The organism is Streptococcus equi subsp. zooepidemicus (assembly GCF_015689395.1).
Classification (GTDB): domain Bacteria; phylum Bacillota; class Bacilli; order Lactobacillales; family Streptococcaceae; genus Streptococcus; species Streptococcus equi.
In genome coordinates, this window is the sequence record NZ_CP065054.1 from 1,151,215 (window position 1) to 1,612,587 (window position 461,373).

The following is a 461,373-nucleotide window of genomic DNA, read 5'->3' on the forward strand; positions in this document are numbered from 1 at the left end:
GCCCGATTTGATAGCTTATGTTCATATTCTTTGTCGACATAGTCTAAAAATGCCATCGTCTCATCGCCTAAAAAAAGCTTTTGTTTAATATTTTCAGCCCTGGCTGCTAAGGTTTCTCTTTTCTTTTTGGTTGCCACCTTTTTCATGACATTTCGATAAAAATAAGGCTCTCCATGCTCATTTTCAATCTCCTCGGTAAGGTATTTATACAAGCTGGATAGTGCAGAAAGGGTACGATTAATGGTGGTTTGCGATACCCCTTTTTTAGTTGAATAGGTGTTCAAGGAAGGACGCTCACGAAGATAAAGAATAAAAGCTTCCATATCCTTTTTACTCAAATGCTCCAGAGTAGTCAAGTCAACATCAGCAATCTTAGCAGCCTTTGATAGATCAGAATCGATTAACCAATCTAAAAAGCGTTTGTATTCTTTCAAGTATTCGTACAAGGTCGTAAAGCTATAAGGAACAGAAAGCTTAGATTGATAATAATCAAGGACATACCAAGGCATGATGTTTTTGTATTCTTCAATTTTAGCAAGCAGCAAGTCACGTTTCATAATAAATTCTCACAATGTTTCGTTAACAAATGAAATACCCATTGGATATCAGACTGATAGTAGTATATCACAGTTTGAGATGTTTTTCAAGAAAATTATAGTTTTTCGGAAAGATATGTGATAGTTATTTTACTAGAGCTGTTTTTTATCTGCTGCGATGTCGTTTAAAAATATAGTATTTACTAATAGCAAAATTCAAGCTAATCATTAGGGCTTGGCTCAAAATGCTTTCAACAGAATTAATGCGTTCAGAATCATGCTCAACAAGGCTTCCAATGACCTCTGGGTATTTCTCAACCAATAAATAGGCTAATAGCATGTCTAAGCCTAAGGTCACTACTCTAGCTAGGAAAAACATGGCAAATCTAAACAAGCGTTTGTCAGAAGTCTGCTTAAAAACATAGCTATCATTCATCAAGAAGGCAGCTATGATCGCTATAACATTGGCAAAGCCTGCTGATATGGTGGCCTGATGTAGCCATGAATAGATGACATACCGCAAAACAAAATAAAGAATGGTTGTTAGAAGACCGGATATCAGGTAATGAATGATTTCAAGTGACAATTTTTGTTTGCTAAGCATTTTTCTTTCCCATTGTTTGTGTTATTATATTTTGATGGCTCTATATAAGTATAACATGTTTGCCATTAAACCTAAGACAGCTACTGTCTTTTCGATATAAGCATAAAAAGCTTGAATATTCTTATAAGCTATGCTATACTTTAGTAAAGCATTAACTTTACTAAAGTATACTAACAAAGGAGATTCATGCTGATGTTTTCTGGTATTCAATTAAAAACAGCGCGTTTATCAAGGCATATTAGCCAAGAACAGCTAGGAGAGCTTTTAGGAGTTAATAAAATGACCATTTCTAATTGGGAAAAGGAGAAAAATAAGCCAAATCAAAAGCATTTTGAAGAGCTTATGAAGATTTTTCAATTACCTGCTGAGTACTTTTATCAGGAAAATCGTCTTTTACTTCCCTATAGTCAGTTAAGCGCCTTTAATAAAGAAAAGGTTATCAGCTATTCTGAGAGCCTGCTTGAGCAACAAGGAAAAATGATTGCTTTACCAGCTAAGCAAAAGACACTTTACCCTTATCGTGTTTACGAGAGGTTATCTGCAGGGACTGGCTATTCTTACTTTGGTGATGGGAATTTTGATGTTGTGTTTTACGATGAGCAGTTAGATTATGATTTTGCTTCATGGGTTTTTGGTGACTCCATGGAGCCAACCTATTTGAATGGCGAGGTTGTTCTCATCAAACAGGATAGCTTTGATTATGACGGTGCTATCTATGCTGTTGAGTGGGAAGAACAAACCTATATCAAAAAAGTATATCGTGAAGAAAATGGTCTGCGTTTGGTTTCATTGAACAAAAAATACCCTGATAAATTCGCTTCCTTTGATGACAATCCGCGTATTATTGGAAAAATCATTGCCAACTTTATGCCCTTAGATGTATAAGCCTTTGTATTAGCTTAAAAGCATGACTGTTGTACAACCAAACTCATTGCATGACTTTGGTGCATTTTTTTGAGGTGCCTCTACTTCTTTGATTTACTTTTCTGCATTAAGAAACCCGTTAAAGGTTTTTAAAGCTTATTACTTAGCTACAAAGGCTCTTTTAACAATCATGATCACCGGTGGTTTATTTGTCATGTACCTTACGGAGCGTGACGGACTTCACGCAACGAAAAAAGCACATAGCTAAAAGATTTTGCAATCTTAAAGTTATGAGTTTTTTGTATAAAAACTTATCTATATGCTTGATTAACCAACTGAGATAAATAGATTATTATTTCATAGAGAAGTTTGTTATCTAATCCAAATAATCGTATTATCCTCATTACACGAAAAACCGTTAAAACGCAATATTTCTTTTTCATTTTCAATATATGCACACTTTAGAGTTTCATAATCGTTATTGCATATTTTCTTATAATAATCAAACCCTTCTCTACAAAATCCATATGAAAGTCCCTTTGACAAGTTTACATTAATATCGACTGAACAGTTATCTTCCCATCTAATCCAACTTTCTCCATTTTTAGGATAAAATATTCTTATTGTATCCGTTCCATTTTTCTCTTCAAATAATTTAAAATAATTGCGGTATAATTCCTCACGGTCACTTATTATCCTTTTAAGTTCCTCAACATTATAACCATCACAATCTGTTGGCAGTTTATTTTTTTCAAGCCACTTATCAACCACTGCTATTCCCAAAGAAATTGAAAAATCTTTTTCTTTATCAAACTTACACAATTCCACTGCCAAAGTCAATACAAAATTCCTGTGAATATTATCGTAATTTTCATCAAATAATTGCCTTTCCAAACCCACAATAGATAGCCGACTAAATATGTATCTCCCTATTTCTTCGTCAATACCTTCAGTAGCCTTAATAGCTTCTTGGACAACATTATTCCAGAAAGCATTTTTATTACGCTCTTCTATAAAAGTTTTAAGTTTCATTTTGAAAATATCAGTAATTTGACCAACTGCTTTATCAATAACCTGTGAAACAATATTCTTCATCATTATGATTTTCTCCTCGTATACATAAATAATTGTATCTTTGCTATATAATTGTGGTATCTCTTCAATCAACCAATATTGTTCTTAAACTATTCCCTCAAAAGCCTTCCACCAAAACGATGGAAGGCTTTTAAACCATTCACCTAAATTCAACAACTCCCTTTTGAACTTGCTATTTTAGCTTTTTAGTATCAAAGCAGTATCACTCAAGATTTTTTTGTTTCCACAAACCGCAAAAACCCACTGTTTTCAACACTTTCATGGCAGTAATATATTTGCTTCTGTCACTCCCACTCAACAGTTGCTGGTGGTTTGCTGGTGATGTCGTACACAATGCGGTTAACGTGGTCGACTTCATTGACGATTCGGACTGAGATCTTCTTTAGGACTTCCCAAGGCAATTGGGCAAAGTCTGCTGTCATGCCGTCAATTGAGGTGATAGCACGAATAGCGATGGTATAGTCATAGGTGCGACCATCTCCCATAACTCCGACGGAACGAACACCTGTATTAACTGTAAAATATTGCCATACATCACGATCAAGTCCTGCTTTAGCAATTTCTTCTCGAAGGATGGCATCTGACTCGCGGACTGTTTCAAGCTTTTCTGCTGTGATCTCTCCCATGACACGAATGGCAAGGCCTGGGCCCGGGAAAGGCTGACGCCAGACGACTTCATCTGGCATACCAAGGGCTGTACCAAGAGCACGAACCTCATCTTTGAAGAGTGTATTGAGGGGTTCGATTAATTCAAACTGCATATCCTCTGGCAGACCACCAACATTGTGATGAGATTTTATCGTTTGAGCAGTTTCTGTTCCAGATTCAATGATGTCTGTGTAAAGCGTTCCTTGTGCAAGGAAGTCAACCCCCTCAAGCTTGCTAGCTTCGTCATCAAAAACGTAAACAAACTCATTACCAATAATTTTACGTTTTTTCTCAGGATCCTCAACACCTGCAAGGAGATCTAAAAAGCGCTTTGAGGCATCAACACGAATAATATTGAGACCAAATCTTCCACCAAGCATTTCCATAACTTGGTCACCTTCATTTTTACGAAGAAGCCCATGATCAACAAAGATACAGGTTAATTGATCTCCGATAGCTTTTTGTAAAAGGACACCAACAACTGAAGAATCAACACCACCAGATAAACCTAGCAGAACCTTACGATCTCCGACTGTTTTGCGAATTTTAGCAATTTCCATGTCAATGAAATTATCCATTGACCAATCACCACGTGCACCACAGATAGAGATAGCAAAGTTCTTCAAAATATCATTACCATAGACAGAGTGTCTTACCTCTGGGTGGAATTGGATACCGTAGAGCCTCTTTTTTGTATTTTCCATAGCAGCGTAAGGGCAGTCGTTAGAATCTCCTACAAGGTGAAAGCCCTCTGGGATTTCTGTAACAGCATCACCATGACTCATCAAAACAAGCTGCTCATCTGGAGTGCCCGCAAATAATGCTGATGCAGAGCGTAAACGTAATGATGATTGACCATATTCTCGGTGACCTGCTTGACCAGCTGGGACTACCTTGCCTCCTAAGGTATGTGTGATTAGCTGCATGCCATAGCAAATCCCTAAAATTGGAATCCCTAATTCAAAGATTTCAGGATCAATACCAAAGGCATCGTCTGCGTAAACAGAATTTGGCCCACCAGACAGAACAATCCCGATTGGATTGATGTCACGAAGCTCTTGCGCAGTGATGTTATGGCTTTTGAGTTCAGAAAAAACACCAAACTCTCGAATACGTCTTGCAATCAGTTGATTGTACTGACTACCGTAATCAAGAACGATAATTTTTTGAACATCATTCAACATTGAAATTTCAGTCATTATAACCCTTTCATTATATACCAGCACCTTGTTAGCTGATAGTTTTCAATTAATTGTAGCATATTTTCACTAAAAAGGCATTAGCTTTTCAGGTGATGTGATCAAAAATAATCTTTTTGCAGAAACATATCACTCAACTATCTTATGTGTAACTACTATTGCCGGTCTTAGCATGAAAAAGCTGATTGATGAATGCTTTTGATAATAATTGGGCTGCAATTTAGGCTGAAAATATGATAAAATAAAACCATCATCACCCCCAAGGAGTAAAGCATGCTGCCAGCCTATATCAAAATTCATGACGCTATTAAAAAAGACATCGAAAAAGAAGTCTGGACTATTGGTAGTCGCCTGCCAAGCGAACGAGATTTAGCAGAACATTTTGAAGTCAGTCGCATGACATTGCGTCAGGCAATAACACTGCTTGTAGAGGAGGGAATTCTAGAGAGGCGTGTTGGCAGTGGTACTTATATTGCCAGTCATCGCGTACAAGAGAGAATGCGTGGGACCACTAGCTTTACAGAGATTGTGAATTCTCAGGGACGTAAGCCATCTTCAAAGCTGATTTCCTATCAACGTCAGCTAGCAAGTGATACAGAAATAAATCAGTTGCACCTAGAAGAATCAGATTACGTTATTCGAATGGAGCGCATTCGTTATGCAGATAAGGTTCCTTTAGTTTACGAGGTAGCCTCAATCCCTGAGAAATTTATTAAAAATGTCAAAAAAACTGATATTACAGAGCACTTTTTCCAAACCCTAACCTCAAACGGTTATGAAATCGGCAAAAGTCAACAAACCATCTACGCGAAAATAGCCAGTGAACGTGTCGCCTCTTATCTAGAGGTAGCTAAGGGGCATGCTATTTTAGCATTAACTCAGGTTTCCTTTTTTACAGACGGTAGGCCCTTTGAATATGTGCGTAGCCAGTATGTAGGTGATCGCTTTGAATTTTATTTAGAAAATAATTAATCATAAGCGATAATGCTTGAATAACATTGATAGGAAGTGGTTCACCACTTCTTTTTTCTATTGTTTGTCAAAGTGTATCAACACATTTCAAAAAATATTTTTAATAATTTTTAGGACAGCTATCAAAACAAGCTACTATCCTCATTTTTGCTTTAAGAAAGCTTCTTGATAAAAGGCTAATCCTATCATTTACCACTGTTAAAAATGCTCATGATATGATAAAATGGGGATTATGGAAATTGAAAAAACAAACCGAATGAATGCTCTTTTTGAATTTTATGCTGCCTTATTGACTGATAAACAGATGAACTATACCGAGCTCTATTATGCTGATGATTATAGTCTGGCTGAAATTGCTGAAGAATTCGGCGTTAGCCGTCAAGCAGTTTATGATAATATTAAGCGCACTGAAAAAATTCTGGAAGCCTATGAAATGAAGCTTCATATGTATTCTGATTATATCGTGCGTAGTGAAATATTTGATGACATTCTTGCAAAATATCCTAGTGACCATTATTTACGTGACAAAATTTCCATTTTAACTAGTATTGACAATAGAGATTAAGAGGAGTTATAGCTATGGCATTTGAAAGCCTAACCCAACGTTTACAGGACGTTTTTAAGCACATTCGTGGTAAAAAAACCTTATCTGAAGCCGATGTTCAGGAAGTGACCAAGGAGATTCGTCTAGCCTTATTAGAGGCAGATGTTGCACTTCCAGTTGTTAAGACCTTTATCAAGCGTATACGTGAGCGAGCTGTTGGCCACGAAATTATTGATACCCTTGATCCAACGCAACAAATACTTAAAATTGTTAATGAGGAATTAACTGGTATCTTAGGATCAGAAACCGCGGAGCTTGATAAATCACCTAAAATCCCTACTGTCATCATGATGGTGGGCTTGCAGGGAGCTGGTAAAACGACCTTTGCAGGAAAATTAGCCAATAAGCTCATCAAGGAAGAAAATGCTCGTCCATTGATGATTGCAGCAGACATCTATCGTCCGGCTGCTATTGACCAGTTGAAAACCTTGGGACAGCAAATAAATGTTCCTGTTTTTGATATGGGGACAAATCATTCAGCAGTTGATATTGTTGCCAATGGTTTGGCACAGGCAAAAGAGAACCGTCATGACTATGTTTTGATTGATACGGCAGGACGGTTACAAATTGATGAGAAACTAATGGGCGAGCTTCGTGAGGTTAAAGCACTAGCTAAACCAAACGAAATCCTTCTTGTTGTTGACAGCATGATCGGACAAGAAGCTGCCAACGTTGCCTATGAATTTAACAATCAGCTCGATATCACTGGAGTAGTGTTAACAAAGATTGACGGTGATACTCGTGGTGGTGCGGCCCTTTCTATACGTGAAATAACTGGTAAGCCAATCAAATTTACCGGAACTGGTGAAAAAATCACCGATATTGAAACCTTCCATCCAGACCGTATGTCAAGTCGTATCTTGGGAATGGGAGACCTTCTTACCTTGATCGAAAAGGCAAGTCAGGAATATGATGAGAAAAAATCATTAGAGCTTGCCGCAAAAATGCGTGAGAATACCTTTGATTTTAATGACTTTATCGAGCAATTAGACCAAGTGCAAAACATGGGGCCAATGGAAGATCTGTTAAAAATGATTCCAGGTATGGCAACTAATCCTGCTCTAGCCAATATTAAGGTTGACGACAAGCAAATTGCTCGCAAGCGTGCTATCGTTTCTTCTATGACACCTGAGGAGCGTGAGCAGCCAGAGCTTTTAACACCAAGTCGCCGCCGTCGCATTGCAGCTGGATCAGGTAATAGTTTCGTTGAAGTCAACAAATTTATTAAAGATTTTAACCAAGCCAAAGCCATGATGCAGGGTGTCATGTCAGGTGATATGACTAAAATGATGAAACAAATGGGAATCAACCCTAATAACCTCCCTAAAAACATGCCAAATATGCCAGGAGGCATGCCTGATATGTCTGCCCTTGAAGGAATGATGGGGCAAGGTGGTTTACCTGACATGTCTGCATTGGGTGGTGATATGGATATGAGCCAGCTCTTTGGAGGTGGTCTAAAGGGTAAGATTGGTCAATTTGCCATGAAGCAGGCCATGAAGCGTCAAGCTAATAAGATTAAAAAGGCCAAGAAAAAACGAAAATAGACTAAAAGAATGGTTGCCTTGTATTCTGCCTCTAATCGTTAGATGCTATTCTAATTTGGAGTGCAGGTCAGTAGCGACCATCTTTTTTATAAATACAATCACTAGATCTTTGGTTCTAACCATTAAACATGATATCATTTCACTATTAGCTGTTAGTGCCTGTGCTTTAATTGCTTTCTGATCTTATATAGCAAATTAGCCAAGTGATAAAAAGGACTGACTGCTAGGTTGAATTCTCCAATAAACTCTTCGATAGTTGGACTGAAATTGGACTTAAATGCTGTCAAGCCGTCCTTGAAGGAGCCATCAATGCCGCCCATATTCGCCCAAGCTATATCATCATGATAGGCATCCATAAAGACTTTAGGATAAAGCAGGTACTGAGGATAAAACTTTTTAAAGTCATCATTCATGCCAGCATAGAGCATTTCCATCGTGTTGCCATATGAAATCGATAAAATGCCCGCAATGACAACCTCATCTGGATATTTATCCAAGAAGCCCTTGAATTCTGATAGATAACGCTGAAGCGATTGCTTTTGATCTGTTAATCTAGCCAGTCGCTTTTTTTGATGCGCTTGCGTTTGAGCAAGCTCTTGTTTAACAGCTTTCAGCTGAAGCTCATAATTCTTGAGCTTTTCTGGAAGGTTAACCTTTGCTAGGTGCAAATAAGCATTGTCGCCATAAATCGTCATCAGCTGTCTAAAATAAGCTTCATTTCTTAGAGCAACTCCTTTTCGCTTTTCAGTTAAAGAGATAAGGCCAGCAAATGTATGGAGGTCAGACTGATTACCGCGATAAGCTATCACGCCACGTTGCCTAGCATCCCTCATCAATCGCTTGGTATGCTTAGGAAAGGACGCTTCAATATCAGCATTGGTGTAACAATTTGCTTGAAAACGTGGCTGAATAGTATCAGATAGCTTGGTTGTTGGACCTATCCAATGAGCACCAGATTGCTTTAAATGCTTAATAATGGCCAAAGCCTTGGGATTATCAGGTGCTTTCTCACCAAGCTGATGCTGCTTTAGCAGGATCGCAGGATCAAATTTAATCAAAAGGGCTCTTTTTTTCTTACCATATGCCTTCAAGGTTTTAATCGTAAATGCTACCAGTTCAGCATTGGTATAGTCCATCACTGGACCTCTTGGAATATAAATCATCGTCATACCAAGCGGTAAAGGCTTGATCAGCAAGGACATAGAAGCTACCTGATTATCTCCCTGAAAAATACCGATGCGTTCATTTTGCCACTGATTTTTAACAGCTGCCCATGAGCTGCTCTGCAAGAGGTTAACCTGCTGGTGCTGTTTGACAAATTGGTCATGCTCCTGCGCTGAAATACCAATTTTTGAATAAAAAGCTACGTTTGTCATCATATTTCCTCGTCTTTACGTGTTTGAATATCTGATCTTGAAATAGATCTGCTTCTACTTAATTTATTCGAAAAACAATTTGAAAAATAGTAACTTTTTTTGATTTTCAATCTGAATATTTTTAGCAGCTAAAATAAATAATCGATTTCTGCTTAAAAAATAGGACTAATTCCTAATGAAATTAGGAATTAGTCCTACTACTTTTATCTATTTATCAGCCACCCATTAAGCCGTCAATCAATCCTCTAAAGAAATCAATAATTTGCTGAAGGATTCCTTGTCCAGTCTTTAACGCCTCAGTAGCATCAAAGTTCACGTTGATATTTTTAAAGGTAGATCCGGCCTTTTCAACAATACTATCCTTTAAAGCGTTCAGCGTTTTAGTGAAGTTTTCATTGGAAATCACACCACTATTTGAGAGGTTAAGCGCGAAATTGATGATAAGGTTAATCTGATCAGGTGTTACTGCCTTGGTTAACCCATAATGATCTAAGGTTTCTGTTACAATTTGGCGAACCTTTTCCTCATTAACCCCTTCTCCAGCCTTTGCGACAGCAGCTTTAATATCAGTAAGCGCAACATTTAGCTTATCTGCATCATAGCCTGTTTTACCTGCATTTTCGGTATTAATATTAGATAGGGTTGATAGCTCCTCTTGTGCCAGCTTTTTGCTTTCTTCTGGGACCTTGGCACCATTTTTTTCAAGCGAATAATAAATACCGGCCAAAGCCGATTCTCCAGTAACTGGTATTGGCGCAGCTACAGTAATATTGGCATGCTCAATGCCCAAGGTTACAGCAGCGTTACGATACATATCTTGCGTCACCTTAGTGATATTTTCAGGTGTCACAATAGTTACCTTAAGCGTTTCTTTAGCTCCCAGCTTTTGAATCCTAACTGAGGAATAAAGCTGTAGGCTCGGATCATCTGCTACATTCATGATACTAGCATAGGCAGTTGTATTTAGGGTGCTTAATTTGTTATCAGAAGCACTATTGTAGTGAAGCAAGGCCAAGGTTTGCTCTCTTTGCTCAGCAGACAATGAATAGCCTAAAACGTAATCAGGCTGAACATAGGTTTCATCAATTACCTGTTGAACATTATTAGCTGCAGCGTGTACTGTTGTTTGAAGCATAAATACCGAAGCCAAAGCCATGCCAGCTGCTATTAATTTCTTTTGATAAGTCATTTTTCTACCTCTTTTGTATGATAAATTTCCCTTTATGAGAGCCTCTCAAGCTAAAGTATCCAGGTATCTAGTAAGCCTGTTTTACTCAGCTCTGCAAAGGGTGATCTTCCTAGTCTTTTTCAAAATCTAATGCCTCTATTGTAGCATTTTTACCCCAATAAGACGATTAAAAAGCTGAAACAAAGCATAGCTAGAATAGCCAAGCACTCTTTTTAAAGCAAAAAAACTAGTGCATAATGGCAGCTTAGATGTAGCTACTATCACTAGTCCAATGATTATCTTATACGGTAATCAGTCTTTATGACCTGACGTTTTCTTGATGGTTGTTGTCCTTTAAATAGAAATAATAACGGTCATCAGTTTTGATGACATAGCCATTTTTGACCTCATTAATCACGTCCTTTTGATCAAATTGGTAATCCTTAGGCGGTAATAGCTCTGAGGAGAAAAGGCTATCATAAGGCACCTCACCATTGTAAAAGTGGTAATGGTCACCATGAGAGGTAACAAAGCCATCATCTGAGATGGACACAACAATTTGTTCTGCTGCAATCCCTTCTTCTTTGCTAACTTCATTGGGACTTTTGTCAGTTTCTTTCTTTAAAGCCTTGCACCTTTTTTCCAGTTGATGAGATGATTTTAGTTTTTTGCCTGTGCTATCTTGGGCTTTAAAGCCACAAGCAGATAAAGGAAATAATAGTAAGATGGTCAATAATGATAAATAAGCTTTTTTTGTCATGTTTCACTCTCCAATACACGATACAGTGTTTCTAAATTTATTTCTAAATGCTCTAGATAAGCTTTTTGATCAGCTGGAACCACCTCAAGCGGACTTAGGGTATCAATTGCTACACTGTTACTCTGAGCCAAGGTTTTGGCTAGCTTATCTGAAGCATTTTCCTCGACGAAAATCGTCTTCACATCATATTTTTTGATAAAGCGGTCAATTTGAGCTAATTGGCGAGGACTGGGCTCTTGCTCAGGAGATATCCCTGCGATTCCCAATTGCTTTAGACCAAATCTCTTAGCTAGATAGGAAAAGGCTGTGTGCTGCGTCACAAAGGTTTTCCTATCTAGAGATTCAAACTTTTCCTTATAGGTCTTCACTAACTTTTGAGCCTTAGCCTTAAAACGCTTAGCGTTTTGTAAATAGACTGCCTTGTGAGCAGGATCCTTTTTGCTTAATAAAGCTGCAATCTGCTCTGCCTCTTGACTAGCTAAGATAGGATCAGTCCAAGTGTGAGGGTCATACAAGGCATCAGTATTCATTCCTTTTTTTATGGTGAGGTGTTCCAAACCTTGAACCTTGTCTAATGTTAGATGTGATGTTCCCTCCATGACTGCTAGTCCCTTTTTTTCTAGCTGTGGCGCTAAATCCGCAGCCCAGGCTTCTAATATCTTGGAATGGTAAATAAAGACATCTCCATCGTAAATCCTAGCAACAACTGTCGGACTTGGCTCATACGAGTGTATGCTAGTGTTTTTGGCAATGACCTGAACATCATTTAAATCCCCGCAAATCTCCTTAGTCATAGCATAAATAGGGTAGAAGCTTGTTTTTATGACCAAACCGGCCTTCCTACTGCTAGAGCTCTGATGACAGGCTGATAGACCCAAAAGCACTACTAGCAGCCCTACTGCGACAATTGTTTTCTTGAATCCTCTAATCATATCTACTCTCTTAACTAGTTAATGACCTAAAAAGGATACCATGATTTAACTGAAATGTCAATATTTTATCATTTTAGCGCACGACGTACACGCATGAAGAAAATGCATGTAAGCCTTTTTTAGCCCCATGCATTTTTTAATCTATTTCTAGCGTTTTGACATTGCAATATCATCAGTTTGTCAATTTCAATGTGATGATTTCATCACATTTTGCTAAAAAGGCCATAGTGATGATGAAAAAACGCTACCAGAAAGCGTAAATGTCTTCTTGCTTTTGTTGTGATTTTAGTGAATCGCCTACCAACTGAACTGAGGCTGGCTTAACCATTTCCTAGCCGCCATCAAAAGCCTGCCTCTCAATTAACAAGCTTACTCAAGGAAGGTGTGACTCCTTTTTTGAGGTGACTGAGCCATGCAGCCGTCTTAGTTATGATTAACAGCTTATCTTGGCATTTCATTCATGTAATTCCAGTGGCAGGCCATCAGGATCAAAAAAGAAGGTCATCTTCTTACCAGTATAATCATCATACCTAAGAGGCTCGACAGCAATGCCCTTAGCCATTAATTGTTCAATATAAGCTTCAATAGGCTTAACATGAAAAGCTAAATGACGAAGCCCACAGGCCTCTTTGTCATATTCGGGCCTACCGATACGCTTAGGCGGTGCCTGATAAGCTGGATCAGTCTTTTTATTGCCAAAAATCTCTAATTCAATGGCTCCACATTTTAAATCCAATTTGTAATCATGTCTATCAGGCCGGTGATTTTCACGAATAATCTCAAAGCCAAGCTTATTGGCATAAAAATCCTTAGAGACCTCATAATCCGAAACAATGATAGCAATATGATGAATAGCCTTAAGCTCCATATGATTTAACTCCTTTATTAAATAAAAAAAGTGAAACAAAGCAATGCCAAGATTACTTTGTTTCACCCCTCGTAGCGACCCCTTGCCTAGATTAGGCTTAGGTTGACATCTGGTTGTAAGAGTGATTAAAGGCCTTCAAAACATCGTCAGGTGCTTTGTTAAACTCATACTCGTTTTTGATTGCTCCTTTGACAATGATTCGCTCTGTTGCCTCATAATCCGTACAGGTGACCAAGGTTACCTCCTTTAGCCCTGGTGTGTCATTGATAACATCTATCCTTTCAGGTGTGACCGTAAAGACGGCATTAATCTCATACTCGTAAATACGCTCCTTATCTGTAAGGTAAATAGACATTCCTTCTTTTGCTCTTTCAAGCGGTGAGAATAACATTTCAGAAGAGCCTGTTAGTCCAAAAATATGATGACTGGCTAAGGAGTAATTGTTTTCTCCTCCCATAACCTGGTCCTCTTTCATGGTACCAGCACCGTATATAAGCTCTGTGTTGCCAAGCCCCTTAAAGATTGGTAGGTTAATACCAAGTTCTGGTATGGCAATACCTCCTATTACTGGAAGCTGTTGGGCGTCCATTTGAGCCTGTAAGACACTTTCGGTGCTAACTGGCTGAACTGCTTGAAAATCAAAGCTTGACTTTGCTTCCTTATTCTTTTTAATCGTCTTTTTTGAAACCTTTGTGACTTGATATTTATTAGAATTCCAAGCAATCAGGGTGTTTCTAATGGGCTTGTTAAATAACAAGGCTAAGCCTATGATTAACAATAAGACGACTAGAATACCTCTAGCAAAGGACATCTTTCTTCGTTTTTGTCTTCTCCTGTGGGTTCTTTTTGCCATTCATTTACTCCTTGCTAGAATTTATTGGTGCTTCTGTTAAAGCTGTATCAGTCTGAGCGATTGCTGTTGGATCGTTGTCTTCAGCCTGTACCAAGGTAAAGGTAACAATCTTAGAATCTGTATCTAGCCTCATAACCTTAACACCAAGTGTTGAACGGCCAGTCTGAGAAATACTTGAAACATTGGTACGAATAATCACACCCTTCGTTGTGATCACCATAATATCCTCACTGCCATCAACAGTCATCAGACCAGCCAACTGGCCATTTTTTGCGGTAATATTAGCTGTTTTGATTCCTTTTCCACCTCGACCCTTAGTTGGGTATTCGGCTGCACTGGTACGCTTACCATAGCCATTTTCGGTAATGACTAAGACCTCTTGCTTGTCATTGATACGAGAAGCTCCGACAACCCAATCTTCCTCACGAAGCTTGACACCACGAACACCCGTAGCGCTACGCCCCATACCTCGAATGGTAGCTTCATTAAAGCGAACAGAATAACCTGATCTTGTTCCAATGATAATATCTTCCTGACCATTTGTCAAGAGAACATTAATCAGTTCATCTCCTTCCTTGAGATTGAGGGCTCGTAGACCATTCTGACGAATATTGCTAAACTCTGATACCTCAGTTCGCTTGACAATCCCTTGCTTTGTTGTAAAGAAGAAATATTTATCAAGAATGTCTTCTTTTTTGGCATTGATAATGGTTTGAATGGTTTCACCATCATCTAGCTTTAGTAGATTGATGACAGGAAGTCCCTTTGCAGCACGTCCATATTCTGGAATCTCATAGGCCTTTAAGCGGTAGACGCGCCCAAAATTGGTAAAGAAGAGCAATGTGTCGTGTGTGCTTGTTGAGACAAGCTCACGAACAAAGTCATCATCATTGACACCTGTTCCTTGTACACCACGACCACCACGCTTTTGAGATCGAAACTCGCCTTGAGCAAGGCGCTTAATGTAGCCATTGTTTGATAGGGTGATCAAAACATCTTCTTCTTCGATCAGATCCTCATCTTCTAATGATAATACCTCACCAATCATCAATTCTGTGCGGCGAGGATTAGCGTACTTACGCTTGATCTCTTCCATTTCTTCCTTGATGATGGCTTCGATACGCCCTGGCTTTGCCAAAATATCTGCCAAATCTGCAATCAAAGCCAATAGGTCATCGTATTCTGATTGAATTTTATCACGTTCCAAGCCGGTCAAACGACGGAGACGCATGTCTAAAATAGCTTGACTTTGGCGTTCAGACAAGTCAAAACGAGACATCAATTCTGCTTGTGCGATAATATCTGTCTCGCTATTGCGGATAATGGCAATAACCTCATCTAGATGGTCAAGAGCAATGAGTAAGCCCTCTAAAATATGTGCCCTAGCCTCTGCCTTATCCTTATCAAATTGAGTCCTGCGTGTAATGACGTCCTTTTGATGTAGAATATAGTTATCAATAATCTGTCTCAATGACAAGATTTTAGGAATACCGCCTTCAATGGCCAGCATATTGAAGCTAAAGTTTGTCTGGAGACTTGTCAATTTGAACAGGTTATTTAAAATCACATTAGCAGATGCATCGCGACGGACTTCAATGACAAATCGTACCCCTTGTCGGCTTGATTCGTCACGAACAGCTGTAATGCCCTCAATACGCTTTTCTTGGGCTAAGCGAACAATATGCTCATGGACCTTTGTTTTATTAATGCCATAAGGGAATTCTGTGACGACAATCCGCTCCCGTCCTGTACTAGTGGTTTCAATCTCGGTGCGTGAACGCAAAACGATTGATCCCTTACCAGTCTCATAAGCCTTATGAATTCCTGAACGTCCCATCACCAAGGCACCTGTAGGAAAATCCGGCCCTGGAAGAACCTCCATTAAATCTCTGGTAGTGCAGTCAGGATTTTCCATGACCATCTTAACAGCGTCTATGGCCTCAGCTAAATTATGAGGTGGAATATTGGTAGCCATACCAACTGCGATTCCGGTGGCACCATTGACCAATAAATTGGGGAAGCGAGCCGGTAAGACTAAGGGCTCTCTTTCATTACCATCGTAGTTATCCTGAAAGTCAACAGTATTTTTATTAATATCCTTTAAAAGCTCTAGCGCGATTTTGCTCATACGAGCCTCAGTATAACGCTGAGCCGCAGCACCGTCACCGTCCATAGAACCAAAGTTTCCATGACCATCGACAAGCATGTGACGATAGCTCCACCACTGGGCCATACGGACCATCGCTTCATAGATGGACGAATCCCCATGTGGGTGGTACTTACCCATGACATCACCGGTAATACGAGCAGATTTTTTATGTGGCTTATCAGGTGTGACGCCTAGCTCATTCATGCCATAAAGGATACGACGATGAACAGGCTTTAAGCCATCTCGTACATCTGGAAGTGCTCTTGCTACAATAACGCTCATAGCATAATCAATGAAACTCGTTTTCATCTCACTTGTCAGATTGACGTCAACTAAATGTTTATCTTGCATTTAAGGAATGCTCCTTTTCTAGTCAATACTCTTTTAATTATACCATAAAATCCTTATTTTTTCTGGTTGGAAACGCTATCCGAAAACAATTTTCATAATTTGGTCGAATATCATGACAAAGACATTACAATGTGTTAAAATAAGATCGTATGAGCAATTTGCTCTAACTAAAATGAAGGAGATGTTTAGAAATGACTGCAACTAAACAACATAAAAAAGTCATCTTGGTTGGCGATGGTGCTGTAGGCTCTTCTTATGCCTTTGCACTAGTAACCCAAAATATTGCCCAAGAGCTTGGTATTATTGATATTTTTAAAGAAAAAACTCAAGGAGATGCTGAGGATTTAAGCCATGCGCTTGCCTTTACCTCTCCTAAAAAGATCTATGCTGCTGATTATGCTGACTGTCACGATGCTGACCTAGTTGTTTTAACAGCTGGCGCTCCTCAAAAGCCAGGTGAGACTCGTCTTGACCTTGTTGAGAAAAATCTACGTATTAATAAAGAAGTAGTTACTCAAATTGTGGCCTCAGGCTTTAAGGGAATTTTCCTTGTTGCTGCTAATCCGGTGGATATTTTGACCTATTCAACCTGGAAATTCTCAGGTTTCCCTAAGGAACGCGTCATCGGTTCTGGAACATCACTTGACTCAGCACGCTTCCGTCAGGCGCTTGCTGCTAAAATTGGTGTAGACGCACGTTCTGTTCATGCCTACATCATGGGTGAGCATGGAGATTCAGAATTTGCTGTTTGGTCACATGCTAATGTTGCAGGGGTTGGATTGTACGACTGGCTTCAAGCTAATCGTGACGTTGATGAACAAGGCTTGGTAGACCTCTTTATCTCTGTACGTGACGCAGCTTACTCTATTATCAATAAAAAGGGTGCTACCTTCTATGGTATTGCAGTCGCCCTAGCACGTATTACAAAAGCTATCCTTGATGATGAAAATGCAGTTCTTCCACTTTCTGTTTTCCAAGAAGGCCAATACGAAGGCGTTGAGGATTGCTATATCGGTCAGCCTGCTATTGTTGGTGCCTATGGTATTGTTCGTCCAGTCAATATCCCATTGAATGATGCTGAGCTTCAAAAAATGCAAGCTTCAGCAAACCAATTGAAGGCTATTATCGACGAAGCCTTCTCTAAAGAAGAATTTGCTTCTGCTGCTAAAAACTAACTTTAAAATGTGCTGACCTCTAAGCGTTGGATTTTTGAGGTTATTGCAAAAAAGCCTATCCAATTGGATTAGGCTTTTTGTTATGCCATTTTCCTTTGTTCTAGCAGCCAGGTATGAGACAAAACAGTCTTTTCGTTAAATTAAACGAAGCTGCCATGCTTTTAGTTTTAAGACATAATCATAACCACCCGTCAAACGGGTGGTTTGAACAAGGGCTATAAGCCCCTATCACCAGCCAGCGCCTAAAGACGCTGGCTTTCACTTTGTTCAAGCCTCACTGCTCTTGACTCGTCACATGCCTCTCAAAGAGGCGTTTGTACTACTTGCCATTATCCCTAAAGGGATCTTCATATTCTTTGACACTTTATTTATCCAGTGCGATATCATGTTTTTATTGTTCTTGTATGTATTTCTTTATAGTGGCTTCATTTTATCCCACCGTACTCACGTAATATCCTTCTGACCAGAAATGGCGATTGCCAAATTTGTATTTGAGATTGGCGTGTTTATCAAACATCATCAAAGCGCTCTTTCCTTTCAAATATCCCATGAAACTTGACACACTGATTCGTGGTGGAATGCTCACTAAAATGTGAACACGATCTGGCATCAAATGTCCTTCAATTATTTCTACTCCTTTATAGCTACATAATCTATGAAAAATATCACCTAGACTACTTCTATATGGATTAGAGATAATTTTTCGTCTATACTTAGGTGTAAAGATAATGTGGTACTTACACAACCACTTTGTATGTGATAAACTATGTGCCTTTTGTGCCGTACTTTTCTTCTTTCGCTATACAATAGGCTTGAACACCTTTATTTTATCGCGTTTGGAGTTTTTTTGGGTATAACCTTCGTCGCGCACCCGCATAGCGGGTGGTTTATTGTTTCACACCTGCGGTGTGAAACGGACTAAAAGTCACATAAAAAAAGGCAACCAGCTTTATGAGCTGGCTGCTTATTAGCTTGTTATTCAGCACCAAGTGCTGCCATTGTAATGTAGTTATATGGCTTGTTAAAGTGCGGTAAGAAGAAAATATCAGTCAAGGCTAATTTTTCAATGGTCACTCCTTCTTGGATAGCAAGTGAGAACATATGAATTCCCATTGAAATATCTTCATGTGAGGCCATTTGAGCACCTAGAATACGACGTGATTCCTTATCGTAGACAATCTTAATGGTTACTTGAAAGTTACCATGCTCAATAAATTCTGGTTTTTGGTTGTCAGTGTATTCTGTTACTGCTGCATCAAAGCCAAGACATTTTGCTTTTTCAAGGGTTAAGCCGGTTGATACCATGTGCAAGCCGTAAATTGAGATACCATTTGATCCTTGCACACCAATGCCTTCAAGAGCTGTGCCACAAGCGTTATGAGCTGCGACAATCCCTGTACGAACAGCATTTGAAGCAAGGGCAATGTAATTAGTATCACGTGTTGCATTGTCATAGATGGTTGCACAGTCACCGATTGCATAAATTCCTGGAATAGATGTTTCTTGGTGTTTGTTAACAAGGAAAGCACCATTACGGAAAAGCTCAATCTTGCCAGCACCAAGGGCTGTATTTGGACAAAAGCCAACTGCAAGGATAACCATATCAACATCGTAGACATTCTTATCGGTGATAAGCTTTTCAACCTTACCATCACCAGCAACCTCTTGCACAGTTTCACCAAAGGCTAATTGAATGCCATGCTCTTCAAGATTTTTAGACATGACATCTGTCAAATCACGATCATAGTAGCCTGCTAGGCAGGTATCAGCAACATCAATCAGAACAACCTCTTTACCCTTACGCTGGAAGGCCTCTGCAAGCTCTACACCAATATAGCCAGCCCCAACGACTGCTACACGCTTGATGTCTTTATTTTCTAATTTTGAAATAACGTCTGCTGAATTTTGGTATAGTTTAACGAATTGAAGATTTTCAAGTGTTGCTTCAAACTCTAATGAGCCCTCTTTGATTTCTGCGCCTTTAATTGGTGGCAAGATTGGCTGTGAACCAGTTGCAAAAATTAATTTGTCATATGACTCAACATGCTCTTTGCCATCAACAAGGGCTGTCACTGTTTTAGCATCGTAGTCAATAGATTGAACTGGTGATTCCATGTAAACCTTAGCGCCAAGAGATTCTAGCTCTTCCTTATTTGAATAGAATAAGCCTTCTGGACCTGAAATTTGCTCACCAATCCAAAGTGCCATACCACAGCCCAAGAATGAAATATTCGAGTTTTGGTCAAACACAACAATCTCATTAGCATCACCATAGTTTGTTAACATAGTCTTGATACATGCTGTACCTGCGTGGTTTGCACCGATCACAACGATTTTACTCATATGATTATGTTCCTCATTTCACAATTTATATTAGGTCTCTATTATAACATAGGGGAAAAGCGCTTCCAACTAAAATGCTCATGTTTCTTGCTTTTTTCTACTGTTTTTTAGTCAATAAATAAGACAGCTTATCATTTGTTGAAGGGTAATATAAAAACCTGTTTACTTCAGTCAAGTCTTGACGAGGTTTTTGCTCAACTATTTTCCCAGATTTATGACATGACCGAGCTCATTTTTTTGTCATTACTCTCTAAAAAAGACTCATGAGCTCAATCAAGTAGAGATTGACATGTACCTCTTGAGCATAATAAATATTACCACCGTTGCAATAAAGCTTTCCACCAGAGAGGAGGGCTAAGGGGTGGTAATAAAAATAGGTCTGTCCGGTAGTATTTCCTAGACTGGGTGCAACAACAGTTCTAGAATAGGTAGTGGCTAGCTCAACTGTATGCTGGCCGCCATTTTTAGCAATATAATCAATATAGGCAGTTCCAAAGTTGTAGGCTTGAATAGCTGTCCAAGAGTCTACACCGGCTTTTTCTGCTAGGGTGAGATTGTGAGACAGCAGTCTGACACCATGCTCAATGCTAGCTTGACTATCAGTGATCGAATTTTTAATGCCTGAGCTGCTTTCGCTTGACTGCATAACGTCAGCTTCTCCTCCCTTAGTTTCCGTGTATATCATGGCTAGTACCAGATCGACGTCTGCTTTGTTACCGTTTTCTGCTAAAATACGCTCTACTGTTGGCTTGTATTGTAGGACTCTGTGCACATTCTTATGAATGGTAACTGCTTCGTACAGGCAAAAAATGAGGAAGACTAATCCTAAGACACGCTTTAACACTCTAAACATTTAGTTATTTTTGATATCCTCTATATTTTTGATCAATATGGAATAGGTTCCGTTGTCATTCAAGATAAACTCTACTGACTCGGCATCTTGATAAACCGCATTAGGAACAAGAAGCTCAATTCCATTTGAAAGCGAAAGCTTTTGCGTCTCTAGCTTTTTAAGCTGTCTAGAGTGATCAATATCACTGACCTGAATAGGTTCTGGAATCATTTCCTTGACCTGATCCACAAAGGTTAACCTTGCAGTCAGGTTCTGGTCAAATAATTGATCTGCTAGCTTTTCTGGAGATAGGGCTGTTTCTTCTTCCAGATTTTTAGCCAGTGCTACTTTCATCTTTGATTGAAAAGCAAAGTCATCTTGGTTAAAATTCTCGGCAACCTTTTGAGCGGTCTGCTCAAGCATTTGAATAGATTTTTTGACAGATTGCTCTGGTGTTACCTTTAGCAGCTTCTCAGAAAAATAATGAGCAAAGCTCCCATTATGCTTCATGCGTTTTTCGATTAAATAGTAATAGCCTGTTTGACGGTTAATGACCAAGGCTTCATCAGGTGCCTGGGTAGGGCTTGGCAAATTATTTTGCGTGATCGTAATAGGATTTTCATGATCGTCTGATAGATGGGCAAAATGCTCTTTTAGGGCAATGCGTAAAAAGGCCAGATAAGGCACTCCTTCCTTATCAAACTGAATAAAAACCAAATCGTTTGTCTTTTGATGTTCAGAAGCGACAAATTCTTCTTTCCAAAGCTTGGCAATTGCTACAGATGTTTCCAAAAGGTCTGTACTAATTGTGGTAAAAAAAGCATTATCAGCTTCCAATTTCCCACGTTTAGCATTATCAGAAAAAACCTTGGCTAATTTTTTGCGAAAATACTCATCAATTCTTGGTGTTATGGCTACTAAAGCATCTGATAAGATCAGCTCGGTATCGTTTGGTGTGAATTGGTGGATCACAATTCCTTTTATATAAATATCTAGCATTGTTAGTTCTTCTTGTATAATGGGAAGGCGTCAGTCAATCGGCGAACCTCATAACGAACCTCTTCAAGGATTTCAGGTTGCTGGTGATTAACCAAGGCCTTGATAATCAAATGAGCAATAGTCCTACTTTCGTCTACTCCCATTCCACGACTGGTAATGGCAGCGCAGCCTATGCGAATGCCTGATGTTTTAAAGGGAGATAGGGTTTCAAAGGGAATAGCATTTTTGTTAAGGGTAATATTAACCTCATCAAGCAAGGCTTGAGCAAGCTTGCCATTTTCAATCACCTTAGTCACATCAACAAGGAAAAGGTGGTTGTCTGTACCGCCTGAGATCAGACGAAAACGATCATCCTTGGCAAAAACCTCTGCCATTGCTGCTGTATTTGCTATAACAGCCCTTGCATAGTCTGTAAAGGCAGGATCAAGCGCCTCCTTAAACGCAACAGCCTTAGCTGCTATCACATGCTCTAAAGGACCACCCTGTAGACCAGGGAAAATAGCTGCATTCATTTTCCTTGCAATCGCTTCATCATTTGTCAAAAGCAGGCCACCACGAGGACCACGAAGGGTTTTATGAGTGGTTGAGGTCACAATATGAGCATAAGGCACTGGATTTTGATGCAGACCTGCTGCAACCAAGCCTGCAATATGCGCCATATCTACCATCAAATAGGCTCCCACCTGATCTGCAATAAAACGAAATTGCTCAAAATCAATCTGCCGAGAATAGGCTGAGGCACCTGCAACAATCAGCTTAGGCTGAACAGCCTTGGCTTGCTTTAGGATAGCTGCGTAGTCCAGCCTTTCAGTTTCCTTATCAACAGTGTAGCCGACAAATTGATAGGTCTTTCCAGAAAAATTCACAGGCGAGCCATGTGTCAAGTGGCCTCCGGCAGCCAAATCCATGCCAAGCACAGTGTCACCAGCATTAATCAGCGCCATATAAGCAGCAGCATTTGCCTGACTACCAGAATGAGGCTGAACGTTTGCATAGGCTGCACCAAAGAGCTTTTTGGCACGCTCGATAGCAAGACTTTCAACAACATCAACATACTCTGTGCCGCCATAATAACGCTTGCTTGGATAGCCCTCAGCGTATTTGTTGGTCAAGACAGAGCCTTGTGCTTGCATAACAGCCTTTGACACCATATTTTCAGAAGCAATTAGCTCAATATTATGCTCTTGCCTGTCCTCCTCAGTCTGAATAGCCTCCCAAAGCTCCTGATCATAGTCCTTATAATTCTCATTGTTAAACATCATTATTGTCTCCTCTATAACAGCTTCATAAATCGTAATTGTGTCTTATCATCTACATAGCTCAGCTTACGGTAAAAGGCATGTGCTTCGGTCCTGTGACTAGCAGAATTAAGTCGAATAAAGCTTGCTTTCTCCTGCTTAGCCTTCTCCTCTAAAGCAGCTAGTAAACGACGACCGATACCTCTACCTTGATGGTCCGGCTTCACTGCTAAAGCCAAAATATTAAAGCCTTTTTCCGAGTAAAGCGATTCGTAGCACTCGGCATGCAGATAGCCTAAGAGTAGATTGGTCTTAGCATCAGCATAGCCCAGCAAATAATGATGCTTATCGAATCTTAGTTTTTCTAATTGGCTTTTTGTCAATTCAAGAGAGACCTTGTATCCTAAGGCTTGATCATTAATGTCACAAATAGCTTGACAATCTGTTTGATGTAGTGGTCTTAGCATAGCCTTACCTCCTCTAAAATGGCAGCTCTGGAACCTTAGCTAATAATTGCTCCTTAGTAATAGCACCTTGTCGTAAAATACTAACCCTAGGTGATGATAAATCCAAAATAGTAGAATCCTTCCCTGTCAAATAGGCATCATCAGCATAACCATCAACCTTTCCATCAAATGCCTTGACAATGTCGTTAAAACATTTTCCACTCTTTGAGCCTGATAGGTTAGCAGATGGGCCAATCAAGGGGCCCGTTGCTCTGATAATTTCAGCTGTGAGAGGGTGACTAGGTAGTCGAAAGCCAACTGTTTTTAGCCCAGAATTAATCCAATATGGCGTCTTGGCATTGGCTTTTAGGATAATCGTAAGCGGACCAGGTAAAAAAGCCTCGTACAGCTTGCTAAGATAGGCAGGCTGCTGCTTAGAAAAAGCCAAAATACTCTCAAAATCAGCAACATTAAGGTTCATAGCCTTGTCACGAGGCCTTTTTTTGAAACGATAAACAGCATTAACAGCCTCTTCATTTAAGGCCTGAGCAAAAAGACCATAAACCGTTTCAGTTGGTAAAATAAGAGCTCCACCAGCCTTAATTGTCTCTATCAAATGTGTTATCATCAACAACCACCATTCTTTCTTTACCCAGCATATCCTTAAGCACTCTGATACGCTTTTGAGGGAAACGCTTGGATAAGAGCCTTTTTAAGCCTTCTCCCTGCTTGTAGCCCATTTCAAAATAGAGCTTGCCACTTGTCGTCAAATAAGCACTAGCATGTTCGATAATGCGCCGGTAAATAGCAAATCCATTTTCAGCAGCAAATAAGGCTAAATGTGGCTCAGATTGATAAACATTCAAGCCAACCTCGTCCTTATCCTCATAGGCAATATAGGGAGGGTTGGAAACAATGATGTCAAACTGACCTGATAGCTTGCTAAAAAGGTCTGACTGCTCAAAGGCTATCTCTACATGATGATCTAAAGCGTTTGAGTAAGCAAGGCTCAAGGCATCAGCTGAAATATCAGAGGCTGTGACCTGCCAGTTAGGTCTTGCTTTTTTTAAAGCAATCGCAATAGCACCACTGCCTGTTCCAATGTCTAAAACAGATTTGCTAGCAGAGTCATTTTCTCTCAGGATAAGCTCAACTAATTCTTCTGTCTCTGGTCTTGGGATTAGCACGCGCGAATCCACTGCAAGCACCAGATCTCTAAAATAAGCCCTGCCTGTGATATATTGTGGCGATACATGCTGGCTAAGCGCTAAAAAAATCCGCTCTAATAAGGCTTGATCCTCTGAAGTGACCTCTTGATTTTGATGAAGCAAAAAATCAAGGCTTGTCCACTGCTTTAATTCTTTAAAAACATAGGCGAGGTTTTCACGATCCTCACCTATGTTTTCTAACCTGTCTTCGTAGGCTCTTAGTTGCTTAGCATAGTTCATTGGTTATTTAGCGATTCTAATTTCTGAGTTTGATCATATAGCACTAAAGCGTCAACAATCTCGTCTAACTTTCCAGATAAAATGGTGTCTAATTTTTGCAGCGTTAGACCGATCCGATGGTCTGTCACACGATTTTGTGGGAAATTATAGGTCCGAATCCGTTCAGAACGATCACCCGTACCGATAGTTGATTTACGCTCTGCGTCCTGCTCGTCCTGTGCGATCTGTGCAAAATGATCTGCTACACGTGCTCGAATAATCTTCATAGCCTTGTCACGATTCTTTTGCTGCGTTCTTTCCTCTTGCATCTCAACCTTGATGTTTGTTGGGAGATGGACGATACGAACAGCGGTTGCCACCTTGTTGACGTTTTGTCCGCCAGCACCAGAAGCATGATAAATATCAATACGAAGATCCTTTGGATCAATGTCGTACTCAACTTCTTCTACCTCTGGCATAACTAAGACGGTTGCAGTTGAGGTATGCACGCGCCCCTGGCTTTCAGTCACCGGGACACGCTGCACACGATGAGCACCTGATTCGTATTTTAGCTTAGAATAAACAGATTGGCCTGAAACCATAGCAACAACCTCTTTAATCCCTCCAACACCATTATAGGAAGCCTCCATTACCTCAAAGCGCCAGCCTTGGCTTTCGGCAAATTTTTGGTACATGGCTAAGAGATCACCGGCAAATAGGGCAGCCTCATCACCACCTGCGGCACCACGAATTTCCAAGATAATATTTTTATCATCATTTGGATCTTTGGGAAGCAGCAAAAGCTTTAACTTGTCCTCATAGGCTTCCTTGGCAGCCTTGGCCTCTTTTAGCTCCTCCTTGGCCATCTCTTCAATGTCAGGATCGCCGCCGGCTTCCTTAATCATCTCCTCAGCGTCATCAATGGATTGGATAATAGCCTTATACTGACGATAAGCTGCTACTGTTTCTCGTGTGCTAGCCTCTTCCTTTGACAGAGCCATAAAACGTTTGGTGTCAGAAACAACCTCCGGATCACTTAATAATTCGCCTAATTCTTCATAACGGTCCTCAACGGCCTGTAATTGATCATAAATATTCATTAGGGGTTATTCTCTCCTCTTTTTACTTGTTTTAGTTATGATTAGATTGGTGGGTGAAAATAATGCTTACGACAAACTGGAATATAGGTCTCATTGCCACCAATTTGAATCTGTGCTCCCTCATAAACGGGCTTACCATGTTCTGTTCGTAACACCATAGTTGCTTTTTTGCTGCAATATTGACAAATGGTTTTTATCTCATCAATCTTATCAGCTAATAGCAACAGGTATTTGGAGCCTTCAAACAATTCATTTTGAAAATCATTTTTCAAACCAAAGGCCATCACTGGAACACTGAGCTCATCAACCACACGTGCCAAATCATAGACATTTTGCTTGCTTAAAAATTGACATTCGTCAATCAACACGCAGTAGGGCTTCTCCTGCAATTCAGCAATAAATGCAAAAATATCCATATCACTCGAAATTGGTACAGCCTCACGACGCATGCCAATCCGACTAGAAACAATGCCAAAGCCACCACGTGTGTCTAGCGCACTTGTCATAATCACAACAGGTTTCCCCTGTTCTTCATAATTGTGTGCTACCTTCAAGATTTCAATGGTCTTTCCTGAATTCATTGTTCCATATTTGTAATATAATTGAGCCAAAATGGAGATTCCTACCTTCTTCTTTTGTCCTACTTATTCTATCATATTTGTCCTTATTTGGCGATTGCCTTATCTGAAAATCTTATCTTCGCAACAGCTAAATCCTGCATACTGTTGAGCTAAGGTTAGGCTTTTTGGAGCTGACATGCTACAATAGAGGTATCATAAAAAAAAGGAGATTGACTATTATGCCATTTGTAACGATTGACCTGTTTGAGGGGCGCAGCCAAGAACAAAAAATTGCCCTAGCGCGTGAGGTGACAGAGGTTGTTTCTCGTATCGCACAGGCTCCAAAAGAAGCGATTCATGTTGTGATCAATGACATGCCTGAGGGGACCTATTTCCCGCATGGTGAGATGAAAACCAAAGCCTAATGCCTAAGTCCCACTTATCCAGGTGTGCTTTTCCTATTTGAAAAGGAGGGCCTGATGATAGCTACTGATCAGATTAAGATGATGGGAACAATCATTGATATTTACATTGACTCATCAAAAGCAAAGCAGCAAGCAGCTACTATCCGAGAGCTACTAACCCTTTACAATCACCGTTTTTCGGCCAATGACGACAGCTCTGAATTAATGGCAATCAACCATATGGCAGGTATTCAGCCTGTGCGTGTGCATTCAGATTTGTTTGACTTAATCTCAATCGGAAAAGAGCACAGCTTGGCTTATCCAAGCAACCTTAATATCACACTTGGTCCTTTAGTGCAAAGCTGGCGCATCGGCTTTTCAGACGCTAAGCTTCCAGATGAAGCAACTATTGATCGCAGACTAAGACTAACCAATCCTAATCATATCATCTTAGATCAAAGCCTTGGAAGTATTTTTTTGAAAGAAAAGGGCATGTCTATCGACTTAGGTGCCCTAGCAAAGGGCTATATTGCTGATAAGCTCATGGCATTTCTTATCAAAGACGGTATCACTGCTGCTCTTATCAATCTAGGTGGAAATGTCCTTGTGCATGGCACCAACAAGCAACGACATAATGGCTTGTTTTACGTTGGGATCCAGCAGACCAATCAAAAAAGAGGACAGCATGTCGGCGTGATTAAGGTTAACAATAAATCTGTAGTAACCTCAGGAATCGGCGAGAGACAATTACAAATCAAAGACAAAACTTATCATCACCTTCTTGATCCTCACAACGGCTATCCTATCAAGACCAATATGGCTAGCCTAACTATTGTCAGCCCATCCTCACTTGATGGTGAGCTATGGAGTAGTCGTCTTTTTGGCTTAGAGCATTCCTTTGTCCTAAGTCAGCTAAATAAGCTGCCTGAGGTGGAAGGCATTATCATTACCAAAGATGGTCAGGTTACTATCTCAGACGGGTTAAAGGGAGCCTTTCGGCTACATTATAAGCACTAAAAATCAGCTAAGTGACACTACCTAGCTGATTTTTTAGATACAAGGTTTACTCCAAGAGACCTTCAATGCCAAGTCATAATTGCCTGTCTAACGACTCATCTCAATAAGAAGAAAGCAGTCAAATCTTGATAGTCTCTACTAATATCGTAAAGCTACAAAGGCGATTTACCCATGACTCACCATAATGCAAAGACTGCAATACCAATGTCCTTTATCACAAGCCAATAGCTACTGAAACAAAGCTGGTGTAGCTATACAAACAAAAAGCTTAATGCAGTTATCAGGCATCGGCCTCTAAAAAGCTTACTGTTCCATTGTCAAAATGCTTAATACGAGCCAATGAGGTGACCTCTACTCCCAAATCCTCAAGCAATTGCCGTCCAGTCTGAAAGGATTTTTCAATGACAATGCCTATGCCAACAGCCTTGGCCCCTACTTGCTGAATAATATCAATCAAGCCCTTTGCCGCTTGACCATTAGCCAAAAAGTCATCAATAATCAAAACCCTGTCTTCTTTTGATAGCAGCCCTCCTGCAATAGAAACAGTGCTTGTCACTTGTTTGGTGAAGGAATAAACCTCTGCTGTTAAAATTCCCTCTGTCATCGTGATATTTTTGTGCTTTTTGGCAAAAATCATCGGAACCTCAAGAGCTTCTGCGGTATAAACTGCTGGTGCGATACCAGAGGCTTCAATGGTGACAACCTTGGTAATGCCCAAATCAGCATATTGATCAGCAAATACTCTACCGATTTCCTTCATCAAGCGATAGTCAACCTGATGTGTTAAAAATTGATCCACCTTCAAAATCGTCTCACCTAAAACAGTTCCATCAGCTAGGATACGCTCCTCCAGTAACCTCATCATGTCTCCTTTTTATCTAAGTCCCTAGAGCCCTGCTGCACATAGGCACAATGACCTATCCAATCAGCAAGCCTAAAAGCTTTACTGGCTACTAGACATTCAGGCGTCCTGTAGACACGCTGTGCTTATTCTCAGTATCAATCAACTTGCTTATCCTTATTTAGACTAGGTCTTTAGCCAAGACTTTAAATAGAGTCACCATTCCAAATAGAATTTTTCACGATAACATAATTCACACGACGCAGGCTCTCCAAATCTCTGCCTCCAGCATATGAGATTGATGACTGTAAATCCTGCTTCATTTCGGTTAAAGTATCAGCTAGATGACCCTTGGTCGGAAGCAAAATCTTCTTACCCTCAACATTTTTATGCTCCCCTTTTTGGTATTCAGAGGCAGAGCCATAATATTCCTTGAAGGACTGTCCGTCGATTTCTACCATCTTTCCTGGGCTTTCAATATGGCCTGCAAAGAGTGAACCGATCATCACCATTGTTGCCCCAAATCGAATCGACTTAGCAATATCACCATGAGTACGGATACCGCCATCAGCAATAATGGGCTTGCGAGCAGCCTTAGCACACCAACGCACAGCAGCCAATTGCCAGCCCCCTGTTCCAAAGCCTGTCTTCACCTTTGTGATACACACCTTGCCAGGCCCAATCCCGACCTTTGTTGCGTCAGCACCAGCATTTTCAAGCTCTCGAACAGCCTCTGGCGTTCCGACATTTCCAGCTATGACAAAGGTCTCAGGCAGTTCAGCCTTAATGTGCTTAATCATTTTGATCACACTATCAGCATGGCCATGAGCAATGTCAATCGTGATAAACTCAGGTGCGTCTTCCTTTAAGGAAGAGACAAAATCGTATTCATAATCCTTTACACCAACCGAAATAGAGGCGATGAGCTGTTGCTCATGCATGCGCTGGATAAAGGGCTTGCGACCCTCCTCATCAAAGCGGTGCATAATATAGAAATAACCATCTCTTGCCAACTGCTCTGCAATTGTTTCGTCAATAATGGTTTGCATGTTGGCGGGAATAACAGGTAGCTTAAAGGTATAATTACCAAGTCTTACACTTGTATCTGCTTCTGAACGACTATTGATGATACATTTGTTAGGAATTAATTGAATATCCTCATAATCAAATACAGGCATGTCATTAAACATCATTTCTCTCCTTTTTCAACATTCAGCTACTAATCCAGCAAGGACTTCCCTGATCTGCAGCTGACATAAGCTTCTATATAAAATGACCTTCCTATGACCTCAAGCTTGTCCGAGGCATCGCTAGGTAAAATGTTACCTTTCCTTAATTTATTTTATCTTTTTGTTTATGTTTCGTCAATTTTTAAAGATTTTTTTAGATGAATGTTCGGTTTTTATTTATTTTAAGATTCCAGTCCTTAGCTACTAAACCAATAACCACACATCAAACGAGCGGTTATTTGGCACACACCTTGCAGAGCCAGACAGACTAAAAATCACATAAATAAAGCATGCCAGTCCAGAATAAGACTAGCATGCCTGCTTATTTGGTTCTTGCAATAAGACCGGCCTTGACAAGGTAGTCATGTGCCACAAGGCTAGCTGCTCTGCCCTTTACGGACACCTCATAGTTCATTGCTTGCATCTCCTCTTCAGTAATCTTTCCTGATAACTGATTGAGAATCGTTTTGAGATGTGGGTGCTTTCTTAGTAAGGAAGCCTTCATCAATGGCGCTCCTTGATAAGGTGGAAAGAGCTGCTTATCGTCCTTTAAGACTCGAAGCTGATATTTCACGATCTCAGCATCAGTTGAATAAGCGTCTGTCAGCTGAATGTTTTCTGACCGAATGGCTTGGTACCTAAGAGCTGGCTCCATCGTTGCAACTGATAAATGTAGACCATACTTATCCTGTATGCCCTTATAGCCGTCCTCTCTATCCTTAAATTCTAGTGTAAAACCAGCCTTTAGCTGTTTTTCATATTTCTTCACATCTGAAATACTTTGAATGTTAAATTCGTCAGCTATTTTTTCAGGCATCGCCACTGCATAGGTATTTTGATAGGCAAAGGGCTTTAAAAGCGTCAACTGATCCTGCTCAGCAATCCCCTCCTTAGCAGCTAAGTAAACCTGATTAGGATCATTAGAAAGCTTGGGCTTTTTCTTTAATAGGCTAGAGGTGATGGTTCCTGTAAATTCTGGATAAATATCAATATCTCCTGATTTAACCGCTTCGTATAAAAAGCTTGTCTTGCCAAAATTAGGCTTCAACTCAACCTTAAGCTTGGACTGATCTTCAATCAGCTCTTTATAGATATTGATCAAAATATCCGGCTCTACTCCTAGCTTGCCAGCAATCACCAGAGTATTTGACTGATTAACAAACCGCTTGACAAACATAGGAGTATAAGAGATTAAGAGCAGCAACAAGGTCGCAACAAAGCTTATCGTAATACGCCTCAGCGAGGCCTTCTCAAGGTATCTTAAAAGACTGTTAAACACTATCGCAAGCAAGGCTGACGACACAGCACCGATCACAATCAGCTGAGCATTATTACGATCAATCCCTAGTAGGATAAAGGTCCCTAAGCCGCCAGCTCCAATCAAAGAAGCTAGGGTGGCTGTTCCAATGATCATCACCGCTGAGGTCCGAACACCTGACATAATAACTGGCATAGCAATAGGAATTTCAAATATTTTCAATCGTTCCCACTTGGTCATTCCAAAGGCTGTTCCGGCCTCTACAAGACTTGGATCAATAGCATTTAAGCCTGTAATCGTATTTTGTAAAAAAGGAAATATGGCATAAATAACCAAAGCTGTCACAGCTGGAGCAGTTCCGATTCCCATTAGAGGGATAAATAGTCCCAACAAGGCTAAGGAAGGAATGGTTTGAAAAACGCCTGTCAGCTGCAAGATGATATTTGACCAGCGCTTGCTTTTACTCAGCAGAGCCGCAAGCGGAATACCTATCAGCAAGGCAACTAACAAAGAAAGAAGAGAAATCTGCAAATGCTCTCCTAAAGCCCTTGTCCAATCGCCAAAACGATCCCAAAAGGTCATCAGTAAACTAGGCATAATCACGACCTCCAAATAGACTGGCTACAAAGTCATTAGCAGGAGCAGCTATGATCGCATCTGGTCGATCCAGCTGAACAATTTGGCCCTCATTTAAGACAGCCACACGATCTCCAAGCTTGATGGCCTCATCAATATCATGAGTAACAAAGACAATTGTCATATCAAACTCCTTATGGAGGCTTAGCATCAAGTCCTGTAATTGCTTGCGTGAAATGGGATCCAAGGCTGAAAATGGCTCGTCCATTAACAGCACCTTGGGGTGAGAAATGATGGCACGAACAATGCCAATCCTCTGCTGCTCTCCACCAGATAAATCACTTGGATAGCGATTTAGATAATCCTTTGCAGGCAATCCAACCTTATCTAACAATTCCTCTGTTTTAGTTCTAATCTCTTTTTCTGACCACTTTTTCATCTCTGGAATGATAGCGATATTTTCAGCAACTGTGAGATTTGGAAATAGAGCAATTTGCTGAAGGACATAGCCAATAGACAAGCGCATGTCTCGCAAATCTAGCTCTTTTTGCGGTCTTCCATTTAATAGAATTTCACCAGAGCTTGGTTCAGTAAGGCAATTGATCATTTTTAAGAGTGTTGTTTTGCCAGAGCCACTTGGACCGACCAGCACAAAAAATTCGCGATTCTGTATTTGAAAGCTTTGCTCCTGTAGCACCTTGGTGTGACCAAAGGTTTTGGAAACATTATTAAAACGTATCATAGATTCTCCAATTGATTGATAGAGGGGGTTATCTCAGTGCTAAGAAGAGTGATTACCTAATAGGCACAGCAGCCTAGTCTAAGCCTCATATTATCTTCTTATTTGATTTATTATAAAAAGTTTAAACTAACAAGTCAACTAGTTTGCTTTAATCATTTTTTCATATTGCTTTCTTTTATTAAACTATCAGCTAAGCCTGTAGACTGAAAGACTGTTTCATTGCTATTTAAGCAAAATAAAGCTATGATAGCCTTATGACTAAAATGATTTATACCCTGGCTTTAGTTGATGATAAAAATAGTCTGCAAAATACTTTTTTTACCACCTTATCACAAAGGTTTAGCTATCTGTTTCATATCACCATTGTCCGTCAGCTGACTGCTGAGCAGCTCAAAAAGGCTCAGGCTATTTTCACCTTTCAGGATCTTGAAGCCTCGCTGCCTGTGCTTTATTTTAATCAGGCAGACAAAGAGCAAGGCTTTACCGTTAGTGATCATACCTTTACTGACGGGCAGCAGGCTTTAGAACTCGCTAAATACCTCACGCAATTTTACCAAGCCTTAGCCCCACATTTTTTAACCTATCTTCCACTTCAGGCTAGAATTGCTGATCATCAGGGGCAGATTGTCTTTGATAATCATCGCTTCAATGGCAGCTTTTTTGCTTCTGATGAGCATGATGTCATTGAGGATTGGATCTTGACTGATTTACACAAGGCGGCAACTGGCAGTAAGCTGTATCTTATTCCGACTGCTTCACAGGACCATATTTATATGCAGCAATATCAGGCCTTGTACGATGATAGCAAGCAATTTGTCGGGGTCTATGACACGATTTTGGACTTCAAGCCTATGCTTCAGCACTATTTGGAAGAAACAGGGCAGGCCATTGTTGGGTGGTCAGATGTCACATCTGGACCTTCTCTTTCAGATCATTTCTAAGAAAAGCTAGAAAAAAGACTTAAAGCCAAGCTCCTTCATAGCCTGACTTTAAGTCTTTTTGGGCTACACTTCGACAGTACTTTTACAGCTGCACTTGCAGTTCTTAGTCATGACGACTAACAGGCTGAGGGCCATAGCTTTGTGAGACAGGCATCATTTCCACGCGGTTAATGTTAACATGCTCTGGCTGATTAATAATCCATGAGACGGTGTTTGCGATATCTCTTGGCTGGATAGCATGTGCACCTGCATAAAGTGCTTCAACACGCGCTTGGTCACCATTAAAGCGAACATGAGAGAACTCTGTTCCCTCACAAAGGCCAGGCTCAATATTGGTCACCCTGATCTTTGTTCCTACTAAATCTGCCCTTAAATTAAGCGAAAACTGCTTAACAAAGGCTTTTGAAGCCCCATAAACATTAGCTCCCGGATAGGGAATAGTCCCAGCAGTTGAGCCGATATTGATGATCATGCCATTGTTGGTGCTTACCATCTGCGGTAATACCTGACGTGTTAAATAGATAAGCCCGATGATATTGGTGTTAACCATGGTTAGCCAGTTGGCTACATCAGCCTCATAGGCCTTGCCAAGTCCTAAGGCTAGTCCTGCATTATTGACTAAAATATCAATGGCCTGCCATTCTTTAGGTAATGCTGCAAGTGCTCTATCAATAGCAGCGGGCTTTGAGACGTCCATTTGAAGCGGGTAAAACCTCTCAGAACCAAAAATATCTTCTAGCTCTCTTAGCTTTTCTATGCGACGAGCTGCTCCGATCACCTTGATGTTTTGGGCTATTAACTGCTCTGCAATGGCTTTACCAAAGCCAGCAGAGGCGCCTGTTACTAATGCAATCTTTGTCATTTCCTTCCTCACTTTCTGAAAAAACGAGCTGGCTTATCCAACTCGTTTTAAGCAACATCTACTATAGCTAAGCCTTGTGAACTTAATGGCTATTAGCAGTTAATTGATAGACTCATTTTCAAGCGCTTGCGCTGCTGTAATAATAGCTAGCTTGTAAATATCCTCTGCACTAGAGCCACGTGATAAATCATTAACAGGCTTGTTCAATCCTTGCAGGATTGGTCCGATAGCATCAAACATGCCTAAGCGCTGAGCAATCTTATAGCCAATATTTCCAGACTGTAAATCCGGGAAGACAAAAACATTCGCATGGCCTGCCACTGATGAATCAGGGGCTTTGATCGCTGCTGTACTTGGTACAAAGGCTGCGTCAAATTGAAGCTCACCGTCTAAAGCAAGCTCTGGCCTCAATTCCTTAGCAATACGGACGGCCTCTTGAACCTTTTCAACCTGTGGGGCTTTAGCAGAGCCCATTGTTGAAAAGCTAAGCATGGCAACCTTAGGATCAATATCAAAAATTTTCGCAGTATCTGCTGTGTTTACCGCAATTTCTGCGAGTTCTTGAGCAGTTGGGTCAATATTAATGGCACAATCAGCAAACACTAAACGCTGCTCTGTATTTTCACGATTCATCAAAAAGACACCTGATGTTCTAGAAATGCCCGGCTTTGTTTTGATGATCTGAAGCGCTGGACGCACCGTATCCGCTGTTGAATGAATAGCCCCTGAAACCATACCATCTGCTAAGCCCAGCTTAACTAACATCACACCAAAATAGTTAACATCTCTAAGCAGTCTATCAGCATCTTCAAGCGTTGCCTTGCCCTTACGAAGCTCTACAAAGGCTGCTTTCATTTTCTCAAAATCAGCATAATCATTTGGATTGATGATGGTGTAATGCTGATCAGCAAAGCCCAGCTGTGTCAGAAGGCTGCGAATGTCATCTGCCTGACCAAGGATAATTGGCTCAACAAGTCCTTCAAACTTTAGACGTGCTGCCGCACGTACAACACGCTCATCATTTCCCTCAGGGAAAACAATTTTCATGTTTTTACCGACAATTTTTTCCCTTAAACCACCAAATAAATTACGAATACTCATTAATCAACCTCTATCTTTTTTTCTGTAAATCTATGATAACGCTCTCAAAGTCATCTGTCAAGCATATTGTATGATCGCTTCTACTTTCTGTAAATGGGTGCGTAAAGCTAAGATGGTGACAATGCAGCGCCTGTCTAGTCATGCCAAGGTCCAATCGACCACCATACAGATCATCTCCCAAAAGTGGAAAACCAAGATGAGCAAAATGTACCCTAATTTGATGGGTCCGACCAGTGTGCAGCCTAATATCCACTAGAGAGACATTTTCAGGGTAACGGGCAATGACCTTGTAGCTTGTCTTAGCATACTTTCCCTTTGGCGTGACAGTTCTTGTGATAATGCTGTCGTCCGTACGTCCAATAGGAGCTATAATCTCGCCTTGATCTGGAAGCCTCTCCTGACCACAAACAAGAGCATAATAGCGTTTATTGATAGCTCTTTGCTGTAGCTGCTTATCTAATCTGGCATGGGCATAGCCATGCTTGGCAAAGAGCATTAAGCCACTGGTATCCCGATCTAAGCGCGTCACAATATGAACCTGTTTATTGGGATAGTCCTGCTTGATATAATAAGCCTTGATAAAATTAGCTATAGTATTAGAATGGATAGCACTTGGAATGCTAGCGTAGCCAGCAGGCTTGTTGAGAATGAGAAAATGCTCGTCCTCATACACAATATCAAGGTCATGCGAAATCGCTGTCAATTGCTCAAAGGACTCCTCATTGGGAATATCAATAGCCACCACATCACCAATATCCAATAAATAAATGGCATTTTGCGCAACGCCATTTACCCATATATTGCCACCCTTGTATTTAATCTTAGCGAGCAATCCCTTTGACACATCGTGCTCTTTTAAAAGGGTCTTTACCTTTGTTTTTTTGGTTGCAACAAATTCAAACCTCATGATTCACTATCCCCAATAAAAGCGTCCTTAACCCTTTCCCAAAAGCTAGTGTGGCTAGGTGAGGACACAAAATGAATCTTTTCATTGCCGATAAAATATTCCACCTTAACCACATTTTTTAAATGGTAGGTTTTATTGTCAACAGAGACAGTATAAACGCCTAGTCTTTTTGGAACAAGCTCAATTTTATCTTTTTTAGGAATAATCACTGAGGACCCCAAGGTTCTAAATACACGATTGTTCAGGCTCGAGATTTCTGTTAGCTGAAGGGCTTCAATCGTTGGGTGCAATACAGCTCCACCTAAGGATTTGTTATAGGCTGTGCTTCCAGTTGGTGTGGATACAGAGATGCCATCACCACGAAAGCTTTCAAACTTGACATTGTTAATGATAATATCTGCAACCATCGTTTTCTCGATACGCTTAATAGTCGCTTCATTGAGAGCCCTAGCCTTAAACAGGCGACCGTCATCAAGCGTAATAACTACCTTTAAAATAGGGTAAGAAATTTGCTCACCGGTGTCTCTTCTAAGATTAGCTATCAATTGATCAACCTCAAAATCACGATAATCAGTGTAAAAACCAAGGTGTCCAGTGTGAATGCCTACAAATCGCACCCTGTCTAATTCTTTTTCGTACATATGAAAGGCTGATAGAAGCATGCCATCTCCGCCAATTGAAATCACAATATCCGGATTTTTTTTGGATAGGTAAAAACTCGGATCGTCCTTAAAGACGCCAAAAAGCTTTGAGGCAAGGCGTTTACTCTGGTATTTGCCGTTTGCAATGATAGCAACGCGCTTTACTTTATCTGTATAATTCATCTGTGTCATCACTATTTCCTACACCATCACTCAAATGACGTGTTACAGGATCAAATAACAATTGTGCTTCACGAATGTCTTCACGAATTTTTCGCATTTCTTCATCAAGCTCCAAAGCAATTTTTGCTGTAACCTCTAATCGTTTTTTTATTTCTTCTGGAAAATCACCACCGTACTTGTAGTTCAAGGAATGCTCAATGGTTGCCCAAAAATTCATTGCTAAAGTACGGATTTGAATTTCTGCTAGTACTTTTTTTTGACCCTCAATGGTATCAACAGGATACTCAACGACAACATGATACGAGCGATAACCACTAGATTTCATGTTTCTAATGTAGTCTCGCTCATAAACAATCGTCATGTCCTGTCTTTGTCTAAGCAAGGACAAAACGTCCTCAATATCGTCCACAAACTGCACCATAATCCTAAGCCCGGCGATGTCTTGAATATCTTGAGCAATATTTTCTTCCAAGACACCACGCAAGGCCATTTTTTCCTTGATGCTCTCAACCGACTTGACACGTCCAGTCACAAACTCGATAGGAGAATAACGGTTTTGCTTGCGAAACTGCTTTCGGATACCGCGTAGCTTAATTTTTAATTCGCCAACCGTTTGTATATAGGGATCCAAAAATTCTTCCCAATCTAAAGCCATCCTTTCTCTCCTTTCTTGTCAAACCTCGGATATTAATATAAAATTAAGATAACAATTTATTATAGCACAAAATATAGTTAAAAGGAACGTTCGCATGACTAACCTAGAAATCGAATACAAGACCTTGCTGACAAAGGACGAATACAATCGCCTCCTCTCTCAAATGACTCATGTCCCACCAGTTACCCAGACGAACTATTACATTGATACTGATCATTTTGATCTCAAGGCTCATAAAATGTCCCTTCGCATTCGCACCTTTGTTGCTGCTCCTGCGGAATTAACCTTAAAAGTCCCTGAAAAGGTTGGTAATCGCGAGTACAATTTAGAGCTTGATGACACCCAAGCAAAAGCTATCATTCAGACAGGACAGCTACCAAAATCAGCTATCCTTGATATTATCAGCACTCTTGACGTTGACCTATCTGCTATAAAAACCTTCGGAAACCTGACTACCATTCGTCGAGAGGCAGATACTCCTATCGGCAAGCTAGCGCTGGATTATAATCAATACGCTGGTATCAAAGACTATGAGCTTGAGCTAGAGGTGACTGATCCTGTAAGAGGAAAGGTTGATTTTGACCACTTTTTAGCCCAACATCAGATCACCTTTAAATATGCCAAAAGCAAGGTCGCTCGCTTCAGCAAGACCCTTAAAAAATCCTAGGAGAGGACAGAAAATCAACAGAAAGACTGAAATTTTTCTGTTTTTTTGTTAAAATAATACTGTCTATTTGTAATCTTGAATAACTGTTAACCTGTTATTCTATCGTTAATGTAATGTAAGGAGCTAATTTTATCATGACTGAACGATATGCTGACAAGCAAATCAAGCTGTTTTCACTCACTTCAAATCTCGCAATCGCTGAAAAAATTTCTAAGGCTGCTGGTATTCCGCTTGGAAAGGTCTCATCTCGTCAATTTTCTGATGGTGAGATCATGATTAACATTGAAGAAACAGTTCGTGGTGATGATATTTATATCATTCAATCAACAAGCTTTCCTGTCAACGATAACCTATGGGAACTGCTCATCATGATTGATGCTTGTAAGCGCGCAAGTGCTAATACAGTCAATATTGTTTTGCCATATTTTGGTTATTCGCGTCAGGATCGTGTTGCAAAATCTCGCGAGCCTATTACAGCAAAGCTGGTCGCAAACATGCTGACCAAAGCAGGGATTGATCGCGTTGTAACCCTTGATTTGCATGCGGTTCAGGTCCAAGGCTTTTTTGACATTCCAGTTGATAATTTATTTACAGTGCCTTTGTTTGCTAAGCACTACTACCCGCTTGGTTTATCAGGATCTGATACGGTTATTGTCAGCCCTAAAAATTCTGGTATCAAGCGTGCTAGAAGCTTAGCAGAGTATCTTAACTCTCCAATTGCCATTATCGATTATGCACAAGACGATGCTGAGCGCGAAGAAGGCTATGTGATTGGTGATGTTGCTGGCAAAAAGGCTATCTTGATTGATGATATTCTAAACACAGGAAAAACCTTTGCAGAGGCGGCTAAAATCCTAGAACGTGCAGGAGCAACTGACATTTATGCAGTGGCTAGTCATGGGCTTTTTGCAGGAGGTGCAGCTGATATTTTAGAGACTGCTCCAATTAAAGAGATCATTGTCACAGACTCTGTCAAGACTAAAAATCGTGTCCCTAAAACAGTAACTTATCTTAGTGCCAGTGATTTAATTGCAGAGGCTATCATTCGCATTCACGAAAGAAAACCACTAAGCCCACTGTTTTCTTACAAACCTGAAAGCAATAACTAATCATGATTTATTTTGATAATGCTGCTACAACACCGCTCAGTCAGGCCGCTATCAAGGCGATGACTGAGGCTATGGCTGATGATTTTGGTAACCCATCTAGTATTCATGCTTATGGGCGGCAGGCAAATAAACAGTTAAGAGAGTGCCGAAAAGCTATTGCCAACTGCCTAGGAGCTGCAGAGAGCCACATTATCTTTACCTCAGGTGGTACTGAAAGTAACAATACGGCTATCAAGGGCTATGCCCTAGCTAATCAGGAAAAAGGCAAGCACCTGATTACAACTGCTATTGAGCATCATTCAGTCTTAAGCACAATGGCCTACCTGGAAGACCGATTTGGCTTTGAGGTAACCTACCTTGAGGCTAAAAATGGAATCATTGATCTAAATCAGCTCCAAGCTGCCTTAAGAGAGGATACAATCTTAGTCAGCATGATGTTTGCTAACAACGAAACGGGAGATTTGTTGCCTATTCAGGCTGTTGGCAGCATGCTTGAGCAGCATCAGGCTGTCTTTCATGTCGACGCTGTCCAAGTTATTGGCAAGATTCCAATACAGCCGGCAGATTTGGGAATTGATTTACTCTCTGCCTCTGCCCATAAGTTTCATGGACCAAAGGGGACTGGTTTTTTATACAATAAAGGCTTAAAGCTTGACCCCCTCTTACATGGCGGCAATCAAGAAAACAAACGAAGGGCCGGTACTGAAAGCCTGATTAATATCATCGGCATGACCCAAGCATTAGATGAGGCTGTCTCAAGGCTACCACAGCATTACCAGCATGCTAAAGAGCTATCACAGCTCTTGCTCAGTGAATTGGAAGGTATTCCTTATCAGCTCAATCATAATGAGTGTCATCTTCCCTATATCATTAATATCGGCTTTCCTGGTTACCAAAATCATATATTACTGACTCAGCTTGATTTAGCAGGCTTTGCTGTGTCGTCAGGCTCTGCCTGTACAGCTGGTGCTGTTGAGCCAAGTCACGTTTTGGCAGCTTATTTCGGCAAGCAGTCCCATCGTCTCACAGAAGCTATTCGAATTAGCTTTTCAGAGCAGAATACTCAAAAAGACGTTATCGCACTAGCAACCCAGCTCAAATATATTTTAGGAGGATCATATGGCATTTGAAAAAGAAATTGCCCTGAAAGACTGTAAATACAGCTACAGAATTAGCCCAAAGATTAAAAAATACACTCTAAGAGACACCACCTTTAGTCAGACCAAGATTGGTCACTATCAGCTGACACGACTACTGGAAAAAGTCCCTAATTCGGGTGAGGGCTTCCCTTTAAAAATTACGATTAATAAAGATTTAGATGGCTTTAAGCTAGCTATAACAGACCAATCCGGTCTAAGACTGGTGAACATTTTTAAATCTGAAGAGCATAGCATACTACAGGACAAGTTTTACTTTTTAATGGATAGCCTTGTTGAGCGTGATATTTTCATTAAAAAAGAATGCTAAGCACACAAGAGCTCTTCTAATCTCAGAGAAATATCAGACAATGACAGTACATTTGCCTTTAACAAGACAAGCCCAGCCATCGCAGCTGACCTAAAGTGCAAGTGCTTCATTGTCTGCTTTTTTATAGTCGGGGTGACTAGCCTTGAAAATACCGATGCTTGTGCTGTCAAGTCATTTTATAACGAAAAACACAAAAAGAATGGTCAAATAGTTGCATATTTCACAATCTATCTGCTACAATGGTGATAGATAACATTAAAATAATAATAGAAGGAGCTACAAAAGTGGTTATTGATAAATCTATTCCAAAAGCGACTGCAAAACGCTTATCACTCTATTATCGTATTTTTAAACGCTTTTATGCTGACCAGGTTGAAAAGGCAAGCTCAAAACAGATTGCTGATGCTATGGGGATTGATTCTGCAACTGTCCGACGTGATTTCTCTTACTTTGGTGAATTAGGTCGACGTGGATTTGGCTATGATGTCACAAAATTAATGAATTTTTTTGCAGATTTGCTAAATGATCACTCAACAACGCATGTGATTTTAGTCGGCTGTGGCAATATTGGTCGTGCACTTCTTCACTACCGCTTCCACGATCGAAACAAAATGCAGATTGTTATGGGATTTGACACTGATGATAATCCTATGGTTGGCACCAAAACACCTGATGATATTCCCATTTATGGCATTTCAACCATTAAGGAGCACCTGGATAATTCAGGCATTGAAACGGCTATTCTAACGGTCCCAAGCATTTATGCTCAAGAGGTTGCAGATCAACTGATTGAAGCTGGCATTCGCGGTATTTTAAGCTTTGCTCCACTTCACTTACAGGTTCCAAAAGGCGTGATCGTCCAATCTGTTGATTTGACCAGCGAGTTGCAAACCTTGCTATACTTTATGAACCAAAATCATCTTGATTAATGGAGAAGGTCGTGTCTAAAACAATTATTGGGATAACTGCCAACCAAAGGGTGACCAAGGCTCTAGATAACCTGCCCTGGTCCTATGCTCCAACAGGCTTCATCGAGGCTGTGACAAGGTCTGGTGGCCTACCCTTACTTCTTCCGATTGGGGATGAGGCAGCTGCCAAATCCTATGTCGCAATGGTTGATAAAATCATTCTTATTGGTGGTCAGCATGTTGATCCTAAATATTATCATGAAAAAAGAGCTGCACTTGATGGTGATTTTTCACCCCAGCGTGACATTTTTGAGCTAGCCATCATTAAAGAAGCCCTAGCGCAGAAAAAACCGATTTTAGGTATTTGCCGCGGTATGCAGTTAATGAATGTTGCTCTAGGTGGCAGTCTAAACCAGCACATTGATGGCCATTGGCAAAAGACTGCTTCTGATTGTTTATCACAGGAGATAGTGGTCGAAAAAGCTTCACCTTTATACCCTATCTATGGTCCAAGAGCATTGATTAATTCATTTCACCACCAGAGCCTAAAGCGGGTCGCAAAGGACTTAAGAGTGATTGCAAGGGATCCTAACGATGGCACTATCGAGGCTGTTGTCTCCTGCAATCCTGACATTCCCTTTCTTGGTGTCCAGTGGCACCCAGAGCTGCTTCAGGCTATTAGAGAAGAAGACCTAAAGCTTTTTGATTGGTTTATCCATAGCCTCTAGCTCAAAATAAATCTGATTTTTCTCGGAAGCTATAGTAGCCATGCTTACTAACGATGATGTGATCTAGGCAGATAAGTCCTAGATAATCACATGATCGTTTTATTTTTTCTGTGAAATGATAATCATTTGCGCTTGGCTTGGTCAGGCCTGAGGGATGATTGTGAACAACAATAAGGCTAGTCGCCATATTTTTACATGCATAATAGAGAATTTCTCTAGGCTCTGCAATTGATTTTCTGACAGTTCCTATGAATATCGTCTTTTCTTCAATAATTTTATTTTGACTATCGAGATAAATAGCGACTAAATGCTCCTGCTGCTTGTCTCCTAATTCAATCATCATTTTTTCAGCTACCTGAGCACTGGATAGGACAGGTGCTGCCACTGCTTGCCCTGCTATCTGAATACGGTCTGCCAGCTCTAGCATGGCCTTAATTTCAATAGCCTTGACCTTTCCTATCCCAGATAAACGCTGTAGTTCTTGTAAAGAAAATTTCTTCAAGTCAGCTAGACTATCTAAGCTTGACAATAAATAAGCAGACAACTCTAAGACATGCTTTTCCTTGTTACCTGTCCTAAGTAGGATCGCTAGTAGCTCTTGATTGCTTAGCTTTTCTGGACCCAGTCGAATCAAACGCTCTCTAGGCATTAATTCATGATCAGTTTTGATGGAATACATCTTATTACCTCCATTAATGATATTCGATAAATAAGACGGCTTTTTTCCTTACTACAGCATAAAAATAAGGCCATACACAATAAATCAGACAAAATGATGACAGGGTAATAAAAAAGCCAAGGAATCGGTCTTGTGATAGACGTTTTCCTTGGTTTAATGCTGTTGATTAGTTGGACTGACGATCTTGTAAGGCCTGCTTTTTATGGATATGATCCTTTACCACTTGATAAAGCGTTGCCGCTAATGGCACTGCAACGATCATACCAACAATGCCTTTGAGGGCTGCACCAATGGTGATTGCCATTAAGACCCACATAGCTGGTAACCCGATAGACCCACCAACAACTCTGGGATAAATAAAATTTCCTTCGATTTGCTGTAGTATAACGAGAAAGACAATAAAGACTACTGCCTGCGACATTGACTGAGTCATAATCAAAACAAAGCCTATCGCAGCACCTATTGAGGCACCAACAACAGGGATCAAGGCAGTAAAAGCAACCAAGACTCCAATAGTTCCTGCAAAGGGTAATTGTAGGATAAACATGCCAATGGCAGTCAAGGAGCCTAAAATCATTGCTTCAAGCGTCTGACTCACAAAGAAGCCACGAAAACGACTATGCAACAAGCTCACTAAATAATGAATGGTCTTTGCGTATTTACCAGTATAGGTGTCAATTAAGGTGGTTGCCTGCTGACAGAGCTCTTCCTTGCTAGCAAGCACATACAGGGAAAAGACAAAGCTGATAAATACATTGATAATAGCTGAGGCAACTGCTGTCACCGATGTTAAAATACCAGTTAGAACACCTATAAATTGCTTGAGCAGCTGCTGGCTATAGTTGGTAATTGTTTCTGTCAGCTTAGCGTCTCCACCAATGTAATTAATGGCACGCGCAATCAGCTTATTGTGACCTAAATCACTGATGACCTCCTTGATAGCTCTTGTATCAAATTGCGTTAGCGAGCTAATGCTTGCAATCAAATCGGGGATTACAATAGAAATAATCCACACAATCAAGCTGATAAAGGTAAAATATGCCAAAAGCATACAGAGCCCTCTTCTAGCCTTCATGGCAAAAGGAAAGGGCTTTAGGGTATAAGTATACGCTCTTTCATAGGCACTCATGACAATATTAACAATATAGGCGACTGCTGCTCCATAAAGAAAGGGCAGGCTTGTCTTATAAACGGTTGTGACAATATTAGCCCCATTATCCCAATTAGCTTGAATAGCATAGCAAAGAACAAAGGCAAGCACAACATAAAAGACTTGTTTTTTTTCAAATTTCATTTTAACTCCTTCCTGTTTATTATACACTAAATCGTTTAATATAGGATAAAAAGTCTAACATTATCTGAGCTTAAAGGCTCAGCCCTTCCTTACGATGCTACTTGATCAGCACAAGCTAACAGTAGCTCGCACCCAATTACTACAGCTAAGCTTTGAGACTTCTAGCCCAATGGCTGATTTTCTCGCAGTATAAACCTAATGCTTCTTTTATTGTGCAGCCTATCGGCACTCTGAAGGGATTCAATGAGGATTCATCAGCGCTTGGTTTTTAAAGATCCCTTACAAATTAGCAGCTCCAGCCTTTACCTTTCATAGATAGGGACTAATAGCTTGAGCTAAGTGCTCATAGCCAAGGGCATTAAGATGAATGCCATCTACCGTATAAGCAGCTGCTAAGCCACCAGTCTCGTCCTTTAAGCAGGCATTAAGATCAATAAATTCAATCGCTGGTATCATTGCTAATGCTTGATTAATCTCATCAATAGCCCTATTTGTCCTTAGCTTGACAGTCGCCTGATAGGCAGGATTTTCAGAAACCGGCAATATAGACAGAAGGCTAATCCTAGTATAAATAGACTGACTGCGAATACGACTAATAAGATCAACAATGGTCGATACGATATGCGATTGATCAAAGCCAAGCCCAATATCATTACAGCCAATCAGGATAAACACATGACTGGGCTCCAGATCATTCACATGACTGTCAATATGCTCTAGCAACCACTGACTGTCTATCCCTGCAATTCCGCGATTATAAATGGTTGAAACCTGTTTGAAGTATTTTTTTAGCGGGAAAAATTCGATTAACGAATCACCAGCAAAAACAATTCCACCAGCCTCTACGCCTTGGTTCTTTTTTTGATAGGCAGCAAGCTTATTCTTTTGGTAATGGCGCAGCTCTTTTGAAATAACTTCTAGCATATAAAGCTCCTTTGATTGATACTTAAGTATAACAAAAAGACAGCAGGTATTCATCAGATACGACTGCTAAGGCTATGTCTCTTGCTACAACAGGCTCAATGACACAAAAAAAGCAAATCAAGCTTTCATCAGACGAGAAAAAGCACTGATCTGCTTCTTTGATCGGTAGCACAGCTACTGCTGACTGCTTAACCGTCCTTGCTCTACATCAAGACCTCTCGAACAAAGCCTGTATCAGCTTCATTGACCACCAAAAAGATCGTAGCACCTGAAATCAATAGCGTATCACCTGAGACGACTTGTGATTTCTTATGATGGATCTGCGTTGTAATTAAAACATTTTTAGGCAGCCTTAAGTCTCGGACGTATCTACCTGCAATTTTCTCACTCACAGGTAATTCAATCAGAGTGGGCTCCACCAGATCTGTTGGGTGTTTGATGGCCATCTTTTCTAGCATTGCTTCATAGATAGGCTGACCATTTAACAAATCCATCACCAAGTAAGCCACGAAGGTCACAACAGCAATGGCCATTAAAGGCTTCAAGTCCCCTACCATTTCAGTCACTAAGATCATTCCTGTCAAAGGGGCCTTTGATACAGCAGCAAAGTAGCCTGCCATTCCCAATACTAAAAAGAGAGGAATCAACTGGTGATCTAACAGTCCTATTTGCTGAAAGGTCAATCCAAAAATAGTTCCGGACAAGGCACCTAAGGTTAGAATAGGCAAAAAAATTCCTCCAGGCAGGCCACTGCCATAGCTAAACATACTCCCTAAAAATCGAATAAAGAAGTAAGCAAGAACAGTCAACAGTGGTAGCTTTTGCTCTGACAAGGACATAATCAAGCCATGACCTCCGCCCAATAGCTGTGGCAAATAATAGCCAATCGGCAGGATAATAGCAACAACAATCAGCCCATAAAAATGTGGCGCTAGGTGCAAGCTCTTTCCAAGAAAATCATAAATCCTATGAAAATGTAAAATGACCTTTTCATAAAGAAAGCCCAGGCAGCCAAGTACAAGACCTAAGATTAAGAGCAGCCAATATTGATTTAAAGCAAGAAAGGGCATTGCCTTAGGCATAGCCAAAACAGGTCTAAGGCCAAAAATATTCAACGAAATAAAGTTCGCAACAAGGCTTGCAACCAAGGCAGTGATCCACACTAATCTTGAAAAATGATGGTAAATCTCCTCAACAACAAAAAGCAGTCCTGCAATAGGCGCATTAAAAGCAGCTGATAAGCCAGCAGCTGCTCCACTAGCGATCAAGACGCGTTTTTCTAGACGACTAGATTTCAGGTACTTAGCTAAGCCTTTAGCTGACATAGCCCCTAATTGTATAGAAGGGCCTTCTCTTCCCAGCATTAAACCCATAGAAATGGCAATTGTTCCACCAAGGTATTTTTTCCAAAGCACACTCCACCAATTGGGTGACATCAAGCCCTTTAGCTCCCCTTCGACGTGTGGAATACCAGAGCCTTTAATGTTGGCGTCAGACTTGACCAAAAGACCAACTAAAAAAACAGCTAATAAGCTAAAGCCTGCTATCAGAACAAGGAGCATGAGATTGCTGTGAGCTTGGTGATAATAGCCAACAACAGCCTCACTAACCATCTCAATCAATAAGCGAAACAAACTGACAATAGCTCCAGCAATTATTCCGACTAAAATGCCCCGCCAAACGTAAGCTATGATTGAGTGTTTGGAAAAGGTAAACTCGTTTTTATGATTTTCCATTTTGTCATCTCTTTCATTTTGATAAACCACTACTATTGTATCAAAGACAGAAGCAAGATTCTAGTTCTTTTTAATCTCATGAGATGATTGAGACCAGACCAAGCTAAAAAAAGACTGAGGAAGCCTTCAAATGAATAGCTCCTTCAGTCTTACATGACTTATTTTCGATACATTTTAAATTGTAGGTAAAGGTCGTTGTAAATACCCAGCCATTTAGAGCCTAAATTATCATAAACCTCTAATTTTTTAACGGTCTCATCAGTTGGGTAAAAGGCTGGGTCATTTTTAATATCATCTGGCAATAAAGCCTTCGCTTTTGTATTGGGTGTGGCATAGCCGATATATTCAGCATTTTGTGCTGCATTTTCCGGCTTCATGATAAAGTTGATGAAGGCATAGGCTTCCTTTTCATGCTTCATTGTTTTGGGAAGCACCAGATTATCAAACCAAAGGTTTGAGCCCTCTGATGGTACAACATAGTGTAAGTGGTCGTTATTGTCCAGCATTTCGCTAGCCTCTCCTGAGAAGGTAACACCAATAGCAGCGTCACCCTGAATCATATACCCCTTCATCTCGTCAGCGACGATTGCTTTTACATTAGGGGTTAAGGCCTGTAGTTTTTTTTCAGCTACTTCAAGCTGCTTTAGATGCTTTGAGTTAACGCTATAGCCAAATGTGGTCAATCCAACACCTAAAATCTCACGAGCACCATCAACTAGCATGATACTATTTTGGTATTCTGGCCGCCATAAATCCTCCCAATGCATAGGAGCCTTATCCACCAGCTGGTCATTATAGACAATGCCTACCGTTCCCCAAAAATAAGGAATGGAATAATCATTGTGCGGATCAAAGCTTTTTCCTAAAAACTCCTGACCAATGTTATCTAGACCAACAAGCTTGGACTTATCTAGCTTAACAAGAAGCTTTTCCTTAATCATCTTGTCAATCGTGTAATCACTCGGAACAGCAATGTCATAGGTCGTTCCACCCTGTTTGATCTTGGTGTACATGGCTTCATTGGAATCAAAGGTCTCATACTGAACCTCGATACCGGTTTCCTTAGTGAATTTTTTCAGCAAAGCGGGATCAATGTAATCACCCCAGTTATAAATCACCAGCTTATCAGATTGACTAGCAGAGCTCGTTTTTTTCTGCAAAATAAAGGACAGGGTCGCAAGCAGCAAGATAACCCCGATAATTCCCGCTAAAAAAGAGTATAGCTTACGCATGCTTTTCCTCCTTGTCCTGTGAAATGTAATAATAGCCAATGACTAATAGAATTGAGAACAAAAAGACAATCGTTGATAAGGCATTGATATCTAATGAAATACCCCTTCGAGCACGCGAATAGATCTCAACAGACAGGGTTGTAAAGCCATTTCCTGTTAGAAAAAAGGTCACCGCAAAATCATCTAAGGAATAAGTAAAGGCCATAAAGTAGCCTGCGATAATGCCCGGTGTCAGATAAGGAAGCATAACCTCCTTTAGCATTTGAAAGTGATTTGCTCCTAGATCATAAGCTGCATTAATCATATCTTGATTCATTTCCTTCAACCGAGGAAGCACCATTAAGACCACAATCGGAATGGAAAAAGCAATATGACTCATCAAAACCGAGAGGATTCCTAATTGAAATTTCAAGGACGTAAAGAGAATCAAGAAAGAGGCACCTATCATCACATCAGGGGAAACCATCAACACATTATTTGCAGACAGTATCGCATTTTGGTACTTCTTTTTACTCTGATGAATAAAAATCGCCCCAAAGGTCCCGATAATGGTTGCAAGCAAGGCACTTGTAAAGGCTAACACAAAGGTCTGCAATAAAATCGCCATCAAGCGACTATCATCAAACATGGTCTTATAATGCCCTAGTGTAAAGCCAGAAAAGCCATTCATGTCCCCACTCTTGTTAAAAGAATAAACAATCAAGTAAAAGATTGGAATATAGAGCAAAATAAAGACACACGCTAAGTAAAGATTGGCAAATTTTTTCATTTACTTTTCTCCTTTGTTAGCCACATAATTGCAATCATTGCGATTATGAGGACAACACCTATGGTTGAGCCCATTCCCCAGTTTTCTGTTGTTAGGAAATGCTGTTCAATAGCTGTTCCCAGCGTAATCACGCGGTTTCCACCAATGAGACGCGTAAGCATAAAAAGACTCAGGCTGGGAATAAAAACCGACTGAACCCCTGCTCTAACACCGTTTAGCGACAAAGGAAAGATAACCCTTGAAAAGGTCTGGTAGTCATTGGCACCCAGGTCTTTACTAGCATTGATAATATTGTCATCAATATCATCTAAAGCATTAAAAATAGGCAAAATCATAAAGGGTAGCTCAATATAAGAGGCCACAAAAATAAAGGAAAAATCAGTAAACAGAATTTGCTGTGGTCCTAAGCCCATAAAGGCTAAAAAGCTATTGATACCACCCTGCTGCCCAAAAATACCCATAAAAGCATAAGCCTTGAGGAGCAGATTGACCCAGGTTGGTAAAATAATAAGCATTAACCACAGCTGCTTGTGCTTTAAACGCGTTAACAATAAAGCTGTGGGATATGAAATCAAAAAGGTCACCAAGGTAACGATACCAGCATATAAGATAGAGTTTAAGCCCATTCTCAGGTAAGTCCATGAGCTAAAAAAAGTCTCGTAATTGGCTAGTGTCAATCGTCCTTCGATGTCAAAAAAGGATTGATAAAGCAAAAGGGCAACCGGTGCCATAACAAAGAGGACAATCCATAAAAAATAGGGAACTGCAAAGAGGCTAGAGGTTTTCTTCATTGCGCTCCTCCTCAATAGCATTGATTAAGCCATCCGCATGCTCATCGATTTCAACGTATTCTTCGATACGAGCATCAAATTCTTCTTCTGTTTCATTGAGGCGCATAATATGAATATCCTCTGGTGTGAAATCTAAACCAATCACTTCTCCTTCAATGGCCTTGCGGGTTGAGTGAATCATCCATTCGTTGCCTAAATCATCATAGGCAATGATTTCATAGTGAACACCACGAAAGAGCTGTGTATCTACCTTTACCTGAAGCTTTCCTTCCTCTGGCAGGGTGATTTGTAAATCCTCCGGTCGAATAACCACCTCAACTGACTCATTGGGTCGCATACCACCATCAACTGACTCAAATTCTTTCCCGTTAAAGGAAACCAGATAGTCTTTAATCATCGTACCATTGATGATGTTTGATTCACCAATAAAGCTAGCTACAAAATGATTAATCGGCTCATCGTAAATATCTACAGGTGTGCCTGATTGCACAATTTCACCATCATTCATGACAAAAATCCAATCACTCATCGCTAGTGCTTCTTCCTGATCATGGGTAACAAAAACAAAGGTAATGCCCAGTCGCTGCTGCAGCTCACGCAGCTCATACTGCATTTCTGTTCTCAATTTCAAATCAAGGGCAGAAAGTGGCTCATCTAATAGGACAAGACGAGGCTGATTGATAATCGCACGAGCAATTGCCACGCGCTGACGCTGACCGCCAGAAAGCTTCTGAATGGATCGCTTTTCGTAGCCTTCTAATTGAACCATTTTTAAGGTTTCCTTGACACGTCTTGCTATTTCCTGTTTGTCAACCTTTTTCAGCTTTAAAGCAAAGGCAACGTTCTCAAAAACCGTCATATGAGGAAACAAAGCATAATTCTGAAAAACAGTGTGAATATCACGCTTATTGGTCGGCAAATCATTGATACGCTCACCATCTAAATAAATATCGCCACTGGTCGCATCAAGCAGCCCAGCCATAATATTTAAAATGGTTGATTTCCCAGATCCTGAGGCACCAAGCAGGGTGTAAAATTTCCCCTCCTCAAGCTCAAAATTAATGTTCTTTAGAACCTGTGTTCCGCTATCCTCAAATGTCTTTGAGACATTGTCAAATGTGATAATTGGCTTAGTCAATTGTCATAAATCCTCCACAATTTTTCTTTTTTGATAACACAATCATTAAAGGCTTTCACCAATAATACGAACCTCCGGCTCAAGCCTAACGCCAGATGCCTGCTCAACTGTCCTAATGACATGAGCAATTAAGTCCTCATAATCCTTGGCAGAGCCATCAGCAACATTAATCATAAAGCCTGCATGCTTTTTAGAGACCTCAACACCGCCAACACGATGCCCTTTTAGGTTAGCGTCCATAATCAACTGCCCTGCAAAATGCCCAGGAGGACGCTTAAAAACGGATCCACAAGAGGGAAACTCTAAGGGCTGCTTGAGCTGTCGAAGGTGGTTGAGGCGATTCATCTCCTGGCAAATACTGTCATGATTACCTGGTTTTAAAGCAAACTTAGCTGAAATCACGATGTCACCAGTTTCTTGAATGACAGAGTGACGATAGCCAAAGGCCATCTCTCTTGCTGAGATCTTTTTTATTTTCCCTTCTGGTGTCAAGACCTTGGCTGACAAAAAAATATGAGCAATCTCTCCACCATAAGCACCTGCATTCATAAAAACAGCACCCCCAATACTTCCAGGAATGCCACAAGCAAATTCAAAGCCTGTTAAGCTATGAAATTTGGCAACTTTTGTTGTTTCAATTAGGTTAGCACCTGCCTCTGCCTCTAAGGTATAGCCATTAAGGCGGACAGCGTTGAGCTTATCAAACATGATAACAAAGCCACGAATACCACCGTCTCGGACAATGAGATTACTAGCATTTCCAAGGACCATCCAAGGAATATGATTGCGATTGGCATAATCAACAATACGGGATAGTTCGTAATGATTTCTGGGAAAAGCCAAGAAATCTGCTGGACCGCCTACCTGGGTATAGGTGTAATGTTTTAAAGCTTCATTCTCTCGAATATCAATGCCTTCAAGTTCAGCTATCATAATCTTCTTCTTTCTTCAATCATTTCTTAATATAAGACAAAAAATCAGCAAAGAGTAGCACTATTATATCAAATTTTAGTAAAAATAACGACAGTTTAAGAAAACTTATTTGAATACTCATGTGACCACAAGGCTACATCTGATTGCTCTAAAGCATCAAGGTAAGACCTCAAGCTTTTCTGGCTACCAGGTAAGGTCACATCAGGTGCAATCTCTAATAAAGGAATCAAAACAAAGGCTCTTTGCGTCATATAGGGGTGAGGAATAACCAAGGTCTCTGATTGATACAACTCATCACCAAACAGCAAGAGGTCAATATCAATTGTCCTTGGGCCCCATTTTTCATGACGAACTCGTCCCAGAGCCTGCTCGATAGCCTGCGTAGCTGCCAAAAGAGCTTCTGATGTCAGCCTAGTATCTAGCTGGCAAGCCATATTCAAAAAGGCATTTTGATCTGTTTTTCCCCAGGCTGCAGTTTCGTAGATAGAGGATTGTCTCAGTAACTCAGTATCTGGTAGCTTAGATAGGGCAGCAACTGCTGCCTTTAGGTAGCCTGCTCTATCTCCCATATTCGTTCCCAAGCCTAAATAAACAAGTGTCATCTCTTTCTCTCCAATTCAATACCGACAGCTTGATAATGGCCTGCAATCGGTGGATTTTCTTTTTTAATAGCGATTTTAATCGCTTTAATAGGCAAAAACTGGGCAAATAGCTCTTGACAAATGGCACCAGCCAAACGTTCGATAAGCGTAAAGGTCTTTTCCTCAACGATTTGACGTACCGTTTCAAAAACTAAACCATAATGAACAGTATCCTCTAGGCAGTCTGAAAGAGAGGCAGCCATCAAGTCAACTGATAATTCTAAATCCACTACAAAAATTTGGCCTAAGACCTGCTCCTCCTCAAAGGCACCATGATAACCGTAAAAGCGACAGGCCTCTAATCTGATTTTATCCATCATTCCTCACCTTAATTGACTCAATACAGAGACAATATCCCTGTTAGCACCGACATTATGCACGCGCACCATTTGACAGCCCTTATTAATAGCGTAGGCTGATAGGGCGGCAGTAGCCCCGTCACGATCCTTGGCTTTAGTGCCGCCACCAAGTAGGGCGTCTACAACGCGCTTTCTGGAAATCCCAAAAAGAACAGGGTAGCCTAGCTGACAAACCTCACTCAGCCCCTTTAATAAGGCTATATTTTGCTCAACATTTTTAGCAAAGCCAAATCCTGGATCAAGCCAGATATGTTCTTTTTTGACACCTGCTTTGAGGGCTGCAGCTGCTCTAGCCTGTAAAAAGCTGCAAACCTCTTTTGTAACATCAGCATAAGCCTCTTTGGTTTGATTATGCATTAATATAATGGGAACGTCGTATTCGGCGGCTAGACTTAGCATTTGACCGTCATATAGTCCTGCCCAGACATCATTGAGCATATCTGCTCCTGCTTCAAGGGCCGCTCTAGCAGTTTCTGTCTTGTAGGTATCAATGCTGATAAGAACATCATACTGTTTTTTGATGGCCTTTATGACTGGAACAACACGTGCAATCTCTTCTTCTGCCGGCACAAATTGGAAGCCCGGTCGTGTTGACTCGCCTCCAATATCAATGACAGTCGCTCCTTCTGACAGCATTTTTTCGACCTGTGCCAATGCCTGATCGACACTAGTATAGGAGCCGCCATCTGAAAACGAATCCGGAGTCACATTTAAAATCCCCATAATAGCTGCCTTACCAGTAGCTGAATAATGTTCAATAGTCATAAATCCCCTAGCCCTCCATGATTAATTGCATAACCTCACGCCTGTCGTCTCTACTGTCCTTGTAAATCCCTCTGGCAGTTGTCGTAATGGTCTTACTGCCTGGCTTTTTGACACCTCGCATGGTCATGCACATATGCTCTGCTTCTACCATAACAAAAACCCCTTTGGGCTGCAAGGCGTCAACAAGAGCATTAGCAATCTGAGCTGTCAAGCGCTCTTGTAGCTGAGGTCTTTTGCTAGCCACCTCAACCGCCCTTGCCAGCTTACTCAAGCCTGTCACACGCCCATCACTAGGTAAATAAGCAATATGCGCCCTGCCATAAAATGGCACCAGATGGTGCTCACACATGGAATAAAAGCTAATATCCTTGACAATCACCAAATCGTCGTGATGCTCTGTAAAAACAGCTGTAAATTCATCCTTAGCGTCCTTTTCCAGCCCTGAGAGCATCTCTAGATACATCTTGGCAACACGCTTTGGGGTATCTCGTAGCCCTTCTCGGTTTGGATCCTCACCGATAGCCTCTAATAATTGATAGATAGCTGCCTCTGCTTTTTTTTGATTGATTGGCAATGGTTTTCCCCTTTTTAGTTGATTAATCTTGTTTGATGAGTTGATGTGAGAAAGCATTACTTGCTTAATACCTTTTTCCAATATTGTCTTACCTCTGAGATGAAGTAAAGAGAACCTGTAATCAAGAAAAAATCATCAGCTGCTGCTTGCTCAAGTCGGTCTAAGAATGCTCTAAAATCTGCTACTTTTTTGAGCCGATCCGGATAAGCTTCCAAGGGATAGGCATTGGGATAGTTAAAGCTTGTTACCTGCACATCTCCAAGACGCTCCAGACTCTGTAGCATATCTAAGACAGGCTTGGTATCAATGGCACCAAAAAGAATATGAACCTGCTTATCCTGATAGTCTGATGACATCACATCAATCAAAGCAGCAATGCTTTCATTATTATGAGCACCATCAATCATCAGGTTGGGCGCCAACAATTCTGTCCGTCCCAACCAAAAGCTGCTTGCTAAAGCCTCTCTAATAACAGATTCAGTTACCTTTGGGTACCGATCCTGTAATATCAAGCTTGTCATAATGGCCAAGCCTGCATTGGCTACCTGATGCTGACCAGGCATTGCAAGCACTAGATTAGAAAGCTGACCAAGCTGACTGTCAAATTGATAACTGCCTTCACCCTGTAGCATGTTGAACTGCCGGCGCCATTCCCAAACAGGCAGGCCAAGCTGCTCTGCTTTTTTTAGAAAAACCTGTCTAGCCTCTTTGTTATCAATAGCAAAAATAAGGTCTTCACTACCCTTTAGCACACCAGCTTTTTGATAGGCAATATCAGCATAGGTATCACCTAAAATATCTTGATGGTCAAGACCAATAGACGGACAAACCACAGCCATAGCTTGAAACACATTGGTGGAGTCATAAAGCCCTCCTAATCCTGCCTCGATAATAGCAATATCAACCGGATGATTCTCACCAAAATAAAGAAACATGATCAGAGTGATCAGCTCAAAGACCGTTGCAGAACCCAGGCTTGTCTCACTGACAAGGCGATCCGTTAGTGGACGAATACGATTAGCAGCCCTAACAAGGTCAGCCTCTGAGATCATCTCACCATTGAGACAGATACGCTCCTTAAAATCCATGATATAAGGCGAGGTAAAGGTCCCAACCTCATAGCCTGCTCTAGTAAAAATATGCTGTAGGTCATTTACTGTCGATCCTTTACCATTTGTGCCGACAACATGGATTCCTTTAATCCTATCCTGAGGATTGCCTAGCTGCTCAAGCACCCAACGCATGCGCTTTACACCTGGCTTGATCCCAAATCTTTCCTGACCATGAATCCAGTCTAATGTTTCTTGATAATTCATCACACACCTCACAAAGTCTATTCTAGTATAACATATCAAGAAAAAAGTGAAAGCCGATAAAACGATCAAGCCTCACTTTTTTGATGTATTTTATGACTAAGATTTAAGTCCATTTAGTGTAAAAAATAAGCCTACTAGCCTTTATAGCTGTGGTCAGCCTACCACACCAGTAACTTGCCAGTCTAGACAAGACATAGCCCTTGACGATCCAGCTCTAAAGACACTAACTGACCGGTTAGACCTAGCTGATCGATCGCGTCATAGATTGCCATTTTTCTCTCATTGGGGCACATAACCATAATAGCAGGCCCTGCACCGGATAAGTAGGTTGCATAAGCACCATTAGCTGCTGCAGCTCGCTTAATCGGCTGAAACTCTCTGACTAATCTCTGCCGGTAAATTTCGTGGAATTGGTCATTTTCAATCGCCCGACCGGCCTTTTTCAAATTACCGGTCAATAGCGCAGCTATAGCAAGATTAGCAACTGAGGAAGCAGCCACTGCCTGCTTATACGATAGCTGCTTGGGCAAGACATCTCTGGAATCAGAGGTTTTCAGCTCATAATCAGGAATAAAACAAACCAAAGAAAGGTCAGGAAAAGGCGCAATGATATAATCCACGTCCTTACCAATCTGTGAAGCAATCACCAATTGACCAAAAATCGCTGGAGCTACATTATCAGGGTGCCCCTCAATACGAGTTGCTATAGCTAATTTACGATCAGCTGTTAGGTTTAAATGCCCCAGCTGGTTGGCTAATTCAATACCAGCGACAATAACTGAGGAGGACGATCCCAAGCCACGTGCCAATGGAATATCAGAGGTCATCTTTAGACGATGCGCTGGAATATTTGGCGCTAACCTCAAGGCTGTTTGGATAAGTAAGTTGCTATCATCATTTGGAATATCACCCAAATCATGCTCAATAAACCATTGATCGCTTTCTTCTAAAATGTCAACTTCTAGGTATTTTGAAACAGCAATCCCCATTGAGTCAAATCCAGGCCCTAAATTAGCTGAGGTTGCAGGTACGCGTATTTTCATGTCAATCTCCTAAAATCTTAAATGTACTTAACATACGGAAATCCTGATGATCCTGTAATAGCGTTGTAAAACAAGCAAGCTCCTTTTTGCTCATCTCATGAGTAATCATCACAAAATCTAATCTGTCACTATCTATCTCATCTAATAACAGCTGCTCAACTCTAATGCCACAAACATCACATAGCCTTGTTAGCTCTAGTAGCTGACCAGCCTTATTAGCAGCCTGAATAGCAAAGTAATAGGGACTCACAATATCCTCAGGCTTAGCTAGTCTAGCTTCTGTAGCAAAACGATTAAAGACTGGGGCTGTATGATCACGTAAGGTGCAGGTAGCCTGAATCATATCTGCCACAACAGCTGTAGCTGTAGGCATTTGACCGGCACCAGGACCATAAAACATAGCCTGTCCAACCCCAATTGACTCGACATAAACAGCATTCATCACACCATCTACAGCAGCCAACGGGTGTGTCTTTGGTAAAAAGACTGGGGATACCTCTGCGTTAAGCCCAGAAGCCGTTTCTTCAAGCAGACCAACTAATTTGATTACATAACCCAGCTTCTGTGCTACTGTCACATCCTCAGGTCTAATCTTATCAATCCCTGAATAGCTAATAGCCTCAAAATCAATGGTCATTCCAAAAGCAAACTGACTTAGAATAGCAACCTTGTAAGCTGCGTCGATCCCTTTTACATCATTAGTCGGATCACTCTCAGCATAGCCCAGCTCCTGCGCTTTTTGCAGGGCCATTTCATAGGTCCAGCCCTCATCAATCATCTTGGTTAACATGAAATTAGTTGTTCCATTGAGCACACCGAGCACGCGCGTCAGCTTATCTGAGGTAAAGGAATCAGCCAAAGCTCTTAGTATTGGAATACCACCAGCAACAGCAGCCTCGTAGTACAAAGCCACCTGATGCTCAGCTGCCAAGGTCAAGAGATCTCCTCCGTACAAGGCTATCAAATCCTTATTAGCAGTCACAACAGGCTTTCCGGCTGATAGAGCGCGCGAAATAAAGGTCTTTGCAGGCTCGATACGACCCATTAATTCGACTACCATATCAATGCTCTCATCGTCAACAATATCATCAATGGAGGTCACAAATTGGTAGGAATAGCCTTGATCCAACAAACGCTTCTTAGCAGTCTCATCTCTAACCAGAACCTTTGCAATCACCAAATCATCACCTACCACTGAACAAATCTTGCTACTATTGTTCTCTAATAGCAAGGGAATGCCACTAGCAACAGTCCCAAAGCCTAATAATGCAATCTTAACTGACATTCTATCCTCCTTTTTTGACTGCCTTAAATACTCTGTCTTATTATAGCAAATCTTGGTCTTATTTTACAAAGCATAACACTAGTAGAATGTTAGCAAAAAATTAAGTTAACAAAAGACAGCTTGCTTAAAAAAATGTTACAATAGACTAATCAATAAACAAGGAGCAAGTGATGAACAACAGAAACAAACGGCGTAAAAAAAGAAAAATTTTCAAAATGATTAATCTCATGCTACTACTCGCCTGTATCATAGGCTTATCAGCTATTGTCTACCTTTACAAGAGCCATTCAAAGATAAGCATCTCTCAATTATCGCAGGCAATCCCCAAAATAAGCCTATTTTCAAAAACTGATAAAAAGCCAGCTCCTAAGCCCAGCAAAAAAGCAAATAATAAGAAAGCTAGCCATACAGATAGTCAGCAGCAAAAAGGAGCTGTCAGCTGGACCAAGCAGCAAGCCCCTGTTAAGCTTCCTATTTTAATGTATCATGCTATTCACGTTATGGCACCAGAAGAGGCAGCAAGTGCTAATCTCATCGTTGCTCCAGATCTTTTTGAAAGCCAGCTAAAGGCAATGAAGGAGGCCGGCTACTACTTTTTATCTCCTGAAGAAGCCTACCGGGTCTTATCAACTAACGAACTTCCTGCTGAAAAGGTTGTCTGGCTAACCTTTGATGATAGCATGGTTGATTTTTACAACGTTGCTTTTCCAATCCTGAAAAAGCATGGCATCAAGGCCACCAATAACGTCATCACTGGCTTTACAGAGGCAGGTAATGCAGCCAATCTTACATTAGACCAGATGAAGGAAATGAAGCAGGCAGGCATGTCTTTCCAAGATCATACGGTTAACCACCCTGATCTATCTCAGGCAAGCGCTGCTAGTCAAACCGCTGAAATGAAGGATTCTAAAGAATACCTAGATAGAGAGCTGCACCAAGATACGATTGCAATTGCCTATCCAGCAGGTCGCTATACTGATACCACATTAAAGATTGCTGAGGACCTGCATTACAAGTTAGGGGTCACAACAAATGAAGGACTAGCAAGTGCTGCTAATGGCCTGCTATCGCTTAATCGTATTCGAATACTACCAACTACAACAGCTGACATTCTAATGAACACTATAAGCCAATAGCCTGTATTAGCCTAGATGAGAAATTGGCTCAACTGCAGGCATTATCTTATCTAGCAGTCCCATACCTCTGACTAAAAGGCACCCAGCTAGCTTTACCAACTAGCTATCCTTAACTCTTCTTTGGAGCAATGCTTGTAGTTAGTTGAGTGATCATTTTAAGACAACATGAAAAGCTGACAAGACTAAAAAGACATGACAAGGCATTTAAAACAGCTGCTGTCATGTCTTTTTATATATCAATTGCTGATGCACTTGTCTTAGTCAGACCTTGATCAGCTACAGCTTAGTACAAAAGCCTAACCTAATTACTTTGAAATGCTCCAGTAGCATAATTGATGGTGTAGCCATTGGCGGTATTATAGACCATAACCTTTTCGTCAAGACCTCCGTCTGATGACAATGCTGAAACAACAACAGCTCTTGGAACCAGCTCATTTGCCTGATAAATTGGCAGTGCTTCGTAGTAGACAACTGCGCTTGTGTGCTGCTCAATCCACTGCTGCACCTTTTGCTCAATATAGCGCATACCGCCTCTCTGGTTTCTGCCGCCAACATTTTGTGTTCTTGTGCCAGTAATAGCATTGACACGTAAGGCTGCTCCACCAAGGCTATCTGCAATCAAATGACTACGATTCCAAAAATCTCCCTGATAGAATAAGCCATCTAGCCACTCAATAGTGTAGCGAACATTTCTAGGATTACCAATCCAGCCAGAAGGGTTCTGATTTTTAGCAAAGCGTTGCCGAACATTGTAATTCATCACGATATTATGATAAGTTATTGTTCCTCTTGCGACCTGTGTGCGGCCCAGCTCATCTAAAGGACTATATGACATCTTGCTAGGCTCTGGAAAGACAGCAGGATTAAGACGACTAGCTCCTAAAATACTGTAGTAATCAGGATAAGCATCAAATCTCCAAGCGTTAGCTACTGGTAAATAGTCACTGGCTCGATTTCCAGATCCAAAATCATTGGCATAAACAGCTTTTTCGGATTGGTTAAGAGTCGGAGTATCTACCACCGATACCAAGCTTAATGGCAATGCCAAACCTAAAAGGGCTAGCTTCATCAGCTTCTTAGAAAAATGGGTCATGCTTTGTTTGTTCATCTTATCCTCCTTTGATAAACTCTCTACAAGTCATAGTGTACAAGACACAGGGGGTATAACAACTTTATTAACTATATCATAACCTTTTTTGTATATTTTCTCAACTAAAACGACTTTTCGTTAAAAATATGCCATATTATTAAAAATGACATAAAAAATGGCCTTTTCCAATACTTGCCCTGAGCAGCTGCTTGAGAACTACAGCTTGTATCAAAAGACCTGACTAGCTTGTCAGTCTTAGCTTTTTCAAGGCTTTCAAATAGCTGATGTTACAGCTAGAGCTACAATTAATCACTGCCGCAGCAAAGGATTGTTAAGCTTATACTGCTTTGTCTACCTACTCATCAGGATAAGCATATAAACCCTAGGCAGGCAAAAAAATAGCCCAACATCAAGACTATTGACCTTCTAATGCTGAGCTGCTATTGATGATGGGCTTTACTAGCCCCTTTATGCAATTGCTTTATCAGTTCTTAAATGACCAAGGCAAATGCTAGCTATTTCCAAACCAGATCGCAATTTCTCGCTTGGCTGAATCTCTCGAATCCGAACCATGCACCACGTTGAAAATGCCGCCATCATTACCAGGGGCTTGAGCAAAATCACCACGAATAGTCCCTGGTAAAGCGTCCTTAGGATTGGTTACCCCCATCATGGTTCGCCAGGAAGAGACCACACGATTACCGGAGATAATGCCGATTAAAACAGGTCCGCTTGTCATATAAGCCTCTAGCTCTGGATAAAAGGGCTTATTGATTAAGGCGTCATAATGCTTGGCTAGCAATTCTGGAGTTGCTTGTCGCAATTCAAGCCTATCAAAGGTAAAGCCGCGACGTTCAATCCGACGCAAAATCTCTCCAACCAAGCCACGCTTGACACCATCAGGCTTAACCATAAAAAATGTTTGTTCCATAATTGACCTCTGTGCTTTTCTTTTATTATATCATGAAAGTATTTAGAACAAAAAGCAAAACCATGTTTGACAACAATCTCTTCCTTAGAAATAGCCTTGCTAGCAAGAAAAATACCAGTAGCTTATGGCATAGTCAGCTGATATATCAAGAGCTATAAGTCCCTGATTGTAGTGGTCAATCATTCGTACTTTTTGTTTGACCTTTACTGACCTTTTGGATATAATATTATCAGAAGGTGGGGGACAAGCCTGAGCAATAGACTCTATAAGACCTCTCTAAGATCTCCGTATGAGCCAACATCTATCACCTTCTACCTATACCAGTAGCTCATAATGACTGGTAAATATAATACAAGTGAGGTAATTGTATATGACAACTTATTATGGAAAAGACCCCTTTGGAAATATGGACGATATTTTTAATCAATTAATGGGAAACATTGGTGGCTATCGCAGTGAAAATCGGCGCTATCTTGTCAATGGACGTGAGATGACACCAGAGGAATTTCAGGAATACCGGAAAACCGGTAAGCTAGCTGCAGCTGAAGGACAAGACAAACAGGCTGGCAGCCTTAAAAAAGATGGCATTCTAACCAAGCTCGGAACAAACCTGACCGAAGAAGCTCGGCAAGGCAGGTTAGATCCTGTGATCGGACGAAACGATGAGATTCAAGCGACCGCAGAAATTCTAGCAAGACGAACCAAGAATAACCCTGTTCTTGTCGGTGACGCTGGTGTTGGTAAAACTGCTGTTGTCGAAGGCCTAGCCCAGGCTATTGTCAACGGTGATGTGCCAGCTGCCATCAAAAATAAAGAGATTATCTCAATTGATATTTCTGGCCTTGAGGCTGGCACACAGTATCGTGGCTCTTTTGAAGAAAACATTCAAAACATGGTTAAAGAGGTTAAGGAGGCTGGCAATATCATTCTCTTCTTTGACGAAATTCATCAAATTCTTGGTGCAGGGTCAGCTGGTTCAGATTCAGGCTCTAAGGGCTTGGCTGATATTCTAAAGCCAGCCCTCTCACGCGGTGAGTTGACCTTGATTGGTGCCACAACTCAAGATGAGTATCGCAATACTATTTTAAAAAATGCTGCCCTTGCTCGTCGTTTCAACGAGGTTAAGGTTAATGCTCCTTCAGCAGAGGATACCTTCCACATTTTGATGGGCATTCGCAACCTCTACGAGCAGCACCACAATGTGATCCTGCCAGATTCTGTCTTAAAAGCAGCTATTGATTATGCTATCCAATATATTCCACAACGAAGCCTGCCTGATAAAGCCATTGACCTTGTTGATATGACGGCTGCCCACCTAGCAGCTCAGCACCCTGTCACTGATCTAAAGTCACTTGAAGCAGAAATCGCTAAGCAAAAGGAGCTACAGGAAAAGGCTGTTGCAGCAGAAGACTTTGAAAAGGCCTTGACTGCTAAGACACGCATTGAGGAGCTCCAAAAGCAAATCAATCATCACAGTGAAGGGCAAAAGGTCACTGCCACCGTCAATGACATTGCAGAATCTGTTGAACGACTAACTGGTGTCCCAGTCTCAAATATGGGGGCTAATGATTTAGAAAGGCTCAAAGAAATCAGTAATCGTCTTAAAGGCCATGTTATCGGACAAGATGGTGCAGTTGAGGCTGTTGCTCGTGCGATTCGACGCAATAGAGCAGGCTTTGATGATGGCAATCGTCCAATTGGCTCCTTCCTTTTTGTTGGTCCGACTGGTGTCGGCAAGACCGAGCTGGCTAAGCAGTTAGCCCTTGATATGTTCGGCTCAAAGGACGCTATCATTCGCTTAGACATGTCTGAATATAGTGACCGCACAGCTGTTTCCAAATTAATCGGAACAACAGCTGGCTATGTTGGCTATGATGATAATCAAAATACCCTTACAGAACGTGTCCGTCGCAGTCCTTACTCTATCATCTTGCTTGATGAAATCGAAAAAGCAGACCCACAGGTCATTACACTGCTTCTTCAAGTGCTTGATGATGGGCGATTGACAGATGGACAAGGCAACACGATCAATTTCAAAAATACGGTTATCATCGCAACCTCTAATGCTGGTTTTGGCCATCAAGCAGGAGATAGTGCTGATCAAGAGCCTGCTATCATGGAGCGTATTGCACCTTACTTTAGACCAGAATTCTTGAATCGCTTCAACGGTGTCATCGAATTCAACCATTTAGCGAAAAAGGATCTACAAGAAATCGTTGCTTTAATGCTAGCAGAGGTGAACCAAACCCTTGCTAAAAAAGGGATTAGCCTTGAGGTGACTGATGATGTTAAAGAGCGTTTGATTGATCTGGGCTATGATCATGCGATGGGAGTTCGTCCACTTAGACGTGTCATCGAACAAGAAATTCGTGACCGTATTACTGACTACTACCTGGATCACCCGACTGCTAAGCACCTATTAGCAAGTCTTGATCAAGATACTATTACGATAAGTGAGAAGTAAGCCTCACACAAAAAAGAATCACAAGCTAAAAAGAGCCTGAAATGCTAGTAAAAGTCATTTCAGGCTCTTTTGTTTTTTTGAAGCTCAGGCACCAGCTCACACTGGCAATATACTATTGCTAGATTAAATAGGCTTTGTAAGCCCCTCAAGCCTTACTGGTGCTAGAGTGTGCTTGCTAAGCAAGCCTATTTACTTCTTTTTGTAGCGACTATCGCCTTTAAGTAGGGCAGCCGCCAAAAGAACAAGCATTCCGATCATTGTCACCCAAGCCTCTTTGAAGGCTCCTGTTTTTGGTAGCAGCTTAGTCTTATTGGTTGATAGCGTCACAGAAGGCTCAAGCCTTGAGTCAGCTGCTTTTGAGACAGTCGATTTGCCTGCTGGTTCTGATAAGGCTTTGCTCTGCTTTTCTAGTAGAAGCTGAGCTTCCCTTGCCGCGTCTCTGATTGCCATAAAAAGACCAACACGATGCTCTCTTGCCTGCTTGACATCACGAATAGGCAACCGACTTAGCGCCTTGGTCAATATATCCTTAATCGTAAGGCCTTCGTAATCTGCTAAGGACTCAATGGCCAAAGCATGGTAGCCCTCATTATCCTCATCAACATTTAAAATAGGGTTGCCATAATCATCAAGTTGCCCCTGACCAATCGTCTCACTCATGTCAAGCGCAAATAAAATATTCCCCTGGTCATCAGTATAAAGATTAACCCCAATATAATACTCTGGAATAGGTAGGGTTGTCTGAAGCTTGTAGACGCCTTGAGTCATTATTGCTTTAGAGATAGCACCTACTCCTTGGACAAGATCAATTAACAGGCTGAGCTCTTTTTCCAAGCGACTTACTTTTGGAGCAGTCATTGCGCTATTATTGTAATGCAGCTTGGCCTTGTCCAGCTTAGCCATCAACAGCTTAGCATTAGGTGTGTCTTGATGGTTAGACAGGGCTATGTCAGCAGATTTAATCAGCTGATCCAGTCTCACGCGCCCTAAGAAAAATCGTGACTCTGCAAGGAACCTAAGCTGATAACCTAACCGTACAGCGGATTCTTTTAGTAGCTGCTTACCTCTTGTGATGAGTGTTGTAAAATGAGCTGCTGCATCAGCACGTAGACTAGCTAGATCTAAGCGCTGCAGGTCCTCTAAAACTACTTGAACAGATGATTGATCCGCACTTAATAGGTCTGGATCCACAATAAAGCCATCCCCGTCAGCTAGCAGGTTTTTATTGTGGTTGGTGGTCCTTAGGATCACCTTGTCATCACTATTATGATCAAAGGCATTAAAGCTAATGCTAATGACAGTGTCTGGAACAGTCACTCCTTGAAGCCTATTAGCTTTAAAGGCTTCTGCTTCAATACGAATCAGATTATCTGGCAGCTTAAGCTCTCTCAAGTGATTGTCTGCAAAGGCTTGAACAGCGATGGTCTTAAGCCCTGCTAAGCTGCTCAAATCCACCTCCTCTAGAGTATTGCTTAAAAAAGCCATTTCTCCAATACTTGTTAGCTTATCTCCCATAAATACCACATGTTTAGCACCATTTTGCCTAAAGGCAGAAATGCCAATCACTTCGACCGATTCAGGGATAACAATAGCATAAATTCGATTGATATGAAAGGCCGCATCTCCAATGACCTTCAGCTTATCATTCAAGGCCAGAATCTCAATGCGATTATTCATAAAGGCTCCTTGACCAATCTCAACCAAGTCCTCGCTGGCCTCAAAGCTTTCTAGATTATTTGACTGAAAGGCAAAGGCACCAATCTTTTGAATGGTAGATGGTAACGTCACGCTTTCTAGATCGTATTTACGCAAGGTTTTATCATGAAAATTGACATTTCTAAAGGCATTATCTGCAATGGCTGTCAAGGGCTGACCCTGATAATTCTTAGGCAGAACCAAATGCTTATTGCGTTTGACCTTGCGCAACCCACTAGCTGAAAAACCGGTTATCGTCTGTCCAGTATAGGTAAAATCCTCTGCGAGCCACCTGCTGTAATCAATTGGTGGTTGTGGTGTTCTAGTCTGATCACTTGGATTGACAAGAACATTGGCACTGTGAAGTCTGTAAGGATTCTGACCACTTTTGGTTCGTAAAACAACATGATTACCGTATTCTTCATCGCCAGGGTTTCCTGTAAAAACGTCCTCTTCTAAGGCTTGAATGCTATCTGGGATAACAAGACTAATGAAAGCATTGTCTTGAAAGGCTGCTTCTTTTAGAACAGACAAGCCTTCTCCCTCAAAGACAAGTCCAGTGAGGCGATTGGACTTAAAGGCGCGTTCTCCCAGCTGCTTTAGAGCTTTTGGCAATACCAAAGTGCCTGCAATCCGATTATCAAAAAAGGCTTGATCTCCAATAGACTCTAGGCTTTTTGGCAGCTTAAGCTTAGATAAACTCATGTGAGCAAAGGCATAGTCTGAAATACTGAGTAAGCTATCAGGTAGACTGATTTCTTCTAGCTGTTTATTGTCATTAAAGGCATCTTGGCCGATAAAAAGATAGCCTTCAGGAATCACAAGCTTTTTAATCGCATAGGCACCAAAATCCTCTCCTTCAGTAAGGATATTCCTGCCTTCGACGTCCAGATGATTGATCTCGCCATGTTCACCTGCTCTGCCTGTATAATCAGCAATAGCTACTGATTTATTTGGAGTAAAGGCAAAGCTAGCAATCCTTGTCAACACTGTCTTGTCAGCACCTATCCTTGGTAGTATCAGGACAGGTGTCTTTGATAACTTAGCAAGGCCTGTCTTAGACAGCCCAACCAAGGTATCTCCCTTAGTAACAAAATCATCTGCTAGCCAAGGATTATCTAATCCCTGCTCAGGCTGTGCCTCTTCTACTTGTGCTGTCGCATGGTCAGTCGGTTTGGCAGATGTCTCCTTTTCTTTTTGAGGCTCTGCTGGCAGTGCTTCTTGCTTAGAGCTTGATGCTTTTGGCTCTTCTTTTTCAGCCTTAGTCTTAGACTCAGCATCACCAAATAACTCTGTCACTGTTGAGTCTATCTCTGTAGAGGCATTAGACTTGATATCGCTGACACCTTCTTCCTCATGAAACCAATCGCTCGATTCCTGAGCCTGCTTAACCGATATCTCCTGCTGCTCTAGAGCATGGACGGCTTGCGCCTGACTAGCTAGCGCTGCAAGAGCAAGGGATAGGGCAAGTATTTGAGGGCATTTTTTTATTGTCATAAAAAAACCTTTCTAAATATATTATAATACTCCTAGCGCTAGTGCTTGTAACCTAAAAAGCGACGCTATAGGTTAGGTACTGCTACTAATTGCTAGCACCATGAGTATTATAATAATGTTGGTCATCATAGTTATAATCAGGGGTAGCAAATAAGCTGTCTCTGACCTTTTTCTCATGTCTCCATATTATCCTGCTAAGCATTATATCATAAAAAACTCGTGTGTTATCATCATTTTTTAACAAACTGACATTTTTGAGCACAAGCGCATCATCAACAAATTGTTTTTTGTCATTTTTGTCAATAGAAAAAGCACCTCTCAGACCAGACACAAGTGCCTATCTAAAAGATACTTAAGTTTTTTATCATATGCTTATAAATACCCTAAAATGGTATCCCAAGACTCATCAATACCGATACGCTCAACAGATGAAAAAATAATAAATGCATCTGTTTGATCAAAGTTTAAGGACTTTTTAACCATAGACTCATGCTTATTCCAGCGACCACGAGGAACCTTGTCTGCCTTTGTAGCCACAATAATCACCGGAATCTCATAATACTTCAAAAACTCATACATCTGAATATCGTCCTGTGACGGCTCATGGCGAAAATCAACTAGACTAACAACTGCTCTGAGATTTTGTCGTGTGGTCAGGTACTCTTCGATCATCTTTCCCCATCTAGCCCGCTCTGCCTTAGATACCTTAGCATAGCCATAGCCAGGAACGTCAACAAGCCTCAGCTTATCATCGACGTTAAAAAAATTAAGCAGCTGAGTTTTACCAGGCTTGCTTGAGGTTCTAGCAAGGCTTTTACGTCCTAGTATAGTATTGATAAAGCTTGATTTTCCAACATTTGACCGACCTGCCAAAGCAATCTCAGGAAGGTCGTCTTGTGGGTAATGAGACTTATTTGCCGCACTAAGCAATATCGAAGCATTATGCGTGTTAAGGATTTGCTCTTCAGACATCATACCTCCTTAGGCTATCTCTAAAATAGGCTTTGATTGGCCCTCGACAGCTTCCTTAGTAATGCGTACCTTGGTTACTTCCTCTTGGCTTGGCACCTCAAACATGATATCCAGCATGGTTTCTTCGATAATAGACCTCAGACCACGCGCACCAGTCTTGCGCTCAATAGCCCTGCCTGCAATAGCTTCCAGAGCCCCCTTTTCAAACTCAAGCTCTACGCCATCATATGACAGCAAGGCTTGATATTGCTTCACAAGGGCATTTCTAGGCTCTGTTAAAATACGAATCAAATCCTCGGTATTAAGCTGCTCAAGCGCTGCCACAACAGGCAAGCGTCCAATAAATTCGGGAATCAGACCAAATTTTTGAATATCCTCAGCAATGATCTCCTGCATATAGGAGGCATTGTCATCAATCTTTCGACTATTTTGCCCAAAGCCAATGATCTTTTCCCCCAAGCGCTGCTTGACAATCTCTTCGATACCATCAAAGGCACCTCCGACAATAAACAAGATATTTTTGGTATCAATCTGTATCATCTCTTGGTTTGGGTGCTTACGACCACCTTGCGGTGGAACACTAGCAACCGTTCCCTCAATAATTTTTAGCAAGGCTTGTTGGACACCTTCTCCTGATACATCACGAGTAATGGAGACATTCTCACCTTTTTTAGCGATTTTATCAATTTCGTCAACATAAATAATGCCGCGCTCTGCACGCTCAACATTGTAATCAGCTGCTTGAATTAATTTCAGGAGGATATTTTCCACATCCTCTCCGACATAGCCTGCTTCAGTCAAAGAGGTTGCATCAGCAATAGCAAATGGAACATTAAGGCTCTTAGCCAGAGTCTGGGCTAAAAAGGTCTTACCTGAGCCTGTTGGTCCAATCATCAGAATGTTTGACTTTTGCAAATCCACATCATCATCGTCACGACTCTCAGTAAATGAAATCCTCTTGTAATGATTATAAACTGCAACTGATAAGGCTCTCTTAGCACGCTCCTGACCAATGACGTATTGGTTTAAAATATCAAGGAGCTCTTTTGGCTTTGGTACCTCAGTCAGATCAGCGAGAACCTCCTCTGCCAATTCTTCCTTGATGATTTCTTGTGATAAGGCAACACATTCGTTACAAATAAAGACGTTATTGCCTGCAATAATTTTTTTCACTTCGTCTTGGCTCTTGCCGCAAAACGAGCAATGAACCTTAATATCGTTACTACGATTTCCTGCCATGATTCCTCTATCTTTCTCTTTTCATTCTCTTAAGCTTAAAACAGTGTTCCATAAAAGGCATGTATGGTATTCACTAGGTTAGTAAAGGCATTTAATAAAAAAAGCAATCCTAAGCCATAGCGATTTTTTCTAAAGGCCGGTATGGCACATAAAACACAAATCGCACACAAAAAGGCCGTAAATACCCCAAAAATACTACGCTGCATAGACTATCATCTCCCTATATTAGCGATGTCTCAATACTGTAACAGTGAAATCGTAAGAATTGTTATCGTCCCTCGGGTACAACACAGAGGTCTCCTCTACAAAATCACTCAGCTCTAACCTAGGGCTGTAGGTATCACCCTCAAACCGGTGATGTACTACTGTTTTGATGATCGCATCAAAATGACCATCAAAGGCCTCTAAAACCTTGCTGCCACCAATCACATATAGGGTCTTATCCTGCGCATGATACCAATCCAAAGCCTCCTGCACACTGGTTATGGTCAAAGCGCCCTCCACATGGTAATGGCTGTTTTTGGTCATAACAAGCGTTTGACGATTTGGCAACAAGCGGCCCTTCATGCCCTCAAAGGTTACTCGTCCCATCAGGATAGCTTGATGCAGTGTCGTTTCCTTGAAATGCTGCAGCTCTTTTGGTAGGTACCAAGGAAGCTTGCCACACGTTCCGATAAGTCCTGCTTCATCCTCTGCCCAAATGGCAATAATCTTCTTTGTCATCACTAGCTTTCCTCAATATGAACTTCTTTTATTCTATCAAATTTCTTGGCAAAATGCTCAGAAAAAATCGTCTTTTTCGCTTAAATCGCTAAGTCAAAGGTAAGCTGAGGCTTCACTGGGTGATAATCCTGTAGCTCAAAATCCTCTGGTCTTATATCAAAAAAGGCTGTCCCATCAGGCACATGCAGCAAAAGCTTGGGTTGACAGGCTGCTGGCTGCCGCTCTAATAGCTCCTTAGCTTGCGCAAATTGGTTATCATAGATGTGCAAATTATTGACAAAATAAAAGAACTTACCAGCCTTCCAGCCAAAATGCTTGGCAATCATTAGCTGCAGGGCAACATATTGCATGGCATTGATATGATGAGCCACTAGCATATCATTTGAGCGCTGGGTCAGCGTGGCATCTAAATACAGCTCACCATCTACTCGCCTAACATCAAACATCACCTGAAAGGCACATGGCAGCAGTCCTTCTGATTCTTCAAAGGCTTCGTAATCCCACAGAGAAATCACATTTCGGCGGTTCCAAGGATTGTCCTCTAGCTGCTTGAGGATTTTTGAGATGATATCATGCTTTTTAACGATTGCACCGTAGCGCTGACCGATGGTTCTTGTCTGACCGACCTCCCACTCATTCCAATAGTGAACGTTGTATTTGTTTTCTAAAACATCAAGGCTGTTTGATTGGTCCTGATAAATCCAAAATAGCTCTTTAATAGCTGACTTGATAGGGATTGGTCTTAGGGTTGTAATAGGAAACTCTCCCTTAGACAAATCATACTCTGCAAAAGCACCTGTAATGTACTTGGAATTGGCTGTTTGACCATTTTTGTACCTTGGGCGAGCCTGCTCGCTAAAGACTCCCTCCTCCATAATTTTTTTGATATTAGCTTTAAAAATCTGATCTGCTTTTGTCATGGAAACCCCTTTCTGTAAGCACAGTTCATATTATTTTATCTAATTTCCTTCAAAAATACCAGAAGAAAGCGATATGCTGCTGTTTTTGGTTTGACAGGTAAAACTATCGTATTAAATCAGCTAATTTTCTAAGAAAATATGATAAAATGGATAGGACTATAAAATGGATAAAAGAAGGATATTTATGAACATCGGAATTGATAAAATTGGCTTTGCGACCAGTCAATACGTCTTAAAAATGGAAGACCTGGCGCTTGCCCGCAGCACTGACCCAGCAAAATTCAGCCAAGGCCTATTACTTGACGCTTTAAGCATTACACCTGTTACAGAGGATATTGTAACGCTTGCTGCCTCAGCTGCTGAGCCAATCCTTACCAAAGACGATAAAGCAAGCATTGACATGGTCATTTTAGCAACCGAATCCAGCGTTGATCAATCAAAGGCAGCCAGTGTTTACGTTCATCAGCTGCTTGATATTCAGCCCTTTGCACGCTCCTTTGAGATAAAGGAAGCCTGCTACAGCGCTACTGCTGCTTTAGATTATGCCAAATTACATGTTACTGCACACCCAGCCTCCAAGGTCTTGGTCATTGCTAGTGACATCGCCAAATACGGCATTGGATCAGCCGGAGAGCCAACACAAGGTGCTGGAAGTATTGCTATGCTAGTCACTGCTGATCCTCGTATTCTCCAGTTAAATCATGACAATGTCGCACAGACACGTGATGTGATGGATTTTTGGCGTCCAAATTACAGCTCAACACCATTTGTCAATGGTATTTATTCGACCAAGCAATACCTTGATTCCCTAAAAACAACCTGGGACAAATACCAAGAAAAAGAAGGTATTGAGCTATCAGACCTTGCTGCTGTTTGTTTTCATATCCCCTTTCCAAAGCTTGCTCTAAAGGGGCTTCATAAGATCATGACAAAATCACTAGCAGATGATCACAAAGAAAGGCTTTATGAAAACTTTCAAGCTTCTATTGCCTACAGCAAGCAAATCGGCAACATTTACACAGGCTCACTCTACCTCGGCTTATTATCACTTTTAGAGAATAGTCAGGTGCTAAGGGCTGGGGATAGGATTGGATTGTTTAGCTATGGCTCAGGAGCTGTTAGTGAGCTGTTTTCAGGGCAGCTTGTTGACGGTTACAAGGACATGCTACTGACTAATCGACAAGCCCTATTAGACCAACGTCAGGTGATTTCAGTGGCTGATTATGAAGCACTTTTTTATGAAGAGCCTAGACTAGACCAAGATGGCAATGCCAGCTTTTCACCATATCTAACTGGCAGGTTTGCCCTCAAAGAAATTAAGGAACACCAACGAATTTATCAAGATGATGACAAAAACTAAACCAAATTGGGCCGGCTTTTATAAAAAAAGCCTTGCAGAACGCATTCAACAGCTCGCAGATGACCAGCTGCTTGACCCGCAGCAGCAAAAGCTGTTAGAGACAGACCAACTCTTACCCATTGCTATTGCCAATCAAATGACCGAAAATGTCATCGGTCGACTGGCTCTGCCTTTTAGTCTAGCCCCTGATTTTCTGATCAATGGGCATACCTATCAGGTCCCCTTTGTGACTGAAGAGCCTTCTGTTGTTGCTGCTGCTTCCTTTGCTGCCAAAATCATCAAGCGATCAGGTGGCTTTCAGACTGAGGTACTCAGTCGTCAAATGCTTGGGCAGGTAGCTCTTTATGATGTTAAAGATGACGAGCAGGCTAGGCTGGCTATTCTAGCTAACGCAGATACATTGATTGATATTGCAAACAATGCCTACCCTTCTATTGTTAAGCGTGGTGGTGGTGCAAAGAGTCTTACTGTTGAGCGTAAGGAGGATTTTTTCATTGTCTATCTGAGCGTTGATACCCAAGAGGCTATGGGAGCCAACATCGTTAATACGATGATGGAGGCTTTAGTACCTGATTTGGAGGCCCTAAGCGGTGGTCAATGCTTAATGGCTATCCTCTCAAACTATGCAACAAAAGCTTTAGTTAGTGCTAAGTGTCAGGTTGACCTCAGATACCTAAGTCGACATAAGGAAGAAGCCCAGCAATTAGCCAAAAAAATAGAACTGGCAAGCAAACTAGCGCAGGTTGACCCTTACCGAGCAGCAACGCATAATAAGGGAATCTTTAATGGAATCGATGCGGTAGCTATAGCTACCGGAAATGACTGGAGAGCTATTGAGGCTGGAGCACATGCCTATGCCGCAAGGACTGGCTCTTATGGAGGGCTAAGTAGCTGGCACGTTGATTTATCTAAAAATAGCTTATGCGGAGAGCTAACACTGCCAATGCCCATTGCTAGTAAAGGAGGGTCGATCGGTCTCAACCCAACCGTCAGTGTTGCTCATAGCCTTTTAGAGCAACCAAATGCTAAGGTTCTCGCCCAAATCATCACTGCAGTTGGGCTGGCGCAAAATTTTGCGGCTCTAAAGGCTTTGACCTCAACTGGTATCCAGGCTGGTCACATGAAGCTGCAGGCCAAGTCTCTAGCTCTATTAGCAGGTGCTAGTGAGCAGGAGGTGCCTCAACTAGTTAAGGCTCTACTAAAGAATAAGCCAATGAACCTAGAAAAGGCAGGACAGCTCTTAACAGCCATACGATTAAGCCAATCATAGACTAAAAACACTTGGTAACAGCTTCAGTGGCAGCTACCAAGTGTTTTCATATCCTTTAAGTGTTAGTGTAAACATAAACTTAACCTCAGTCTCAGTAACCTGACCAAGGACTGATTTTCACTAGAAATTAGCGCTATACTATGTCATCTGTCCTATCATTTCATTCAGACATCTAAAAATCTTACGAGCCATAATCAGCTGAATTAGCTTGCAGCACCAAGCAGGCAGCTTCTTAACTCCTGTGATGATTTTCTAAGGAAAGTTAGCTCAGGGCTAAAAAGTCTTTAGCGGTTTGCCTGATAAAGCCTACCATATAATAAATAATCCACCTGACGCAAATCGCTCAAGGTTCGACAATCTAAAGCACACATGATGAGCTTAAGCTCCTTCTTCCAGCTATTGATCGTAGCGATGACCTGCTCAACTGGATAGGTCTCAACTAACTCCAATGCCACTCGCGATAGGCCCACAGCACGTGCCCCCAGCACCAAGCATTTAACCATATCTAAGGGGTGTCTGACACCACCTGAGGCTAAGATCTCCACTTCATCAACCAGACCTTTGGCGTTTAATAGACATTGCACTGTTGTCTGTCCCCAATCGTCTAGGTAAGAGCGATTACTTCCTCTTTGATTTTCGATGTAGGCAAAGGAGGTTCCTCCTCTTCCTGAAATATCAAAGGTTTTTACTCCCATATCACGTGCTATAGTGATGGTCTTAATATCCATACCAAAGCCAACCTCTTTTAAAATCAAAGGGACTGGAAGCTGCTTGGCATAGGCCGCTAAATGATCCTTCCAATACTTAAAGCTGCGCTCTCCCTCTGGCATTAACAGCTCCTGCATGGCATTCACATGTACCTGTAAAAACAAGGGCTTCATTTCCTCGACAGCTCTAATCCCTAGGTCAACAGCCTTATCAAGACCAATGTTGGTGGCCAACTGTAAATCTGGTGCTACACCTCGCAATTGAAAGGAAGTGTCCTCAGGATTTTTCAAGGCTGCACTGTAAGAGCCTGTCACCATTAAAATACCTGTAGCCGCAGCCACTTTGGCCAGCTTTTCATTGACTGCTTGGGCTTTCTTGCTGCCACCTGTCATCGCATTGATATAAAAAGGAAACTCAAAATCACAGCCAGCAAAATGGGTTGAGAGGTCAATATCAGCTAAATCATAGCTTGGCAGTGAACAATGAATCAGCTCCATGTCATCAAATGCATTGTAAGGAGAATGATAGCTCAAAGCATGTGTGATATGATCATCCTTACGATTAGTCATGTTTATCCCCATTCCTCCTGATATAGTAATACGATCCCTGCTTGCTGCCATCTGGCAAGGATAGGCTCAATGTCCTTAGCCTCAAAAACGAGTGCAATACCACAATCCCCACCTCCCGAGCCTGATGATTTAGCAGCAGCATCAAGCCCTTGACAAGCCTTGACAAGCTGCATAAGCTTAGGGTGATAAATAACTGAAGCCAACCCTTGCAGCAGCTGACCCGCTTTTTCAATGCTAGCCTTGAGCCTTTTTCTTTGACCAAGTTGCAGGGCAGTCATCGCCTCCTGTGTGACCCTCTGGCTTTGCTCTAAAAACTGACAGCTAATACTCTTGTTAACCAGCTGAATCATCTCTCTTGAGATAGAAGGGACTTGGGTCCAGCCAACAAGAAACCAACAGGGCAGAGCAGGCTCAATAGTCTCAATCGTATACCCCCAATGTGCTGCCATTAGCTCTTTTAGGGTCATCTCGATCAACCATTGACCAACCTTACGCCTATCAAAGGAGGTATAAGCAACCAAGCTCTCATAGGCAATGCAGGCAATATCCCCCATGGAGCCATTATCTCCTGATTTAAGCAGGGTGTAAGCAGCCAGCTTAAAGAGCTGCTCTGGTAGCAGATGAACCTGATAAAAGGCTGCCAAAGCTCTTAGCGTTAGTACAACAACACTACCGCTAGAGCCAATCCCAAACTTTTTACCGTCACGCTCAAGCTTACCAGTAATAGACAAAGAAAAGGCTGGCAGCTCCCTAATATCCTTATCTATATATAAACTAAAGGCTTCAATAGAGGCTTGAATCAGCCTATAATCCTTATCCGGTGACAAATCAGCAGCATGGTCAAACATATCTGAGCTGATACTAACAGCCTCTGCTGCTTCAATGACAGCTGTCAGCATTATGGGAATATAGCAAATTAACGCCGTTTGCCCCGGCCTTAGAATCGCATATTCGCCTGTCAGATACAGCTTTCCTCCTGCTTGAACATGGTATTTAGACATCTGGTAATTCCTTTGTTTTTGAGGCAATGATACGATACTCCCTTTCAAAAAGGCGCGACAACCGCTCTAAGTCCTCTTCTAAACAAAGCACCTTGACATTTGGGCCAGCGTCCATCGTAAAATAGCAAGAATAGCCCTCTTGACGAAGCTCTTTGACCCTTAGCATGGCCTGATAGGAGGCCTCTGTTAAGTAAGAAAAGGAAGGACTAGCTGTTTTGGTCGTTGCATGCATGGCTAGAGCATTTGCTTCTGCCAGCTGACCAACTGCTGCAAAATCATTGTCACTAAGGGCACGTAGCATGGCCTGATAATCGCTTTCTGACTGGGACAGCCACTGGTCAAAGCTTGTTGAGGTTGTGCTGCAGCGCTTCATTCCTTCTCGACTCGAAATGGGCTTTCTAGCATCGTTCAAGACCAGCATAATCATCGCCAGCTTTAAATCTGTTTTGACCCTATAAATAGAGCCTGTATCCTTATCCCAAGCAGCAACAGGACCAAAAAAAGAGCGCGACGCAGATCCAGAGGCAAACTTGGCCTTTTGGGCAAGCTCTTCTTGACTTAGCTTAGCTTGAAAAAGCTGATTACAAGCCTTTACCAGGGCAGATAAGCCACTAGAGCTTGAGGATAAGCCTGCCGCAGTTGGCATGCTGTTGCTTGCCTCAACCTTGACAAAAGCCTGATCCTTCTGACGGAACTGATCCAAAATCGCAGTAATCTTAGCATGCTCCTTGGCGTCCTGCAAGACACCATTGATATAGAACTGATCTCCCTTTGCTGAGGGAGGTAAAAAAGAAAGACTTGTTGTTGTGTACATGCCTTCCAAGGTCAAAGAGATACTAGAGGTTGATGGGATCATCTTAACCTCATCTTTTTTCCCCCAGTATTTGACAATAGCAATATTAGCGTAGGAAGTTACCGTTACAGTATTTGAATCCACGTATTTACAGCTCCCTCTTCTTTTAGTTTCTTACTGATTTGCTGAGCGTCTGTTACCCTTTCAGCTAATGCGATCATACACCCTCCTAAGCCGCCACCAGTCATTTTAGCTCCTAAAGCGCCAGCCTCAAGAGCTGCTGCAACCAGCTGATCAGCCTTTGCCACACTGACACCAATAGCCTTTAATGATTCATGTGCCTGTGTCATGAATCGTCCAATAGCTAGGCAATCGTTTGTCTTAATTGCTTGCTCAACAGCCTCTGTTAAACAGCCAAGCTTGGCTAAATGAGGAAGATTTTCCTCCTCAAATTGCGCCACCTTATTGACAGCCTCACGCGTATGCCCTTGAATCCCCGTGTCAGCAATAACCAAATAGGCATTCAAGTGAATATCAATGGTATCAAAACCAACATTTCTAATAAATTTGATGGCCTTATCACTGAGGCAGGTCTTAGCATCTAGGCCACTGGGATTGGTGTGAGCAATGATTTCCGCCTTATTCACCAGGATTTCCAAGAGCTCATCTGACAAGGGCTGCTGAAAATAAGAAAAAACAGCTCGAACAGCTGCAATCGAAACAGCTGCTGAGGAGCCCATGCCCCGCTTTTGTGGTACCTGAGAAATAATATCATAATGAATGAGCTCTGCCAAGCACCCCAAATGCTCCAAGGCTGCATAAACTGCCGTTGATAAGGGATCATAAAAATCAAAGGCTAAAGGTTTTGCTGCAGGGAAAATCCGGCAGGTCACTTCAATGTCTTTTAAGGGCAAGGCCAGCGCAGGGTAACCATAAACCACAGAATGCTCCCCCATTAAAATGATTTTGCTGTGTGCCTTGCCATATCCAATTGTCTTATTCATATCCTAAATCTTTTCGTCTACTTCATCAAAACATTCACCTTACTATTTTACACTAAATTGTTAAAAATTGCGATTATCTATCCCCTTTTAGACCGTTCTTATCTCATCTGGGAAATGGCTTTTTAAGGTGATTCCTCATCAATTAAAGTGTCCTTTAGCCCTGCTTCATCTACAAGCTGCTAAAGGTCAGACACAAAGCATAGATTGCTGACAGGCTGATCTCAAAACAAGCTTCGGTTAACAAGGAGCAAGTGCTGTACCTCAGATATCGTATCAATTACCTAACTCCGGTGAAGGAGTCAGACAAGTGCTGACTGTGAGGGCCTTCTCCTCAGCAGGACGACGCAAAAAACACTTCATCACAGCATGCTGTGATAAAGTGACATGTGATTTTGTTGACGCTGAGCCCTGATCCAGCCTCTTAAAAGCCTTAGAGGCTTAGACACAAAGCCTAAACGTTGTTCCTACTTCACAGACTACCACTCTTAGCATAATCTGGAAAAGGAGCTGTTTAGATAACTATCACTAGAAGGCATTACTGTACAGCCACCTTTTCTTGCAGCTTGGACATTTCAGCATAAATGCCTTGCTTATCCAGCAATTCTTGATGTGTTCCTCTTTCGACAATCCTTCCCTTATCCAATACTAGAATTTGATTGGCAGATTGAATGGTAGACAAGCGATGGGCGATGATAAAGGTTGTTCGTCCCTCCTTTAACACCTCCATAGCTTGTTGAATGATGTCCTCTGTCTCAGTATCAATGTGTGAGGTCGCTTCATCTAGAATCAAAATTTTAGGATCGGCAATCAATGTTCTAGCAAAAGCAATTAGCTGCCGCTCGCCACTTGAATAAGAGGAGCCTTTTTCATAGACAGGCTCATGAATGCCCTTTTCCAGACGAGCAATCATGGAAGAGGCTCCGACCTTTTCCAAAGCATCTAAAATATCCTGATCCGAATAGGCTGGATTTCCCATCGTGATATTAGAAGCAATCGTTCCTGTAAACAAATAAGGATCCTGTAAGACGATACCCATCTGTGAGCGCAGACTTTCTCTAGAATACTCCTGAATATTTTGCCCATCAACTGTAATGAGGCCTGATTGTACATCATAAAAGCGATACAGCAAATTCATGATAGATGACTTTCCAGAGCCAGTATGCCCTACTAGAGCAACCGTCTCCCCCTTATCAGCATGAATGGTAATATCAGATAAAACTGTCTTGCCATTTTCGTAAGCAAAATACACCTTGGTAAAATCCACAGTGCCATCTGTTAGCTCAATTGCTCGTGCTTTATCCGGCTCTGTCTGCGCCTCAAGCAGCTTCATTAGGCGCGTTCCTGTCGCTGTTGAGCGCTGAATATTAGGCAGCTGCCTAACCAGCATACTTAATAAATCAAACAAGCGCATCAAATAATTGATGTAAATAAAGAGCTTACCAACTGTGATACCTGATCTCCCTTGCAAGAACTGATAACCAATAATAGCTAAGATAGCAGCAATCATGCCATACTTTACCAATTCCGTCAGCGTCCATGAAGCAACTGACTCTGCAAAAATAATCCTATCATCAGCTGTTTTCATCTGGTGGATCTGCTCTTCAAATTCCTCTAAGATCGTATCCTCTTGATGATAAAGCTGAATAATAGAAACACCATTCATGGTTTCGTTGACTTGTGTATTGACAGCGCTCCTAGCCTGATAAAAATCCTTCATTGGCTGGTCAGTTAAGCTTTTATACAGCCATTGCATGCCATAAAAGAGTGGCATAATAAGTAGCAACAGCAAGCCTGACTTCACATCAAGGTAAATCATCACCACATAAATAAAAATAATTTGTGAAAGACTGACAATAATTTGAGACAAAAGGTTATCATAAAATTGATTCTTCAGGGTTTCAGTATCATTAACAATCCTAGTTGCAATCTTTCCTGCAGGCTGATGATCAAAATAAGCTATCGGCAGTCTCTGCATGACATCAAAGGCTCGATTACGCAGATTAGCAACGATCCTATTAGAGGAATAAACCAGCATTCGATAAGAGATATAACGCAAAACTGCTGTGATCACAATTAACAGCAAATACAGCAAGAGCAAGCGCTGAAGGCCTTCAATCGGTACCTCTTTTCCTCTAGCTATAGGGGTCAAGTAGCGGTCAATCGTTTGTTGCAACAATAAGGGAGCCATCTGACCTCCAGCTGTTGCCACTAGCAAAAAGCCTATTGCCAGGGAAAAAGCCAAGGTCACAGCTTTAATTTCTTTTATTAATTTTATAAATAGGGTCATCTTAAACCTCCTGAGCCTGCTGACGCTGGTACTGTTCATAATACCAGCCCTTCTGAGCTAAAAGTTGTTGGGGCTGACCTTCCTCTACTATCTGCCCCTGATCCAGAACAATAACCCAATCGGCATGCTGAATCGCAGACAAGCGATGGCTAACAATAAGTGTTGTCTTTCCCTTTCTTTCATCTTGAATGTGTCGAATAATATCGGTCTCTGTTCTAGCGTCAACTGCCGACAGGGAATCGTCTAAAATCAGCAAATCTGGCTGGGACAAAAAGGCTCTGGCAATCGAAATACGCTGCTTTTGACCTCCTGAAATAGACAGACCACGCTCTCCAATCTCAGTATCCAAGCCCTTTACCATTCCTTGAATATCACGCGTAAAGGCCGCAGTTTCAATCGCTTCCAAGATCTCCTCAGTCGTAGCCGCCTTTTTCCCCATAGCAATGTTTTGAGCGACCGTTTTTGAAAATAAGATATGCTCCTGTGGCACATAGCCAATCTGACGTTCAAGTGATTGACGCTTATAATCCAAGACACTACGATGATTAATCATCAGCTGCCCCTGCCCAAGAGGGTATTGTCTCAAAAATTGCCTGACAAGGGTTGTTTTACCAGAGCCTGTTTTACCAACAATCCCTAAGGTTTGTCCCTTTTTCAGGGTTAAATTGATCTTTTCTAAGCTAGGCCTAGAACTATTGGCATAGGTAAAGCTATAGTCTATAAAAGCAATCTGATCAAAGCTCTCTAACTCAAGCTGGCCATCAGGCTCCATATCATCACTTGTTTCGATGAGCTCATTAATCTTACCAAAAGAGGTCTTTCCTGTCTGATAAACCAAAATAAAGTCTGACAGCATGCCAAAGGGCTCCACCAAAGACACCAGATAAAGCTGCAGCGCAATGACTTGACCAAGTGTTACCTCTGAGCTTGCTATGAGCTGTAGGCCTACCATTAAAATGATTACTGTACTAATGGCAATCATGACGCTGTAAAGAGGAAAGTACAAGGCACGATACTTGGCCACCTGATTCCATTTATCTGCCAAATCCTGAGTCTTTTGAGCAAAATGAAGCGCCAAATAATCTTTTTTACTGTAAGCACGCATCACTCTAATGCCCTCAACGGTTTCTAGTACCTCATCACTAAGGCTTGAAATCGCCTCACGCGCCTCTTCAACCAAATGCTCTTGCTTTTTCGTCACACCATAGATCATCACCATCATAAGCAAAATAGGTACTATTCCTATCAAGGTCACCTTCCAAGAGATCAAAAACATGGTCGGAATAATAAAAGCAATCATACCACCAGCATATAGGACAATCATCAAGCCATAGCCGATAAGATCCATAAGTGCTTCGACGTCTGTTGAAAAACGCGTGATCATATCACCTGAGCGAAATTTCTCATAAAAAGGCGTTCTCATAAAAACAAGCTTTCGAAAGGCACGCTGCTGAATATCAAACTTAAAATGAACTGCCTCCTGAAATAAATGAAGATGCCACAAATAAGCAACTCCATAAGACACCACTGCCGTAGCTAAAAGAATGACAACATGCCTCACCAATGCCGCTGAGCTTAGCTGATGCCTTGACATCAAATCAACCAAGCCTTGAATAATCCTTGTTGGTATCACAAGCGAGGCATCATAGATCACCAAGGTAATTGCAATAAGGATATAAATCCATTTCTTTTGCCTAATATGTTGAACAATTAAGGTCAGCATCATATCCTCCATTTCTGAACTAACCTATTTCAAACTGTCTTAAAATAGGATTTTTGCACACAAAAAGCCCGCAATAAGATATCCTTCCTACCGCGGGCTTTATTATTTCTATTTAGTGAAACTAAAAGAAACTAACTGTTTTGGTTAGAAAGGAGACTATCGTAATAATGGTTAAATAGTTGAATGAAACGGTTCATTATTAATTTCTCCTTTCTTTTAATCTGCCTAACATCTTATCATAGAATACTGGGCTTGTAAAGCCTTTTTTGGATAGTTCTTCTATTTTTTTGCAAAAAACGCTTCCAATGTTTGCATTTTAAACGTTTTCAGTGATTAGCAAACGCTATCGTTGAATTTTTGTTAGCTTTTTTATTAATTTTTGTTGAATTCTCATTTAAATAATAGTACACTTAACTTGTGACAATACTTTAAACTATTTAGGAGCGTTTATGAAAAAGCATTTTGTTTTAAAAAGTAGTGTTCTTGGTGTCTTTGCCGGAGTTTCTATGCTAGTAACCGGCGTGCAGGCCGATCAGGTAGACGTGCAATTTATTGGTGTCAATGACTTTCATGGTGCCTTAGACACAACCGGCTCTGCCTACATGCCAGAAGGAAAGGTATCTAACGCTGGTACCGCAGCACAATTAGCTGCTTATCTGGACGATGCAGAGGCTGACTTTAAGCAAACAAGCCCAGATGGGACAAGCATTCGTGTTCAAGCAGGAGATATGGTCGGAGCTAGTCCTGCTAATTCTGGACTATTACAGGACGAGCCAACGGTTAAGGTATTCAACCAGATGGGCTTTGAATACGGAACCCTTGGGAATCACGAATTCGATGAGGGCTTAGCTGAATTCAACCGTATCATGACAGGCACTGCACCTGCTGAAGACTCAGCTATCAACGACATTACTAAGCAATACGAGCATGAAGCTTCAAATCAAACCCTTGTCATTGCAAATGTCGTTGACAAGGAGACCAACACGATTCCTTTTGGCTGGAAGCCTTATGCTGTCAAAGAAGTCCCAGTTAATGATAAGTCAGTCAAGGTGGGCTTTATCGGTGTTGTGACAACAGAAATTCCAAACCTTGTCCTAAAACAAAATTATGAACAATATGATTACCTAGACTCTGCAGAAACCATCGTTAAATATGCTAAAGAGCTCCAAGAGCAGCAGGTCAATGCGATTGTTGTCCTAGCTCATATCCCAGCAACAAGTGATAACGGGGTAGTTCATGATGAGATGGCAGCAGTTATGGAAAAGGTTAACCAGCTTTATCCTGAGCATAGTGTGGATATTGTCTTTGCTGGTCACAACCACCAATACACCAACGGTACCATTGGCACAACACGTGTCGTTCAGGCTGTTTCACAGGGGAAAGCCTATGCAGATGTTCGTGGAACACTAGACACTGACCTTAATGATTTTGTAGCCACTCCTGAAGCAAAGGTCATTGCCGTTGCTCCTGGCATAAAAACAGGCAATGCCGACATTCAAGCCATTGTTGATCAAGCCAATGACATTGTCAAAACCGTTACCGAGCTAAAGATCGGTACAGCAGCTACCTCTTCAACGATTTCTAAAACAGAAAACGAAGACAAGGAATCTCCTGTTGGCAATTTGATAACAACTGCCCAATTAACCATTGGCAGAAAAACCTTCCCTCATGTTGATTTTGCCATGACAAATAATGGCGGTATTCGCGCTGACTTGGTGGTCAAAGAGGATCAAACCATTACCTGGGGAGCTGCACAGGCTGTTCAACCATTTGGCAATATTCTTCAGGTCGTTCAAATGACTGGCCAACAAATCTATGATGTCTTGAACCAACAATACGATGAAGACCAAAAATACTTCCTTCAAATGTCTGGACTCAAATACACTTATACAGCTAATGAGGCTAACGATCCTTCAACACCGTTTAAGGTAGTAAAGGCTTATAAAGATAATGGTGAAGAAATTGATCCAGCAGCTCAATACACCCTAATCATCAACGACTTCCTATATGGCGGTGGTGATGGCTTCTCCGTCTTTAAGGATGCTAAGCTACTAGGAGCCATTAATCCTGATACTGAGGTCTTTATCGAATACATCAAGGACCTTGAAGTAGCTGGAAAGACTGTAAGTGCTGGTATTAACGGTGTGAAAACCTATGTCACTGCCAGTCTTGAAGGCTCTACTCAAAGTGATCATACCGGCAAGCACGAGATCATCAACCGCATCTTTAAGAATCGTGAGGGCAAGGTGCTTTCTACTGAGCTCGTCTCTGACCTATTTACGCCTGCTCAAAATGCTAATCCTGCCACAAGCATCAAGCCTCTAGCAGCTAAAAAGCAAGCTAATACGGCCTTACCAGCAACAGGAACAAGCCAGCATTCTGCTGCTGCCATGACAATCCTAGGACTACTAACCTTAACTGGTACTAGCCTTTTCAAGAAAAAGGAAGGCCAATAAAACCGGCTTAGCTATAACAGCAAAAACCGACTGTATCTTAAGCATACAGCCGGTTTTTTGATTATGTGACTTTTAGTTCGCCTCGCACCTGTGGAACAAGACAAATAAACCACCCATCTATGGACTGCCCTTCCAAAAGTTAGATAGAAACTCTAACGAATGGGGGGCACTTCAGTAACGGGTGGTCATGATTTAAATTAATATGCCCTCCAGATGATCCAGCTCATGCTGGCAGATCTGTGCCGGTAAGCCTGTCAATCTCAGGGATTTCTTGTGCCAATGTGTATCAAGATAATCAACCTTGATCTCCTGATAACGCGTTGTCCTACGTTGGCCTGTTAGTGATAGGCAGGATTCCTCTGCTTCAAAGGCTTCACGCTTAGCAGTTAATACGGGATTAAACATCACCAAATCCACAAAGCCCATACTAACAATAATAACCCTCTTGTTTTCCCCTATCATATTAGCAGCCAGCCCCAGGCAGCTATCACGATAATAAGCTAAGGTATCCTGCAGGTCTTGACCAATCCAAAGATCCTTTTTCGTTGCTGGCTGTGCCTTTTGCTGCAAGAAAAAGGTGTCCTTCACGATTTTTTTGATCATCAGCTTCTCCTTGATTTATTGCTCTAATCGGCATGCATTGTCTAGATGACCGATCATGTATCCTAACGTCATTGAGCTAAGACTAATGTGCTAACCCTACTGATATATGCAGCATATACCAGCCACAACTCTTAAACGATTCCCTGTGCTGACATGGCCTGAGCAACCTTGAGAAAGCCTGCAATATTAGCTCCCACCACTAGGTTGCCTTCTTGACCACATTCCTTGGCGGCAGCGGCTGCTTTTTGATAAATAGCCTTCATGATGTCATACAATCGATGATCCACCTCTTCAAAGGTCCATGCGGTACGTCCGCTATTTTGTGCCATTTCCAGCGCAGAAACTGCTACACCGCCAGCATTTGCTGCTTTAGCAGGTCCAAAAAGAACCCCAGCCTGCTGAAATTGCTCAATAGCCTCTAAGGTTGAGGGCATGTTAGCCCCTTCGACAACAGCTGTAACCCCATGCTCAATCAAGGCTTTAGCATCTGCCTCTTGTAGCTCATTTTGAGTCGCACATGGAAAGGCAAGGTCTGCCTTAATAGTCCAGATGGATCCCTCACCAGCCGGTGTAAACACAGCAGCCGGGTGATTCTCTAGATAGGTCTTGATACGCTCACGCTTCACTTCCTTGATTTGCTTTAGGGTCTCAAGATCAATGCCCTTATCATCATAAACGTAACCAGAGGAATCCGACACTGCTAATACCTTAACACCTAAGGCCTGCAATTTTTCCGTTGCGTAAATGGCAACATTTCCTGAGCCAGATACAATAGCTGTTTTACCAGCCAAGTCCTGCCCCTTAGCCGCCAGCATTTGCTGAGCAAAATAAACCACACCATAGCCTGTAGCCTCTGTGCGAGCCAAAGAACCACCATAAGCTAAGCCTTTTCCTGTCAACACACCATTCTTAAAGCCATTAAGACGCTTATATTGCCCAAACAAATAACCAATTTCACGACTTCCCACACCAATATCACCGGCAGGGACGTCAGTATCAGGGCCGATATGCCTTTGTAGCTCTGTCATAAAGCTTTGGGTGAAGCGCATGATTTCTAGGTCTGATTTGCCTTTAGGATCAAAATTCGACCCTCCTTTTCCTCCTCCGATAGGCTGACCAGCCAGGGCATTTTTAAAAATCTGCTCAAAGCCTAGAAATTTAACTATAGACTGGTTGACAGAAGGGTGAAAGCGAAGCCCTCCCTTATATGGGCCAATAGCTGATGAAAATTGCACGCGGTAGCCACGATTAACTTGAACCTTGCCCTGATCATCAACCCAAGGCACCCTAAAAGAAATCACACGCTCAGGCTCAACCAAGCGCTCTAATAGGTTTTCCTCGATATAATTAGGGTATTTCTCAAAAACAGGAATCAAGGAATCAAATACCTCCTTGACAGCCTGAAGAAATTCAGTCTCATGTGGATTATCCCTTTTGACCTTATCAAAAACACTGGCTACATAGTCTTTTGCTGATACCATTATATATCCTCTCGCTTCTTCATTCTATTTTAAGTATAGTCAATATTATAAATTTTCTGAATTTTGATGTCAAGCTTTTACTATGATCTAAAACAAATTAAAAGAGCCTTGGAACGATTCATTCCAAGACCCTAAGCTTTTTAAGACTGACTGTTCTTAAATTGACTATGATAAAGCTCATAATAGAAGCCCTTAGCAGCTAATAGGCTGTCATGATTCCCCTGCTCGATAATCTGACCATCCTTTAGAACTAAAATCTTATCAGCCTCTTGAATGGTCGATAAGCGGTGAGCAATAACAAAGCTTGTCCTGCCAACCATTAATCGCTTCATCGCCTTTTGAATCAAAAGCTCTAAACGTGTATCAACAGACGAGGTGGCCTCATCTAGGATTAGCAGCTTTGGATCTGCTAAGAGAGCCCGAGCAATGGTCAGCAGCTGCTTTTGCCCCAGGGAAATATTGCTAGATTCCTGATTCATCACCATGTGATAGCCACCTGGCAATGTCCTAATAAAGTGGTCAACATTGGCAGCCTTAGCAGCCTCGATAATTTGCTCATCAGTCGCCTCTAAATTACCAAAGCGCAAGTTTTCCTGAATGCTGCCCTCAAATAGCCAAGCGTCCTGCAGCACCATACCAAACTGGCGCCGATAGGCCTGACGTGACAGCTGACGAATGTCCTGACCATCAACTGTGATAGAGCCCTTATTCACATCATAAAACCGCATTAACAAATTAATAAGAGTGGTTTTGCCAGCTCCTGTCGGACCAACGATGGCGATCATCTCACCAGGCTTGACCTCTAAATTGAAATTTCTAATCAGAGGATTGTCTGCTGTATAGCTAAAATCAACCTGATTAAAGGACACCTGACCTGTTAAATCATGTTCTAAATGCTCTTTGGCAACAGCCATCTCATCAGTCTCATCAAGCACTGCAAAGATACGTTCCAAGGACGACTTGGCACTTTGCAGTGGACCTGCCAGCTGCGTTATGGTCTGAATGGGCTGACTGATTTGCCAAATGTACTGAACAAAGGCCTGCATGTTCCCGATTGTCAGGCGGCCTGCTATTACCTGTAGGCCGGCGATTAAGGCCACAATCATGTAAACAGAGTCTGAAATAAAATGCAAAACCGGCATCATGATCCCAGAAATAAAGCTGGCCTTAAAGCCTACTTCTTGTAATCGCTCAGTAATCTGATGAAACTCTTCTTTTGAGGTTTCTTCACGACCATACAGCTTTAAAATATTAAAGCCGGTCAAATTTTCCTGCACAAAGCCATTCATTTCTCCCAAAATATTAGCCTGCGCTTTAAAATAAGGCTGTGATTTTTTTAAAACAAATCGAGAAGCAGCATATATCAACGGGATAGCGATAATCACAACAGAGGCTAGGGGTGCATTAATATACAAGACCATGCCAACCACCAAAATAAGGGTAAAAAAGGCGTTAACAATCTGTAAAAAGGACTGCTGTAAGGCATTAGAGACTGTCTCAACATCAGAGGTAAACCGGCCTAGCATATCGCCGAACTGATGCTTATCAAAATAAGACACAGGGATACGATTAATTTTTTGACTGAGGTCTCGACGAAGATCACGAATGCCTGATTGCACAGCCCTTGTCATAAAATAGTTTGAACCATAAGAGCCTAACTCGTAAACAAGGGCCCTAATGATATAGAGAGCTAAGAGAAAGGCGATATAGGTTTTATTAACGCCTGCACCAGAGACTCCCTTTGCTATGTCTAGTAGGTTTGCAGACAGCTCTGTTATCACCAAGCCAAGAACAAAGGGCTCTAAGACACTCATCACAGCACTCACTATTTTTAAGGTAATGGCAGTTATCAGTGAGAGCCTATAAGCACTAAGGTAGGTCCAAATTCTTCTAAACACATGCTTTTCAGTCATTAATCCCCCTCCTCTTTTGTCATGTCTTCTTTGTTTAGCTGAGAATTAGCGATTTCACGATAGATGGCATTGCTTGCGAGCAATTCCTCATGCGTGCCTCGGCCGACAATTTCTCCCTGATCCAGGACAATGATTTGATCAGCGTCCATAATCGTGCCCACCCTTTGAGCCACAATTAAGACCGTTGCATCTTGCGTCACCTCTTTCAGTCGTCTGCGCAATTCAGCATCTGTCTTGTAATCTAGGGCAGAAAAGGAATCGTCAAAGATATAGATGTCTGGCTGCTTGACCACTGCTCTGGCAATAGACAGGCGCTGCTTTTGCCCTCCTGATAGATTACTGCCGGCCTCAGCTAGATGGGTTTGATAGCCCTTTTCACGACTGGCAATAAAATCCTTCGCTTGGGAAACCTCTGTTGCCTGCTCAAGCTCACTATGGCTGGCATCTGACTTACCATATTTTAGGTTTTCCTCAATGGTTCCTGTAAATAGCAGGGCTTTTTGAGGAATAAAGCCGATTTTAGAACGCAACGCTTTTAATTGATAATCCCTGACATCAATGCCATCAACCAAGATTCTCCCTAAGGTCACGTCATAAAATCGTGGGATCAGATTAACCAGAGATGATTTTCCTGAGCCTGTCGAGCCGATAAAAGCAATGGTCTCTCCTGGCTTAGTCTTAAATGAGATGTTATGTAAAACTGGACTTTCCGTTTCACCCGGATAGGCAAAGGTCACATTATCAAATTCTAGGTAACCACGTGTTTTAGACGCTGTTATACCGTCTTCATTTTTAGAAATCGAAATCGGCATATCCAGCACTTCCTTGATACGCTTGCTTGACACTGCTGTTTTAGGGTACATGGTAAAGAGGTTGGCAAACATTAAAAATGAAAAAAGAGCATGAAAGCTATATTCGATAAAGGCCACCAAATCACCAATCTTAAACTGCCCCCTTGCCAGGGGATCCAAGGCAAACCAGACAATCCCCACAATCATCGCAATGATAATTTGTACAAATAAGGGCTCTGTTAAGCCTGTCAAGGTAAACAGTCTCTTTGAGATACCAGAATAATGATCATTGCGCTTATTGAAACGCTCCTCCTGAAAGCCTTCTCTTGCAAAGGCTCGAATAACTCTCAGACCTGTCAGGTTTTCACGCACCAATTGGTTGATGCGATCAAGGCTCTCCTGCTGCTTTTCTGATAGGGGTCTTGTCTTTACCGCAACATAAAGCACCACAATAACCAAAAAAGGCATGGCAACAGCCACAATCCAAGCCAATGATGGACTGGTTAAAAAGATCATCACCACTGAAAAGATCATCATCAAAGGAGTTACGACACCCAGCCTCAAGGACATTTCAGCAAATTGCATCAAGACAAAGGCATCATTTGTTATCCGAGTAACCAGGGAGGCTATGCCAATTTTTTCATATTCCGAATGCGAATAATCCTGCAAGCAGCTATACATGTCATTACGTAAATCCTTGATCATGTTGGTGGTTAGCTTACCCGAAGCATAGGATAAAATCACCCGTCCAATGACACCTAAAAGTACGATAATAAACATCATCAGAGCCCAAAAATAAAGAGCTCTTCGATCCTGCTGCATAACGCCTTGATCAATCATACGAGCCAATATTGTTGGTAGCCCCAGGTTGACCAGAACAAATAACAAGCCGCCCACAATATCCAAACAAATCCACTTAGGTCTTGTTTTTAAATAGGACCAAATTAAAGACATTCATTTCCTCCCAAATAATAGTGATATGAAAAGAAGCGCAAGCTAGCACTTCTTTTTGTCTATAACTAGTTTAACACAAAAATATGAAATTGACACATAATTAATTATTCTTCTAATTCGCTTAGGTAATCAAAGCGCTCATAGGCTTCAAGCAGCTCAAGATTCCGCTGATCCAGCTCCTTTTGATATTGTGCCAATTGGTCGTAATCACTTGCCGCTCTGAGCATTTGCTCCTCAATAGTAGCTATTTGTTGCTCGATAGCAGCTAGCTTTTCTTCAATAGCTGCCCATTCCTTTTTCTCAAGATAGGACATTCTCTTTTTAGAGGTGACCTGATGGTCAGTGCCAGCTTTTTGCTCACTGACAGCAGGCTCTATGACCTCTGCTTCAAAAGCCTTTTCATCTAAATAGTCGCTATAGTTACCATAGTATTCTCTGATAGCTCCATGCTCAAAAGCCAATACCTTTGTTGCAACCTTATCCAAGAAATACCGATCATGACTCACTGTAATGACCGGCCCAGCAAATTGAGCTAAAAAATGCTCCAACACTGTCAAGGTTGCAATATCCAAATCATTGGTCGGCTCATCCAGCAGCAGGACGTTGGGCTTTTCGATCAAGAGCTTTAGCAAATACAGTCTTTTTTTCTCCCCGCCTGATAGCTTAGCGATTAAGGAGCCATGACTAGAACGCGGAAAAAGAAATTGCTCCAAAAGCTCACTGATGCTAGTGGTGCCAACACTGGTCTTGACCTCATCTGCCACCTCCTGCAAATAGCTAATCACGCGCTTGCTGCCGTCCATATCCTTGATTTGCTGTGAAAAATAACCGATACGGATCGTCTCGCCAATCTCTAGCTGACCAGCTGTTGGTTTTAAGTCACCAGTCATCAAGCTAAGCAGGGTGGTCTTTCCAGCACCGTTAGCTCCAACAATTCCGATACGGTCCTTATTTTGAATAATCAGGTTAAAATGCTCCATAATGGTCTGATCACCATAAGCAAAGGAAACCTCTTTGAAATTAATGACCTTCTTGCCAATACGACTGGCTTCAAAGGCCATATCTAATTGATCTATAGGCCTTTCCTGATGAAGGTCCTTTTTTAACTGTTCAAAGCGGTTAATTCTGGCCTGCTGCTTGGTCGCACGCGCCTGTGGCTGTGTCCTCATCCAAGCCAGCTCCTGTTTATAGAGCTGCTTTTTCTTATGCAAATGAGCTGCTTCGCGCTCGTCTTGCTCAGCCTTCAGACGCACATAATCCTGGTAATTGCCCTGATATTCAGTCACATGAGCCTTATCCAATTCAAAGATACGTGTGGCTATACTATCCAAAAAATAGCGATCATGTGTAATAAACAGAACGGTTCTTTTAGAGGTCCTTAAATAATGGCTTAACCAAGCGATGGTATCAATATCCAAATGATTGGTCGGCTCATCTAGCAGTAACAAATCACTGGCCCCAAGTAAGACCTGAGCCAGCTGTACCCGGCGTCTCATACCACCGGACAGATCACCCACTCTCTGATCCAGATTAACAATACCAAGCTTTGATAAGACCGTCTTAACCTCACTTTCGATCGACCAAACATCTAATCGATCCATCTCAGTCATCACCTCTGCCAGCTTTTCCTGATTGCTGTCTGAATAGTCTGCCATTAACAGCTCATATTGGCGAATCAGCTGCATTTCCTTTAATTCTAAGGAAAGAACAGTATCTAAAACAGACTGATCATCATCAAAGTCCGGCTCCTGCGTTAAATAAGATATACGATAGTCATTTGCCTTTGAAAAAGGTGAGCGGTCACCATCAAAGCCTACCTTTTCAGAAATAACATCAAGCAGCGTTGTTTTTCCTGTCCCATTGACACCAATAATGCCAATGCGATCACCAGCATGAATAATAAAGGAAATATCCTGAAAAACGGTCTTATCTCCAACAGACTTCGTCAGATGTTCAACGATAAAATCACTCATTTAGTAGTTCCCTTCTAACAAAAGCCTCAATATGATCTCTTTGATTGGCTAAACGCCCTTCTACAATGGCCTGCTCAATCTGATTTAAGAGCATTCCCAACTGTGGTCCTGGCTTCATTCCAAGCTCACGAATCAGATAAGAGCCATTGACCACAATATCATGCTTATCATGGATCGTCAGCTCCTGATACAAGCTCTCAACACGCTTGGCCTCACTGACCAAGCCCTGTGCCTGTCGTAAATCGTCAACGAGTAAAGCCAAGTCCTTGCCAAACGAGTAAATATCCCATTTTTCTAGCTGTCTTTCTTGGCGAATCTGATAAAGAGAGGCCATCATCGTAACCCTACGCTGAAAATCATTAGAGGTTTTCCAAGCCTTTAAAAAGGCTTTAGGCTGATCAAGCTCCAGCATAACCAGCAAATAAGCCCAAGCCTGATGATTGTCCTGAAACACATAATCCGCTGCTAAGGTTTTCAGGTACTTTTGCAGGGCTTCTTCCTTGCCCACTAATCCTGGCAGGTAGTTAAAGGCCTGACACGCTATCATAGCTAAGATACCTTTACGCCATTTGGGAGCCATTAAAAGCTTATCAAGCTCAATAAAAGAGCGCTCAATAGAAATCTTCTCCAGCAAGGGAGCATGGCTTTTCATTGCTTCAAAGGTCTCAGCCTCAATATCAAAATCTAAGCTGGCAGCAAACCGAAAACCTCGCATAATCCGCAGGGCATCCTCCTCAAAGCGCTCCTGAGGCCTGCCAACAGCTCTTAGAAGCTTATGCTTTAGATCCTCTAAGCCATTAAAGATATCAATAATCTGTCCGTCCTCATCTAAGGCAAGAGCATTGACAGTAAAATCCCTTCGTTTTAAATCCTCTTCCAAGGACCGAACAAAGGATACCTGACTAGGGCGTCTATAATCCACATAAACGTCCTCAGTTCGAAACGTTGTGATCTCATATTCACTGCCATTTTCTAAAACAAGCACTGTGCCATGCTCAATCCCAACATCAATCGTTCTTGGGAAAATAGCCTTTGTCTCCTCGGGATAGCAGCTGGCAGCTATATCAACATCATGAATCGGCCTGTTTAATAAGCTATCCCTCACACTTCCACCAACAAAATAGGCCTCAAAGCCAGCCTGCTTTATTTTTTTCACTATTGGTAAAGCCTTCTGAAATTCAGAAGGCATTGTCATTAATGTTATCATGTTCTAATCTACCACCTAAAGGCTCCTAGAGCCTTGTCATATGCTTCTCGTTAAGGGCTGTCATATCAAGCTCAGCTTGGTAATTGGCAAGTCGCTCCCTTTAGACAAGAGGCGTTATTCCAAAAGCAACTGCTCCTTCTCCAAGATGGGCTGCAATCACTGCACCAAAATGAACCTCCTCAACAGGGCAGGTATAGCCATTATCTAGCAAGAGCTGCTTTAAGGTATCAGCCTTATCCTGCGCTCTGGAATGGATAATTGATACCTCGTACTGACCACTATCTGTCAATTCCTTTAAGATGTCAACCAAGCGCTTCATGGCCTTTTTTTCCGTTCTGACCTTTTCATAGACGACAATCTTTCCTTCACTGTCAAAGCGAAGAATTGGCTTGATGCTGAGCAAATTCCCCAGCAAGGCAGAACCGTTTGATAAGCGTCCTCCCTTGACCAAATGATTCAAATCATCAACCATGATAAAGGCTGTGGTTCCAGCGATTTGCTCTTCTAGCTTATCCATAATCTCTGCAAAGCTCAAGCCTTGCTGAGACCACTCTAAAGCATTTCTAACCATGCTTCCTAAGGGCGCTGAAGTGATTTTACTATCTGGAAAAGCAATGGTCAACTCAGGGTGCTCTTCGATAAGAAATTGAATATTTTGCCAAAATCCTGAAATACCACTAGCTAAGAACAAGCCAATCACATGAGTATAGTGCTCAGCAGACAGACGACCTAGTAGATCATCTAATTCAGAAAGACTGGGCTGACTGGTTTTAGGTAGCTCTTGAGATTCTCTCATGCTTTGGTAAAAGGCTTCAATGGTCAGGTTCTGCCCTTCGACATAGCTTTTGCCATCAATGATTACAGGTATGTCTAATACAAAAATATCGGCACGCTTCGCTAACTGCTCTGGAAGATGAGCTGTATTATCAGTTATTATTGCTAACTTCATTAACTTTTAAACTCCAAATTAATACCAGGACGATCCAAGGCAATTTCTGTTACTTCGTAGGTCAAGCGCTTCACCATGTCTAATAATGGAGCAGCCAAGGATTCGACCTCCTCTTGTGTAAATTCACTAGGCTTATCCACCAAGCGTCCTAAAATACGAACCATCTGTGAAATCACACCACTAATCACAAACTCTTCCTTGACAATGACAAATTGTAAAACAGAAACAATAGTTGTCTCTTTATTTTCCACATCTTTATTAATCAACTGAAAGGTTACTTCAAAGTTCGTTTCCGGTGTTCCGTTTTCTTTTTCCCATTCTAAATTTCTGGCGTCATAATGGTACTGATTGACAAATTCTTTTTCACGTACTAATTGCATGATTTCGTTCTCCTTAATGGCGATATGACCCATTATAGCATAGATTTGACGAATATTAAAGTAGACTTAAACCAGTATTTTGGATAATTTTTTCCAGACCTTGTTACTTCAATAAATAAGCCTGCTTTTTGTCACCCAACCAATCTCCTAGAGCAAAAAAACACTCCAAGGCCAGATGGTTACCCATGCTTTGGAGTGCTAAGTGAGCTAAGTCATTTTTCTATTGTTTAGTAGCCCATTCGTTGTGCCCATGCCTTATCAACAGCAAGAGTTTCAGTATCTGTGTAGCTCTTGCGGTAAGGATTCCAGACAGAGGTCAAAGAAGAAGCCGCAGCAAGTGCTTCTTGTGCCTGATTATTCACAGTATCATAGGCTGTTAGGCCGTAGGTCTCAATGATGTTGTTTAATTTCCAGTTATAGCTAGTATCTGTAGCATACAAGCCTGTTAGGGCTGCTGTAGCGTCCTGATAGGACAAGGTATTTGACCTTCTAGCGCCTGCATAAATATCTGAGCTAAGCAAATTAGCGTAATCATATAAGGAATCAGCAATTGTCGGATAAGCTCTAAAGGCTTGGTCAATGTAGTAAGTATTACCAGCCCCATCATCTTCCCATGTTGTCATCGTCACTGATGACCCATTATAAGCGCCTTTAATACCAAAAAAATTATAATAAGGTGCCTGACTTAAAGCTGATTTACCGTTAGCTGATTCTAAAATAGCTTGAGCAATCATAACCGAAGCATACAAGTCTCTTTCCTGAGCAATGACACTAGCAGTTGCTCCAATCTCTTCAATAAAGGCTTGCGTTGACGACGTTGAAACAGTCTCTGCTGAGACATCTGATGTATTTTCTGACTGTCTAATTGAACTATAAGCACCTAAGCAGGCTACTAGAACAAAAAGACTGATAAGTGTAAGCTTACCTTTCTTTTTTGCCATTTATCATCATTCCCTCTTTTTTTGATAAACAAATTATAGCATAGAATGCTCATAAAAAGACTTATCCACAAACAATTTAATCATATTGATAACTTTTGTCTTTAAATCGAAATATTTTAATGTCAAAAAGACTTGGCAAGTCCATAAAGCGAATGCTTTTAATGATCTTTTACGTCTTATTTGCTATATCGCCTTGTAATAGCTTCAATACCTTTGAAGAGTTGCTACATCTGCTATTGTTCTTTAGCTTCTGTCTGTTAGTATTTTCCATTTAACCGCCTTTATTTTTCAGGTAAAGAAAAAACAGTAAACCATTTTAATTTACTGTTTCTTGAACTGTTATGTTATAGCTTGTATTTAATTGTTTTACTTCGATAAACTGGAATTTATATATCTATATTAAAGGAATTCATAAGTTCCCCAAAACACTCAACTTTTCCAGAAGAAAAGTATTTATACCATGCTTCAATAGTTTGATGAGAATATAGTTTTAAGTTTTCAAAGATATATCTTGCCCAAAGTAAAGAACCTGCTGAGCTTGCAGTAATTAGATTTTTATCCATAACCGCAAGTGTATCTTTATAATATTTCTCTCCTTGGTATTTATCACTTCCTTGTAAGAAAAACAATGCATTACTTGTATGATAATACGAATTTAAAATTCCATTATTTGCTAAACCTAAAGTAGCACCACAAATAGCAGCTACTAATATATTCTTTTTAAGAAACGAATTAGCAACTTCAAGTATCGGTTGATTTGACTTTTCCTGCCAAGTATCTCCTCCAATCAATAATAATGCTCCAGCTTGTGTTTCATCAATTTCCTCTAAAGTAATATCTGGAACAATGGTAATTCCTCCAGCAGTTTTAATTGCTCTCTTAGATACTGAAACAGTTTGTAATTCATATTTTAACGCTCCCGCCATTTTTTGTAAGGTCAAGCCTTGTAAGAAATATCCATTCTCCCAATCTGCCATTGTATCTAATACATATATATTTTTTTCATAATGCTCCTCTAATTAATAATTTACAACTTCTAATTTGGTTAATATCTTTTCCCATATAAACTTTTTGCTAAATTTGTATATTTTCTTATAAAATCTGTTTTTGCCTCAGTATATCCATCTCTATCATGTTCAAATTCTTTCCAAAGCGATAGTTTTAAGATTTCATATTCTTTTCCTATTTCCTTATGCTCATTCAAATAATCTCTAAAATACAGCTCATCATTATCTCCAACAATTCTAATATGAAGATGGAATACTTTTTCTGCAAATCCATGTTCTGTGTATCCCTTATTTAATATAATGCGGGTTTCAGTCATATTCATACAAAGCCAACCATTATTTATGAGAATATTTTTAACAATATCTAAATCCGCCTTGTCATTTACTTCAACCAATATATCCACAATATTTTTTGCCCATACTTCTAATATAGCTGTACTGCCGATATGAGATATTCTTTTTATAATTTTACTCGGCACTGCTGATAATATTGATTTCTTTTCTTCTTCATACCATTGTATCCACCCTTTATTATGTTCGACTAAAAAGATTGGAAACAGTTTCCAAAGCTCTTTTAAGCTCATTTCCTCCAATTTTTTATTCATTCACAACCTCTACAATTATCAATATATTTAATATTATACCATTTTTAAGCCCTTTTTCTATATCAGCTTTCTGTGGCACTTGACGGTTACCTATAAAGTTAAAATACACATCTACTTGTTGTTTTCTGTCTATGCCTTTTCTTCCTCCTGTTGCTTCATTGACGACAACTTTTTCTATATACTCATTTATCATAGGTACTGTCAGTTCTTCAATATCGGTATATTTTTCTATCATTTCTAGGAATTTATTGGTGTCAACTTTTCTCTGATGATAGCTTTCTATTTCTTGTTCAAAATACTGTATCTGCTTTTCTAAGTCTTGTTGCTCCGTACCATAGGTATTAAACAATCTATCAAAGTGTTTTACAGGAATTTTCCCAAGTGCGTGGTCTTCATACAGCTTTGTAATGAGGATTGTTAATTCTTCATTTCTTGATGATAATTTTTCTAATTTTGATTTATCCTCTTGATACTTTTCTTCTCTTTTTTCATCGGATAGCTTATTCATCACTTTTAGAAATTCTTGCTTTTCTTCCTTTGCCTTTCTTCGTTTCTTGGTTTTGTAATCAAGGCATATTGTTTTACCAAGTGAGATTAATTCCTTTAGATCAGTCATGCTGGAGGTAGCTACCGTATGGGAGCGTCAAAATAAGTCAGCTGATAATCCCCTATAATACGATTGAGCTTTTCGCCATAGCTAGTATCTGTGGCATATGTACCTGTTAAACTAGCGGTGGCCTGCTGATAGCTTGTATGAATGCCTCGGTGAGTAGGGCGATAAAGCGGGTCACTCAAAACCCTAGCATAATCCTCAAAGCAGGCTGTTAAGCTGCCATAGGACCGAAAAGGAGCGTCAATTTGATAAAGGTTGCCTTGGCCATCATCTTCCAAGGTAGGTAAAATAACTGATTTTCCTTTATAGCTTCCTTTGATACCAAAAAAATTATAATAGGGCTCTTGACTTAGCTTAGATTGACCATTTGCTGACTCCAAAATAGCCTGTGCCATCATGACTGAGGCATAGAGCTTGTTTCGCTGCGCAACCGCCTGAGCGGAATGACTAATCCTACTCACAAATAGCATGGTTGAGCTATTGGCATGAGGCTTAAGGTGATCCTTAGCTGACGCTAAGGTCCAAAAGCTAAGCAACATGCTACCTAAAACAATACCAGCAGCCAGCCAAGAGCTAGCCTCCCTGTGGCTTCTTCTAGCTTTCCTCCTCTTCAACAGAAATATCCTCACTTCCTTGCTTTTAAACCTAGTATAGCAAAAATTAAAAGCAAAATGTAGCCAGACCACATGCTCACCTCAAAAACAGGCCTTATGACTTCTAAAAAGACCTAGCAGCCACAACAGGCGCATAAAAAGTTTTTAACAAGAAAAGAAGGCTTTGCTGTATTTCAATCCACGCTTCCGCAAAGGGAGCGATACAAAAAATAAATGGAATATCTACAATCAAATGATTTCAATGTTTAGCTATTTCAAGAATATGTCTTATTTTTGATAGATGTTACTATAGGAAAAACGTTGATAGTATCTACTTTAATTGATACTATAATTCGGAAATAACTGTTTCGCACGTTTGGTGTGGCTTAGTAGGGCTATTGGGTCACTGCTTAGCTATTCTAGATCAGGTTGATTCTCTCTAAATATTAGCTTTTCGCCAGTCATCACTACTAGCAACAAACAAAACGCACGACATCATGTAAAAACAGGCTGATGTCATGCGTCTGATGTTTTATTAAGACTAGGGAAAAACTGTTCTAATTCAGAAGCTTTCCCTAGTACTTGTGGCTTTATAGCCAGTAACTAAGCTTTTTTACGAAGTGCGCCAAAGAGAATACCAGAAACCACTGCTCCAATAGCGACAAACAATAGGTATAAGAAAGGATTGCTTGTCAAAGCGATAACGAAGATACCACCATGCGGTGCGATTAGTTTGACACCTGCCAGACCAACAAGAGCACCTGTTAGGGCAGAGCCCGCAATAAAGCTTGGGATAGCGCGTGCTGGGTCTGCTGCACCAAACGGAATAGCTCCTTCTGTAATGAAAGAAAGTCCCATAACAATATTGGTCAAGCCAGATTCACGCTCTTCCTTGGTAAATTTGTCCTTAAATAAGAGTGTTGCCACAAAAACAGCTAGAGGAGGCACCATACCACCTGCCATGACAGCAGCCATAACAACTGATCCACCGCTTGCAACGGTTGCAGCAAGTGTTCCTGTACCAAAGACATAGGCTGCCTTATTCACTGGACCACCCATATCAACAGCCATCATGCCGCCAACAAGAAGTCCCATAAGAACTGCAGAGCTGCCTGACAGACTTTCTAAGAAGTGGTTCAATGCTGTATTGATAGCTGCCATAGGAATATTGATCAGCAGCATCAAAAGACCTGTCACAAGAACACCAAGTAATGGGTAAAGAAGGATTGACTTGACCCCTTCAAGCGAACGCGGAAGCCCTGCAAGCACTTGACGAAGAGCAAGAATTACACCCCCTGCAAGAAAGCCACCTACAAGCGCACCAAGAAATCCAGACGGTACTCCCGCTAATGATAGGCTAGCCTCACCGCCAGCAGCAAATGGAACCTTTCCAAAAGCAAGACCGCTAGAAGCAATGGCACCTGCCACAAAGCCTGCCACAAGACCTGGCTTTTCAGCGATAGAATAAGCAATATAGCCTGCTAGCACTGGCAACATGAATGAAAAGGCCGCACCACCAATATTTTTAAAGATAGCTGCTATTTCATGGTAGGATCCCAAATTAGACAGCTGATCCTTTGGTACCCCAAGCATGTTGTCAAGCAAGAAGGCAAGAGCAATTAGGATTCCACCACCAATTACAAATGGCAGCATTTGTGATACACCACTCATCAGGTGCTTGTAGAAGGCTCCGCCTAGGCTTGTCTTTTGAGCTGCTTTTGCTTGTTCAGCAGCGCCATTCTTGGCATGATAAACACTACCAGCATTGTTTAAAATCAGTGAAATCAATTCCTCGCTTTTCTTAATACCATCTGCTACAGGACGAGCAATCAATTGCTTACCATCAAAGCGATCCATCTCAACCGCCTTATCAGCAGCGATAATCACTCCCTTGGCCTGTTTGATGTCATCAGCTGTCAGGCGATTGCCAACCCCTGAAGCACCGTTGGTTTCAACCTTGATGCCAACACCCATCTGTGCAGCCTGCTTTTTCAAGGCCTCTTCTGCCATATAGGTATGAGCAATACCTGTCGTACAAGCTGTCACAGCAACGATAAACTCCTGAGCATTTGTAGGAACAAAAGCTACCTCTTTCTGATCAGAAGCCGCATCAAAGACAGCAATCACTTCGTCTGGACTTGTTGCCTTTCGCAATTGATCTGCAAAGCCATCCTTTAATAGGTACTGGGATAATTCGGCTAAGGCCGCTAAGTGAGTATCATTTGCCCCTTGAGGTGCTGCAATCATAAAGAACAGATCAGTTGGCTGACCGTCTAAGGATTTGTAATCAACGCCCTTGTTAGATTTTGCAAAGAGCACTGCTGGCTGGTCAACGACAACATTTTTTGAATGCGGCATAGCAATGCCATCACCAAGACCTGTTGAGGTTTGCTCCTCGCGAGCTAAGATACTCTTTTTAAACACATCAAAGTCATGTACAATCCCATGCTCTACTAGTTCTGTAATCATTTCATCAATTGCAGCCTCCTTTGAAATAGCCTGCAAATCAAGAATCATGATGTCTTTTCTTAATAAATCCTGTATTTTCATCGAACCTCTACCTCAACCTCATTATATGTTTTTTTAATATCATCAATTACTGCTAAATCATCTGAAAAAGCAGTTGCTGTTCCGCAGGCCACTCCCCATTTTAGAGCCTCTAGTGGACTGTGGCTTTTGACAAAGGCACTTGTAAAGCCTGCCACCATCGAATCACCAGCTCCAACAGAATTCTTCACCTGCCCTTTAATAGGCTTAGCAAAATAAGCGGCTTCCTGAGTGACCAGCAAGGCGCCATCACCAGCCATCGAAACGATAACATGCTGGGCTCCCATGTCAAGGACCTTACGAGCATATGTCTCGACGTCGTCTAGCCCATTTAAGCTGACGTTAAAAATGGCTTCTAGCTCATGGTTATTAGGCTTTACGAGCAATGGGTGATACGCTAATGAATCTAGCAAGGTCTGTCCTTCAAAATCACAGACCACCTGTGCACCAGCTTGTCTGACCAATGGAATCAATTCCTTATAGACATCATTGCCTAGGCTTGAAGGCGCTGAGCCTGCAAAAACAACGATATCCTCTGCTGACACATTTGCTAATATAGCCTTTAAATGATCCAGTTGCTGCCTTGAAATCACTGGTCCAAGGCCATTAATCTCCGTCTCCTCTGCTGATTTGATCTTAACATTGATCCGCGTATCCTGATCAACCGTCACAAAGTCAGTATTGATGCTCTCAGCAGCTAGACTTTCCTTGATAAAACGCCCAGTGAAGCCGCCTAAAAAGCCAGTCGCTGTATTATCAATGCCTAATCGCTGTAGAATGCGACTAACATTAATCCCCTTTCCTCCTGCAAATGTATCGTCACTGACCATGCGGTTAACCGCTCCAATATCTAATTGGTCTATTCTGACAATAAAATCTATAGAAGGATTTAAGGTTACTGTGTAAATCATAGTGCAATTACCTTCGCTTTTTCCTTGATTTTCTTCAGCATTACTGTCGAAGATTTCTCTGTAATGATTTCAACCCTATCAATTGGAGCTACCTTAACAAAAGAAACATGACCAAGCTTCGTTGCATCAGCTAATACATAGGTGATTTTAGCATTGGCAATGACAGCTTTTTTAATAACAGCCTCCTCCATATCTGGAGTGGTTAAAAATGCCTCATCAATGCCATTAATACCTAGAAAAGCCTTATCAAAATTCATTTGCTTAATTTGCTCCAAAGCAACATGACCAATGCTTGCGTCTGTTGTCTGCTTGACATAGCCACCAATAATAATGGTCTTAATCGCCATATCTACCAGTCTAGTCGCATGGTGAATAGAATTAGTCACTACTGTTACTTTTTTTGATTGTAAAAAAGGAAGGAGAAATTCGGTTGTTGTCCCAGCATCAATAAAGATGACATCGTTATCAAAAATCAGCTCTGCTGCCTTTTGAGCAATCCTCTCTTTAATTTGACTGTTTTTGACAGATTTTTCCTGATTGGATAATTCCTCCTGTAAGGAATGAAAAAGCTCTGCTCCTCCATGCACCCGATGAAGCTTCCCCTCACGCTCCAGCTCATCTAAATCTCTACGAACAGTGGATTCTGACGAGCTTAACAGCTGCATTAAATCCTCTAGCGCAACGTAATTTTCAGCTGTGATTTTTGCCATAATGAGCTGTTTTCGTTTTGATTTTAAGATAAAACCACCCCTTTGTCTGAAATCGTTTACAGTTCTATTATACTACACTTTATTCCAAAGTCAAGCACTATCTTCCAAAAACATTCAAAATCAATCTTGTACCCACATTGCCTTGACGATAACTGCCGATTGATCAGTCATTGCCCGCATCAATAGCTGTAGGCTAATGGTTAACCTCCTCTTTCTTGATTAGAGCCTCAAAAAGCGCTCACCAGTCTCTTACAACGTCAAAAAGCAACGGATTTGCTGCCGTTGCCTCATACTAAGATTCTAAAACAAAGTCTTTTTAGCCAACAAGACAAAACGAGAGATTCACCTATTGTGAGCCTCTCGTTTTACTGTACTGAGAAATTGTTTTGTCCCAGATTCCTTATGTCTAAACCTATTTGATCTTCAAAATATCCTCTTTGGCATGGACTAGCTGTGTAATCAAGCGGCAATAAGGGGTATCGATACCAAGCTTTTCACCCTTGGTATTTACCGCACCGTTGATAAAGTCAATTTCAGTCAAGCGGTGATTTTGAACAAGATCCTGATGCATTGATGGGTAGTGGTGAGCAGCCTTCACTGAGGTTTCCATCACATAAGCTCTGATTTCCTCTTCGTTAAGCTCCACGCCTTCAGCACGACCAACAATAACAAACTCATGAATGATTTCTTTGACCATGTTTAAACCATCTTCGCTGGCAAACAACTCACCAATCGTGCAATCAAGTAAGGCACAGGTTGAATTCATTGTACCATTGACACAGGCTTTTCTCCAAATATTTGGGACAACATTATCATCATAAGTTGCATTCAATTGAGCGTCATTTAGCAAGTCAGCAATCTGATGTCCTGCCTCTTGGTTTGCTGGATCCATACTTTGTAGATTAAGCGCACCAACTCCTTGTAAGTGTACCTGACCAGGCCCTTCAAGACCCGCTGTCCAAACGGTAACACCCATCAAAATATTATGCTCTGGAATATAGTGACGAATCACATCTTCGTGTCCAAGACCATTTAATAGGCAAAGCACCTTGGTTTCAGGGCCAATAATGCCTTTAATATCAGTCAGCATTTGTGGCAGCTGCATGGCTTTGGTGAACAAGATAATGAGATCAGCCTGCTCAGTTGCCTGCGTTGGCTTCATGATAGGAAGCTTTACGGTTTCCTCTACATCACCTGAAATCTTCAAGCCATTCTCTTTAATCGCTTGAATATGTGCTTCCCAATTATCCAGTAAAATAACGTCATTGTTTGTTTTTGAGATTTGGTAACCAAATCGACAGCCCATAGCTCCTGAGCCTGCAATATAAACTAACATGCTTTTTCCTCTTATCCTTCAAATACAAAAATATCTTCTTTGTAAAGCTTTAAGATATCCTTACAAAGTTTATGTACCACAAAAGCAACTCCAAATGGAATGACCAACCAAGCAATGATAATGATCACAATATTGCTGCCACCTGCAAGTGAAGCAATAGGACCAACTGCACCAACAAGACCAAAGCCAGATGAGGCTGGTGTTCCAATCAGATTAAACATTGGAACGGTTAAAGAGCTAACAATAGCTGTCATTATCATTGGAATAGCCATAACTGGGTGTTTTAAGAAGTTTGGCATCATCATTTTCATAGCACCAAGGGCAATGGCAATTGGAACACCTGATTTATTCACCTTAAGAGTTGCCCACACAAGAACAGCAGTTGTTGAAGCAATACCCATTGAGGCCGCACCAGCTGCCATACCATTTAAGCCGATAGCTAAACCAATTGCAACCGTTGAGATAGGACTCACAATCAAAAGAGCAAAGGCAATGGCAATCAAAATAGACATCAGAATTGGCTGAAGCGTTGTGAATGAATTAATGCCTTGGCCAATCAGGGTCGTCACATAAGAAACGTAAGGAAGCAGCTTCCAGCCAAGGTAGCCCACACCTGTTCCAATAATAATTGGCAATAAAATAATGGTTAGAGACCCAAATTTATCACCAAACCACTTCACTGCTAAAACTGCAAGCGCAGCTGTGATCATCATGTTAATCAGATCACCAATCCCTTTTAATTGGAAGGTCCCAGTGGCAACACCTTTTTGGATAACCTCTGTATAAGCCCAGGCTCCAGAACCGATATAAGCTGCCCCTCCGACAGCTAGCTGCTGCATTGGGTTAAATTTAAACTGCTGCCCAATCAAAAAACCGGCCATAACTGGCGTAAAGAATTGGAAAACCTGTACGATATGTAAAAATTCAGCTGCTACAGTATTTGGCAAAAGCGGCTTTAAAAACGTTGCTAAAATAGCATTCGGAATAAGTGCAACTACAATCGCAATTGCTGTACCAGCTAAGACCTTATTCATAAATGAACTAAAGGTCTCTTTATTTGTTGTCGTCATTTCATGACCTCTCTTAATATTATAGTGTGAAAAGCATCACGAAAATATTCTAACATAAAAAGAACATTTTGTCACAGCTATTTTAATTTTTATCAATGTATCCAGAATATTCAACCAAATATCATATAAAACTAATCAATCAATGCTGTTGAATGAACAGGTCTATTATCCCTATCAGGGTAAATATACTTAATCGCTTGATTGACAGCAATTGGTGCCTCACCAAAGCCAGTGGCAATCAAATCAACCCTACCATCATAGGCTGCTGCGTCACCAATTGCAAAAATCCCTTCCTGACTTGTTTCAAAGAGGGGAGAAACAAGAAGACTTGAGCGCTTATAATCCAGATTCCAATGCTTTAGGTTTTTATTGGACGTTGAAAAGCCAAAGCTAACAATCAGACTATCTAGCTCAAGCGTCATCACCTCTTCTGACTTTACCTTTTGAATAGTCATTTTGTTGACAAAGCTATTTTCTCCTTCGAGGGCAAGGGGAACAAAGGGGGTAAGAGTAGTAACATGAGAGTTTTTTAACAATTCTACGCTATGCTCATGGGCCCTAAAGGCGTCTCGCCGGTGCACAAGGGTAACACTCTTAGCTAGGCCATCTAAGGCTAAAGCCCAGTCCACAGCAGAATCTCCACCACCGCAGATCACAACCCTCTTACCAGCAAACTGATTCAAGCTGTGAACATTATAAAAGAGATTATGATCAGCAAACAACTGCTCATTGTCTAAGCCCAAGGTCCTAGGCGCAAAGGCTCCATTGCCACAAGCAACAATAATGGCCTTAGAATAATGTCTGGCCTTGCTTGTTTGAATAACAAAGTTCCCATCAGCCTTCTCAAAAGACAGGACCTCTTCTTTCAGGCACACTGCTATGCGATCGTCAAATCTGCTTAGCTGCTCAATAAGCTTTTGTGTTAGTTCTGCTCCAGTCAGGGCTGGATAGGCTGGAATATCATAGATAACCTTTTCAGGATAAAGAACAGCCGGCTGTCCTCCTAGCTCTGACAGGCTTTCAATAATCTTAACAGTCATACCACGCAGGCCTGCGTAAAAGGCTGCAAACAAGCCTACCGGACCTCCGCCAATGATGGTGATATCATATATTCTTTCTTGCACTAGTTCTCTCCTTCACTTAGCTCCGATTTGATTTTATCAAAAATCCTTTTTTCCTCATCAGAAAAATCATAAGTCTCTAATAAATCTGGCCTTCTCAAATAGGTCTTCTTTAGGCTTTGCTCCATACGCCAGAGACGAATATGCTCATGATGGCCGCTCATTAGGACATCAGGCACCTTCATGCCACGATAATCATATGGCCTTGTATACTGCGGATACTCCAAGAGCCCAGATGAGAAGGAATCCTCCTGATGACTGGCTTGCTTTCCAAGCACATTAGGAATCAGTCTCACTGTTGCATCAATCATTGTCATAGCAGCCAGCTCACCTCCAGTCAAGACAAAATCTCCCAGAGATATTTCATCAGTAATGAGCGTCTTAATGCGTTCGTCATAGCCTTCATAGTGCCCACAAATAAAAATTAACTCTTCCTCAAGAGCTAATTCTTCAGCATAAGACTGATGAAAGGGTTTACCAGCAGGATCTAGTAAAATCACTCGAGGCTTTGTAGCCTTAATACTATCCATGGTATCAAAAATGGGCTGCGCTCTCAGCAACATGCCCTGCCCACCACCATATGGCTCATCATCAACATGCCTAGCTTTCTCCGCATAATCACGAAAATTGTGGTAATGAATATCTAAAAGTCCCTTTTCCTTAGCCTTTCCAACAATGGAGCACTCCAAGGGAGCAAACATTTCTGGAAAAAGGGTTAAAATATCAATCCTCATCATCTAAGCCTTCCATAATCTCAACGTCTACCCGACCCTTTTCAATATCAACACCAAGAACAACCGATGGGATATAAGGAAGCAACAGGTCGCGCTTGCCTTGCCGTTTGACCACCCAAACATCATTTGCACCAGGCTGTAAAATCTCCTTAATCTGTCCTACTAGCTGATCCTTTTCATATACCTCCAAACCAATAATCTGGTGATAGTAAAATTCTCCCTCAGCTAGCTTGCCTTGGTGCTCTTTAGCAATCTTAAGACTGCAGCCCTTAAACTGCTCAATAGCATTGATGTGGTACATTCCCTTAAACTTGATAATGTCAAACTGCTTGTGCTTGCGATGGCTAGCAATCTCAACCTCCTGCACAAAACGATCCTTATCGTCAAACAGAGCTAATCTAGCTCCTTTTTGAAATCGTTCCTCAGTAAAGTCACTCACAGACAGCACTCGCATCTCTCCTTGCAAACCTTGAGTATTGACAATCTTCCCAACGTTAAAATATTCCATCCTTACTCCTAATCATCTTAGACTCTATAGCTTGATAGACCTCTATTTTTTCATGACAACACGACATAAATATCATCATCCTAAGCGCTCTAGCCTATCTTTGAAGCTCCCCTTATTGTAACATGTTCTGCCTTATTTTGCACTTCTCTTTCAAAAAATTAATCTCCCAGCTATAGCAGCTAAGCCTAGCAAGCAAAGCCCTTGATACTAAAGAATCCTGATCCCCCTATATCAACAAATCATCATGACCTGCCTTGCCCAAGCTCAGTCAAGTGAATGAAAAATCTGCTAAACAACAGCCTTGCGCCTCGCTGACAAGCATCCAAAAAACACTCCTGCTGGCATCTAATAAACTAGAATCAGGAGTGTTTCATTATAGCCCAACAAGCAAAAGGGATACTTGGTAGAACCAAAGCTGACTTGCATTGAGAAGATTAAAACCGTTCAATCTGTCACAATAATTATGGAAACATTGAGAATTTAAAAACAAGTATCAGCTTCTATCAACCTATGGGGAAATAGTCTCCCTATGCCTATCGGGCCATCATAGGCCCTCTCAAGAAGAGGTGAGAGGCTCATCGACCAGCAAGAACAGCTATCATCGCCTTAAAGGAAAACGACAATGTTATCACAGGTGTCCCAAGAAAATGCTACAAGAGAGCCTCATCACAGCATGAGTAACCTTTTTTATTGTGTCGTTTTTATATCATTTTGATCCTTATTATCTAAAGGGATTAGACCTTGCGTCAGCTGTTAAAATTTATCTCACAGCATCATTCTACTTTGCAACTTTTCTATACCTCATATCCAATAAAAGACATAAGCTTGCTGATAAGAACATTAGCCCAGCATAGAAGAACAGATTGGTCTCATCGCCAGTCTTTGGTAAGATGGTATTTTGATGCTTCATCGGTTTGGTAGCTGTTGAAGCATGTGGACGCTTGGTTTCATTTGTAGTCGGTGGTACTATCGGACGATTTGGCTTAGTGCTATTAGGCTTATGATTGCCTTCACTACTGCTTGCCTTTTTCTTCCACTGTGCAAACAATTCATTAGGAAGCGGCAGGTCATTATCTACCCTAATATCATCGCCTACCTTGTATGATAACCCTGTGCCATCTGCCTTGGTGTTCCAGCCTATAAAGTCATAGCCTTCCCTTTCAAAATGCAGATCCTTAATACCTAAGATTTTGACATCACTGTTATTGATATAGTCTTCTTCAACAGTCTTATGATCACCAAAATTTGAATGGTAAATAAGCTTTGTTTTTTCTGCTGCATCACTATAGACTGCACGTAACGTAACCTTATAAGTACCGTTTGGCTGCTTCTTAGCAAGCTGTGAGTTTAATAACATAAATTGTCCTGGATAATACACCACTCCATCAAGCTCCCAGCCTCTAAAGAACTTATCCTTTGGTAATGTTTTTGGTGCTTCCAATACTCTGGCGTTGGAAATATCCATGTATCTATTGCTATCAACTGGTGCTTTTGCTCCAGTTCCTGGATCATATTCAACGGTAATGGCGCTCTTATCCAGCCATCTTGCAATTAACCTTGTATCCTCAGTCAATCGCGTATTAACGTTAAATGGTGAGCCGTTTGGCAAGACCCAACCTGCAAATTTAAAGTTATCTCGTGTTGGGGCTTTCGGCATTGGTACAGCCTCTCCTGCATTTATGGTTTGAGGAGCAACTGGCGTCCCACCATTACTGTCAAAGGTTACAGTTACCTGTTTAATGCCCCATTTGGCATAAAGAACTAGATTTCCTGCCGGCATTTTCTTATACTTAGTCAAATCATAAACGTCACCTTTTTTATTTGCCCAGCCTTTAAAGGTGTATAATTCACTTAAATCAAGTGGCTTTTTGGGTGTGTAAAGCTTATCGTGAATATTAGTTCCATAAAGAATAGCCTGATCACCCTTATATGATTTTTCAACCACATCCTTATTAAAGAATGTCAGCTCGTAAGAGTTTCTATTATAAATATTGTGGAAAGTTTGACGATCAACCTGTTCTTTTTTGTCAGGAATAGTCACTTCTTCGGTACGACCATCAGGTCTTTTAACCTTTATTTTGGCAGAATATGATTGATCTGATGGTACTCTTGTAAAGCCAGTTTGATTTCCAAAAGAAAAGGCAGCGGTAATAGAACTCTCTTCTTCCTCACGACGTTCTTCATAAATCCCTTTTTCCAATGTTTCAAAGTAGTCAAACCTTACAATTTTTATCATTTTTCCAGTAGAAAACAGAGGATAAAAGTTCAACATGTCAAAACCAGGTTCAGTTTCCCTTACTAACAATTGTGGCGGAACACCATGTGCCTTATTTTCCCAATCAGACTTGAACAAATAATAGTGGTGATTGCTACCATGATCTGCCTCCCAGCCAATGCGGACCCTTTCTTCTACCTTTTCATCTTTACGTTTAACAATAATATCTGGTCTCCTGTCATCTATCACTTCACCCAAATGAACATTGTTAACGATATAAAAATCATCTTTAGAATATGGCTCACCATTAACCGTCAATTGCAGGTCATAGTTATTGATATCTAGTTTATCATTTTTACTATTCAAGTAGTATTTAAACGTATAAGGGTGTAAATCATAATAAACATTGACAATAGAGCTTCCATCACCTCTTACCTTGTCATGTTCTATTGTTGTTTTAGCAGCATTAAAATCATAATGATAGTAGTCATACCAGTTTCTTCTATCACCTTTTTTCGCTAATTCTTCAACATAATTGGTTGCTAATTTTTCAGCAGCAGCCTTTATGATAGAGCTATCTGATATACCATCTACCGTTTTGACATGATTCAAGACATAATGATCTGGCACAAACTGACCATTAACACATCGTTGTTGCCAAATTCGTATCGTATAGCTTGATGCCTTTGGCGTCCATTTTGCAAAGATTTCTTTGTTTTCAGAAAGGGTTTTATTAAAATCGAGTGCTTTTGTACAGTCCTTATCCTCATACCAGCCGGCAAAGTCATAGCCCTTTCTTTCCGGGATAACCTTACTAGGCTTAGCTCCTTCCTTTACAAACTGTGGCTCTAGGGGCTTCGTTATAAGATTGCCACCATTTTCATTTCCATTAAAGAAAAGCCAATGGCCACCTGTAATCAATGGGTATAAATCAATATCCTGATCACCTACCGTTATTTCCTTTCCGACAGGCTCTGTCCCATCAGGTGTTTTAGACCACCCGTTAATATAGTTGCCAACGGACACTTCAAAGAAAACATCGTCTGTTTTGACCTTTTTGCCCTCTTCGCCCACCTTCACGATTATATTTTTTTCAACGGTATTATGAAATCTGATGGCTAGCTTTTTTGTATAATTAGCATATAAGGCTACAGTTTCTTTTTTGCTAATATCATTGATGGTACCAAAGCCATTAAACTCACTACCATCTTTATTACTCCAGTTAACAAAAACATTGTCCATTAGGCTTGGAATTGATGGCTCAAGTAATTTTTCACCGTTTTTAAGGATTTGAGTATTAACGACCTTACCCTGACTGTAAAACTCATACCTTCTGGTTGGTTTTTCTATCGGCTTACCTGTTTCTGGTTGTTCACTAGGCTTATCTGTTCCAACGATGACATAGATTGAAAAGCTGTCAGCCTTAAAGCTTGCATTAGTCGAGCTTGATGTGCTAATCTCTTCAACTTCCTTGTTATCCTTGATATGAACAACCTTATGCTCCTCACCTGCTACCTCCTTTTGAGTAGCAAGCTTGACATCTACCTTACCCTTTGGTTCAATTTCTTGTCCATTGTGGTAAAAAGTAATATCGACTGCAGCCACATCCTTAACATGCTTCGCCTTATTTGAAATAATAGCCTTAACATCTTCTTTTGCTACATCTGTCACCTTAACCGTTGTGCCTTTTGGAAAAACACCCTTAGCAGCATTTATGGTTACCGTTACACCATTGGCTGTCCTTTGCATGCCATCGAATGCTTCTTCGTCAGAGATATTAGCTTCAACAGCATTGCCCTTATCCTCATGTGATATCTCTGCATGAGGTTCAGTTGATGGTTCACTACTACTTACCGTCGTTTCATTTTTCTGCGTGTTTACTTCATCAGTATTATCATTGGTCTCTAGCTTAGCTTGTTCTGCTGGCTCAGCTGTTAATGTGTCTATTGGTTCAGCAAAGACCTTAACAGCCGGTGCTACTGTTCCAAATACAAGCAAAGAAACTAAAAACAATGACAATATGTTATGAAGTTTTCTTTTTCGTCTCATTTAACAACTCCATTTCACATATTTTAATGACAATTGTAAACAATAGTAGACTTTACATGACACTTTCTGGTATAATAAAAAAAGCAATTTTATGATGTAAATTGCTTTGGTATTAATGACTTTTAAGCAATGTGTCACAGACTTTAGTTTACAACTTTTAATTGTAAATTAAAGTCTACCTTTTTTTACTAATTTATACCTTTTTTATCACTTATGAGCCTTTATTTTATCAAGGTTCTTTTTCTTTTCTCTCATATATCCCTTTTCTTGAATCCATTTGGAAAATGTCGTATGGCTGACATCAAGAAGCTTTGCTCCTTCCCTTAGACTGATTTTTTTATCGACCCACATCGTGACGACATCATCAAACTGTTTAGGCACTTCTTTTTTGCTTCGTCCAAATTTAACCCCTCTTTTCCTTGCTTCTTTGATGCCTTCCATTTGTCTTTGATGAGTGTTTTCTCTTTCGATCTGAGCCACATAAGACAAGATTTGTAACACGATGTCCGATAAAAATTTTCCCGTCAAATTATTGATTTGATGTTTGGTATTCAGTAAGGGAAAATCTAAAACGATGATGTCAACGTTTTTCACTTTGGTGATGAGATGCCATTCTTTGATGATGTCATCATAGCTTCTACCCAGTCTGTCGATGGATTTTATATAGAGCTCATCACCCTCCTTTAGTGTTCTGATCAGTCTTTTGTATTTCTTGCGCTCAAAGTCCCTTCCGCTAGCCTTATCAATGTAGATTTGTTTCATGTCACCGACTTCTTTTAAAATAGCACTTAGCTGTCTGTCTATGTTTTGTTCTTTCGTTGATACGCGTATATACCCATATTTCATCTTTTAACCTCCTGCTTGATCTATTGTTATACATAAGATGTTATACAGATACCTCTGTCAGATAGAGTTCTTGCTTTTGTGTCTTGACCTGACGATTCAAGATACAAAAAAAGCCTGCTAGACAGAACTAGCAAGGCTTTAAGATTAGTCTTGTTCAAAATAGAGCTTATTTTTCATCAATAACTAATCGAACCTTTTTTCCTAAAGTTGGAACCGAATAGACAATCGATCTTATCGCTGTGATGGTACGACCTTTCTTTCCGATAACACGACCGATGTCTTGAGCATCCAAGTCAAGATGGTACTCTAAAAAATCCGGAGTATCTTCAATTTTAATAGTAAGCTTATCTGGTTGTGAAATCAAGGGCTTCACAATAGCGATAATGAGATTTTCAATGGTATCCATAGGCTTTTATTACTTAGAAAACTTTTGATTGTGGAATTTAGCCATAACCCCAGCTTTAGACAGAAGGCTACGAACTGTATCAGAAGGCTGTGCACCCTTTCCTAGCCAATCAAGAACGCGATCTTCTTTAAGAGTTACTTGATTTTCAGCTACAAGTGGGTTGTAAGTTCCAACTGTTTCGATGAAACGACCATCACGTGGTGCACGTGAATCTGCAACGTTGATACGGTAAAAAGGTTTTTTCTTAGAACCCATACGAGTTAAACGGATTTTTACTGCCATTTTAATATGTCTCTTTTCTTTAAATGATAATAGTCAAGAAATGTAGTCTTGCTCATTTCTTACCTAACCAGTATACTTTACTTTTGATTGTGTGTCAAGTTTTTTTCTTGACACTTTTTAGGATTATGATGACTAAGCTGGCTACTGCTCAAAGCCTTCAATCAGCTTAGCTGCTTAGCTGACGTCAAATAGTAGGCAGCTGCTTTTATGAAAGCATACAGTTCCAAGCTAGCCTACTCTAGTGACCCTTACTTAATCATCAATAATTTGATCAAGCAAGCATAACCACTCGTCAAAGGAGCAATTTGTTTCACATCAAAAAGGCAAGACAGACTGATAATCATATCAAAAAGGACTGTCCCTGCACATGCAGGCACTCGTCCTTTTTTTACCAATATGACTTAGCCACCTTGCTTTTAAAGCTGAGGTATTGGCTAAGCGTCACACTAATAATGCATCAGGATATGCTTGAGGAACTCCCCACCATAAATCCAAAAATAACTGAAGGTCAAAATTGAAATGGGCCTACAAATTAGGATAATCAGTAAAAAGCGCTTGTAGGTCATCTGACTCAATCCAGTGATCATGATGAGAGCATCAGCAGGAGCTAGAGGAGAAATCATATTGAGAATAAAGAAGCGCTCAAACAATTTCGTTGATAGCTTCTCTTCATAAAAGTGTAGCTGCTCCTTACTTAAAAACAGTAAGATAAAAGGCTTTCCGTATGTCCTCACCAGCTTAAACAGAATAAAGGACCCAATGCAGATACCAAACACATTTAACATAAAGCCTAATATAGGACCAAAGGCTAGAAAGCCAACGACTGTTGTCACACCACCAGGAATAATAGGAACAACTACCTGCACAATTTGCAAGATAAAAAAGCAAATGGCACCGATAAGGAGATGATCCTTGATTAAATGGGCTAAAGCCTTTGGATTATTAATAATATCTAACTGCCTAATAAGGTAGACAACAAGCATGACGGAGAACAGAATTGATAGGCCACCAAGAATCTTAAACAGCTTCTTTAACAACGAATGTGAAACACCAAAGCTACTCATAGCGCAAAGCCTCTATCGGATCAAGCTTGCTTGCTTTGTTTGCTGGCAGCAATCCAAAAATAATACCAATTGATGCCGAAAAGATAATAGCTACAGCCGCAACATCTAAGGAAACAGCTGCTCCCTTTAATTGCATCGCATTTCCTAGCACACCTACACACATCTGTGCTAGCAGCAGCCCTAAAAGACCGCCAATTAACGTCAACACCACTGATTCAATCAAAAATTGGCTAAGTATCTTCAAGCGCGTTGCTCCCAAGGCTTTTCGCAAGCCAATTTCACGTGTACGCTCTGTTACAGATACCAGCATGATGTTCATAACACCAATACCACCCACAAGAAGGGAAATTCCTGCAATGGACCCAACAACTGTGGTCATGATACTAAATTGTGCGTTAATGTCATTAATAATTTGGCTATTGTCAGGAACAGCGTACTCGCCCTCCTTAACATGAGACAATGTGGTCAGCATAGCAGCTGCTTGATTTCCTAATTCAAGGCTTCGCTTAACGTCGCCAATATAAAGATAGACAGAGCCAATTTCCTTAACATGAAATTCTGAGGCCACCTGGGTATTGGCCATAATGGCTCCTCCAGAAATCCCACCAGCAAACGAAACAACCTCCTGATCAGTCTTGTAAACACCTACTACAAGGTAGTCCTTACTATCTAGACTAACCACCTTATTTAGAGCCTGTTCATAATTACCTTTGCCAAATAATTCGTCAGCCAAGACAGTATCTAATAGGATAATGCGAGAAAAGTTTTTATAATCCTTACTATTTAGCGTCCTACCTGCAACGATATCATATTTTTTGACTTTAAAATAATCCTGACTAACCCCAGTGATGGCCACACTGTCCATCTTCTTTTTTTCAAAAGAAATGGTAGAGGTTGAATTATTGGTATAGTAATAAGAATCTACCCCATCAATTGCTTTGACAATCTGCTCTAGCCATTCAGGCTTGACCTCTTGCTCATTTTCATGCACTGCAAAGGCTGCGTAGGGATTGTCCTCATCTCCTTTTGCCTTGAAATAAAGCTGAACCTCTTTTTGGTCATTTGAAAAGGAATCGGTAACCCTCTTTGTCATGGCAGCACCAAGCCCCATGATAATGACAACAGCAGCTACACCGATAATAATTCCCAGCATGGTAAGAATCGAACGCAGCTTGTGCCCCCAGATCGAACTAAGAGCAAATTTCCAATTTTCCATCACTTTTCCTCCTAGTCAATTCTGACACTTTCTGTTGTATCAGCTGTGATTTCACCATCACGAATAACAATTTTTCGAGTGGCAAAGTCCGCAATCTCCGGCTCATGAGTAACCATAATAATGGTTTTTCCTTCCTTATTCAGCTCCGTCAAAAGCCTCATAATCTGCTCACCAGTCTTTGTATCTAAGGCACCAGTTGGCTCATCAGCTAAGATAATAGACGGGCTATTAACCAAAGCTCTTGCAATCGCAACCCGCTGCTTTTGACCACCTGATAACTCCGATGGCAAATGCTTCATTCGCATACCAAGCTCAACCTTTTCTAAAAATTGCTTAGCCAATTCACGACGCTTTGATACCCCAACTCCCGCATAAATCAAAGGAAGCTCAACATTTTGTAGGGCATTTAGCTTTGCTAGTAAAAAGAACTGCTGAAAGACAAAGCCGATCTCTTCGTTTCTCACCTTAGCTAGCTTTCGATCATTTAAGAGCTCAACCTGAGTCCCATTGAGACGATAATCACCTGAGGTTGGTCTATCTAATAAGCCAATAATATTCATCAGGGTTGATTTTCCTGATCCAGAAGGCCCCATAATAGCGACAAATTCACCTTCATATACAGTCAAATCCACACCTTTTAGGACCTGTAGCTCCTGATCACCATTTTGATAGCTTTTAACAATATTTTTTAATTGTATTAATTCTTTTTTCTCATCTGGCACTACTTAATCACCTCGGATTCTTTGCTGCTTTTTTTAGAATCTTTTGATGCCTTTGTGTCCGCTGAAATAACGTCTCCTAGCTTTTCACCCTCTTTGATTTTCTTATCTGGGTTAGCAATGACAATATCTCCCACCTTTAGACCTGCACTTACCTCTTGTCTTTCAGCATCGGCATTGCCTAGGGTTACTTCAACCTTTTTAGCCTTTGCAGTTGAGTCATCATAGACCCAGACAAAATGCTTCTTGCCTTTGTTAACGATAGCAGTAACTGGTACTAAGGCATGCTTTGCTTCATTGATAACCTCAACAGACACTGTAAAGCCTTGCTTTAGCTGGTTAAGCGGACTCGTGATATCAATTTTGTAGTCATAGGTCGCACCAGTTGAGCTTGATGAGCCTGAGCCTCCTGCAGCTGAACCACCTGCATTGGCATCGGTTGGGTAGTTTGACACATAAGAAATCTTTCCGGTCCACTCTTGATCAGCATAGACCTTTGATTTAATCTTCACAGCTTGTCCAACCTTAATATTGGCTAAATCATACTCTGTTAGGGTCCCTTTGACCTGTAACTTGCCTTCGGTTGCGACATGAACCAAGGTTTGACTGTTTTTTGAAGACGGGTCAATATCATTATTGACCTCCACAACTGTCCCTGAAACACCACTGACAACTACTGTTTCATTTAAGGCCTGCTGTGCTTTATTAACCTCTGCCTGAGCATCAGCATAGGAATCATTTAAATCCTGCAATTGTTGGGCATAGCTAGCATTTTGCTGGGCTGAGGGCTGAATAGTTGTGGTGGTTTCTTGTCCTGTCTCCTCGTCCTTGCTTGTCTCAGTGGTTGCAGCTGGAACACCATACGTTTTTAAATGATTAATCTGACGACCGATTTTATTGAGATTGCGAACAGCGGTATCATAAGCTGCCTGTGGTACAGTTGTGTTGTATTGTACTAGCTGCTGTCCCTGTGTAACCTGATCTCCTACCTTAACCGTAACGGTAGCGTCTGAGCCTTTGCTAGCATCAAAATAAACGTATTCTTCTGAAAGAGCTTTAACAGTACCAGAGAGTAAGGTTGAAGAGGCTATTGTCCCTTCTGTTACATTTACCGCAGAATAAGGCAGCTTGATATTTTGGTCAGAGATGGTATCTTGCTGTTGCTTCCATAATACTCCACCGATAACGACCACAGTTAGTGCAACTGCACCTGCGATAATGCCTTTGGTTTTCGTTGATAACTTAATCTTTCCTCTTTTAGACATTTCTGTCCTCCCCTTTTGTACTATTTTTGTAAGACAAGTATATGATGTTTTTAAAAACTTGTCAAGAATTTCTTGGATAAGCTTAATAAAACAGCCTCTCCATCATGTAGATGACAACTCTATTATAATGGTTTTTCAAGCTGTACTAGCTTACACTTTTGTAATATTAAAGAGAGGCAAAGACAAAAAGAGTTGTCCTTTAACTTTATCACCTAGTCTCATTCATTAAAAAGAGAACAAGCCTAGTTTTCGAAATCTCAGAAAACTAGACTTGTTCGTTTGTTTAGACTTTTCTCTCAGTCTCTTCATCAGGTTTAAATAGCTTCTATGCTAAAGGTACGGCTTTCAAGAACCCTAAGCATTGCTGCTGCTGTATCTAACGCGGTAAATAGAGGAACTCCCTGTTCGATTGCTGAGCTTCTGATCACTTGCCCATCCTGATCAGCCACCCGCTTTGCTCCTACAGTATTAATAATAGCTTGAATCTGTCCTTTTCTAAGTAAGGCTGGGATATCATGAGCATTGTCGCCGATCTTTCCGACTAGCTGTGAGTCTAGCCCTTGGTCAGCAAAGAAAGCAGCTGTGCCTTCGGTTGCCATGATCTGGTAGCCAATAGCACTAAAGCGTCTAGCTAAGGCAAGAGCCTCCAGCTTATGGTCATCAGCAATGGTAAAAACTATTGTTCCATATTCCGGCATGTGCAGATAGCTGGCTTCAAAGGCCTTATACAGAGCTTTTTCAAGTGTTAGGTCAGAACCCATGACTTCACCTGTTGATTTCATTTCAGGCCCTAAAAGGCTATCCACCTTAGCAAGCTTTGCAAATGAGAAAACCGGCGCCTTGATATGGACAAGCGAGCTTTCAGGATAAAGGCCATCTTGATAGCCTAAGTCTTTTAAGGTCTGACCCAAAATAAGCTTCGTAGCAACTTGTGCCATTGGAATATTGGTTACTTTTGATAAAAATGGCACTGTCCGACTAGCACGAGGATTGACCTCAATGACATAGACCTGCTCGTTTTGGATCACAAATTGGATATTCATCATGCCAAGGCAGTTTAGTCCTATAGCAAGACGCTTGGTGTAATCAACAATCTTGTCTTGAACCTGTTTAGACAGGTGCTGCGGCGGGTATACAGCCATTGAATCTCCTGAATGCACTCCTGCTCTTTCGATATGCTCCATGATCCCTGGGATTAAAACTGATTGACCGTCAGAGATCGCATCTACCTCGCATTCCTTACCAACAATATAGGAATCTATTAAAACAGGGTGCTCAGAACTAGCCTTGATAGCTGTTTTCATGTAAGAAAGCAAATCATCTTCGTTTTCAACAATTTCCATTGCTCGGCCACCAAGAACATAAGAGGGTCTGACCAACACCGGAAAGCCAATAGCACGCGCTGCCTCCAAGGCCTCTGCCTCATTAGTGGCTGTTTGCCCAGGAGGCTGAGGAATTCCCAATTCCTTTAAGGCTTTTTCAAAGAGCTTCCTATCCTCAGCCCGATCTAAGTCCTCTAGCTGTGTGCCTAAAATAGGAACTCCGGCCTTTGTTAGCTGCTCTGCTAGATTAATAGCGGTTTGTCCGCCAAACTGTAGGATCACTCCCTTTGGCTGCTCTAATTCAATAACGTTCATGACCTCTTCAAAGGTTAAGGGTTCAAAATAAAGCTTGTCTGATATCGAAAAATCTGTTGACACTGTCTCAGGATTGGAATTCATGATAATGGCTTCATAGCCTGCAGCCTGAATGGCCTTGACAGAGTGTACGGTTGCATAATCAAACTCAACTCCCTGACCGATGCGGATAGGACCGGAGCCAAGGACGATAACAGATTCTTTCTCGGATTTGATTGACTCATTTTCCCACTCATAGGTCGAGTAAAAATAAGGCGTTTGTGAGTCAAATTCAGCTGCACAGGTATCAACCATCTTATAAACTGGCAAGACACGATAAGCCCGCCTTAACCGTCTAATACTTGCAGCATCAGTCTGCCAAAGCTCTGCGATTTTTTGGTCTGAAAAACCATATCGCTTGGCTTCTGTCAACAAGTCAATGTCAACTGGCTTTTTAACAAGCTCTTGCTCCAATTCTACGATATGACGTAATTTATCCAAAAAGAATAAATCAATCTTAGTTAAGCCAGCTAGCTCTTCAATACTATAGCCACGACGGAGGGCCTCAGAAAGATAGAATAGACGATCGTCCTGCGCCCTTACAATATGAGCAACCAGCTCATGATCACTGATAGTATCTAGGCCCTTCAATTCATTATGATCTACTCCAATTTCTAGCGAGCGACAAGCCTTTAAGAGGCATTCCTCAATGCGACGACCAATAGCCATAACCTCTCCAGTTGCTTTCATCTGGGTTCCCAGACGACGCTCCCCCTGCTCAAACTTGTCAAATGGAAAGCGGGGCAGTTTGGCAACCACATAGTCAAGAGCTGGTTCAAACATGGCATAGGTAGTCCCTGTGACCGGATTAAGCATGTCATCAAGCCTTAAGCCAACTGCAATTTTAGCAGCTATTTTAGCAATTGGATAACCAGTTGCTTTTGAAGCCAGTGCTGATGAGCGAGACACCCGCGGATTAACCTCAATGACATAATAGCTAAAGCTATTTGGATCAAGTGCCAGCTGAACATTACAGCCTCCTTCAATCTTAAGAGCACGAATAATCCTCAAGCTAGCATCACGAAGCAGTTGATTCTCAACATCTGATAAGGTTTGTGTCGGGGCAAAAACGATTGAATCTCCAGTGTGTATCCCTACTGGGTCAAAATTTTCCATGCTGCAAACAACCAGTGCATTATCAGCAGCATCACGCATGACCTCATATTCAATCTCTTTAAAGCCGGCAATGGAGCGCTCGATCAGACACTGGGTGACAGGAGATAGCTTCAGGCCATTTTCCACAATATCTCGCAAGGCCTCTTCGTTGGTGCAAATACCACCTCCAGTACCTCCCAAAGTAAAGGCCGGTCGGACAATGACAGGATAGCCAATGGTATTTGCAAAGCTGATGGCTTCCTCTACTGTCGTCACGATCTCTGATTCTGGAATAGGCTCTCCCAGCTCTTTCATTAATTGCTTAAATAAATCACGATCCTCTGCCTGGTCAATAGCAGATAAGGGTGTCCCAAGCAGCTCGACTCCTAATTCTTGTAAAATGCCAGCCTTAGACAGCTCCATCGCCAGATTAAGACCGGTCTGCCCACCTAAGGTCGGCAGCAAGGCATCTGGTCTTTCCTTTCTTAAGATACGACTAACAAATGCCAACGTCAGGGGCTCAATATAAACCTTATCTGCAACCTCTTTGTCTGTCATAATTGTCGCAGGGTTAGAATTAACCAGAACAACCTGATAGCCCTCTTCCTTTAAGGCTAGACAAGCCTGTGTTCCTGCGTAATCAAATTCAGCTGCCTGCCCAATAACAATAGGACCAGACCCTATCACCATGATTTTTTTAATATCTGTACGTTTTGCCATAATATCTGGTACAAAAGGCCTTAACAATCCGAATAAAATAAGTATAAGAGCCCAATATAAAGCTTCAAAATCTATTTGTTACTAGGATTTGTGCCTGTATTCGACTGCAGCGAGCCCCTTGTACCTACTCCTTTCATTATTTGCCGTCTCACAGGGCGGCATTAAATAAAACACTTAACAGTCTGTCACATGAGACGATGAGTACAAGATCAAGTAACCCTTAGCTCAGCAAGTATAGATGACTTAATTGATATAGTCCTTTTACTTCTAAAGAGGGCGATCTTGCCAGCAAATACTAGCCATAACCCGCGGCAGAGCGATCATTTCCCACTAGTCTATCTGCTGCCTGACTCAAGCTGTTTCATGACAGCAGATCAAGCTTTTGGTGCTTGCTTTTTGATCTGCTAGCACACTTGATTAACATTTACCTTGCTGCTCTAGCTGCCAGGCGTCAATCATATCTAAAAATTCATCAAATAGATAGCTAGCATCATGAGGGCCTGGTGCAGCGTCTGGGTGAAACTGCACAGAAAAGGCGGGAACATGTCGATGTCTCACCCCTTCAACAGTTTTGTCATTAATCTCCTCGTGCGTAACCATCAAGCAGTCTGGCAAGCTGTCGCGCTCAACAGCATAACCATGATTTTGACTAGTAAAATCAATACGTCCGGTCGCTATTTCTCTGACGGCATGATTAAAGCCACGATGTCCAAAAGGCATTTTAAAGGTCTTAGCGCCATTAGCTAAGCTAAGTAGCTGATGGCCCATACAAATGCCAAAAATCGGAATTTTTCCTTGAACACCACGAATCATCTCCAAGGCCTCCGGCAAATCCTCTGGATTACCCGGACCATTTGATAGCATTAGACCATCTGGGTTGAGCTGTAGAATCTCTTCTGCTGTGATATTAAAGGGGACTATTGTCATCTGACATTGCCTTTTGGACAATTCTCTTAAAATGGAATGCTTCAAGCCAAAGTCCACCAAGACAATATTTTTCCCAACACCCGGAGCGGGATAGGCAGTCTTGGTTGACACCTGCTCAATACCATTAGTTGGAAGCACAGTTGCACGCAGCTGATCCTTTAGGTGTTCAAGCGTATCACCATCATCTGCCATTGTTGCCTTCATCGTACCATGCTGACGAATGATTTTGGTCAACGCTCTGGTATCAATTCCTGAAATGCCTGGAATCCCCTTATGCTTTAAAAACTCGTCCAAGGTCATTTGCTGACGCCAATTGCTAGCTATCCTGCTTACTTCAGAGACAATGACCCCTTTGCAAGTTGGGGCAATGGACTCATAATCATCACGATTAATACCATAATTACCAACAAGGGGATAGGTAAATACTAAGAGCTGCCCGTTATAGGACTGGTCTGTGATTGACTCCTGGTAGCCTGTCATTCCTGTATTAAAGACAATCTCGCCAGTGACATCAATATCTGCACCAAAGGGCTTTCCTTCAAAAATGGTGCCCTCCTCTAAGATAAGTAACCGTTTTGCCATTTTAACCCCCTCTAACATACCTTTAGACATTTTCGTTTCTGCCATTAAGGATCGCTTCGATAATGGCCATACGGACAAAGACACCATTAGCCATTTGAGCTACTATTCTTGCCTTTGGAGCCTCTACTAAATGGTCTGCAATCTCTACATCACGATTAACTGGTGCCGGGTGCATAATAATCGCAGAGTCCTTTAATTGCCTGTAGCGCTCCTCAGTTAAACCAAACTGTCTATGATAATCTTCCTTTGAAAAGCTTTGACTACCATCATGGCGCTCATGCTGCACTCTAAGTAGCATCAACACATCTAATTGATCAATAATATGATCAATCGCCATGTACCTTCCATAGCTGTCAAATTCAGACGAATACCATTGCTCAGGTCCATAGAAATAAAGCTCTGCTCCAAGCCGCTTTAGAATCTGCATGTTTGATTTAGCCACACGAGAATGTGTCAAATCTCCTGCAATAGCAATCTTTAGGCCATCAAAATGACCAAATTCTTCATAAATGGTTAGCAAATCAAGCAAGCATTGACTAGGGTGCTGACCTGATCCATCACCTCCGTTAACGATAGAGGCAGTAATCGTTGGACTGTCAATAAGCTGCTGATAGTAATCATCTTCTGGGTGACGAATCACGCAGATTTCTGTTCCTAGAGCACTCATGGTAAGAACAGTATCATATAAGGTTTCCCCTTTATTGACAGCACTTGTATCAGCGTTAAAATCAAGGACTCTAAGACCAAGCTTGTTCTCAGCAACCTCAAAGGATTTATGGGTTCTTGTTGAATTTTCGAAGAATAAATTAGCTGCAAAGTGCCTACTGTTATCTTTAATAGCTACCTTACCTGCCTTGTATTCAGAGCCACGACTAATAAGTCCTAAAACCTCTTCATTTGTTAAATGCTCCATTGACACCAAATGCTTAAGCGCAACACGATTATTTACAACTGACATGATTTATCCCCTTTTACCAATAATGAAATGATGATAACAATTGACAACAGCTACACACTAGTTTTCTGGAAGAAGCTGATACAATATAATGCCAAGAAGCGTTGAAAAAGCAACACCCGAAATCTGAAGGCCATTGATTTGAAGCATGAGGCCTCCAATACCAGAAACCAGAATAACACTAGCAATCAATAGGTTTTTCTTGTTGTCCATATCAACCTTAGCTTCAATCAGGATTTTCAAGCCACTAGAGGCTATAACCCCAAACAGAGCAATCGAAATCCCTCCAATCACTGGAGTAGGAATAGACTGAATAAGTGCTGATACCTTACCAACAAAGCTTAACAAACCAGCAATCACAGCGGCACCTGCAATAACATAGACTGAGAAGATTTTATTGAGGGCCATCACACCAATATTTTCACCATAAGATGTTACCGGAGGCGCTCCTAAAAATCCAGCAATCACCTGTGCAAGGCCATCACCCGTCAAGGTTTTTTCCAAGCCAGGATCCTTGAAATAATCTCTTTTAGTCAGGCTATTAAGCACCATGATATGACCGAAATGCTCTGTCATGGTGACAAAGGCAATCGGGGCCATCGTTAAAATAGCACTAGGATACAAGGTAATGTCATAGGTTAAAAAGGGGATAGCCACAGCTGGAACACTGAGCCATTGGGCCTTAGCAACCTGTGTAAAGTCAACAATAGACTGACCCGTCACCATACCAACAAGGATCGCAAACAAATAGCCAACCAATAAGCCCAACAAAATAGGAATGATGGCGACAATCCCTTTACCATAAATGTTAAAGAAAATAATCGCTAATAAGGTGACAAGACCAATCAAAAGGTATAACAGGTTATACTTTCCATCCTTTAGCATGACATCACTAACTGCTGTTGAGGCCAAGCTAAGACCGATCACCATAACAATGGGACCAACCACAACTGGAGGTAAGATCTTATCGATCCATTCATTGCCAATCGCCTTCACCACCAGTGCTACAACCAGATAAACCAGGCCACCTGTAATCGCTCCCTGTGCAACTGCACCAATACCATCTGTTTTCATTAGCATTTGCATGGCTGCAATATAAGCAAAGCTTGAGCCCATATAAGCGGGAATTTTAAATGTTGTTACTGACAAATGCGCCAGAGTCCCAAGTCCACTTGATAAGAGGGCAACTGACGGATCAATCCCAACCAAAATTGGAACCAAAACAGTTGCTCCAAACATAGCAAATAAATGCTGGAAGGACAGGCCAAGCAAAATCCCTGCCTTTGGCACTTCTTCTACATCATAAATGACATCTTTCACACAATCACCTCTTTCTTATCCCGGATCAACAATACTAATACGGTCTTGACCGTCAACCTCAACCACCTCAACGACAATCTCTTCTGTCTTGCTTGTTGGAATATTCTTTCCAACATAATCAGCCCGAATTGGTAATTCACGATGACCTCGATCCACCAAAACAGCCAAGCTAACACGTCCAGGACGCCCTAAGCTAACCAAATTGTCAATAGCTGCCCGAATAGTTCTGCCAGTATAAAGCACGTCATCTACTAGGATAATATCCTTGCCGGTAATATCTACCGGCATGCTGGTGGTATCCTCCTCTACTCTCATGTCATCTCTGAAGGGCTTGGTATCTAACTCTCCAACTGCCAGGTGCAGGCTCTCTAGCTGCTCTAACCTTTCTTGAATACGACGAGCAAGGTAAACACCTCTTGTTTTAATCCCTACAAGCACCACATTGTCCAGCTGCTTGTTGCGCTCAATAATCTCGTACGTAATCCGCGTGATCGCACGCTTCATGGTTAGCTCATCAACAATTACCTTTGATTTCATTCAAGGCCTCCTCAAAAAATTCAACTAAAAAAATCTCCCTGTTAACAAGGAGATTCAGCAAATAGGCACACAACTAGACATAACTGTGTACTTTTTATTCAGAACATGCTCCTTGCCAGCCTCACAGGACTGTTTTAAAGGAATATTTTATTTTCATTAGTATAGCAAAATCACAAGCCAAAAACAAGGATTTTCTAAAAAATAATTCAAAATATATAGAGCTATCACAGCACCAAGGAAAATGCTACTAAGGTCATCAGCAATCCTCCAACACAATTCCAAAAATAGGTCTTAAGACCTATTGCATTTGTATCAAAACAATAGTACAATAATATCAAACACAAAGGAGAGCGTTTATGATGAATGATATAACTAGAAAGATTAACCATAAGCAACTGATTCAAATCACTACCATTCTAGGCATTATTGTTACCATCGTTATTTTGTTCTATCTGCAGCAGCACCCTAATCTTTTTGCAGTTGGCGGTCCTTTTCAGACCTATCTTATGGAACTTGGTATCCTAGCACCCTGTTTGTTTATACTGCTTCAAATCATTCAGGTGGTTTACCCTGTCATCCCTGGAGGCTTGACCTGTGTTTTAGGGCATGTAGTCTTTGGGCCATTTTGGGGATTTCTTTATAATACTCTAGGTATTTTTATTGGTTCGCTGCTTAGCTTTATACTCGCTAGAAAATATGGTGAACAGTTTGCTAAAGCCTTTGTATCAGATGATACCTATAACAAATACATTCCTTACCTCAATAAAGGCAAGTATTTTGAACGATTTCTCATAACAGCCTTTATTCTCCCTGGCTTTCCAGATGATTTTCTCTGTATGGTAGCTGGACTAAGCAGCATGTCTGTCAAAACATTTACCAGTATTTTTCTCATATCAAAGCCAATCACTCTTTATATCTACACCCTTCTTGCTTACCAAGGAATACAAATCGTTGGACAGGTATTGCAATCCTAAAAAAAAGCTAGTATTAAGCTATCAAGCCTGATTGGAATACAGTATTCCAATCAAAAAGGCGCTCAGCTTAGTACCAGCTTTTTATTCTTGTCTTAGTTGCTCCAAAGTCCTTTGGAAGATTTCTGGTGGCTCAACAGTAAAGACCAGCTCCTCTCCTGTCACAGGGTGGGTTAGTCCTAATGTTTGCGCATGAAGAAACTGCCCATTGCCAGCCAAGGTCTTACGAGGACCGTAGAGCGGATCTCCTGCAAGAGGGTGACCAATATAAGCCATGTGAACACGAATTTGATGAGTTCGACCTGTTTCCAATTGCAATTCTACTAAGCTGTAACGGCCAAAGCGCTCCAAGACCTTAAAGCGAGTCAAGGCTTCCTTGCCCTTAGCAGTTACAGTCTGTTTTTTACGATCCTTGTCACTACGGCCAATCGGAGCTTCAATAACACCTCGATCCTTTGGTAAATTACCATGAACAATGGCCACATACTTTCGTAAGGATTTCTTAGCCTTAAGCTCATCAGCTAGTAGCTGATGGGCCTTATCAGTCTTGGCAACCATTAAAAGGCCAGAGGTATCCTTATCAATTCTATGCACAATTCCTGGACGGATAACACCATTAATAGAGGACAAGTCTTTTACGTGATAGAGCAAAGCATTGACCAGCGTCCCTGTAGAATGCCCTGCAGAAGGGTGAACAACCATTCCCTGAGGCTTATTAATAATGGCCAATACATCATCTTGGTAGACAATATCTAGTGGTATATCCTGAGCCTGATAGTCCAAGCTGCTTTCCTCTGGAATATGATAGCTAATGCAATCACCGACCTGCACAATATACTTGGCCTTCTTAGGTGAGCCATTGACCAATACCCTTTTTTGCTTGATCTGATCATTAGCCTGACTTCTTGATAATGGGGTCAAATCAGCCAAGGCCTTATCCAGGCGATGACCTGATTCTGTCATCTTAATTTCCATAGTCCTCTTCTTTCCATAGACAAATGACTAATAGCAAAACACCTACCGTCAAATAAGAATCTGCCACATTAAAAATGGCAAAATTGATCACATCTAAATGAATCATATCAACCACATAGGATAACCTCATACGGTCAATAAAATTCCCAAGACCTCCAGATATAATCAGCAATAAAGAGAGCTGCAGCCAAAAGCTAGCCTTGGGGTGCTTCAGTACATAATAAATGGCATAGCCAACCACCAAAATAGTTATGATTGTAAAGAACCACTGTTGATTCTGTAAGATTGAAAAAGCTGCTCCTCGATTTTGAAGATAGGTTAAGCTCACCAAGCCTGGTATAAAGGGCTTCACCTGCCCTAGCTCAATATGTGTAACAGTCCACCATTTACTTAGCTGATCCAGTATCATTAAGACAATGGCAGCTATAACAAAACTAATTCTTTTCAACTAATCCTATTCCTTTCAGCTTAAAAACAAGAGATTACCTTGATGACTTCAAAAGAGCAACAACAGCTAGCAGCCTCTATAGCGTACTTAACCTCAAAGCCTCCAAAGAGCTGGTGTACTAATAGCCTTTTAGCATCATTTATAGTCAACCACACAGTAGCTCTAGACTTGACCTTATACCAATAAGTCTCGTCACAGCAGCTTGCTTAAGTCGTATCCAGGCCAGAGCTAAGTCCTGTTATCCATAGTTTAGTTTCTTTTTCTATGCTCAAAATAATCCTGTAAAATGGTAACAAAATGTAAAGCCGCAGCAGATAGGTTCTTATCCCTACGTTTGACATAGATCATTTTATGCTCCATATGATCATGCAAAGGAATAACCTTGATGCCATTAACACTTTGCTGATCTAAAAATCCAGATCCTGTTGCAAAGGCAGCTGTCCTTTCTAAAATGCCATTTAAGGTTGCCCTATCTGACACAGTGTATATATGAGAGCTCTTGCTTGTATCAATAAAATTCTCTGAATAATAAAGATACTCTTCCTTTTCTTGAGTAAAGCGTACTGCTGGTAACCCTTGCAAATCCTCTAAGAAAAGGGCTTTCCTTTGGGCCAATGGGTGGCTTTTTGATAGGTAAATGTGGGTTGTAAAGGACAGCAATTCAACATAATCCAAAGCCAGCTTATCCATTCGCTGAAAAAGCCCCTGACGGTTTTGTGCATTAAGGTAGATAATCCCAAGCTCACTATTTCCCTGAGCCACCTCATCTAAAATTTGCATCGTCGTTGACTCAAAAACTCTAAAAACCTTATGCCCATCATGCTCCCCAGCAAATGCCGTTATTAAGGCTGGTAAAAAATCATAATGCTGGCTCGCAACTGAAAATTCATTTGGCTCTAAAGCCGATTGAGAAAACTCCTTTTCCAGTGAATCAAAGCACTTAACAACCTCTAAGGCTTTTTCATAGAATAAAAGCCCCTGGCTGGTTAACACAGTTCCTGTTGTTGTCCTACGAAAGATCTGAAAGCCAAGCTCTGTCTCTAAATCCTTGACTGAAACAGATAAACTGGGCTGACTAACAAATAGCTTTGAAGCAGCCTCACGAAAGGTACCATTATTTGCAATAGCAACCACATATCGTAATTGTTGAATATTCATTAATCCACTTCCTAAATCTAGTACCCTTCATTATACCATAAAGCTAGCTAATAAAAAACAAAGGCTTCCGTCCTAACCATGACAAACGTATGTACAAATAATCAGGAAACATCATTGACTTTTTCAATAGTGTTCTATCATATTTAGCTATAGAAAACAGCCTTACTATAAGTTATACTTTTGAAAGAAGTAAGCCTTAAATCACAGAAAATCACACCGAGATTTTTATGGGCTTATCCTATCTCTCCAAGGACTGAGAATTGGCTACATCTAGCTAATAAGCCATTTCAGGATTTTACTGTCTAGGAGTTATTTATAGGCAACTATTACAGTAAAGTAGCGTCACAATACAAAAAAGGCTATCCCAAAGTATAGAACAGCCTTATATCATGCCTTTTTAGCACATTATTTTGCGATTGGGTATACAGAAACTTGTTTCTTATCGCGTCCTTTACGCTCAAAGCGTACAACACCTTCAACCTTAGCAAAAAGAGTATCGTCTCCGCCACGACCAACATTAACACCAGGATAGATATGTGTGCCACGTTGACGGTAAAGGATTGAGCCGCCTGAAACTGTTTGTCCATCAGCTGCTTTAGCACCAAGACGTTTTGCTTGTGAATCACGTCCGTTAGAAGTTGAACCTCCACCTTTTTTGTGGGCGAAGTGCTGCAAGTTAGAAAGATTAAGTTTAACCATTTGAATTTCCTCTCGTTGAATTTAATTCATCACAGGCTTTTGAACATATTCTGATGAATGCTCTGCTAAATTCTCTAAGCCAATCACAACAGACTCAAAGAGAATTTGCCATACCTGCTCTTGTTGCTCAGTAAATCCCTCAGGCTTTGTCACCCTTAGGAATCCACCATCATCGACGATTTCTAGTGCTGGCTCAAGACCTGTCATCTGTTCAACCGAATTAACAAGATTGAAGGCCAAAACTGAAACCGAAGCACAAACTACATCAAAGCCGTACTCACCGCTTCCAGCATGTCCTGTGATAAGCATCTCAGTCCAGCCAGCTGCGTCTTTTGTTAACCGTACTTTAATCATGTCAAACTAGAATTATGCCTTGATAGCGTTAATCACAACTTTAGTGTAAGGCTGACGATGACCTTGCTTACGGTGGCTACCTTTTTTAGGCTTGTATTTAAAAGTGACAACCTTCTTTTGTTTTCCTTGCTTTTCAACAGTTCCAACTACAGTAGCTCCCTCAACAACTGGAGTACCAACGACAGTCTTATCACCACCTACGAGAACAACCTCGTTAAAAGTGATTTCTGCGCCAGCTTCAGCGTCAATTTTCTCAACGTAGATTGCTTGACCTACTTCAACTTTAACCTGTTTTCCACCAGTTTTGATGATTGCATATGTGCTCATGATGCACCTCCTATAAGATTTTTGATGAGGTTTCCCTCTGTGAAGACTCGCCTAGAATCGTGAGAGCCAATCTACTTGAAAACGATTTTCGTGCGGTTGCACAGGACGTGCACTTAGTCAACATTACAATTTTAACATCAAATTTGTTTTTTATCAAGGAAAATATGCTTTTATCTTCCTAAAATCTTAAGCTATACATAGTCACAGCTATGTAAAGGCTAGCAATGCTTTACCATTTTAGGTTAACCAGGGCATTCATTTCTTTATAAGCAATGGCTGCTTTTTCTTGCGTTTCGGGATCAATCTTATCATAATACCTGCCGCCTTTGATAAAGTCCTCCAAAACCATGGTACGATAGCTATATAACTCATAGCCTTCACTACCATAGAGGCCCTTAGGCTTAGCTAAAACCATTGTCGGGTGAGCCTTTACTGTTTTTATTTTTGTTTTTTGCCCCTTCTTCTCAAAGGTAAGATCCATTAGCACGCCGCGCTCTGTCCAAATATCATCAACAGTCTCTAGGCGCTGATTGGAAATGAAATTACCCATTGAATAGATAATAAATTTCTTTTCCTTATCCTTAACAATCGTCTCTGCCGGCTCTACGACGTGGGGGTGACCTCCTAAGACAACATCAGCACCCCAGTCAATCATTTTTCGATAAAGAGTTTTTTGCTCAGCTGTTGGCTCTAAAGCATACTCTGTGCCCATCTGAGGCATAACAATGGTAATGTCTGCCTCTTTTTCAGCACGTATGAGGTCTTTTTGGATTCTGTCCTCATTAAGGTCAGACAGGTGCTTATCATACTCCTCCTGACTGAGTGTAGCCTCCATTCCGTTATAGCCATATGAATAGCCCAATATTGCAATCTTAATCCCATTAACCTTTTTAATGAGAATGTTCTCCTTAGAGCGATCCTGCTCATAAATACCAACGCTGTCTATCCCCATATCAGCAAAAACACGCTTGGTATTGAGAGCTCCCTCTAATCTTGAGTCCAAAATATGGTTATGGGCCAAATCAACCACATCATAGCCAGTATGCTTAAGCGCAGCTGCAATAGCCTCCGGCGCATTAAACAAAGGATAGCCAGCTAGAGGATAGTCTGGGCTGATCGTTCCTTCATAGTCTCCAATGGCCAAATCAGCCTGACTAATCCAATCCTTCACATACTCAAAATAGGGATTAAAATCATAGCTACCATCAGCCTTTTTAGCACTCATATAGAGAATATCATGAATCAAAATATCACCATTTGCGACAACACGCGCTGTTTGTGTCTTTTGAGGTATCTTGCTTTTCGTTTGTGTGCCTTTTTTTGGCATGCCCAAAAAATCAAAAGCTAAAGCAAAAACAAGTGCCGCAACAATCAAGGTAAGCACTGAAAGCATGGTCTTTTTATACTGAAAATCTTTTAGCAAGTGTCAAACCTCCTTTTTGTCTATTATACCATGTTAACACGACTTTTTAGTAACAAATCCCAAAGAAAAGGCTATGCCCATTTGAGAAGAATGCCTTAGACATCAGTATAGACTCGTATTAGCTAGTTAAAAAACTGGATTGCTCCTCTTTGGTTGATGTCATATACTTTTAGCCTAAATAGCTTTCAACAAAGTCTAATAGTTGAATAATGATCATGCAAAATATGGTATAATGAAACAAAATCAAACTAGTCAGGATAGTCACATGAAGCATAATTCTTTCAGTCGCTCACTATTACTTCCCCTTCTCATCTGTTCCTTGTCTGCTTGCTCTTCTCATACAGAGAAAAAAGACCATACAAAAGACGCTACTGCTATCACCGATACCCGAAAAGCAGAGCATCAGGACATCAGGGCAAATATGGAAAAGGTCAAGCTCGCTACTGCTAGCACCGACTTCAAAGGTGGCTCAAGCCTTGAGGAGCTAATTGCTATTTTTGGACAGCCTAGTCAGCACGAAGATAAAGCAGCTGGTAGCGTTACTCTTGACTCCTACACATGGCAGTTTGACCATGTTACGGTCAATATTAACCTCTATGAAAACAGCAGCATTGTCAAAACCATTGCTAACTTTGCTTTTATCAGAGACCTAGCCTTATCCTTAAAGGACTACAACAGCTTGAAAAAGGGCATGACCTATGATGAGGTCAAGCAGCTATTGACTGAGCCAGATAATTATAGCCAAGCTAATTCCAGCGAAAAAGAAACCATTCAAGCCATTTGGATAAGTGGCTTAAAAGCTCAGACACAGGGTGCCAATATAGCACTGACCTTTGAAAATAACCAGTTGACAGAAATGTCACAGGTTGGTCTTGAAGAATAGTCTTGAAAAGCACAATAATCACATTACTGATAAGAAAAAGAGCTTGATTATTAATAAGATCAAGCTCAAACGATAGACCCAGCAGCTGCTGACCTTGACAGTAATATGTAACAAGCTGAGCTACTACTCACTAGGCAGTATTTACTAGCAGCCACTGAATTTCCTTTATGATGGCAGACAACCACCTTTTTTGTGGTGACCTATCAATAGCACCATAAGATCTCGTTTTACCAGATACCTTTGCTTAACTCTAAGCGTATGATGAGCTTTTTTATTCTGCAGATATTATAGCTATTTGGCGTGGATAAAAGCAAGAGCTGCTAAGGAGAACACTATAAACGAGATCCAACATAGGATCATGCTATGTAGCGCCAAGAACGAAAAGATAAAGACACCTACAGGGAGTGATAAGGAGAACAGAAGACCTAAAAAGCTATTGCTTTGGGCTAGCATATCTGATGGGAGATTTTCCATTAAAAGGGCGTCCAGCTTGGGTGTGGCTTTTCCCATAATATAAGCTGCAAAGGCTAAGCATAAAACCCCTATGATGGCAGGTAATTGCATAGCATTAGAAGCTCCTACCAGCAAAAATGCTATACCCTGGGTCTGTGCTAGCTTTGATATTGAAAGCCTTGAAAAGTAATCCTTTGGTGTTAGATTTCCCAACATCGCTCCGATAATCGTAACGGCATCAACAATAACTATAGACTGCCCATAATGAAAATGAAATAGCTGATGATCCATCAAATAAAAATGATAAATGCTATTAATTGCTCCTCCAATAGCGTTTAAGGTCAAAATGGATAAGAGTAGCTTTACAAAAGAGACATGATCAGTCTTTTTAAAGGTCTCTGTCATGCTTGTATACATTACCCTAAATTGCTTCATTAATGAAACACCTGCTTCAGAAGCTTCAACGACATCATGCCTTAGCTTTTGCCGATTTTTAAGAAGCACAACAGATGACAACAAAAAGGAAATAGCATTTATCAAAGCAACAAAGGCATAATTGTTGCCTGATGTCGTTAGCAGCCAAACTCCTAAAGCTTGTCCTGCAATACTAGAGAGGTAGCCGATAAATTGAGCAAAAGAATAGGCCTCATAGAGCTTTTCTGATTCAATATTTTTCTGCATTATCGGGAGACGTAAGCCATTTTTGTAATCACTTAGAATATCAGAAACCACATTCAAAAAGCCCACAAAGGCAAATACCAAGAACGTCTGATTTGTCATCAACAAGGCTACAAGCGTAAATAAAAGAGATTGTATAAAACCAATAACAATAAGATTTCTTGTTTTCCTTTTTGTCTTATCTGCTTTGACGCCAATCCAAAAGGTAAACACCATAGGAATGATGGTGATGATATTGGCTATAAAAACAGCAATATGAGAATAAGGCAGCGTGGTTGCATAAATAATAAAAACAATATTGTAAATATAAGAGCCTAAAGCACTTAAAAAGTTTGAAACTGTCAGCGTTCTAAAAACGACATTTTTAATCAATACCCTCATTTGGTTACCTGTTGACGTCCTTTCTTAGTTGATTGTTGCCTGCTTAGCTAGTAAATACACTCTCTACATATTCAAAGCTTGTCAGAGTCATATGCTTCACCATGTACCAGCTGAATAAATGGGTACTTCTCTGGATGCTCTATGATTGTCTTAACTTTCTTTTCCACGTAGGCTTCAAAGCTTTTTTCAAAGCTACTTGAACGCTCACGAGAATCTTCTTTATAGATACATTTTTTAGTAATCCTTGGTTTTCTCATAACAATACATCTCCTCAGTCTTTTTAGTAGGACTAGTTACTAAATTATGGTTTGTAGATTGTACATTTCCAAGTCACAACAAAGCCTTTCACTGGCGCAAAGCATCTACTAGCCTCGTATACAAATGGAGTCATGTTTGTGATCTCCTTTCATTTTTGATGAGTCTAGTGTATCATCAAAAACCGCACCAAAGCTAAACTGTTCATAAGTTCAAATCATGGTTTTGACATTAATCAAAAAACAGTAGCTCAAAAAGCCACTGTTTGCTGCTAGTTAAGCATCTAAACATTTTTTGCTTATCAATGCTTTAGATTGTATTTATTCAACTTCCTTTAACCATTTCTCTAAGCTATCTGAATAATAGGCTGCACTTTCATCACAATTTAATGTCTTTAAGATGTGTATGGCGTCATTTATTTGCTTTAAGCCTAGTTCCTTTTCCCCTTTACAATATAGGTGCTGACCATCAGCAATCATATAAACAATTCTTAAGTAGGTGTCATTTTCCTCAAAAAAATGATTGTTAATCATGTTATCAAAATATGCAGCTATACCTAGCTTTTTTTCCTGAGTAGCTTTAAACAGCCCATTTAATAAAATGCTGTGCACTAAATTTCGATGCTGCCAAAGCTCCTCAAAAAAGTCTACTCTTCCTAGCATTTCTCGAGTATACCGCAAATACACATCCAAGGATAATAAGGGAGAAATATCTGAAAATAATTGTAATTCGTATATTCCCCAAATCTCCACTGAAAACAAATAATCATATAAAAAGCTTTGCTCATCTGGAGTCATTTTGATATTCTCATCTAAAAAGAGCATTTGACTTTTAATCATCAAAGCATTTAAAAAATAGATATCCTTTTTGTATAAATGATACTGCTCCAGCTCTTTTGTATACAATTGATGTAAGCTGGACAGGTCTTTTTTTGATATGGCCTCCCAGATCTCTTGCTTTAGGACAGCATATGGGGAAGGCTTAAAGCCATTTGCTAGATAAACAAATTCATTCAGCTCTGTCCGAATATTGCTGAGTCCAACCAATAGCTTTGAGATTGTTATATCGGATTCGCCATTTTCAAATCTGCTTAACATCGAATGAGAAAATGCATCTCCTGTCGCTTCCTTTAAAGATATGTGTCGCGATGTCCGCAGTAATTTAAACATTTCTCCCATATATTGCATGTCAATACCTCTCTAATCTTTCATTTTAGTATAGTATATAACCTCAAAAATGTAAATCTAGTCCTGATTGCATAAGCCTTTAATTCAACGTTTGGTGCTACTAAATATCTTATTTTTCCGAGGTAAAGCCTCAGCTTTATGCTATAAGCACTTGCTGCGTTTTAGAAAATGGGCTAAATCAGCTATATTCCTTTTTAATAACAAAAAAGCCTTATTTATGACCCGCACCCCAAAAGTTAGACAGAAAATCTACCAATGGGGTGCTTTTTATATGAAATTAAGTTACGATGATAAATTAAGAATATATGAACTAAGAAAAAATGGGATGTCTTGTTCCCGCATTGGTCAACAGTATGATATTCAGGTTTCTAATCTCAAATACATGGTAAAGCTTATGGACAGATATGGAGTTGAGATTGTTAGAAAGGGTAAAAATAAGTATTATCCTCCAGAATTAAAACAAGAAATAATTGATAAAGTTCTTCTTGAAGGTCAGTCTCAACTGTCTGTCTCTCTTGAGTATGCTCTCCCAAATGCTGGTATGCTTCTCAATTGGATAGCGCAATACAAGAAAAACGGGTATACTATTCTTGAGAAACAAAGAGGGAGACCAACGAAGATGGGCCGTAAACCAAAGAAAACTTGGGAAGAAATGACAGAGCTAGAGCGCCTTCAGGAAGAGCTAGAATACCTTAGAACGGAGAATGCTTATCTAAAAAAGTTGAGGGAGCTTCGTTTACAGGACGAAGCCAGAGAGTGAGAAAGGCAGAAACAATTAGAGAGATGGTCCAAGAAGGATTCCGATTAAACCTCCTACTTGAGATCGCTAAGATGGCTCGTTCAACCTATTATTATCAAGTCAAGCAATTGGATAAGTCAGATAAAGATGAAGCAATCAACTCTGAAATCAAAGCGATTTATGAGGAGCATAAGGGAAACTATGGTTACCGTCGCATCCATTTAGAACTCAAGAATCGTGGGTTTGTCGTCAATCACAAGAAAGTGCAACGCTTGATGAAAGAGATGAGATTAGCTGCTCGAATTCGTCGTAAACGCAGGTATTCCTCTTACAAAGGCGAGACTGGTAAGAAGGCTGATAATCTGATTCAACGCCAGTTTGAAGCTGCTAAGCCATATGAAAAATGTTATACCGATGTGACAGAGTTTGCTTTACCAAACAACGATGAAAAACTTTATTTAGCGCCTGTTCTTGATGGTTACAACAGTGAGATTATTGATTTCACACTCTAGGTCTCCAGACTTAAAACAGGTTCAAACCATGCTTGAGAAGGCTTTTCCAGATCAATCCTATCACGGAACGATTCTTCACAGTGACCAAGGGTGGCAATACCAGCATCAGTCCTATCATCATTTTTTAGAATCAAAGGGCATTCGTCCATCAATGTCTCGCAAGGGTAACAGCCCTGATAATGGGATGATGGAATCCTTCTTTGGCATTTTAAAGTCAGAGATGTTCTATGGCTTTGAGAAAGCCTACCACTCACTGGATGAGCTCGAACAAGCAATCACTGAATACATCTTTTACTACAACAATAAACGAATCAAAACTAAACTAAAAGGACTTAGTCCTGTTCAATACAGAACTAAATCCTTTCAATAATTATTCGTCCAACTTTTTGGGGGCAGTACAAACAGAGGCTTTTTTATATCGTTTCTATCCACCTTGAGGGAATCGAACCCCCATCTCAAGAACCGGAATCTTGCGTGATATCCATTACACTAAAGGTGGCACCTTTAACCATACCACTACAGTATAGCATAAAAGTGGGTATTTTAAAATCCTTTTTTTAAAAAGATCACACCATACACATGACGAAAATGCATGTCATTATTTTCTAGTCATCTGTATTTTATCACTATATTTTTAATATTTTGATATTTTGACATCATCAATGGTTCAAATACAGTTTAGTTATACCATAAATGTTCTTGAAAAAGCACATTGATTACGAAAATGCTATCAGAAAACGTCAGTTTCTCCATGCATTGGTGTGCTAAAAAAATACTATAAAAAAGCTGAGCAATTACCCAGCTTCTCTTAGTATTATAATTCAATATCACCAAAAAGGTCAGCCATTGAAAATCCAGTTTGTGTTTCTGGAAGTTCGTAATCACGCTTAGCTTCACGTTTTTGACGACGTGGACGTGATTGACGTTTTTCTTCTTTTTCACCCTCTGCTTGTGCTGGACGCTCTTCAAGCGCCTTGATTGACAACGATACACGCTCATCAGCAGCGTTAACGTCAAGAACCTTAACAGTTACCTCTTGACCTACAGTAAGCACGTCCTTTGGATTTTCAACACGCTTGTGTGAGATTTGTGAAATGTGCACCAAGCCATCAATGCCAGGTAATACCTCAACAAAAGCACCAAAGTCAGTCAAGCGCTTAACCTTACCTTCGATAACATCACCTTGTGCAAGCTTTTGCTCAACGCCATCCCAAGGTCCAGGTGTTGTTGCTTTAAGTGATAGTGATACGCGACCTGCTTCCTCATCAAGAGCAAGTACCTTCACCTCAACCTCTTCACCAACAGAAACAACAGATTTAGGTGACACATTACGCTCATGTGAGAGCTCAGTTACGTGAACAAGACCGTCAACACCACCAAGATCAATAAAAGCACCAAAGCTTGTCAAACGCGCAACAGTACCAGTTACCACTGAACCTTCTGAAAGTGTTGAAAAGACTTTGTCACGTGCTTGCTTAGCTGCTTCTTCAACAACCTCACGACGTGATAAGATAAAGCGGTTTTCTGCTGCATCAACTTCTTTGATTTTAGCGTCAAATTCTTGACCGACAAACTTTTCTGTATTGCGAACAAAACGAGTGTCAATCATTGAAGCAGGGATAAATCCGCGAAGCCCTTCAAATTCAACTGAAAGTCCACCTTTAACAGCACGAGTCCCCTTAACAGTAACGACTTCACCTTCACGACCAATAAGCTTGTCCCATGCCTTACGAGCTTCCAAACGTTTTTTAGATACTAGGAAAGTAACTGTATCAGTATCTTTACCTACAACTTGACGAAGAACAAGCACTTCAACGGTGTCGCCAGCCTTAACATAGTCATTAATATCAGCTTCACGATCGTTAGTCAATTCACGAAGTGTCAAAACGCCTTCAACACCTGTGCCTTCAATAACAACGTTTGCTTGACCGTTATCAACTGTCAAAACCTCCGCAGTGACTACATCACCAGGATTGACTTCGCTAACACTGTTTAGCAAATCTTCAAATTCATTCATTCTAAAAAATCCTCCAACAAAAGCTAGCTTATGCTAGCTTTTGATAACAATATATTTTCTCAAGGTAACCCGCAATGACAACAACTTTTATCCTTGACGGTCTCAGACGCTAATCTGATACCTCTGACTGGGGTAGCTGGATTCGAACCAACGCATGAGGGAGTCAAAGTCCCTTGCCTTACCGCTTGGCTATACCCCAATATCATCATTAAAACAATGAACCTAATAGCTTAGGCATGGAAAGAGAGGGATTCGAACCCCCGAACCCAAAGGAGCGGATTTACAGTCCGCCGCGTTTAGCCTCTTCGCTATCTTTCCGTAATAACAAAAACTATTCTACCATAGTTTTTGTAAGCTGACAAGTCTTTTTAAGCATTTTTAATGGTTCAAATTATAGTTTTCAATAATATTTTCAACTGCTTGCTCTAATGTTTTAAAAAAAGCATCTACTGTGCTGTCTTTTAAAACAGCAAACTTGCCATCAAGCTCTGCAATCTCACCAACAACGCGCTTGCCAATCTGTAACTGATAACCATCTATCTTGGTATTATTGACTGTTACTTGTTGATCGCATAATTGCATTTCAATTTTTTTTTCTTTTTTACTCATCACTTCACCTCGCCTTGTCTATTTTACACAAAATCAAAAGAGCTTGCAATAGCAAGCTTCACTTATTTTAATCAATAGCTACAATCCAGCCTTCTGGCGCTTCGATATCACCAAATTGGATACCGACCAACTCATCGTATAATCGACATGTCACTGGACCAACCTCAGTCTCGCTGTAAAAGACATGTAGCTTATCCTGATACTGAATGCCTCCAATTGGTGAGATTACAGCAGCTGTACCACAAGCTCCTGCCTCAACAAATCGATCCAAATCGTTAATCGGCACATCACCCTCAATGGCAGTCATGCCAAGCCTTTCTTCGGCTAATTGGAGCAAGGAGTATTTGGTGATTGAAGGCAAGATTGATGGGCTAAGCGGTGTAATAAATTCGTTGTTGGCAGTGATACCAAAGAAATTAGCGGCTCCGACCTCTTCAATCTTAGTGTGAGTTGCTGGATCTAGGTAAATCACATCTGAATACCCTGCTGTCTTAGCTGCCTTTCCTGGCAATAAGCTACCTGCATAGTTCCCACCAACCTTGGCAGCTCCAGTACCATAAGGAGCTGCTCTATCATAATCCTCAGATACAATAAAGTTGGTTGGCGCAAGCCCGCCTTTAAAGTAATTGCCAACAGGCATGGCAAAAACTGTAAATATATATTCGTTAGCAGGCTTAACACCGATAATATCGCCAACACCAATTAACAAGGGTCTAAGGTAAAGGGTAGCACCGGTTCCATATGGCGGTACAAAATCCTCATTTGCCTTTACCACTTGCTTAACAGCATCAATAAATTGCTCGGTAGATACCTGTGGCATCAGCAAACGGTCAGCTGTTGCCTGCAAGCGAGCTGCATTGCGGTCTGGGCGAAATAGCTGAATAGAACCGTTCTTAGTGCGATAGGCCTTTAAGCCTTCAAAGGCTTGTTGCCCATAATGCAGAGCTGGTGCACTTTCTGAGATGTGCAGGGTAGCATCTTCTGTTAAGCGACCTGCGTCCCATTTGCCGTCCTTGTAGTATGATATATAGCGAAATGGCAGTTTGCGGTATTCAAAGCCTAAGTTTTCCCAATCAATAGCTGTTGTCATTATCCTACCTCTTTTCTTTTTGTATTCTTTTCATCATTGTTTTGCGTCTTTTTTCGACGAAAGACTCAGAGCCTTCACTGGTACAGCTAAAAGACCTTGGCTAGATGAGCCTTGCAGCAGCGACCTCCTGATCTGAAATGCTCTCTGAAATAAAGGAGCCATTACTTGTCCTATCTGATAGAGACAGGCTATTGAGAGCAAGCTGGTATTGCTGACCGGTCTTACTAATAATCTCTAATTGCTGGTCATTAGCTGTGTCCTCTGAATCATGTGTAAATAGGTCAATGGTACCTATTGTAGTATCTCCTTTTACCATTCCTGCCAAGAAAACTCTGTGTGGCTTGGTCTTTAATTCTCGTAACACCAGCAGACCTCTGTTAGCTCGGCTGGTCTGTGGAATATCAGCAATCGCCACTCGCTTTAGTGCTCCTCTTTGCGTCAGCACAAAGAAGGAATCAGCATTGACTGGGCAGGCAGAAACCAAGTAATCCTGAGCCTTTAGGTTAATTCCTTTAACTCCGGCAGCCTTTAGGCCCTGAATCGGTATTTCTTGGCTAGAAAACCGCAAGGCGTAGCCCTGCTGCGTCACCAAAAGAAGATCTTCCATGATAATTGGTGCTATCGCAATAATACGGTCGTCAGCAGCCTTTAGCTTAGCGTATTTGATTGATTTTGATTTGTAGCTTCGCCAAGGCATCATCTCCTTGCGCTCAAATCGTTTAATCAGTCCATGCTGTGTCACTGAAGCATAGAGTCCTTGTTCAAAGGACTGGATCAACTCAGCATATATCACCATTTCATCTGCAGCAAAATTAGTAATAGCCTGTGATAAATGCTCCCCGATGTCTTTCCAGCGCAAGTCAGTCAGCTCATAGACTGGGCGATAAATAACATTACCTAGATTGGTAAAGAGTAACAGGTGGTCTGTTGTCTTAGCCTGCTTAACAAAGATCAGATGATCATCATCGCGCTTACCAATTTCCTCAAGGCTTGAGGCATGAAATGACCTAGGGCTTGTTCGCTTGATATAGCCTCCCTGAGTCACACTGACAAAGGTTTCTTCCTCCAAAATAAGACTAGCAGAATCAATTTCAATCGCTTGGCTTTCAGCCTGCAACTCTGATAAACGTGGCCCTGCAAACTTTTTCTTGACCTCTCTTAGCTCACGCTTCATCACGTTATACATGGTTGCTTCGTTACCAATAATAGCCGAGAGAGTTGTGATGAGCTCTCTTAGGTCATGCTCTTCCTGCTGAAGGGTAACAATATCTGTATTGGTCAGTCGATAAAGCTGTAAGGTGACAATAGCCTCTGCTTGTTCCTCTGAAAAGTCATAGCTGACCTTTAGGTTTTCTTTGGCGTCAGCCTTATTGTCAGAAGCTCGGATCAGCGCGATAATCTCATCTAAAATAGATAAGACACGTATCAAGCCCTCAACAATATGCAATCTCTTTTCAGCCTTTTCCTTGTCGAACTGAGAGCGCTTGATAATAATACTTTTGCGGTGAGCGATATAGCTTGATAAGATTTTTTGCAATCCAACCTGACGAGGCGTAAAATGATCAATCGCAACCATATTAAAATTATAATTGACTTGAAGCTCGGTATACTTCAACAAATAATTCAAGATGGTTTGGCTGTCAGCGTCTTTTTTGAGCTCAATAGCAATGCGTAGCCCTGTACGGTCTGACTCATCACGCACCTCTGCTATGCCTGGAACCTTGTTATTAACCCGAACATCATCAATTTTTTTAACTAGGACAGCTTTATTGACCTCATAAGGAAGCTCGGTCACAATGATCTGCTGCTTGCCTCCCTTTAGATCCTCAATTTCAGTTCTGGAGCGAACAACAACGCGGCCCTTACCTGTTTCGTAGGCTTTTTTAATTTCGGCTGCTCCTTGGATAATACCACCTGTTGGAAAATCAGGTCCCGGTAACAGCTCCATTAGCTTATCTAGCTTAGCCTTTGGGTGATCAATCATGTAAATAACAGCATCGATCACCTCTGACAAATTATGTGGTGGAATATCTGTGGCATAGCCTGCTGAGATCCCTGATGAGCCATTGACCAATAGATTTGGAAAGGCAGCTGGCAATACCGTTGGCTCTTTTTCGGTATCGTCAAAATTCCAAGCAAATGGCACTGTTTTTTTATCGATGTCCTGTAGCAGGTAACCAGCAATTTCAGATAATCTTGCCTCAGTGTACCGCATAGCTGCCGGTGGATCACCGTCCATCGAGCCGTTATTGCCATGCATTTCCACAAGAATTTCACGATTCTTCCAATCCTGACTCATGCGTACCATAGCGTCATAGATCGAAGAGTCCCCATGCGGGTGGAAATTACCCATGATATTACCAACAGATTTGGCTGATTTGCGGTAACCCTTTTCAAAGGTATTACCGTCCTTATTCATCGAATAAAGAATGCGGCGCTGAACAGGCTTTAAACCATCTCGAATATCAGGAAGCGCCCGCTCCTGTATAATGTACTTTGAGTAGCGCCCAAAGCGCTCCCCCATGATGTCCTCAAGGGACATGTTTTGAATATTACTCATAAGATACAAAGGGACGTTTCGCTTGCGAAATTTTTCCGTAAAAAATGCTGGAACTGACGACGTGTCCTTGGACACTAGGAGGTTACCGATTTTTCTAGGAAAAATAGTCCCGTGTTCAGTTAGTAAACTAGCTGAACATTCCTTTCTTTGTTTCTTTCAGAAAGATATCTCTTTCTTTAATTAGTTTTTTTTTGAAAGTTCCTTTAGGTAGTGGGGACAGAAGCGAACCTACGGTTCCATTCCTAAATTTCGAGACTTCGGCTCGAAATTTCCCTCGAAGATAATCGTAAGCGATTATCTTCTTTTCACTACGGCAGGAGCTTTCAGAATGGGCTCGCTACGCTCCCCTATCGCTAGGATTAGCAGTTTCTAGGAAATCCACCCCACACCCAGCAAGAGACCTCTCACTGAGCTTTCCTTTCTGTTAGATTGTCTATTATATTCAAAAAATAGTATAAAGCTAGCCTATTTACAGCTAGCTGTCACTGATCACTCTTAACAGCTGATAAACCCTATCAGACCACTCAACTAATCCTTCACCTCTATAGTCTAGGTAATGAATCTTTGAGCGCAAGGCCTTTGGAATAACTGCTTCAAAGCGCTGCTGCCAGCTTTTAGGAATAATGCAAGCCTGCAATTCCTCCAAACTAAGCTCGTCTTTGATCTTGGCAGGGTGATAGCCATCAAAAACATAGCCTTTCATCTGACAAATATCAGAATAGCTATAGTGAAAGCTAACTCCGGGTACAAAATGCTCTCTTAAGTCCTTTTCATTTGGCATACGATTAAGCAATCTCTCCATAGCCAAGCGATAGCCTGAGGTCGTATTGGACCAGCCAAGCATCACATAATGAAAATAATCAGCAGGATCACCAGCAGCATTTCGATCACTCCTAGCCAACTCCTGTGCCGTTACCCCAAAAGCTCTTACAGCAGACAATAGCCTTCCTGTCTTAAAAATGCTTAGAGCAGCCGCTACAGTGCAGGTATGACTTAAATAAGGACAACAGACTGCCTCTCCATTGATGTTAAATGTTGAAGCCACCAATTTACAGCTAGGCCTAAAGGGATAGGCACAAGCATGTGCTTCAAGAAATTGATGAACCTCTTCAAGAAGCTTGCTGTCCTGACAGCTAATGTCTGTTTGACGATGATTCCATTTTTCGTAGGCACAAAAGGCTGCTAGCTTTTCCAGTTCCCAAGCCTTGATATTGGGATAATCTGTCAATGCAAAATAATAGGTGCCTCCCCACTGAAGACTGTAGCTTTGTTGACAAATATCTAGCTTCATCACTGTTACCTCGATGGTTACAATCCTTGATAAATGAATACTGAGCACACGAATAGCAATTTGATATAAGATATGTTAGGACCTTCCTTAGGAAAAATGCCTTAAAAAACCATATTTTCCTCCAAGGTAAAGATGACATTGTCCTCAATCCATTGGCGACGTGGGGCAGCCTTGTCTCCCATGAGGACTGAAACGCGTCGCTCTGCCCTAGCCAGGTCATCAATCGTCACTCGGATAAGGGTTCGTGTGTCAGGGTCCATCGTGGTTTCCCATAGCTGATCGGCATTCATCTCCCCAAGTCCCTTATAGCGTTGGAGACTTGCACCTTTACCAAATTCCTTGCGAAGATCCTCCAGCTCACCATCTGTCCAAGCATAGGAAACCTTCTCCGATTTGCCTTTACCCTTTGACATTTTATAAAGAGGAGGCAAGGCAATATAGACATGTCCTGCTTCAACCAGCGGCCGCATATAACGGTAGAAAAAGGTCAGCAGCAGGGTCTGAATATGAGCCCCATCCGTATCAGCATCGGTCATGATAATAATCTTGTCGTAATTAATATCATCAAGATTGAAATCAGCACCAACACCTGCACCAATGGTATAAACCATTGTATTGATTTCCTCATTTTTGAGAATGTCAGCCATCTTGGCCTTTTCTGTGTTCAAAACCTTACCACGTAAGGGGAGAATTGCCTGAAATTTACGATCCCTGCCCTGCTTAGCTGAACCTCCAGCTGAGTCCCCCTCGACTAGGTACAGCTCGTTTTTCTTAGGATTTTTGGACTGGGCTGGAGTTAATTTTCCAGAAAGAAGCCCCTTGTCCTTTTTGTTTTTCTTACCATTTCGAGACTCATCACGCGCTCTTCTGGCTGCCTCACGCGCATCTCTTGCCTTGATAGCCTTACGAATCAAATGACCTGCTAGCTCACCATTTTCAAGTAAAAAGAAGGTCAGCTTCTCTGATACAATGCTCTCAACGATTGGCCTTGCCAGTGGACTTCCTAGCTTGTCCTTTGTTTGCCCTTCAAATTGCAAATGCTGCTCTGGTACAAGGATCGATAACACCGCAGACAAGCCCTCACGATAATCTGAGCCCTCCAAGTTTTTATCCTTTTCCTTTAGCAGACTGGTTTTGCGGGCATAGTCATTCATGGCCTTTGTAATAGCTGATTTTAAGCCAGTTTCATGGCTGCCACCGTCCTTTGTCCTAACATTGTTAACAAAGGACAAAATGTTATCTGAAAACCCATCATTGTATTGCAAAGCGACCTCAACCTGAAAATCCTGCTCCTGCCCTTCCATGTAAATCACAGGAGTCAAGGTTTCCTTGTCCTCATTGAGATAGGCAACAAAATCCTGAACACCATTTTCATAATGAAATTCCTCAACGACCAGATCGTCACCTCGTAGATCAGTCAGGGTCATTTTAACCGTCTTTAGCAGAAAAGCAGATTCCTTTAGACGCTCTGCGATAGTATTCCACTTGAACTCAGTTGTCGAAAAAATCTTGTCATCAGGCATGAAGGTAACCCTTGTCCCTGATTTGCTTTTTGGAGCTGAAGCTATTTTTTCCAAGCCTGTCACTGGCCTACCACCATTTTCAAAGCGCTGCTTGTAAACCGCTCCGTCTCTCGTGATTTCTACCTCTAGCCATGACGATAGGGCATTTACAACTGAAGAGCCCACACCATGCAAGCCTCCTGAGGTTTTATAGCCCCCTTGACCAAATTTACCACCTGCATGCAAGATGGTAAAGATGACCTGAACAGTTGGTATGCCAAGAGCGTGCTGTCCGGTCGGCATGCCTCGTCCGCTGTCAGAGATGGTGGCAGAACCGTCCTTGTTTAGCGTCACATCGATCTCATTTCCAAAGCCAGATAAGGCCTCATCGACAGCATTGTCGACAATTTCCCAAATCAAATGGTGAAGTCCGGTTGCATCGGTTGAGCCGATATACATCCCCGGTCTTTTACGAACTGCCTCTAAGCCCTCTAGGACCTGAATGGCATCATCATTATAATTTGTTATGCTTATTTCTTTCTTAGCCAAGTTGACCTCCAGACGTTTTCATCTTTTTTATCTTACAGGTTTTTTGAGAATTTTGCAAAATAATTTAGGATTTTTTCGTAATTCTTTGTAACTGCTTCCGCTTAAATCAATCATTATGATATAATGTATGTTATGAAATTGATCCTATTAATTCTTACAGCATATTTACTTGGCTCCATTCCAACAGGCTTATGGATTGGCCAGTATTTCTATAACATCAACCTGCGTGAGCATGGCTCAGGTAATACCGGTACGACCAATACGTTTCGGATTCTTGGGCTAAAGGCTGGTGCTGCAACCTTATTGATTGATATTTTTAAGGGCACGCTTGCCACGCTTCTTCCGGTTTTGGTTGGCGCTAGCAATGTCTCACCAATTGCTATTGGTTTTTTTGCTGTCCTAGGGCATACCTTTCCTATTTTCGCTGGCTTCAAGGGAGGAAAGGCAGTCGCAACCAGTGCTGGTGTCTTGCTAGGCTTTGCCCCACTCTATCTCCTTTTTTTAGCGGCTGTGTTTGTGCTAACGCTTTATTTGTTTAGCATGATTTCACTGGCTAGTCTAACAGCGTCTGTAGTAGCTGTGATTAGTGTTCTGACTTTTCCTGCCGCCCACTTTTTATTGCCTGGCTACGATTGGCTATTAACCATTACCATCGTTGTGCTAGCAGCAATCATTATCCTAAGGCATCAGGATAATATGAAGCGAATCAAGCAGCAATCTGAAAATCTCATTCCTTGGGGCTTGAACTTAAGCAAGCAGCAGCCCGCAAGCCATCACTAAATCAAAAAGCTGAGCATCAGTTACTATCAGATGCTCAGCTTTTTAAGTGTTGATTAGTTGTCTGCCTGATAAACAATTTGTCCCTTAGCAATGGTGTATTTCACAACTCCCTTTAGGGTTTCCCCAATAAAAGGTGAATTACTAGCCTTTGAAGCAAAGGCTTCTGTTACCAAACGCTCCTCCTTGTCAGCAAAAATAACAAGATCAGCAGGGCCAGACTCAGCCAAATAACCAGCATCAAAGTTATATAGTGAGGCTGGATTAATGGTCATTTTCTCTAATAATCCCATCAATGAAAGATGGCCCGGCTCCACAAGATTTGTCAGGCCTAATGACAATGAGGTTTCTAAGCCGGTCATTCCAGATGGTGCCTTGGTCAGATCAGCAACGGCCTTTTCATCACGATGATGTGGTGCATGATCCGTTGCAATAATAGCTATGACACCTGATTTGAGCCCCTCAATAACTGCTAATCTATCTTGTTCTGTTCTTAGAGGCGGATTCATCTTGGCATTTGCCCCTGCAAGCCGTAAAAGGTCTTCTGTTTTAGAAAAATGCTGCGGTGTTGCCTCGGCTGTGACCTTGGCACCTAACTGCTGAGCAAAGGCAACTACCTTAACAGACTCAGCCTTAGATAAATGTTGAATATGAACATGAGCTTGTCGATCATAGGCAATCATCACATCTCTGGCAATCATACTATATTCTGCCACACCAGTAGCGCCACAAAAATGAAAATGATCCTTAGCGATATGCTCATTGAAGCCAAGGACACCGTTTAATTGGGGATCCTCCTCATGCAGGGCAATGAAGGTCTTGTTGGCCTTAGCCAAATCCAATGCTTCCTTTAAGACCTTGGAGCTCTCTAAAGGAATGCCATCATCAGAAAAACTGACCGCACCAGCTGCTAAGAGCGCTTTAAAGTCTGTTAGCTCTTGGCCATTGAACCGCTTGGTCACACTAGCATTGGTATAAATGTTAATTTTTTCTTTAGCAGCACTTGCTAGAACAACCTGTAAGGTTTCCGTATCTGATATAACAGGATTGGTGTTTGCCATCATGACTACTGTTGTCACCCCACCAGCAGCTGCTGCCAGAGCACCTGTATGAATGTCCTCCTTGTGCGTTTGCCCCGGCTCTCTAAAATGAACATGAATATCCACTAAACCAGGAGCAACAACAAGTCCACTGGCATCGATCTGCTCTGCCTCATCATGCACAATGTCTGGAGCAATCTGTAAAATCCTTCCATTATCAACTAAGACATCTGCCACCTGATCTAGCTGTGATTTTGGATCCATCACACGCCCATTTTTAATTAATAACATGACCCCTCCCTATGTCAAATCTACTTATCTGCTTATCAGGATAATCAAGCATAACCCTAGCAATTTCTGATTTATCTAGGCAGTGATTATTTGTTTTGCTTGACATATCGGACGTAACTGTCTTGATCCCTGATATCATCAATCTCTATTTAGCTAGGTATACCCAAGTCTCCAAAGCCAGATACTTTATTGGTAAATCGTCCTGCTTAGCCATAATAGCCTGCCTCAATGCCTAGCGCAGCCAGTCAATCTGTCCTAGGCCTTCTTTTTCTAAAATGGCGTTAGCTCTTGAAAAGGGCTTGCTGCCAAAAAAGCCACGATAGGCTGACAGAGGGCTAGGGTGAGGGCTTTCGATAACATGGTGAATCGGATTAGTAATCAAGGCCTTCTTTCTTCTCGCATAGGCTCCCCAGAGGACAAACACAACAGGCCTATCCTTAGCATTCAAGACCTTTATGACCGCATCGGTAAAGGGCTCCCAGATAAGACCTGCATGCCCATTGGCACGTCCTTCTGGAACGGTCAAGCAAGCATTCAAAAGCAACACTCCCTGCTCAGCCCAGCTACTGAGATCGTGATGACTCCTTACCCCAATATCTGCTGCTAATTCCTCCAAAATATTTTGCAAAGACGGCGGAGCAGGAATGGAGTCAGGCACTGAAAAGGAAAGTCCCTGAGCTTGAAGAGGGCCATGATAAGGATCCTGCCCTAAAATAAGCACTCTTGTCTCTTCTAATGGCGTTACCTGTAAGGCCTTAAACACATTATCTCTGGGCGGGTAAACCACTCCAGTCGCATAGACCTCATCTAAAAAGCGATTGATACGCCGATAATAATCCTTAGGTAACACTTGTTTAATCTCATCATGCCAAGCTGAATGTGTCATTAGATACCTCTCTAAAACGGTTTTCGTGGAATAATGAAAGCCTTGTCTGATTGTTCAAAGCCAAGCTTAGGGTAATAGGACATCGCCGAAGGTGCTGACAGCAATACAAGAGCAACAGCATCTCCAAGATCCTCTGAGATAAAAGACAGCAATTGCTTGCCTATCCCTTGACCCTGGTATGCCTGATCAACTGCCAGGTCTGAAATATAGCAGACATAAGCATAGTCAGTAAGAGCTCTAGCAACACCAACCAGCTTGTCACCTTCCCATGCTGTCCATAGATAGTTGGAATGCCTTAGCATTTGTGATAATCTAGCCTCGTCCTTAGTCGGTCTTTTAATCCCTGAGGCTTCCAGCACTCGAGCAAAGGCCTGAGTTGAAATCATATGATTTTTCCGAAATACAATAGAGTCTGCCATATCCTACCTCCAACACTCTAGCCAGTCAGTTCTTGACAAAGCTAGCTAACTGATTAGGCTACTTTAGTCTATCATATTTTTATCATAAAAACCCCAGAAATACAATATTTCTAGGGTAAATATTCGGTTTTTAAGAGACTAAGCGCAGCCTCTTTTCTAAAAAGCCCTGACACCGCTCCAACAAGAAGGCAATCACCCAATAAATAAAAGCAACTAAGACATACATAGACATGTAATCCCACTCCCTGCCACCAATAATTTTAGCCTTTTGAAAAATATCAGGAACGGTAATAATAGCTGCCAAGGATGAGCTTTTGACCATATCAATGATGACATTTCCTAAAGGCGGAATAGCAATACGAAAGGCCTGAGGCAAAATCACATGCTTGACAATGCTGATATAAGGCAGCCCCAAAGCCCTTGCTGCCTCCCACTGCCCCTGATCAATAGCATCAATCGAGGCACGAAAGACCTCAGAGATATAGGCTGCACTAACCAGTGAAAAGCCCAAATAGGCACATAGCAAGGCAGACAGCTCTAAGCCATAATAGGGAAGCCCAAAATAAAGAACAAAGAGTACCACAATCATAGGAACCCCACGCATTATGGACACATAACCTCTAACCAGATAATGGCTAAAGTGGCTAGTAGAACGCCTTAAAAAGGCTAAAAGCAAGCCCAGCAAAAGACCTGTTAGAAAGCTTAAAAAAGAAATGCCTAAGGTATAGGGCAAGCCTGATAAAACAAAATCCAAGCTCTCTAGTATCAATCTAAGATCAATCATTGCTTTAGAGCTCCTTTATCTAAGGCACTAGTCCACATCACTGGTATCAATGACTGGAATTTTCTTGTCCTTGCCAAAAGGAACGGTCAAATCCTGACCAGCATAATATGTCTTTGAAATGGTTTTCAAGCTGCCATCTTGTTTCATGTCTTTGATGACCGCATCAATCTTTTTCTTAAGGGTGTCATCTTTTTTACTCATGATAATGCCCTGTGCTGTCGGATTATACAGCACATCACTCATTTTGACATTGAGGTTAGGATTTTGAGACTTCATGTAATCCACAAAAAGCTTTTGTGCAGGATAATCATTGGGAATAAAGTCTGTTCTGCCATTAGCAACATCGTTCAGGTAAACATCACCCGTCACATTATCATAAGTGACTAATTCAGCACCTTGCTTCTTGGCAACCTTCATGTATTCTGTACCAGAGGCGCCAGCTGCTTTTTTCCCTTTCCAATCGCTTAGGTCAGCCTTGCTTATGCCTGAGCTGCCATCAGCACGAACAATCATTCCCCCAACACCATACTTATAAGGCGTTGAGATGTTGTATTTTTTTTGCCGCTTGGCTGTAATGTCAAAATTATTGAGAGAAACATCAACACGACCACTATCAACCGAAGTAAAAGCCTGATCATAGCCTGTTTCAATGAACTTCACCTTAAGATCAAGGCGTTTCCCAATTTCCTTCATCAGGTCAACCTCATAGCCGACCAATTCATTAGCATCATTATAGTACGATGTTGGCTGGTAGGTCGCAGGCGTAGCAACCTTTAAAACACCTTTATCTTTAATCTTTTCCCAGCTTGTTTTTTGAGCTGATGGCTGTGACCCACAGGCGGCTAACAGCAAGCTCGCCAAGCTAACAGAAAGTAAAGCAACTCCTTTTTTCATCAAGAACTCCTTTTTCATTATTAATGACAGTATAGCATTGACTAATCTTATAAGAGACTAGATATGCTCGATTTAACAAAAAAGCTAACCTATAATAGATTAGCTCTGTTTTATAATATTTAACTAGGTAGCTTTAGCAATCCAGCCTGTTCAAACTGTCTAGCTACTCCCAGCAATAAGTCTTCTCGCCCCTTGGCAGCTATCAATTGAATGCCCATCGGCAATCCAGCAGACGTTTCATAGGTTGGCAAGCTAAGGGCTGGCTGGCCTGTCAGATTTGCCAAAGCTGTGTAAGGGGTTATGGATAGGCTCTGCTCAAACATGGCTTCTACTAGCGCTAGGCGCTGACTGGAGGGGTAGCATTCCGTCTTAGCCAGCTTATCTATTAGCTCCTTGCTTGGCTGAAGCTGTCCATGCTTTGGAGCAGGCGTATTGGCGGTAAAGGTCAGCAAAAGATCATACTGCTTATGAAAGCTTGCCATTTCAGCACTATAATGGTCCCAGCGCTGCAGCGCCTGAGAATAGACCGAAGCAAGAATATCCTTACCCGCTTGGTAGATAGCCCAGGTCATGACCTCCATATCTGCTTTGGTCACCTGACGACCAAGGGCTTCTTGGCTATCAGCAAACATAGCAGCTGTCTCAACACTAGTCATCAGGTAGTAATCCCTCATAACCTTTGGTATATCTAGAGGAAGCTTATCTAATCGCACAACCTCATGCCCCATCTCTTTTAGAAAATGACAGGCCTCGACTAAAGCTGTCTGAGCATCTATAGAGGCGGTAGTTCCATCTATCATGTGATCATAAAGAGCAATCCTTAAGGGTCTGTCTAAGGGGTGAAAAAGCTCTTCTTTAGTTAATGGCATTAATGGAAAAGGGCTTTCCACCTGATAAGCCTGCAAGTGATAAAGAAGACGACTTGTGTCTCGAATAGACCTCGTTAAGGCAAAATGAACAGACGCCCCCTGCCAGCCACGATAAGAGCTTGGCCCTACAGGCACTCTTCCTCTGCTTGGCTTTAAACCAATCAAGCCATTAAAGGAGGCAGGAATCCGAATGGACCCTCCTCCGTCACTAGCAGGAGCCAGCAAGGTGATTCCTGAGGACACAAGAGCTGCTGCTCCACCTGATGAGCCACCGGCATTACGACTCTTATCCTGTGGCAAATTTACCGGACCATGTAAGCGGCTATCACTAATATTTTTAAAGCCAAATTCAGGCGTATTGCTTCTTCCTAAAATAATAAAGCCCAGCTCCTCTAGTCGCTGCACAACATAATCCGTTTTTGAGGCACGATAATCCTTAAATAACACTGATCCTGCAGTGGCCAATTGGCCCTCCTGCTCCTGCCCTAAATCCTTTAGAAAAATAGGCACACCAGCAAATGGCTTTCCAGAAAAATCCCTTGCTGCTGCCTCAGCAAGAGCTTCTGAAAAACGCTCTGAGGTAATAGCATTCAACTCAGGATTGAATGCTTGAGCCTTTTTAATTGTGTCTCTCACTAAGGCTGAGGGGCTCACCCTACCTTCTCGAACAGCCTGCGCCATTTCTGTTGCATCTTTAAAAATCGTCAATTCCCTATCCTATCCATCAGCCTTGCTAGACCAACAAGCATGCCCTAACAATAGCTTTTTCTCTATATTTAATCATAAAACAGAGCAAGACGCCATTAAAATGAGCCATTAGACAGGCTACGACTTATTCATCAGGTATGATTAGCAAATGCGCTCAGAAAAAAAGGATTGAAGAGTCATACTCATAAGAGCCCACACCTTCAATCCTATAATCTGTTTCTTTATCACTTATCTAGTCGATGTTTTTAGCGCTGTCCAGTAGTAAGCAACCTCCTGATAGCCTTGGTGCTCATACATGGCGCGATTAGCTTCTTCTGAGATGAGAATGACCTTCTTATAGCCTTGACTGGCCTTACGCTGTAAGGCTGTACCAATACCACGACCACGATAGGCCTCATCTACACTGAAATCGTCCATTTCAATATAGTCGCCACATTCCCAAGCCGTAATATCTCCGATAATCTTCCCTTCCTTGATGGCTAAATAAATGGTTGAGCCGTTTGTCAATAGATTGGCTTCATTATCAGCCTTGCATTGATTGGCATAGGTTTCACCATAAGCCAAATTAGCCTGATATTTGTAAGCCAGATAGGCAGAAAAGCTTGTTTCTGAGAGCTGTTCAATAGTGACTGGTGATATATCACGCTCCTTTAGGTGAAGCTTTGCCAGCTCATTGGTAAAGATCAGGTGCTTTTCAAGGCTAAAGTGATGATCTGTCAAATAAGCTCGCATGTCTGTACTTAGCTCCTCATTTTCAGCAAAAAAGAGAAAGGCGTAGTGACTAGGATAATCCTGCTGCTCTTTTGCCACATAGGCCAAGTCCTTTTTCAAATCAGCCAAAGAAGGCATGCTACGATAGCTAAGGTAATTATCAAAATAGCGCTCAGATACCACAGGATTTTTGTAGTAAGTCAAGCGATCCGTCTGATAATAAATGGTCTCACCCATCTCAAGTAAGTCTTTGTAAGTCATTTTTTCTCTCCTTAAGACATGATCAGCATGTCAGCAGCTTTTCAGTACTGTTTAACTCTCATGCTGCCAATGCTTTTGATCCTCTTTAAATCTTTTTAATAAGGCTAAGCCATCAGCATCAATATAGCCCTTAGCCTTAGCAACCTTAATGAGGTCTGAATAATTAGACAAGGTCACCAAAGAAAGCCCAGCCTTTTCAAAATTGATGCTTGCTACTGGCAATTCATAGGTAAAAATTGCCACCACTCCTAGTACATCAGCACCTTCGCGACTAGCTGCCGCTGCCGCCTCCAGAACTGATCCACCTGTTGAAATCAAATCCTCGATAATCACCATTTTTTGCCCGCAGCGCACATGCCCTTCTATTTGGTTGCCTGCTCCATGATCCTTTGGCTTGCTGCGGATATAGGCAAAAGGCAGGTCCATCTTATCTGCAACGATAGCACCATGTGGAATACCAGCAGTTGCTGTGCCAGCAATCACCTCAACCTCTGGAAATACTGCCTTAATCGTCTCCACAAAGCCATTTTCAATCAAGCTTCTGGTTTTTGGATAAGAAAGGGTGATCCGATTGTCCGTATAAATCGGTGATGTAATGCCTGACGCCCAAGTAAAGGGCTCCTTTGGTCTTAGGTAAACGGCCTTAATCTCAAGTAAATCTGTTGCAATTTGTGCTGCTAGTGTCATTTTTCTCCTCTTTTCCTTGGTGTCATAGTCCAGCTATATGTGTCATGATGATCCTGCTGCTAACGGTTCCACTCTGCCTTAATCTGGTGATAAGCCTTGACAGGGTCTGTAGCCCGAGTGATTGGACGACCAAGAACAATATAGTCACTTCCGATAGCTCTAGCTTGATGAGGGGTCATCACTCGCTTTTGATCTCCGATATCAGCACCTGTTGGGCGAATCCCAGGTGTCAAACACACAAAGCCTACTGGCACTTCTGCCTTAATGGCCTTGACCTCATGGGCTGAGCAAACCACACCATCTAGCTTAGCCTGAGCGGTACGCTTGGCATAGTGAAGCACAGATGCTATCAGTGTGGATTGAATGTTTTGATCCTCACGCATTTGCTCTTCGCTAGTTGATGTTAGCTGTGTCACCGCAATGAGAATCGGGCCCTCCCCCAAGCCCTCACGCGCTGCTCTAAGCATCTCTACACCTCCAGCAGCCTGCACAGTCGTCATGTCTATACCAAGCCTTGATAGGACTGCCATCGTTGATCTGACTGTATTTGGAATATCATGCAGCTTCAAATCCAGAAAAACACTGTGGCCTAAGGACTTGATATAACGGACAATGTCTGGTCCTTCAGCATAATACAGTTCCATACCAATCTTAACGTATAGCCTCTCATCAGCTGGAAACAGCGACAAAAATGACTTGACCTCCTCAAAGGAAGGAAAATCTAAGGCAATAATAGGGCGTTCTTCTCGCATAACCTATCCTTTCTATGCAGTTTGGGAATACTCCCAAATAAATCATGCCCACCCGTCTAACGAGCGGTTTACTGGTCTTATGGATCCTTGCTACAAGACCAACTGAAAGTCACATCATAAAAGCCTCACTTCCAAAGAAGCGAGGCTACACGAAAATCAAGAGAGCAAGCCCTCTCGCCTTATCCTGTGTACCTTGCTCGCCTCTCTGGACTCACTTAAAGGTAACTTATCTTAACCATTATAGCTTTTTTTACAGCCCCTGTCAAAGGGTTTTGACGTCACTTACAGCTAACCTAACAAGGCTAAGTCTGAAAACAGCCAACATGTAATACACCCTTGGCACACTGCTCACCCTAAAGCTAGACTTGTCATGAGAGAGGCGTCCTACAAGACTTAACCAGTCACTACCCAAGCCTAGTCCAGCCTAATCTAATGGCAAAGAGCAGCCGGAGCAGCAAATTCCTTCAATGACATGGTGCTAATTTTTAGAGAGGAAAAAACATCAATTAAAACACCAAAAACACGCGTTCTTTTATCACCAACAATGGCCTGAAAGACCTCCTTGGACTGGCAGAGCTTAATCAAGCCATCTATCCCTTTTATCCAATTATCAACAATATCTAAGGCCTTGTTCATGAGCTTAAAGGCTGACTCCTCATACCAAAAGGTCGACTCAATCAAACGCTGCTGCTTATTTAAGGTATCCACCAAGGTGATAATATCACCTAATTCCATTTGGACAAGAGAGACAGGAAACTCACTTCCCAAAATAGATGGTGTCCTCTCAACTAGCTTCAGCTCATCTCTAAATAATGTCAAATAGTGAGTGCTGACCAACAGCTTTTGAATTAATACCTGATGACTACTTTGTCCCGTCATATTTACACCATCACCACCCTTTATCTCAAAACATTAAATATATCAATATTATTAATATAACACAAGAAAATTAAAAGAGCAATGGAAAAATAGGTATTATCTGACATTATCACGATTACTTTTTACCGATCAAGACCAGCCGTTTATCAAAACACAGGCATGCCAAAAATAAGCGGCAAAAAGCGATAAAACTGCCTATTTGCCAGCTCTTTTTTACCTGGGTACAACACTAGCATCAAGCTAGCTTCACCGCACAAGCTAGGCTACCGCTTGTGAAGCCTTGTCTTAAGCTCTAATAAAGGCACTTGATTCTTTGTACTATTTAAGATAGACTGTCAGTATGAGAATCCAACAACTACAATACATTATAAAGATTGTTGAATGCGGTTCCATGAACGAAGCCGCTAAGCAATTATTTATCACGCAGCCCAGTCTGTCTAATGCTGTCAAGGAATTAGAGCAGGAGATGGGCATTACTATTTTCATTCGTAATCCCAAGGGCATTACCTTAACCAAGGACGGGGTTGAGTTTCTATCTTATGCCAGACAAATTATTGAACAAACAGCACTGCTAGAGGATCGCTATAAAAATCACAATACTAGTCGTGAGCTTTTTAGTGTTTCCTCTCAGCATTACGCCTTTGTTGTCAATGCTTTTGTGTCTTTATTAAAGCGGGCTGATATGACCCAGTACGAGCTTTTCTTGCGAGAAACAAGAACCTGGGAAATCATTGACGATGTGAAAAATTTTCGCTCAGAAATCGGCGTTTTGTTTATCAATGACTACAACCGAGACGTCCTTACCAAGCTGTTTGAGGAACATCATTTGACCGTTTCCACCCTATTTAAAACCACACCGCATATCTTTATCAGCAAGTCCAATCCTCTGGCAAATAAAACCAGCTTAACCATTGATGATCTCCTTGATTTTCCTTATCTAAGCTATGACCAAGGGATTCACAATTCCTTTTATTTCTCAGAGGAGATGATGGCACATATCCCTCATAGCAAATCTATTGTGGTGAGCGACCGAGCCACCCTATTTAATCTCATGATTGGTTTAAATGGCTACACCGTTGCCAGCGGTATTTTAAACACAAATCTAAATGGAGATCAGATTGTCGCTATTCCCTTAGATGTTCCTGATGTGATTGAGATTGTCTTTATCAAGCACGAAAAAGCTAACCTCTCAAAAATGGGAGAGCGATTTATTGACTACCTGCTAGAAGAAATTAACTTCAATCATTAATTGACTACTAGCTAAACACAAAAAACCTGAAAGACCTGTTCTAAGGCTCTAAGCTGACTAGTCACAGCTAGCTTAGAGAAGCCTAGTTCAGATCGTTCAGGTTTTTTATTATTGCTAATCTTTCAAGTAGCTAAGGCTTGGCGCTGTCTAACAGCTCCTTTGCGATGACAGCATTAACGACATCAAAATAGAAGGGCTCTTTGATATAGTTAACACCAGAAAAAACTGCTAAGCTAATCAAACCATCTAGAAAGGCTTGAGAAGAAAAATGAGTTGTCCGATATAGCTCCTCCTCATCAAAGGGTTTGATCAAATGTGCTAGGGGGTTGCGGACTGATTTTTCAAACTGCCTTAAGACTACCACTAACTTCTTAATATCAGCTGGAAGCTCCGATAAAACAAGTAAATCAGCCAGGCTACGTGTCGTCACATGACGCGGCTGTCTTTGTGCCAGATAGCTCCTAAAGAGGGCATTATCGGCTTTTTCCATTGCTTTAAAATTCCAAGTGTCATATTGATCATTCTTGGTATCAATAATATAGCTTTGAACATCTGGGATAGCCTGCTCAAGCAGCCGCAAAAAGAGACGATATAAGACAGGGGACACTGACCTCACAAAATCAATAATCTCACCGTTTTTGACCTTAGCTGCCAAATCAAGCAGGTAATTTGCAATCTGCTCCTCCTCTTGGGCTTCATTTAACAAAAGCTTAACCTGATGTCTATCCTCAATAAGCCTATTTTCCGCCCTATGTTGAAAGGCATAAGCAACGTTAAGCTCTCTTCTTTCCTTTAAAAGCTCAAGCAAATAAAGTACCTTGGGTGAAAAATCAGGCAGAGTTCTTGCAATTTTGTAGGCATGACTATAAGCATAAACTTCTAAAAGAATACTTATCGTATGTTCCATATCAGTCATCACTCTAATGTCCCAATCCTTATTTTTCCTCATCTTATCGATCAAAGGACTAGCAGCGACCCAGCGTTACCGCTAACCTAAGAGCAAGCCTTAAAGCTCTGCCAAAATAGCCTTAACCAAGCCTTTAAAGTTTTCCTTGATACGCTCAGTTACCTCTACAACCTCTTCATGGTTAAGCTCTGATTGGAAGCCTGCTGCAAAGTTCGTAATCGCTGAAATTCCAAGCACCTTCAAGCCTGAGTGGGCAGCGATAATAACCTCCGGCACAGTTGACATACCAACAGCATCTGCCCCCATAACCTTAAAGGCACGAATCTCAGCTGGAGTTTCATAGGTTGGTCCTGAACAGCCAAGGTAAACTCCCTCTTGCAGGTCTAGGCCTAGCTTTTCTGCTACCAAACGAGCTGTATCACGATAAGCTGCTGTATAAGCATCAGACATATCTGGGAAGCGTGGACCAAATTCATCTAGGTTTTCACCAATAAGAGGGTTTGTCCCTGTCATATTGATATGGTCATTAATCAGCATCAGTGTTCCAGGGCTATATCCGATACCACCTGCTGCATTTGTCACAAGCAGGCTATGGCAGCCAAGAGCCTTCATCACACGTACTGGGAAGGTCACAACCTCCATTGGATTGCCTTCGTAGAAATGGAAGCGCCCTTGAAGTGCCAATACCTTACGGCCGGCTAACTTACCATAAACTAATTTTCCGGCATGACCAACAACTGTTGATTTGCCCCAGTTTGGAATATCAGCATAATCAATCACAATCGCCTGCTCAACCTCATTGGCTAGCTCACCTAGACCAGAGCCTAGAATGAGACCAAATTCAGGCTTGTCAATGCCCTTGCTTTCTAGGAAAGCCTGTGTTTCACGAATTTTTTCAAGTAATGTCATCTTATTTCTCCTTTTATCTTATTTTATTTTTTACTATAAAACATGCTTCTCTTGAGCTTTTTGCTGTAGCAAAGTCCAATAAATCAACTAATATCATACCGATCATCAGAACTAGACAACCTGCCACAAGCCTATTAATAGACCTAACCACAGCGCTGGTTTTCAATTTGATACGCCAAGCTCCTTTGCCTATCAAATGGTATTTGCTTACTCCTATACCAAGTCAGCTAAGAATGATGTTCCAATCATAGCAGTGTCCACACCGAAGTTTTCGGCAATAGTCGCTGAAATATCAGCAAAATGTCCCTGTGGAATCACACCTGCTCCAGTGCAGGAGGCTGAGTAAGCAAGCAATGGAATATACTCACGTGTGTGGTCAGTTCCAGCATAGGTTGGGTCATTACCATGATCAGCTGTAATCAAGAGCAGATCATCGTCCTTCATATTAGCAATGATCTCTGGCAAGCGACGATCAAATTCATGCAAGCAGTCACGATAGCCCTCTGGATCACGACGGTGACCAAAGCTGGCATCAAAATCAACTAAGTTAGTAAAAGAAAGACCTTTTGTAAATGCTGGCAGCTGCAAGGTTTTGATCAAGGTATCAATCCCATGACTGTTAGACTTATTGTGCCCCATATCGTTGGTAATTCCTGAGCCATTAAAGATATCATTGATTTTCCCAACAGCGTAAGTAGAAATCCCAGCGTCAGCCAGCTTATTCAAGACAGTGTCTTGGAACGGTGAAACTGCATAATCATGACGATTAGCTGTACGGGTGAAGCTGCCTGGCTCTCCTACATACGGACGTGCGATAATACGACCTAACAGAGCAGGACGCTCAAGGGTAATGGAACGCGCATACTCACAAATCCGGTAAAGCTCCTCAACAGGAATCACCTCCTCATGTGCTGCAATTTGCAATACAGGGTCAGCAGAGGTATAAACAATCAGCTCACCGGTTTCCATTTGACGGGGACCAAAATCATCAATCACCTTTGTTCCTGAGTAAGGCTTATTGGCTTCACGAATAACCTTACGACCTGAAAAAGCTTCGATTTTTTGGATAATCTCCTCTGGAAAGCCGTCCCAGAAAGTATCAAATGGCTCAGTAATGTTCAAGCCCATGATTTCCCAGTGACCTGTCATGGTGTCCTTACCAAGAGATACCTCTTCCAATTTGGTGACATAGCCAGTAGGATCAGCCTCGGCTGGAACTGTCTTTAGGGGTACAGGACGAGGAATATGACCAAGTCCAATTTTTGCCATATTTGGAACAGCCAGACCAGCTGTCTCTGAAATATGACCGAGGGTGTCAGAATCTGTATCAGCTACACCAGCATTAAAGAATTTGTCGGCATCTGGTGCTGCACCAATACCAACAGAATCTAGAACGACTAAGTGAATACGATTAAATTTTGACATAAGTCTCCAATCTAGGGGAGGTTACGGTTGGCTCCCCAAAACCTATAAAATAATGTAAAACATGATTGAGCTAGGAATTAGGTTGACTGATTAGCTTCAAGGACCGTTACACCAGCCTGACCAGCAACAATGACCTTATCAACCATACCATTGAAAAGGCCATGCTCGACGACACCAACAGTTTGATCCAGCAGACGCCCAAACTCAAAAGGATTTTCGATACAGCCAAGGTCAAGATCAATGATAAAGTTCTGCATATCCGTTATGAGACGCTTATCCCCCTTCATGCGAAAAGAGGGCTTATAGCCAGCCCTTTCAAAGACTCGAAATAGCCTATCAGCACCGTATTGAACGACCTCAACAGGGAGCTTGAAAGCACCTAAATGATCCACTAGCTTTGATTCATCAACAACCCAGATGTATTCCTTGGTTGGTGTTGCAACGATTTTCTCCATCAATAGAGCCGCTCCACCACCCTTGATACCGTTAAAGGCCTTATCCACCTCATCAGCACCATCAACAGTCAGGTCAATGCAGTCAATATCATCAATTGATGTTAAGGGAATACCTAGGCCCTCTGCCTGCTTGGTTGTCACACTTGAGGTCGTCACACCAACAACCTGTAGTCCTTCTTCCTTGATGCGACGTCCAATTTCTTCAACAAAGTAATAAGCTGTTGATCCTGTTCCTAATCCAATGGTCATTCCATCTGTTACATATTGCGCAGCAGTCACACCGGCAAGCTTTTTCAGTGCTTCCATGATTCCCCCCTTATTAATAAAATGCTTCCTAGCACCTTATTATACCATGAAAGCGCAAACTTGTTAATGAAAATCTCACACTGTTTGCGCCAATTTTCCTTCTCCATTGTGAATTAACATTAGACATGCCGCTCTTAAGCTTGCCTTCACGGCTGTCATTAAAGCCTTAATCAAATCTGGATCAGACAACACAAGCTGACCAGAAGCTATAATCAAGAGCATTAAGGCCATCAGAGCAAATGCTCTTGATTGTCGAACCTTTATACCTCAAAAAGTAAGATTTTTATAGCTTTGAACATACAAAAAAAAGAGGAGCAGACCGATCCTCTCAAAATATTGGCCATACACCATTAGCCTGCTGGTCCGACGACCCCAGATACATGTCAATACTCATTGGCTCTCTCCTTTTTTCAGATAATCTTCGGATTCTTGTTCTATTGATGGTGATCTAAGCTTAATTTGCGATAACCTGATGTTTTCACCAAATCATCGTAGGCTTCTGCAAAAAGCTGTTCATTGGAATTGACATACCCAAAATAGATGACATCAGCAATATCCTCATGATTGAAGAAAAGATACTCATTATCATTTCCTATACCTTCTGGATAAGGGACTGCGGCATAATCAAAATAGCCGATTTCTCCATTATCATCAAAAAGAGAGGCACGACTCACAATCATCAAAGGAATTTCTCCTGTCTCAGTCAATACTATAGTACCAATCGGTAAAATGTGTTCTGGTTTGTTCATAATGTTTTATTGTCCTTTCGTTTTGCGAATAAGTTTGATGTAAATAATATGTTTAATAATAAGATTCCATAGAAATTGTGGAATTAGCGAGATTAACAAACTTGTTACAGATAATGCAGCGAGATAATCTCCAAACGAACGCGGATGGAAGTAAGCATAATAGGCAATAGGAATTGCTAAAAAAGCTATCAGGAAAGCCCCATAAGTCCCCACAAATGGCTTACTACCTTGGGGCATGACATCATTTTCACGAATAGTGATATCATACATTGTTTTAAAATAGTAGTGCTGTTGTTCCAAACTAGGGTTCTTTTTTGCTAGAGGATATAAATTTCTAAGTCCTAACATAAGTAACTCAAAAGACAGGAAACTGAGTAGTCCCACCATTAGCGGTGCATATTTGAAAATCATTGAATTAGTGTCACTGTTGAAAACGCCCAGACGTCTAACAACAATAACAAATAAAAATATGGCTAACGGAGATAAGCTACCAGCTATGATACTCAGTATTGAAGCTATCTTTTGCTGAGTTCTAATCTTATCATCACTGGGCTGACGCCACGTGACCTTTCCAGTCCATAAGTCATACTCAGCTGCTAGTCCGTTTCCAGTCAAGCCCGTTCCCATACCATTATCTACGGGAAATAACAACGTTCTCATTAACATTACCATGCTAAACTCCTTCCTGATTGTTTAGGTTTCATCTTTTAAGATTCTTTCCTTCGTTTTACGAATTAGTTTGATGTAGATAATGTGCTTTAATAGAACATTCCATAAAAAGTTGGGAACTAGGGAAATAAGAATACTTGTTACAAGCAGGATTGATAAATGACCATAATCCAAATTAGGGAATTGCTCCGGATTCAGATAAACATAATAGCTAAATGGAATACAGAGTAAAGAAATACCAAAGGCAAAATAAGTAGCTATATAAGGAGTTTTTAGATTATCTGACGACAAATTTCTACGAATAGCAAAATCAAACATCTTTTCAAAATAGTCATGCTGCCGCTTCAAATCTGGTTCCTCCTGTGCCAACGGGTCACGAACTCTGATCGCAAGCATTAAAGCCTCAAACGCAAGAAATAAAACGATTCCAAGAATAATTGGAGCATAGATATCAATTTTCTCTGATAAGTCTTCCTCGAAAATAGGGAAACTTCTACTCAACAGTATCATTCCTGCAACAGTAACTGGTGATAAGCATGAGGCAATAATCAAAAGGTTAGACGTTAGTGCTTGTTGCTTTTCAATTGTTTGTTTGGTGGCTTGTCGCCACGTGACCTTTCCAGTCCATAGGTCATACTCAGCTGCATAACCATCACCAGTCAATCCTGAATCAAGTCCGTTATCAACTGGAAATAACAGTGTTCTCATTAACATTACCATGCTAAACTCCTTCTTGATTGTTTATCTTTCACTCTCTAAAATTCTTTCTTTTGTTTTGCGAATAAGTTTGACGTAGATAATATGCTTCAAAATACCATTCCATATAAAATTGGGAAATAGAGAAATCAGTACACTTGTTACAGATAATGCAGCAAGATAATCCCCAAATGAAGATGGGTGCAAGTAAAAATGATAACAAAGTGGAATGATTAAAAAAATTAGAAAGAAAGTGATGTACAGACCTACATAAGGTACTGATAAATTATTAAAAACACCTGAATTGTCATGTATAGTATTATCATACATTGTACGATAATAGTATAGTTGACGATCTAAATCGGGCTCTTCCTCTAATATCGTATATCTACTTCTAAGCGCCAACATCAATAATTCAAACGATATAAAAAGGATAAATCCAACTATTAGCGGTGCCCACTTGAAAATCATTGAATTAGTGTCACTGTTGAAAACGCCCAGACGTCTAACAACAATAACAAATAAAAATATAGCCAATGGAGATAAGCTACCAGCTATGAGATTAAGTACAAATGCTACCTTTTGTTGGGTTCTAATCTTATCATCACTGGGCTGACGCCACGTGACCTTTCCAGTCCACAAATCATACTCAGCTGATAAGCCGTCTCCAATTAAGTTATTATCCATACCATTATCTATGGGAAATAACAAGGTTCTCATTAACATTACCATACTAAACTCCTTCCTGATTGTTTAGGTTTTACAGTTTTATCTAATTGAGCATTCACTGCATTACCAACTTTACTACCGAACCATCCTACAGCAATACTACCCACGACTGAACCAAGGGCAGCGCCTACTCCCGGAATCGGAATAAGCATTTGCCCAACAGCTGCTCCAGCTACACGACCGATATTGCTTCCGACAACAGTTGTTGCAGTATCGACAGCTACCTTACGGGCTGTTAAAGCAGCAGTTTGTTCATTGCTATAGCCTTTTTTCTTGTAAGTTTCAACCGAGTCCTTAACATTGATAGCGGCACCTACCCAACCCGCAACTTTGAGACCTTTTCCTGCAAACTTGAGCACCTTGCTTGCAGCTTTTCCAACGTTCCCAAACTTACCGAGACTTTTACCCAGGTTATTCTCCTTCATCATTTTCAAGTCTCTATTTAGGCGTCCATGCTCATATGACTTGAGTTTTGACGATATGCTGCTTAGCCCTTTATCAACTTTCTTTAACCCTTTACCAACTTTGGTTAGGTCATCACCATCTTTGGAGATTCTAGAAACAAGCGATTGGACTTTCTTACTCTTCTTCAATTGCTTGATACCAGGTAAGTCTGTGTAACGGGCGCCTTTTTTAGAGAAGACTTTATCTTTGATCCCTCCCTTATCAAAATTGGGATCGTTTTTAGACGCTTTCCAAATATTCCATTTTTTGTTTGGTGTATTTTTCCAATAATGTTTACCTGAATGTTTCCAATAATATCTTCCTGAGGAAACGATATACAGCCCACCCTTTGTATACTTGACTAGCTTCTTTACACTCTTTATTTTGTTCCTATTTTCATCTGACAGAACACCGTCCATCACAAAACGATAGGCATCTTCGTACTTAATCCCAGTTTCTCTTGAGAGTTTTTCTGCTGCCTGCTTTAACTTAAGCTTCGAGGCTTTTTCCTCCCTTTGCGTCCACCTCTTTTCTACTACCTTGGTCCACTCTAGATCAAGAGCCCTAGGAAGGGTGAACGTCTGACTTGTCCCATTCCAAGAGGTCTTGGTTTGTCTGATACCTGTATTGACTGCCTCGGCTAAGGCTGCAATAGATGAAAAAAGGTGACGAGAATTGCTATCAAACTCTCGCAGCTTAAGGAGCTTCTCTTCTAATTTTCTCTTGACTTGACGCTGGTTACTCTCCCCACTTTTGAGATTAGTAATATAAGAGTAATTCGGCACCTCCTGCCGATACTCCAGATCAATCAACTCAACGTAACGACCTATGATGCGGTCTGAGCGGCTGATCTGATCCACCAGCTCACTCTCCTTCAAATCCACACTATCAACCTGACGACGGTAGTCATTGGGAAATGCTGCACAGGCTTCCTTGATGGCTTCATCTAGCAGGATACAGCCCCTCATCAAAGGGATCAATACCTGCTCGCTGTACCTTTTAGCAGAAGCATAGGTATGCCCTGATAAGTCAGGACTAGAGGACACCAATTGCTCCAAGGCTCTTTGCAAAGACCTATAAGCTGTTATCCGCTGCTGCAAGACCTTACCAACGCTACTAGCCTGCTGGTCCGACGACCCCAGATACATGTCAATACTCATTGGCTCTCTCCTTTTCTTTGACTAGCTTTAATTTTCGGGTAAGGGCTTCTTCCTCCTGATACAAACGACGCTGTTCTCCTAAGAGCTCCTCATGACTTTGTTCCAAGGACACTTGTGTTTTTCTTTCCAAATAACGCCCCTCTTCCAAAGCCCCTTCAAAGAGATGACTATCTGGTGATGAACGAAAGGTGGTTGCAGCTTCTGTTAACAGCTGTGCCGCTAGGTTAGATAGCTCCTCATAGTCTTCAAAGCGCTGTTCATTACGCTTGAGCTCTTGGGCTATGGTTTCCAAGCGTTTATCCAATCTCTCCTTCTGGTACATGAGCTCATTTTGGGTCATTGAGACTAAACCTCCGCCTGTTTTCTAAACGCCCTAACTCTTTTCCAAGCTGAAGATCCATCGCTTGAAAAGAGGCAGAGACACTCTGAATGTGTTGCGACATAGAAGCGATGATCCCAACTACCTGCGCTGAAACGTTGTGCGATAAATCAATGGCAGAGCTGGCATCACTACGATTTCCAGTAACGGTCGTCTTCATATCTTTGCTCACCGCACCAGCACTAGAGAGGGATTGGACTCCTCTTGCCAAAGCTGTCGCTCGCTCACTAGCTGTGCTACTGTTATTTTGTAATACTACCATATAACCCTTTCTAACTCTCTAATAATTGTATATATTTTATTATAACAAAATAATCTACCTTATTGCTAGTGTATAATGAACTAATCTAACCATAATCATAACGTTATATACTTAAATTAATGCTATTTAGTGCTATTATCTATACTAAGTTTAGGATATTTAATATGGTCTGCCTCCTTTTTAAAAAAGTCTTGAGCTTCTCTTTCACTATCATCAATATAGCCTTCAAGCCAGACTTTTTTAATGTTTTCGTGGTTGAAAAAGAAGCCCTAATTGTCAGTCAGTCCACTAGGATACAAGCACCCAGCATAGTCAAAATAACCAATATTGCCATTATCATTATAAAAGGGCAAATCTGGTTGTAATCATTAATTTTGCAGTACCATTTTCTAATTGAACAATACTGCCGATAAGTAAATAAGTCATGTCATTCTCCCTAATGTTCTCTATTAAACAGTTTCTTTGAAGCTTTTCTCCCATAAAGACTTGAAACGTTTATACAAAATAATAAGGCAGATGAACAAATTAACAACAATAAACTATTCATCAATAGAAAAAATAAGCAAAAATTGTTAACGATACTAAAAATATCGTCAGCATTAGTATTATTTGGTTAATATCATATTTCCAGTATCTTTTCCCTTTCTAATGAATGCCATTTAAAACAGACTTCTTCATTTTCTTTATCAATCTTCTTTTCTTTAGTGGCGAATAGTCCAATATCAGCATCGTTAATATTGCTATGAAAATGCCAATCATCAGAATAGTTGTGCTTTTTCCTTTATACAGATAAAGAAAACTCATACAGACTGAGCTCATTAACAAGATTACTAGACAAATTTGTATCACCCAATTTTGTAAATTTGCTGATTTTACAACTTTTGCTAAATGGTTATCAGATAAATGATATGGAGTAAAATTTGCTTTAGAACGTACAAATAAAATAGTCCCAGCTCCAAATATAATAGATAATGCCATTAGTAAGCCTAAACTGATCACTCTAAAAACAAAATCGTCAATAATACCAATATATGTACCTATTACTTGGAAAAATGTATAGCTTATACTTGACATGACTGGTCCTAAAAGCATTATTCCATTACTGTTTTTCTTAATATCTGTCAAATAAACTTCCTTAGTAGTAGTATCAATATAAATCGCTCTATCCGAAAGCCAACCAAAATTGATATAATTTTTCTTAAATGCACTCATCCAAAAGCACTCCCTAGTTTTCCAAAAAAGCCTGAAACAACATCACCTACATCATTGACAAAATCATTTGTATCCGATACAATACTGTCTTTATTATCATAGGTTGCATCAAAAAGCATTGATAAGCCGACCCCTAACACAAACCCAAAAAGGCCACCAACGGCTGTACCAACACCTATAGCTATTCCCATATGTGCTGCTGTTATTTTGTAATACTACCATATAACCCTTTCTAACTCTCTAATAATTGTATATATTTTATTATAACAAAATAATCTACCTTATTACTAGTGTATAATTAATCAATATAACCATAATTATGACATTGTATACTCTAATCGATTGCTATTTACTAGTATTATCTATGCTAAGTTTAGGATATTTAATATGGCCTGCTTTCTTTGTCATTATAAAAACAGCCAGAAATGACATCAGGTAGTTAAGTCAACTATACTGTGTGAGAATTGTTGCTGTCGGTTTAATAGGGCTTTTCGAGCCTGTATGTTTATCTAAAACTCATCAGCTTTTTGGCTTTATCCTATACTTACCATACAAGGCTTTTTAATCATAGCTTTAGCTGTTTACAACTGCTTTTAAGGCTTTACCACTAGCCAAGAATGACGACAACGAGCAGCTAATGCAATACCTTGCTTTCTATGCTGACTTGTTCTACAATAGAAGGCATGAGTATAACTAAAGAATTTGATACAATTGCAGCCATTTCAACTCCATTAGGTGAAGGAGCTATTGGCATTGTTCGCTTGTCTGGTACTAAGGCTCTGGACATTGCTAAATCGATCTTTAAAGGAAAGGATCTAACAACGGTCGCCTCACATACCCTTAACTATGGTCATATTATCAGGCCAAGCACAGGTGAGGTGATTGATGAGGTCATGGTTTCGGTGATGCTAGCGCCAAAAACCTTTACCAGAGAGGACGTGATTGAAATCAATACCCATGGTGGTATTGCAGTGACAAATGACATTTTACAGCTCCTCATTAAACAGGGAGCTCGAATGGCAGAGCCCGGCGAATTTACAAAGCGTGCTTTTTTAAATGGCCGTATTGATCTGACACAAGCCGAAGCGGTTATGGATCTGATCCGTGCAAAGACTGATAAGGCCATGTCTATTGCTATCAAGCAGCTAGATGGCTCCTTATCACAGCTCATCACCAACACACGTCAAGAAATCCTAAATACCTTAGCCCAGGTTGAGGTCAATATTGACTACCCCGAATATGATGATGTTGAAGAAATGACCACTGCTCTTTTGCGTGACAAAACACAAGAATTTCAGGCACTTTTAGAGCAGCTTCTACGCACTGCCAAGCGCGGAAAGATCCTGCGTGAGGGCTTGTCAACAGCTATTATCGGCCGACCAAATGTAGGAAAGTCTAGTCTGCTCAATACCTTGTTGCGTGAGGACAAGGCCATTGTCACTGATATTGCAGGAACAACTCGTGATGTCATTGAAGAATATGTCAATATCAAGGGAATTCCACTAAAGCTAGTTGATACTGCCGGAATTAGAGAAACAGATGATTTAGTAGAGCAAATTGGTGTTGAGCGCTCTAAAAAAGCCCTACAGGAGGCTGATCTGGTCCTTTTGGTTCTCAATGCTTCGGAAAAGCTGACCGAACAGGACAAGGCTCTGCTAGCCCTTAGTCAGGATAGCAATCGCATTATTCTCCTCAATAAAACCGATCTGGAGCAGGTCATTGAAAAAGACCAGCTTCCAGAAGAGGCGATCCCAATATCAGTTTTGCAAAACCAAAATATTGACCTGATTGAAGACCGGATCAACCAGCTTTTCTTTGATCATACTGGACTAATAGAGCAAGATGCGACTTACCTATCCAATGCTCGTCATATTTCCTTGATTGAGCAGGCAGTACAAAGCTTAGAGGCTGTCAATGAAGGACTTGCTTTAGGAATGCCGGTTGATCTCTTACAGATTGATTTGACCAGAGCTTGGGAAATTCTAGGAGAAATCACAGGCGATGCCGCACCTGATGAATTAATTACTCAATTGTTCAGCCAATTTTGCCTTGGAAAGTAAAAGCTTACTGATCTTTTTGTCATAATTGCTAGATAAGACCTTGATAAGCATGACTGCCTATCAATGTCTCCTCTAAAGCTAGTTTTACGTCTGTTCTTACAGGGACTTTTCAAACGATGATCCACTGTGGCATTTCTCTTAGCAAATAATGGCTTGACGCCAAACAAAAAGCCTTATGAAGTCTCATTAAACGACTGACTTCATAAGGCTTTTATTCGTTAATATTAGCAAGGCTCATCTTAGACAGAGACCTTGTTCAATCTCTTATTTGATCAATTCATAAATAGCTTCAGCGTAGATCGCGGCAGAGCGGTAAATGTTATCTAGTGGCATGTATTCATTGGCTTGGTGCATTGTGTTTTCATCACCTGGGAACATCGCACCAAAGGCAACACCACGCTCAAGCAAGCGTCCAAAGGTGCCACCACCGATAACCTGCTCGTAGCCCTTGAGTCCTGTTTGCTTTTCATAGACTGACAAGAGGGTTGAAACCAGCTCATCGTCCATTGGCACATAGTGAGGCGTGTGCTCATGCTCAGATAAGGTAACCTTAGTCAAGCCTGGTAATTGCTCAAGCCCTGCCTTTAGCACTGCCGCATTGGTTCCCTTTGGATAACGGAAATTCAAGGCAATGGTATTGTCATCTGAATCCTTAGCAAAGCTAAAGACGCCTGCATTCATGCTAAGGGCACCCATTTTGTCATCTGTATAAGCCAAGCCAAGCTTTTCTGCTGCGAAATCCTCATGAAGCACCTCACCTGCAATATGCAAATAAGCCTTGGCTGCGCCATCAAAGCTAAATTGATTTAAGAATTTAGCAAGCAGGGTTGCACCGTTAACACCAGCTTCCGGTGTAGAGCCATGAGCAGATTTTCCAATAATGGTTACTTCTAATAGCCCATCAGCCTCTTTGACGGAGCCTGTCACTGCATGCTCAGATAAGAATTGCTCCAAAGAAGCTTCGATAACATTAAGCTCGTGCGGTGAGCTGATAAGAGCTGTCGCTGATTCAGGAACCATATTTTCACGTAAACCGCCTTGGAAGCGATGAAGGACAAAAGATCCAGCATTTTGACCAGCAAAATGAAGGTATTCTGTAATGTTTCCTTTTTCACCATTGATAATGGGAAATTCAGCATCTGGTGAAAAACCAAAATCAGGGTTCTTCAAGCCATTGTGGGCAAAATAATAGTCCATATCACCCCAGCCTGACTCCTCATCAGTCCCAACAATGAAGCGAACCCTTTTAGAAACTGGCAAGCCTAATTCCTTGATGATTTTCAGGGCATAATAGCAAGCCATGGTTGGCCCCTTATCATCAGATGAACCACGCGCATAGATACGATTATCCTTAATCACTGGCTTATAAGGGTCTGTCTCCCAGCCACTACCAGCAGGTACCACATCTAGATGGGCAAAAATCCCTAACACCTCATCTCCCTGACCAAATTCAAAATCACCAGCATAGTTATCAATATTACGCGTTTGGTAACCATCACGCTCTGCTAGGGCAAGAAAGAACTCCAAAGCCTCAACTGGTCCAGGGCCAAATGGGTGCTTGGCATCTGCCTTAGAATCGTCTCGCTCGGAATTAATGCTTAACAGGTTTGATAGGTCCTCTAGCATAGCTTCCTTGCGCTTATCAACCTCTGCTTTAAAATCAATTGTTGTCATCTTTTTCTCCTTTATCTGTTTGCCTAGCTATTCTCCTAAATCCAAGGACTTATAGGCTAGCTGGACGTAATTGTGTATCCTAGCGTCTTTCAATGATTTCGTCTACTGGTAGGCGATAGCTAGGCTCTGGCTTATCATCGCTATAACCCACAGTTATCAATAATTCAGGACGAAAGCGTGGATCAATATCTAAAATCTCATTAGTTAGCTTTTTATTAAAGCCTAAAATAATATTTGATGCCATTTTCTGGTCCGTTAAGGCAAGCACCAAATTCATCGCCACCAAGCCAGCATTAATGGCTAGGTATTCGCCTTTTTGGGTCTCAGTAAAGGTAGCAAAGCGTGGCGGCAGGGTCTCCATGTAATAGCCAATCAAGTCATCAGGCAAGGACTTGACCCCAATGCGGGCAATCTTACGAGAGCGCTGAATGAGGTCGGTATCAGAAAACAGGGCAATAACATACTGAGCCTGCTCTACTTGAATCTTATTAGCCAGCGGCAAATCCTTTGCCAGCTCTGCCTTTTTTTCCTCAACAATGACAAATTTCCAAGGCTGAATATTATTAGCGCTTGGTGCCAAAGTGGCAACCTCAATAGCTGTTCGCAAGTCATTATAGTCAACTGGCTTGTCATTAAACCGTTTAATAGCATGGCGTTTTTTATTTAATTCGAGAAATTTCACTGCAAATGCTTCCTATCTAATTCTTTTATGTTGTAGTATCATTCTATCATTTTTTGAAACTGGTTTCAGCTATTTTTTCACTTTTGTCAAGAAAATTCAGACTGTTAGGGCTCCTGATAAGGCAAATTCAGGTGTCACTTTTTGAGGTAAGGTGATCAATCAGCGCTTCAGCGACCGTTTTTGGAATCCCTAGCTGCTGAATCTCTTCAAGGCTAGCCTGTTCAAGAGCAGTCATGCTTTTAAACCGCTTGAGCAGTAGCTGCTTGCGCTTTGGCCCCAAGCCTGCAATGTGATCTAGCTTTGATGAAAAGGCATTTTTACTCCTGACCTGCCGATGAAAGGTAATGGCAAAACGATGAACCTCGTCTTGTATACGATGCAGCAGAAAAAACTCTTCTGAATTTCTCGGCAGCTCAACAACTGCCAAGGGGTTCCCAAAAAGCAATTCATGGGTCTGGTGCTTGTCATTTTTTTGCAGGCCAGCTACTGGAATGCTAAGGCCTAGCTGGTGCTCAATGACATCGCGAGCAGCCTTGACCTGCCCCTGCCCACCATCAACAATAATCAAATCAGGTACCTGTAGCCCTTCATGCTTCACGCGGCTATAACGACGATAAATCACCTCTCTCATGCTCGCATAATCATCTGGACCAATCACTGTTTTGATTTTAAATTTGCGATAGTCCTTCTTGCTGGGCTTCCCATCGACAAAAACCACCATCGCAGCTACCGGACTTGTGCCCTGAATGTTTGAATTGTCAAAGGCCTCAATACGAACAGGCTTTTCAATACCTAACAGCTGACCAAGATGCTCAATAGCACCACTTGTTTTTCTTAAATCCTTTTCCAGCAAATCAAATTTTTGCTGAAGGCTAACCCGAGCATTCTTAGTTGCTAAGGCGACCAGCTGCTTTTTTTCCCCTCGCTGCGACTTGACAATCCTTGCTGGAACAATGGCTGCAACCAAGGTCTCATCAATCGTCTCTGGAATAAAGACCTCCTTAGGGATCAAATGCCGTTGGTCACTGTAAAATTGCCCGACATAGGTCAGAAAATCCTCTTCGGCTTCATTATAATAGGGAAACATATTCACATCTCGCTGAATTAACTTACCCTGACGGACAAAAAAGACCTGCACACACATCCAGCCCTTATCAACAAAATAGCCAAAAATATCCCTATCCTGCAAGTCCTTACTCATCACCCTTTGCTTGGTCCGCATGGTGGCAATACCTGAAATCAAATCACGATATTCAGCTGCTCGTTCAAATTCTTGCTTGTTAGAGGCTTCAAGCATCTTGGAGCGCAAGCCATCAATGATATTGTCGTCCTTGCCAGTTAAAAACTGCTTGACATCAGCAACCAAGCTATCCCAATAGGCCTTGTCCGTATGGCAAATCGTATGAGCCTGACATTGCCCTAAATGATAGTAAAAGCAGACCTTGTTAACAGGGTTTTTGCATTTTTTAAAAGGAAAAATACGGTCTAGCAGCTTTTTAACCTCAGTGGCAGTGTAAGCATCTGGATAGGGGCCAAAATACAGACCGTCATTTTTTTTAATCTGACGTGTGATTAATAATCTTGGAAATGGCTCGTTAGTGATCTTGATAAAGGGATAAGACTTGTCGTCCTTTAGCTTGATATTGTACTTGGGCATGTTCTCTTGAATCAAGTTGATTTCCAATAAGAGTGCCTCTGTATTTGATCCTGTGACAATAAACTCAAAATCAGCTATTTCAGAAACTAACAGCTCTGTCTTGGTATCATGGCTTCCTCGAAAATAAGAGCGTACGCGATTTCTCAGATTTTTGGCCTTGCCAACATAAATAATAGTGCCAGCCTTGTCCTTATGCAAATAACAGCCCGGACTATCTGGCAAAAGCTCTAGCTTGTGTTTTATCAGTTCATTCATGCTATCATTTTACCAAAAATTCAGCCATTTGACTTCAAAACAGATCTTCTTGCCACCTCAAGCAAGCTCAGACTCCCTCTCAAAGACCTATTATAACTGGCTATTAAGATCTCGCTTGACTTTCTGAACAAATACGGTGGGTTATGGTAACATAAAAAACAGCCCAAGCAGAGATTGACCTCAAAAAGCTAGACAAAGCAGCTAACGATTCAGGTGCAGCACAGCATGAACTGTTTCATATAACAAAGCCATTTAGTCAGTGGTCTTTCTCAATTGATTGTATCGTTCTAAAATATCCTTTTTATGTCCTGTGATGTAATCATAGTCTTCCTTTAGCGTGACAATGTCATCTAAAGGCTTCATGTCTTGACTGGCCTTAGCGTCCTTTCGAATTGGCCTATTACTAGTTGATTGACCAAAGGCCCGCTGCACATCTAAAGACAACATATAATTAATAAACAATTTGGCATCAGCCTTGGCCTTAGATTGCTTAACAATGGCAACTGCTGAGGGTAAAAAAACCGTTCCCTCCTTTGGATACACAATAGAAACGTTGGCACCACTCTTTAAAAGGGTGACACAGGGGTCCTCATAGGTAAGACCGACAGTCATCTTTCCTTCTGCTACTGACTGATAAACATCTGATGAGCTAGCAGATTTGATCGAATTAATACTATGGATCAATTGCTTGATGTAGCTCCAAGCCTTGGGGTTAGTGTAGCCTCCCTTGGCTAAGAGAATATTGGTCAGCTGAGAAAAGGCACTAGAGGAGGTGTTGGGGTCTGCAAAAGCAATCTTTCCCTTTAGCTCTGGCTTTAGCAAATCCTCATAGCTGGTAATGACCATATCCTTTGCCAATTCATTATTCACAATAAGAACACTTCCATTAAGCGTATAAGGGGTTGCGACCTCGCTTTGCAGCAGGTAATCAGGCAATACAAAGCCAATATGCTTTGAAAGGTATGGCTCAAATAGCTCCTTATGACTCTCAAATTGTGTGTAATTCCCCCCAAAAAAGATGTCTGCATGGAGCTGATCCTTGCCTTTTTGCAAGCGATCAATGAGCTGACCTGTGCTTCCTTGGATCAGACGGATTTTAATACCATATTTTTCTTCAAATGCTGGAATCGTACCTGTTAAGATATTTTGACTGTTGGGTGTCAAAACAACCAATTCTCTTGGTTTGCTGGGAGCTGATCCTGCTTGATGTCTCCAGATAGCATACAGGCCAGAGCCAATCAAGCCCAGTATCACTATTGCCATTGCTAATAGCAGTTTTTTTCTTGTCACAATGAACTCCTATCTGATCTCTGGTGTAATACCGTTTCTCTGAAATCCTTGACCGTTTGCCCCAAATATTTTTTAAACACACGATCAAAATAGCGGTAATCATAAATGCCAACAGCCTCTGCAAGCTGATAGACCATCACATCCGGCTCCGCAATCAGCAATTGAATTGCTCGATTCAGGCGGTATTGGTTGATATAGTCACTAAAAGTCATTTTCAGGTATTTTTTAGCTAAATGATAGAGGTGACTTTCGCTATAGCCCAGATCGTGAGCCAACTGACCAATCATGATTTTATCCTGGTAATGCTCATGGATCCAGCTGAGCATTTCTTGGACAACATCAGGCAATTGGTCATTAGGCTGTGGCAGTTTGAGGTAATCCTGCTGCTGGCTTAGCTCCTGCTCTTGAGACTGCTGTTGCAGCTTTTGGATAATAGTTAGCAAGCAATCATGTAAGGCCTGTCTTTCTAGAGGCTTTGTCAAAAACTCAAGAACTCCATAGTGGATAGCAGACCTTGCATTAGCAAAATCAGCATAGCCAGACAAGATGATTTTAGCATAGGACTGCTCTTTTGTGGCCTCAAACATCTCAAAGGCAGTCATAATCGGCATGTTAATGTCTGTCAAAACAATATCCGGCTTAGCCTCTGCAATCAGCCTAGCCCCCTGCTGACCGTCCTTAGCTTCCCCGATAACAAGGATATTTAGCGCATGATAATCGATCGCATAACGAAGCCATTTGCGAATAATATGCTCATCTTCAACGATTAGTAGCTTATACATCTGTTACTCCTTAACCACATAGGTTAGCAAAAAGCGCTCGTCTCTTTGACAAAAGATCAATTCAACTTTTGTAAATTGATGCTTGAGTCGACGATAAGAATTGACCAAGCCATGATGTGAATCCTCTGAATGCAAGAGCTCTTTAATATCGGCCTGCCTTTTTTGACTAATTCCAGGACCATTATCTGCAACGGTAAAGTAAATCGCATCGGCAATCCGCCTCACACTGATCTCAATCACAAGGTCATGGCGATAGCGCAGACCATATTTGATCGCATTTTCAACTAATGGCAATAAAAATAATTTGGGAACCCTTAGGGTCTCTAGGGCTGGTTCAACAGCTATCGTGTAGCGTAACTCCTCAAACCTGATCTGGCTAATCAACAGGTAGGATTCTAAGACAGCCAAATCCTCCCCTAAACACACAGCCTCCTGCGATTCATCTAAGCTATAGCGAAGCAGCTTGGTTAGCTGAAGGACAATTTTTTCTGTGAGGTCACTGTCATAATGACTCGTAATCAAAATTGTTTCAAGCGTATTGTAGAGAAAATGAGGGTTAAATTGGGCTTCCAGCATGCGTTTTTCAAAACTCACATTTTGCTTTTCTAAGGCTAGGGTCTTCTGATGAAGTGCCTGCAATCGGCTAATCATCTGATTGATCTGAACCGACAGGTATTGAAATTCATCTTGACTTTGCAGGTCAATGGCATTTTTTTCCTGCCTTGAGATGGCCTGCATATCAAGAACCATCTGATTGATCGCTGTTGAATTGCTAGAAGCAATCTGTGTCGCCAGAGCCTTGGACTTCCAATACAAAATAGCATAAATCATGACAGAGGACATCAATGAAAACAAGAGCGCAATAGAAACTGGAATCAAAGGGCGGTAGCTGTAAAGAGTGATAGAAGGACTAAGAGCGACCTTTCTTAGGATAAAGGCATGATGCTCATGAAAGATAAAATAGCCCTTAAGAAAATGACTGTCAAGCTTATTCAGACTTGAGGTCATAAAGGTCCGATTGGTAAAGGCAAAGCTATTGTCAAGCTGATCTGCAATCACAAAATCTGAAGCAATCTGATGTGAGAGCTGAAGAAAATCCTTACCATTCATCACAAGAAGCGAATAGCCCTTAACCTGATGTTCTACCTTAATAGGCTTTATCAGCAGTAAATGATGCCCCTCCTCATTATCCATACTGATCCTCAAGAGGCTACTCCTTTGCCTTGCTTTTTTTAAGACTTCTGTCATATAGACAGCATTGCGAAAAAAATTTCCCAGATGCTGATTACTAGCAAACAGCATGTGACTGTTAGCATCAAAAACCAGCAGCTCTGATTGGCTTTGTGAGCGGTTTCTTAGGTGATAATATTGCTTGCTAAGGTCAGAAGAGCTCAGCTGATGATTCACAAATTTGGTCAGAATATGCTGATTGAGCTCCGTTAAAAATGCCTTATTTTGCCGAATCAGCTGGTGATAGCTATGTTCAACAGCCTTCAAATCTTGATATAGCCCAATTTGCTGAGGTGCCAAGGAAAAAACAAGAAAGAGTCCGATCAGTAAAATGGACAAAATCAATGATTGGTGTGAAAAATGATGTGAAATATCATCCTGCAATCGCTTTTTAAATCTTTCTTCCATAGGCAGCCTTTTCCCCTTATTTCCTTCTATTATACCAAATCATTTCTTAAAGCTAAGAAAATCTTAATCTATCTAACAAATTCATAAGCTATTTCAGCAGCCCTCACTACAAAAAAGGATAAGCAAAGCAAGAAGTCCCTGCCTTACCTATCCTTGATGCTAGGAGATTATTAGCAAATACCTAAAAGACCAAGAACAATACCCAATAGCATAATGCCAAACATAATCCAGTTAATGTTCACCTTCTTACGCAAAAGCCAAAAGGCGGTCATGGTTACCAAAAGAGGGACAATTCCAATAAAGAGCTGATCCAAATAATTTTGGATAGAGGCTGCTTCCTTGGCTCCCTTTGCAGCTACTGTTAAAATGGTCTTAAACTTCACATTTGAAGCTGTCATGGAGCCAACCATCATTAACCCAAGCATGCTTGAGGTCTTGGTCACAATCTTAATACCACCAGACTCATAAAGCTTTTTAATAAAGCCAGCACCAACAGAATAGCCACCATAAAGGCTATAATAATGAATGATAAAAGCAGGAATATTATAGAGAAGTAAAAAGACTACTGCTCCCATCGCTGAGCCTGTGCTAGCAAGTGAAATCCCAATACCTGCTGCAATGACCCTCAAAATACCCCAGAAAAAGGAATCTCCGACACCAGAAATAGGTCCCATCAGAGAAGCCTTGACCGCTGTAATCGCACTGGCATCAAAGGTCGGATCCTCACTGTTTTTCTTTTCCATTGAGGCAACCAAGCCCATGATAAAGTTATTGATATGCATGGTCGCATTAAACCAAGTGGTATGACGAACAAGGGCGTCTGCCTTATCCTTGTCTGTCTTATAAAAGAGATTGATAACAGGCAACAAGGTATAGATGACCCCAACAGCGTGGTATTGCGTAGCTCCTGTACGACTAGCATTCATGGTCCATGAACGCCAGAAAACAGAGCGTAGCATTTTTCTTTCTTCTTTAGTTAAATTGTCTTGAGATCTCATGCAAAGAAATCCTCCTCTTCTGATTCTTTAGAGTCAAAGCTGCTTTGGTTACTGATAGCTCCCTTAGTAATGGCATCTAACTCTAAATCACGCTGCGAGCTGATCACACAGATAACCGCACCAAGTGCTGCCACAGCTACTGCTGGTAGCTTCAAATAAGCTGTCAACACAAAGCCTAATAGGAAGAAAACTGCTAGCTTATTTGTCCATAAGAGCTTCATTAGCATGGCAAATCCGACTGCTGGAAGAAGGCCACCAGCTGCACTTAGCCCATTCATCAGATTTTGTGGAATATGCTCAACAAAGGCGTTAACAGGTCCGCTTCCAACCAGGATACCGATAAAGGAAATAGAGGCAATAATCAAATAATAGACAATCCATGTGCCATAGTGCAGCATGACAAGCTTACCCTGATGGTTTGCCGCTGCTGCCTTATCAACCATTGGCGCAAAGATATTCATAAAGACATTTTTCAAAAACATGACCACAAAGGCTGCTAACATGCCAATCGGAACAGCTAGCGTCATAGCTGCTTTTTGATCAATATGTGAAATGATGGTAAAGGTCGTTGCCATAGCTGTTGCTGTTACAGGCTCTGCTGCAATGACACCACCAATGTTAACATTTCCTAGGAAAAGTGCCTCTAGTGATGCTCCCATCAAGATACCGACCTTCATATCTCCTAAAAGCAGGCCTGTCACCAAACCAACCACGAGAGGTCTTTCCATCATGCTTTGGCCGGTTAAATAATTTCCCCCGAAACAAATCAATACAGCTAGGGCTGCCATTGTTGCTGGTACTAACATAGTTATTACACCTTTCTTTATTTGATGAGCTGGCTCAGGCTAACCTTGCTATTAGATGGCAGTACCTGATTGAAAACATCTAGGTTAGGCAGGCTAACCAGCTCTTTTGCTGCTTCTAATTCAGCCGGATTTAACAATAGGCTTGAAGCCAATTTGACCTTAGTTGCTGGGTCTGACTTGTCAAAGCGCCCTACATTTGCAACGTTAACAGCCTCTAAGTCCTTCACCTGCTTTGCAATCTGGCAAGCATCCTTAATCGAGCTGACAATGACAAAAATACGCTTATCCACTGCGCGTGGATCATTGAAAACCTTGATAGAGTCCTCAACAGAGCGAATCAATAATTTCATGCCATTAGGGACTGCCATTTTTAGGGTCATTTGTGTAATCTCATTTTTAGCAGCCTCATCGTTAGCCACCACAAGCAAAGGGGCATTAAGCTCCTTGGTCCAAACAACAGCAACCTGTCCATGAATCAATCTGTCGTCAACACGAATTTGTGTAATCATTTCATTTTTCCTCCTCAATTAAAAAAGTCATCTTCTGCGGCTGTCGCTGGAGCTAGATCCACCAGCTGCACCTGAGAATCGTTAATCGTTGCTACAATCTCGTCTTTTGTCAGCTCTTCTTCTGGCTTTAAAAACATCAACGATAGCAAGGCTGCAAGATTACTATTTGAAATCAAAAAGATATTTTCCTTGCCACTGTCCATTAGGGCAGTTACTATTTTTTGATTAACACTGCCACCTAATAAATCTGTAAAAATCAGTGCCTGCTCGTCAGCTGCTACATCTTCGATAAAGGTCAATACCTGCTCAGTATAATCACTATCATCAATATAAGCGTCAATGACTTGTAATTCCTGACCTCTACCAGCCAAAATGTCAATAGAGCTTTTCAGACCGCTAGCCATTTTCCCATGACTACCTATTAAAAATTTACGTTTCATGCTTCCTCCAACTGCTCTTTTACTTAAGCTAAACCAGATAAGAAGTTCAATCTCGTTTACCCTAATAACCAAGCTATAATTGTATTCTATCAAATGAAAACGTTTTTAAAATGGATTATCCTATTCAATATGTAGACAATTCTGCATAACGTAAAAGCCAGGTTTCCCCGGCTTCAGCTTAATGATAGCGTTTGTTCTGATGGCTTTTCTAACTGATAGAGCCTACTTACACCCCACCAAGCCACACTTAACAGCTAAGTGAACTGCTCTAACAAGCTTTTTTAGGAGCAGCAAGGGCTTTACTTTTCCTATAAAGCAGCGTATCACCAGCTATTCTCATCAGTTACCAGCTCCCCAAAGCTGCCTGCATTGCTAAGCTAACTGATGTGATCGCTAGCCAGCAAATCCCACCCAGCAAAATGGCCTTACCACCAGTTTTGACTAAGGTCACTAGATTGGTATTGAGTCCAATCGCTGCCATGGCCATAACGATAAAGAATTTTGAGAGTAGCTTAAGCTGATGAAAGATTGCCATTGGCAGACCTAAGCTAGCAGCAAAGGTGGTTATCAAGGAAGCTAGCAAGAAAAAGACAATAAAGGTCGGAAAAGCCTTTCTGAGGCTAAAGGAACCCTCTGTCGTATGTGCCTGCCTGCTCTTGGTTTGGTAAATAGATAATCCAAGTGTTATGGGAATAATAGCCAGCGTTCTGGTTAATTTGACAATGGTTGCCCCATCTAGCGTATTAGACTGGTGAATAGCGTCCCAGGCTGTCGCTGTAGCTGTTACAGATGAGGTATCATTGACTGCTGTTCCAGCAAAAATAGCAAAGCCATGATTTGATAAGCCAAGCATCTGACCCAAAGCTGGAAATAGCAAGGCCGCCAAGATATTAAACAAAAAAATAACCGAAATGGCCTTGGCAATGTCATCGTCCTGCGCATCAATGACAGGAGCTGTGGCTGCAATAGCAGAGCCACCACAAATAGACGAGCCCACACCAACTAAGATAGCTGTCTTGGCTGGTAGCCTTAACCATCTTTTGAACAAATAGCTTATGCCCAAGGCAGTCACAATCGTTACTACAATAATTGGCAGGGATTGCAGACCAACCGCTAAAACCTGCGTCACGTTTAAGCCAAAGCCCAAGAAAACCACAGCCAGCTGCAAAATATATTTGGACGTAAAAGCAATTCCTGCCTTAGTATAGGCACGATTCTGATAAATAAGAGCCAATAGCATTCCCAATAAAATAGCAAAAACTGGCGCTCCAATAATAGGAAATAAGCTTCCCAAATACCAGGCAGGCAGTGCTAACAGCAAGCACAGTAAAACGCCCGGTAATTTTTCTAAAGATGTTAGCATATGAATCTCCTTTTCCATTAGCTATTATAGTCCTTTTAGAGAAGCTTGTAAAACCGAACTGAAAAAACTTAAGCTAACCACCGATACGCACTCGCATAGTAGGTTGTTTAGGGGTTTCACACTCTTTAGCGCAAAGGAAGCTGCAAGTCTCCTTACAAAAAGCAGATTGACCACCTGCCAATCTGCTTGTCTCTTTTCTCTATGTATCTAGCTGCATTTTTATTTCTTTGATTTAGCCACTAGCATTGGCTAAAAGCTCTACCTTTTCATTGGCCGCTAGCAACTCCTAGCTCTTATCAAAAATCCCTAACCATTCGGCGTAGCCCTCTTGCTCCATTTGATCATAGGGGATAAATTTCAGCGCGGCTGAGTTAATGCAATAGCGTAAGCCCCCTGCCTCCCTGGGACCATCATTGAACACATGCCCCAGATGGGAACCAGCCTCACGACTTTTGACCTCAACACGTCGCATACCATGTGATGAGTCATGATGATTGGTTACCATACGGTGGTGAATTGGCCTTGAAAAGGCAGGCCAACCGCAGCCAGAATTGAATTTATCCAAAGAGGAAAAGAGCACCTCTCCACTCACCACATCAACATAAATCCCCTTCTCAAAAAAATCATCATACTGACCTGTAAAGGCTCTTTCGGTCGCTGCATGCTGAGTGACCTCAAAAGCCAAATCTCCAATACGCTGGCGAAGCTCTTCCTTAGATTCCATAGCTGCCTCCTTATAAAAATAACTGATTAACTCTATTGTAACAAAAAGACCGAGCATTTGTGAGCCATAAGCTTAGATTTCTCTAAATCAAGCTGACAGCCAGTATGGCTTAAGCCTTCAAGCCTAACAGCAGTCTGATTAAGCCTCCTGCATTAAGGCTTGACGTCAAAGCTCCAGATCATAACGATTATTCTGGCTCTATCATCTCTGTAGAGGGAACGCCACTGTGGAGATTGTAGGCTTTTTCAGTATACCCCAAAACCCCATATGACTTATCCCAAACCATCATTAAAAAAGCTCATATGAAAGACCTTAAGAGTAGCATAGAATGGCTCGGAATGAACTATCCAAATACCAATATTTACAGCTATTTGTCAATCCCCCACAGAGATGATAGGAGCATTATACTCCAAACCATCTCAAACATACAAGCCTGTCATGACACAATCCCTGATCTCTAGCCTATCAAGACATCAAGCATAAGAGCCAGATCACATGATCTAGCTCCTCATTTGGCATATCACTATTTCTTACTCTCATCGTCCATCGACAAGACGCTTAAGAAGGCCTCTTGCGGCACCTCAACAGAGCCAATCGCCTTCATGCGCTTCTTACCAGCCTTTTGCTTTTCAAGCAATTTGCGCTTACGCGAAACATCTCCACCATAGCATTTTGCAAGAACATTTTTACGTAAGGCCTTGATGTCAGAGCGGGCCACAATCTTTTGACCAATAGCCGCCTGAATCGGCACCTCAAATTGCTGGCGAGGAATGATTTTCTTCAATTTTTCAACAATAAGCTTGCCACGCTCATAGGCAAATGCTCTATGAACAATAAAGCTAAGGGCATCGACCTTATCGCCATTCAACAAAATATCCATTTTCACCAGCTGCGAGCGACGGTATTCAGCAATTTCATAGTCAAAACTAGCATAGCCCCGCGTTGATGATTTCAGCTTATCAAAGAAGTCAAATACAATTTCAGCTAAGGGAATATGGTAAATCACATTGACACGATTGTCATCAATATAATCCATCGTTACAAAATCCCCACGCTTACGCTGGGCCAACTCCATAACCGCACCAACAAACTCCTGCGGTACCATGATCTGGGCTTTGACATAAGGCTCCTCAATACTATCTACCTTAGTTGGATCAGGAAATTCTGACGGGTTAGAGACCTCAAGCATGTCACCATCAGTTGTATTAACATGATAGACAACAGACGGTGCCGTCATGATCAAATCAATGTTAAATTCACGCTCCAAGCGCTCTTGAATGACGTCCATGTGCAATAGCCCAAGAAAGCCACAACGAAAGCCAAAGCCTAGTGCTTGCGAGGTTTCAGGCTCAAACTGTAGGCTAGCGTCGTTAAGCTGAAGCTTTTCTAAGGCCTCACGAAGATCATTGTATTTGTTAGACTCAATCGGGTAAATCCCTGCAAACACCATTGGATTCATCTGCTTGTAGCCATGCAAGGGCTCTGCTGCAGGATTTGTAGCCAGAGTGACCGTATCACCGACACGCGTATCAGCAACTGTCTTGATTGAGGCCGCAATATAGCCAACATCACCAGTAGCAAGAAAATCCCTACCAATAGCCTTAGGGGTAAAAATCCCCACCTCAGTCACATCAAAGGTTTTTCCATTTGACATCATTTGGATCGTATCACCTGGCTTGACCATACCATTGACAACACGCACCTGCAGGATAACCCCACGATAAGCATCATAAACCGAATCAAAAATCAAGGCCTGCAGCGGTTGTTCAACATCACCAGACGGTGCTGGAACCTTTTCAACAATTTGCTCCAAAATAGCTTCAATACCAATTCCAGACTTTGCAGAGGCAAGCACAGCCTCTGAAGCATCTAAACCGATAACGTCCTCTATTTCCTGACGGACCCTTTCAGGATCAGCTGCTGGTAAATCAATCTTGTTGATCACTGGAAGAATTTCCAGATCATTATCAAGCGCCAAATACACATTTGCTAAGGTCTGTGCCTCAATCCCCTGAGCAGCGTCAACCACTAAAATAGCCCCCTCACAGGCAGCCAAAGACCGAGAGACCTCATAAGTAAAGTCCACATGCCCTGGCGTATCAATCAAGTGAAAAATATAATCTTGGCCATCTTTCGCAGTATAGCTCAACTCAATAGCATTCAGCTTGATGGTAATCCCACGCTCACGCTCCAGATCCATAGAATCAAGGAGCTGTGCCTGCATTTCACGACTTGAAACCGTTTCTGTTTTTTCCAAAATCCGGTCGGCAAGAGTCGACTTACCATGATCAATGTGGGCAATAATAGAGAAATTACGAATGTTCTCCTGACGTTTTTTAAATTCTTGACTGTTCATTCTATTTTCCTATACATTTAGTCTTTTACCTATTATTGTACCAAAATAATGACAATGGCGCTACAGCAACCTTTTAAGCAGGCAATAATCGCAGTACCGCCACTTGCTTGTTTCAATAAATCATTTATTTGTTGCCCTAGCATTTTAGGAACTTGAATAGAAACCAGAAAATAAACAAATAGAATAGCAGCTACTGTTAGGTTTACGATAATTCCTACAATGATTGACTCAGCACCTGCTGACACAAGCTAACAAGAAGTAAAGCCATAAGACTTATGTCACCCAGCCCTTATCATTGGCCTTGATTTTTTAAACAAATCATACCAGCTATAGCCTGCTGTAAAACATGTCATCTATCTTTGATCATATTCTGAAAAAATATCCACTCATTCCAGAGCGGACCACTATGAAACGTGAAAAAGTCAAACGCTTACAGCCACCGATAAATGTCATAAGTCACCAATTCCAATAAGACCTACCTGCCACCAAAAGTGACATAGACAGCTTCAACAATATGTCTCCTGCTATATCATAATCTGCATTAAATGACAAAGCCACTCCTAAATATCTCTTAGTAAAATAAAAATCCTGCCAAAGATTTTTTGGCAGGATTTTTAGCAGAAAACCAAACACATTTATCAGTTTCTTCAAGTCGCTCTTCGCTCTAAAAGACTGGTAAATTGGGATTCGGCAATCTCTTGGGATACTCTATTATTTAATTTTATATTTTTAATTTTATTGAATATAGAGTGCTTGGGTGAAATCACATAACCTAACGATAAAATCATTCCAATAGCGTAGCACATGACAACAACATTAAGGTAAAAATAAATCATTATTTCTAATGTACTTGACAAAATCTCCTTTACAAGAATGATTGTAACTAAAATTGGAATCAAAATTGTACTTTTAAAATATAGCCAAAATTGTTTTGCAATTTGAGAGATTGAAAGAACTTCCTTTGACTGTTTATAGACTAATGTAAAAGTTAGGAGTTCAAGCAAAAAACTCCAAAAAATGTGTCTTATTTTATGAGTGCATTGCCAATCTACAACTCCTTCTAAATCCTGATCTGAAAATATTTTTTAACGAAATATATTACTTAACCAGAATGGTATAGAAATTAAACCTCTATGTTTAGCCGGGGCTGATGCGATAGATTGAGCAAGAACTATAATCGCTTTTGGTGCCTCATAATGATTTGTCATTAGATAGGTTGAAATATGTCCTGCTAACCTGGTACTAACTAAATACACAGGCTTTTTGAGTGATAATTGCTGGAGACTTTCTTCCAAAAGATTCCTATAAGTGACATTATTTTGCACCTCTTCATCTTTTAGAGTCTGTTCTATCAGCTGTACTAAATCTCTTTCATTCATGATTTCACACCTCTCTATATAAATTAAAATTATGGACGACTTGCCCAAGGTCCATGGTTAACCCAACCATTGACAATTATCTTACCAACATATGGTCCTGCCACACTCCAGTCCATACCACATTTTGCACTATTTTTTCCTGTATTCCAACAATATACACCGGTCCCTCCAGGTAATTTTACAACTCCATTTTTTCCACCCTCAACTGATTTCAATTACTCTTCAGTCAACGCTATAAATTTTGTATCCATGACGAATATCTCCTTTATATGTGTTTTTATTTTGTCCGGTTGCAACCTTGACAGACTTAGTATAACACTTTCTATTAAAATTTGTTCTCCATTTCCTAAACAGTCATCGAAACGTCCTAAATGGGAAAAATTTACCGCTTAAGACTTAAATTCAACCGTTTGAGATAATTTGATAGATTTGTCAGATTACCATTTAGGACGTTTCGATAACCAATATCTGCCTCAACAAGCTTATATTTTTAGTGGATCAATTTTAGAAAATCTTACTCTCGGTGCAAACCAAGCGATTGCTCAAGAGGGTATTATCAATGCCTGTGATATGGCAGAAATTAGAGAAGATATTGAACAAATGCCTATGGGCTATCTGATGGGGCAGGATTGTCTGGTGGACAAAAACAGAGAATCTCATTAGCTAGAGCATTATTAACCAAGTCTCCTATTCTAATTCTCGATGAGGCGACAAGCGGACTAGATGTCTTAACGGAGAAAAAAGTGATTGATAACCTAATGTCAATGACCGAGAAAACGATTATTTTCGTTGCCCATCGTCTTAGTACTGCTGAACATACTAACCAAATTGTTGTACTTGATAAAGGAAAAATAATCGAGATAGGTTCGCATAACGAATTAATGACGCACCAAAGGCTTCTATCATCATTTATTTAGTAAGTAAGGAGATATTCATGAATCCAAATCTGTTTAGAAGTGCTGAATTTTATCAGCGACGCTATCATAATTTTACGATAATTCTTATTATACAACTAACATTACTCGTCATATTTTTACTTTCATTTTCTTTTCTTGGTCAAAAAGAAGTAACGGTATCGTCACGAGGTGAAATTATGCCTACAAAAGTCATTGCATCAATACAGTCAACTAGCAACAATGCTATCGTTAAAAATAATCTTAAAGAAAACCAACTCGTTAAAAAAGGAAAACGTTTAATCAAATATAAAGAAACCATTGAGAGTTCTCAAAAGAATTCTCTAGAATCACAATTAAATACGTTGAATAAACAAAAAGTTGGTTTAGAGACATTGAAAGAAAGTCTCAAACAAGGAACGAACCTCTTACCACAAAATGATGAATTTGGTCTTGCTGACACCTTCAACAACTTTATAAATCAGTCTCAAGAGATTAAACTTGGTATCGCTAAAATAAATACAGAAGTATCCAATCAATCCACACTTGCAAATAACACCCTTGCTGCAATTGATACTCAAATCAATACTATAAACCAGCAGATTTCAGAATATGAAGATCTTCGTCAAGCTATCTCAAATCATAACACAATCTTACCAACTGGTAATCCTCATCAAGATATTCTCAATAATTACCTGTCTCAATCACAAGAAGAACAAACTTCCACGTCTAACCAGTTTATCTCTCAGATTAACCAGACTATTTCAGGTTTAGAATCATCCCTCTCTGGGCTTAGCATTCAAAGAGCAGGTACTGGTAGTAGTGCAACATACGATAACAGTTCAGAAACCAAAGTTGAAGTCTTGAGGACTCAATTTCTACAGAATGCTTCACAACAGCTGTCAACCATCGACAGTCAAATCACTGAACTTAAAGCTCAGCTAGAACAAGCAAGTGTATAGTTAGACACTAATGTTGTTTTAGCACCAGAAACCAGGATTATTCATCTAAATAATGAATACGAGGGGAAAAGTCTTATCCCAAATGGTAGTGATATTGCCAAAATCTATCCTAATATTACTCAAACTAGAAAAGCTCTGATTACATACTTTGTAACTTCTGATTATGTTTCTCTCCTTAAAAAAGGTCAAACTGTTCGTCTAAATCTTCAAAAAGTGAGAAAACAGTCCATCACTGTTAATGGAAAAATTTCTACTATTGATAAAACAGCAACAAAAACAGAACAAGGTAATCTTTTCAAGATTACAACTCTTGCCAAACTCCCTTCCAAGGATAGCTACTTGATAAAATATGGTGCACAGGGTCGTGTTACAAGTGTTATCGCTAAAAAATCCTACTTCGACTTTTATAAGAATAAACTGTTGTCAAATCATGATTAAACCATTCCGGACGTTTCGATGACCATTTAGGATTTAGAGAAATAATATATTGATCTTAAATTATAATATTAGAAAAAAGAAGGAGGTCCACAAATGGAAAAACAAAATTCACTCACTCAATTTCAAGAACTAAATTCATCCGAACTCAATCAAATAACAGGTGGAGATTGGTGGTCAGAGATATTAAATTTTAATCGCTCTCAAAAATATAAACATACCTCCGTGGGTTCTAATAATATTATTGTCTAACATATACTTAGTATTGTAATAATAGTTTTTTTAGTAGAAATCATAACCACCCGTCCAACAGGTGGTTTGAATAGGGACTATAAGCCCATATAACTAGCCAGCGCCTAAAGACGCTGGCTTTCACTTTGTTCAAACCACATTGCTATTGACTCGTCACTTGCCTCTCAAAGAAGTATTTGTATCACTTACCCTTATCTCTAAAGGGATCTTCATATTCTTTTACACTCAGTTTATCTAGTGCTATGTCATGTTTTTCTTGTTCTTGAATATATTTTTTTATTGTAGCTTCATTTAATCCAACCGTACTAATATAATAGCCTTCTGCCCAAAAGTGTCGATTACCAAATTTGTATTTCAGATTGGCGTGCTTGTCAAACATCATAAGCGTACTCTTACCTTTTAAATATCCTATAAAACTTGAAACACTTATTCTGGGTGGAATGCTTACTAACACGTGTACGTGATCTGGCATCAGATGTCCTTCTATATATTTCTATACCTTTATAGCTACATAATCTTTGAAAAATTTCTCCCAAACTGCCTCGATATTGATTATAGATTACTTTTCGTCTATACTTAGGGGTGAACACAATGTGATATTTACAATGCTACTTTGTGTGCAATAAACTGTGGGGCTTTTGTGCCATATTTTTACTCCTTTCGCTTTACAATTGGCTTGAACACCTATATTGTAGCGCGTTTGGAGTTTTTTTGTAGTATAACGTTCGATGCGCACCCGCATAGCGGGGGATTTTTGTTTCGCACCTACGGAGCGAAACGGACTAAAGTCACTAAGTCATAACCACGCGTAAAAACGGGTGGCTTGTACACCGGCTATAAGCCGTTTCTCTCCAGCGACGTCTAAAGACGTTCGCTGAACTTCGTTCAGGTTAGTGCTATGATTACTTGACTAATGCCCGTAAAAACGGGCTTTTATCTTGTTTTAAAACTGCCATCTGAAAATGGATCTTCATATTCTTTAACACTCAACTTATCAAGTGCAATGTCATTTTTCTCCTACTCGCGAATATATTTCGCTACCGTCTTTTCGTTCAGTCCAACGGTACTAACATAGTAGCCTCTAGCCCAAAACTTTCGATTTCCATACTTATATTTTAAATTAGCGTGTTTATCAAATATCATGAGAGCACTTTTACTTTTCAAATACCCCATGAAATCGGAAATCGAAAGTTTTGGAGGTATCAAGACGAGCATATGAACATGATCTGGCATCATATGTCCCTCAATGATTTCCACGCCCTTGTATTGACATAGGTGACGGAAAATATCAATTAAGTCCTGTCTAATTTTGTAGTAAATGGATTTTCTGCGGTACTTTGGTGTGAAAACTATGTGATATTTGCACATCCATTTGGTATGTGATAAACTGTAACTGGTTTTAGCCATCTCTTTTTCCTCCTTGATCTAACCTGAACAATTAGATTATAACAGGAAAAAGAAATGGAAGCTCAAAGCCTTGTCAGCCACCAGCATAGCTGGTGGTTTTCTTGTTTTTCTCTACGAGAAAAACTGGCTCGAAGCCATAATAAAAATAAAAACCCTGCCAAAAAATCTTTGGTAGGGTTTTTAGCAGGAAACCAAATCAATTTATCAGTTTCTTCAAATCGCTCTTCGCTTTAAAAGGCTAGTAAATTGGGCTTCCGCAATCTCTTGCGATACTCTATTATTTAAGAGTGATAGTTGCTCCAGCTTCTTCAAGCTTAGCTTTGATTTCTTCTGCTTCTGCTGCTGCAACACCTTCTTTGATGTTAGCAGGTGCGCCGTCAACAAGACCTTTAGCTTCTTTAAGTCCAAGACCTGTGATTTCACGAACTGCCTTGATAACACCAACTTTTTTGTCACCAGCAGATGTCAACTCAACGTCAAATGAATCCTTAGTAGCTTCTTCAGCACCACCAGCAGCAGCTACAGCTACAGGAGCAGCTGCAGTCACACCGAATTCTTCTTCGATAGCTTTTACAAGATCGTTAAGCTCAAGGATTGAAGCTTCTTTAATTTCAGCAATAATGTTTTCAATGTTTAATGCCATTGTCATTTCCTCCAAATAGTTATATTAAATAATGATTTGTAGCTCTAGGCTACCTCTAAAGGCCTTACGCAGCGCCTTCTTTGCTTTCTGCAACAGCCTTGACAGCGTATGCAACGTTGCGGACTGGGGCTTGAAGTACAGAAAGAAGCATAGAAAGCATTCCTTCGCGGTTTGGCAATGCTGCAAGTGCTTGAATTTCCTCTTTTGAAGAAACAACACCTTCGATAGCACCACCTTTAATCTCAAGTGCTTCAGCAGTTTTAGCAAAGTCGTTGATGACTTTAGCTGGTGCGATAACATCTTCATTTGAAAATGCTACTGCAGATGGTCCTACGAATATGTCCTTTAATTCGTCGAGACCTGCTTTTTCAGCTGCACGAGTCAAGATTGAGTTTTTGATAACCTTGAACTCAACGCCACTTTCACGAAGTGAACGACGAAGAACAGTATCTTGATCAACTGTAAGACCACGTGAATCTACAACAACGATACTTACAGCTGCTTTCATTTTCTCAGCGATAAGCTCAACTTGTTCAGCTTTTTTAGCGATAATTGCTTCACTCATTAGTTTTACCTCCGTTTTTATTTTTGGGCTAGGCACAAAAAAATCGCACCTAAACCTAGACACGAAAGTACAAATACGTTATCTTCAATAATGACGTTTTGTGCCTCGGCAGGAATATTATGAGCACACTCCCCTGCTGTCTTAGGTCAGTTTTATTCAAAACCATAGTTAGTATAGCCTTTTTAAATGACTTTGTCAACCTATTTTTTAGAAAATCTTAAATAAAAAAGGAAAGCTCTTGGCTTTCCGCTAAATAGATCTGATTAGTGGCTCAAAAGCGCCTCCTAACTTAAGCCTAATGATAAGCAACTTGTGACGATTGATTGCTATAACTTAGCCCGATCAAGCTCCACAGTATCATCTCATAAATAAAGAAGAACAAGGCAAAGCAATGCCCAAAAAAGGCCTCTGGCAAAATCCAAATGACAGGATCTGTCAGCGGATCAAACAACCAGCTTGAATCTCCTACAAAGAGAATTTGATGAAAAAGGGTAAAGAACTGATCAAAGCCAATCATTAAAGCAAAGCAAGCAATCACAATTGGCAATAAGGCTGCTGCTATTAGCCCTCTTCGAAGCAGCATAACCCTTCCTTTTTTGATGCTCTGATAAAAATAGATAATGGTTGGCAACATAAGCAGGCTAAAGATCAGCTGTGTTATATGAAACAGCATTTTCACATCTGTAAAATGCTTTAGACCAGCTCTTGATGCTGAAAAGCTGGCTAGCTTTAGCTCACGAACAAAAGGATTGGTTAAGTAAGTCAGCAATATATTATAGTTGTGGAGAATAGACTTTTTGCACATCAAAACTGCCTGCTCTAGTTGCAAATAATCAACCTCAATCGGATAAAGCAGCCAAGATAAATAGATAGTTATCAAAACTGCCAGTGCTAGTAGCCAAAGCCAACTGGCAATGAACTTGCCTTTTTCAATCATAATAGCTCCCACTCATCTAAGCTAGCCAAGACATGATCAGGCTTAATTGGAAGGCTTGGAACCTCTTTTGCCTTTGTAAAGCCGGTTGTTACTAGAATAGTTGCCATATCATTTTGAATTCCTGCCATGATATCTGTCAGGTAATTGTCTCCAACCATAGCCACCTCAGAACGTGGTACCTTTAAGATCTCTAGGGCTTTATTCATGATAATCGCATTTGGCTTTCCTATAAATACTGGCTTCACTCTAGTTGCTGCCTCAAGGAGCGCATTTAAAGCGCCAGCACCTGGCATTAGCCCACGCTCTGTTGGAATATTTAAGTCAGGATTGGTCCCAATAAACAAGGCTCCTTTTTGAATGGCAAGTGTTGCAATTGATAACATTTCATAGGTAACCTCAGTATCTAAGCCAACAACAACATAGGCTGGATTTTCTGTATCCTCGGTATAGCCTGCCTCTGCAATGGCAGACTTTAAGCCAGTCTCGCCAATCACATAGGCTGTTTTGCCTCGATTCATATCATTCATGTAATCAACGGTTGCCATTGTAGCGGTGTAAATGGTTTCAAGACCTGTATGAACGTTAAATTGATTGGCTAGCATTTCCTGAACCATTTCAGGTGTTCTTGTGGTATTGTTGGTAACTAAGAGATAAGGAATACCTTTTTCCTGTAAACGCTTGATAAAGCGCTCACCAGCTGGAATACGATTTTTCCCTTGATAGATGGTTCCATCTAAATCAATTAAATAAGCTTTATAGGGCACTAATTTGTCTCACTTTCTTTAGTCGTTATAGGCTGCCATTTGATAACAGCCTGCGCATTAAGCTGGCCTAATGACCTAATCTCATGGTAGGAGGTCAGCTGCTCTAGATGATAGCCTGAGGTTATTTGAGTGCTGGGCTTCACCTCTTTGATATAGGTCAAGGTAAGGTGGCAAGGCCTGTGGTGTAATAAAAATTCATGTCCCAAAACGTCATACATCCAATCCAAATACTTACTATTATTGGCATGACCATTCATATCAATGTCAAAATAACGAACCTGATAAGCTTGAACCATAGGATCCTGAAGCTCATCTATTTTGATAGGACGCTTGATTTTCTTAACAAAGTCAGCCTGATAAGGCGCCACTAAATCATCTGGTATCATAGCTACCTTACGTGTTTTAGGATTTAGCAGGGCAAAATGAGATAAAATGGTCATGATGGCATGACCTGCCTGATCATAAATGTGAAATTGCCGGTAACAAAATAATTTATTGTAAGAAATAGCTTGCGTTTCAATGGTTACTGTTTCCCCAAACCTTGGCATACGATCAATCGTTACATCATAATCCGTAACAACCCAAATCAAGCCATATTGCTGAAGTAACACCTCATTGCCTCGTCCAATTTCAGCTGATTGTCTTGCTGATACCGTTAAGCAATGTGCTAATAAAAGGGGCAGCTTGACATCAGCCTTAACATCACAAAAATCAAAAGACAGCTTAAGGCTTTCACTATACCTTAATCCCATAACACACCTCCTAATCTAAGATAAATTTTTCAGCGACAGAATCACCTAAAAAGAGCCCTTTTTTAGTCATTCTGACAAAGTCCTTATCCTTTACCAGAAGCCCCTGAGCCTGAAGCTCTCTCACAACAGGGCCATAGCGTGACTCAAATGATAGGCCAAATTTTTCTTGAAACCGACTGACTGATACTCCTGATTTTTTTCGCAGACCAAGAAAAAGCTCCTCCTCCATCATCTCCTCCTTGGTGAGCACTTCCTCACTTAACCTAGCATTTCCATCTGCTACTGCCTTTAGGTAATGCTGAATAGGAACCCGGTTGCGGTAACGAATCCCATCAAGATAGCCAGAAGCTCCTGCACCACAGCCAAAGTATTCATCATTATTCCAATACATCAGATTGTGTCTGCTTTCAAAGCCAGGCTTGGTAAAATTGGAGATTTCGTAATGCTCAAAGCCACTGGCTTCCATCTCAGAAATAATATACTCAAACATCTCTGCTTCCAAATCCTCAGTCGGCAACTGGAGCTTGCCACGACGCATTTTGTTCATAAAAACAGTGTGATGCTCTAGGATAAGGCTATACAGGCTAAGGTGAGGAATATCTAAAGCAAGTGCCTTAGCCACATTTTCCTTGACCTGCTGTATGGTCTGTCCAGGCAAAGCATAAATGAGATCGATAGACATATTTTGAAAGCCTGCCTCCTTAAGGCTAGCAATGGTCGTATAAATCTGAGCCTCAGTATGACTGCGTCCAATCTGCTTTAATTGCTTGTCATTAAAGGTCTGAACACCTAGGGAAATCCGATTGACAGCCGATTGCCTTAATACTGCAATCTTATCCTCAGTCAAATCTCCTGGATTGGCCTCGATGGTAAATTCTTCAAGCTGGTCTAGCTGTAGGTGCTGCTGCAAATGGCTCAGCAAATAATCAAGCTGCTTGGCTGTTATGGCTGTTGGTGTTCCACCGCCAATATAAAGTGTCTTCAAGGAGTTGATCTGATAGGATTCAAATTCCTTGATCAATGCCTCTAGGTAGGCATCGACAGGCTGATTTTTGATAAATACCTTAGAAAAATCACAATAATAGCAAATTTGTGTGCAAAAAGGAATATGCACGTAGGCTGAGGTTGGTTTTTTTGACATGGTAATATTATATCATTTTAGCTCAGAAATTCATGCCAAGTGATTAGCTTTTTGACATGCGCTAGCCTAGGATTGCTTCTTTTTCACCATTCTCACAAAGGCGTGATTGCTCCCATTAGTATACTGCTCAAAGGTTGAGATTGGCTGATAGCCCATTTTTTGGCAGAGACTTTGTGCGCCTTTATTAAAGCTAGCGATATTTAGAACATAGATTTTTTGCGGATAAGTGGTGCTAGCAAAGGCTTCAATGCTGCCCAAAAAAGAAACACCATCTTCCTGACCAGTAGTATCAGGGGCCATACCAAGACCAATCTCAAGCTCTGATTCCTGTTCAAAAAAGCTGGCAAAGCCAAAAAGAACACCATTGCGAAGCACTTGAAAGTAATGCTCTCCACGCGCCTTGGGTGACAATATTGACTGATAGTCCTCAGGATCAGCAGTCATGCTATAGCACTCATAAGCTGGGCTATAGATCCAGTCATGCGCAATGATTTCAGCACTATGCTGTGTCATCGGCATCAGGTAAAAAGAAGACTCAGACAATAAGCGATGAAAGGTCTTGTTGATATGCTTTATGCGACGCCGCTGCACATCAGGCTGATCTGTTTGATAAATGTAATTAGCATAGCCCTCCTGATATTCTGGAATCATTGTCAAATACAGCTTTTGGGTCAACTCATCAAGCTGACTAGCAATCCTATCCACTCTATGCTTTATCATATTACCTCCAATTCTAATACTGCTTGATAGCATAAAAAGTGCCGAAGCAACGACACTTTTTCTAGATTAATCAAGGCCAATTTCCGCACGAACAACCGCTGCAATGGTATCAACATAATAGTCAACCTCTTCATTGCTTGGTGCCTCTGCCATCACACGCAACAATGGCTCTGTGCCGCTAGGTCTTACCAAAATGCGACCATTACCAGCCATTTCTCCTTCCATCTGAGCAATGACCTCAGCAATGGCAGGCACCTCCATAGCACGCTCCTTCATGCTGTTGTCAACACGAATATTAACAAGCTTTTGTGGGTAAATAGTGACCTCACTGGCCAATTCGGAGAGAGTTTTACCTGTCTCCTTCATGATTTTGGTGAGCTGAACAGCTGTCAGTTGACCATCACCAGTTGTATTGTAATCCATGATAATGACATGCCCTGATTGCTCACCACCAAGATTGTAGCCGAACTGACGCATCTCCTCAACAACGTAACGATCACCAACAGCTGTTACCTTCTTATGAATGCCACAGCTATCTAATGCCTTGTGAAAACCAAGGTTAGACATCACTGTTGTCACAATCGTATTTTTAGCTAGCAAGCCCTTCTCAGAAAGATACTTGCCTATGATAAACATGATCTTGTCGCCATCAACAATAGCACCATTTTCATCAACAGCAATTAAGCGATCACTATCGCCATCAAAAGCCAATCCAATATCAGAGGCTGTTTCTGTCACCAAGTCCTGAAGCTTTTCAGGGTGTGTAGAGCCGATACCATCATTAATGTTTAGTCCATTTGGATTTTCACCAATAACTGTAATGTCTGCATTTAAATCTAAAAAGACATTACGAGCTGAAACAGAAGCTGCACCGTTAGCAGTATCAAGAGCTATCTTTAAACCGTCTAAATCTGCTCCAGTAGTAACCAAGAATCTCTCGTACTTGCGCAAGCCTTTTGGATAATCAACCAAGGCTCCTAAGCCCTCCGCACTTGGACGTGGTAGGAGGTCCTCTTTGGCATCTAAGAGCGCTTCGATTTCTAGCTCTTGCTCATCAGCCAATTTAAAGCCATCACTCCCAAAAAACTTAATGCCATTGTCAAGAGCAGGATTGTGACTAGCTGAAATCATGACACCAGCACTAGCCTTTTCTGTACGGACCAAATAGGACACACCAGGAGTTGCAAGAACACCAAGCTTATAGACCTCTATCCCAACAGAAAGCAAGCCAGCAATCAGGGCTGCCTCTAGCATTTCACCAGAGATACGGGTGTCACGAGCGACAAAAACTCTAGGCCTTTCAGTCTCATGCTGACTTAGCACATAACCACCGAACCGACCAAGCTTAAAAGCAAGCTCTGGGGTCAACTCTACATTAGCCTCGCCTCGAACACCATCCGTTCCAAAATATTTTCCCATAATTTATATCAGCTAAACGCTTCCTCCATTCCATTTTCCTAGCTATTATGCTTTATTTTTTAATTGTTGTCAACTGAACGGTTACTACCGAAGGCTCTATAGAAACCTGATTTGAAACCAAGCTGACCGTTTTGCTCGTGTTTTTGGTGACGTCAGAAATATTGACCTCTGCCACCACCTCATCAATAGTTTCAAGGACCTCCCGACTACCAGAAATAACAGCGGTCTGCTTGGAGAGCTTATACTGGATATCTGACAGACTGTCATCCATTAGTCCAACTGCCTCGACTCGAATAGGAACTGATTTGGTGATTTTTTTGACAGAAACTGACAAATTAGCCTTGGCTGGATCGATCGCACTAGCTAAGATGGTACCATCGGCAGCTACTGCCTGCAGGGTTACTCGGCTGCTATAATTAGCATCTAGCACCTGATCATCAGGTAATTTAGCGACAACATGATCTATCAAAGCAATAGTAGACTCATCACTTGTGACCTCAACCTTGTCAATACCTGTTTCAATTTTGCTAATCTCATAGCCCTTAGCCAGCTGCTTACTATCGACGCTGCCACGCACCGGAAAGGTCTTTGTTTTCTTATTTCCAATCGTTACCGAAATCTTATCAGGAGAAACAGTTGCTGTCACACCAGTAGGTAGATTGATAACCTTTAGGGTCACCGTTGCAGTACCTGGCTTACTCTTTGTTAGATCAGCTACGATCTTAAAGCTTCTAGTGTCACTGTTTACCTCTGAATCCAGCTTTATGCGGTTGGTAGAGGTCAGATAAACCTCTGCACCGTAAGAATAGCCGCTGATGAAGTACTGATCACTATCATACTTGATATCAATAGGAACGTCCTTTAAGCTATGGGTGTAGGTTTCAATAGGGCTATAAATTTGAGAATTAGAATGGTTATGACTGCTAGAAGCAGCGGTCAAAAAAAGAATGATCGCAAAAAAGATTGATACTAAGCCCAGTCCAAGGCGACTATTTAAAAACCTCTTCATTTAGCTTTGCCTCCTAAGATTTTTTTATACCAAGGTAATGTCGCACTAGGCTCATTCATCAAATGAGTTTTGAGGACTGTCTCAAGCTCTTCTGTTGAAAGATCATGTAAAAATTGACCCTTACGAGCGATAGAGACAGCTCCTGTCTCCTCAGAAACAATTATCGTTACAGCATCAGAATTTTCTGAAAGTCCAATTGCTGCTCTGTGACGTGTTCCAAATTCTTTGGAAATCGACATTGATTCAGACAAGGGGAGATAAGCACAGGCTGCAACGATTTTATTGTTAGCTACAATGACCGCACCATCATGCAGCGGTGTGTTTGGGATAAAGATATTGATCAATAACTGACTGGAAATATCAGCATTTAGGGGAATACCTGTTGCGATATATTCTTGCAGGGTCTGCGTTTGCTCAATTGCAATCAGAGCACCAATCTTTCGTGGTCCCATATAAGCAACTGATTTTAAGAGCGCATCAACCAGCATTTCCTCATCACTCAGGCTTTGCTTTTGCAAAAATACCTGTGTTGATCGGCCAAATTTTTCAAGACCCGCTCGAATTTCCGGAGCAAAGATCACCACACCTGCAATCACACCATAGGTGATGACCTGATTCATCAGATAGGTGATGGTGGTAAACCCTATCCACTCGGCAATCACACGAATGATGATAAAAAATATAACCCCCTGTACCAAGGACATGATTTTAGTTCCTGCCAAGGATTTAATAAAACGGTAAATCAAATAGGCTACTATTAAGATATCCAGCAAATGAACCACCAGCATCAAGGGGTCATCAATTAGGCTTAGTAAAAATTTTGTGTCAATACTTGATAAATTACTCATACAATTCTCATTTCTATGTCAGATAGATACCTCTAACATTATATCACGTTTCAAGATGTTTTCCCTATCTAAAATTTAAGAACTTATGTTAAAATATTAACATGAAACTAAAGACACTACTCGCTATAGCAGCCGGAAGGACTGCGCAGCTCATTTTAAATAAAATCGGAAGAGGCTCAACCTACCCCGGACGATTGGCCTTGATGTGGGATAAGGACATCTTAGCCACACTTGCCAAGGACTATGAGATTGTTGTTGTGACAGGAACAAATGGGAAAACCTTAACTACAGCTCTAACTGTTGGTATCTTAAAAGAGGCTTTTGGTGAGGTTTTGACCAATCCAAGCGGTGCCAATATGATAACAGGGATTACCTCTACCTTTTTGTCTGCGAAAAAGAACAAATCAGGCAAGAACATTGCTGTCCTAGAGATTGATGAGGCAAGCCTGTCAAGGGTAACAGCATACATTAAGCCAAGTCTTTTTGTTTACACTAATATCTTTCGAGACCAGATGGATCGCTATGGTGAGATTTACACCACCTATCAGATGATTGTTGATGGTGCTAGTCAAGCGCCGAAGGCAACCATTCTAGCTAACGGTGACAGTCCTATCTTTGCCTCAAAAAAATTGGTTAATCCTGTTAAATATTATGGCTTTGACACACCTAAGCATGAGCCACGCCTAGCTCACTACAACACTGAAGGCATTTTGTGCCCAAAATGTGAACAGATTCTCCGTTACCGTCTCAACACCTATGCTAACCTAGGAGATTACACCTGCTTAAGCTGTGATTTCCAAAGGCCTAAGTTGGATTACAAGCTAACGCAATTAACCAGCATTACCCATCACAGCTCAGCCTTTGTGATTGACAATCAGACTTATCGCATAAATGTCGGAGGGCTCTATAACATCTATAATGCCCTCGCAGCTGTTGCTGTTGCTGAGTTTTTTGGCATTTCTGCTGATCAGATTAAGGCTGGCTTCAATAAAAGCAAGGCTGTTTTTGGTCGTCAGGAAACCTTCTCCATCAACGGTAAAGCCTGTACGCTGGTTCTCATTAAAAACCCTGTGGGTGCCAGTCAGGCACTAGAAATGCTGCGCCTAGCCGATTACCCCTTTAGCCTATCTGTGCTTTTAAATGCAGATTATGCTGACGGTATTGACACTAGCTGGATTTGGGATGCTGATTTTGAATTGATTAACCAAATGGACATTACCGAAATCAACGCCGGTGGGGTTCGACATTCTGAAATTGCAAGACGCCTACGAGTGACAGGCTTTGATGAGGCTAAAATCACATCATTCGATAAGCTTGAAGGTATCATGCAAGCCATTGAAAACCAAGAGGCTGAGCATGCCTATATCCTAGCGACCTATACTGCTATGCTAGCATTTCGTGAGCTGCTTGCCAGCCGCCACATTGTCGAAAAGGAGATGATCTAATGACCTATACCTCACTACAATCTCCGGAAAATCGCGATTATCAATACGACCTTCGTATTGCTCACCTTTATGGTAATTTGATGAATACCTATGGCGATAACGGCAATGTCTTGATGTTGAAGTATGTCGCTGAAAAGCTAGGCGCTAGGGTTAGAGTTGATATTGTATCCATTGGGGATACCTTTGACCAAGATGATTATGACATTGTTTTCTTTGGTGGTGGTCAAGATTATGAGCAAGCCATTGTTGCTAGAGATTTGCCATCAAAAAAAGAGGCCTTAGCAGCCTATATTCACCAAAATAAGGTACTCCTTGCCATTTGCGGTGGCTTTCAGCTACTGGGACAGTACTATATTCAAGCCAATGGCCTTAAAATCAATGGCATTGGGGTTATGGGACATTATACCTTAAACCAAGATAATAACCGCTTTATCGGAGACATTAAAATTCACAATGATGACTTTGACGAAACCTACTATGGCTTTGAAAATCATCAAGGACGGACCTTTTTATCTGACGATGAAAAGCCTCTTGGACGTGTCATTTATGGAAATGGTAATAATAAAGAGGACCAAACTGAGGGTGTTCACTATAAAAACGTTTACGGCAGCTACTTTCATGGACCAATCCTTTCGCGTAATGTCAGCCTGGCCTATCGCCTAGTCACAACTGCTCTCAAAGAAAAATATGGCTCGATTGTTTCCTTAGCGGCCTATGATAAGATCTTACAGCATGAGACCTCAGAGGAATACGCTGATGTTAAAAGCAAGGCTAGCTTTGACAGTTAAGTCCTTCTCATAGCCTGATCAAGCAAAATAACCCTCAAAAAAGTGTCAGGACAACAATAAAATGGCTATGCCCATATACCAATGTAGCCCTCCTTCTCTCACTGCACAGACAGGCTAGAGGAGGTTTAGGCCCTATCTGGTTCAGCGATCTAGGGGTAGGTCTAGCTTGTTTGCGGTGAGCCTGTTTCGGTAGCAAAGATTGAATCCTGCTATAAGATACTCTCAAAAAGATTAACCCAAAAGCCTTGCAGCACATTTAACGTTTTTAGGGATAAGTACCGATATGCAGACACATAGCAGGAGATCTATGTGTCTGACACCAAAGGACACAAAAAACTAAAGTGACCACACTAAAAGCCACATGATACCCTTTTGATAAGGGGGCGTCATGCGGCTTTTTTCTATCTCACTGTTCATTACAAAAAGCCAAACCAGCTTCTTTTTGCATTAGGCAACAATGGCCTTTGCCACCTCTTCTACTGTCATACGTGAGAAATATTGTGTTGTGTCAATGGTTTGAAGACGCTCTAGCACATCAGCATACTCGTATTTGCAACCAATGAGCAGGTTTTCGATATCCTGCACGTCCTTAATACCAAAGAAATCACCATAGATCTTAAGATTCTTAATAACAGAATTGTCAACATTGGCAAAGGTTGAGATTTTACCGGCAGGATAGCGAACATTACGTTCAATCGTGTATTCCGGTGCCTTTCCATAGGTCCAATCCCAGCTCCCAAATTGATCCTCAGCCGATTGTTGAATCTTAGTCAGCTCATCCTCTGACAAGACGTATTCTGTCATGTCTGGATAGGTCTCTTTCATTTTCGCTAAAATCTTATCTGAAAATGCTTCCACGCTGATTTTTTCTGGCAGCTCATTTAAAATATTGGTCACGCGGGCTCGTACAGATTTGACTCCTTTGGACTCAATCTTATCCTTACTGACCTTGAGCGCATCACCAAGAACAGTCATATCCACATCAAACAAGAGACAGCCATGATGCATCATACGTCCCTTGTAATAGGCTTGAGCATTGCCACAGATTTTCTTGCCATCAATTTCAATGTCATTGCGACCTGTAAAATTAGCCTTAACTCCCAAGTCAGCCAAGGTTTCAATCACTGGCTGTGAAAAGGTTTTAAAATCAAAGGCTCCTTCTGCTGTTTTATTGGAAATAATGGTATAGTTCAAGTTATTTAAATCATGGTAAACTGCACCACCGCCAGACAAGCGACGAACCACATGAATACCATGCTGTTCGATGTACTCCTTGTTGATTTCCTGAATGGTATTTTGATGCTTACCAATAATAATAGCCGGCTCATTGATCCAGAGGATAAACAATTCATCCTCATCAACCAATTCTCTAAAAGCATAAGCCTCTAGAGCAATGTTAAAGGCAGGGTTGTGGCTCTTATTAACAATGTATTTCATTTCTATCTCCTATAGCGATAATCGTTATCATATTCTATTCTTTATTCTAATGGAAACTCTTACAAAAGACAAGCTAGAAGAGGCTAGCAAAAGCAAGGGAACTAGTCAATGCTTCCTCAATCAAGAACCATCTGCAAGCTAGCAGTAAAGCTTGATCTAACTTAAAGAGCCTTCCTTGTACCAACGAAAGAGCTGAGAAATCTTTTTCCCAGCCCTTTTTTATCGCAGCTATATAGCTAGCTTATTTTTTACGTTTTGGTGGGTTATGAATGGCTTCGCCAAGCACATCTGCAAAGGCTTCGTACATCACCTCTGAGAAGGTTGGGTGTCCATGAATTGACAATAGCAATTCATCAACTGTTAGCTCAGCCTCCATGATTGTGGCTGCTTCATTGATCATTTCAGCGGCTGCTGGACCAATGATGTGAACACCAAGTATTTCATGGTATTTAGCATCTGCAATAACCTTTACAAAGCCATGAGCCTCGTTTGACGCAATAGCACGACCATTTCCTGTAAAGCTATTTTTACCAATAAGAAGATCGCCATATTGCTCACGAGCCTGCTCTTCAGTTAAACCAACCATAGCGACCTCAGGGTGAGTATAGACCGCCGCTGGAGTGTATTTAAGGTTTGCCTTACGTGTCTTGCTGCCATGCATGGCATTCTCAGCAGCTACCTCACCCATACGGTAAGCAGCGTGGGCAAGCATTTTAGTGCCGTTAACATCACCCGGTGCATAAATGCCTGGGATTGACGTTTCTTGGTAGTCATTAACCTTGATACGATTGCGATCCATCTCAAGATTCAGCTTTTCAAGGCCATTCATCTGTGGCACACGTCCGATTGAAAGTAAGGCTTTTTCAGCAACAACCTCTTCGCCATTATTAAGCTTCAAGGTCAACTGGTTGTTGGCTTCAACAATCTCAGAGACACCAACTGAGGTCTTTATTGTCATGCCTTTCTTAGCAAGGATTTTTTGAAGCTCAAGTGAAACCTCCTTGTCCATGGCAGGAATAATGCGGTCTGCCATTTCAATAACCGTAACCTCTACACCATATGATGCCCAGACCAGACCAAGCTCAATACCAACAACACCACCGCCCATGACAGCCAATGATTTTGGCATTTCACGCAAATCAAGAATATCATCAGATGTCAAGACAAGCTTAGAATCAATCCCTGGAATATTGATGCGTGAGACCTTAGAGCCTGTCGCAAGAATAATATTGCGCCCTTTAATGGTTTGCGCACCAATGGTAACCGTTTTATCAGGATTTACCTGACCAAGGCCATTAAAGATGGTTACCTTGTTGGCTTTAAGAAGCCCTTGAACCCCACCTGTTAGCGTCTTAACAACCGTATTTTTAAAGTCAACTGTCTTATCCATGTCAATAGTATAGTTGGTTGAAGCAAGGTTAATACCGCGTCCTGCTGCAATCTTGATGCCTTCAAGGATTTCAGCATTTTTGAGGTAGGTTTTTGTTGGGATACAGCCAACGTTCAAGCAGGTACCGCCAAATTCAGATTTTTCAACGATAGCAATCTTGCCGCCCAGCTGAGCACCACGAATAGCAGCGTAGTAACCCGCAGGACCACCACCGACAACAATAATGTCATATTCATCAGCAGCAAGCTCTGCCTTTGGTGCTGATGGCGCTGCTCCTTGATCCGGTGCCTTTGGCACCTCAAGACCAGCCGCCTGTAAATCCTCGGTTGTACGCGCAACATTGACATCAGCCGCTGCTGGGCTTGATACATCGATAGCTTCACCTGCAGCTCCAATGTAGCCGATAACTTCGGTTACAGGGACTGTCTCACCTGCCTGGCGAGTGATTTTTAGAAGCACACCTGAGTCTTCTGCTTCTAATTCCATATTGGTCTTGTCTGACATGATTTCAAGAAGAATGTCACCTTCATTAACAGGATCACCCTCCTGCTTTTTCCACTCGATGATCTCGCCTTCTTGCATGTCAACACCGAGCTTTGGCATAATAATTTCAACAGCCATAATGATATTGTAAGGAACGTTCAAATGCAATCAGATGCCTTAACAATCAGCACTGGCTAACATAAGCCTGCTAAAAGCCCTGCATTTAGCTCATAGCTAGTGACTACGAGCTCGTTCCAGATCCTTTCTATAGTTTTAAAGAATTATCTTTTCGTTACTTTGTTTCTGAAATATGCTCTCTTTGCATCGCAGGCCATAAGGCCTGTCATCAGATTAGCAGTTCAAATGGATTTTCCATCAATTTTTTGAGATCAACCATGAATTTAGCACCATTCATGCCGTCCACCAGACGGTGGTCAATTGTCAGACACATTGCCATGATTGGACGTGCAACAATCTCACCATCGACCACTGTTGGGGTTGGAATGGTTGCCCCAATACCTAGAATAGCTGAATTAGGCTGATTGATAATTGGATTGAAGGTTTTGGTGCCAAACATACCCAGATTTGTGATGGAGAAGGTTGAGCCTGACATTTCGGCAGCCTTTAGCTTGCCTCCTTGAGCCTTTTTGATAACGTCCTTAGAAGCAAGGACAAACTCTGAGAGACTCATCTTATCTGCACCATGAACAACCGGCACAACTAGCCCATCATCAAGTCCTACAGCAATACCAAGGTTGACAAAGCGATGAAGCTCAATATCATTAGCATCATTAATCAATGACGCATTCATGTATTCGTGCTCTGGCTTCATCAAGGTCTTAACAACGGCTAAACCAATCAAATCAGTAAAGCTAACCTTTAGCCCTGTTTTAGCCATGATTGGGTCAATCAGCTTCTTACGCAAGGCAATCATTTCGGTCATGTCAATGTCATAATTAAGCGTAAAGGTTGGTGCTGTAAGGTAGGAATGTGTCATCCCCTTTGAAATAGCCTTACGCATAGCAGACATCTTCTTAATTTCAACACCCTCTGGAAGCTCCTTAGCAGGCTTTTCTTCAGCAATAGATGCTTTTTCCACAGCAGGTGCTGCTGCGCCAAGCACAGCCAAAATGTCCTCCTTAGTAATCTTGCCACCAATACCTGTTCCGACCACCGCTGCAAGGTCAACTCCCTTGTCGGCAGCTATCTTACGAGCAAGTGGCGTTGCCTTAGGCTGAGCTCCTTTGAAGCCTTCAACATCTTCTTTGTGGATACGGCCCTTTGGTCCTGTTCCTGGCACTTGGTTAAGCGTAATTCCCATGTCTAAGGCAGCCTTACGAGCAGCTGGCGTTGCGCGTACCTTTTCTCCGAAGGCTGGAGCGTTGGCAACTGATGCTACCTGAGGCGCTGTTGAGGCTGCTTCTTTCGGTACAGTTGTTGTATTAGCTTCTGCTGATGTTGGTACTGGAATTTCAGTTGTTTTTTTACTTGAAGCAGAGCCATCAACAGATTCACCCGCAGCACCAATATAGCCGATAACCTCAGTGACAGGGACTGTTTCACCTGCCTGGCGAGTGATTTTTAGAAGCACACCTGAGTCCTCTGCTTCAAGCTCCATATTTGTCTTGTCTGACATGATTTCCAGAAGAATGTCACCCTCGCTGACAGTGTCACCCTCCTGCTTTTTCCACTCGATGATCTCGCCTTCTTGCATGTCAACACCGAGCTTTGGCATTATAATTTCGACAGCCATATATTTCCTTTCGTTTAATCTCGCAGCTCATGATCTTAAGACCAGATACAGCTGCTGAAAAAAGGGATACTGTTTTATCAGCCTGATGAAGAAAGCCTCTAAGCTAAGACTTCCTTTACCATGCTAATTTCCCTTATTAACCATTTTTACAATAGCAGCCTTGATTTTAGCAACATCTGGTAAGATAGCTTGCTCAAGAACACGTGCATAAGGCACTGGTACGTCCTCACTAGCAAGACGCACAATTGGGTGATCAAGGTAATCAAAGGCTTCACTTTCAGTGACCATTGCTGCAATCTCACCGATAAAGCCACCAGTCTTATAGGCATCATTAACAAGCATAAGCTTCCCTGTCTTCTTAACAGAATTAATAATTAATTCCTTATCCAGCGGGATAAGAGTACGTGGATCAACAACCTCCACATTAATGCCGTCAGCTGCAAGCTCCTCAGCTGCCTGAAGGACACGCTCTAGCATACGTCCATAGGAAACAATAGTTACATCAGTCCCTTCACGCTTTATATCCCCCTTGCCAAGTGGGATATAAAAATCTGGATCCTGATTGACCTCTTCTTTTTTACCGTACAAGGCCTTAGGCTCCATGAAAATAACAATATTGTTATCACGAATAGCTGACTTTAAAAGTCCTTTTGCTTCGTTAGCATTTCCAGGTGCAACCACCTTGATCCCAGGAATATGCGTCAACCAAGCCTCAAGAGATTGCGAATGCTGAGCTGCAGATCCAATTCCTGAGCCAGAAGCAACACGAAAGGTTGCTGGTGTGATCAAGCCACCACCAAACATGTAGTTGTTTTTTGCCCCATTATTAACAATCGCATCAAGTGCAATGGTAATAAAGTCCATAAAAGTAAGGTCAACAATCGGACGAAGCCCTGTAATTGCTGAACCAATCGCTGCACCTGCAATAGCAGCCTCTGAAATCGGTGTATCCTTGACACGTTTGGCACCAAATTCCTCAATCATGCCAACAGAGGTACCAAAGTCTCCTCCGTAAACACCTACGTCCTCACCCATAAGGTAAATCGTGTCATCTTTGCGCATCTCCTCTGTCATGGCAAGATTGATAGCCTCACGCAAAGCCATTAATTTTGTTTCTGTCATTATTATCTCCTAATGTTTACAAAATAGAATTGTCACTGTTACTGTGAATAGATTTTTGCTCGATGTGCTAGCGAATCAGCTAGTCCACCCAAACGTCCTCAAAGGCTACTGAAATGTCTGGATCTGGACTATTTTGTGCAAACTCATAAGCAGCATCAATTTCTTGCTTGACCTGTGCTTGAATCGCATCTAATTCTTCATCTGTGACAATCCCTTCACCTGTTAGGTAGGCACGATACTTAAGCATTGGGTCCTTTTCCTTCCACTCATCAACCTCTTCTTTGGTGCGGTATTTACCGGCATCAGCAGTTGAATGACCAAACCAACGGTAAGACTCAACCTCAACAACAGCAGGACCATTGCCACCGCGAACATGCTCAACAGCCTTGCTCATGGTTTCATAAACTGCCATCACATCGTTGCCGTCCTCACAATAAAAGCCTGGAATACCATAAGCCTCAGCACGCGTGTAGAGGTGAGGTGTATTTGTGGCATTGTTAATGCTCATGGAAATCCCATAGCGGTTGTTAATGATAAAGAAAATCACAGGAAGCTTCCAAGTTGCTGCCATATTGACAGACTCATGGAAGGAGCCCTCATTTGTTGCGCCATCTCCAGAAAAGGCCACAACGATATTGTTGGTCCCCTTATATTGCTGTGTCAAGGCAGCACCTACCGCAAGGGCATAGCCACCTCCAACGATACCATTTGTTCCATAGTTTCCTTTTTCAAAATCAGCCAAGTGCATTGAGCCGCCGCGTCCCTTTGACACACCTGTTACCTTACCGGCTAGCTCAGCCATCATTTTATTGAGATCCATATCTTTAGCGATAGATTGCCCATGTCCGCGGTGGTTTGAAAAAATAATATCATCATAGGTCAAATGTGCCACAGCGCCAACGTTTGCTGCCTCCTCACCAACTGAGAAGTGTGTCATGCCCTGCACAAATCCACGACGGACAAGCTTATTAATACGTGAATCAAATTCACGAATACGCTCCATTTTAAGGAACATATCTAAATGTTGTTCTTTAGAAACTGTTACCATTTCGGCCTCCATATTATCATATTACCCCCTAATCATAAAACTTTTCTTCACAATTTGCAAGGATTTTAATCGCTTTCTTTGTGAGTATAAAAGCTTTTTTAATGCGTTTTAGTTTGTGATTTCACAAACTATATTGTTATAGCATCTGTTACATTTATATATAACAGATTGAAAAATGAATCAATTAATTGTCAGGGCTGCCGAGCACATATTAGCTTTGATAATCAGAAGTTAACACCACTTTTTAAGAGGAAAGCAGGCTCTAAAGGTTTTTGCTTCCGGCATAATCATAATCACCTGTCAAACAGGTGGTTTATCTGTTTGACTCCGATAGGGGCAAAACAAACTAAAAATGCCTGATTTCACCTGACAATCAGACATTTAAAAGCTTTAAAACACTAGGCTCAAGTCCTAAGTATAATCCTCTAAAAAGCCCACTATTTGGCATTATTCAAGAATAGCAAGGCAATTTCATTATCTCATCAGGCTACTCCAGCTGTCCTGCAATGTCCTCCCACTCCAGCAGCAAGGTCTCCTGTTTCTGATTAAGCTGATCCAGCTCTTTTTGCCAGTCTATCAGCTGAGTCGTATCATTTGACACTAACATTTGAGCTTCTATAGCCTTAGCCTTTGCTTCCAGCTCTTCTAAGGTCTGCTCAATCTCCTCAAAGCGTCTTGTTAAGCGACGGTATTCCTTTTGGCTGGCCTTTTGAAGCTGATAATCAGTTACAGCAGCTTCTGCTACATCAGTCTCTACTACGTGATCTGCAGCAGCTAGACGGGCTAATTCCTCCTGCTCTGCCTTTTTTTCTACATAATAGTCGTAGTCCCCCAGATAGAGTGTTGAGCCTGCTTCAGTTATTTCTAAAACCTTAGTGGCCACTCGGTTGATAAAATACCTGTCATGACTAACAAACAACAAGGTCCCATCAAAGTCAATCAAGGCATTTTCTAGAACCTCTTTGCTATCAATATCCAGGTGGTTGGTTGGCTCATCTAGAATCAGAAAATTGTCCTTTTTCATAGATAATTTTGCTAAGAGCAGCCGAGCCTTTTCGCCCCCCGATAGCATGGTCACAGACTTTTTGACGTCCTCACCAGAAAAGAGAAAGGCACCTAAGCGGCTGCGGATCTCAAGCTCAGCTGTCGTTGGGAAATCACGCCAAAGCTCCTCCAATACAGAATTACTACCAGTCAGATGAGATTGCGTTTGGTCATAATAGCCTGTTTCAACATTAGTCCCATAATGGCATGTCCCTTTAATCAAAGGAATCTCTCCAATAATGGATTTGAGTAGGGTTGACTTGCCAATACCATTTGGCCCAACAATAGCGATTGCATCTAACCTACGGACATCTAGATGAATTGGCTCAGCTAAAATGTGGTCATTGTAGCCAATAGCTGCGTCTGTCACCTGCAAAACAACATTTCCTGAGGGCTTATCAATCTGAAAAGTCATACTAGCTGATTTGCGAGAGCTGCTTGGCTTGTCTAAGCGTTCTAGCTTTTCTAGCTGCTTGCGTCTTGCCTGAGCACGCTTGGTCGTTGACGCTCGAACAATGTTTTTTTGGACAAAATCCTCTAGCTTAGCAATCTCTTTTTGCTGCTTGTCATAATGCTTCTCTTCTGCTGCAAGCTTTTCAGCCTTTAAATCAATAAAGCGTGAGTAATTACCAACATAGCGGTCTAAGCTATTTTTAGTCAGATCAAGTGTGATGGTTGCGACCTTATCCAAGAAATAGCGGTCATGACTGACAATGATCAAGGCTCCCTGATAATTTGCCAGATAATGCTCCAGCCAGGCAATGGTTTCAATATCTAAATGGTTGGTCGGCTCATCAAGCACCAATAGCTCTGGCTTTTCTAGTAGCATTTTTGCCAGGGCCAAACGGGTATTTTGCCCACCAGAAAGCTCTGAGATTTTCATTTCCCACATGCTTTCGTCAAACTTAAAGCCATTTAAAATAGCTCGAATATCTGACTCATAGGTGAAGCCATTTCGCAAGCGAAAGCTTTCTGACAGCCGGTCATAGTCTGACATGAGCTGGTCCAGAGCTTGCCCTGATCGACTGGCCATATCAGCCTCCATTTGCCTTAGTCGCTGCTCATCAGCTCTCAGATCAGCAAATACCCTTAGCATTTCCTGATAAATGGTCTTGTCAGACTCAAATCGGCTATTTTGTGCCAAATAAGATAGGGTTAAGTCCCTTTTTCGATTAACCTCACCGCTAGTTGGCTCTTCTTCTCCAACTAAAATCTTAAGAAGGGTTGATTTGCCAGCACCATTTGGCCCAACCAAGGCAATGCGATCACGTTCACCAACCTGCAGCGATAGGTTTTGAAAAAGCACCTCTCCTGAAAAAGAGCGCTCAATGTTATTTCCTTGTAATATAATCATACCCTTATTGTAGCAAAAAAATGCCCTTTTTGGGGGCACTTTTAGTTATTTTTACAGCTCTTTACAGGTAAGATAGGACTCATCAACAGGCTAAAGACATAGGCCTTAGGCTAACACTGCTGATCACCCTTAGTGGTACTTATCTGATGAGACAAACTGCTGCTTGAAAAACCAGTGGGTTGACCTGTTAGCCTATCTAGCAATCGCACCACCTGCTCAGTTATGCTTGAAATGCTATTAGCCAGTGAGGAATCACTATGGTTTGAATAATAAATCAAGCCAAAAATAAGTAATACACATACTATTAGGGTCTGCAAACAGCCTCTGACAAGCTGCCAAACAAGCTTCAGCAGAAGTCTTGGCAGCCATAAGAGGATAGTCAGTAGTTTTTTCATCATAATAAGTCTAAATTCTTTTGTTTAGGATAGCCTTTCTTCCTTGTGGTAAGCAATCGGCAGCCAATCTAATAGGGCCTCTAGCTGCTGATTCCAATAATACCATTCGTGCCTGCCATGATCCTTACGATAATCAATAGTCAAGCCAAGCCTTCTCAACTCAGCAACTGCCTTTTCATTGGCTTCAAACAAAAAGTCCTCATAGCCACACCAAGCGTATAGCTGGGTTTGACCGTCACTTTCTGCTGCTATGCTTGTCAAATAATGCTTTTCAATATCAGGAGCATTCAAATCTCCAAAAACACCCTGCCAATAAGGCAGCTCACCTATACCTTGCTGTAATAGCATTTCCGGCGAAAAATGCAAGGCTCCCGAAAAAGAAGCAGCATAGGAAAACCGATTGCTTTTTAAAGCCCATTTAAAGGCACCATAGCCTCCCATTGACAGCCCAGCAACAAATGTTTTTTCACGCTTAGTGGTCATATTAGGAAAGAAAGAAGCTAATAGCCGAGGAAGTTCCTCTGCAATAGCTTGGTAATAATTCATACCGTAGGTGGTATCGGTATACCAGCCTAAATCAGTCGATGGCATCACTACGATTAAATTGGTATGGCGAAGCAGCCTTTCAATATTAGTCCGCTTTTGCCAAGAATTTTCATTTCCTCCCATACCATGTAACAGATAAAGAACTGGAATATCTTGGTCGCCTTGCTCTTCTGGGCTAAGCTCAGACTGATCAGGGTAGATTACCTTGACATGCCTTTCCATAGCCAAGACCTCTGAATGATACTCAATGCTAATACTTGCCATCAGCTCACCTCCTTTTTAATATCACCAAAGCATAAGGAAAGCCCACTCTTAGGACCTAAAGGCCAGATTCTATTTGACCAGCTTTTAGGCAGGGCTGTATCTGTATTAACGGACCTCCATGACGACCGGAAGAATAGCTGGCCGACGCTTGGTCTGCTCAAATAAAAATCTTGAGAGCTCCTCTCTAACAGAGCCTTTCAATTCACTCCAATCAAAATGATCCCCTTGCAGATAATTGCCAACTGTTGTGTTGACCAATTCAGCACTTTCTCGTAAAATATCTCTGCTCTTTTTCACATAGACAAATCCGCGAGTGTTGACCTTAGCCTTAGAGATAATACGTTTTTCTTTTTTAGATACTGTGATCGCAACAATAAAAATACCATCCTCTGATAAGACCTTACGGTCTCTCAAAACAATATTGCCAACATCACCAATGGCATTTCCATCAATCATCACATCACTAGCAGGAACCGCACCCTCGTGTAAGAAGCCTTCCTCATCAAGCACCATGATGTCACCACGCTTCATAATATGAATATTCTCAGGTAGCATACCAGCCTCCTCAGCTAAATGAGCATGAGCAGCTAGATCGCGGTATTCACCTTGAATCGGGAACAGGTATTTTGGTTTGACGAGATTAATCATCAGCTGCAGGTCACGCGCATTGGCATGTCCAGAAACACGTAAATGCTGCGTGATGAGCTTAACAGATCCACCTGCTTTATAGATAAGGTTTTCAACACGAGCAACCATTGCTTCCTTGGCAGCGCTTGGCGTTGTGACAATGTAAACCAGATCTCCGTCCTTGATTTGCACGTGGCGATGACGCCCTATTGCCATTTTCTGTAGGCTATTAATCGGCTCACCCATACGTCCAGCCTCCAGAACAATCAATTCGTGATCCTCAAACTTAGACATATCCTTTGGCTTGATTAATAGCTTTTCATCAGCAATCACTAGCTTTTTAAGACGAAGTGCTGTTCTGACAATATTTTCAGCGTCAGTACCTGTCAGTACCACTCGCCTGCTATAGGCTGCTGCAGAATCAAAGACCTGCTGGATACGAACAAGATTTGAAGCGACAGCTGCAATGATAATCCGCCCGTCGGCATGAGCAATCACCTTATCCATCTCCTCGCCAACCTCAGCTTCGCTGGCAGTCTGCTCATTGCTTGTGGCATTGGCCGAGTCAGCTAATAGAGCTAACACCCCTTCTTTTCCAATGTCTGCCAAGCGAGCTAGGTCTGTCTGATAGCCCTCACGCGAAGCCTGGTCAAACTTGAAATCACCTGTATAGACAATATTCCCCTTATCGGTTCCAATAACCACGCCTAAACTTTCAGGAATAGAATGTGTTGTCTTAAAGAAGGAAACCAAGCCATCTTTAAATTCAATTTCTGTGTCACTGTCAACCACATGGAAATTTTTAAATCTCTTGGTGCTATTATTGGCCTTGACAAACAATTTTGCTAGCTCAATGGTCAATTCTGAACCAAATACTGGCACTGGAACCTCCGCCAACAGGTAAGGCAAGGCTCCGATAGCATCAGCATGCCCATGACTTAAAAAGACCCCCTGAACCTTGTCCTTGTTTTCAATTACATAATCAAGACTTGGAATTACCAAATCTACACCTAGCTGTTCTGTTTCAGGGTATTTCAAGCCAGCATCTAAAATGAACATGGAATCGTTAATTTCTACTAGATAGAAGTTTTTCCCGTACTCACGTACGCCTCCTAATGCAATAATGTTTATATCAGTCATGATACTCCTTTTTTTATATTAGTTATTACAAACGGTCCTTACTGGGTAAGTCGAATTACTGTCTTGCAGCTAAGCTGCACTCTTTTACAGTATATCATATTTTAGGGCTTATTACCTCAAATTGCCTTGAGACTTTCTCAATCTTTTCAATAGATTATCAAAAAAGCCAAGGGAAGGCTTTCATTCCAATGGCTTTTAGAGTATTTATTTTAGTCAAAAAGTTGGTAATAGTCAGCAATGGTCATTTGAGATTTTCTCTTCTGATCAAGGTCTTGAATGATTTTACCATTTTTCATCACAATCAGGCGATTACCATAGTTAAGAGCGTCCTCCATGTGATGCGTTATCATCAAGGCTGTCAAGCGATCCTTAGCTACAAAATCATCAGTCAAGGCCATTAAGGCTTGGCTGGTCTTAGGGTCTAGCGCTGCAGTATGCTCATCTAATAGTAAAAGCTCTGGTCTTTTTAGGGTTGCCATGAGTAAGCTAAGGGCCTGTCTTTGACCGCCTGATAAGAGACCAGTCGGAGTCTCCAGATGATTTTCCAAGCCATTTCCAACTCGCTTGACCAAGTCAGCAAAGTCTGCCATATAATGGCTAATTCTGCGTGATGACAAGCCTCGCCTTTCCCCTCTTTGCCTTGCAATCAAAAGGTTTTCAGCTACTGTCATTCGAGGTGCTGTTCCCATTTTAGGATCCTGAAAAACACGTGATAGGTAGCTAGCTCTTTTTTCTGCTGGCAGGTGCGTCACATCATGTCCTAAAAGCTTAATTTGACCCTTGCTTAACAATAGCGTCCCAGCAATCACATTAAAAAGGGTTGATTTACCAGCACCATTCCCACCAAGAATCGTTAAAAAATCATGCTCATAAATGGTCAAGGAAACATCATCTAAAATAGCCTTAGTCTCATCAAAGCCATTATTGACTTCGACAGTAGCGTGAATTAATTCAATAATTTTTCTCATCGTGATAAGCTAGCCTCCTTAATAATTGCTTTTTTTAGCACAGGCACCATCAGGCAAAGCGCTAATATAATGGCACTAAATAGCTTAAGATAATTCGTATTAAAGCCAAGGGCAATAACTACTGAGATTAAAAATTGATACAGGATAGAACCAACCACAATGGCTATCAAGCGCTCAAGCAGGGTTAGGCCTGTAGAATATAAAACCTCACCAACAATAATACTCGCAAGGCCAATAACAATCACACCGATCCCCTTTGAAACATCAGCATAGCCATCTTGCTGACTAACCAAGGCACCAGATAAGGCTATCAAGGCATTAGAGATTGCTAAGCCCATAAGCTCCATACGATCAGTATGAATCCCAAAGCTCTTAGCCATATCCCGATTATCTCCTGTGGCAATATAAGCCTGACCAATATTGGTGTAAAGGAAATACATTAACAAAAAAATCACCAATGTAGCTACAACCAAGCCAGCTACCAACACATTGGTGTCAACTGCAAAGGGAAGGTAGTCCTGAATGCGCTTGATATCATGCAAGCCCAAATTGGCCCTGCCCATAACCATAAGCATAATAGAATGGCAGGAGGTCATGACTAGTATGCCGGCAAGAAGTGTTGGTATCTTTCCTTTTGTGTATAACAGGCCTGTGGCGAAGCCTGCCAAGGCGCCTGCCAGCATAGCAGCCAGAGTAGCTAAGATAGGGTTTAAACCAAGATTGAGCAGGGTCACTGCTACAGCGCCTCCTAAAGGAAAGGATCCTTCTGTTGTCATATCTGGAAAATTCAATATTCTAAAGGTCAGGTAAATCCCCAAGCCAAGAATTCCCCATAACAAGCCTTGTGATACAGATGAAATAATCATATGAACTCCTTTTCTATTGCTTACCTGTAAGGTCAGAACGCTTCAGCAGGTCTTTTGAGATCATAAGACCTAAATCCCTTGCTGCCTTTAGATTTAAAAATGGCTTACCGTCATCAACTACCTCGACAGGAACCTCTGATACCTCTTTTCCAGCCATAAGCTGCAGCACCTGCCTAGCTGTCTCAACTCCTAATTGGTATTGACTTTGTGAAATAGAAGCAAGACTCCCTTGCTCAACCATTGTATCAACACTTGAGTAGACCGGAAGCTGTGCTGCATTTGAGGCAGCAATCACCGCTGAAAAGGCACTGGCAATAGTATTATCCTGTGGGATAAAAATAGCATCTACCTTCTCAGTCATCACAGACATGGTCGTGGTAACCTCATTTGTTGAGGGGACAGCGTAGGCTAAAACCTCCAAGCCTTGCTTTTCTGCAAGGGCTGTAAAGTCCTTGACCTGTGATATTGAATTGTCCTCACTGCTTGCATAAAGGACACCGACCCTTTTGACCTGAGGGGTCATCTCCTTGATTAGATCAACCGTCTGTCGAACAGGAACCTTATTTGATAAGCCAGTAACATTTGCCTCAGGCCTGTCTAAGTGCTTGACTAATTTAGCACCAACTGGATCAGAAATAGCTGACATCACAACCGGAATAGTCTTGGTCGCTGCTGCTAATCCTTGAGCTGCAGGCGTTGCGATGCCAACAACAATATCGTTTGTTTTGACCAGCTGCTTGCTCATGGTCTGAATCTTACTTTGATCTCCTTCTGCATTCATAAGGGTAATGCTGACCTTTTGCTCTGGCTGATGATGCTTCTTTAGCTCGTCTTTAATGCCCTGTGCAATCTGGTCAAGCGCCTCATGAGTAACCAGCTGCAATATACCAACCTTAACCACACGCTTGCTGGCTAACTGTGGCTGTTTTTTGCCCTCTTTTAGCACTAGCGAAGCAGCAACCATTAAAAAGAGTGCAATGACTGTTACGATAAGACCTTTATGTTTCATGTTCTACCTCTTAATTTCCATTCTTACTCCGTTGCTAACATTTAGAGTACTCACAAAAAGAAAAAACGCTTAGTAATCAGCTACTAGGCGCTTTTTTTGAAATCCAATGTCAGCGCATAGATACCTTTTTAGAAGTACTCTAAAAGTCGTATCTATGCTAACCCATAAACACAACTTTATCTATGCCAGCTTTGCCAATTTATCATATGCTGTGTTTGCTTCATCTTGGATTTCCTTTCTTGTTTTTTTACATTATAACCTAAAAGCTCAAAAATACAAGAGCATTTGAACATATTTTTCCATTATTTTTTGTGGTATAATGAAAGAATTAGAACTCAGGAGGGAGAAACTATGTCATTTGACGGCTTTTTCTTACATCATTTAACTCAAGAGCTCAACCATAGTATTGTTAATGGGCGCATTCAAAAAGTCAATCAACCCTTTGATAATGAGTTGGTTCTGACTATCCGTAACCATCGCCAAACTTACAAGCTCTTGCTCTCAGCTCATCCGGTTTTTGGACGCATTCAACTGACCCAAACAGACTTTCAAAATCCTCAATTTCCCAATACCTTTACCATGATCATGCGCAAATACCTTCAAGGAGCTATCATTGAAGGCTTTGAGCAGATTGATAATGACCGCATCATCGAAATGACCGTCTCTAACAAAAATGAGATTGGCGATGCCATAAAGACGACATTGATCATCGAAATTATGGGCAAGCACAGCAATATTATTCTGGTTGACCGTCATGAAAACAAAATTATCGAGTCTATCAAGCACGTCGGCTTTTCCCAAAATTCCTACCGGACTATTTTACCAGGATCAGCCTATATCGAGCCTCCGAAAACAGCTACTGTCAATCCTTTTACGATCTCAGATATCGCTTTATTTGAAATCTTACAAACACAGGAGTTATCTGCTAAAAATCTTCAAAAGCATTTCCAAGGTCTTGGCCGAGATACCGCACAAGAGCTATCCAGTCTCCTGACAACTGATAAGCTAAAACGGTTTAGAGACTTTTTTCAAAGACCTAGTCAGCCAAGTCTAACTCAGACCTCCTTTGCTCCAGTTGCCTTCTCAAACACACAGAAGACCTTCCAGGATCTGTCCCAGCTGTTAGATTATTATTATCATGACAAGGCTGAGAGAGATCGTATCAACCAGCAGGCCAGTGACCTGATCCACCGCGTTCAAAACGAATTGGAAAAAAATCGCAGCAAACTGATCAAGCAAGAGGCTGAGCTACTAGCCACTGAAAATGCGGAGGACTTTCGCCAAAAGGGTGAACTCTTAACAACCTATCTGAGCTTGGTGCCAAATGATCAGGATTCAGTTGAGCTTGATAACTACTACACCGGTCAAAAAATAACCATTGCACTTGACAAGGCATTGACTCCCAATCAAAATGCTCAACGTTATTTTAAAAAATATCAAAAATTAAAAGAAGCTGTCAAGCACCTCTCAGGTCTCATTGCTGACACACAACAAACCATCGCTTATTTTGAAAGCGTTCATTACAATCTATCTCAGGCAACGATTGATGAGATTGAGGATATTCGAGAAGAGCTTATTCAGGCTGGATTTGTAAAAAGCCGTAAGCACAGCAAGCACCACAAACGTAAAAAGCCAGAGCAATACCTGGCTTCAGATGGCAAAACAATTATTATGGTCGGACGTAACAATCTGCAAAATGAGGAATTAACCTTTAAAATGGCCAAAAAAGGCGAGCTCTGGTTTCATGCTAAGGATATTCCCGGCAGCCATGTGATCATTAAGGACAATCTAAGCCCAAGCGACGAGGTCAAAACGGATGCTGCTGAATTGGCGGCCTATTATTCTAAAGCCAGATTTTCCAATCTCGTTCAGGTGGACATGATTGAAGCCAAAAAGCTGCATAAGCCAAGCGGTGCAAAGCCTGGCTTTGTCACCTATACAGGACAAAAGACACTAAGAGTGACACCTACAGAAAGCAAAATTCAAGCCATGAAGTGCTCCTCTTCTGCCTCTTCCTCATAAGACTAACAACAATAAAGATAAAAAAGCTACAGCCTCACACTTGGAGATAAGTCCAGTTTTAAAGCTGTAGCTTTTTGTTAATCATCTCTCAAATCATCTAAGAAGCCTTGCATATGAATATCATCTGGAACCTGCTGCAAATACCTTTTTGCCTGCTTAACTGCCTGATCAGTATAGCCGAATTCCCTTAATAAATAAGCATAATCCTGTAAAAAGTCAGGATTTTCTTTTAGGTCTCCTTCGATATCTTTATAGATAGTGAGGGCTTTTTCTTGCTGCTCCAGAGCCTGATAGGCCTTGGCAAGGTTCCATTTAGTTAGCACATGATCAATCTCCTCATGCTCAAGAGCAATGACCTCCTCAAAACGCTCCATATCCAAGTACAGGCTAGATAAGCGCATGATGACCTCTTCGTCATCAACAGCTACTTCCTTGGCCCTGAGCAAATACTGCTCTGAGCCAGCTGGATCATGCAATTCAAAGGCAAGCTGTGAAGCAAGCAACAGCAGCTGGGGGTCAAAGGCATTTTTACGCAGACCCTGCTGAACTAGGCGTAAGGCCTCTTCTGTCCGATGCTCCTCACGCAAGCTCATGGCATAGGGGTACTCGTAGCCTAAAAAGTCTGCATTCATCGTTTCTAATTGCTTGAAATAGAGATTGGCCTTTTGGTAAGCAGCCTGATCATATAAAATCGTCGCCAGCTCAAACACTGTCTCATCGTCATACTCAATGGCAAGAGCCTTTTCAAGAAACTCTACAGCAGCTTCAAATTTCCCTAAATAAGCATAGGCACGCCCTATGCGCTGGTAGGTTGAGATACCTGTCAGCTCAAGAATGTGACGATTATCAAGCCTAGCATATTGCTCAATAGCCTCGCTAAAGTGCTCCAGAGACATCTCAATTTCGGCCAAGCCAAAGATCACTATCGGCTCCTGACTCAATTCAGCTGCTTGAAGCAGCTTCTCACGCGCCACATCAGTTAGCCCCTCCAAATCATAAAGATCAGCCATGACGAGCAGAGCAGACAAATAATCAGCACTATCCTCTGGAATCCTATCAAGGTACATAAAGGCCTCTTCAATGACATTATCCTCAGCTGCAATCTGAGCAAGATTAATATTGACCTCCGGATAAGCCTCACAGACCTGCAAATAAATCGTCTTAGCATGCAGTAAAAAACCAATACTCTCTAGGTATTCTGCCAAAGCCAGCAAGGTCTCAGCATCGTCCTCCTGCAAGGCTCTTTGAAAATAGCTTTCTGCCTGCTCTAAATCCTGTTGCTCTAGTGAAGCAATCATTTTTTCACTATTTAACATCTTCAGCGACCCTCTCAGCTTCTGTAGGCTCTTCCTCATACAGGCCTGTAATATCCTTGTACCAATCAAATAGCTCCTTCACAACAACCTTAACAGAAGCATAAACTGGAATGACAAGAAAGACACCCCAGACCCCAAACATTGACCCTGCTGTCAATAATAAAAACATAATCGTAATCGGGTGAATGCTCAGCTTATTTCCAAGCACTAGCGGCGCGACAAAACGTCCTTCAATCGTTTGTTCAATGACAAAAATAATCAACACCTTGATCAGCATCAAGGGTCCTTGCACCATTCCCATAATCACTACAGGAATCATGGCCAAAAAGCTCCCCAGATAAGGAATCATATTAAGAAAGCCTGCAATAATACCAAAGGTAATAGAATAGTTCAAACCAACAAGGCTAAACATCACTGAAAACATAAGACCAACCACAATCGCAACGGTCACCTGTCCCTGCACATAGCCAGATAATTGCTTATTGATTTCTCCTAAGACACGTGCCATAGGCTGGCGCAGCTTAATCGGAAGCACATTGACCAAACCATTTTTCATATGGCCACTGTCACGCAGAAAATAAAAGAGAATAAAAGGTGACATGATGATTGCAACAGTAATACGGGCAATAGCTCCAGCAAAATTTCCTGCCCAATCAATAGCATTTTTAGAGAAGCTTTGCGCATAATCTAGAGCCTTTTGGCTCATGCTTGTCAGCATATCCTGCAGGTTGGACCTGTAGCTAACCAGCCATTCGTTTTCAAGTAGCTTATTAGCCTCTAGATTGACCTTGGCAACATATTTGGGAAGGTCTTCGACAAAGCTCCTTAGCTGGTCTTGAATCATAGGAATAAAGCCAGAAATAGCCCAGAAAAATAGGAGAATTACTAAGCCAAAGACAATAAAAATAGAGGCTGTGCGATTTGGACCTAGCTTCTCAACCATATCAACTAATGGCTTGGTCAAATAATACAGGATAGTTGAGATAACCAGCGGCAGCATGATAATGGCCAAAAATGACAAAATCGGTGTGAAGAGGAAGGATATTTTTGTAAAGACAAAAATAGTCAGAAAAACCAGCAGCGTGATTAACAAAACCATCACCGCCTGATTATTTAAAAACCATTTGTAAAATAGACTATCATGATGATTAGGCTTAGAATGCAATGACATTAATGGTATCGTCCTTTCTTAATTGTGGCATCATTCTGATGAGAGCTTTTAGGTTAGTTGACTTAATAAAAGGTGACTGTTTTTTCCACCAGCTTGTTGTGGTCATCATACCTAAATTTAGCAGAAAAAAACGGCCGGTCTTCCAATATCCATTTGAAAATGTCGTAATCTCCCTCCCAGGTTGGCTTTTCCAGCACCTGATCATAGGGAACCCATTCTAGGGTCCCTTCTCTGGATTCCTCATCAGCAATTAAGTCACCTTCAAAGTCTGTCACCTTAAACACGTAAGTATACCAATCATGCCCTGGTGTAAAATCAGGAAAGGTAATCACTCCCTTAAAGTCCATCGCTTTTACCTGCAAGTGAGTTTCCTCTAAGATTTCACGTCTGGCACAGTCATCAGGGGATTCGCCTGGATCTAATTTGCCACCAACTGAAATCCACTTGCCTTGGTGAACATCGTTTTCCTTCTTGTTGCGATGCAGCAGCAATAAAGCCTCACCGTTATCAATATAACAAATCGTTGCTAACTTAGTCATTCATACCCTTCCTTTGTTTAGTTGTTACTATTATACCAATCTCTGAGAAATATGCCATCATTTTATCATTTAAGCACATCAAACAAGAAAACCACAATCACTACAACTCTTAGCCCTGTACTAGCAAAAAAGCCTTGATAAGGCAACGTCTGCTGACTCATCAAGACTTATCACTATTTAACGAATCACTTCCTGTGTCTTAGCGTAATTGGCTTCAACTGCTTCTTTTTCGGAACGCCACCAATCCTGATGATCAGTATACCATTGGATCGTTTGCTCAAGTCCTTCTGAAAAATCAGTAAACTGTGGCTCCCAGCCAAGCTCCTGACGAAGCTTTGTCGAATCAATAGCGTAGCGTAAATCGTGGCCTGCACGATCTGTCACATGGTCATAAGCGTCCTTAGGCTGCCTCATTTTATCCAGAATTAATTCCAGCACTTCCTTATTATTTTTTTCGCCGTCAGCTCCAATAAGGTAGGTCTCACCAATACGTCCCTTGGTCAAAATGGCCCAAACACCAGTTGAGTGGTCATTGGTGTGAATCCAGTCACGAACATTCTTTCCTTCACCATACAATTTTGGCTTGATACCAGACAAGATATTAGTGATCTGACGAGGGATAAATTTCTCAATATGCTGGTAGGGACCATAATTATTTGAACAGTTTGAAATGGTTGCCTTCACGCCAAAGGAGCGAACCCAGGCCTTAACAATCAAATCAGAGGCTGCCTTGGTTGATGAATAAGGTGATGACGGATTATAGTTAGTCTCAGCGGTGAATTTTTCACCTGGCCCCTCACCATGTCCTGGCAAATCCTCACGCAGTGGTAGATCCCCATAAACCTCATCAGTGGACACATGATGGAAGCGAATGTCATATTTACGAGCCGCCTCTAAGAGTGTATAAGTCCCAACGAAGTTCGTGTAAATAAATGGACTTGGGTCATTGAGTGAATTATCATTGTGGCTTTCAGCAGCATAGTGGACAATAGCATCTGCCTTAGCGGCCAGCTTATCTACCAATTCAGCATCAGCAATGTCACCAACAACCAACTCCACGCGATCACCCAAAATCTCCTCAAGGTTGGCACGATTGCCAGCGTAGGTGAGCTTATCCAAAACAGTTACGTGAACCTCTGGGTGATGGTTGTAAACATAATGTACGAAGTTTGAACCGATAAAGCCAGCGCCACCGGTAACAATAATGTTTTTATATTCAGACATGTTTTTTCTTTTCCTTTGTTTTCAGCTATCAGCACTCAAAATGCAGCTTAATCCGACAGGCAAGCTCAGCTACCAGTGAAAACAGCGATTAAGCTGCCTCACCTCATTGCTCCTACCATCCATAAGGTCCTTCCTATCAGAAGGATACAGAGACACTCCCATCAAAAGCCATAGCTTATTTCAAATGCTAATTATGATAAATCTTCTTGTCTCAAAGGCTTAACGGCCTCTAGGAAGGGATGGCTTTTATCTGCTTCTGAAACCTCTGCTTGTTCAAGACTTTCCCACGCAATCCCAAGGCTTGGGTCAGCATAATTAACAAAGGCATATTTTGGCTTGAGCTCAAGCGCCCAATAATCATTGACCAGATAGGTATAAGCCACCTTATCAGTCAGTACTTGAAAGCCATTAGCAACACCTCGAGGGACAAAAATCCCCTTTGAAGCATCAATGACTGTTTGATAGGTATGCCCAAAGCTATCACCCTCACGAAGATCAACCCAAGCTCCAAGAACCTTACCCTCATCAGCAACAGAGATGTACTTGTCCCAAGGCTCTGCATGCAGGCCTCGAAGCACATGCTTGCGCGAAAATGAAATATTGTTTTGCAGCTTATCTGCGGCAAAAAACTGCTCAGGAAAGCCTAGAGGAATCATTTTTTCCTTTTGAAAATTTTCCTTAAACCAGCCACGATTGTCCCCTCGAACAGGGATATCAAACTCCAAAAGTCCAGGAATGGCTTCAATTTCCCGACAGGCTAAGGCTTTATCAAAAAATTGTTCTGTCATCAAGCTTCTCCAATCAACCGCAGCAGGTACTGCCCGTATTCGTTTTTCTTAAGCGACTGCGCTAGCTGGTAGACATCTTCTTTAGTGATATAACCCATGCGATAGGCAATCTCCTCTAGGTTGGCCACCTGAGCGTTTTGCAAGCGTTGAACTGTCTCGATGTATTGGGCAGCCTCCAGCAGGCTTTCATGAGTGCCAGTATCTAGCCAGGCAAAGCCACGTCCCATCAACTCAACTGATAGATCGCCACGCTCTAAATAGGCTTTGTTAACATCAGTAATTTCAAGCTCTCCACGAGCACTTGGTTTAATGCTTTTAGCAATCTCTACCACATCATTGTCATAGAAATAAAGGCCTGTTACAGCAAAATGTGACTTAGGAACTGCCGGCTTTTCCTCGATAGAAATGGCATTCATCTCATCGTCAAACTCCACAACCCCAAAGCGCTCCGGATCCTTGACCTGATAACCAAAAACAGTAGCCCCTTTTTCCTTAGCTGCTGCCTTTTGGAGCATTCTCGTAAGGCCGTTTCCATGATAGATGTTATCTCCTAAAATCAAGGCAACCCGATCATCACCGATAAACTCCTCACCAATAATAAAGGCCTGAGCTAAGCCATCAGGACTTGGTTGCTCCTTGTAGGACAAGCTAATCCCAAACTCTGATCCATCACCTAATAGCTCTTCAAATCTTGGAAGATCTTTTGGAGTTGAAATAATCAAAATGTCCCGAATACCTGCCAACATCAGTGTTGATAAGGGATAATAAATCATTGGCTTATCATAAATTGGCATCAATTGCTTTGAAGCTGCACGAGTAAGAGGATACAAGCGTGTTCCTGATCCTCCTGCCAGAATAATACCTTTCATCGTAGCTCTCCTCATTTTATAATACGTCACTATTTTATCATTTTTTGAAAGCAGTGTCACTTTTTATCATTAATCCGACGAATATAATGCTGAATCGGGTATTGACTAGCATCTAAGCTAGCTTTTTGCCCCAAAAGCAGGGCAATCAGCTGCTGAGCAATCAAAGGACCTAGGGTCAAGCCAGATGAGCCTAGACCACTTGCAGCGTAAACACCTGGTAGCTGAGGTACCTGCCCAAAAAATGGAGAAAAATCTCTGGTATAGGCTCGAATGCCTACGCGGTAAGAGATATCAGAGGCAGAACTCAGCTTAGGGTAATAGGTCAAGGCCTCCTGCTCCAAGGCCTCTAAAACAGCTACATCAGGCTCAAGGTCATAGCCCTTATCATTTTCATGACTCGCTCCTACAGACAACCTACCATGCTCAAAGGGAATAATATCCATCTCCCCCTCTGGCATGACCACTGCGTAGTTATCTGTGGTCACATTCGCAATATGATAATCCATTAACTGTCCTTTTTGCGGTCGAATATCCACCTGATAGCCAAGCGGCTCAAGCAATTCTGGCAGCCAAGCACCAGCTGCTAAAATCAACCGATCAAAGACTATACCATCAACGAGATAGCCTTGCTTTTCTATGCTTATGCTAACACGCTTTTTAACCACCTGATAGCCACTAGCTTCAAGCAAGCACTGACATAGGTCTTCCCCATCAACACGTGCAGCCCCAGAAGCCCATACCAGCTGCTCAAAACCCTGTAAATCAGGAAAATCAGCCCTAATGTCCGAACGACACCTTATCGCCAAATCTCCAATCAAAGGTGACTCTTGCTTTCGTTTATTAGCCAGCTGGTAGAGCTCCTCTAGCTTGTTCTCATTCTTTTTTAATAAATAAACACCAGTCTGCTTATAAAAATGTGTAGAAAGCCCCTCTTTTTGCAGCTCCTTGATTAAGTCCTGATAACAATCTGCTCCTAACCGAGCCAGCTGATACCAAGCCTTATTCCTTCTTTTTGAAAACCAAGGGCAGATAATGCCAGCGGCTGCCTTAGTTGCTTGACCATTACCATCATCAAAAATAGTGACCTGCTGATACCCCTGTTTTTTTAAATAATAAGCGGCGCTTGAACCTACAATTCCAGCTCCAATGATTGCTATCGTTGTCATTGCCGTTTCCATTCTATCATACTGCTTACCAAGCATAGGCCATACTCAGTCATGCTATAGATGACTAAAGGGATTTGTTGACGCCTTGCTAGCCATAATGGTTACTTGCCAGCCTTCCTCTTTTTTCCAAGCCTGCATCTTGGCAACTAGCTGATCAATAAATAAGGACTCGATATGGTGTCCCGGATCAATTGCCAGCAGGCCTTCTGTCAGCATTTCCTGTGCTGTGTGGTAATAAATATCACCTGTAATATAGACTTGAGCTCCCTTAGCAAGCGCTGCCTGATAAAATTTATCACCACTGCCCCCACAAATAGCCACTCGCGAAATCAAAGGGTTTTGACCAGTATATCGAACCAGCCGAACCACATCAAGCCCAAAGGCTTCCTTGACCACCAGACCTAGCTCCTCCAGAGTCTGCTCTGCTACATTTCCGACACGTCCAATACCATACCCGTCTTGCGTCTCAACCAATGCCTCTGTCTGATCAATGCCCAACAGCTCACAAAACCAATCGTTGAGCCCGTCAGAGACAATATCTATATTGGTATGACTGACATAGACAGAAATATCGTGCTTCACCAGCTCAAGGACAATATCTCGCTGTGGCGAGGAGACCAAGTCCTTCAAGCCCTTAAAAATAGGAGCGTGCTTGGTGATAATCAGGTCTACCTTGGCCGCAATAGCTTCGGCAACGGTATTTTCTCTCACATCAAGAGTGATCATTACCCTTTTGACCTCCTTATCCAGAGAGCCAATTTGGAGGCCACACACATCTCCTGACATGGATAGCTCAAGCGGACAATAGCTTTCGTATTTTTCGATGATTGTTCTAGCTTTCATGACTGATGACCTCCTCAATCGCTTTTATTTTTTGAGAAATGCTAGCGCGTTCAACAAGCTTCGTTGCTGGCACACAAGACAGGGCATAGACTAGCTTATCTCGCTCTTTTTGCCATTTAGCCACAAAGACTGATGACCTTTCCTGAGACAAGAAAGGACCAAAGCGCTGCTCCTGATCTGTTAGACTTTGTTGACCAGGCTCTGCAACAATGATTTCATAATATTTGCCATTTTCTGTCATAATGGTCTCAGCAATAATCCTAAAAGCATTGGCAGATAGCCAGGCACGCAGCTCATCCTCTCGATTATTGGGCTGTAAAATCAAATGCCCGACCCCCTGCAGCTTTTCCTTACCAGCCGCTAAAATATCAGCTATTAAGCGCCCTCCCATGCCACAGATGGTTATGCAGTCTACAGCATCTCTCACCTCAAAGGCAGCTAAGCCATCAGCCAGGCGTACCTCAATATGCTCTGTCAAGCCATATTGCGACACATTTTTTAAGGCTGATGCAAACGGGCCCTTGACCACCTCACCTGCAATCGCCTTTTGAATTTGCCCAGCTTCAACCAAAAAAATAGGAAGATAGGCATGATCACTTCCCACATCTAACAGCCTAGCACCATCAGGAACATAGGCTGCCACATGGCGTAAACGCTTTGATAAATGACTTTCCATTTTCTTAATCCTTCTAACAACTAATCGTATCACTATTATAGCAAAATACAAACCAATTAAAAAGAAAGCCTCATCAGACCTTCTTTTTACCGTAGGTAGTCTTGTAATAGCTACAATAGCTCTGCACAGGGCAGGTATCACACTTAGGATTTTTAGCCAAGCAGTGATAGCGTCCAAAAAAAATCAAACGGTGGTGGGTGATGATCCAATCCTTCTTAGGAAGCTTGGCCATCAAATCAGCTTCAATTTCAGTAACATCGGCATCTGGGGCAGAAATGTTTAAGCGCTTGGCAATCCTCGAGACATGCGTGTCAACTGCGATTGCAGGGACACCATAAATCTCTGCCAAAACCACATTAGCAGTCTTACGGCCTACTCCTGGTAAGGACTCGAGCTCCTTATGGGTTTTTGGTACCTGACCATCAAACTGAATCAGCAGCTGCTGAGCTGTCTTGATGATATTTTTTGCCTTATTTTTATACAAGCCAATTGTCCTTAGATGATTCTCAACATCTGACACATTTGCCTGAGCCAAATCTGAAAGCTCTGGGTAGCTTTGCCACAGCTTAGGGGTAACCTTGTTGACTGCCTTATCAGTTGTCTGCGCTGATAGGATAACCGCAATAAGAAGCTGAAAGGGCTTTTCTTGGTCCCAATTCAACTCTCCCTTAGCCTCTGGAAACATCTCACCAATGATTGATAGAACCTTTTTTAACCGTTCTCTTCCTATCCTCATTAGTTACTCCAAAGGTTCATCGCCGCAAGAAAATCATCTGAAACCGTCACTTCAGACGCCGTCATATCCTCTCTGGCACGCTTTTTTTCCTCAAGCTGCCTGAGGCTTGTAATCCCCTCCTTGCGCCAGTTTCTTAGAATAGCCTGAATATATTTCCAATTGGTTTTCCCATTAAAGACCGCTTCTCTCAGCGCCTCACGTACTAAATCCAGATCTGTTTGGTCATCATGAACGGTTTTTTCTAAATCCTCTAGCTCCATCGGACTCAAAAAACGCCCCAGCTCACGCTCAAACTCATCAACAAGAAGCTTCAATTGGTTGGTGTTTTGCTGTTCATGCTCGCTCTTTTCATCACGCGCCAGCAGCTGGTCTAGAGTGACTAGTACAGGACTAGCATCAAAGATGATCTCAATCTCTCCAGCCAGCTCTATGGTTTTCATATCTAATAACCCCTGACTGGTCAAGGAAGAAATAGCCTTATTCACCTCTGCTACAGACTTACCCAAGGCATTAGCAATCTGACTAGGTGCCAATTCGTCAAGCCTAGTCGTGTTTTGGAGATAGAAAAACTGCCAAACCAAAAAATCGTCTGAGCTCTTAAAAATATCCTTGTAATGAAACAGTAAGGCAGTTGGAAGGACCAAATTGCCAGACTGATAATGCTCTAAAAAACTCATAATTCCCCTGCCAAACGTAATAGCCCAACCTAGCTTTTAATCAGTGCTGCCATTAGCAAGCACTGATTAACCAGGAAAATGCATCAATACCTTACAATCGTAATCACCAATAGCCTGACGACCATTCAAGCCGTCCAGCTCAATGAGAAAAGCGCAGCCAGCAACAATGCCGCCCAGCTTTTCAACCAGATCAATAGTAGCCTTTACTGTACCACCTGTTGCTAATAAGTCGTCCACAATAAGGACACGTTGGCCTGGCTTAATAGCATCAGCATGCATGGTCAAGGTGTCTAGACCATACTCCTTTTCATAGCTAGCAGAAATCACCTCTCTTGGCAATTTACCCGGCTTACGAACAGGAGCAAAGCCAATTCCTAGCTCAACTGCGACCGGACAGCCAATAATAAAGCCACGAGCCTCCGGTCCAACAATCATGTCAATGCCCTTATCGCAGGCATATTGCACAATCTCACGAATAGCATAGCTGTAGGCCTTGCCACTAGCCATTAGTGGCGAAATATCACGAAAGGTAATCCCCTCCTTTGGGTAATTCTCAATTGAAGCAATATATTGTGTTAAATCCATCGTAAAATAGTCTTTCTAATGTCTTTTAAATTAAAATCTTTCCTATTATAGCATGAAAGTCTAAAAAGGTAAATGATTCCTAATCATCCAGATCAATCCCTTTTTCCTTTAAATTAGTCAGGCATTCCTGTAAATAGGCCTCTTGATGCTCAGGATAAATCGGTGAGGTCAGTGCCACCTCCTCTAAGTCCTCATAGGCGGCAAGGCTTTTTCCCCTGTAATTTTTGTCCTGCCAGCTCACATCTGGCTGGTAGCCCCGCGCCTGCATTTCCTGCATAATCAACAGGTGATACTGGTAAAGCTTATAAGGAGAATGGGAAAACACATAGTCAACCGTCGCATGTGGTCTCCCCCAGCCTGCTCCTCGCAAGGCCGCACATTCACGATGCTGCCCCAACAATTGTTGCCTTGGTAGGCGTGTGATTAAATCCTGATGCCAAAGACGCATAAGCTCTCCTATTTCTCTTCACTAGTCATTAAATACTGATAAATCTCCTGCGGACTGCCCAAGGCCATAAGCTCTTGAAACTTTACCAGCTCTTTTAGCTGCTGGTAAATGACACTGTCAGCGATGCTACGTTTTGGGGCATCAGTCTTTACCCTCATCAGCCCATCTTCGATTACTACAAAGCCTAACTCCTCAAAAATTTGTATCATTTTGACCAGGAGGATTTTTTCAATCTTGAGGTAATCACTTAGCAGGGTCAGCTTATGGCGCAGGTCAAATTCTGGGTATTGATAGATGGTCTTATAGAGCTTGGCAAATTGCTCTCGACTGCCATAGCCTGTTAAGTAATAAGGGTGCTTAATATGATTTTTAAAATAGATCGCTTCAAATTCCCGATGTCTAAAAAGGGCTTTCAAAGCTTCAATATCATCAGGAACTTCATCTATCACAACAGCCTTAGCCTGCTGGTCCTCAACAGCTGTAGGAATATGCTCAGGTGCCTTAGCAGTCCTTGATCGAATATCAAACAGCTGCACCCCAGTCGCTCTGGCATCAACCAGCATTAATTGCAGACTGGTATGACCTCGCCAGTGATTGATCGCAAGACTAACCGCTAATTCCAAGCCCTGTGATTGCTGGTACTCCTGTATCAGATGTCCCTGACCAAAGGCCAAGACATCAGCCTCAACGGCTCCTTTGCTGACCTTGAACTTCAAGTGACTTTGTTGCTGACCAATGGTCCTTGCCTGCTTAATCGTAAAATCTTTTAAGTAAAAAACAGGCTTTTTATTATCCATGCCAAAGGGTGCTAGAAGTAGCAGCTTGTTCAGACTATCTATACTCAATGCTTCTAAATCCAATTCATCATTGATCAATAGAGTGTTTTTTTCCTGACCATCGTGTCCCTTGGCTGCCACGTATTGGCAAAGTAGCTCTGATAGCTCCTCTAGGCGATCAGATGGCAGAGTCATGCCTGCTGCCCCCTCATGACCACCAAAAGCTGTAAATAAGCTCCTATTGCTATTAAGTGCTTCAAAGATATTAATGCTCTCTAAGCTTCTAGCTGATCCCTTTGCTAGCCCCTCATCAATAGTCAAAACAAGAACAGTCTGCCCAATCTCCTCCATGATCCGACCAGCTACAATCCCCAAAACTCCTGGGTGCCAGCCAGACTTAGCTAACACCTGCACAGGCTTGTCTAGATCAACCATAGCCATTGCTTGAGCAAATATCTCCTGTACCAAGGCCTTTCTTTCCTCATTTTTACTACTAATCATCAGAGCAAGCTCATGAAGCTCTTCGTCGTCAAAGCCTGTCAGTAGATCAATAGCTGGATTTGGATCGTCAAGACGCCCTAGAGCATTGAGCTGCGGAGCAAGCTTAAAGCTAATAACATCTTCATCAAAGTGCGCTAAGTCAACCTCTGAAAGCTTCATCAGCTCCTGCAAGCCTAATCTTTCTGTCTCTTTTAGAACAGCTAGCCCGTTTTTGACAAGGATACGGTTTTCACCCCGTAGGCTGACCATGTCAGCAATTGTCCCAATAGCAACCAAATCTAAAAAGTCTACTGGAACCATCTCTAGCAGAGCGGAAGCCAATTTGAAGGCAACGCCACAGCCGGCTAGCTTTTGAAAGGGATAAGTAGCAGTCGGGTGCTCAGGGTGAATAATGGCAAAGGCCTTAGGCAGCTCTGCTGGCAGGCTGTGGTGATCTGTTACAATAACATCTACCCCCTGTGCTTGCGCAAAGGCAATTGCTTCATGACCCGAAACACCATTATCAACAGTAATAATCAGCGAAACCTGCTCTTGCTCGATGAAATACTTGTAAACACTTTGATTGGGACCATAGCCATCTGTAAAGCGATTAGGCAAATAAACAAGAGGCTCTGCTCCCATCATTTCCAGCGTTTCCTTGACAATGGACGCTGCTGTCATGCCATCTGCATCATAATCTCCGTAGATCAAAATCCTCTCAAACCCTTCAATGGCCTGACGAATGCGATGAACAGCCTTTTGCATATCATTTAGCAAATAAGGATCATGGAGCTGTGATAGGTCCGCTGTCAAAAAGCTGATAAGCTCCTCTTCGGTATGAACCCCTCGGTCATAGATGAGCTTTGCGGCTGTCTGACTAAGTCCCTTTGCCTGAGCCAGCTTAAAGAAGCCAGCGTCTGGCTCCTTATCAGCTATGGTCCACTGATACTTGGACGTAATCATTTATAATTAAATACCTTTCTTGCAAGATAATCAGATATAGTTGGAAACAAGGTATAACACTTATGAGCAAGGGCTAGGCTAATAGGCAGATTAATCTCTCGTTTCTTTTTTCCTATTGCAGCAATGATTTTTTTAGCCACAGTATCCGCCTGCAGCGTAAAGCTAGCAACACTGGCTAAATACTGCCCGCTTGGGTCAGCCTGCTCAAAAAAGGCGGTTGCAATCGGGCCTGGATTAACAGTCGTCACATAAACCTGCCTTTCTGCCAGCTCCAAGCGAAGGGCATTAGAAAAGCCAATGACTGCAAACTTTGTTGCAGAATAAATGCTTGATTTCACTGAAGCAATTAAGCCTGCCATGGAGACAATATTAATGATATGTCCAGAGCCCTGCTCTGCCATTTTGTGACCAAGCAAGCGTGCAAAATGAATACTGGCTAGGCTATTCACACGAAACATGGCCTCAATCTCCTCTGCTGAGAAATCATCAAAGGCCTTAAAGGCACCGAAGCCTGCATTGTTAATCAAAACGTCAATCCTGCCATGACGCTGGTAAAGCTCATCAACAAGAGCCTCAATAGCAGCAGGATCTTGAATAGCAATCTCGTAGCATTCCTTTCTGGGAATAGCCTGATACAGACTGTCTAACCTGTCTTTGCTGCGCCCTAACAAAATCAGGTAATCCTCTCTTGGAAGCTGTCTGATGATAGCCTGTGCGAGCCCACCAGAAGCACCTGTTATCAGAATAATTCTCTGTGCCATTAAATGATCACTTCCTCTAAATCGCGAACAACCTTCACATTTTCAAAAATAGTTGCCGCATCCTTTTCCATTTGACGACAGTCACGTCCTAAAAAGCGTGCTGAAACATGATTCAGTAAAAGACGCTTAGCACCTGCATCACGCGCGATTTGAGCAGCCTGCATGTTTGTCGAATGCCCATGATTACGGGCCATTCTTTCATCACCCTTCCCGTAGGTGGACTCATGCACCAGCACATCAGCATCTTTTGCCAATCTAACACTAGCAGATGTCTTGCGTGTATCGCCAATAATGGTGATGATCTTTCCTTTTCGAGGCTCTGAAATAAAGTCCTTGGCAAAAATTTTGGTGCCATCCTCTAGCTCAATATCCTGCCCATTTTTAACCTTGCCAAAAAGTGGACCAAAGGGGACTCCTGCTGCTCTAAGAGCTTCTGCATCAAGTGTTCCTTCTAAATCCTTTTGAACCACACGATACCCCATACAAAAGATGGTATGTGCCAATCGCTCAGCGTAAACAATAAATTTATCTGTTTCTAAAATCTTGCCCATAGAGGTGTCATCAAACTCATGATAATGAATCTGATAAGGCAATTTAGAGACTGATATCCTGATGCTGTTTGTTACATAGGATTTTATCCCAACAGGTCCATAAATCTCAAGGTCCGTCTGCTCCTCACTAGCTTGAAAAGCCCGACTAGATAAAAAGCCAGGCAAGCCAAAAATATGATCACCATGCAGATGCGTGATAAAAATCTTCTTGATTTTTCGTGGCTTGATTGTTGTTTCTAAAATTTGCCGCTGGGTTCCCTCGCCACAATCAAACATCCACACCTCATTGATTTCATCTAATAGCTTTAGCACTAAGCTTGAAACGTTGCGATGCTTGGCTGGCTGCCCAGCTCCAGTACCTAAAAATTGTAATTCCATACAGTCTATTCTTTCTAATGCACAAGGTAAATCATGAATTCTCTTTGTGCAAACTGATAATATTTCTTTCCTTTGAATGCTTGGCTAAGAGCCAACAATTCATCACTATTAAAGCCCTTTAGCAGGGTCATTTCGTTTGAGAAACGATAGATCGTGGTTAACAAAGCATGCTCAGGTGTTATGTCCTCTGGCTCTCCTTGCTCAAATTGACAGCTCTTCATCTTGATTCTACCATCTTCCACATAAACCACGTATTGTGGAAAAATCTGAGCCAGCTCCAGCAGCAGCGATTCCTCAGGCTGCCCCTGCTCTTTTTCAGCAAAAACAATCGCCTCCTGTGCTTCATTTTCAAAGACAAAGCCATAGGATTGCCCCAACAAATTTAAGCGGACAAAGGGCTTCACCTCATCAAATGACGGCTCTGAGGTAAACAGCTTCAAGGCCCTTGATAGCTCAAAATAATAATCTGTCGCTGCTTTTGGTGATTGCTTCTGATACATTTCTGCAAAATAAGCATTAATCACACTTGGGGGTGGCGTGATGGTAGCTAATTTTTGCTGGTCTGTCAAGCCCTTTAAGCAATTTTGCAAATAAACCGTATCTAAACTCGTAAAGCCTCCATAAGTCTTTGCCAATTGAATATAATCAGTCATAAAATTCTTCTAATCTCCATTTATTTTTGGGAGCAATGTAGCCAGAAATCTCTTCAATCTCCTTATCAAAGCTATAAGGCTCCAATAACGCCAACCTGTTGAGGTCATAGCATTTGTAGGCTTGATCCTGACAGAGCTTGATCGAAAATGGCTCAAACATGTCCCGAATCTGATCAATAAGCAGCTGTCTTAAGAGGCTACGACTGTTTTTATCACGTGCTGACAGCCTGACATTTGGAAAAACAGTTGCAGTCAAGCTAGCTGTCTTATCCATCTTGTTATAAATAGCCAGCCTTGGAATATCCAGCATATCTAAATCTTTCAAGATGTCTAGAACAACCCTCTCATGCTCCAAATGATTAGGGTCACTGGCATCAATCACATGCAAGAGCAAATCAACATGCCGACTTTCCTCTAATGTCGACTTAAAGGCAACCACGAGCTCCGTTGGTAAATCTTGGATAAAGCCTACGGTATCTGTCAGAGTTGCCTGAAACTGATTTTGCAGATAAATTTGCTTGGTAGTAGCATCAAGCGTTGCAAACAATTCATCAGCCTCATATTGCTTATCATCGGTCAATAGATTCATGATGGTAGACTTGCCTGCATTAGTATAGCCAATCAGCCCGATATTAAAGGCATCAGAGCTAATACGACGATCGCGAATCGTTTGACGGTTTTTTTCGACAGCAGCTAGCTGCCGCTCAATATCTGCAATCTGATGACGAATGGAGCGCCGGTTCAGCTCCAGCTGGCTCTCACCCGGCCCACGACTCCCAATGCCCCCGGCCTGACGACTAAGCATAACACCCTGTCCGACCAGTCTTGGCAGCATGTATTTGAGCTGCGCTAAATGCACCTGCAATTTTCCTTCATGGCTTCTCGCTCGCATCGCAAAAATATCAAGAATCAGCTGCATGCGATCAATGACCTTAATACCTAAGGCGTTCTCCAAATTGGCATTTTGCCGAGCCGTTAAGCGATTGTTAACAATCACTATATCAATCTCATTGGCAGCAACCATTTCTTTGATTTCAGCCAGCTTACCAGAGCCAACAAAGGTCTTGCTATCATAGCGCTCCCGCCTTTGCATATAGCAATCAACAACCTCTGCACCTGCGGTCTTGGCTAGACTAGCCAGCTCTGTCATTGATAGCTCAGCATGGTCAGCTGCCTCTAGGACCACACCTAGTAAAATGACTCTTTCCTGCCTTGCCTTTGTCTCTATCATGAACGCGACTAATCCTCCAAATTCCGTAGTGTTTATTATAGCATAGTTTTAGCTATTTTCAGCTAGTTTGCCATCGATAGCTCTAAGGCTCCTTCAAAAAGCGCTCCACCCTATCATATATTGCCTGCGGATAGGACGACTCGCTAATCGAGTCAAATCGCACTGCCATACGGTTACGAAACCAAGTCAGCTGTCGTTTAGCAAAGCGGCGTGTTTGCTGCTTTAGTGTGGCTGTTGCTTCTTCTAGACTAGCCTGACCCTGAAAGTAAGGAAAGAGCTCCTTATAGCCGATCCCTCGACTAGCCTGAACAGCTGGATACTGCTCAAAAAGCCACCTTGCCTCCTCCAATAGACCTGAAGCCATCATCAGATCCACCCGCTTATTAATCCGCTCATAAATAACCTCGCGCTCATCAGTCAATCCAATCATCAAGGGGTTATAGGGAGCCTCCTGATTTTTTAAATCCCTAGCAAATTGATTTAGCTCAAGTGAGCGAATGGCACGCCTGCGGTTAACCTGATCAAGGTGAATGCCCTTACTAGCTAATAGCTGATAAAGCTCTGTATCTGTCAGTGTCTCTAGCTGCTGCCGATAAGCAAGTAGCTCCTTTTGATCAAGATCTCCTCCTAGATGATAGCCCTCTAACAGGCTTTGTAGATACAAGCCCGTACCACCGACAATAATCGGCAGCTTACCGCGGCTAACAATATCTTCAATAGCTCGCTTAGCGTCCTGCACGAAATCAAAGGCTGAGTAAGACTCTGTCACCTCACGAATGTCAATCAAATGATGAACCGCAAGAGCCTGCTCCCTGGCACTAGCCTTAGCTGTCCCAATATCAAGGTGACGATAAACCTGCTGACTATCTCCAGATATAATTTCACCATTAAAGGCACCAGCCAAGGCAATCCCTAGAGCTGTCTTGCCAACAGCAGTCGGGCCTACAATCACAATTATCTTTTCTTTTGTCATTTATTGTCTTTCTACTTAAAAAGCAGCTGAAAAAGTCTTTTACTTGAATTTTCTAATCTTTTTCGCTACCATATATTATAACATAAGATTGAGAGACAGTTATGGTCCTCTTAATAGAAATGGAGAATGATTATGGCTAAAAAACATGGATTCGCAAAGGGTCTTGCTACAGGTGTTCTTGCTACTGCTGCTACCGTTGCAGGTGCAGTATTTGCTGTTAAAAAGACTATTATTGACCCTGAGGAAGAAAAAGCAGCATTTGTAGAGGAAAATCGTAAAAAAGCAGCACGTCGTCGTGTTGCTCGCTAATCACTAATAGATGAAAGATTCGACAGGCTTTATCAATAGCTTGTCGGATTTTTTATGCCGTGAGACTAGGCCTTTAGCTTAGTCACATATCAAAAATAACTCGTCAACGCCACATACAGCCTACTGCCTTGCCAACAAACAGATCAAACTAAGGCTAATTTTCACTTATATGGCACATTTCGACTGTAAAACGATTTTGCGATTGATTGACCACAATATCAAACTGCTTTTGATAAGGCTCTAGGTAATGAGTATACTGAGTTCGCCGATGAGCATGGCTCTGCTGAATGAACTCCGGATTGCGGCCTCTTGATCTAGTATCTCTATCAAGCCGCCTTTGGAGCTCTGTGTCATCATCTGTATAAAAGTACAGTGATAAGTCAAACAGCTCTGGCTCTAAAAAGGTTGTTGACATGCCTTCGACAATAAGAATCGGCACATCACCCTTAACCAGACGAGAGGGCGCCCAAGGGGTATCAATACTCAAAAAATCCAATCCTTGCTTAAACATCATGATGTCACACCTCAGACTGGCCAATTCATGCCTAGCAGGGTGACAGGCTGTTATACTATGAAGCACCTCTTTTCCCTGATAAGGGTAGCTAATCAAAACAGCCTGACTAAATTCATTAGCAATGATATAGGGGTCTGTTTCTAATAATTGACCTTGTCCGTCAGGCAAAGCCTGCAGCAGACGACCTGCAAAGGTTGATTTACCAGAGGCACCATGACCACTGATTCTAATAAGCATTTTCTCACGATTAGCTGTTGCAGTTACAATAGCTTGAAGCAGCCTCTCCATGATCTCTTCTCCTCAAATAATATGCTGATAATAGGAATTCATTCTATCAAAAATAGTACCGAAAAACAAACCAGTCTCCTGAAAAAGCCTGACTAGCAGCAAAAAAAGATTGAAGGGCAATCCAATAAGGAAAGCTTCTCCAATCTGATTAATAGTCTATAATGGCTTAATATGAGTGCCAAATGTCTTGGTTATATTGTTCAATCGTACGGTCCGATGAAAAGAAGCCAGCCTTAGCAATATTATGCACAACCTTTGTCAGCCATAGGTCCTGATTGTCATAATCAGCCAGCATTTGTTCTTTGACTGCAATGTATTCCTCAAGGTCAATCAAGGTCATAAACCAGTCCTTAGAGATTAACTCCTTATAGAGACGGTCAAGACGTTCCTCATTACCAAGCTCTAGTAACTCTGGACTGATAATAAAGTTAACCGCTTCCTTGATAGCTGGGTGGGCATCATAATAGTCCTTAGACACATAACCACCTGTGGCATAAAGATCAATAATGGTATCTGAATCCTTACCAAAGGTGTAGATATTATCCATACCAGCAAGCTCAGCAATTTCCACATTAGCCCCGTCCATAGTGCCAAGCGTCAAGGCACCATTGAGCATGAATTTCATATTACCAGTACCTGAAGCTTCCTTTGAAGCTAGGGAAATCTGCTCTGAAATATCAGTTGCAGGAATCAAATGCTCTGCTACTGTCACATTGTAATTTTCAACAAGGTGGACATTAAGGTATGGACTTACCTCCGGATCGTTATTGATAAGCTCTGACAAGCAAAGAATCAAGTGAATAATATCCTGCGCAATGATATAAGCCGGTGCAGCCTTACCACCAAAGATAACCGTTATTTTACGCTTTGGCAGGTTGCCTTTTTTGATTTCTAAGTATTTATGAATCACATAAAGGGCATTCATTTGCTGACGCTTGTACTCGTGGAAGCGTTTAATTTGAGTATCAATGATGGAATGCTCATCAAGCTCAATTCCTTTATTATCCTTGAGGTAGCGTTTCAAAGACAATTTATTATGGTGCTTAATCTCAGCCAATCTAGCATGAACAGTCTTATCCTCCGCAAAGGCCATTAATTGTTCAAGCTTAGTTGCATCAGTCAAGTAAGCATCACCGATAAGCTCTTTAATGTAGTCCGCCAGCTCTTGGTTCGCAAACTCAAGCCAACGACGGAAGGTAATGCCATTGGTTTTGTTGTTGAATTTTTCTGGGTACAGCTTGTAAAAGGCTTTCAATTCACTGGTTTTTAAGATTTCAGTGTGAAGGGCAGCAACGCCGTTGACACTTGTGGCAAAATGAATATCCATATGTGCCATATGCACACGACCTGTCTCATCAATGATCTGAACGGCTGGATCTGATACCCTTGCACGAACAAGAGCATCTAGCTGCTCAATAATCGTTACCAAATGTGGCACAACCTCATTGAGGAAGTCAAGAGGCCATTTTTCCAAGGCTTCTGCAAGGATCGTGTGATTGGTATAGCCAACCATCTTTTGAATCACTGAAACAGCCTCATCAAAATCAAAGCCATGCTTTTGTGTCAACAGACGAATCAATTCTGGAATGACCATTGATGGATGGGTATCATTGATCTGCACGTATGCGTAATCAGCCAAATCATGCAGGTTTGAGCCACGCTCAATGGCTTCGTCAATCAATAGCTGAGCGGCATTAGATACCATGAAATATTGCTGGTAAATGCGAAGGAGCTCACCATTTTTATCAGAATCATCAGGGTAAAGGAACAGGGTCAGGTTTTTGGCAATGTCAGTCTTATCAAATGAAATGCCATCCTTAATCAAGCCATAATCAACACCTTCAATATCAAAAAGATTAAGGTAATTTTTAGTGTCGCGCTTGTAGCCTAAAACATCAATACGGTCTAAACGAGACTTCAGGGTAAAGTTTTTAAAGGGAACATCATATGAAATATCAGTCGGTACTAGCCAAGAGTCATCCTCTATCCAAAAATTAGGCTCTGCTGTTTGTTCATTGTGCCTAAAGACCTGCTTGAACAAACCACAATGGTAATTCAAGCCAACCCCTTCACCATTAATGCCAAGGCTTGAGATAGAATCAATAAAGCACGATGCCAAACGGCCAAGACCACCATTACCAAGCGATGGCTCCAATTCAACGTCCTCTATCTCAGCAATTGATTTGCCAGCAGCAGCCAGCTCCTCTTTGATGTCCTTATAAATACCTAGATTAATGAGATTATTAGAAAGCAATTTACCAATCAAAAATTCTGCTGAGATGTAATAAACCTTACGTTTAGCTGTATTTTTTGCTTTTTTGCTTGCTTCTTCTTTGACATAGGAAAGCAATGAAAGATAGATTTCCTCCTTGCTTGCACTTGCAAGAGATTTTCCTAATGTCATTTCAGTGTAATCTGTAAAGCGTTTCATGATATCCTCTTTTCAATATAGTATTCTAGTGATGATTATTGGCTCGACCATATAGCTCAGTCAAGTGTATTAAGTAAGCCTTATGCTTCTCTTTAAGGTCGTCTTTAAGCATGCGCCATTGCCAGTTGCCACCAACAGTGTTTGGCATATTCATGCGGCTATCAGCTGATTTATCCAGCAAATCCTGCATGCACAAGATCGCAGTATCACAAACAGTTGCAAAGATTGTTCTTAGCATAGCCTTGGTAATGCTTTCATCAGCTGCCTTATGAATGTAATGATTAACAAACTCAACCTGCTCTGCACTCAAATGCTCATACCAGCCATTAACCACCTCATTGTCATGCGTACCAGTGTAGACAATGCAATTATGATCATAGTTATGCGGCAAATCAAAGCTTTGACTTGTCACATCAAACAAACCAAACTCTAAAATCTTCATGCCCGGAAAGCCAGTAGATGCCAGCAGCTGCTCAGCCTTTTCATCAATGTAGCCAAGGTTTTCTGCGATAATTGGCAGCTCACCCAAGGCCTCTCGAACAGCTTTAAATAGAGCAATTCCAGGGGCTGACTCCCAATGACCATTTTTAGCAGTCACATCACCACCAGGAATTTCCCAAAAATCTGAGAAGCCCTTGAAATGGTCAATTCTAAGCTTATCGTATAGCTTGAAGCTCTCTTTGATCCGATGGATCCACCAAGCAAAGCCTGTTTGCTCATGGCTCTCCCAGTTGTAAATAGGATTGCCCCAAAGCTGCCCGTCCTCACTAAAGCCATCAGCAGGTACACCTGCAATGTAAATCGGCTTTTTATCTGCATCCACCTTAAAGAGCTCTGGCATCGTCCAAACCTCAACGCTATCAGCAGACACGTAGATTGGCATATCACCAATGATAGCAATGCCATTTTGATTAGCATAGGTCTTCAGCGCTAGCCACTGCTGATAAAAGAAATATTGGCAGACCTTATGATAGGTGATGCCTTTGGCTAACAGCTTGCGGTAATGAAGCAAGGCAGCCTCTTCACGCTTAACAATTGCTCTATCGTCCCATTCCTGGAGGGCCTTGTGATCAAAATGCTCTTTAATAGCCATAAATTCGGCAAAATCATTTATCCAGCTCGCAGTTGCTTCAAATTCGGCGAGCTGTCTTAAGCCTTCCTCAGTTGAGACAAAAGCCTGAACTGCTTTTTCTAATAAAGGGCGTCTGGCTTGAAAGACTTGAGCGTAATCAACAGACTCCGGATTTGAGCCAAAATCAACAGCAGCATAATCAGCTTCCTGCAAATAACCGTCCTTTGCCAGCAATTCAAGGTCAATAAAATGCGTATTTCCTGCAATAGCTGAAAAAGATTGATAAGGAGAATCTCCAAAGCTAGTTGTTGTTAAGGGCAAAATCTGCCAATAGGTCTGCTTGGTTTCCTTTAAAAAGTCAACAAATTCAAAGGCCTCTTTACCAAAGCTCCCAATACCGAAGCGTCCCGGAAGCGAGCTGATATGCATCAGAATACCACTTGCACGTTTAGTCATTCTTTTTTTCTCCTTGTAAAATCTTTATGTTGAAATTATAACGCAACCGTTTGCGCAAGTCAATATCTTTTCAAAAAAAAGAGACTTTTTCGGCATGCTAGAGCTGCTCAAGCCTTGATAGTAATGAAGGAAGCAGCTAGGACAAAAACAAAAAAAGGATTGGAGAGACAGCCTAAGCAGCTGCTCTTCCATCCTCATCTCACTCCTATTTGGCATTAATATCCCTGACACTCTCCCGCTTTTTGAGGCTAAAGGGAACCAAAATTTTCTGACTCAGGGTTTGTTCGTTGGCATTGATAATGTCTAAAAGCTGCTTAAAGGAAGTTCTCCCTAAATTTTCAACGTTAATATCAAACGTTGTTAAGTAAGGGTGAATCAATTTCGAATAGCTGGAATTATTAAAGGTAATAATCGAAATATCATCTGGCACCTTAATGTCATAAAAGGACAAGAGCTGGACCATTCGCACCGACAAAACATCACCAATCACGATTAAGGCTGTGGCCTTAAAGCTACGTATCGTTTCAATAACCTTTTCAATGCTAATTGGATCCTTTCGATCAAATAGCAGCATCGGTTTGTTTTCTAAGGATAATTTCAAGCAGCCTTTGAGATAGCCCATATAGCGCTCAGAAGCTACCTCTGCTTCCAAATCGTCTGTAATAAACAATATCTGTCTGTGACCCTTTTGATAGAGATGATCAACTGCGGTTTTAGCCATTAGCTGGTTGTCATTGTCAATATAGGTGATTTTGTTTTCATCACCTTCTGGTGCGCCAACAATGACAAAAGGAATTTGGTTGGTCATCAAATAGCCTCTAACAGGGTCTTCTTGCTCAGAATATAATATAATAAAGCCATCAACACGCTTTTGCAGGTGCATTAACTTAACCTGGCTCAATAAATCCTCAACAGACATACCTGTTGCAATGGAAACAGTGAAATGATGTTTCTTAGCTTCATTGGTAATGGTCGATAGGATTTCCATAAAAAAGGGATCACTCAAACGGTCATTAGTGATAATCGGCGGAAAAACCAGACCGATATTATGTGTCAGACCACTAGCAAGCATTTGCGCAGCTACATTAGGAACATAGCCAAGCTCGCTCATAGCTCTTCTGACCTTTTCCTTTGTCTTTTGAGAGATGGAGCGATTATCCTTTAGCACACGACTGACGGTCGAAGGATTAACACCCGCTTTTAAGGCAACGTCTTTTATTGTAACCATATAAACCTCATTTAATACCTGATAATGACGCTATGTCAGGCTTTTTCACATGTATTTTGCTTTTATTATACAATTATCTCCTAAAAAATCAACTCTCTCCCTACAAGAAGGTGGCATAAAAAACTGCTGTCCTCATGATCGAAAAAATGTTTTAAAAAAATCAACTTTTTTTAAAAAAAGACTTGACTTTTTCTGCAAGCGGTTGCATAATATTAAGTGTAAGAAATATATCTTAGGAGGAAATCGCTATGAAATCATGGCAAAAAGTTATCGTCAGTGGGGCAAGCTTGACACTTGCTAGCGCCTTATTAGTAGGGTGTGCATCTGGTTCAAAGGACAAAACAGAAACTGCATCAGGTACTGATTCAAAAACAATTAAGCTTTGGGTACCAACAGGGGCTAAAAAGTCATACACAGATGTTGTCGCTAAATTTGAAAAGGACTCTGGCTACAAGGTTAAGGTGATCGAGTCAGAGGATCCAAAAGCACAAGAAAAAATCAAAAAAGATGCTTCTACTGCTGCCGATGTCTTTTCACTTCCTCATGATCAGCTTGGTCAGCTCGTAGAATCTGGCATTATCCAAGAAGTCCCAGAGGAATACACTAAAGAGATCGCTGATACAGCAACTGATCAAGCTATCCTTGGTGCTCAATACAAGGGTAAAACCTATGCCTTCCCATTTGGTATTGAGTCACAGGTTCTCTTCTACAACAAAACGAAGCTAGCTGCTGATGATGTTGCTTCATACGATACCATCACGTCTAAGGCTACCTTTGGTGGTACCTTCAAGCAGGCTAATGCTTATGCTACTGGTCCATTGTTCATGTCTGTTGGTAACACATTGTTTGGTGAAAGCGGTGAAGACACTAAAGGAACTAACTGGGGCAATGAAAAAGGGGTTGCTGTTCTTAAATGGATTTCAGACCAAGCCTCAAACAAAGGATTTGTTAACTTAGATGCCAACAACGTCATGTCTCAGTTTGGAGACGGTTCAGTTGCTTCATTTGAATCAGGTCCTTGGGATTACGAGGCAGCACAAAAGGCTATCGGTAAAGAAAACCTTGGTGTTGCTGTTTATCCAAAGGTAACTATCGGTGGCGAAACCGTTCAACAAAAGGCCTTCTTGGGAGTGAAGCTCTATGCGGTTAACCAAGCTCCTGCTAAGGGAGATACCAAGCGTATCGCAGCCAGCTACAAGCTTGCTTCATACCTAACAAATGCTGAAAGCCAAGAAAACCAATTCAAGACACGTAACATCGTACCAGCTAACAAGACCGTTCAAGCTTCAGAGGCTGTTCAATCAAACGAGCTTGCAAAAACAGTTATCACAATGGGATCTTCTTCAGATTATACTGTTGTTATGCCTAAGCTTAGTCAAATGGGTACCTTCTGGACTGAAAGTGCTGCAATCCTTAGCGATGCCTTCAATGGTAAAATCAAAGAAGGTGACTACCTTGCTAAGCTACAGCAGTTTGACAAGGACATTGCAGCAACAAAATAAGCTATCTCATTTATAATACTATCCTAAACAAGTACAGAGGTGGGCTATTTTAACGCTATCCTTTCTACTCATCTCTAAAGGGGTGGAGCTAAGCATCATTATTTTTTCAGGGCTTAGTCCACTCCTACTTGTTTTTGATATGACGTAAAGCTTGGTGCTACTTAAATTTTTAATTGCTTAAAGGTTTAGGTAACACTTAGCTATGCGGTCGTTAGCACCAAACGCTTATGACCACAGCATCTGAACAAGAGAGTCAGGTAATCCTACTTTCTTGTATCCTAACATAAAGGAGAACATATATGACTCAGGCAGGCTTAGCATCTCAGGTTACTGTAAAAGAGGCTTTAACAAAGGGAAGCTTCGATATAAAACTATCCGCTATCATTATGGGCTTTGCCAATTTTGCTAATAAACAATTCGTCAAAGGAACACTCTTTTTATTGAGTGAGGTGGTCTTTTTCATCGCCTTTGTTTCACAAATCATTCCTGCTATTGGCGGCCTCATTACCCTAGGAACACAAACACAGGGCATGACAACCAAAACTATCGACGGTATCAGCATTCAGGTTGCTGTTGATGGAGACAATTCGATGCTAATGCTGATTTTTGGCTTAGCCTCTCTGATTTTTTGTTTGTTATTTGCCTATATTTATTGGTGTAACCTAAAAAGCGCCCGTCACCTCTACATGCTAAAGCAAGAAGGGGCAAAAATCCCAAGCTTTAAGGAGGATTTTGTTAGTCTAGCAAATGGTCGTTTCCATATGACATTGATGACAATTCCATTGATTGGTGTGCTTCTGTTTACGGTACTTCCTTTGATCTACATGATTTGCTTAGCATTTACTAACTTTGATCACAATCACCTCCCGCCAAAGTCACTTTTTGATTGGGTTGGTCTTTCCAATTTTGGTAACGTGTTAAGTGGTCGTATGGCAGGAACCTTCTTTCCTGTTTTCTCATGGACACTGATTTGGGCTGTCTTTGCCACAGTGACTAACTTCTTCTTTGGTATCATTTTAGCACTCTTGATTAATACCAAAGGCTTAAAATTGAAAAAAATGTGGCGGACCTTCTTTGTGATTACCATCGCAGTTCCTCAGTTTATTTCACTGCTGATTATGCGAAATCTGCTAAATGACCAAGGTCCCTTAAATGCCCTGCTTAGCAAATTAGGGTTAATCCGCCATTCTCTACCGTTTTTATCTGATCCAATTTGGGCTAAATTCTCTATTATCTTTGTTAATATGTGGATTGGTATTCCATTTACCATGTTAATCGCAACAGGTATCATTATGAATCTGCCAAGCGAACAAATTGAGGCTGCAGAGATTGATGGGGCAAGTAAATTTCAGGTCTTCAAATCAATCACCTTCCCTCAAATCCTCATTATCATGACACCAAACCTGATTCAGCAATTTATTGGAAACATCAATAACTTCAATGTGATCTATCTCCTAACTGGTGGTGGGCCAACCAATTCAGCCTATTACCAAGCTGGAACCACCGATCTATTGGTGACTTGGCTCTATAAATTGACTGTTACAGCAGCAGATTATAACCTAGCCTCTGTTATTGGTATCTTAATCTTTACCGTATCAGCAATCTTTAGCTTACTGGCTTACACAAGAACTGCATCATACAAGGAAGGAGCAGCGAAATAATGAAAAACAAACGTCGATTTCAGCTTGGATTAGTTTACGCCATTTTAACCGTTCTCTCAATCATTTGGCTTTTACCGATCGCTTGGGTTGTTCTGACTAGCTTTCGTGCTGAAGGCACTGCTTATGTCGATTATTTTCTTCCCAAGCATCTCACATTAGACCATTATATTAAGCTCTTTACAAATGAAACCTTTCCTTTTGGGAGATGGTTTGTCAATACCTTTGTTGTTGCTATCTTTACCTGTATCATCTCAACCTTTATTACAGTGGCGATGGCTTACTCGCTTAGTCGGATCAAATTCAAGTTTCGCAATCGTTTCTTAAAGCTTGCACTAGTGCTAAACATGTTTCCAGGCTTTATGAGCATGATTGCTATCTACTATATCCTAAAAGCACTTGGCCTTACGCAAAGTCTTACTGCCCTAGTCCTTGTTTATTCTGCCGGTGCTGCACTTGGATTTTACATTGCTAAGGGCTTCTTTGATACCATTCCTTATTCGCTTGACGAATCTGCCATGATTGATGGGGCTACTCGTATGGATATTTTCTTTAAGATTACCCTACCGCTATCAAAGCCAATCATTGTTTACACTGCACTCCTTGCCTTTATGGGACCTTGGGTTGACTTTATCTTTGCCCAAGTGATTTTAGGAGATGCAACCAGCAAATATACGGTAGCTATCGGACTCTTTTCAATGCTGCAGCCTGACACCATCAATGACTGGTTCATGGCCTTTACCGCTGGATCTGTGTTAATTGCTATTCCAATCACATTGCTCTTTATGTTTATGCAAAAATACTATGTAGAAGGCGTTACAGGTGGTTCTGTCAAATAGCAGTAATGATCACGATAACCCTTACTCAAAAAATCCTTCCCGCTTGGGAGGGATTTTTTGATGTCCGCAAGGGCTAAGCTAGTGCTTGCTCCTCATCTCTAAACTGAGTTTTGTAAAAGACTAGAACCAGCATGAGCAGTGTGCCAAAGACCTGACTATTCATAATAACAATAGGATTGTGCACCCAAAAGCTTATAAGCACTGCTAAAAGCGTAGGAAGTCCAAAGCAATTCACTAGCAAACCCAAGCATTCTGAGTAGCTCTTGAGTGAAAATAATCTAGCAGATCTTGTTAATAACAGTGATAACGAGCCAATTCCGATCACTAAACCAGCTCCTAGATAGACCACACTACTAGCCACTAGCAGCAAAAAGGCAAGCACAGCGGCACGATTGCTATTGTACCATTGCTGATTAACAAAGGCCTTGACAGCCTCTAGAGAGGTTAAGCGCGTTAGCCTTTCCTTGTTGCCTTTAACCTTAGCAGTTAGCCTTTGACCATCAGGAAAGCTTAAAATCCATGAGGTTTCTGTTAATATTAGCTGGCTTCTTTGATCTTTCTTTAGCTCTTCTACTATTTCTGGTGTTGGCAATACAGCAACAACAGCATCAGTATCCTCTATAAGGACTGTTTTTCCATCATAGCGATCATGCCAAATAGTGCCTTGTGTCAAGGCGTGATAGGTTTTTTCTGTCAAGGAGCCTAAACCATTACGGACTATTTGCTCTAAGGGATAGCTCTTCAAGCTTGCATAATGCAGCGTGATAGGCATTAACACCAGAGCATTGAGAAAGAGCACTAAAATCACATTCTGCCACCACAAAAAGGCACTGCGATGAGCAAATATCATTTTAGGAGAAAAGATAATAGTTGTGTAAGAAATAGGAAATCGATCATTCGTCATGATAAAAGCCCCTTGAGAGATAAATTAACCCTTTGTTCCACCATTAGTTAAGCCTGAAACAAAATGCTTTTGTAAAAAGAAGAATAGCACTGAAATTGGCACTGCGATTAAAATAGCCCCTGCTGCAAACAACGTGACCTTAGGATTTCTAGCGTCATTAGTGATGAATGTCTGAAGACCTACCGCTACGGTGTAACGCTCCTGCTCACGTAAGAGAAATTTCGCAAGCATAAAGTCACCAAAGGGCCCCATAAAGGCCCACAGGGCCTGAACAGCAACCATCGGACGAACCAAGGGAAATACAATTTGGTAGAAGGTCCTAAAATGACCAGAGCCATCTAGCTTAGCTGACTCATCTAAATCATAAGGCACAGTATCAAAATACCCCTTCATCAACCAAGCATTCATCGGAATGCCTCCTCCAACATAAATCAGAATGAGGAACCAATAGTGATTCAGAGCATTAAACAACCAAGCCATCACAAAATAAGCTGTTAAGGCAGCCATTGTCGGAACCATCTGAACCACTAAGAAAAAGACCAAGCTCTTTTGACGCCCAAAAAAGTGATAGCGGCTGTAAGCATAGCCTGTCAGCGTAATGACTGTCACCTGGATCAGCATCGTGAAAAAGGCGACAACTAACGTGTTCCAGTACCATCTTAAGTAATAGGTGTCCTGAAAGAGTGTCTCAAAGTTTGATAAGGTCCAAGGCCCATCAATATGAAAGCTAAAGGCAGTTGTATTTCCTGGCCTAAAGGCTGAGCTAACGGTCACCAAGATTGGAAATAAGATGATGATCGACAGGATTAGCAAATAGCTGTAAGTCAACAGCTGAGCTAACAAGCGCTTCTTCTTCACTGACTGTGGCAAATAATTCCTACCCATTTAGCGATCCTCCATGTCAAAGGCTTTGAATTTTTTAAAGGTTATCAATGATACAGAAATAATAATCAAGGAAATGATTAAGGTCACCGCTGAAGCAATGGAAAACTGTGGTGACGTTTGTGTGGTCAGCTTGTAAATCCAAGAAATCAAAATATCGGTCGATCCTGCACCGCCACCAACTGTACCAGGACCTCCATTATTAAAGAGGTAAATAATAGAGAAGTTGTTAAAATTAAAGGTATACTGCGAAATCAAGGTTGGCGCTGCCACAGCAAAGATCATTGGCAGGGTAATTTGGCGAAACTTCTGCAGGGCTGTTGCCCCGTCAACTGTTGCTGCCTCATACAAATCAGCAGGAATTGATTGTAAAATACCAGACACCAAAATATAAATATAAGGAAAGCCCAGCCAGCCTTGGACCATAATCACCGCAACCTTTGTCCAAAAAGGATCTGTCTTCCATGGGATAATGCCAAAATCTGCAAATGGCACAAACCTTTCTAAAAATGGTAACACCTGAACATTCATAGCGCCAATGGAATCATTAAAGAAATTCCCAAAGCTCATGATCGAGATAAAAGCAGGCACCGCCCAAGGGAGCAAGAAAATCACCCCAAAAATGCGCCTGCACTTCACAAAGGACTGGTTGGCAATAATAGCAGTCGCTATTCCTATCACAATCTGGAGACTCGTTGCTGCCAAGGTCCAAATCAAGGTCCATGACAGCACAGAGCCAAAGGCTGACTTAAAGGTGCTAAGCTCTAAAATGCTTTTAAAATTCTTAATGCCAACCCAATCTAATAATTTATAGGGAGGAATATGCCTAAAATCATAGTTTGTAAATGCAACTAATAAAGTAACAAGCACCGGAAAAACAATGGCAAAGGCCATAGCCAAGTAGGCTGGAATAATCAGCAAATAAGGAAAGCCCTTTTCATAGATAGATTGTACCATCTCCTTTAAGGTTAATGAAATGCTATGGCCTGCATTGATCTCCCTTGCCACTAGCCTAGCATCTCGCATGGCAGCCAAATGAAAGATCAAAAACAAGGCAAATAGGATAAGCTGCATAGCTCCCTTAATCAATAAGAATAGGGAATGATCCTCCATTGGTACACTACCAAGGCTGTACAAGCCAGCAAGAGCCGGAATACCAACAAAGAAAGCCTCTAGCAGCTCACCTAAAAACACAAGAAGCAAAATAAAGCCTTTTACCTTTTGAGTATTGTAGAATTGCCCCAGACCAGGGATTATTGAAAGCCACATGGCTTTTTGTGGATTCTTCATTTTTTCATTCTTAAGCATTTGTCATTCCTCTCTATCACCCTTTTATGGTTATCCTCCTTCATAGAGTATTAAATAACATCACAGATAACGCAACTATTTTTTCAATGAAATGGTTTGGGCTTTACTATCAGTTTTAATAGTATAGGTTTCTGGACTGGTCCACAACATATTACCAGAACTATCTTTTTTTACAAGATGGCAATTAATGGTTCTATTAATAGGGAGATTGACATCATAAAACCAGTTTGGATATTTGGCAATCGATTGTGTTGCATTAAAAATAGGTCCTAAAGCTTTATTATTGTCATTTGCCCCAAGCTCAACCACATCACCAACGATATAAAGCTGTTCACCTAATACAGTATTGAAATCATTAACAACTAATCTTACTGGAATTTGCTTATCTGTTAACACTTCAAAGGACTTGTAAACATTACTTTCCTGCCTTGTAGATGTGGTCACCTTAACATCATGATATCCTGCCGATACAGCCGGTATCTTAAATTGGATCAAGGTATCGTCCCATGACACAATATCTGCTTTGCTATCACCAAAATGAAGCTGGCCTTGAGCACTACCAAATCCTTGTCCTGAAATAGAAACTGTATTTCCTGTGACGCCAAACGAAGCGTCTACGTCTCCTATCTGTGGTGTCTCATTTTTCCCTTTAAAGGTCCAAACTGCAACTTGACCTGCACCCAATTCAAACGCCTCAACATTACCATCAGCTGATACCGTTAATTCCTTTCCACCAAGTAAGCCACCTAATTCATCAGCGTACTTACCAGCTGGTAAGGCTGTTTTAGCGCCACTAATTGTGTAGCCATTTGTTTGATCCTTATTAACAGCCACTAAAGCAACGTCATTTCCAAATTTTCTTTCAAAGACCAAGACCTGATCATTAATCCAGCGCTGCTGTGTTGTTCCATAAGCCAAGGCTTGATTTTTCTTACGCAGCGGTGCTAATTTACTAATAACCTGATAAGCAGTGGAATTCTTATCAAATGTTGGCATATCACCACGATTTTCAGGGTCGTTAGCACCTGTAGCATACTGCTCTGAACCATAATAAAGATTCGGAACACCACGCGATGTTAGCAGTAAAGCATAGGCTTGATTAACAGCTGTCTGATTATGATTGACTAGAGTAGCAAAGCGGGTCATATCATGGTTATCAATGAAAGTCACTTGATCTGAAACTTCCTTATACTCTTTTTCCGTAGCTACAATCATATTGTAAAAATCTTGCATTTTCGCTGATAAATCAGAATACAGGCGCCTAACAGAATTAGCAAACCTAAAATCAAGCAGGCTCATGCCGCTAGTATCAGCAAATTTAGTCATCAATGGATCATTAAAAGAACCGTCAGCAAACCATTCCCCAAAGGCGAATACATTATGCTTCTCATAGATATGACTCAACCAATTTTTTTGCCAGCCTTGTGACATATGCTTGACCGCATCTACACGAATACCATCAATGCCCATTTCTAACCATTTATCAATAGCCTCTTTGAGATAATCGTCAACTGTTGGATTCAGATTGTTCAAGTCTGCCAAGCCATACATGGAATGATAAATGCTATTTTCATAAGTTGAAAAATCAGTCCATGACTCATGATTAAAAATCTTTTGATCATCATGACTGAATTTACCAACAAGCTGACCGTCCTTATACAAAGCACCATCTTCAGGGAAGGTTAGTCCTTTATATTCTGCTGTTGAGGTATGATTAGGAGCAAAATCAATAACTACTTTAATGTTTTTGCTATGTGCCACCTGAATGAGCTTTTTAAAATCCTCCATTGTTCCAAAGTGACTGTTTGCTTTGAAAAAATCCTTTGCCCAGTAGCCATGATAGGCTGCACTGCCATTTGAAGGGTCAATGGTATCAATGTTTTCAACTGGTGATGAAATCCAGATAGCTGATACTCCTAAATTGGTTAAGTAGCCATCTTCTAGTTTCTTAATGATACCTGCCCAATCACCCCCATGATACTTTTTGGGATCATTTTTATCAAATACATCTGTATTTCCATTATTAGCAGCATTACCATCATGAAAACGATCGGTGACAATTTGATAAATCGTGTCAGTAGAAAAATCAGCCTTATTAGACACTGCAGTATTTTCAATAGCAAAGACACTGTTAGTTGACATTGCTAAGGTAACCGCTGCCATAGCTACTGTTAATGCTTTACAACATGTTAAAGTAATACGCTTCATCCTTAACCTCCTTTGATAAAACGCCATATTAATAGCTAACAACAAACCCGTTCTGGAGTAGCTCAAATGTCTCTTTATCTACACCATTAGAAACAAGCACAGAACCTCCTTTCTCAATAGGATATGGCTTAACGCCATTATTAACCAGCAATCTTATCGATTGACCGTTTAATTCACGCTTTACGCAAAGGCAGTCATCATGGGAGGTTATCGAAATGCTTCCAGATTGGATAACCGCATGACGACGCAGGCTGATAATGTCCTTAACCTGATTCCAAAAGCTCATATCCCAAGTGCTGCTGTCCCAATTAAAGCTACGTCTAGAGTCAGGATCATAACCTCCCTCCATCGCAAGCTCTGTTCCATAGTAAATACATGGTATGCCCATAAAGGTAACTAAAAGGGCTAAGCCAGCCAATAATTTGTCCTTAGAGCCATTCACCTGAGTCAAGAAGCGATGCGTATCATGGGAATCCAGTAAATTCAGATTCATCTGGTTGACCTGCCAAGTATTTCTCATTAAAATATGCGACAATCTTTCAGCCATTTCCTGTGAGCTAATCGTATCAAATGCAAAATAATCGAGACAAGCCTTGGTAAAGGCATAATTCATGATACCATCATACTGGTCTCCTTGAAGGTAGGGATAAGCATCATGCCAATTCTCTCCAATAAGTATCGCATCTGATTTGACTGCCTTAACAGCCTTTCGAAAGCGTCTCCAAAAATCATGCGATACCTCATCAGAAACATCTAGTCGCCAGCCATCAATATGATACTCTGTGATCCAATAAAGGCCAATCCCAATCAAATAATCCTGAACAGCCCGATGTGATGTGTTCCACTTAGGCATGTAGTGACAATCAGCGAAGGTTTCGTAATTAGCTAGCTCTACAGAAGGATGATCTCCTTGAATCATAAACCAATCAAAAAATGAAGAAGCACTACCATGTGCCAAAACGTCCTGAAATGGCTCGCAATCACTGCTAGCATGATTGAAAACAGCATCTAAAATAATTTTAATCCCTCTTTGGTGGGCCTCGTTTATTAGCTGCTGGAGATCAAGCGATGTCCCAAACATCGGGTCAATAGCATAGTAGTCACTAATATCATATTTGTGATTACTGATGGATTTGAAAATCGGTGTCAAGTAAATGACATTAATACCAAGATCTTCAAGGTATTCCAGCTTATCTGTAATCCCCTTCAAATCCCCTCCGGCAAAGCTATCAGGAGTTGGCCTATCCAGCCAAGCCATATTAATATAGCTATCGTCCTTTTCAAAGTCACCACGATGAAAGCGATCAACAAAGATCTGATAAAAAACAGCATCATGCACCCAAGGGACAGTCTGATGAACGTCTACAGCATTAATATAAGGCATTTGAAAAAAGTTGTAAAAGCCATTTGAAAAATCATAGCTTGTGGTCAAGCCATCCTCACTAAAGTAATAGGTGTGACCAGATTGCTCAAGCTTAAAAATATAAGCCAATCTAACATCATCAAGACTTAAGGTGATTTCATAATAGGTATGGGTATGATCGGTATAAGCAGCATACATCGCCAGTTCTTTTTGATACTCATGATAATGATACTTAGGTCCATAAACCAGCGTCACCGCTATATCGTTATCCTCCTTTGCAACCCTCAACCGAATCACAAGCTCCTTTGTTGATAAGGCAAAGCAATATCTAGAATCTGGAATATGCAGTATTCCGGCTGTGTTCATTTTTTCCTCCCTAGGTTCATCAGTCTTATCAGATACTCTTATTAGGACAAGATGGGAAACAAGACAAGCTAGTTACTACTATTTGTTATCATGGTCTCCTCATCGCCCATTCTGATACTATAGGTAACAAGATGGAGACTAGGATACCTTTATCCCAGCCTCCCTTTTTATGTTATTCAGTGTATTTTTGTGCAATAGCCTCTTGAATGGTTTTAGCTGCTTCCTTAGCAGCCTTGGCAGGAGTCTTCTTGCCTGCTGCTACCTCAAAGAACATGTTCGCACCTGGTCCCCAAACTTCTGCCATTTCTGGAATATTTGGCATCGGCTGAGCATTTGAGAATTGCCCGATAACCGCCTTTGTCAATTCATTTCCTTGTTCTGCAGCATAACTGCGAGCAGCTAGATTGGCAGGGATCTCTTGTGTCTTATCATAAAAGGCTTTTTGGTTTTTCTCATTTGTCACATAGTCAAGGAATTGCTGTGCCAACTTTTTATTCTTAGAATAATTTGAAATCACCCATGCTTTACCTCCACCAAAGGCTTGATAGCTACCGCCATTAGATAAGCTTGGAATTTGTGCCACTCCAAAGTTTACACCAGCCTCCTTAAATGAGGCTGCAGCCCAAGGTCCATCAATAATCACGCCAGCCTTTTTAGAGGTGAATTGCTCTGTAATAAAATCTCCAGCCTTTTGGGTATCCTGCATGCCTTGAGGCCATACACTATACCACTTCTTCGCATACTCTAAGCCTTCAATAGTACCAGCATTACCAATACCCAAGTCCTTTGGATCAGTCCCCTTATCTCCAAATACATAAGCCCCATAGCCTGCAATCAAGCCATAGCCATAATAGAAGTCTGTCCACTTAGCAAGAAAGCCTACAGACTTGCCGTCTTCAGAGGCAAAGGCAAACTTAGGATCCTTATTTAGCTCTTCAATGTCAGCAAAGGTTTTCGGAGCCTCTGATACCAAATCCTTGTTATAATACATCACCAAGGTTTCAATAACATTTGGTGCCCCATAAACCTTTCCATTTATGGTAACTAACTTTTTAACAGTATCATCAAACTGGTCAGCATTGCCTAAGCTCACTTCAGCAATTTGCCCTTCAGAGCCAAGTCCACCAACCCGGTCATATGGTGCTAAAAAGACGTCTGGCGAAGCACCTGTCGGTCCATCAGTAGATAGCTTATCTAGCGTATCAATCATACCTTCCTTTTTGACCTTGACCTTAACCTTATTGTCTTTTTCAAAGGCTGTCTTAATCTCCTTGATGTAGTCCGCATAGCCCTCATCAACTGAAACCACAATGGTATTGTCGTCCTTTTGCTTGGCCTCTTTCTGATGACCTCCACTACAAGCACTTAATACCATGGTCGAAGCCAATGACACCACTCCAACAACACCTGCTTTTTTCCAATCCCACGCCATAGCTATTTACCTCCTAAAGGGATGAACTAAATAAATATTGTATAACCGTAATAAACTGCCTCATTGATTACTAGACTACACCAAATGCTTTGAGATTATTGATTGCATTTAGGCAGTGCATGATCAAATCAGCTTATTCAACTTAACTTAAACGTTTAAGTTAAGTTTATTATACTGCAATCGCTTACAGCTGTCAATAGCAAATTTCATATTTTTTAATCTGATTTTTCCGCCACTAAGCCTAGGCTAAAAATAGCCGCTCACGAGATGACCATATGATTATTACCCTAGCAAGTAAACTGTCTTGACATGTTTACTATCAAAAAAAGATTGAGGACCATAACTAAAACTAGCCTTTCCTCAATCAAGTCTAAACTAATATTATTGAATAGCAAAACAGCAACCCAAAGCCCTAGTATAAAGCCTATAATCCTCTTCAATGAGCATTAACAGCCCAAGTAAAGGCCTTAAAGCTTCTCTAGAAATCTCAAACCCAAGCCTCATCAGACAAGCAAGGCTAACTGACTCCTATAGCAACAATCACTCCTTCTTTAAAATCAGCTCGGCAATCTGCTTGCACGCCTGCCTTGCCTCTCGTATCGGGAAGATCGCATAAGCATGAATCATCTGCTCAGCAATAATGAGCTGATTGAAGTGCCCCTGCTCTGTCAAGCGCTCATGCAGGGTCATAATATCTGGGTAAAAAATCTCTTTTGTCCCGACAAAGGTGACAATCTTTGGCAGGTCATGATAATCGCCATATAATGGGCTGACATACGGAGACCGCATCTCTTCTGGACTGCCTGCCCACAATTCACCAATGTCTCGAAGCCGCCTAGCATCTAAATAAGCCTCTACCGCTTCAAAATGCTTATAATCCTGATTAGCAAAGCTAACATCTAACCAAGGAGATAACAGGATTAATTGCTTTGGCTGCGGTGCCATTTGAGTATCTCTTAGGTATTGGGCCAAGGCCAAGGCCATGCCACCACCTGAAGAATCACCAATAATGCTAACCCTGGCCGCGCCACTGGATAAGCAAAAGTCTTTATAAGCCTTTGCCAGCTTTGGGTAAACCTCCTTGTAGGTAGCATAGGGAGCTTTTTCAAAATTTGGAAAGACCAGCTTGGCATTGGTTAAGCGGATCAAATGCTTAATGGTTTTAAAGTGAAATGTCTCAGGGCGGCGCAAATAAACACTACCATAAAGATAGTAAATCACCGGCTGATCCTGAGAATCTTGGTCATTAATCACAAAAACCTGCATGCCATCAATCGTGTGTTCTGTGGTGGGAATACCTAATACCGCCTCAGGATTATCCAAGTGGTAGGGAATACGACGACGTCTTTGCGTCTCAATTCCTTCATAGTTGTCAGGCTTTTTAGAGAGCTTATACTTACGATAATCAAACATCTTCTCAAGCAACCAGCTAGAAAAGGAACGCTTTTGACCATACTCAATCGCCAAAACAGCAATAGCTAAAGCAAGCAATACTACGATGATACTCATTAACAATTCTAATCCTCATTTTCTAATGGTCTATTGACCCTAAAATCCTGCTGTTTTATTCGCCCAAGCCTTTGTTAGGAAGTAAGGATTCAGCTGGTATTTAGATGGTGGTGTTTGATCCTCTAAGAAAGGAGCAACCTCCTTGTCAAAGGCTAGCCAACCATTCCAACCAAGGTGAATCGTATCCTCCATAAAATACTTATCTCCGCCATTTCTGGAAAAATCGGCGATACGAGTAAAGCCCTGTGAGGTTAACTGATGCTTTATTTTTCTGACAGCCTTTTGATACCTTTTCCGGTTTAAGCCTGTATAGTTTGCCCACGCTTGATTAACAGGTGTAATAACGAAAAGCACCTCTGTTTTGCGTTTCGCAAATTCTGACAATACCAGCTGAAAATCATTGTATTCAGGCGACACAGTGTAATTATTACGACACTGAAAATTTTTATAAAGAGGAAATTGCGGTGCAATTCGCTTAGTATAAAAAGCATTTTTGATGCCAAAGCGATTATTTGAGGTTCCCTCCTTAGCTCGTCTGGCCGCTAGCTCCCCCAAGCGCTCATAAGAAAAGGCTTTAGGCAACCCCTTAACACGAGGCAAAATCCTATCCTCATAGTTTGCCGAGCGACCAAGAAAGCTAAACAAGGACTCTTCTCTTAAGGACAACTCCTGCTGCCATTTGAGCAGACGAATGTCCCATCTACTCAAGGCCTTGCCTTGACTAATTTTCCTTAAAAGATCTGATTTGGCAACTCCCGGATTAATGTCCAGCATTCTTTTAGCGGCAAATTGTGATTCCTTATGACTAGCCTTTGCTTTTAAGAGGAAATCAATCACCTGACTATTAGATAGATACAATTGAACCGCACCAGGATCAATACCTTGGGAGGTAAACCATTGTGGGGACACGACAAAGACTGCCTTTTTCCCAGTTATTTCCTGTGAAATCTGCTGCATGCCGTAATATTGTGATAAGGAAGCAGAGCCTCTTTTCCCAATTAAAAACGGTCTGTAGGAGCGCTTGTAGCGTTCTGCAAGCACTGATGGGTGCATGCTATCCATGCGACTCCATTCGCTAGAGCCAAAAAACGGAATAAAACAGTAGTTAGGATCTGACAAGGCCTGCCTTTTAATCAAGCCATTTTTAAAGGAGCTATCATTGATTGCCACTGCATTTGACTTTTCCTGGCGCAATGAATAGCTAAGCTTAGTAGGAAAGCTGAATATGGTAAGACAAACCAAGCCAAAAGCGATGATTAGAGGACCTAGGATTAACCAAAGCCGTTTAAGCATGCTGCAATTCCTCTATGCCCTGAATAATTTTATTGGCAGTGTTCCAGTCCTCACGTCCAAACTCTGAAATCGGCACCTTAATGTTAAAGATAGATTCGATCTCTACAATCAGCTCAACCGTTCCTAGGCTATCAAGAACGCCAGCATCAAACAAATCCTCGTCCATCATATCTGATACGTCTTCCATAAACAAGCGATCAAATAAGTCAATTACAGTTTCTTTAGTAGACATTTTTATACTCTCCTTTTTTAACGTAACGGTCTGTTAAACCAAAGCTCATTTAAGAAGCCTGAGAATAACAGAAGTGAGAACAAGACAACGTGGAAAGTGACCACGATTGATAAAGCATGAAATGCCTTACCCTCAAACAAAGGCTTAAGCCCTTGCTTTTTCCGACGACGATTGATTTCCTTTTTCTTACGAAGCCAAGCGTCGTTTACAATCAAGCCAATACCATGAAACAGACCGTAAGCAATGTAATACCAGGTCAAGCCATGCCAAAGCCCCATCACTAGCATATTGACCAGATAAGCAAAGCCTGAAGTCACATTTCGATTCTTAAAGGTCTTGTGCTTGATTAAGAGATGGACCAATCGCATAAAGACAAAGTCTCTAAACCAGAAAGATAAGCTCATGTGCCACCTGTTCCAAAACTCTTTTAAATTTGGTGATAAGAAGGGCTTATTGAAATTTTCAGGTGTCTTAATCCCCAGTAAATAAGACAACCCAATCGCAAACATCGAGTAGCCAGCAAAATCAAAAAAGAGATTAAGCCCATAAAGGTACATGACATAGATCGTCTCTTTGTTAAAGTAGCCGCCTACAGTCAGGGCCTTATTTTCAACAAGGGGCAATAGCAGCCCACCCAAGCAATAAGAGATAATATGCTTGTACAAAAAGCCCAGCATGAGATACATGACAGCCTTATTGAGCATATCTAGGTAAGTATCACGACTAGGAAGCTTGGTATAATCCTCTTGAAATCTTCTAAAGCGATCAATCGGCCCGCTAGAAAAAGTCGGAAAGAAAATCATAAAGCGTAGAAAATCCTTTAGACTAAAATCTGTCAAAACCCCATCACGCATTTCAATGATCATCCCAACGCTTTTGAAAGTTAAATAGGAAATACCTAAGAAGCTAAAGAAAGACCTCGTTAGACTGACAGCGATAAATGGGCTTACCTTCACACAAATCAAAGGAAATAGACTGGCTAAAATGCTAAGATAGAAAACCCACGCTGCATTTGCCTTTTGACGATAGTGCTTGTAAGCCAAAACACTGATGGTTTGCCAAATTAGATAGGCTAAAAAGGCAAGCAATTGCTGATAGTGTTCCCCACCAAACATGAGCAAAATAAAGATTAGGCTGACAAAGCTTTCATACGTCGAAAAACGCCTTTGCTTAAAAATCCCAATAATAACTGGAAGAAAAGCAATGATGAGGTAGACAAAATAAATCGGATTGCCATAAGGCTCCATATAAGGTATGTGATGAAACAAGGTCGTCATTGATGATTAACCTCGTTAATCAAGAATTTGATATCGATTTTGCCATTTGGTGTCAATGGGAGCTTTTCACGATAAATAAACTTAGACGGCATCATATAGGCCATCATATGATCCTTAACAGAGGCTTTAATGGCTTTGGTAATATCCAAATCTCTCGCAAATTGCTCCCTCACCCCGTCCTTCAAGACAACATAAGCTAAGAGATTTTGGACCTTATGCTCTTTGTTATACCTTGGTACTGCTACTGCTGATTCAACCAGCGGTGATTGGTTTAGCTGCTGCGACACATCTTCTAATTCGATGCGGTAACCTGCATATTTGATTTGAAAGTCTAATCGTCCACCATAAAGTAACACATTGTCCTCAGTAAATGATCCTAAATCTCCCGTATGATAAGCAGGCATGCCATTAAAGGTAAAGAAGGCTTCAGCTGTCTTTTCAGGATTGTTGAGATAACCCTTAGAAACTGCTGGACCCGTTACAATAATCTCTCCCTGTTGCCCTGGCTCCAGAGCATTGCCAGCTTCATCAATGATATAAGTAGGCGAATCCGGCTTTGGATAGCCTATCGGCAAGCGTGTGTAAGTCTCTATCATATCTTTAGTGATTGAGATCGCTGATAAAGCCACCGTTGCCTCTGTTGGACCATAGGCATTGATAATGCGTGCGTCTGGAAAGCGTTCAAACAGCTTTCTTGCAGTTGATACTGTCAGCTCCTCCCCATCAAAATAAAAGTGGGTTAGCCTTGGCATCTTCTCCTGGCAAAAATCATCACTAAGCATGGCCATATCGGCAAAGGACGGTGTTGAGGTCCAAATGCCTATCGGCAGCTCCGCAATTGTGCTAAACAAGCGCTTAAAATCTGAAACCATTTCCTTTGGTAAAGCAAACAATGTCCCACCTAAAGCCAAGGTCGGCGCCCAATACATCACTGACAAATCAAAGGAGTAAGGAGGCTGAGCCAGCATCTGCGGTCTCTCAGGAATAGCAAACTCAGCATCCTCAATCATCCAATTAGTAAAGCTCAAAAGATTGGCATGCGAAATTTGCACTCCCTTTGGCTGTCCTGTCGTTCCAGAGGTGAAGATAATATAATAATTGTCATCTCCCTTAACCGGCTTTGTCATGGTAAAGGCTGCCTTGGCTGCTTTAGCTGCCTCTATCTCTGCTAAGCTAACCACCCTAATTGCATCAATACTAACCGGCAGCTCTTCAATAGCAATGATAAGACTTGGCTGAGCAATCTCAATAATAGACAAAACACGCTCTGGCGCCGAATGAACATCAACAGGAATGTAAGCGTGACCTGTCTTTGTCAAGGCGACAAAGGAAGCTAGCATGTCATAGCTTTGAGCCCCAAAAACTAAAACGGGTGATTTTTCACCTAGCTTTAAGCTCTCAATAAAGCCTGCTATGCTATCAGAATCTTCCTTTAGCTGTCCATAGCTACGGCGCTCTCCCAAGCAATCATAAACTGGAAAATCCGGTTGTGCTTGTGCAAAATACTCAATTGTTTCAATCATATCGTTAACCATCAGACAATCTCCTAAAATTCATTATAAATAAAATTACTTTGACCATGCCCTAGGTAACCAAAAAAATAAACGAGCAGCATCAAAATCACGTAAAACAATGCTATCTTCCCAACAAAAACGAAAATAGCTCGCAGTCTTGACTTGTTTTTTAACATACTTACCTTCTTGTATTAGTGAAATAATGTACTAAGAAATTCTATCCGAAAATAGCCTTATTGACAAGGTAAAACTTAAATTATTAAAAAGAAAATTTATTTAATATTTCTATTTTTGCCAACTACTTTACATTATATCAGAATTGTCTTATCAAAATCAATCTTTCATTAAATCATTAAAGTAGTCTGAAGTTAGTAGCTGCAATAGCTCTTGCGTAGATCAAGCTCAAGGTATCACTCATTTATCTGGTACCAAAGATCATAAGACAGACCTAAAGGACAAACTCAAAAGCAGATAAAAAGCCTAGCTTATACAGCCAGACTTAGCTTATCAGGTCTTAATCTATTGCTTTTAACTCTAGGATCAGGTCACGAAGCTGTGCTGCTAATTCAAAATCCAGCAGCTCTGCTGCTTCCTGCATGTTTTTTTGCAATTGCTTAATAGCTTCTTGTCTTTCAGACCGCGTCATTGACTCATAATTTGTCTCTGCTTCTGTTGCTTTTGCTTCAACTGCTCTGGAAATACTGATTAAATCACGAATATCTTTTTTAATGGTTTGCGGAATAATCCCATGCTCTTCATTATATGCCATCTGTATGGCACGACGACGAGCAGTTTCATCTATAGCGCGCTGCATGGAATCCGTCATACGATCAGCATACATAATCACATGACCATCAGCATTTCTGGCAGCTCGACCAATCGTCTGAATCAAACCTCGTTCATTTCTTAGGAAGCCTTCCTTATCCGCATCAAGAATAGCAACAAGGCTAACCTCCGGAACATCAATACCTTCACGCAGCAGATTGATACCAATCAAGACATCAAAAACGCCTAAACGAAGGTCGCGAATAATTTCTGTACGCTCTAATGTCTTGATGTCGCTATGCATGTATTTTACCTTGACACCCATTTCCTTGAGGTAGTCGGTCAAATCCTCCGCCATTTTCTTGGTTAAGGTTGTGATAAAGGTGCGCTCACCTCGTTCAACCCTCAGGTTAATCTCGCCAAGCAAGTCGTCCATTTGTCCCATGCTTGGCCGGACTTCAACCTCCGGATCAAGCAGACCTGTCGGTCTGATAATCTGCTCCACAATCGTATCAGTCTGCTCCATCTCGTAATCTCCAGGCGTTGCTGAGACATAGACAATCTGGTGCACATGACTTTCAAACTCCTCCCGACGAAGCGGACGATTGTCTAAGGCAGATGGAAGACGAAAGCCATAATCCACAAGCATTTGCTTTCTAGCCTTGTCTCCATTGTACATGCCTTTAATTTGTCCCATGGTCATGTGACTCTCGTCAATCATGATGAGAAAATCCTCCGGAAAGAAATCTAACAGGGTATAAGGGGGCTCTCCTGCCGAACGCCCGTCCATATGACGGGAATAATTTTCAACACCATTGGTGTAACCCATTTCACGCAGCATTTCAATATCGTACTCTGTCCTTTGACGCAGGCGCTGAGCCTCTAGCAATTTGCCTTCTGCTTCAAATAGCTTAAGCTGGTCTGCTAATTCTGCCTGAATCTTGCTAATAGACTGCTCCATGTGCTCATCATTGGTCACAAAGTGAGTGGCCGGAAAAAGCACTAAATGATCAGCATCACCTAATACTTTACCCGTTAGGCTTTCAATTTCACGAATCCGATCAATCTCATCACCGAAAAACTCAATCCGAAAGGCATGCTCATCTCTTGAGGCTGGAAACACTTCAACCACATCACCACGCACACGAAAGCGTCCACGTTGAAAATCAATGTCATTGCGTTCAAACTGAATGTCTACAAGGGCATTGAGCAGCTGATCCCTGGATATCTCCTGCCCAGGACGCAGGCTAACAGCTGAATCAGCATATTCCTTTGGTGAGCCCAATCCGTAAATACAAGAAACCGAAGCCACAACAATCACATCATTACGCTCTAAAAGCGATGAGGTGGCCGAATGGCGCAGCTTGTCAATCTCATCATTAACAGAGCTGTCTTTTTCAATATAGGTATCACTAGAAGGAACATAGGCCTCAGGCTGATAATAGTCATAGTAGGATACAAAGTATTCGACAGCATTTTCAGGAAAAAACTCCTTAAACTCACTGTACAACTGACCAGCCAAGGTTTTGTTATGAGCAATCACCAACGTTGGCTTGTTGACCTTGCTGATCACCTGACTCATGGTATAGGTTTTCCCTGTTCCTGTTGCTCCTAGTAAAATCTGCGCTTTTTCACCACCTTCGATATTATCAACCAAGGCTTCAATGGCCTGCGGCTGATCTCCTGAGGGGGCATATTTTGACACGAGCTTAAATGCTTTAAAATCACGTTTATCAATCATTTATTGGTCCTCAATATCTTATCTCTTATCTATTGTAACATAGTTAAGGACTTAAAGACCCTATCAAAGCTTTTTGACTATTTTAGTTGTTTATGTTAGGTTTTATGACATAAAAAGAAGAGATGATTTGCCTGTTTGAAAAAAATCTGCTATAATTAGGCATATTTTTTATTAAGGAGACTAGTATGAAAAACACATTAAAAGCATGGATGCTTGCAATGCTGTCTGTTGTTTTGATGACTGCTGGGATTGCAAGTGCAGAGACAATTGATATTGTTTCTGATACTGCTTATGCACCGTTTGAATTCAAGGATTCAGACCAAGTGTATAAGGGAATTGATGTTGACATCATCAATGAAGTAGCAAAGCGAAAGGGCTGGAATATCAATATGACATTCCCTGGCTTTGATGCTGCTGTCAATGCCATTCAGTCCGGTCAAGCTGACGCCCTTATGGCAGGCACCACCATCACTGCTGCTCGTCAAAAGGTCTTCCATTTTTCAGATCCCTATTACGATACAAAAATTGTTATTGCTACAAAAAAAGCCAGCCCTATTAAGAAGTATAGCGAGCTAAAAGGAAAAACAGTCGGTGTTAAAAATGGAACAGCTGCTCAAGCCTTCTTAGATAAATACAAAAAATCGTATGGTTATACTGTTAAAACATTTGACACAGGTGACCTGATGTACAACAGTCTTGCAACAGGCTCTATTGACGCTGTTATGGACGACGAGCCTGTCATTCAATATGCCATTAACCAAAAGCAGGATCTTGCGATCAACATGAAGGGAGAGGCTATTGGAAGCTTTGGCTTTGCTGTCAAAAAAGGCAGCGGCTATGATTATCTCATTGACGACTTCAATGAAGCCTTAGGCGCTATGAAGGCTGATGGAGCCTATCAAGCTATCATGACAAAATGGCTTGGCAGCAATGACAAGGTCACAGCAGGCAAGGCTACTGGCGATGCCTCTGCTAAGGCCACTCCTTTAAAGCCGATTTATAAAATCGTGGCTGACTCCTCCTTTGCTCCCTTTGAATTTCAAATTGGCAGCGGAGAATATGTCGGTATTGATATGGACCTCATCAAGGCAATTGCTAAGCAGCAAGGCTTTACCATTGAGATCAGCAATCCTGGCTTTGACGCTGCTTTAAATGCTGTTCAAGCTGGTCAGGCTGACGCTGTTATTGCAGGTATGTCTATCACACCTGCACGTCGTGAGATTTTTGATTTTTCAGATTCCTACTACACATCAAATATTCGCCTTGGGGTCAAATCCGGAAGCTCTATCAAATCATACAAGGACCTCAAGGGTAAAATAGTCGGTGCCAAAAAAGGAACAGCCTCCTATGATTTCCTTGAAAGCAACAAGGATATTTATGGTTACCGTCTAAAAGCCTTTGATGAGGCCTCCTCAATGTACGATAGCTTAAATTCTGGTTCTATTGACGGGCTTATGGATGATGAAGCTATTTTAAGGTACGCTATTCAGCGAGGCCACAAGCTTGATATTCCTATCAAAGGGGAGCCTTCTGGTGAGTATGGTTTTGCTGTTAAAAAAGGAGCCAACCCTGAGCTCATCGAAATGTTTAACAACGGTTTGGCTGCTCTTAAAGCATCAGGAAAATACGACGCCATCATTAGCAGATACCTTGATTCAGAGGCATCTGTCAAAACAGCCGATGAGTCAACCATTTATGGACTTTTAGCCAATAACTACAAGCAATTATTGGCTGGGCTTGGAACAACCCTTGGTCTGACACTCATCTCCTTTGCCATTGCTTTGGTTATTGGTATTATTTTTGGAATGATGGCTGTATCACCATCAAAGAACCTGCGCGTGGCTTCTACTGTCTTTGTTGATGTGGTGCGTGGTATCCCCTTGATGATTGTTGCTGCCTTTATCTTCTGGGGAGTGCCAAACCTCATTGAAAGCATGACTGGCCACCAATCACCGATTAATGATTTTGTAGCTGCTACTATTGCACTTTCGCTAAATGGTGGAGCCTATATTGCCGAAATTGTTCGTGGGGGTATCGAGGCTGTGCCGGCAGGTCAAATGGAGGCTAGTCGCAGCTTGGGCTTGTCATATCACACAACAATGCGAAGGATTATCCTTCCTCAGGCCATTAAGCTAATGCTGCCAAACTTCATCAATCAGTTTGTCATTTCCTTGAAGGATACGACCATAGTCTCAGCGATCGGTTTAGTGGAGCTCTTCCAAACAGGGAAAATCATTATCGCTAGAAACTATCAATCCTTCCGCATGTATGCTATCCTAGCAGTTATCTACTTGATTATGATTACACTCTTAACAAGGCTTGCAAAACGTTTAGAAAAGAGGCTTAACTAATGGCAGAATTAAAAATTGATGTTCAAGATTTACACAAATCCTATGGGCAAAATGAGGTCTTAAAAGGCATTAATGCTAAATTTTACGAGGGTGATGTCGTTTGTATTATCGGGCCATCTGGCTCTGGAAAATCAACTTTCCTGCGCACCCTCAATCTCCTGGAATCCATTACTAGTGGTAAGGTTGTGGTTGATGGCTTTGAACTTTCAGATCCTAATACCAATATTGATAAGGCTCGTGAAAATATCGGCATGGTGTTTCAGCACTTCAATCTCTTTCCACATATGACAGTCCTTGATAACATTACCTTTGCACCAGTTGAGCTTGGAAAGGTCTCAAAGGAGGCGGCTAAGGAAAAGGGACTTGCTCTTCTAGAGAAGGTCGGTCTAGCTGATAAGGCTGACGCTTTCCCAGGAAGTCTATCAGGTGGTCAAAAGCAGCGTGTTGCAATTGCAAGAAGTCTTGCCATGAACCCTGATATCATGCTCTTTGATGAGCCTACCTCTGCTCTTGACCCTGAGATGGTTGGAGACGTCTTAAACGTTATGAAAGACCTAGCAGAGCAGGGCATGACCATGCTGATTGTGACACATGAAATGGGCTTTGCTCGTCAAGTGGCTAATCGTGTGATCTTTACAGACGGCGGCCAATTCCTAGAGGACGGTACTCCAGAGGAAATCTTTGATCACCCTAAGCACCCACGCTTAATTGAATTTTTAGATAAGGTCTTAAATGTTTAAGTAGCAAGATATTCTATTAAAGGTCAAAAAATAAAAAAAGCAAAGGTAAGCATCTACCCTTGCTTTTTTGCTTGCCTTTAAATGTGATAACCAAGATAGAAAATCAAGGCTAGCCCTTAGGTTTGTCTTTTCATAGGGGCTAGCTGCTTGCATTGACTAAGGACGCTTGCGCTTAGTGAGGTAATACCCTAATCCAACAAAAGCTAGTCCTGTCACGATATGTAGGTATTTGTTGCCAACCATTGGACTAATGGCAATAAGGAAAAATCCTATAGCCATTAAAAAGCTTGCTCCGTTTTTTGCTGTCATGAAAGGTCACTCGCTTTTTCTTTATTAGCTGAAATGACAAATGGTGCCCAGATAAGAAAGGCAACAAAGAGGTTAAACAAGGAAACCAGACCTGCCATAACACTACCTCCAGTAGCCAAGTAAGCGTAAAGTCCAACTGGCGTAATCCAAGGAACTGGCAAGAAAACGGGAGGGATCAAGCCTATTGCTGTGGCAGCATAAGCAATGCTAGCACAAATTGGTGGTACGATTAGCCATGGGATAGCAAAGGTTAGGTTCAAGACAATAGGCATACCAAAGGTAATTGGCTCATTGATGTTAAACACGCCCATCGGTGCTGATAATTTGGCAATGGTCTTGTGCTCCTCACGTTTTGAGAAAATAAAGATAGCAATAATCAGAGCCAGAGTAACACCTGAACCACCCATTTGTGCATAGGCATCAAAGGAGCCTCTCGTCCAGAGATAAGGCAGATTAGCAACGCTCTGACTGGTATTATAGGCAGCTGTATTTTCTGTTAGAGCCACTAAGTACACACCATCAAGCACGGGTGCTAAGACATTGTGACCATGCAAACCAAAGAACCAGAGCAATTGAACCAAGAAGGTTAACAGGATAACAGAGCCAATCCCTTGAGACAGCCCCAACAAAGGCAATTGGATATAGGTCGAAATCATATCACTTAGAGACGAGCCTGTGAGGGCAAAAATAAGGTAAGCTACGATCGCTGACACATAAATCGCGACTGTCCCTGGAATAATAGCTGCAAAAGCCTTATTAACCGCAGGTGGCACATTATCTGGCAATTTGATGGTCAGGTTACGTTTGGTCAAAGCTGCATAAACAAAGCTAGATAAAAAGCCAATGATCAATGCTGTAAAAAGACCTGTTGCTCCAGCATATTTGAGGGCAATTGCTCCCCACTGGCTTGTTTCTAGAGCTTGGGCTCCATTTGCAGTGACCACTGATAGCCCCATATCCTTTAAGCCTGCTAATAAACTTGCTGACGCCCCTTCAAGTGGTGTGGAAATGGTTAAGCTTTGAGGAAGGGTGGCAATAAAGGAAGCAAAGGAGATTAAACCTCCAGCCAAAGGATTCACCTTGTGCATAAGAGCTAAATGATACCCAAAAGCAAAGGCAAAAAAGAGTGCCATGATACCAATTGTCCCAAAATACACATAACCATTGATGTCAATAATGGGCTGCATGGCTGCTGCAAAACCAGTCCAGCCCATATTGTTTGGAATATCACGCAAGAAAACATTCAGCAAGACGGCGACAGAGCCCGCCATCGTAATGGGCATTAGCGAAATAAAGGAATCACGAATGGCAACCAAATGCTGCTGGGACCCCATCTTTCCCGAAATCTCCATAAACTTATCAGAAAAATGTGACATAATTTTCTCCTGTTTCTATTTTTTAGTATGACAAGCCCTATGATCAGCCAGCTGAGCTGTACTCAAACCTTCTAGCTTAGCTGCTTAGCATACTGGATAAGGGCTGCTAATTGGGCCTGTGACTGCCGTTTGAAGCTCTTCTTAAAAAGCTTCCCAATGATCAGCTGATTGGCTTTTTGAAAGACATCAAGTGGCTGATAGTCGTAGCAATAGGTTATTTTGGTACGCTCCTCTCCCAGAGCTTCTAAGCGGTAGCTTAATGTTTTTAGCCCATGATTAGAGCTAAAGCAAGCAGTATATAAGTGCGGAGCTTCTAAGGCTGTGATCAGCACTCTAACGTTATGCTCCTTGTTTTTGCCATAATGCTTTATGTAGCTTAGCCCTGCTTTTAATTCAGCTGGTGGCAGCCGTCTCAGGGTGTTTTCATGATAATCCTCTTGGAGAGAGCTTAGTATAGCCTTGAAGCATTGAGTGACAGAGACATCTCCTTCTGCTGTAATCATCATCATAGCTCACCTCTTTGGATCCTTGATATTTTGTCATAAACAGCGACCAATTCCTTGGCCAAATCAATAAAGGCTAGGGCTGTCATCATATGATCCTGACCATGCACCAGCAATAAAGACAAGTCAACCTGATCTCCAGCCGCTTCCTGAGATAGCAAATTGGTTTGTGATCTATGGGCAACATTTAAAGAATGTGTAGCCTCTTGAAGCAAGTGCTGAGCCTTTTCAAATTGACCATCTCTAGCTGCATGAATAGCTTCTACAGCCTTGCCCTTGGCCTCACCACCATACATGATTAACCCCATAATAGCCTCTAGGTTTGATGGTTGCGTCATACCTCTTCCTCCATCATTGTTAGGGCTGTTTCAAGCACCTTGTCACCATTCATGAGGCCATAGTCAGCCATGTTAATGACATCTACCTTAATTGCCGGTTCAAATTTGGTCTTAAAGTCCTTGAGTAAGAATTTGACCTGCGGCCCTAACATGAGGACATCAATGGTTTTAGCAGCAACCTCATTGTCAGCTTCGCTCACAGGAACTGCCCAAATCTCAACCTCGATGCCACGCGCTTGAGCGGCTTTTTGCATTTTAGTCACCAGCATACTGGTTGACATGCCGGCATTACAAACTAACATAATGGTTTTCATAATACTTCTCCTTTTATTCAGTGATGAGTGGGGTAAATAATGTGATGAATTGTGCATAGCTTGGTTCTTCTAATAAAGCCTGCTGAAGCTCTGCTTGATTGACAAAAGACACCAAACTCGGTGAAATATATTTTAAATAGCTGTTACGTCCCTTGGACGGTGACAACAAAAAGATAAAGTGAACAGCCTGATGACTCTCGTCCCAGTCAATAGGCTCTTGACAGACAGCCACCACCACCTGTTCAGAATAGGTCATGGGATTAGCCGGGTGTGGAAAGGCAAGCACCTCACCAAAAACAATTGAGCTATAATTTTCCCTCAACACGATTTGGTGATAAAAGGCCTCAACAAAGGCTTCATCCATTGCTTCGTCAAGACAAGCAATCATCTTTAACAGCAAGGCCTTCTTTGATAGTTTTTCTTTCACATAAAGAAAACGCTTAGGACTAAAGACACCTTTTAGAATCTGCTCTGCTTTTTCCAAGCTCATCTGCGATGACGACGCAGCTTCTCTTCTTATTCCCTCCTGCTCCCCGATAAATTGGCGAATGGCTTTGATGTCTTGATCAGATAAAAAGACACTGACAGTAATGACTGGCGTTAAAAACATGACATTAGCAAGGCTGATAGAAGAAATAATCACATCAACCGTTTGCAGTCGTTCCTGTGTTATTTCATAGTAGCTGATAACATCTACAATCTGAAAGCGACCTTCAAATTCCTTTTCCAAGCGATTTTTCAGCATCATGGCACTGCCATAGCCTGTGGCACAAACCACAAGCACCCTGAGCTTGTGACGATTGGAATAGCGCTCAATAGCTGCCATGACATGCAAGCTAATGTAAGCCCATTCGTCATCAGACAGGTCATAAGCCTGAAGCTCAGGAATATTCTCAAAAGCTTGCTTGGTCAGGGCAAAAGCCTCTGGGTATTTGCTTTTAATCTCCTCAGTTAAGGGATTGGTCAGCTGAATATGATTTTCAAGCCTTGTGGCTAAAGGCTTCATATGGGCCAATAGACCTTGAAGCAAGCTGCTATCAGCCTCCAAAGACATACCTGTCAGCTGACTAGCCTTGACAATACCTGCTTTTAAATGACTTCTCAGCAAGTCATCAGCCTTATTGTCCTGTGGGCTGCCATCAACGGAATGCTTAACCTTGAGGTGTAAAGCAATATAGTTAGCTTCTTCTTTAGGAAAACGGATCCCCATCACTTCTTCTACTCGATACAAAATACGTAGAGCCACTTGATACTCGTCCGATTGGCGAATAGCTGCTGGAATGGAAAAAAATGCTAACGGATAGCCAGACCGAATACGCTGAACCATTAGGGCAATGTGCAAAACCAAATTGTGCATAACAAAATCAGAAAGCTTTAATTTGGCATCTCGACATTCATCTAAAACAATTATTGTGATATCAGCAAACTTGATATGATCAAGAAAGGTATTGTCTACTATGGCATACATGGAGTCATCAAAGCTGGTAGCAAAAAAATAATCCATGATAAAATGCCTAATAGCCTCTTCCTTACCTGTCACCTGAACGCGCTGATGACTCACATCAAGCTGTAGCTGATAAGGCCTAATACGGTCTCTAATAACCGCTAAAACATGGTTTAGGGTCGTCCGACTAATATACAATTCTTGGCAGAGCTCTTCAAAATCCCAAACGGGCTCTTCAAAGAAGAATTTATTTAGCAAATAATGCTCCCGATCAACTGTTTCTTCCACCTGAGTCACATCAGCCAAGCGCTTTTTAGAGGCCAAGCTTTCCTGCCAAAAGATCTCAAACGCCATAGAATGATCAATCTCTAAACAGTAGCCCTGACCTTGCTTGGAAATGATGTGCGCTCCCTTACTAGGAAGGCTGCTAATCAGCTCCTTTAGATATTTTCTGACTGTGCGATCACTCATGCCAATAGCCTTAGCCAAGGTAGCACTAGAGACAAACTGCCCTTTTTGGCTGATTAGAAATGCTATTATAGCCATTTCTTTTTTTGATAGCATTATTCCTCCTTCGTTTGTTAGAAAACGCTTTCTTTAATCTCTTAGTTTAGCAAATGTTTCCTGAAAAAAGTGACCATCATTTTCCGTATCGATTGTGAAGCCAGACTAGTCAGTCTCAATCACCAATGAAAACTCCTGCCAGGGCTTCAGCTCGTCCAGCAAGCTTAAGTAATCCTCTTTAATGTCAGCGACCACATTGGCCTTTGAGCTAAGGGTAAAGGGTTTTAGAGCAATTTGCAATTCTCCCTTGTATCGGTTGTAATGATCATTATCAATGATAATACTGCCTCGCTTAACCTGCTTGGGCTGCTCTCTTGGAGCAATTGCTTCTTGAGCATATACCACACGCGGCATGGTTGAGCGAATCACATAATCTGATACATCTCCCCGATAACAATGTGGGTAACAGATAATCTTCTCCTCTATGTCCGTCAAATCAACCAGAGGCTTGACCTTAATAGACATGACTGATCTATCCAAGGCTTGACGGCACTGAACGAGTTCATCTTCAGTGATGAATTGATTGGACAAAATGACAGTATCAATAGTTCCTGTCGCCTTCATCAGTTCTACCTGCACGTCAATTGGCAACTGCCGATGAGCCTCAACAGTCGGTAAGCCCTCTGACAGCGGCCAAGGGCCTTCCTTTGCTGATTGGGCTGTGATAAAAGCAGCCGTTGCAATCCCATGCTCGTGGTAAAAATGGGACATTTCCTTAAAATGCTCCAGTGACAGGCCGGTAAAGGCGTGCGGGTAAAAATTATGACAACCAATGAGGTTACTCCGATCAGGAGTTGCCTTTAGCAAGGCTGTCAATAAGCTCTTATCAGTACTCATATTGAGTTCAATCTTAAGCCCAAAAGAGTTTTTCGTTAGCCTAACAATATCCTCTAAAGGCAAGGCCTCATCTAAACGCAAGCCTGCTAAGCCAAAAGCATGAGCCTGTTCAATGACCTGATGTGACCAACCAGCCTGCTTGATAAAAGCAGGGCTAACGTCTGCAATGACCCGAATGCCCAAGCAATTGGCATAAGCAATCAGATCCGCATAAAGCTTAAAAGTCTTGGGATCATTTGGCGCCAACTGTAAGAGGCTCATAAACAAGCGCTTGGCTCCATAGCAGTGCAGTAAATCAATATAAGCCTTACTCTTAGCAAAACCATGCTGCTCAGGGTAAAGGGAAAATCCTAAGGTGACCATCATACGCTCCTATTTATCAAAACCATTTGTCTGACTCAGGGTCTTAAACCAGTGGCCAGATTTTTTAAGGGTTCGTTTTTGAGTCTCTAAATCCAAGGCTACCAAGCCATAACGATTTTTATAGGCATTTAACCAAGACCAGCAATCAATAAAGGTCCATAGGAGGTAGCCTTTACAGTTTGCACCTTCTTCTAAAGCCCTATGCAATTGAATCAAATGGTCCTTGATAAAGGCAATCCGATAATCGTCTTGGACCTGACCATCAGCTAAAAAGGCTTCTTCACCTTCTACTCCCATACCATTTTCAGTGACTAGCCAGTCAATATTACCATAATGCTCTTTTAAAGTGATAGCAATGTCGTAAAGGCCCTGCTCATATATTTCCCAACCGCGATGAGGGTTAACCTTTTTGCCTGGCATATCATAAGGTTCAAAATAAGAGGCTAGCGTGATCGGATCACCATCTTGTCTTGTTTTGCTAGGCGCTTGCACACGCAAAGGTTGATAGTAATTAACTCCCAAGAAATCAACAGGATTGTTTTTGATAATAGCCAATTCATCAGCACTATACTGGGGCAATAAATCAGCTGCCTTTAAAAGAGCTACTAACTCTTCTGGGTACACTCCTAAGACAGACGGGTCTAGGAAGGATTTAGTCTGGAAAAGCTCTGCAATTTTCGCTGCCTTGACATCTTCTGGCTGATCACTTCTAGGATAGGCAGGAGTCACATTAAGCACAATACTAATCCTATGCTTAGGATACAGCTCGTGACAGGCCTTGATAGCAAGTGAGCTAGCCAACTGGGTATGGTAAGCCACTTGAACAGCTGCCTTGGCGTCTACCTTGCAAGGATAGTGGTAATGCCCCAAATAACCGCATTCGACTGGAACAATAGGTTCGTTAAAGGTAATCCATGTATCCACCAAATCACCAAAAAGCTCAAAACAGGTCTTAGCATAGGTCTCATAAGCCCAGACCGTCTCCTTAGCCTCCCAGCCTCCCTTTTCTTGCAAGGCATAAGGCAGATCAAAATGATAGAGGTTAACAATCAGTTTAATATCCTGAGCCATGATTTCCTGAAATACCTCTCGGTAAAAGGCTACAGCTTTTGGATTAACCTGACCAACTCCTTCTGGAATCAGTCGAGACCATTGAATAGAGGTCCGAAAAGCTGTGTGACCGGTCTCTTTTAAAAGAGCAATATCGCTTTTGTAGTTGGTGTAAAAGGTTGAGGTTACCTCTGGACCAATCTGATGATGAAACTTATCTGGCTCCAGACTAAACCAGTAGTCCCAATTGCTAGGTCCCTTCCCATCTCCAGAAACAGTCCCCTCACTTTGAGGGCCAGATGTTGAGCTTCCCCACAAAAAACCTTCTGGAAATTGGTAACGGCGTTTTGATTGCTTCATATGCTTTTTCCTTTCTTTTTGTCACTTATACCCCTATTATAGGAAGAAAAAAGGACACTGTAAACGCTTTAAAAAATCTGGTTTTTCCTTATCATCAAGGAAAACCACTGACAGAGCAAAGCCAAGGCTCTTAGTCCTTTTCTTCTAGACAAAACAACAAGGAGTATTAGCAACAGCAGCCAGCAAGGAAACTCTTAACTCATTTACCTCTAGTTAACACCATCGTCTGCGAGTGTTATCCCTCACAACCAATCACACTATGGCAGGTATTAGCTTATTTTTCCCTAAGTCCCAGAACAAACGCATGAAGAAAATCATTGATTGAAAAAGTTGTGAAAAGAGCAAAATATCCATTTTAGAGTATTTTGATAGAGTGTTTCCTGAATTTTTATACCCTCCCTCTATAAACTTTTCTTGAAAAATTTCTTTTCTGCAATTATCACTATGATTTTCCTGTTTTTCAGAATAAGTTTTCGTATGTCAGAAATATCTTAAAAATTTTTTCTTCATGCGTTTGTCATGCCTAAGTCCGACACCCTATTGACAGATAAAAAGGCCTATGCTTGAATAAGGATATGGCTTATTTAAACTATTTTACAAAAACCGAGTGGACGCTTTGGTTAACCTCCATTTCGGCTATTCTCCTCAGTGCCTTTTTCTTTGGAGAACAAGCTCCCTTAGCACTGATAGCTTCCTTAATCGGTGTGACAGCTTTAATCTTTAGTGCCAAGGCAAATCCGATTGGACAGGGCTTGGCCATTATTTTCTCCCTTATTTATGCCTATCTGTCACTGTTAAACAGTTATTACGGGGAGCTGATAACCTATCTCTTCATGACCCTGCCGATGGCTATTTGGTCACTGTTTACTTGGCTAAGCCACCCATTTGAAGATCAGACATCTCAGGTAACCATCTCACGCTTGACAACAGCAGACCGGCTGCGCTTAGTGGTCCTTACCATACTAGTTACCAGCTTGTTCTATGCTATCTTAGCCTATCTTAAGACAGCCTATCTGCCTGTCTCTACCTTATCTATTGCCACCTCTTTTTCAGCAGCCTATTTAAGCTACAAACGTAGCCCTTATTTTGCCTTGGCCTATGCTCTTAATGATTTGGTCTTAATTCTCCTGTGGCTCTATGCTGCTCAAGCAAATACCAGCCAATATGCAGTGGTCATTTGTTTTGCAGCCTTTCTTGTTAATGACATTTACACCTTTTTTAATTGGCTACATTTGCAGCATCACCAAGAAAAAAAGCATCAAAAAAGGACGAAACCTTGAAGTGCACCCTCAAAAGTTAGACACTAAATCTAACGATTGAGAGGAAGTGCACTTAAGCTTCATCCTTTTTTAATTTGTCACGTTCCAAACGCAAACGCCTATTGGGATTTAAGAGATTAAATAATTCTTCTAATTTTTCAGCATTCCAGACATCTGCTGCCGAAACAAAGTTACCGTTCTTATCCTTGAAGGATATTGGTTTATCTCCCATAAAAAACCTCCCTAGCTCACATCAACCAAGACCTCATTGCTGTGAATCGAGCAAACAGCCTACTTCAGATATGACTCAGCATCACTTGCTACAAAAAACAGCTAAGCTTGGTATTTGTCATTAGTCTACAAATTCAAACTCAAACTTGCCAATGCGAACAATGTCGCCGTCCTTAGCACCACGCTCACGAAGCGCTTCATCAACACCCATGCCACGTAGCTGACGAGCAAATTTCATGATAGATTCGTCGCGCTCCAGATTGGTCATCACAAAGAGACGCTCTAATTTCTCACCAGACAATACCCAAGCTGCATCATCAGCACGACTAATCTCAAAGGCCTTTTCCTCAGCCGCAAAGCCATAATAGGCCTCGTCCTCAGCAAAATCAGCCTCATCATACAACAAGAAATCATCAGTTTTTGCTAATAGCTCTGCTGTTGCTTCTAATAGGCTGTCCAAGCCCTGATGTGCCAGACTAGAAATAGGAAAAATCATTGGCAACTCGTCAAAGTCATCATACTGAACAGCTAACTGTTCCTTGAAGCGCTGCAGCTGCTCCTTTGCCCCTGGCATATCCATTTTATTGGCAACGATAATTTGTGGACGCTCCATGAGACGAAGATTATATGCTTCTAGCTCCTTATTAATCGCCACATAGTCCTCATAAGGGTCTCGTCCTTCAGTAGCTGACATATCAATAACATGCAGGATCACACGCGTACGCTCAATATGGCGTAGAAACTGCGTGCCAAGCCCCACACCCTGGCTAGCACCTTTGATTAGCCCTGGAAGGTCAGCCATAGCAAAGCTCTCACCAGATTTGGTTCGAACCATACCTAGATTAGGCACAATAGTGGTAAAGTGATAAGCACCAATCTTTGGCTTGGCTGATGAGACCACGCTTAGTAGCGTTGATTTACCAACTGACGGAAAACCAACTAGTCCCACATCTGCCAAAATCTTAAGCTCTAGCTCTAATTGGCGCTCCTCTCCTGGTTCACCATTTTCAGCAATCTCAGGTGCTGGATTGCGTGGCGTTGCAAAGCGAATATTCCCACGACCGCCACGACCACCCTTAGCCACGACAAATTCTTGACCATGCTCAACCAGATCCGTCAGAACCTTACCGGTTTCAGCATCACGCACAGTCGTTCCCTGTGGCACTGAGATAATCAAATCCTCTGAGCCACGACCATGCATGCCCTTAGTCATGCCTTTTTCACCGGATTTAGCCTTGAACTTACGATTGTAGCGAAAGTCCATTAGGGTACGCAAACCTTCATCAACCTTAAAAATGACAGAGCCACCCTTGCCACCATCACCGCCCCAAGGGCCGCCATTAGGCACATATTTTTCACGACGAAAGGCTACCATACCATCACCGCCACGACCAGCCTGAACACTGACCTTAGCAGTATCTAAAAACATACTCATACTTTTCTTCTCAAGCTTTCTCTTATTCTAAAAAAACGCCTTTCAGCGTTTTCTTACATCAATACTGACAGGGCACCCGCAATAAGTCCACCGACAGTCACAAGAACCATCACAACCACAACAACTGTTGTCAACTTTTCAAAGGCAGTTTTTTTGCGAGGTCCATTTTCTCCAAATGCCACTTTTAAATACCTCATCTATTGATTTTTTCTCTTATATCTTAACACGAATATCACTATTAAGCAAATATCTATTAGTAAGGGCAGCGCAAGCTTATCAAAAAAGGGATCGTTTTTTAACTCATCAGAGAAAACCAACACTGAGCCTTTTACGATAGGCATTCTAGGAGACATTTAGCCTATGAAGCAGGCTAGCTCCTTGTGAAATAGTCGCAAATATGATACATTAAATTTTGCAACATTAACATTTTAGGAGACTGCTATGGTTTTACCACATTTTGATGAACATCTTGAAAAGTACGCTAACCTTCTTATCAAAAAAGGAGTCAACATTCAAAAAGGTCACACACTACTCATTTCTATTGCTGTAGAGCACCACAAGCTTGCGCGACTATTAACCAAAAAAGCCTATGAGGCTGGTGCGGCCGAGGTTTTTGTTGACTATAATGACGATCAGATCACACGCGAGAAGCTTCTTAAGGCTGATGAAGACCGTCTCTTGCAGGTACCAGATTATGTCGTTGAACAGTCACATTATCTCCTTGATCAAAAAGCGAGCCGCTTAGTCATTCGCTCTGCCAATCCAAACGTCTTTGCTGATGTTGATTCTGACAGGCTAGCTGGAGCAACACGCGCAACAGCTATTGCCCTTGAAAAACAGCGGGCTGCCACCCAAGCCAACAAAGTCAGCTGGAATCTAGCAGCTGCAGCCAGCCCCGAATGGGCTGCTATGGTTTTTCCAAACCTGACAAGCGAAGAAGAACAGGTGGACGCTTTGTGGGATGCCATTTTCAAAATGAACCGCATTTACGAGGCAGATCCTGTCAAAGCCTGGGACCAGCATCAGGAACGTTTAGAAAAAAAGGCAAGGCTTCTCAATAATTATCAGTTTGACAGCCTTCACTACAGGGCACCAGGAACTGACCTAAGACTTGGAATGCCTGAGCAGCACATTTGGGAGGCTGCTGGCAGCACCAATGCTCAAGGCGAGGTCTTTATCGCAAACATGCCAACTGAGGAAATCTTTACCGCACCTGACTACCGTCGTGCAGATGGCTATGTCAGCTCTACTAAGCCTCTATCCTACGCAGGCGTCGTCATTGAGGATATGACCTTTACCTTTAAGGATGGGCAAATTGTGGACGTCACTGCTAAAAAAGGAGAGGACACCATCAAACGCCTGATATCAGAAAACGAAGGAGCCAGATCACTTGGTGAGGTGGCACTTGTCCCACATAAGACACCCATCTCTTTATCAGGTCTGACCTTCTTTAATACGCTTTTTGATGAAAATGCTTCAAACCACCTGGCTGTCGGTGCAGCCTATGCCTTTAGTGTCAAGGGTGGTACCGAGATGACCAATGACGAATTAAAGACTGCTGGCCTAAATCGCTCAACAGCCCACGTGGACTTTATGATTGGTTCTGAACAAATGGATATCGATGGCATTACCAAAGACGGAGAAGTCATTCCAATCTTCCGAGGAGGAGAATGGGCGATCTAATCACCCTACAGATCAGTCTAAGACTGGTCTTTTTTACTATCAATTCAGCAGCTAACCCAGCAAGTGACTAGTCTAGCCTTAGGCTTTTAAGGCCTCTAGCTCTGCTGCTGTTAACCTACGATAGGCTCCAGGCGCCAAAGCACTATCAAGCTGTATGGGTCCCATACTAATGCGCTGTAAATCGCTGACTGTTTTACCACAGGCTGCTACCATTCGCTTAACCTGATGAAATTTTCCTTCCTCGATGGTGATTTTGACAAGGCTGGTTTTTAGCGCTTCGTTAATCTCAAGAATGTCCAAATGTGCTGGCATACATTGGTGATCCTTTAAAGTGATTCCCTGTGCGAAATGCTTGACGTCCTCTTGAGTCATCATACCGTCTACCACAGCAAGGTATTGCTTGGCAACATGCTTTTTAGGAGACAAAAGAGCATGTGCTAGCTTTCCATCATTGGTCACTAAGAGCAAGCCATGCGTATCCTTATCAAGCCGCCCAACAGGAAAGACAGCCTTTTGACGTGCAGTATCATCTAACAAATCCAGCACTGTCTTATGGCTAGAATCCTCAGTCGCAGAAATTACTCCTTTAGGCTTATTGAGCATATAATACACAAAGGCCTCATAATCGAGCCTTTGTCCCTGATAGCTAACCTCATCGGCCATTTCATTGACTTGATATTTTGGAGACGTTTGGCTAACCCCATTCACACTGACTTGCTTTTTCTTTAATAGCAGCTTCACTTGACTGCGACTGCCTAAGCCAGCATCAACTAAAAACTTATCTAAGCGCATGTATTCCCCTTCTTTTTACTGTTAGCTGATGCTTAGTCTGGCCCATGCGAGACACATTAATTCAGCAACAGCTCTTTCAAGCTAATTCTTAGTATAGCACAAAAGGCAGCTCATTTAAGACTGTAAGCCCTTAATATATTATAATAATAAAAAAGGAGGGTATCATGTCTATTTATTCACAGCTATACGACACAAAAAGCAAGCATTCTGCTCAAGCAATGGGCTCTGGTGGCTTAGAGGTCCTAGCAACACCTGCTCTTGTCGCCTTTATGGAGCATGCTGCCTTCACGTTTCTGCAAAGTCAGCTAAAGGACAAGCAAACAACCGTTGGAAGTGAAATCGCTATCCAGCACCTAGCTGCCTCTAAAATCGGTCAGGCAGTAACCATTGTTATCACTGCACTCAAGGAAGAGGGCAGAAAATACGACTTTCGTATCGAAGCCTTTGCCAACCATAAGCTCATTGGCAGAGCCTGCCACACACGTGTCAGGGTTGACCAAGACGCCTTTTTGGAAAAGCTTTAAAGGTCAAAAAGCGCTTAGTCTAAATGCCTAAGCGCTTTTTGAGAGCTTCAACAAAACCTTTGCTACTAATCCTACTACACTTACCAGATCTATTTTGTCAGCGCTTGATATCGCTCTGCCTTCACATTTTTGATCGTCCATAGAGCCACAAAACTAATAAGGTACAACAGGGACAAAAAGAGCATAACCATTGACACCCCATAGGCGTCAAGAATACTGCCAATAATCACCGATGAAAAGCCGCCAACTGCGCGTCCGACATTGAGGATAAGATTGTTAGCTGTTGATCGAATGTGATGAGGATAAAGCCGCGTGATCATTGCACCGTAGCCTGCAAACATGCCATTAACGAAAAATCCGACAATAGCCCCTCCAATAAGCATGGTTGACATCGAATTGGCAAACTGAAACAGATAGACACAAACAGAAGACAAAAGCAAAAAGACAGAATAAACCAGTCTTGGTCCATAGGTGTCTAAAATATGACCAAAAGTCAGCATTCCAAGGCACATGCCCACAATGGTTGATACCATCCACAGAGACGAATCCTTAACAGAAATATGTAGACTAGCTTGGATAATGGTTGGCAGCCAATTCATCATACCAAAATAACCAGCAATCTGAACTGTCGTCATCACCATCAAAGCGAGAGTTTGTCCTGTCAAGGCTGGTGTCTTAAATAACTCACTGATCTTTACCGGCTGACTAACTTCCTCTAAGTCATTGACATGGTTATCAATAATCTTATCATCATCAATAGCAAGCATCATCCAAATGACTAGTAAAATCGGAGCTAGCCCAAAGAGAAAGAGACCACGCCAGCCAAGAGCAGGAGCTAGCCACCCCGCCAATAAAGCAGAAACAATTGATCCAACCTGACCTGCAATCCCATTTAGCGATGAGATACGTCCCATTTTCCCGGCAGGTACAAGCCCTGCCATAATCGCGATGGCAACACCATATTCACCACCAACCCCAATACCAGCAATAAAGCGCATGAGGTATAAAAATTCAATCGTCTTGGTAAAGTAAATCAAGCCTGTTGCCACTGAAAAAATAAGGATCGTCCATTTGAATACCTTAAATTTATGATGTCTATCAGCAAGCAGACCAAAGAGCAGGCCCCCAAAGAGCATTCCTAGATTAGTGATAGTAGCTATCCAGCCTCCTTGAGTACTACTCACTCCTAGATCAGAGATAATAGAGGACATCGAAAAGGCTAGAAACATAACGTTAAGATCATCTGTTCCTGAAGCGGCAATAGCAGCCCAAAGCGCACGCTTGTTGTTCTTGTCTAAAGACAATGCTGACATGATTATTCTCCTTTTAATAGTAGCTCACTGACTACCTTAATTAATTGAATACCCTTTAAGACCATCAAAAAAGACCTAGGCATCAGTCCATCAGTCGCATTCAGTCTACAGCAAAATAAGAGCAGGCTCACTCCTCTTTGTCTTGTCACTTTCATGCCTCACAGAACATCATTAAAGTGGTATTTAATTGTTCCTAGTATAAGCAAGTTAGTTACCATTGTCAAGTCATTTTTTATCGGTATTTAAATAGCGCTGCTTTTTGCCACCCTAGCTACTTAGAGGAAGAGACTAATTTTTAGACAAATCATTCACTTCTCACTATTTCTTTGCTATAATGCTTAGCAGAGGTGAAAAATAAATGAAAAACATTGCTTTTGATTCCAACAAATACCTAAGCTTACAAAGGAATCATATTCTAGAACGTATCAAGCAATTTGACGGCAAGCTCTACATGGAATTTGGCGGAAAAATGCTTGAGGATTTTCATGCGGCGCGTGTCTTGCCTGGCTATGAGCCTGACAACAAAATCAAGCTGCTAAAGGAGCTCAAGGATCAGGTTGAGATTGTCATCACCATCAATGCCAATAATATCGAACATTCTAAAACGCGTGGTGACTTAGGAATCTCCTACGATCAGGAAGTGCTCCGTTTAATTGATACCTTTAATGCCTTAGATATCTATGTTGGCTCAGTTGTGATCACGCAATACAACCATCAGGCAGCTGCGGACCATTTTCAAAAGCAATTAGCCAAAAACGGCATTACGTCTTATCGTCACTACCCAATCAAGGGCTATCCAACAGATATTAACCACATCATTTCTCCTGAGGGTATGGGGAGAAATGACTATATCAAGACTAGTCGTAACCTGATTGTTGTCACAGCTCCTGGTCCTGGCTCTGGAAAATTAGCGACCTGCATCTCACAGCTCTATCATGACCAACTAAATGGCATCACATCAGGCTATGCAAAGTTTGAAACATTTCCTGTTTGGAATCTTCCGCTCCACCACCCTGTAAACCTAGCCTATGAGGCTGCCACTGCTGATTTAGATGATGTGAACATGATTGATCCCTTTCATCTGGAGGCTTACGGGAAAACAGCAGTCAATTACAATCGTGATATTGAGGTCTTTCCAGTATTAAACAGGACATTTGAACGCATTTTAAGCCAATCCCCCTATGCATCTCCAACAGATATGGGGGTTAATATGGTCGGCTTTTCCATTGTTAATGAGGAGGCTGCTATTGAAGCCTCAAAGCAAGAAATCATTCGCCGTTACTATCAAACCTTGGTAGACTTCAAAGCAGAGCGCGTGACCGAAACTGCGGTTAAAAAGCTTGAGCTCCTGATGAATGACATCGGTGTCACTCCCAAGGATCGACAGGTGACTCTAATCGCTAGGCAAAAAGCAGAGCTAACTGGTCAGCCTGCCCTAGCCCTTCAGCTTCCAAATGGTCAGGTAGTCACCGGTAAAACATCTGATTTGTTTGGTCCGACCGCTGCTGTTATCATCAATGCTATCAAAACACTGGCCCACATTAGTAAGGAAACGCATCTCATTGAGCCAGAATATGTCAAGCCCATTCAAGGGCTCAAGATTAATCACCTAGGCAGTCACAACCCTAGGCTACACGCTAATGAAATCCTAATGGCGCTGGCTATCACAGCAATGAACAACAACCAAGCCGATCTAGCCATGAAAGAATTAGGAAATCTCAAGGGCAGCGAAGCGCATTCAACCGTTATCCTGACCAACGAGGACAAACATGCTCTCAGACAGCTCGGTATCAATGTGACCTTTGACCCTGTTTATCAGCACCATAAGCTCTATCGCAGCTAAAGCCAAACGTCCAGCTAAAATCAAGCTGGACGTTTTTTGATATGACTTGTATCAGCTAGTCAGAGGATCGTTTTTTACTTGTCACAAACATGGTCAGGCTAACCCTGGTTAATAGTCTATCATCTTGATTTTTGATAGTGACCTCAATCAGCTGTGTGGTCCGACCTCTATGCACCAGACTACCTTCTACGACTAAACGGTCTCCTAGATGACCAGGCTTAAGATAATTCACATTAGCTTGCAGAGTAACAGCCTCAAGACCTATTGATTTGGCCACCAAACCACCAACCTGATCACAAAGGGTAAACAAAAAGCCCCCATGTGCATTTCCATAATAGTTCAAGGCTGACGCATGGATCTCTGTTGATAACAGCACATGACCAGCCTCAAACACATCAATATGATAATGCTCAAAGACACTAATCGTATTTAGCTTTAAATCCTTTGGTATTTCTGTCATTATAGTCATCACTTTCTTATTAATATCACTTTAACGACCATTATACTATAAAGAAAGCCCTTAGCTCAACCTCGCCATAAGTTGTCTCACGCATACGCATAAAGAAAAGGATAAACATCGTCTTTATACATCAAGTAGATGTCTTCAAATTCCAATAACAGGTCCCCCTTCCAAAATGTCTGCTCACTTTTGTTGGACTACAATTTTGCTAAAAGGTTACAGCTGATGTCAATTTTTTGACATCACCCCTGCTAAAGACCTGCCTTATGAGTCGTTTGCACCTAGTTGAACTGACAGTCTTAACCCTTTTTGATCAAGGACAAATAGCCAGCTTCTTCAGAGCTTGGTGTCAGGAGCTCCTTCGCCATTAGAGGTCTTTACTAGTGTGATTTTTGCAAGGAAATGATTACAAGAGGCTGTGAGTAGATCCAATTATTCTAACCCCATCTGCACAACCAGCTGTAGCTACATCTCACCATTTGTTAAGGCTTACTCTATGGCCTCATTGACTAGCTGATCTTGAGCAAACAAAAAGCACACTAAAGGCAAATTAGCATGCTTTCAAAAAAATGCTAACCACAAGAAGTAAGCTAGAGGCTTTTTATGCTTTTGATCTTGGCACACAGATCCCTCTTACTTCCCTCATTTTCAACAGCTGTCCTGCTATCTCTTCAATGATATCTTGAGGGTACAAGCTCAGACAGAGAAGCTGTTTTTTAAACAAAGCCAGATCTCTTCTTTATAATACCTAGACTGTGGACTAAAAGACCACACCAGAAGCAAATACTAGAGCTGAAAGCTGCTCTCAACTCACACAGGACTTAATGCAAAACCATGACTATCACCTATGTCATACCAACGATTAATTAAGAATGTGATAAACCTGTAAACAAAGCCTTTTCTTTGAAGCTGTCTCACATTCCTGATAGGTCGATGTCACTACATTGAATTTCTCTACCAGCTTAATGCTGCCAGTATTTCTAATATCTACCTCATAATTGAAATAACGGTATTTGTCCTTCCCTTTTAAATAATCCACAATAGCTCTCAAGGCCTCATAGCCATAGCCTAGTCCCTGACTTGACGTTTTCAGCCATATGCCCAATTCTGGTGTATCACTATCAAGGCTAAAGACCTCCAAGCTTCCAATGAAGTCATTTGCTTTATTCAAAATGACTAGCTCTAGCATGTTTCCTTTTTTCATTTCTGCGATAAAGCTAGCTAGTGTCTCCTTAGCAGAAGCTATGTCCTTAAAGGGATCAGGCCACTGAAATGCTGTGATTTCCTCGGTAAATGCCTTGTGATAAGCCTCAAAATAGGTCTCATTCAACTCCTGTATGATCAATCTTTCTGTCAACAATTTAACTGCCATTAGCCCTCCTACCAATAAGCTCAATATTACTTACCATTTCACCGCTTATAACAGCACCAGACATAAAGCAGATCAAACGCTTCAGCTATCCTGCTGCCAAAACGAGAAAAACACCTATTTAGTCTCTATCATTCTAAGACAGATCATTCTATTGTAGCGATGATAAGCCACTTTAAAGCCTGCTATCCTTTCATTAATAATCGTTTGCCCTATCAGGAGCCTTACCTAAGCAGTTCACATAGCTGCTTGATGCTATCAATGCATTGGTCTGCCTGACCTTGATCAATGCCGTAACGCTTGTCCTTGATGGCCAGAACCTTCAAGCCAGCAGCCTTAGCTGCGGCAATTCCCTTTTGACTATCTTCGATAACGACAAGCTCTTCTTTAGCTAGTCCCAGAGCCTGCGCAGCCTTGTTATAAATCTCAGGATTAGGCTTACCAGCTGTGACGTCCTCACGCGCCAGTGTAAGGTCAAAATAAGCCTTGATATGACTGCTCTCTAAAGCTAACAAAATATCACAACGACTAGAGTTTGAGGCTAAAGCAAGCTTAAGTCCCTGCCCTTTAAGAGCTTTGAGGCAGGACTTGACCCCTTTAAACATAAGCTCTTGGTAAGGAGGCTTATGGCACAGCTTATAGTCCTCATAAGCCGCAGCAACATCTCTTGCCTCATTAGCAGTAACCTGCTCTGCCAAGACCTTGTCCCAAATCTGTTGAAGATTACCACCAATAAAATCCTTGGGGCTGAGGTGGTCAATCCTAATGCCCTTACTCGTCAAAAAGGCTTCACGACGTTTGAGATAAAAAGGCTCCGTATCAAATAAAACGCCGTCCATGTCAAATATTATTCCCTTAACCATTAGTGCCCTCCTTTTCCTTCTATTCTAGCATAGATCCTGCAAAAGTCTGCTTTCAAAGCAGGGAATAGATGTAAGAAAGCTTATTTTCAGATTTTTTACAGTCGCTATTCTTTCTGCTTTTTGGTATCATAGGCTATGGTATATTGGTCTTTCACAGCATTTGAATGCTAGACCTGACATGATTATTCTTGACTTTTATTTTAGAGAGGATTTTAGTAATGAAGCTAAGGCGCAAGACACGTTTGACAAAGATAGGAGCAGCTATGACAGTTAATATTGGAAAATCCCACAAGGTTAAGCTTTATCCGGGTGAGAGTATCGATATTGATCTCCCCGATGCTGAGGATTATTTGACCATCAAGCATAGCAGGCAAGCCAAGAAAATCGTAACCAATCAAGATCAGGTCACTATCACTGATAACCCAATCAACCTTATCCTGTTTTGGTCTGGTGTTGTGCTTGTCCTTGGAAGTCATCTCTTGCTTAGCTTTGATTCCAGCTGGCTTTATTGGCTAACCATTATTGGCCTTAGCAGCATTATCGCTAGCTACCTTGTTCCCCGGTTTAAATGGGTGGTCACTCAGTCCTGATCAGCTTGAGCCTAAGGACAAGCACAAGAAGCTTACTCAGATTAAAACAGTTCTTGCTCTGATACCCCGTACTTCTTGAGTGATAAGGCTAGATCTTTCTACTATCAGATAACATTCCCCCCTAAGCTCTTCAGCTCAGGGGGGGATTTTAGCTTATTACTAATGTGCTTGAATGGCTATGATAAGGCCTTAAAAGATAGCTGCTTAAAGTCATTTCCCACCTTTTGATAGAGGTATAAGCCTGATTTTTCAAGACTCAATTGACCATTAACCACCTCCTTAGCCTGATTGTATTTGACCACCGCCAACAGGCCTTGTTTCTTATCATGGATCAGCTGAAGCTTGCTGTCATTTTGCAGCACCTCAATACGTGCTTCGCTGCACACCTTGTCAAAGTCTGCTTTGCTGATATTTGGAAGTAGGGTGTAGGCATAGCTATCACTAGCCTGAGAATGAGCCTGACTGATTGTGATAAAGCTTTGGGAAATGAGGTCTTCATTTTTGCTATTTGTATTGATCTCAGACCAGCGGCCTGACTGCACCTTTCGCGACAGCGCTAATGATGTTGGCTTAGCAAAAAGGTAACCAATATTGGCCTGACCGTCTTTAGAAAGTAGTAAAAGACTGGTCACATCATCTCGATGCAGGACCTCTTCTGTTAGTGCTGTCTCCTGCCCATTGATAAAAAGAGTGTAGCTGTTGTCTGGGTTTTCTTTGCGTTGATCAATGGTAGTACTCACCGCTTGGTGTGTCTGACTAGTGATGGCAGTGCCAAGAAAAACAATTTGGTCATCTAAGATCGTCCAAGACTTCTTAGCAGTGACTGTCCTATCCCAATTTTGAAAATCCATAACAGCCAAGGCTGTTTTGTCTCCTGCCTTGATGGCTCCAACAAAGGACGATTGCTGGGTAGACATACCCGCTTTTTCTTTGGCCTTTTCTTTATAATCATTGGTCAGCTTTTTTAGATAAGCTACCGTCACGTCCTCTCGATGGACCTCTGCTTCTGTTGTTCCAGCCATCTTTAAGGGATTAACGGTTGGCCAAAAGCGGTCCGAGTAATGCCCCAGATCACTGTTATAAAGATAAAACATGCCATCTCCTGTATACCAGCCACGCGTATTTTCATTGTTCATGGCTTCAAAATTCAGAGTTTTGTTGGAATGAAGGGATAAAGCAAAGGCAAAATCCTTTTCAGCATTGTAGTAGGCCAATTTATCCATCTGGTTAAAAAGAGATAGATAACTCTTGACTGGACTGGCTTGGATTGCGGTATCCTCCAAGAGCTCCTTGAATAGCTTCATGTCATAGTAGCTTGATAGACTCTCTAAAATAGCCTCCTGATTGTGGAAGGCCAAAACAGCCTTGATCCTGATTTTAGCTTGCTCTGGCAATGCGTCAGCCAGTCTTAGCATTCCTCTTAGCGCTTCTAAGGCTGCCTGCCTTGAGGAGGCATTTTCACGACTGATGGAACGCCCACGATTCATATCCATGAGCTCCCCATGAACCATCAAGGGCAAGAATGCTTGCTCAATCCAATGGGTCATGGCCTCTAGCTTTTTCTGGTCTAAGCTAGCAGCCGATTGCTGAATTAATGGTACCAGTTGAGACAAGCCATCAATAAGGACATTTCCATAGGCTCCAGTGTAGGCGACATTGGTATGGTCAATATAAGAGCCATCTTCATAAAAGCCCTCACCCTTTGACCCCCTTGGCTGAAAAGCAAATAAGGTATCTAGGGCTGCTATACTGTCTTGAAGCGCTTTCTTATCATGCTTTAACAGAGCCTCAATAATCTTTATTCGTCCCATATCAACAAGGTTACCCCCAATAGCCTTAAAAGGATTCACAAGGGTTGAGCGAAATTGTCTAGGATTAGGAACAAAGTGAGAAATTCCTTTAGTATAGCGCTTGATCTCCTCTTGAGTGACATAAGGGTAAATGAAGGCTAGGGTATTGACAATAGCTCTTGGGGTACCAATTTCAAAATCCCACCAATTAGCCTTGCCTTCAATATCCTTTTGCGGATGATAGTAATTAAGTGTCAGCCAGGCTAATTTATCCTTGATCAGTCTTATCAGCTCCTTATCCTGATAATACCTAGAGGCTAGGCTACTCACCTGCTTGGCCATTTCCTCTAAACGCCTACAGGTAGCTGTCATATGAGACGATTGATGAAGATCCGCCAAATCACTCCAAAGGTATGTGCTTTTCTGATCCTTGGTCAGAACAGCTAGATTCTTGGTCACGCTGTCGTCCAGTTTTTGGTTTAATGCCACCATGGCTGGACTTGATCGGTCAAAGTTTTCAGCCCCCAAAATCACCTCACACCACTTTGTGATCAAGGAGGTTGTTTGAGGGTCTTCTGCTGCTAAAATCTCAACTGGTACCGTTACTACTCTTTGCCCCTCTTGATCCAATACCTCTAAAAGCGTTTTCCCCTGCGCCAAAGGAATTAAAAGACCATTTTCCACGCGCACAATGTTGCTGGACTCCGCTGCAATCTGATAATGATAGTCAGCCATTTCCATGAGGTAGTGCTTATTTAAAGGCAGGACGATTTGCTCCTCTAAGTAATGTGAAGCAATCTTGATGTCATCACTTGGCTTATCACCAGCCTCTCTCAAAGAAAGGTTATCAAAGACCACCTGTCCATGACCGGCCTCATAAAAGAGCTCTAGCTTGATTTGATTAACCTTTAGCTTAGGGATATAAAGCTTTTCTTGGTGTTTTTTCTCAGTTCCTGTTGCCATCGGAGAAAGCCACAAGCGTTGCTCTTTTGCAGCACCAGAACCTTGCTTTATTTCTTCAATGATACGCGCAAAAGCCTGACCTGTTTTATCCTTTGTCTCAATGTCAAAGGTCAGCAAATACTGCTTGTCTGGATTGATGGCAACGGTTTGGTGCACACAGCCTCTAAATCTCTGATTGCCATCGCTAGTCATTGTCAGCTTGTTATCAGAGACAGCAATTTTAGGACAGCCCTGACTCTTACTAGCGTCCTTATAATCCTTCCAATCATTTGCAGACTCCTTGCTCCAAAGGCTTGTACTTTGATGCTCTTGAGCAGGACTGGTCTGATCAAATTGAGGATTTTTAAGCAGGTTATCACCTGTGAGAATGAGCTGCTCCCCAAGACTGGATTCCGTAGCTACTGACGACGCGTCTTGAGTGTCTGGGGAGCTTTCTTGAGAAGCCTCCTCAGTTTTTAGTGGTGCTTTCTTTACCCTCTGAAGCTCCTTGGAAATGGCTTTTGCTGCTGTTTTTTCTTCTGCTAAGACTGTTGGTGCCCGAAATAAACAAGCTAGTATGATACTAGAGCAAACAGAAGATGATAGTTTTTTTCTTTGCTTCATCTGATACCTCCTTGCTTTTTTAATGTTTTATGACCGACTTTAACAGCTACTCATGTAATCTGCAGCCCTTGCTGTGATTGCCTGAAATTGACCCTGAGCTGCCAATTGATTAAATTCTCCTCCAACTCCCAGCACCTGAGCACCTGCGGCAAACCAGTCTGACACATTTGTGACAGTCACGCCACCTGTTACCATGACATCAACCTGCGGCAAAGGAGATTTGATTGCCTTAATAAAGGACATGCCAACTGTGGCACCTGGAAAGACCTTGACCATCTCTGCACCTGATTCCAAGGCAGTCACGACCTCCTCAATAGTCATACAGCCCGGAATATAAGCAATAGCATAGCGATGACATAGGCGGCTTGTCTGCCTGCTAAAGCTAGGAGACACAATAAATTGAGCACCCGCTAAAATAGCTAGCCTTGCTGTGACATCATCAAGAACCGTCCCAGCCCCGATCAGGATCTCTGGATCATTGCCAACTGCTTCACGCAGGCCTGCAATAACCTGACTGGCAAAGGGATTAGTATAGGCCACCTCAATGGTTTTGATCCCACCTTCAATACCTGCTAGGCTGCAAGCCATTGCTTCTTTTTTAGAAGCTCCCCGAACGACTAAGGCTAATTTATTGGCTTTTAGCCTTAACATGATTTCTGATTTTCTCATATTACCTTCTTACCTCTCGGTTTCCCCTCATCACCCTATCAACCTGATTAGCCGAAACAAAGAGCTGATCATCAGCGACTGTACACTTAAGACTAGCTGTCACAGCAGCAAAATCAAGCGCAGTAGCAATAGCCTGTCCTCTCATCAATTGATATAAGCAGCCTGCAACAAAAGCATCGCCACTGCCAACTCGTTGCAAAACAGGCGTTGATAGCTCAATGGAGCGATGGAGCTGCCCATCATAAGCATAGGCTAGGTAATGATTGACTCCTTGGTCATCGATGTGACGTTCTGTGTGAAAAATGGCTTTTAAGTGATATGTCTCATATAAGGCAGCCAAGCGCTCCTTGACAGCACCTTGATCTGCCTTGTCTCTATCAAACATGGCCTGATCAGCTTGATTACACATTAAAGGCTCCATACCAAAGATCAGGTCTGCATACTGTGCAAAATGAGAGAACAGCCTCTTTGCCTCCCTGACTGAAATCATTGAGCTGCGAAAATTCAAATCAAAGGAAACACAGACCTGCCGCTTCATTGCCTCAATAGCCAGCTGCTCAACCAGGTCCTGACTGACTTTTCCTAAAGCCAAGGTAATGCCACTAAAATGAAAATGAGTAACTGCCTCAAATAGTTTACCATAATCCAGGCCTTGTGGCCCCAGTAAACTAAAGCTAGAGGCAGAGCGATCATAAGCAACCTGACTAGGGCGGCAGCCAAAGCCATTTTCCAAATAATAAACACCAACCCGATCACCACACCATTGCACATGCTCTGTGGCAACACCGCTTTGCCTCAAAAAGGCCTCAAAGCTTCGGCCAACCTGATTATCAGGAAGGGCAGTCAGCAGGCTACTCTCTGCTCCAAAGCCACTAAGTGTTCTTGCAATATTAACCTCTGAGCCACCAAAATACAGCTGTGCTTGACAGGCATTTCCTAATGTCTGAAAATGACTGGGACTGATGCGAATCAGCGGCTCTCCCACCAATAATACCTTGGTCATAGGGGTATCCTTTCTATAGCTGCAGATAAGACTTATTGTTGAAGGATTTCTCTTAGGTAGTCGACAAGGTCTGATGGCTCAGCATTTACAAAGAAATAATGCTGGAAGTGCTCTCCAGAAATGGTTTCCTTCAAGAAATCTTGGTCAATCTCCTTTAACACCTCCAACAAGGGACGATAAGTCATAGCCTTCAATTCGCCCAAGATTCTAGCGTTACGTTGCTCTGGAATGGCTCTCTCTTTGGGATAGCCACCCCCCATCGGCTCAGCAAATAAGCGCTCAAACATCAGGGTCAAGTTAAGCTCTGCCCCCCAACCAAAGCCCTTGGCAAATGGAATAGACAAGGCATTGCCACCATTAATCTGAGCAAAAAGGTAGGCTTCTGTTGGCTCGCTGGCAAGACCACAGGTCACACCTGGAAAGCTATTTAAGGCCAGCATAGCTCCCACACCAGTCCCACAGCCCGTTACAACAAAATCAGCTGCCTTGGTGGTCAACAAAATAGAAGCTAACAGCCCGTTTTGCACATAGGTCAGCTGACTTTCGCCCTCCTTACCATACATGCCATAATTAAAGACCTCATAGCCATACTTATCAGTAACGGAGACTAAGGCCTCATAAATAACATTGTTTTTAGCTGCTTGACTGTTTTCATTAATTAATGCAATTTTCATCTTCTATAATCTCCTTTGATGCTTTTTTGTTTCTTTACGGTTGTTTGCCAATGTAAGCTAAAATGCCTCCATCAACATAAAGGATATGCCCATTGACAAAATTACTCGCCTCACTAGCCAAAAAAATAGCTGGACCAGCCAGATCTGCTGGAGTTCCCCAACGCGCTGCCGGAGTCTTAGCAATAATAAACTGGTCAAAGGGGTGACGACTGCCATCAGCCTGACGCTCTCTTAAAGGTGCTGTCTGAGGCGTTGCAATATAGCCAGGCCCAATGCCATTGCACTGGATATTGGCTTCTCCAAATTCTGAGGCGATGTTTTTGGTTAACATCTTAAGACCACCCTTAGCTGCTGCATAAGCACTAACCGTTTCACGACCAAGCTCACTCATCATCGAACAGATATTGATGATTTTCCCATGCCCTTTTTTAATCATTGATGGCAGAACTGCCTTTGAAACAATAAATGGCGCATTTAGGTCTATATCTACCACCTGACGAAAATCCTTAGCCGTCATCTCAAGCATCGGTGTCCGTTTAATGATACCTGCATTATTCACAAGAATATCAATAATACCAACCTCTTTTTCAATCTGAGCCACCATCTCTTGAATCCCTACTTCATCAGTGACATCACAAACATAGCCATGAGCTTTAATGCCAAACTCTCGATAAGCTGCTAATCCTTGATCCACTAAATCCTGCTTGATGTCATTAAAGACGATCTTTGCTCCAGCCATGGCATAGGCCTTAGCAATCTCAAAGCCAATCCCATACGAGGCTCCCGTTATCAAGGCAATTTTGCCCTCTAAAGAAAAGAAATGTTCCATTGTTTTACCTCTCAATCTCAACATTTAAGTAAACCTGTTTACCAAAACTATAGCAAGACTAATCCATTTTGTCAATCATTTTAGTAAAAACACAAAAAAAAGCTAAAGTCTTTCTTATTGTCATTATTGAGGAAGGCTTCTTAGCTATATTTTTCTTGCTCTTACTCGCTTTACTTCCTATAAGGATCCCAAAAATTAGGCCATATTGATCGCTTATTTTGATAAAATAACAAAAAAGTGTTGACAAACATTTTTGAAAGCGCTACAATGTTTCTGAGTAAACCGGTAAACTAAAAAGGAGCTTATTCATGATTTCTATTATTGTTATTGGTCATGGGCATTTTGCAAGTGGTATCGTCTCGTCCTTAGAATTAATTGCAGGTAAGCAAGAAGGCATAACTGCTATTGATTTTACTGCTGAGATGACTGCTGCTGATGTGCATGAACACTTATCAGCAGTCTTACAGCCAAAGGCTCAGGCACTTGTGCTTTGTGACTTACTAGGCGGCACCCCCTTTAAGGTAGCTGCTACCTTGATGGAGGAGCTTTCTGAGACCACACTTGATGTCCTGTCTGGACTCAATCTAGCCATGCTAATAGAAGCAGTCTTTGCCAGGCAAGAGCAGCTAGATCTAGAACAAACTGTCGCTAAGCTATTAACCACAGCTAAGGAAGGGATCAGTAATTGGAAGTCCCTCTCTAGTGAAGCTGATGAAGCAGACCTTGATGAAGGAGGGATTTAATGACCAGACAGATCAAAGAGGTTAGCCTTGAGCCTCTCATGCAAGCAGAAGCCTACAGCCAGCAGCCATGTCTAACAAAAGCTGATATTGAGGCAGCTATTTTGTTAGCCCTCAAGCAAATCCGACTAAACATGGACTATTTTGGTACTGATTTCCCGACACCAGCCACCAAGGACAATCATTACTCAATTATGGATAATACCGAGTGGACCAATGGCTTTTGGACCGGCTGCCTATGGTTGGCCTACGAATACACTGGTGATGACGCCATTAGGTCACTAGCACAGGCAAATGACCTGTCCTTCTTAGAACGCGTCACCAAAAGCATTGAGCTTGACCATCATGATTTAGGATTTCTTTATTCACCCTCTTGCATGGCTGAGTGGAAACTTTTAAAAACACCTGAAGCTAGACAGGCAGCCTTAAAGGCAGCAGATAAATTGATTGAGCGCTATCAGGAAAAAGGCGGCTTTATTCAAGCCTGGGGACAACTCGGGAAAGCAGAAGATTACCGCTTAATTATTGATTGTCTTTTAAATATCCAGCTACTCTTTTTTGCCAGTCAAGAAACAGGAGATGACAGGTATCGTCAAATGGCTATCAATCACTTTTATGCCTCAGCCAACAACGTGATTCGTGATGACGCTTCTGCTTACCATACCTTCTACTTTGACCCTGAAACAGGTGATCCAATCAAAGGAGTTACACGCCAAGGTTACAGTGATGACTCCGCCTGGGCCAGAGGACAAGCTTGGGGAATCTATGGAATTCCCTTGACCTATCGCTTCTTGAAGGATCCACAGCTAATGGCCTTATTTAAAGGAATGACGCACTATTTCCTCAATCGCTTGCCCAAGGATCAGGTATCCTATTGGGATTTGATCTTTGAAGATAGCAGTGGTCAGTCTAAGGACAGCTCCGCAACTGCTATTGCTGTTTGTGGTATTCACGAGATGTTAAAACATTTACCAGAGAATGATCCTGACAAGAAAGCTTATCAAGCTGCCATGCACTGTATGCTCAGATCATTAATTGATAGCTATGCCAACAAGGACATCAAGCCTGGTGCTCCACTTTTACGTCATGGCGTTTACTCTTGGCACTCTGGCAAGGGCGTTGATGAAGGAAATATCTGGGGAGATTACTACTATTTAGAGGCCCTGCTGCGCTTTTACAAGGACTGGACCCCTTATTGGTAGGCTGATAGCATTTAGCCTACAAAGACTATTGTTAAAGGAGATATTATGACACCACCAAACATTATCATGACCAGAGTTGATGAGCGTTTGATTCATGGTCAAGGCCAGCTATGGATCAAATTTTTAAATTGCAACACTGTCATTGTGGCTAATGATGCCGTTGCTGAAGACAAAATCCAACAGTCTCTGATGAAAACTGTCGTTCCATCAAGCATTGCCATGCGCTTTTTTTCCATTCAAAAGGTGATTGACGTGATTCACAAAGCAAGCCCTGCTCAGACAATCTTTATTGTTGTTAAGGATTTAGAAGACATCAAGCGCTTGGTTGAAGGAGGGGTGCCCATTAAAGAGGTCAATCTTGGAAACATTCATAAAACAGACGATAAAATCGCCATTACCCAATTCATTTCGCTAGGCGACAAGGACAAGGCTATTATTCGGACATTGACTCACGATCATCATATTGTCTTTAACACTAAAACAACTCCAGCTGGCAATGGTGCCTCTGAGGTTAATATTTTGGATTATATTTAAGAAAGGAAATTGATATGGATATCAATTTGTTACAAGCACTTTTAATCGGTCTTTGGACAGCCTTTTGTTTCAGCGGAATGTTACTTGGTATCTACACCAATCGCTGTATCATTCTGTCTTTTGGTGTCGGCATTATCTTGGGGGACTTGCCAACAGCACTTAGCATGGGAGCTATATCTGAATTAGCTTATATGGGATTTGGTGTCGGTGCTGGTGGTACTGTGCCACCCAACCCAATCGGACCTGGTATCTTTGGCACCTTGATGGCTATTACCAGTGCTGGTAAAGTTACTCCGGAAGCTGCCTTAGCTCTTTCGACACCAATTGCCGTTGCTATTCAATTTCTTCAAACCTTTACCTATACAGCTTTTGCTGGTGCTCCTGAAACAGCTAAAAAACAGCTTCAAAAAGGGAATATTAAAGGCTTTACATTTGCTGCCAATGGTACCATCTGGGCTTTTGCTGTGATTGGCTTAGGACTTGGTTTATTAGGCGCCTTGTCAATGGATACTTTACTTCATTTGGTTGATTATATCCCACCTGTCCTCCTAAATGGATTAACCGTTGCTGGTAAAATGCTTCCTGCTATCGGTTTTGCTATGATTCTATCTGTTATGGCTAAAAAAGAGCTGATTCCTTTTGTCTTAATTGGTTATGTCTGTGCAGCTTACCTGCAAATTCCAACCATCGGTATTGCCATCATAGGCATTATCTTCGCCCTAAATGAATACTACAACAAACCAAAGCATGCAACAACAGCTGAACAAGGAGGTCAACAAGATGACTGGATCTAATAAGCTCACAAAGCGTGATTATCTGAAAACTGCTCTTAGAGCCTTTTTCCTGCAAAATGGCTTTAACTATAGCAATTATCAAGGAATAGGCTATGCCAATGTCGTTTACCCAGCCCTAAAAAAGCATTTTGGCAATGACAAAACAGGCCTTTACAAAGCACTAGAGGACAATTGTGCATTTTACAATACAAACCCTCATTTCCTACCTTTTATCACCAGCCTACACCTGGTCATGCTAGAAAATAATCGGCCTGAAGAAGAAACCCGCAATATCAAGATGGCACTCATGGGACCTCTGGCAGGTATCGGGGATTCCCTTTCGCAATTTTGTTTAGCACCACTCTTTTCGACCATTGCTGCTTCCTTAGCAAGTGACGGCCTGATTTTGGGGCCAATTCTCTTTTTCCTAGCCATGAATATTATTCTAACAGCTATTAAAATTGGCTCTGGACTCTATGGCTACAAGGTGGGGACAAGCTTTATTGATAAATTAAGCGAACAAATGGCAATTGTATCTCGCATGGCAAATATTGTCGGAGTTACAGTGATTGCTGGTCTAGCTGCTACTTCTGTTAAGATATCTGTTCCCATCACATTTGCAGCAGGCAAGGTCGACGCTGCAAATGCAGCCCAAAAATTTGTGACCATTCAGGGAATGCTGGATAAGATTGCACCAGCTCTTCTGCCAGCCCTCTTCACTCTCTTGATGTATTACCTCATTAAAACGAAAAAATGGACAACCTATAAATTAGTTATTCTAACAGTTATTATTGGTATTGTTGGCAGCTGGTTAGGTGTGTTAGCCTAGCAGTCTTAGAGATTCTGTTAATCAGTATTGGAGGGTCTCCATTAGTGATGAGCAGGTCTCTTTTCTATTGGGCAAAGCTAAGCATTGACACCATCAACTCTCGTAGCCTCAGTCAGATCTTTTGCCCTGCAGAGCCTTTAAGCACAAGCCTTTACTGCTAGCTGTGAGGAAGGCGTCCTCCTTCTACTGGCTTCTGGCACAATTAATCCTTTATATCTCTACAAGCACATGATTTAGCGGCTGATTGCGCGCCAATCTTACAGAAGGTCGCAACTTAAGAAAGAGTAGGATCATTTTTGACCTCTTCAAAGGTCATATTCTTGGACTGAAATATTAAAACAATTACCATTCCATATGTTATAATAAAACTACTAATGATGACAAAAAGGGGTCTATGCAATGCAGCGCAAAGTAACGATCAATGATATTGCTGACTTAGCTAACACTTCAAAAACAACTGTTTCTTTCTACCTCAACGGTCGATTTGATAAAATGTCTCAGGAGACAAAAAGCCGGATTAAGGAGGCTATTGAAGCCACCAACTACAAGCCTAGCATTGCAGCTCGCAGTCTCAATGCCAAGGCTACCAAATTGATCGGTGTGGTTATCGGTGACATTACCAATAGCTTTTCCAACCAGATTGTCAAAGGTATTGAAAGCAAGGCACAAGAATTTGGGTATCAAATTATCATCGGCAACAGCAACTATGATCCTTCACGTGAGGACGAATTGATTGAAAAAATGCTTAATCTAGGTGTAGATGGTTTTATCATTCAACCAACCTCCAACTTTAGAAAGTATTCACGCATCATCGAAGTGAAAAAAAAGCACATGGTTTTCTTTGACAGTCAGCTCTATGAGCATCGCACAAACTGGGTCAAAACCAACAATTATGACGCTGTTTATGACACTATTCAGCAATGCATCACCAAAGGCTATCAAAGCTTTATCATGGTGACTGGCAATCCTAATTTGCTGAGCACACGAATTGAGCGTGCTTCTGGTTTTATTGATGTTTTAGAGGCTAATCAGCTTCAATACCATCAAATGATCATTGATGAAAACCAAACCAGCTCTCAAGAAATTGCTCAGTTTCTACAAGACGCATTTGACAAAAATCGTCACAATCTGGTATTTGTCCCAAACTGCTGGGCTCTGCCTAAGGTTTTTACTGCCATGAAAGCACTAAAGGTGTCATTGCCAGAAACTGGTCTAGTTGGCTTTGATAACATCGAATGGACTCGCCTATCATCACCAAGCATTACCACTATTATCCAGCCTGCTTACGAAGAAGGGGAGCAAGCAACCAGCATTTTGATTGATGATATCGAAGGGCATAGCAAGGAAGCCAAGCAACAAATTTTTGATTGTCAGGTTAATTGGCAAGAATCAACCTTCTAACAGGATTTTTTCGCCTTCTAGACCTTAAAAAATCAGCCATTCTAATAACGATGACAAAGCAACACGAGGCTTAACGCTTGTTTGCTAGCATAAGAAAAAACGCAGCATCAGCCTGAACTACCCGGTTGATGAAACAATAAACCATTAAGCAACGGTCTTATTCCTCATACCAAGAGGAGCAAGGCCGTTTTGACGTTTTTGACAATGGTCGTTATTATAAACGTAACGATAGTGTATCACTGACAGGCTCTTCAAAAAAGCTGTCCTCCTTAGGTCATACGAGGCCTTCTTTTACAAGCGACTGCTACTTCTTCACTACTAGTGTGATCTTTTAGCCAATTTCTGAGAACATCATCAGTAAAATCTCGCACCTGCCAATAATGGCAAGCAAGCTTTTTTGACCAGCAAGTTAATCCTGTATCACTTGTGACTTCAACTCTTAACTGTTTGTCCTTTCAAGTCTACTATAAGAGGAATGAATTCCCAAAAAAATTCGGTCAGTTGCTCTTATTTAGGTAAGAGCTGCAAGCACAATGGCTACTATCCTGTGATATAATGAAAGACACAATGGTTATAAAGGAGAGATTGTATGAGTGATACCATCACATCAAGCCCTGTGGCTGCCTCTGCCGCTATTAGCGAATTGGTAGGTGTAGATACCAGTAGGGTTCACCAACAGTCCGTTGCATTTAGTGTGACCAGCGGTATTGCAGGAATGGAAAAGGGACGTCAGGTCTCTAATCAACTGCTGCAGGCTGTTAGCGACTTTAGTCAGGCAGTCCTTATTCAGGCCAATAAATTTCCTCAGCTTGCGGCCAAACTAGAGAAAAGAGACCTAGAGGAAGCAAAAAGATGGGGGAATCAGTCATGATCAAGGAAGAATCTGAAGACAAATTTCTTGCCCTAACCCAACAGATCAACCAGCTGGAGTGGCTAGAGGAGGATCTTTTGTCGATGAAACGACGACATGAACAAGCAGTCTCGGAGCTCCAAGCAGACTGTCGGCACCTCTCTTTTGCCCTTGAGTCCCTATTGAACCATATGCCTGAGGACTATGCTGGAAAGTACGCAGAGCAAGAGGCCAATGACCATTTGATCAGACAAATGGATCGCTATGTTGATGAGCATCTGGATCACGTGTCAACCTATACGATGGGGGTTCGTCGTAGACTAGAGAGGGACAAAGAAGAGCTTATCGGTGAAAGGAGCCGTTTACGATGGGAGTAACCTACAGTGCAGCAGAGTCAAAGGCCTTGATTCAGGCCGTGACAAACAATATCCAAATAGCCAATGAGATAACGGACAGGTTATCAAGTGGTTGCGACCATCTCATTGCTAGTCTGGATTCGGGAGAGCTACAGGGAGCAGCTTACACAGCAGGTAGGGGACTTTTTACAGCGATCATCATTCCCTCTATCAAAAAGTTACAAGCAGCGATTGATGCTATCCAGGTGGAGTTGACCACCTATCAAAGGGCAGATGCTCAGATTTCCAGATACGGAACCCTGGATCGTGATCAATTAACCGAGCTGAAGAGGCTAAGAGAACGGCAAGTGCAAGTGATCCAAGCACAGATTGATGAAAACGAATCGTTTATGAAGCAGATTAGTAGTCTTTTAACCGGAGACTATGGCACCCTTTGGTCTGATACCTCTACACTATACCATGCCAAAAACCAGCTGGAAATAGGGATTCGAGAGGTTACGACCAAATTGGAAAGCCTTGAATGGTTTCTAACTCAAACCTCAGACTGCTTTAGGGACAGCTTAGTTATTTTGCAGTTAGCCATTCAGGGCGCAACACAGCTCAGTCAGGTCTTCATGAGCAGCGACGGCAGCTACTCGACTGCCGGCCTAGATATGAGCTGGGTGGCTAGCCTGAGGAATCAAGAGATTAGCCCTGTCAATGCCTCAAAGTACACTCAAAACCATTATCACAACATACTGACTCAGACCATTAAAGCCATCAAAAGCAGCTCTGAAAGGCCGCTACAAAAATCAGAGCGACTTGTAGCTGCCTATGAGGATTACCTCTATTTTCTCAATAAGCCAGCCTTTGATGACTATTGGAAGGTGAGAAGTAATTATGATGGAGAGTGGAAGCCTGATAAGGAAGGAAGTTATGCAGAGAAAATTGAGCGACTTCTAGGGCTAAAATTACAATCGTCGGGCATTGATTTTCGTTTGATTATCAACAAGATGGGAGATGATATCTTATCGGTTAATGTTAATGCTCCCTACCTTTCACAGGTAGCTGGAAGTCAATTAAGTGCTATAATACTTGACAACAAGCAATTTTATGATCTTGTCAATACGGGTCAGCCCTTGGATTTGAAGTCAAGAATCTATCATGGCCATAACTATTCTGTCTGGTCAAGACAGTGGGAATCAGAATTGCCAGGCGACTACGCTGGGAACTACCTCTATGGTTATGTTGGTACAGGCTTTTTAGATGCTTCAGGGACTTATTTAAAAACGGCAGCCGGGATTGCCCAGGTCTTTTCTGATAAGGATATACCAAAGTGGTTTGAGAATTTATCATCAGGTCACTATGGAGACAATGAGGGTGATACTCAAATGATCCAAGCCGGTATAGATGGTTATATGGAAAGGAAGAAGTCAAAATGAAGCGAAAAATCCTGTTATTAATGATGTTGCTGGTAGGTGTTTTCATCTTCTCAAAACGCTATGAGCTTTACTATTTCTTTCAGGGAAAGAAATATCTAAGGCCAAATGAGAGTATAGAGCTTGCGGTGAGACCAAAGTATGAACAAATAGAATATTCCTCTGATCTATACCTAGAAAGCGACGAAAAAGTGCTACTGAAGCTAGAAGGTCGTGATACATGGCACGAAAATTGTGGTTGGACATATAAGAATATGGGAGATATAGGATATCGGTATTCTATAACAGAGCGTGTTATTAAAAAATACGACTCCAATACAGATAATGGCATAATCGTAGCCACTGGACACAAGGGAGCTACTATTGATGGAGATGGCCTCATCGTTCCCTTGAAGGGGAAGAGAAAATACGGTATTACAGAAGACCATGATTATACTATCACCATTACCAACCTGTCCGATCAGCCGGTTGCTTTTAGAGCAATAGTAGCAGATAGGTAATATGTGCGCATGAACTGCTTCAGGTTTGCCTGCTACTAATCTTAGATTTTTGTTAGGCATAGAAAAGCTCCCCTTATAGCTTCTAGTGATGGTTTGTTGGGGCACTGTTTGCTATAGGGGGAGTCTATTATTTTTTAACTATGAACGTCAGACCATTTTGTTAGTTTGAAAGTGTTCTTATCTTTTTACTGATGACGCCTAAATCGCTTTGTCATCTTGACCAAGTGAGCGCTGAATAGCCTTGACAAGCTCAACAAGCGCAACCATCAAGAGACTTCCAATAATAACAACTAGCCATTGTGTAAGGGTTAAATGAGTCACATGGAAGAATTTGTTAAAGCCAGGGACAACCACTGTAGCCATCAAGGCAACAAAGGCTACTGGGATAGAATAGTTAAATAATTTATTCTTAAATAATCCAACTGTAAAGATAGACTGATAAACAGACTTAACATTATAAGCATGCACCAGCTGAATAAGGCCAAGCGTGACATAAGCCATCGTTAAAGCATCGGCATGCACGTCATGGTAGCTTGTATGCTCTGGGAACATCAAGGCAAAGCCATAAACACCAAGCACTAGGATTGTCTGAAGGGCACCCTGATACAGAATAGCTTCTTTTACACCACCGTCAAAGAAGCTTGATTGGCGTCCACGAGGCTTGTGCTTCATGACACCAGGCTCAGCAGGCTCAACACCAAGAGCGATCGCTGGCAGCGTATCTGTTACCAGATTAATCCAAAGCAGGTGAACCGGCTGAAGCACGTCCCAGCCAAATAAGGTAGCCAGAAAAATTGTAAAGACCTCAGCCATATTAGCAGAAAGCAGGTACTGAATTGTTTTTTGAATGTTTGAAAAGACCTTACGTCCTTCTTCAACAGCAACGATAATGGTTGCAAAGTTATCATCGGCAAGGACCATATCAGAAGCCCCCTTAGAAACCTCTGTACCTGTAATTCCCATACCAATACCAATATCAGCTGTTTTAAGAGACGGCGCATCATTGACACCATCACCAGTCATGGCAACAACCTTACCTTCATTTTGCCAAGCCTTAACGATACGGACCTTATGCTCTGGAGATACACGCGCATAAACAGAATATTGTCTAAAGACCTTTTGGAAGGCTTCGTCAGACAGCTCATTGAGCTCAGCACCCGTAAAGACATGGTCAACACCATCTTCTTCGATAATGCCAAGACGCTTGGCAATAGCTTCCGCTGTATCCTGGTGGTCACCAGTAATCATGATCGGACGAATACCAGCCTCCTTAGCAACCTTAACAGCCTGAGCCGCTTCAGGACGCTCTGGGTCAATCATCCCAACAAGACCTGAGAAGATAAGCTCTGCTTCGACCACCTCTGTTTCAAGTGCTGGAATCGCTTCTATGTATTTGTAGGCCATCATCAAGACACGAAGGGCTTGCTTAGCCAGATCCTTATTAGTAGCTAGAATCGTTTGCCTATCAGCCTCTGTAATCGGACGAATCTCTCCATTTTCTTCGATTTGAGTGACACGCTTCAACAATTGGTCAGGAGCACCCTTAACAGCGATGAAGTATCCGCCGTCAGCTTGCTTGTGAATGGTTGACATCAGCTTACGATCAGAATCAAATGGTAATTCTGCCACACGAGGTTCTGAAACAAGAGCCTCACGCACATCAAAGCGATGATCTAAGCCAAATTGCACCAAAGCAGTCTCTGTAGGATCACCAATCAGCTTACCTGCTGGATCAACCTTAGTATCATTGGCAAAATTCATCACACGAAGAGTATTGTTATCAAAGGCAATATCAGCTGATGACTCTTGAAGTGCTCCGTTGGTATAAACCTTTTCAACTGTCATCTGGTTCATGGTCAAGGTACCAGTTTTATCTGAGGCGATAATTTCAGTTGAACCAAGGGTTTCGACCGCAGGCAATTTACGGATAATAGCGTTACGCTTTGCTAGCACTTGTGTTCCAAGAGAAAGCACAACCGTAACAATAGCTGGAAGCCCCTCTGGAATGGCAGCAACTGCAAGCGCCACTGATGTCATCAAGCCTTCAAGCGGGCGCTGACCACGTAAAAAGACACCAACTGCAAAGGTCACAGCTGCAATCACAAGAATAGCATAGGTTAAAATCTTAGATAGATTGTCAAGGTTTTGCTTTAGCGGTGTGTCTGTCTCATCAGCATTAGCCAGCATGCCAGCGATATGGCCTACCTCAGTGTACATACCAGTGTTTGTGACAACTCCCATACCGCGTCCATAAGTAACGTTTGAGTTTTGGTAGCCCATGTTAACACGATCACCAATACCAGCATCAGCAGAAACCTCTCTTGACAGGTCCTTTTCAACTGGAACTGACTCACCAGTAAGAGCAGCTTCCTCAATTTTTAAGGAATTGACCTCTAACAGACGCATATCAGCTGGTACTACATCTCCTGCCTCTAGCAGGACTATATCGCCTGGAACAAGCTCTTTAGAGTCAACCTCAATCACATGACCATCACGACGCACACGTGCTAAGGGACTAGACATGGATTTTAAGGCCTCAATCGCTGCCTCTGCCTGTCCTTCCTGATAAACCCCGAAGGCTGCATTTAAGATAACAACAGCTAAAATAATGATAGCATCTGTCAAGCCCTCCATCCCTTCTGTTACCACAGAAAGAAAGGCCGCTGCAACCAAAATAATAATCATCAAATCCTTAAACTGATCAAGGAATTTCATGAACAGGCTGCGCTTTTCACCCTCGTCAAGCTCATTGCGCCCGTAAGCTACTAGACGCTGCTGGGCCTCTGCACTCGTTAGCCCCTTGCGACTAGACTCTAATTGAGCTAATACTGTTTCTTCACTTTGCGTATAGAACGCTTCATGTCTTTGTTCTTTCGACAAATTGGTCCCTCCTTGGTCTTTTTATGCTTTATTCAACTAAAAAGACCTGTTTATTTTTCTTAAACAAGTCTCGCTGTTTCAGATTGTACCGGAAATCGAAATTCCGTATTGACGACACAATCACGGCTAACCGTCTGCTACTCCCTTGATATAGTCACTATTATAATAAAATGATGACCAAAAAACAAGAAAAAAACAGGGAAATATTTTTTAAAAGCCTCAAATCATCTGATGATTTCCAGATAAAAGGGCAACTAATAGCCAAGCTTAGGCTGTCATTGCCGAGATACAAACAGCAGAAACCGGCTGTCAGCTTAGGAGACTAGCAAAGAACTTCCTCTTGCTAAGATCAATACCACTTGATCTCCAAATGATAATGAGCAAAGGCCGTCTCAGTGCTGGCCTGTAATAAAGCATAATCTAGGGTCACTGTCTGCTGGTCATGGTCCAAGTGAAAATGGCTCGTATCTGTCAAAAATTGCTGGATCCCTACAGGCGTCGGAATAGCGATCAAGGTTTTTTTGTTTGCAAGAAACCTCATCACAGACTGAGGCTTTGAAAAGCGACTCATCGTTAGCTCAGCAGCATTGAACTTAATCACTACTCTTTCGTTGTCATTATTTTGATAAATTAGATAGGTAGCATCTGCCTTTTGTCTCAAATCCCCAGTATGAATCTCCTTGATTAGCTCTGTTTCCTGACCATAGCTGATCTTGTTATTAATTTCAATCTTCATGATATCTTCTTTCTCTTGAGTTTTGCTCGTCTATTCTACCAATTTCTGACCATTTTCGCAATTTCTGCTATAATAGAAGCATGAATGAAAAAGTATTTCGTGACCCTGTTCACAACTATATCCACGTTAATCATCAGCTCATTTACGAGCTAATCAATACAAAGGAATTTCAACGACTAAGGCGAATTAAGCAGGTACCAACAACAGCCTTTACCTTTCATGGTGCCGAGCATAGCCGCTTTTCACACTGTCTTGGTGTCTATGAGATTGCTCGTCGTGTCACAGAGATTTTCGAGGAAAAGTATGCAGACCTTTGGCATAAAGAAGAAGGGCTTTTAACCATGACTGCTGCGCTCTTGCATGATATTGGCCATGGTGCTTACTCGCACACCTTTGAGACCCTATTTGATACTGATCACGAGGCTGTTACTCAAGATATCATTACCAGTCCAGAAACGGAAATTAATGCGATTTTGACGCGCTACTCTCCTGATTTTCCTGACAAGGTAGCTAGTGTTATCAACCACACTTACCCCAATAAACAGGTAGTGCAGCTGATCTCTAGCCAAATCGACTGCGATCGCATGGATTATCTGCTGCGCGACTCTTACTTTTCTGCGGCTAATTATGGGCAATTTGACCTAATGCGCATTCTTAGGGTTATTCGACCTGTGAAAGATGGCATAGCTTTTGATCTCAGCGGTATGCATGCCGTAGAGGATTACATTGTCAGCCGCTTTCAAATGTATATGCAGGTTTATTTTCACCCTGCCAGTCGAGCCGTCGAGCTGATCCTACAAAATTTGCTGAAGCGTGCTAAGGCTCTCTATCCTAGCCAGCAGGACTATTTCCAAAAGACAGCCCCTGGGCTCATTCCATTTTTTGAAAAAAGTTTCACGCTTGCTGATTATCTTTGCTTAGATGATGGTGTGCTCAATACCTATTTCCAGCAATGGATTAACAGTGAGGACCATATCCTATCAGACCTGTCGAGTCGGTTTATCAATCGAAAAATTTTAAAATCAGTCACCTTTGACCAAGAATCACAGCAGGATTTAGAGCGTTTGCGAAAGCTGGTTGAGGCAGTTGGTTTTGATCCTGATTATTATACAGGTATCCATGTCAATTTTGACCTTCCTTATGATATTTACCGTCCTGAGCTGGAAAATCCAAGAACTCAAATTGAAATGATTCAAAAAGATGGCAGCAGGGCTGAGCTATCCCAGCTCTCTGCGATTGTCAAAGCTCTCACAGGCACAAGCTACGGTGATAGACGCTTTTATTTCCCAAAGGAAATGTTAGAGCTTGATGACCTCTTTACATCAGATAAGGAAGCCTTTATCAGCTATATCTCTAACGGACACTTTCATTTTAACAACTAAGGACCAGTCAAGGTCCTTTTGGCTTTTTCATCACGCTCTAGATTTAAAATGGTATATTACCCGATAAGGACAGCTAGAGCTCTGACAAGCACAAGCCACCAAACACAGTAGAGCCTTTAATATTGCCAAAATCTCTTTTGTTTTCATGACAAAAGAACCTATTTTTAGTAAGATAGAAGGTGGCAAATCATTGATTACAAATCAGAACAACCAAGGAGAATTCCATGTCTATCAAACTTGTTGCCATTGATATTGATGGCACCTTACTCACTGACGATCGACGCGTTACTAATGACGTTTTTGACGCCATACAGGAGGCCAAAGCCCAAGGCGTCCATATCGTCATTGCTACGGGACGTCCCATTGCTGGGGTCATCTCATTATTAGAGCAATTGCAACTAAATCAAAAGGGAGATCATGTCATCACCTTCAATGGTGGACTGATTCAAGACACTGCGACCGGTGAAGAGGTGGTCAAAGAGCTGATGACCTACGATGATTACCTTGACATAGAATATTTAAGCCGCAGGCTAGGCGTTCACATGCATGCCATCACAACAGAGGGCATCTATACTGCTAACCGAAATATCGGCAAATACACTGTACGAGAAGCAAGGCTTGTGGACATGCCTGTTTTTTATCGAACACCTGAGGAGATGGCTGACAAAGAGATCGTCAAAATGATGATGATTGATGAGCCAGACCTTTTAGATGAGGCCATCAAACAGATTCCTCAAGCCTTCTATGACACCTACAATATTGTCAAATCAACACCTTTTTATCTCGAATTAACACCAAAAACAGTCAGCAAGGGCACCGCTATTGGTCACCTTGCCAAAAAGCTTGGCATTGACATGTCCCAAACGATGGCAATCGGCGATGCTGAAAACGATCGAGCCATGCTTGAAGCGGTTGCTAACCCTGTTGTCATGGAAAATGGGGCTCCCGAGCTGAAAAAGCTGGCCAAATACATCACCAAATCAAACAATGACAGCGGCGTAGCGCATGCTATTCGGAAGTGGGTATTAAACTAATGTATACATATAAAATCGGAATTTCAGCTAAAGAGCACGATCAGTTTGTCCTATCACATCCTCAGGTCAATCTGCTGCAAAGCGCTCATTGGGCTCAGGTAAAGGATAACTGGGAGCATGAGCTCATTGGTTTTTACCAGGATGACAAGCAAGTCGCTGCTGCTGCTTGCCTTATCAAGAGACTCCCCCTAGGCATGACCATGATTTACATTCCTCGAGGGCCGATTATGGATTATTCTGACTTTGAGTTGGTTAACTTCGTCATGACTAGCCTAAAGGCTTATGGTAAATCCAAGCGAGCTCTCATGATTAAATACGATCCTTCCTTGTTTATCAGTCAGGCCTTAATAGGTGAAGAAAGAAAGGACAATGACTTCACCCTCTCCATTATTGATTTTTTAAAGACCATCGGTGTTGAATGGACTGGCAGAACCAAAGAGCTTGAGCAAACGATTCAGCCCCGCTTTCAGGCCAACATTTACGCCAAGGACTTTAAGCTCCAAAGCTTATCAAAAAAAGCCAGACAGTCTATCCGAACTGCTCAAAATAAGGGAGTCGAGATTATTATTGGCTCAACAGAGCTACTTGAAGACTTCTCAGCACTGATGAAAAAGACTGAGGAGCGAAAACACATTTCTTTGCGTGGCATTTCCTATTATGACAAATTAATGACCACTTACGCTAATCAGGCTTACATTACCATGGCTAGATTGAACCTTCCCAAGCAAAAAGCGCTCATACAGCAGCAATTAGAGGAAGCCTTAAGCAATCAGCAAGTCTTTACCCAAAACAGCAAGCCAGGTAAGGTCGCAGAAAACCAAAATACCATTAAAAGGCTTGAAAGGGAGCTGGCTTTTCTAGATAAAGAAATACAAGCAGGTAAAAGCATTGTACCTCTAGCAGCCACCCTGACGCTGATCTATGGGCGAACCTCTGAAAACCTATACGCAGGTATGGATAATGACTTTCGCCAATATCAGGCAGCTCTCTTAACCTGGTATCATACCGCAGAGGAGGCCTTTAAGCGCGGTTGTCAATGGCACAATTTAGGAGGCGTTGAAAACCAATTAGATGGCGGACTGTTTCAGTTTAAAGCAAGATTAAACCCAGCTATCGAAGAATTTGCAGGAGAATTCAGCATTCCAGTTGGACCTATCTCAAAAGTGGCCATGATAGCCTATAATCTGAGAAAAAAACTAAGGAGTAACCCTTAATGGCTTTAGATATCATTGACAAAGAAACCTTTGGCTCATTTTGCAGTCAAGTGGAGTATAAATCCTTCATTCAATCCATAGAAATGGCAGAGCTGCTGCAAAAGCGTGGCTATCAAACACAATACCTTGCAATCAGTGACCAGAAAGATATTAAGGTTGCAGCCATTCTCTACAGTATAGCAATGGCCGGCGGCTTACGCATGGAAATCAACTCAGGTCCCGTAGTGGCTGATACGACCTACACAACAGCCTTTTACAAAGCCCTACAGGACTATGCCAAACAGCAGGGAGCTCTTGAGCTAGTCATCAAGCCCTACGATACCTATCAGACCTTTACCAGTGATGGTCACCCAAATGATGATGAAAAGCCAGAACTGATCAAGGCCTTGACAAAGCTCAATTTTACACATGATGGCCTGTTAACAGGCTATCCTAACGGTGAGGGCGATTGGCATTATGTTAAAGAGTTAAGTGGCTTAACCTCTGCTAACTTAATCAAATCCTTCAGTAAAAAAGGCAAAGCCCTGCTAAAAAAAGCCAAAACCTTTGGCATTAAGCTACATAAGCTCAGTCGTGATGAGCTAACGCAATTCAAGGCAATTACTGCTGCTACATCTAGTCGAAGAGATTATACCGATAAGCCCCTATCTTATTATCAGGATTTCTATGATAGCTTTGGGGATAGCTGTGAATTTATGGTTGCAACCCTCAATTTTGATGACTACCTCGCCAACCTAAGGCACAGCCAAGACAGGCTAAAGCAAGGCATGGCTAAATTAGAGGCAGACCTAGCTAAAAACCCAAGATCAGAAAAGAAGCAAAATCGGCTTCGGGAGCTCTCCAGCCAATTTGATACCTTTCAAGTTCGGGTAGCTGAAGCACAGGAGTTGATTATCAAGTATGGCAAAAAAGACGTTCCTCTAGCTGGTAGTCTCTTTGTTTACACCCCGCAGGAGGCTGTCTATCTCTTTTCTGGCTCCTATCCAGAATTTAACAGGTTCTACGCGCCAGCTCTATTACAAGAACATGTCATGCTAAGAGCGATTGAAAAGGGAATCAGCTGCTATAATTTTCTTGGTATCATGGGTGAATTTGATGGCTCTGATGGTGTTTTACGCTTTAAGCAAAACTTTAACGGCTATATCACACGAAAGATGGGAACCTTTAGGTATTATCCAAAGCCCTTCAAGTACAAAGCCATACAGGCCATCAAGACAATGCTTGGTCGCAGCTAAGTCAAGCTAGTGGCTAAGCAGCCCTTTAAGCCTTCCAATGGCTATTGACCACAATAATAAATCCTTGATTGTCTTACTCAGAACCCCTTTAGTAAACTTTCCAACCTAAAAATAAGGTATAGGTGATCCCATGCTCAAGAAGGGTATCAAGCAAACCAAAAGCTCAAGGAATTAACCCTTGAGCTTTTTAGCTATATTATAATTGTCATTAGTTGACAAAATCAAGCAAGGCAAGGAAGCTATCTGCTTCTAGTGATGCACCACCGACAAGAGCTCCGTCAACATCTGGACAAGCCATGTACTCCTTAATGTTTTCAGGCTTCACAGAACCACCATACTGTACACGAACCTTGTCTGCCACCTCTTGACCAAAGTCAGCAGCAACCACATCGCGAACAGCCTTACACATGCTTTGAGCATCTTCTTGAGTGGCAGATTTACCAGTACCGATAGCCCAGATTGGCTCATATGCCAATACCAATGAAGCAACCTGCTCAGCAGATAGCCCCTCTAGAGCCGCGGACACCTGTGCACCAACAAAGGCTACTGCCTGACCAGCCTCATAGGTCTCAAGAGACTCACCACAGCAGATAATTGGTGTTAAGCCATTAGCAAAGATGGTTTTTGCTTTTTTATTGATATCCTCATCAGTTTCGTGGAAATAGTCACGACGCTCAGAGTGACCAATCACCACATAGTCAGCTCCCATGTCAGCAAGAACCTTCGGAGAGGTTTCGCCTGTATAAGCGCCTGAATTTTCAAAATAACAGTTTTGCGCAGCAACCTTAAGGACAGAGTCCTTAGCAGCCTCAATTGTAGTGACCAAGTCAACAGCTGGTGCTGCTACTGCAACGTCAACAAGATCGTTTGAAGGTAATTTGCTTACTACTGCCTCAACAAAGGCTTTTGCCTCTTGAGGATTTTTGTTCATTTTCCAGTTACCGGCAATAATTGGTTTACGTGACATTTCACATACCTCTTCTTTTTTTATTTACATCTACTATTCTAGCACAATTTCTATGCTAATAAAAGAAAATGGCTGACTTTTAGGAATATTTTCACAAAGAAAAGAGTATTTTCTGAAACCATTTTCAAACGATAAGGCTTATCGATTAGCTAAGCAGACCCGCTAAGTCCTCATCTTTATAAACAGAGCAAAAAGAGCCCTTAAAACAAGGGCTCTCACAATTAAGCTGTCTGACTTTAATCGTTATCTGGGAACTTAATCAAAATTAAGCTTCGATTTCTGAAACGATACCTGAACCAACAGTACGTCCACCTTCACGAATTGAGAATGTAGTACCTTGTTCTACGGCGATTGGGTGGATCAACTCAACGTCAATAGTCACGTTATCACCAGGCATAACCATTTCTGTACCTGCTGGAAGCTCGATTGAACCTGTTACGTCAGTAGTACGGAAGTAGAATTGTGGACGATAGTTGTTGAAGAATGGTGTGTGACGTCCACCTTCTTCTTTAGTAAGGATGTATACTTCACCTTTGAATTTAGTGTGTGGGTTGATAGAACCTGGCTTAGCAATAACTTGACCACGTTCGATTTCATCACGTTGTACACCACGAAGAAGAACACCAACGTTGTCCCCTGCAAGACCTTCGTCAAGCTGTTTACGGAACATTTCGACACCAGTAACAACTGCTTTTTTGATCTCGTCTCTGATACCAACGATTTCGATTTCGTCGTTAACACGAACAGTACCGCGGTCGATACGTCCTGAAGCAACAGTACCACGTCCAGTGATTGAGAATACGTCCTCGACTGGAAGAAGCAATGGCTTGTCTGTGTCACGTTCTGGTTCTGGAATGTATGAATCAACAGTATCCATCAATTCCATGATGATATCTTCGTATTTGCTGTCGCCTTCAAGAGCCTTAAGCGCTGAACCTTGGATAACTGGAAGGTCATCACCTGGGAAATCGTATTCTGAAAGAAGGTCACGAATTTCCATTTCAACAAGCTCAAGCAATTCTTCATCGTCAACAAGGTCAACCTTGTTCATGAACACGATAAGGTGCTTAACACCAACCTGACGTGAAAGAAGGATGTGCTCACGAGTTTGTGGCATTGGTCCGTCAGTTGAAGCAACTACAAGGATAGCTCCGTCCATTTGAGCGGCACCAGTGATCATGTTTTTAACGTAGTCCGCGTGTCCTGGCGCGTCGATGTGCGCATAGTGACGTGTAGCAGTTTCGTACTCAACGTGTGCAGTGTTGATAGTGATTCCGCGTTCGCGTTCTTCTGGAGCAGCATCAATTGAAGCGTAGTCTTTTGGTTGGTTAACTGAGCTTGGTAGACGACGTGCAAGAACAGTTGTGATTGCAGCTGTTAAAGTAGTTTTACCATGGTCAACGTGTCCAATTGTACCAATGTTAACGTGGGGTTTACTACGATCGTATTTTTCTTTTGCCATTTTAGGAAAAGCCTCCAATAAAATATATTTTATAGATAGACGGTAGGCAATACAGTCTAACTTTACCTTACTATTGTAGCAAATTATAAGGAAATTGCAAGCAGTAAGTGAGGAACTTTAACGGATTTATCGTTATCCTTGATTTCAACAACCCTGACATACAAAAAAGGAAAGTGTTTTCGTCTTCTCTCAGGCAATCAGCTCTTTACCGTTTTTTGCTTTTCAAGGCCCTAGGCATTTGCATACTTTTGGAGGAGAGTTGAATTGTTAAGAGATAATGCATTCTGAGATCTATAAATCATAGGCAGGACATACCGATCCAAAACTAAGATAGTGGAGACTTGATGGTCCATGACAGACGCACGAAACAGCTATTTCCGAATGATAATATCGATTAAAGGTGACACCTTCAACGTCCTTCCTATAGTCGAATCTATACAAAATCGTACATAGTCTTAAAATGGACGAACATTGAAATACAGGAAGCTTTATTTTCTTGCTAAAAATCTTTCATGTGTCTATCGTGGTCGATGATCACAGAGTTAGCTTGTTAATATTTTCTATCTTTTTTATTATATTTCGTTAATTTTATAGTCTATTTAACCATTTTAAAAATTTACTTATTTAAATCACAAAACACTGTTATAATAACATTTTAAGGCTATCAATGATTAAGATTTTTCCAAACATATTTATCATTTCTAGGATTAAAGAAAATATATATTGACATATTCTGATTTTTTAATATTATGGAATAAGAAAGACAAAATAGTCAAAAAGGAGGGATAGGATTTTTAACACCGTAACAATATCGTCATCACAGCATCAAGAGCTAAGAAGGGTAAATAGTCTTTCTATTTTATAGTATTTGCGAGTATAGTTTTAAGGCTAGCTATTCTTTTCCCAGAGTTTTGAATCACTTTATATTATTGTAAAAGGACTTTATAACGATGAAACTAAAGAAAATAATAGCACTAGCATGTGTTGGAATATTAACATTACATCAGCTCTCTCCAGCAATTGTTTATGCAACTACTGATGCTTCTGATGGAACAGCCGCTACAGTTAATGCAGGTGATACAGCTGCTCCTTCTGCCGAGGCTAAGCCATCACAACTGATGACTGATACCCAAGCCTTATTTACAGATAACTCCTGCAGTAAGCTGGCAAGTGGTGTCACACAAGAAAAAATAGATACCTTAAAGCAAAAGGCGACTGACTCAACAGAGCCTGAAAAAGAGCAAATCCTAGGTCTACTAGATAAGGCAGCTAGCCTATTACAGCAGTTTACCCTACAAGGGTTAGGCAATGGTGTCTTTGCTCAACTTTACTTCTATGCTGATGGCAGCTACACTGCAAGTTTGATCACTAAAAGGGGCCAGCCTCACTCTTATTTCTCTACTAATTACGCTACGATAACGATTCTTAATAACAAAAAAGAAACCGTCTATTCAAAGGAATATGTCGGTAACGTTTCTCAGGTAGCACAAACAGAAGAGCTTGAGCTAAAAGAGGGCTATTACCTCATCATCAATAAGCAGGAGCCTAACCGCTTCTACACTAACCACAATGACGCTCTAAAGCAAAACAATACCAACCCTTACACTTATGTGGTGAGAGATGGGCAGCTTGAGCGTATTGATGACAGCAATAGAACGCTGCGCTTCCTTGGCTTAGGCAATGCAGAATACGCAACCTTAAGGGTTGATTACAATGCCTCTACCCTAACCCTCAAAACCAAGCAGACCAAGCCACATGTTTACTTCAGTGGGTCTTATGAAAAGCTTGAGGTCCTAGATACAGAAAATCAAGTGATCTACACAAAGGACTTCATTGGAACTCAAGTCCTCGAAGCTAAAACAGAGACCATTCCTTTTAAAGTAGGCTACAAGATCCGCTTAACAGGTAGTGAGCACCATACCAGAGTGAAATTCTACGATGATTATGCGGTAGAAGCGCCATTAACACTCTCTAAAAATCAAGCAACCTTAAAGCTTCTTGACCACTCACTAGAGCTAATGAGGTCTAAAACAGGCTCAGAGCTTGAGTCTGAGGTACTGACTCTATTTACAGATGAGTCTACAAGTAAGCTAGCAAGTGGTGTCACACAAGAAAAAATAGATGCTCTTAGGAAAAAGGCGACTGACTCAACAGAGCCTGAAAAAGAGCAAATCCTAAGCCTACTGGATAAGGCAGCTAGCCTATTACAACAGTTTACCCTACAAGGGCTAGGAAATGGTATCTTTGCCCAGCTCTACTTCTATGCTGACGGCAGCTACACTGCAAGCTTAGTCACTAAAAAAGGACAGCCACACTCTTACATCGCTAACAATTACGCTACCCTAACCATTCTCAATGAGAAAAAAGAAATCGTTTATGCTAAGGAATACGTGGGTAATGTTTCCCAAACAGCTAAAACAGAAAGCCTTACTCTCAAGGAAGGCTATTACCTAGTCATCACTAAGCAGGAGCCTAACCGCTTCTACACTAACCACAATGACGCTCTAAAGCAAAACAATACCAACCCTTACACTTATGTGGTGAGAAACGGGCAGCTTGAGCGTATTGATGAGAAAAATAGAACCCTACATTTCCTTGGCTTAGGCAATGCAGAATACGCAACCTTAAAGGTTGACTACAACGCCTCTACCTTAACTCTAAAAACCAAAAAGGCTAAGCCACATGTTTACTTCAGTGGGACTTACGAAAAGCTTGAGGTCTTAGACTTAAAAGACAAGGTTGTCTACACACAAGACTTTATCGGAAACCAAGTTCTAACAGCTAAAACAGAGACTATTCCCTTCAAGGTGGGCTACAAGATCCGCCTAACTGGTAGTGAGCACCATACTAGAGTCAAAGCCTATGATGAAGAAAACAAGGCTGTTTCTCTTAGCCTCCCTAAAAATAAGGCAGAGATTCGAATCACCAAGGGTGGTTTGGCTTCTGTATTTGCACTAGAGGCTAAAGCTACTAATACACTCGTACAAGCCGTTGAAAAAAGACTAACCAAGGAAAAAATCGAGGACTTCAAGAAGAAAGACGACAAGCATAAAGCCTTTATTGATTGGTTGCTCAAAGATAATGAAGCAATGCAATTATATCTTGGTGCAGGCTATGCCCATTCTGCAGCACAGGGTGGCATGTCATCATACCAATTCAAAAACACCTATAACCTCACCAATGAGCTAGAAGCATTGGAATTGTGGTTTAAGATTTGGGATAAATACAAAGCCTCACATCAAGGTATTCAACTCAAAATGGCTATTGCGGTTGCCTTGGAATTTACCAAGCCTGTGGGCGCTTGGTACAATGAGAGCCAAAAGATTGATCCTCTTGAAAGATTTGTAACCTTTGCAGAGGCCGAGCAAGGCAATGTCTTATTTGAAGATTTTTACAGCTTAACTGTTGAGCAAATCCGAAATGTCGTCAATGCCAAAATTACTGATGAGGACATGAAATGGCTAAGACAATACGTTGAAACCAATAAGCCTGCTATGATTAACCGTAATGACATCACTAAGGGCTATTCGCTAATCAGTTATGTCGGGACCAACCCAGAAACAGGTGTGAGCGTCCACAGCTCTGGCTTTTACGGACCAAATCCAACCATCAAGGAAGTCATCAAATATGGTGGTGTCTGCGGTGCCATGTCTAAATTAAGTAGTGTGCTAGCACAGGCTTACGGTGTGCCAGCCTTTCCGATTGGACAACCAGGTCACTGTGCTTATATCTACTTAAATGCTGACCATACCTATCAGCTCGGCTATGATGTCTCAGGCTGGACAGGCTGTGGTAACTACAACACAACACTTCCTTATGTCCAAATTCATAACGTCTACTCTCTTAATATAGACGCTTATAATGCCTCAGAATATGAACGATATAAGGCTGAAGCAGCTACTGACAAGGAGACTAAGCTTAATCATTTAGATGCTGCTCTAAAGGCAGAGCCATTAAACTATAAAGCATGGAATGACAAGCTAGCATTGGTAGCTTCAGACCAAACAGCATACCAAAGCACTCTAAATGACATGAAGTCTGCATTGAAGGATTATCCAGTTATTATCAATAATTTAGAAAAAGATACTAAACAGTAAGCTAATTCCTTGGGCTTAAAAGAAGGCTAGCTAAAACTATACTTACAAATACTATAAAATATAAGAGTCTCAGCTTGAAGGACATGCTCAATTGAGAGAGCTGCTTCAAGCTTTTTTGATTGCAGCAAAGCAAAAAGCCCCAGAAGCAGTGATCAAACACTGACCTCCAAGAGCCTTTTGACGTCTTTTGACCTAAGCTGGAGCTTTTTTAAGCATCGATTGCTTGACTTAATCTTTTAAGCTTTTATCCTTTGCCTGATGCGCTTGATTGTCAGCACAAGCTTTTTATTTACTTAGTTAGCTGATGATAGGGCTGAATGGTAACAGACTGACCAATATTTGAAGCATAGATCCAATCAGCCGTTTTTAAGGAGGCAAACTGCTCAGCCTTGCCGGTTAAAATAATGCCAGCAAACTTAGCTGTTTTGACATTGCGATTGTTTTTTAGAAATAAGGCCACATCCTCCTGCTCACTTAAATGAGTTCCATTAGCGTCGCCATAGGTATTATTAATCCAGTGATTGTCAACTGCCTCCTGTAGATAATGCCTGAAGGTATCATAGGAATTTTGCAGAGCCACCGTCGGGGTAACTGGCTTATCGTAAGCAGCATTAAGCTTAGACAGATCAGCCTCGTTGTCCTTTTTTAGGATATTGTTTATTTTTTCATCTAACTGCTTTTGCTCCTTGTACGTCATATTGGCCTTCCAGTCTGGCTTAAAGCCATATAAATTAGCAGGGAAAAGCCCTGAGGTGTCATAGCTGCTTTCTGTGCCAATCCAGATCCAATTCAGCTTTAGCTGGTCTGGAACCAGCTTGACTATGTCCGATAATAAATAAGGCTTATCAAAGGTAATGGCTACCTCAACCGCCTGTCCTGACATGTCAGCAATAAAGTCTAGGTCCTGCGTTGGCTTGTCATAATTGCTTTCTGTGATCTTGGCCTTAGTGTTGAAGAAGCGAGGCATTTTATAATGTGCGCCTCTTGTATAAGTTGACCGTCCATCATCACCTGAAACAAGGTATTCATTGCTGGAATCAGTTCGGCGTAAAACCAAGGAATAAGGAGCTCTATAGGGCTCAAACGGCACCGAAATGCCATCAATGTCCTTGGTTCGCTCAGAATGAAGCTCACCAGTAAACTGCGAATTGGCATTATAAAAGAAGCTATTAACATCAATATTAGGATAAGCAATTTGTATACGATTGTTGTAATAAGCCATCAAATACTGACCGTTCATGCTGGTCAATCGATTTAATCCCATATAGCCCAGCACAAGAGCTACTAAGGCTAAGCCAGCACTCAGCACTACATATTTAAGGGTCAGCCTCCTTTTATGGCGCTTAGCAATGGCTTCAAAATCAGTTGAAATCGTCATAGGTATAACCTGCTTTCTTTAGTTTTTCTTTAAGGCATCGTCTTCCCCGCATCAAGTTGACCTTGACGCTGCTAACAGACCAATGGAGCAAAGATGCCACCTCCTTGACTGATAGGTCCTGAAAGTAATAAAGCGATAGAACCCAGCGGTATTTTTCTGGCAATTCATTGACTGCTGTATAGAGCGGCTCATAGTTGGGCTGATCAAATTCAACAACCCTTTCTTGATGAAAAAAGTCTCTTTGGAGAATATCCAAGTAAGCCTTATCCCGCCTGTATTGGTCAATGTATTTTCTAACAGCGACCCGATACATCCAGGCACGTATTTTTTCAGGAGGCAAAGCAAGGTCACTCTCAAGCATTTTTAACAAAACGTCCTGACTAATATCACGCGCTAGCTCCTTAGCAACACCTGATCTCACTAGGTAGGCAATAATTTCCTTAGAATAAGCCACTAGCTCTCTTTCATAAGCATCTAGCCTGATAATTCTCCCCTCCCTTCTTCACCTATATAACGAACGACTGCTTCATTTGGTTACAAAAAAATCCTCAAATGGAGATTTTTGGCTCTATCATTTCTGTAGTGGGTAAGTCCACCATGGAGATTATAGGGCTTTTTGTGCATCAAAAAGTCCCATAAGACTTATCATGAAAAGCGATCAAACAACTCATTAGAAAAGCTCATATGAAAGACCTTAAGAATACCACAGAATCGCTCGGAATAAAAGATAAACATATCACAGTACTCTCTGCTGGAAAGCATCACACTCACATCGTTATCAAGGCTAAGCAGGGTCATGAGCCTCTGCCTTACTCTCGCTGCCAAGGAAGCATAAGTAAATACACCACCAAAGAAAGCTTGCTAAACCAAGTCAAAGCCAACTTGCTGAGCTACTAGAAACCAACAAACTAACTCTCAGTATGGTAGAAAATGGCCAGCGCAAAGCTCCAATCAAAAAGTTAATCAAGCTGCATAACATTTTTGGTGTAACAGCAAACGAGCTATTGCCAAAAGATTGACAATCGTTTGATAAATCACAGATTAAACAGACCAGTTCATTCTATGGTACTTTTCTGCCAATAGTAGGGTAGGAAAATAAAAGTAAGGGTAATTTCCTCAACAACCACTACATCAAACATATCTTACCTGAAAATATTGATTAACCTGACCGACAACCTAAGCTATCGCAAGCATAAATCCCCTCTGGTGGGTAAAGGGAAGTTACAATTCCCTTAATTTGTCCCCATTATGCCAGCAGAAAAGAGGCCATACAATGACAATCACTATCGCAGTATTACTCATCATTGGCAATCGTTACTTGCTTAATAGCAAGCATGAAGACCAATTACTACTGCAACTGTTACCTTGTAATCATTTACTGACATTAAAACTATTCAATACAGCATAGCAAAGTTAAAATAAGGCTTTGTCCGTAATCAACCTGAAAAGGGGAGCACCGAATCGGTGCTTTTTTACTTTCTACCAACTCTACCAATACTTTTCAGGTGGTACATTATCCAATGAAGTGCAACACTTTTCCATAAAAGAGTTCATAAGATAGTTTCCAGTTGGGACATTTCCTAGGACCATTATTTCATTTATCTTCCCACTCTAATTGACTGCGTGCCATGTGTGATCTCCTTTCTTTGTATTAATTGTTTGACCACAAAGGAGAATCGTAATTTACAGGCATGCCCTCTTCCACATAGTATTTATTTATCATCACAATATCTTCTAAAAATGTCATGAAGCCCTCCTTTGCAGCATTAAATTTACGATACGCTGTCTTTCCATGATAGCTACTTCTATCCATGGTTCCATAAACAAGATACACTCCACTAGTATCATCATATTCAATAACTACTTCCCATTCTCCTGGTCTCTCTTTAGAAAAAATGGAATACCTTAGACTATCATAACCTAATTGATGGATTGCTTCTAATAGTTCTGCCTTTTGATGATCTAAATTTTTCATCTACTTTATCTCCTTAATTAAACCCAATTTTTCATACCAACTTACAGAAGTTCCTAGCTTTCTTTAGATACCTCCACCAGAACCAAAGACAAGATCAATCATTCCTTTTTGTGGAGTTGCTATGTCATCTAACGAGAATTTATAATCCTTCATTAATTTATCTAAAATAAATTTATCTTTATAAGCTAGATTATCATAGTCAAACTTAACATTTTCTATTGTAATATCTTGAAGAATCCTGTACTGATGATAATTTTGATAGCCCTCTGGATAGGGTAAGCCTCGCTTGTTAAAGGAAATAACCTTATGGTTAATGATTGGACTCGTGAACGGTCCTCCAGATTCCCCATACCTATCAAGTAAATCGCCTGTTTTTAGGAAAGCCGGGGCCATAATAGACTTTCCCTTTACATCAAGACTAAAGCCATTATAGTTTGGCCAACTAATAGATCCATCAGCCTTAAGGTAATTTCTATATCGGACAGGAATTGGGGTTCCGGTAGCTTTATCAAGGTCACTGGACAGATAAGCATATTTTCCATCTGGCATGGTGATTCTTTCTGCAAAATACCTTCCTTTTAACTGGTACTCTCTTCGAAAGTAATCATCAAACCTTGAGCTCTCCCTTGCTAGCCTGCTGTTCTCAAGGTTCTTTTTCTGCACTTTGTATGAGTTTCTTCAACTTGTCAATGTCATACATTTTTCCAATGTACTAAATCATACGGATAATATTGTTGATCTTTTAAGCTGCTATCATCTAACTCTAAAATCTTAGCCATTGCACCGCTCTCAAAACTCCAGTAACCTACATGAAAAACTGGATTTTTTGCTTTGTGATTATTATACCAAGGAGCGTCATTAGAACCTGCATACCATTTGCTAAATATATAGTTCCGCAAGAAGCCTAGTGCCTGTTCTTTATCCGGTGCTTGAATAATTTTTTGAGCGTGACCATAAGGACGTTTAAAACTAATGTCATCGTGCTGTTTCCATTCTGGACGATACCAACGAATAAGAAAATCTATTAAAAAATCATCATAGCCCACTTGTTCAATATTATCTATAAAAGGTGCAATCGTCTCTGTATCAATATCTAATAAGATCGCTATAGAAATAATGTCTAGATCATTTAAATAAGCAACTTGACCGTCTAATACTTGACATTTAACATCTAAATAATCTAAAAATGCCTTTTTCACTTCAGAAATTGGATAGCCAGCTGAATAGGTAGCTTTAAAAATTTTAAATAAATCTCTAGCCATCCATCTTTTCGTATTATGAATAACTTGCTGATTATCAATCTTACTTTTTTGAATTCCGTTTCTCTCATCTCTTAACAAGTCTTCAATTTTTTCTAAGTCACTTTCAATAACGCACTGGTGAAACATTATTACTTTTTGGTAATTTTCCAATGTATTTAATTTATCTCTTGTTTTCATAGCCTTCCTTTCCTTTACGGCCAATCACTTATGATATTAGCATCTTCATCTAATCGATAGTGATGAACATTACCCTTTGCATCAACTTTACTTAACACAGAATCATAGTCACCTTGACGCATAGCATTACGTACCTTTAAATAATCTTCTAGATTTTCAAAATTTGTCTCTATGATTCTATTTTCAATCCAATCACGATTCATCTGTTTACCATCTGATGTTTTGGGATTAAGCGTAGAAGAACCATATTTTGCCTCGTTAATAACAACGCTAGGTCCATCTGCTTCGTTTATATAGATACCATCAATTCCCTTCTCTAGTCTGGTATCAAGACTTCTAGGAACATCACGTCCAACACGACGAAGATTATATGTAACCCTATCTCCTTGTATTGGTTTAGATAAATTTGCATCAGCCATTATCTCACCAAAATTACCCTTTTGTTTGGTACTAGCTATCTCCGGATTAAAACCTTTTACTTTTCTAGCAATAGCTGTTTTAAGCCCCACTAACTTTTCTCTAGCTACATAGCTCTTAAACCTTGAGCTTTGCCTTGCCAGCCTGCTGTTCTCAAGGTTCTTCAAAAGCTGCTGGTGATTGTAGGTCGGTTTCGTCACTCTAGCTGCTATTGGCTCATTCAAGCTGAACCTTCTGGCGGCACTTGAGGCGGCATAGCCTGCTAGGATATTCCCTACCAAGGTAGCTCTTTGGGCATCTTGCTCACTGCCGCCTAAGAGCTTGGTGCCATGATAGCTGGCCTGACCACCGATAAAGCCGCCAACCTCACCGATCGTAAACTCTGTCAAGCCCTTGGCAACACTCTTGGTCTGACCAATCGGAATTAGTGCTGCACTGGCTGTTGTGAACAGCCCGCCAACTTGGTGGTATAGCCTGTCATTCCCCATGAACAAGGTATCCCGAAGGGGATTGGTAGCCACTGTGAGTCCATCGCCCTTCTGGCCTAGATAAATGTTATGGCCAGCCTCATACAAGTTCGACGCCCCATAAGCAACTGTTCCACTGCCAACCACACAAGCTCCAACAACCAAGGGAGTCGCTGCCCCTGCTGTCATGACGATAGCCGCAACTCCAACCGCTATTGTCACAAGGCTGAGCGCTAGGTCCACCCAGCCCTGACTGGCCCTGTCCGCTGCGGCTACTGCCTCAAAGCGAGCCTGATCCCGCTCCTGCGCTGCTTGGAGACGCTTGGCATTGATCTCAAGGTGACGAACTACTCCCTGATAAGCGGTCGCAGGCTAATTATTAAGAACATGCTTTAAAATAGCAGAGCTAATCACTGCTCCGCTATCTTAAACATTATTTCAAAGGACTGACATAATCATCTGGCAGCTTTCCCTTCCAATCTATCCATTTTTGCTCTGCGATTGGAATCAGTTTTCTTAGCTCTTCTTGGGTAAAAAGTTCCCAACTTGTTGGATCTGCAATTAAGGCTATTGGGGATCTTTGTAAAAATGCTTTATCACTAGCTCTTTTCTCTTCTTCCGTTGGTGGCCAGCAATCATATCGTAATTTAAAAGCAATCTCCCCTAAATTCCGTTTTCCTTGTTCCAATAATTGGAATAAATCATACGGCAACTCATATACTACTCGCTGCTCAGCTATACCGCCTTCATTAGTCACTAGATAGTAAGTCCCCTGATGCTTCCACACCTGTTGGCCATAACCCTTGACTTCCTCATATTGACTAACATCTTCCCACTCTAATTGACTACGTGCCATGTGTGATCTCCTTTACTTGTACTGATATCTTTCATAACTCCCTCTGGCATATCACCTGGATAGGTACGACCTCCAGGTCGCCACCAGCTATTAGCACTCTTTTCATTACCACTTGGAATAGAAATACCTTTCTCTGAAATAACCTCTGGTGAAACATCTAATCGGTAAAGAGGGCCATCTCCCAAATACCCTTCATCGAAACCAAGTAGCGTCTCGTAGAGACGATTATCACCTTTGGCAACATCTTGAATAATATCTGCATGATCTTTACTCAACCAAAAACTATTACCAAATTCATCTCCGACTATTCCTTTTTGATAAGTAACATTAGGCTTAAATTTTTGGAACTTGGCTGCTCCATTATCAAACTGTCGTCTATGTGCTTTAATATAATCTGAAGTAAGGTACCGTTTAACCTTTGGCCGAAAAATTCTTTCGTCGGGATTTGGTTTTATGTCAAGTATTTCTTGCTTGGTATATGTGTCTGGAATATACTCAACTTTAGGTGCCTTCTCAGATATTTTTAAAATTCTTACTCGATCTGACGGACTAAGTCCAGCCTTTGCGTATTTGTGCCATTGAATGTAGCGCTGACTATCTTCAGGACTCATGCCCGCAAGGGTTGTCGTGAATTTTTCTCTTGCTACATAATTCTTAAACCTCGAGCTTTGCCTTGCTAACCTGCTGTTCTCAAGGTTCTTCAAAAGCTGCTGGCGGCTGTAGGTCGGTTTCGTCACTCTAGCTGCTATTGGCTCATTCAAGCTGAACCGTCTGGCGGCGCTTGAGGCGGCGAATCCTCCTAGGATATTCCCTACCAATGTAGCTCTTTGGGCGTCTTGCTCACTGCCGCCTAAGAGCCTGGTGCCATGATAGCTGGCTTGACCACTGATAAAGCCGCCAACCTCCCCGATCGTGAACTCCGTTAAGCCCTTGGCAACACTCTTGGTCTGTCCGATCGGGATTAATGCTGCGCTAGCTGTTGTAAACAAGCCACCAACCTGGTGGTACAGCCTGTCATTCCCCATAAACAAGGTATCCCGAATAGGATTGGTAGCCACTGTGACCCCATCGCCAACGCTGCCTAGATAAATGTTGTGCCCAGCCTCATACAGATTCGACACCCCATAAGCAACTGTACCACTGCCAGCAACAAAGGCCCCAACCACCAAGGGAGTTGCTGCTCCTGCTGTCATAACGATAGCCGCTACCCCAACCGCTATTGTCACAAGGCTCAGTGCCAGATCCACCCAACCCTGACCGGCCCTATCCTCCGCAGCTACTGCCTCAAAACGAGCCTGATCTCGCTCCTGCGCCACTTGGAGACGCTTGGCATTGGTCTCAAGATGACGAGCCACCCCCTGATAAGCGGTCGCAAAGCGTTTGATGGTGTTGAGCTGTCCTATATCCCCAACCTGATAGCTCCCAGCCCGCTTGGGCTTACTGCTGTACTCTGCTATCAAGGCCTTGGTCGAAGCCAAAAGCTCCTTGAAGGCGGACAAGTCCTGACTGGCATGATTGCTTTCGTATTGAATGATGGCCTCGTCCAAGCGATTGATATCAGTGATCAGCTCGCTATAATCCACCACTGTCTTGGCATGACTGACACCAGAGTAGTGTACTAGGTCAGACACCTTAGCTCTGGCATTCTGTAGTAGCTCAAGCTGATCCTTGAGGTGAGCCTGCGAGAGCCGAAGCTCTAACTGCAGGGTCTTAAAGACCTGACCGGGTAACTGGGCATGGCTGTTACTGTCTATCTGGTAATAGCCGTCCTTATACAGCAGGAGGCTGGCTGAGTAATCATTCATCAGGCTTTGCAGGGTTTGTAAGAGTGTCCCATGCACCTCACTCAGGTAGCTCTTGATGGAGCTAGCGGTCTGACCCTGAAGGCGACTGTCTCCAATCAAGGCTGACAGGGCGGTTTGTAAGCTAGACATGGAGTCTCCCCATGATTCTATCGTCTTTTGCGTACTGTTTTGAAGATAGGTGACATCATCAAATTTAATGCTGTAGCTCATTTCTCCCTCCTAGCCTTCATAACATCAAATGACTTGTTAATAACAACAATATCTTTTCTTAATGTACCAGTCTATTATAACAAAAAATTAATATTATGATAATAGTATGGGCTAAAAATCATTATAATATCATTAAAAATCTGACTTATCTGCCCTTTTGGGAGAAGCAGTCATAAAGGTTGATCGCTGAAAATAGCACTAGCCTGGCGATAATAAAGTCTATATCAGGAGCTACTGCCCTTCTACAAGGGGAAAATGCACAGGAACAGGAACGCTGAACAGCTTGCAGCAGAGGATAGAGGAAGGTATGGCATGATCTTACAAAATATGAAGCTAGCTCACTCTTTTGAGAAGCACTTGATTTATCATGAGCTGTACTCTTGACAGAAGCTTCTCTTGACTTTCTTAAGCTAATAACCATAATCAGTCAGCCTAATCAGATAGGTAAGAATAGAGTTAGTCCTTTAATATAGTCTTGCTAATCACTGAATCGAACTTGCTTTTTCTGTTATAGCCTTTTGTCTTATCTTCTTAACTGAATGCTATCTGAAAAAGCACTCCAAAACTAGAGTCTATCTCTAGTCTTTGGAGTGCCAATTAATGTCAATCAATAGCTGCTATCTATTAGCGTACTTCATGCGCAGCACTCTTTCTTGCTGCTTGTTCAAGCGCAACAGGATAACAACCTTATCAATACTCATATTACTTTCTAACAAGCGTTCTGCCGCCATCATCAAACCATTGTTAAGACCTAATTGCAGCACCGGGTTTTTCTTGTCATTGATATCAAAAATAACCTTGTTATCCGGCAGATCAAACAAAACCTTAACAGCACCAAACAGTTGCTCAAAGTTATCAATAGCCACATCATAGATAGGCCTTGTCCCAGGCTTTAAGCTTCTACCTCTGTGGTTAAACCACATGGCATGCCAGCCACCATTTTTAGCTCCCATAACATCATTGTCGTAAGAATCGCCGACATAAAGGGTTGTCGCAGGGTTCATGTCAAACTGCTCTGCTGCTAGGTTGAATATCTCTTTTTCTGGCTTTTGGAAGCCTGTCGCCTGACTGACAATCACGCGCTTAGGATCAACATAATCGTATAGCCCTAGCTTACGCACCTTCCTTAGCTGGTGCTCAGTAGGTCCATTTGTGATAATCCCCATCGGAACGTTTTTTGACTTCAAGAAATCAAGTGTCATGCGCATCTCATCAAGCATGGTAATATGCTGCAGCTCATGCTCATAGACCTCTTGAAAATGCACTCCTGTCGCCTGATCAATGTCACGATAGCCAAACTCAAGCAGGGTCTCCCGACACCGCCAAAATCGAAAATATTCTGTCGTCCACTCACCTGACATCACTCTTGGAAATCCAACGTCAGAATAATGGCGAAAACGAATATAGGCTCGATTGATCAATGACATATCAAAATCTGGAAAGCACTTTTCCATTGCGATACGGTAAGGCGCCTGCTGGTCATAAATCGTATCATCTACATCAAAAACAATTGCAGAAATCATGAGTCTCTTTTCTTTTCTAGGTTGATATGCTTATCATTATACTATTTTGTCATCGACTTTTCAAACCAGCCCATGCTTTTAGCATGCTAGAGACACAAAGAAAATGCAGGTAACAATTTTCTAGACACAAACATTTTTCAATAGATTTTCCATTATTTTGACATCATCAACTGCTCACATTTAGCTTCATTGTGCCATAAGTTTTCTTGAAAAAGAGTGCATTAATCAGAAAAGCTATCAAAAACAGCTGTTTTTTCATGTACTTGGCGTGAGGCCTTTAGCTTATTTGTTCTAATCACGCTAATCAGGGGCTATTTCTCGATAACCTTTCCCTTATGCAGGAAAAGCACAACAATAAAGCCTACCACTGCAAACATAAAGCCAAGGAAAAAAGAGGCATGAAAGCCATTTAAATTGGCTTCTAGAAGCTGCTGAGCGTATTGCTCAGGGTGTATGGATAGGAGCATTTTAGGCGGCTGTTTGCTGCTGATAATGTTTTGTGTCACACTCGATAACACAGCTACAACAATAGAAGAGGAGATCTGGCGTACAGTATTATTAGCTGCCGTTCCATGCGCCGATTCATGCGATGGCAAGGCATTCATAGCACTTGCGGTTAAAGGCATTAAAATCATTGATATGCCAAACATTCTAATGGCATACAAAACAGTAATCAAAAAGCGTGAGGTATTTTCATTTAGAAATACAAATGGTAGAGTCGCCGCAGCTAAAATGGTAAAGCCTAATAACGCCAGATAGCGAGCACCGATCTTGTCATAAATGCGGCCAGAAACTGGACTGATCAGCCCCATAATCAAAGCCCCCGGCAATAAAACCATTCCGGAATTTAATGGAGATAAGCCTCTGACATTTTGCAGATACAGCGGCAACATCATCTCAACACCAATCATCGCCATCATCGTTAGGGCAATTGCTATTGTTGTCAAGGTAAATTGCTTGTTGCGAAAGACTCTAATATCTAAAAAGGGCTTCTCTAATTGTAGCTGACGCTTGGAAAAGAGGTAAATCCCACCAATACCGACTAAAATAGGTAAAATCACGTACACCATATCTAGCCAGCCATAAGCTGCAACATTTGTAAAGCCCCAGAGAAAAGCACCCAGCCCTAAGATAGATAAGCCTAGAGATGTTGAATCAAGCTTAACAGCCTGCTGAGGGATAACATCTCGGAGCATGAAGGGCGACAGGCTTAAAACCAACAGCAAAATCACTAAAGGCAAGATAAAAATGGCTCGCCAGCCTAAATAAATACCTAATACTGAAAAATCCTTTTTCAAAATCCAGCCTGACAAGGTTGGTCCAACAGCCGGAGCTAGCCCAACCACCAAGCCATTGATTCCCATTGCTGCACCACGCTGCTCCGCAGGAAAAACGTTGATCATCACCACCTGCATCAATGGCATGGTAATACCCACTGCACAAGCCTGAACGATACGCGCTGCTAAAAAAACTCCCCAATGAGCGGTCGGAGCCAGAGCTGCTAGCAACAAGCCACTCACAAGAATAGCATAGGCTGTCATGTAAAGCCTTTTGGTGGAAAATCGTGTTGCTAAAAAGGCCGAAACAGGGATCATAATACCATTAGCAAGCAAAAACCAAGTGGTTGCCTGCTGGGTTGTTGATAAAGGTACCTTAAAATTTTCCATCAATGTTGGTATAGCTGTCCCCAAGCTTGTTTGGTTTAAAACTCCTGCAAAGGTTCCCACCAACAGCAATATAATCATCAGCGTTCGATGATAAGGCTTCCCATGTATATCATAAGTTTCCATTTCTTTATGATCCTTTCCTGATAAAAACCCTCAACTGCACAAAGACTAGCCTTAGCGTTGAGAGTTTTTTGATTTTTTCGATTAATATTTTTTCACAATTTAAGTTTTTTGTCAAATATCATCAAAAATAATCTATTGGAACTAGCAAAAGCCCTCAATTCAAGTAAGATCTCACAAATAATAGCTTATTTATACAGAAAAACCAACTCAGACAAAACCAATTTTTCTATACAAGTCAAAGGTCTATCATCTGAGGCTTCGATGATAGAATTCCCGCGAAATATAGGTGTATTCTATAGTCTTTTATGTTACAATAGGAAGGAAAAGTATTGGAGGAAAACATGTCAAATCAACACATCGAAGAATTAAATGATCAACAAATTGTCCGTCGTGAAAAAATGGCAGCCTTAGCTGAGCAAGGCATTGATCCATTTGGCAAACGCTTCGACCGAACAACTAATTCTGGTGAATTAAAGGAAAAATACTCAGACAAAACCAAAGAAGATTTACAAGAGCTTCAAGCCACTGCGATTATTGCTGGTCGTCTGATGACCAAGCGTGGTAAAGGAAAGGTGGGCTTTGCTCATCTTCAGGATCGTCAAGGGCAAATCCAAATCTATGTTCGTAAGGATTCAGTTGGTGATGACAACTATGACATTTTCAAAAAAGCTGACCTTGGTGATTTTATCGGGGTCGAAGGCGACATTATGCGTACTGATATGGGTGAGTTGTCTATCAAGGCCACAAAACTGACCCATCTATCCAAATCTCTACGTCCACTACCAGAGAAATTTCATGGCTTAACTGATATCGAAACCATTTATCGCAAGCGTCATCTGGATTTGATTTCAAACCGCAGCAGCTTTGAACGGTTCGTCACACGTTCAAAAATAATTTCTGAAATTCGTCGTTACCTCGATGGCCTTGGCTTTTTAGAAGTGGAGACACCTGTCCTTCATAATGAGGCTGGTGGTGCTGCTGCTCGTCCCTTTATCACTCACCACAATGCACAAGATATTGATATGGTGCTTCGCATTGCACCAGAGCTGCATCTCAAGCGCCTCATCGTCGGTGGCATGGAGCGTGTCTATGAAATTGGACGGATCTTTCGTAATGAAGGGATGGACGCTACACATAACCCAGAATTTACCTCTATTGAGGTCTATGAAGCCTATGCAGACTATTTAGATATGATGACTCTAACTGAAGGAATCATTCAGCACGCTGCTAAAGCAGTCAAGGGAGAGGGACCAATTGATTATCAGGGGACTGAAATCAAGCTTCATGAACCATTCAAACGCGTGCATATGGTTGATGCCATTAAGGAGGTAGCTGGTGTTGATTTCTGGTCTGAGATGACTTTTGAAGACGCAAAGGCTCTAGCTAATGAAAAGCATGTGCCACTTGAGAAGCACTTTACCTCTGTTGGTCATATCATTAATGCCTTCTTTGAAGCCTTTGTCGAAGACACCCTCATTCAGCCAACCTTTGTTTACGGGCACCCCGTAGAGGTCTCACCACTTGCTAAGAAAAATCCTGAGGACAGCCGCTTCACAGACCGCTTTGAGCTCTTTATCATGACCAAAGAGTACGCTAACGCCTTTACCGAGCTAAACGATCCAATTGATCAGCTGTCACGCTTTAAGGCACAGGCAGCAGCCAAAGAGCTTGGAGACGATGAAGCAACCGGTATTGACTACGACTTCGTTGAGGCTCTTGAATACGGTATGCCACCAACAGGCGGGCTTGGAATCGGTATTGACCGCCTCTGCATGCTGCTGACAAATACAACCACTATTCGCGATGTTTTGTTATTCCCAACAATGAAGCCATAAAAAGCGACTAGCTACCAGTGTTTAAAAAGCAGCTTTCTCTAGCTGATCCTAAGCATCACTTTTGAAGTGGCAGCCTTAACTTGTCTGTATACTAGGATTGAAGAGTCACCTCTTAGGATTGATTCTTCAATCCTTTTTGTTTGCAATGATGACATGCTGCTAGGATAAACGGTTTTTAGCTAGGCCAATGAAAGCTTAAATAAAGCAGTCATTGATCTCAGCAGCATTTAAGCTGATTTTTATGCTACAATAGTGTAAAAAGATAGGGAGCATTTTATGAAAAAAGAATACATTAGTTACCTCTCAGCTGCTATTTTTATCCTTTATGCCTTACTCAGCTTGAAATGGATTTTCTTTGCTTTAGGACTGATCCTCATGATTATTGGTCTAGCCGATCGTTTCAAGTCAAAGCCTTAGCTAGCCCTCTACCACCTCCAAGTCTCGATCGCTACCAGCCAAGGAGCCTTACATTAAAGTAAAAATAGCCCTTAAGCCTTATGAAAGCAGAGCCTCCCACAAGGCTATCAGCTTGTAGTCAACAACCAAGCATGCCAGTCATCATCTTAAAAGCATGGCAATAGAAAAACCAAGTACCAAAAGGTCACACCTTCTTATACCAAGACAACAGGAGCTAAACACCTTCAACATCAGTCATTCAAGGGCCTTGAAACCTAGACTCAACAAGTGTGCTATTCTAAAGCAAGTCATGACAAGCTATATGATTTTAGAGCAGGATATGAGTAGCCTAAGGCTAAGACAGAAGTAGCAATCTCTAAATAGAGCTGAGCTTGAGTGGCTCCCGGTTAAGTAGACACTGAACTGGTAAATGATTAAACAGAAGCCTTGTTCCTCCTAAAGGGAGGGGCAGGGCCTTTCTTGTGCTCTTAAAGACAGTTGTATTACTATCAGTGACAAGCTGTCTGGTATACCCTCAGCTCATAGCAGTCAGGACTTAAAGCGCCCAAACCAAGGCTCGATTGGAGCACTGTGATATACTCCTCTCACCAATAGATAGTGACCAACAGACACTAAAAGCTATAAAAGGACTAGACCAGCCTTCTGGATACCAGATTCCTAATTAGTTTGTTTTTGGGCTTTTACCGTTGCGGTAGCAGCTATTGGTACTAAGGGAGTTCTAGACGATAGTCTTTTTATCTTGCTCTTAAAAGCTCACTTGAAGAGATAACAAAAGAACCTTCCTACAAGAACAAAGTAACTGATGGTTGATACTGTTCATTAGAAAAGGTTCTTCTCATATTGAGGTTATTGATGACTAAGCTAAGGCTTAACGACGAAAGGCATCAAGAATTGTCTTAAATTCTTCATTGGTCAGAGTAATGCCCTTACCCATCTTTGTGTGATCAGGGCTCCAAGTGCGGATATCCCATTTTGGCTCTGCTCCATTGAAGCTAACGCGGTTTAGCTCTTTTGTCCACCCCTTATCGCTTTCTGACAGGGTTAGCAAATGCTCCTCAATCTTAAATGTAAATTCTGACATTATATTTTCCTCCTCATCTATCTATTCGAAAATAATATTAAAAATTGAATGCAAAACAGTAAATTCTTTTTAAAAATCATAGTTTAAGGTAAAATACTATCAAACTATTCTATCAATGTTTGAGGACAATAGCTATGAAATCAATGATGAAGCAGCTGCAATCAGCCTTGATCGGCTTTATTGACAATCAGCCTCCCAAAAAAGCCAAGGCTTCTCCCGTTAACCTCAAGGCCAACCAGATCATTACCACCATCAAAGAGGCACAGGCCAAGGAGACTCCAATTCATGTGATCTATCAAGCCAAAAGCTTTACTGGACACATTAAAAAATACGATCAGCTAACCGGCCAATTGGTCTTAAAGAACATCAATCAAAACCTGACTGCCATTATTTTTTTAGCAGATATTGATAAGGCTAGCTTAGTACCTCATACACGCACCAGCACCAAAGAAAAGCCATAGACTCAGTACCCTAATCAGGAGTAAAGGAGACCTAGCCTTATCATTTCTCTGTGTTAAAGGGAATTGGTCAAGTCCTATTGCTTAGTCTAGTGGTACTAGGCTCTTATGGTCTTACTGGTTCCGTCCTTTTGATAGAGGTTAACAAGTCCTTCTTTACAGGCTCTAATCATATCTCCTGGCTTGACAGCCTGTGGCAAGGAGATGGTTAAGAGCTCCATTGGGTTTGGCGCGCGGTCAATTTTATTGCCGTCAGCGTCATGTAAATCCTTGATCACTGTCTCAAAATGACGGAAGCCCGGTCCGTAAAACTCAACTCTGTCTCCTTCAACAATGACGTTACGTTGACGAATGGTGGCTGTCATGCTGTCATCATCAAAGGAAACCACCTCCCCAACAAATTTGTATTGCGGAATCTTACGCCGCGCACCAAATAGCTGCTCATTTTCAGTTGGTGTATGATAATAAAAGCCAGTTGCTAGCTCACGCTGAGCCACTTTCCAAAGCTCATCAATAAGGTCGTCCTTAATAGCATAAAATGCCTCTGGACTTTCCATATAAGCATCAACAGCTGCTTTATAGCAATTGGTCACTGTTGACACATAATGGATAGACTTCATGCGCCCTTCGATTTTCAAGCTATCAACTCCATTTTCAATCAAATCAGGGATATGCTCCAGCATACACATGTCAACCGAGGACATGGAGTATTCCTCTGGAATCTCTCCTTTTAAGGAACGACGCTCTGAGCCAAAGGGCATATCATACAAATCATACTTCCAGCGGCAGGATTGTGAGCAGCCTCCGCGATTGGCATCTCGGTGACTCATGTGATTTGAGAGAACACAGCGCCCTGAATAGGAAATACACATGGCACCATGCACGAAAGCCTCAATCTCAACCTCTGTGCGCTTTCGAATCTCGGCTAATTCTGCCATATTGACCTCACGTGCCAGCACAACACGTGTCAGACCTAATTCCTTCCAAAATTCAAAGGTTTCATAGTTCGTCGATGATGCTTGAGTTGATAGATGAATCTCAAGTCCCGGTGCTTCTGTTGAGCAGATCACAATAAGGGCCGGGTCTGAAACGATGACCGCATCAAGCCCCATATCACGCAATTGACGGAACCACTCACCAGCCCCAAGTTCGTTGCCCTCATGGGTAACCATATTGGCAGCAACATAGACCTTAGCCCCATGCCTGTGAGCATAGTCAATCCCCTCTTGTAATTCCTCCATAGAGAAGTTTCCTGCGCGACTTCTTAACCCGTAGGCCTGCCCACCAACAAAAACCGCATCAGCGCCATAATCAATGGCAACCTTTAATTTTTCAAGTGTTCCTGCGGGCGACAGCACCTCAGGACGTTTTTTTACATTTAACATGTTATTATTCTTTCTATTTTCAAGATAGGTAAGATGTAACATCTTTGAATGATTAACTTGTCATGCCTTGAAATAGTAACCTTAATCAGGACAAGTCAAGTTAGAGCTTATTTGACTGTTTTAGGATCAAAATCATAAAAGCCTGTATCTAGACCACGCCCTACAGGGTGAAGCCCTTGCACTTCTGCATCAAGCTGCTGGGCGAGCTCTGGGGTAAATTGCCCAGACTCCAGCAAAGCCTTTGCTTTTATAAACAGCTTGGTAATGGCCACAAAATTCTCACCAGGACAGTAAACACCATCTAGCTTCCAATGTGTCAGGCCATGCTCATATAGCTCGCCTAGCTTAGTCATCATATCAATGTCATTGTTAATAAAAATATGAGTTCCATGATTGTCCTCATAGATAGAATAATGACTATCAGGATCGCCTGGCTCTGCTAAGAAAAGCCCACGCTCTCGACTGACCTCGTCATCAATTTTGGTAAAATGATAATAATTTTCAAGGAGGGGTCTCTTAGAATGATGAATAACAGAGGCCCCGTAAACCAATATTTCTGCTGGGTAGTCAAGATTGTCAGCCAAGGCAAATAATTCCTCCGAGGGAATCTCTCTAGCTAAAACACTTTCAACAGCGCCATGCTGCCCCCAAAAATTAACCTGACGGCTTGAGGTAACAAAAACCGAGGTATCATAAATCAGCTTAAAATCATAGCCATCTCGTTTATTCACATAAAAAACACCGGCATCACCAACAACAAGGTAATCGACAGCAATCTCCTTCATAAGGTCCAAAAATGGCTTTATACGATCCATCATGTCTTGGTGCATCAGAGCGTTACAAGCAACTGTTAGCTCCTTGCCCGCCTTGTGAACAAGCGCTGCAATCTGCCTCAAGTCATCATAAGAAAAAGCATGAGGAAGACGCAATCCATAATCAGCTTCGCCTACATAAATACGATCAACACCTGCAGCTAAAAGCGATTTGACTTGGTCAATGCTTTCTGCTGTGGCTGTAATAATTATTTTTTCCATACAAGGGATATTATACCAAATTTCTTAGGCTTTCAAAAATGATTCATTCAAAATCTTAATGCCTACACCAAGGCCTATAACGAGAAGCCTTCAAAAAAAAGATGACAACCATCAGCTTTTATGGTAAAATGGTTGGGTATCTTACGGGAAAGGAGAGGACTATGCCTACACCATTGAAGCAGCGGCAGCTCAAGGAGCAAGAGCAGGTCTCGCAGCAAAAATTTCAAGAGTTTCAAGACCTCAATGGACACAGTAGCAAGCTAAAGGAACTTATTTTTTTTGCCCGTATTGCTGTTTTTAGCTTAATCACCGTCTTGTTTGCATTTGTCCTTCTCGTCATGAATTTGGCACCGGTTTGGGCCTTTCTAATTGCTAGCGCTATCAGCCTAGCCATTACTTCCTTTCTTTCAAAAGCAATCACATTATTAATGTCATAAAGAGTTAGAGCTTGGCGAGACTAAGCTCTTTTTTCATTACCCTTATTGCCTATTGCCCTTGAATAGACAAGTAGCCTGCACTACAAAAGACCCTCCATAGCTGAGAGGGTCCTTATTTTGCCTTATTATTCTTAAGACTTATTGCTATCTGCTTCTTTTTCTGAATCATCTTCAGGATAGTTGATAATAATATCCTCTTCGTTCAGGTCAATGATCACATCATCAGCCTTGTCATGCTCTGAAGTAGCTTCCTTTGCCTGATGAACAAATTGGCTGGTCTTTTCCTTGATAAAATCAAACACCTGATCAGTGGTCATATCCCCTGATTCAAACCTAGTCTTTAAATCATTAAAGGTATGGCGAGCCAGCTGACTGTACTCACTTCCTTTTTCTTTAGCCATTTGATGGTATTCCTCAGGATTTTGACGATAGGCTTCATAGGCCCTTTGCGCACGAGCCTTCAAGAGCTTTCCTTTTTCAGTTGACAAGAAATAAGCAGCAGCTGCTCCTGAAGCTGCACCAATCACCAACGTTTTTAAAAAATTACTCATGACTTTTTCTCCTTTTTACCAAATAATTTAGAAGCAACCTTGCCTACAAGAGCTACCTTCCCCACCTTTGCGGCATTGCTTGTGGCATTTGTCGCCCGGTGCCCAAGGTGTCTAGCCTGCACATTCAAATCAGAAACACTTTCTGACAAATCCGCAATAGCAACAAAGAGAGGATCTATTGTTGTCATCTTACCATTAACATCATCTACCAGCACATTAGCCTTGGCTAATATTTCATTAGTTTGATAGAGGGTAACATTGACATCACTAGTTAAAACAGTAATGGTTTTTTTAGCCTCATCAACTGCCTCTGATACCTTTTTTAATACCATAATCAAAAAAATAACCAGAGCAACAAAGGCTAATGCGATTATCAGCAGTGAGATTCCCACCAAATTCATAAACTTCTCCTCTTTCTATTCCTATTCTTGATAATAAGAAATTCCCTTTTGTCGATGTCTTTTGAAAATAAAAACAATCGCAATGACAATGAGCAGCACCGACACATATTGAGAAACACGAATCCCTAGAAGCATCAGGCTGTCCGTTCGCATGCCCTCAATCACCAACCGACCGCAGCCATACCAAATCAGGTAAAATGAGAGAATATCTCCATCTAACAATGACCTGGGCTTACGCCGCCACACCATGATAATGACAAAACCAATCAGATTCCACATGGATTCATACAAAAAGGTGGGAACACGATAGCTGCCGTCTATAAACATCTGCTGGCGAATAAAGCTAGGCAGGTAATTGAGCTGGCTGACAGCCTTACCGTAGGCCTCTTGGTTAAAGAAATTTCCCCACCTGCCGATAGCCTGAGCAAGCATGACACTAGGCGCTGCAATATCTAAGAAATGGATAGGATTCAGCACCTTATAGTAGCAATAAACAAAGAGAACGATAGCACCTGTTATCAGGCCACCATAGATAGCAATCCCACCATTCCAAATAGCAAAGATGTCACTCAAATGCTGAGAATAATAGGACCATTCAAAGGCTACATAATATATTCTTGCTCCAATAATTGCCAAAGGAAAGGCAATCAGAATAAAATCAATAATATCATCACTGGTCATTTTTTTTCGCGGAGCTTCTTTGGCTGCCAAATAAACCGCTAAGAGCAATCCCACCAAAATACAAACCGCATACCAGTGAAGACTAAGGGGACCAAGCTTAAAGGCTATTGGATTGATCATTTGCCCTCCTCATTTTTGCTGATTAAGCGTGTAAGGCGCTCCTCAAAGGTTTTGGTGGCATCAAAGCCCATCTCTTTTGCACGATGGTTCATTGCAGCAGCCTCAATAACCACTGAGACATTTCGACCTGTTTTAACAGGAATGCGAATCCTTGGAATACTGACACCAGAAAAGGTGATCTCTTCATTGCCATTGCCCAGGCGGTCAAAAACCTTGCCTGCCTCAAAATTCTCCAAATAAATAGCTAACTGCACCTGTGAGGAATCCTTGACAGCACTAGCACCGTACAGTGACATGACATCAATAATTCCAACACCACGAATCTCAAGGAGATGGCGTAAGATCTCTGCTGGCTCTCCCCATAGCGTCTCCTCATCTTTGGCAAAGACATCTACTCGGTCGTCTGCCACCAAGCGATGACCACGCTTGACCAACTCTAAGCCTGTCTCACTCTTACCAATACCTGAATCACCTTGGATCAACACCCCCATACCGTATATATCCATCAGCACCCCATGCACGCTTGTCCGCTCTGCTAAGGAAGCATCAAGAAAATAAGACATCTCACCAGCTAAGCGGCTGGTAGATACGCGGCTGCTAAACAGGGCAATGCCTTCTTCCTGCGCTGCCTGAACCATCTCCTCTGGAATAGCTAGCCCCCTAGATACAATCACAGCCGGCGTGTCTTTTTTAAACATTTCCTTTAAAACTGAGTAGCGGTTATGTGAGGTCATCTGAGTGAGATAGGACCACTCCTTCATACCAAACAGCTGGAGCCGCTCTGGGGCATAGTAATCAAAATAGCCGGTCATCTCAAGTCCCGGACGCGAAATATCTGAGGTCGTTATCTCCTTTTCTAGCAGGTCATCAGTTGCATAGACAACGTCAAGCTTGACCTTTGTGACTAACATCTTAACGGTAACTGTCATAATTTCTCCTTTTTTAATATTATATCATAAATCACTATCTAAGCCCTTACAAATACTTATTTTTCAAAGAAGCTTCCAAAGTGCTTGATCATACTAAAAAAGAATCCTGCAACAGCTGCCTCAGCTCACTTAAAGCAGGCACTAGCCTAAAGAGCACAAACAACAAAAGGCCCTATCTCATCAGATAAAGGCCTACAGCCAGCTTTATTTCTGATAATCACGCTAAAGACACTATTAAAATTCCTGTTAAGCTTTTAATAGTCGCTCGCTGTGGTCTTACCAAAACCAGCCTTCATCTTCATCATTTAGGACATCAGCATCCTTGCGACGTCTTGGTCCTCTCCCGTAACGTTCTTCAAGTAGGTCCTCTTTATATGGTAGGAAGATGGCTAAAAGAATATAAATAACAACCCCAAAGCGAGTAAAATAGATCAATAAGGCGGCAAGCACACGAGCTAGGGGCAAATCCCAGCCGTATTTATCAGCTAAACCAGAGATAACTCCAGCCACTAGCTTATGCTTTCGTTGCTTATAAAATTTAGATTCCATGTCTCCTCACCTCCTTATTCTATGATACTAGTTTATTCCTTTTTTAGCAAAATAAAATCAGCCTTACGACTGATTTTTTTCAATGAGCCTGCCATGACACCTGCCGCAGGCAAATACTGCCAGATTGATAGGGCGTTTTCGGTCATAAGCTTGGCCGCAATGTTGACAGATGTAGAGGTAATTAGCTTGATGTGACTGTAATCTTGGAGCGTATCTCAGACCGTCTACTTGGTCTAGAAGCTCCTTAAAGGCTTGATCCTTATGCCGAAAGCCCAGCCCCTCAAAATAGAGGTGATAATGACAAAGCTCATGCCTAACGATCTGTCTAAAGACAGTCTCCCCATGCTCCTCTAAGATTTTGGGATTGAAATCCAGATGACCATCCTTTGGAAAAAAACGTCCGCCTGTTGTTCTTAGTCGTCTGTTCCAAGAAGCCTGATGCTTAAAGGGCTTTCCAAAATCAGCTAGCGAGACCTCTCTAACATAATCAGTCAGCGTCACGAGGCGGCACTAGGCTTAGGTTGACCTTGTGGCGGTCTAAGTCAACCTTAGAAACCCAAACAGTGACTAAATCTCCGACAGAAACTACCTGACTTGGGTGATTGACAAAGGCCTCACTCATCTCTGAAATGTGAATCAAACCGTCCTCATGTACACCAATATCAACAAAAGCACCGAAGTCAACCACATTTCTAACAGTTCCCTCTAGCCTTTGACCAACAGCCAGATCCTTTACACTCAAAATGTCCTTTCGAAGAACAGGAGCTTCAAAGTCATCACGCAAGTCTCTTCCTGGCTTCAGCAAATCAGCAATGATATCCTTGAGCGTTTCTTGACCAAGCGTCAATTGCTCTGCCATTTCTTCAAGATTAACCGCCTGTAATTTGGCCCTTGCAGGCTCATCTAGGTCTTTAATCGCAAGTAATTGAAAGAGCTTTTTGACAGCTGGATAGGCTTCTGGATGGACACCTGTATTGTCTAATATATTCTTAGCATTGGGAATACGCAAGAAACCTGCTGCCTGCTCAAAGGCCTTTGCGCCTAGTCTAGGGACCTTTTTGATCTCAGCACGTGAGGTGATCTCTCCATTTTCTTCACGATACCTGACGATATTCTCAGAAATGGTTTTATTTAGCCCTGAAACATGAGCCAGCAGGGCTGGACTAGCTGTATTGATGTTAACACCAACCTGATTAACAACGGTATCAACGACAAAATCCAGATGCTCAGATAGCTTTTTCTGACTAACATCATGCTGGTATTGTCCGACACCGATTGCTTTGGGGTCAATTTTGACCAGCTCTGCTAACGGGTCCTGCAAGCGACGTGCAATAGATATAGCTGAGCGCTTTTCAACCGTCAGCTCTGGAAATTCATGGCGGGCTAGCTCTGAGGCCGAATAAACCGAAGCTCCACTTTCATTAACAATGACATAAGAGGTTTCTGGAAAATCCTTTAGCACCTCTGCGACAAAGGCTTCACTCTCACGACTGGCTGTACCATTACCAATGGCAATAATATCAATCTGATAGTCAGTGATGAGCTGAGCTAAGGCTTCTCTTGCTGCTTGAATCTTAGCTTGATTAGCTGGTGCCACTGGATAGATGACCTGAGTGGTTAATAGCTTTCCAGTCGGATCAATCACCGCTAATTTGGCCCCTGTCCTAAAAGCCGGGTCAAAGCCCAGCACCATTTTTCCCTTTAGTGGTGAAATTAGCAAAAGATGACGCAAATTTTCCGAAAAGAGCTTGATAGCACCGTCCTCAGCCATTTCCGTTAATTCTGTACGGATACGCCTTTCCATAGCCGGAACAATTTTTTTCTTGATTGTTTGGTTAATGACGTCATCAATATAAGCATTGTGCTCCTTAAAGCGAAGGCTGAAAAAGCGCAGCATTTTGTCTATATGATGCTCAAAGGATACCTTCAATATGCCTAGCTTTTCCCCACGATTGAGAGCTAGGGTCCTGTAGCCCTGCATGTTAGATACCGTCTCAGAAAACTCATAGTAAATCTGAAAGACCTGCTTGTCATCTAAGCTGGCTTCCTTTAGGCTAGAGGTTATACGGCTATAATTCCAAATCTCATTATAGGTCCAGGACCTTAGCCTGCTATCCTCTGACATGGCTTCGACCAAAATATCAACAGCTCCAGCAAGGGCTGCCTGTGGATCCGAAAAACCTTCTGTGATAAAGGCCTCTGCCTTGGCTTCTAGGTCTTGTGCATTTTGAAGGATCAGTCTAGCTAGTCCAGATAAGCCAGCTTCTCGAGCAATGGTTGCCTTGGTACGCCGCTTTTCCTTGTAAGGCAAATAAAGCTCCTCTAGGTCAGCCAATTTATCAGCTGCTTCTATAGCTTCCTTAAGGGCAGCTGTTAGTTTCCCTTGTCCTTCAATTTTAGCAAGAATGGTGTCTTTACGCTCCTTAAGCTGTGTGAGAGACTTATCCATATCAATAATAGCCTTGATCACCACCTCATCAAGGTTACCTGTAGCTTCCTTACGATAGCGCGCAATAAAGGGAATGGTATTACCCTCAGCGGTAAGGGCAAGCACTTGACTAATCTGTTTTAGGGTGACCCCTAACACTTCTGAAATGTTTTGATGATTCATATTTTCCATAACAGTTCTTATTATAGCACAAAGAAAGAGGGATAGACCAAGATAAAAGCTTTATGACAAATAAGTGTCAAGAAAACAAAACTTATCTTTTCAGATACTTCTAAAGGCTAAGAAAAAACGATCTCCAAACGGAAATCGTCTTTTAGCTACTTAGTGGTTAGTCAAAATTAAGCGAGTTTTTCCAGTTCTTCTCTAAACTTGTCATAAAGCTCCTCAATCTGAGCCGGGGTTTTTGCTTTACCTACTTCAGCTCTAAATTTTCTTTGATAAAAGTAAAAACCACCGCCTCTCAATTTCTCCTTATACTGTGTTAACAAATTGAGGATCTGCAGTCTTGAGCCCCAGCGCGCTGCACTAAGCGACTTGGTGTCGTTAATACTATGTTCGATTACATGTTTAGAATGAGAAGCTGCCTCTACTTTTGTTGTGCTAACTGCTACTGTTGCTAAGGCTAGCGCCGCAGCACTAGTTAATAGTAATTTTTTCATGATATGACTCCTATTTATTTTTTTATGTAGTTATTATATAACATTAATAAGGTTATAATTTACTAATATATATATATTTCTAATACCAGTAACCTTTGTCTGAAAATAGCTAGATCGTGCTTATCAAAGAAAGCAAAAAAGCTTCACTCTACAGGAAGTAAGAGAGAAGCTTCCACGCTAATAGGATACTGATCTGACATCATCAAAACACCAATTGAGGAGAGATTTAGCCCTCATTCCAATTGCTCTTTCATCGCCTAGTCCTTTTCTTATCCGAAGCGTCCGGAAATATAATCCTCTGTGCGCTTGTCCTTTGGCTTTGTAAATAGTTCAGCTGTATCGCCAAATTCACAAATATCTCCTGTGAGGAAAAAGGCTGTTTTATCTGACATGCGTGAAGCCTGCTGCATATTGTGGGTAACGATGATAATCGTGTAATCCTGCTTTAATTGCTGAACCAAGTCCTCAATTTTTAAGGTAGAAATGGGATCAAGAGCAGAGGTAGGCTCGTCCATGAGCAACACATCAGGTTCCACAGCAAGCGCTCTTGCAATACACAGCCGCTGCTGCTGTCCACCTGATAAGGACAGGGCACTCTTTTTTAAGCTGTCCTTGACCTCGTCCCAAATGGCTGCTCCTCTCAAGGATTGCTCGACCAGCTGATCTAGGCTTTTCTTGTCTTTAAGGCCATGTGTTCTGGGACCATAAGCCACATTATCATAAATAGACATGGCAAATGGGTTAGGCTGCTGAAAGACCATGCCAACACGCTTACGTAAGCTATTGAGGTTTATTGCTTTAGCATAGATGTCTTGATTGTCTAAGAGAATCTCCCCTTCAATCCGACAGGAAGGAATCAAATCGTTCATGCGATTTAGGGTTTTTAAAAAGGTTGATTTGCCACAGCCAGAGGGACCTATCAGGGCTGTGATCTGCTTTTCTGGTATATCAATGGAGATATCCTTTAAGGCCTGAAAATCTCCGTAAAAGACATTAAGATGCTTGGTTGAAAAAGCTCCCATTTTAGACGACTCCTTTCACTAATCGGCGTGATAACAAGCTTGATAGGGCATTGATCAGTAAGACGGTTATGAGTAAGATAACACCCGTTGCATAAGCTTCCTTGACATGTAGCCCTTCACTAGACAGCATGTACATGTGAAGGGCTAGTGAGCGTCCTGATGACATGAGACTGGTTGGTGTATTGGTAGAGGTGCCTAGGGTATACATCAAGGCTGCTGTCTCACCCACAACACGTCCAATTGCTAAGATTACCCCGGCTAGAATACCAGGCATTGCAGCCGGCAGCACTATTTTAAAAATCGTCCTTAGCTTACCGGCTCCTAAGCCAAGGCTAGCCTGACGCAAGTGATCACTAACAGAGAGGAGTGCTTCTTCTGTTGACCGAATGATAACTGGCAACACCATGATTACAGACGTCAGAATACCTGATAAAAGAGAATATTGCAGGCCAAGAAAAAACACAAAAAACAGCATGCCAAAAAGACCAAAAACAATCGAAGGAATCCCTGATAGCGTATCAGCTGCAAGACGTATCGCCCTTACCCATAGTGAATCCTGCTTGGCATATTCCACAAGATAGAAGCCAGCAAAGACACCAATGGGTAAGGCTAGCACTAAGGTGCCTAAAACTAGACTAACAGTTGAGATAATCGACGGCACTAGAGAAATATTGTCAGAGGTATAGGTCCATGAAAATAAGGATAATGAGAGGCTAGGCAAGCCTTTTACCAGCATAAAGGCAATGATCAAAAATAAGGAGCCAAAGGTCAATAGCGCCAAAAGATAGACCAGGGCTTTTAGCAAATAGTTAATCATGAGTTGATTTTCCTTTCACATAAGCAAAGCAAGCATTAATAATGAGAATAAAGCCAAAGAGGACAGCTGATGTTGCAATTAAGGCTTCTCTATGTTGACCAGAGGCATATGCCATCTCTAAGACAATAATTGTTGTCATGGTTCTTGTGCCCTCAAATAATCCTGATGGCAGCACAGGCTGGTTTCCTGCTACCAAAATAACTGCCATCGTCTCACCAATGGCACGACCAAGCCCTAAAATAAGGGCGGAAAAAAGGCCTGATTTGGCTGCTGGCAAGATCACTCGAAAAATGCTTCTTTCATGACTGGCACCTAGTGCGAGACTAGCTGAATAATAAGCCTTTGGAACAGCTCTGATAGCAGATTCTGAAAGACTGATAATCGTTGGCAAAATCATGATTCCTAAGAGCAAGGAGGCAGTCAGCACACTCATGCCATTACCAGCAAAGCTCCTAATCCAAGGCACTAGCACTTGAAGACCAAAAAAGCCATAAACGATAGACGGAATGGCTGCCATCAGATTAACAGCTGACTTTAAAAAGCCATAGCATGCTTTAGGACAATAGTAAACCATAAAAACTGAGGTCAATATACCTGTTGGCACACCAATCACCATTGCACCAAGTGTGATGACAAAAGACCCTGCAATCATCGGCAAAATACCATAGCTTGCCGGCTGATTTGACGGTGACCAATCATTTCCTAGCAAAAAGGCTCTCATACCATACTTAGCAATAAAGGGAAGGCCATTACTAAAAATAAAGATACAGATTAAACAAATAGCAATAATTGCCATCGCTGCACTGAGAAAGAAGATAACTTTAAAAAAATCCTCCTTAAAGGCTTGTTTATTCACTGATGATCCTTTCTAAGAAAGGAAAGCAAGAACAAAACACCTCTTCTTTGCCTTCCTTCTAATCGTTCTTTATTTGACTTTGTCCCAGCTTGTTAGCTTGCCGCTAAAGACATCAGCCAGCACATCTATGCCAATATTACTTACCTTATTATCCTTGTGAACAATCACTACGATACCATCAAGGGCAATCGCATCATCAATTAAGCCCTTGCTCTCCTCAGTTGTTAGGTCACGAGAAACCATACCGATGTCTGCTGTTTTTTCCTTGACGGCGGTGATACCTGCTGATGAGCCATTTGAGGTAATATCAATGCTAATGGCTGGATTTTCTTTCTTGTATGCTTCTGCTAATTTTTCCATCAAGGGTGAAACTGAGGTTGAGCCTACAATTGACAGCTTGCCTGATAAGCCCTTACTGCTATAGGCTGGCGCGTCTGTTTTTGCTTCGATCAATCGATTGTCTCTAACAATCTCCTGCCCCTGCTTTGAGTCAATAAAGGTGATAAAATCCTTACCAACTCCTGATAGGTCTGAGGACCATACAATATTAAAGGGACGCTGCAGAGGGTATTTCCCCTCTAAAATAGTCTCACGACTAGCCTTTACGCCATTTACCTTTAGGGCTGCAACGTCGCTATTTAAGGACCCTAGCGAGATGTAGCCAATGGCACGACTATTTCCCTTAACAGAGGAGATGACCCCTTCTGTGCTATTTTGGATAATAGCTGTTTTTGCTGTTTGGTCAATCTCTTTGTCACCGTCCTTTTTTAGAATGCCTGTCATTTCGGCAAAGGCTCCACGAGTACCTGAGCCATTTTCTCGAGAAACAAGGTCAATCCTGTCTGCTGCTTTTCCAGCATCAGCACTGTTATTGCCACAGGCTGCAAGACCTAAGCCTGATAAGCCAATAGCTGCCATGATCAGCATTTTTTTGATTGTCATAAGAATCACCCTTATCTTTTATGATATTATGTTGTAGGCTTGCTACACCTATAGCTTATCAGGTCTTTGTAAAGGTTTATCCCTGATTAATGTAAAGATTTTGTAAAACCTAAAACAGCCACTACCAAGACTAGCCTTAAGCAGCTGGTAGTGACTGTTTACTTGTTGATAGCTTCTGGTAAGAATAAGGTAAATTGGCTACCCTCTCCTAGCTGACTTGTAACTGTTATCTGACCGCCAAGAAGCTGACTCAGCTCCTTTACAATGGCTAGGCCTAGGCCTGTTCCACCACTTTGCCTGCTGCGTCCCTTGTTAACACGATAAAAGCGCTCAAAAATACGATCTAGCTCAATTTGGCTAATGCCAATCCCAGTATCTGCAACCGTAATGGCAACACCACCAGCAACCCTTTGACTGGATAGCTGAATTCTGCCCCCATTGTCTGTATACTGTATCGCATTTGACAAGAGATTTAACATGATCTGCGATAAGAGGTATTGATCAGATGTCACAACAATCGAATCCTCCAATGCATAGCTTAGCTCAAGCTGTTTGTGCTCTAGCTGTGGCCTCATGCTCTGACCTGTATACAGCAGGAAGTTCCTGAGCTGAAACTCTGTCAGGTCAAGTGGTGTCTTGTTAGCCTTGGATAAGGTCAGCAGGTGCTCAACAATACGCTCTAGACGCAAACTTTCATTGTAGATAATGTCTAAAAAGTCTTCTTTTAGGCCTGTCTCATCATCAGGCATTTCCTTAATCGTTTCAGCAAAGCCCTTGATCGATGTAACCGGTGTTCTTAATTCGTGAGAAGCATTAGCAATAAACTCCAAATTTAGCCTCTCATAATGACGAATGGCCGTCAGATCATATAAGAGCACTAAAACCTCCTTGACAACATGCGACTGGTTAAAGATAGGCACAAGGGTAACCTCCAAGATCAAATCACCATCATGTAGGCCTGTTAATTCCTTCTTTAATGTCTGCTTTTGGTCAAAGACTTGATTAACTAAAGCTATCAGATCCATTCGTTTAAGATCCTCCAAAACCACAAAAGGTGGCTTAGCCTCTGGAAAATAAGCCGGTAAGGACTTGCTGGTCAGCAACAGCTCCCTTTGATTGGAGACTAAAAGCATGCCCATCGTGAGATGAGAGGTTACAGCCTCCACATTTTTTGATAAGGATTTTAGCCTTGCTTCCTTTTGTAATAGGTCACTTTTTAGCTCTGTCAGCTGCTTAGCATAAGCACTTAAATCAGCCTGCCCCACTAGGAGAAAATGGTCACTAGCTGTCAAAAGATGGTGGTGCAAGGCTCTGAATTCACGCTCCCATCTAAACAGCATAATCAAGACATAAAAGCTAGCTACGAGACCAGTACACAGCACTATCAGAGTCAGCACCTGATGCGGTCCTTGCCAGATCAGACCAAGAGCAGCAAGCAAGCAAAGCCCTAGCAACATGCTCAACCGCCTAAGATGTCCTATCATTCTTTAGCTCCTTAAATTTGTAGCCATAGCCGCGAATGGTTTGAATATACTGAGGCGCCTTAGGATTGTCCTCAATTTTTTCTCTGAGCTTGCCAATATGAACGTCTACCAGACGTGTTTCTTGGCCAAAGTCATAACCCCAGATACGCTCTAATAGCCGCTCACGCGTCAAGGTCATATTAGGGTGCTTCATGAGATAGAGCAGTAGCTCATATTCCTTTGGGGTTAATGGCAATAGCTCCTTGTCCTTATAGACCTCATGTCGCTCTGGGTACAGACGCAATTGACTCATCGTATAAAAAGGCTCACGACGCTCCTCACCATCACCAGAAATCTCTGCTTCAGTACGCCTTAAAATAGCCTTGACACGCGCTAATAATTCTCTAGGACTAAAGGGCTTGGTCACATAATCATCTGCCCCCAGTTCCAAAGCCAAAACCTTGTCAAATTCATCACTTTTAGCAGAAACCATCATAATTGGGGTTTTGCTTCCCTTAGCACGAAGCCTTTTGCAGACCTCGATACCGTCTAATTGCGGCAGCATAATATCTAACACAATAAAATCATAAGGTTCTCTTTCAGCTAATGCCAAGGCAGTACGGCCATCTGTTACCATCTCTGTCACAAAGCCCTCCTTGGCCAAGTGATAATCCAGTAGCTTTAAGATAGGCTCCTCATCATCTACTAATAATACTCGTTTTGTCATTTCATAACTCCTATCAGTCACATTGTATCATATTTGTCAGTTAATCTAATGACACACTGCTTGACAGCCTGAAGCCTAAAATCAATCAGAAGATAAAAAGATCACGACAAACGCATGAAGAAAAAATTTCCAAGATATTTCTGAAATGCAAAAACTTATTCTGAAAAATAGGAAATCTATAGCGATAGTTGCAGAAAAGAAATTTTTCAAGAAAAGTTTACAGAGGGAGAATATAACAATTCAGGAAACACTCTGTCAAAATACCCTAAAATGGCTATTTTGCTATTTTCACAACTTTTTCAATAAATGATTTTCTTCATGCGTCTGTCGTGTAAAAAGATGTTTTAGCTTTGGCTTTACCGTCAAATGATTGTATAATAGAGCTATATTGATTGAAAGAAGGTATACCTATGGCAATTACTCATAAGAAAAATGACCAGCTCGAAAAGATGATGGCAGGCTTTGCGTCTATCCCAGATTTTGATAAGCCTTTAGAGCTTAACCAGGAGGGAAAGCTAGTCACTGAAAAACCAAAGCCACAAGCCAAGACAGCTAAGCAGGACTAGCCCTTATTGGCGTCGTTAACATATAGAAAGGATACGGTGAATGTCGCTTTTTTCAAATCTGCCACCCAGCGTGCTTCAGTGGTTTGCGATTTTTCTATCCATTATTATTGAGGCTCTGCCTTTTGTATTTTTAGGGACCATTTTATCTGGCTGTATTGAGGTTTTCGTCACGCCTGATTTAGTTCAAAGATACCTCCCTCAAAATAAGTGGCTAAGAATTTTATTTGGTACCTTTATTGGCTTTGTTTTTCCTTCCTGTGAATGTGGTATCATTCCTATTATTAATCGTTTTTTAGAAAAGAAGGTGCCTAGCTACACTGCTGTTCCCTTTTTAGCAACCGCTCCAATTATTAATCCGATTGTTTTATTTGCTACCTACTCTGCCTTTGGGAATTCGCTGCGCTTTCTCATGCTAAGGCTTTTAGGCGCCATTTTAGTTGCTGTCAGCCTTGGCATCATGCTAGCCTTCATTGTTGATGAGAACATTCTCAAGGAATCAGCCCAGCCGGTGCATTGTCATACATACAGTCACGAAAGTCTGCCAAAACGGCTTTACTTGGCACTGGCTCACGCTATTGACGAATTTTTTGATACAGGAAGGTATCTAGTCTTTGGGACTCTGATTGCTTCAGCCATGCAGATTTATCTGCCAACAAAGGTGCTGACAGCGATCGGACATAGCCCTTTGACAGCCATCTTAGTCATGATGCTCTTAGCCTTTATCCTATCTCTTTGCAGTGAGGCTGATGCCTTTATTGGAGCTTCGTTATTGTCAACCTTTGGAGTTGCTCCTGTTTTAGCCTTTCTCTTGATTGGCCCTATGGTTGACATCAAAAACCTCATGATGATGCTCAATTCCTTTAAGGGAGCCTTTATTGTTCAGTTTATCAGTGTATCAGCTGTGATGATTACCATATACTGCTTACTTGTGGGGGTGCTGTGATGATTCGCTTTTTAATTTTAGCAGGCTATTTTGAGTTGACCATGTATCTAGAGCTATCTGGCAAGCTAAATCAATATATCAATATTCGTTATGCTTATCTGGCCTATATTTCGATGGTTCTATCCTTTATCCTTGCATTGGTGCAGTTATACACTTGGACTAAAAACATCAAGCTGCACAGTCATTTAAAAGGTAAGGTCGCTCAGCTGACCAGTCCCCTTATCCTGGTCTTTCCTGTTTTGGTTGGCTTGTTAGTACCTACAGTCAGCTTGGATTCGACGACCGTTGCCGCCAAGGGCTATACCTTTCCATTAGCCGCAGGCGCTTCAAAAACAGGAGTCAGTGATGATGGCACTACCATTCAATACCTAAAGCCAGACACCAGCCTGTACTTTACCAAATCCGCCTATCAAAAGGAAATGCTCAATGAGCTGAAAAAATACCAAGGCAAATCAGCCATCACCATTACCACTGACAATTATATGGAGGTAATGGAATTAATCTACCTTTACCCAGACGAATTCGTTGATCGTACGATTCAGTACACTGGCTTTGTCTACAATGAGCCAGGACATGACAGCTATCAATTCCTCTTTAGATTTGGGATTATCCATTGTATCGCTGATTCTGGTGTGTATGGGCTTCTGACCACCGGTAATCAAGAAAGCTATGCCAATAACACTTGGCTGACCGTCAAGGGCCAGCTGCACATGGAATATGACAAGACCCTAGAGCAGCAGCTTCCTGTCCTTCAAATCGAGGAAGCACACCAAGCCCCAGAGCCTGATAACCCTTATGTCTATAGGGTATTTTAACAAGCATTAAGCCTCCACACCTATGACACAGGTCTGTGGAGGCTTTTTGTTAAGGGAATAGTACAAAGACGTAACTGAGTCCATTCCATTTAAACGAGACACCTAAAAGCCGTATAGCATCAACCATTTAAAAGACGTGTGCTATACGGCTTTGCTATTGTTGGTAAAGCCTTTGAGGCTACTTTCTAGCTCTCCTCAGACAGGCTACGCCCATTGGTCTCAATGACCCTTTGATACCAAGCAAAGGATTTTTTCTTGTAGCGTGTCAAATGACCACTGCCATCATCATGTCGGTCGACATAAATAAATCCATAACGCTTACTTAGCTGAGCAGTCGACATAGAAACACAATCAATACAGCCCCAGGAGGTATAGCCCATAATGTCAACACCGTCCTCAATAGCCTTAGCAACCTGCAATAAATGCTGCCTCATGTAATCAATCCGATAATCGTCCTGAACTGTCCAGTGACCATCTTTTGTCTGTACTAGCTTATCTTTGGCGCCAAGCCCATTTTCTACAATAAAGAGAGGAATTTGGTACCTATCATAGTAATCATTCAAGGTTATGCGAAGGCCAATTGGATCAATTTGCCAGCCCCATTCCGAAGAGGGCAGATGAGGATTAACCAAGCCACCTAAAATATTGCCCTCCCCTCGTTGATAATGATCCGGGTGATGAGACTGAGTCACACTCATGTAATAGCTAAAGGATAAAAAGTCAACCGTATGCTGCGCCAAAAGCTCACTGTCGCCCGGTTCAAATTGAATGTCAATGTGCTGCTCCTTAAAAAAGGATTTGGCATAGGAAGGGTATTTTCCTCTGACCTGAATATCTGAGAACAGGAGATTACGTTGCTCAAACTGCTTCGCAGCTAAAATATCCCTCGGATCAGAGGTCATTGGATAGGCTGGCATAGCCAAAATCATACAGCCTATTTTAAAAGCAGGGTTAATCAATCTAGCAAGCCTTGTCACACTAGCAGACGCTACTAATTCATGGTGAATCGCTTGATAAAGCTCCTGCGGAGTCAGCTTTTCCTTTGGTGTCATGATAGCACCACTGGTAAAAGGCATATGCAGGATTGAATTAACCTCATTGAAGGTTAACCAATACTTAACCTTGTTCTTGTAGCGCTGCATGACAGTTGTCGCAAAACGTTCAAAGAAGCCAACCATACGACGGTCAGTCCAGCCATTATAGACCTTAGCTAGATGCAGTGGGGTTTCGTAGTGAGATAGGGTCACTAAAGGCTCTATGCCATGTGCTATCAGCTCATCAAACAAATCGTCATAAAATTGTAGCCCTGCTTCGTTAGGCTCTGTCTCATCGCCCTGAGGAAAAATACGAGACCAAGCAATTGATGTCCGGAAAACCTTAAAGCCCATTTCTGCAAAGAGCGCCACGTCCTCCTTGTAGCGGTGATAAAAATCGATGGCCTCTAGCTTCGAATTAGCTGCTGTTGGCTCAGCTGTATAGTCTCCTAAGCCCCCTTCTGGTAAAACATCCTGAACCGACAAGCCTTTGCCATCTGTTAAATAAGCTCCCTCAACCTGATTGGCAGCAACTGCCCCTCCCCACAAGAAATCCTTTGGAAAACAAACCATATTATCTCCTCCTTCAATTCATCTCTTTAGAGAATAACGAGAGCAACATCATGCTGAGTGATATGCTCCTTGTTGTCATTAACAATGATTTCGAGCTGCTCAGAGCTATTGGTCACCACAAATGGAGTCACTAAAGAATAGCCCTTAGAACGGATAAACTCAAGATCTACACGTAATAGCGGCTGCCCCTGCTTAACAGTATCACCAGCCTTAACCATCTGCTCAAAGCCCTGTCCTTTTAGCTCAACCGTATCAATACCAACATGAATTAAGACGTCAACTCCCTTGGCGTTCTTTAAAGCAATAGCATGCTTTGTTGGAAAAAGGGTGATAACCTCGCCATCAAATGGGGCATAGACATATTCCTCATTAGGTAAAATAGCCAGTCCCTCTCCTAAAAGCTTAGACGAAAAGGTTTCATCTGGCACCTCTGATAATGGAAGCACTGTGCCAACCATCGGAGCATAAATAGATTGCTTTGCTGATAAGCCACTTTTTACTGGCGTGCTATCCGAGTCAGCTAACCCCTCCTGGTCAACCTCCTCATCAATGCCAAAAAACCAGGTTAATGTAAAGGTTAGAGCAATTGTTAAGCCCGCTGCAATTAAGGCATTGGTAAAATTAGCAGAGCTAGTCGGGCTAATGTATTGTGGCAATCCAATTAGTGATGGCACCACAAAAGTATAAGAGGCTATATTAACAAAGCCAATATAGGCGCCCACAAGGCCACCAGAAATCATTGCAGCATAGAGCGGCTTTTTAAACTTTAGAGTAATGCCATAAAGAGCAGGCTCTGTAATTCCTGCCAATAAAGCTGATAAGCCTGCTGCTAAGGCAACCTGACGGGTTTGCTTTTGCTTTGATTGACATGCTACAGCCACCGCTGCTGATCCCTGAGCTAGGTTAGAGGCTAGCATTGCTGGGAGGATTAAAACATCTGGAGTTGCTACAGAGGCCGCCAGAAAAATAGGAGCAAAGGCCCAATGCATACCCGTCATAACAACAAGCGGCATAATTGCACCTAAAATAGCAAGAGCCAGCCAAGGAGCAATATGGTAAATCGCTAGCAGGCTATTAGACAAGCCCTGTCCTATAATAACACCCAGAGGTCCAATAACAACTAAGGCTAGAAAGCCTGAAATAAAAATAATCAAGGTCGGCTGCAGGAAGCTCTTCATCACACTCGGTACAAAACGGTTAACCTCTCGCTCAATGTATTGCATCAGGTAAACCATAATTAAAATCGGAATAACTGACGCACCATAGCTAGCAGGTGTCACCGGCGCTCCAAACAGAGCCATAGGTTTACCTGCAGCTACCATCGTAACAAAAGCTGGGTGTAGTAAAATCCCTGCAACAGTTGCTGCTAATACAGGTGTGACCTTAAAGCGTGCCGCAGCTGAATATGCAATCATGATTGGCATAAAATAATAAGCAGCATCTCCAAAAAAATTAATAAAAGCAACTGTTTGAGAGTCCGTACCTGCTAGACCAAGCATAGGCACCAAGATCCCAACCACTTTTAGCATACCACCACCCAACAAGGCAGGAATAAGCGGCGTAATAACGCTAGCTATCGTCTCAATCAGCCCTTCAATAACAGACTGCTTTTGACCAGCGCTAGAGCTCATATCAGTTTCATGAAACTGCCCTAGGGTCATAAATGCCTTATAATAATTGTTAACATCATTTCCTAAAATAATTTGATACTGACCGTTTTGGCGCATGACTCCAATCACATTAGGAATAAGTTTGATTTTTTGATCTACCACTTGTTTATCATCTTTCAAAACCAAGCGTAACCGCGTGATGCAGTGGGTTACCTCTTGAATGTTCTGCTCACCACCAACTGCTTCAAAAATGGCCTTGGCTGTTTCTTGATAAGTCATTTCATTACTCCTTCACATCTTTGACTAAACGTTTGATATGAACCGTTAAATACAAAAGCTCACTAGAGCTAAGCTGATAATGGTATACTTTTTTCATGTGATGGCTAATTTGCCTAACACAGTGATATTCCTCTGGGTATTTATCCTTAACCACCAGCAGCAAATCAGTCTCGTCATCATCATAAGCCATGCCTGATAACACGCGCTGGGCAAATAGCTTCACATGAGTGATAAAGCGATAATAATCAATAGAGGCTTCATCAAGCTCTGTCTTAAAATCAGCCTTGACCTTCTGTTCAATGTAAGACACAATTTCTGTCATTCGATGAGGCTCCTTGAAAGGATTATCAAGGCTCGCGTTGACAAAGTGCATCGCAATAAACGAAGCTTCATCTACAGCCAGAGCGACTCCTAGCTCACTGGCAATGACCTCTAAGGCCTTAACACCAATCGCATATTCATCAGGATAATACCGTTGAATCTCCCAACGCAAGGGATTACTAATGATAACCCCCTGCTTATGTCTTTCAATAGCTGAATGAATATGGTCTGTCAAATTGATATAGAGTATTTCATCTAAATTTTTACCCAGCTTAATTTTCCCTAGATTAATAAGCCTCTCTGAGCAAGCAACCACCTCTTGCGGAACAGCAATAAATAATTCAGTAAAACGGTTCATATTGTCACTATTTTTTAAAACAAATGACGCTTCGATAGCTTCACTATCGATATGGTCACCAATTCTTTTCTTAAAAGCAATCCCCTTTCCCATCAAAAGAATATCTAGCCCCTGATGGTTGGTCGAAATCGCTGCATTATGGTTTAAAACGCGTTTAATAATCATAAAAGTCCTAGTCCCTCATTGCTTCACAATAAAAAATGACCTATCCACAGCATGCCAAAAGGTCACACTGGAATAGGTCCCTGCTCACAAAACTGTGATAACATCCTTTAATATTCTGATTCATTTGTCATTAGCACGCTTACCCTAAGTAATCACATCTAATAACATTTTCATTTTATCATCTCCTAAAGGTCCTGTCAAGCGTTTTCAAAAGGCTGTTTAACATTTGCCTCTAAACGAACCCCCTCATTCTCTTTGGCCAACAGCCGATAATCTGAGGCTTTCCTCTTAAAGTATGCCTTCTAATAGTCCCTTCATAAAGTCCTCAGAGTGAAATTCACCGATATCATCAATAGCCTCACCAAAGCCAATCAGCTTCACTGGGATATCCAATTCCTGACGAATAGCTAGGACAATTCCCCCCTTAGCTGTACCGTCAATCTTAGTTAAAATCAAGCCTGTGAGCGGTGTGATTTTTGAAAACTCCTTAGCCTGACTCAGGGCATTTTGCCCCGTTGAGGCATCGAGCGCTAGCAGGGTTTCGTGTGGGGCATCAGGTATGACACGCTTAATGATTCGCCCAATTTTTTCAAGCTCTGCCATTAGGTTGTCTTTATTTTGCAGGCGACCTGCGGTATCAATCAAGAGAATATCTGCCTTTTCCGCGACAGCTCTTTCAACACCGTCAAAGACCACAGAGGCCGGATCTGCTTTTTCAGGGCCTGTAATGACCGGCACATCAACCCGTCGTCCCCATTCAACCAGTTGGGCAACCGCGCCTGCTCGGAAGGTATCAGCAGCGACAAGCATAACCTTTTTTCCCTCTTGCTTATACCGATAAGCTAGCTTTCCAATTGATGTTGTCTTACCAACGCCATTAACCCCCACAAAGAGCATGACGGTCAGATCCTGCTGATAATGAATCGCTTCATTGTAGCGGCCATCCCCCTCATAAATAGCCACTAGCTTTTCAATGATAAGACGCTTTAGAGCCTCTGGCTTTTTAGCATTTTCAAGCTTAGCCTCATAGCGCAATTCCTCAGTCAAGGCTGTGGCAACATGAACACCAACGTCTGAGAGAATCAGGAGCTCCTCTAGCTCCTCAAAGAAGTCCTCGTCAACACGTCTAAAATTAGCCAGAAAGCTGTTCAAGCGTGCTGAAAAGCCTGTACGGGTCTTTTTTAAGCTGCGATTGTATTTGTCTTGGTCAGATTCAGCTGATAGGGTCTCTTGCCTTGGCTCCTTATCAGCTGTCTGATTAGCTGAACCAGCAGGTGCTTGAGCTGCTACTTGATACTCAGCATTTGTCTCTGCCTGATCTTCTGTTGATGCGTCTGCGCTCTCGTTACTATGCTCTGACTTAGCCCTATCATGCTTAGCCTCCTCCATAGCCTCGTGCTGGCTTAGGCTCTCACCTGCCTGATCCAAGGTCTTGTCATCAGTAGCTGCTAACTCTAGCTCCGGCTCTCTTTCTAAAAGAAAAGCTCCTCTAGCTGCTGGATCAAGCCCTTCAGCTTGCTCTGAAGCAGCCTCGTCTGAGAGCAGCTCAGCCTGTTTGCTAGTGTCATCGGTCCTAGAGACCACATCAGCTGCCACTGCATGAGCATTTGTATCTGATAAGGCCTCCTTTTCAGACTCAATCGTATCCTTTGACGTTATGTCCTCCGACAATACCTCTGTAGTGGCAGCCTCTTGCTCAGCAACCTTAGTCTTATCCTTTTTTCCAAATAAGCGTTCAAATAATCCCATTAGCCTTCCTCATTTAAAATATATTTCCAAATAGCCTCAGCCACACCTGATTGGTCATTGGTTAGGGTAGTCACTGCATCTGCCACTTCCTTAGCCTGATCAACCGCATTGGCCATAGCCACACCAAGACCTGCCCATTGTAGCATGCTAAAGTCATTGGCCTCATCTCCCATCGCCATGACATGCTTGGCCTCCAAGCCCAAGTGCTGACAAAGCAGGTCCAAACCAAATGCCTTATGAATCCCCTTAGGCATAATCTCAAAGATGATGTCTCGTGATTTAAAGGCCTCAAAATCCTCAAAGATAGTCTTTGGAAGCCTTGCAAGCTGCTGATCCAAGACCTTTGGATCCGTCACCGTAACAATTTTATTGTATGTGATGTCCTTTGGCAGCTCAGCAAATGATTTAAGGCTAACAAAGTTCAGCAAGGGACTTGCCAAGTGATACTGAGAGCGTCTGCCATCATTGCCTGATAAGCTATAAACAGTACCATCACTGATAACATCAGTAGGTAAGCCAACTGCTGCCAACTGCTGATGAATATCATAAACCTCAGCAAGGCTTAGAGCGCTTTTATCTAAAATATGACCAGTATTTCGTTGAACCAGACCGCCATTAAAGGTAATGCTATAGTTCTCTTCACCTAGCAAATCCAGCTCCTCAAGCAAATTTCCGATAGCCTTAAGAGGACGTCCGGTTGTGATAACAACCTTAACTCCTTTTTCCTTAGCTGCTGCTAGAGCTTTTTTGTTCTCATCACTAACGATTTTTTCGGTATTATAGAGAGTCCCATCTAAATCTAGAGCTAAAAGCTTAACACGCGTCATTTACACCAATCCCTCCAAATAAGTTAACACTGCTGAGTCATTACAATGACCAATAACCTGATCAGAAATCGCTTTGATTTCAGGCCTTGCATTTTCAGTAGCAATAGCACGCCCTGCAAAGGACAGCATTTGATAATCATTTAGATTATCGCCAAAGGCAATGGTCCTTTCCGGTAAAATGCCTAGGTGCTGACACAGCTGATCCATGCCAAAGCCCTTATGAACCTCTTTTAGGATAATATCAATCGAATCAAAGCCTGTCGTCACCGCAGAAGCATAGGACAGCTCCTGATTTAGCCAGTCACTACCAGCTAGGACCGTTTCTCCTGTAAAGGTCGTTGAGGCTTTAAAAACAGTGTCATCAACAATATCCTGCAGACAATCAATAAGCTGAACATTTTCATAATAATAATGCATTTTTTGGATATAATCCTCCGTAGCTCCTTTGAGCACATAGGCTGCCTTTTGCCCTGAAAAGAGGATCCCAGACTGATTGTAATAAGGATTGGCAAGAATTTTCTCTACAATTTCATGACACTGCTGCTTGGTCATGACATCAGCAAAAAGAATGTCCCTCTTGTATTGCACTACAGACCCATTCTCAGCGATAATGGCAATGTCATCTAAAAAAGGCTCAAACAAGTGATCAATGGCTAAAAGCGAACGCCCACTAGAAACTGTAAAGAGAATCCCTTTTTCTCTTAGCTTAGGCAACAGAGCTGCCAAGCGCTCCTTGTCATAAGTTCCGTCCTCTCTTAAAAAGGTTCCGTCCATATCTGTTGCTATCAATTTAATCATACAATTTAACCATTTCCTTTTTAGGGAGATACTGATTCAGCTCTCCCAAAAATCTCTTTTTCCATTATACCATATCTAAACAAAAAGGGCGTGTCTATCCTAACACGTCCACGACAGACGCATGAAGAAAATCATTTATTGAAAAAGTTGTGAAAATAGCAAAATAGCCATTTTAGGGTATTTTGACAGAGTGTTTCCTGAATTGTTATATTCTCCCTCTGTAAACTTTTCTTGAAAAATTTCTTTTCTGCAACTATCGCTATAGATTTCCTATTTTTCAGAATAAGTTTTTGTATTTCAGAAATATCTTGGAAATTTTTTCTTCATGCGTTTGTCGTGTAACACGTCCTTGTTTTAAGGCTTTATAATTTCTGTAGTGGATAACTCCACTGTGGAGATTATTGAGCCCTTATTCCAAGGCTTTCTTTATGTTCTATTGTATCAATTTCCTTATTCCAATTTCTGTTGCAATTAACTTTAACATACAATCTAACCATTTCACTTTCAAGGGAGTGCAAAACCCGAGTGGGGTGTGCAACTCAAATCCCAGTATAACTCCTTTCGTTATACCACAGGTAGACCAAAAAAGGGCGTGCCATCTGACATACCCTTGTTTTAACAGTCAATCTGAGCTCCGTTTTTAAAGGCTAAACTTCTTTATCTTCATACTCTCAACGCTTATTTGCCATAATTCTTAATTGAAGCCCGTCACTAAGTTTTCTTGTTACTAAAGAGTTGAGTAATGAATCTATCTAGACTGATGATTTTTCTCCTTAAAAGCTTCATATAGTTTTTTATATAACGCTTTCTTTTCTTTTTTCTGAGCATTAAACTCTTTTTTACCGTAATCAAAATTTGCTACCACAAACCCCTTGTTATTGTTAGAAAAATCAAAAAATTCCATTTCGATTAATTTGTTATTCTTAGAATCTTCTATAGTATTCTCTAAATGATTGTTGAATTGTTTAACATCTTCTTCACTAACTCCAAAACCCATAGCAGCTCCGTCTGCAATGATGTTTGAAAATATTTCTTCTGAAGATGCTGCTTCTTTTACCCTTATTAGGTATATGGCTTCTTCTGTTTCTAATTGTCTTACTTTATTCCATTTTTGGGTATCACTAGAAGAGATCGTATAGACTGTTAAATCTACCGTAGGTTTATTGGGATTTTCTTTTTTTATTACTTGTTTTCCCACTAAGAAAATTGCGAGTATTCCAATTAATAATATCAACGTCATATAAGCTTTCTTTTTCATATCTCACTCCCTATATCTTTCAAATCAATGATAACATCAACCTTATTATATACAGCTGGATCATGTGTTGCTATAATAACATATTTATTTTCGGCTGTTTCACTCAATAATAAATTAATGATTTCTTTTCCAATCTCACTATCCAAAGCTCCTGTAGGTTCATCCGCTAAAATAATTTTACGTGGCTTCATTAACATTCTTGCAATAGCTACACGCTGAGCCTGTCCTCCAGATAATTCATATATTTTCTGATTTAAATAGTCATTAGAAAGTCCTACTTTTTCAAGTACATCAGCTATTATTTTTTTATCTTTATTGATGAGTCTCAAATTATCATATACTGTTTTGTTTTCTATTAAAGAATAATTCTGGAATACATACCCAATAATAGTTTTAAAGAAAGTTCTTTCTTTTGTCTTCCAAATATCCTGCTCATCAACTAAAACCTTTCCACTGTCAATTTTTTCTAGTCTTCCTATGATATTAAGTAGTGTACTTTTACCTGAACCAGAGCCTCCAATCAATACGTAGCTTTTTCCAGCTTCAAACGTTAAATTTAAATCTGTGAATATCTTTTTTGAGCCGAATTTTTTGGTAACATTCAAAACTTCAATTGCCATTAGTCATCTCCTTTTAGAATTTGTGTATATTTTTCAGATAATTTTCTAAAACTCATTATTGTTGAAAAAATTAAAACCATTAAAGAAGCAATGCCAATATATAATAGCTCTACTTGTCCTGTCATCATAAATGTCAATAGAATAACCATTGTAATAGTCACAATAAAATAGTTGAGACTTGAAATGGCTATACGTGTTTTCGATAGGCCTAAAATGATTTTTTTAACATAGTCATTCTGTTTTAAGGCAACAAACATTTGAGCATACTGATAAATGAGTAGAAATACGATTCCACAAATAATTATTTGCAGTATTTTTGAAAGGAAAATTTGATGCTCTAAGGATTGAATATTAAGTTTTACAGTTTGGTAAACCTCGACTGGATTGATTGAAAAATTCAAACTAGCACTCAAATCGTTGATTTTCTTAATTGCTTCCGAACTAAAAAGTGAGTTATATATTATATTACTTGCCAAAATAAAATCGTTATTTTCTATCATTTTATCAGTATCTAGCACAACGACTATATTATCCTTACTATCTGTCACACTTTCCAAAGGTAGATTATCTTTATTTTCAGGAACACTACTACCATTTTCATTGAAATAGAAAAATTCTTGCCCATCAGGAATGACTTGCACCGTAAGGTCATCTTTTGTATAGTTTGTACCAGTAAATTGTTCTGCTACAACTGTATTCTCGATTGATGCCTTATTCTCTTTAAATTTATGAGGAATATAGATGGTTGCTATTTTATTATCTAATGATTGATAGTTCGTTCCATTAACTTTATTTTGTACCCTGGCACCTGTTTGATTAATATAAACCAGTTCCTTATTGACTTCTGGATGCGTTATTCCATCACTTTTTAATTGCTTAGAAAAATCTTCTGTAACATCAGAAGCTGCCATATATTCTGGAACATAGGCTGAAGATGATTTGATATATATAAAATCCAGTTTTTTTAAGGCTTTAGCAATCTCTATGTACTTAGCTCCTGAGTCATTTGCTTCTTCTCCATTAGTAACAGATTCATTTTCAATACCCAAAAACTCTGGCCTTTTCCAGTCTTTTACTGCACTCCATGGTTCTAAATGCTTTATCTGCATGTTTATCTTTGATTGACTAACCTTTGTTTCCCGTAAAAAGACTCCTGAAACAACTATTATGCTAGAAATAACCGCAAGCCATACGATAAAAATGAGGCTATTTTTGGCCTTATTTTTTATAATTTCAATAGGTTTTTCAACCTTAATAGTTAGCCAAAATAGAACAAAGGTGATGATGTCAATGATTTGAAATATGATCAAATTAGTTAAAAGCATAGAAAAAAATAACTTGGAACTATAGGTGAAAAAACCACTACCCAAAAAAGAACTATAAGAAATCATCAATAAAGCGGCCATAACCAGTTCAAAAGTAAATGACATGAAATAATCTCTTCTTAGGTCGTGTACAGGTAATCCTAAAGAACGTCTTATCACTCCTTCTTTAGTCTGTCTCGCTCTAACAACAAATAGAACAACTAATAAGGTTAAGTAAATTGAAATCATTAGCAATAATCTCAACGGACCAGTAAATTGTATCATTCCTCCTATCTGCCAAGGGTAAGCCAGATATATGACTTGAAGACCTGTAGATGTGAGCGGTTTTAAACTATTTGAATCTAATTCCCCTAGGGTATAATACATCCCTGTGATTGGTGCAGACTTTAATTGTTCATGATTAGTATTATCAAACTTGATATAAGTCAACTGCCCCGAATTTTGAACTACCGGTTTGTAAATGGTAACTTTTTTCTCTTTTGATAGGTCACTAATCGTTTGATACACTTCTTCATTAGAAAGATTGCTTTTCCCTTGAATGGAGAAGGCACCATCAATTGGTAAAGGTATTGGTTTTTGAGTATCATTAATACTAACCAGACCAATAGCAGCAATTAAACAAAAGAAGAATCCAACAATGCATAATTTTAATTTCATAAGCACCTACCTATATCATAAAAGGCCCTATAGCATTATTGGGCCTTTAGCTTTCATAAACCATTTTTAAAATGTAAAGTAATTCCAATGTGCATTTAATCGAACATCATTCCAGCTTTTTGTTGCGCTTGAGTTTGCCCATCCATATTTTTGAGAATCTCTATCCTTAACTGTTCCCCATAGATTAGTTACCGAAGATTTTGAACCAATATTATTTGGAGACTTAACATAGTCATTAGAATAACCATAGTTATCACTTACACCATAATTCCATTCATCAATAATTGGATATGGAGCTGGATGCGCTGTTGCTGCACTAACAACTCTAGCTGTAGCAGCAGATCCAAAACTTAAAGTGCTTACAGCAAGCAAAACTAATGTTTTGTCACCAATTTTTCATATTAGTTCTCATTGGATAGATTGTTAAAAATATTTGAACAATCTAAATAATATATTATTATTTATTAACATAATATCATATTATTATTTGAATTACAAGATGCTAAATTGCAAGTAAAAGTTAGTCATCCTATAGAAATTATCCGAGTGACTTGTTGTTCAAAATTTTCCCCAATTTTAAAAAGAGATGAAACTCTGCGTTGGATTGATCCTTTAAGCGACCCAATTCATTGAAAAAATCTGATGCAGCATTGGCAGATAGGTCTAAACGCTTCAAAAAAACACTCATCTTCTGGTACTCAGAGTTGATCAAATCATTTAAGACATGTCTTCTTTCAGATAAGCTGTCTTCACGCTTCTGATAGGCTCTTTTCTGGCGCAGAAAGTCCTGCTCGGCATCATCCATCTCCCGAAGCTTACGATAAATAGCCACTTCCTCTACAATTCTGTCTGCCATGCTCTAAACTCTCCTGCTAACTGACGATCCGTTTCAAGCTTGCTATCAATAACCGTCTGAATATCTCTATTCAAGTTTTCAAAGTCTGTGGCCAAGGCTGACATCTTGCTGACCTTGGATTGAGTATAGTCCTGAAAGTCTTGGACAAAGCGGTCATATGTGATACCATAAGAAGCAAATAAGGCCTGCACCTCATAGTAGGGCAGCTCATGAAAAGAGTTGAAGTCAATCGCCGACCACACTTCCATAAGCTTTGCGTCTGCAACCGTTTTATGATCCAGAGCTTCATCAGCCCCCTCTCGAGCAGCCTTAGCCATCGACGAGCCTAGGATCATTCCCTGTGCCGCATCTAAAAAGAGCTCCTCAGAACTACTGAGCCCCTTGCCGGTAGACTGCCAGTGCGCCTTTAAAGACTTTAAATGAATCATTCCTTGAACAGCATGTGAGTAGATTCGACTATATTCATTGACAACCATGTCTCCATTCTTTTTACTAAGAACTGCACCCGTTCGCAAGTCAAAATACCAGTCAGAAATACTATGGCTTTTTCCTTCTATCCAATGTATTGTACCGTAATCATCATAGTATTTCCAAGGCTTATTGACATCATTATAAGACGTCACAGTATCATTCTTTTTTCTATAGCTGATGAACATATGCGGGTTCTTTTTTAAAAAAGTCAACTCTTCTGTAGTGAGGGCGTGATAATTAAACCAAGCATTAAATGTTGTTGCTGGGATATGGTATTTTGCTCCCGCCTTAGTTACATAAGCCCCTTGGCTATAACCTGTTAGCTGTGAAATACGGACATCAGGTAAATCTTGAACGGTTTCGATAAAAGTTTCTAATGACTTATACTGTGGAGATAGGTTAGTGTATTTTGCAAGACCTGCAGAAACTAAGTCTTGTGATATGGTAATAGTTGCTACCATGGGCTCCATTCCTACAGGTGAGGCATTAGCTATACGGAGCTTTAAGTCCTTTGCATTCGGGTCAGTTCCCGCAGCAACAACCGCAACATGTTTCAAATCTATTTTGTCATCTATAATCGGTGCCACAGCCATACCATCAAAACCTGTTTTAGGATCAGAATAGGTTTTAATAACTTGGAAATCTTGATTATCAACTGTGATCCTATTGATTTCACCTGACCTTAATTGATTATCCGGTTTATCGACAATTAAGTCATAATCATATCTATTGGCATAATCCTCGCTAACACTGTAAACATGTTTGCCTCTATTAAAAACATTTAATTGTTTATCTGAATAAATAAAATAATTCATTGATACCCTTTCTCACCATCAGAATAAGAAACTGGCACTTCCCAATCAGTTTTCCCTTTATTAGCCTCTAAATACTCCCAACCTGCTATATTTTTTCTTTTTATTCCTCCTGTTGAAAAAGTCTTTTCTTCAAGACTATAGCTAGTACCAAAAAAGATAGTCTCCCCATCTAAAAATTTAATACTAATTTCACAATGCCAATTTCCTGGTGGTATAGTATAGTGCGGATTTGTGATTGTGATTTCCTCAATCCCTTTGTAGGAGTTTTTTAACACTTTCACCAAACTAACTTCATACTCATAATTCCGTAACTCTTCTTCAGATTTGTGGTTGATATCTGGGTTATTCAAACTAAAAACCATAAGCAGCCCTCCTATGAGAATCATTAAAGCAATAAAAGCTTTGGTCGACTTTTTCATGAAAGTTCTCCTTTCAACTAGTCTCCTGCCTGTCAGTGCCATACCGAACTACATTATTGGACTTTGCTTTCCTGGGTTCGACATTATAGGCCTGTTCTGACAACTTCTTATAACTACTATCGGATATCATCATATTAACTCCTTTTCTCATGAGAATACGTAATTGCCACTCCCTCTAAAGAAACTTTTTCAATGTCTTTAATTCTATATCTCACAGGCCCCATTTCTTCCAGACTATTTTTCTCAACTAACTTAAACGTATCTGGGTGATAAGAGCGCCCACTAATATTCGCTAATCCTGACAAGCCATCAAACGAAAAGCCCATTTCATTTTCTCCATTATAACTACTGTCGTCCCCCACGAACCTGTTTCACGAGAATGTCCCCAGCCTGTAAACTTAATGGTTTCAACACCTTCATAGTCACTGACCAGCAGCTTGGCAATACTGGTCTCCAAGTCCCTTTTTTGTTGTTCCTCTGTTCTTTTGCCATTCAAACTAAAAAGCATTATCATCGCTCCTACTGCTATTATTAAGCCTAGCCACAGCTTTCGGTTATTAATCTTAACTGTCATCATGTCCTCCCCTTCACCCTTTTGCTGACAACCGTCACTCTAAGAAAGACAGCATGACTAATTAGGGTGAAATTAATATCAAATCTTATTTATATTATTCTCATTTTGTAATTAAATTATAATATACAGACATCTACTTGTCAATATATTATGTCATTAGTTACTTTTTTTAGCATATTTTAATTAAAACCAGCCGCGCCAAGTTCTAGGAGCATGTCAAAAACAGCAGCTTACTGCTAGCCAATCCTTGTGCTTTGTCCTTTGGAAAGCCAAAAAACCTACCCATGACGATAGGTTTTTTTATAGCTTATTCTTGGTTATCATCTGCTACATGTAGAAATACAGCTAAAACTAAGCTCTGTCCTAGATTTATGACAAGTAAGTCAGATCCTGCGTATCCTTGAGCTTAACAGATACTACCTTAGAAACACCAGATTCTTGCATGGTAATCCCATAAATACTGTCTGCTGCTGCCATTGTCCCCTTACGGTGGGTAACCACGATAAACTGACTATCCTTGTCAAAACGATTGAGATAATCTCCAAAACGCTTAACATTGGCCTCATCAAGGGCCGCCTCAACCTCATCTAAAATCACAAAGGGAATAGTCTTAATGCGGATAATAGCGAATAAAAGGGCTAGCGCTGATAAGGCTTTTTCTCCACCAGACATCACATTCAAAGATTGAAGCTTTTTGCCAGGCGGCTGCACTGAAATATCTACTCCAGCAGAAAGCAGATCAGTCTCTGTCAACATCAAGTCCGCTGAGCCTCCGCCAAACATCTGCCTAAAGGTCTCCTTAAAGCTATCACGAATAGCCTCAAAGGTAACCCTAAAGCGTGCCTTGACCTCATGGTCCATATTGCCAATTGTATCTACCAAGAGATTCTTGGCCTTGATAAGGTCAGCCCTTTGACCATTTAAGAAGGTCAAACGCTCACTAACCTCATCAAATTGAGCAATAGCATCACTATTGATTGGGCCTAGGGCACGAATGCTTTGCTGAACCTGCTGCAATTTCTGTCTTGCTGCTGCCATGTCAGTGTCATTGATTGGGCTTGCCTGCTCCTTGGCCTCCTCTAAGCTTAGCTGAAGCTCCTCTGATAGGCTTCTAGCGTGCTGCCGCAAACGACCAATAACCTGCTCTAAGTCAGCCTCCAGTCTTGCCTGCTGACGAATGAACTCTTCATTTTTCTTGGCTTCCTTAAGCAATTGAGCCTCTAGCTCCTCCAGTCTGGCGTCATAGTCCTCACCTTCAAAGCGCACCTGAATGAAGTGCTCCTGAGTCTTAATCTTGCGTTGATTAGCCTCTGTCAGCTGATTTTCTAGGTGAGGCAATTGGTCAATGGCCTCCTGACTAACCTGATGTGATAAAACAGCCTCCAAATCAGCTAATTCCTTCTGACCCTGAGCAATCATCGTCTCCAAGCGACGCTGGTTAGCTGCTTCAAACTTTTTCTCGTTGAGCAAATCTCGCTCTTTAAGACGAGCCTGAGATAATTCCTGGCTAAGCTGGTCCTTCTTTTGCTTAATCGTATCTTTATTTTCCTTAATTTGCTCAATTTCTGACGTTAAGGCTGATTTTTCATCAGCTAGGAGCTGCAATGCCTCCTCCAGCCTCGCTTTTTCTGATAATAAGCGCTCACTAGACTGAACAGTCTGGCGGTTGCTGAGAAGCTCTAGCAGCTCTTTTGAGTCAGCCAGCTTTTCTGCCAGCTGCTGATAGGCCAATTGTGTTTTTTGCTCGGCCAGTCTTGCTTCCTCACCAGCCAGCTTAGTATCAGCCTGTACAGCCTTTTTAGCCTTCAAATCAGCCTGTACAGCAGCTACTGCTCCTTCAGATTCCTTGATCTGCTCAGAAAGCAAGGCTAGTTCCTTCTCAATCTGGTCTAGCTCTGGCTTGATAAAGGTTGTGCTATTGTGACGATTTGCCCCCCCTGAAAAGGCACCACCAGGACGCAGCTCGGTACCATCAAGCGTTACAATTCTGACCTTATAATGCAGCTGCTTAGCTGCCTGATTAGCATGATCAATGGTATCAAAAATAGCTGTCACACCTAACAGGCTTTGTACAATAGCAACCAAAGAGGGCTCATAGGTCACCAAAGAATCAGCTGTGCCTAAATAGCCCTGACAAGCCCTGAGCTGCTTGAGAGTCACCTCAGAAAGCTGACGGGCCTTAATCGTTGTCAGAGGTAAAAAGGTCGCACGCCCCTGACGATTAGCCTTTAAAAAGGCTATCGCTCGCTTGGCTGCTGCCTCATCTGCCACAATAATATGCTGACTACTAGCTCCCAAAGCAATCTCAAGTGCCGTTTGATACTGACTATCAAAGGTCAAATGCTCACTAACTGCTCCTAAAATACCATCAAGCTTACCAGCAGCTTGAAGCACTGCCCTAACACCTGCGTAAAATTGACTATGATTTTTTTGGATAGAAACCAAACTAGCCCTACGAGCCTCCTTGGCTTTTTTCTGATCTAACAAATCAAAAAGCATCGTTTGTCCCTGATGATAATCCTGCTCTAAGGCTTCAACTGTCTTTGCTAGCTCTTGATAATCAGCTAGGAGCTGCTCAAGCCTTGATTGACTAGCTTGATAAGCTAAAAGGGCAGTCTGTGTGTCCTGATTGAGCTGGTCGACCTTAGCCTGCAGGGCTTGATATTCCTGTTCCTGATTTTCTCTGGTCTGGCTTTCCTTATCCAGCTGAGCTATTACAGCAGTTAGCTGATTGGACATATCAGCCTCCTGCTGCAGCAATTTAACAAAATCCTCACGAAGAGCCTCAAGCAGCTGATCTGGATCGCTAGAAAATCGCTCAAGCTCCTGAGAAAGCTCACTGACCTTGGTATTAAACTCAGCTAAGGCTTGATGGATCTCATCTAGCTGATGACTCTTTTGCTGATGTTCCTGTTGAAAAGCAAGCAATTGCTCCTGAGCCTGCTGCCTGCGCTGACTGGCCTCTGTTTTCTTTTCCTGCTTTTGACTAAGGTCCAGCTTGATGAGGTCAATCTGTCGCTCCAGATCTGATATGACCTTTGTCAATTCTAGCAAATCAGCCTGCGTCTGCTCAGCTACAGCAGAGAGCTTTTGCCGCTTGGTTTTTAGACGGTGATTTTCCGCCTCTAGACTCTGACGCTTCCTATGATAGGCCGCTAGATCCTCACGAAGAGCTGCTAAGGCCTTTTCTTGAGCCTCCTGCTCCATGCGGTCTTGCTCTATATCTTTGACCAAAATATCCAGCTGTAGCTGCTTACGATCAGCATCTAAGGCTAAAAATTGCCTAGCAGTTTTCGCCTGTCTTTCTAGAGGACCAGCTTGATGCTCAAGCTCATAGATAATATCGTCTAAGCGGTCAAGATTATCTTGAGTTTGGTTTAGCTTAGTTTGCGTCTCCTTCTTGCGGGTCTTGTATTTCAAAACTCCAGCTGCCTCTTCAAAGATGGCCCGTCTTTCCTCTGGCTTACTATTGAAAATCTCCTCAACACGACCTTGAGAAATAATAGAGAACGAATCGCGCCCTAGTCCTGTATCCATAAACAGCTCGTGAATATCTCTTAGCCTAACCTTTTTACCATCAATCAGATAATCACTGTCGCCATTGCGATAGATATGCCTCTCCACACGAATCTCTTTCTGAGCATTCTTGATAAAGGCATCTGAATTATCCAAGACAACAGCCACCTCTGCATAATTCAAGGGACTCCGATGCTCAGTTCCAGCAAAGATCACATCTGGCATCTTACCACCGCGCAGGCTTTTGGCACTGGCCTCACCAAGTGCCCAACGAAGGCTTTCTGTCACATTACTTTTTCCAGAGCCATTTGGCCCTACAACAGCTGTGACCCCCTTATCAAAGATAATCTTGGTCCTATCTGCAAAAGACTTAAAGCCCTGCATTTGTATTTCTTTTAAAAACATTTAGACCTCACTAAGTTGGGCTAGGGCATTTTTAGCAGCATCCTGCTCTGCCAGTTTTTTAGATCTACCTGTCCCCTTGCTAAGACGATCCTCACCAACCAATACAGCTACCTCAAATTGCTTAGCATGAGCTGGTCCAGTCTCGCTAATCACCTGATAATCAATCACAACATCACCCTTAGCCTGTAACAACTCCTGCAAGCAGGTTTTATAATCCTTGACCTTCTCAAAGGTTCCCTGCTCAACCTGTGGAATCATAACCTGATTTAAAAAGCGACGAACCTCTTCAATGCCTTTATCCAAAAGAAGAGCACCCAAAAAAGCCTCGAACAAATCGCCTAAAATCGTATCACGATGACGGCCTCCTGATTTTTCCTCGCCCTTGCCAAGCTTAATATAAGCATCAAACGAACAATAGCGTGAAAAGCCTGCTAAACTTTCCTCTCTGACAATCGTTGATCTAAGCTTTGACATATCACCCTCAGTCTGCTTAGGATACTTGGCAAAGAGGTATTCTGAAATAATTAACTGTAGAACGGCGTCTCCTAAAAATTCCAAACGCTCATTATGTGAAATGTTTAGGAGGCGATGCTCATTAGCATAAGAGGTATGTGTAAAGGCAGTCTCTAGTAATCTTTTATCATCAAAACGGATATTAAAAGAGTTTTCCAGCAGGGCCTCAAGCTTTTTCATCATGACAAATCTCCTTTTCTAATGTCCTTATAAACCATTCTATTATAACAAAAATCCACTTGAAAGGCTTATCACAAGTGGATTTTTCAGAAATTATTGTACCAAATAGACACGAGCTATTGGCTGCTGCTATTTAGCATAGGTGTTATCACGATCAGCAGTAAGCCAATCAAAACAGGTATCGCTAAAGCAAGTTCTCACAAAAAATGGTCCAAAGAAAAACCTAGCAGCCTTATACCACTTGCTTAGCAAAAAAACTTACTCTACCCTATCTCCAATCAAGAGCTGCTCTAAAAGCTGCTCGTAATGCTTACGATGAAAGTTCAGAATTGATTTTACCACTGTTTTTCCCTGCTCCTTAATGTAATCCATGCTCATACCAATTAAGACGCTCTTATCTGGAAATACCTGCTGCTCCTCAAGAAAAGGCAAAATATTATCACTCGTAATCACAAAATCAGGAGCCTGTTCATAATTTTCCAGACTATCTGTTAGCATGTTGATACGAGTAATATTAACCTTATAAGAAGGAATACTTGAGATAACAAAGTAAGACAAGACATCACCTAATGCTCTCTTGTTTTCAACGATGATGACCTCTACAGGCGGCAAGGACAGCTCAAGCATCTGCTCTAAATGAAGGCACATAAAATGCAGGTGCCCTGGTGAGAGCGTTTCTGACTGGTAGCTAACCATCAGCCAGTCCTTGATTTGCTCTTCAACCTTTTCTAGCAGCAGCTGACTGCCTTGATACCTCTTTGAATAGTAATCCTGAAAGCTAATCAAATCATGCAATTGAAAGAGACATCTTCTGAAAAAGGGAAGTAAAAAATACATCTGATCCCTTAGATGAAGCTGACGACCAAACAACATTTCCAAGCGATTAACAAGCTCCTTATACAGCGGATCTTCTTCTAAGATATTGTAGACAAGACGTAATTGCTTGTCATTCCAATAATGCATAAGAAAAGAACTATCAACTGTAAGATAAACCAAGTAAAGATAATCTAAGTCACCAGAATCAAACACAACCTGAGTACGTGTCTCAATTTCTTGCTTAGCATAGCAACTGATTTGCTCAAAAATAGATAATTCTTTTAAACGGTCAAATAAAGTAAGCTGTGGTAAGGATACATCATAATTCTGCCTCTTCCAAGACAGCATGAGTAAAATATCAAAAAGATAAAATTTCTTGTCCAAGAAAACAGAGGGCTTTAACCGCGTAGGGGTTGAAAAAATAAAGGCATGAATAATTTCCATATCCTTAGGTGTCATCTCATAAACAGCAAACCCATACTCCTTATGAAGCATGGCAATTAAGTAGCGAATCCGGTACTCATCCCCTATAACCCGGTAATCATCAATATCCAAATGAATGGATTGCAGGTAGCCCTTTAGCTTATTGACAAGATGATAGGCCTTTGATTTGGAAATAAACTGTCTTCTGATGAAAGTTGTCAGACACTTTGTCCTGTAATTATCCGTCAACAGAAACTTCAAAATTTTAAGCGTATCAGATGATGCATAAATACTGTGAAAATACTTTTCCTTGTTATTAGGATCAAACTCACAGGTAATGCCTGACTTCAATACAGTAATAGACAGGTCTTTGTCAAATAGAGCATTAATCTGATTAAGGTATTCCTTAGCTTTTCTGGGAGTTATTGACGTCTGCGAACACAATGAATCAAGTGTAATCTCTTTTTCTGTCAATAAGACAGCCAATATTAGTTTTCGCTCAACAATATCTCTTTCTAAATAGTAATCTAACAAAATAATCTCTCTCCTTATTAGTTTGTATGACCATATACATTTTAGTTGATAGGATTTAAAAGTCAACTAAAAAAAATACACAAAAAATAACGACTGCTTCCTTTCAAGGATCATCTGAAAATGATAAATAAAAAAGACTGAAAATATTTTATAAAATAACCTATAAGAGTATACAGTCAATAGCTTATAAAATCAAGCCTTATGATAAGACCTTGACAAATTAGCCTTTTTTAGACATTTTATGAGAATGTCATTTTACTAACATAATCAGAATATTAGTAACTTAATTAAAGATAAAAAAAACCGAAATAAATGCAAAAACCAAGACAAAAATCGCCACATGATACTACTGTCAGCTTAAAGACTATTCTTTGAAAAAGCTATCTTTATAAATTCATTATTTTTAATAAAAACAGGACAAAAGATGAGAAAAATAGCCAAAAAGCTACTAATCTTAGTAGTCTTACAAATCGGCAGCGACATTATAGGTAGAATGATAGTGCTGAGAAACAAGCCCTTCTCTTTTTATACATATTATACATAATCCCTACAATAACAGTAGTTATGGTTTTACATCGTCAAATCATTAGAGAAACCATATATGCTAAACTGTCATAGCCTCCACTACTCTCTAGGAGATGATAGAGATGACCCGCTTAGTAACAAGCCTAAAAGTATCTTGCAATAGCTTCTAAAGCTTTGCTTGCAGTAAAAAAGGTGAGCGTTCTAGCCTAAATGCTTGTCACACATAAGCAAGCCTCAGACAGCCTCAAAATAAGCTTTTCCATAGCAAGTCTGTCACGCTGGACGGGATAGGGGTCTTATATCTCATTAATATATAAAATAAATCTCTCGGCCACATAATACATTGTTACCTACAGACGAATTCCTCAATTTAGACTTCTTTCCTTTAATCAACAACATATAAACTAAGTTTAAAAACTACAATAAGGAAATACAGCAAAAGATAATTTTTCAAATAAAATATTGGAACTTCAACATGAATATGCTATAATGAAACAACTAAAGGATGATTAAGGATGTAGAATGAGATATATTGGTTCTAAAAAATTATTGTTGACAGAAATTAAGACCATGCTAGACAAACATAAAACTGGTGATGAAGAAGTTTTTTTAGATTTATTTGCAGGCACTAATGTGGTTTCAAACTTCTTTAAACAATATTATACTGTTTATTCTAATGATATTTTATACTTTAACTATGTTAAAGCAAAGGCTATTATAGAAAATAATTCTTATCTATCCTTTAATAAACTAAAAGCAGTAGGAATTTTAGATCCAATTGATTATCTACAAAGGCTTAATGGTAAAATTGGATATTACACAAAAAATTACTCTCCTCTAGGAGATTGTATGTATCTAACACAAGAAAATACTGAAAAAATTGATAATATCAGACAGATCATAGAAGATTGGAACAACAATCAATTACTCACAGAGTACGAATATTTTTACCTTTTAAATGCTTTGATAGAAGCTATTCCTTATGTTAGTAATATTACTGGAACCTATGGCGCTTTTCTCAAGCATTGGGACAACCGAGCGTTGCATTCCTTAACATTAGCAGAAGAAACTATTTTTGATAATTATCGTCCTAACAAAGCGTTTAATGAAAATGCTAATGAATTAGTCAAAAAAATAAAAGCAGATATTGTTTACATTGATACCCCCTACAATGCTCGACAATACGCATCAAATTATCATTTACTCGAAAACATCGCCCGACATCAAAAGCCAATTTTAAAAGGGATTACTAAAATTTTTGATTGGAAAACTCTTAAAAGTGATTATTCAACAAAAACAAAGGCTTTAAAAGCAATGGAAGATTTAATTGCTAATATTAATGCTAGTCATATCATTCTAAGTTACAATACCGAGGGTATTATATCCGAAGAAGATTTAACACTTTTACTTCAACGATATTCGTTCAATAATCAAATTGATGTGAAACGGATTCCTTACCGAAAATATCAATCTAAGAAAAAATCTCAGAACAAAGACTTATACGAACTTCTTTTTTATATTCAAAGAAAGCCGATAAATAATCGCTTCAAATCACAAACTAAAAAAAAGGCAGCCATCATCAGTCAAAAAAAGTATATAAAAAGCCCATTAAATTATATCGGTGGAAAATATCGACTGCTAAATCAAATCATTCCAATTTTTCCCCGACATATCAATACATTTGTTGATATGTTTAGTGGGGGGGCAAACGTTGGTATCAATGTTCCTGCTAAAAAACACATCTTTAATGATATGAACTATCGCATTAATGACATGTTTCGATATTTTCAATCACATGACCCACTTGAGATACTTGAACAAATTGAGCATCGAATTTCAGAATATCAACTCAGCAAGACCAATGAACAAGGCTTTTTAACATTCCGAAAACATTATAATACTCATCCAAATCCACTAGACTTATACGTACTATCGTCTTATAGCTATAACTATCAATTTCGCTTTAATAACTCGATGGAATTCAACAACCCATTCGGCAGAAATAGAAGTCATTTTAGTGAAAACATGAAATCCAATCTACTCAATTTTGTAGCTCGACTACACCGTTTAGATGCCACTTTCTCCGATCAATTTTTTTCAGATTTTGATATTTCTACATTATCAATAGATGATTTTGTTTATCTTGATCCCCCCTACCTCATAACGACTGGCAGCTATAATGATGGAAATCGTGGCTTCACAAACTGGGGCGAAAAACAAGAAATTGAAATGTATCAATTAATAAGAGACCTTAACAAGAAACAAATTAAGGTTGCACTTAGTAATGTTCTTGTTCATAAAGGAAAGCACAATGATTTACTTGAGCAATTTGTTCAAGATGAAAGTCTATATCTCACCACTTTAAATTACAATTATAAAAATGCTTCATACAACACAAGAAAAGAAGATAGCATTGAAGTATTGATTACCAATTATAAACCAAATCCAAAATAATAAAAGCATAGTTGAATTAGCTATGCTTTTACAAATTCAATTTCTTTGTTTTGAAAATAAGATGGTAAATCGGAAATATGCAGTTGTCCTTTAAGAACCAAATCTGCTCCCAAAAGCAATTGCTCTACGTTGAGGGCTGCTCCCTTAATTTGTGTTTCATTAGAGGTATAATCAAGCTGCTCTTGAAATTTTCCAATGAATTTACTTGACACCCACATAAAATAAAACTCTTCTTGTGGAATCGTATCTGGAAAAGCTTCCCACCACTTTATCGGATTACGATTTTCATCTCGTCGCTTATTATCTTCAATATACCGAATCATTTCATCAGCCTGATTGATAGATTTAGAATAACCTTTTCCATAAGCCTTTGTATCTACAATCACACCAAAACGATCTTGATAGAGTAAACCATCTGGCTTTCTGCCACCACCTAAAAGCTTAGAATGCAATCTATATACATTTCTAAATAATTCCATTGTAACAATTTCAAAATCTCGATTTCGCTTACCATCGTAAGCAATATCAAGCAATTCAATATATTTCATTGGTAAATTAGTCTCTTTTAAAAATTTTGCCTTACGCTTTTCCGCCTGCTCATCCTTTAATTCTTGTGTAATTTCTAGTTCAGGAATAGAAAAATCGTTGATCTTATCCTTCAAAGAAACCCTATTGCTAGAAATATCTATCCTCAAACCAAAATAATTCAATCCTTGAATATCTGATAAGATAATCTCCAGTTCATCGTAAAAACCCTTAGCCCTTAGTTTATCTAATAGAATAGCCAAAGAATTAGTTTCTTGGAGAAACTTGACGATATAAGCTCTCCGAGTACGAACATACTCGCGATTATTGCCATGAGTTGCAAAAAATTCCCACATCACAAATTTTTCAAGCTTGCTATGCTTAGAATCCCCCTGAGCTTGTCGTAAAGCATGAAGACCACGACCATTAATTTTATAACCTTGAAATCCATCTTTTTCACCATTAGTAAAGGTACGCTTAATCGTTTGTGAATCAACCAAACCAACATTTTTTAGCCAATTACAAATACCACGTGCATATTTATCACTTGTTCCTTCTATATCAGCTTTAATAAGTTTTTTCTCTGATTTAGTGGCAGATCCTAACCAATCAAACATAATATCTTCATTATAGGAAGTAAAGCCTTTTTCACCACGAAAACCAAGCTGCTCACCTAAATAGTATTTAGTACAATAGGTACCGCTATCAGCCAATAAAGATAAGATTTGTGTAGCTGGCGGGTATGACAACAGTGCCTTTCTTAAAATAGCGGTTTCTTCTTCCGAATTAATTATTGCTCTAGAAAAACGCAAACCCTTTGAAGTAATTGAAAACATATCCGTTTCTCTATCTACCGACACAAAATTCAAGCTAACAGCCCATCTTAAAAAACCATCTGATGTCCAATTATCCGTCCAAGTTTTACCTGTATTTTTTGCCTGTTGAGGTATGATGCTGATTTGAATCAAAGAATCTGCCATTGCATCTGAGCGTTTTCGGGGAGATTTGTTATTCTTATCCTTTGATGTTCCAACTAATTCTAAATATGAAAATGATTGAACCCCATTACTCAATTTGTTTCTGAGTGATTCTCGTGGTTCTTCAAAAAAAATTGTATCAATTAACGAACCTAATAATTTTTGATAATGTTCAGATTGATTGTCAAAAATCTGAACAACTTTTTTTAAGCTGGCAAAGCTTGATGGATTCTGTACCCAACCATAAGTTCTTATTTTCATAAGAGCTCCTTAATCTTATACTTATTAGCTTTATTATAGCATATAATTAATCCTTCCCGTTAGCATTATCACAAAGCAACACCATTTCTTATTTAATGGATCTACTATGTAGCCATTTTAATACATGTTTTTACCTCACGAAAACACCCCTACTTGTCAAACTGTAACAAGCAGGGGTGAAGTCATAAGGCTAGATGTCTGTCAAGGGACAGGCGGTATCTGGTGAGGTGTCATGAACAGTAAAATCTGTTCCAACACCTAAATCTGCCATTGCTAGCTGATTGACCATTGTCATGTGGGCTAATTCTTTGATATTGTTCTCCTGACTTAGGTGACCGAGATAGATTTTCTTGGTTTTATTGCCCAAGCTTCGAATCATGGCACCGGCACCATCTTCATTGGATAAATGCCCTAGGTCAGATAAGATTCGCTGCTTGAGGCTCCAAGGATAAGAGCCGGCTCGCAATATCTCCACATCGTGATTTGACTCAATCAAGTAGCCGTCAGCATTTTCAATGATCCCAGCCAAGCGGTCGCTCACATATCCTGTATCCGTCAGCATGACAAAGGACTTGTTATCCTTCATAATGCGGTAAAACTGTGGGTCTACAGCGTCATGACTAACACCAAAGCTCTCAATGTCAATGTCTCCAAAGGTCATGGTCTTACCTCTTTCAAAGACATGCTTTTGTGTGACGTCTAGGTTGCCAATCATATGACGCTCATCAATCATCTGCCAAGTCTTTTCATTGGCATAGACATCTAGGTTATATTTTCGAGCCATGATTCCAACACCCTTGATATGGTCGGAATGCTCGTGGGTAATCAAGATAGCATCCAAATCCTCAGGTCTTCTGTCAATCTCAGCAAGGAGACTGGTGATTTTCTTTCCAGTCAGTCCTGCATCAATCAACAACCGCTTCTTGGGCGTTTCCAAGTAAAAGCAGTTACCTGTCGATCCTGATGCTAAAATACTATATTTAAAACCAACCTCACTCATCAATTAATCAATATCATCCTCCCATTCATCATAGATAGCAGCATCCTTTTCGTAAGGTAACACAATGGTAAAGGTTGAGCCCTTGCCATAATCGCTCTTGGCCCAAATAAAGCCTCGATGCTGCTTGATAATTTCTTTAGCAATCGCTAAGCCTAGACCAGTTCCTCCTTGAGCCCGACTTCTAGCCTTATCCACTCGGTAAAAACGGTCAAAAATCAAAGGCAGGTCCTTCTTTGGTATGCCCAAGCCCTCATCAGAAATCGAAATGATTAGCTGGGTATCTGTTGTTTTCATGTTGACGACAATTTTTCCGCCATCGGGTGAATATTTGATTGCATTGTTTAAAATATTTTCGATAACCTGCGTCATTTTGTCATTGTCAATTTCTAGCCAAATAGAGGTGATAGGGTAATCTCTGACAATTTCATAGGATTTTCCTGTACTGGTGTGCTGATTTTTCACCAAATCAAAGCGGTTTAAGATAGAGGTCATAAAGGCTGTAAAGTTGGTCATTTCAACAGACAGCTGTGTCACATGATTATCAATTCTTGATAGGTTGAGCAAATCTGAAATCATGCGCATCATGCGATTGGTTTCATCTAGTGAGACCTTTATAAAGCTTGGAGCGATGTCCTCCTTTAGCGCGCCCTCATCTAGAGCCTCTAGGTATGACTTGACAGAGGTCAAAGGTGTCCGCAGCTCATGGCTAACATTTGAAACAAAGAGTCTGCGCTCACGCTCTTCCTTTTCCTGCTCAGTCGTGTCATGAAGCACAACAACCAGACCTGAAATAAAGCCGCTCTCTCGCCTATTAAGCGCAAAGCGCAGCCGCAGGGAAACAAATTCTCCTGTATCATTACGACGGTTTAAGGTCACAATCGGTGTTTTTGAGACCAGCTCTCGGTAGGTATAAGGGGAGTCACTGTCTAATAAATCTGTAATGTTTTTTTCCAAGGCCTGCTCGCGATTTAAATTGAGCTGCTTTTGAGCAGTCTCATTAATCATGATAATCTTGCCGGAACGATTGGTCGCAAGGACCCCATCTGTCATATAAGCCAAAATACTAGCAAGACGATTTTTTTCTTGAGCAAGGTTTTCATGAGTCAGACGAAAAACATCTGATAGGTCATTGAGCTGCTCAGACAGCTCCATCAATTCAATATCAGCCTTTTCATTGATCGTATCAGTATAGCGACCATTGATCAAATCTCTTATCTTGTGGCTCATCAGACGAATGATCCGAGCATTGCGATAATCACGAATGGCTAAATGAATGAAATAAAAAGCAACAAAAACAAGCAATAAGAGTATGGCTAGCTCAAATGCAGAAAGGTTTCCAATGATGTCCTTAGTCATAAGCCTTCATGTAGTACCCAACACCACGTCTTGTCAAGATGTACTCCGGACGACTCGGTGTGTCCTCTATTTTTTCACGCAGGCGACGGACAGTAACGTCAACGGTTCGGACATCGCCAAAATAATCATAGCCCCATACGGTCTCAAGCAAATGCTCACGTGTCATGACCTGTCCAATATGGTTTGCCAGGTGATGCAGCAATTCAAACTCACGATGGGTCAACTCAACCTCTTGACCATGCTTTTTAGCGATAAAGGCATCTGGTAAAATCTGTAGATTGCCGATAGTTAGCTCCTGAGAGCCTGAGGAGGCATTTTCTTCGGCTACTGCTGTCTCAATAGTCTCTGTCCGACGCAAATGTGCCTTGACACGCGCCAGCAGCTCACGATTTGAAAAGGGCTTAGTCACATAATCATCAGCCCCTATTTCAAGTCCAATCACCTTATCAAATTCGCTATCCTTAGCAGATAGCATGATGATAGGAATATGGCTGGTCTTGCGGATTTCCTTGGCTACCTCAAGGCCATCTAATTCAGGAAGCATCAAATCCAAAATAATCAAATCTGGCTTTTCCTCTTCAAAGACTGCAACGGCCTCTTTGCCATCAAATGCTGTGACCGTATCATAGCCTTCCTTTGTCAGATTAAATTTAATGATATCAGAAATCGGCTTTTCATCATCAACAATCAGTATTTTCTTCATGCTTATACCTCAGAACATTTCTCTCCATTAATTACTACTAATTACTAGGCTGCCTCATCTCTATGCCATAAGATTTAGAGACAAGACCAATCATTTTTTATGTCCTTTTGATTATATCAAAATTTAGGATAAATTGACAATGACCGCTATACTAGCCACAAAAGTGCTCTAAATACCTCATCAGGCAAAACGGCTGCTGATCCATTGCTTAGAAAAGTCTGCTGCGCCAGATCTGCCATCTAAAGGCACAGGCCTGTCGCTTGACCAAGGCAAAGCAGCTTTTGCTATTGAGGCTAAAAAAGCCCTTAGCATTAAAATAAGAATAGTCAAAATCTGGTGGCGATAACTGAAGCCAAGAGCGCTTCAGCCACTTAGGAGCTCGGTAGCCTGCCAGGCAGTCTTTTCTAAAGGCTGGGTCATGTCGGCTGATAGGAGCAACATCTAGCTCCCAATGCCTCTTGCCTGCTGTGCCATAATTGAAGGAGGCTCCGTTAATGATTCCCTTGTTGGTCACTAGCTCACCATCCATTTCATTAAGAAAACGCCCTTGACTATCAAGGATAAATTCGGTATGGAAATGCAACAGAATTTTAATATTATGAGAAATCTCGTGATCAGGAAAGCTTGCTAGTCCATTGACAAGCTTTAGCTTGTTATGCAGACGAGCCGATTCCATAAGCGTGTAGTCAGGCTGGCTGCGCCAAAAAGCCGGGCCTTTTTTGTCCTTGAGAAAGATAGCCAGTGCCTGAGCATCAGTCATGCCCTTTGATCTAAAATGGCTGCGAATATATTGTGCCTGCTGACTCGAAATAAGGTAGCGAAGCTGATGAATCCCCTTAGCTAACCCGCTCTGCTGCGCTAGCTCCTTATCAGGAAAAGCAAGACTAACCATCTGGGCTAGCTCCATCCAAAAGCAATGATCCGGTGGCAAGTCAGGGTAAAAGCGACTTAGCAAAGCCTGCGTATCCTCTAGCCTTCCTGATAACTCTATTGGCATGCTGACAAGCTCAAGAACAAGCTCTAGGAGTTCCTTGGGAGATCGACACTGTTTTTCACACTGCCAAATGGCTAAAAAGGTCGGTGAACCTAAGCGAGCATCAATAGCTGAGGCAGCTGCCAATAGCTGCTGAGAGGTTAAGGAAAGACCTGCTCTTACGTAAGGCTTGAGTGCCTGATAACGTGCTAACATATCCTGCTTCATCAACTGACCTCCTTTTTTGACCATATTATACCATATTGAGCTGATGCTTTGGGCTCAGGTAACTTTTCCTTATTTGGTGTTATGAGCAGCTTTAGTTGATTTGTGGGCGAGCTGGCTAAGTCTTCTGCTATCCAGCTTTCCACTGTCATTAAGTGGCAGCTCCTTTAAGAGCATATACCGTTTAGGCAGCTGAGCTGGGCTTAGGTGTGCCTCAAGATAGGCCTTAACAGCGGTAAGGCTTCCCTGCTTTTTCAGCACCAAGCATAGTATCACATGCTCATCAGCTGCGCTGCTGCCACCCTTTATCGCTGTTGCTTCTTGAACAGCTCCTGATTGGTGGACTAGCTGAACAAGGCTAGGAAGATGACATTTGACACCTTGCTGATTCACCCAATCCTTGGTTCGCCCCTTTAGAATCAAGCCTGCCGCTGTCATTTCTCCCACATCACCGACACTATAGGGCTGATCAATGCCCTCAATGGCATAGGGTGTCTGAACAAAAATTTGCCCCTCTCGGAGCTCCAGCTTTACCTGAGGAAAGGGACGCCCTACAAAGCCAGCTATTGCCATAGCCTCAAAGCCCTGACACCAGCTGATAAAGGAAAGCTCGCTGGCACCGTAAAACATCAATAGCTCAAGCTGTGGAAAGCGTTGGTAATAGCTACGAATCAGCTCTGGTGACAAGTGTTGAGATGAGGTTAGTAAATAAGGGGCAAAATAGCTATCAGCAGAAATGTAAGGCAATAGCCGATGCAGCAGACTAGGTAAGAGGTACAAATGGGTAACCTTTTGCTTATGCCAGACAGAAGACCAGCTTTTAAAGGACCGCTGATCACTAAAGACCAGACAGCCGCCGGCCCAGAGCTGTGCCAGAGCTAGGTTCAAATTGCCTGTAAAGCTCAAGCTGCCATGACTAAATAGCCTCGTTTGCTCTGAGAAATGAAACAGCTGGTTTTGCTGTTCAAAAAAATCAGCCCAAGAAGCCCAAGAGCGCCAAAAAACCTTGGGACGGCCAGTAGAGCCGGAGCTAAGCACCGCAAAATCCGCCTTGCCTGGTGGAGAACAGCAGCTAGACAGCCGCCTTTGCTCTTCTTCTGGTAGATTTGGGTGACAGATAAGCGGGTAGTTCCCATATTGCAAATGATAGCAAAAAGCAATCAGCTGCTGTAAGCGATCCCTTTTGACAATCAGAGTCGGATAGGAGATAGGCTCCTGAGGCTGATAGGCCAAGATCTGCTCTACAAGATCCTGATAGGTTAGGGTCTTTTGGTCTGTTAGGATAGCAGGTCTTTGTGGTGCTTGGCTAGCCCAAGCTAGCAGTCTAGATAACATGTGAATAGTCCTTATGATATTCCAATAACAGGGCAAAGGCTTGACCACCAGCTGCGGGAATGGCTGCTAGACCATACCTTCCTTGCTTTAAGGCCAATGCCTGCATCAAATGCAAAATGATAATGGCTGCTGACACGCCAAAGGGATGACCATAGGCAAGAGCACCTCCAAAGATATTATAGCGATCAAGGGCCTCCGAAAAATAATGCTCAAAAAGAAGATCAATCACTGCAAAAGCTTCATTCCACTCGATCGCGTCCATATCAGTCATGGCTAGGCCATTTCTAACCAATAAAACCTGACTAGCCTCAACCACCATTTGAGGACTGGTTTTAGGATTGCCAGCAACCTCAACCAGATCAAGAATCTGGTAGGCTGATTTTTGGCTGCTTAGCACTAAAAATGCTGCTGCGTCATGGGTCAAGCAGGTATTGGCAGCACTGATGAGGCCAGCCTTGTCAAGTATTGGCGGCACCTTGCTTAAGACCTTTTCTGACAGGTGAGGGCGAATGCCTTGATCAGACATACCTGGCATTTCTAGAATAATATCAGCTAGCCAATGCTTCTGCCTAGCTGTGTGTGCTCGCTGGTGGCTAGTAAGGGTCCATTGGTTGAGCTGCGAGGGTGTCATTTGGTAGGTCTGGGCCACCCGCTCTGCTCCTGCTATCATAGCCAGCTGACTGCTTGTGTCTGGAGAAAATTGTGCCACCTCATAAGCGCCCGATCGACTATCAGCAGCAGCATAGATACGCTGGGGCTGCAAAGAGCTGCTTTCGATCCCTCCTGCTAACAAGCGAGTGGCAAGACCGGCCTTGATTTTGGCATAGCCCATAGTAAGAGCTGCACCAGCCGAGGCACATTGCATGTCAACAGTTATGGCAGGTACAGTCTCTCCCAAGTCAGAATACAAGGTCATCAGCCGACCAATATTACCGCCTGTCCCAACAGCATTACCACAGATCACCTCATCAATAGCCAGCTTATATGCTTTGACTAAGGCATTAATAAGCTGAGCACCAAGCAGCTCTGGACGCACCCTAGCAAATTGCCTGCCAGCTAGACCAATAGGCGTTCTAAGCCCTTTTTGAATATAGACATCAATCATACGTGAAGCTCTCCTTTCGCTAATAATACCCCAGCCTGATAGAGGCTGATAGCCTTTTCTCTCATCACTAGGTGAATAGGAGCATTCACAACCGCTGGGGCATAAAAACGCAGGCTTAGCCTACGGTAATCTAAAATAAGCCAGCTGCTAACCTCTTCCATCAAGAGGGCTCCCGGTAAGATATAGGGAGCTGTTTGATGAAGAGGATTTTGGTCCCCTGTTTCTGCTAGAAATTGCTGTAAGGCCGCCTGATTAACGCTCAGTACATGGCTATGCTCAGCTAATGCTTGGCTATTAACTGCTTTAGAAGGCTTAGCACTTGTGTCCTTTTTCAGCCACCTGGCTGGTAGCCCTTTTAGTAATCGAACCTCTAGCACAAGCCCTGATGTAGTCAATCTGATCTGCCGCAGATTTCGATAATCCTTTACGCGATAATCATCTGGCTGCACAGCTTTTTCCAAGCTCATCTCAGCCACAAGGCTGTTTCTTGGTAAATCCTGATTTTTCTCAACCATAGCTGTGATTAGCTGTCTCATTGTAACCATCCTTTTGCGAACAAGTTAACTTTATTATACTGAATACCTGAACACAAGAAAAGAAAAAACAGCAAAAACAAGGCTTAGATAGCAAAAAAAGGCGAGCCTTTAGCCTAACCTTTTTTGTCTGATCACATCATGTTCAATATCATTTAATAAATCAAGGCACCTGCAACCCCACCAAGGATTGGTCCTAAAACAGGAATCCAAGCATAAGACCAATCAGAATCACCTTTATTTGGAATAGGAAGCAAGGCATGCATGAGACGAGGTCCAAGGTCACTCACGCACTAGATAAGCCGCATGACCTATTACCATTCTAAGACATTAGCTGATAAAGGCTGCTGCGATTGTTACTGTACCCCAACTAAGGCCTAGGCTTGGCGAGATTATCCTAAAAGCGATCTTAGGACAGTGAAGAAGTAGGCTCAAACAAGGGGTCAGGACTATCGTGCCGAGGACTTGTTGGTATTGCTAAGCCTATCATCACAAGGCCGTCTAAGATCCTGCGCTTTCATAGGCTTCTAGTCCCATTTTCCAAAGTCTAAGGGCTATGGCTAAGCCTACCAATGACATCACAATAACACCACCAATATGAAAAACCACATGCTCACCTCTTAAGAAATACGCGGCAGGATAATAGGCAGTAAAGGCAAAAGGCACAACAAAGCTAATCAGCCAGCGCAGCAAGCTATTGTAAATAGATACTGGGTATTTTGCAAAATCATTGAACATGTAAAAAATATAAGTCACAGCACCCGACTGCTTGGTCCAAAAGGAAATACTAGCTGTCGCAATCTTTAAAGAGGTGTAAATCAAGGCTGCAAAAGGAATGGTCACTATAAATAGAAAGAGCTTGGTCGCTGTCCAGTCAATGCTTGACGCCGTTGCCGCTAATAAGATCAAGGCAACCAGCAATTCACCCAGAGCATCAACCTGAAAGGTCTCAACCATCACATGAAAAAGCGGACTAATCGGTCTAATCAAGTACTTATCAAACTCTCCCTTACGCACCAGACGTTGCCCCAAAGCCCAGAGGTTATCAAACAAAAGATGATCCAGTCCCTTTGGAACCAAGGAAAAGCCATAGATAAAGGCAATCTGACTAAAGCTCCAGCCCTCTAGAGCAGGAATATGCTGAAAGAGCACCGTCAAAAACAACAGGTTTAAGCCCTGAGACAGAAAAACACCCAAAACACCAATAACAAAATCTGCCTTGTACTCCATAATCTGCTTTAGGTATTGCCTAATAAAAATCATATGCATACGTGCTAATTTTGTCATCCTATCCTCCTTGTATCGTCAAATGTGATTGGACCTTTTTCCAAATCAGCTGGGAAGCCAACACCATCACTAAAAGCCAAAAAGCTTGCAAGGCTAACGCCTGACAGATTTGAGCAATACTGTATTTCCCAATAACAATCATGACTGGTGTATACACCAAGGAAGAAAAAGGCAGCAAATGCAGCAGATCTGCAATCAGCTTTGGGAAAAATACCAAGGGAATCAAGCTGCCAGACATAAAGGCAACTAAAGAATTCTTTAGCAAATTAGAGCCCCAAAGGTTCTTAAACACAAAGGCTGAAAAGCCAAAGCAAATATTAAAGTAAAAATTAATCAAAAAAGCTAGCAGCAAGCTCATTAAGAATGCTAGCAGGCTTCCTGTGACCTGCCAGAAAGGTACTCCAGCAGCCAGTCTCATGCCAAAAAGCAAGAGTAAAAAGGGCAGCCCAACAGACAGAAAAACCATCAGCCTAAAGCCAAGCTCCATAAAGAGAAAGGAGGTGGCAAAATGCACCGGCCTAAGCAGGCGCATAATGATCGATCCGTCCTTGACCTCCTCACCAATCATAAAAGAGCTGTCTGACTTTGTCAGCAGGCCAGTGACAAAGCTCATGATAATATACAAGGTCATATCAGATAGCCTGAAGCCTCTAATCAAAGACTGATGAGAAGCATCAAAAACAGCTCGCCAAAGGTAAAAGGCCACAAAAGCACCCAATACATCTCCTGCACGATACAAAAAGAAATTCACCCGATAGGTAATCAACTCCTGAATCCCTGCTACCAAAAAAGGCTTATAGCATCTCCAAAAGCTTGTCATCTTACAGCTCCTTTCGATAAAAGCGCCGAATAATATCTTCAATATCAACCTCTTTAAATTTAAGGTCTCGCACAGAAAATTCAGCCAAGGTTTTTTGAATCACATCAGCAGTTTGATAGTAAGACACGTCATACTGTAAATCTAACAACAGGTCCTGACGCCTCACACTAATATGAGAAAGTCCCTCAAAGCTTGAGGCAATGTGGTCCTGATTCGGATATAGCTCAAAGGAAAGACTCTTGGTTTTCCCAAATTCCTGCTTTAGCTGCTCGATAGTGCCATCAAAAATTTCTTGCCCCTTATCAATCATAAAAATCCGGTGACAAAGCTGTTCAATATCACTCAAGTCATGAGTTGTCAAGAGGATCGTCGTCTCCTCTTCTTGATTAATCTGCATAATCGCTTTACGGATATTGTCCTTAACCGACACATCTAAGCCTATTGTTGGTTCATCTAAAAAAAGAACCTTGGGGTGATGCAGTAGTGAGGCTGCAATATCAGCACGCATTCGCTGACCTAGAGATAAGGTACGAACAGGATCCTTGATAAAGTCATTGAGCTCAAGAACCTCATTTAAAAAGTCCATGCGTTTATGAAAGACCTTGTCAGGAACATCATAGATTTCCTTTAAGACCGTATAGGTTTCTTGCAGGGCTAAGTCCCACCAGAGCTGAGTTCTTTGCCCGAAGACGACACCGATATCCTTGACATAGTCCTGCCTGTTATCCTGTGGGATTTTGCCATTGATACGACAACAGCCCGATGTTGGCTTTAAAATGCCAGTTAGCATTTTGATGGTGGTCGATTTGCCAGCACCATTAGCCCCGATAAACCCTAAAATCTGTCCCTTAGGCACTTCAAAGGTCAGGTTCTTAACTGCTTCAAAGGTTTGATATTGAGGATTGATAAAGGATTGAAGGGCTCCCTTTAGCCCAGGTGACTTCATTGATTTTTTAAACTGCTTTTGAAGCTGCGACACTTCTATCATTGCCATTAGCCATTCCCCATTTCTAATCAATTCCTGCCATCAGCTACTAAGACCTCATCCAGCTGACCCTTACTGAGTCAGCCACAGCACAAAGGCTCCTACTACAGCCGATAGATGAGAATCATTATAGCATGATTACAAAAACAATGCAATCGCTTTCGTAAGTTTTTAACATCACAAAAGAGAGCACCAATCTGGTCCTCTCTAGATCTTAGTTATCAATCAATCCACTACAGTTGATATTTGGCTCTTATTTTTTGAGCTGAAACCAGTTATGTCCCAAGCTCTTTATTTGATGATTCCTGCAGCTTTGTAATTCTTATTTCCTAATACTGATATGTCATCAAAAATCAACAGCACCTTTTTCCAGTATGTTTTTACAGATTTATTTTAAATATGAATTAAAGTCAAAACAGTTCCCAAACTTCCATCTAAGAATTTTACACCTTATTGAAATAATTTCCATCTTTTTGATTAGCTAAAATCAGCAAATTCATCAAAAATAAGACTACAATATCTACAAGTAAAACCAATAAATATACCTTAACTCTCTCATTATTATATTCTATAATCGCATTAACAGGTAAAGCTGCTGGCAACCAAAAAACGTTTAGAAAAACCTTATTTGTTGCAAACAATATAAATAAACTCTCAACAAATGCTATAAGTAAATTGCCTCCCTTTCCAACTAACAGACTCAAAAGCATATGAAGATGGTTCAGTAATATCAACAATAACCAATTAACGATACCTATAAACATATAGTAGGATACATGTTTTAATGCAATTCCAACCACTAACCACAAAAGTAGAGTCGGCAGAAGTAACCATAAATCTGTTACGATCAATTTCATCCCCCATAAGGTAGCTGAATTTTTTTCACCCCTGATATTCTGAAAATGATTAGCTTTACCTTCCTGTTCGTGCACTAATATTGAAACTATTGCAATCAATATAGGATACCCTAACATCGGAAAAAAAGGAATATTTTCTACAATAAGAGGGTTTTTAACAACCATCATATAAGGCGGAATAGTCATCAATTGCAAGAGTGATAAAACTAAAATAAGATAAAAGGCATGAGAACCCTTCCATTTTATCTTCTCACTTTTTAGATAATTGATCATTGCTTACCCTCCAATTCAACAATAAAAGAGAAATAATGAATGCTATCACTGATAGAATTACCGTTATTACAAGCGTTTTAATATCTATTCCACGCATGGCTAAATCTAAATCTCCTGACGGCTTCAAATGCAGCAAACTATAAGAAATTTTATAATGGTAAGTAAAAGGAAATAGATACCAGATAGACGTTTGAGCTATGAGGGGGGCTATCAGTAGACAGGTCAAAGAATTAATTGCCAACAAAAAGTATGGACCCACCCATTTCGATAGAAAATATAAGAACGGAAATAACCAAACAGAAGTCAGCAAAAGTAGCAATAAACAGATGCCATCCTTACTTATACTCAACGATACTATTTCAGAAAACAAAAAATGTGAAACACAGACAAGGATAACTAAGAAGATCATACTAGAAAATAACACATCTTTTATCTTCAATAAGACCTTAGCCATATAAATCTTAATTGTACTCCCGCCAAGATAAATATTTTGAAAATGTCCTGCTCTTTCTTCCGCCTTATAATCATATAGAAACAACAATCCAATTAAGGTATACAGGAATATTGCCTCCCACCAATAGATTGAAAAGCTCTCCAAAATATTTGGTCCAACCAATAGTAACGTTACAAAAATAGCAATTAATGGAACTAAAAACAAAAACTTCTTATCAGCGTTTGAACGTTGTTTTATCCATTCAGACTTAATTATTCTTTTCATTCTAGGCACCTCCATGAACAATATTAAAGAAGAGTGTTTCTAGCTCATCATGATGACTATTGCTTTGATTATAGAAAATATTACCATTATGTAAGATAATAATTTGGTCCGCAACCTTACTCACCTCATGTAATTGGTGACTAGATAAAAGAATTGTCATTCCAGTACGTTTTAACTCAACAATTAACTCTAGTAATTCTTTGATACCATCTGGATCTAAACCATTTGTGGGTTCGTCCAAAATAAGTAAGTCAGGGTTAGTAATAATGGCCATACCCAATCCCAAACGTTGTTTCATTCCCAATGAAAAATGTCCTGCTTTCTTTTTTCCGGTCTGAGATAAGCCAATTAAATCAAGCACTTCGTGTATCCTTTCATCAGAAATGTTATATAAGAGTGCTCTGGTTTTTAAGTTATCAAAAGCTGACAAATTCATATATATCGCTGGAGATTCAATTAATGCACCGATCTCATAGTCCACATGCTGATCCTTTTGGTTATAAAAAATCACATTTCCACTATCCGCTTTTTCTAAACCGAAAATAATTTTCATTAGCGTTGATTTCCCAGCACCGTTGATACCAAGCAGTCCACATATAGTGCCTTTCTGTATCTCAAATGAAACTCCTTTTAAAATGTCTCTATCTTTATAAGATTTCCTAATATCCTGAATTTTTACATCCATGATTACACCTCCTTTTTTATTTAATCATACGGTTTCTTTTTCAATATTTGTTCAGAAAATAATGAAAGCATCAAGATTTGGAATAAAAAGAAAATCAAACATTTTTATAGAAGCAAGCAACCAAATGTTCTTACAACGTGAATATGGAACCTATCTTTGTCCGGTTAAAGACTTATTTGGGCTACAAACGTTGCATAACCTTCATTATGACTAAAAGCTATAATGTCAGTAAAATAATATTCAGTTGATTCTTGAGTATTTAAGAATATGAAGGCCAGCGAGATCAGAGTATGATAAAAGCCCGTTGGACGGGCGATAATCAAGTAAACACTGTTCAGTGATCGTCTTTAGACTCAGTTAAAGAAATCTGCTTACAGAAACCAAGCCACCTGTTTTTGAAGTGACCTCCAAAAGTTGGACAGAAAATCTAACGAATAGAAGTACAGCTCATCTAACGGGTGGTCATGATTTAACTATCTACTTTACAGGAGGAGCTCATACTTTCTAATGATTAAATTAACCTGGGCACCCTTGAGTGGATTTAATAATTGTAACTTACCCTGATGCCTTACAGCGACACCTTGAGCAAAAGATAAACCAATCCCATAATGCTTGCTGCTTCTACCATTATCCTCAGTAAAGAATAATTTATTAGCACCATTTAATGCTTGTTGTGAAAACTTCGAACCACTATTCCAGATTTCAAAAATTAGCTGATCTTGTTCTTCTTTTGCAGTTAAGCTAACTTGCTTCACATCAGTAGCATGCTGTGCAGCATTAACTAAAATATTAATGAGAGCTCTTTCTAAATTGAATCGATTACCTTTAAAATGAGTGATTCTAAGATTGTTCTTCATGTCAAAATCAACCTGTTCAGTATGCATAATTTCCTGAATTTCAATCTGCAAACCGCTCATAAATTCTGTTACCTCTATAACTTCCTGATAATCTCTCTCTTCTATTAACAAGCGAGAATAGGTTATCATTGAATTAAAATATTTCTCGAATACTGAAACACTATGATTAATAGAACCAATAAAGCTTATCTGTTGATTAGAAAGATCTGTCATTTCAAGTAATTCTAAATTTCCTTTTAAAACCGTTAAAGGTGTCCTTATATCGTGTGAAAGAGCCGCTACTTGAAAAGAGAGATCCTTCTTTTCAGCTCTTTCAGCTTCTAACAATATCGTCAGTTCATCATCCTTTTGATAGAGCATAGCTAATATATCATTAAATTCACTTATTTTTGTTGTTGAGCGTTCAATTTTATAATCACGACTCCCCATATTTAAAGAAATTTTTTGAATTAAACGGAAATCATGAGCAAACTCTCTCAATAGCTTTGTGACAGAGATAAATACAATAGATAGTGTCCCTACGATAAACAGGATAATAGATAAGGTATTAAAGGAAACTTTTCGAAGGGAGGGATTAACAAACTCTGGGAGTGTTGGTTGTCTCACAACCAATAATATTTGGTCATTACTATAAGCTTTATAGTCAATTGTACCCACATTAATTGGCTTTTTATCCTCAAAAACTGTCTCGTAATAACTTAATTCCGTTTTTTGATAGTTCCCATTAAGAACTTCACCATTCTTTCGATTAAAAAGGACGTAATCAAACGTAAGTGTATCCATCTGTTTAGTGATTTCTTCTGTTGAAACCTTATCACCTAAAACGATATCAAAACTTGTCCCATGAATATTTAACTGTTTAGTAAACACTAACAAATAGGGAATGATAAGAAGAGATATAACTAAAATTGCTATCCCTATTAAAATCTCGCCAACTGTTATTCCTACTCTATACCTTATTGAGTATGTTTTAGTCATACCACTTATACCCCACTCCACGAACTGTCTTAATAGGATTCAAGTTAAAAGGAGCAAATTTTATACGAATCTGATAAACATACTCTGAAATAGAGCGAAATAGAGCATTTGCTTCATCATCATAGACATGCTCATAGATATCTTCACGAGTGAATACCTTGTTAGGATGACTTGAAAGCAACTCTAAAATATGATACTCTCGACTCGTTAATGGTACTGGTTTTCCACTAACACAAAGCATTTTTTCTTGTAAATAAAAGGTGATTGGTAATAATTCTCTTGTTATCTTTTCGACATTTTCCCCATGCTTTACTCGCTCTTCACGTTTCAGATGAGCACTCACCTTAGCCACAAGCTGATTCACACTAAAAGGCTTCGGGATGTAATCATCTCCACCAAGGTTTAATCCTTTAATAATATCGTCTTCAGTATCTTTAGCACTAACAAAGATAATAGGAGAAGCAACTTTATCTCGGATTAATTGACAAATTTGTGTACCTTCAACATTGGGCATCATGACATCTAATAAAATTAAGTCAAACCCTTGGAAATCTCTAAAATTGATTGGAAAAGTCACTTCTTGATAGGTTGTTACCTTGTAATTTTTCATCTCAAGAATTGTCCGCATCAGCTTTAAAATCTCATAATCATCATCAACGACTAGAATCTTATACATAGTCTTACCTCATAATCGTTACACTGTTATTTTACACTATTTTGAGATAAAATCTGTAATATTTAACAATCTAATTAGTTTTCCATTATCATCTAAACTACTCCAAGAGTTACTATACAAAATAGTTATGGCCTCATCTGGTTTGTCTTTTAAATCATATTTTTCGATGATTAAACCTAAGGCAGCAGCTACTTTAGGAGCTGCAATAGAGGTCCCGTAACCATAAGTATATTTCCCTTCTAGTGTTGGGATAATAACCCAATCTTGCTCAAATAATTTATTGTTAATCCAAGTGTCATAGCCATGAAGCGCTAGCTTCTTGCTTCCTCCACCTGCCGCAAAGATATCAACGACATTCGTTCCACGATTGGAAAAGCTAGATATTGCACCATCACCATCAACAGATCCTACTGTCACAACATTATCTAGCTGCGCGGGAATATCCTCTATTATCCCATCGACTGAACTAAACGCTCTTCCTGTGAGAGTACTGACTAAGTTCTTAAGTTCAGCTTGATTATTTAAGTTAGCTCCCTCATCACCAACAGAAGCAACTACCACTGAGCCTTGTTTATGTGCATAATTGATTGCCCGTTGATAGCTATTGATTAGGGCAGTTCTGTCTTCATCAATATTTGATGAATCCTTTAATAAATATTGACCAAGACTCAAATTTATGACATCAACATCATCCTTTGCTGCTTGAATAATTGCTTTTAAAATCCATTCATCTTGAGCATTTCCCTCTTCAAACACCTTATACATTCTAACCTTCATGCCTGGGGCAATGCCTGTATAATAACCATTTGAAGACATTTGTCCAACAACAGAAGTACCATGACCTGTTTTATCCAAAACATTATTAACATCAATTACTCCAGTTACTGGATCCTCCGTAAAATTTTGAACAGAAATGACCTTTGAAGAAATGTCAGTATTATTATCAGTAATACCAGAATCTATTACACCAATGGTTACCTCACCTGATGACTTATGCCAAAACCTACTACTAGTACTAATACTTCTTTGCATATCCCATTGTTTATTCCAGTAATTTGAATCACTATCTAAATAAAATGCATGCCCAAACTGATATGTCATTTTGGGATTTACTGTAAAAGTATTATTCCTTGAAATGTCATCAATATAGTTACTATTCTTTTCCAAAATCATAGATGAGTCATTTGAAGTAGCGATTGTCAAAACATTAATTTCAGGAATTTCATCAAGCACTATCATTCCCTGATCATTTAATTGCTTTTTTACCTTATTGATATCTAAGCTTTCTTTTATAAGAATATTATATTGAGTTTTGCTGCTAGTCTCAGCATAGACATGTAACATATGAAATTGAGATACAAAAATAGGCAATAACAAACAGAAAGTCAACATTTTATGCTTCATGGTCAGCACTCCTTTAAGTATTGTTTTTAAACTTATCGTATGACTAACATTTCAGATTTGTTTCAGATTATAGAAAATAATACTTACTATTGTGCTTATTTAAGTCCAAAAATCAGCATTACACTCATTAAGTATCTGAGATTAATCCAGCTAACATTCTAAATTGTTTTCTCCCACTCATCTTTTGTTCTTAATTCCGAATTATAATTAAAGACAAAAGCTAATTTTTCTAACTGCCTCGCATAGCACTCATACTTGCCAATCATTGTTGTCATCGTCTCCTGATTGAGCCTAGTTTCTTCTTCCACCTGATCCAGTTTAATAGCTGATATGCAAGTGCAATGGTCGTTTTTTGTGAATCACACCTACTTTGAATCTGGTAAAATCATTCTACTAACAAACTTCCTGTGTAATTTCTAGTAGCCTAGGTAGCCTGATAAAGAGATTTCTTCAAATAAAAATAACCATGTCGAATGCCAGCGCTCCATTTCTTACCAGCATTTTCATTATTCCCCAGCTAAAGCTCTATCCATGAGGCTAAGTGACCTGTGCTTAGAATTAACTCATATCCACACTAGTCTCAGAAATAAAGACTGAAGCTATCATGATGTCACTACTAGGAATGAATGAAATCTAGGGTTTCTACTTGACAGTCATAGTGAGACAAACAAGCGGCAATTTGCTCTTCTAAACTCCCGATTTGTTTCTAATAGCAAGCATAAATCTCCATAGACTACCCCCATAGAAAATGGTGGTGATTGGAGAAATCACCATTAAGTGCTTCACGACGTTGAGGAGCTTTCTTCTTCAAACTAGTATAAACAATTAATGGACTACTTACTCTAGCTGTCATAGGCGTTTGAGCAATCAGTAGTTGAAATAGCTTGCAACCGAAAGCACCCAGCATACTCTCAATGCGGATCGGAAGTTCAATGCCACCTAACTGTAGAATTTTATAATGCAAATTGTCCTTTATTAAGAACCTTATTGATCATTTTAAGCTTTAGTTCGGGAGAGGAACGAATCTTTTTCCTTAGCAGCTTTACAATCAATTAATCGTGCTAAATACTTTAAATGGAATTGATTGATATCAAATTGTTTGAATGAATAACTCTGGTTTTGTAGGCCGCAGATTTCTACCTTGTCTTGATGTCTTAATGTCATATTAAAAGCACCCCATTCGTTAGATAGTTTGTCTAACTTTTGGGGCGCAGTTCATTTGTAAAACTAAGCTTTTTTATGTCATCTGTTTTGCAAGTCAAGCCACTTTCTACCTGATCAGCCTATCCAAAACCAGCTTGCTTAGTCTGTTTTTTAGCCTTCAGCTGGGCGCGATTTGCGAGCAATATCAGCCAAAATATTGTCAACAAATTCTGCTATAGCTTCAGTATGCGTTGCTTTGCTGCCATAGCGGCGCACATTAACTGACTTGTCCTCCATTTCCTTATCACCAACGATTAATTGGTAAGGGATTTTGCTGGTTTGAGAGGCACGAATCTTGTATTGCATTTTTTCATTGCGATCATCCACATCAGCACGAATGCCATGATCACGAAGGGTTTTAGCAACCTCCCAAGCATAATCAATATGAGCTTCATTTGAAATTGGGATAACTGTCACCTGATGTGGTGCAAGCCATGTTGGGAAAGCCCCCTTATAGGTTTCAATCAAAATAGCAGTGAAGCGCTCCATGGTTGAAATTACACCGCGGTGGATCATCACTGGACGGTGCTCTTCTCCATCAGCACCAATATAGCTCAGGTTAAAACGTTCAGGCAGCAAGAAGTCCAGCTGAATAGTTGATAAGGTTTCTTCGTTTCCAAGGGCTGTTTTGACCTGAATATCAAGCTTTGGCCCGTAAAAGGCAGCCTCTCCTTCTGCTTCAAAGTAATCAACGCCCATTTCATCAAGCGCAGCCTTCAGCATGCTCTGTGCATTTTCCCACATCTCATCGTTATCGTAATATTTATGTGTATCCTTTGGATCACGATAGGACAGACGGAAGCGATAATCTGTCAGATTAAAATCCTCATACACGTCAATAATCAGCTGAAGGGCACGCTGGAATTCCTCCTGAATCTGCTCTGGCATCACAAACAGGTGCCCATCGTTTAAGGTCATCTCTCGCACGCGCTGAAGCCCTGAAAGAGCCCCTGATTTCTCGTAGCGGTGCATCATACCAAGCTCTGCAATACGAATCGGCAGCTCGCGATAGGAATGCACATGGTTTTTATAAACCTGAATATGGTGGGGGCAATTCATTGGACGAAGGACAAATTCTTCACCATCTCCCATATCCATTGTCGGGAACATATCCTCCTGATAATGCTCCCAGTGGCCTGATGTTTTATAAAGCTCAACTGAAGCAAGCGGCGGAGTATAAACATGCTGATAGCCTGATGCCAGCTCTTTATCAGTGATATAGCGCTCAAGCGTGCGACGAATCGTCGCTCCATTTGGTAGCCAAAATGGCAAGCCTTGTCCTACCTCCTGAGAGATCATAAACAAATCAAGCTCCTTGCCTAGCTTACGGTGATCGCGCTCCTTAGCCTCCTCAAGGCGTGTCAAATAGGCCTTGAGGTCCTTTTTATCAAACCAGGCTGTCCCATAGACACGCTGCATCATGTTATTATCGCTATTGCCACGCCAGTAAGCTCCAGCTACATTTAACAAATGAAAGACCTGAATCCGACCTGTTGACGGCACATGAGGACCACGACAAAGGTCCACAAATTCACCTTGACGGTAAACAGTTAAGCCAGCCGCATCATCTGCATGCTCATTAATCAACTCAACCTTATAAGGGTCATCCTTAAAAAGCTCAAGAGCCTCTTCTTTTGTGATCTCCTCACGAATACATGGAAAGTTCTCTTTGACAATTTTTTTCATTTCCTCTTCAATGCGAGGCAGGTCTTCGTTAGAGATTTGACCATCAGCATTGTCTGTATCATAATAAAAACCATCTGCAATGGCAGGGCCTACACCAAGATGCAGCTTGGGGAACAAGCGCTTAGCAGCTTGAGCAAACAAGTGAGCCGCAGAATGACGCAGCACCTCAAAAGCGTCCTCATGATCAGCAGTTATAATTTCTATACTACCGTCCTCTTCAATGGCGCGCGTGGTATCAATTAATTGACCATTAAACTTACCAGCCAAGGCCTTTTTAGCTAGAGATTTGCTGATAGAGTCAGCAATCTCAAAGGTTGTGACACCAGATTCAAATTCACGCACCGCGCCGTCTGGGAAAGTGATTGTAATCATCTGTTTTCTCCTATAAACCATCTAGATACTTAAAACAAGCTAATCAAGCAGGGCTATATCTCCCAAGCCTTCTGCTGCTACGACAAAATAAAAACTGACTGCCTCCCAAAGGACGCAATCAGCGTGGTTCCACCTTTATTTATGCATGACAAAGAAATCCTGTCCTGCACCTCAGCTTGGCTATATCGTGACCACCGTTTTATGTTTGCATAAAAGCAAGGAAGGAGTATTACACTAGACACCCTGTGCTCTTCTCACCAACCAGCACTCGCTAAAAGGGTGTGACCTAATCTAACTTGTCTTCTTGATTATTATAGCAATATTTGGAAATAATTCAAGTGATTTTTCCTAAAAAAGCTGAGATAAGCCCACAAACCTCCAAGCCCACAAGGCAAGAATGACTAGGCAAGGAACCCTGAAACTTCTGCCACAAGCCTTTGAAGAACAGCTCAAACAGGACTTGCCGCCTGTCGTCTCAGTTCACAAGACAACAAACTAAATCCTTTAGACAAATGATTATCCTAAAGAGCTATCTGCTCTCTCACGCAGAACCAAAGCCTGTAATTGCAGGCTTCTTTGTTTATTTAGCCTTAGTCCAAAAAGTCTCGGATCGCATTGACCAGCTTGATAGGGGCTTTGAGCACCTTGACAGATGTCAGTGCAGTTGCCTTAGCTGCTCGCTTAGGCAAGTGAATCGCTCCTTGAACCAGCTTGATTGAGCCACTCTTTTCTGTTCGATTGAGATAGAGACTTAGCTTTTTCGTCTCTTTATTGTGTCGCGAAATCAAGGTATCTAAATAAAAGGTGTACACTGATTTGCCAAAATGCTGAGCTGAAATCTCATAGCGCTTCTCATCTAGCAGCCTCTGGTTCATTTGAGGTGTTTCTAAAATGGCATCAATAATCGCATCTGACAATTCTGACTCAGCATAATAAAGTGTTCCAAACATCTTATCGGTAATCAAATCATCTAGGTAGGGATTGCCATGAGCGATGATGGGCTTGCCACTAGCAAGGCTCTCAATATAAGTTAGCCCCTGTGTCTCACTCGTTGACGCTGAAATAAAGAAATCACAGGCCTTATAATAAAGCCCAACCTGATCATGAGCAATCATACCAGTAAAGACCACATGATCCTCAACGCCTGAGCTGACAGCCAGCTCCTTTAAGGCTTGAAGATAAGGACCATCACCAACAATGACAAGCTTGATCCTGCTATTTTCACTCAAAACAGCTGGCAGCTGATGGATAATAGCCTGAATATTCTTCTCATAGGACACCCGCGACAGGCTCAATAGCATGGTCTCATCATCAGAAATGGCCAATTCCTTTCTCAAGGCAGCGACATCTTCTTTTTTAATATCCTCACGAACATAGTTCTCTAGTGCAATGCCAGTCGGAATCACACGCTTAGGAATGGTCACCTCGTACCCCTCCAAAAGATTTAGCACAATCCGACTTGGGCAAATAACACCATCAAGGTCCTTTAAATACCCACGAAGCAGGGGCTTGACCATGCTAGGTCGAATGATCTTACCATTAGCAATATAGCTCACATAATCCTCATACTGGGTATGATAGGTGTGAACAACCGGAATTCTTAAGGCCTTGCCCACCATTTTGCCCAGCAGACCTAAGCTAAACTCTGTTTGAGTATGGATAATGTCTAAATGATATTCCTTAGCAATCTTGTAGGAGGAAATGAGCCCACGATAAACCACACGACGATCCGTAAAGGACACAAAAGGAACACTTGGTAACCGAATAATTGTCGGATCCTCAAAGCGCTTAACATGCTTGTCTGTTGTTGTGAAAATATAGACCTCATGCCCCTCTTTTTCCAGCTCCTCCTTTAGGGTGCGAATACTGGTAGCCACTCCGGAAACCTGTGGAAAATAGGTATCTGTAAATAGACCTACACGCATCTTATAACTCCATTACTTTTTGATAAATAGCCACTAATTGATGAGCAATCCTATCAAGGCTGCGCCCCTCGGCGACACGATAGCCTGCCTCTGTTTTGTTGCTTTCCCCTGAAAGAATGCGTCTTAAGGCTGCAACAAAGCCTGAGGTATCATTTGCCAACTCAGCACTGTCTTGATCAATCCAGCCCTCATAGACTGGTATATCGCGTAAAACAAGATGCTGCCGGCTGGCTAAGGCTTCGAGAACCACAATGCCTTCTGTTTCCTCACGACTTGGGAAGAAAAAGGCGTCAGCCCCAGTCATAGCCCCCTCATACACATCTCCCTTGATATAACCAGGGAAGATCACATTATCGGGGTGCTTACCGTTGACAATCTGGCGGACACGAGCAGGAATAACCCATTTATTGGTATCACCAAACCAGATAAACCGAACATCTGGCATCATCTCAGCAACCTTAACAAACTCATCAATCCCTTTTCTAAGAAAGAAAAGCCCCGCTCCCATGACTACCTTCTCACCCTCTTTGAGGTTAAAATAACGACGAAAGGCAGCTTCTTTGTCAGCATTAGCACCATATTGCTCCAAATCAATCCCATTAGATACTGCAAAGATAGGGGTCTTAATCCCGTAATGCTCAATTAAGGCTTTAGAATAAGGGGTCGGTGTGATAATGGCGTCCGCCTTATTGTAAAAGCGACAGAGATAGGCTTTGAATAAAGGAGACACTAGATTTGAAAAAATAAAGGAATTTCTAAAATCCTCCTCTGTCGAATGCCCATGCATAATCACCTTTTTGCCGGCCTTTTGAGCCTTTGACATCAAAAGCCAGCTTTTAAGCCCATAGGTATTGAGATGAACCAAATCATAGTCGTCCTTTGGATCAGTGGTGAACTCCTGTCCCACAAGCGATAGGGCCTTTGCCTGATGCTTAATCGCTCGCCCGATACCTGATTTTCTTAAATAATTTTCTGCTTCTAAATACAATAAGACTTTCATACTGTCTATTATAGCCTATTTTATGGTATTTTTCACTAAGAGAGTTAAAAATCAGCCCTGAGACTGATTTTAGATCATAACCTCTCCTACACCTATCCTCAGCTCAAAAATGCTTTTAATTCCTGATTTTGCTGTCATCAAATGGCTGATTTTGGTAATATCAGCTGCACCAAGATCGTAAAAGCTCCAGCTCAGGACTCACGTATTAGCCCTTTCAAGAAAGCCTCCCACCTTTCTCACTGACCAAAAAAGCCAACAAGACCTGGCTTTTTCTTCTAACTAAGCTAGCCTATCTGCTAAGCTTCTTCTTTTGGCTGTGCTTTTTGTAACACCCAGGCTGAGATAGATCCTGCTGCTGCCTTGAAATCTGCCCAGCCATCCTCAGCAACAACAACAGTCTCTTGACAATGTCCTAAGAAATCATAAAAGGTTTGACCAGCATAGGCTTGACCAACCTCCATACGCTTCCAGCCTGCATCGCCATTAGACAAAACAACTGCCAGAGGCTGAGGGTGCTGATCATCTCCTAAGCAGGTCCAGCCGATACAATTGGCATGATCAAAGTAATCAATCTGCTCCCCATAGACCAGCTGCTGCCTGAGCTCTGCCATTTTTGTGATAACCCCTTTAAAGCTTTGCTGAGGGTAGTCTCCAGAAATACCATAATAATCACCATAAAAAAGACAGGGCTTGCCCTCTTGCCGCAAAAGAATCAGACCATAGGCTAAGGGCTTGAACCATTCCTCAACAGTTGACTCTAGAGCTTGTCCTCTTTGGGTGTCATGGTTTTCAACAAAGGTAACAGCAAGGTCTGGCCGACTAGCCACAAGACTGCCATCAAAAATAGTGGTCAAATCAAAATCAGCTCCCTGCTGGCTAGCATTAAAAAAGGACATGTGCAGCGCAACATCAACTAGAGCAAACTGAGCCTTCGTTGCTTCGAGGTAATCCTCCATAGATTCCTGATCAGACTTCCAGTATTCTCCAAAAACCTCTAAATCAGGCTTTAGCTGGGTACGAATATCATTGATAAAGGTCTGAATAAAATAAGAATCAATATGCTTCACAGCGTCTAAGCGAAAGCCCTCAATACCAGTTGTCTCAATAAACCACTTGGCCCAATCCTGTAAATTTTGGATTACCTCAGGGTGCTTGAAATCCAGGTCATTGTACATTAGATAATCAAAATTACCATGCTCATCATCAATAAGCTCATCATTGGCCCAGCCCTTGTTATCACCGGTGATCATGTAAATACCTGTCTCATTAGACCTGGCGTCATAATCCAATCCCGTAAAATGATACCAGTGCCATTTAAAGTCATTATAGGTATTTTGTCTACCGGGAAAATCAAAGCCTGTCCAGCCTTCAATCTCATAGGGCTCTGTGAGAGGCTGCTGACGGTTCTCTGGATTCATTTTGATCACAGAAAAGCGTTCCTTGTGATCACCATTAGCCTTATGGTTCAGCACAACATCAGCAATAGGCTTTATATTTGCCTCTTTTAGGGCTGCAATCAGCTGCAAATAATCCTCTTTGCTGCCATATTTTGTGCTGACAGTCCCATTTTGGTCAAACTCTCCCAAATCAAACAAATCGTAAACACCGTATCCCACATCGTCAGAGCTAGTGCCCTTAAAGGCAGGCGGTAGCCACAGCTGACTAACCCCTAGCTGCTGCAGCTCAGGAATACTGCTTTTCAGCCTTTGCCAATGCTTTGCATCAGCAGGTAAATACCATTCAAAGGCCTGCATTAATAGTTGATGACTCATCTTAACCTCCTAAAAAGGACAAACCAGAAAACTCCCAGCTTGTCCTCAAAGCTGCCTAAACAGGCAGAACTATTTTGTTGTCCCACGCTTTTTAATGCCATGGTTCAATAAAATTTCTTTTTCTTCTAATTCTTCCTTATTCATGATCTTAGTGAGCATACGCATGCTAACAGCACCCAAGTCATAGACTGGCTGACTGATAGAGCTCAAATTTGGACGTGTGTACTGAACGACTGGAGAATCATTGCTTGTGATAATCTCAAAGTCCTCTGGAACACGCTTGCCAGCTTCAAAAAGACCATTCAAAAGGCCTGCTGCCAGCTCGTCCTCTGCAACATAGGCAGCTGTCGCTCCGGAATTGATCACACGCTGAGCCAGCTCAAAGCCTTCCTTATAGGAATAGTTGGCTTCAAACACCAGACCCTCTTTAAAATCAAGCTTGTTCTTCTTGAGTCCGTCCTTGTAGCCAGCCAAACGCACCTTTCCATTGATATCATCAATGAGCGGCCCTGAAACAAAGGCAATGCTTTGGTGGTCTTTAGCTAAAATGTCCACAACATCAGCAACAGCCGCCTTATAATCAATGTTAACACTTGGCAGTTGATGATCCAGATCAACCGTTCCTGCCAGAACAATTGGCGTACGCGAACGAGAAAACTCTGCACGAATCTTGTCAGTCAAGTGATGTCCCATGAAAATAATGCCATCAACCTGCTTTGCAAAGAGGGTATTCACAACATTGACCTCTTTATCGTCGTCCTCATCGCTTGAAGCAAGAACGATATTGTACTTGTACATAGCAGCAATATCATCAATTCCCTTTGCCAGGATAGAAAAATAGCTATTTGCAATATTAGGAATCACAACACCAACTGTTGTTGTCTTTTTACTTGCAAGACCACGAGCAACAGCATTTGGACGATAATCGAGACGATCAATAACCTCTAAGACCTTTTTGCGGGTATTTTCCTTTACATTTTTGTTACCGTTTACAACTCGACTAACTGTCGCCATTGAAACTCCCGCTTCGCGAGCAACATCATAAATCGTGATTGTATCATCTGTATTCATTCTTCATCTTCCTTTCTAACTGAAAATGACGCTTTCAAAAAGTATTTTAGCATGATTTGTAACCACTTTCAAGTATTAACGGTTGATTTTTGAAAAAGTTTTCAAAAATTCATAATAAGCTTGCTTTTTTAAGTATTTTTTGGAAAAATAGAAGGCAGAAAGAAGGTTTATCTATGACTAAATTAGATCAAATTCGTTTGTATCTTAATCAGGAAAAAGCTGAGCTTGCTATCTTTTCTGATTCTGTAACGATCAATTACTTAACTGGTTTTTTATGTGATCCTCATGAAAGGCAGATGTTCCTATTTGTCTATCATGACAAGGCTCCTGTTTTGTTTGTACCAGCTTTAGAGGTTGCAAGGGCTGAACAATTGCTGGACTTCCCTGTTTTTGGCTACGTTGACTCTGAAAATCCTTGGGAAAAAATCAAGTCTGTCCTACCAAGCACAGCAGTAAAGATCATTTACGCTGAGTTTGATCATTTGAACATTACCAAGTTTCAAGGGCTGCAGAGTGTCTTTTCAGGACGCTTTGACAATCTAACCCCTTACATTCAAAGAATGCGGCTCATCAAGTCTGCTGACGAAATTCAAAAAATGCTGGTTGCTGGAGAATTTGCCGATAAGGCTGTCAATGTAGGCTTTGATAATATTTCACTTGACGTCACTGAGACAGATATCATCGCTCAAATCGAATTTGAAATGAAAAAACAAGGCATCAGCAAGATGAGCTTTGAAACGATGGTTTTAACTGGTAACAACGCCGCAAACCCACATGGTATTCCAGGAACCAATAAAATCGAAAACAATGCCCTGCTGCTCTTTGACCTTGGTGTTGAAACATTAGGCTATACTAGCGACATGACGCGTACAGTTGCCGTTGGAAAGCCAGACCAATTTAAGCTTGATATTTATCAGCTTTGCTTAGAGGCTCAGCTAACTGCTCTTGATATGATTAAGCCAGGAGTGACTGCAGCTCAGGTAGATGCCGCTGCTCGCCAAGTGATTGAAAAGGCTGGCTATGGCGACTACTTCAATCACAGGCTCGGTCATGGTATCGGTATGGACGTTCACGAATTTCCATCAATCATGGCTGGCAATGACCTGATTCTTGAAGAAGGCATGTGCTTCTCAGTTGAGCCTGGTATCTATATCCCAGGCAAGGTTGGGGTTCGTATTGAGGACTGTGGTCACGTGACTAAAGACGGCTTTGAGCTCTTCACTCAAACACCAAAAGAATTACTATACTTTGAAGGGTGATAGGAGACTTAAAAAGCCCGAAACGAAACGTCTCAGACTCTAACATCTAAAGCAACAGCACTTGGTCTGTTGCTTTTCATATTACAGGCTATTTTCTCACAAGGAAAAGTCAAAGCACCCCTTGATGGGAAATCAGAGGGGCAAAAGCTATTTGTGCTAAGCTCAAAAGCTGATCAAGAGCACCTGACTAGCTTTTTATCCTTTAGATGATAAATGCAATCATAAGCTTTTACATCATATTTATGAGCTATCTCAATCATGGTACAGGGGAGTGAATAGAGTAACTCACGAATCTCTCTGGCGCTTTCTTTGTCTAGGGCAGCTGTGACCTCATCAGCCAACAAAATCGGTTTTAGTCTCAGCAAACAACGTGCAATTTCTAGTTTCATGATTTGCCCGCCAGAGAGATTTTGCCCATCTAGATGGAGATCAAGATCCTCGTTTAACTCATTCCAAAGATGAACCTGCTGTAATATCTCCTTTAAGCGCTGGTCCGAATAATCCTGAAACAGCGTGAGATTATCTCGCAAGCTTCCTTCAAATATGTAGGGCCTTTGATGTATCAAAGACACAACATCATAGGAAGGAAAATAGCGTTTTCTATTGGCAGCTTCAAAATAAATAGTTCCAGAATAATCCTTATCCTCACCACACAAAAGAGCAAATAAAGTGGATTTCCCACTACCACTGGCTCCTGTTAGCAAGGCTTTATCCCCTGCTGGAATGTGGCCATCTGTCCTCTGAAAAATAAGCTTATGATCAAAATGCTTATGTAGCTTCTTAAAATAGACATCAAGTTTGAGACCATCTGTAGGGACTAAGGCTTGATGTTCTGTTTCTTCCTCTAGAGCCAATAACCTAACCATCTTCTCTTTGATTGCGGTTGCAGACTGTAAACTCGAAGTGGCTTCTAATAATTGTTGCAAGGGAGAGACAAGATTCGTAGAAGCTGTCATCATAGCAATGAGAGTTGTTAGTGATAGACTTGAATAGCTCATCACCAACAGACCAATAATAAGAGGCCCAACCAAGCCAATCCCTTTTAATGGACCAGTCCAAAACATTACCAGATTGTGGGTAGTATAATAGCTATATTGCTTGTCTTCCATATGCTGAATCATTTCTAACACATGATGAGCAAAAGCTTCGTTGGCTTGATTACTCTGTATCGTGTCTACCCCCTTAGTAAAATCAGTAATACTGGCCAGGCTTTTCTCCCTCGCCTGACTAAGCTCTAAGCCTCGTGATTGAAGTAAGTGATTGAACACAAACTGTGGAATAATCATCAAAAAGCCACCAATAGTAAAAGCAATACCAATGTAAATATCCTGCAAAAGAAGGTACAAGACAGAGGCTAATATAGATAAGCCAAAAACAGGATAAATGAATAAGGGGACCAAATACTCCTGCCAAAACATAGGAATATCTTGTGTCAAAAACGAATTTAAGGCTGAAGTAGAGTAGTTGAGCTGTTTATGATAAAAATGATATAAAGCCTTCTTTGCAATAAGGCAATTAAACGCTCTAACCATAGAACGTGCTAAAATGTTATTAAGATACATGCACGTATAAATAAAGACAAAAAAAGCTATGCCTCCAAGACCAAAAAGCAATACCATTCCTTTATTGTTCATATCAATTTGCCCTGCTATCTGAATTAATACTGATAACAATAGTCCCTGCAAGGAATAGAGCAAAGCCAATAAGCTATACAAGAAAAGCTGCCATTTTGAAATGACTTGTAAAATACTTTTCATATCAATCACTCCTCACCTGAAACCTAAATGTATCGCTCTCTTGGAAAGTATAAACGAAACATCCTCATACACCAATCATTTCCACCACAAACTAGATTCTTGACTGTTAAATCAAGCTCTTGATCAAAATCATGTTCTCTGATTTCTTGAACAACCATTGGTTCTCTCCTTTCATTCTTACTATTTCTAGTATATAATGGGAAAAAATACGAAAGGAAAAATTTCGGAAATCCGGATATGAATATCAGAGAGAAATTTAAAGCAATTCGTAAACAAAGAAGACTATCCTTAAAAACGCTTGGTAAAATAGCTGGCTCAGCCACTAGTATTTCTGACTTCGAAAATGGAAAAACGAACCTTTCTAATGATGTTTTATTGCAGCTTTTAGGCTTTATGATTGTTGAAATAAACGAGCTATTCGAATGGGAGGATTTTCACGAAAAGGAATTGATTGAAGCCATCAAGCAAATCGAACTGGCAATAAAATCTAAACATATTCCTACTCTATCTCAGCTACAGCAGGACTTTCAAAGTCTATCTAAGACAAAGGGACAGTATATTTACCACATCATCTCACTGATCCTAACCATCACCATTGCAGAATATCAAAACAAAGAGATCGATCCACACATCATGTCTGAGCTAACAGACTACTTCTTTTCCTTGGAGTATTGGACTAACCTTGATGTCGGCCTACTAGGAAACATCGTCCACTACATGACAACAGATGCCCTAATCTTATTGACAAATGACATCTTAGAGCATACGCCTCAAGCACTCCGAAATAACCTAGATCGTATTAGGATCGATACTGTATTAAACTGTCTTACTGTCTTGATTAATCGTAAAGAGAGGAAGGCAAGCAGAACACTTCTTAAATTATTATTTAACAAACATTATCCTAATTACTTTGCCTTTGAAAAGCTCTATTTACATGAATTACAAGCAGTCTATGATTTTAACTGGAAAGATAAAGAACAGGCGCTTGCAGCTCATCACGTCATACTGGCTACCATTTCATTACTATTTACAGCTGATGAAGCCAAAGAATGGGACAGCTTCTTTCAAGAAAGTACTAGCTCTTTGTAATACTCCAGCTCATACACTAAAGAAAAGCAAGGATAATCACATAAAAACTAATCACATCACTTTGCCCTGCTAGCTGAATTAGCTTGGGTCATCTCTTATGCCCAGCAAAATATCATCTAGTCTCAGCTTTCTTCCAAAGCTTCTTGTCTCTCTGGGCTTGCAAGCTTTTGATGGCTTAAGAGGCACAAGCATTAACAAAGGCTAACAAATGCCTGTAAAAATATGCTATGATAGGGGTAACAAAAACCTAGGAGGTGCTTATGTCACACAAATCCATTCATCAACAGCTTAGAAATGCTTTTTCTTTTCGGACAGCGGTACGCGTCTACAATGACCAAAAAATAGCCAAAGAAGACTTAGACCTGATTTTAGACGCTGCCTGGCTCAGTCCTTCCTCTATCGGCCTTGAGGCCTGGCGGTTTGTCGTTTTAGAAAATGAAGCTGTCAAGCATGAGCTAAAGGAGGTCTCTTGGGGAGCAGTCTATCAGTTTGAGACAGCTAGTCATATGATCCTTTTAATCAGCGAAAAAAACGCCAGATATGATGGCGCTTCTATCAAGCAAAGCTTATTGCGCAGAGGCATTACTGACGAGCAAGCCTTGGCCAGTCGTCTGGCATGCTACGAAGCCTTCCAAAAGCATGATATGAAAATAGCAGATAACCCGCGCGCACTTTTTGATTGGACTGCCAAGCAAACCTATATCGCACTTGCTAATATGATGACCACTGCTGCTCTTATGGGGATTGACTCTTGTCCGATTGAAGGCTTTGACTATGACAAGGTAAATGCTATCCTAGCAAAACATGGGATTATCAATCCTGATACCGAGGGTATTACTAGCATGCTGTCTTTAGGCTATCGCCTGCGCGATCCCAAACACTCACAAACCAGAAAGCCCAGAGAAGAGGTTATTTCCTTCTTTAACTAAGCCCCTTTTGCCATTGCTCCCAAAGAAAGTGCAAAGACAGTCCTTTGCCTTTTCTTTTTCATAACTGTCGAATTATGGTACAATGTGTCAAAAGACCTATGGAAAGTGATGCCTATGACATTATTATCTGTAATTATCCCCTGCTTCAACGAAGAAGACACGATTATTCCTTATCTTGAAGAAATGAAGCAAATCGAAGCGGCTATGACCAGCCAATTAGCCTTTGAATATCTTTTTATTGATGATGGCTCTACAGATCAAACCCTGAGCGTGCTAAGAGAGCTTGCGGGGCGCTTCTCTAATGTGCATTACCTCTCCTTTTCACGACATTTTGGCAAGGAAGCTGGACTATTAGCCGGCCTAGAAGAGGCAAAAGGAAGCTATATTACGGTGATGGACGTTGACCTTCAAGACCCACCAGAGTTGCTCCCTCTGATGTATAGCAAACTACAAGAAGGCTTTGACGTGGTGGCCACAAAAAGACAGAGCCGACAAGGAGAGCCTGCTATCCGTTCCTTTTTTGCCAAGCTTTTTTACAAACTGGTCAAGCATGTCTCTAACACAGAAATCGTCGATGGGGTACGTGATTATCGCTTAATGACAAGACAGGTAGTGGATAGCATTTTAGAGTTGGGAGAGGTCAACCGCTTTTCCAAGGGGATTTTTTCTTGGGTTGGCTACAAGACTGCCTATATTAGCTTTGACAATCGTAAGCGGCAGTACGGCAAAACCAGCTGGAACTTTCTTGAGCTTTTGAACTACTCGATAGACGGCTTTATCAATTTTTCTGAGATGCCTTTAACCATTGCTACCTGGACTGGAACGCTTAGCTTTTTGCTATCCCTACTGGCCATTTGCTTTATTGTTATACGCAAGCTGCTTTTTGGTGATCCGGTTTCAGGCTGGGCAAGCACTGTATCCATTATGCTGTTTATTGGCGGTATTCAACTATTTTGTATGGGCATTATTGGAAAATACATTTCCAAGATCTTCCTTGAAACTAAGAAAAGACCCGTCTACATCGTCAAGGAAAGGAAATGACAGAGCAATCATCAAGGCCCCTATCAGCCACCAATGAGGCCGATAAGGACTGGTTGCCCTCATCATGACAAGCACGACAAAAAGACTTGATGGTCCCAATCAAAACCATCAAGTCTTTTTTAGTATGTGACCTTGCGTCTGCCTCGCACCTAAAAAGACGAGATAATGTCATAACCACCCGTCTATCTACTGACCCCCAAAAAGTTGGACAATTTAGTTTTAAGCAAGGGATTTAGTTCTGTATTGCACAGGACTTAATCAAGGCCATCAGCTTGTAAACAGACGCTTAGCGGCGGTTCACACTCTTCATCACACGTCGAATGTCACGATCCTGCTCGCGTCGCTTGATGGACTCACGCTTATCATAATCATGCTTACCCTTGGCAAGTCCAATTAATACCTTTGCAAAGCCGTCCTTTAGGTAAACCTTTAGAGGAACCAAGGTCATGCCTGTGCCCTTTAGCTCATCTGCCAAATGCTGAATCTCACGCTTTTTGAGCAATAATTTGCGCGTGCGCTCCGGATCAGCATTCCAGATATTTCCCTGCTCAAAGGGAGCAATATGAACATTGACCAACCAGGCCTCACCATTCTTGATTTGGGCAAAGCCGTCCTTGAGCTGGATACGCGCGGCACGAACACTCTTAATCTCCGTACCGGTCAACACAATTCCAGCCTCAACTGTCTCAACGATATGATAGTCATGACGAGCCTTTTTGTGTTGCGCTAATACATTACCTTCGCCTTTTGCCATGCTTAACTCCTTTTACGACCTTTCTTTTTAGCAGCTTTTTGGTAAAATGGTTTCTTTGCTTTTTTTCTTGTCTTCTGCTTTGATTTTGGCTTTGAGGGCTTGGATTCCTTGCTCCTGCTAACCCTTGAAGCAGCCCGTTGCCGAGACTGTCGTCTAGACTTGACTGACTTAGTAGTCTTTTCAATTACATCATAGTCACTGGCCAAGTATTCAAAATCAATCTCGCCAGTTTCCTTATCAGCCCTCATGAGCCGAACTCGAATGGGCTGACCAGCTCTAAAGACCTTTCCTGAGCGCTCCCCATGTAAGGATAGGGTTCTTTCATTGTAATGATAATACTCAGGCAAATTGGTAATATGCACCAGCCCTTCAATTGTATTTGGCAGCTCCACAAACATACCAAATTTGACCACGCTAGCAATCACACCATCAAAGACATCACCGATATAGGCAGCCATATACTCTGCTTTTTTCATCGCCTCAACCACACGCTCCGCGTCAATTGCACGACGCTCTAGCTGAGAGGACGATGCCGCCAATTCTGGAATAACCTGAGCAAAATGATCCACCTTCTCCTGCGTGATCTGATTGTATTCTCGAATCATGCGGTGCACCAGTAAATCAGGGTAACGACGAATCGGGCTGGTAAAATGCGTGTAGTAGTCTGCTGCTAAGCCATAGTGACCATGATTATGCTCAGAATACCTAGCCTGCTGCATAGAGCGCAGCAGCATCATATTCAAAACCTCTGCTCCAGGACTTCCTTCTACCTTTGCCATAAAGGCCTGCAAGGCTTCTTGAGAAATCTTATTAGCAGTTCCCTGAATCTGAATCCCAAAGGCACTAGCGTAATCAATAAAGGTCTGCAATTTCTCTGCCTTTGGCTCCTCATGAACCCGGTAAATAAATGGCAAGCCAGCCCTTGAAAAATGCTCAGCAACACATTCATTTGCTGCCAGCATAAAGGACTCAATCAGACGCTCTGCCACACCTCGCTGACGCAAAACCACATCAACCGGCATGCCCTTATCATTGACAATAATCCTAGCCTCCTGCGTGTCAAAGTTCAAGGCCCCACGCTTCACACGCATCGCCTCTAAGATCTGATGCAGCTCAACCATAGTACTCACATCATCAGCAATTCTATCAAATTCCCTAAGCGCCTCACTGTCACCTGCAATCATCTGATTGACCGCGCTGTAGGTCATTCTAAAGGTTGTGTTAATCACTGACTGACACAGCTGATAATCAACCACATGTCCCTGATGATCAATCTCCATGATCGCTGACTGGGTCAACCGGTCAACCTTTGGATTGAGAGAGCAGATACCATTTGACAACCGCTCCGGCAGCATTGGCACCACACGATCTGTCACGTAAACAGAGGTCCCGCGCGCAGCTGCCTCACGATCCAAGGCTGACCCTTCCGTCACATAGTAGGACACATCTGCGATATGAACCCCAAGCTCAACGTTTCCATTGGCCAATCTCTTGATATGGATGGCGTCATCTAGGTCTTTAGCATCAGCACCATCAATAGTGATGGTCGTTTCTTTGCGCAAATCAACACGCCCCATAAGATCCTGATCACTCGGAGCATCTGGAATGGCATTGGCCTCAGCTAGAACGTCATCTGGAAACGCCGATACAATATCCATAGATTCCAAAACCTCCAGCACATCAATGCCGACATCATGCTGATGCCCAATAATATCACACACAGTCCCTACAAAATAATCCTGCCCAGCCTTAGGGTATTGCACAATATCAGCCTTAATGATTTCAGTACCATCTAAGGCAATTGGAGATTTTGCGATATAAATCCTCTGTTGAATCCTTTGATTTTTCGACTTGATGTAGCCAGCATACTTAGGGTGATCATCATCTAAAATAACCCTACCAACAACCGTCTTTAAAGAGCGCTCCACGATAGCTACCACGCGAGCCTCTGCTGCTGTAGCCTTAAGCCGATTAGCTGGTTTTTTAATAACAGCCTCAACCCTATCGCCATCACTAGCATACCCCACATCATCACGACCAATAAAAATGTCGTCCTCATTGTCATCAACCGACAAAAAGCCAAAGCCAGCCTTATTGGCACGAAAAATACCTTGAACCCTTATCTCTGGCTTTTTTTGCTGTGGTGCTCTAAGAAACACCTCACCCTCATCTGAAAAAGACAAAAGTCCCTTGCCTTCCATTTTGGAAATGGCTTTAATCAGGCGAGGAAAGCTCCTCGCATCAGTCATCTCTAGTGCAGCCGCCAAATCATGAATATTTGATTGGCCATGCTCCTTTAAATAATTCGTAATGTTCTCTATCATCATACCTATCTTCTATTTCTAACACCATGCTTGATGGTTGTGCTCATTGATAAAAAAATGAGCTAGACTAACTCTGTCAAGCTCACTCCTTATTTACTTGATAAAATGGCAAGCACCAATGCAATCCCTAGCCAAAAAAACACTAGAACTGCTGTAAAACGTTGCATAAAAGCTTCAAATCCACGAGCTTTTGTACGTTCAAACAAGGCCTCTGAACCGCTGCTATCAAAAACATTGCTACTAGGATTTTTTTGTGGCTGCATAAAGATAGCAATCACAAGCAATACTGATAATACTAGCAATATCGTAAGTAGTAAGTCGTACATGTTAATTCCTCCACTGTAGTCTCACTCATTCTAACACAAAACCAACTAAGATTCAACATGCAGCGTTACTTTTCTCTCCTTAGGACAGTATTTAGGAACCTTAATCTTCTCAGGGTGACTTGTTTTATTTTTACTGGTCAAATAATTTTTGCTACCGCAATGGCTGCACTCCAAATGAATCTTTACTCTCACATCATTTCCCTAATCTTACTATATTTTATCAGCGTCATAAGGCTTCAAATCACCCTCAGCTTCTTTGTCAAAGGCATCTCTAGTTATTATAGCATATTATCAAGCAAGAAAACAAACTCAGGACTTTAGGCAAAAAAGGCTTAAGCGCCAGCCAATAAACGTTCCAAGGCTATCGGGGAATATTTTTTAATGGTTATTAGAAACGATGAACAATTACCTAACAAAAGACTCCAAAATAAAGGTAAAAGACGAACGTTCACCTTGCTGCTCAGCTACCAAGACAAACAATCCTGATAGCATCAATTTTCTTTAGGCTCTTAGCAATTAGTTGCAATATCAGATAATTTTGAATTTAATTAAAAAAAAAAAAAAAAAACGAAACTACGGAGACCAATTATCAGAAAGCTATTCACAGCCTGCAAAAGGCATGCTAAAGTATTCTCTGGAAAAAGAAAGGCTTAGGAATGATTATTTCTAAACTAAAAGGAGAGAGACAATGAAAAAAACAATGAAGAAGATGCTAGCAGCCTCGACACTCTGTATCATCATGTCAGGCAACTTCATCAGCGGCTCAGCTAGAGTGTTGGCGGAGGAATATTATGGCTACGACGATGGTACAAAAGGACAACAAAATTGGCCAGCATTTTTATACGTAACACCAAAAAATAACCCAGAAAGAAAAACTGACACAAAGCACATCGTGTATTGTTTCAATAAAGATTTCAGCTATCCAGAACATTGGGAACTACAATTTCAACATCAACAACCAGATAAATTACATTTTCCACTACCTATCTATCATAAAGAAATAGGTACTGATGCATTTTTACAAAAATATTCTAAGCTAAAAAGCAGTAACTTATCATCAAAACTAGCAGTCCTTCTTGAACATGGGTATCCCAATAAAATATTAGATGGTTTGACTCCCGACCAAAGTCGACGCGTAACACAGTTAGCTATTTGGCATTTTACTGATGGTTATCCTACGGATAGGTTTAAAGATGGCTATAGTTTGCAAGATAAAGAAAACCAACACTTAAAAAGTTTAATTGATACTGCAGAAAAAAACAAAAATACATTATCCACCTATAACTTAGAGCTTTACACAACTTCTTCACTTACTCCTGATAAACGTAAACATTACCAACATCTTTTAGGCTCTGCTTTGATATCAAAACAGTCTAATCCTAGTAGTTGTTTTTGTCATAAAATTTACTTAAAAGAAGAAAATCGTAGTGGAGTACGAATTATCACCTATATTGATAAAAATGGTAATAATCAATATGACGAAAATTATGATGAGAAAATTCAAGAACAATTTATTAAACATGGTTTAGATGGACGACGTGGTCCTCAAGGCGAACCTGGAGAACGCGGACCTGCGGGGAAAAATGGTAAGAACGGTGAGCGTGGTCCTCAAGGTCCTAGAGGCGAAAACGGTAAGGACGGGAAACCTGGAATTCCGGGACCTAGAGGTGACAAAGGAGAAACCGGACCCGCTGGAAAAGACGGGAAAACAGGTGATAAAGGGGAACGTGGACCTCAAGGACTTCCTGGGCCCAAAGGTGAGCCTGGAATTCCAGGGCCTAAGGGTGAAGATGGAAAAGATGGTGCTCCTGGACATGACGGACAACCGGGGCCTAAAGGTGAAAAAGGGGATCCTGGTAAACCAGGCGAAAGAGGACCTAAAGGGAAACCTGGAATTCCAGGGCCTAGAGGAGAAAACGGTAAAGACGGTGCTCCTGGGCGTGACGGACAAAATGGTAAGGATGGACAACCTGGACCTAAGGGTGAAAAAGGGGACCCTGGGCAACAAGGCATTCCAGGACCTAAAGGGGACCCTGGACGTGATGGTAAAGATGGAGAAAAAGGCGAGCGTGGAGAGCAAGGACCTCAAGGCGAACGTGGAGAGCAAGGACCTCAAGGCGAACGTGGAGAGCAAGGACCTCAAGGCGAACGTGGAGAGCAAGGACCTCAAGGCGAACGTGGAGAGCAAGGACCTCGTGGGGAAAACCATACTCCTACCCCAGACCCAATGCCACAACCAGAACCACAGCCAATGCCTAATCCAGCACCTAAACCAATGGATCCTAAACCAGAATCCAAACCTGAACCTAAGCCGACACCTCAACCAGAAGTTAAGCCTCAGCCAGAGACTAAACCACAAAAACCAAACAAGCCATCAGCAATGGCTAGCCAACCAAGTGGCAAAGCACTACCAAAAACAAATGACACTAGCGGCTTAATGACTGTACTTGGAACAAGCTTACTCTCTCTTCTTGGACTAGGCTTCCTGGCAAAACGCAAAAGAAAACAATAACTAAAGCACTACCCATAGCCTTTTAATCATTGGCTATCAACTAGATGACAAAAAGCTTATCGTTTTATGAACTGCTCCCTGTCAAGTAGACAATGAAATAATAAAAGATTAAGCAACGGCCTTGTTCCTCACTTCAAGAGGGGCAAGGCCGTTGTGCTTCTCTTGAAATCGTTCGTTATTGTAAAAATAGATATAGTCATCAATATCATAAACTAACTCCTCAAACGTCTTGTAATCCTTCAAGTCATAACACTCCGTCTTAAAGTGACCAAAGAAGCTCTCAATTGGGGCATTGTCAATGCATTTACCAACTCGTGACATTGAACGTGTCATCTGATACTGTGTTGTTACCATGCGATATTCCCGCGACGTGTATTGGGAGCCTCTATCACTATGAAGCAATGGTGTGGCTCCTGAGTTAATCTCTATTGCCTTTCTTAGAGTTTCCATAACAAGTGGATTATCATTGTGCTTACTGATATGGTAAGCTACGATAGAGCCGTCATAAAGGTCTTTAATAGCACTTAAATAAGCCTTACAACCTCGTCCATACTGTAAGAAAGTCACATCTGTACACCATTTTTGATTAGGGGCATGAGCTGCAAATTCTCTATTGAGAATGTTCTCTTCGATATTCACAAAACTGGTTTTCGTGCAATAACCACGAGAACGACGGATAATTGAGGAGATACCAAGAATGCGCATTAGGCGACGAATTCGCTTCTTGTTATAAGTTGTTCCAAGTTTCCGATTGACAGCTCGCGTCATTCGACGATACCCTAAAATTCCCTTGCGTTTGGTATGAAGTTCCTTTATGGTTTTTAATAGTGTTCGATTTGTCTCCTCAGATGTCGTCTCTTTGTGATTAAGCCACTTATAATAACCTGATCGAGATACACCAATCAATTGGCATAACTGGCTAATAGAAGCTTCACTATGCTTATCGGAATAATCTTTAATAGCTTGAAATTCTTCTAAGTAACGTCCGATTCTTACCGTCGGTTTCTGCGTCTGATTTCTTCTAACTTTTTTAGCAATCCTACCTCCATTTCAAGGTAACGATTGCGTTCCTCTAACTGTTTGATTTTAAGCTGTAACTCTTCTTCCGGAGTAAGGTTAAGCTTACTTTCTAACCCTTTCCCTCTGCGGTCTAGAAGTCCTTGGCTACCGTCCTTCTCAAACTTTCTTACCCATGAATAAACTTGTTGGTAAGAAATACCGTATTTTTCAATAGCTGCTTGATAGTCCTTATCATGAGCAATGGTGAAGTTGACAATCTCAACACGTTCTTCAAAAGTGGTTTTTCGTCCTTGCTTCATACGACTTAGTCCTTTACTAGTGGTTTGTAATGCTTTATCACTAGTATACTGGTTTATCCAACGTTTGAGAACACTTTGACTAGAAATATGATATGTCTCAATAATCGTCTCTAAACTTCCTAAGTTGTTTAAATAGTCTTGTACAGCTTGTTCCTTCAATTTTTTACTGTATTGTTTCCAAGTTCGACTTTCTTTAAGACCATCTATGCCTGAGTTTTCGTATTTTCTAATCCACTTCTTGATAGTTGTACTAGCCACTCCATAAGAACTAACTAAGGTTGAAATAGATACTCCTTGTTCTTGATACAGCTGTACAAGCTCTAACTTTTCTTCTACTGATTTTGGGCTTCTCTTGGACATATGAAAACTCCTCCTATAGTTTCTAGTGAATTTTTGTTTTTTCACTGTCCACTATAAGGGGAGTATATCATTACTCCTAACGATAAGCTTTTTCGTATTCTCTATTACTTGGTCCCAATACTATTTTTCCAGCTTTAGGCTGGTTTTGTTAATCCAAAATAATATCAGACAATTTCCGTTTTAATTAAAAAAAAAAAAAAACGAAACTGCGGAAGCTAATTATCAGAAAATGATTCACAGCTTAGAGTCACCATGTTAAGCTATTCTACGGAGAAGAAAGGTTTGGGAATGACTATTTCTAAACTCAAAGGAGAGAAACATGAGAAAAACAATGAAGAAGATGCTAGCAGCCTCGACAGTCTGCATCATCATGTCGGGCAGCTTCATCGGCGGATCAGCCAGAATCATAGCCGAGCAGTATTATGGATACGATGACGGAACAAAGCCTGGTGAGAATTGGCCAGCATTTCTATACGTAACACCGACAGACCATCCTAAAAGAAACATTGATAAAAATCACTGTGTCTACTGCTTTAATAGACTAGATAGTTATCCAGAAACTTGGGAAGCTAGATTTCAGACTATGGATCCCAAAAAATTAAGTATCCCACTACCTACTTACGAAAAGAAATTAGGCAATAATCCTCTTTTAAAGGAATATTCTCAAAAACATAGTGACAATTTGGCATCAAAGCTGCTAAATATCCTTACAAATGGATACCCTTATCAAAAATTAGGAGACTTAGATGAGGAGCAAAGTCGTCGAGTAACACAGCTCGCTATTTGGCATTTTACTGATGGTTATCCTAAAGAACATTTTAAAAGTGGTTATAGCTTAACCGACTACGAAGATCAACAGTTGAAGAAATTAATTGATACTGCAGAAAAATCTGAAGCTACTTCAGCTACTTATAGCTTGGATCTTTACATAACTTCATCTTATACCCCTGATACACATAAACACTATCAGCACCTTCTTGGTTCTACTTTGATACCAAAAAAACCAGAGTCAGGTCCTAAGCCCCCAGGTGGAAAAAATCCGAAGCCTTTACCAGGTGAGGATGGGCAAACTAAATATCCAAAAGGAGAAAGTGGAGAAGCGGGTCCACCGGAAAAACCTAAACTTGACCCTGCGCCTAAACCAGAACCTCAGCCTAAGCCAGATCCTGAACTTAAGCCTGATCCTGAACCTAAGCCTGATCCTGAACCTAAGCCAGATCCTGAGCCTAAGCCAATGCCGGAACCTCAGCCTAAGCCAGATCCTGAACTTAAGCCTGATCCTGAACCTAAGCCAGATCCTGAACCTAAGCCAGATCCTGAGCCTAAGCCAATGCCGGAACCTCAGCCTAAGCCAGATCCTGAACTTAAGCCGGAACCTCAGCCTAAGCCGGAACCTCAGCCTAAGCCGGAACCTCAGCCTAAGCCGGAACCTCAGCCTAAGCCGGAACCTCAGCCTAAACCGGAACCTCAGCCTAAGCCGGAACCTCAGCCTAAGCCGGAACCTCAGCCTAAGCCGGAACCTCAGCCTAAACCGGAACCTCAGCCTAAGCTGGAACCTCAGCCTAAACCGGAACCTCAGCCTAAGCCGGAACCTCAGCCTAAGCCGGAACCTCAGCCTAAGCCGGAACCTCAGCCTAAACTGAACCTCAGCCTAAGCCGGAACCTCAGCCTAAGCCGGAACCTCAGCCTAAACCAATGCCTAAGCCTGAGCCTAAACCAATGCCTAAGCCTGAGCCTAAACCAGCGCCTCAACCAGAGGTTAAGCCTCAAAAACCAACTAAGCCATCAACCATTACTAGCCAATCTAGCGGCAAATCACTGCCAAAAACAAATGACACAGGCAGTCTAATGACAGGACTTGGAACAGGCTTACTCTCTCTTCTTGGATTAGGCTTCCTAACAAGACGCAAAAGAAAAGACTAAGACACTAAAAGATTATCTATAGTCGTTTAGTTGATCAGTATCTAGTCTAATACAACACAAAAGCCTTATCGCGCCATAGATGGAACGATAAGGCTTTTGACATTCTCTCTAAATTCAATCAAAGATCATAACAATACTCACAAAAATAGCACTAGACAAAAGAAGTGTGACCTCACAATGTCACACCTCTAGGGTCTGCAAAGCCTTTTTGAGCTGCACCTCTAAGGCTTGTAAATCACCATTGTTGTCAATCACGACATCAGCATAGACTTTTTTCTGAGACATGGGGAGCTGACTTGCTATCCGCTGCTTAGCAGCTAATTCGGTCAATTGATTGCGCTCCATAAGGCGCTTGAGCTGTGTATTGTCATCAACATAAAGAAGCCAAATAGCGTCAAACCAATCCTGATAGCCCAGCTCAACCAAAAGCGGTAAATCCATAAAGAAAATATCCTCTGTTTGAGCCAGCTGCTCCTTTTTCTTGGCTAAGGCTTCTCTAATGATAGCATTCTGCTGCTGGGAGGACTTAGCCATGCTGTCTGCATGAGCAAATAGCAGCTCTGCCAGCTTAGGCCTGTCTAGCTCTCCTGACGGTAGCAAAATGTCCTGACCAAAGGTCTCAAGCAAGACCTGATAAAGCCTTCCTCCCTTTGCTTGCAACTCATGTACCACCTGATCGGCGTCAATGACCTGATAGCCTGCTTGCCTGATCAATGCAACAGCAGTTGACTTTCCAGAGGCAATGCCTCCTGTAATACCAATGATTTTTGACATTATCGTTGACACCTAGGACAGACATGTGTCCCTCTCCCTCCAACCTTTAATTTCACAATAGCTGCACCACAGCGCTGACAGGGCTTGCCTGTTTGACCATAAACCATCAAGTAGTGCTGCATACTGCCATTCATTCCCAAGGTATTTTGATAGGTCCTAACCGTCGAGCCACCCTTTTCAATACCTAGCTGTAAAATACGAATGGTCTCATCATGGATACGTTTGATTTCCGCTTTTTTTAGACTAGCAGACCGACGCTCAGGATGGACCTTGGCCGCCCATAGAACCTCATCTACATAGATATTGCCAAGGCCAGCCACCAGAGTCTGATCCAAAAGGTGGGGCTTAATGCTCTTTCTAGACGCAAGCAGAGCAGCTTCAAAGGGCTTTAAGCGAAAGGCTTGCTTGGTAGGCTCAGGACCAAGCTGACGCTTCTGAAAAAAGGCAGCCAGCTCAGATTTTGGCAGCAGCTCAAAGGTCCCAAACTTTCTGACATCTTGATAAACCAAGGTGGAGCCATCAGTCATGGTCAAAAACACATGAAAATGCTTCTGATCAGGCACTGTATCAGAAAACAAGAGGTATTTGCCCTCCATACGTAAGTGCGAAATCATAACCAGCTGACCAAAGTCAAAGAGCAGGTACTTCCCACGACGATCCACCCCTTGCACCTGCTGCCCAGGGATCGTCATCACAAAATGCTCAAGGTCTGTTTTGACCATTTTAGGCACCTTAACTGTCACTGCTGCAATCTGCTTGCCAACGACTAAGCGCTCAAGCCCGCGTCGCACTGTCTCAACCTCAGGGAGTTCAGGCATAATTAAAGATACCAAACGCGCTAACAAAGAAACTACATGACCAAAACCAGCAGAATCAGCCAGTCTTAGCGTCTTTTGCTCAGCCTCAATGTCACAAACACGCTTCCTTTCTATAGGCTACTATTAGAAAGCCCCGCCCAAAACCTCAATAGGCTTGAGCACAAGGGACTATCCTTTGATAAGAACTATTATCATTCTTATTTTACGCATAATCCATAAAGAAAGCAACTCTCACGAACAGGCCTTGGCCCATTTCTATTGACCAACCGTCCTTGCCAGCTAGACTAATACAGTAGGCAGGCTGAGACTTCAGTCTAAAAAGGAGTACACTGCTTGTTCACCCCCCACCTGACAAGCCAAAAAATCCCTTGAACCAGCTAATTGTGAGCTGACCCAAGGGTAAAAGGAAGTGTAAGCTTATAAGACAGTGAAGGACAAGCTACCACTAAAAGCCTTGGCTAACTTAGGCTTAGCTTAGCTGTTCCTTTCGTCAGATTGAAGGCAGTCTAGACTGATCGGCTTGTCAACAAGACGGATACTGTCCTGGTAAACACCTTCTGTTTCAAAAATAATAATGTCATTTAATCCCTTGTTGAAATAGCCCTTTGGAATATAAAGGGTTAATAAGGGACCCACCTCCCAAAAACGACCGATAGGGTGCTGATTGACAAAGACACAGCCCTTTCCAAAGCCAGTCATATCAATATAGCTTGCCTGAGGCTCATGACATTCAAACTGATAATGATAAAAACCGGGCTGCCCCTCGTAAAAATCACCATCAAAACGAAGCTGAGACAGATCATCAAGCGGCAGACAATACATCTCCCAATTGGTCACAAAGTGCAAGTCAGCCATCATGCCACGTCCTAGTCCCTTACATTGACTAGGTGCTGTCAGCTTGTGCCCATAATTGACCCGGCCCATATTTTCAATTAAAACATCGACCTGACTCAAGGCATGCTTCTGATTAATGATGATGTCATCACCAATCGTCTCCTGATACTGTGTTGCAACCCTTTGCCCATCTAAAAAGACCTGTGCTCTATCTCTACTATCAATCAAGCGTAAACGCTCGTCCTCACGCTTATCCTTCAAAAGATGTGTCCGATACAGGATATAGCCTGTTGATTGCCCTAGAGCCTCCATGTTACTAGGGTAGCAAGCAGTCTGACAGCTGCTGATACGCTCTAGCGTACTAAAAAGACTAACCTTATCCTTTAGACCAATAAAAGGCAAGGACATCAATGGCTTAAGCAAGGGAAGTGTCGTCTCTAGCTCCGGAAATTGTGCTGTCAAGCGCTTTTGGATCGCGTAAAACTTAGCTGTCGGATTGCCAGCCTCATCTAAGATGGCATCATAATCATAGGAGGTCACCTGCGGCAGATCTAGCTGCTTTCTGGCAGAGCAGCCATTCATAAAGCCAAAGTTTGTTCCCCCATGAAACATGTAAAGGTTGATGCTGCCTTGAGCCAAGACCTCCATAACAGCATCAGCTAGCTCCTCAGGGTCGCGTTTGATGATAGGCTCATGCCAACGATTGAACCAGCCGTCCCAAAATTCCATACACATTAAAGGCCAAGCCTTACCATGCTCAGAAAAGAAGGCCTGCATGTCAGCAAAATTGTCCTGGGCCCTTGAGCCAAAGTTGCCAGTCACAAAGACATCATCTTCAATCAGACTACCGGCTCTAAGGGTTGCCCGCCAAGGACCATCTGCTGTAAACAAGGGCGCACTGAGGTGCTCTTTCATCAATGCCTTAATGGCTTTTAGATAAGCCTTGTCCTCTCCATAGGAGCCATACTCGTTTTCAAGCTGAAACATCAAAATATTGCCGCCCTGCTGCCATTCATGCCTTGCTAGCCTCGGCAACAGCGCCTCATAATAGCGCCTCACGTAGGCTAAATAGGCAGGATCAGACGACCTGATATGACAATTCTTTGTCAGCAGCCAAGCAGGCAAGCCGCCAAATTCCCATTCTGCACAAATATAAGGACTAGGTCTGACAATAGCATACAGCCCTAAGCGCTGCGCCAGCGTCAAAAAGGCTTCCACATCTAATTGGCCAGAGAAATCATAGCTTTCCTCCCTAGCCTCATGTAAATTCCAAGGGACATAGGTCTCAACGGTATTAAATCCCAGTGCCTTTAAATTATAAAGAGAGTGATACCAATCATCTGGGTGAATTCTAAAATAATGGATAGCCCCTGACAGGATTTGCAGCGGTCTACCATCTAAATAAAACTGATCAGAAATCTGAAAAGGTTCCAAGCTCATTTCCTCACTTACTATTATTAGTTGCCCACTAAGTCTCATTGTTGAGCTTATGTCGGCTGATTGATGTTAAGCTCAATAGGCTAAACTGCTGTTATAGCAATAACGATCCCGTCTCTCCTCTGCTATTAGGCTGTAGCAGGATCAGGATAAGACAGGGTATAGGTCTTGTCATCTGTCAATCTAATGCCGTATTTGGTTTCAACAATAGTATGGTCAAACTGCGGTAAAACAGTTATCGGTCCTTCAGGCATACTCTCCAGAGACAATTCAAATATCGCTGTGTCTGTGCCATCTCCTGAAACATAGCTGGCAAGCTTATCTACGCCATTTACAGTAACTGCTAACTGATGATCACCCAGAATAAACATCGGTTGATTGAAGGTAACCTGAATCGTTAGTGTTGCTGCGCCATTTTGTTTTGGAGCTACTGACGTTATTGTTATTTCTTCAATTTCAGCCCTATCCTCACGAAACTGGTCTGAGATCATCTGCTTGATATTAAAGGTTGAATAGGTGATCTGACCACTGTATTCGTATAACAAACCAACCCTCTCGTCGTCTAGTTGAACCAAGCTAGAGTAAGCAAAACGCTTTGGCTCAAAAATGGTTGAAGCGACCCAATGAATGCTATCGTCCTCTAAGACCTCACCGACACGCAGAATCCCTTTCATGCGTTGATTTCTAATCGTCAGCTGCTCACCTGAGGGCTCTCCTAAAGGATTGGATAAGACAACATATTCCTTGCCATCAACCATCATGTGAATAGCTGATAGATTAACATATGGCTCTGGGAGATCTGTGACAGTTGGATTATCCTCCCAGGTTGCACCGTAGTCTGTGCTTCTGGCAATCACGATTGTCTTTCCGGTATTGCGCATAAACTGTAATAAGTGACCATTGTTTAGCTGAATGATTTGATTTTCTGTCAATTCTGTCACAGAGGTATCAAAGTCTTTAGAGGTTGTGTGCTGGTTATTGCCATAAATTCTGCCATCATTTGGTGACTCACCTCGCTGCCAGGTCTGACCGCCATCATCGCTAAAGATAATCGCACTGCTTTGACGGCCTAGACTAGCTGATGTCGCATTTTGTTGGTTGGTATAGTAAATCGGGAAAACCAGACGTTTCACCTGCTCACCCTCTGCATTGACTGCGTCTATTTCAATGCCAGCTGCGGCACCCGTACCTAAAAATCCCATCCAATCTTCTTTGATTTGTGGCGTGACATCAAGAGGTGTAGACCAGGTTTGCCCTTCGTCTTCACTGGTTAGCAGCCATAAAAAGCTAGTCATGTAGGTAAATAGAGGAGCTGTTTGCGAGCCTTCTCTAGTAATGCCCTGCTTAGTGCCACCACTTCTCAGATAAATATTCCCTAGTAGAATATCCTCTCCTGCCCCTGTTTGATAGAGGTTGCCGCGCGTGCTAAAGGCTGTCTCAAAATTGCCCTCATCAACATACATATCTGTCTTCTTGCCATTACTGTCGTAAACAATGCCCTCCTCACGTACAGTATATTTATGATTATCAAAATCATAAAGGTTTAAATAATACTGACCGTTAATCCATTCATAGCCTGAGCCTGCTTTAGAAGCAACAGCGCCCTGTGACTCAGGAAAGACATCTACCAGCAAATAAAGCTTGCCAGAAGCGTCTGTTAGCAAGGTGGAGTCTATTGAAAAAGCAGATTGAGTCATGTTGGTATTCCAATCAGCCAAGCTATACTGTGTTGTAAAATAAGGCTGAGTTGGCATATCTAAGACCGTAATGTTATTACTCCAGGTTTTGCCATCATCATGGCTTATCCTGACAACAGTTGCAATGTCTCCCCAGTCATTGTAGTGCTTCTTGCGTGCATCTGAGGCAGCTACTAAGGTGCCTGATGGGGTTTTAACAACGGAGGGAATACGGTACTCAAAGACCCCTTCATCATACTTATCCCAAACGTTCGTCTTTTCGCCAGTAACTGGTCGAAGGGTTGGCTGATGAGCCTTGGCAATATCTGTCAGATCATAGACATCTGTATCAATCAGCACCTGATCAACCAGTCCCTTTAACCCCCAATGGAAGGCTGATTCGCCATCATAAGATCGGCTTAATCCTCCAACCGTTACTGTATCAGCAGAAGCCTTCCAAGGCAATTGCTTCATAAACCCAGCAAAGTCAGCTTCTCCATATAAGTCACCATTCAAGTAAATCTTTAGCCTAGACCCTGTAAAGACATAGCTGATCGTCTGCCAGTCTGAGTTAGTTAGTAGGTTAAAGCCTGAGCCCACTTTTACAATCGGCACCTCAGCTCCTTTAAACTCAAGACCTATTTTATTATTTTTAGGCTCGATAAAGAAAGAGGCGTATTCATTGGCTGATGCTTGATTTGAGATCGATAACAGGGCTAAAGGCGCTGCACTCCTTACGGTTGTATCAGCAGTATCTAGGCGGTACCTGATTGTTACTGTTCCCTTATTTAAGCTCATCACATCGTCTAGCTTGCTAAGAACCTCGTCATCTGTTACGGCTGCTTTTTCTGCCGTTGCGTCCAAAATAGCATTGCCTAAATCAACTAAAATGGATGCTTGATCTGAGATTGGCTGATCTGAGATATAGCTTGCTTCTATGCTTGTATAAACAGCTCTTCCACCTTCTGTGGTGTATTTGACCTGATAGCGATCAGCGCTTCCTAAGAGCTCCTCTGGCTCAACCCATTGCCAATTGGTTGGTAGGGCAACTGTAGACAAGGGCTCTCCTTTTTGACCATATAGCCCTTCCTTTGGCAATACTGTTAGAATAGCCACTTCTCTTGCAATTTTTGCTGTTGGGGTCACTGTTGATCCTAGATTAGCAGCCTCAGGAACTGCACTATAGTAAATATTATAAATACCAGGAGCTAGCTCAGACAAGGCTGACAAATCATCTCGACCAGCAGCCTGTAAAGCAGCATTGGTATTTCCACCCTTGTTAGTAAACAAATATTCATTTTCAACTGAAAAATCAACCACATACCCTTCCTGGTCAGTGGTTACAGCTTGAGCTAAATCAGGACTGGTTCCCTCTAGCATGGTCAAATCCTTGACCCCCTTGAGAACTGGCTGTGAGGCATAGTAGGCTTCTGAAGCAGCCTTTTGCTCAGCGTCTTGGTAATAACGCACATAGTCAATCACAAAGGCTGTCTCATCTGAAGCTAGATAGTAGCCTGCATTTTTACTCCAATTACCTCCAGTAGCAAGGTTAAACTGGAGGTATTGTGGCTTGTTAAAAGCAGCAGCGGCAGCCTCTAAGCGTTCATCACCGGTTAAATACATGGTATTGTAAACAATCCCATCAACATACCATTCAATCTTATCTGGATACCAGTTAATACCAAAAATATGGTAGTCATCATAAAAGTCATCACTTAATGTCAGATTGCCACCCAATGCAGTTGGACTATAGCTGCCGTCCTTATCTGCATCACCATTGACGTAGTAAAAATGAGGAGTCCCATAAACCGTCTTGTTGCTTTGATCACCTTCGGCAAGCTCACCCTCATGCTCTCCGTTAGGAGCACCGATTAGCTCCATAATGTCAAGCTCACCTGTGCTTGGCCAGCCATAGCCTTGAGTTGACGCAATATCACCATCTAAGGTAAAATCAGCCCCCAATGTCCAAAAGGCTGGAAAGGCTCCCTTACCCTTTGGAAGCTTGGCCCTAGCTTCGATACGACCATATAAAAATTCTTGCTTGCCAACCGTTCGTACGCTTCCTGAATCATAAATGACCTGACGTGCGCTTGTTCCTCCTCTAGGATTGGCATAACGGTCCTCACCCTTACGCTCTGTGACATTTAAAACAAGATTACCATTTTCAAGATAAACATTATCTGTGCTGTCTGTGTAGTGCTGCTGCTCATTTCCACGAATGCTTCCCAATTCGTATCCCCAGTTCTCCTGATTGAGCTGATCTCCTGAAAACTCATCCTCCCAAATCAATTCATAATCATTTTCCTCTACGAGACTCACGTTATCAATACTAGCAGAGGCAGCCAAGGTTTCTGGTGAAGAGGCTTCCAACCATTTGACTAAGCCAACAAAGGTTTCTGAAGTCGTTGCTGTAAAGGAGAATTTAATATGTGACCAAGTACCGTCTGTATCTGTGAGGCTGACCTCTTTGATAACAGGGCCTTGAAGATTGTGATTGGCCTCTTTAGCAGTAAGGTATAAGCCATTATGAGGTGTGTCAGCTTCAACCTTCACATCAGCCTCTAGCGTATAGGTTTTCCCAACCGTTGTAGACACCTTTTGGAGGATATGCTCATCTAAAGTGCCGCTTGTTACCTCAGCATAGCTATTATTATTCTCTGTTGTAAGGACTGAATGACCTCCCTCTCTATATTGCCACTGATTCTTATTGGACACATAATCATTATCAAAACCACCATTAGCCACCTTATTGAGCTCAACAGGAGCGTTAGACTTCTCTTCGTCTGCTGTCTGATCAGCAGCATTGCTGGTCACAGCAGCAGCTACCACTGCCTCCTCTGCTGTCGTCTCCTCTGAGGCTACTAAAGCCTCGCTATCTATATCTGTGACTTGAGGCTCCTGCTCATGGCTTGTCTCTGCTACTGCTGCTTGCGTAGGCTGCTGCAGGCTTACCTCTGAAACGTCATCAGCATAAACAGCCACTGGCAGACCAGCAGCAAGACCAATACCCACACACACTGAAGCAACACCGACACTAAGCTTTTTGATGGCATATTTTCTAATTTGCTCTTTTCCGATAGGATTAAATAACATGTTTATTTCCTCACTTATATATACATCATTTTTAAACACAATAGCTTTTCAAAGGCCCATTTAGCCTGATCCAGTGCTGGTCAGGCTAACGACCTCGTTATAAAAACGCTTTCAATTCAGCGCTTAAAAGAAGATATATCAGACAAAACCGATATATCCTCTCACAAAGTGACTAACCTGCCTTTTCAATATCATTATCAGCCATTTTAACAAATGGAAGGTAAATCAGGGTTGCCAAGGCCAAATTGACAATGGATAACACAATAGCACGCCAATCAAAGCCAGTTGAAAAGAAACCATACAAGACAGGCGGCATTACCCAGGTCACATTTTGCGTAACGGGTGCAACCAAGCCCAGACTAGTTGCGATATAAGCAACACTTGACATAACAGCAGGACAAACAATAAACGGAATAAACAACAAAGGATTTAAAACAGTTGGTAAACCATACATCACTGGCTCTCCTATATTAAACAAGACAGGAGCAACACCTAGCTTAGCCACCTCACGATAGTGTTCATTTTTAGACTTCCAGAAAATAGCAATCAATAGCCCTAAGGTCGCATACCATACAAAGGCACCATAAGAAACACTCGTCCAAAGATAAGGAATCGCCTCATGCTTTTGATAAGCCTCCAAATTAGCCAAGAGGGCGACACCAAATACTCCCTCCATAATTGGCGCCATAACGTTGCCACCATGAATCCCAAAGAACCAGAAAAATTGGGTCAAAACAGCTACCAAAACAACAGCAATAAAGCTTTGTGATAAGCCCAAAAGTGGGATTTGCAAGACCTTATAGATCCAATCAATCATCAAAGAACCCGTTAGCTTTTCAAAGACAAATGTTAAAATAGCTACGCTATACAATGCGCAAAAGCCTGGTATGATAGATAAGAAGGGCTTGGCTACAGCAGGTGGCACACTATCTGGCAATTTAATTGTCCAATTTTTTAACATTAATTTACAAAAAATAATAGAGGCTAAAAAGCCAATCATAATTGCTGTAAAATAACCATTGGAGTTAATTTGCGCACCAGGCAATAGGCCTGAGATGGTCACATTAAGTGAGCTGCCGCTGACAGTAACACCACTGTCCTTAAAAGCCGTCACAAGATCAACACCCTTGAGACCTGACGCGTCAATGCTAGAGGTAACAGAATCCCCAATCGCAATCACAAAGGCAGCTAAAGAAACCAAACCTGATGAGAGCGTGTCTGTCTTGTAGATTTTAGCGACATTAACCCCTAAGCAATACACAAATAGCAAGGACACAATCGAAATGCTTCCCTTAAAGACAAGGTTGTTGATGGTTACCCACCATTGGAAGGCCTCTGTAATGCCTTGCAAGCCAAATTGGTCTGGAATATCCACTAAAAAGGCATTGATCAACAGGGCAATAGAGCCTGTCATCACAACCGGCATCGTTGCAATAAAGGAATCTCGCAAGGCCACTAAAAATCGTTGATTACCAATCTTCGTAGCAATTGGCAGCAGCTTTTGCGAAAGAAAGTTCATATAATTATTCATTCATAGCTCCTTAAAAGAATCATAAAACAGCTAAGATAGAGCAGTAAAGGCTCTCTCTAACAGCTTAGCCTTCATTTTTAGTTTGCTCGCTCGCCTGCCATCTTCTTTCCACATTAATAATAAACGGCAAGTAAAGAAGAATATCTAGAATAATTAAAACAAGCTGTAGGACTGAGGCTTGCCAGCTACCCGTTGCCAAAAATCCTGAAATAACAGGCGGCATGGTCCACCCCGGATCAGCATAGGTGCCAGGTACAATGCCAGAAGCAAAGGCAAAATAAGCGACAAACAAATTCATAACAGGTGCTAGTACAAAAGGAATAACTGTCAATAGATTTAAAACAACCGGTAAGCCAAACATGGTCGGCTCGTTAATGTTGAAAAACCCTGGAATCAAGGTCAATGGTGACAAGACCTTTGCCTGCTGACTAGCCTTGCGACGACGTGCTAACCAGGCTAAAGCCAACACCAAGCCAATGGTTGCACCAGCTCCGCCGATAAAAACAAAGTTATCCATAAATACAGACGTAAAGACATGCGGCAATTCCTGACCAGCCTTATGAGCTGCCATATTTTCAGTCAAGTTAGATAACCAGATCGGCTTCATAATAGGATTGTTTAAGACATTTCCACCATGCACACCACAGAACCATAAAAAGCCATTAAGAAGAACAACGATAAAATTACCAAATAAGGTACTTCCCAGCAAGCCAAATGGAACTCCTAGTACGGACTTAACAATGTCATGGACATTTGGCAGGCTAAAATGATCCAAGAAAGCATAAACAGCAAGCCAAAACACAATAATCACCGCTCCAGGAATAATGGCGCTAAAGCTTTTTGATACTGCAGGTGGTACACCCTCAGGCATCTTAATCCGAATATCCTTTTTCATAAACCATTGATAAGCATAGCCATTTACCAATCCTAAAACAATGGCAACAAACAAGCCGCCTGATGAAAGGTAAGAAGGCGCAATACCCGCTACCTCACCCAAGGCTTTACCAGATTCATTGACAAATGGAACAGTAAACGGTGTCACTGTTAAAAAGGCAGAGATATTAATAATCCCGGCAGAAATTCCGTCTGCCTTATACTGCTTAGCCAAGCTATAAGAAATCCCAAATGCCGCAACCAAGGCAATCAGATTAAAGCTCGAATCTACTCCCTTCCACAGATAAGTAGAGACACCAATCTCACCAAGCCAAGCTTCCCAACCAGGAATCGGCAGGCTAGCAATCACCATTAAAAAGGACCCAATCAAAATCAAGGGCATAGCGTAGGTGATCCCATCACGAATAGCAATAAGAAAGCGATTGCTTCCTAAGCGACCAGCAACTGGAACAAGCTTTTGCTGGATAAAATCTTCAAATTTAGTCATTGTTACCTCCTTGTGACGTTAACCTTTCATAAATAGATACTAGCTCCCTTGCCAAATCAACAAAGGTAATACTAGTCATCAAATGATCCTGACCATGAACTAATAGTAGGCTTATTGGCGTAGCATTTCCTCGTGCCTCCTGAGTCAGCATATCTGTTTGTGAATGATGAGCCTGCACCAATGCCTCATCAGCCTGCTTTAGACTGTCTTTGGCTTGATTGAGCTCTCCCTTTTTGGCAAAGGCAATCGCCTCCATCGCAAGCGACTTGGCACTACCACCATGCATGATCAGGCCCATAATCGTCTCTAGCTGCTTATCTTCCATGACCACCACCTATTTCATCAAGCTTTCAGCTAAGGCAATAACCTTATCACCATTCATCATACCGTAATCAACCATTGGCACAACCGCCACTGGAATGTCCTTTTCTGCCAAGCTTTCTTGAAATGCTGACAATTGATAAGCAACCTGTGGCCCTAATAACACCACATCAACAGGATGACTTAGAGCATAATCCTCTGCCTCAGTCAATGGCAATGCAAAAATATCTGCTTGCAGTCCTCGATTGTCAGCAGCCTTTTCCATCTTTGTCACTAATAGACTGGTACTCATACCCGCTGCACAGGCCAACATAATTTGTTTTTTACTCATGATCTTCTCCTTTATCCCAAATCCTAACGTCGAATAGAGCGCGACATTCTCACAATGGTATGTCTTTTTCCTCGGATAGCGTCACTAAGAGCAAAGATATTTTCCACTGGCGCAATCCCGCTATAGCCAGCATCACCAATATGATGAATATCGACACCACAGATTTTATTGCGAATGGCAATATCTCGAACAATTGTAGTATCTGACCCTTCCTGACTCGTTCCAATAGCTGACATAACTAGAGCATCGTGAGCATGCACCTCCTCAACAATAGCTCTAAGGTCATCCTCTGTAAAGCCAGGAACTGTCCCAACAGCAGGAACTAAAATCACATCAGCTCCAGCCTCTATAAATCGCCGAACAGTTTCTAAGTCAATCACCGCTTCATTGGAGCCAGCAGCATGCATCTTCCCAGCAATAATCAAGCCTGAAAAATAGTCCTTGGCCTGTTGAATAGCTCTTTCAATTTGATTATTGCTAACACCAGTGCCTGGATTTCCTGTCAAGCAAACAAAGTCAAAGCCTAAGGCTTCAATCTCTTGAAAGGTCTTAGCTGTCGCCTGTCGCCCTTCTACTAGCTCCAAGCGCTTTTCAGTCATGTCAACGTCCAAATCAATTGGTTCTAAATTAACACCAATTGGACGCCCCACCAGACGACGCAGCTCTAAAATAGGCTGATCAGTAGCAGGTAGACCAGATATTTGAACATCAAAGACATCTACACAATTCAGCAAAATCAAATCAGCACTAAAGGCTGCGGCAACCTCAGCGTTCGTAAGGTCATCTCCAGTCCAAGAGGGTCTTGGCGCTACATTTTCTGAGACAATGGTACGTCCCTCGCTTGCCTTAATGGCTTGCTTTAGCTCTAACGATGTTAACTGTAGCATTTCTGAGCTACTAGCACTCAATAATCGTGTTTTCATCGCTTCTCCTTTATTTTTATTTTAAAAACATTAACAAAAGATAAATAAGATTTAACTCTTATTTGTTTACTTTTTATAAACAAATAAAGTATATTCTATTTACCAATATTTGTCAACGTTTTCAGGAAGGATTTTTAATTCTTTTTTGGTATGATAGAGGTACGATAATAGAGGTTACTATGAAGACGGATAAACAACAAGAGCTTTACGCAAAAATTTTAGATACGATTTATGCCCAACGGCCTATTTCACGCATTGATATTTCAAAGCTAACGCACATCACACCTGCTACAGTAGGGGCTATCACTAAAGAGCTGCTAGCACAGGGGTGGATACACGAAATCGGAGAGCTGACGGACCACTCCGTTGGCCGCAAAAAAATATTACTTGATGCTTCGGCTAATGCCTTTTATTTTGCTGGTGTCGAATTATCCGAAAAGCATTTCTATTTGGTCATTACAGATAACCTGGGTACCATCTATGCCAAGCACAACCAACAGATCGACCCAAGCATTTCCTCCTACTACAAATCGGACTATATCTCTGGGCTGATCCAAGCCTTCCTCAAGCAGCACAAGCACTATGATGTACAAGCCATAGGAATAGCACTGCCTGGGCATTACGATCATTCCACCTCCAGCTCAACACATATTAACACCAACAATCCCATCTGGCAGCAGGTCGATTTAACCGCAATTGCGAAGTCCTTCCCTATTCCAGTGGTCTTTAGCAACAATGCTCACTGTATGATTATTGCCAAGCGCTTATACGAGCGTCAGGCACATAATCACAATTTTATTTTCTTTCATGTCGGACGAGGCATGCACTGCTCCTATATGTATAAGGGGGTCATTTATAGCCGTCACAATGCTGTTGTTGGGGAAATCGGACATACCATTGTCAACCCCACTGGAGAGCTTTGTGAATGTGGCAAAAAAGGCTGTTTACAGACCTATGCCAGCAATGCCTGGCTACTCAAAAAAGCAAAGCTGCTGCATCAGTATGCCCCCAATTCTCATCTAAGAAGCCTTGTCGATAAGGCCTGTGAGCTCAAGCTAGACCATCTCTTGATTGCCTATGAGCTTGGTGATGTCGGGGTGACCACGCTCATTCACACAGCTATTGATTACCTTGTTTTATCCCTGTCTAACCTTTCATTACTGATTGATACCGAGCAAATCTATCTCCATGGCAGATTTATCAGCCATCCTCTTATATCCTCCAAAATTCTGCAAGCCCTGCAAAATGACATTAAGCTTCTTAGCAATCAAAAAAAGCCAGAAATCATTGTCATGCCTTTTTCTGTCTATAATGCCGCTGTGGGAGCTACAGGCTTATGTATAGATGAGCTTTACCTCAATTATAAAAATAAATATGACTGATAAACTCCACTCCTACCAATAACAACTAAAGCTTTAAAGCCCATTTGAGAAGCCCTTTCTCAGGTGGACTTTTGCATTATGTGATTTTTAGTCCGTCACGCTCCGTAAGGTGCGAAACAAATGATAACCATAAAAAAAGAGAGACACTTGGTTCTCTCTGCTCTATCTTAATGCCCCATTTGAAACTCATCAGCAAAATACTCCGCCAGCATCAGTCTATGCTTGTCTGAGATTGAAGGCAGCTCTGCAATCTCTTCTCTAGAAAAATAACCAAGCCTTAAAGTTTCGTCATTTTGATAATCAATGACTGTCTCAGCTGCCTGGGCTGTTACCTCATAAAGCATAACAACGGTCTGAACCTTGTCACCATTTGGATAAGTCTCTTCAAAATTGGTATAAACATTCAACAGCCGTAAAGGTTCTACTGTAATCCCCGTCTCCTCATAAAATTCACGCTGACAGGCAGCAACAGAAGACTCCCCAAGCTCCATAGCACCACCCGGAATTGCCCAGGTTTTCTTATCTGCACGCAGCTGCAAAAGCACCTTACCTTCGGCATTAGCAAGGATCCCACCAGCAAAGGTCAGAATAATGTTATCATGCCCCACCTTTGAGCGAATATAAGAAATGTAGTCCTGTGTCATCATAACTCCCTTCATTGCCATCATAAGATTAAAGCCAGTCAGCTGGCGCAATTGCTGCTTTTTTGCCAACCAATAAGCAATGCAGGCTTTGTCTCTTGTCCTTGATAGGCTGGCAAAGCATATAGCCCTAATTTTTCAACCCGATTATATCACATTTTCTAAAGGCAAGAAAGAAACAGGCCATGCCAAACGCGCGAAACAATTCTTTCCGAATGATAGTATAGAGTAAAGCAGACAGCTTCAATGATTTTCCTATCTATAAACTAATAGACCAATGGTTTTCCATTGATCTACTGTGTATTAAAAAAACAGGCTAGTTAAAATAATAATGATTTCGGCTACCAAAGTACTACCAAAAACTGTAATAAAGGTTTGTTTAAAGCCATTTTTATGATTGAGACCAGTAAGGCTCAAGAAGGTTAAAAAGACTCCAGACTGTGGTACAATGGTCAAAATATTAGAGGCAACAGCTCCCACACGATGAATGATCTCAGGTGAAACGCCTGCATCTAAATAATATTGAGCGAAGTTTGGCATTACGATCCCTAACGCTCCTGAAGACGAACCTGTAATAGCTGCCATAGCCGAAGTCAGGACAGTCAAGCTGATCACAGGTGGCCCAGGAATATTCAAAATGATGTCTGAGAATACGCCAAAACCAGATGCTGCTGTAACAACAGAGCCGAAAGCTACTGCAGAGGCTGTCGCAAAGATTGGACCAACCGCACCGCTAGCACCAATGCTGAGGGTCGCAATTTTCTTATCAATGTACTTGTTAAATAAAACGATAGCTGAAATAATTCCTGTCAAGAGGGCCACATAAATGATATTTTTCTTAACGAACTCATCTCCTAGCAGACTGCCTGTGATGGCGATAGCAATCAAGAGTGCCAAGGGCAGGATACTGGCTACAAATGATGGTAAAACCCTCTCAGCTGTGTCTTCATTTGTTTGACTAGTATAAGTCGCATAGTTTTCGCCAACTTCTAAACTCTTAGTCAAACAACGCTTCATATAGAAAAGACCAAAGGCGATACAGCCAACACTCCCCAAAATACTTGGCACCAAGGCTGCGGTTAAAGACGTGTTGAGGTATTGTATAGGGATAACGTTTTGAATCGCTGGTGTACCAGGTAAGATCGTCATAGTAAAGGTTGCAATCCCCAACCAAAGTGGTACTTGAATTAAGTTCCATGCTAAGTCCATCTTTTTAAAGAGAGAGCGCGCCAAGGGTAGAACAGCAAACATGACCACGAAGAGACTAATACCACCATAAGTCAAGATAGCACTGATGATAAAAATAGCCACCAAGATACGGTAAGGGTTTTGATAACCTACTTTTTTCAAGATAAATTCAGCAATGGAAACTGTTGCACCACTGACTTCCATCAATTTAGCTAAAATAGACCCCAACAAGAAGATAGCAAAGTAGCTCATGATATAGCCACCCAGCGCGCCCATATAGTTATTTGGTTCCTTACCCAAGAGTGACTCAACTAGTGGCATACTATTTAGAAGGACAACCAAAATCGTTGCCATAGGAGCCGCAATGGTAATATGAATTTCCTTTAGAGAAAAATAAACGATGGCAATAATGCCCAGCAAGACCCCAATTGGTCCTAAAAATTCCATAGTATTTCTCCTCTCACATTCAAAAGGAGCAAGAGATAGAGCAATGTCACTCTATCTCTAACCCTCCTATTTGTACTGAACGGACAGCCCTTATTGAGCAGTGTAACCACCATCCAAGATAACTGGTTGACCGGTAATACCCTTTGCTTTATCACTTGCAAGGAAGGACACATAGTCTGCAATTTCTTGTACGTCAATCAAACGTTTTTGCGGTACCAATGGGTACAACACTTCTTCCAATACATTTTCAAGTGGAATCTTACGTGTCTTAGAGAGGTCTTCAAATTGGCCACGAACGAGTGGTGTGTCCACATAACCTGGACAGATAGCGTTGACTGTGATCCCTAAATCTGCGGCTTCAAGCGCTGCAACCTTTGTCAAACCAATCAAACCATGTTTTGCTGAATTGTAAGCCGCTTTTCCGGCAAAACCAATGACACCATTGATAGAAGCCATATTAATGACACGACCAAAGCCTTGCTTTTTCATAGTTGGAAAAGCGCGCTTAATAGCGATAAATGGCGCTGTCAACATGACCTTCAACATAAATTCATATTTTGCTGTTGGAAAATCTTCAATCATGGCAACATGCTGCAAACCTGCGTTGTTGACCAAAATATCCAAACGACCATGCTTTTCAACTGTATAATCAATCGCTTTATTGATCGCTTCTTCATTTGTCACATCACACAAAACAGAATCAGCCGCCCAGCCTTTTGTGGTATACTCATCAACAACAGCATCTAATTTTTCTTGATTGATATCTGAAAAGACAACGATTTTGCCCTCTTTCAAGAATGTTTCACCAATTTGTTTACCAATACCGCTTGCTGCACCTGTTACGAATACTACTTGTTTAGACATATTTATTTCCTCACTTTTTTAAAACATATTTCCTATTAGTTAGGACAAATCAATCTTGCTTCAGTTACTTCTTGAACTTCTTCAAAGGTATAATCTGGATGAATTTCTTCTACCGCGATTCCCTCTGGAGTGACTATGAAGACACCCATCTCTGTGACAATCTTGTCAACAACTCCTGCTGCTGTCAATGGCAATGAGCACTCCTTCAAGATTTTCCATTTGCCTTTATTGGTATGCTCCATAGCAACAATGACTTTTTTAGCACCGACTAGTAAATCCATGGCACCGCCCATTCCTGGAACCATTTTCCCTGGAATAAGATAGTTTGCGATGTTTCCTTTTTCATCAATTTGCAAAGCGCCAAGAACTGTTGCATCGACGTGGCCACCACGAATGATCCCAAATGAAGTGGTGCTATCAAAAAATGCTCCGCCTGGTACGATGCCAACCGGCTGACCACCTGCATTAACTATAGTTGGATCAATGTCATCGCCTACTTTATCTAAGCCGACAAAACCATTCTCAGACTGCAGCATGATAGTCACACCTTCTGGTAAAAATCTAGCTACCTTGGTTGGCAAGCCAATCCCCAAATTGACCAGGGAATTATTTGGAAGCTCGAGTGCCACACGTTTAGCAATTCGTTCTTGAATTTCTTCTTTGCTTAATTCTTTCACCATAACACTCACTCTCCTTCCACTAGATAATTGACAAATATGCCTGGTGTTTGAACTGCAATGGGTTCAATTGCTCCAACCGGTACAATGTCACGCGCTTCAACGATGGTAATTTCTGCATTTGCTGCCATCACTTGGTTGAAATTATTTTCAGAACCCTTGTAGCATAAGTTTCCTAATTCATCAGCCTTATCTGCAAAAATTAAAGCCACGTCAGCTTTCAATGGTAATTCTAAAAGATAATCCTTGTCATTGACCTGTAATTTTTGCTTGCCTTCTTCTACCAAAGTACCGATACCTGTCGGAGTCAAGAATCCACCCAATCCGTAAGCTCCTGCTCGGATTCTTTCAGCCAAGGTTCCTTGTGGCACTAAGTCAATGACTGTTTCACCAGCTGTCATTTGGCGTCCTGCTTCTTTGTTCAAGCCGATATGAGAAGCAATGATTTTCTGGAATTGATGTTGTGCCACCATTTTACCGACACCCTTGTCTGGAAAACCTGCATCGTTACAAATAAGGGTTAAATGTTTAACTCCTTTTGCTACCAAAGCATCAATCAGGCGCTCTGGACTCCCGTTGGTCATAAAACCACCAACCATGATGGTATCGCCATCCTTTATAAGGTTCACAGCTTCTTCCATGCTAATTCGTTTATTCATGAAACGATCTCCTTTTATTTTTCAATCAATACAGATGTCCCTTGACCGCCACCGATGCAAAGTGTTGCCAATCCTTTATGCGCCTGACGCTTTTCCATCTCGTGCAATAGTGTTACCAAGATACGCGCACCACTAGCACCGATCGGATGACCAAGAGCAATAGCACCACCATTGACATTAACGATATCTGCATTAAGACCAAGCTCATCTACCACACTGATAGCTTGTGAGGCAAAAGCTTCATTGGCTTCTACCAAATCCAGGTCTTCAACCGTCCAACCAACCTTAGCAAGGGCCTTCTGAGTGGAAGGAATTGGCCCAGTACCCATGACCTCTGGTGCTACACCAGCACTTGCATAACCTTTAATGGCTCCCAGAATTGGAAGACCAAGTTCTTCAGCTTTGTCACGACTCATGAGAAGGACAGCTGCCGCACCGTCATTAATTCCTGAAGCATTTCCTGCAGTAACAGTTCCTGAACCATCTCGGACAAAGGCCGGACGAAGGGCTGTTAATTTTTCAAGGGTTGTTCCAGCTTTAATGTACTCATCTTCTGCCACCAAGATTGGATCACCTTTACGTTGCGGTACTGGCACTGGAACAATCTCGTCTACAAAGCGACCAGCGGCCTGCGCAGCAGCAGCTTTTTCCTGACTGGCCAAAGCAAATATATCTTGAGCTTTACGGCTAATCCCATAGCTTTTTGCGATATTTTCTGCTGTAATTCCCATGTGGTAATCATGAAAGGCATCTGTCAAACCATCATTGACCATAGTATCAATGATTTTTCCATCGCCTAAGCGACCACCCCAACGGTAATCTTTGAGCACATAGCTGGCTTGGCTCATATTTTCTGTACCACCTGCAATAATGATATCTGAATCACCACAGACGATACTTTGTGCTGCTAACTCGATGGATTTGAGACCAGAACCACAGACCATATCCACAGTGAAGGCAGGTTTGTCGTTTGGAATACCTGCAGTTATCGCTACCTGTCTAGCAACATTTTGACCAAGTCCTGCATGGAGGACATTTCCGAAAATGACCTCGTCAATTTGTTCAGGCTTCACACCTGATTTCTCTAGTAATGCTTCTACAACCACTTTTCCTAATTGAACAGCCGAGACAGATTTAAAGGCTCCACCAAATGAACCAATGGGTGTCCTAACAGCTGTAGTGATAACAACTTCTTTAACCAACATGCGATTCTCCAATCTAATTGCTATAGAAAGCGCTTTCTATTTTTGTAAATTTATTTTATCACCACTAAAAGCGTTTGCAAAATTCGATTTTTTTATATGACTATAAAAAAATTTTATTATTTTTTATTGACAGCTATAATATTTATCATTAGTATGGAGAAAAAGACATCTGAAATGAAAGAAGAGGCAACATGGATATTAAACATTTACGCTTTTTCATTGCTATTGTAGAAAATAATTTTAACCTGAGCCGTACCGCTCAACAGCTTTATATCTCCCAGCCTACCCTCAGTATTATGATTAATGATTTTGAAGAAAAGCAAGGCATTAAACTCTTCAATAAAAAATACAATAAAATCCTCGGCTTGACCATGACAGGCAAGCAATTTTATGAGGATTCTTTGGAAGTTATCCGCAAATATGACAAAATGCACCAAAATCTCTTTTCCACCAATCAAAAGTTGGATGGCAATATCACTATCGGCATTCCTCCATTAATTCTGTCAATTGTTTTTTCAAAAATCATGCCAGAAATTATTCTAGAAAATCCCAATATCCACTTTAATATTAAGGAGTATGGCGCTAATCGGTTACGTCAAGAATTGATTTTAGAGAATGTGGATATCGCCATTCTTCTGCATCCTGAACGAATTGCCGCAAACACCATTGATTCCTTCCAAATCCAAGAATCTGAGCTCTGTGTATTTGTTTCCAAGAACCACCATTTGGCCAATAAAAAAATCCTGACTTGGATAGAACTCCACAATGAAAAACTAGCTATATTTGATAAAACCTTCATGATTCACCATCTCATTAAGGAAAAATGTAAGTATACTGACATTAACCCCCAAATCATTCTGGAATCAGCTTCTTGGGACTTTCTGATCAATTCTACTCGTATCAACCCTCAACTAATGACGATTATTCCAAAACCAACGGTAGATAGCTATGGTTTTCAGGATATTGTGGCTATTCCTATGGAGAATCCTATTCCTTGGAAAGTCATGGTCAGCCGTCTCAAAAAAGATCATTATTCCACCATAGAAGAATACATTTTCAACAAAATGCTTGAAAAATTTCATGTAATCGAATAAAGACTAACAAGTAGCCCCTTTCACACGACTGCTCCTGCCCTTTGACATATAGCGCTTCAACTAACCCTTAGCGCATATGGAAACAGCTCAATTCTTTTTGAAGGATAAAACTAAAGAGGCTTGAAGAGCCATACTAACTCAGACCAAATATTGCTATCAAGAGCCTAAATCTTAAAACAACTCATTTAAAACAATTAACTAACCAAAAATGGTCTACTCCCTTGAAGCGTGACAGCAATACTGCAATTTGTAAAAAATGACTGTCAAGACAATATCTCTGAACTCAGTCACACACTCTCTCAAAAGTCAATTCACATCTAATGGAGGACTATCAAGGAAAATTTATTTTTAAATTATCAGCAGCATATCCAAATTTTCTAAACGATGTCATATAAAAAGAGCTGGAGTTACCAAGCTCTAACTGATTTTTACATGATATCCTATAACAATATTGTTTAAAGATGATTATTTTTGACTAGCATTTTGATCACATTTTCTAAAAGCCAGAAAGAGACTTGAATACCGAGTCCCTTTTCTTTTTATCTATAAACAGCCTTAAAGAAGCCCAGACATACGTTAGCTTCTGCCACTTCTCTTGTTAAGCCCTGCTCACTTGATGATTCGTTATTTTTACCACCTGAAGACTCTCCTCTACATAGGCTACTTTGTCATCTAGCTCCTGCTTCTTAACGATATATCATCGTCTCAATTGATGCCACTTCCCTTATCATCTTAGAAAAAAGCTAATTTCTATACCTTTAGGTGTTCTAGATCACAAAACAGCTTTCTTAATCCTACCTCCCCTACAAGAATTCGTTAAATGCCCTTAACTTTTGCAGTAACGACAATAAAAATAGCTTAGATAAATAGACTATTCATGCTACTGATTTACCCTCTTCATTGACAAGTATGCTAAATATAGGCAAAGAAATGCAAAAGCTAATCTAGTCATGACAACAAATAATCCATCAACCCAAAAACTTCCAAAAAAGCCGTCATAAGCAAGCTTAAGCATTATGTTTGGTGTACTCGCAGTTGATACAGATAAAATACTCAACACCTTATGAGGTATTCCTGCTTGAAAAATATCCATAAGAAAGCTTGGTATAAAAATACTAGCCGCAGACAAGGCAAAACCTGCCAATGGAGACTTAACCTTACTTGAAATAAGGATAGTGATAGCCGTAATAAGGATAAGCCCAATAAACTGATAGATTACTAGATTGATAAATGTTCCCAAAAGGGTCAGTTTTTCTGGAAAAGCCATTATATTCACATTATTGTTAATCCAATACAGATTGAGTTGAACACTCGTGTCCCAACCACTTAAACGACATTCGTATGAGACATTTTCATGCCTCTGTTATTCTTATCAGAAGCCATATTAATTACGACGACATTTTCAGAAATCATTATCGTGTGTTTGGTATCATCGACACAACCGCTAATAAATCGTTTAAATGTATCCAAAACCAAATTCATGATTACCTGTTCAAAGAATAACCAGAGGGCTTACTGATTGCTTTAACAATCTTTTCTAACTTTCTCATTTTACGCCTATATCAACTAATCTACTCTGTTAAAGATTGCTGCGAACAGAAAAGCTTTCTCAATCTATTTCAGTTTTATAGCCGTAGTTAGGTTTAAAGTGACCCCCTGCATTTTCCATACCTAAGATCAATTGACTTGCTTTCTCAGCATCAACAGTCATGTTATCCATAAGATGACACATCACGATGTATTGTGGTTATTGTTCTTCTATATTCAGCCTTACCTCCTGAAAATAAAAAACGAGAACACCTTTTAAATGTTCTCATATAAGCAATCTTATATATTAAATGAGGATTCGATCTAATGACAAGACAGCCTTATTGCTACCAATAATGCAGCTTACCAAACAAGGGCAATCAGTATAAGGGTTGCTAACCAGCTCTGCTGACATAGCCTGCTTTGAGCGATCAATACTCCTTCTGATTATAGCCAAAGTCAGCTAAATCAAGCTTTTTGTCACGCCAGTTTTTCTTAACCTTGACCCATGTTTCTAAATAAACCTTATCTCCCAGCATCAGCTCAATATCACGCCTTGCCAGCTTACCGATTTTTTTGAGCATAGCGCCTTGTTTTCCAATAATAATGCCCTTTTGGCTGTCACGCTCTACCATGATGGTAACTCGGATATGCACCTTGTCAGTTACCTCATCACGCTTCATCGACTCAACCACAACAGCAACTGAATGGGGCACCTCCTGCTGTGTCAAGTGAAGCACCTTTTCACGAACCATCTCAGAAACAAGAAAGCGCTCTGGGTGATCAGTGATTTGATCCTCTGGGAAATACTGGAAGCCCTCTTCAAGATTATCCTTTAAGAGTTGAACGAGTGTTTCGACGTTGTTTCCTTGGAGCGCTGAAATAGGAACAATTTCCTTAAAGTCCATCTGACTACGGAAATCATCAATCTGCTCCAATAACTGGTCTGGGTGAACCTTGTCAATTTTGTTGATCACCAAAATAACCGGAATACGAGCAGCCTTGAGGCGTTCGATAATCATATCATCACCCTTACCACGCTTTTCATCAGCAGGCACCATAAAAAGAACCGTCTCAACCTCACGCAGGGTACTATAGGCCGATTCCACCATAAAATCACCTAAGGCTGTCTTAGGCTTATGAATACCTGGCGTGTCAATAAAAACGATTTGCTCTGTCTCTGTGGTATAGATCCCCATAATTTTATTACGGGTTGTCTGCGCCTTATCGCTCATAATGGCGATTTTTTGTCCCATGACATGATTCAAAAACGTTGATTTGCCGACATTTGGTCGGCCAAGAATGGCAACAAAGCCTGATTTAAACATAAGCTATTAAGGGCCTAAAGGATCAGTCAAGGTAAGAATCAAGCAGCAGGCTATTCACCTGATTGCCTTCCTAAAGCTTATACTTCCCTTCCTGCGCTGCACTATCGCACAGGATAGCCCATTTCCTTTCATTTTTTTAATGGCATAACATTCGCCAAATTTTGGGAACAAAGATAATCAGCCCCGTCAAAACAGCATAGCCTGAAATGACCAGGACAGCACCTGCAGCCATATCCTTGGCATGCTTAGCCAGCATGGAGAAATGGTAATCACTTGCCAAGTCAACCACATTTTCAATAGCTGAATTGACAATCTCTAAGGTAATCACCAAAAAAATAGCCAGCAATAAAAACAGCCACTCTATTGTAGAAATACCAAAAACAATCCCAGCCAAGGAGGCTAGCAGGGCTGACAAAAGATGACTTCTTAGGTTACGCTCCTCCTTAAAGGCTGTCAGAACCCCTGTCAAAGCAAATTCTAAGCTAGCGATAACTGTTCTGTTTTTCCATTTACGTTTATTATTGTCTTGTGAGGCCATAAGCAGTCAAAATCTCTTCCTGTAACGTAAACATCTCTTTTTCTTCCTCAGGAGTGTAATGATCATAACCATTAATATGCAAAAAACCATGAACAGCCAAGAAGCCCATCTCACGCTCAAAGGAATGCCCATAGGCTTCTGCCTGCTCATGGGCTTTGTCAACAGAAATAAACAGCTCCCCAATATAAGCATCAAACTCCTGCAGCATACCTGCTAAGTCAGGATCAAGCTCCAAATCCTCTTGGCTAAAGGTGATCGGAAGCTCTGGCTTGTACTCCAGAGAAATCACATCAGTCGGACGATCAGTATCACGATATTCAAGATTCAAGGCGTGGCTTCGATCATTGGTCACAAAGGTAACCGCCATTTCCTTGTCCTCTTTACCAATTGTTTTGGCAGCAAAATTGAGCAAATCAATGGTTTGCTCCATCATCTCTTGAGAAACCTGCTTGGTTTCATCAATCATTTCTATATACATCATTATATGAAGAGGTCCTAGCAAGACCGGTCCAAACAAACACCACACTGCTAGGTCAAAAAGCTTGATACCTCTTATCCTTTCAACATCATTTCAGTATTTTCTTTCCATTATACCACAAGAAAAAAGAAAAAGCAGACATTAGTCTAGCCTGCTCCAAAAGAAGCCTGAACAATGACATGACCGTTGATAGACCAGTAGCTGCTTCTGGAATACCTAGCCTGCTGCGCAGAATACAGGTCTCTTAGATAGCTGGGACTCCTACTATAATACCAGATAAATCTTGCAGATCACTTCAAGCGTCTAAAGATGAATTCCTAGGTAGCTTCTGTAGATACCACTAGCTGCTCTCAAAGCTATTGTGGAGGTAACGATCTGGCTTATTGGCTGACGCCAGTGATTTCTGCTGGTCATAATCTTCTTTGGTTAAATAATAGTGCAGCACTGTCACAAAACGGTTGGAATCAAGGTGATCCCGCTTAGCATATGGCTCTTCATGTGAAAAGCACATGCCGCTTTTAGCCATGACACGTCCCGAAGCCGGATTGGCTTTATCATGCTTAGCAATCACACAATTCATGCCTAAAGCTTCAAAACACAAGACCAGCACAGCCTTGACAGCCTCTGTCGCATAGCCTCTTTTCCAGTGATTCTTGTGAATACAATAACCGATCTCAGCTCGACCTAAATCTGGCTGCATATGATGAAGGTCAAGCGTCCCAATAAAGTCTCCTGTTGCCTTTAATACAATCCCCCACCGTCCAAGTGGACTAGCCAAATAGACAGAAGCAATGACCTGTCGGGTCTCCTCAATCGTCTGATTGGCTGGAAAGCTATACCTGACAGTCTCTTCATCAGAAGCATAATCAAACATGGCCTTGGCATCATCCAAGGTCACTGGACGCAGGCATAGACGCTCTGTCTCAAGATACCTATGCTCTGCTAGTTTTTCAAAAAAGCTTGCCACTGCTACTCTCCTTTTACAAAAAATCTAACTCACCTAACAGTATGACTGTCTGTCCTAGTCGCGTAAAATCTGCCTCACCTTATCCTTTAAAACAGGGATCAGCTCCTCTTCAAACCAAGCGTTTTTAGCCAACCAAAGCTGATTTCTAGGAGATGGGTGAACAAGGGGAAAATAATCCGGAAGATAGTCCTCAAAATGCTGCACCGTTTCGGTAAGATTGCGTCTACAACCTTCACCAAGGTAATATTGCTGGGCATACTGTCCGACCAGCACCACCAATTCAACCTGAGGCATCAAGGCCATTAACGGACCATGCCACTTGGCAGCAAAGCCCTTTCGCGGTGGTAAATCACCTGATTTTCCCTTACCGGGATAATAAAAATCCATAGGAAGAACGCCAAACAAGCCCGACTGATAAAAAGTCCTGTTATCAACACCCAGCCAAGCTCTCAAGCGAACTCCGCTACGATCATTCCAGTACAGACGCGTCTCCTGAGCTACAATACCAGGCGCCTGACCAACAATGACTATCCGAGCAGTCTGAGGAGCTGCATAAAGTGGTTCAATACCTTTTTTGGTATAGTCACGATTGGCAGGATCAGCCATAATCGCTTGCAATAGCTCTGTCATGATACCCTCACTTTCATAAAAGGCTCTTCAGGTGAAGAGCTCTTTTTTACGATTTGTCTTCTTTAGGCAGCTCTCCAATGACCTCATAGGTTGTTAAGCCTGACGTAGACTGACCCGTCTCTGTTTTAGGCCGATCTGGAGCCTTAGTCTGATGTTGCAGCTGATTAGGGCTGCTTTTTAATGACTCTACTTTTGAACCTACAGTTTCATAGGCCTTAATAATCTCAGCAACAACAGGGTGACGCACCACGTCCTTGGCTGAAAAATGCACAAAATCAATCTGCTTGATGGCCTGCAATTTTTGAGCTGCGTCAATCAAGCCTGATGTGATATGACGTGGCAAATCAATCTGACTAGTGTCCCCATTAACAATCATTTTAGACTGAAAGCCAAGTCTGGTTAAAAACATCTTCATCTGCATGATGGTCGTGTTTTGCGCTTCATCTAAAATCACAAAGGCATCATCTAAGGTCCGACCACGCATATAAGCCAAGGGAGCAATCTCAATAATATCACGCTCCATTAACCGAGTGGTCTGCTCTTTACCAAGAATCTGATAAAGGGCATCGTAGACTGGTCTAAGGTAAGGATCAACCTTTTCCTTCAAATCCCCTGGTAAAAAGCCTAAGCTTTCTCCTGCTTCAACAGCCGGGCGTGTGAGAATGATCCGCTTGACCTGACCACGCTTTAAAGCAGTAACAGCCAGCGTGACCGCTAAAAAGGTCTTTCCTGTCCCAGCCGGACCAATCCCAAATACCACATCATGATGCTTGATGCTATCAACATAGGCCTTTTGCCCTAGCGTCTTAACACGAATTGGCTTGCCATAAAAGTCCTTGATAATCTCTTCCTCATAAAGAGCAACAAACTGATCAAGCCTATCCGAATCCGCCATAGACAGCGCAGTCACCACATCAGAGGTATTGATAACCATACCACGCCCCACCAAAACTAGAAGGGCTTGTATCGTCAAACGCGCTAGCTCAACAGCCCGCTCATCATCACCAATAATCTGAACTCGCTCAGTTCTAGCATGAATCACAACATTGAGGTGAGATTCTATCATCTTCAAATGGCGCTCATTGCTACCAAAGAGAGCTAACAGATCATCTGGGTGATTCAAGCTAATGTCAGTCGAATAATGCAAATTTGTCTTCCTTTTCCATCTATAAGTAACTCTATTATAGCAAATTTTGCTATAAATCGGGAATAAGACCAAGTTTTAAGGCCTAAAAGAGCTAGCCTATGGCTAGTGGCTAAGGTAATCTTCCCAAATCTGGTCAAACTGCCCCAGATTGAATGAAAAGCTCGCTTCCTCTTCAAGGTAACGACTGATGGTCTCAAAATCATCTGTATGCTTTGGAAAGGTCGTGTCCTCAAAAACCAAATCAGCTAATAAAGCAGCAGGCTTATTAGATGTTGAGTTGCGCTGAGCCATCAGCCAAGTGTAAAATGCCTTTCTCATTGCCAATGCTCCTCCAAAAATTGATGACGAATAGCACTACTTTGTGCATAACGCTCTGGATTCTTTTGATAAAAGCCCTGATGATAGTCCTCTGCTAGATAAAAAGGCTCTGCCGGCTTAATGCTTGTCACAATGGGCTGGTCAAAGCGCCCTGAGGCCTGCAGGGTCTGCTTGGACCGCTCTGCAATTTCCCGCTGCCGCTCATCAGTATAGTAAATCACTGGCCGATAGTTGTCTCCTCTGTCCTCAAATTGCCCAAAGGCATCGGTCGGATCGGTCTGAGCCCAGTAAAGCTCTACCAAATCTGAATAGCTGATCAGGCTCGGATCAAAAATAATCTCAACAGCTTCAGTATGGCCTGTCGTCTTTGAGCAAACCTGCTCATAGCTTGGATTGGGAACATGTCCTCCTGTATAGCCACTTCTCACCGATAAAATACCTGCCTGCTCCTCAAAGGGCTGCACCATACACCAGAAACAGCCTCCTGCAAAAATTGCTCTTTCCATGCCTAACCTCCACCTTCTTAGTCCTTACATTAATGATTTTCATTGTAACAAAAAACCTTGCCAGAGGCAAAGCTTAATATAAAACAAGTCACAGACTCAAAGTAACAAGACTCCTCAGCCCAGCTAGTACCTAGCACTAAGCAGTACTGTCAAGCAGCCACTACTAGATCAAGAGGCCCACACAGAGCTTTTTCCACAACAAAAATGATTGGCGCTTTAAAACAGGCTATCAGCTAAGCTCCACACTCAAAATAAGGAAGCTAGCTATACTGATAGAGGATAAGTCTTAGCAGCACTGATCCAGCTCATGATTACAGGCTGAGAGACAGACAGCTCCTTATGATATCAGCTCAGTTCCTGTCACGTCCTGCTTGATCTTGTTAGCCTTCATCAAGCCACCTAAGGCCTTTTTAAATTGGCCCTTGGAAATCCCAAAGGTTGCCTTGATGTCCTCCGGGCTTGATTTGTCATTAAGGGTCATGTAGCCACCATTAGACTTGAGATAGGTCAGAATCATCTGGGCATCGTTTTCCAGCATTTCAAAGGAACGCGGCTTTAGCGAAAGATTTAGAGTACGGTCACGTTCTCTAAAGCCAATCACCCGAGCAGTCAAAACCTGTCCTAAACGAGGCTCCGTATAACGTTCGCTAGGGTGGATAAAGCCCAGCATATGATTTTCTGGCAGGTAAACAAAGGTCCCTGATAGCTTCAAGCGATAGACAATAGCAGGCAGGCTTTGATTTTGCATGTTATCATAGGCTGGGTTGGCAAGCCTTTGAAATATCTCTGGCTCAGCTGGCAAACCCCAGATACGATCTTTTTTGTCAACTACAAGCTTAAGGTAAAGCCTGTCTCCTTTTTTAGGCCAAAGGTCCTTTAGCTCTGGCAAAACATCTAAGGAAACCACGATCTCCTTATCTGGAATACCAGTATCAACAAACACCCCAAGATCACGACGGACAGTGGTCACCTCGCCCCAGCCATAATGATCACGCCTTGCGTCAATAGGCTTCGTGGTCAAGCGTAGTCTTTGCTTCATATCTGTATAGACAAAGCCCTTAACCATATCTCCTAATCTATGACTGCCTTCCTCCTTAGCTAGAGCAAAGCTCAGCCCCTCCTTTTGGACAAGATAAAACTGACTATTTTCTTCTTTTACTAAGCCAGTGATGACTGTTGCTAATAAATGATTCATATCTTTTTGTTCTTTCTTTTAAAAAATAGGGACAAGTCCAAAGCAGCTGCTTTTTAGCCTTGTCACCTATCCTGTTATGCCTGATGTGTATTAGGTTACGAGCTGATCTAGCTTAATGATCAGATAAGCCTCTTAAACTGAAAGTAATTCCTTTTCTTTGTCAGCAGTCATTCGGTCAATCTCTTTGATAGCCTCATCTGTTGCTTTTTGAATATCCTTTTCCAAGGCTTTTAACTCATCTTCAGTGATTTCCTTAGCCTTCTCCTGCTTTTTAGCCTCGTCCATAGCATCACGACGAATATTGCGAATCGAAACCTTCGCAGTCTCACCAACCTTTTTCACTTCCTTGGCTAATTCCTTACGTGTTTCTTCTGTAAGCGCTGGAATAACCAAGCGGATGACAGAGCCATCGTTAGCTGGTGTAATGCCCAAATCAGAAGCATTCAAGGCACGTTCAATATCCTTGATTGATGATTTGTCAAATGGTGAAATCAAAAGCACACGCGCCTCTGGCACTGTAATAGAAGCCAATTGGTTCAATGGTGTCGGTGCACCATAATAATCGACCTGAATACGGTCCAAAAGGCTAGCATTAGCACGACCAGCACGAATGCTTGCGTACTCACGCGCTAGTGAGTGATGTGACTGTGTAAAACGTTCCTTTGCAGTTTCAACAATTGCATTTGCCATGATTGTTTTTCTCCTTAATCTTTTAGCTCTAAAATCCTAATCGCAGGCCTTATTTGATACCGTTGTGCCAATATGCTCTCCAAAGACCACACGCTTGATATTTCCTGCTTCATTCATATTAAAGACAACCAAATCAATATCATTATCCATTGACAAGGTTGAAGCTGTCGCGTCCATAATCTTGAGACCGCGCTTGATAACCTCCCCATGAGTCAATTCATCAAACTTAACAGCGTTTGCGTCCTTTCTTGGGTCAGCATTGTAGACACCATCAACACCATTTTTAGCCATCAAGATAGCATCTGCCTCAATCTCAGCAGCACGTAAGGCCGCTGTCGTATCTGTTGAAAAATAAGGTGACCCAATACCAGCACCGAAAACAACAATGCGCCCCTTTTCCAGATGACGAAGCGCACGACCTCGAATATAAGGCTCTGCAACGTTTTGCATGGGAATAGCTGTCTGCACACGAGTATCAACGCCATAATGCTGAAGGCTATCAGCCATTACTAGAGCATTCATAACGGTTCCAAGCATGCCTGTGTAATCAGCCTGTACACGATCCATACCAGCCTCTGCAGCAGGCTCACCGCGCCAAAGATTACCACCACCAATGACAAGAGCAATTTCAACACCTGAATTGTGAACTTCTGCGATCTCTTTAGCAATCGACTGAACCGTTGTTATGTCAATGCCAACACCCTTATCACCAGCCAAGGCCTCGCCAGACAATTTGATTAAAATACGTTGATATTTAGGTTTCACTATTTATGATCTCCTTATTTTGTCCTTACCATTCTACCACAAAACAAAAAAATTTAATAGACCAATGCAAGAGAGGAAAGTGAAATTTTTGATGATCCTTTTATCAAAGCCTCCAAGAGCAGCAAAAAAGATGAATTGTTACAAAAAAGATATTATAATATCCAAATAGTACAGCTATAACCCAAAACACGACTAAAAACAGAATAAATATTACAAAAATGTATTTATAGTTCGTTTTTATACTTATCAGCTAAGCTTTATATCAGCCTCAGGAATTGGCACCATATCTTTTAAAACAAGATTTTCTTAAAACGCCAGGAAGGACACCAGCCTCCTTTGACATGTCATACTCAGCAGGTCTCAAAGCCTCTAAGAGCTAAAGCTCAACAGGTCAGCAAGGCGCAGCACAACAAAAAGTCTAGCTCCTAGCTCACTTGGGCCGCTAAAAAAGCATTGATGAAACCGCGAAGGCTTATCAGTAGCCTAAATCTCTCATAGCTGCTAGGTTAACCATAAGCACATCACCCAAAACACAGACAAGGTTCTCACACCTTAGCATAAGCTCCTTACCTCATGTACAGCAGGGTAGACAGATCATACCAAAACAAAACAGCAACAAAAAAAGACTTAAAATCTAGCCTCAAGCCAGGCCGGATTCCAAGTCATGTGATATTGAGAGATGATTTATTTTAATTATCTAGCTCGATGTCGCCACAAGAAGTCTGAGATTCCTTATCTCTGACAGCTACTAGCCTGCCCTGCTCCAGCAGCAGGACACGATCACAAATAGCCTGACAAATGTTAGCATTATGGGCAATAAAAATATAAGTCAGCTGATAGGCCTGCTTTAACTCATAGAGCAAGTCCAATAGCTGCCCTTGGGTAATAGGGTCCAAGCCACTCAAAGCCTCATCAAAAATGATCACCTCCGGCCTTAACAAAAGAGCTCTCGCTATACAAACACGCTGTAGCTGACCACCACTCAGCTCTCTGGCCTTTTTACCCAGATGAGTGGCGTCAAGACCGACCGCAGCTAGTATTTGAACAACCTCCTCTAAGGCAAAGTCCTTAGAAAGGGCCTCTGTCAATATCTCTTGAATAGTAAAGAGGGGATTGACTGATCTTAGCGCATCCTGAAAGACAAGTAAAATCCGAGGTCCACATACTTTTACAGAATAGGGCTGACCATGAAAGAGCACCTGACCAGCTGTCGGCTGCTCTAGCCCAATGATTAACCTAGCAAGCGTTGTCTTGCCACTACCACTTTCTCCCATAATCCCAAGGCTCTCACCCTTTTCCATTTGAAAATGACAATCTGTTAGCACTGGCTTTTGATGAAAGCTCTTATAAACATGTCTAAACTCTATCATAGCGTATCAGCCGATCATAATGATTTTGCAAAAGCAACTCCTTGGTGGCAGCCTGACTTGGCCGATGAAAAATCGACTCAACACTTCCCTGTTCGATGATTTTTCCCTTACTCATCACCAGTAGTTGCCCTCCCAAAGTCTGTGCCAATTGGTAATCATGCGTCACTGTAATAATGGTTTTTCCCTTGTCCTGCAATAACTTCAGCATCCGTATGATATTAGAACGATTGGCATCATCTAAAGCAGAGGTAGGCTCATCTAAAATGATCATTTGTGGGTCTAAGCACAGCAAAATAGCTAGCATTACCCGCTGTAGCATACCACCACTTAGCTCAAAGGGGTACTTCCTCAGCAGCTCCTCTGGCTGCTCTAGATAGAGCTCTCGCATGAAAGGCAGAGCCCTTTTTAGACAGGCTCTTTTTGAAAGTCTCTCATGACTTCGGATGGTTTCAAGGAGATGAGCCTCAATGGTCTGAAAGGGATTGAACATTGCCATAGGATTTTGGACCATATAGGCCATGTGGCGCCCTCTAATGCTCTGCCATTGCTTGGCGTCTAATTGATCTAGTCTCATGCCCTGACAGGTAATGCTCCCTGTCATCTGCACATTTGCTGGACATTGACCAATTAATAGCTTAGTCAAGAGGGTCTTGCCCGAACCACTCCTGCCAACAATCACCAAGGAGCTCCCCAAGGGCAACTCAAGATTGAGCTTACTTAATAGCACATCAGAGCCATTATAAGCCGATAAATCATTAACAATTAACCGTTCCATGTTTTCCTCCACCCCTTAGCATCAGCGTAATCACCTAGGCTGTTAAAAGCTAGCACAGTCACTAAAATGGCAAGCCCTGGTGACATCATCAGCCACAGAGCTGTCCTAAAATAACTCCTAGCATCATGTAACATCATTCCCCACTCTGTCACATTGGGCTGAACACCGATACCCAAAAAAGAAAAGCTTGAGATCATGAGAATAATATTGCCAATATTCATCAAAGCCAACACTACAATCGGCCGATAAACAAATGGCAGGATATGCTTTTTTAAGATATGCCGCACAGATAAGCCCATTGTCTGCGCACTAATGACATATGGCTCTGCCTTAGCGCTTTTGACCATCGTGACCATCAGCCTAGCATAATACAGCCACTCTATCAGAACAATAGCTAGGATCATGTTGCCTATGCCCTGCCCAAGTATCCCCATTGTAGCTAGCGATAGTAAAAAGCTAGGAAAGGCAGAAACAACATCAGCTAGCCACAGAAAAGCTGCCTCGAGCCTTCCTTGATACCAGCCTACAACCAAACCAACCACAGCACCAATAGATAGCTCTAACAAACTAATAGTAACCGCCAAAAGCAAGGAATACCTAGCCCCATATAACAAGCGCGACAGCACATCTCTTCCCAATTGGTCAGTTCCTAATAAGTGCTGCTGACTAGGTGGCATGAGCTTACTAGCAACATCAACAGCATGAGGATCAAAGGGAGCAAGATAAGGAGCAAACAAGACACAGATAAACAACAGCAATAGCATAACAGCTGAACCAATTACGTATTTGGGCATGCTTCCTCCTTTGTCTTGCGCAGACGAGGGTCAATAAAAGACACTAGCTCTTGAGTTATCACATGGTGTAGTAAAAACAAAGCACCAAATAAGAGCATACAGGCCTGAATAACCGGAATATCTGCTGCCTTCAGACTCATAACAAATAGACTGCCAATACCATTCCATGAGAAAATATCCTCAACAATAATAGAGCCCGTCATCAAATAAACAAAGGTCAAGCTCAAGCCTGTGGCAATAGCAGGAAGGGCATTTCTCATCAGGTGATGCTTAACAATATAATAGGTCTTAACCCCTCTTAGCCTGGCATTTTCAACATGCAGACTCGTTAGCTGCTCACTGATTGCCTTTCGTATCAAAGCAGTATATTGCCCAATCAAGGAAAAGCTAAGCGTAATACTCGGCAAAACGAGGCTGCTGGGACCTGCCTTGCCTGACACAGGCAGGAGATTTAGCTTAACAGAAAAGGCTATAATCAAGAGATAACCCAACCAAAAGCTAGGCATTGACACAGCGACAAAGCTGAATAAACGCACCAGCCGATCAAACAAGGAATGCTCAAACAAACCACTGCCTACTCCCAAAGGAAAGGCAATCACAAGTACCAGTAAAAAAGAGGTCAAGCTTAACATTAGCGTTGCTAAAAAGCGCTCCACCACCAAAGGCAGGACAGGGACCTTTAACAAGTAAGAGGTCCCAAAATTTCCCACAAGAATATCAGACAGCCAGGTCACATACTGCTCCCATAAAGGCTTGTCTAAGCCCAAATAGAGCCTAGCATTGTGAAGAGCCTCTGGTGTAATACTGATCTTAGATAGGCGCAAATACTGCTCCGCCGGATTAGCGGAGGATAGCTTAACCAGAACAAAGGTCACTATCGAAATCATTAGCAAGGCGCCAAAGGTAGAAATAAGCTTCTTTATCATATTTTCTCTCAACCCTTCACTAAGACATCAGATAAGAGTTGTCAGGGTAGTCACTCACAACCAGCTCCTCTGCTCTATCAATTCTTGACTGCCTTATCAGCAGCACTTTTTTCAATGTAACGCAATGGAAGGGCATTTTCCTCTGGTGCAAAGCGCATTGTCTTAAAGTCTCCCTTGCGATATACCGAAACGACTGACTGATAGGTGAGTGGAATATAAACAGCCTCATCATGCAACAATGACAATACCTGCTTATAGCCCTTGTCTACCTTATCCCCATCTGGCTCAATCAAAACAGATTTAATCAGGCGATCAATCTCAGCCTTTGATGGCAAACTCTCCAAGGCAATATTTTCTGGGTGACCATGATCCGCTTTTGCCGTTAAGGCTGTCATCCAAGCATGAGGATCCCAAGGAGCTCCCCATGAATAGGTCAGCATCATATCAAACTGCCCTGTCTTGGCATTAGCCCAGTAGTCATCCTCCTCCATAGCTGTCAAGACCACATCAATCCCAAGCTTTTTCCACTCGCCTTGGAAATATTCAACCAAATCCTTGTCTGTCGCTTTAGTTGAAATATAAGGCACCTGTAAACGCAACTGCTGACCATCTTTTTCCCTAATCCCTTCTTGGTTTTCCTTCCAGCCAGCGGCTGTCAGCATGTCCTTAGCCTTTTGGAGATTGTATTCATAAGGAACTAAGCCCGCATCAGCATGCGGTGTTGTTTTTGAAAAAATGGTATCTGCTGCTGTCTCTGTTCCTCTAAAGGTGTGCTTAGCAATAGCCTTTTTGTCAACCGCATGATTCATCGCCTGACGAACCCGCTTGTCCTGAAACACTGGCTGCTTAGCATTTAACAGCAATAAACGAGTCGACATGGGCTGAGAAACATCAGTAACATACTTCTTGTCCTTAGCGTATTGCACAAAGGTATCAAGACTAATCAGACCATTTCCATAGATCAAATCAATATCACCAGCCTCAAACGCCAAGGCTCTTGTCTCAGCATCAGGCATAATCTTGATGGTTACTTCCTTTAGCTTTGGCTTTTCTCCCCAATAGCCCTCATGACGTGTAAAGGTAATGTATTCATTTGCCTTTTTCTCTTTAACAACCCACTGCCCGGTACCAATTGGCTTTTTAACATTATGCTTATTGGTATCATCGCCATCAGGAAAACCAGCATCAGCCAAAAACCTAATCGGCCTAATCATTGACAAATCATAAAGAGTCGCACTATAAGCCTCCTTTAGCTTAATCTCAAAGGTATGGTCATCTAAAGCCCTGTAGCTCTCCAATTGGTTAGTAAAGTGAAACCAGTTATGATTCCCCTTATTCTGCTCAGAGAAAATCGTATCAAAATTCCGTTTGACATTTTGAGCATTAAAATCAGAGCCGTCTGAAAATTTAGCCTGTCTCAGGTTAAAGGTATAGGTTTTGCCATCTGGGCTAATCGTCCAGCTCTCTGCTAACGCTGGCTCAATTTTCCCCTTATCACCGTATCGAACCAAACCCTCATAAACCATGTCCTGAATAATAAATTGATCAGGATTGTAGCGATGAGGATTGACATCACCAAAATCCTCACCCCAAGCAATCCTCAGCTGATTCGTACGATGAGACGCCTGCTGACCAGCTTGACAGCCCGCAAGCACCAGCGCAAAAAAGAATAACAATAGTATATGCAATTTAGTTTTCATTATGTCATTAACTTTCTAAAGATATGAATCTATCTAGTTTTAGTTGTGGTTTATTACAAAATTAAGTATGGTTAATTTAATCATTTTATAGCCATATTGTCAAGAAAAAATGAGACAAAACCAGCCTAGAAAAAGCTAGAAGGCTACAAACGATTAGATAGTCAAACATTAAGAACATTACAAGGCAGCTAGGTAACATTTCTTGCTAGCTATTAGAAATGATGAACAATTGTTGAAACAAAAAGCCAAAAATAAAAGTAAAAGACGAACATTATTCCTTATTGACAAGCTACCAAGACCGATAAGCGCAAGAGAACAAGCCTCCTTTAAGTCTGTAACAGCCTGACCAATCCACGTTAATATCAGACAATTTCGATTTTAATTAAAAAAAAAAAAAAAAACGAAACTACGGAGAGCAATTGTCAGAAAGCTATTCACAGCCCGCAGGCGTCGTGCTAAAGTATTGTCTGGAAAAAGAAAGGTTTAGGAATGATTATACCTACAACTCAAAGGAGAGAAACAATGAAAAAAACAATGAAGAAGATGCTAGCAGCCTCGACGCTCTGTATCATCATGTCAGGCAGCTTTATCGGCAGCTCCGCCAGAGTATTAGCGGAGCGGTATTATGGGTGGGAAGATGGTAAACACGAAAACCCTTCACTACTATACGTAACTCCTAAAAATACAAGTACAAGGGGGACCAAAATAATTGTTTACTGCTTCAACAGGTTAGATAAATACCCTGAGCCTTGGGAAGAAATTCATAGTGATATAAATCCAAACATGCTTCAAATTAAATTGCCCGAATATGAAAAACAAAGCGGCAGTAATGAAATGTTTAAACAAGGTAATAGGAATATAAAAATTAAAAATCCGTTGGCGGCTTTACTTGCAGTTTTAGAAAATGGTTACCCTAATATGAAAAAGGAGGGAGTAAACCAGAAAGTGACTCAATTAGCTGTGTGGTATTTTACAGATGGACTTAAAGATATTCAACAATTTCATTTACAAGAAAATGAAAGCAAAGTTTATCAGGAATTGATTGAAAAAGGAAATATTGCTAGCGAAAACGGTAATACATCAGGTAGAACTTTAGATTTTTACTCATATGTAGAAGGAACTGGTTATAATAAAAGAGGTTATCAAAATCTACTAGGTTCAACTCCAATTTCTATTAATATTCCTCCCAAAGATGAATGTCAATGTACAAAAGTTGACTTAATGCAAACCAAAGATGGTGTTAAAATTATTATTTATATTGATAGTAATAGAAATAATAATTATGACCCAAATGAAAAGGTGCTAAAAGTAAAACTCATTAAACATGGTCCTAAAGGTGATAAAGGGGAAGACGGTAAACCTGGTAAAATGGGACCTAAAGGGGACCGAGGAGAGACTGGTCCACGTGGCGAGCGTGGACCTGCTGGGAAAGATGGGGAAAAAGGCAAAGATGGGAAGAACGGTGAACAGGGACTTCCTGGTCTTAAAGGAGAACGTGGGCCTGCTGGACCTCAAGGCCCTAGAGGAGAAAACGGTAAAGACGGGGCTCCTGGGCGTGACGGACAACCAGGGGCTAAAGGTGAAAAGGGAGATCCTGGAAAACAAGGACCTAAAGGGGACCCCGGACGTGATGGAAAACCTGGTGACAAAGGAGAACGAGGACCTCAAGGTGAAAAAGGTCTAGACGGTAAGCCTGGTGAAAAGGGTCCTAAAGGCGATACAGGAAAAGATGGTGCTCCTGGACGCGACGGACAAGATGGTAAGGACGGACAACCGGGGCCTAAAGGCGAAAAGGGAGATCCTGGACGCGATGGTAAAGATGGAGAAAAAGGCGAACGCGGTGAGCAGGGACCTCAAGGAGAGCGCGGTGAGCAGGGACCTCAAGGCGAACGTGGAGAGCAAGAACCTCAAGGAGAGCGCGGTGAGCAAGGACCTCAAGGCGAACGCGGTGAGCAGGGACCTCAAGGAGAGCGCGGTGAGCAGGGACCTCAAGGCGAACGTGGAGAGCAAGGACCTCAAGGAGAGCGCGGTGAGCAAGGACCTCAAGGCGAACGCGGTGAGCAAGGACCTCAAGGCGAACGCGGGGAGCAAGGGCCTCAAGGTGAACGCGGGGAACAAGGGCCTCGTGGAGAAAATCCTACTCCTACCCCAGATCCAATGCCACAACCAATGCCTGACCCTGCACCTAAGCCAATGGACCCTAAACCAGAATCCAAGCCAGAACCTAAACCTACACCTCAACCAGAGACAAAACCTCAACCTAAACCTGCGCCTCAGCCAGAAGCTAAACCTCAAAAACCAACCAAGCCATCAACCATTACTAGCCAATCTAGCAGCAAATCACTGCCAAAAACAAACGACACAGGCAGCTTGATCACAGTATTGGGAACAGGCTTACTCTCTCTTCTCGGATTAGGCTTCCTAACTAGACGCAAAAGAAAGCAATAATTAAAGCACTACCCATAGCCTTTTAATCATTGGCTATCAACTAGATGACAAAAAGCCTATCGTTTTACTCCTAACGATAGGCTTTTTTTGCAGATTGATGGGTAGTAACGACACGAGGGATTTAGAGGCTTTCTGTGCCGCTGTCAAACACAGTCCTTCCAAAGGTCTCATTGTTACCATGAGCTGTGATATTGAGATCAAGCAATCTGCTTCATCTTATCATCATATATCAATCGTGACGCTTCGTCTAAAAAAGGCTATCCTCACAATATTAGGCTCTATAATTTCTGTAGTGGGTAAGGCCACTGTGGAGATTATAGAGCCTAAAAAACGCATCTTCCTCGCTTTGAACATCACAAAAGAGAAGACAACCTTCGTCTCCTCTCGTGCTTAGCTATAAGTCACCCACTACAGTTGACATGGAGCCAAAAAACTATCCTCACAATGTTAATCAAAAAAAGACAAACACCAACTCATGATGTCTGTCTCAAAACCAATCCCTTTTAGGGTCAGTCCTTAATTACTTATTAAAATGAACTTGGATCTACCTTGATACCCACACCTTGTGTAGTTGTGATAGATACGTTAGTCATGTAAGTACCTTTTGCAGTAGCTGGCTTAGCCTTAACCATCACCTCATGGAAAGCCTTAAAGTTTTCAACCAACTTGTCAGCGTCAAATGATACTTTACCAATGATAGCTTGTACGTTACCTGCTTTATCAGCACGATAGGTAATTTTACCACCCTTAGACTCTTCAACCGCCTTAGCAACGTCCATTGTTACTGTACCAGTTTTAGGGTTTGGCATCAAGTTACGAGGTCCAAGGACACGTCCAAGACGTCCAACAATAGCCATCATATCTGGTGTTGCAATAACAACATCAAAATCAAGCCAGCCGCCATTGATCTTAGCAACAAGGTCATCTTCACCAACGAAGTCTGCACCAGCTGCCTTTGCTTCTTCAGCTTTTGCTCCACGAGCAAAAACAAGGACACGCTGAGTTTTACCAGTTCCGTTTGGCAACACCATCGCACCACGAATTTGTTGGTCTGCCTTACGAACGTCGATGTTTAAGTTATAAGCAACTTCTACAGAAGCGTCAAATTTTGCGAAGTTAGTTTCTTTTGCGAGTGCTACAGCTTCCTCTACACTGTATGCCTTTGTGCTATCCACTTTCTCAAGTGCTGCACGCATTTGTTTGCTTTTTTTAGCCATTTTTATCTTCTCCTTGTAATGTGGTCATATCGATTTGATTTAAAATCTCCCACGTCACTCATCTCTTATGATGAAGTCTTGCGGGTAATAGGGGCAGGTTGCTGATTAGTCAGTAACGGTGAATCCCATAGAACGAGCAGTACCTTCAATCATACGCATTGCAGCTTCAATGTTTGCAGCGTTTAAATCTGGCATCTTAGTTTCAGCAATTTCTTGTACTTGTGCACGAGTAACTGTCGCAACTTTAGTTTTGTTAGGTGTCCCTGATCCTTTTTCAACACCTGCAGCCTTCTTTAAAAGAACAGCAGCTGGTGGTGTCTTAGTGATGAAATCAAATGATTTGTCTTCGTAAACTGAGATAACAACTGGGATAATCATACCAGCCTGATCAGCTGTACGAGCGTTAAATTCCTTAGTGAATCCCATGATGTTGATACCTGCTTGACCAAGAGCTGGTCCAACTGGTGGAGCTGGTGTCGCTTTACCAGCAGGAATTTGAAGTTTTACAAGTTTTTCGACTTTTTTAGCCATTTTTAAAAATCCTCCTGTTGTGGTTTTGGCGGTAATTCATGATTTTTACCTCCCACAGGTATGCTAGAGCATACCCTACCATTATACCTTATCAGACAAATAAATCAAGTCATTTTCACAAAAAATGTTGCCGCAAATAGCCTATGTCTCCTATCTCACTAGCAGCATAGGCTTATGAGTCTTCCAAGATCCACTTCTAGTTGACTTTTAAGCGTTTTTTTATTATAACAAAGCTATGCATAAGAAAGTTACGATCAAAGATGTCGCACGCGAGGCGGGAGTTTCTGTGGCTACTGTCTCCTATGTCATCAATAACAGAGAAGATCAAAAAATTAGCCCTGAAACGCGCAATAAAGTGCTGCAAATGATTAATCTTTTAAATTATCGGCCAAACCAAGCCGCAAAATCACTCGTGACACAAAAAAGACAGCTAATCGCCCTTTACTACAAAGAGCACAGCTCTATTTTAAAAAGAGCAGAGCAGCTTCACTTTATCACCCAGCTATCTGCCTTTCTTTACACAAAGCACTATCATTTGATTTGCCTTAATCAAGAATACATCGGAAAATATGATGTAGCAGATGTCATTCTCACCCTAGAGGTCACCAAAGAGGAATTTTACAAGATCGGAAATAGTAACTTTGTTCCTTTGATTGCTATTGATAGTATTATTGATGATCCCTTATTTTTCCAGATTAATAACGACCCTCGCCTGATGCTGAAAAAAGCCAACAAGCATTTTGCTGGGGAGCCCTTTGAACTGGTTAGTCTCCCTATTCAAAACCAAGAAATCACTCAAGAACTCGCTCAACAGTTTGATAACATTTGCTGGATTCACTCTATTTGCGACATCGAAAGCGTGTCTAAGGGGAATATTCTAGTTATTGATGATACTGTCAATCATATTCTTAGTAAGCACAAGAACAAGCTATACCTGCCAAGTATCTCAGAGGCTAAGCTTATGAAGCTTTTTCAGGCTATTGAGTGGGCTTCCAAAAGAGAAGCAATCAACAATCATAATATTTTGGTTTAACCGTGATAAGAGCTTAGTCCTATGCTTCAACAAGCTTGCTGCTAAGCTCTTTTTGTCGGTCAAGAGGTCAACTTTATTTAGGTGTCAGTCGGTGTGCCAGCTCTTTTAGCCACTAAAAGCAGGAATTAGTTTACAAGTCTACCAATTGGGTATAAAATAGACTTATGATCATCTACAAATTAACAGCCTTAGCTTTTATTATCCTGACTCCCTTATTCTCTATGATAATGATATCTTTATTGAGACTGGGACGAAGGGGCATTAAGTTTCCTGATTTAGCCTTACCACTTTTTGTTTTTGACATTGTGATTGTATCAGGAAAATTTTTCACCCATCATTTGTTGCCTTATTACCTGATTGTTATGTCCTTGTTGGCCATTGTTATGGCACTCTTGCTGATCATCAGAATCCAGCAATTTTCTTACCGCCGATTTTTCAAACTATTTTGGCGAGTAGGCTTTTTAGTCACACTACTCTTTTACCTGATGCTAGTTGGTCTTATTTTTATCGTTTAGTACCTTACCAAATATGGCTTTGAGCCTAGCAACAAGTGATAGCTAGCTTAGCGTTACTAGTCTGGAAAAACTTTTTCAAGCAAAGCGTCTGAATTATTCTATCGTTACCAAAACCAATTCAAAAACCCGTATCAAGCCACATGGTTAAGCTTAGCTTGGTACGGGTTTGTTTTATGATGAGCCTTTAGATGAGCTCTTTTTTAATTGGTTTGCAGTACCTTTCTTGGCTTAGTCCCCTCAGCTGGACCAATGACACCGGCCTCTTCTAATTCGTCCATCAGTCGAGTTGCTCGGTTAAAGCCAACCGATAGACGCCTTTGGAGCATCGAGGCACTTGCCTTTTGCGTTTCCAATACAAGAGCCCTTGCTTCCTCAAAAAGGGGATCACCCTCAGGAGCTCCGCTACTACCATGATCAGAGTCACTAACCTCACCTGGATCAAAATAATCATCATAGTCAGCCTCTGCCTGCTCCTTGATAAAGCTAACAATGCGCTCAACATCATCATCTGAAATAAAGGAGCCTTGCAGACGCACAGGGTGATTCTCATCAATCGGCTTAAAGAGCATGTCCCCGCGACCGAGCAGCTTTTCAGCGCCATTTTCATCAAGAATGGTGCGACTATCTGTTCCTGATGAAACCGCAAAGGCAATGCGTGATGGAACATTGGCCTTAATCAATCCAGAAATAACATCAACAGAAGGTCTCTGAGTAGCTAAAATCATATGGATACCTGCTGCACGCGCCTTTTGCCCAAGACGAATAATAGCGTCCTCAACCTCCTTACTAGCCACCATCATCAAATCAGCTAGCTCATCAACAATAACAACAATCATCGGCAAAGGGATTTGCTTTTGCTCAGATTGCTTGTTGTAGGCTTCAACCTTGGCATTGTAGCCTGCAATATTTCGGACACCGACCTTACTGAACAGCTCATAGCGATTTTCCATCTCATCAACAACCTTTTGAAGTGCTTTGCTTGCTTTACGAGGGTTGGTGACCACCGGGATTAACAGGTGAGGAATGTCATTATAAACAGACAGCTCAACCATTTTCGGATCGACCATTAGGAATTTGACCTGATCCGGTCTAGCCTTCATTAAAATACTGGAGATAATACCGTTGACTGCAACAGATTTCCCTGATCCTGTTGAGCCAGCCACCAGCAAATGAGGCATGCGGGTCAAATCAAAGCTTCTGGCACTACCATTGACAGCCTTGCCAAGAGGAATTTCTAGCAATTTATCATCAGAAGTGTTGGATTGCTCCCAAAGCTCGCGGAAAGAAACCGTTGCAACCTCTGAATTTGGTACCTCTATACCCACAAGGGATTTGCCAGGGATCGGAGCTTCAATCCGTACGTCCTTGGCTGCCAAGGCCAAGGCCAAGTCATCAGCTAAATTGGAAATGCGATTCACACGAACACCAACAGCCGGCTTAACCTCGTATTTAGTTACAGATGGCCCAATCTCTGCCCGCTCCACCTTGACGTCAATTCCAAAGCTTCTGAAGGTATCCTCTAATACCTTGATATTTTGACGAACAAGGTACTTTTCCTTGGATTGATTTTTAGGCTTATCAGCAGCAAACAGCTCTATCGTTGGTAGCTTGTACAACAGATTGGTCTTTGGTGTGAAATCCACCTCTACTGACAGGTCCTCATCATCTGATAGCGGCGCCTCTCCTGCGATTGCTGAAGCACCCGTTAGAGGGGCTTCTGGTACAGACTCCTCTTCATCTCCAAATGCCTCAGGCTCATCAGTAGCAGGGTGTGAATCATAAGCCAGAATTTCCGGCTCAAAAAATGCCTCAGACTCCTTCTGACCAGCACCCTCCATCAATAGGTCTTCTGGCTCTGCTAAAAGCTCACCTGT

The 461,373-nt window shown here is 41.5% G+C and carries 410 protein-coding genes, 3 tRNA genes, 14 pseudogenes and 2 other annotated features (2 of these 429 cut by a window edge); of the genes and pseudogenes, 80 read left to right on the forward strand and 347 right to left on the reverse strand.

The features are described 5' to 3' along the window. Both xerS and I2432_RS05480 read right to left on the reverse strand, forming a co-directional pair. Positions 1-557: the 5' portion of a tyrosine recombinase XerS gene (xerS, locus tag I2432_RS05475; RefSeq protein WP_206158637.1), read on the reverse strand. The gene continues 514 nt to the left of window position 1, outside the view; the window shows 557 of its 1,071 coding nt (coding positions 1-557); the start codon lies at positions 555-557; the stop codon falls past the left edge of the window. A gap of 145 nt (positions 558-702) precedes the next feature. After that, positions 703-1,140, reverse strand: a complete 438-nt coding sequence (locus I2432_RS05480) for a GtrA family protein (RefSeq protein WP_043053094.1) — start codon at positions 1,138-1,140, stop codon at positions 703-705. A gap of 192 nt (positions 1,141-1,332) precedes the next feature. Here I2432_RS05480 and I2432_RS05485 point away from each other — a divergent pair, with 192 nt between their 5' ends. Next, positions 1,333-2,025, forward strand: a complete 693-nt coding sequence (locus I2432_RS05485; RefSeq protein ID WP_206158638.1) for a LexA family transcriptional regulator — start codon at positions 1,333-1,335, stop codon at positions 2,023-2,025. A 351-nt stretch (positions 2,026-2,376) separates the two neighbouring features. On the opposite strand, the gene I2432_RS05490 is transcribed toward I2432_RS05485, so the two are convergent. Together I2432_RS05490 and guaA are read right to left on the reverse strand one after the other, a co-directional pair. After that, positions 2,377-3,102, reverse strand: coding sequence for a hypothetical protein (locus I2432_RS05490; RefSeq protein WP_021320784.1), 726 nt, complete (start codon positions 3,100-3,102; stop codon positions 2,377-2,379). 281 nt (positions 3,103-3,383) lie between these two features. Then, on the reverse strand, positions 3,384-4,946 hold the full coding sequence (guaA, locus tag I2432_RS05495; protein ID WP_206158639.1) for a glutamine-hydrolyzing GMP synthase: 1,563 nt from the start codon (positions 4,944-4,946) through the stop codon (positions 3,384-3,386). A gap of 273 nt (positions 4,947-5,219) precedes the next feature. Here guaA and I2432_RS05500 point away from each other — a divergent pair, with 273 nt between their 5' ends. The 3 genes from I2432_RS05500 to ffh all read left to right on the forward strand — a co-directional run bounded on the left by I2432_RS05500 (position 5,220) and on the right by ffh (position 8,069). Beyond that, positions 5,220-5,918 (forward strand): GntR family transcriptional regulator, encoded by a 699-nt coding sequence (locus tag I2432_RS05500; RefSeq protein WP_206158640.1) that lies wholly within the window; start codon positions 5,220-5,222, stop codon positions 5,916-5,918. Positions 5,919-6,150: 232 nt separating this feature from the next. Beyond that, entirely contained in the window at positions 6,151-6,483 is a 333-nt protein-coding gene (locus I2432_RS05505) for a putative DNA-binding protein (RefSeq protein WP_206158641.1), read from the forward strand. A 14-nt stretch (positions 6,484-6,497) separates the two neighbouring features. Beyond that, positions 6,498-8,069: a signal recognition particle protein gene (gene ffh / locus I2432_RS05510; protein ID WP_012515636.1), complete on the forward strand. Its 1,572-nt coding sequence runs from the start codon at positions 6,498-6,500 to the stop codon at positions 8,067-8,069. A gap of 152 nt (positions 8,070-8,221) precedes the next feature. Here ffh and I2432_RS05515 read toward each other — a convergent pair whose 3' ends face one another. The 7 genes from I2432_RS05515 to gyrA all read right to left on the reverse strand — a co-directional run bounded on the left by I2432_RS05515 (position 8,222) and on the right by gyrA (position 16,526). Beyond that, positions 8,222-9,445: an aminoacyltransferase gene (locus I2432_RS05515; protein ID WP_206159085.1), complete on the reverse strand. Its 1,224-nt coding sequence runs from the start codon at positions 9,443-9,445 to the stop codon at positions 8,222-8,224. Positions 9,446-9,659: 214 nt separating this feature from the next. After that, positions 9,660-10,634, reverse strand: a complete 975-nt coding sequence (locus I2432_RS05520) for a DUF1002 domain-containing protein (RefSeq protein ID WP_037581153.1) — start codon at positions 10,632-10,634, stop codon at positions 9,660-9,662. A 298-nt stretch (positions 10,635-10,932) separates the two neighbouring features. Next, entirely contained in the window at positions 10,933-11,373 is a 441-nt protein-coding gene (locus tag I2432_RS05525; protein WP_111678144.1) for a pneumococcal-type histidine triad protein, read from the reverse strand. Next, complete coding sequence (locus tag I2432_RS05530) at positions 11,370-12,305, reverse strand: metal ABC transporter solute-binding protein, Zn/Mn family (RefSeq protein ID WP_111678145.1); 936 nt, start codon at positions 12,303-12,305, stop codon at positions 11,370-11,372. The genes I2432_RS05525 and I2432_RS05530 overlap by 4 nt, the downstream gene beginning before the upstream one ends. 454 nt (positions 12,306-12,759) lie before the next feature. Continuing rightward, positions 12,760-13,173 (reverse strand): SMU1112c/YaeR family gloxylase I-like metalloprotein, encoded by a 414-nt coding sequence (gloA2, locus tag I2432_RS05535; RefSeq protein ID WP_206158642.1) that lies wholly within the window; start codon positions 13,171-13,173, stop codon positions 12,760-12,762. Positions 13,174-13,270: 97 nt separating this feature from the next. Further along, on the reverse strand, positions 13,271-14,026 hold the full coding sequence (locus I2432_RS05540) for a class A sortase (RefSeq protein ID WP_021320791.1): 756 nt from the start codon (positions 14,024-14,026) through the stop codon (positions 13,271-13,273). Positions 14,027-14,030: 4 nt separating this feature from the next. Further along, entirely contained in the window at positions 14,031-16,526 is a 2,496-nt protein-coding gene (gyrA, locus tag I2432_RS05545; RefSeq protein ID WP_206158643.1) for a DNA gyrase subunit A, read from the reverse strand. Between the two features lie 191 nt (positions 16,527-16,717). On the opposite strand from gyrA, the gene I2432_RS05550 reads away from it, so the two are divergent. Continuing rightward, positions 16,718-17,701, forward strand: a complete 984-nt coding sequence (locus I2432_RS05550; protein ID WP_012515644.1) for an L-lactate dehydrogenase — start codon at positions 16,718-16,720, stop codon at positions 17,699-17,701. Between the two features lie 364 nt (positions 17,702-18,065). On the opposite strand, the pseudogene tnpA (I2432_RS05555) reads toward I2432_RS05550, so the two are convergent. From tnpA (I2432_RS05555) to I2432_RS05600, 10 genes and pseudogenes are all read right to left on the reverse strand, one after another. After that, positions 18,066-18,446 (reverse strand): annotated as a pseudogene (gene tnpA / locus I2432_RS05555) (IS200/IS605 family transposase). A gap of 230 nt (positions 18,447-18,676) precedes the next feature. Further along, the gene (nox, locus tag I2432_RS05560; RefSeq protein ID WP_111678147.1) at positions 18,677-20,044 is read right to left on the reverse strand and encodes a H2O-forming NADH oxidase; all 1,368 of its coding nucleotides are present in this window, start codon (positions 20,042-20,044) and stop codon (positions 18,677-18,679) included. A gap of 250 nt (positions 20,045-20,294) precedes the next feature. Further along, a complete protein-coding gene (locus I2432_RS05565) occupies positions 20,295-20,897 on the reverse strand; it encodes a lysozyme family protein (protein WP_206158644.1) in 603 nt (200 codons plus the stop codon). Continuing rightward, entirely contained in the window at positions 20,898-21,875 is a 978-nt protein-coding gene (locus I2432_RS05570; RefSeq protein WP_196819608.1) for a nucleoid-associated protein, read from the reverse strand. 2 nt (positions 21,876-21,877) lie between these two features. Then, entirely contained in the window at positions 21,878-23,137 is a 1,260-nt protein-coding gene (gene glyA, locus I2432_RS05575) for a serine hydroxymethyltransferase (protein WP_206158645.1), read from the reverse strand. Between the two features lie 11 nt (positions 23,138-23,148). Then, positions 23,149-23,580, reverse strand: coding sequence for a GNAT family N-acetyltransferase (locus I2432_RS05580; RefSeq protein WP_206158646.1), 432 nt, complete (start codon positions 23,578-23,580; stop codon positions 23,149-23,151). 13 nt (positions 23,581-23,593) lie between these two features. Next, on the reverse strand, positions 23,594-24,187 hold the full coding sequence (locus I2432_RS05585) for an L-threonylcarbamoyladenylate synthase (RefSeq protein ID WP_206158647.1): 594 nt from the start codon (positions 24,185-24,187) through the stop codon (positions 23,594-23,596). Further along, positions 24,159-25,007: a peptide chain release factor N(5)-glutamine methyltransferase gene (gene prmC, locus I2432_RS05590; protein ID WP_206158648.1), complete on the reverse strand. Its 849-nt coding sequence runs from the start codon at positions 25,005-25,007 to the stop codon at positions 24,159-24,161. The genes I2432_RS05585 and prmC overlap by 29 nt, the downstream gene beginning before the upstream one ends. Continuing rightward, positions 25,004-26,086 (reverse strand): peptide chain release factor 1, encoded by a 1,083-nt coding sequence (gene prfA / locus I2432_RS05595; RefSeq protein ID WP_014622900.1) that lies wholly within the window; start codon positions 26,084-26,086, stop codon positions 25,004-25,006. The genes prmC and prfA overlap by 4 nt, the downstream gene beginning before the upstream one ends. 41 nt (positions 26,087-26,127) lie before the next feature. Beyond that, complete coding sequence (locus I2432_RS05600; RefSeq protein WP_206158649.1) at positions 26,128-26,697, reverse strand: thymidine kinase; 570 nt, start codon at positions 26,695-26,697, stop codon at positions 26,128-26,130. 188 nt (positions 26,698-26,885) lie between these two features. Here I2432_RS05600 and I2432_RS05605 point away from each other — a divergent pair, with 188 nt between their 5' ends. Together I2432_RS05605 and I2432_RS05610 are read left to right on the forward strand one after the other, a co-directional pair. After that, a complete protein-coding gene (locus I2432_RS05605; RefSeq protein ID WP_012515655.1) occupies positions 26,886-27,071 on the forward strand; it encodes a 4-oxalocrotonate tautomerase in 186 nt (61 codons plus the stop codon). A gap of 54 nt (positions 27,072-27,125) precedes the next feature. Then, positions 27,126-28,067 carry an FAD:protein FMN transferase gene (locus I2432_RS05610; RefSeq protein ID WP_206158650.1) on the forward strand — a complete coding sequence of 314 codons (942 nt, stop codon included), beginning with the start codon at positions 27,126-27,128 and terminating at the stop codon, positions 28,065-28,067. A gap of 280 nt (positions 28,068-28,347) precedes the next feature. On the opposite strand, the gene I2432_RS05615 is transcribed toward I2432_RS05610, so the two are convergent. The 4 genes from I2432_RS05615 to I2432_RS05630 form a co-directional block, all read right to left on the reverse strand. Beyond that, on the reverse strand, positions 28,348-28,929 hold the full coding sequence (locus I2432_RS05615) for a xanthine phosphoribosyltransferase (RefSeq protein ID WP_206159086.1): 582 nt from the start codon (positions 28,927-28,929) through the stop codon (positions 28,348-28,350). 185 nt (positions 28,930-29,114) lie between these two features. Further along, entirely contained in the window at positions 29,115-30,098 is a 984-nt protein-coding gene (guaC, locus tag I2432_RS05620) for a GMP reductase (RefSeq protein WP_012679550.1), read from the reverse strand. Between the two features lie 361 nt (positions 30,099-30,459). Next, entirely contained in the window at positions 30,460-31,992 is a 1,533-nt protein-coding gene (locus I2432_RS05625; protein WP_206158651.1) for an ABC transporter permease/substrate-binding protein, read from the reverse strand. Beyond that, positions 31,985-32,713 (reverse strand): ABC transporter ATP-binding protein, encoded by a 729-nt coding sequence (locus I2432_RS05630; RefSeq protein WP_043029751.1) that lies wholly within the window; start codon positions 32,711-32,713, stop codon positions 31,985-31,987. Before I2432_RS05630 ends, I2432_RS05625 begins: the two co-directional genes overlap by 8 nt. Positions 32,714-32,967: 254 nt before the next feature. Here I2432_RS05630 and I2432_RS05635 point away from each other — a divergent pair, with 254 nt between their 5' ends. After that, positions 32,968-33,654, forward strand: coding sequence for a multidrug transporter (locus I2432_RS05635; RefSeq protein WP_206158652.1), 687 nt, complete (start codon positions 32,968-32,970; stop codon positions 33,652-33,654). 103 nt (positions 33,655-33,757) lie between these two features. Here I2432_RS05635 and I2432_RS05640 read toward each other — a convergent pair whose 3' ends face one another. The 5 genes from I2432_RS05640 to yjbM form a co-directional block, all read right to left on the reverse strand. Then, positions 33,758-34,516 carry an SDR family NAD(P)-dependent oxidoreductase gene (locus tag I2432_RS05640; RefSeq protein WP_206158653.1) on the reverse strand — a complete coding sequence of 253 codons (759 nt, stop codon included), beginning with the start codon at positions 34,514-34,516 and terminating at the stop codon, positions 33,758-33,760. Positions 34,517-34,615: 99 nt separating this feature from the next. Beyond that, positions 34,616-35,617: a phosphate acetyltransferase gene (gene pta / locus I2432_RS05645; protein ID WP_012677915.1), complete on the reverse strand. Its 1,002-nt coding sequence runs from the start codon at positions 35,615-35,617 to the stop codon at positions 34,616-34,618. A 10-nt stretch (positions 35,618-35,627) separates the two neighbouring features. Next, complete coding sequence (locus I2432_RS05650) at positions 35,628-36,524, reverse strand: RluA family pseudouridine synthase (protein WP_206152518.1); 897 nt, start codon at positions 36,522-36,524, stop codon at positions 35,628-35,630. Continuing rightward, positions 36,521-37,357 carry an NAD kinase gene (locus I2432_RS05655; RefSeq protein ID WP_021320798.1) on the reverse strand — a complete coding sequence of 279 codons (837 nt, stop codon included), beginning with the start codon at positions 37,355-37,357 and terminating at the stop codon, positions 36,521-36,523. Before I2432_RS05655 ends, I2432_RS05650 begins: the two co-directional genes overlap by 4 nt. Next, positions 37,332-38,003, reverse strand: coding sequence for a GTP diphosphokinase (gene yjbM, locus I2432_RS05660; RefSeq protein WP_012677913.1), 672 nt, complete (start codon positions 38,001-38,003; stop codon positions 37,332-37,334). Before yjbM ends, I2432_RS05655 begins: the two co-directional genes overlap by 26 nt. Before the next feature lie 94 nt (positions 38,004-38,097). On the opposite strand from yjbM, the gene I2432_RS05665 reads away from it, so the two are divergent. From I2432_RS05665 to I2432_RS05690, 6 genes are all read left to right on the forward strand, one after another. Further along, entirely contained in the window at positions 38,098-38,670 is a 573-nt protein-coding gene (locus tag I2432_RS05665; RefSeq protein WP_012515666.1) for a CYTH domain-containing protein, read from the forward strand. A gap of 134 nt (positions 38,671-38,804) precedes the next feature. Next, entirely contained in the window at positions 38,805-39,779 is a 975-nt protein-coding gene (locus I2432_RS05670) for a ribose-phosphate diphosphokinase (RefSeq protein ID WP_012515667.1), read from the forward strand. Positions 39,780-39,781: 2 nt separating this feature from the next. Then, the gene (locus I2432_RS05675; protein WP_206158654.1) at positions 39,782-40,909 is read left to right on the forward strand and encodes a cysteine desulfurase family protein; all 1,128 of its coding nucleotides are present in this window, start codon (positions 39,782-39,784) and stop codon (positions 40,907-40,909) included. After that, on the forward strand, positions 40,899-41,246 hold the full coding sequence (locus I2432_RS05680; RefSeq protein ID WP_012515669.1) for a DUF1831 domain-containing protein: 348 nt from the start codon (positions 40,899-40,901) through the stop codon (positions 41,244-41,246). The genes I2432_RS05675 and I2432_RS05680 overlap by 11 nt, the downstream gene beginning before the upstream one ends. A gap of 284 nt (positions 41,247-41,530) precedes the next feature. Next, positions 41,531-42,175 (forward strand): redox-sensing transcriptional repressor Rex, encoded by a 645-nt coding sequence (locus tag I2432_RS05685; protein WP_012677911.1) that lies wholly within the window; start codon positions 41,531-41,533, stop codon positions 42,173-42,175. Positions 42,176-42,186: 11 nt separating this feature from the next. Then, the gene (locus I2432_RS05690; protein ID WP_042670686.1) at positions 42,187-42,882 is read left to right on the forward strand and encodes a gamma-glutamyl-gamma-aminobutyrate hydrolase family protein; all 696 of its coding nucleotides are present in this window, start codon (positions 42,187-42,189) and stop codon (positions 42,880-42,882) included. Between the two features lies 1 nt (position 42,883). Here I2432_RS05690 and radC read toward each other — a convergent pair whose 3' ends face one another. The 16 genes from radC to I2432_RS05770 form a co-directional block, all read right to left on the reverse strand. Further along, a complete protein-coding gene (gene radC / locus I2432_RS05695; protein WP_206158655.1) occupies positions 42,884-43,561 on the reverse strand; it encodes a RadC family protein in 678 nt (225 codons plus the stop codon). A gap of 166 nt (positions 43,562-43,727) precedes the next feature. Then, on the reverse strand, positions 43,728-44,855 hold the full coding sequence (locus I2432_RS05700; protein ID WP_115250978.1) for an AI-2E family transporter: 1,128 nt from the start codon (positions 44,853-44,855) through the stop codon (positions 43,728-43,730). Positions 44,856-45,164: 309 nt separating this feature from the next. Next, positions 45,165-45,779 carry an SGNH/GDSL hydrolase family protein gene (locus I2432_RS05705; RefSeq protein WP_012677907.1) on the reverse strand — a complete coding sequence of 205 codons (615 nt, stop codon included), beginning with the start codon at positions 45,777-45,779 and terminating at the stop codon, positions 45,165-45,167. A gap of 203 nt (positions 45,780-45,982) precedes the next feature. Continuing rightward, positions 45,983-47,515, reverse strand: a complete 1,533-nt coding sequence (locus I2432_RS05710; RefSeq protein ID WP_206158656.1) for a ClC family H(+)/Cl(-) exchange transporter — start codon at positions 47,513-47,515, stop codon at positions 45,983-45,985. Between the two features lie 158 nt (positions 47,516-47,673). Further along, complete coding sequence (locus tag I2432_RS05715; RefSeq protein ID WP_012515676.1) at positions 47,674-48,747, reverse strand: ABC transporter substrate-binding protein; 1,074 nt, start codon at positions 48,745-48,747, stop codon at positions 47,674-47,676. Next, positions 48,740-49,516, reverse strand: a complete 777-nt coding sequence (locus I2432_RS05720; protein ID WP_206158657.1) for an ABC transporter permease — start codon at positions 49,514-49,516, stop codon at positions 48,740-48,742. Before I2432_RS05720 ends, I2432_RS05715 begins: the two co-directional genes overlap by 8 nt. Next, positions 49,513-50,307, reverse strand: coding sequence for an ABC transporter permease (locus I2432_RS05725; RefSeq protein WP_206158658.1), 795 nt, complete (start codon positions 50,305-50,307; stop codon positions 49,513-49,515). The genes I2432_RS05720 and I2432_RS05725 overlap by 4 nt, the downstream gene beginning before the upstream one ends. Next, positions 50,291-51,445 (reverse strand): ABC transporter ATP-binding protein, encoded by a 1,155-nt coding sequence (locus I2432_RS05730; RefSeq protein WP_206158659.1) that lies wholly within the window; start codon positions 51,443-51,445, stop codon positions 50,291-50,293. Before I2432_RS05730 ends, I2432_RS05725 begins: the two co-directional genes overlap by 17 nt. A 45-nt stretch (positions 51,446-51,490) precedes the next feature. Beyond that, a complete protein-coding gene (murB, locus tag I2432_RS05735; RefSeq protein ID WP_126436739.1) occupies positions 51,491-52,378 on the reverse strand; it encodes a UDP-N-acetylmuramate dehydrogenase in 888 nt (295 codons plus the stop codon). A gap of 95 nt (positions 52,379-52,473) precedes the next feature. After that, positions 52,474-52,980, reverse strand: a complete 507-nt coding sequence (gene folK, locus I2432_RS05740) for a 2-amino-4-hydroxy-6-hydroxymethyldihydropteridine diphosphokinase (RefSeq protein ID WP_043053123.1) — start codon at positions 52,978-52,980, stop codon at positions 52,474-52,476. Next, on the reverse strand, positions 52,977-53,336 hold the full coding sequence (folB, locus tag I2432_RS05745; RefSeq protein WP_012677900.1) for a dihydroneopterin aldolase: 360 nt from the start codon (positions 53,334-53,336) through the stop codon (positions 52,977-52,979). Before folB ends, folK begins: the two co-directional genes overlap by 4 nt. A 6-nt stretch (positions 53,337-53,342) precedes the next feature. Beyond that, complete coding sequence (gene folP / locus I2432_RS05750) at positions 53,343-54,143, reverse strand: dihydropteroate synthase (RefSeq protein WP_043039002.1); 801 nt, start codon at positions 54,141-54,143, stop codon at positions 53,343-53,345. Between the two features lie 7 nt (positions 54,144-54,150). After that, positions 54,151-54,717, reverse strand: coding sequence for a GTP cyclohydrolase I FolE (gene folE, locus I2432_RS05755; protein WP_111710584.1), 567 nt, complete (start codon positions 54,715-54,717; stop codon positions 54,151-54,153). 56 nt (positions 54,718-54,773) lie between these two features. Continuing rightward, positions 54,774-56,033 (reverse strand): bifunctional folylpolyglutamate synthase/dihydrofolate synthase, encoded by a 1,260-nt coding sequence (locus tag I2432_RS05760; RefSeq protein WP_206158660.1) that lies wholly within the window; start codon positions 56,031-56,033, stop codon positions 54,774-54,776. 182 nt (positions 56,034-56,215) lie between these two features. Continuing rightward, a complete protein-coding gene (gene thrB / locus I2432_RS05765) occupies positions 56,216-57,076 on the reverse strand; it encodes a homoserine kinase (protein WP_037581040.1) in 861 nt (286 codons plus the stop codon). A gap of 1 nt (position 57,077) precedes the next feature. Next, entirely contained in the window at positions 57,078-58,361 is a 1,284-nt protein-coding gene (locus tag I2432_RS05770) for a homoserine dehydrogenase (RefSeq protein ID WP_206158661.1), read from the reverse strand. 170 nt (positions 58,362-58,531) lie between these two features. Between I2432_RS05770 and I2432_RS05775 the strand changes: the two genes are divergently transcribed. Continuing rightward, on the forward strand, positions 58,532-59,497 hold the full coding sequence (locus I2432_RS05775; protein ID WP_206158662.1) for a polysaccharide deacetylase family protein: 966 nt from the start codon (positions 58,532-58,534) through the stop codon (positions 59,495-59,497). A gap of 301 nt (positions 59,498-59,798) precedes the next feature. Here I2432_RS05775 and I2432_RS05780 read toward each other — a convergent pair whose 3' ends face one another. Both I2432_RS05780 and ndk read right to left on the reverse strand, forming a co-directional pair. Then, positions 59,799-60,605, reverse strand: a complete 807-nt coding sequence (locus I2432_RS05780; protein WP_115250987.1) for a DNA/RNA non-specific endonuclease — start codon at positions 60,603-60,605, stop codon at positions 59,799-59,801. 493 nt (positions 60,606-61,098) lie between these two features. Beyond that, positions 61,099-61,518, reverse strand: coding sequence for a nucleoside-diphosphate kinase (gene ndk, locus I2432_RS05785; RefSeq protein WP_115250988.1), 420 nt, complete (start codon positions 61,516-61,518; stop codon positions 61,099-61,101). A gap of 370 nt (positions 61,519-61,888) precedes the next feature. Between ndk and I2432_RS05790 the strand changes: the two genes are divergently transcribed. After that, positions 61,889-63,982: an AAA family ATPase gene (locus tag I2432_RS05790; protein WP_206152509.1), complete on the forward strand. Its 2,094-nt coding sequence runs from the start codon at positions 61,889-61,891 to the stop codon at positions 63,980-63,982. 189 nt (positions 63,983-64,171) lie between these two features. Here I2432_RS05790 and hupY read toward each other — a convergent pair whose 3' ends face one another. From hupY to I2432_RS05820, 6 genes are all read right to left on the reverse strand, one after another. Beyond that, positions 64,172-67,174: a leucine-rich repeat adhesin HupY/LrrG gene (gene hupY, locus I2432_RS05795; protein WP_206152508.1), complete on the reverse strand. Its 3,003-nt coding sequence runs from the start codon at positions 67,172-67,174 to the stop codon at positions 64,172-64,174. Positions 67,175-67,546: 372 nt separating this feature from the next. Then, positions 67,547-68,146: a ribosome biogenesis GTP-binding protein YihA/YsxC gene (yihA, locus tag I2432_RS05800; protein ID WP_126437219.1), complete on the reverse strand. Its 600-nt coding sequence runs from the start codon at positions 68,144-68,146 to the stop codon at positions 67,547-67,549. A 9-nt stretch (positions 68,147-68,155) separates the two neighbouring features. Beyond that, positions 68,156-69,385, reverse strand: coding sequence for an ATP-dependent Clp protease ATP-binding subunit ClpX (clpX, locus tag I2432_RS05805; protein WP_206152507.1), 1,230 nt, complete (start codon positions 69,383-69,385; stop codon positions 68,156-68,158). A 35-nt stretch (positions 69,386-69,420) separates the two neighbouring features. Continuing rightward, the gene (locus I2432_RS05810; RefSeq protein ID WP_012515696.1) at positions 69,421-69,591 is read right to left on the reverse strand and encodes a hypothetical protein; all 171 of its coding nucleotides are present in this window, start codon (positions 69,589-69,591) and stop codon (positions 69,421-69,423) included. A gap of 19 nt (positions 69,592-69,610) precedes the next feature. Beyond that, positions 69,611-70,108 (reverse strand): dihydrofolate reductase, encoded by a 498-nt coding sequence (locus tag I2432_RS05815; protein ID WP_126436753.1) that lies wholly within the window; start codon positions 70,106-70,108, stop codon positions 69,611-69,613. A gap of 80 nt (positions 70,109-70,188) precedes the next feature. Continuing rightward, a complete protein-coding gene (locus tag I2432_RS05820; RefSeq protein WP_037581013.1) occupies positions 70,189-71,028 on the reverse strand; it encodes a thymidylate synthase in 840 nt (279 codons plus the stop codon). A 184-nt stretch (positions 71,029-71,212) separates the two neighbouring features. Between I2432_RS05820 and I2432_RS05825 the strand changes: the two genes are divergently transcribed. Continuing rightward, a complete protein-coding gene (locus I2432_RS05825) occupies positions 71,213-72,388 on the forward strand; it encodes a hydroxymethylglutaryl-CoA synthase (RefSeq protein WP_206152505.1) in 1,176 nt (391 codons plus the stop codon). Next, positions 72,375-73,658 carry a hydroxymethylglutaryl-CoA reductase, degradative gene (locus tag I2432_RS05830; protein WP_206152557.1) on the forward strand — a complete coding sequence of 428 codons (1,284 nt, stop codon included), beginning with the start codon at positions 72,375-72,377 and terminating at the stop codon, positions 73,656-73,658. The genes I2432_RS05825 and I2432_RS05830 overlap by 14 nt, the downstream gene beginning before the upstream one ends. A 284-nt stretch (positions 73,659-73,942) precedes the next feature. On the opposite strand, the gene fni is transcribed toward I2432_RS05830, so the two are convergent. The 6 genes from fni to I2432_RS05860 form a co-directional block, all read right to left on the reverse strand. Further along, positions 73,943-74,935: a type 2 isopentenyl-diphosphate Delta-isomerase gene (fni, locus tag I2432_RS05835; protein ID WP_206152504.1), complete on the reverse strand. Its 993-nt coding sequence runs from the start codon at positions 74,933-74,935 to the stop codon at positions 73,943-73,945. Positions 74,936-74,937: 2 nt separating this feature from the next. After that, complete coding sequence (locus tag I2432_RS05840) at positions 74,938-75,936, reverse strand: phosphomevalonate kinase (protein WP_206152503.1); 999 nt, start codon at positions 75,934-75,936, stop codon at positions 74,938-74,940. Beyond that, positions 75,929-76,873 carry a diphosphomevalonate decarboxylase gene (gene mvaD / locus I2432_RS05845; protein WP_196819636.1) on the reverse strand — a complete coding sequence of 315 codons (945 nt, stop codon included), beginning with the start codon at positions 76,871-76,873 and terminating at the stop codon, positions 75,929-75,931. The genes I2432_RS05840 and mvaD overlap by 8 nt, the downstream gene beginning before the upstream one ends. Then, the gene (mvk, locus tag I2432_RS05850; RefSeq protein WP_206152502.1) at positions 76,855-77,733 is read right to left on the reverse strand and encodes a mevalonate kinase; all 879 of its coding nucleotides are present in this window, start codon (positions 77,731-77,733) and stop codon (positions 76,855-76,857) included. Before mvk ends, mvaD begins: the two co-directional genes overlap by 19 nt. 535 nt (positions 77,734-78,268) lie before the next feature. Then, positions 78,269-80,020 carry an ABC transporter ATP-binding protein gene (locus tag I2432_RS05855; protein ID WP_206152501.1) on the reverse strand — a complete coding sequence of 584 codons (1,752 nt, stop codon included), beginning with the start codon at positions 80,018-80,020 and terminating at the stop codon, positions 78,269-78,271. A 1-nt stretch (position 80,021) separates the two neighbouring features. Next, the gene (locus I2432_RS05860; RefSeq protein ID WP_206152500.1) at positions 80,022-81,743 is read right to left on the reverse strand and encodes an ABC transporter ATP-binding protein; all 1,722 of its coding nucleotides are present in this window, start codon (positions 81,741-81,743) and stop codon (positions 80,022-80,024) included. Between the two features lie 449 nt (positions 81,744-82,192). Here I2432_RS05860 and I2432_RS05865 point away from each other — a divergent pair, with 449 nt between their 5' ends. Then, positions 82,193-84,199 carry a surface-anchored 5'-nucleotidase gene (locus tag I2432_RS05865; RefSeq protein WP_206152499.1) on the forward strand — a complete coding sequence of 669 codons (2,007 nt, stop codon included), beginning with the start codon at positions 82,193-82,195 and terminating at the stop codon, positions 84,197-84,199. A gap of 192 nt (positions 84,200-84,391) precedes the next feature. On the opposite strand, the gene I2432_RS05870 is transcribed toward I2432_RS05865, so the two are convergent. The 35 genes and pseudogenes from I2432_RS05870 to pyrR all read right to left on the reverse strand — a co-directional run bounded on the left by I2432_RS05870 (position 84,392) and on the right by pyrR (position 125,020). Beyond that, entirely contained in the window at positions 84,392-84,802 is a 411-nt protein-coding gene (locus I2432_RS05870; protein WP_012677877.1) for a peptide deformylase, read from the reverse strand. A gap of 131 nt (positions 84,803-84,933) precedes the next feature. After that, positions 84,934-86,283, reverse strand: coding sequence for an NADP-specific glutamate dehydrogenase (gene gdhA / locus I2432_RS05875; protein WP_206152498.1), 1,350 nt, complete (start codon positions 86,281-86,283; stop codon positions 84,934-84,936). A gap of 140 nt (positions 86,284-86,423) precedes the next feature. After that, a complete protein-coding gene (locus tag I2432_RS05880) occupies positions 86,424-88,196 on the reverse strand; it encodes an ABC transporter ATP-binding protein (protein ID WP_206152497.1) in 1,773 nt (590 codons plus the stop codon). Further along, on the reverse strand, positions 88,196-89,941 hold the full coding sequence (locus I2432_RS05885; RefSeq protein ID WP_206152496.1) for an ABC transporter ATP-binding protein: 1,746 nt from the start codon (positions 89,939-89,941) through the stop codon (positions 88,196-88,198). The genes I2432_RS05880 and I2432_RS05885 overlap by 1 nt, the downstream gene beginning before the upstream one ends. Positions 89,942-90,045: 104 nt before the next feature. Further along, positions 90,046-91,914 (reverse strand): ABC-F family ATP-binding cassette domain-containing protein, encoded by a 1,869-nt coding sequence (locus I2432_RS05890; RefSeq protein ID WP_206152495.1) that lies wholly within the window; start codon positions 91,912-91,914, stop codon positions 90,046-90,048. Next, positions 91,907-93,118, reverse strand: a complete 1,212-nt coding sequence (locus I2432_RS05895; protein ID WP_206152556.1) for a CCA tRNA nucleotidyltransferase — start codon at positions 93,116-93,118, stop codon at positions 91,907-91,909. The genes I2432_RS05890 and I2432_RS05895 overlap by 8 nt, the downstream gene beginning before the upstream one ends. A 103-nt stretch (positions 93,119-93,221) precedes the next feature. Then, entirely contained in the window at positions 93,222-94,070 is an 849-nt protein-coding gene (locus I2432_RS05900; RefSeq protein ID WP_206152494.1) for a DegV family protein, read from the reverse strand. Beyond that, positions 94,070-94,450 (reverse strand): DUF1149 family protein, encoded by a 381-nt coding sequence (locus tag I2432_RS05905; protein ID WP_037580974.1) that lies wholly within the window; start codon positions 94,448-94,450, stop codon positions 94,070-94,072. Before I2432_RS05905 ends, I2432_RS05900 begins: the two co-directional genes overlap by 1 nt. A gap of 227 nt (positions 94,451-94,677) precedes the next feature. Continuing rightward, positions 94,678-95,391: a glycoside hydrolase family 73 protein gene (locus tag I2432_RS05910; protein ID WP_043039022.1), complete on the reverse strand. Its 714-nt coding sequence runs from the start codon at positions 95,389-95,391 to the stop codon at positions 94,678-94,680. Positions 95,392-95,777: 386 nt separating this feature from the next. Beyond that, the gene (locus I2432_RS05915) at positions 95,778-96,386 is read right to left on the reverse strand and encodes a DJ-1/PfpI family protein (RefSeq protein ID WP_231148567.1); all 609 of its coding nucleotides are present in this window, start codon (positions 96,384-96,386) and stop codon (positions 95,778-95,780) included. Positions 96,387-96,436: 50 nt separating this feature from the next. Beyond that, a complete protein-coding gene (locus tag I2432_RS05920) occupies positions 96,437-97,003 on the reverse strand; it encodes a GrpB family protein (protein WP_206152492.1) in 567 nt (188 codons plus the stop codon). After that, a pseudogene (locus I2432_RS05925) lies at positions 96,996-97,544 on the reverse strand (DUF4368 domain-containing protein); the annotation flags it as partial. The pseudogene I2432_RS05925 and the gene I2432_RS05920, both read right to left, overlap by 8 nt. Before the next feature lie 86 nt (positions 97,545-97,630). Then, positions 97,631-98,230, reverse strand: coding sequence for a glycoside hydrolase family 73 protein (locus I2432_RS05930; protein ID WP_206158663.1), 600 nt, complete (start codon positions 98,228-98,230; stop codon positions 97,631-97,633). A gap of 582 nt (positions 98,231-98,812) precedes the next feature. Beyond that, a complete protein-coding gene (locus tag I2432_RS05935) occupies positions 98,813-100,759 on the reverse strand; it encodes a PTS fructose transporter subunit IIABC (RefSeq protein ID WP_014622963.1) in 1,947 nt (648 codons plus the stop codon). Beyond that, on the reverse strand, positions 100,756-101,667 hold the full coding sequence (gene pfkB, locus I2432_RS05940; protein ID WP_206152490.1) for a 1-phosphofructokinase: 912 nt from the start codon (positions 101,665-101,667) through the stop codon (positions 100,756-100,758). The genes I2432_RS05935 and pfkB overlap by 4 nt, the downstream gene beginning before the upstream one ends. Continuing rightward, positions 101,664-102,380 (reverse strand): DeoR/GlpR family DNA-binding transcription regulator, encoded by a 717-nt coding sequence (locus I2432_RS05945; RefSeq protein WP_268810509.1) that lies wholly within the window; start codon positions 102,378-102,380, stop codon positions 101,664-101,666. The genes pfkB and I2432_RS05945 overlap by 4 nt, the downstream gene beginning before the upstream one ends. Before the next feature lie 409 nt (positions 102,381-102,789). Then, positions 102,790-103,713: a 2-dehydropantoate 2-reductase gene (locus I2432_RS05950; RefSeq protein ID WP_037580953.1), complete on the reverse strand. Its 924-nt coding sequence runs from the start codon at positions 103,711-103,713 to the stop codon at positions 102,790-102,792. An 11-nt stretch (positions 103,714-103,724) separates the two neighbouring features. Beyond that, positions 103,725-104,783 (reverse strand): PTS sugar transporter subunit IIC, encoded by a 1,059-nt coding sequence (locus tag I2432_RS05955; protein ID WP_206152489.1) that lies wholly within the window; start codon positions 104,781-104,783, stop codon positions 103,725-103,727. Positions 104,784-104,914: 131 nt separating this feature from the next. Further along, complete coding sequence (locus tag I2432_RS05960) at positions 104,915-105,907, reverse strand: NAD(P)/FAD-dependent oxidoreductase (RefSeq protein ID WP_206158664.1); 993 nt, start codon at positions 105,905-105,907, stop codon at positions 104,915-104,917. After that, a complete protein-coding gene (gene trmD, locus I2432_RS05965) occupies positions 105,907-106,638 on the reverse strand; it encodes a tRNA (guanosine(37)-N1)-methyltransferase TrmD (protein ID WP_115251490.1) in 732 nt (243 codons plus the stop codon). Before trmD ends, I2432_RS05960 begins: the two co-directional genes overlap by 1 nt. Beyond that, positions 106,628-107,146: a ribosome maturation factor RimM gene (rimM, locus tag I2432_RS05970; protein WP_111710604.1), complete on the reverse strand. Its 519-nt coding sequence runs from the start codon at positions 107,144-107,146 to the stop codon at positions 106,628-106,630. Before rimM ends, trmD begins: the two co-directional genes overlap by 11 nt. A 778-nt stretch (positions 107,147-107,924) precedes the next feature. Continuing rightward, positions 107,925-111,380, reverse strand: a complete 3,456-nt coding sequence (locus I2432_RS05975) for an InlB B-repeat-containing protein (protein WP_249093144.1) — start codon at positions 111,378-111,380, stop codon at positions 107,925-107,927. Positions 111,381-111,617: 237 nt separating this feature from the next. Then, on the reverse strand, positions 111,618-112,256 hold the full coding sequence (locus tag I2432_RS05980; protein ID WP_043053154.1) for a recombinase family protein: 639 nt from the start codon (positions 112,254-112,256) through the stop codon (positions 111,618-111,620). Between the two features lie 166 nt (positions 112,257-112,422). Next, positions 112,423-112,662: a KH domain-containing protein gene (locus I2432_RS05985; protein ID WP_012515734.1), complete on the reverse strand. Its 240-nt coding sequence runs from the start codon at positions 112,660-112,662 to the stop codon at positions 112,423-112,425. Positions 112,663-112,671: 9 nt separating this feature from the next. Further along, positions 112,672-112,944: a 30S ribosomal protein S16 gene (gene rpsP, locus I2432_RS05990; RefSeq protein ID WP_038674241.1), complete on the reverse strand. Its 273-nt coding sequence runs from the start codon at positions 112,942-112,944 to the stop codon at positions 112,672-112,674. Between the two features lie 248 nt (positions 112,945-113,192). After that, positions 113,193-113,339 (reverse strand): hypothetical protein, encoded by a 147-nt coding sequence (locus I2432_RS05995; protein WP_206158666.1) that lies wholly within the window; start codon positions 113,337-113,339, stop codon positions 113,193-113,195. Positions 113,340-113,390: 51 nt separating this feature from the next. Continuing rightward, the gene (locus I2432_RS06000; RefSeq protein WP_206152485.1) at positions 113,391-114,008 is read right to left on the reverse strand and encodes a TVP38/TMEM64 family protein; all 618 of its coding nucleotides are present in this window, start codon (positions 114,006-114,008) and stop codon (positions 113,391-113,393) included. Further along, positions 114,001-115,224, reverse strand: a complete 1,224-nt coding sequence (locus tag I2432_RS06005) for an ABC transporter permease (protein ID WP_012515737.1) — start codon at positions 115,222-115,224, stop codon at positions 114,001-114,003. The genes I2432_RS06000 and I2432_RS06005 overlap by 8 nt, the downstream gene beginning before the upstream one ends. Before the next feature lie 11 nt (positions 115,225-115,235). Then, positions 115,236-115,946: an ABC transporter ATP-binding protein gene (locus I2432_RS06010; RefSeq protein WP_012677853.1), complete on the reverse strand. Its 711-nt coding sequence runs from the start codon at positions 115,944-115,946 to the stop codon at positions 115,236-115,238. Continuing rightward, positions 115,946-117,208, reverse strand: a complete 1,263-nt coding sequence (locus tag I2432_RS06015) for an efflux RND transporter periplasmic adaptor subunit (RefSeq protein ID WP_206152484.1) — start codon at positions 117,206-117,208, stop codon at positions 115,946-115,948. The genes I2432_RS06010 and I2432_RS06015 overlap by 1 nt, the downstream gene beginning before the upstream one ends. A gap of 314 nt (positions 117,209-117,522) precedes the next feature. Beyond that, positions 117,523-120,699 carry a carbamoyl-phosphate synthase large subunit gene (gene carB, locus I2432_RS06020; RefSeq protein WP_206152483.1) on the reverse strand — a complete coding sequence of 1,059 codons (3,177 nt, stop codon included), beginning with the start codon at positions 120,697-120,699 and terminating at the stop codon, positions 117,523-117,525. Positions 120,700-121,116: 417 nt separating this feature from the next. Continuing rightward, the gene (locus I2432_RS06025) at positions 121,117-122,208 is read right to left on the reverse strand and encodes a carbamoyl phosphate synthase small subunit (protein WP_037580927.1); all 1,092 of its coding nucleotides are present in this window, start codon (positions 122,206-122,208) and stop codon (positions 121,117-121,119) included. Between the two features lie 22 nt (positions 122,209-122,230). Further along, positions 122,231-123,166, reverse strand: a complete 936-nt coding sequence (locus I2432_RS06030) for an aspartate carbamoyltransferase catalytic subunit (protein WP_164336691.1) — start codon at positions 123,164-123,166, stop codon at positions 122,231-122,233. Positions 123,167-123,223: 57 nt separating this feature from the next. After that, positions 123,224-124,483, reverse strand: coding sequence for a uracil-xanthine permease family protein (locus I2432_RS06035; protein WP_012677849.1), 1,260 nt, complete (start codon positions 124,481-124,483; stop codon positions 123,224-123,226). Positions 124,484-124,498: 15 nt separating this feature from the next. Beyond that, entirely contained in the window at positions 124,499-125,020 is a 522-nt protein-coding gene (gene pyrR / locus I2432_RS06040) for a bifunctional pyr operon transcriptional regulator/uracil phosphoribosyltransferase PyrR (RefSeq protein WP_012677848.1), read from the reverse strand. A gap of 356 nt (positions 125,021-125,376) precedes the next feature. Between pyrR and I2432_RS06045 the strand changes: the two genes are divergently transcribed. Continuing rightward, a complete protein-coding gene (locus I2432_RS06045) occupies positions 125,377-125,994 on the forward strand; it encodes a TVP38/TMEM64 family protein (RefSeq protein ID WP_414603542.1) in 618 nt (205 codons plus the stop codon). 81 nt (positions 125,995-126,075) lie between these two features. Here the strand turns inward: I2432_RS06045 and I2432_RS06050 are convergent, their stop codons facing one another. From I2432_RS06050 to I2432_RS06080, 7 genes are all read right to left on the reverse strand, one after another. Continuing rightward, on the reverse strand, positions 126,076-126,966 hold the full coding sequence (locus I2432_RS06050; protein WP_115251017.1) for an RluA family pseudouridine synthase: 891 nt from the start codon (positions 126,964-126,966) through the stop codon (positions 126,076-126,078). Next, a complete protein-coding gene (gene lspA, locus I2432_RS06055; RefSeq protein ID WP_021320845.1) occupies positions 126,956-127,414 on the reverse strand; it encodes a signal peptidase II in 459 nt (152 codons plus the stop codon). The genes I2432_RS06050 and lspA overlap by 11 nt, the downstream gene beginning before the upstream one ends. Before the next feature lie 249 nt (positions 127,415-127,663). After that, the gene (locus I2432_RS06060; protein ID WP_206158667.1) at positions 127,664-128,572 is read right to left on the reverse strand and encodes a LysR family transcriptional regulator; all 909 of its coding nucleotides are present in this window, start codon (positions 128,570-128,572) and stop codon (positions 127,664-127,666) included. 405 nt (positions 128,573-128,977) lie between these two features. Continuing rightward, on the reverse strand, positions 128,978-129,271 hold the full coding sequence (gene rpmA, locus I2432_RS06065; RefSeq protein WP_012677843.1) for a 50S ribosomal protein L27: 294 nt from the start codon (positions 129,269-129,271) through the stop codon (positions 128,978-128,980). A 21-nt stretch (positions 129,272-129,292) separates the two neighbouring features. After that, a complete protein-coding gene (locus tag I2432_RS06070) occupies positions 129,293-129,625 on the reverse strand; it encodes a ribosomal-processing cysteine protease Prp (RefSeq protein ID WP_012515751.1) in 333 nt (110 codons plus the stop codon). A gap of 12 nt (positions 129,626-129,637) precedes the next feature. Continuing rightward, a complete protein-coding gene (gene rplU / locus I2432_RS06075) occupies positions 129,638-129,952 on the reverse strand; it encodes a 50S ribosomal protein L21 (protein ID WP_012515752.1) in 315 nt (104 codons plus the stop codon). A gap of 33 nt (positions 129,953-129,985) precedes the next feature. Further along, positions 129,986-130,060, reverse strand: a sequence feature (ribosomal protein L21 leader region). A 121-nt stretch (positions 130,061-130,181) separates the two neighbouring features. Continuing rightward, a complete protein-coding gene (locus I2432_RS06080) occupies positions 130,182-131,375 on the reverse strand; it encodes a CapA family protein (RefSeq protein ID WP_206158668.1) in 1,194 nt (397 codons plus the stop codon). 265 nt (positions 131,376-131,640) lie between these two features. On the opposite strand from I2432_RS06080, the gene I2432_RS06085 reads away from it, so the two are divergent. Continuing rightward, entirely contained in the window at positions 131,641-132,258 is a 618-nt protein-coding gene (locus tag I2432_RS06085) for a DUF3862 domain-containing protein (RefSeq protein WP_037580818.1), read from the forward strand. 291 nt (positions 132,259-132,549) lie between these two features. Here the strand turns inward: I2432_RS06085 and I2432_RS06090 are convergent, their stop codons facing one another. The 3 genes from I2432_RS06090 to I2432_RS06100 form a co-directional block, all read right to left on the reverse strand. After that, positions 132,550-133,770 (reverse strand): MFS transporter, encoded by a 1,221-nt coding sequence (locus I2432_RS06090; RefSeq protein WP_138119407.1) that lies wholly within the window; start codon positions 133,768-133,770, stop codon positions 132,550-132,552. Positions 133,771-133,841: 71 nt separating this feature from the next. Next, on the reverse strand, positions 133,842-134,027 hold the full coding sequence (locus I2432_RS06095) for a hypothetical protein (RefSeq protein ID WP_043029806.1): 186 nt from the start codon (positions 134,025-134,027) through the stop codon (positions 133,842-133,844). 318 nt (positions 134,028-134,345) lie between these two features. Then, the gene (locus tag I2432_RS06100; RefSeq protein ID WP_038674231.1) at positions 134,346-135,212 is read right to left on the reverse strand and encodes a helix-turn-helix domain-containing protein; all 867 of its coding nucleotides are present in this window, start codon (positions 135,210-135,212) and stop codon (positions 134,346-134,348) included. Between the two features lie 271 nt (positions 135,213-135,483). Here I2432_RS06100 and I2432_RS06105 point away from each other — a divergent pair. After that, positions 135,484-136,833: pseudogene (locus tag I2432_RS06105) on the forward strand (IS3 family transposase). Positions 136,834-136,890: 57 nt separating this feature from the next. On the opposite strand, the gene I2432_RS06110 reads toward I2432_RS06105, so the two are convergent. The 9 genes and pseudogenes from I2432_RS06110 to parE form a co-directional block, all read right to left on the reverse strand. Next, positions 136,891-136,962 (reverse strand) — tRNA-Arg (locus I2432_RS06110). Positions 136,963-137,277: 315 nt separating this feature from the next. Further along, positions 137,278-138,480, reverse strand: coding sequence for a 30S ribosomal protein S1 (gene rpsA / locus I2432_RS06115; RefSeq protein WP_012677836.1), 1,203 nt, complete (start codon positions 138,478-138,480; stop codon positions 137,278-137,280). Positions 138,481-138,607: 127 nt separating this feature from the next. After that, positions 138,608-138,679: transfer RNA gene (locus I2432_RS06120), tRNA-Gln, on the reverse strand. Between the two features lie 38 nt (positions 138,680-138,717). After that, positions 138,718-138,798 (reverse strand) — tRNA-Tyr (locus tag I2432_RS06125). Between the two features lie 60 nt (positions 138,799-138,858). Next, on the reverse strand, positions 138,859-139,089 hold the full coding sequence (locus tag I2432_RS06130; RefSeq protein ID WP_043040698.1) for a DUF2969 domain-containing protein: 231 nt from the start codon (positions 139,087-139,089) through the stop codon (positions 138,859-138,861). Between the two features lie 67 nt (positions 139,090-139,156). Beyond that, positions 139,157-140,185, reverse strand: a pseudogene (locus I2432_RS06135) (branched-chain amino acid aminotransferase); the annotation flags it as partial. A gap of 94 nt (positions 140,186-140,279) precedes the next feature. Continuing rightward, entirely contained in the window at positions 140,280-142,739 is a 2,460-nt protein-coding gene (gene parC / locus I2432_RS06140) for a DNA topoisomerase IV subunit A (RefSeq protein WP_206152480.1), read from the reverse strand. 475 nt (positions 142,740-143,214) lie between these two features. Further along, positions 143,215-144,030: a hypothetical protein gene (locus I2432_RS06145; RefSeq protein WP_021320852.1), complete on the reverse strand. Its 816-nt coding sequence runs from the start codon at positions 144,028-144,030 to the stop codon at positions 143,215-143,217. Between the two features lie 101 nt (positions 144,031-144,131). Further along, positions 144,132-146,081 carry a DNA topoisomerase IV subunit B gene (gene parE / locus I2432_RS06150; RefSeq protein ID WP_154299016.1) on the reverse strand — a complete coding sequence of 650 codons (1,950 nt, stop codon included), beginning with the start codon at positions 146,079-146,081 and terminating at the stop codon, positions 144,132-144,134. 132 nt (positions 146,082-146,213) lie between these two features. On the opposite strand from parE, the gene plsY reads away from it, so the two are divergent. Continuing rightward, the gene (gene plsY / locus I2432_RS06155; RefSeq protein ID WP_012515764.1) at positions 146,214-146,861 is read left to right on the forward strand and encodes a glycerol-3-phosphate 1-O-acyltransferase PlsY; all 648 of its coding nucleotides are present in this window, start codon (positions 146,214-146,216) and stop codon (positions 146,859-146,861) included. 53 nt (positions 146,862-146,914) lie between these two features. Here the strand turns inward: plsY and I2432_RS06160 are convergent, their stop codons facing one another. The 10 genes and pseudogenes from I2432_RS06160 to I2432_RS06205 form a co-directional block, all read right to left on the reverse strand. Beyond that, positions 146,915-148,189: a dihydroorotase gene (locus tag I2432_RS06160; protein WP_206152479.1), complete on the reverse strand. Its 1,275-nt coding sequence runs from the start codon at positions 148,187-148,189 to the stop codon at positions 146,915-146,917. Positions 148,190-148,421: 232 nt separating this feature from the next. Beyond that, complete coding sequence (locus I2432_RS06165; protein ID WP_014623000.1) at positions 148,422-149,075, reverse strand: uracil-DNA glycosylase; 654 nt, start codon at positions 149,073-149,075, stop codon at positions 148,422-148,424. 11 nt (positions 149,076-149,086) lie between these two features. After that, entirely contained in the window at positions 149,087-149,494 is a 408-nt protein-coding gene (locus I2432_RS06170; protein WP_012677828.1) for a GNAT family N-acetyltransferase, read from the reverse strand. Positions 149,495-149,624: 130 nt separating this feature from the next. Next, positions 149,625-150,278 carry an amino acid ABC transporter permease gene (locus I2432_RS06175; protein WP_206152478.1) on the reverse strand — a complete coding sequence of 218 codons (654 nt, stop codon included), beginning with the start codon at positions 150,276-150,278 and terminating at the stop codon, positions 149,625-149,627. 27 nt (positions 150,279-150,305) lie between these two features. Next, complete coding sequence (locus I2432_RS06180) at positions 150,306-151,172, reverse strand: transporter substrate-binding domain-containing protein (RefSeq protein WP_042670768.1); 867 nt, start codon at positions 151,170-151,172, stop codon at positions 150,306-150,308. 119 nt (positions 151,173-151,291) lie between these two features. Next, positions 151,292-152,749, reverse strand: coding sequence for an amidase (locus I2432_RS06185; RefSeq protein ID WP_138119411.1), 1,458 nt, complete (start codon positions 152,747-152,749; stop codon positions 151,292-151,294). 228 nt (positions 152,750-152,977) lie between these two features. Continuing rightward, positions 152,978-153,721, reverse strand: a complete 744-nt coding sequence (locus I2432_RS06190; protein ID WP_012677824.1) for a GNAT family N-acetyltransferase — start codon at positions 153,719-153,721, stop codon at positions 152,978-152,980. 51 nt (positions 153,722-153,772) lie between these two features. Continuing rightward, positions 153,773-154,408: an orotate phosphoribosyltransferase gene (gene pyrE, locus I2432_RS06195; RefSeq protein WP_012515772.1), complete on the reverse strand. Its 636-nt coding sequence runs from the start codon at positions 154,406-154,408 to the stop codon at positions 153,773-153,775. Positions 154,409-154,467: 59 nt separating this feature from the next. Continuing rightward, positions 154,468-155,160 (reverse strand): orotidine-5'-phosphate decarboxylase, encoded by a 693-nt coding sequence (pyrF, locus tag I2432_RS06200; RefSeq protein WP_042670772.1) that lies wholly within the window; start codon positions 155,158-155,160, stop codon positions 154,468-154,470. Positions 155,161-155,598: 438 nt separating this feature from the next. After that, positions 155,599-156,039: pseudogene (locus I2432_RS06205) on the reverse strand (hypothetical protein); the annotation flags it as partial. Between the two features lie 340 nt (positions 156,040-156,379). Between I2432_RS06205 and I2432_RS06210 the strand changes: the two are divergent. After that, positions 156,380-157,288 carry a LysR family transcriptional regulator gene (locus tag I2432_RS06210; RefSeq protein ID WP_012677820.1) on the forward strand — a complete coding sequence of 303 codons (909 nt, stop codon included), beginning with the start codon at positions 156,380-156,382 and terminating at the stop codon, positions 157,286-157,288. A gap of 130 nt (positions 157,289-157,418) precedes the next feature. Here the strand turns inward: I2432_RS06210 and I2432_RS06215 are convergent, their stop codons facing one another. From I2432_RS06215 to I2432_RS06275, 13 genes are all read right to left on the reverse strand, one after another. Next, on the reverse strand, positions 157,419-158,204 hold the full coding sequence (locus I2432_RS06215; protein ID WP_021320860.1) for a hypothetical protein: 786 nt from the start codon (positions 158,202-158,204) through the stop codon (positions 157,419-157,421). 90 nt (positions 158,205-158,294) lie between these two features. Continuing rightward, a complete protein-coding gene (locus I2432_RS06220; RefSeq protein WP_206158669.1) occupies positions 158,295-159,104 on the reverse strand; it encodes a purine-nucleoside phosphorylase in 810 nt (269 codons plus the stop codon). Between the two features lie 213 nt (positions 159,105-159,317). Next, positions 159,318-160,529, reverse strand: coding sequence for a phosphopentomutase (locus tag I2432_RS06225; RefSeq protein ID WP_014623010.1), 1,212 nt, complete (start codon positions 160,527-160,529; stop codon positions 159,318-159,320). Positions 160,530-160,606: 77 nt separating this feature from the next. Then, positions 160,607-161,290: a ribose-5-phosphate isomerase RpiA gene (gene rpiA, locus I2432_RS06230; RefSeq protein ID WP_138119415.1), complete on the reverse strand. Its 684-nt coding sequence runs from the start codon at positions 161,288-161,290 to the stop codon at positions 160,607-160,609. Positions 161,291-161,724: 434 nt separating this feature from the next. Further along, entirely contained in the window at positions 161,725-162,039 is a 315-nt protein-coding gene (locus tag I2432_RS06235) for a DUF4176 domain-containing protein (RefSeq protein WP_043036962.1), read from the reverse strand. Between the two features lie 6 nt (positions 162,040-162,045). Further along, a complete protein-coding gene (locus I2432_RS06240; protein WP_206158670.1) occupies positions 162,046-162,711 on the reverse strand; it encodes a hypothetical protein in 666 nt (221 codons plus the stop codon). A gap of 21 nt (positions 162,712-162,732) precedes the next feature. Then, positions 162,733-163,428, reverse strand: a complete 696-nt coding sequence (locus I2432_RS06245) for a hypothetical protein (RefSeq protein ID WP_043025989.1) — start codon at positions 163,426-163,428, stop codon at positions 162,733-162,735. A 21-nt stretch (positions 163,429-163,449) separates the two neighbouring features. Continuing rightward, a complete protein-coding gene (locus I2432_RS06250) occupies positions 163,450-164,136 on the reverse strand; it encodes a hypothetical protein (protein WP_138119419.1) in 687 nt (228 codons plus the stop codon). After that, positions 164,130-165,737 (reverse strand): glycine zipper domain-containing protein, encoded by a 1,608-nt coding sequence (locus I2432_RS06255; RefSeq protein WP_231151016.1) that lies wholly within the window; start codon positions 165,735-165,737, stop codon positions 164,130-164,132. Before I2432_RS06255 ends, I2432_RS06250 begins: the two co-directional genes overlap by 7 nt. Continuing rightward, positions 165,727-166,077, reverse strand: coding sequence for a hypothetical protein (locus I2432_RS06260; protein ID WP_228294441.1), 351 nt, complete (start codon positions 166,075-166,077; stop codon positions 165,727-165,729). Before I2432_RS06260 ends, I2432_RS06255 begins: the two co-directional genes overlap by 11 nt. Continuing rightward, positions 166,064-166,378 (reverse strand): TIGR04197 family type VII secretion effector, encoded by a 315-nt coding sequence (locus tag I2432_RS06265; RefSeq protein ID WP_138119422.1) that lies wholly within the window; start codon positions 166,376-166,378, stop codon positions 166,064-166,066. The genes I2432_RS06260 and I2432_RS06265 overlap by 14 nt, the downstream gene beginning before the upstream one ends. Positions 166,379-167,023: 645 nt before the next feature. Further along, positions 167,024-167,590, reverse strand: coding sequence for a hypothetical protein (locus I2432_RS06270; RefSeq protein ID WP_196819645.1), 567 nt, complete (start codon positions 167,588-167,590; stop codon positions 167,024-167,026). Continuing rightward, on the reverse strand, positions 167,587-167,781 hold the full coding sequence (locus I2432_RS06275; RefSeq protein WP_138119426.1) for a hypothetical protein: 195 nt from the start codon (positions 167,779-167,781) through the stop codon (positions 167,587-167,589). Before I2432_RS06275 ends, I2432_RS06270 begins: the two co-directional genes overlap by 4 nt. A 492-nt stretch (positions 167,782-168,273) precedes the next feature. Here I2432_RS06275 and mnmE point away from each other — a divergent pair, with 492 nt between their 5' ends. Next, positions 168,274-169,650 (forward strand): tRNA uridine-5-carboxymethylaminomethyl(34) synthesis GTPase MnmE, encoded by a 1,377-nt coding sequence (gene mnmE / locus I2432_RS06280; RefSeq protein WP_012677809.1) that lies wholly within the window; start codon positions 168,274-168,276, stop codon positions 169,648-169,650. A gap of 264 nt (positions 169,651-169,914) precedes the next feature. On the opposite strand, the gene pepV is transcribed toward mnmE, so the two are convergent. From pepV to I2432_RS06350, 14 genes are all read right to left on the reverse strand, one after another. Continuing rightward, on the reverse strand, positions 169,915-171,324 hold the full coding sequence (gene pepV / locus I2432_RS06285; protein ID WP_206158671.1) for a dipeptidase PepV: 1,410 nt from the start codon (positions 171,322-171,324) through the stop codon (positions 169,915-169,917). A 79-nt stretch (positions 171,325-171,403) separates the two neighbouring features. Continuing rightward, positions 171,404-172,006, reverse strand: coding sequence for a nitroreductase family protein (locus I2432_RS06290; RefSeq protein ID WP_012515790.1), 603 nt, complete (start codon positions 172,004-172,006; stop codon positions 171,404-171,406). Positions 172,007-172,133: 127 nt separating this feature from the next. Continuing rightward, the gene (uvrC, locus tag I2432_RS06295) at positions 172,134-173,918 is read right to left on the reverse strand and encodes an excinuclease ABC subunit UvrC (RefSeq protein ID WP_206158672.1); all 1,785 of its coding nucleotides are present in this window, start codon (positions 173,916-173,918) and stop codon (positions 172,134-172,136) included. Between the two features lie 252 nt (positions 173,919-174,170). Further along, positions 174,171-175,181: an extracellular solute-binding protein gene (locus tag I2432_RS06300; RefSeq protein ID WP_049752574.1), complete on the reverse strand. Its 1,011-nt coding sequence runs from the start codon at positions 175,179-175,181 to the stop codon at positions 174,171-174,173. Between the two features lie 23 nt (positions 175,182-175,204). Further along, a complete protein-coding gene (locus I2432_RS06305; RefSeq protein ID WP_196819647.1) occupies positions 175,205-175,990 on the reverse strand; it encodes an AraC family transcriptional regulator in 786 nt (261 codons plus the stop codon). 3 nt (positions 175,991-175,993) lie between these two features. Continuing rightward, positions 175,994-177,628 carry a sensor histidine kinase gene (locus tag I2432_RS06310; RefSeq protein ID WP_206152474.1) on the reverse strand — a complete coding sequence of 545 codons (1,635 nt, stop codon included), beginning with the start codon at positions 177,626-177,628 and terminating at the stop codon, positions 175,994-175,996. Between the two features lie 170 nt (positions 177,629-177,798). Beyond that, positions 177,799-178,626 carry a PTS system mannose/fructose/sorbose family transporter subunit IID gene (locus I2432_RS06315; RefSeq protein WP_014623027.1) on the reverse strand — a complete coding sequence of 276 codons (828 nt, stop codon included), beginning with the start codon at positions 178,624-178,626 and terminating at the stop codon, positions 177,799-177,801. Continuing rightward, positions 178,623-179,432, reverse strand: coding sequence for a PTS mannose/fructose/sorbose/N-acetylgalactosamine transporter subunit IIC (locus tag I2432_RS06320; RefSeq protein ID WP_012515795.1), 810 nt, complete (start codon positions 179,430-179,432; stop codon positions 178,623-178,625). Before I2432_RS06320 ends, I2432_RS06315 begins: the two co-directional genes overlap by 4 nt. Positions 179,433-179,449: 17 nt before the next feature. Further along, complete coding sequence (locus I2432_RS06325; protein WP_012677801.1) at positions 179,450-179,941, reverse strand: PTS sugar transporter subunit IIB; 492 nt, start codon at positions 179,939-179,941, stop codon at positions 179,450-179,452. Between the two features lie 14 nt (positions 179,942-179,955). Further along, positions 179,956-180,381: a PTS sugar transporter subunit IIA gene (locus I2432_RS06330; protein WP_043025999.1), complete on the reverse strand. Its 426-nt coding sequence runs from the start codon at positions 180,379-180,381 to the stop codon at positions 179,956-179,958. 343 nt (positions 180,382-180,724) lie between these two features. Further along, on the reverse strand, positions 180,725-181,744 hold the full coding sequence (locus I2432_RS06335) for a YeiH family protein (RefSeq protein ID WP_038674217.1): 1,020 nt from the start codon (positions 181,742-181,744) through the stop codon (positions 180,725-180,727). A gap of 286 nt (positions 181,745-182,030) precedes the next feature. Then, positions 182,031-182,468: a peptide-methionine (R)-S-oxide reductase MsrB gene (gene msrB / locus I2432_RS06340; RefSeq protein WP_012677798.1), complete on the reverse strand. Its 438-nt coding sequence runs from the start codon at positions 182,466-182,468 to the stop codon at positions 182,031-182,033. Positions 182,469-182,991: 523 nt separating this feature from the next. Next, positions 182,992-184,824 carry a translation elongation factor 4 gene (gene lepA / locus I2432_RS06345; RefSeq protein ID WP_196819649.1) on the reverse strand — a complete coding sequence of 611 codons (1,833 nt, stop codon included), beginning with the start codon at positions 184,822-184,824 and terminating at the stop codon, positions 182,992-182,994. Between the two features lie 1,085 nt (positions 184,825-185,909). Next, entirely contained in the window at positions 185,910-186,203 is a 294-nt protein-coding gene (locus I2432_RS06350; RefSeq protein WP_021320876.1) for a bacteriocin immunity family protein, read from the reverse strand. Between the two features lie 465 nt (positions 186,204-186,668). Here I2432_RS06350 and I2432_RS06355 point away from each other — a divergent pair. The 3 genes and pseudogenes from I2432_RS06355 to I2432_RS06365 all read left to right on the forward strand — a co-directional run. Continuing rightward, positions 186,669-187,127: pseudogene (locus tag I2432_RS06355) on the forward strand (ATP-binding cassette domain-containing protein); the annotation flags it as partial. A gap of 10 nt (positions 187,128-187,137) precedes the next feature. Then, positions 187,138-188,496 (forward strand): annotated as a pseudogene (locus I2432_RS06360) (bacteriocin secretion accessory protein). A gap of 93 nt (positions 188,497-188,589) precedes the next feature. Beyond that, a complete protein-coding gene (locus I2432_RS06365; RefSeq protein ID WP_012515807.1) occupies positions 188,590-188,745 on the forward strand; it encodes a ComC/BlpC family leader-containing pheromone/bacteriocin in 156 nt (51 codons plus the stop codon). 181 nt (positions 188,746-188,926) lie between these two features. Here I2432_RS06365 and tnpA (I2432_RS06370) read toward each other — a convergent pair. Together tnpA (I2432_RS06370) and tnpA (I2432_RS06375) are read right to left on the reverse strand one after the other, a co-directional pair. Then, a pseudogene (tnpA, locus tag I2432_RS06370) lies at positions 188,927-189,338 on the reverse strand (IS200/IS605 family transposase). A 427-nt stretch (positions 189,339-189,765) separates the two neighbouring features. After that, positions 189,766-190,152: pseudogene (gene tnpA, locus I2432_RS06375) on the reverse strand (IS200/IS605 family transposase); the annotation flags it as partial. A gap of 54 nt (positions 190,153-190,206) precedes the next feature. On the opposite strand from tnpA (I2432_RS06375), the gene I2432_RS06380 reads away from it, so the two are divergent. After that, positions 190,207-190,386: a hypothetical protein gene (locus I2432_RS06380; RefSeq protein WP_196819650.1), complete on the forward strand. Its 180-nt coding sequence runs from the start codon at positions 190,207-190,209 to the stop codon at positions 190,384-190,386. Between the two features lie 43 nt (positions 190,387-190,429). Here the strand turns inward: I2432_RS06380 and rplL are convergent, their stop codons facing one another. The 10 genes from rplL to cdaA form a co-directional block, all read right to left on the reverse strand. Next, positions 190,430-190,795 carry a 50S ribosomal protein L7/L12 gene (gene rplL / locus I2432_RS06385; RefSeq protein ID WP_012677786.1) on the reverse strand — a complete coding sequence of 122 codons (366 nt, stop codon included), beginning with the start codon at positions 190,793-190,795 and terminating at the stop codon, positions 190,430-190,432. A gap of 64 nt (positions 190,796-190,859) precedes the next feature. Next, positions 190,860-191,360, reverse strand: a complete 501-nt coding sequence (gene rplJ / locus I2432_RS06390) for a 50S ribosomal protein L10 (protein WP_012515812.1) — start codon at positions 191,358-191,360, stop codon at positions 190,860-190,862. A gap of 28 nt (positions 191,361-191,388) precedes the next feature. Beyond that, positions 191,389-191,524, reverse strand: a sequence feature (ribosomal protein L10 leader region). A 131-nt stretch (positions 191,525-191,655) separates the two neighbouring features. Beyond that, a complete protein-coding gene (locus tag I2432_RS06395) occupies positions 191,656-192,297 on the reverse strand; it encodes a TIGR01906 family membrane protein (protein WP_012679714.1) in 642 nt (213 codons plus the stop codon). Continuing rightward, the gene (locus I2432_RS06400; protein ID WP_012679715.1) at positions 192,294-193,061 is read right to left on the reverse strand and encodes a TIGR01457 family HAD-type hydrolase; all 768 of its coding nucleotides are present in this window, start codon (positions 193,059-193,061) and stop codon (positions 192,294-192,296) included. Before I2432_RS06400 ends, I2432_RS06395 begins: the two co-directional genes overlap by 4 nt. Beyond that, positions 193,061-193,813, reverse strand: a complete 753-nt coding sequence (locus tag I2432_RS06405; RefSeq protein ID WP_043052195.1) for an acyl-ACP thioesterase domain-containing protein — start codon at positions 193,811-193,813, stop codon at positions 193,061-193,063. The genes I2432_RS06400 and I2432_RS06405 overlap by 1 nt, the downstream gene beginning before the upstream one ends. A 10-nt stretch (positions 193,814-193,823) precedes the next feature. Further along, positions 193,824-194,954 carry a radical SAM family heme chaperone HemW gene (gene hemW / locus I2432_RS06410; protein WP_138119440.1) on the reverse strand — a complete coding sequence of 377 codons (1,131 nt, stop codon included), beginning with the start codon at positions 194,952-194,954 and terminating at the stop codon, positions 193,824-193,826. A gap of 66 nt (positions 194,955-195,020) precedes the next feature. Continuing rightward, positions 195,021-195,674: a GNAT family acetyltransferase gene (locus I2432_RS06415; protein ID WP_043029841.1), complete on the reverse strand. Its 654-nt coding sequence runs from the start codon at positions 195,672-195,674 to the stop codon at positions 195,021-195,023. A gap of 66 nt (positions 195,675-195,740) precedes the next feature. Continuing rightward, entirely contained in the window at positions 195,741-197,093 is a 1,353-nt protein-coding gene (gene glmM, locus I2432_RS06420) for a phosphoglucosamine mutase (protein ID WP_206158673.1), read from the reverse strand. A 52-nt stretch (positions 197,094-197,145) separates the two neighbouring features. Further along, positions 197,146-198,102, reverse strand: coding sequence for a CdaR family protein (locus tag I2432_RS06425; protein ID WP_012677778.1), 957 nt, complete (start codon positions 198,100-198,102; stop codon positions 197,146-197,148). Beyond that, positions 198,099-198,950, reverse strand: a complete 852-nt coding sequence (gene cdaA, locus I2432_RS06430) for a diadenylate cyclase CdaA (protein ID WP_138119444.1) — start codon at positions 198,948-198,950, stop codon at positions 198,099-198,101. Before cdaA ends, I2432_RS06425 begins: the two co-directional genes overlap by 4 nt. Before the next feature lie 101 nt (positions 198,951-199,051). On the opposite strand from cdaA, the gene murT reads away from it, so the two are divergent. After that, positions 199,052-200,395 carry a lipid II isoglutaminyl synthase subunit MurT gene (murT, locus tag I2432_RS06435; RefSeq protein WP_043040746.1) on the forward strand — a complete coding sequence of 448 codons (1,344 nt, stop codon included), beginning with the start codon at positions 199,052-199,054 and terminating at the stop codon, positions 200,393-200,395. Continuing rightward, the gene (gene gatD / locus I2432_RS06440; RefSeq protein ID WP_111692545.1) at positions 200,395-201,183 is read left to right on the forward strand and encodes a lipid II isoglutaminyl synthase subunit GatD; all 789 of its coding nucleotides are present in this window, start codon (positions 200,395-200,397) and stop codon (positions 201,181-201,183) included. Before murT ends, gatD begins: the two co-directional genes overlap by 1 nt. A gap of 447 nt (positions 201,184-201,630) precedes the next feature. On the opposite strand, the gene lplA is transcribed toward gatD, so the two are convergent. From lplA to trpX, 11 genes are all read right to left on the reverse strand, one after another. Next, positions 201,631-202,620, reverse strand: a complete 990-nt coding sequence (gene lplA / locus I2432_RS06445; protein WP_138119446.1) for a lipoate--protein ligase — start codon at positions 202,618-202,620, stop codon at positions 201,631-201,633. Positions 202,621-202,861: 241 nt separating this feature from the next. Further along, the gene (gene lpdA, locus I2432_RS06450; RefSeq protein WP_196819653.1) at positions 202,862-204,631 is read right to left on the reverse strand and encodes a dihydrolipoyl dehydrogenase; all 1,770 of its coding nucleotides are present in this window, start codon (positions 204,629-204,631) and stop codon (positions 202,862-202,864) included. Positions 204,632-204,839: 208 nt separating this feature from the next. Next, complete coding sequence (locus I2432_RS06455) at positions 204,840-206,246, reverse strand: dihydrolipoamide acetyltransferase (protein ID WP_043030957.1); 1,407 nt, start codon at positions 206,244-206,246, stop codon at positions 204,840-204,842. Positions 206,247-206,369: 123 nt separating this feature from the next. Beyond that, on the reverse strand, positions 206,370-207,368 hold the full coding sequence (locus I2432_RS06460; RefSeq protein WP_024273192.1) for an alpha-ketoacid dehydrogenase subunit beta: 999 nt from the start codon (positions 207,366-207,368) through the stop codon (positions 206,370-206,372). 79 nt (positions 207,369-207,447) lie between these two features. Continuing rightward, positions 207,448-208,416 carry a thiamine pyrophosphate-dependent dehydrogenase E1 component subunit alpha gene (locus I2432_RS06465; RefSeq protein ID WP_037581977.1) on the reverse strand — a complete coding sequence of 323 codons (969 nt, stop codon included), beginning with the start codon at positions 208,414-208,416 and terminating at the stop codon, positions 207,448-207,450. 487 nt (positions 208,417-208,903) lie between these two features. Next, the gene (abc-f, locus tag I2432_RS06470; protein WP_138119448.1) at positions 208,904-210,814 is read right to left on the reverse strand and encodes a ribosomal protection-like ABC-F family protein; all 1,911 of its coding nucleotides are present in this window, start codon (positions 210,812-210,814) and stop codon (positions 208,904-208,906) included. 419 nt (positions 210,815-211,233) lie between these two features. Further along, positions 211,234-212,019: an alpha/beta hydrolase gene (locus I2432_RS06475; RefSeq protein ID WP_042670811.1), complete on the reverse strand. Its 786-nt coding sequence runs from the start codon at positions 212,017-212,019 to the stop codon at positions 211,234-211,236. Between the two features lie 105 nt (positions 212,020-212,124). Then, complete coding sequence (locus tag I2432_RS06480) at positions 212,125-213,786, reverse strand: ribonuclease J (RefSeq protein WP_206158674.1); 1,662 nt, start codon at positions 213,784-213,786, stop codon at positions 212,125-212,127. A gap of 209 nt (positions 213,787-213,995) precedes the next feature. After that, the gene (locus I2432_RS06485; protein WP_012677767.1) at positions 213,996-214,754 is read right to left on the reverse strand and encodes an ABC transporter ATP-binding protein; all 759 of its coding nucleotides are present in this window, start codon (positions 214,752-214,754) and stop codon (positions 213,996-213,998) included. After that, complete coding sequence (locus I2432_RS06490) at positions 214,751-215,620, reverse strand: ABC transporter permease (protein WP_138119450.1); 870 nt, start codon at positions 215,618-215,620, stop codon at positions 214,751-214,753. The genes I2432_RS06485 and I2432_RS06490 overlap by 4 nt, the downstream gene beginning before the upstream one ends. A gap of 13 nt (positions 215,621-215,633) precedes the next feature. Further along, positions 215,634-216,629, reverse strand: a complete 996-nt coding sequence (trpX, locus tag I2432_RS06495; protein ID WP_111690217.1) for a tryptophan ABC transporter substrate-binding protein — start codon at positions 216,627-216,629, stop codon at positions 215,634-215,636. A gap of 351 nt (positions 216,630-216,980) precedes the next feature. On the opposite strand from trpX, the gene I2432_RS06500 reads away from it, so the two are divergent. Next, entirely contained in the window at positions 216,981-218,651 is a 1,671-nt protein-coding gene (locus tag I2432_RS06500; protein WP_206152472.1) for an Rqc2 family fibronectin-binding protein, read from the forward strand. 77 nt (positions 218,652-218,728) lie between these two features. Here I2432_RS06500 and I2432_RS06505 read toward each other — a convergent pair whose 3' ends face one another. From I2432_RS06505 to miaA, 19 genes are all read right to left on the reverse strand, one after another. Then, on the reverse strand, positions 218,729-219,967 hold the full coding sequence (locus I2432_RS06505) for a tetratricopeptide repeat protein (protein ID WP_138119452.1): 1,239 nt from the start codon (positions 219,965-219,967) through the stop codon (positions 218,729-218,731). Beyond that, positions 219,957-221,138: an AI-2E family transporter gene (locus I2432_RS06510; protein ID WP_012679733.1), complete on the reverse strand. Its 1,182-nt coding sequence runs from the start codon at positions 221,136-221,138 to the stop codon at positions 219,957-219,959. Before I2432_RS06510 ends, I2432_RS06505 begins: the two co-directional genes overlap by 11 nt. A 62-nt stretch (positions 221,139-221,200) precedes the next feature. Continuing rightward, positions 221,201-221,677 (reverse strand): NUDIX hydrolase, encoded by a 477-nt coding sequence (locus tag I2432_RS06515; RefSeq protein ID WP_043030971.1) that lies wholly within the window; start codon positions 221,675-221,677, stop codon positions 221,201-221,203. Between the two features lie 177 nt (positions 221,678-221,854). After that, positions 221,855-222,901 carry a dTDP-glucose 4,6-dehydratase gene (gene rfbB, locus I2432_RS06520; RefSeq protein WP_206158675.1) on the reverse strand — a complete coding sequence of 349 codons (1,047 nt, stop codon included), beginning with the start codon at positions 222,899-222,901 and terminating at the stop codon, positions 221,855-221,857. A gap of 191 nt (positions 222,902-223,092) precedes the next feature. Then, on the reverse strand, positions 223,093-223,689 hold the full coding sequence (locus I2432_RS06525; protein ID WP_206158676.1) for a dTDP-4-dehydrorhamnose 3,5-epimerase family protein: 597 nt from the start codon (positions 223,687-223,689) through the stop codon (positions 223,093-223,095). Further along, complete coding sequence (gene rfbA, locus I2432_RS06530) at positions 223,689-224,558, reverse strand: glucose-1-phosphate thymidylyltransferase RfbA (RefSeq protein WP_037581952.1); 870 nt, start codon at positions 224,556-224,558, stop codon at positions 223,689-223,691. Before rfbA ends, I2432_RS06525 begins: the two co-directional genes overlap by 1 nt. A gap of 56 nt (positions 224,559-224,614) precedes the next feature. Next, a complete protein-coding gene (locus I2432_RS06535) occupies positions 224,615-225,724 on the reverse strand; it encodes an NAD(P)/FAD-dependent oxidoreductase (RefSeq protein ID WP_206152553.1) in 1,110 nt (369 codons plus the stop codon). 54 nt (positions 225,725-225,778) lie between these two features. After that, a complete protein-coding gene (locus I2432_RS06540) occupies positions 225,779-226,567 on the reverse strand; it encodes a Nif3-like dinuclear metal center hexameric protein (RefSeq protein ID WP_206152470.1) in 789 nt (262 codons plus the stop codon). After that, positions 226,557-227,243: a tRNA (adenine(22)-N(1))-methyltransferase gene (locus tag I2432_RS06545; RefSeq protein ID WP_206158677.1), complete on the reverse strand. Its 687-nt coding sequence runs from the start codon at positions 227,241-227,243 to the stop codon at positions 226,557-226,559. The genes I2432_RS06540 and I2432_RS06545 overlap by 11 nt, the downstream gene beginning before the upstream one ends. 73 nt (positions 227,244-227,316) lie before the next feature. Then, entirely contained in the window at positions 227,317-227,979 is a 663-nt protein-coding gene (gene nth / locus I2432_RS06550; protein WP_111678219.1) for an endonuclease III, read from the reverse strand. Beyond that, positions 227,979-228,656 carry a DnaD domain-containing protein gene (locus I2432_RS06555; RefSeq protein WP_111678845.1) on the reverse strand — a complete coding sequence of 226 codons (678 nt, stop codon included), beginning with the start codon at positions 228,654-228,656 and terminating at the stop codon, positions 227,979-227,981. The genes nth and I2432_RS06555 overlap by 1 nt, the downstream gene beginning before the upstream one ends. A gap of 66 nt (positions 228,657-228,722) precedes the next feature. Continuing rightward, positions 228,723-229,241 (reverse strand): adenine phosphoribosyltransferase, encoded by a 519-nt coding sequence (locus I2432_RS06560; protein ID WP_042670830.1) that lies wholly within the window; start codon positions 229,239-229,241, stop codon positions 228,723-228,725. A 79-nt stretch (positions 229,242-229,320) separates the two neighbouring features. Continuing rightward, complete coding sequence (locus I2432_RS06565; protein WP_111710640.1) at positions 229,321-229,689, reverse strand: TIGR02328 family protein; 369 nt, start codon at positions 229,687-229,689, stop codon at positions 229,321-229,323. Positions 229,690-229,697: 8 nt separating this feature from the next. Continuing rightward, complete coding sequence (gene recJ, locus I2432_RS06570; protein WP_206152468.1) at positions 229,698-231,908, reverse strand: single-stranded-DNA-specific exonuclease RecJ; 2,211 nt, start codon at positions 231,906-231,908, stop codon at positions 229,698-229,700. Next, positions 231,905-232,669, reverse strand: a complete 765-nt coding sequence (locus tag I2432_RS06575) for an SDR family NAD(P)-dependent oxidoreductase (RefSeq protein ID WP_206152467.1) — start codon at positions 232,667-232,669, stop codon at positions 231,905-231,907. Before I2432_RS06575 ends, recJ begins: the two co-directional genes overlap by 4 nt. Further along, positions 232,669-233,598 carry a ribonuclease Z gene (gene rnz / locus I2432_RS06580; protein WP_115266806.1) on the reverse strand — a complete coding sequence of 310 codons (930 nt, stop codon included), beginning with the start codon at positions 233,596-233,598 and terminating at the stop codon, positions 232,669-232,671. The genes I2432_RS06575 and rnz overlap by 1 nt, the downstream gene beginning before the upstream one ends. A gap of 14 nt (positions 233,599-233,612) precedes the next feature. Then, positions 233,613-234,251, reverse strand: coding sequence for a cystathionine beta-lyase (locus I2432_RS06585; protein WP_012679747.1), 639 nt, complete (start codon positions 234,249-234,251; stop codon positions 233,613-233,615). After that, a complete protein-coding gene (hflX, locus tag I2432_RS06590; protein WP_206152466.1) occupies positions 234,244-235,482 on the reverse strand; it encodes a GTPase HflX in 1,239 nt (412 codons plus the stop codon). Before hflX ends, I2432_RS06585 begins: the two co-directional genes overlap by 8 nt. An 82-nt stretch (positions 235,483-235,564) precedes the next feature. After that, complete coding sequence (gene miaA / locus I2432_RS06595) at positions 235,565-236,455, reverse strand: tRNA (adenosine(37)-N6)-dimethylallyltransferase MiaA (protein ID WP_012677750.1); 891 nt, start codon at positions 236,453-236,455, stop codon at positions 235,565-235,567. Positions 236,456-236,587: 132 nt separating this feature from the next. On the opposite strand from miaA, the gene I2432_RS06600 reads away from it, so the two are divergent. Beyond that, entirely contained in the window at positions 236,588-236,764 is a 177-nt protein-coding gene (locus I2432_RS06600) for a DUF3042 family protein (RefSeq protein WP_064484007.1), read from the forward strand. A gap of 154 nt (positions 236,765-236,918) precedes the next feature. Here the strand turns inward: I2432_RS06600 and I2432_RS06605 are convergent, their stop codons facing one another. The 4 genes and pseudogenes from I2432_RS06605 to I2432_RS06620 form a co-directional block, all read right to left on the reverse strand. Further along, a complete protein-coding gene (locus tag I2432_RS06605) occupies positions 236,919-237,566 on the reverse strand; it encodes a uridine kinase family protein (RefSeq protein ID WP_206158678.1) in 648 nt (215 codons plus the stop codon). 166 nt (positions 237,567-237,732) lie between these two features. Further along, positions 237,733-239,997: a glycogen/starch/alpha-glucan family phosphorylase gene (gene glgP / locus I2432_RS06610; protein ID WP_206158679.1), complete on the reverse strand. Its 2,265-nt coding sequence runs from the start codon at positions 239,995-239,997 to the stop codon at positions 237,733-237,735. Positions 239,998-240,022: 25 nt separating this feature from the next. After that, positions 240,023-241,531: pseudogene (malQ, locus tag I2432_RS06615) on the reverse strand (4-alpha-glucanotransferase); the annotation flags it as partial. A 199-nt stretch (positions 241,532-241,730) separates the two neighbouring features. Beyond that, positions 241,731-242,753, reverse strand: a complete 1,023-nt coding sequence (locus I2432_RS06620; protein ID WP_043030986.1) for a LacI family DNA-binding transcriptional regulator — start codon at positions 242,751-242,753, stop codon at positions 241,731-241,733. A 248-nt stretch (positions 242,754-243,001) separates the two neighbouring features. On the opposite strand from I2432_RS06620, the gene I2432_RS06625 reads away from it, so the two are divergent. The 3 genes from I2432_RS06625 (at position 243,002) to I2432_RS06635 (ending at position 246,752) form a co-directional block, all read left to right on the forward strand. Continuing rightward, a complete protein-coding gene (locus tag I2432_RS06625) occupies positions 243,002-244,255 on the forward strand; it encodes an extracellular solute-binding protein (RefSeq protein WP_012515862.1) in 1,254 nt (417 codons plus the stop codon). Positions 244,256-244,554: 299 nt separating this feature from the next. Beyond that, a complete protein-coding gene (locus I2432_RS06630) occupies positions 244,555-245,916 on the forward strand; it encodes a carbohydrate ABC transporter permease (RefSeq protein WP_021320918.1) in 1,362 nt (453 codons plus the stop codon). After that, a complete protein-coding gene (locus tag I2432_RS06635) occupies positions 245,916-246,752 on the forward strand; it encodes a sugar ABC transporter permease (protein WP_012515864.1) in 837 nt (278 codons plus the stop codon). Before I2432_RS06630 ends, I2432_RS06635 begins: the two co-directional genes overlap by 1 nt. A gap of 73 nt (positions 246,753-246,825) precedes the next feature. Here I2432_RS06635 and I2432_RS06640 read toward each other — a convergent pair whose 3' ends face one another. The 13 genes from I2432_RS06640 to uvrB form a co-directional block, all read right to left on the reverse strand. Continuing rightward, positions 246,826-247,656, reverse strand: a complete 831-nt coding sequence (locus I2432_RS06640) for a maltodextrose utilization protein malA (RefSeq protein ID WP_111692558.1) — start codon at positions 247,654-247,656, stop codon at positions 246,826-246,828. A gap of 24 nt (positions 247,657-247,680) precedes the next feature. Continuing rightward, the gene (locus I2432_RS06645) at positions 247,681-248,541 is read right to left on the reverse strand and encodes a sugar ABC transporter permease (protein ID WP_043030990.1); all 861 of its coding nucleotides are present in this window, start codon (positions 248,539-248,541) and stop codon (positions 247,681-247,683) included. After that, positions 248,542-249,846, reverse strand: coding sequence for a carbohydrate ABC transporter permease (locus tag I2432_RS06650; protein WP_206152461.1), 1,305 nt, complete (start codon positions 249,844-249,846; stop codon positions 248,542-248,544). A gap of 75 nt (positions 249,847-249,921) precedes the next feature. Further along, entirely contained in the window at positions 249,922-252,054 is a 2,133-nt protein-coding gene (locus tag I2432_RS06655) for an alpha-amylase family glycosyl hydrolase (RefSeq protein WP_206152460.1), read from the reverse strand. Between the two features lie 28 nt (positions 252,055-252,082). Then, a complete protein-coding gene (locus I2432_RS06660; RefSeq protein ID WP_206152459.1) occupies positions 252,083-253,783 on the reverse strand; it encodes a glycoside hydrolase family 13 protein in 1,701 nt (566 codons plus the stop codon). 172 nt (positions 253,784-253,955) lie between these two features. Then, positions 253,956-255,215 (reverse strand): extracellular solute-binding protein, encoded by a 1,260-nt coding sequence (locus I2432_RS06665; protein WP_206152458.1) that lies wholly within the window; start codon positions 255,213-255,215, stop codon positions 253,956-253,958. 540 nt (positions 255,216-255,755) lie between these two features. Then, entirely contained in the window at positions 255,756-256,724 is a 969-nt protein-coding gene (locus I2432_RS06670; protein ID WP_414603551.1) for an alpha/beta hydrolase, read from the reverse strand. A gap of 39 nt (positions 256,725-256,763) precedes the next feature. Further along, a complete protein-coding gene (gene dltD, locus I2432_RS06675) occupies positions 256,764-258,017 on the reverse strand; it encodes a D-alanyl-lipoteichoic acid biosynthesis protein DltD (protein ID WP_206152456.1) in 1,254 nt (417 codons plus the stop codon). Beyond that, on the reverse strand, positions 258,010-258,249 hold the full coding sequence (gene dltC / locus I2432_RS06680; RefSeq protein ID WP_012515872.1) for a D-alanine--poly(phosphoribitol) ligase subunit DltC: 240 nt from the start codon (positions 258,247-258,249) through the stop codon (positions 258,010-258,012). The genes dltD and dltC overlap by 8 nt, the downstream gene beginning before the upstream one ends. A gap of 17 nt (positions 258,250-258,266) precedes the next feature. Beyond that, positions 258,267-259,526, reverse strand: a complete 1,260-nt coding sequence (gene dltB / locus I2432_RS06685) for a D-alanyl-lipoteichoic acid biosynthesis protein DltB (protein WP_206152455.1) — start codon at positions 259,524-259,526, stop codon at positions 258,267-258,269. Continuing rightward, positions 259,523-261,061 (reverse strand): D-alanine--poly(phosphoribitol) ligase subunit DltA, encoded by a 1,539-nt coding sequence (dltA, locus tag I2432_RS06690; protein ID WP_206158680.1) that lies wholly within the window; start codon positions 261,059-261,061, stop codon positions 259,523-259,525. Before dltA ends, dltB begins: the two co-directional genes overlap by 4 nt. Positions 261,062-261,072: 11 nt before the next feature. Continuing rightward, positions 261,073-261,216: a teichoic acid D-Ala incorporation-associated protein DltX gene (locus tag I2432_RS06695; RefSeq protein WP_012515875.1), complete on the reverse strand. Its 144-nt coding sequence runs from the start codon at positions 261,214-261,216 to the stop codon at positions 261,073-261,075. Between the two features lie 338 nt (positions 261,217-261,554). Continuing rightward, a complete protein-coding gene (uvrB, locus tag I2432_RS06700) occupies positions 261,555-263,546 on the reverse strand; it encodes an excinuclease ABC subunit UvrB (protein ID WP_043039107.1) in 1,992 nt (663 codons plus the stop codon). Between the two features lie 185 nt (positions 263,547-263,731). Between uvrB and I2432_RS06705 the strand changes: the two genes are divergently transcribed. Then, complete coding sequence (locus tag I2432_RS06705; RefSeq protein ID WP_206152453.1) at positions 263,732-265,897, forward strand: ABC transporter substrate-binding protein/permease; 2,166 nt, start codon at positions 263,732-263,734, stop codon at positions 265,895-265,897. Next, positions 265,897-266,637 (forward strand): amino acid ABC transporter ATP-binding protein, encoded by a 741-nt coding sequence (locus I2432_RS06710; RefSeq protein ID WP_012515878.1) that lies wholly within the window; start codon positions 265,897-265,899, stop codon positions 266,635-266,637. Before I2432_RS06705 ends, I2432_RS06710 begins: the two co-directional genes overlap by 1 nt. Positions 266,638-266,793: 156 nt before the next feature. On the opposite strand, the gene I2432_RS06715 is transcribed toward I2432_RS06710, so the two are convergent. The 8 genes from I2432_RS06715 to I2432_RS06750 form a co-directional block, all read right to left on the reverse strand. Next, positions 266,794-266,946, reverse strand: coding sequence for a hypothetical protein (locus I2432_RS06715; protein WP_012515880.1), 153 nt, complete (start codon positions 266,944-266,946; stop codon positions 266,794-266,796). Next, positions 266,943-268,322 carry a PTS sugar transporter subunit IIC gene (locus I2432_RS06720; RefSeq protein ID WP_206158681.1) on the reverse strand — a complete coding sequence of 460 codons (1,380 nt, stop codon included), beginning with the start codon at positions 268,320-268,322 and terminating at the stop codon, positions 266,943-266,945. The genes I2432_RS06715 and I2432_RS06720 overlap by 4 nt, the downstream gene beginning before the upstream one ends. Positions 268,323-268,393: 71 nt before the next feature. Continuing rightward, the gene (locus tag I2432_RS06725) at positions 268,394-268,828 is read right to left on the reverse strand and encodes a DUF3284 domain-containing protein (RefSeq protein ID WP_041790684.1); all 435 of its coding nucleotides are present in this window, start codon (positions 268,826-268,828) and stop codon (positions 268,394-268,396) included. Beyond that, positions 268,828-269,163: a PTS sugar transporter subunit IIA gene (locus tag I2432_RS06730; protein ID WP_012515883.1), complete on the reverse strand. Its 336-nt coding sequence runs from the start codon at positions 269,161-269,163 to the stop codon at positions 268,828-268,830. Before I2432_RS06730 ends, I2432_RS06725 begins: the two co-directional genes overlap by 1 nt. Then, positions 269,160-269,477 carry a PTS sugar transporter subunit IIB gene (locus tag I2432_RS06735; RefSeq protein WP_012677730.1) on the reverse strand — a complete coding sequence of 106 codons (318 nt, stop codon included), beginning with the start codon at positions 269,475-269,477 and terminating at the stop codon, positions 269,160-269,162. The genes I2432_RS06730 and I2432_RS06735 overlap by 4 nt, the downstream gene beginning before the upstream one ends. Before the next feature lie 13 nt (positions 269,478-269,490). Then, complete coding sequence (locus I2432_RS06740; RefSeq protein ID WP_206158682.1) at positions 269,491-271,485, reverse strand: BglG family transcription antiterminator; 1,995 nt, start codon at positions 271,483-271,485, stop codon at positions 269,491-269,493. A gap of 105 nt (positions 271,486-271,590) precedes the next feature. Continuing rightward, on the reverse strand, positions 271,591-272,685 hold the full coding sequence (locus I2432_RS06745; protein WP_043026077.1) for a DUF871 domain-containing protein: 1,095 nt from the start codon (positions 272,683-272,685) through the stop codon (positions 271,591-271,593). A gap of 9 nt (positions 272,686-272,694) precedes the next feature. Next, a complete protein-coding gene (locus I2432_RS06750; RefSeq protein ID WP_206152450.1) occupies positions 272,695-274,095 on the reverse strand; it encodes a glycoside hydrolase family 1 protein in 1,401 nt (466 codons plus the stop codon). A 575-nt stretch (positions 274,096-274,670) separates the two neighbouring features. Here I2432_RS06750 and pnuC point away from each other — a divergent pair. Continuing rightward, the gene (gene pnuC, locus I2432_RS06755; protein ID WP_206152449.1) at positions 274,671-275,375 is read left to right on the forward strand and encodes a nicotinamide riboside transporter PnuC; all 705 of its coding nucleotides are present in this window, start codon (positions 274,671-274,673) and stop codon (positions 275,373-275,375) included. 52 nt (positions 275,376-275,427) lie between these two features. Here the strand turns inward: pnuC and I2432_RS06760 are convergent, their stop codons facing one another. From I2432_RS06760 to I2432_RS06770, 3 genes are all read right to left on the reverse strand, one after another. Further along, the gene (locus I2432_RS06760; protein WP_043029880.1) at positions 275,428-275,586 is read right to left on the reverse strand and encodes a hypothetical protein; all 159 of its coding nucleotides are present in this window, start codon (positions 275,584-275,586) and stop codon (positions 275,428-275,430) included. A gap of 120 nt (positions 275,587-275,706) precedes the next feature. Further along, complete coding sequence (obgE, locus tag I2432_RS06765) at positions 275,707-277,020, reverse strand: GTPase ObgE (protein WP_043029881.1); 1,314 nt, start codon at positions 277,018-277,020, stop codon at positions 275,707-275,709. A 53-nt stretch (positions 277,021-277,073) separates the two neighbouring features. Continuing rightward, positions 277,074-277,202: a DUF4044 domain-containing protein gene (locus tag I2432_RS06770; RefSeq protein WP_080280804.1), complete on the reverse strand. Its 129-nt coding sequence runs from the start codon at positions 277,200-277,202 to the stop codon at positions 277,074-277,076. A gap of 259 nt (positions 277,203-277,461) precedes the next feature. Between I2432_RS06770 and I2432_RS06775 the strand changes: the two genes are divergently transcribed. Then, positions 277,462-278,703, forward strand: coding sequence for an aminopeptidase (locus I2432_RS06775; RefSeq protein WP_206158683.1), 1,242 nt, complete (start codon positions 277,462-277,464; stop codon positions 278,701-278,703). Positions 278,704-278,781: 78 nt separating this feature from the next. Here I2432_RS06775 and I2432_RS06780 read toward each other — a convergent pair whose 3' ends face one another. Next, positions 278,782-279,495 carry a pseudouridine synthase gene (locus I2432_RS06780; RefSeq protein WP_043053232.1) on the reverse strand — a complete coding sequence of 238 codons (714 nt, stop codon included), beginning with the start codon at positions 279,493-279,495 and terminating at the stop codon, positions 278,782-278,784. 164 nt (positions 279,496-279,659) lie between these two features. Between I2432_RS06780 and I2432_RS06785 the strand changes: the two genes are divergently transcribed. Further along, positions 279,660-280,019, forward strand: coding sequence for a thioesterase family protein (locus tag I2432_RS06785; protein ID WP_206152447.1), 360 nt, complete (start codon positions 279,660-279,662; stop codon positions 280,017-280,019). 89 nt (positions 280,020-280,108) lie between these two features. Here the strand turns inward: I2432_RS06785 and I2432_RS06790 are convergent, their stop codons facing one another. Then, complete coding sequence (locus tag I2432_RS06790; RefSeq protein ID WP_206152446.1) at positions 280,109-281,332, reverse strand: MFS transporter; 1,224 nt, start codon at positions 281,330-281,332, stop codon at positions 280,109-280,111. A gap of 358 nt (positions 281,333-281,690) precedes the next feature. Here I2432_RS06790 and I2432_RS06795 point away from each other — a divergent pair, with 358 nt between their 5' ends. Beyond that, positions 281,691-283,175, forward strand: coding sequence for a DUF1846 domain-containing protein (locus tag I2432_RS06795; protein WP_012515894.1), 1,485 nt, complete (start codon positions 281,691-281,693; stop codon positions 283,173-283,175). A 55-nt stretch (positions 283,176-283,230) separates the two neighbouring features. Here I2432_RS06795 and I2432_RS06800 read toward each other — a convergent pair whose 3' ends face one another. The 3 genes from I2432_RS06800 to I2432_RS06810 form a co-directional block, all read right to left on the reverse strand. Continuing rightward, positions 283,231-283,635 carry a PaaI family thioesterase gene (locus I2432_RS06800; protein WP_012515895.1) on the reverse strand — a complete coding sequence of 135 codons (405 nt, stop codon included), beginning with the start codon at positions 283,633-283,635 and terminating at the stop codon, positions 283,231-283,233. 862 nt (positions 283,636-284,497) lie between these two features. Continuing rightward, positions 284,498-285,007: a GNAT family N-acetyltransferase gene (locus I2432_RS06805; protein ID WP_229297295.1), complete on the reverse strand. Its 510-nt coding sequence runs from the start codon at positions 285,005-285,007 to the stop codon at positions 284,498-284,500. 221 nt (positions 285,008-285,228) lie between these two features. Continuing rightward, positions 285,229-285,867, reverse strand: coding sequence for an HAD family hydrolase (locus I2432_RS06810; RefSeq protein WP_043039118.1), 639 nt, complete (start codon positions 285,865-285,867; stop codon positions 285,229-285,231). A 218-nt stretch (positions 285,868-286,085) separates the two neighbouring features. On the opposite strand from I2432_RS06810, the gene I2432_RS06815 reads away from it, so the two are divergent. Beyond that, positions 286,086-286,457, forward strand: coding sequence for a hypothetical protein (locus I2432_RS06815; protein WP_043039119.1), 372 nt, complete (start codon positions 286,086-286,088; stop codon positions 286,455-286,457). A 176-nt stretch (positions 286,458-286,633) separates the two neighbouring features. On the opposite strand, the gene hylB is transcribed toward I2432_RS06815, so the two are convergent. Genes hylB through I2432_RS06840 form a run of 5 tightly spaced genes read right to left on the reverse strand, consistent with a single transcriptional unit; the run spans position 286,634 to position 292,988 of the window. Beyond that, positions 286,634-289,813 (reverse strand): hyaluronate lyase, encoded by a 3,180-nt coding sequence (gene hylB, locus I2432_RS06820; RefSeq protein ID WP_043039120.1) that lies wholly within the window; start codon positions 289,811-289,813, stop codon positions 286,634-286,636. 39 nt (positions 289,814-289,852) lie between these two features. Next, positions 289,853-290,482, reverse strand: a complete 630-nt coding sequence (locus I2432_RS06825) for a bifunctional 4-hydroxy-2-oxoglutarate aldolase/2-dehydro-3-deoxy-phosphogluconate aldolase (protein ID WP_012679782.1) — start codon at positions 290,480-290,482, stop codon at positions 289,853-289,855. Between the two features lies 1 nt (position 290,483). Further along, positions 290,484-291,485, reverse strand: coding sequence for a sugar kinase (locus tag I2432_RS06830; RefSeq protein ID WP_043037035.1), 1,002 nt, complete (start codon positions 291,483-291,485; stop codon positions 290,484-290,486). Between the two features lie 32 nt (positions 291,486-291,517). After that, positions 291,518-292,159, reverse strand: coding sequence for an RpiB/LacA/LacB family sugar-phosphate isomerase (locus tag I2432_RS06835; RefSeq protein WP_206152444.1), 642 nt, complete (start codon positions 292,157-292,159; stop codon positions 291,518-291,520). Positions 292,160-292,193: 34 nt separating this feature from the next. Further along, positions 292,194-292,988 (reverse strand): gluconate 5-dehydrogenase, encoded by a 795-nt coding sequence (locus I2432_RS06840; protein WP_012679785.1) that lies wholly within the window; start codon positions 292,986-292,988, stop codon positions 292,194-292,196. Between the two features lie 308 nt (positions 292,989-293,296). Between I2432_RS06840 and I2432_RS06845 the strand changes: the two genes are divergently transcribed. From I2432_RS06845 to I2432_RS06890, 10 genes are all read left to right on the forward strand, one after another. Then, entirely contained in the window at positions 293,297-293,731 is a 435-nt protein-coding gene (locus I2432_RS06845) for a PTS sugar transporter subunit IIA (RefSeq protein WP_043037041.1), read from the forward strand. Next, positions 293,731-294,930 carry a glycoside hydrolase family 88 protein gene (locus tag I2432_RS06850; protein ID WP_043037044.1) on the forward strand — a complete coding sequence of 400 codons (1,200 nt, stop codon included), beginning with the start codon at positions 293,731-293,733 and terminating at the stop codon, positions 294,928-294,930. The genes I2432_RS06845 and I2432_RS06850 overlap by 1 nt, the downstream gene beginning before the upstream one ends. A gap of 45 nt (positions 294,931-294,975) precedes the next feature. Then, positions 294,976-295,464 carry a PTS sugar transporter subunit IIB gene (locus tag I2432_RS06855; RefSeq protein ID WP_014623120.1) on the forward strand — a complete coding sequence of 163 codons (489 nt, stop codon included), beginning with the start codon at positions 294,976-294,978 and terminating at the stop codon, positions 295,462-295,464. Positions 295,465-295,478: 14 nt separating this feature from the next. After that, positions 295,479-296,258, forward strand: a complete 780-nt coding sequence (locus I2432_RS06860) for a PTS mannose/fructose/sorbose/N-acetylgalactosamine transporter subunit IIC (RefSeq protein WP_012679789.1) — start codon at positions 295,479-295,481, stop codon at positions 296,256-296,258. Continuing rightward, entirely contained in the window at positions 296,245-297,066 is an 822-nt protein-coding gene (locus tag I2432_RS06865) for a PTS system mannose/fructose/sorbose family transporter subunit IID (RefSeq protein WP_014623122.1), read from the forward strand. Before I2432_RS06860 ends, I2432_RS06865 begins: the two co-directional genes overlap by 14 nt. 399 nt (positions 297,067-297,465) lie before the next feature. Next, entirely contained in the window at positions 297,466-298,467 is a 1,002-nt protein-coding gene (locus I2432_RS06870; protein ID WP_043039121.1) for a LacI family DNA-binding transcriptional regulator, read from the forward strand. A gap of 589 nt (positions 298,468-299,056) precedes the next feature. Continuing rightward, positions 299,057-299,338, forward strand: coding sequence for a hypothetical protein (locus I2432_RS06875; RefSeq protein ID WP_043039122.1), 282 nt, complete (start codon positions 299,057-299,059; stop codon positions 299,336-299,338). Continuing rightward, entirely contained in the window at positions 299,320-299,694 is a 375-nt protein-coding gene (locus I2432_RS06880) for a hypothetical protein (protein WP_249093152.1), read from the forward strand. The genes I2432_RS06875 and I2432_RS06880 overlap by 19 nt, the downstream gene beginning before the upstream one ends. Next, on the forward strand, positions 299,685-301,094 hold the full coding sequence (locus I2432_RS06885; RefSeq protein WP_206158684.1) for a polymorphic toxin type 44 domain-containing protein: 1,410 nt from the start codon (positions 299,685-299,687) through the stop codon (positions 301,092-301,094). Before I2432_RS06880 ends, I2432_RS06885 begins: the two co-directional genes overlap by 10 nt. Next, a complete protein-coding gene (locus I2432_RS06890; RefSeq protein WP_206152443.1) occupies positions 301,091-301,591 on the forward strand; it encodes a hypothetical protein in 501 nt (166 codons plus the stop codon). The genes I2432_RS06885 and I2432_RS06890 overlap by 4 nt, the downstream gene beginning before the upstream one ends. A 198-nt stretch (positions 301,592-301,789) precedes the next feature. On the opposite strand, the gene I2432_RS06895 is transcribed toward I2432_RS06890, so the two are convergent. Next, positions 301,790-304,471: a cation-translocating P-type ATPase gene (locus tag I2432_RS06895; RefSeq protein WP_043039125.1), complete on the reverse strand. Its 2,682-nt coding sequence runs from the start codon at positions 304,469-304,471 to the stop codon at positions 301,790-301,792. 349 nt (positions 304,472-304,820) lie between these two features. Continuing rightward, positions 304,821-305,207 (reverse strand): YwiB family protein, encoded by a 387-nt coding sequence (locus tag I2432_RS06900; protein WP_043039126.1) that lies wholly within the window; start codon positions 305,205-305,207, stop codon positions 304,821-304,823. 80 nt (positions 305,208-305,287) lie between these two features. Between I2432_RS06900 and I2432_RS06905 the strand changes: the two genes are divergently transcribed. The 4 genes from I2432_RS06905 to I2432_RS06920 all read left to right on the forward strand — a co-directional run bounded on the left by I2432_RS06905 (position 305,288) and on the right by I2432_RS06920 (position 310,072). Further along, positions 305,288-306,589, forward strand: coding sequence for an HD domain-containing protein (locus I2432_RS06905; protein WP_043039127.1), 1,302 nt, complete (start codon positions 305,288-305,290; stop codon positions 306,587-306,589). Between the two features lie 224 nt (positions 306,590-306,813). Further along, positions 306,814-307,623: a sugar-phosphatase gene (gene yidA, locus I2432_RS06910; RefSeq protein ID WP_043039128.1), complete on the forward strand. Its 810-nt coding sequence runs from the start codon at positions 306,814-306,816 to the stop codon at positions 307,621-307,623. After that, complete coding sequence (locus tag I2432_RS06915) at positions 307,623-308,837, forward strand: aminoacyltransferase (protein WP_043039129.1); 1,215 nt, start codon at positions 307,623-307,625, stop codon at positions 308,835-308,837. The genes yidA and I2432_RS06915 overlap by 1 nt, the downstream gene beginning before the upstream one ends. Next, the gene (locus tag I2432_RS06920) at positions 308,837-310,072 is read left to right on the forward strand and encodes an aminoacyltransferase (protein WP_206158685.1); all 1,236 of its coding nucleotides are present in this window, start codon (positions 308,837-308,839) and stop codon (positions 310,070-310,072) included. Before I2432_RS06915 ends, I2432_RS06920 begins: the two co-directional genes overlap by 1 nt. 208 nt (positions 310,073-310,280) lie before the next feature. On the opposite strand, the gene tpiA is transcribed toward I2432_RS06920, so the two are convergent. Both tpiA and tuf read right to left on the reverse strand, forming a co-directional pair. Then, a complete protein-coding gene (gene tpiA, locus I2432_RS06925; protein WP_206152442.1) occupies positions 310,281-311,039 on the reverse strand; it encodes a triose-phosphate isomerase in 759 nt (252 codons plus the stop codon). A 265-nt stretch (positions 311,040-311,304) separates the two neighbouring features. Further along, positions 311,305-312,501, reverse strand: a complete 1,197-nt coding sequence (tuf, locus tag I2432_RS06930) for an elongation factor Tu (RefSeq protein ID WP_012515923.1) — start codon at positions 312,499-312,501, stop codon at positions 311,305-311,307. Positions 312,502-313,451: 950 nt separating this feature from the next. Between tuf and I2432_RS06935 the strand changes: the two genes are divergently transcribed. Then, positions 313,452-316,598 (forward strand): putative mucin/carbohydrate-binding domain-containing protein, encoded by a 3,147-nt coding sequence (locus I2432_RS06935; protein WP_043039132.1) that lies wholly within the window; start codon positions 313,452-313,454, stop codon positions 316,596-316,598. Between the two features lie 289 nt (positions 316,599-316,887). Here I2432_RS06935 and I2432_RS06940 read toward each other — a convergent pair whose 3' ends face one another. Then, positions 316,888-317,976: an anti sigma factor C-terminal domain-containing protein gene (locus I2432_RS06940; protein WP_043039133.1), complete on the reverse strand. Its 1,089-nt coding sequence runs from the start codon at positions 317,974-317,976 to the stop codon at positions 316,888-316,890. Then, a complete protein-coding gene (locus tag I2432_RS06945) occupies positions 317,960-318,430 on the reverse strand; it encodes an RNA polymerase sigma factor (RefSeq protein WP_043039134.1) in 471 nt (156 codons plus the stop codon). The genes I2432_RS06940 and I2432_RS06945 overlap by 17 nt, the downstream gene beginning before the upstream one ends. 230 nt (positions 318,431-318,660) lie before the next feature. Here I2432_RS06945 and I2432_RS06950 point away from each other — a divergent pair, with 230 nt between their 5' ends. Both I2432_RS06950 and I2432_RS06955 read left to right on the forward strand, forming a co-directional pair. Continuing rightward, complete coding sequence (locus tag I2432_RS06950; protein WP_043039135.1) at positions 318,661-318,873, forward strand: hypothetical protein; 213 nt, start codon at positions 318,661-318,663, stop codon at positions 318,871-318,873. Next, positions 318,816-318,995, forward strand: coding sequence for a helix-turn-helix domain-containing protein (locus I2432_RS06955; RefSeq protein ID WP_080332801.1), 180 nt, complete (start codon positions 318,816-318,818; stop codon positions 318,993-318,995). Before I2432_RS06950 ends, I2432_RS06955 begins: the two co-directional genes overlap by 58 nt. 632 nt (positions 318,996-319,627) lie before the next feature. On the opposite strand, the gene I2432_RS06960 is transcribed toward I2432_RS06955, so the two are convergent. From I2432_RS06960 to I2432_RS06995, 8 genes are all read right to left on the reverse strand, one after another. Continuing rightward, positions 319,628-319,951: an Imm59 family immunity protein gene (locus tag I2432_RS06960; RefSeq protein WP_012678588.1), complete on the reverse strand. Its 324-nt coding sequence runs from the start codon at positions 319,949-319,951 to the stop codon at positions 319,628-319,630. 63 nt (positions 319,952-320,014) lie between these two features. Beyond that, positions 320,015-320,614 carry a glycohydrolase toxin TNT-related protein gene (locus I2432_RS06965; RefSeq protein ID WP_229297449.1) on the reverse strand — a complete coding sequence of 200 codons (600 nt, stop codon included), beginning with the start codon at positions 320,612-320,614 and terminating at the stop codon, positions 320,015-320,017. A 29-nt stretch (positions 320,615-320,643) separates the two neighbouring features. Further along, a complete protein-coding gene (locus I2432_RS06970) occupies positions 320,644-321,390 on the reverse strand; it encodes a PoNe immunity protein domain-containing protein (RefSeq protein WP_043039136.1) in 747 nt (248 codons plus the stop codon). A gap of 14 nt (positions 321,391-321,404) precedes the next feature. Beyond that, positions 321,405-322,517: a hypothetical protein gene (locus tag I2432_RS10340; protein ID WP_231191967.1), complete on the reverse strand. Its 1,113-nt coding sequence runs from the start codon at positions 322,515-322,517 to the stop codon at positions 321,405-321,407. A 190-nt stretch (positions 322,518-322,707) separates the two neighbouring features. Beyond that, on the reverse strand, positions 322,708-323,130 hold the full coding sequence (locus I2432_RS06980) for a hypothetical protein (RefSeq protein ID WP_043039143.1): 423 nt from the start codon (positions 323,128-323,130) through the stop codon (positions 322,708-322,710). Then, positions 323,112-325,145, reverse strand: a complete 2,034-nt coding sequence (locus I2432_RS06985) for a T7SS effector LXG polymorphic toxin (RefSeq protein ID WP_111678241.1) — start codon at positions 325,143-325,145, stop codon at positions 323,112-323,114. The genes I2432_RS06980 and I2432_RS06985 overlap by 19 nt, the downstream gene beginning before the upstream one ends. A gap of 617 nt (positions 325,146-325,762) precedes the next feature. Beyond that, complete coding sequence (locus I2432_RS06990) at positions 325,763-326,668, reverse strand: HAD family hydrolase (RefSeq protein ID WP_012679809.1); 906 nt, start codon at positions 326,666-326,668, stop codon at positions 325,763-325,765. Between the two features lie 311 nt (positions 326,669-326,979). Continuing rightward, on the reverse strand, positions 326,980-328,458 hold the full coding sequence (locus tag I2432_RS06995; protein WP_043039144.1) for an MDR family MFS transporter: 1,479 nt from the start codon (positions 328,456-328,458) through the stop codon (positions 326,980-326,982). A 341-nt stretch (positions 328,459-328,799) separates the two neighbouring features. Here I2432_RS06995 and lysS point away from each other — a divergent pair, with 341 nt between their 5' ends. Beyond that, a complete protein-coding gene (gene lysS / locus I2432_RS07000; protein ID WP_043039145.1) occupies positions 328,800-330,293 on the forward strand; it encodes a lysine--tRNA ligase in 1,494 nt (497 codons plus the stop codon). 276 nt (positions 330,294-330,569) lie between these two features. Further along, positions 330,570-330,710: a hypothetical protein gene (locus I2432_RS07005; protein ID WP_043039146.1), complete on the forward strand. Its 141-nt coding sequence runs from the start codon at positions 330,570-330,572 to the stop codon at positions 330,708-330,710. Between the two features lie 868 nt (positions 330,711-331,578). On the opposite strand, the gene I2432_RS07010 is transcribed toward I2432_RS07005, so the two are convergent. Then, on the reverse strand, positions 331,579-331,791 hold the full coding sequence (locus tag I2432_RS07010; protein ID WP_012515948.1) for a YdbC family protein: 213 nt from the start codon (positions 331,789-331,791) through the stop codon (positions 331,579-331,581). A gap of 134 nt (positions 331,792-331,925) precedes the next feature. Between I2432_RS07010 and I2432_RS07015 the strand changes: the two genes are divergently transcribed. After that, a complete protein-coding gene (locus tag I2432_RS07015) occupies positions 331,926-332,252 on the forward strand; it encodes a hypothetical protein (RefSeq protein ID WP_043039147.1) in 327 nt (108 codons plus the stop codon). A 95-nt stretch (positions 332,253-332,347) separates the two neighbouring features. Here I2432_RS07015 and I2432_RS07020 read toward each other — a convergent pair whose 3' ends face one another. Together I2432_RS07020 and I2432_RS07025 are read right to left on the reverse strand one after the other, a co-directional pair. Then, positions 332,348-333,634, reverse strand: coding sequence for a peptidase U32 family protein (locus tag I2432_RS07020; protein ID WP_206152440.1), 1,287 nt, complete (start codon positions 333,632-333,634; stop codon positions 332,348-332,350). A 107-nt stretch (positions 333,635-333,741) separates the two neighbouring features. Beyond that, on the reverse strand, positions 333,742-334,668 hold the full coding sequence (locus I2432_RS07025; RefSeq protein ID WP_043039149.1) for a peptidase U32 family protein: 927 nt from the start codon (positions 334,666-334,668) through the stop codon (positions 333,742-333,744). Positions 334,669-334,829: 161 nt separating this feature from the next. On the opposite strand from I2432_RS07025, the gene I2432_RS07030 reads away from it, so the two are divergent. Further along, positions 334,830-335,105: a DUF3270 domain-containing protein gene (locus I2432_RS07030; RefSeq protein ID WP_041785612.1), complete on the forward strand. Its 276-nt coding sequence runs from the start codon at positions 334,830-334,832 to the stop codon at positions 335,103-335,105. Positions 335,106-335,236: 131 nt separating this feature from the next. Here the strand turns inward: I2432_RS07030 and I2432_RS07035 are convergent, their stop codons facing one another. The 14 genes from I2432_RS07035 to I2432_RS07100 form a co-directional block, all read right to left on the reverse strand. Then, positions 335,237-335,656 carry a YtxH domain-containing protein gene (locus I2432_RS07035; protein ID WP_043039150.1) on the reverse strand — a complete coding sequence of 140 codons (420 nt, stop codon included), beginning with the start codon at positions 335,654-335,656 and terminating at the stop codon, positions 335,237-335,239. Beyond that, the gene (locus I2432_RS07040) at positions 335,653-336,057 is read right to left on the reverse strand and encodes a DUF948 domain-containing protein (RefSeq protein WP_012515955.1); all 405 of its coding nucleotides are present in this window, start codon (positions 336,055-336,057) and stop codon (positions 335,653-335,655) included. Before I2432_RS07040 ends, I2432_RS07035 begins: the two co-directional genes overlap by 4 nt. 21 nt (positions 336,058-336,078) lie before the next feature. Beyond that, entirely contained in the window at positions 336,079-336,858 is a 780-nt protein-coding gene (gene lgt / locus I2432_RS07045) for a prolipoprotein diacylglyceryl transferase (protein ID WP_043026144.1), read from the reverse strand. Then, on the reverse strand, positions 336,855-337,787 hold the full coding sequence (gene hprK / locus I2432_RS07050) for an HPr(Ser) kinase/phosphatase (RefSeq protein WP_012515957.1): 933 nt from the start codon (positions 337,785-337,787) through the stop codon (positions 336,855-336,857). Before hprK ends, lgt begins: the two co-directional genes overlap by 4 nt. A 276-nt stretch (positions 337,788-338,063) precedes the next feature. After that, positions 338,064-338,336 carry a PspC domain-containing protein gene (locus tag I2432_RS07055; RefSeq protein ID WP_012515958.1) on the reverse strand — a complete coding sequence of 91 codons (273 nt, stop codon included), beginning with the start codon at positions 338,334-338,336 and terminating at the stop codon, positions 338,064-338,066. 63 nt (positions 338,337-338,399) lie between these two features. Next, positions 338,400-338,837, reverse strand: coding sequence for a SprT family protein (locus tag I2432_RS07060; RefSeq protein WP_012515959.1), 438 nt, complete (start codon positions 338,835-338,837; stop codon positions 338,400-338,402). Further along, on the reverse strand, positions 338,824-340,956 hold the full coding sequence (locus I2432_RS07065) for a Tex family protein (protein WP_206152439.1): 2,133 nt from the start codon (positions 340,954-340,956) through the stop codon (positions 338,824-338,826). The genes I2432_RS07060 and I2432_RS07065 overlap by 14 nt, the downstream gene beginning before the upstream one ends. A gap of 167 nt (positions 340,957-341,123) precedes the next feature. Next, positions 341,124-341,444, reverse strand: a complete 321-nt coding sequence (locus tag I2432_RS07070) for a hypothetical protein (RefSeq protein WP_021320976.1) — start codon at positions 341,442-341,444, stop codon at positions 341,124-341,126. Positions 341,445-341,713: 269 nt separating this feature from the next. Beyond that, on the reverse strand, positions 341,714-342,466 hold the full coding sequence (gene pstB / locus I2432_RS07075) for a phosphate ABC transporter ATP-binding protein PstB (RefSeq protein WP_012677665.1): 753 nt from the start codon (positions 342,464-342,466) through the stop codon (positions 341,714-341,716). Position 342,467: 1 nt separating this feature from the next. Further along, on the reverse strand, positions 342,468-343,283 hold the full coding sequence (gene pstA, locus I2432_RS07080) for a phosphate ABC transporter permease PstA (RefSeq protein WP_043039154.1): 816 nt from the start codon (positions 343,281-343,283) through the stop codon (positions 342,468-342,470). Continuing rightward, complete coding sequence (gene pstC / locus I2432_RS07085; RefSeq protein WP_043039155.1) at positions 343,276-344,139, reverse strand: phosphate ABC transporter permease subunit PstC; 864 nt, start codon at positions 344,137-344,139, stop codon at positions 343,276-343,278. The genes pstA and pstC overlap by 8 nt, the downstream gene beginning before the upstream one ends. 69 nt (positions 344,140-344,208) lie before the next feature. Further along, positions 344,209-345,081: a substrate-binding domain-containing protein gene (locus I2432_RS07090; RefSeq protein ID WP_206158686.1), complete on the reverse strand. Its 873-nt coding sequence runs from the start codon at positions 345,079-345,081 to the stop codon at positions 344,209-344,211. A gap of 158 nt (positions 345,082-345,239) precedes the next feature. Then, positions 345,240-346,565, reverse strand: coding sequence for a two-component system histidine kinase PnpS (pnpS, locus tag I2432_RS07095; protein ID WP_043039156.1), 1,326 nt, complete (start codon positions 346,563-346,565; stop codon positions 345,240-345,242). Next, the gene (locus I2432_RS07100; RefSeq protein ID WP_043039157.1) at positions 346,549-347,271 is read right to left on the reverse strand and encodes a response regulator transcription factor; all 723 of its coding nucleotides are present in this window, start codon (positions 347,269-347,271) and stop codon (positions 346,549-346,551) included. The genes pnpS and I2432_RS07100 overlap by 17 nt, the downstream gene beginning before the upstream one ends. A 410-nt stretch (positions 347,272-347,681) precedes the next feature. Here I2432_RS07100 and I2432_RS07105 point away from each other — a divergent pair, with 410 nt between their 5' ends. From I2432_RS07105 to I2432_RS07115, 3 genes are read left to right on the forward strand one after another with little or no spacing between them, the layout of a single operon-like run. Further along, the gene (locus I2432_RS07105; protein ID WP_042670938.1) at positions 347,682-347,837 is read left to right on the forward strand and encodes an SPJ_0845 family protein; all 156 of its coding nucleotides are present in this window, start codon (positions 347,682-347,684) and stop codon (positions 347,835-347,837) included. A gap of 40 nt (positions 347,838-347,877) precedes the next feature. Next, positions 347,878-348,780: a permease gene (locus I2432_RS07110; protein WP_021320980.1), complete on the forward strand. Its 903-nt coding sequence runs from the start codon at positions 347,878-347,880 to the stop codon at positions 348,778-348,780. Next, the gene (locus I2432_RS07115; protein ID WP_042357070.1) at positions 348,780-349,595 is read left to right on the forward strand and encodes a TIGR03943 family putative permease subunit; all 816 of its coding nucleotides are present in this window, start codon (positions 348,780-348,782) and stop codon (positions 349,593-349,595) included. Before I2432_RS07110 ends, I2432_RS07115 begins: the two co-directional genes overlap by 1 nt. Before the next feature lie 185 nt (positions 349,596-349,780). On the opposite strand, the gene I2432_RS07120 is transcribed toward I2432_RS07115, so the two are convergent. The 17 genes and pseudogenes from I2432_RS07120 to I2432_RS07200 all read right to left on the reverse strand — a co-directional run bounded on the left by I2432_RS07120 (position 349,781) and on the right by I2432_RS07200 (position 370,691). Next, positions 349,781-351,202, reverse strand: a complete 1,422-nt coding sequence (locus I2432_RS07120) for a glycoside hydrolase family 1 protein (RefSeq protein WP_206158687.1) — start codon at positions 351,200-351,202, stop codon at positions 349,781-349,783. Between the two features lie 26 nt (positions 351,203-351,228). Beyond that, a complete protein-coding gene (locus I2432_RS07125) occupies positions 351,229-353,091 on the reverse strand; it encodes a PTS beta-glucoside transporter subunit IIBCA (RefSeq protein ID WP_043039159.1) in 1,863 nt (620 codons plus the stop codon). Positions 353,092-353,095: 4 nt separating this feature from the next. Further along, positions 353,096-353,935 (reverse strand): BglG family transcription antiterminator LicT, encoded by an 840-nt coding sequence (gene licT / locus I2432_RS07130; protein ID WP_043039160.1) that lies wholly within the window; start codon positions 353,933-353,935, stop codon positions 353,096-353,098. Between the two features lie 288 nt (positions 353,936-354,223). Then, the gene (gene ftsY / locus I2432_RS07135) at positions 354,224-355,684 is read right to left on the reverse strand and encodes a signal recognition particle-docking protein FtsY (protein WP_206158688.1); all 1,461 of its coding nucleotides are present in this window, start codon (positions 355,682-355,684) and stop codon (positions 354,224-354,226) included. Then, positions 355,684-356,511, reverse strand: coding sequence for a Cof-type HAD-IIB family hydrolase (locus I2432_RS07140; RefSeq protein WP_012677653.1), 828 nt, complete (start codon positions 356,509-356,511; stop codon positions 355,684-355,686). The genes ftsY and I2432_RS07140 overlap by 1 nt, the downstream gene beginning before the upstream one ends. Then, the gene (locus tag I2432_RS07145; RefSeq protein WP_043039162.1) at positions 356,512-357,309 is read right to left on the reverse strand and encodes a Cof-type HAD-IIB family hydrolase; all 798 of its coding nucleotides are present in this window, start codon (positions 357,307-357,309) and stop codon (positions 356,512-356,514) included. Positions 357,310-358,057: 748 nt separating this feature from the next. Further along, positions 358,058-358,567, reverse strand: a complete 510-nt coding sequence (locus tag I2432_RS07150) for a hypothetical protein (RefSeq protein WP_012679835.1) — start codon at positions 358,565-358,567, stop codon at positions 358,058-358,060. Beyond that, complete coding sequence (locus I2432_RS07155; protein ID WP_043039163.1) at positions 358,564-359,187, reverse strand: ATP-binding cassette domain-containing protein; 624 nt, start codon at positions 359,185-359,187, stop codon at positions 358,564-358,566. The genes I2432_RS07150 and I2432_RS07155 overlap by 4 nt, the downstream gene beginning before the upstream one ends. Further along, positions 359,187-361,169 (reverse strand): ABC transporter permease, encoded by a 1,983-nt coding sequence (locus I2432_RS07160; protein ID WP_043039164.1) that lies wholly within the window; start codon positions 361,167-361,169, stop codon positions 359,187-359,189. Before I2432_RS07160 ends, I2432_RS07155 begins: the two co-directional genes overlap by 1 nt. Before the next feature lie 66 nt (positions 361,170-361,235). Beyond that, the gene (locus tag I2432_RS07165; protein ID WP_111678243.1) at positions 361,236-361,541 is read right to left on the reverse strand and encodes a hypothetical protein; all 306 of its coding nucleotides are present in this window, start codon (positions 361,539-361,541) and stop codon (positions 361,236-361,238) included. Between the two features lie 166 nt (positions 361,542-361,707). Beyond that, complete coding sequence (locus I2432_RS07170; protein ID WP_012679838.1) at positions 361,708-362,025, reverse strand: hypothetical protein; 318 nt, start codon at positions 362,023-362,025, stop codon at positions 361,708-361,710. Beyond that, positions 362,007-363,311 carry a hypothetical protein gene (locus tag I2432_RS07175; protein WP_206158689.1) on the reverse strand — a complete coding sequence of 435 codons (1,305 nt, stop codon included), beginning with the start codon at positions 363,309-363,311 and terminating at the stop codon, positions 362,007-362,009. Before I2432_RS07175 ends, I2432_RS07170 begins: the two co-directional genes overlap by 19 nt. After that, positions 363,308-363,730 carry a hypothetical protein gene (locus I2432_RS07180; RefSeq protein WP_043039168.1) on the reverse strand — a complete coding sequence of 141 codons (423 nt, stop codon included), beginning with the start codon at positions 363,728-363,730 and terminating at the stop codon, positions 363,308-363,310. The genes I2432_RS07175 and I2432_RS07180 overlap by 4 nt, the downstream gene beginning before the upstream one ends. Before the next feature lie 134 nt (positions 363,731-363,864). Continuing rightward, a pseudogene (locus I2432_RS07185) lies at positions 363,865-364,244 on the reverse strand (hypothetical protein). Positions 364,245-364,673: 429 nt separating this feature from the next. Next, positions 364,674-368,225, reverse strand: coding sequence for a chromosome segregation protein SMC (gene smc / locus I2432_RS07190; RefSeq protein ID WP_043039169.1), 3,552 nt, complete (start codon positions 368,223-368,225; stop codon positions 364,674-364,676). Next, positions 368,226-368,918: a ribonuclease III gene (gene rnc, locus I2432_RS07195; RefSeq protein ID WP_038674782.1), complete on the reverse strand. Its 693-nt coding sequence runs from the start codon at positions 368,916-368,918 to the stop codon at positions 368,226-368,228. A 258-nt stretch (positions 368,919-369,176) separates the two neighbouring features. Further along, positions 369,177-370,691: a helix-turn-helix domain-containing protein gene (locus I2432_RS07200; protein ID WP_043039170.1), complete on the reverse strand. Its 1,515-nt coding sequence runs from the start codon at positions 370,689-370,691 to the stop codon at positions 369,177-369,179. A gap of 1,047 nt (positions 370,692-371,738) precedes the next feature. Here I2432_RS07200 and I2432_RS07205 point away from each other — a divergent pair. Continuing rightward, positions 371,739-373,670 (forward strand): Dam family site-specific DNA-(adenine-N6)-methyltransferase, encoded by a 1,932-nt coding sequence (locus I2432_RS07205; protein WP_042670951.1) that lies wholly within the window; start codon positions 371,739-371,741, stop codon positions 373,668-373,670. Between the two features lie 20 nt (positions 373,671-373,690). On the opposite strand, the gene I2432_RS07210 is transcribed toward I2432_RS07205, so the two are convergent. The 25 genes and pseudogenes from I2432_RS07210 to ccpA form a co-directional block, all read right to left on the reverse strand. Further along, positions 373,691-375,433 (reverse strand): restriction endonuclease FokI C-terminal domain-containing protein, encoded by a 1,743-nt coding sequence (locus I2432_RS07210; protein WP_206152432.1) that lies wholly within the window; start codon positions 375,431-375,433, stop codon positions 373,691-373,693. Positions 375,434-375,623: 190 nt separating this feature from the next. After that, a complete protein-coding gene (locus tag I2432_RS07215; protein WP_021320992.1) occupies positions 375,624-376,433 on the reverse strand; it encodes an MBL fold metallo-hydrolase in 810 nt (269 codons plus the stop codon). 3 nt (positions 376,434-376,436) lie between these two features. Then, positions 376,437-377,789, reverse strand: a complete 1,353-nt coding sequence (gene vicK, locus I2432_RS07220) for a cell wall metabolism sensor histidine kinase VicK (RefSeq protein ID WP_014623188.1) — start codon at positions 377,787-377,789, stop codon at positions 376,437-376,439. Continuing rightward, positions 377,782-378,492, reverse strand: coding sequence for a response regulator YycF (gene yycF / locus I2432_RS07225; protein ID WP_012677635.1), 711 nt, complete (start codon positions 378,490-378,492; stop codon positions 377,782-377,784). Before yycF ends, vicK begins: the two co-directional genes overlap by 8 nt. A gap of 208 nt (positions 378,493-378,700) precedes the next feature. Then, entirely contained in the window at positions 378,701-379,717 is a 1,017-nt protein-coding gene (locus I2432_RS07230) for a DUF3114 domain-containing protein (protein ID WP_111678244.1), read from the reverse strand. Positions 379,718-379,762: 45 nt separating this feature from the next. After that, complete coding sequence (locus I2432_RS07235) at positions 379,763-381,025, reverse strand: AMP-binding protein (RefSeq protein WP_043039172.1); 1,263 nt, start codon at positions 381,023-381,025, stop codon at positions 379,763-379,765. Next, the gene (locus I2432_RS07240; protein ID WP_206158690.1) at positions 381,015-382,130 is read right to left on the reverse strand and encodes an acetyl-CoA C-acyltransferase; all 1,116 of its coding nucleotides are present in this window, start codon (positions 382,128-382,130) and stop codon (positions 381,015-381,017) included. Before I2432_RS07240 ends, I2432_RS07235 begins: the two co-directional genes overlap by 11 nt. After that, positions 382,127-382,666: a hypothetical protein gene (locus I2432_RS07245; protein ID WP_206158691.1), complete on the reverse strand. Its 540-nt coding sequence runs from the start codon at positions 382,664-382,666 to the stop codon at positions 382,127-382,129. The genes I2432_RS07240 and I2432_RS07245 overlap by 4 nt, the downstream gene beginning before the upstream one ends. Positions 382,667-382,818: 152 nt before the next feature. Beyond that, a pseudogene (locus I2432_RS07250) lies at positions 382,819-382,947 on the reverse strand (aquaporin); the annotation flags it as partial. A gap of 217 nt (positions 382,948-383,164) precedes the next feature. Beyond that, a complete protein-coding gene (locus tag I2432_RS07255) occupies positions 383,165-383,950 on the reverse strand; it encodes an ABC transporter permease (protein WP_012677624.1) in 786 nt (261 codons plus the stop codon). A gap of 1 nt (position 383,951) precedes the next feature. Further along, positions 383,952-384,770, reverse strand: a complete 819-nt coding sequence (locus tag I2432_RS07260; RefSeq protein WP_138119573.1) for an ABC transporter permease — start codon at positions 384,768-384,770, stop codon at positions 383,952-383,954. Position 384,771: 1 nt separating this feature from the next. After that, complete coding sequence (locus I2432_RS07265) at positions 384,772-385,764, reverse strand: ABC transporter ATP-binding protein (RefSeq protein ID WP_043031155.1); 993 nt, start codon at positions 385,762-385,764, stop codon at positions 384,772-384,774. Between the two features lie 434 nt (positions 385,765-386,198). Next, a complete protein-coding gene (locus tag I2432_RS07270; protein WP_037581595.1) occupies positions 386,199-386,885 on the reverse strand; it encodes an ABC-2 family transporter permease in 687 nt (228 codons plus the stop codon). After that, a complete protein-coding gene (locus tag I2432_RS07275; RefSeq protein WP_043984171.1) occupies positions 386,863-387,603 on the reverse strand; it encodes a lantibiotic immunity ABC transporter MutE/EpiE family permease subunit in 741 nt (246 codons plus the stop codon). The genes I2432_RS07270 and I2432_RS07275 overlap by 23 nt, the downstream gene beginning before the upstream one ends. 1 nt (position 387,604) lies before the next feature. Continuing rightward, a complete protein-coding gene (locus I2432_RS07280; protein ID WP_138119575.1) occupies positions 387,605-388,288 on the reverse strand; it encodes an ATP-binding cassette domain-containing protein in 684 nt (227 codons plus the stop codon). A gap of 482 nt (positions 388,289-388,770) precedes the next feature. Next, a complete protein-coding gene (locus I2432_RS07285; protein ID WP_138119577.1) occupies positions 388,771-390,123 on the reverse strand; it encodes a sensor histidine kinase in 1,353 nt (450 codons plus the stop codon). Beyond that, positions 390,116-390,799 carry a response regulator transcription factor gene (locus tag I2432_RS07290; RefSeq protein ID WP_111678248.1) on the reverse strand — a complete coding sequence of 228 codons (684 nt, stop codon included), beginning with the start codon at positions 390,797-390,799 and terminating at the stop codon, positions 390,116-390,118. The genes I2432_RS07285 and I2432_RS07290 overlap by 8 nt, the downstream gene beginning before the upstream one ends. Before the next feature lie 36 nt (positions 390,800-390,835). Further along, on the reverse strand, positions 390,836-392,203 hold the full coding sequence (locus I2432_RS07295; protein ID WP_428843967.1) for a S8 family peptidase: 1,368 nt from the start codon (positions 392,201-392,203) through the stop codon (positions 390,836-390,838). 158 nt (positions 392,204-392,361) lie between these two features. Next, positions 392,362-392,511, reverse strand: a complete 150-nt coding sequence (locus I2432_RS07300; protein WP_206158693.1) for a hypothetical protein — start codon at positions 392,509-392,511, stop codon at positions 392,362-392,364. A gap of 425 nt (positions 392,512-392,936) precedes the next feature. Continuing rightward, positions 392,937-393,167 (reverse strand): hypothetical protein, encoded by a 231-nt coding sequence (locus tag I2432_RS07305; protein ID WP_049780515.1) that lies wholly within the window; start codon positions 393,165-393,167, stop codon positions 392,937-392,939. 350 nt (positions 393,168-393,517) lie between these two features. Beyond that, entirely contained in the window at positions 393,518-395,464 is a 1,947-nt protein-coding gene (gene thrS, locus I2432_RS07310) for a threonine--tRNA ligase (protein WP_111690292.1), read from the reverse strand. A 590-nt stretch (positions 395,465-396,054) separates the two neighbouring features. Continuing rightward, positions 396,055-397,389, reverse strand: a complete 1,335-nt coding sequence (locus I2432_RS07315; protein ID WP_043052263.1) for a glycosyltransferase family 4 protein — start codon at positions 397,387-397,389, stop codon at positions 396,055-396,057. Position 397,390: 1 nt separating this feature from the next. After that, entirely contained in the window at positions 397,391-398,389 is a 999-nt protein-coding gene (locus I2432_RS07320; protein WP_126436925.1) for an LTA glycolipid anchor biosynthesis glycosyltransferase, IagA/BgsA family, read from the reverse strand. Positions 398,390-398,685: 296 nt separating this feature from the next. After that, positions 398,686-400,161: an alpha-amylase gene (locus I2432_RS07325; protein ID WP_206158694.1), complete on the reverse strand. Its 1,476-nt coding sequence runs from the start codon at positions 400,159-400,161 to the stop codon at positions 398,686-398,688. A gap of 69 nt (positions 400,162-400,230) precedes the next feature. Next, positions 400,231-401,232: a catabolite control protein A gene (gene ccpA, locus I2432_RS07330; protein ID WP_012516008.1), complete on the reverse strand. Its 1,002-nt coding sequence runs from the start codon at positions 401,230-401,232 to the stop codon at positions 400,231-400,233. 173 nt (positions 401,233-401,405) lie between these two features. On the opposite strand from ccpA, the gene I2432_RS07335 reads away from it, so the two are divergent. Beyond that, positions 401,406-402,491, forward strand: coding sequence for a M24 family metallopeptidase (locus I2432_RS07335; protein ID WP_138119585.1), 1,086 nt, complete (start codon positions 401,406-401,408; stop codon positions 402,489-402,491). A 173-nt stretch (positions 402,492-402,664) separates the two neighbouring features. On the opposite strand, the gene I2432_RS07340 is transcribed toward I2432_RS07335, so the two are convergent. Then, entirely contained in the window at positions 402,665-404,248 is a 1,584-nt protein-coding gene (locus tag I2432_RS07340) for an ATP-binding cassette domain-containing protein (protein ID WP_138119587.1), read from the reverse strand. Between the two features lie 23 nt (positions 404,249-404,271). Then, positions 404,272-404,406: a hypothetical protein gene (locus tag I2432_RS10435; protein ID WP_282957526.1), complete on the reverse strand. Its 135-nt coding sequence runs from the start codon at positions 404,404-404,406 to the stop codon at positions 404,272-404,274. Between the two features lie 79 nt (positions 404,407-404,485). On the opposite strand from I2432_RS10435, the gene I2432_RS07345 reads away from it, so the two are divergent. The 3 genes from I2432_RS07345 (at position 404,486) to I2432_RS07355 (ending at position 407,307) form a co-directional block, all read left to right on the forward strand. Then, positions 404,486-405,337, forward strand: coding sequence for a helix-turn-helix domain-containing protein (locus tag I2432_RS07345; protein WP_206158695.1), 852 nt, complete (start codon positions 404,486-404,488; stop codon positions 405,335-405,337). Positions 405,338-405,597: 260 nt separating this feature from the next. After that, entirely contained in the window at positions 405,598-406,266 is a 669-nt protein-coding gene (locus I2432_RS07350; RefSeq protein WP_014623212.1) for an NAD(P)H-dependent oxidoreductase, read from the forward strand. A 114-nt stretch (positions 406,267-406,380) separates the two neighbouring features. Beyond that, positions 406,381-407,307 (forward strand): glycosyltransferase family 2 protein, encoded by a 927-nt coding sequence (locus I2432_RS07355; protein WP_138119591.1) that lies wholly within the window; start codon positions 406,381-406,383, stop codon positions 407,305-407,307. Between the two features lie 286 nt (positions 407,308-407,593). Here the strand turns inward: I2432_RS07355 and smpB are convergent, their stop codons facing one another. The 4 genes from smpB to rpmG all read right to left on the reverse strand — a co-directional run bounded on the left by smpB (position 407,594) and on the right by rpmG (position 410,903). Then, on the reverse strand, positions 407,594-408,061 hold the full coding sequence (gene smpB, locus I2432_RS07360; RefSeq protein ID WP_012677607.1) for an SsrA-binding protein SmpB: 468 nt from the start codon (positions 408,059-408,061) through the stop codon (positions 407,594-407,596). 2 nt (positions 408,062-408,063) lie between these two features. Further along, the gene (gene rnr, locus I2432_RS07365; RefSeq protein WP_206158696.1) at positions 408,064-410,388 is read right to left on the reverse strand and encodes a ribonuclease R; all 2,325 of its coding nucleotides are present in this window, start codon (positions 410,386-410,388) and stop codon (positions 408,064-408,066) included. Between the two features lie 86 nt (positions 410,389-410,474). Then, the gene (secG, locus tag I2432_RS07370) at positions 410,475-410,711 is read right to left on the reverse strand and encodes a preprotein translocase subunit SecG (protein ID WP_012516015.1); all 237 of its coding nucleotides are present in this window, start codon (positions 410,709-410,711) and stop codon (positions 410,475-410,477) included. A 45-nt stretch (positions 410,712-410,756) separates the two neighbouring features. Continuing rightward, positions 410,757-410,903, reverse strand: a complete 147-nt coding sequence (gene rpmG / locus I2432_RS07375) for a 50S ribosomal protein L33 (RefSeq protein ID WP_012677605.1) — start codon at positions 410,901-410,903, stop codon at positions 410,757-410,759. Between the two features lie 496 nt (positions 410,904-411,399). On the opposite strand from rpmG, the gene I2432_RS07380 reads away from it, so the two are divergent. Then, on the forward strand, positions 411,400-413,223 hold the full coding sequence (locus tag I2432_RS07380) for a thioester-forming surface-anchored protein (RefSeq protein ID WP_206158697.1): 1,824 nt from the start codon (positions 411,400-411,402) through the stop codon (positions 413,221-413,223). A 108-nt stretch (positions 413,224-413,331) separates the two neighbouring features. Here I2432_RS07380 and I2432_RS07385 read toward each other — a convergent pair. Beyond that, positions 413,332-414,902 (reverse strand): IS3 family transposase gene (locus I2432_RS07385; protein ID WP_206158698.1). Its coding sequence is split into 2 segments (ribosomal slippage): positions 413,332-414,257 and positions 414,257-414,902, totalling 1,572 coding nucleotides; the frame shifts between segments, so codons are not numbered across the junction. A 319-nt stretch (positions 414,903-415,221) separates the two neighbouring features. On the opposite strand from I2432_RS07385, the gene I2432_RS07390 reads away from it, so the two are divergent. Both I2432_RS07390 and I2432_RS10345 read left to right on the forward strand, forming a co-directional pair. Further along, on the forward strand, positions 415,222-416,751 hold the full coding sequence (locus I2432_RS07390; RefSeq protein WP_249093173.1) for a thioester-forming surface-anchored protein: 1,530 nt from the start codon (positions 415,222-415,224) through the stop codon (positions 416,749-416,751). Next, positions 416,751-416,825, forward strand: a complete 75-nt coding sequence (locus I2432_RS10345) for an LPXTG cell wall anchor domain-containing protein (RefSeq protein WP_231196290.1) — start codon at positions 416,751-416,753, stop codon at positions 416,823-416,825. Before I2432_RS07390 ends, I2432_RS10345 begins: the two co-directional genes overlap by 1 nt. Positions 416,826-417,005: 180 nt before the next feature. Here I2432_RS10345 and coaE read toward each other — a convergent pair whose 3' ends face one another. The 9 genes from coaE to I2432_RS07435 all read right to left on the reverse strand — a co-directional run bounded on the left by coaE (position 417,006) and on the right by I2432_RS07435 (position 429,944). Next, complete coding sequence (gene coaE / locus I2432_RS07395; protein WP_043031187.1) at positions 417,006-417,599, reverse strand: dephospho-CoA kinase; 594 nt, start codon at positions 417,597-417,599, stop codon at positions 417,006-417,008. Beyond that, positions 417,599-418,417 carry a DNA-formamidopyrimidine glycosylase gene (gene mutM, locus I2432_RS07400; RefSeq protein WP_111710704.1) on the reverse strand — a complete coding sequence of 273 codons (819 nt, stop codon included), beginning with the start codon at positions 418,415-418,417 and terminating at the stop codon, positions 417,599-417,601. The genes coaE and mutM overlap by 1 nt, the downstream gene beginning before the upstream one ends. A gap of 474 nt (positions 418,418-418,891) precedes the next feature. Further along, a complete protein-coding gene (locus I2432_RS07405) occupies positions 418,892-420,691 on the reverse strand; it encodes a glycoside hydrolase family 35 protein (RefSeq protein ID WP_111710705.1) in 1,800 nt (599 codons plus the stop codon). Between the two features lie 125 nt (positions 420,692-420,816). Beyond that, positions 420,817-425,457 carry an exo-alpha-sialidase gene (locus tag I2432_RS07410; RefSeq protein ID WP_206158699.1) on the reverse strand — a complete coding sequence of 1,547 codons (4,641 nt, stop codon included), beginning with the start codon at positions 425,455-425,457 and terminating at the stop codon, positions 420,817-420,819. Positions 425,458-425,629: 172 nt separating this feature from the next. Continuing rightward, positions 425,630-426,988, reverse strand: coding sequence for a PTS sugar transporter subunit IIC (locus I2432_RS07415; protein ID WP_111710707.1), 1,359 nt, complete (start codon positions 426,986-426,988; stop codon positions 425,630-425,632). Positions 426,989-427,052: 64 nt separating this feature from the next. Next, positions 427,053-428,369: a PTS sugar transporter subunit IIC gene (locus tag I2432_RS07420; protein WP_021321011.1), complete on the reverse strand. Its 1,317-nt coding sequence runs from the start codon at positions 428,367-428,369 to the stop codon at positions 427,053-427,055. Then, positions 428,362-428,694 (reverse strand): PTS sugar transporter subunit IIA, encoded by a 333-nt coding sequence (locus I2432_RS07425; protein ID WP_012677594.1) that lies wholly within the window; start codon positions 428,692-428,694, stop codon positions 428,362-428,364. Before I2432_RS07425 ends, I2432_RS07420 begins: the two co-directional genes overlap by 8 nt. Before the next feature lie 9 nt (positions 428,695-428,703). Beyond that, positions 428,704-429,021 (reverse strand): PTS sugar transporter subunit IIB, encoded by a 318-nt coding sequence (locus I2432_RS07430; RefSeq protein WP_037581536.1) that lies wholly within the window; start codon positions 429,019-429,021, stop codon positions 428,704-428,706. Positions 429,022-429,044: 23 nt separating this feature from the next. Then, a complete protein-coding gene (locus I2432_RS07435; RefSeq protein WP_111710708.1) occupies positions 429,045-429,944 on the reverse strand; it encodes a DUF7916 family protein in 900 nt (299 codons plus the stop codon). Between the two features lie 179 nt (positions 429,945-430,123). Here I2432_RS07435 and I2432_RS07440 point away from each other — a divergent pair, with 179 nt between their 5' ends. Next, positions 430,124-431,326, forward strand: a complete 1,203-nt coding sequence (locus tag I2432_RS07440; protein WP_043040893.1) for an ROK family transcriptional regulator — start codon at positions 430,124-430,126, stop codon at positions 431,324-431,326. Between the two features lie 167 nt (positions 431,327-431,493). On the opposite strand, the gene I2432_RS07445 is transcribed toward I2432_RS07440, so the two are convergent. From I2432_RS07445 to I2432_RS07470, 6 genes are all read right to left on the reverse strand, one after another. Further along, entirely contained in the window at positions 431,494-431,970 is a 477-nt protein-coding gene (locus I2432_RS07445; RefSeq protein WP_111690574.1) for an NUDIX hydrolase, read from the reverse strand. Between the two features lie 300 nt (positions 431,971-432,270). Then, on the reverse strand, positions 432,271-433,602 hold the full coding sequence (locus tag I2432_RS07450; RefSeq protein WP_206158700.1) for a GntP family permease: 1,332 nt from the start codon (positions 433,600-433,602) through the stop codon (positions 432,271-432,273). Positions 433,603-433,692: 90 nt separating this feature from the next. Continuing rightward, a complete protein-coding gene (locus I2432_RS07455) occupies positions 433,693-434,466 on the reverse strand; it encodes a 3-hydroxybutyrate dehydrogenase (RefSeq protein ID WP_012516030.1) in 774 nt (257 codons plus the stop codon). A gap of 35 nt (positions 434,467-434,501) precedes the next feature. After that, entirely contained in the window at positions 434,502-435,146 is a 645-nt protein-coding gene (locus I2432_RS07460) for a 3-oxoacid CoA-transferase subunit B (protein WP_012516031.1), read from the reverse strand. Positions 435,147-435,151: 5 nt separating this feature from the next. Continuing rightward, the gene (locus I2432_RS07465; RefSeq protein WP_012677586.1) at positions 435,152-435,802 is read right to left on the reverse strand and encodes a CoA transferase subunit A; all 651 of its coding nucleotides are present in this window, start codon (positions 435,800-435,802) and stop codon (positions 435,152-435,154) included. A gap of 14 nt (positions 435,803-435,816) precedes the next feature. Next, positions 435,817-437,007: an acetyl-CoA C-acetyltransferase gene (locus I2432_RS07470; protein WP_206158701.1), complete on the reverse strand. Its 1,191-nt coding sequence runs from the start codon at positions 437,005-437,007 to the stop codon at positions 435,817-435,819. 191 nt (positions 437,008-437,198) lie between these two features. Here I2432_RS07470 and I2432_RS07475 point away from each other — a divergent pair, with 191 nt between their 5' ends. Further along, entirely contained in the window at positions 437,199-438,101 is a 903-nt protein-coding gene (locus tag I2432_RS07475; RefSeq protein WP_042670991.1) for a LysR family transcriptional regulator, read from the forward strand. Between the two features lie 880 nt (positions 438,102-438,981). Here the strand turns inward: I2432_RS07475 and I2432_RS07480 are convergent. From I2432_RS07480 to nikA, 17 genes are all read right to left on the reverse strand, one after another. Continuing rightward, complete coding sequence (locus I2432_RS07480; protein ID WP_195757344.1) at positions 438,982-439,368, reverse strand: hypothetical protein; 387 nt, start codon at positions 439,366-439,368, stop codon at positions 438,982-438,984. A gap of 691 nt (positions 439,369-440,059) precedes the next feature. Next, positions 440,060-440,956 (reverse strand): GTPase Era, encoded by an 897-nt coding sequence (gene era / locus I2432_RS07485; RefSeq protein WP_138119605.1) that lies wholly within the window; start codon positions 440,954-440,956, stop codon positions 440,060-440,062. A gap of 136 nt (positions 440,957-441,092) precedes the next feature. After that, positions 441,093-441,494 carry a diacylglycerol kinase family protein gene (locus tag I2432_RS07490; protein ID WP_138119607.1) on the reverse strand — a complete coding sequence of 134 codons (402 nt, stop codon included), beginning with the start codon at positions 441,492-441,494 and terminating at the stop codon, positions 441,093-441,095. Next, complete coding sequence (gene ybeY / locus I2432_RS07495; protein WP_037579167.1) at positions 441,475-441,972, reverse strand: rRNA maturation RNase YbeY; 498 nt, start codon at positions 441,970-441,972, stop codon at positions 441,475-441,477. Before ybeY ends, I2432_RS07490 begins: the two co-directional genes overlap by 20 nt. 340 nt (positions 441,973-442,312) lie before the next feature. After that, a complete protein-coding gene (locus tag I2432_RS07500) occupies positions 442,313-442,939 on the reverse strand; it encodes a GNAT family N-acetyltransferase (RefSeq protein WP_138119609.1) in 627 nt (208 codons plus the stop codon). 54 nt (positions 442,940-442,993) lie between these two features. Then, the gene (locus I2432_RS07505; RefSeq protein ID WP_138119611.1) at positions 442,994-443,569 is read right to left on the reverse strand and encodes a uracil-DNA glycosylase family protein; all 576 of its coding nucleotides are present in this window, start codon (positions 443,567-443,569) and stop codon (positions 442,994-442,996) included. A gap of 46 nt (positions 443,570-443,615) precedes the next feature. Then, positions 443,616-444,716: a PhoH family protein gene (locus tag I2432_RS07510; RefSeq protein WP_138119613.1), complete on the reverse strand. Its 1,101-nt coding sequence runs from the start codon at positions 444,714-444,716 to the stop codon at positions 443,616-443,618. 102 nt (positions 444,717-444,818) lie between these two features. After that, a complete protein-coding gene (locus tag I2432_RS07515) occupies positions 444,819-445,034 on the reverse strand; it encodes a YozE family protein (RefSeq protein ID WP_012677569.1) in 216 nt (71 codons plus the stop codon). Continuing rightward, entirely contained in the window at positions 445,031-445,540 is a 510-nt protein-coding gene (msrA, locus tag I2432_RS07520) for a peptide-methionine (S)-S-oxide reductase MsrA (protein ID WP_012677568.1), read from the reverse strand. Before msrA ends, I2432_RS07515 begins: the two co-directional genes overlap by 4 nt. Positions 445,541-445,877: 337 nt before the next feature. Continuing rightward, positions 445,878-446,735, reverse strand: coding sequence for a CvfB family protein (locus I2432_RS07525; protein WP_138119615.1), 858 nt, complete (start codon positions 446,733-446,735; stop codon positions 445,878-445,880). Between the two features lie 132 nt (positions 446,736-446,867). Next, entirely contained in the window at positions 446,868-447,425 is a 558-nt protein-coding gene (frr, locus tag I2432_RS07530; RefSeq protein WP_138119617.1) for a ribosome recycling factor, read from the reverse strand. Between the two features lie 36 nt (positions 447,426-447,461). After that, on the reverse strand, positions 447,462-448,190 hold the full coding sequence (gene pyrH, locus I2432_RS07535) for a UMP kinase (protein WP_012516047.1): 729 nt from the start codon (positions 448,188-448,190) through the stop codon (positions 447,462-447,464). A 689-nt stretch (positions 448,191-448,879) separates the two neighbouring features. Then, positions 448,880-449,560 carry an ABC transporter ATP-binding protein gene (locus I2432_RS07540; RefSeq protein WP_043026324.1) on the reverse strand — a complete coding sequence of 227 codons (681 nt, stop codon included), beginning with the start codon at positions 449,558-449,560 and terminating at the stop codon, positions 448,880-448,882. Next, positions 449,547-450,335 (reverse strand): ATP-binding cassette domain-containing protein, encoded by a 789-nt coding sequence (locus tag I2432_RS07545; protein ID WP_043026325.1) that lies wholly within the window; start codon positions 450,333-450,335, stop codon positions 449,547-449,549. The genes I2432_RS07540 and I2432_RS07545 overlap by 14 nt, the downstream gene beginning before the upstream one ends. Continuing rightward, on the reverse strand, positions 450,323-451,129 hold the full coding sequence (locus I2432_RS07550) for an ABC transporter permease (protein ID WP_043026326.1): 807 nt from the start codon (positions 451,127-451,129) through the stop codon (positions 450,323-450,325). Before I2432_RS07550 ends, I2432_RS07545 begins: the two co-directional genes overlap by 13 nt. Continuing rightward, positions 451,114-452,055: an ABC transporter permease gene (locus tag I2432_RS07555; protein ID WP_043026328.1), complete on the reverse strand. Its 942-nt coding sequence runs from the start codon at positions 452,053-452,055 to the stop codon at positions 451,114-451,116. Before I2432_RS07555 ends, I2432_RS07550 begins: the two co-directional genes overlap by 16 nt. A 77-nt stretch (positions 452,056-452,132) precedes the next feature. Continuing rightward, on the reverse strand, positions 452,133-453,755 hold the full coding sequence (gene nikA / locus I2432_RS07560) for a nickel ABC transporter substrate-binding protein (RefSeq protein ID WP_206158702.1): 1,623 nt from the start codon (positions 453,753-453,755) through the stop codon (positions 452,133-452,135). 522 nt (positions 453,756-454,277) lie between these two features. On the opposite strand from nikA, the gene I2432_RS07565 reads away from it, so the two are divergent. Continuing rightward, entirely contained in the window at positions 454,278-456,203 is a 1,926-nt protein-coding gene (locus I2432_RS07565; RefSeq protein ID WP_206158703.1) for a thioester-forming surface-anchored protein, read from the forward strand. 527 nt (positions 456,204-456,730) lie between these two features. On the opposite strand, the gene rplA is transcribed toward I2432_RS07565, so the two are convergent. Together rplA and rplK are read right to left on the reverse strand one after the other, a co-directional pair. Further along, positions 456,731-457,420 carry a 50S ribosomal protein L1 gene (rplA, locus tag I2432_RS07570; RefSeq protein ID WP_012677559.1) on the reverse strand — a complete coding sequence of 230 codons (690 nt, stop codon included), beginning with the start codon at positions 457,418-457,420 and terminating at the stop codon, positions 456,731-456,733. Positions 457,421-457,525: 105 nt separating this feature from the next. Then, positions 457,526-457,951, reverse strand: coding sequence for a 50S ribosomal protein L11 (rplK, locus tag I2432_RS07575; RefSeq protein WP_003049875.1), 426 nt, complete (start codon positions 457,949-457,951; stop codon positions 457,526-457,528). A 235-nt stretch (positions 457,952-458,186) separates the two neighbouring features. On the opposite strand from rplK, the gene I2432_RS07580 reads away from it, so the two are divergent. Continuing rightward, positions 458,187-458,984, forward strand: a complete 798-nt coding sequence (locus tag I2432_RS07580; protein WP_206158704.1) for a LacI family DNA-binding transcriptional regulator — start codon at positions 458,187-458,189, stop codon at positions 458,982-458,984. Positions 458,985-459,148: 164 nt separating this feature from the next. Further along, positions 459,149-459,499 carry a DUF3397 domain-containing protein gene (locus I2432_RS07585; RefSeq protein WP_138119623.1) on the forward strand — a complete coding sequence of 117 codons (351 nt, stop codon included), beginning with the start codon at positions 459,149-459,151 and terminating at the stop codon, positions 459,497-459,499. A gap of 200 nt (positions 459,500-459,699) precedes the next feature. Here the strand turns inward: I2432_RS07585 and I2432_RS10520 are convergent. Next, positions 459,700-461,148: pseudogene (locus tag I2432_RS10520) on the reverse strand (DNA translocase FtsK); the annotation flags it as partial. Positions 461,149-461,252: 104 nt separating this feature from the next. Then, positions 461,253-461,373, reverse strand: a pseudogene (locus I2432_RS10525) (cell division protein FtsK); its annotated part runs 726 nt beyond the window's last position; the annotation flags it as partial.

Excerpts from the sequence above, each read along its gene's own strand:
- I2432_RS05480 (WP_043053094.1), bottom strand. The coding sequence starts at position 1,140 with ATGCTTAGCAAACAAAAATTGTCACTTGAAATCATTCATTACCTGATA.
- I2432_RS05485 (WP_206158638.1), top strand. The coding sequence starts at position 1,333 with ATGTTTTCTGGTATTCAATTAAAAACAGCGCGTTTATCAAGGCATATT.
- I2432_RS05490 (WP_021320784.1), bottom strand. The coding sequence starts at position 3,102 with ATGATGAAGAATATTGTTTCACAGGTTATTGATAAAGCAGTTGGTCAA.
- guaA (WP_206158639.1), bottom strand. The coding sequence starts at position 4,946 with ATGACTGAAATTTCAATGTTGAATGATGTTCAAAAAATTATCGTTCTT.
- I2432_RS05500 (WP_206158640.1), top strand. The coding sequence starts at position 5,220 with ATGCTGCCAGCCTATATCAAAATTCATGACGCTATTAAAAAAGACATC.
- I2432_RS05505 (WP_206158641.1), top strand. The coding sequence starts at position 6,151 with ATGGAAATTGAAAAAACAAACCGAATGAATGCTCTTTTTGAATTTTAT.
- ffh (WP_012515636.1), top strand. The coding sequence starts at position 6,498 with ATGGCATTTGAAAGCCTAACCCAACGTTTACAGGACGTTTTTAAGCAC.
- I2432_RS05515 (WP_206159085.1), bottom strand. The coding sequence starts at position 9,445 with ATGACAAACGTAGCTTTTTATTCAAAAATTGGTATTTCAGCGCAGGAG.
- I2432_RS05520 (WP_037581153.1), bottom strand. The coding sequence starts at position 10,634 with ATGACTTATCAAAAGAAATTAATAGCAGCTGGCATGGCTTTGGCTTCG.
- I2432_RS05525 (WP_111678144.1), bottom strand. The coding sequence starts at position 11,373 with ATGACAAAAAAAGCTTATTTATCATTATTGACCATCTTACTATTATTT.
- I2432_RS05530 (WP_111678145.1), bottom strand. The coding sequence starts at position 12,305 with ATGATTAGAGGATTCAAGAAAACAATTGTCGCAGTAGGGCTGCTAGTA.
- gloA2 (WP_206158642.1), bottom strand. The coding sequence starts at position 13,173 with ATGGAGCTTAAGGCTATTCATCATATTGCTATCATTGTTTCGGATTAT.
- I2432_RS05540 (WP_021320791.1), bottom strand. The coding sequence starts at position 14,026 with ATGGCAAAAAGAACCCACAGGAGAAGACAAAAACGAAGAAAGATGTCC.
- gyrA (WP_206158643.1), bottom strand. The coding sequence starts at position 16,526 with ATGCAAGATAAACATTTAGTTGACGTCAATCTGACAAGTGAGATGAAA.
- I2432_RS05550 (WP_012515644.1), top strand. The coding sequence starts at position 16,718 with ATGACTGCAACTAAACAACATAAAAAAGTCATCTTGGTTGGCGATGGT.
- nox (WP_111678147.1), bottom strand. The coding sequence starts at position 20,044 with ATGAGTAAAATCGTTGTGATCGGTGCAAACCACGCAGGTACAGCATGT.
- I2432_RS05565 (WP_206158644.1), bottom strand. The coding sequence starts at position 20,897 with ATGTTTAGAGTGTTAAAGCGTGTCTTAGGATTAGTCTTCCTCATTTTT.
- I2432_RS05570 (WP_196819608.1), bottom strand. The coding sequence starts at position 21,875 with ATGCTAGATATTTATATAAAAGGAATTGTGATCCACCAATTCACACCA.
- glyA (WP_206158645.1), bottom strand. The coding sequence starts at position 23,137 with ATGATGTTTAACAATGAGAATTATAAGGACTATGATCAGGAGCTTTGG.
- I2432_RS05580 (WP_206158646.1), bottom strand. The coding sequence starts at position 23,580 with ATGCTAAGACCACTACATCAAACAGATTGTCAAGCTATTTGTGACATT.
- I2432_RS05585 (WP_206158647.1), bottom strand. The coding sequence starts at position 24,187 with ATGATAACACATTTGATAGAGACAATTAAGGCTGGTGGAGCTCTTATT.
- prmC (WP_206158648.1), bottom strand. The coding sequence starts at position 25,007 with ATGAACTATGCTAAGCAACTAAGAGCCTACGAAGACAGGTTAGAAAAC.
- prfA (WP_014622900.1), bottom strand. The coding sequence starts at position 26,086 with ATGAATATTTATGATCAATTACAGGCCGTTGAGGACCGTTATGAAGAA.
- I2432_RS05605 (WP_012515655.1), top strand. The coding sequence starts at position 26,886 with ATGCCATTTGTAACGATTGACCTGTTTGAGGGGCGCAGCCAAGAACAA.
- I2432_RS05610 (WP_206158650.1), top strand. The coding sequence starts at position 27,126 with ATGATAGCTACTGATCAGATTAAGATGATGGGAACAATCATTGATATT.
- I2432_RS05615 (WP_206159086.1), bottom strand. The coding sequence starts at position 28,929 with ATGAGGTTACTGGAGGAGCGTATCCTAGCTGATGGAACTGTTTTAGGT.
- guaC (WP_012679550.1), bottom strand. The coding sequence starts at position 30,098 with ATGTTTAATGACATGCCTGTATTTGATTATGAGGATATTCAATTAATT.
- I2432_RS05625 (WP_206158651.1), bottom strand. The coding sequence starts at position 31,992 with ATGCCTAGTTTACTGATGACCTTTTGGGATCGTTTTGGCGATTGGACA.
- I2432_RS05630 (WP_043029751.1), bottom strand. The coding sequence starts at position 32,713 with ATGATACGTTTTAATAATGTTTCCAAAACCTTTGGTCACACCAAGGTG.
- I2432_RS05635 (WP_206158652.1), top strand. The coding sequence starts at position 32,968 with ATGACTAAAATGATTTATACCCTGGCTTTAGTTGATGATAAAAATAGT.
- I2432_RS05640 (WP_206158653.1), bottom strand. The coding sequence starts at position 34,516 with ATGACAAAGATTGCATTAGTAACAGGCGCCTCTGCTGGCTTTGGTAAA.
- pta (WP_012677915.1), bottom strand. The coding sequence starts at position 35,617 with ATGAGTATTCGTAATTTATTTGGTGGTTTAAGGGAAAAAATTGTCGGT.
- I2432_RS05650 (WP_206152518.1), bottom strand. The coding sequence starts at position 36,524 with ATGAGGTTTGAATTTGTTGCAACCAAAAAAACAAAGGTAAAGACCCTT.
- I2432_RS05655 (WP_021320798.1), bottom strand. The coding sequence starts at position 37,357 with ATGACACAGATGAATTATACAGATAAAGTAAAGCGCGTTGCTATCATT.
- yjbM (WP_012677913.1), bottom strand. The coding sequence starts at position 38,003 with ATGGCTTTAGATTGGGAAGAATTTTTGGATCCCTATATACAAACGGTT.
- I2432_RS05665 (WP_012515666.1), top strand. The coding sequence starts at position 38,098 with ATGACTAACCTAGAAATCGAATACAAGACCTTGCTGACAAAGGACGAA.
- I2432_RS05670 (WP_012515667.1), top strand. The coding sequence starts at position 38,805 with ATGACTGAACGATATGCTGACAAGCAAATCAAGCTGTTTTCACTCACT.
- I2432_RS05675 (WP_206158654.1), top strand. The coding sequence starts at position 39,782 with ATGATTTATTTTGATAATGCTGCTACAACACCGCTCAGTCAGGCCGCT.
- I2432_RS05680 (WP_012515669.1), top strand. The coding sequence starts at position 40,899 with ATGGCATTTGAAAAAGAAATTGCCCTGAAAGACTGTAAATACAGCTAC.
- radC (WP_206158655.1), bottom strand. The coding sequence starts at position 43,561 with ATGTATTCCATCAAAACTGATCATGAATTAATGCCTAGAGAGCGTTTG.
- I2432_RS05700 (WP_115250978.1), bottom strand. The coding sequence starts at position 44,855 with ATGAAATTTGAAAAAAAACAAGTCTTTTATGTTGTGCTTGCCTTTGTT.
- I2432_RS05705 (WP_012677907.1), bottom strand. The coding sequence starts at position 45,779 with ATGCTAGAAGTTATTTCAAAAGAGCTGCGCCATTACCAAAAGAATAAG.
- I2432_RS05710 (WP_206158656.1), bottom strand. The coding sequence starts at position 47,515 with ATGGAAAATCATAAAAACGAGTTTACCTTTTCCAAACACTCAATCATA.
- I2432_RS05715 (WP_012515676.1), bottom strand. The coding sequence starts at position 48,747 with ATGCGTAAGCTATACTCTTTTTTAGCGGGAATTATCGGGGTTATCTTG.
- I2432_RS05720 (WP_206158657.1), bottom strand. The coding sequence starts at position 49,516 with ATGAAAAAATTTGCCAATCTTTACTTAGCGTGTGTCTTTATTTTGCTC.
- I2432_RS05725 (WP_206158658.1), bottom strand. The coding sequence starts at position 50,307 with ATGAAGAAAACCTCTAGCCTCTTTGCAGTTCCCTATTTTTTATGGATT.
- murB (WP_126436739.1), bottom strand. The coding sequence starts at position 52,378 with ATGATAGCTGAACTTGAAGGCATTGATATTCGAGAGAATGAAGCTTTA.
- folK (WP_043053123.1), bottom strand. The coding sequence starts at position 52,980 with ATGACACTTGTTTATTTAGGCTTGGGAACGAATATGGGAGATAGAGCA.
- folB (WP_012677900.1), bottom strand. The coding sequence starts at position 53,336 with ATGGATAAAATCAGATTAGAGGCCTGTCGCTTTTACGGTTATCATGGT.
- folP (WP_043039002.1), bottom strand. The coding sequence starts at position 54,143 with ATGACTATTGAACATTATTCAGCTACTGGTAAGGCAGCTATTATGGGG.
- I2432_RS05760 (WP_206158660.1), bottom strand. The coding sequence starts at position 56,033 with ATGAATTATCAAGAAACATTAGACTGGATTCATGGTCAGGAAAGATTT.
- thrB (WP_037581040.1), bottom strand. The coding sequence starts at position 57,076 with ATGAAAATACGCGTACCTGCAACCTCAGCTAATTTAGGGCCTGGATTT.
- I2432_RS05770 (WP_206158661.1), bottom strand. The coding sequence starts at position 58,361 with ATGTCAGTTAAGATTGCATTATTAGGCTTTGGGACTGTTGCTAGTGGC.
- I2432_RS05775 (WP_206158662.1), top strand. The coding sequence starts at position 58,532 with ATGAACAACAGAAACAAACGGCGTAAAAAAAGAAAAATTTTCAAAATG.
- I2432_RS05780 (WP_115250987.1), bottom strand. The coding sequence starts at position 60,605 with ATGAACAAACAAAGCATGACCCATTTTTCTAAGAAGCTGATGAAGCTA.
- ndk (WP_115250988.1), bottom strand. The coding sequence starts at position 61,518 with ATGGAACAAACATTTTTTATGGTTAAGCCTGATGGTGTCAAGCGTGGC.
- I2432_RS05790 (WP_206152509.1), top strand. The coding sequence starts at position 61,889 with ATGACAACTTATTATGGAAAAGACCCCTTTGGAAATATGGACGATATT.
- hupY (WP_206152508.1), bottom strand. The coding sequence starts at position 67,174 with ATGACAATAAAAAAATGCCCTCAAATACTTGCCCTATCCCTTGCTCTT.
- yihA (WP_126437219.1), bottom strand. The coding sequence starts at position 68,146 with ATGTCTGAAGAGCAAATCCTTAACACGCATAATGCTTCGATATTGCTT.
- clpX (WP_206152507.1), bottom strand. The coding sequence starts at position 69,385 with ATGGCAGGAAATCGTAGTAACGATATTAAGGTTCATTGCTCGTTTTGC.
- I2432_RS05810 (WP_012515696.1), bottom strand. The coding sequence starts at position 69,591 with ATGCAGCGTAGTATTTTTGGGGTATTTACGGCCTTTTTGTGTGCGATT.
- I2432_RS05815 (WP_126436753.1), bottom strand. The coding sequence starts at position 70,108 with ATGACAAAGAAGATTATTGCCATTTGGGCAGAGGATGAAGCAGGACTT.
- I2432_RS05820 (WP_037581013.1), bottom strand. The coding sequence starts at position 71,028 with ATGACAAAAGCAGATCAGATTTTTAAAGCTAATATCAAAAAAATTATG.
- I2432_RS05825 (WP_206152505.1), top strand. The coding sequence starts at position 71,213 with ATGAACATCGGAATTGATAAAATTGGCTTTGCGACCAGTCAATACGTC.
- I2432_RS05830 (WP_206152557.1), top strand. The coding sequence starts at position 72,375 with ATGACAAAAACTAAACCAAATTGGGCCGGCTTTTATAAAAAAAGCCTT.
- fni (WP_206152504.1), bottom strand. The coding sequence starts at position 74,935 with ATGACTAATCGTAAGGATGATCATATCACACATGCTTTGAGCTATCAT.
- I2432_RS05840 (WP_206152503.1), bottom strand. The coding sequence starts at position 75,936 with ATGTCTAAATACCATGTTCAAGCAGGAGGAAAGCTGTATCTGACAGGC.
- mvk (WP_206152502.1), bottom strand. The coding sequence starts at position 77,733 with ATGAATAAGACAATTGGATATGGCAAGGCACACAGCAAAATCATTTTA.
- I2432_RS05855 (WP_206152501.1), bottom strand. The coding sequence starts at position 80,020 with ATGACCCTATTTATAAAATTAATAAAAGAAATTAAAGCTGTGACCTTG.
- I2432_RS05860 (WP_206152500.1), bottom strand. The coding sequence starts at position 81,743 with ATGCTGACCTTAATTGTTCAACATATTAGGCAAAAGAAATGGATTTAT.
- I2432_RS05865 (WP_206152499.1), top strand. The coding sequence starts at position 82,193 with ATGAAAAAGCATTTTGTTTTAAAAAGTAGTGTTCTTGGTGTCTTTGCC.
- I2432_RS05870 (WP_012677877.1), bottom strand. The coding sequence starts at position 84,802 with ATGATCAAAAAAATCGTGAAGGACACCTTTTTCTTGCAGCAAAAGGCA.
- gdhA (WP_206152498.1), bottom strand. The coding sequence starts at position 86,283 with ATGGTATCAGCAAAAGACTATGTAGCCAGTGTTTTTGATAAGGTCAAA.
- I2432_RS05880 (WP_206152497.1), bottom strand. The coding sequence starts at position 88,196 with ATGACTGAAAAGCATGTGTTTAGAAGAATTTGGACCTACCTTAGTGCT.
- I2432_RS05885 (WP_206152496.1), bottom strand. The coding sequence starts at position 89,941 with ATGTCTTTAATTTGGTCCTATTTAAAAACAAGACCTAAGTGGATTTGT.
- I2432_RS05890 (WP_206152495.1), bottom strand. The coding sequence starts at position 91,914 with ATGAGTGATTTTATCGTTGAACATCTGACGAAGTCTGTTGGAGATAAG.
- I2432_RS05900 (WP_206152494.1), bottom strand. The coding sequence starts at position 94,070 with ATGAAGTTAGCAATAATAACTGATAATACAGCTCATCTTCCAGAGCAG.
- I2432_RS05905 (WP_037580974.1), bottom strand. The coding sequence starts at position 94,450 with ATGCAATTAGTACGTGAAAAAGAATTTGTCAATCAGTACCATTATGAC.
- I2432_RS05910 (WP_043039022.1), bottom strand. The coding sequence starts at position 95,391 with ATGGCAAAAAAGAAAGGTAAGCTTACACTTATCAGTCTTTTTGTTCTA.
- I2432_RS05920 (WP_206152492.1), bottom strand. The coding sequence starts at position 97,003 with ATGAATAAAAAATTGGAGGAAATGAGCTTAAAAGAGCTTTGGAAACTG.
- I2432_RS05935 (WP_014622963.1), bottom strand. The coding sequence starts at position 100,759 with ATGAAAATACAGGATTTATTAAGAAAAGACATCATGATTCTTGATTTG.
- pfkB (WP_206152490.1), bottom strand. The coding sequence starts at position 101,667 with ATGATTTACACAGTAACCTTAAATCCTTCTATAGATTTTATTGTCAGA.
- I2432_RS05950 (WP_037580953.1), bottom strand. The coding sequence starts at position 103,713 with ATGTTAGTTTATATTGCAGGCTCAGGAGCTATGGGCTGTCGATTTGGT.
- I2432_RS05955 (WP_206152489.1), bottom strand. The coding sequence starts at position 104,783 with ATGACGACAACAAATAAAGAGACCTTTAGTTCATTTATGAATAAGGTC.
- trmD (WP_115251490.1), bottom strand. The coding sequence starts at position 106,638 with ATGAGGATTGATATTTTAACCCTTTTTCCAGAAATGTTTGCTCCCTTG.
- rimM (WP_111710604.1), bottom strand. The coding sequence starts at position 107,146 with ATGGAATATTTTAACGTTGGGAAGATTGTCAATACTCAAGGTTTGCAA.
- I2432_RS05980 (WP_043053154.1), bottom strand. The coding sequence starts at position 112,256 with ATGAAATATGGGTATATACGCGTATCAACGAAAGAACAAAACATAGAC.
- I2432_RS05985 (WP_012515734.1), bottom strand. The coding sequence starts at position 112,662 with ATGGATACCATTGAAAATCTCATTATCGCTATTGTGAAGCCCTTGATT.
- rpsP (WP_038674241.1), bottom strand. The coding sequence starts at position 112,944 with ATGGCAGTAAAAATCCGTTTAACTCGTATGGGTTCTAAGAAAAAACCT.
- I2432_RS06000 (WP_206152485.1), bottom strand. The coding sequence starts at position 114,008 with ATGAGTAGCTTTGGTGTTTCACATTCGTTGTTAAAGAAGCTGTTTAAG.
- I2432_RS06005 (WP_012515737.1), bottom strand. The coding sequence starts at position 115,224 with ATGGAAAATTGGAAATTTGCTCTTAGTTCGATCTGGGGGCACAAGCTG.
- I2432_RS06015 (WP_206152484.1), bottom strand. The coding sequence starts at position 117,208 with ATGTCTAAAAGAGGAAAGATTAAGTTATCAACGAAAACCAAAGGCATT.
- carB (WP_206152483.1), bottom strand. The coding sequence starts at position 120,699 with ATGGCAAAACGTACAGATATTAAAAAAATCATGGTGATAGGGTCTGGT.
- I2432_RS06025 (WP_037580927.1), bottom strand. The coding sequence starts at position 122,208 with ATGGCAAAACGGTTACTTATCTTAGAGGAGGGCACCATTTTTGAAGGA.
- I2432_RS06030 (WP_164336691.1), bottom strand. The coding sequence starts at position 123,166 with ATGTCAGTTGTAAATAATCGTGTTGCGCTTAAGCATTTGGTGTCAATG.
- pyrR (WP_012677848.1), bottom strand. The coding sequence starts at position 125,020 with ATGAAATCAAAGGTAATTGTTGATGAGCTAACCATGAAGCGTGCGATC.
- I2432_RS06045 (WP_414603542.1), top strand. The coding sequence starts at position 125,377 with ATGATGAATGATATAACTAGAAAGATTAACCATAAGCAACTGATTCAA.
- I2432_RS06050 (WP_115251017.1), bottom strand. The coding sequence starts at position 126,966 with ATGGAAATTAAGATGACAGAATCAGGTCATCGCCTGGATAAGGCCTTG.
- I2432_RS06060 (WP_206158667.1), bottom strand. The coding sequence starts at position 128,572 with ATGAATATTCAACAATTACGATATGTGGTTGCTATTGCAAATAATGGT.
- rpmA (WP_012677843.1), bottom strand. The coding sequence starts at position 129,271 with ATGGTTAAACTTAATCTTTCTAACTTGCAGCACTTCGCCCACAAAAAA.
- I2432_RS06070 (WP_012515751.1), bottom strand. The coding sequence starts at position 129,625 with ATGATTAAAGTACGGTTAACAAAAGACGCAGCTGGCTGGACTGAGATG.
- rplU (WP_012515752.1), bottom strand. The coding sequence starts at position 129,952 with ATGAGCACATATGCAATCATCAAAACTGGTGGAAAACAGGTTAAAGTT.
- I2432_RS06085 (WP_037580818.1), top strand. The coding sequence starts at position 131,641 with ATGAAGCATAATTCTTTCAGTCGCTCACTATTACTTCCCCTTCTCATC.
- I2432_RS06090 (WP_138119407.1), bottom strand. The coding sequence starts at position 133,770 with ATGAGGGTATTGATTAAAAATGTCGTTTTTAGAACGCTGACAGTTTCA.
- I2432_RS06095 (WP_043029806.1), bottom strand. The coding sequence starts at position 134,027 with ATGAGAAAACCAAGGATTACTAAAAAATGTATCTATAAAGAAGATTCT.
- I2432_RS06100 (WP_038674231.1), bottom strand. The coding sequence starts at position 135,212 with ATGCAATATATGGGAGAAATGTTTAAATTACTGCGGACATCGCGACAC.
- rpsA (WP_012677836.1), bottom strand. The coding sequence starts at position 138,480 with ATGAATGAATTTGAAGATTTGCTAAACAGTGTTAGCGAAGTCAATCCT.
- I2432_RS06130 (WP_043040698.1), bottom strand. The coding sequence starts at position 139,089 with ATGAGTAAAAAAGAAAAAAAAATTGAAATGCAATTATGCGATCAACAA.
- parC (WP_206152480.1), bottom strand. The coding sequence starts at position 142,739 with ATGAGTAATATTCAAAACATGTCCCTTGAGGACATCATGGGGGAGCGC.
- I2432_RS06145 (WP_021320852.1), bottom strand. The coding sequence starts at position 144,030 with ATGAAGCTAGATATTTGTCAACAAAGCTACAGTCTTCAGTGGGGAGGC.
- plsY (WP_012515764.1), top strand. The coding sequence starts at position 146,214 with ATGAAATTGATCCTATTAATTCTTACAGCATATTTACTTGGCTCCATT.
- I2432_RS06160 (WP_206152479.1), bottom strand. The coding sequence starts at position 148,189 with ATGTTATTAATTAAAAATGGGCGTGTGATGGATCCAAAATCACAGCTA.
- I2432_RS06165 (WP_014623000.1), bottom strand. The coding sequence starts at position 149,075 with ATGACACATTCAGCTTGGCATGATGAGATTAAACAAGTGTTACCTAAG.
- I2432_RS06170 (WP_012677828.1), bottom strand. The coding sequence starts at position 149,494 with ATGGCAGACTCTATTGTATTTCGGAAAAATCATATGATTTCAACTCAG.
- I2432_RS06175 (WP_206152478.1), bottom strand. The coding sequence starts at position 150,278 with ATGATTGATCTTAGATTGATACTAGAGAGCTTGGATTTTGTTTTATCA.
- I2432_RS06180 (WP_042670768.1), bottom strand. The coding sequence starts at position 151,172 with ATGAAAAAAGGAGTTGCTTTACTTTCTGTTAGCTTGGCGAGCTTGCTG.
- I2432_RS06190 (WP_012677824.1), bottom strand. The coding sequence starts at position 153,721 with ATGACTTACAAAGACTTACTTGAGATGGGTGAGACCATTTATTATCAG.
- pyrE (WP_012515772.1), bottom strand. The coding sequence starts at position 154,408 with ATGACACTAGCAGCACAAATTGCAACAGATTTACTTGAGATTAAGGCC.
- pyrF (WP_042670772.1), bottom strand. The coding sequence starts at position 155,160 with ATGCGAGAAGAACGCCCTATTATTGCCTTAGATTTTCCTTCCTTTGAG.
- I2432_RS06210 (WP_012677820.1), top strand. The coding sequence starts at position 156,380 with ATGAGAATCCAACAACTACAATACATTATAAAGATTGTTGAATGCGGT.
- I2432_RS06215 (WP_021320860.1), bottom strand. The coding sequence starts at position 158,204 with ATGACTGATATGGAACATACGATAAGTATTCTTTTAGAAGTTTATGCT.
- I2432_RS06220 (WP_206158669.1), bottom strand. The coding sequence starts at position 159,104 with ATGACATTACTTGAAAAAATTCGTGAAACACAGGCTTTCCTAGAAAGC.
- I2432_RS06225 (WP_014623010.1), bottom strand. The coding sequence starts at position 160,529 with ATGTCAAAATTTAATCGTATTCACTTAGTCGTTCTAGATTCTGTTGGT.
- rpiA (WP_138119415.1), bottom strand. The coding sequence starts at position 161,290 with ATGGAAGCACTGAAAAAGCTTGCCGGTGTGACTGCTGCGCAATATGTA.
- I2432_RS06235 (WP_043036962.1), bottom strand. The coding sequence starts at position 162,039 with ATGAACAAACCAGAACACATTTTACCGATTGGTACTATAGTATTGACT.
- I2432_RS06240 (WP_206158670.1), bottom strand. The coding sequence starts at position 162,711 with ATGGTAATGTTAATGAGAACGTTGTTATTTCCCGTAGATAATGGTATG.
- I2432_RS06245 (WP_043025989.1), bottom strand. The coding sequence starts at position 163,428 with ATGGTAATGTTAATGAGAACACTGTTATTTCCAGTTGATAACGGACTT.
- I2432_RS06250 (WP_138119419.1), bottom strand. The coding sequence starts at position 164,136 with ATGGTAATGTTAATGAGAACCTTGTTATTTCCCATAGATAATGGTATG.
- I2432_RS06255 (WP_231151016.1), bottom strand. The coding sequence starts at position 165,737 with ATGAGTATTGACATGTATCTGGGGTCGTCGGACCAGCAGGCTAGTAGC.
- I2432_RS06260 (WP_228294441.1), bottom strand. The coding sequence starts at position 166,077 with ATGACCCAAAATGAGCTCATGTACCAGAAGGAGAGATTGGATAAACGC.
- I2432_RS06265 (WP_138119422.1), bottom strand. The coding sequence starts at position 166,378 with ATGGTAGTATTACAAAATAACAGTAGCACAGCTAGTGAGCGAGCGACA.
- I2432_RS06270 (WP_196819645.1), bottom strand. The coding sequence starts at position 167,590 with ATGAGTGCATTTAAGAAAAATTATATCAATTTTGGTTGGCTTTCGGAT.
- I2432_RS06275 (WP_138119426.1), bottom strand. The coding sequence starts at position 167,781 with ATGGGAATAGCTATAGGTGTTGGTACAGCCGTTGGTGGCCTTTTTGGG.
- mnmE (WP_012677809.1), top strand. The coding sequence starts at position 168,274 with ATGAGTATAACTAAAGAATTTGATACAATTGCAGCCATTTCAACTCCA.
- pepV (WP_206158671.1), bottom strand. The coding sequence starts at position 171,324 with ATGACAACAATTGATTTTAAAGCAGAGGTTGATAAGCGCAAGGAAGCT.
- uvrC (WP_206158672.1), bottom strand. The coding sequence starts at position 173,918 with ATGAATGAACTGATAAAACACAAGCTAGAGCTTTTGCCAGATAGTCCG.
- I2432_RS06300 (WP_049752574.1), bottom strand. The coding sequence starts at position 175,181 with ATGGCAATAGTGATACTGGGCTTGATTGGCTCTGGCCTGTATGCTATC.
- I2432_RS06305 (WP_196819647.1), bottom strand. The coding sequence starts at position 175,990 with ATGTATAAGCTACTAATCGTTGAAGATGAGCATATTATTCGCAAATGG.
- I2432_RS06310 (WP_206152474.1), bottom strand. The coding sequence starts at position 177,628 with ATGGAAGAAAGATTTAAAAAGCGATTGCAGGATGATATTTCACATCAT.
- I2432_RS06315 (WP_014623027.1), bottom strand. The coding sequence starts at position 178,626 with ATGAGATCTCAAGACAATTTAACTAAAGAAGAAAGAAAAATGCTACGC.
- I2432_RS06320 (WP_012515795.1), bottom strand. The coding sequence starts at position 179,432 with ATGTTAGTACCAGCAACAATGGCAGCCCTAGCTGTATTGATTTGTTTC.
- I2432_RS06325 (WP_012677801.1), bottom strand. The coding sequence starts at position 179,941 with ATGATTACACAAATTCGTGTTGACGACAGATTGATTCATGGACAGGTT.
- I2432_RS06330 (WP_043025999.1), bottom strand. The coding sequence starts at position 180,381 with ATGAAACGTAAATTTTTAATAGGTAGTCATGGGAAAATGGCTAGCGGT.
- I2432_RS06335 (WP_038674217.1), bottom strand. The coding sequence starts at position 181,744 with ATGCTAACATCTTTAGAAAAATTACCGGGCGTTTTACTGTGCTTGCTG.
- msrB (WP_012677798.1), bottom strand. The coding sequence starts at position 182,468 with ATGGAATCTAAGGAAGAGCTTCGCCAGCGTATTGGAGATTTGGCTTTT.
- lepA (WP_196819649.1), bottom strand. The coding sequence starts at position 184,824 with ATGAACAGTCAAGAATTTAAAAAACGTCAGGAGAACATTCGTAATTTC.
- I2432_RS06350 (WP_021320876.1), bottom strand. The coding sequence starts at position 186,203 with ATGAATGAAAGAGATTTAGTACAGCTGATAGAACAGACTCTAAAAGAT.
- I2432_RS06365 (WP_012515807.1), top strand. The coding sequence starts at position 188,590 with ATGGAAAAACAAAATTCACTCACTCAATTTCAAGAACTAAATTCATCC.
- I2432_RS06380 (WP_196819650.1), top strand. The coding sequence starts at position 190,207 with ATGGAAGCTCAAAGCCTTGTCAGCCACCAGCATAGCTGGTGGTTTTCT.
- rplL (WP_012677786.1), bottom strand. The coding sequence starts at position 190,795 with ATGGCATTAAACATTGAAAACATTATTGCTGAAATTAAAGAAGCTTCA.
- rplJ (WP_012515812.1), bottom strand. The coding sequence starts at position 191,360 with ATGAGTGAAGCAATTATCGCTAAAAAAGCTGAACAAGTTGAGCTTATC.
- I2432_RS06395 (WP_012679714.1), bottom strand. The coding sequence starts at position 192,297 with ATGATTGAAAAAGGCAAGTTCATTGCCAGTTGGCTTTGGCTACTAGCA.
- I2432_RS06405 (WP_043052195.1), bottom strand. The coding sequence starts at position 193,813 with ATGGGATTAAGGTATAGTGAAAGCCTTAAGCTGTCTTTTGATTTTTGT.
- hemW (WP_138119440.1), bottom strand. The coding sequence starts at position 194,954 with ATGTCAAAAAAACCAACCTCAGCCTACGTGCATATTCCTTTTTGCACA.
- I2432_RS06415 (WP_043029841.1), bottom strand. The coding sequence starts at position 195,674 with ATGATAAAGCATAGAGTGGATAGGATTGCTAGTCAGCTTGATGAGTTG.
- glmM (WP_206158673.1), bottom strand. The coding sequence starts at position 197,093 with ATGGGAAAATATTTTGGAACGGATGGTGTTCGAGGCGAGGCTAATGTA.
- I2432_RS06425 (WP_012677778.1), bottom strand. The coding sequence starts at position 198,102 with ATGAAGAGGTTTTTAAATAGTCGCCTTGGACTGGGCTTAGTATCAATC.
- cdaA (WP_138119444.1), bottom strand. The coding sequence starts at position 198,950 with ATGAGTAATTTATCAAGTATTGACACAAAATTTTTACTAAGCCTAATT.
- murT (WP_043040746.1), top strand. The coding sequence starts at position 199,052 with ATGAAACTAAAGACACTACTCGCTATAGCAGCCGGAAGGACTGCGCAG.
- gatD (WP_111692545.1), top strand. The coding sequence starts at position 200,395 with ATGACCTATACCTCACTACAATCTCCGGAAAATCGCGATTATCAATAC.
- lplA (WP_138119446.1), bottom strand. The coding sequence starts at position 202,620 with ATGAAATACATTGTTAATAAGAGCCACAACCCTGCCTTTAACATTGCT.
- lpdA (WP_196819653.1), bottom strand. The coding sequence starts at position 204,631 with ATGGCTGTTGAAATTATTATGCCAAAGCTCGGTGTTGACATGCAAGAA.
- I2432_RS06455 (WP_043030957.1), bottom strand. The coding sequence starts at position 206,246 with ATGGCTGTCGAAATTATAATGCCAAAGCTCGGTGTTGACATGCAAGAA.
- I2432_RS06460 (WP_024273192.1), bottom strand. The coding sequence starts at position 207,368 with ATGACAGAAACAAAATTAATGGCTTTGCGTGAGGCTATCAATCTTGCC.
- I2432_RS06465 (WP_037581977.1), bottom strand. The coding sequence starts at position 208,416 with ATGGTAACAGTTTCTAAAGAACAACATTTAGATATGTTCCTTAAAATG.
- abc-f (WP_138119448.1), bottom strand. The coding sequence starts at position 210,814 with ATGATTATATTACAAGGAAATAACATTGAGCGCTCTTTTTCAGGAGAG.
- I2432_RS06475 (WP_042670811.1), bottom strand. The coding sequence starts at position 212,019 with ATGGCAAGTATTAGCATTGAGTATCATTCAGAGGTCTTGGCTATGGAA.
- I2432_RS06480 (WP_206158674.1), bottom strand. The coding sequence starts at position 213,786 with ATGACTGATATAAACATTATTGCATTAGGAGGCGTACGTGAGTACGGG.
- I2432_RS06485 (WP_012677767.1), bottom strand. The coding sequence starts at position 214,754 with ATGAGAAAAATTATTGAATTAATTCACGCTACTGTCGAAGTCAATAAT.
- I2432_RS06490 (WP_138119450.1), bottom strand. The coding sequence starts at position 215,620 with ATGATTATTTCATCTGTATCACAAGGCTTGTTATGGGGAATTCTTGGC.
- trpX (WP_111690217.1), bottom strand. The coding sequence starts at position 216,629 with ATGAAACATAAAGGTCTTATCGTAACAGTCATTGCACTCTTTTTAATG.
- I2432_RS06500 (WP_206152472.1), top strand. The coding sequence starts at position 216,981 with ATGTCATTTGACGGCTTTTTCTTACATCATTTAACTCAAGAGCTCAAC.
- I2432_RS06505 (WP_138119452.1), bottom strand. The coding sequence starts at position 219,967 with ATGTTAAATAGTGAAAAAATGATTGCTTCACTAGAGCAACAGGATTTA.
- I2432_RS06510 (WP_012679733.1), bottom strand. The coding sequence starts at position 221,138 with ATGTCATTGCATTCTAAGCCTAATCATCATGATAGTCTATTTTACAAA.
- I2432_RS06515 (WP_043030971.1), bottom strand. The coding sequence starts at position 221,677 with ATGACTAAGTTAGCAACGATTTGTTATATTGATAACGGTGAGGCTTTA.
- rfbB (WP_206158675.1), bottom strand. The coding sequence starts at position 222,901 with ATGTCTGAATATAAAAACATTATTGTTACCGGTGGCGCTGGCTTTATC.
- I2432_RS06525 (WP_206158676.1), bottom strand. The coding sequence starts at position 223,689 with ATGACAGAACAATTTTTTGATAAAGCCTTAGCCTGTCGGGAAATTGAA.
- rfbA (WP_037581952.1), bottom strand. The coding sequence starts at position 224,558 with ATGAAAGGTATTATTCTGGCAGGAGGATCAGGAACACGCTTGTATCCT.
- I2432_RS06535 (WP_206152553.1), bottom strand. The coding sequence starts at position 225,724 with ATGACAACGATAGCAATCATTGGAGCTGGAATTGTAGGTTCAAGCGCC.
- I2432_RS06540 (WP_206152470.1), bottom strand. The coding sequence starts at position 226,567 with ATGAAAGCTAGAACAATCATCGAAAAATACGAAAGCTATTGTCCGCTT.
- I2432_RS06545 (WP_206158677.1), bottom strand. The coding sequence starts at position 227,243 with ATGGAAAGTCATTTATCAAAGCGTTTACGCCATGTGGCAGCCTATGTT.
- nth (WP_111678219.1), bottom strand. The coding sequence starts at position 227,979 with ATGAGGATAGGAAGAGAACGGTTAAAAAAGGTTCTATCAATCATTGGT.
- I2432_RS06555 (WP_111678845.1), bottom strand. The coding sequence starts at position 228,656 with ATGAGTTTTTTAGAGCATTATCAGTCTGGCAATTTGGTCCTTCCAACT.
- I2432_RS06560 (WP_042670830.1), bottom strand. The coding sequence starts at position 229,241 with ATGGATTTAACACAATATATTGCTTCAATTGAGAATTACCCAAAGGAG.
- I2432_RS06565 (WP_111710640.1), bottom strand. The coding sequence starts at position 229,689 with ATGCGTCTTTGGCATCAGGATTTAATCACACGCCTACCAAGGCAACAA.
- recJ (WP_206152468.1), bottom strand. The coding sequence starts at position 231,908 with ATGATTACGTCCAAGTATCAGTGGACCATAGCTGATAAGGAGCCAGAC.
- I2432_RS06575 (WP_206152467.1), bottom strand. The coding sequence starts at position 232,669 with ATGGCACAGAGAATTATTCTGATAACAGGTGCTTCTGGTGGGCTCGCA.
- rnz (WP_115266806.1), bottom strand. The coding sequence starts at position 233,598 with ATGGAATTACAATTTTTAGGTACTGGAGCTGGGCAGCCAGCCAAGCAT.
- I2432_RS06585 (WP_012679747.1), bottom strand. The coding sequence starts at position 234,251 with ATGACTGATTATATTCAATTGGCAAAGACTTATGGAGGCTTTACGAGT.
- hflX (WP_206152466.1), bottom strand. The coding sequence starts at position 235,482 with ATGATAGAGACAAAGGCAAGGCAGGAAAGAGTCATTTTACTAGGTGTG.
- miaA (WP_012677750.1), bottom strand. The coding sequence starts at position 236,455 with ATGACAAAAGAAAAGATAATTGTGATTGTAGGCCCGACTGCTGTTGGC.
- I2432_RS06600 (WP_064484007.1), top strand. The coding sequence starts at position 236,588 with ATGGCTAAAAAACATGGATTCGCAAAGGGTCTTGCTACAGGTGTTCTT.
- I2432_RS06605 (WP_206158678.1), bottom strand. The coding sequence starts at position 237,566 with ATGGAGAGGCTGCTTCAAGCTATTGTAACTGCAACAGCTAATCGTGAG.
- glgP (WP_206158679.1), bottom strand. The coding sequence starts at position 239,997 with ATGAAACGCTTTACAGATTACACTGAAATGACATTAGGAAAATCTCTT.
- I2432_RS06620 (WP_043030986.1), bottom strand. The coding sequence starts at position 242,753 with ATGGTTACAATAAAAGACGTTGCCTTAAAAGCGGGTGTTAATCCTTCG.
- I2432_RS06625 (WP_012515862.1), top strand. The coding sequence starts at position 243,002 with ATGAAATCATGGCAAAAAGTTATCGTCAGTGGGGCAAGCTTGACACTT.
- I2432_RS06630 (WP_021320918.1), top strand. The coding sequence starts at position 244,555 with ATGACTCAGGCAGGCTTAGCATCTCAGGTTACTGTAAAAGAGGCTTTA.
- I2432_RS06635 (WP_012515864.1), top strand. The coding sequence starts at position 245,916 with ATGAAAAACAAACGTCGATTTCAGCTTGGATTAGTTTACGCCATTTTA.
- I2432_RS06640 (WP_111692558.1), bottom strand. The coding sequence starts at position 247,656 with ATGACGAATGATCGATTTCCTATTTCTTACACAACTATTATCTTTTCT.
- I2432_RS06645 (WP_043030990.1), bottom strand. The coding sequence starts at position 248,541 with ATGGGTAGGAATTATTTGCCACAGTCAGTGAAGAAGAAGCGCTTGTTA.
- I2432_RS06650 (WP_206152461.1), bottom strand. The coding sequence starts at position 249,846 with ATGCTTAAGAATGAAAAAATGAAGAATCCACAAAAAGCCATGTGGCTT.
- I2432_RS06655 (WP_206152460.1), bottom strand. The coding sequence starts at position 252,054 with ATGAAGCGTATTACTTTAACATGTTGTAAAGCATTAACAGTAGCTATG.
- I2432_RS06660 (WP_206152459.1), bottom strand. The coding sequence starts at position 253,783 with ATGAACACAGCCGGAATACTGCATATTCCAGATTCTAGATATTGCTTT.
- I2432_RS06665 (WP_206152458.1), bottom strand. The coding sequence starts at position 255,215 with ATGGCGTGGGATTGGAAAAAAGCAGGTGTTGTTGGAGTGGTGTCATTG.
- I2432_RS06670 (WP_414603551.1), bottom strand. The coding sequence starts at position 256,724 with ATGAGTATCATCGTAGTATTGCTTGCTTTAGCTATTGCTGTTTTGGCG.
- dltD (WP_206152456.1), bottom strand. The coding sequence starts at position 258,017 with ATGCTTAAACGGCTTTGGTTAATCCTAGGTCCTCTAATCATCGCTTTT.
- dltC (WP_012515872.1), bottom strand. The coding sequence starts at position 258,249 with ATGTCTACTAAAGAAACTGTAATTGACTTATTTGATCGCTTGTTTATG.
- dltB (WP_206152455.1), bottom strand. The coding sequence starts at position 259,526 with ATGACGACCTTGTTTCATCACATACCTTATATGGAGCCTTATGGCAAT.
- dltA (WP_206158680.1), bottom strand. The coding sequence starts at position 261,061 with ATGGTTAACGATATGATTGAAACAATTGAGTATTTTGCACAAGCACAA.
- I2432_RS06695 (WP_012515875.1), bottom strand. The coding sequence starts at position 261,216 with ATGTTAAAAAACAAGTCAAGACTGCGAGCTATTTTCGTTTTTGTTGGG.
- uvrB (WP_043039107.1), bottom strand. The coding sequence starts at position 263,546 with ATGATTGATAAACGTGATTTTAAAGCATTTAAGCTCGTGTCAAAATAT.
- I2432_RS06705 (WP_206152453.1), top strand. The coding sequence starts at position 263,732 with ATGAAAAACACATTAAAAGCATGGATGCTTGCAATGCTGTCTGTTGTT.
- I2432_RS06710 (WP_012515878.1), top strand. The coding sequence starts at position 265,897 with ATGGCAGAATTAAAAATTGATGTTCAAGATTTACACAAATCCTATGGG.
- I2432_RS06715 (WP_012515880.1), bottom strand. The coding sequence starts at position 266,946 with ATGACAGCAAAAAACGGAGCAAGCTTTTTAATGGCTATAGGATTTTTC.
- I2432_RS06720 (WP_206158681.1), bottom strand. The coding sequence starts at position 268,322 with ATGTCACATTTTTCTGATAAGTTTATGGAGATTTCGGGAAAGATGGGG.
- I2432_RS06725 (WP_041790684.1), bottom strand. The coding sequence starts at position 268,828 with ATGATGATTACAGCAGAAGGAGATGTCTCTGTCACTCAATGCTTCAAG.
- I2432_RS06730 (WP_012515883.1), bottom strand. The coding sequence starts at position 269,163 with ATGACGCAACCATCAAACCTAGAGGCTATTATGGGGTTAATCATGTAT.
- I2432_RS06735 (WP_012677730.1), bottom strand. The coding sequence starts at position 269,477 with ATGAAAACCATTATGTTAGTTTGTAATGCCGGCATGTCAACCAGTATG.
- I2432_RS06740 (WP_206158682.1), bottom strand. The coding sequence starts at position 271,485 with ATGCTATCAAAAAAAGAAATGGCTATAATAGCATTTCTAATCAGCCAA.
- I2432_RS06745 (WP_043026077.1), bottom strand. The coding sequence starts at position 272,685 with ATGGTCACCTTAGGATTTTCCCTTTACCCTGAGCAGCATGGTTTTGCT.
- I2432_RS06750 (WP_206152450.1), bottom strand. The coding sequence starts at position 274,095 with ATGAAGCAATCAAAACGCCGTTACCAATTTCCAGAAGGTTTTTTGTGG.
- pnuC (WP_206152449.1), top strand. The coding sequence starts at position 274,671 with ATGGCTTATTTAAACTATTTTACAAAAACCGAGTGGACGCTTTGGTTA.
- I2432_RS06760 (WP_043029880.1), bottom strand. The coding sequence starts at position 275,586 with ATGGGAGATAAACCAATATCCTTCAAGGATAAGAACGGTAACTTTGTT.
- obgE (WP_043029881.1), bottom strand. The coding sequence starts at position 277,020 with ATGAGTATGTTTTTAGATACTGCTAAGGTCAGTGTTCAGGCTGGTCGT.
- I2432_RS06775 (WP_206158683.1), top strand. The coding sequence starts at position 277,462 with ATGGTTTTACCACATTTTGATGAACATCTTGAAAAGTACGCTAACCTT.
- I2432_RS06780 (WP_043053232.1), bottom strand. The coding sequence starts at position 279,495 with ATGCGCTTAGATAAGTTTTTAGTTGATGCTGGCTTAGGCAGTCGCAGT.
- I2432_RS06785 (WP_206152447.1), top strand. The coding sequence starts at position 279,660 with ATGTCTATTTATTCACAGCTATACGACACAAAAAGCAAGCATTCTGCT.
- I2432_RS06790 (WP_206152446.1), bottom strand. The coding sequence starts at position 281,332 with ATGTCAGCATTGTCTTTAGACAAGAACAACAAGCGTGCGCTTTGGGCT.
- I2432_RS06795 (WP_012515894.1), top strand. The coding sequence starts at position 281,691 with ATGAAAAACATTGCTTTTGATTCCAACAAATACCTAAGCTTACAAAGG.
- I2432_RS06800 (WP_012515895.1), bottom strand. The coding sequence starts at position 283,635 with ATGACAGAAATACCAAAGGATTTAAAGCTAAATACGATTAGTGTCTTT.
- I2432_RS06805 (WP_229297295.1), bottom strand. The coding sequence starts at position 285,007 with ATGGCAGTTAAATTGTTGACAGAAAGATTGATCATACAGGAGTTGAAT.
- I2432_RS06810 (WP_043039118.1), bottom strand. The coding sequence starts at position 285,867 with ATGGTTAAGGGAATAATATTTGACATGGACGGCGTTTTATTTGATACG.
- I2432_RS06815 (WP_043039119.1), top strand. The coding sequence starts at position 286,086 with ATGAAGCTAAGGCGCAAGACACGTTTGACAAAGATAGGAGCAGCTATG.
- hylB (WP_043039120.1), bottom strand. The coding sequence starts at position 289,813 with ATGAAGCAAAGAAAAAAACTATCATCTTCTGTTTGCTCTAGTATCATA.
- I2432_RS06825 (WP_012679782.1), bottom strand. The coding sequence starts at position 290,482 with ATGAGAAAATCAGAAATCATGTTAAGGCTAAAAGCCAATAAATTAGCC.
- I2432_RS06830 (WP_043037035.1), bottom strand. The coding sequence starts at position 291,485 with ATGACCAAGGTATTATTGGTGGGAGAGCCGCTGATTCGCATCAGTCCC.
- I2432_RS06835 (WP_206152444.1), bottom strand. The coding sequence starts at position 292,159 with ATGAAAATTGCATTAATTAATGAAAACAGTCAAGCAGCTAAAAACAAT.
- I2432_RS06840 (WP_012679785.1), bottom strand. The coding sequence starts at position 292,988 with ATGGAACATTTCTTTTCTTTAGAGGGCAAAATTGCCTTGATAACGGGA.
- I2432_RS06845 (WP_043037041.1), top strand. The coding sequence starts at position 293,297 with ATGATTTCTATTATTGTTATTGGTCATGGGCATTTTGCAAGTGGTATC.
- I2432_RS06850 (WP_043037044.1), top strand. The coding sequence starts at position 293,731 with ATGACCAGACAGATCAAAGAGGTTAGCCTTGAGCCTCTCATGCAAGCA.
- I2432_RS06855 (WP_014623120.1), top strand. The coding sequence starts at position 294,976 with ATGACACCACCAAACATTATCATGACCAGAGTTGATGAGCGTTTGATT.
- I2432_RS06860 (WP_012679789.1), top strand. The coding sequence starts at position 295,479 with ATGGATATCAATTTGTTACAAGCACTTTTAATCGGTCTTTGGACAGCC.
- I2432_RS06865 (WP_014623122.1), top strand. The coding sequence starts at position 296,245 with ATGACTGGATCTAATAAGCTCACAAAGCGTGATTATCTGAAAACTGCT.
- I2432_RS06870 (WP_043039121.1), top strand. The coding sequence starts at position 297,466 with ATGCAGCGCAAAGTAACGATCAATGATATTGCTGACTTAGCTAACACT.
- I2432_RS06875 (WP_043039122.1), top strand. The coding sequence starts at position 299,057 with ATGAGTGATACCATCACATCAAGCCCTGTGGCTGCCTCTGCCGCTATT.
- I2432_RS06880 (WP_249093152.1), top strand. The coding sequence starts at position 299,320 with ATGGGGGAATCAGTCATGATCAAGGAAGAATCTGAAGACAAATTTCTT.
- I2432_RS06885 (WP_206158684.1), top strand. The coding sequence starts at position 299,685 with ATGGGAGTAACCTACAGTGCAGCAGAGTCAAAGGCCTTGATTCAGGCC.
- I2432_RS06890 (WP_206152443.1), top strand. The coding sequence starts at position 301,091 with ATGAAGCGAAAAATCCTGTTATTAATGATGTTGCTGGTAGGTGTTTTC.
- I2432_RS06900 (WP_043039126.1), bottom strand. The coding sequence starts at position 305,207 with ATGAAGATTGAAATTAATAACAAGATCAGCTATGGTCAGGAAACAGAG.
- I2432_RS06905 (WP_043039127.1), top strand. The coding sequence starts at position 305,288 with ATGAATGAAAAAGTATTTCGTGACCCTGTTCACAACTATATCCACGTT.
- yidA (WP_043039128.1), top strand. The coding sequence starts at position 306,814 with ATGTCTATCAAACTTGTTGCCATTGATATTGATGGCACCTTACTCACT.
- I2432_RS06915 (WP_043039129.1), top strand. The coding sequence starts at position 307,623 with ATGTATACATATAAAATCGGAATTTCAGCTAAAGAGCACGATCAGTTT.
- I2432_RS06920 (WP_206158685.1), top strand. The coding sequence starts at position 308,837 with ATGGCTTTAGATATCATTGACAAAGAAACCTTTGGCTCATTTTGCAGT.
- tpiA (WP_206152442.1), bottom strand. The coding sequence starts at position 311,039 with ATGTCACGTAAACCAATTATTGCCGGTAACTGGAAAATGAACAAAAAT.
- tuf (WP_012515923.1), bottom strand. The coding sequence starts at position 312,501 with ATGGCAAAAGAAAAATACGATCGTAGTAAACCCCACGTTAACATTGGT.
- I2432_RS06935 (WP_043039132.1), top strand. The coding sequence starts at position 313,452 with ATGAAACTAAAGAAAATAATAGCACTAGCATGTGTTGGAATATTAACA.
- I2432_RS06940 (WP_043039133.1), bottom strand. The coding sequence starts at position 317,976 with ATGACGATTTCAACTGATTTTGAAGCCATTGCTAAGCGCCATAAAAGG.
- I2432_RS06950 (WP_043039135.1), top strand. The coding sequence starts at position 318,661 with ATGAAAGACCTTAAGAATACCACAGAATCGCTCGGAATAAAAGATAAA.
- I2432_RS06960 (WP_012678588.1), bottom strand. The coding sequence starts at position 319,951 with ATGAAAAATTTAGATCATCAAAAGGCAGAACTATTAGAAGCAATCCAT.
- I2432_RS06970 (WP_043039136.1), bottom strand. The coding sequence starts at position 321,390 with ATGAAAACAAGAGATAAATTAAATACATTGGAAAATTACCAAAAAGTA.
- I2432_RS06980 (WP_043039143.1), bottom strand. The coding sequence starts at position 323,130 with ATGGCACGTAGTCAATTAGAGTGGGAAGATGTTAGTCAATATGAGGAA.
- I2432_RS06985 (WP_111678241.1), bottom strand. The coding sequence starts at position 325,145 with ATGAGCTACAGCATTAAATTTGATGATGTCACCTATCTTCAAAACAGT.
- I2432_RS06990 (WP_012679809.1), bottom strand. The coding sequence starts at position 326,668 with ATGATTTCTGCAATTGTTTTTGATGTAGATGATACGATTTATGACCAG.
- I2432_RS06995 (WP_043039144.1), bottom strand. The coding sequence starts at position 328,458 with ATGGAAACTTATGATATACATGGGAAGCCTTATCATCGAACGCTGATG.
- lysS (WP_043039145.1), top strand. The coding sequence starts at position 328,800 with ATGTCAAATCAACACATCGAAGAATTAAATGATCAACAAATTGTCCGT.
- I2432_RS07005 (WP_043039146.1), top strand. The coding sequence starts at position 330,570 with ATGAAAAAAGAATACATTAGTTACCTCTCAGCTGCTATTTTTATCCTT.
- I2432_RS07010 (WP_012515948.1), bottom strand. The coding sequence starts at position 331,791 with ATGTCAGAATTTACATTTAAGATTGAGGAGCATTTGCTAACCCTGTCA.
- I2432_RS07015 (WP_043039147.1), top strand. The coding sequence starts at position 331,926 with ATGAAATCAATGATGAAGCAGCTGCAATCAGCCTTGATCGGCTTTATT.
- I2432_RS07020 (WP_206152440.1), bottom strand. The coding sequence starts at position 333,634 with ATGTTAAATGTAAAAAAACGTCCTGAGGTGCTGTCGCCCGCAGGAACA.
- I2432_RS07025 (WP_043039149.1), bottom strand. The coding sequence starts at position 334,668 with ATGGAAAAAATAATTATTACAGCCACAGCAGAAAGCATTGACCAAGTC.
- I2432_RS07030 (WP_041785612.1), top strand. The coding sequence starts at position 334,830 with ATGCCTACACCATTGAAGCAGCGGCAGCTCAAGGAGCAAGAGCAGGTC.
- I2432_RS07035 (WP_043039150.1), bottom strand. The coding sequence starts at position 335,656 with ATGAGTAATTTTTTAAAAACGTTGGTGATTGGTGCAGCTTCAGGAGCA.
- I2432_RS07040 (WP_012515955.1), bottom strand. The coding sequence starts at position 336,057 with ATGAATTTGGTGGGAATCTCACTGCTGATAATCGCATTAGCCTTTGTT.
- lgt (WP_043026144.1), bottom strand. The coding sequence starts at position 336,858 with ATGATCAATCCAATAGCCTTTAAGCTTGGTCCCCTTAGTCTTCACTGG.
- hprK (WP_012515957.1), bottom strand. The coding sequence starts at position 337,787 with ATGACAGTTACCGTTAAGATGTTAGTCACAAAGGTCAAGCTTGACGTT.
- I2432_RS07055 (WP_012515958.1), bottom strand. The coding sequence starts at position 338,336 with ATGGAATCTAAATTTTATAAGCAACGAAAGCATAAGCTAGTGGCTGGA.
- I2432_RS07065 (WP_206152439.1), bottom strand. The coding sequence starts at position 340,956 with ATGGAAAATATGAATCATCAAAACATTTCAGAAGTGTTAGGGGTCACC.
- I2432_RS07070 (WP_021320976.1), bottom strand. The coding sequence starts at position 341,444 with ATGAAAAAATTACTATTAACTAGTGCTGCGGCGCTAGCCTTAGCAACA.
- pstB (WP_012677665.1), bottom strand. The coding sequence starts at position 342,466 with ATGGGAGCTTTTTCAACCAAGCATCTTAATGTCTTTTACGGAGATTTT.
- pstA (WP_043039154.1), bottom strand. The coding sequence starts at position 343,283 with ATGATTAACTATTTGCTAAAAGCCCTGGTCTATCTTTTGGCGCTATTG.
- I2432_RS07090 (WP_206158686.1), bottom strand. The coding sequence starts at position 345,081 with ATGACAATCAAAAAAATGCTGATCATGGCAGCTATTGGCTTATCAGGC.
- pnpS (WP_043039156.1), bottom strand. The coding sequence starts at position 346,565 with ATGATAGGACATCTTAGGCGGTTGAGCATGTTGCTAGGGCTTTGCTTG.
- I2432_RS07100 (WP_043039157.1), bottom strand. The coding sequence starts at position 347,271 with ATGACAAAACGAGTATTATTAGTAGATGATGAGGAGCCTATCTTAAAG.
- I2432_RS07105 (WP_042670938.1), top strand. The coding sequence starts at position 347,682 with ATGGCAATTACTCATAAGAAAAATGACCAGCTCGAAAAGATGATGGCA.
- I2432_RS07110 (WP_021320980.1), top strand. The coding sequence starts at position 347,878 with ATGTCGCTTTTTTCAAATCTGCCACCCAGCGTGCTTCAGTGGTTTGCG.
- I2432_RS07115 (WP_042357070.1), top strand. The coding sequence starts at position 348,780 with ATGATTCGCTTTTTAATTTTAGCAGGCTATTTTGAGTTGACCATGTAT.
- I2432_RS07120 (WP_206158687.1), bottom strand. The coding sequence starts at position 351,202 with ATGGTTTGTTTTCCAAAGGATTTCTTGTGGGGAGGGGCAGTTGCTGCC.
- I2432_RS07125 (WP_043039159.1), bottom strand. The coding sequence starts at position 353,091 with ATGACTTATCAAGAAACAGCCAAGGCCATTTTTGAAGCAGTTGGTGGT.
- licT (WP_043039160.1), bottom strand. The coding sequence starts at position 353,935 with ATGATTATTAAACGCGTTTTAAACCATAATGCAGCGATTTCGACCAAC.
- ftsY (WP_206158688.1), bottom strand. The coding sequence starts at position 355,684 with ATGGGATTATTTGAACGCTTATTTGGAAAAAAGGATAAGACTAAGGTT.
- I2432_RS07140 (WP_012677653.1), bottom strand. The coding sequence starts at position 356,511 with ATGACGCGTGTTAAGCTTTTAGCTCTAGATTTAGATGGGACTCTCTAT.
- I2432_RS07145 (WP_043039162.1), bottom strand. The coding sequence starts at position 357,309 with ATGATTAAATTGATAGCAACAGATATGGACGGAACCTTTTTAAGAGAG.
- I2432_RS07150 (WP_012679835.1), bottom strand. The coding sequence starts at position 358,567 with ATGAAAAAGAAAGCTTATATGACGTTGATATTATTAATTGGAATACTC.
- I2432_RS07155 (WP_043039163.1), bottom strand. The coding sequence starts at position 359,187 with ATGGCAATTGAAGTTTTGAATGTTACCAAAAAATTCGGCTCAAAAAAG.
- I2432_RS07160 (WP_043039164.1), bottom strand. The coding sequence starts at position 361,169 with ATGAAATTAAAATTATGCATTGTTGGATTCTTCTTTTGTTTAATTGCT.
- I2432_RS07170 (WP_012679838.1), bottom strand. The coding sequence starts at position 362,025 with ATGGCAGACAGAATTGTAGAGGAAGTGGCTATTTATCGTAAGCTTCGG.
- I2432_RS07175 (WP_206158689.1), bottom strand. The coding sequence starts at position 363,311 with ATGAATTATTTTATTTATTCAGATAAACAATTAAATGTTTTTAATAGA.
- I2432_RS07180 (WP_043039168.1), bottom strand. The coding sequence starts at position 363,730 with ATGAAAAAGTCGACCAAAGCTTTTATTGCTTTAATGATTCTCATAGGA.
- smc (WP_043039169.1), bottom strand. The coding sequence starts at position 368,225 with ATGTTTTTAAAAGAAATACAAATGCAGGGCTTTAAGTCTTTTGCAGAT.
- rnc (WP_038674782.1), bottom strand. The coding sequence starts at position 368,918 with ATGAAAAAGCTTGAGGCCCTGCTGGAAAACTCTTTTAATATCCGTTTT.
- I2432_RS07205 (WP_042670951.1), top strand. The coding sequence starts at position 371,739 with ATGAGATATATTGGTTCTAAAAAATTATTGTTGACAGAAATTAAGACC.
- I2432_RS07210 (WP_206152432.1), bottom strand. The coding sequence starts at position 375,433 with ATGAAAATAAGAACTTATGGTTGGGTACAGAATCCATCAAGCTTTGCC.
- I2432_RS07215 (WP_021320992.1), bottom strand. The coding sequence starts at position 376,433 with ATGAGTGAGGTTGGTTTTAAATATAGTATTTTAGCATCAGGATCGACA.
- vicK (WP_014623188.1), bottom strand. The coding sequence starts at position 377,789 with ATGACTAAGGACATCATTGGAAACCTTTCTGCATTTGAGCTAGCCATA.
- yycF (WP_012677635.1), bottom strand. The coding sequence starts at position 378,492 with ATGAAGAAAATACTGATTGTTGATGATGAAAAGCCGATTTCTGATATC.
- I2432_RS07230 (WP_111678244.1), bottom strand. The coding sequence starts at position 379,717 with ATGGTCAAAAAAGGAGGTCAGTTGATGAAGCAGGATATGTTAGCACGT.
- I2432_RS07235 (WP_043039172.1), bottom strand. The coding sequence starts at position 381,025 with ATGTTATCTAGACTGCTAGCTTGGGCTAGCCAAGCACCACAAAGACCT.
- I2432_RS07240 (WP_206158690.1), bottom strand. The coding sequence starts at position 382,130 with ATGATTGATGTCTATATTCAAAAAGGGCTTAGAACGCCTATTGGTCTA.
- I2432_RS07245 (WP_206158691.1), bottom strand. The coding sequence starts at position 382,666 with ATGAGACAGCTAATCACAGCTATGGTTGAGAAAAATCAGGATTTACCA.
- I2432_RS07255 (WP_012677624.1), bottom strand. The coding sequence starts at position 383,950 with ATGACAAAATTAGCACGTATGCATATGATTTTTATTAGGCAATACCTA.
- I2432_RS07260 (WP_138119573.1), bottom strand. The coding sequence starts at position 384,770 with ATGACAAGCTTTTGGAGATGCTATAAGCCTTTTTTGGTAGCAGGGATT.
- I2432_RS07265 (WP_043031155.1), bottom strand. The coding sequence starts at position 385,764 with ATGGCAATGATAGAAGTGTCGCAGCTTCAAAAGCAGTTTAAAAAATCA.
- I2432_RS07270 (WP_037581595.1), bottom strand. The coding sequence starts at position 386,885 with ATGATCAATTATCTAAAAAGTGAGAAGATAAAATGGAAGGGTTCTCAT.
- I2432_RS07275 (WP_043984171.1), bottom strand. The coding sequence starts at position 387,603 with ATGAAAAGAATAATTAAGTCTGAATGGATAAAACAACGTTCAAACGCT.
- I2432_RS07280 (WP_138119575.1), bottom strand. The coding sequence starts at position 388,288 with ATGGATGTAAAAATTCAGGATATTAGGAAATCTTATAAAGATAGAGAC.
- I2432_RS07285 (WP_138119577.1), bottom strand. The coding sequence starts at position 390,123 with ATGACTAAAACATACTCAATAAGGTATAGAGTAGGAATAACAGTTGGC.
- I2432_RS07290 (WP_111678248.1), bottom strand. The coding sequence starts at position 390,799 with ATGTATAAGATTCTAGTCGTTGATGATGATTATGAGATTTTAAAGCTG.
- I2432_RS07295 (WP_428843967.1), bottom strand. The coding sequence starts at position 392,203 with ATGAAGCATAAAATGTTGACTTTCTGTTTGTTATTGCCTATTTTTGTA.
- thrS (WP_111690292.1), bottom strand. The coding sequence starts at position 395,464 with ATGATTACAATCACTTTCCCAGACGGCGCGGTGCGTGAATTTGAATCT.
- I2432_RS07315 (WP_043052263.1), bottom strand. The coding sequence starts at position 397,389 with ATGCGTGTAGGTCTATTTACAGATACCTATTTTCCACAGGTTTCCGGA.
- I2432_RS07320 (WP_126436925.1), bottom strand. The coding sequence starts at position 398,389 with ATGAAAGTCTTATTGTATTTAGAAGCAGAAAATTATTTAAGAAAATCA.
- I2432_RS07325 (WP_206158694.1), bottom strand. The coding sequence starts at position 400,161 with ATGAGTCATCAACTATTAATGCAGGCCTTTGAATGGTATTTACCTGCT.
- ccpA (WP_012516008.1), bottom strand. The coding sequence starts at position 401,232 with ATGAATACAGATGATACAATCACGATTTATGATGTTGCTCGCGAAGCG.
- I2432_RS07335 (WP_138119585.1), top strand. The coding sequence starts at position 401,406 with ATGACTAAATTAGATCAAATTCGTTTGTATCTTAATCAGGAAAAAGCT.
- I2432_RS07340 (WP_138119587.1), bottom strand. The coding sequence starts at position 404,248 with ATGAAAAGTATTTTACAAGTCATTTCAAAATGGCAGCTTTTCTTGTAT.
- I2432_RS10435 (WP_282957526.1), bottom strand. The coding sequence starts at position 404,406 with ATGGTTGTTCAAGAAATCAGAGAACATGATTTTGATCAAGAGCTTGAT.
- I2432_RS07345 (WP_206158695.1), top strand. The coding sequence starts at position 404,486 with ATGAATATCAGAGAGAAATTTAAAGCAATTCGTAAACAAAGAAGACTA.
- I2432_RS07350 (WP_014623212.1), top strand. The coding sequence starts at position 405,598 with ATGTCACACAAATCCATTCATCAACAGCTTAGAAATGCTTTTTCTTTT.
- I2432_RS07355 (WP_138119591.1), top strand. The coding sequence starts at position 406,381 with ATGACATTATTATCTGTAATTATCCCCTGCTTCAACGAAGAAGACACG.
- smpB (WP_012677607.1), bottom strand. The coding sequence starts at position 408,061 with ATGGCAAAAGGCGAAGGTAATGTATTAGCGCAACACAAAAAGGCTCGT.
- rnr (WP_206158696.1), bottom strand. The coding sequence starts at position 410,388 with ATGATGATAGAGAACATTACGAATTATTTAAAGGAGCATGGCCAATCA.
- secG (WP_012516015.1), bottom strand. The coding sequence starts at position 410,711 with ATGTACGACTTACTACTTACGATATTGCTAGTATTATCAGTATTGCTT.
- I2432_RS07380 (WP_206158697.1), top strand. The coding sequence starts at position 411,400 with ATGAAAAAAACAATGAAGAAGATGCTAGCAGCCTCGACACTCTGTATC.
- I2432_RS07390 (WP_249093173.1), top strand. The coding sequence starts at position 415,222 with ATGAGAAAAACAATGAAGAAGATGCTAGCAGCCTCGACAGTCTGCATC.
- coaE (WP_043031187.1), bottom strand. The coding sequence starts at position 417,599 with ATGTCAAAAATCATTGGTATTACAGGAGGCATTGCCTCTGGAAAGTCA.
- mutM (WP_111710704.1), bottom strand. The coding sequence starts at position 418,417 with ATGCCTGAACTCCCTGAGGTTGAGACAGTGCGACGCGGGCTTGAGCGC.
- I2432_RS07405 (WP_111710705.1), bottom strand. The coding sequence starts at position 420,691 with ATGAGCTTGGAACCTTTTCAGATTTCTGATCAGTTTTATTTAGATGGT.
- I2432_RS07410 (WP_206158699.1), bottom strand. The coding sequence starts at position 425,457 with ATGTTATTTAATCCTATCGGAAAAGAGCAAATTAGAAAATATGCCATC.
- I2432_RS07415 (WP_111710707.1), bottom strand. The coding sequence starts at position 426,988 with ATGAATAATTATATGAACTTTCTTTCGCAAAAGCTGCTGCCAATTGCT.
- I2432_RS07420 (WP_021321011.1), bottom strand. The coding sequence starts at position 428,369 with ATGACTAAATTTGAAGATTTTATCCAGCAAAAGCTTGTTCCAGTTGCT.
- I2432_RS07425 (WP_012677594.1), bottom strand. The coding sequence starts at position 428,694 with ATGGAAGATAAGCAGCTAGAGACGATTATGGGCCTGATCATGCATGGT.
- I2432_RS07430 (WP_037581536.1), bottom strand. The coding sequence starts at position 429,021 with ATGAGTAAAAAACAAATTATGTTGGCCTGTGCAGCGGGTATGAGTACC.
- I2432_RS07435 (WP_111710708.1), bottom strand. The coding sequence starts at position 429,944 with ATGAAAACACGATTATTGAGTGCTAGTAGCTCAGAAATGCTACAGTTA.
- I2432_RS07440 (WP_043040893.1), top strand. The coding sequence starts at position 430,124 with ATGAAGACGGATAAACAACAAGAGCTTTACGCAAAAATTTTAGATACG.
- I2432_RS07445 (WP_111690574.1), bottom strand. The coding sequence starts at position 431,970 with ATGACACAGGACTACATTTCTTATATTCGCTCAAAGGTGGGGCATGAT.
- I2432_RS07450 (WP_206158700.1), bottom strand. The coding sequence starts at position 433,602 with ATGGAATTTTTAGGACCAATTGGGGTCTTGCTGGGCATTATTGCCATC.
- I2432_RS07455 (WP_012516030.1), bottom strand. The coding sequence starts at position 434,466 with ATGTCTAAACAAGTAGTATTCGTAACAGGTGCAGCAAGCGGTATTGGT.
- I2432_RS07460 (WP_012516031.1), bottom strand. The coding sequence starts at position 435,146 with ATGGTGAAAGAATTAAGCAAAGAAGAAATTCAAGAACGAATTGCTAAA.
- I2432_RS07465 (WP_012677586.1), bottom strand. The coding sequence starts at position 435,802 with ATGAATAAACGAATTAGCATGGAAGAAGCTGTGAACCTTATAAAGGAT.
- I2432_RS07470 (WP_206158701.1), bottom strand. The coding sequence starts at position 437,007 with ATGTTGGTTAAAGAAGTTGTTATCACTACAGCTGTTAGGACACCCATT.
- I2432_RS07475 (WP_042670991.1), top strand. The coding sequence starts at position 437,199 with ATGGATATTAAACATTTACGCTTTTTCATTGCTATTGTAGAAAATAAT.
- I2432_RS07480 (WP_195757344.1), bottom strand. The coding sequence starts at position 439,368 with ATGGCTTTTCCAGAAAAACTGACCCTTTTGGGAACATTTATCAATCTA.
- era (WP_138119605.1), bottom strand. The coding sequence starts at position 440,956 with ATGTTTAAATCAGGCTTTGTTGCCATTCTTGGCCGACCAAATGTCGGC.
- I2432_RS07490 (WP_138119607.1), bottom strand. The coding sequence starts at position 441,494 with ATGGCCTCACAAGACAATAATAAACGTAAATGGAAAAACAGAACAGTT.
- ybeY (WP_037579167.1), bottom strand. The coding sequence starts at position 441,972 with ATGTATATAGAAATGATTGATGAAACCAAGCAGGTTTCTCAAGAGATG.
- I2432_RS07505 (WP_138119611.1), bottom strand. The coding sequence starts at position 443,569 with ATGACAGAGCTATTGCAAGCGATTATGGCTGATCCTGCCAATCGTGAC.
- I2432_RS07515 (WP_012677569.1), bottom strand. The coding sequence starts at position 445,034 with ATGAGAAAGGCATTTTACACTTGGCTGATGGCTCAGCGCAACTCAACA.
- msrA (WP_012677568.1), bottom strand. The coding sequence starts at position 445,540 with ATGGAAAGAGCAATTTTTGCAGGAGGCTGTTTCTGGTGTATGGTGCAG.
- I2432_RS07525 (WP_138119615.1), bottom strand. The coding sequence starts at position 446,735 with ATGAATCATTTATTAGCAACAGTCATCACTGGCTTAGTAAAAGAAGAA.
- frr (WP_138119617.1), bottom strand. The coding sequence starts at position 447,425 with ATGGCAAATGCAATTGTTGAAACTGCAAAGGAACGTTTTACACAGTCA.
- I2432_RS07540 (WP_043026324.1), bottom strand. The coding sequence starts at position 449,560 with ATGATAGAGTTTAGACATGTTTATAAGAGCTTTCATCAAAAGCCAGTG.
- I2432_RS07545 (WP_043026325.1), bottom strand. The coding sequence starts at position 450,335 with ATGGAACGGTTAATTGTTAATGATTTATCGGCTTATAATGGCTCTGAT.
- I2432_RS07550 (WP_043026326.1), bottom strand. The coding sequence starts at position 451,129 with ATGCCCAAATACGTAATTGGTTCAGCTGTTATGCTATTGCTGTTGTTT.
- I2432_RS07555 (WP_043026328.1), bottom strand. The coding sequence starts at position 452,055 with ATGATAAAGAAGCTTATTTCTACCTTTGGCGCCTTGCTAATGATTTCG.
- nikA (WP_206158702.1), bottom strand. The coding sequence starts at position 453,755 with ATGAAAACTAAATTGCATATACTATTGTTATTCTTTTTTGCGCTGGTG.
- I2432_RS07565 (WP_206158703.1), top strand. The coding sequence starts at position 454,278 with ATGAAAAAAACAATGAAGAAGATGCTAGCAGCCTCGACGCTCTGTATC.
- rplA (WP_012677559.1), bottom strand. The coding sequence starts at position 457,420 with ATGGCTAAAAAAAGCAAACAAATGCGTGCAGCACTTGAGAAAGTGGAT.
- rplK (WP_003049875.1), bottom strand. The coding sequence starts at position 457,951 with ATGGCTAAAAAAGTCGAAAAACTTGTAAAACTTCAAATTCCTGCTGGT.
- I2432_RS07580 (WP_206158704.1), top strand. The coding sequence starts at position 458,187 with ATGCATAAGAAAGTTACGATCAAAGATGTCGCACGCGAGGCGGGAGTT.
- I2432_RS07585 (WP_138119623.1), top strand. The coding sequence starts at position 459,149 with ATGATCATCTACAAATTAACAGCCTTAGCTTTTATTATCCTGACTCCC.